The 459,233-nt window shown below is 62.8% G+C and carries 426 protein-coding genes, 4 tRNA genes and 2 pseudogenes (1 of these 432 only partly in view); 200 read left to right on the top strand and 232 right to left on the bottom strand.

Going from position 1 to position 459,233, the window contains the following annotated elements; translation table 11 throughout:
* A protein-coding gene (locus ABIB36_RS05390) for an anthranilate synthase family protein (protein ID WP_354560400.1) crosses the window boundary here: on the bottom strand, positions 1-971 show its 5' portion. 880 nt of this gene lie to the left of the window's left edge; the window shows 971 of its 1,851 coding nt (coding positions 1-971); its start codon is at positions 969-971; its stop codon lies off the left edge, out of view.
* A gap of 192 nt (positions 972-1,163) precedes the next feature.
* The gene (lat, locus tag ABIB36_RS05385) at positions 1,164-2,507 is read right to left on the bottom strand and encodes an L-lysine 6-transaminase (RefSeq protein ID WP_354560402.1); all 1,344 of its coding nucleotides are present in this window, start codon (positions 2,505-2,507) and stop codon (positions 1,164-1,166) included.
* 117 nt (positions 2,508-2,624) lie between these two features.
* Here lat and amaB point away from each other — a divergent pair, with 117 nt between their 5' ends.
* Positions 2,625-4,172 carry an L-piperidine-6-carboxylate dehydrogenase gene (gene amaB, locus ABIB36_RS05380; protein ID WP_354560404.1) on the top strand — a complete coding sequence of 516 codons (1,548 nt, stop codon included), beginning with the start codon at positions 2,625-2,627 and terminating at the stop codon, positions 4,170-4,172.
* A gap of 121 nt (positions 4,173-4,293) precedes the next feature.
* Here the strand turns inward: amaB and map are convergent, their stop codons facing one another.
* Positions 4,294-5,064 (bottom strand): type I methionyl aminopeptidase, encoded by a 771-nt coding sequence (gene map, locus ABIB36_RS05375; protein WP_354560618.1) that lies wholly within the window; start codon positions 5,062-5,064, stop codon positions 4,294-4,296.
* A gap of 99 nt (positions 5,065-5,163) precedes the next feature.
* Between map and ABIB36_RS05370 the strand changes: the two genes are divergently transcribed.
* A complete protein-coding gene (locus ABIB36_RS05370; protein WP_084348213.1) occupies positions 5,164-5,430 on the top strand; it encodes a helix-turn-helix domain-containing protein in 267 nt (88 codons plus the stop codon).
* 53 nt (positions 5,431-5,483) lie between these two features.
* Here ABIB36_RS05370 and ABIB36_RS05365 read toward each other — a convergent pair whose 3' ends face one another.
* The gene (locus tag ABIB36_RS05365; protein ID WP_354560406.1) at positions 5,484-7,181 is read right to left on the bottom strand and encodes a cutinase family protein; all 1,698 of its coding nucleotides are present in this window, start codon (positions 7,179-7,181) and stop codon (positions 5,484-5,486) included.
* 214 nt (positions 7,182-7,395) lie between these two features.
* On the opposite strand from ABIB36_RS05365, the gene ABIB36_RS05360 reads away from it, so the two are divergent.
* The 5 genes from ABIB36_RS05360 to ABIB36_RS05340 all read left to right on the top strand — a co-directional run bounded on the left by ABIB36_RS05360 (position 7,396) and on the right by ABIB36_RS05340 (position 12,422).
* Positions 7,396-7,533, top strand: a complete 138-nt coding sequence (locus ABIB36_RS05360) for a hypothetical protein (RefSeq protein WP_218775728.1) — start codon at positions 7,396-7,398, stop codon at positions 7,531-7,533.
* A gap of 29 nt (positions 7,534-7,562) precedes the next feature.
* Complete coding sequence (locus tag ABIB36_RS05355; protein WP_354560620.1) at positions 7,563-9,764, top strand: heavy metal translocating P-type ATPase; 2,202 nt, start codon at positions 7,563-7,565, stop codon at positions 9,762-9,764.
* Positions 9,765-9,919: 155 nt separating this feature from the next.
* Positions 9,920-10,153 carry an RNA-binding S4 domain-containing protein gene (locus ABIB36_RS05350; RefSeq protein ID WP_084348329.1) on the top strand — a complete coding sequence of 78 codons (234 nt, stop codon included), beginning with the start codon at positions 9,920-9,922 and terminating at the stop codon, positions 10,151-10,153.
* Between the two features lie 41 nt (positions 10,154-10,194).
* Positions 10,195-10,914 (top strand): class I SAM-dependent methyltransferase, encoded by a 720-nt coding sequence (locus ABIB36_RS05345; RefSeq protein ID WP_084348327.1) that lies wholly within the window; start codon positions 10,195-10,197, stop codon positions 10,912-10,914.
* Complete coding sequence (locus ABIB36_RS05340; RefSeq protein ID WP_354560408.1) at positions 10,911-12,422, top strand: FAD-dependent oxidoreductase; 1,512 nt, start codon at positions 10,911-10,913, stop codon at positions 12,420-12,422. The genes ABIB36_RS05345 and ABIB36_RS05340 overlap by 4 nt, the downstream gene beginning before the upstream one ends.
* Positions 12,423-12,472: 50 nt before the next feature.
* Here ABIB36_RS05340 and ABIB36_RS05335 read toward each other — a convergent pair whose 3' ends face one another.
* Positions 12,473-13,489, bottom strand: coding sequence for a Rieske (2Fe-2S) protein (locus ABIB36_RS05335; RefSeq protein ID WP_084348210.1), 1,017 nt, complete (start codon positions 13,487-13,489; stop codon positions 12,473-12,475).
* Positions 13,490-13,611: 122 nt separating this feature from the next.
* Here ABIB36_RS05335 and ABIB36_RS05330 point away from each other — a divergent pair, with 122 nt between their 5' ends.
* The 4 genes from ABIB36_RS05330 to ABIB36_RS05315 all read left to right on the top strand — a co-directional run bounded on the left by ABIB36_RS05330 (position 13,612) and on the right by ABIB36_RS05315 (position 15,849).
* On the top strand, positions 13,612-14,217 hold the full coding sequence (locus ABIB36_RS05330) for a DJ-1/PfpI family protein (RefSeq protein ID WP_354560411.1): 606 nt from the start codon (positions 13,612-13,614) through the stop codon (positions 14,215-14,217).
* On the top strand, positions 14,214-14,675 hold the full coding sequence (locus tag ABIB36_RS05325; RefSeq protein WP_354560413.1) for a MarR family winged helix-turn-helix transcriptional regulator: 462 nt from the start codon (positions 14,214-14,216) through the stop codon (positions 14,673-14,675). The genes ABIB36_RS05330 and ABIB36_RS05325 overlap by 4 nt, the downstream gene beginning before the upstream one ends.
* Before the next feature lie 58 nt (positions 14,676-14,733).
* Positions 14,734-15,129 (top strand): DUF6153 family protein, encoded by a 396-nt coding sequence (locus tag ABIB36_RS05320; RefSeq protein ID WP_354560415.1) that lies wholly within the window; start codon positions 14,734-14,736, stop codon positions 15,127-15,129.
* Positions 15,130-15,216: 87 nt separating this feature from the next.
* Complete coding sequence (locus tag ABIB36_RS05315) at positions 15,217-15,849, top strand: DUF305 domain-containing protein (protein WP_354560418.1); 633 nt, start codon at positions 15,217-15,219, stop codon at positions 15,847-15,849.
* Between the two features lie 71 nt (positions 15,850-15,920).
* On the opposite strand, the gene ABIB36_RS05310 is transcribed toward ABIB36_RS05315, so the two are convergent.
* The 3 genes from ABIB36_RS05310 to ABIB36_RS05300 all read right to left on the bottom strand — a co-directional run bounded on the left by ABIB36_RS05310 (position 15,921) and on the right by ABIB36_RS05300 (position 19,165).
* Positions 15,921-18,041, bottom strand: coding sequence for a heavy metal translocating P-type ATPase (locus ABIB36_RS05310; RefSeq protein WP_502944904.1), 2,121 nt, complete (start codon positions 18,039-18,041; stop codon positions 15,921-15,923).
* 141 nt (positions 18,042-18,182) lie between these two features.
* Positions 18,183-18,494, bottom strand: coding sequence for an AzlD domain-containing protein (locus tag ABIB36_RS05305; protein WP_354560419.1), 312 nt, complete (start codon positions 18,492-18,494; stop codon positions 18,183-18,185).
* A complete protein-coding gene (locus ABIB36_RS05300) occupies positions 18,491-19,165 on the bottom strand; it encodes an AzlC family ABC transporter permease (RefSeq protein ID WP_354560421.1) in 675 nt (224 codons plus the stop codon). Before ABIB36_RS05300 ends, ABIB36_RS05305 begins: the two co-directional genes overlap by 4 nt.
* 68 nt (positions 19,166-19,233) lie before the next feature.
* Between ABIB36_RS05300 and ABIB36_RS05295 the strand changes: the two genes are divergently transcribed.
* Positions 19,234-19,791 (top strand): XRE family transcriptional regulator, encoded by a 558-nt coding sequence (locus tag ABIB36_RS05295; protein ID WP_084348206.1) that lies wholly within the window; start codon positions 19,234-19,236, stop codon positions 19,789-19,791.
* On the opposite strand, the gene ABIB36_RS05290 is transcribed toward ABIB36_RS05295, so the two are convergent.
* From ABIB36_RS05290 to ABIB36_RS05280, 3 genes are all read right to left on the bottom strand, one after another.
* Positions 19,788-20,369 (bottom strand): TetR/AcrR family transcriptional regulator, encoded by a 582-nt coding sequence (locus ABIB36_RS05290; protein ID WP_354560624.1) that lies wholly within the window; start codon positions 20,367-20,369, stop codon positions 19,788-19,790. The genes ABIB36_RS05295 and ABIB36_RS05290 overlap by 4 nt on opposite strands.
* 168 nt (positions 20,370-20,537) lie before the next feature.
* Positions 20,538-22,139 carry an FMN-binding glutamate synthase family protein gene (locus ABIB36_RS05285; protein WP_354560625.1) on the bottom strand — a complete coding sequence of 534 codons (1,602 nt, stop codon included), beginning with the start codon at positions 22,137-22,139 and terminating at the stop codon, positions 20,538-20,540.
* A gap of 213 nt (positions 22,140-22,352) precedes the next feature.
* The gene (locus tag ABIB36_RS05280; protein ID WP_354560423.1) at positions 22,353-22,550 is read right to left on the bottom strand and encodes a hypothetical protein; all 198 of its coding nucleotides are present in this window, start codon (positions 22,548-22,550) and stop codon (positions 22,353-22,355) included.
* Positions 22,551-22,683: 133 nt separating this feature from the next.
* On the opposite strand from ABIB36_RS05280, the gene ABIB36_RS05275 reads away from it, so the two are divergent.
* Together ABIB36_RS05275 and ABIB36_RS05270 are read left to right on the top strand one after the other, a co-directional pair.
* On the top strand, positions 22,684-23,598 hold the full coding sequence (locus ABIB36_RS05275) for an aminotransferase class IV (protein ID WP_354560425.1): 915 nt from the start codon (positions 22,684-22,686) through the stop codon (positions 23,596-23,598).
* 115 nt (positions 23,599-23,713) lie between these two features.
* A complete protein-coding gene (locus tag ABIB36_RS05270; RefSeq protein WP_084348201.1) occupies positions 23,714-24,376 on the top strand; it encodes a GAP family protein in 663 nt (220 codons plus the stop codon).
* An 8-nt stretch (positions 24,377-24,384) separates the two neighbouring features.
* Here the strand turns inward: ABIB36_RS05270 and ABIB36_RS05265 are convergent, their stop codons facing one another.
* The gene (locus ABIB36_RS05265; protein WP_143542197.1) at positions 24,385-24,945 is read right to left on the bottom strand and encodes a TetR/AcrR family transcriptional regulator; all 561 of its coding nucleotides are present in this window, start codon (positions 24,943-24,945) and stop codon (positions 24,385-24,387) included.
* 173 nt (positions 24,946-25,118) lie between these two features.
* Here ABIB36_RS05265 and ABIB36_RS05260 point away from each other — a divergent pair, with 173 nt between their 5' ends.
* Entirely contained in the window at positions 25,119-25,796 is a 678-nt protein-coding gene (locus ABIB36_RS05260) for a YoaK family protein (RefSeq protein WP_354560428.1), read from the top strand.
* A 120-nt stretch (positions 25,797-25,916) separates the two neighbouring features.
* On the opposite strand, the gene rraA is transcribed toward ABIB36_RS05260, so the two are convergent.
* The 3 genes from rraA to ABIB36_RS05245 are packed head-to-tail and all read right to left on the bottom strand — an operon-like array spanning position 25,917 to position 27,236.
* Complete coding sequence (rraA, locus tag ABIB36_RS05255) at positions 25,917-26,393, bottom strand: ribonuclease E activity regulator RraA (RefSeq protein ID WP_354560430.1); 477 nt, start codon at positions 26,391-26,393, stop codon at positions 25,917-25,919.
* Positions 26,394-26,403: 10 nt separating this feature from the next.
* Complete coding sequence (locus ABIB36_RS05250) at positions 26,404-26,775, bottom strand: DUF5313 family protein (protein WP_084348199.1); 372 nt, start codon at positions 26,773-26,775, stop codon at positions 26,404-26,406.
* Between the two features lie 11 nt (positions 26,776-26,786).
* Positions 26,787-27,236, bottom strand: a complete 450-nt coding sequence (locus ABIB36_RS05245) for a hypothetical protein (protein ID WP_084348317.1) — start codon at positions 27,234-27,236, stop codon at positions 26,787-26,789.
* 88 nt (positions 27,237-27,324) lie between these two features.
* Between ABIB36_RS05245 and ABIB36_RS05240 the strand changes: the two genes are divergently transcribed.
* Genes ABIB36_RS05240 through ABIB36_RS05230 form a run of 3 tightly spaced genes read left to right on the top strand, consistent with a single transcriptional unit; the run spans position 27,325 to position 29,693 of the window.
* Positions 27,325-28,101, top strand: a complete 777-nt coding sequence (locus ABIB36_RS05240; RefSeq protein WP_354560432.1) for a DUF8017 domain-containing protein — start codon at positions 27,325-27,327, stop codon at positions 28,099-28,101.
* Between the two features lie 15 nt (positions 28,102-28,116).
* Complete coding sequence (locus ABIB36_RS05235; RefSeq protein ID WP_354560434.1) at positions 28,117-29,331, top strand: hypothetical protein; 1,215 nt, start codon at positions 28,117-28,119, stop codon at positions 29,329-29,331.
* On the top strand, positions 29,328-29,693 hold the full coding sequence (locus ABIB36_RS05230; RefSeq protein ID WP_084348314.1) for a hypothetical protein: 366 nt from the start codon (positions 29,328-29,330) through the stop codon (positions 29,691-29,693). Before ABIB36_RS05235 ends, ABIB36_RS05230 begins: the two co-directional genes overlap by 4 nt.
* Before the next feature lie 16 nt (positions 29,694-29,709).
* On the opposite strand, the gene ABIB36_RS05225 is transcribed toward ABIB36_RS05230, so the two are convergent.
* Together ABIB36_RS05225 and ABIB36_RS05220 are read right to left on the bottom strand one after the other, a co-directional pair.
* On the bottom strand, positions 29,710-30,459 hold the full coding sequence (locus ABIB36_RS05225) for a MerR family transcriptional regulator (protein WP_084348312.1): 750 nt from the start codon (positions 30,457-30,459) through the stop codon (positions 29,710-29,712).
* A gap of 57 nt (positions 30,460-30,516) precedes the next feature.
* Positions 30,517-31,722 carry a lipase family protein gene (locus ABIB36_RS05220; protein WP_354560436.1) on the bottom strand — a complete coding sequence of 402 codons (1,206 nt, stop codon included), beginning with the start codon at positions 31,720-31,722 and terminating at the stop codon, positions 30,517-30,519.
* A 245-nt stretch (positions 31,723-31,967) separates the two neighbouring features.
* Between ABIB36_RS05220 and ABIB36_RS05215 the strand changes: the two genes are divergently transcribed.
* Complete coding sequence (locus ABIB36_RS05215) at positions 31,968-33,521, top strand: succinic semialdehyde dehydrogenase (protein WP_084348196.1); 1,554 nt, start codon at positions 31,968-31,970, stop codon at positions 33,519-33,521.
* 56 nt (positions 33,522-33,577) lie between these two features.
* On the opposite strand, the gene ABIB36_RS05210 is transcribed toward ABIB36_RS05215, so the two are convergent.
* Both ABIB36_RS05210 and ABIB36_RS05205 read right to left on the bottom strand, forming a co-directional pair.
* Entirely contained in the window at positions 33,578-35,494 is a 1,917-nt protein-coding gene (locus ABIB36_RS05210) for an MDR family MFS transporter (RefSeq protein ID WP_179142383.1), read from the bottom strand.
* Between the two features lie 58 nt (positions 35,495-35,552).
* Positions 35,553-36,035: a MarR family winged helix-turn-helix transcriptional regulator gene (locus tag ABIB36_RS05205; RefSeq protein ID WP_084348194.1), complete on the bottom strand. Its 483-nt coding sequence runs from the start codon at positions 36,033-36,035 to the stop codon at positions 35,553-35,555.
* A 259-nt stretch (positions 36,036-36,294) separates the two neighbouring features.
* Between ABIB36_RS05205 and ABIB36_RS05200 the strand changes: the two genes are divergently transcribed.
* Both ABIB36_RS05200 and ABIB36_RS05195 read left to right on the top strand, forming a co-directional pair.
* Complete coding sequence (locus ABIB36_RS05200) at positions 36,295-37,407, top strand: GGDEF domain-containing protein (RefSeq protein ID WP_084348193.1); 1,113 nt, start codon at positions 36,295-36,297, stop codon at positions 37,405-37,407.
* A gap of 28 nt (positions 37,408-37,435) precedes the next feature.
* The gene (locus ABIB36_RS05195; protein WP_354560440.1) at positions 37,436-38,032 is read left to right on the top strand and encodes a hypothetical protein; all 597 of its coding nucleotides are present in this window, start codon (positions 37,436-37,438) and stop codon (positions 38,030-38,032) included.
* Here the strand turns inward: ABIB36_RS05195 and ABIB36_RS05190 are convergent, their stop codons facing one another.
* The 6 genes from ABIB36_RS05190 to ABIB36_RS05165 all read right to left on the bottom strand — a co-directional run bounded on the left by ABIB36_RS05190 (position 38,033) and on the right by ABIB36_RS05165 (position 42,562).
* Positions 38,033-38,905 carry a universal stress protein gene (locus tag ABIB36_RS05190; protein WP_084348191.1) on the bottom strand — a complete coding sequence of 291 codons (873 nt, stop codon included), beginning with the start codon at positions 38,903-38,905 and terminating at the stop codon, positions 38,033-38,035.
* A 278-nt stretch (positions 38,906-39,183) separates the two neighbouring features.
* Positions 39,184-40,110 carry a CopD family protein gene (locus ABIB36_RS05185; RefSeq protein WP_354560442.1) on the bottom strand — a complete coding sequence of 309 codons (927 nt, stop codon included), beginning with the start codon at positions 40,108-40,110 and terminating at the stop codon, positions 39,184-39,186.
* Between the two features lie 5 nt (positions 40,111-40,115).
* Complete coding sequence (locus ABIB36_RS05180; RefSeq protein WP_084348190.1) at positions 40,116-40,652, bottom strand: copper resistance CopC family protein; 537 nt, start codon at positions 40,650-40,652, stop codon at positions 40,116-40,118.
* Positions 40,649-41,323, bottom strand: coding sequence for a YcnI family copper-binding membrane protein (locus tag ABIB36_RS05175; protein ID WP_354560445.1), 675 nt, complete (start codon positions 41,321-41,323; stop codon positions 40,649-40,651). Before ABIB36_RS05175 ends, ABIB36_RS05180 begins: the two co-directional genes overlap by 4 nt.
* 48 nt (positions 41,324-41,371) lie before the next feature.
* Complete coding sequence (locus ABIB36_RS05170; protein WP_084348188.1) at positions 41,372-41,890, bottom strand: hypothetical protein; 519 nt, start codon at positions 41,888-41,890, stop codon at positions 41,372-41,374.
* A gap of 21 nt (positions 41,891-41,911) precedes the next feature.
* On the bottom strand, positions 41,912-42,562 hold the full coding sequence (locus ABIB36_RS05165) for a DUF6474 family protein (RefSeq protein ID WP_084348187.1): 651 nt from the start codon (positions 42,560-42,562) through the stop codon (positions 41,912-41,914).
* Positions 42,563-42,730: 168 nt separating this feature from the next.
* Between ABIB36_RS05165 and ABIB36_RS05160 the strand changes: the two genes are divergently transcribed.
* On the top strand, positions 42,731-44,338 hold the full coding sequence (locus tag ABIB36_RS05160) for a TM0106 family RecB-like putative nuclease (RefSeq protein WP_354560448.1): 1,608 nt from the start codon (positions 42,731-42,733) through the stop codon (positions 44,336-44,338).
* A gap of 187 nt (positions 44,339-44,525) precedes the next feature.
* Here ABIB36_RS05160 and ABIB36_RS05155 read toward each other — a convergent pair whose 3' ends face one another.
* The 6 genes from ABIB36_RS05155 to ABIB36_RS05130 form a co-directional block, all read right to left on the bottom strand.
* A complete protein-coding gene (locus tag ABIB36_RS05155) occupies positions 44,526-45,293 on the bottom strand; it encodes an SDR family NAD(P)-dependent oxidoreductase (protein ID WP_084348186.1) in 768 nt (255 codons plus the stop codon).
* Positions 45,294-45,391: 98 nt separating this feature from the next.
* The gene (locus tag ABIB36_RS05150) at positions 45,392-46,390 is read right to left on the bottom strand and encodes a DUF8320 family protein (protein ID WP_502950148.1); all 999 of its coding nucleotides are present in this window, start codon (positions 46,388-46,390) and stop codon (positions 45,392-45,394) included.
* A 59-nt stretch (positions 46,391-46,449) separates the two neighbouring features.
* Positions 46,450-47,610: a sensor histidine kinase gene (locus tag ABIB36_RS05145; RefSeq protein WP_256895801.1), complete on the bottom strand. Its 1,161-nt coding sequence runs from the start codon at positions 47,608-47,610 to the stop codon at positions 46,450-46,452.
* Between the two features lie 121 nt (positions 47,611-47,731).
* Complete coding sequence (locus ABIB36_RS05140; RefSeq protein ID WP_354560452.1) at positions 47,732-48,442, bottom strand: TMEM165/GDT1 family protein; 711 nt, start codon at positions 48,440-48,442, stop codon at positions 47,732-47,734.
* Positions 48,443-48,666: 224 nt separating this feature from the next.
* Positions 48,667-49,194 (bottom strand): peptidase, encoded by a 528-nt coding sequence (locus ABIB36_RS05135; RefSeq protein ID WP_084348183.1) that lies wholly within the window; start codon positions 49,192-49,194, stop codon positions 48,667-48,669.
* A gap of 219 nt (positions 49,195-49,413) precedes the next feature.
* On the bottom strand, positions 49,414-50,037 hold the full coding sequence (locus tag ABIB36_RS05130) for a superoxide dismutase (protein WP_084348182.1): 624 nt from the start codon (positions 50,035-50,037) through the stop codon (positions 49,414-49,416).
* A 330-nt stretch (positions 50,038-50,367) separates the two neighbouring features.
* Between ABIB36_RS05130 and ABIB36_RS05125 the strand changes: the two genes are divergently transcribed.
* The gene (locus ABIB36_RS05125; RefSeq protein WP_256895878.1) at positions 50,368-51,429 is read left to right on the top strand and encodes an acyltransferase family protein; all 1,062 of its coding nucleotides are present in this window, start codon (positions 50,368-50,370) and stop codon (positions 51,427-51,429) included.
* On the opposite strand, the gene ABIB36_RS05120 is transcribed toward ABIB36_RS05125, so the two are convergent.
* On the bottom strand, positions 51,413-52,354 hold the full coding sequence (locus ABIB36_RS05120) for an LLM class F420-dependent oxidoreductase (RefSeq protein WP_354560455.1): 942 nt from the start codon (positions 52,352-52,354) through the stop codon (positions 51,413-51,415). The two genes, ABIB36_RS05125 and ABIB36_RS05120, sit on opposite strands and share 17 nt — an antisense overlap.
* Positions 52,355-52,541: 187 nt before the next feature.
* Here ABIB36_RS05120 and ABIB36_RS05115 point away from each other — a divergent pair, with 187 nt between their 5' ends.
* From ABIB36_RS05115 to ABIB36_RS05100, 4 genes are all read left to right on the top strand, one after another.
* Positions 52,542-52,886, top strand: a complete 345-nt coding sequence (locus ABIB36_RS05115) for a rhodanese-like domain-containing protein (protein ID WP_354560457.1) — start codon at positions 52,542-52,544, stop codon at positions 52,884-52,886.
* Positions 52,887-53,065: 179 nt separating this feature from the next.
* Positions 53,066-53,902, top strand: a complete 837-nt coding sequence (locus ABIB36_RS05110) for a DUF4328 domain-containing protein (RefSeq protein WP_354560459.1) — start codon at positions 53,066-53,068, stop codon at positions 53,900-53,902.
* Positions 53,899-54,666 carry a glycerophosphodiester phosphodiesterase family protein gene (locus tag ABIB36_RS05105; RefSeq protein WP_084348178.1) on the top strand — a complete coding sequence of 256 codons (768 nt, stop codon included), beginning with the start codon at positions 53,899-53,901 and terminating at the stop codon, positions 54,664-54,666. The genes ABIB36_RS05110 and ABIB36_RS05105 overlap by 4 nt, the downstream gene beginning before the upstream one ends.
* Before the next feature lie 152 nt (positions 54,667-54,818).
* Complete coding sequence (locus ABIB36_RS05100; protein WP_354560462.1) at positions 54,819-55,730, top strand: DUF5926 family protein; 912 nt, start codon at positions 54,819-54,821, stop codon at positions 55,728-55,730.
* 88 nt (positions 55,731-55,818) lie between these two features.
* On the opposite strand, the gene ABIB36_RS05095 is transcribed toward ABIB36_RS05100, so the two are convergent.
* From ABIB36_RS05095 to ABIB36_RS05080, 4 genes are all read right to left on the bottom strand, one after another.
* Positions 55,819-56,373: a ferritin gene (locus tag ABIB36_RS05095; RefSeq protein ID WP_084348176.1), complete on the bottom strand. Its 555-nt coding sequence runs from the start codon at positions 56,371-56,373 to the stop codon at positions 55,819-55,821.
* Between the two features lie 163 nt (positions 56,374-56,536).
* Positions 56,537-57,727, bottom strand: coding sequence for an LCP family protein (locus ABIB36_RS05090; RefSeq protein ID WP_354560628.1), 1,191 nt, complete (start codon positions 57,725-57,727; stop codon positions 56,537-56,539).
* A gap of 148 nt (positions 57,728-57,875) precedes the next feature.
* On the bottom strand, positions 57,876-58,682 hold the full coding sequence (locus ABIB36_RS05085) for a CPBP family intramembrane glutamic endopeptidase (RefSeq protein WP_502944905.1): 807 nt from the start codon (positions 58,680-58,682) through the stop codon (positions 57,876-57,878).
* 31 nt (positions 58,683-58,713) lie between these two features.
* A complete protein-coding gene (locus ABIB36_RS05080) occupies positions 58,714-59,481 on the bottom strand; it encodes a DUF2470 domain-containing protein (protein WP_084348173.1) in 768 nt (255 codons plus the stop codon).
* A 106-nt stretch (positions 59,482-59,587) separates the two neighbouring features.
* Between ABIB36_RS05080 and ABIB36_RS05075 the strand changes: the two genes are divergently transcribed.
* The 3 genes from ABIB36_RS05075 to ABIB36_RS05065 are packed head-to-tail and all read left to right on the top strand — an operon-like array spanning position 59,588 to position 61,927.
* Entirely contained in the window at positions 59,588-60,304 is a 717-nt protein-coding gene (locus tag ABIB36_RS05075; RefSeq protein ID WP_354560465.1) for a hypothetical protein, read from the top strand.
* Positions 60,305-60,335: 31 nt separating this feature from the next.
* Entirely contained in the window at positions 60,336-61,265 is a 930-nt protein-coding gene (gene pheA / locus ABIB36_RS05070) for a prephenate dehydratase (protein ID WP_354560467.1), read from the top strand.
* Complete coding sequence (locus ABIB36_RS05065; protein ID WP_354560469.1) at positions 61,262-61,927, top strand: histidine phosphatase family protein; 666 nt, start codon at positions 61,262-61,264, stop codon at positions 61,925-61,927. The genes pheA and ABIB36_RS05065 overlap by 4 nt, the downstream gene beginning before the upstream one ends.
* A gap of 9 nt (positions 61,928-61,936) precedes the next feature.
* On the opposite strand, the gene ABIB36_RS05060 is transcribed toward ABIB36_RS05065, so the two are convergent.
* From ABIB36_RS05060 to ABIB36_RS05045, 4 genes are all read right to left on the bottom strand, one after another.
* Positions 61,937-62,764 (bottom strand): ESX secretion-associated protein EspG, encoded by an 828-nt coding sequence (locus ABIB36_RS05060; RefSeq protein WP_256895797.1) that lies wholly within the window; start codon positions 62,762-62,764, stop codon positions 61,937-61,939.
* Positions 62,749-64,014 carry a PPE domain-containing protein gene (locus tag ABIB36_RS05055; protein WP_354560472.1) on the bottom strand — a complete coding sequence of 422 codons (1,266 nt, stop codon included), beginning with the start codon at positions 64,012-64,014 and terminating at the stop codon, positions 62,749-62,751. The genes ABIB36_RS05060 and ABIB36_RS05055 overlap by 16 nt, the downstream gene beginning before the upstream one ends.
* Before the next feature lie 72 nt (positions 64,015-64,086).
* On the bottom strand, positions 64,087-64,389 hold the full coding sequence (locus tag ABIB36_RS05050) for a PE family protein (protein ID WP_084348169.1): 303 nt from the start codon (positions 64,387-64,389) through the stop codon (positions 64,087-64,089).
* 92 nt (positions 64,390-64,481) lie between these two features.
* Positions 64,482-65,048: a histidine phosphatase family protein gene (locus ABIB36_RS05045; protein WP_084348168.1), complete on the bottom strand. Its 567-nt coding sequence runs from the start codon at positions 65,046-65,048 to the stop codon at positions 64,482-64,484.
* A gap of 225 nt (positions 65,049-65,273) precedes the next feature.
* Here ABIB36_RS05045 and ABIB36_RS05040 point away from each other — a divergent pair, with 225 nt between their 5' ends.
* Both ABIB36_RS05040 and ABIB36_RS05035 read left to right on the top strand, forming a co-directional pair.
* The gene (locus ABIB36_RS05040) at positions 65,274-65,468 is read left to right on the top strand and encodes a CbtB domain-containing protein (RefSeq protein WP_084348167.1); all 195 of its coding nucleotides are present in this window, start codon (positions 65,274-65,276) and stop codon (positions 65,466-65,468) included.
* Between the two features lie 17 nt (positions 65,469-65,485).
* Positions 65,486-66,253 carry a CbtA family protein gene (locus tag ABIB36_RS05035; protein WP_502944906.1) on the top strand — a complete coding sequence of 256 codons (768 nt, stop codon included), beginning with the start codon at positions 65,486-65,488 and terminating at the stop codon, positions 66,251-66,253.
* Positions 66,254-66,384: 131 nt separating this feature from the next.
* Here ABIB36_RS05035 and ABIB36_RS05030 read toward each other — a convergent pair whose 3' ends face one another.
* Positions 66,385-66,717 (bottom strand): metallopeptidase family protein, encoded by a 333-nt coding sequence (locus ABIB36_RS05030; RefSeq protein ID WP_084348165.1) that lies wholly within the window; start codon positions 66,715-66,717, stop codon positions 66,385-66,387.
* A 13-nt stretch (positions 66,718-66,730) separates the two neighbouring features.
* The gene (locus tag ABIB36_RS05025) at positions 66,731-67,822 is read right to left on the bottom strand and encodes a septum formation family protein (protein WP_143542195.1); all 1,092 of its coding nucleotides are present in this window, start codon (positions 67,820-67,822) and stop codon (positions 66,731-66,733) included.
* A gap of 33 nt (positions 67,823-67,855) precedes the next feature.
* On the opposite strand from ABIB36_RS05025, the gene ABIB36_RS05020 reads away from it, so the two are divergent.
* The gene (locus tag ABIB36_RS05020) at positions 67,856-68,251 is read left to right on the top strand and encodes an ankyrin repeat domain-containing protein (RefSeq protein WP_084348163.1); all 396 of its coding nucleotides are present in this window, start codon (positions 67,856-67,858) and stop codon (positions 68,249-68,251) included.
* A 10-nt stretch (positions 68,252-68,261) separates the two neighbouring features.
* Positions 68,262-69,515, top strand: coding sequence for a serine--tRNA ligase (gene serS / locus ABIB36_RS05015; protein WP_084348162.1), 1,254 nt, complete (start codon positions 68,262-68,264; stop codon positions 69,513-69,515).
* 7 nt (positions 69,516-69,522) lie between these two features.
* Here the strand turns inward: serS and ABIB36_RS05010 are convergent, their stop codons facing one another.
* The 3 genes from ABIB36_RS05010 to ABIB36_RS05000 all read right to left on the bottom strand — a co-directional run bounded on the left by ABIB36_RS05010 (position 69,523) and on the right by ABIB36_RS05000 (position 72,271).
* A complete protein-coding gene (locus ABIB36_RS05010) occupies positions 69,523-70,773 on the bottom strand; it encodes an NAD(P)/FAD-dependent oxidoreductase (RefSeq protein WP_084348161.1) in 1,251 nt (416 codons plus the stop codon).
* 78 nt (positions 70,774-70,851) lie between these two features.
* Positions 70,852-71,280, bottom strand: a complete 429-nt coding sequence (locus ABIB36_RS05005) for a hypothetical protein (protein ID WP_084348160.1) — start codon at positions 71,278-71,280, stop codon at positions 70,852-70,854.
* A 145-nt stretch (positions 71,281-71,425) separates the two neighbouring features.
* Complete coding sequence (locus ABIB36_RS05000; RefSeq protein WP_354560477.1) at positions 71,426-72,271, bottom strand: hypothetical protein; 846 nt, start codon at positions 72,269-72,271, stop codon at positions 71,426-71,428.
* Positions 72,272-72,334: 63 nt separating this feature from the next.
* Between ABIB36_RS05000 and ABIB36_RS04995 the strand changes: the two genes are divergently transcribed.
* Positions 72,335-73,087, top strand: a complete 753-nt coding sequence (locus tag ABIB36_RS04995; protein ID WP_354560479.1) for a lysophospholipid acyltransferase family protein — start codon at positions 72,335-72,337, stop codon at positions 73,085-73,087.
* Positions 73,088-73,156: 69 nt separating this feature from the next.
* On the opposite strand, the gene ABIB36_RS04990 is transcribed toward ABIB36_RS04995, so the two are convergent.
* Positions 73,157-73,663, bottom strand: coding sequence for a nuclear transport factor 2 family protein (locus ABIB36_RS04990; protein WP_084348157.1), 507 nt, complete (start codon positions 73,661-73,663; stop codon positions 73,157-73,159).
* A gap of 109 nt (positions 73,664-73,772) precedes the next feature.
* Complete coding sequence (locus tag ABIB36_RS04985) at positions 73,773-74,516, bottom strand: CPBP family intramembrane glutamic endopeptidase (protein WP_084348156.1); 744 nt, start codon at positions 74,514-74,516, stop codon at positions 73,773-73,775.
* Positions 74,517-74,660: 144 nt separating this feature from the next.
* On the opposite strand from ABIB36_RS04985, the gene ABIB36_RS04980 reads away from it, so the two are divergent.
* Entirely contained in the window at positions 74,661-75,497 is an 837-nt protein-coding gene (locus ABIB36_RS04980) for a Cof-type HAD-IIB family hydrolase (RefSeq protein WP_084348155.1), read from the top strand.
* Positions 75,498-75,641: 144 nt separating this feature from the next.
* Positions 75,642-76,226 (top strand): hypothetical protein, encoded by a 585-nt coding sequence (locus ABIB36_RS04975; protein ID WP_354560482.1) that lies wholly within the window; start codon positions 75,642-75,644, stop codon positions 76,224-76,226.
* Between the two features lie 79 nt (positions 76,227-76,305).
* Here the strand turns inward: ABIB36_RS04975 and ABIB36_RS04970 are convergent, their stop codons facing one another.
* Positions 76,306-76,836 (bottom strand): GNAT family N-acetyltransferase, encoded by a 531-nt coding sequence (locus ABIB36_RS04970; RefSeq protein ID WP_354560484.1) that lies wholly within the window; start codon positions 76,834-76,836, stop codon positions 76,306-76,308.
* A gap of 143 nt (positions 76,837-76,979) precedes the next feature.
* Positions 76,980-77,300 carry a Mu transposase C-terminal domain-containing protein gene (locus ABIB36_RS21920; protein WP_502950147.1) on the bottom strand — a complete coding sequence of 107 codons (321 nt, stop codon included), beginning with the start codon at positions 77,298-77,300 and terminating at the stop codon, positions 76,980-76,982.
* Positions 77,301-77,697: 397 nt separating this feature from the next.
* Here ABIB36_RS21920 and ABIB36_RS04960 point away from each other — a divergent pair, with 397 nt between their 5' ends.
* Positions 77,698-79,032, top strand: a complete 1,335-nt coding sequence (locus ABIB36_RS04960) for a hypothetical protein (RefSeq protein WP_179142368.1) — start codon at positions 77,698-77,700, stop codon at positions 79,030-79,032.
* Between the two features lie 80 nt (positions 79,033-79,112).
* Here the strand turns inward: ABIB36_RS04960 and ABIB36_RS04955 are convergent, their stop codons facing one another.
* Both ABIB36_RS04955 and ABIB36_RS04950 read right to left on the bottom strand, forming a co-directional pair.
* Positions 79,113-79,553 carry a hypothetical protein gene (locus tag ABIB36_RS04955; RefSeq protein WP_084348150.1) on the bottom strand — a complete coding sequence of 147 codons (441 nt, stop codon included), beginning with the start codon at positions 79,551-79,553 and terminating at the stop codon, positions 79,113-79,115.
* 237 nt (positions 79,554-79,790) lie between these two features.
* Entirely contained in the window at positions 79,791-81,857 is a 2,067-nt protein-coding gene (locus ABIB36_RS04950) for an N-acetylmuramoyl-L-alanine amidase (protein WP_354560487.1), read from the bottom strand.
* A gap of 189 nt (positions 81,858-82,046) precedes the next feature.
* On the opposite strand from ABIB36_RS04950, the gene cobM reads away from it, so the two are divergent.
* From cobM to ABIB36_RS04870, 16 genes are all read left to right on the top strand, one after another.
* Positions 82,047-82,826, top strand: coding sequence for a precorrin-4 C(11)-methyltransferase (gene cobM, locus ABIB36_RS04945; RefSeq protein ID WP_084348148.1), 780 nt, complete (start codon positions 82,047-82,049; stop codon positions 82,824-82,826).
* Entirely contained in the window at positions 82,823-83,587 is a 765-nt protein-coding gene (gene cobF, locus ABIB36_RS04940) for a precorrin-6A synthase (deacetylating) (RefSeq protein ID WP_354560490.1), read from the top strand. Before cobM ends, cobF begins: the two co-directional genes overlap by 4 nt.
* A 138-nt stretch (positions 83,588-83,725) precedes the next feature.
* A complete protein-coding gene (glf, locus tag ABIB36_RS04935) occupies positions 83,726-84,937 on the top strand; it encodes a UDP-galactopyranose mutase (RefSeq protein ID WP_354560492.1) in 1,212 nt (403 codons plus the stop codon).
* The gene (locus tag ABIB36_RS04930) at positions 84,934-86,841 is read left to right on the top strand and encodes a glycosyltransferase (protein WP_354560494.1); all 1,908 of its coding nucleotides are present in this window, start codon (positions 84,934-84,936) and stop codon (positions 86,839-86,841) included. Before glf ends, ABIB36_RS04930 begins: the two co-directional genes overlap by 4 nt.
* A complete protein-coding gene (locus ABIB36_RS04925; RefSeq protein ID WP_373270551.1) occupies positions 86,819-87,370 on the top strand; it encodes a phosphatase PAP2 family protein in 552 nt (183 codons plus the stop codon). Before ABIB36_RS04930 ends, ABIB36_RS04925 begins: the two co-directional genes overlap by 23 nt.
* Complete coding sequence (locus tag ABIB36_RS04920) at positions 87,367-88,272, top strand: decaprenyl-phosphate phosphoribosyltransferase (RefSeq protein WP_084348144.1); 906 nt, start codon at positions 87,367-87,369, stop codon at positions 88,270-88,272. The genes ABIB36_RS04925 and ABIB36_RS04920 overlap by 4 nt, the downstream gene beginning before the upstream one ends.
* Positions 88,250-90,106 (top strand): arabinofuranosyltransferase AftB family protein, encoded by a 1,857-nt coding sequence (locus ABIB36_RS04915; protein ID WP_354560497.1) that lies wholly within the window; start codon positions 88,250-88,252, stop codon positions 90,104-90,106. Before ABIB36_RS04920 ends, ABIB36_RS04915 begins: the two co-directional genes overlap by 23 nt.
* 195 nt (positions 90,107-90,301) lie before the next feature.
* Positions 90,302-91,294, top strand: coding sequence for an alpha/beta hydrolase (locus ABIB36_RS04910; protein WP_179142367.1), 993 nt, complete (start codon positions 90,302-90,304; stop codon positions 91,292-91,294).
* A gap of 292 nt (positions 91,295-91,586) precedes the next feature.
* Positions 91,587-92,588 (top strand): alpha/beta hydrolase, encoded by a 1,002-nt coding sequence (locus ABIB36_RS04905; protein WP_084348142.1) that lies wholly within the window; start codon positions 91,587-91,589, stop codon positions 92,586-92,588.
* A gap of 202 nt (positions 92,589-92,790) precedes the next feature.
* Positions 92,791-94,638 (top strand): alpha/beta hydrolase-fold protein, encoded by a 1,848-nt coding sequence (locus ABIB36_RS04900; protein ID WP_084348141.1) that lies wholly within the window; start codon positions 92,791-92,793, stop codon positions 94,636-94,638.
* Positions 94,639-94,753: 115 nt separating this feature from the next.
* A complete protein-coding gene (locus ABIB36_RS04895) occupies positions 94,754-95,299 on the top strand; it encodes a DUF732 domain-containing protein (protein ID WP_084348140.1) in 546 nt (181 codons plus the stop codon).
* Positions 95,300-95,307: 8 nt separating this feature from the next.
* Complete coding sequence (locus ABIB36_RS04890) at positions 95,308-96,276, top strand: cutinase family protein (protein WP_084348139.1); 969 nt, start codon at positions 95,308-95,310, stop codon at positions 96,274-96,276.
* A gap of 186 nt (positions 96,277-96,462) precedes the next feature.
* Complete coding sequence (locus ABIB36_RS04885; RefSeq protein ID WP_084348138.1) at positions 96,463-97,482, top strand: LLM class F420-dependent oxidoreductase; 1,020 nt, start codon at positions 96,463-96,465, stop codon at positions 97,480-97,482.
* 173 nt (positions 97,483-97,655) lie between these two features.
* Complete coding sequence (fadD32, locus tag ABIB36_RS04880; protein WP_084348137.1) at positions 97,656-99,554, top strand: long-chain-fatty-acid--AMP ligase FadD32; 1,899 nt, start codon at positions 97,656-97,658, stop codon at positions 99,552-99,554.
* A gap of 115 nt (positions 99,555-99,669) precedes the next feature.
* Positions 99,670-104,604: a polyketide synthase Pks13 gene (gene pks13, locus ABIB36_RS04875; protein ID WP_354560634.1), complete on the top strand. Its 4,935-nt coding sequence runs from the start codon at positions 99,670-99,672 to the stop codon at positions 104,602-104,604.
* Complete coding sequence (locus tag ABIB36_RS04870) at positions 104,601-106,145, top strand: acyl-CoA carboxylase subunit beta (RefSeq protein ID WP_084348135.1); 1,545 nt, start codon at positions 104,601-104,603, stop codon at positions 106,143-106,145. Before pks13 ends, ABIB36_RS04870 begins: the two co-directional genes overlap by 4 nt.
* A 180-nt stretch (positions 106,146-106,325) precedes the next feature.
* Here ABIB36_RS04870 and ABIB36_RS04865 read toward each other — a convergent pair whose 3' ends face one another.
* The 7 genes from ABIB36_RS04865 to dprE1 form a co-directional block, all read right to left on the bottom strand.
* On the bottom strand, positions 106,326-107,276 hold the full coding sequence (locus tag ABIB36_RS04865; RefSeq protein WP_354560503.1) for a hypothetical protein: 951 nt from the start codon (positions 107,274-107,276) through the stop codon (positions 106,326-106,328).
* Between the two features lie 376 nt (positions 107,277-107,652).
* Positions 107,653-110,964, bottom strand: coding sequence for an arabinosyltransferase domain-containing protein (locus ABIB36_RS04860; protein ID WP_354560505.1), 3,312 nt, complete (start codon positions 110,962-110,964; stop codon positions 107,653-107,655).
* A gap of 72 nt (positions 110,965-111,036) precedes the next feature.
* Positions 111,037-114,249: an arabinosyltransferase domain-containing protein gene (locus ABIB36_RS04855; protein ID WP_354560507.1), complete on the bottom strand. Its 3,213-nt coding sequence runs from the start codon at positions 114,247-114,249 to the stop codon at positions 111,037-111,039.
* Positions 114,250-114,297: 48 nt separating this feature from the next.
* A complete protein-coding gene (locus ABIB36_RS04850; protein ID WP_354560509.1) occupies positions 114,298-116,103 on the bottom strand; it encodes a glycosyl transferase in 1,806 nt (601 codons plus the stop codon).
* Positions 116,104-116,138: 35 nt separating this feature from the next.
* Complete coding sequence (locus tag ABIB36_RS04845; protein WP_354560511.1) at positions 116,139-118,148, bottom strand: galactan 5-O-arabinofuranosyltransferase; 2,010 nt, start codon at positions 118,146-118,148, stop codon at positions 116,139-116,141.
* Positions 118,149-118,913, bottom strand: coding sequence for a decaprenylphospho-beta-D-erythro-pentofuranosid-2-ulose 2-reductase (gene dprE2 / locus ABIB36_RS04840; protein WP_084348130.1), 765 nt, complete (start codon positions 118,911-118,913; stop codon positions 118,149-118,151).
* Positions 118,910-120,361 (bottom strand): decaprenylphosphoryl-beta-D-ribose oxidase, encoded by a 1,452-nt coding sequence (gene dprE1, locus ABIB36_RS04835; RefSeq protein ID WP_084348129.1) that lies wholly within the window; start codon positions 120,359-120,361, stop codon positions 118,910-118,912. Before dprE1 ends, dprE2 begins: the two co-directional genes overlap by 4 nt.
* Before the next feature lie 72 nt (positions 120,362-120,433).
* Here dprE1 and ABIB36_RS04830 point away from each other — a divergent pair, with 72 nt between their 5' ends.
* Entirely contained in the window at positions 120,434-120,928 is a 495-nt protein-coding gene (locus ABIB36_RS04830) for a GtrA family protein (protein ID WP_084348128.1), read from the top strand.
* A 10-nt stretch (positions 120,929-120,938) separates the two neighbouring features.
* Here the strand turns inward: ABIB36_RS04830 and ABIB36_RS04825 are convergent, their stop codons facing one another.
* Genes ABIB36_RS04825 through ABIB36_RS04805 form a run of 5 tightly spaced genes read right to left on the bottom strand, consistent with a single transcriptional unit; the run spans position 120,939 to position 124,788 of the window.
* Entirely contained in the window at positions 120,939-121,526 is a 588-nt protein-coding gene (locus ABIB36_RS04825; protein WP_354560514.1) for a dTDP-4-dehydrorhamnose 3,5-epimerase family protein, read from the bottom strand.
* An 11-nt stretch (positions 121,527-121,537) separates the two neighbouring features.
* Entirely contained in the window at positions 121,538-122,407 is an 870-nt protein-coding gene (gene rfbA / locus ABIB36_RS04820) for a glucose-1-phosphate thymidylyltransferase RfbA (RefSeq protein ID WP_354560516.1), read from the bottom strand.
* 44 nt (positions 122,408-122,451) lie between these two features.
* Positions 122,452-122,805 carry a hypothetical protein gene (locus tag ABIB36_RS04815; protein ID WP_084348360.1) on the bottom strand — a complete coding sequence of 118 codons (354 nt, stop codon included), beginning with the start codon at positions 122,803-122,805 and terminating at the stop codon, positions 122,452-122,454.
* Positions 122,802-124,013 (bottom strand): WXG100 family type VII secretion target, encoded by a 1,212-nt coding sequence (locus ABIB36_RS04810; protein ID WP_354560519.1) that lies wholly within the window; start codon positions 124,011-124,013, stop codon positions 122,802-122,804. Before ABIB36_RS04810 ends, ABIB36_RS04815 begins: the two co-directional genes overlap by 4 nt.
* Complete coding sequence (locus ABIB36_RS04805; RefSeq protein WP_354560521.1) at positions 124,003-124,788, bottom strand: DUF8017 domain-containing protein; 786 nt, start codon at positions 124,786-124,788, stop codon at positions 124,003-124,005. Before ABIB36_RS04805 ends, ABIB36_RS04810 begins: the two co-directional genes overlap by 11 nt.
* Positions 124,789-124,874: 86 nt before the next feature.
* On the opposite strand from ABIB36_RS04805, the gene rfbB reads away from it, so the two are divergent.
* Entirely contained in the window at positions 124,875-125,879 is a 1,005-nt protein-coding gene (gene rfbB, locus ABIB36_RS04800) for a dTDP-glucose 4,6-dehydratase (RefSeq protein WP_354560523.1), read from the top strand.
* Here rfbB and ABIB36_RS04795 read toward each other — a convergent pair.
* Genes ABIB36_RS04795 through ABIB36_RS04775 form a run of 5 tightly spaced genes read right to left on the bottom strand, consistent with a single transcriptional unit; the run spans position 125,876 to position 131,439 of the window.
* Positions 125,876-126,709, bottom strand: a complete 834-nt coding sequence (locus tag ABIB36_RS04795) for a glycosyltransferase family 2 protein (protein WP_354560525.1) — start codon at positions 126,707-126,709, stop codon at positions 125,876-125,878. The genes rfbB and ABIB36_RS04795 overlap by 4 nt on opposite strands.
* Positions 126,706-127,164 (bottom strand): GtrA family protein, encoded by a 459-nt coding sequence (locus ABIB36_RS04790; RefSeq protein WP_354560527.1) that lies wholly within the window; start codon positions 127,162-127,164, stop codon positions 126,706-126,708. Before ABIB36_RS04790 ends, ABIB36_RS04795 begins: the two co-directional genes overlap by 4 nt.
* Positions 127,161-128,093 (bottom strand): NAD-dependent epimerase/dehydratase family protein, encoded by a 933-nt coding sequence (locus ABIB36_RS04785; protein ID WP_354560528.1) that lies wholly within the window; start codon positions 128,091-128,093, stop codon positions 127,161-127,163. Before ABIB36_RS04785 ends, ABIB36_RS04790 begins: the two co-directional genes overlap by 4 nt.
* On the bottom strand, positions 128,090-129,130 hold the full coding sequence (locus ABIB36_RS04780) for a glycosyltransferase (protein WP_179142389.1): 1,041 nt from the start codon (positions 129,128-129,130) through the stop codon (positions 128,090-128,092). The genes ABIB36_RS04785 and ABIB36_RS04780 overlap by 4 nt, the downstream gene beginning before the upstream one ends.
* Before the next feature lie 14 nt (positions 129,131-129,144).
* Positions 129,145-131,439 (bottom strand): hypothetical protein, encoded by a 2,295-nt coding sequence (locus ABIB36_RS04775; protein WP_354560530.1) that lies wholly within the window; start codon positions 131,437-131,439, stop codon positions 129,145-129,147.
* A 151-nt stretch (positions 131,440-131,590) separates the two neighbouring features.
* Between ABIB36_RS04775 and ABIB36_RS04770 the strand changes: the two genes are divergently transcribed.
* Genes ABIB36_RS04770 through ABIB36_RS04760 form a run of 3 tightly spaced genes read left to right on the top strand, consistent with a single transcriptional unit; the run spans position 131,591 to position 134,362 of the window.
* Positions 131,591-133,474: a glycosyltransferase gene (locus tag ABIB36_RS04770; protein ID WP_354560532.1), complete on the top strand. Its 1,884-nt coding sequence runs from the start codon at positions 131,591-131,593 to the stop codon at positions 133,472-133,474.
* 23 nt (positions 133,475-133,497) lie between these two features.
* A complete protein-coding gene (locus ABIB36_RS04765) occupies positions 133,498-133,947 on the top strand; it encodes a helix-turn-helix transcriptional regulator (protein WP_084348367.1) in 450 nt (149 codons plus the stop codon).
* Between the two features lie 10 nt (positions 133,948-133,957).
* Entirely contained in the window at positions 133,958-134,362 is a 405-nt protein-coding gene (locus tag ABIB36_RS04760) for a VOC family protein (protein ID WP_354560535.1), read from the top strand.
* 6 nt (positions 134,363-134,368) lie between these two features.
* Here ABIB36_RS04760 and ABIB36_RS04755 read toward each other — a convergent pair whose 3' ends face one another.
* From ABIB36_RS04755 to ABIB36_RS04735, 5 genes are read right to left on the bottom strand one after another with little or no spacing between them, the layout of a single operon-like run.
* The gene (locus ABIB36_RS04755; protein ID WP_084348369.1) at positions 134,369-135,223 is read right to left on the bottom strand and encodes a TylF/MycF/NovP-related O-methyltransferase; all 855 of its coding nucleotides are present in this window, start codon (positions 135,221-135,223) and stop codon (positions 134,369-134,371) included.
* A gap of 52 nt (positions 135,224-135,275) precedes the next feature.
* The gene (gene glfT1 / locus ABIB36_RS04750; protein ID WP_084348370.1) at positions 135,276-136,175 is read right to left on the bottom strand and encodes a galactofuranosyltransferase GlfT1; all 900 of its coding nucleotides are present in this window, start codon (positions 136,173-136,175) and stop codon (positions 135,276-135,278) included.
* Positions 136,168-136,965: a galactan export ABC transporter ATP-binding subunit Wzt/RfbE gene (gene wzt, locus ABIB36_RS04745; RefSeq protein ID WP_084348371.1), complete on the bottom strand. Its 798-nt coding sequence runs from the start codon at positions 136,963-136,965 to the stop codon at positions 136,168-136,170. The genes glfT1 and wzt overlap by 8 nt, the downstream gene beginning before the upstream one ends.
* A gap of 12 nt (positions 136,966-136,977) precedes the next feature.
* Positions 136,978-137,865, bottom strand: coding sequence for a galactan export ABC transporter permease subunit Wzm/RfbD (gene wzm, locus ABIB36_RS04740; RefSeq protein ID WP_084348372.1), 888 nt, complete (start codon positions 137,863-137,865; stop codon positions 136,978-136,980).
* Between the two features lie 19 nt (positions 137,866-137,884).
* Entirely contained in the window at positions 137,885-138,484 is a 600-nt protein-coding gene (locus ABIB36_RS04735) for a bacterial proteasome activator family protein (protein ID WP_084348373.1), read from the bottom strand.
* A gap of 164 nt (positions 138,485-138,648) precedes the next feature.
* Between ABIB36_RS04735 and ABIB36_RS04730 the strand changes: the two genes are divergently transcribed.
* On the top strand, positions 138,649-139,851 hold the full coding sequence (locus ABIB36_RS04730; protein WP_084348374.1) for a cysteine desulfurase-like protein: 1,203 nt from the start codon (positions 138,649-138,651) through the stop codon (positions 139,849-139,851).
* Between the two features lie 45 nt (positions 139,852-139,896).
* Here the strand turns inward: ABIB36_RS04730 and ABIB36_RS04725 are convergent, their stop codons facing one another.
* A complete protein-coding gene (locus ABIB36_RS04725) occupies positions 139,897-140,886 on the bottom strand; it encodes an NAD(P)H-quinone oxidoreductase (RefSeq protein ID WP_354560540.1) in 990 nt (329 codons plus the stop codon).
* 151 nt (positions 140,887-141,037) lie between these two features.
* Between ABIB36_RS04725 and ABIB36_RS04720 the strand changes: the two genes are divergently transcribed.
* The 6 genes from ABIB36_RS04720 to ABIB36_RS04695 all read left to right on the top strand — a co-directional run bounded on the left by ABIB36_RS04720 (position 141,038) and on the right by ABIB36_RS04695 (position 144,480).
* Positions 141,038-141,538, top strand: a complete 501-nt coding sequence (locus tag ABIB36_RS04720; protein WP_373270556.1) for a MarR family winged helix-turn-helix transcriptional regulator — start codon at positions 141,038-141,040, stop codon at positions 141,536-141,538.
* A 48-nt stretch (positions 141,539-141,586) separates the two neighbouring features.
* Positions 141,587-141,676 (top strand) — tRNA-Ser (locus ABIB36_RS04715).
* A gap of 168 nt (positions 141,677-141,844) precedes the next feature.
* On the top strand, positions 141,845-142,279 hold the full coding sequence (locus ABIB36_RS04710) for a DUF732 domain-containing protein (RefSeq protein ID WP_256895889.1): 435 nt from the start codon (positions 141,845-141,847) through the stop codon (positions 142,277-142,279).
* Positions 142,280-142,378: 99 nt separating this feature from the next.
* Positions 142,379-142,780 carry a nuclear transport factor 2 family protein gene (locus tag ABIB36_RS04705; RefSeq protein WP_354560542.1) on the top strand — a complete coding sequence of 134 codons (402 nt, stop codon included), beginning with the start codon at positions 142,379-142,381 and terminating at the stop codon, positions 142,778-142,780.
* Positions 142,781-142,886: 106 nt separating this feature from the next.
* On the top strand, positions 142,887-143,294 hold the full coding sequence (locus ABIB36_RS04700) for a YciI family protein (protein ID WP_354560544.1): 408 nt from the start codon (positions 142,887-142,889) through the stop codon (positions 143,292-143,294).
* Between the two features lies 1 nt (position 143,295).
* Positions 143,296-144,480 carry an RNA polymerase sigma factor gene (locus ABIB36_RS04695; protein WP_354560546.1) on the top strand — a complete coding sequence of 395 codons (1,185 nt, stop codon included), beginning with the start codon at positions 143,296-143,298 and terminating at the stop codon, positions 144,478-144,480.
* On the opposite strand, the gene ABIB36_RS04690 is transcribed toward ABIB36_RS04695, so the two are convergent.
* Genes ABIB36_RS04690 through ABIB36_RS04670 form a run of 5 tightly spaced genes read right to left on the bottom strand, consistent with a single transcriptional unit; the run spans position 144,450 to position 149,660 of the window.
* Positions 144,450-145,241 carry an MHYT domain-containing protein gene (locus ABIB36_RS04690; RefSeq protein ID WP_084348377.1) on the bottom strand — a complete coding sequence of 264 codons (792 nt, stop codon included), beginning with the start codon at positions 145,239-145,241 and terminating at the stop codon, positions 144,450-144,452. The two genes, ABIB36_RS04695 and ABIB36_RS04690, sit on opposite strands and share 31 nt — an antisense overlap.
* Positions 145,242-145,272: 31 nt before the next feature.
* The gene (locus tag ABIB36_RS04685; RefSeq protein WP_088941995.1) at positions 145,273-145,860 is read right to left on the bottom strand and encodes a GTP-binding protein; all 588 of its coding nucleotides are present in this window, start codon (positions 145,858-145,860) and stop codon (positions 145,273-145,275) included.
* Positions 145,841-146,215, bottom strand: a complete 375-nt coding sequence (locus ABIB36_RS04680) for a DUF742 domain-containing protein (protein ID WP_084348379.1) — start codon at positions 146,213-146,215, stop codon at positions 145,841-145,843. The genes ABIB36_RS04685 and ABIB36_RS04680 overlap by 20 nt, the downstream gene beginning before the upstream one ends.
* A gap of 5 nt (positions 146,216-146,220) precedes the next feature.
* Positions 146,221-146,637 carry a roadblock/LC7 domain-containing protein gene (locus ABIB36_RS04675; RefSeq protein ID WP_084348380.1) on the bottom strand — a complete coding sequence of 139 codons (417 nt, stop codon included), beginning with the start codon at positions 146,635-146,637 and terminating at the stop codon, positions 146,221-146,223.
* Positions 146,634-149,660, bottom strand: a complete 3,027-nt coding sequence (locus tag ABIB36_RS04670) for a sensor histidine kinase (protein ID WP_354560549.1) — start codon at positions 149,658-149,660, stop codon at positions 146,634-146,636. Before ABIB36_RS04670 ends, ABIB36_RS04675 begins: the two co-directional genes overlap by 4 nt.
* A gap of 298 nt (positions 149,661-149,958) precedes the next feature.
* Here ABIB36_RS04670 and ABIB36_RS04665 point away from each other — a divergent pair, with 298 nt between their 5' ends.
* Positions 149,959-150,771, top strand: coding sequence for a formate/nitrite transporter family protein (locus ABIB36_RS04665; RefSeq protein WP_354560551.1), 813 nt, complete (start codon positions 149,959-149,961; stop codon positions 150,769-150,771).
* Positions 150,772-150,844: 73 nt separating this feature from the next.
* Here the strand turns inward: ABIB36_RS04665 and ABIB36_RS04660 are convergent, their stop codons facing one another.
* The gene (locus ABIB36_RS04660; RefSeq protein WP_084348383.1) at positions 150,845-151,186 is read right to left on the bottom strand and encodes an excalibur calcium-binding domain-containing protein; all 342 of its coding nucleotides are present in this window, start codon (positions 151,184-151,186) and stop codon (positions 150,845-150,847) included.
* A gap of 357 nt (positions 151,187-151,543) precedes the next feature.
* Here ABIB36_RS04660 and ABIB36_RS04655 point away from each other — a divergent pair, with 357 nt between their 5' ends.
* Complete coding sequence (locus ABIB36_RS04655; protein WP_084348384.1) at positions 151,544-152,578, top strand: alpha/beta hydrolase; 1,035 nt, start codon at positions 151,544-151,546, stop codon at positions 152,576-152,578.
* 16 nt (positions 152,579-152,594) lie between these two features.
* On the opposite strand, the gene ABIB36_RS04650 is transcribed toward ABIB36_RS04655, so the two are convergent.
* Positions 152,595-153,389, bottom strand: a complete 795-nt coding sequence (locus ABIB36_RS04650; RefSeq protein ID WP_354560554.1) for an alpha/beta fold hydrolase — start codon at positions 153,387-153,389, stop codon at positions 152,595-152,597.
* 164 nt (positions 153,390-153,553) lie between these two features.
* Between ABIB36_RS04650 and ABIB36_RS04645 the strand changes: the two genes are divergently transcribed.
* Positions 153,554-154,495 carry an AraC family transcriptional regulator gene (locus tag ABIB36_RS04645; protein ID WP_354560556.1) on the top strand — a complete coding sequence of 314 codons (942 nt, stop codon included), beginning with the start codon at positions 153,554-153,556 and terminating at the stop codon, positions 154,493-154,495.
* On the opposite strand, the gene hisC is transcribed toward ABIB36_RS04645, so the two are convergent.
* Positions 154,479-155,540, bottom strand: coding sequence for a histidinol-phosphate transaminase (gene hisC / locus ABIB36_RS04640; RefSeq protein ID WP_354560558.1), 1,062 nt, complete (start codon positions 155,538-155,540; stop codon positions 154,479-154,481). The two genes, ABIB36_RS04645 and hisC, sit on opposite strands and share 17 nt — an antisense overlap.
* Before the next feature lie 91 nt (positions 155,541-155,631).
* Between hisC and ABIB36_RS04635 the strand changes: the two genes are divergently transcribed.
* The 4 genes from ABIB36_RS04635 to ABIB36_RS04620 all read left to right on the top strand — a co-directional run bounded on the left by ABIB36_RS04635 (position 155,632) and on the right by ABIB36_RS04620 (position 156,964).
* The gene (locus tag ABIB36_RS04635; RefSeq protein ID WP_354560560.1) at positions 155,632-156,360 is read left to right on the top strand and encodes a dienelactone hydrolase family protein; all 729 of its coding nucleotides are present in this window, start codon (positions 155,632-155,634) and stop codon (positions 156,358-156,360) included.
* Between the two features lie 84 nt (positions 156,361-156,444).
* A tRNA-Ser gene (locus tag ABIB36_RS04630) sits at positions 156,445-156,534 on the top strand.
* Positions 156,535-156,604: 70 nt separating this feature from the next.
* Positions 156,605-156,677 (top strand) — tRNA-Arg (locus ABIB36_RS04625).
* A 131-nt stretch (positions 156,678-156,808) separates the two neighbouring features.
* Positions 156,809-156,964 carry a hypothetical protein gene (locus tag ABIB36_RS04620; RefSeq protein ID WP_354560562.1) on the top strand — a complete coding sequence of 52 codons (156 nt, stop codon included), beginning with the start codon at positions 156,809-156,811 and terminating at the stop codon, positions 156,962-156,964.
* A gap of 37 nt (positions 156,965-157,001) precedes the next feature.
* Here the strand turns inward: ABIB36_RS04620 and ABIB36_RS04615 are convergent, their stop codons facing one another.
* A complete protein-coding gene (locus tag ABIB36_RS04615; protein WP_354560564.1) occupies positions 157,002-157,601 on the bottom strand; it encodes a TetR/AcrR family transcriptional regulator in 600 nt (199 codons plus the stop codon).
* 139 nt (positions 157,602-157,740) lie between these two features.
* Between ABIB36_RS04615 and ABIB36_RS04610 the strand changes: the two genes are divergently transcribed.
* Positions 157,741-158,559 (top strand): SDR family oxidoreductase, encoded by an 819-nt coding sequence (locus ABIB36_RS04610; protein ID WP_354560566.1) that lies wholly within the window; start codon positions 157,741-157,743, stop codon positions 158,557-158,559.
* Positions 158,560-158,664: 105 nt separating this feature from the next.
* Complete coding sequence (locus ABIB36_RS04605) at positions 158,665-160,392, top strand: amidohydrolase (protein ID WP_354560568.1); 1,728 nt, start codon at positions 158,665-158,667, stop codon at positions 160,390-160,392.
* Positions 160,393-160,482: 90 nt separating this feature from the next.
* Here the strand turns inward: ABIB36_RS04605 and ABIB36_RS04600 are convergent.
* The 5 genes and pseudogenes from ABIB36_RS04600 to ABIB36_RS04580 all read right to left on the bottom strand — a co-directional run.
* Positions 160,483-160,611, bottom strand: a pseudogene (locus ABIB36_RS04600) (mammalian cell entry protein); the annotation flags it as partial.
* A 198-nt stretch (positions 160,612-160,809) separates the two neighbouring features.
* Entirely contained in the window at positions 160,810-161,646 is an 837-nt protein-coding gene (locus tag ABIB36_RS04595) for an SDR family NAD(P)-dependent oxidoreductase (RefSeq protein ID WP_354560570.1), read from the bottom strand.
* Complete coding sequence (locus tag ABIB36_RS04590; RefSeq protein WP_084348392.1) at positions 161,643-163,223, bottom strand: flavin-containing monooxygenase; 1,581 nt, start codon at positions 163,221-163,223, stop codon at positions 161,643-161,645. Before ABIB36_RS04590 ends, ABIB36_RS04595 begins: the two co-directional genes overlap by 4 nt.
* 18 nt (positions 163,224-163,241) lie before the next feature.
* Positions 163,242-164,357, bottom strand: coding sequence for a PDR/VanB family oxidoreductase (locus ABIB36_RS04585; protein WP_084348393.1), 1,116 nt, complete (start codon positions 164,355-164,357; stop codon positions 163,242-163,244).
* 11 nt (positions 164,358-164,368) lie between these two features.
* A complete protein-coding gene (locus ABIB36_RS04580) occupies positions 164,369-165,298 on the bottom strand; it encodes a metal-dependent hydrolase (RefSeq protein WP_084348394.1) in 930 nt (309 codons plus the stop codon).
* 104 nt (positions 165,299-165,402) lie between these two features.
* Between ABIB36_RS04580 and ABIB36_RS04575 the strand changes: the two genes are divergently transcribed.
* Complete coding sequence (locus tag ABIB36_RS04575; RefSeq protein WP_084348395.1) at positions 165,403-165,990, top strand: TetR/AcrR family transcriptional regulator; 588 nt, start codon at positions 165,403-165,405, stop codon at positions 165,988-165,990.
* Here the strand turns inward: ABIB36_RS04575 and ABIB36_RS04570 are convergent.
* The 8 genes from ABIB36_RS04570 to ABIB36_RS04535 all read right to left on the bottom strand — a co-directional run bounded on the left by ABIB36_RS04570 (position 165,985) and on the right by ABIB36_RS04535 (position 176,857).
* Complete coding sequence (locus ABIB36_RS04570) at positions 165,985-167,514, bottom strand: aldehyde dehydrogenase family protein (RefSeq protein WP_354560573.1); 1,530 nt, start codon at positions 167,512-167,514, stop codon at positions 165,985-165,987. The two genes, ABIB36_RS04575 and ABIB36_RS04570, sit on opposite strands and share 6 nt — an antisense overlap.
* Positions 167,511-169,058 carry an acyl-CoA synthetase gene (locus ABIB36_RS04565; protein WP_354560575.1) on the bottom strand — a complete coding sequence of 516 codons (1,548 nt, stop codon included), beginning with the start codon at positions 169,056-169,058 and terminating at the stop codon, positions 167,511-167,513. The genes ABIB36_RS04570 and ABIB36_RS04565 overlap by 4 nt, the downstream gene beginning before the upstream one ends.
* 138 nt (positions 169,059-169,196) lie before the next feature.
* Positions 169,197-169,823 (bottom strand): TetR/AcrR family transcriptional regulator, encoded by a 627-nt coding sequence (locus tag ABIB36_RS04560; protein WP_084348398.1) that lies wholly within the window; start codon positions 169,821-169,823, stop codon positions 169,197-169,199.
* A gap of 37 nt (positions 169,824-169,860) precedes the next feature.
* Positions 169,861-172,041, bottom strand: a complete 2,181-nt coding sequence (locus ABIB36_RS04555; protein ID WP_354560577.1) for a 3-hydroxyacyl-CoA dehydrogenase NAD-binding domain-containing protein — start codon at positions 172,039-172,041, stop codon at positions 169,861-169,863.
* Positions 172,042-172,107: 66 nt separating this feature from the next.
* Positions 172,108-173,256 carry an acyl-CoA dehydrogenase family protein gene (locus tag ABIB36_RS04550; RefSeq protein ID WP_084348400.1) on the bottom strand — a complete coding sequence of 383 codons (1,149 nt, stop codon included), beginning with the start codon at positions 173,254-173,256 and terminating at the stop codon, positions 172,108-172,110.
* 125 nt (positions 173,257-173,381) lie between these two features.
* Positions 173,382-174,125, bottom strand: coding sequence for a hypothetical protein (locus ABIB36_RS04545; RefSeq protein ID WP_354560579.1), 744 nt, complete (start codon positions 174,123-174,125; stop codon positions 173,382-173,384).
* A gap of 33 nt (positions 174,126-174,158) precedes the next feature.
* Entirely contained in the window at positions 174,159-176,624 is a 2,466-nt protein-coding gene (gene uvrA, locus ABIB36_RS04540; RefSeq protein WP_354560581.1) for an excinuclease ABC subunit UvrA, read from the bottom strand.
* 44 nt (positions 176,625-176,668) lie between these two features.
* Positions 176,669-176,857 carry a hypothetical protein gene (locus ABIB36_RS04535; RefSeq protein WP_143542212.1) on the bottom strand — a complete coding sequence of 63 codons (189 nt, stop codon included), beginning with the start codon at positions 176,855-176,857 and terminating at the stop codon, positions 176,669-176,671.
* Between the two features lie 260 nt (positions 176,858-177,117).
* On the opposite strand from ABIB36_RS04535, the gene ABIB36_RS04530 reads away from it, so the two are divergent.
* The 6 genes from ABIB36_RS04530 (at position 177,118) to ABIB36_RS04505 (ending at position 180,661) form a co-directional block, all read left to right on the top strand.
* Complete coding sequence (locus ABIB36_RS04530; protein WP_354560583.1) at positions 177,118-178,641, top strand: UDP-N-acetylmuramoyl-L-alanyl-D-glutamate--2,6-diaminopimelate ligase; 1,524 nt, start codon at positions 177,118-177,120, stop codon at positions 178,639-178,641.
* A gap of 204 nt (positions 178,642-178,845) precedes the next feature.
* Entirely contained in the window at positions 178,846-179,286 is a 441-nt protein-coding gene (locus tag ABIB36_RS04525) for an Hsp20/alpha crystallin family protein (protein WP_354560585.1), read from the top strand.
* A gap of 45 nt (positions 179,287-179,331) precedes the next feature.
* Complete coding sequence (locus tag ABIB36_RS04520) at positions 179,332-179,508, top strand: hypothetical protein (protein WP_354560587.1); 177 nt, start codon at positions 179,332-179,334, stop codon at positions 179,506-179,508.
* Positions 179,509-179,620: 112 nt separating this feature from the next.
* Positions 179,621-179,830, top strand: a complete 210-nt coding sequence (locus ABIB36_RS04515; protein WP_354560588.1) for a hypervirulence associated TUDOR domain-containing protein — start codon at positions 179,621-179,623, stop codon at positions 179,828-179,830.
* A gap of 47 nt (positions 179,831-179,877) precedes the next feature.
* Positions 179,878-180,252 carry a hypothetical protein gene (locus ABIB36_RS04510; protein ID WP_354560590.1) on the top strand — a complete coding sequence of 125 codons (375 nt, stop codon included), beginning with the start codon at positions 179,878-179,880 and terminating at the stop codon, positions 180,250-180,252.
* Positions 180,253-180,364: 112 nt separating this feature from the next.
* Positions 180,365-180,661, top strand: coding sequence for a lipopolysaccharide assembly protein LapA domain-containing protein (locus tag ABIB36_RS04505; protein ID WP_084348405.1), 297 nt, complete (start codon positions 180,365-180,367; stop codon positions 180,659-180,661).
* Between the two features lie 211 nt (positions 180,662-180,872).
* Here the strand turns inward: ABIB36_RS04505 and ABIB36_RS04500 are convergent, their stop codons facing one another.
* The 6 genes from ABIB36_RS04500 to ABIB36_RS04475 form a co-directional block, all read right to left on the bottom strand.
* Complete coding sequence (locus tag ABIB36_RS04500) at positions 180,873-181,859, bottom strand: oxygenase MpaB family protein (RefSeq protein ID WP_354560592.1); 987 nt, start codon at positions 181,857-181,859, stop codon at positions 180,873-180,875.
* Between the two features lie 32 nt (positions 181,860-181,891).
* Complete coding sequence (locus tag ABIB36_RS04495; RefSeq protein WP_084348407.1) at positions 181,892-182,536, bottom strand: TetR/AcrR family transcriptional regulator; 645 nt, start codon at positions 182,534-182,536, stop codon at positions 181,892-181,894.
* 115 nt (positions 182,537-182,651) lie between these two features.
* A complete protein-coding gene (locus ABIB36_RS04490; protein ID WP_354560594.1) occupies positions 182,652-184,439 on the bottom strand; it encodes an AMP-dependent synthetase/ligase in 1,788 nt (595 codons plus the stop codon).
* Positions 184,440-184,569: 130 nt separating this feature from the next.
* Positions 184,570-186,018: an FAD-dependent oxidoreductase gene (locus tag ABIB36_RS04485; protein WP_354571504.1), complete on the bottom strand. Its 1,449-nt coding sequence runs from the start codon at positions 186,016-186,018 to the stop codon at positions 184,570-184,572.
* A gap of 46 nt (positions 186,019-186,064) precedes the next feature.
* Positions 186,065-186,892, bottom strand: a complete 828-nt coding sequence (locus tag ABIB36_RS04480; RefSeq protein ID WP_084344887.1) for an SDR family oxidoreductase — start codon at positions 186,890-186,892, stop codon at positions 186,065-186,067.
* A 20-nt stretch (positions 186,893-186,912) separates the two neighbouring features.
* Entirely contained in the window at positions 186,913-188,466 is a 1,554-nt protein-coding gene (locus ABIB36_RS04475) for an aldehyde dehydrogenase family protein (protein ID WP_354559273.1), read from the bottom strand.
* A 132-nt stretch (positions 188,467-188,598) separates the two neighbouring features.
* Between ABIB36_RS04475 and ABIB36_RS04470 the strand changes: the two genes are divergently transcribed.
* From ABIB36_RS04470 to ABIB36_RS04455, 4 genes are all read left to right on the top strand, one after another.
* Positions 188,599-189,855, top strand: coding sequence for a PucR family transcriptional regulator (locus ABIB36_RS04470; protein ID WP_354559272.1), 1,257 nt, complete (start codon positions 188,599-188,601; stop codon positions 189,853-189,855).
* A 94-nt stretch (positions 189,856-189,949) separates the two neighbouring features.
* Entirely contained in the window at positions 189,950-191,308 is a 1,359-nt protein-coding gene (locus ABIB36_RS04465; RefSeq protein ID WP_354559271.1) for a cytochrome P450, read from the top strand.
* Between the two features lie 167 nt (positions 191,309-191,475).
* Positions 191,476-192,618 (top strand): acyl-CoA dehydrogenase family protein, encoded by a 1,143-nt coding sequence (locus ABIB36_RS04460; RefSeq protein WP_354559270.1) that lies wholly within the window; start codon positions 191,476-191,478, stop codon positions 192,616-192,618.
* A gap of 56 nt (positions 192,619-192,674) precedes the next feature.
* On the top strand, positions 192,675-193,634 hold the full coding sequence (locus ABIB36_RS04455; RefSeq protein WP_354559269.1) for an alpha/beta fold hydrolase: 960 nt from the start codon (positions 192,675-192,677) through the stop codon (positions 193,632-193,634).
* A gap of 8 nt (positions 193,635-193,642) precedes the next feature.
* Here ABIB36_RS04455 and ABIB36_RS04450 read toward each other — a convergent pair whose 3' ends face one another.
* From ABIB36_RS04450 to ABIB36_RS04435, 4 genes are all read right to left on the bottom strand, one after another.
* Complete coding sequence (locus tag ABIB36_RS04450; RefSeq protein WP_354559268.1) at positions 193,643-194,797, bottom strand: acyl-CoA dehydrogenase family protein; 1,155 nt, start codon at positions 194,795-194,797, stop codon at positions 193,643-193,645.
* Entirely contained in the window at positions 194,794-195,585 is a 792-nt protein-coding gene (locus ABIB36_RS04445; RefSeq protein WP_084344897.1) for an enoyl-CoA hydratase-related protein, read from the bottom strand. Before ABIB36_RS04445 ends, ABIB36_RS04450 begins: the two co-directional genes overlap by 4 nt.
* Complete coding sequence (locus ABIB36_RS04440) at positions 195,582-197,105, bottom strand: acetyl-CoA acetyltransferase (protein WP_354559267.1); 1,524 nt, start codon at positions 197,103-197,105, stop codon at positions 195,582-195,584. Before ABIB36_RS04440 ends, ABIB36_RS04445 begins: the two co-directional genes overlap by 4 nt.
* A gap of 65 nt (positions 197,106-197,170) precedes the next feature.
* Entirely contained in the window at positions 197,171-197,722 is a 552-nt protein-coding gene (locus ABIB36_RS04435; protein WP_354559266.1) for a TetR/AcrR family transcriptional regulator, read from the bottom strand.
* A 184-nt stretch (positions 197,723-197,906) separates the two neighbouring features.
* On the opposite strand from ABIB36_RS04435, the gene ABIB36_RS04430 reads away from it, so the two are divergent.
* On the top strand, positions 197,907-199,163 hold the full coding sequence (locus ABIB36_RS04430; protein ID WP_354559265.1) for a lipase family protein: 1,257 nt from the start codon (positions 197,907-197,909) through the stop codon (positions 199,161-199,163).
* Between the two features lie 31 nt (positions 199,164-199,194).
* Here the strand turns inward: ABIB36_RS04430 and ABIB36_RS04425 are convergent, their stop codons facing one another.
* On the bottom strand, positions 199,195-199,782 hold the full coding sequence (locus tag ABIB36_RS04425; RefSeq protein ID WP_354559264.1) for a DUF6611 family protein: 588 nt from the start codon (positions 199,780-199,782) through the stop codon (positions 199,195-199,197).
* Positions 199,783-199,979: 197 nt separating this feature from the next.
* Here ABIB36_RS04425 and ABIB36_RS04420 point away from each other — a divergent pair, with 197 nt between their 5' ends.
* From ABIB36_RS04420 to ABIB36_RS04405, 4 genes are all read left to right on the top strand, one after another.
* The gene (locus tag ABIB36_RS04420; protein ID WP_354559263.1) at positions 199,980-200,774 is read left to right on the top strand and encodes an SDR family NAD(P)-dependent oxidoreductase; all 795 of its coding nucleotides are present in this window, start codon (positions 199,980-199,982) and stop codon (positions 200,772-200,774) included.
* Between the two features lie 197 nt (positions 200,775-200,971).
* Positions 200,972-201,532, top strand: a complete 561-nt coding sequence (locus ABIB36_RS04415; protein ID WP_354559262.1) for a DUF488 domain-containing protein — start codon at positions 200,972-200,974, stop codon at positions 201,530-201,532.
* The gene (locus tag ABIB36_RS04410) at positions 201,529-201,810 is read left to right on the top strand and encodes an MGMT family protein (protein ID WP_354559261.1); all 282 of its coding nucleotides are present in this window, start codon (positions 201,529-201,531) and stop codon (positions 201,808-201,810) included. Before ABIB36_RS04415 ends, ABIB36_RS04410 begins: the two co-directional genes overlap by 4 nt.
* Positions 201,811-201,957: 147 nt before the next feature.
* Positions 201,958-203,262: an MFS transporter gene (locus ABIB36_RS04405; protein WP_354559309.1), complete on the top strand. Its 1,305-nt coding sequence runs from the start codon at positions 201,958-201,960 to the stop codon at positions 203,260-203,262.
* A 544-nt stretch (positions 203,263-203,806) separates the two neighbouring features.
* On the opposite strand, the gene ABIB36_RS04400 is transcribed toward ABIB36_RS04405, so the two are convergent.
* The 7 genes from ABIB36_RS04400 to ABIB36_RS04370 all read right to left on the bottom strand — a co-directional run bounded on the left by ABIB36_RS04400 (position 203,807) and on the right by ABIB36_RS04370 (position 209,670).
* Complete coding sequence (locus ABIB36_RS04400; protein ID WP_354559260.1) at positions 203,807-204,205, bottom strand: VOC family protein; 399 nt, start codon at positions 204,203-204,205, stop codon at positions 203,807-203,809.
* 40 nt (positions 204,206-204,245) lie between these two features.
* The gene (locus ABIB36_RS04395; protein WP_354559259.1) at positions 204,246-204,716 is read right to left on the bottom strand and encodes a universal stress protein; all 471 of its coding nucleotides are present in this window, start codon (positions 204,714-204,716) and stop codon (positions 204,246-204,248) included.
* Positions 204,673-206,451 carry a SulP family inorganic anion transporter gene (locus ABIB36_RS04390; protein ID WP_354559258.1) on the bottom strand — a complete coding sequence of 593 codons (1,779 nt, stop codon included), beginning with the start codon at positions 206,449-206,451 and terminating at the stop codon, positions 204,673-204,675. The genes ABIB36_RS04395 and ABIB36_RS04390 overlap by 44 nt, the downstream gene beginning before the upstream one ends.
* A 38-nt stretch (positions 206,452-206,489) precedes the next feature.
* Positions 206,490-207,488 carry a zinc-binding alcohol dehydrogenase family protein gene (locus tag ABIB36_RS04385; RefSeq protein WP_354559257.1) on the bottom strand — a complete coding sequence of 333 codons (999 nt, stop codon included), beginning with the start codon at positions 207,486-207,488 and terminating at the stop codon, positions 206,490-206,492.
* Between the two features lie 67 nt (positions 207,489-207,555).
* Positions 207,556-208,443, bottom strand: coding sequence for a universal stress protein (locus ABIB36_RS04380; protein WP_354559256.1), 888 nt, complete (start codon positions 208,441-208,443; stop codon positions 207,556-207,558).
* A gap of 176 nt (positions 208,444-208,619) precedes the next feature.
* The gene (locus ABIB36_RS04375; protein WP_354559255.1) at positions 208,620-209,063 is read right to left on the bottom strand and encodes a DUF1003 domain-containing protein; all 444 of its coding nucleotides are present in this window, start codon (positions 209,061-209,063) and stop codon (positions 208,620-208,622) included.
* Between the two features lie 85 nt (positions 209,064-209,148).
* On the bottom strand, positions 209,149-209,670 hold the full coding sequence (locus ABIB36_RS04370) for a flavodoxin domain-containing protein (protein WP_354559254.1): 522 nt from the start codon (positions 209,668-209,670) through the stop codon (positions 209,149-209,151).
* 314 nt (positions 209,671-209,984) lie between these two features.
* Here ABIB36_RS04370 and ABIB36_RS04365 point away from each other — a divergent pair, with 314 nt between their 5' ends.
* Together ABIB36_RS04365 and ABIB36_RS04360 are read left to right on the top strand one after the other, a co-directional pair.
* Positions 209,985-210,830, top strand: coding sequence for a universal stress protein (locus ABIB36_RS04365; protein WP_354559253.1), 846 nt, complete (start codon positions 209,985-209,987; stop codon positions 210,828-210,830).
* A gap of 25 nt (positions 210,831-210,855) precedes the next feature.
* Positions 210,856-211,755 (top strand): universal stress protein, encoded by a 900-nt coding sequence (locus ABIB36_RS04360; protein WP_269301714.1) that lies wholly within the window; start codon positions 210,856-210,858, stop codon positions 211,753-211,755.
* Here the strand turns inward: ABIB36_RS04360 and ABIB36_RS04355 are convergent, their stop codons facing one another.
* The gene (locus tag ABIB36_RS04355; RefSeq protein WP_354559252.1) at positions 211,756-213,069 is read right to left on the bottom strand and encodes a glycoside hydrolase family 1 protein; all 1,314 of its coding nucleotides are present in this window, start codon (positions 213,067-213,069) and stop codon (positions 211,756-211,758) included.
* A 304-nt stretch (positions 213,070-213,373) separates the two neighbouring features.
* Between ABIB36_RS04355 and ABIB36_RS04350 the strand changes: the two genes are divergently transcribed.
* Positions 213,374-214,999, top strand: a complete 1,626-nt coding sequence (locus ABIB36_RS04350; protein ID WP_354559251.1) for a GMC oxidoreductase — start codon at positions 213,374-213,376, stop codon at positions 214,997-214,999.
* 74 nt (positions 215,000-215,073) lie between these two features.
* On the opposite strand, the gene ABIB36_RS04345 is transcribed toward ABIB36_RS04350, so the two are convergent.
* The gene (locus ABIB36_RS04345; protein ID WP_354559250.1) at positions 215,074-216,003 is read right to left on the bottom strand and encodes a universal stress protein; all 930 of its coding nucleotides are present in this window, start codon (positions 216,001-216,003) and stop codon (positions 215,074-215,076) included.
* A 195-nt stretch (positions 216,004-216,198) separates the two neighbouring features.
* Here ABIB36_RS04345 and ABIB36_RS04340 point away from each other — a divergent pair, with 195 nt between their 5' ends.
* From ABIB36_RS04340 to ABIB36_RS04330, 3 genes are all read left to right on the top strand, one after another.
* Positions 216,199-216,870, top strand: coding sequence for a response regulator (locus tag ABIB36_RS04340; protein WP_269301710.1), 672 nt, complete (start codon positions 216,199-216,201; stop codon positions 216,868-216,870).
* The gene (locus ABIB36_RS04335) at positions 216,863-218,569 is read left to right on the top strand and encodes a sensor histidine kinase (protein WP_354559249.1); all 1,707 of its coding nucleotides are present in this window, start codon (positions 216,863-216,865) and stop codon (positions 218,567-218,569) included. The genes ABIB36_RS04340 and ABIB36_RS04335 overlap by 8 nt, the downstream gene beginning before the upstream one ends.
* Positions 218,570-218,647: 78 nt before the next feature.
* On the top strand, positions 218,648-219,487 hold the full coding sequence (locus ABIB36_RS04330; RefSeq protein ID WP_354559248.1) for a universal stress protein: 840 nt from the start codon (positions 218,648-218,650) through the stop codon (positions 219,485-219,487).
* Here ABIB36_RS04330 and ABIB36_RS04325 read toward each other — a convergent pair.
* The 3 genes from ABIB36_RS04325 to ABIB36_RS04315 form a co-directional block, all read right to left on the bottom strand.
* Positions 219,478-221,238 carry a SulP family inorganic anion transporter gene (locus ABIB36_RS04325; protein ID WP_354559247.1) on the bottom strand — a complete coding sequence of 587 codons (1,761 nt, stop codon included), beginning with the start codon at positions 221,236-221,238 and terminating at the stop codon, positions 219,478-219,480. The two genes, ABIB36_RS04330 and ABIB36_RS04325, sit on opposite strands and share 10 nt — an antisense overlap.
* A 118-nt stretch (positions 221,239-221,356) precedes the next feature.
* The gene (locus ABIB36_RS04320; protein WP_354559308.1) at positions 221,357-221,701 is read right to left on the bottom strand and encodes an ArsR/SmtB family transcription factor; all 345 of its coding nucleotides are present in this window, start codon (positions 221,699-221,701) and stop codon (positions 221,357-221,359) included.
* Between the two features lie 184 nt (positions 221,702-221,885).
* A complete protein-coding gene (locus ABIB36_RS04315; protein ID WP_084344972.1) occupies positions 221,886-222,758 on the bottom strand; it encodes a LysR family transcriptional regulator in 873 nt (290 codons plus the stop codon).
* 74 nt (positions 222,759-222,832) lie between these two features.
* On the opposite strand from ABIB36_RS04315, the gene ABIB36_RS04310 reads away from it, so the two are divergent.
* Positions 222,833-224,029 (top strand): MFS transporter, encoded by a 1,197-nt coding sequence (locus ABIB36_RS04310; protein WP_256895271.1) that lies wholly within the window; start codon positions 222,833-222,835, stop codon positions 224,027-224,029.
* Between the two features lie 69 nt (positions 224,030-224,098).
* Here ABIB36_RS04310 and ABIB36_RS04305 read toward each other — a convergent pair whose 3' ends face one another.
* Entirely contained in the window at positions 224,099-226,003 is a 1,905-nt protein-coding gene (locus tag ABIB36_RS04305) for a BCCT family transporter (protein WP_084345056.1), read from the bottom strand.
* Between the two features lie 345 nt (positions 226,004-226,348).
* Here ABIB36_RS04305 and nhaA point away from each other — a divergent pair, with 345 nt between their 5' ends.
* The 3 genes from nhaA (at position 226,349) to ABIB36_RS04290 (ending at position 230,099) form a co-directional block, all read left to right on the top strand.
* Complete coding sequence (gene nhaA, locus ABIB36_RS04300; protein WP_354559246.1) at positions 226,349-227,671, top strand: Na+/H+ antiporter NhaA; 1,323 nt, start codon at positions 226,349-226,351, stop codon at positions 227,669-227,671.
* A 302-nt stretch (positions 227,672-227,973) separates the two neighbouring features.
* A complete protein-coding gene (locus tag ABIB36_RS04295; RefSeq protein ID WP_218775684.1) occupies positions 227,974-228,261 on the top strand; it encodes a helix-turn-helix domain-containing protein in 288 nt (95 codons plus the stop codon).
* 521 nt (positions 228,262-228,782) lie between these two features.
* The gene (locus ABIB36_RS04290) at positions 228,783-230,099 is read left to right on the top strand and encodes an NAD(P)/FAD-dependent oxidoreductase (protein ID WP_354559245.1); all 1,317 of its coding nucleotides are present in this window, start codon (positions 228,783-228,785) and stop codon (positions 230,097-230,099) included.
* Here ABIB36_RS04290 and ABIB36_RS04285 read toward each other — a convergent pair.
* On the bottom strand, positions 230,096-230,581 hold the full coding sequence (locus ABIB36_RS04285; protein ID WP_354559244.1) for an SRPBCC domain-containing protein: 486 nt from the start codon (positions 230,579-230,581) through the stop codon (positions 230,096-230,098). The genes ABIB36_RS04290 and ABIB36_RS04285 overlap by 4 nt on opposite strands.
* Positions 230,582-230,671: 90 nt before the next feature.
* Here ABIB36_RS04285 and ABIB36_RS04280 point away from each other — a divergent pair, with 90 nt between their 5' ends.
* Together ABIB36_RS04280 and ABIB36_RS04275 are read left to right on the top strand one after the other, a co-directional pair.
* Complete coding sequence (locus tag ABIB36_RS04280) at positions 230,672-231,337, top strand: HEAT repeat domain-containing protein (protein ID WP_179142137.1); 666 nt, start codon at positions 230,672-230,674, stop codon at positions 231,335-231,337.
* Positions 231,338-231,352: 15 nt separating this feature from the next.
* On the top strand, positions 231,353-232,336 hold the full coding sequence (locus ABIB36_RS04275; RefSeq protein WP_084344977.1) for a MerR family transcriptional regulator: 984 nt from the start codon (positions 231,353-231,355) through the stop codon (positions 232,334-232,336).
* Positions 232,337-232,487: 151 nt separating this feature from the next.
* Here the strand turns inward: ABIB36_RS04275 and cynR are convergent.
* Positions 232,488-233,351 (bottom strand): annotated as a pseudogene (cynR, locus tag ABIB36_RS04270) (transcriptional regulator CynR); the annotation flags it as partial.
* 131 nt (positions 233,352-233,482) lie between these two features.
* On the opposite strand from cynR, the gene ABIB36_RS04265 reads away from it, so the two are divergent.
* The 9 genes from ABIB36_RS04265 (at position 233,483) to ABIB36_RS04225 (ending at position 244,610) form a co-directional block, all read left to right on the top strand.
* Positions 233,483-234,100 carry a carbonic anhydrase gene (locus ABIB36_RS04265; protein ID WP_354559243.1) on the top strand — a complete coding sequence of 206 codons (618 nt, stop codon included), beginning with the start codon at positions 233,483-233,485 and terminating at the stop codon, positions 234,098-234,100.
* A gap of 97 nt (positions 234,101-234,197) precedes the next feature.
* A complete protein-coding gene (cynS, locus tag ABIB36_RS04260; RefSeq protein ID WP_354559242.1) occupies positions 234,198-234,668 on the top strand; it encodes a cyanase in 471 nt (156 codons plus the stop codon).
* Between the two features lie 657 nt (positions 234,669-235,325).
* A complete protein-coding gene (gene kdpF, locus ABIB36_RS04255; protein WP_125458724.1) occupies positions 235,326-235,424 on the top strand; it encodes a K(+)-transporting ATPase subunit F in 99 nt (32 codons plus the stop codon).
* A 4-nt stretch (positions 235,425-235,428) separates the two neighbouring features.
* Positions 235,429-237,210: a potassium-transporting ATPase subunit KdpA gene (gene kdpA, locus ABIB36_RS04250; RefSeq protein ID WP_354559241.1), complete on the top strand. Its 1,782-nt coding sequence runs from the start codon at positions 235,429-235,431 to the stop codon at positions 237,208-237,210.
* Complete coding sequence (gene kdpB, locus ABIB36_RS04245; RefSeq protein ID WP_354559240.1) at positions 237,207-239,303, top strand: potassium-transporting ATPase subunit KdpB; 2,097 nt, start codon at positions 237,207-237,209, stop codon at positions 239,301-239,303. The genes kdpA and kdpB overlap by 4 nt, the downstream gene beginning before the upstream one ends.
* A gap of 1 nt (position 239,304) precedes the next feature.
* Entirely contained in the window at positions 239,305-239,943 is a 639-nt protein-coding gene (locus ABIB36_RS04240) for a potassium-transporting ATPase subunit C (RefSeq protein ID WP_354559239.1), read from the top strand.
* A gap of 34 nt (positions 239,944-239,977) precedes the next feature.
* Positions 239,978-242,536 (top strand): sensor histidine kinase, encoded by a 2,559-nt coding sequence (locus ABIB36_RS04235; protein WP_354559238.1) that lies wholly within the window; start codon positions 239,978-239,980, stop codon positions 242,534-242,536.
* A complete protein-coding gene (locus tag ABIB36_RS04230) occupies positions 242,517-243,227 on the top strand; it encodes a response regulator (protein WP_084344985.1) in 711 nt (236 codons plus the stop codon). The genes ABIB36_RS04235 and ABIB36_RS04230 overlap by 20 nt, the downstream gene beginning before the upstream one ends.
* Positions 243,228-243,308: 81 nt before the next feature.
* On the top strand, positions 243,309-244,610 hold the full coding sequence (locus ABIB36_RS04225) for a lipase family protein (protein ID WP_354559237.1): 1,302 nt from the start codon (positions 243,309-243,311) through the stop codon (positions 244,608-244,610).
* Positions 244,611-244,650: 40 nt separating this feature from the next.
* On the opposite strand, the gene ABIB36_RS04220 is transcribed toward ABIB36_RS04225, so the two are convergent.
* From ABIB36_RS04220 to ABIB36_RS21915, 3 genes are all read right to left on the bottom strand, one after another.
* A complete protein-coding gene (locus ABIB36_RS04220) occupies positions 244,651-246,012 on the bottom strand; it encodes an MBL fold metallo-hydrolase (RefSeq protein WP_354559236.1) in 1,362 nt (453 codons plus the stop codon).
* Between the two features lie 58 nt (positions 246,013-246,070).
* Entirely contained in the window at positions 246,071-246,844 is a 774-nt protein-coding gene (locus ABIB36_RS04215) for a sulfite exporter TauE/SafE family protein (protein ID WP_084344988.1), read from the bottom strand.
* A gap of 117 nt (positions 246,845-246,961) precedes the next feature.
* Entirely contained in the window at positions 246,962-247,132 is a 171-nt protein-coding gene (locus ABIB36_RS21915) for a DUF8730 family Cys-rich protein (RefSeq protein ID WP_502944866.1), read from the bottom strand.
* A gap of 117 nt (positions 247,133-247,249) precedes the next feature.
* On the opposite strand from ABIB36_RS21915, the gene ABIB36_RS04210 reads away from it, so the two are divergent.
* The 6 genes from ABIB36_RS04210 (at position 247,250) to ABIB36_RS04185 (ending at position 252,626) form a co-directional block, all read left to right on the top strand.
* Complete coding sequence (locus ABIB36_RS04210) at positions 247,250-247,711, top strand: NUDIX hydrolase (protein WP_084344989.1); 462 nt, start codon at positions 247,250-247,252, stop codon at positions 247,709-247,711.
* Between the two features lie 108 nt (positions 247,712-247,819).
* Positions 247,820-248,800, top strand: coding sequence for a hypothetical protein (locus ABIB36_RS04205; protein WP_354559235.1), 981 nt, complete (start codon positions 247,820-247,822; stop codon positions 248,798-248,800).
* Between the two features lie 72 nt (positions 248,801-248,872).
* Positions 248,873-249,586, top strand: coding sequence for a haloacid dehalogenase type II (locus ABIB36_RS04200; RefSeq protein ID WP_354559234.1), 714 nt, complete (start codon positions 248,873-248,875; stop codon positions 249,584-249,586).
* A 75-nt stretch (positions 249,587-249,661) separates the two neighbouring features.
* A complete protein-coding gene (locus tag ABIB36_RS04195) occupies positions 249,662-250,873 on the top strand; it encodes an acyl-CoA dehydrogenase family protein (protein WP_354559233.1) in 1,212 nt (403 codons plus the stop codon).
* Positions 250,870-251,889: a phosphotransferase family protein gene (locus ABIB36_RS04190; RefSeq protein ID WP_354559232.1), complete on the top strand. Its 1,020-nt coding sequence runs from the start codon at positions 250,870-250,872 to the stop codon at positions 251,887-251,889. Before ABIB36_RS04195 ends, ABIB36_RS04190 begins: the two co-directional genes overlap by 4 nt.
* Entirely contained in the window at positions 251,889-252,626 is a 738-nt protein-coding gene (locus ABIB36_RS04185; RefSeq protein WP_354559231.1) for an SDR family NAD(P)-dependent oxidoreductase, read from the top strand. The genes ABIB36_RS04190 and ABIB36_RS04185 overlap by 1 nt, the downstream gene beginning before the upstream one ends.
* Positions 252,627-252,753: 127 nt before the next feature.
* Here the strand turns inward: ABIB36_RS04185 and pdxR are convergent, their stop codons facing one another.
* Positions 252,754-254,166: a MocR-like pyridoxine biosynthesis transcription factor PdxR gene (pdxR, locus tag ABIB36_RS04180; protein WP_084344995.1), complete on the bottom strand. Its 1,413-nt coding sequence runs from the start codon at positions 254,164-254,166 to the stop codon at positions 252,754-252,756.
* 47 nt (positions 254,167-254,213) lie between these two features.
* Between pdxR and ABIB36_RS04175 the strand changes: the two genes are divergently transcribed.
* Positions 254,214-254,669: a carboxymuconolactone decarboxylase family protein gene (locus ABIB36_RS04175; RefSeq protein WP_354559230.1), complete on the top strand. Its 456-nt coding sequence runs from the start codon at positions 254,214-254,216 to the stop codon at positions 254,667-254,669.
* Between the two features lie 14 nt (positions 254,670-254,683).
* Here the strand turns inward: ABIB36_RS04175 and ABIB36_RS04170 are convergent, their stop codons facing one another.
* The 4 genes from ABIB36_RS04170 to ABIB36_RS04155 all read right to left on the bottom strand — a co-directional run bounded on the left by ABIB36_RS04170 (position 254,684) and on the right by ABIB36_RS04155 (position 259,823).
* Positions 254,684-256,138 carry a protein adenylyltransferase SelO gene (locus tag ABIB36_RS04170; RefSeq protein ID WP_354559229.1) on the bottom strand — a complete coding sequence of 485 codons (1,455 nt, stop codon included), beginning with the start codon at positions 256,136-256,138 and terminating at the stop codon, positions 254,684-254,686.
* A 21-nt stretch (positions 256,139-256,159) separates the two neighbouring features.
* The gene (locus tag ABIB36_RS04165; RefSeq protein WP_354559228.1) at positions 256,160-257,200 is read right to left on the bottom strand and encodes an ABC transporter ATP-binding protein; all 1,041 of its coding nucleotides are present in this window, start codon (positions 257,198-257,200) and stop codon (positions 256,160-256,162) included.
* Entirely contained in the window at positions 257,197-258,711 is a 1,515-nt protein-coding gene (locus ABIB36_RS04160) for an ABC transporter permease (RefSeq protein WP_179142138.1), read from the bottom strand. Before ABIB36_RS04160 ends, ABIB36_RS04165 begins: the two co-directional genes overlap by 4 nt.
* A gap of 71 nt (positions 258,712-258,782) precedes the next feature.
* Entirely contained in the window at positions 258,783-259,823 is a 1,041-nt protein-coding gene (locus ABIB36_RS04155) for an iron ABC transporter substrate-binding protein (RefSeq protein WP_084345000.1), read from the bottom strand.
* Positions 259,824-260,139: 316 nt separating this feature from the next.
* Here ABIB36_RS04155 and pdhA point away from each other — a divergent pair, with 316 nt between their 5' ends.
* Genes pdhA through ABIB36_RS04140 form a run of 3 tightly spaced genes read left to right on the top strand, consistent with a single transcriptional unit; the run spans position 260,140 to position 263,508 of the window.
* Positions 260,140-261,234 (top strand): pyruvate dehydrogenase (acetyl-transferring) E1 component subunit alpha, encoded by a 1,095-nt coding sequence (gene pdhA, locus ABIB36_RS04150; RefSeq protein ID WP_354559227.1) that lies wholly within the window; start codon positions 260,140-260,142, stop codon positions 261,232-261,234.
* Positions 261,231-262,265, top strand: coding sequence for an alpha-ketoacid dehydrogenase subunit beta (locus tag ABIB36_RS04145; RefSeq protein ID WP_354559226.1), 1,035 nt, complete (start codon positions 261,231-261,233; stop codon positions 262,263-262,265). Before pdhA ends, ABIB36_RS04145 begins: the two co-directional genes overlap by 4 nt.
* Before the next feature lies 1 nt (position 262,266).
* Positions 262,267-263,508 carry a dihydrolipoamide acetyltransferase family protein gene (locus ABIB36_RS04140; protein WP_354559307.1) on the top strand — a complete coding sequence of 414 codons (1,242 nt, stop codon included), beginning with the start codon at positions 262,267-262,269 and terminating at the stop codon, positions 263,506-263,508.
* Positions 263,509-263,530: 22 nt separating this feature from the next.
* Here ABIB36_RS04140 and ABIB36_RS04135 read toward each other — a convergent pair whose 3' ends face one another.
* Genes ABIB36_RS04135 through ABIB36_RS04125 form a run of 3 tightly spaced genes read right to left on the bottom strand, consistent with a single transcriptional unit; the run spans position 263,531 to position 265,091 of the window.
* A complete protein-coding gene (locus ABIB36_RS04135; protein ID WP_354559225.1) occupies positions 263,531-263,749 on the bottom strand; it encodes a hypothetical protein in 219 nt (72 codons plus the stop codon).
* Positions 263,750-263,780: 31 nt separating this feature from the next.
* Complete coding sequence (locus ABIB36_RS04130) at positions 263,781-264,227, bottom strand: glycosyltransferase family 2 protein (protein WP_306294081.1); 447 nt, start codon at positions 264,225-264,227, stop codon at positions 263,781-263,783.
* Positions 264,228-264,275: 48 nt separating this feature from the next.
* Positions 264,276-265,091, bottom strand: coding sequence for a pentapeptide repeat-containing protein (locus ABIB36_RS04125; RefSeq protein WP_084345004.1), 816 nt, complete (start codon positions 265,089-265,091; stop codon positions 264,276-264,278).
* A gap of 131 nt (positions 265,092-265,222) precedes the next feature.
* Between ABIB36_RS04125 and ABIB36_RS04120 the strand changes: the two genes are divergently transcribed.
* The 3 genes from ABIB36_RS04120 to ABIB36_RS04110 all read left to right on the top strand — a co-directional run bounded on the left by ABIB36_RS04120 (position 265,223) and on the right by ABIB36_RS04110 (position 269,177).
* On the top strand, positions 265,223-266,347 hold the full coding sequence (locus ABIB36_RS04120) for a TDT family transporter (RefSeq protein ID WP_354559224.1): 1,125 nt from the start codon (positions 265,223-265,225) through the stop codon (positions 266,345-266,347).
* An 81-nt stretch (positions 266,348-266,428) separates the two neighbouring features.
* Positions 266,429-267,226 carry a putative protein N(5)-glutamine methyltransferase gene (locus tag ABIB36_RS04115; RefSeq protein WP_354559223.1) on the top strand — a complete coding sequence of 266 codons (798 nt, stop codon included), beginning with the start codon at positions 266,429-266,431 and terminating at the stop codon, positions 267,224-267,226.
* 73 nt (positions 267,227-267,299) lie between these two features.
* Positions 267,300-269,177: an ABC transporter ATP-binding protein gene (locus tag ABIB36_RS04110; protein ID WP_354559222.1), complete on the top strand. Its 1,878-nt coding sequence runs from the start codon at positions 267,300-267,302 to the stop codon at positions 269,175-269,177.
* A gap of 80 nt (positions 269,178-269,257) precedes the next feature.
* Here the strand turns inward: ABIB36_RS04110 and ABIB36_RS04105 are convergent, their stop codons facing one another.
* Both ABIB36_RS04105 and ABIB36_RS04100 read right to left on the bottom strand, forming a co-directional pair.
* Complete coding sequence (locus tag ABIB36_RS04105; protein WP_354559221.1) at positions 269,258-270,472, bottom strand: lipase family protein; 1,215 nt, start codon at positions 270,470-270,472, stop codon at positions 269,258-269,260.
* A gap of 175 nt (positions 270,473-270,647) precedes the next feature.
* Positions 270,648-272,906 carry an ATP-dependent DNA ligase gene (locus ABIB36_RS04100; protein ID WP_084345009.1) on the bottom strand — a complete coding sequence of 753 codons (2,259 nt, stop codon included), beginning with the start codon at positions 272,904-272,906 and terminating at the stop codon, positions 270,648-270,650.
* A gap of 57 nt (positions 272,907-272,963) precedes the next feature.
* Between ABIB36_RS04100 and ABIB36_RS04095 the strand changes: the two genes are divergently transcribed.
* Positions 272,964-273,395, top strand: coding sequence for a type II toxin-antitoxin system Rv0910 family toxin (locus ABIB36_RS04095; RefSeq protein ID WP_084345010.1), 432 nt, complete (start codon positions 272,964-272,966; stop codon positions 273,393-273,395).
* Here ABIB36_RS04095 and ABIB36_RS04090 read toward each other — a convergent pair.
* The 5 genes from ABIB36_RS04090 to ABIB36_RS04070 all read right to left on the bottom strand — a co-directional run bounded on the left by ABIB36_RS04090 (position 273,392) and on the right by ABIB36_RS04070 (position 279,078).
* Positions 273,392-273,817 carry a hypothetical protein gene (locus ABIB36_RS04090; RefSeq protein WP_354559220.1) on the bottom strand — a complete coding sequence of 142 codons (426 nt, stop codon included), beginning with the start codon at positions 273,815-273,817 and terminating at the stop codon, positions 273,392-273,394. The two genes, ABIB36_RS04095 and ABIB36_RS04090, sit on opposite strands and share 4 nt — an antisense overlap.
* Positions 273,810-274,190, bottom strand: coding sequence for a hypothetical protein (locus ABIB36_RS04085; protein WP_084345012.1), 381 nt, complete (start codon positions 274,188-274,190; stop codon positions 273,810-273,812). Before ABIB36_RS04085 ends, ABIB36_RS04090 begins: the two co-directional genes overlap by 8 nt.
* 64 nt (positions 274,191-274,254) lie before the next feature.
* The gene (locus tag ABIB36_RS04080; RefSeq protein WP_084345013.1) at positions 274,255-275,289 is read right to left on the bottom strand and encodes an adenylate/guanylate cyclase domain-containing protein; all 1,035 of its coding nucleotides are present in this window, start codon (positions 275,287-275,289) and stop codon (positions 274,255-274,257) included.
* The gene (locus tag ABIB36_RS04075) at positions 275,282-276,709 is read right to left on the bottom strand and encodes an HAD-IB family hydrolase (protein WP_354559219.1); all 1,428 of its coding nucleotides are present in this window, start codon (positions 276,707-276,709) and stop codon (positions 275,282-275,284) included. Before ABIB36_RS04075 ends, ABIB36_RS04080 begins: the two co-directional genes overlap by 8 nt.
* Complete coding sequence (locus ABIB36_RS04070; RefSeq protein WP_354559218.1) at positions 276,709-279,078, bottom strand: glycerol-3-phosphate 1-O-acyltransferase; 2,370 nt, start codon at positions 279,076-279,078, stop codon at positions 276,709-276,711. The genes ABIB36_RS04075 and ABIB36_RS04070 overlap by 1 nt, the downstream gene beginning before the upstream one ends.
* A gap of 206 nt (positions 279,079-279,284) precedes the next feature.
* On the opposite strand from ABIB36_RS04070, the gene ABIB36_RS04065 reads away from it, so the two are divergent.
* A complete protein-coding gene (locus tag ABIB36_RS04065; RefSeq protein WP_084345016.1) occupies positions 279,285-280,010 on the top strand; it encodes a DUF6319 family protein in 726 nt (241 codons plus the stop codon).
* A 78-nt stretch (positions 280,011-280,088) separates the two neighbouring features.
* Positions 280,089-280,745 (top strand): chymotrypsin family serine protease, encoded by a 657-nt coding sequence (locus ABIB36_RS04060; protein WP_084345017.1) that lies wholly within the window; start codon positions 280,089-280,091, stop codon positions 280,743-280,745.
* 253 nt (positions 280,746-280,998) lie between these two features.
* Here the strand turns inward: ABIB36_RS04060 and ilvD are convergent, their stop codons facing one another.
* The 3 genes from ilvD to lppU all read right to left on the bottom strand — a co-directional run bounded on the left by ilvD (position 280,999) and on the right by lppU (position 284,873).
* Positions 280,999-282,720, bottom strand: coding sequence for a dihydroxy-acid dehydratase (gene ilvD / locus ABIB36_RS04055; protein ID WP_084345018.1), 1,722 nt, complete (start codon positions 282,718-282,720; stop codon positions 280,999-281,001).
* Between the two features lie 51 nt (positions 282,721-282,771).
* Positions 282,772-284,136, bottom strand: a complete 1,365-nt coding sequence (locus ABIB36_RS04050; protein ID WP_373270498.1) for an MFS transporter — start codon at positions 284,134-284,136, stop codon at positions 282,772-282,774.
* Positions 284,137-284,267: 131 nt separating this feature from the next.
* Positions 284,268-284,873, bottom strand: a complete 606-nt coding sequence (gene lppU / locus ABIB36_RS04045) for an LppU family putative lipoprotein (protein WP_084345020.1) — start codon at positions 284,871-284,873, stop codon at positions 284,268-284,270.
* A 132-nt stretch (positions 284,874-285,005) separates the two neighbouring features.
* Here lppU and ABIB36_RS04040 point away from each other — a divergent pair, with 132 nt between their 5' ends.
* From ABIB36_RS04040 to ABIB36_RS04030, 3 genes are all read left to right on the top strand, one after another.
* Complete coding sequence (locus ABIB36_RS04040; RefSeq protein ID WP_354559217.1) at positions 285,006-286,052, top strand: ATP-dependent DNA ligase; 1,047 nt, start codon at positions 285,006-285,008, stop codon at positions 286,050-286,052.
* Position 286,053: 1 nt separating this feature from the next.
* Positions 286,054-287,136: a DNA polymerase domain-containing protein gene (locus tag ABIB36_RS04035; protein ID WP_354559216.1), complete on the top strand. Its 1,083-nt coding sequence runs from the start codon at positions 286,054-286,056 to the stop codon at positions 287,134-287,136.
* A 176-nt stretch (positions 287,137-287,312) separates the two neighbouring features.
* Positions 287,313-288,008: a GAF and ANTAR domain-containing protein gene (locus ABIB36_RS04030; RefSeq protein ID WP_084345058.1), complete on the top strand. Its 696-nt coding sequence runs from the start codon at positions 287,313-287,315 to the stop codon at positions 288,006-288,008.
* Positions 288,009-288,011: 3 nt separating this feature from the next.
* Here the strand turns inward: ABIB36_RS04030 and ABIB36_RS04025 are convergent, their stop codons facing one another.
* From ABIB36_RS04025 to ABIB36_RS04005, 5 genes are read right to left on the bottom strand one after another with little or no spacing between them, the layout of a single operon-like run.
* A complete protein-coding gene (locus ABIB36_RS04025) occupies positions 288,012-289,271 on the bottom strand; it encodes an EAL domain-containing protein (protein WP_354559215.1) in 1,260 nt (419 codons plus the stop codon).
* The gene (locus ABIB36_RS04020) at positions 289,268-289,888 is read right to left on the bottom strand and encodes a class I SAM-dependent methyltransferase (protein WP_354559214.1); all 621 of its coding nucleotides are present in this window, start codon (positions 289,886-289,888) and stop codon (positions 289,268-289,270) included. Before ABIB36_RS04020 ends, ABIB36_RS04025 begins: the two co-directional genes overlap by 4 nt.
* Entirely contained in the window at positions 289,885-290,649 is a 765-nt protein-coding gene (locus tag ABIB36_RS04015) for a PIG-L deacetylase family protein (RefSeq protein ID WP_354559213.1), read from the bottom strand. Before ABIB36_RS04015 ends, ABIB36_RS04020 begins: the two co-directional genes overlap by 4 nt.
* Positions 290,646-291,599, bottom strand: coding sequence for an acyl-CoA dehydrogenase family protein (locus tag ABIB36_RS04010; RefSeq protein ID WP_084345026.1), 954 nt, complete (start codon positions 291,597-291,599; stop codon positions 290,646-290,648). The genes ABIB36_RS04015 and ABIB36_RS04010 overlap by 4 nt, the downstream gene beginning before the upstream one ends.
* A complete protein-coding gene (locus tag ABIB36_RS04005; RefSeq protein ID WP_084345027.1) occupies positions 291,596-292,327 on the bottom strand; it encodes a glycosyltransferase family 2 protein in 732 nt (243 codons plus the stop codon). Before ABIB36_RS04005 ends, ABIB36_RS04010 begins: the two co-directional genes overlap by 4 nt.
* A gap of 215 nt (positions 292,328-292,542) precedes the next feature.
* Between ABIB36_RS04005 and ABIB36_RS04000 the strand changes: the two genes are divergently transcribed.
* The 7 genes from ABIB36_RS04000 to ABIB36_RS03970 all read left to right on the top strand — a co-directional run bounded on the left by ABIB36_RS04000 (position 292,543) and on the right by ABIB36_RS03970 (position 299,071).
* Positions 292,543-293,079, top strand: a complete 537-nt coding sequence (locus ABIB36_RS04000; protein WP_354559212.1) for a DUF6764 family protein — start codon at positions 292,543-292,545, stop codon at positions 293,077-293,079.
* A 52-nt stretch (positions 293,080-293,131) separates the two neighbouring features.
* The gene (locus ABIB36_RS03995) at positions 293,132-293,722 is read left to right on the top strand and encodes an HdeD family acid-resistance protein (RefSeq protein ID WP_143541989.1); all 591 of its coding nucleotides are present in this window, start codon (positions 293,132-293,134) and stop codon (positions 293,720-293,722) included.
* A gap of 95 nt (positions 293,723-293,817) precedes the next feature.
* Positions 293,818-294,738 carry a L,D-transpeptidase gene (locus tag ABIB36_RS03990; RefSeq protein ID WP_502944865.1) on the top strand — a complete coding sequence of 307 codons (921 nt, stop codon included), beginning with the start codon at positions 293,818-293,820 and terminating at the stop codon, positions 294,736-294,738.
* A 97-nt stretch (positions 294,739-294,835) separates the two neighbouring features.
* Positions 294,836-295,744, top strand: a complete 909-nt coding sequence (locus ABIB36_RS03985; protein ID WP_502944872.1) for a carbohydrate ABC transporter permease — start codon at positions 294,836-294,838, stop codon at positions 295,742-295,744.
* On the top strand, positions 295,741-296,631 hold the full coding sequence (locus tag ABIB36_RS03980) for a carbohydrate ABC transporter permease (RefSeq protein WP_084345032.1): 891 nt from the start codon (positions 295,741-295,743) through the stop codon (positions 296,629-296,631). The genes ABIB36_RS03985 and ABIB36_RS03980 overlap by 4 nt, the downstream gene beginning before the upstream one ends.
* Before the next feature lie 29 nt (positions 296,632-296,660).
* Positions 296,661-297,980, top strand: a complete 1,320-nt coding sequence (locus tag ABIB36_RS03975) for an ABC transporter substrate-binding protein (protein WP_084345033.1) — start codon at positions 296,661-296,663, stop codon at positions 297,978-297,980.
* A complete protein-coding gene (locus ABIB36_RS03970; RefSeq protein ID WP_354559209.1) occupies positions 297,980-299,071 on the top strand; it encodes an ABC transporter ATP-binding protein in 1,092 nt (363 codons plus the stop codon). Before ABIB36_RS03975 ends, ABIB36_RS03970 begins: the two co-directional genes overlap by 1 nt.
* On the opposite strand, the gene ABIB36_RS03965 is transcribed toward ABIB36_RS03970, so the two are convergent.
* Together ABIB36_RS03965 and ABIB36_RS03960 are read right to left on the bottom strand one after the other, a co-directional pair.
* Complete coding sequence (locus ABIB36_RS03965; protein WP_354559208.1) at positions 299,052-300,362, bottom strand: cytochrome P450; 1,311 nt, start codon at positions 300,360-300,362, stop codon at positions 299,052-299,054. The two genes, ABIB36_RS03970 and ABIB36_RS03965, sit on opposite strands and share 20 nt — an antisense overlap.
* Before the next feature lie 31 nt (positions 300,363-300,393).
* A complete protein-coding gene (locus ABIB36_RS03960; RefSeq protein WP_084345059.1) occupies positions 300,394-302,352 on the bottom strand; it encodes a M13 family metallopeptidase in 1,959 nt (652 codons plus the stop codon).
* A gap of 235 nt (positions 302,353-302,587) precedes the next feature.
* Here ABIB36_RS03960 and ABIB36_RS03955 point away from each other — a divergent pair, with 235 nt between their 5' ends.
* Positions 302,588-303,685, top strand: coding sequence for a GGDEF domain-containing protein (locus ABIB36_RS03955; RefSeq protein WP_256895294.1), 1,098 nt, complete (start codon positions 302,588-302,590; stop codon positions 303,683-303,685).
* Here ABIB36_RS03955 and ABIB36_RS03950 read toward each other — a convergent pair.
* The 3 genes from ABIB36_RS03950 to ABIB36_RS03940 form a co-directional block, all read right to left on the bottom strand.
* Complete coding sequence (locus tag ABIB36_RS03950; protein WP_084345037.1) at positions 303,682-304,605, bottom strand: peptidase associated/transthyretin-like domain-containing protein; 924 nt, start codon at positions 304,603-304,605, stop codon at positions 303,682-303,684. The genes ABIB36_RS03955 and ABIB36_RS03950 overlap by 4 nt on opposite strands.
* A 66-nt stretch (positions 304,606-304,671) precedes the next feature.
* Positions 304,672-305,256 (bottom strand): DUF4190 domain-containing protein, encoded by a 585-nt coding sequence (locus tag ABIB36_RS03945; protein ID WP_143541990.1) that lies wholly within the window; start codon positions 305,254-305,256, stop codon positions 304,672-304,674.
* A gap of 112 nt (positions 305,257-305,368) precedes the next feature.
* Positions 305,369-306,151 carry a pirin family protein gene (locus ABIB36_RS03940; RefSeq protein WP_354559207.1) on the bottom strand — a complete coding sequence of 261 codons (783 nt, stop codon included), beginning with the start codon at positions 306,149-306,151 and terminating at the stop codon, positions 305,369-305,371.
* Positions 306,152-306,378: 227 nt separating this feature from the next.
* Between ABIB36_RS03940 and ABIB36_RS03935 the strand changes: the two genes are divergently transcribed.
* Complete coding sequence (locus tag ABIB36_RS03935) at positions 306,379-307,788, top strand: maltokinase N-terminal cap-like domain-containing protein (protein ID WP_354559206.1); 1,410 nt, start codon at positions 306,379-306,381, stop codon at positions 307,786-307,788.
* A 54-nt stretch (positions 307,789-307,842) separates the two neighbouring features.
* The gene (locus ABIB36_RS03930) at positions 307,843-308,121 is read left to right on the top strand and encodes a hypothetical protein (protein WP_354559205.1); all 279 of its coding nucleotides are present in this window, start codon (positions 307,843-307,845) and stop codon (positions 308,119-308,121) included.
* Between the two features lie 25 nt (positions 308,122-308,146).
* Here the strand turns inward: ABIB36_RS03930 and ABIB36_RS03925 are convergent, their stop codons facing one another.
* On the bottom strand, positions 308,147-308,974 hold the full coding sequence (locus tag ABIB36_RS03925) for a mycofactocin-coupled SDR family oxidoreductase (protein ID WP_354559204.1): 828 nt from the start codon (positions 308,972-308,974) through the stop codon (positions 308,147-308,149).
* A 101-nt stretch (positions 308,975-309,075) separates the two neighbouring features.
* On the opposite strand from ABIB36_RS03925, the gene ABIB36_RS03920 reads away from it, so the two are divergent.
* The 6 genes from ABIB36_RS03920 (at position 309,076) to ABIB36_RS03895 (ending at position 315,104) form a co-directional block, all read left to right on the top strand.
* Positions 309,076-309,243, top strand: coding sequence for a hypothetical protein (locus ABIB36_RS03920; protein WP_179142135.1), 168 nt, complete (start codon positions 309,076-309,078; stop codon positions 309,241-309,243).
* Positions 309,244-309,354: 111 nt separating this feature from the next.
* Entirely contained in the window at positions 309,355-309,801 is a 447-nt protein-coding gene (locus ABIB36_RS03915) for a GtrA family protein (protein ID WP_354559203.1), read from the top strand.
* A 91-nt stretch (positions 309,802-309,892) separates the two neighbouring features.
* Entirely contained in the window at positions 309,893-312,178 is a 2,286-nt protein-coding gene (locus ABIB36_RS03910) for a DUF2254 family protein (protein WP_354559202.1), read from the top strand.
* Positions 312,179-312,369: 191 nt separating this feature from the next.
* Entirely contained in the window at positions 312,370-313,263 is an 894-nt protein-coding gene (locus ABIB36_RS03905) for an alpha/beta fold hydrolase (protein WP_354559201.1), read from the top strand.
* 121 nt (positions 313,264-313,384) lie between these two features.
* Complete coding sequence (locus tag ABIB36_RS03900) at positions 313,385-314,341, top strand: acyl-ACP desaturase (RefSeq protein ID WP_084347263.1); 957 nt, start codon at positions 313,385-313,387, stop codon at positions 314,339-314,341.
* 61 nt (positions 314,342-314,402) lie between these two features.
* Positions 314,403-315,104 carry a M50 family metallopeptidase gene (locus ABIB36_RS03895; protein ID WP_354559200.1) on the top strand — a complete coding sequence of 234 codons (702 nt, stop codon included), beginning with the start codon at positions 314,403-314,405 and terminating at the stop codon, positions 315,102-315,104.
* Between the two features lie 16 nt (positions 315,105-315,120).
* Here ABIB36_RS03895 and ABIB36_RS03890 read toward each other — a convergent pair whose 3' ends face one another.
* Positions 315,121-315,432, bottom strand: a complete 312-nt coding sequence (locus ABIB36_RS03890; protein ID WP_084347261.1) for a hypothetical protein — start codon at positions 315,430-315,432, stop codon at positions 315,121-315,123.
* Positions 315,433-315,588: 156 nt separating this feature from the next.
* Between ABIB36_RS03890 and ABIB36_RS03885 the strand changes: the two genes are divergently transcribed.
* The gene (locus ABIB36_RS03885; RefSeq protein ID WP_084347260.1) at positions 315,589-316,326 is read left to right on the top strand and encodes a lysophospholipid acyltransferase family protein; all 738 of its coding nucleotides are present in this window, start codon (positions 315,589-315,591) and stop codon (positions 316,324-316,326) included.
* Positions 316,327-316,376: 50 nt separating this feature from the next.
* A complete protein-coding gene (gene fabG, locus ABIB36_RS03880; protein WP_084347265.1) occupies positions 316,377-317,135 on the top strand; it encodes a 3-oxoacyl-ACP reductase FabG in 759 nt (252 codons plus the stop codon).
* Between the two features lie 81 nt (positions 317,136-317,216).
* Here the strand turns inward: fabG and ABIB36_RS03875 are convergent, their stop codons facing one another.
* The 3 genes from ABIB36_RS03875 to ABIB36_RS03865 form a co-directional block, all read right to left on the bottom strand.
* Positions 317,217-318,062: a 3-hydroxybutyryl-CoA dehydrogenase gene (locus ABIB36_RS03875; protein ID WP_306294098.1), complete on the bottom strand. Its 846-nt coding sequence runs from the start codon at positions 318,060-318,062 to the stop codon at positions 317,217-317,219.
* Between the two features lie 5 nt (positions 318,063-318,067).
* Positions 318,068-319,234, bottom strand: a complete 1,167-nt coding sequence (locus ABIB36_RS03870; RefSeq protein WP_143542149.1) for an acyl-CoA dehydrogenase — start codon at positions 319,232-319,234, stop codon at positions 318,068-318,070.
* A gap of 181 nt (positions 319,235-319,415) precedes the next feature.
* Positions 319,416-320,066, bottom strand: a complete 651-nt coding sequence (locus ABIB36_RS03865; RefSeq protein WP_354559199.1) for a TetR family transcriptional regulator — start codon at positions 320,064-320,066, stop codon at positions 319,416-319,418.
* Positions 320,067-320,187: 121 nt separating this feature from the next.
* Here ABIB36_RS03865 and xylB point away from each other — a divergent pair, with 121 nt between their 5' ends.
* Positions 320,188-321,564, top strand: coding sequence for a xylulokinase (gene xylB, locus ABIB36_RS03860; protein WP_354559198.1), 1,377 nt, complete (start codon positions 320,188-320,190; stop codon positions 321,562-321,564).
* Between the two features lie 24 nt (positions 321,565-321,588).
* Here xylB and ABIB36_RS03855 read toward each other — a convergent pair whose 3' ends face one another.
* Positions 321,589-323,058 (bottom strand): mannitol dehydrogenase family protein, encoded by a 1,470-nt coding sequence (locus ABIB36_RS03855; protein ID WP_084347266.1) that lies wholly within the window; start codon positions 323,056-323,058, stop codon positions 321,589-321,591.
* Entirely contained in the window at positions 323,055-324,077 is a 1,023-nt protein-coding gene (locus ABIB36_RS03850) for an NAD(P)-dependent alcohol dehydrogenase (protein ID WP_354559306.1), read from the bottom strand. Before ABIB36_RS03850 ends, ABIB36_RS03855 begins: the two co-directional genes overlap by 4 nt.
* A 150-nt stretch (positions 324,078-324,227) precedes the next feature.
* Here ABIB36_RS03850 and ABIB36_RS03845 point away from each other — a divergent pair, with 150 nt between their 5' ends.
* The 7 genes from ABIB36_RS03845 to ABIB36_RS03815 all read left to right on the top strand — a co-directional run bounded on the left by ABIB36_RS03845 (position 324,228) and on the right by ABIB36_RS03815 (position 331,992).
* Complete coding sequence (locus ABIB36_RS03845) at positions 324,228-325,277, top strand: sugar-binding transcriptional regulator (protein ID WP_084347459.1); 1,050 nt, start codon at positions 324,228-324,230, stop codon at positions 325,275-325,277.
* Positions 325,278-325,315: 38 nt separating this feature from the next.
* Positions 325,316-326,626, top strand: coding sequence for an ABC transporter substrate-binding protein (locus ABIB36_RS03840; protein ID WP_502944871.1), 1,311 nt, complete (start codon positions 325,316-325,318; stop codon positions 326,624-326,626).
* Positions 326,623-327,573, top strand: a complete 951-nt coding sequence (locus ABIB36_RS03835) for a carbohydrate ABC transporter permease (RefSeq protein ID WP_084347268.1) — start codon at positions 326,623-326,625, stop codon at positions 327,571-327,573. Before ABIB36_RS03840 ends, ABIB36_RS03835 begins: the two co-directional genes overlap by 4 nt.
* Positions 327,573-328,463: a carbohydrate ABC transporter permease gene (locus tag ABIB36_RS03830; RefSeq protein ID WP_084347269.1), complete on the top strand. Its 891-nt coding sequence runs from the start codon at positions 327,573-327,575 to the stop codon at positions 328,461-328,463. The genes ABIB36_RS03835 and ABIB36_RS03830 overlap by 1 nt, the downstream gene beginning before the upstream one ends.
* 32 nt (positions 328,464-328,495) lie before the next feature.
* Positions 328,496-329,602, top strand: coding sequence for an ABC transporter ATP-binding protein (locus ABIB36_RS03825; RefSeq protein WP_354559197.1), 1,107 nt, complete (start codon positions 328,496-328,498; stop codon positions 329,600-329,602).
* A gap of 171 nt (positions 329,603-329,773) precedes the next feature.
* The gene (locus tag ABIB36_RS03820; protein ID WP_179142324.1) at positions 329,774-330,205 is read left to right on the top strand and encodes an STAS domain-containing protein; all 432 of its coding nucleotides are present in this window, start codon (positions 329,774-329,776) and stop codon (positions 330,203-330,205) included.
* Positions 330,206-330,303: 98 nt separating this feature from the next.
* On the top strand, positions 330,304-331,992 hold the full coding sequence (locus ABIB36_RS03815) for an AMP-binding protein (protein ID WP_354559196.1): 1,689 nt from the start codon (positions 330,304-330,306) through the stop codon (positions 331,990-331,992).
* A gap of 23 nt (positions 331,993-332,015) precedes the next feature.
* Here ABIB36_RS03815 and ABIB36_RS03810 read toward each other — a convergent pair whose 3' ends face one another.
* Positions 332,016-332,909, bottom strand: coding sequence for a TetR-type transcription factor C-terminal domain-containing protein (locus ABIB36_RS03810; protein ID WP_354559195.1), 894 nt, complete (start codon positions 332,907-332,909; stop codon positions 332,016-332,018).
* 187 nt (positions 332,910-333,096) lie between these two features.
* Between ABIB36_RS03810 and ABIB36_RS03805 the strand changes: the two genes are divergently transcribed.
* Positions 333,097-334,068 carry a cyclase family protein gene (locus tag ABIB36_RS03805; protein WP_084347274.1) on the top strand — a complete coding sequence of 324 codons (972 nt, stop codon included), beginning with the start codon at positions 333,097-333,099 and terminating at the stop codon, positions 334,066-334,068.
* Between the two features lie 11 nt (positions 334,069-334,079).
* Positions 334,080-335,735: a class I adenylate-forming enzyme family protein gene (locus ABIB36_RS03800; protein WP_354559194.1), complete on the top strand. Its 1,656-nt coding sequence runs from the start codon at positions 334,080-334,082 to the stop codon at positions 335,733-335,735.
* 10 nt (positions 335,736-335,745) lie between these two features.
* Here ABIB36_RS03800 and ABIB36_RS03795 read toward each other — a convergent pair whose 3' ends face one another.
* The 7 genes from ABIB36_RS03795 to abmR all read right to left on the bottom strand — a co-directional run bounded on the left by ABIB36_RS03795 (position 335,746) and on the right by abmR (position 342,391).
* Positions 335,746-336,495: an energy-coupling factor ABC transporter ATP-binding protein gene (locus ABIB36_RS03795; RefSeq protein WP_084347276.1), complete on the bottom strand. Its 750-nt coding sequence runs from the start codon at positions 336,493-336,495 to the stop codon at positions 335,746-335,748.
* A complete protein-coding gene (gene cbiQ / locus ABIB36_RS03790) occupies positions 336,480-337,247 on the bottom strand; it encodes a cobalt ECF transporter T component CbiQ (RefSeq protein ID WP_084347277.1) in 768 nt (255 codons plus the stop codon). The genes ABIB36_RS03795 and cbiQ overlap by 16 nt, the downstream gene beginning before the upstream one ends.
* A gap of 6 nt (positions 337,248-337,253) precedes the next feature.
* Complete coding sequence (locus tag ABIB36_RS03785) at positions 337,254-337,592, bottom strand: PDGLE domain-containing protein (protein WP_084347278.1); 339 nt, start codon at positions 337,590-337,592, stop codon at positions 337,254-337,256.
* Positions 337,589-338,257, bottom strand: a complete 669-nt coding sequence (locus tag ABIB36_RS03780; protein ID WP_179142334.1) for an energy-coupling factor ABC transporter permease — start codon at positions 338,255-338,257, stop codon at positions 337,589-337,591. The genes ABIB36_RS03785 and ABIB36_RS03780 overlap by 4 nt, the downstream gene beginning before the upstream one ends.
* A gap of 146 nt (positions 338,258-338,403) precedes the next feature.
* Positions 338,404-340,101, bottom strand: coding sequence for a SulP family inorganic anion transporter (locus tag ABIB36_RS03775; protein WP_084347279.1), 1,698 nt, complete (start codon positions 340,099-340,101; stop codon positions 338,404-338,406).
* 65 nt (positions 340,102-340,166) lie between these two features.
* On the bottom strand, positions 340,167-341,717 hold the full coding sequence (locus ABIB36_RS03770; protein ID WP_354559193.1) for an ABC-F family ATP-binding cassette domain-containing protein: 1,551 nt from the start codon (positions 341,715-341,717) through the stop codon (positions 340,167-340,169).
* Between the two features lie 131 nt (positions 341,718-341,848).
* Positions 341,849-342,391: an ATP-binding transcription factor AbmR gene (abmR, locus tag ABIB36_RS03765; RefSeq protein WP_084347280.1), complete on the bottom strand. Its 543-nt coding sequence runs from the start codon at positions 342,389-342,391 to the stop codon at positions 341,849-341,851.
* A gap of 86 nt (positions 342,392-342,477) precedes the next feature.
* On the opposite strand from abmR, the gene ABIB36_RS03760 reads away from it, so the two are divergent.
* The 3 genes from ABIB36_RS03760 (at position 342,478) to ABIB36_RS03750 (ending at position 346,770) form a co-directional block, all read left to right on the top strand.
* Positions 342,478-344,289: a penicillin-binding transpeptidase domain-containing protein gene (locus ABIB36_RS03760; protein ID WP_354559192.1), complete on the top strand. Its 1,812-nt coding sequence runs from the start codon at positions 342,478-342,480 to the stop codon at positions 344,287-344,289.
* Between the two features lie 96 nt (positions 344,290-344,385).
* Entirely contained in the window at positions 344,386-346,032 is a 1,647-nt protein-coding gene (locus ABIB36_RS03755; RefSeq protein ID WP_354559191.1) for an NTF2-like N-terminal transpeptidase domain-containing protein, read from the top strand.
* 6 nt (positions 346,033-346,038) lie between these two features.
* Positions 346,039-346,770 carry a sulfite exporter TauE/SafE family protein gene (locus ABIB36_RS03750; RefSeq protein ID WP_084347282.1) on the top strand — a complete coding sequence of 244 codons (732 nt, stop codon included), beginning with the start codon at positions 346,039-346,041 and terminating at the stop codon, positions 346,768-346,770.
* A 12-nt stretch (positions 346,771-346,782) separates the two neighbouring features.
* On the opposite strand, the gene ABIB36_RS03745 is transcribed toward ABIB36_RS03750, so the two are convergent.
* The 5 genes from ABIB36_RS03745 to ABIB36_RS03725 all read right to left on the bottom strand — a co-directional run bounded on the left by ABIB36_RS03745 (position 346,783) and on the right by ABIB36_RS03725 (position 352,081).
* Positions 346,783-348,231, bottom strand: a complete 1,449-nt coding sequence (locus tag ABIB36_RS03745; protein WP_084347283.1) for a peptide MFS transporter — start codon at positions 348,229-348,231, stop codon at positions 346,783-346,785.
* 45 nt (positions 348,232-348,276) lie between these two features.
* Entirely contained in the window at positions 348,277-348,639 is a 363-nt protein-coding gene (locus ABIB36_RS03740; protein ID WP_084347467.1) for a DUF3054 domain-containing protein, read from the bottom strand.
* A 119-nt stretch (positions 348,640-348,758) separates the two neighbouring features.
* A complete protein-coding gene (locus ABIB36_RS03735; protein ID WP_354559190.1) occupies positions 348,759-349,310 on the bottom strand; it encodes a YceI family protein in 552 nt (183 codons plus the stop codon).
* A gap of 128 nt (positions 349,311-349,438) precedes the next feature.
* Positions 349,439-350,596, bottom strand: coding sequence for a lysylphosphatidylglycerol synthase transmembrane domain-containing protein (locus ABIB36_RS03730; RefSeq protein ID WP_354559189.1), 1,158 nt, complete (start codon positions 350,594-350,596; stop codon positions 349,439-349,441).
* 30 nt (positions 350,597-350,626) lie between these two features.
* A complete protein-coding gene (locus tag ABIB36_RS03725) occupies positions 350,627-352,081 on the bottom strand; it encodes an adenylate/guanylate cyclase domain-containing protein (RefSeq protein WP_084347469.1) in 1,455 nt (484 codons plus the stop codon).
* An 88-nt stretch (positions 352,082-352,169) separates the two neighbouring features.
* Between ABIB36_RS03725 and ABIB36_RS03720 the strand changes: the two genes are divergently transcribed.
* Genes ABIB36_RS03720 through ABIB36_RS03705 form a run of 4 tightly spaced genes read left to right on the top strand, consistent with a single transcriptional unit; the run spans position 352,170 to position 355,409 of the window.
* Entirely contained in the window at positions 352,170-353,378 is a 1,209-nt protein-coding gene (locus ABIB36_RS03720) for an AI-2E family transporter (RefSeq protein ID WP_084347471.1), read from the top strand.
* Positions 353,371-354,501: a MacS family sensor histidine kinase gene (gene macS, locus ABIB36_RS03715; RefSeq protein WP_354559188.1), complete on the top strand. Its 1,131-nt coding sequence runs from the start codon at positions 353,371-353,373 to the stop codon at positions 354,499-354,501. The genes ABIB36_RS03720 and macS overlap by 8 nt, the downstream gene beginning before the upstream one ends.
* Positions 354,501-355,157: a LuxR C-terminal-related transcriptional regulator gene (locus ABIB36_RS03710; RefSeq protein ID WP_179142327.1), complete on the top strand. Its 657-nt coding sequence runs from the start codon at positions 354,501-354,503 to the stop codon at positions 355,155-355,157. Before macS ends, ABIB36_RS03710 begins: the two co-directional genes overlap by 1 nt.
* A gap of 36 nt (positions 355,158-355,193) precedes the next feature.
* The gene (locus ABIB36_RS03705) at positions 355,194-355,409 is read left to right on the top strand and encodes an autophagy-related protein 2 (protein ID WP_256895664.1); all 216 of its coding nucleotides are present in this window, start codon (positions 355,194-355,196) and stop codon (positions 355,407-355,409) included.
* Between the two features lies 1 nt (position 355,410).
* Here the strand turns inward: ABIB36_RS03705 and ABIB36_RS03700 are convergent, their stop codons facing one another.
* On the bottom strand, positions 355,411-355,800 hold the full coding sequence (locus ABIB36_RS03700; RefSeq protein ID WP_084347289.1) for an SRPBCC family protein: 390 nt from the start codon (positions 355,798-355,800) through the stop codon (positions 355,411-355,413).
* Between the two features lie 81 nt (positions 355,801-355,881).
* On the opposite strand from ABIB36_RS03700, the gene ABIB36_RS03695 reads away from it, so the two are divergent.
* Entirely contained in the window at positions 355,882-356,535 is a 654-nt protein-coding gene (locus ABIB36_RS03695) for a DUF1707 SHOCT-like domain-containing protein (RefSeq protein ID WP_084347473.1), read from the top strand.
* A 90-nt stretch (positions 356,536-356,625) separates the two neighbouring features.
* Positions 356,626-358,503 carry a DUF2339 domain-containing protein gene (locus ABIB36_RS03690; protein ID WP_354559187.1) on the top strand — a complete coding sequence of 626 codons (1,878 nt, stop codon included), beginning with the start codon at positions 356,626-356,628 and terminating at the stop codon, positions 358,501-358,503.
* A gap of 24 nt (positions 358,504-358,527) precedes the next feature.
* On the opposite strand, the gene ABIB36_RS03685 is transcribed toward ABIB36_RS03690, so the two are convergent.
* The 5 genes from ABIB36_RS03685 to trmB form a co-directional block, all read right to left on the bottom strand.
* Complete coding sequence (locus tag ABIB36_RS03685; protein ID WP_354559186.1) at positions 358,528-360,420, bottom strand: HNH endonuclease signature motif containing protein; 1,893 nt, start codon at positions 360,418-360,420, stop codon at positions 358,528-358,530.
* Positions 360,421-360,468: 48 nt separating this feature from the next.
* Entirely contained in the window at positions 360,469-362,664 is a 2,196-nt protein-coding gene (locus ABIB36_RS03680) for an MMPL family transporter (protein ID WP_354559185.1), read from the bottom strand.
* 229 nt (positions 362,665-362,893) lie between these two features.
* On the bottom strand, positions 362,894-366,139 hold the full coding sequence (locus ABIB36_RS03675) for an MMPL family transporter (RefSeq protein WP_084347292.1): 3,246 nt from the start codon (positions 366,137-366,139) through the stop codon (positions 362,894-362,896).
* The gene (locus tag ABIB36_RS03670; protein ID WP_084347293.1) at positions 366,140-366,844 is read right to left on the bottom strand and encodes an NYN domain-containing protein; all 705 of its coding nucleotides are present in this window, start codon (positions 366,842-366,844) and stop codon (positions 366,140-366,142) included.
* Positions 366,841-367,617 (bottom strand): tRNA (guanosine(46)-N7)-methyltransferase TrmB, encoded by a 777-nt coding sequence (trmB, locus tag ABIB36_RS03665; RefSeq protein ID WP_179142335.1) that lies wholly within the window; start codon positions 367,615-367,617, stop codon positions 366,841-366,843. The genes ABIB36_RS03670 and trmB overlap by 4 nt, the downstream gene beginning before the upstream one ends.
* Before the next feature lie 168 nt (positions 367,618-367,785).
* On the opposite strand from trmB, the gene ABIB36_RS03660 reads away from it, so the two are divergent.
* The 4 genes from ABIB36_RS03660 (at position 367,786) to ABIB36_RS03645 (ending at position 372,841) form a co-directional block, all read left to right on the top strand.
* On the top strand, positions 367,786-368,832 hold the full coding sequence (locus ABIB36_RS03660) for a hypothetical protein (protein WP_354559184.1): 1,047 nt from the start codon (positions 367,786-367,788) through the stop codon (positions 368,830-368,832).
* Complete coding sequence (locus tag ABIB36_RS03655) at positions 368,829-370,361, top strand: P-loop NTPase family protein (protein ID WP_354559183.1); 1,533 nt, start codon at positions 368,829-368,831, stop codon at positions 370,359-370,361. Before ABIB36_RS03660 ends, ABIB36_RS03655 begins: the two co-directional genes overlap by 4 nt.
* A gap of 43 nt (positions 370,362-370,404) precedes the next feature.
* Entirely contained in the window at positions 370,405-370,698 is a 294-nt protein-coding gene (locus ABIB36_RS03650) for a DUF6802 family protein (RefSeq protein WP_354559182.1), read from the top strand.
* Positions 370,699-371,008: 310 nt separating this feature from the next.
* Positions 371,009-372,841, top strand: a complete 1,833-nt coding sequence (locus ABIB36_RS03645) for a phosphoenolpyruvate carboxykinase (GTP) (protein WP_354559181.1) — start codon at positions 371,009-371,011, stop codon at positions 372,839-372,841.
* Between the two features lie 183 nt (positions 372,842-373,024).
* Here ABIB36_RS03645 and ABIB36_RS03640 read toward each other — a convergent pair whose 3' ends face one another.
* From ABIB36_RS03640 to ABIB36_RS03630, 3 genes are all read right to left on the bottom strand, one after another.
* Positions 373,025-374,482, bottom strand: coding sequence for an aldehyde dehydrogenase (locus ABIB36_RS03640; RefSeq protein WP_084347299.1), 1,458 nt, complete (start codon positions 374,480-374,482; stop codon positions 373,025-373,027).
* 71 nt (positions 374,483-374,553) lie between these two features.
* Positions 374,554-375,441 carry an ROK family protein gene (locus ABIB36_RS03635; protein ID WP_354559180.1) on the bottom strand — a complete coding sequence of 296 codons (888 nt, stop codon included), beginning with the start codon at positions 375,439-375,441 and terminating at the stop codon, positions 374,554-374,556.
* A gap of 16 nt (positions 375,442-375,457) precedes the next feature.
* Entirely contained in the window at positions 375,458-376,270 is an 813-nt protein-coding gene (locus ABIB36_RS03630; protein WP_084347301.1) for a class I SAM-dependent methyltransferase, read from the bottom strand.
* A 107-nt stretch (positions 376,271-376,377) separates the two neighbouring features.
* Between ABIB36_RS03630 and ABIB36_RS03625 the strand changes: the two genes are divergently transcribed.
* Positions 376,378-377,580, top strand: coding sequence for a glycosyltransferase family 4 protein (locus ABIB36_RS03625; RefSeq protein ID WP_084347302.1), 1,203 nt, complete (start codon positions 376,378-376,380; stop codon positions 377,578-377,580).
* Here ABIB36_RS03625 and ABIB36_RS03620 read toward each other — a convergent pair.
* The gene (locus ABIB36_RS03620) at positions 377,539-379,188 is read right to left on the bottom strand and encodes an MmpA family trehalose lipid delivery protein (protein WP_502944870.1); all 1,650 of its coding nucleotides are present in this window, start codon (positions 379,186-379,188) and stop codon (positions 377,539-377,541) included. The two genes, ABIB36_RS03625 and ABIB36_RS03620, sit on opposite strands and share 42 nt — an antisense overlap.
* A gap of 85 nt (positions 379,189-379,273) precedes the next feature.
* Between ABIB36_RS03620 and ABIB36_RS03615 the strand changes: the two genes are divergently transcribed.
* The gene (locus ABIB36_RS03615) at positions 379,274-380,455 is read left to right on the top strand and encodes a lipopolysaccharide biosynthesis protein (RefSeq protein WP_179142329.1); all 1,182 of its coding nucleotides are present in this window, start codon (positions 379,274-379,276) and stop codon (positions 380,453-380,455) included.
* An 86-nt stretch (positions 380,456-380,541) separates the two neighbouring features.
* Here the strand turns inward: ABIB36_RS03615 and pgfA are convergent, their stop codons facing one another.
* Positions 380,542-381,666, bottom strand: a complete 1,125-nt coding sequence (pgfA, locus tag ABIB36_RS03610) for a cell envelope lipid trafficking protein PgfA (RefSeq protein WP_084347304.1) — start codon at positions 381,664-381,666, stop codon at positions 380,542-380,544.
* Between the two features lie 206 nt (positions 381,667-381,872).
* Here pgfA and ABIB36_RS03605 point away from each other — a divergent pair, with 206 nt between their 5' ends.
* Entirely contained in the window at positions 381,873-383,003 is a 1,131-nt protein-coding gene (locus ABIB36_RS03605) for an acyltransferase family protein (protein WP_084347305.1), read from the top strand.
* On the opposite strand, the gene ABIB36_RS03600 is transcribed toward ABIB36_RS03605, so the two are convergent.
* The 3 genes from ABIB36_RS03600 to ABIB36_RS03590 all read right to left on the bottom strand — a co-directional run bounded on the left by ABIB36_RS03600 (position 382,984) and on the right by ABIB36_RS03590 (position 387,997).
* Positions 382,984-387,276 carry an alpha-(1->3)-arabinofuranosyltransferase domain-containing protein gene (locus ABIB36_RS03600; RefSeq protein ID WP_354559179.1) on the bottom strand — a complete coding sequence of 1,431 codons (4,293 nt, stop codon included), beginning with the start codon at positions 387,274-387,276 and terminating at the stop codon, positions 382,984-382,986. The genes ABIB36_RS03605 and ABIB36_RS03600 overlap by 20 nt on opposite strands.
* A complete protein-coding gene (locus tag ABIB36_RS03595) occupies positions 387,257-387,427 on the bottom strand; it encodes a DUF2613 domain-containing protein (protein WP_084347479.1) in 171 nt (56 codons plus the stop codon). The genes ABIB36_RS03600 and ABIB36_RS03595 overlap by 20 nt, the downstream gene beginning before the upstream one ends.
* A 102-nt stretch (positions 387,428-387,529) precedes the next feature.
* On the bottom strand, positions 387,530-387,997 hold the full coding sequence (locus tag ABIB36_RS03590) for a universal stress protein (RefSeq protein WP_354559304.1): 468 nt from the start codon (positions 387,995-387,997) through the stop codon (positions 387,530-387,532).
* A 94-nt stretch (positions 387,998-388,091) separates the two neighbouring features.
* Here ABIB36_RS03590 and ABIB36_RS03585 point away from each other — a divergent pair, with 94 nt between their 5' ends.
* Both ABIB36_RS03585 and ABIB36_RS03580 read left to right on the top strand, forming a co-directional pair.
* Positions 388,092-389,261, top strand: coding sequence for a glycoside hydrolase family 3 N-terminal domain-containing protein (locus tag ABIB36_RS03585; protein WP_354559303.1), 1,170 nt, complete (start codon positions 388,092-388,094; stop codon positions 389,259-389,261).
* A 100-nt stretch (positions 389,262-389,361) separates the two neighbouring features.
* Positions 389,362-389,967 (top strand): TetR/AcrR family transcriptional regulator, encoded by a 606-nt coding sequence (locus ABIB36_RS03580; protein ID WP_084347308.1) that lies wholly within the window; start codon positions 389,362-389,364, stop codon positions 389,965-389,967.
* 59 nt (positions 389,968-390,026) lie between these two features.
* Here ABIB36_RS03580 and ABIB36_RS03575 read toward each other — a convergent pair whose 3' ends face one another.
* Entirely contained in the window at positions 390,027-390,884 is an 858-nt protein-coding gene (locus ABIB36_RS03575) for a MaoC/PaaZ C-terminal domain-containing protein (RefSeq protein ID WP_354559178.1), read from the bottom strand.
* Complete coding sequence (locus tag ABIB36_RS03570) at positions 390,881-392,227, bottom strand: 3-oxoacyl-ACP reductase (protein ID WP_354559177.1); 1,347 nt, start codon at positions 392,225-392,227, stop codon at positions 390,881-390,883. The genes ABIB36_RS03575 and ABIB36_RS03570 overlap by 4 nt, the downstream gene beginning before the upstream one ends.
* A 165-nt stretch (positions 392,228-392,392) precedes the next feature.
* On the opposite strand from ABIB36_RS03570, the gene ABIB36_RS03565 reads away from it, so the two are divergent.
* Positions 392,393-393,691, top strand: a complete 1,299-nt coding sequence (locus tag ABIB36_RS03565; RefSeq protein ID WP_084347311.1) for an acetyl-CoA C-acetyltransferase — start codon at positions 392,393-392,395, stop codon at positions 393,689-393,691.
* A 95-nt stretch (positions 393,692-393,786) separates the two neighbouring features.
* On the opposite strand, the gene ABIB36_RS03560 is transcribed toward ABIB36_RS03565, so the two are convergent.
* Positions 393,787-393,996, bottom strand: coding sequence for a hypothetical protein (locus ABIB36_RS03560; protein ID WP_256895667.1), 210 nt, complete (start codon positions 393,994-393,996; stop codon positions 393,787-393,789).
* 32 nt (positions 393,997-394,028) lie between these two features.
* Here ABIB36_RS03560 and ABIB36_RS03555 point away from each other — a divergent pair, with 32 nt between their 5' ends.
* Both ABIB36_RS03555 and ABIB36_RS03550 read left to right on the top strand, forming a co-directional pair.
* Positions 394,029-394,442 (top strand): helix-turn-helix domain-containing protein, encoded by a 414-nt coding sequence (locus ABIB36_RS03555; protein ID WP_354559176.1) that lies wholly within the window; start codon positions 394,029-394,031, stop codon positions 394,440-394,442.
* A 236-nt stretch (positions 394,443-394,678) separates the two neighbouring features.
* Positions 394,679-396,895, top strand: a complete 2,217-nt coding sequence (locus ABIB36_RS03550) for a VanW family protein (protein ID WP_502944864.1) — start codon at positions 394,679-394,681, stop codon at positions 396,893-396,895.
* Positions 396,896-396,925: 30 nt separating this feature from the next.
* Here the strand turns inward: ABIB36_RS03550 and ABIB36_RS03545 are convergent, their stop codons facing one another.
* Positions 396,926-397,681 (bottom strand): SGNH/GDSL hydrolase family protein, encoded by a 756-nt coding sequence (locus tag ABIB36_RS03545; RefSeq protein WP_354559175.1) that lies wholly within the window; start codon positions 397,679-397,681, stop codon positions 396,926-396,928.
* Positions 397,682-397,884: 203 nt separating this feature from the next.
* Here ABIB36_RS03545 and ABIB36_RS03540 point away from each other — a divergent pair, with 203 nt between their 5' ends.
* Positions 397,885-398,382 carry a flavin reductase family protein gene (locus tag ABIB36_RS03540; protein ID WP_084347314.1) on the top strand — a complete coding sequence of 166 codons (498 nt, stop codon included), beginning with the start codon at positions 397,885-397,887 and terminating at the stop codon, positions 398,380-398,382.
* A gap of 66 nt (positions 398,383-398,448) precedes the next feature.
* On the opposite strand, the gene ABIB36_RS03535 is transcribed toward ABIB36_RS03540, so the two are convergent.
* The 8 genes from ABIB36_RS03535 to ABIB36_RS03500 form a co-directional block, all read right to left on the bottom strand.
* Positions 398,449-400,284, bottom strand: coding sequence for an acyl-CoA dehydrogenase (locus tag ABIB36_RS03535; RefSeq protein WP_084347315.1), 1,836 nt, complete (start codon positions 400,282-400,284; stop codon positions 398,449-398,451).
* 79 nt (positions 400,285-400,363) lie between these two features.
* The gene (locus tag ABIB36_RS03530) at positions 400,364-400,987 is read right to left on the bottom strand and encodes a class I SAM-dependent methyltransferase (RefSeq protein ID WP_084347485.1); all 624 of its coding nucleotides are present in this window, start codon (positions 400,985-400,987) and stop codon (positions 400,364-400,366) included.
* A gap of 26 nt (positions 400,988-401,013) precedes the next feature.
* Entirely contained in the window at positions 401,014-402,126 is a 1,113-nt protein-coding gene (locus ABIB36_RS03525) for a glycoside hydrolase family 183 protein (protein ID WP_354559174.1), read from the bottom strand.
* Positions 402,127-402,266: 140 nt separating this feature from the next.
* Complete coding sequence (locus tag ABIB36_RS03520) at positions 402,267-402,425, bottom strand: hypothetical protein (RefSeq protein ID WP_179142330.1); 159 nt, start codon at positions 402,423-402,425, stop codon at positions 402,267-402,269.
* 112 nt (positions 402,426-402,537) lie between these two features.
* Entirely contained in the window at positions 402,538-403,203 is a 666-nt protein-coding gene (locus ABIB36_RS03515; protein WP_354559173.1) for a TIGR04282 family arsenosugar biosynthesis glycosyltransferase, read from the bottom strand.
* On the bottom strand, positions 403,200-403,853 hold the full coding sequence (locus ABIB36_RS03510; protein ID WP_354559172.1) for a glycosyltransferase family 2 protein: 654 nt from the start codon (positions 403,851-403,853) through the stop codon (positions 403,200-403,202). Before ABIB36_RS03510 ends, ABIB36_RS03515 begins: the two co-directional genes overlap by 4 nt.
* Positions 403,846-404,901 (bottom strand): NAD-dependent epimerase/dehydratase family protein, encoded by a 1,056-nt coding sequence (locus ABIB36_RS03505; RefSeq protein ID WP_354559171.1) that lies wholly within the window; start codon positions 404,899-404,901, stop codon positions 403,846-403,848. Before ABIB36_RS03505 ends, ABIB36_RS03510 begins: the two co-directional genes overlap by 8 nt.
* Entirely contained in the window at positions 404,898-405,704 is an 807-nt protein-coding gene (locus ABIB36_RS03500) for an S-methyl-5'-thioadenosine phosphorylase (RefSeq protein WP_354559170.1), read from the bottom strand. Before ABIB36_RS03500 ends, ABIB36_RS03505 begins: the two co-directional genes overlap by 4 nt.
* Positions 405,705-405,774: 70 nt before the next feature.
* On the opposite strand from ABIB36_RS03500, the gene ABIB36_RS03495 reads away from it, so the two are divergent.
* Positions 405,775-407,112: a hypothetical protein gene (locus ABIB36_RS03495; RefSeq protein WP_354559169.1), complete on the top strand. Its 1,338-nt coding sequence runs from the start codon at positions 405,775-405,777 to the stop codon at positions 407,110-407,112.
* A 16-nt stretch (positions 407,113-407,128) separates the two neighbouring features.
* Here ABIB36_RS03495 and ABIB36_RS03490 read toward each other — a convergent pair whose 3' ends face one another.
* The 4 genes from ABIB36_RS03490 to ABIB36_RS03475 are packed head-to-tail and all read right to left on the bottom strand — an operon-like array spanning position 407,129 to position 410,243.
* The gene (locus ABIB36_RS03490) at positions 407,129-407,722 is read right to left on the bottom strand and encodes a methyltransferase domain-containing protein (protein WP_354559168.1); all 594 of its coding nucleotides are present in this window, start codon (positions 407,720-407,722) and stop codon (positions 407,129-407,131) included.
* A gap of 53 nt (positions 407,723-407,775) precedes the next feature.
* Positions 407,776-408,276, bottom strand: a complete 501-nt coding sequence (locus ABIB36_RS03485; protein WP_084347328.1) for a hypothetical protein — start codon at positions 408,274-408,276, stop codon at positions 407,776-407,778.
* Entirely contained in the window at positions 408,276-409,553 is a 1,278-nt protein-coding gene (locus ABIB36_RS03480; protein ID WP_354559167.1) for a molybdopterin-dependent oxidoreductase, read from the bottom strand. Before ABIB36_RS03480 ends, ABIB36_RS03485 begins: the two co-directional genes overlap by 1 nt.
* On the bottom strand, positions 409,554-410,243 hold the full coding sequence (locus ABIB36_RS03475) for a hypothetical protein (protein WP_354559166.1): 690 nt from the start codon (positions 410,241-410,243) through the stop codon (positions 409,554-409,556).
* A gap of 399 nt (positions 410,244-410,642) precedes the next feature.
* On the opposite strand from ABIB36_RS03475, the gene ABIB36_RS03470 reads away from it, so the two are divergent.
* Positions 410,643-411,464, top strand: coding sequence for a sulfurtransferase (locus ABIB36_RS03470; RefSeq protein WP_354559165.1), 822 nt, complete (start codon positions 410,643-410,645; stop codon positions 411,462-411,464).
* A gap of 9 nt (positions 411,465-411,473) precedes the next feature.
* Here the strand turns inward: ABIB36_RS03470 and ABIB36_RS03465 are convergent, their stop codons facing one another.
* Positions 411,474-413,057, bottom strand: a complete 1,584-nt coding sequence (locus tag ABIB36_RS03465) for a GMC family oxidoreductase (RefSeq protein WP_354559164.1) — start codon at positions 413,055-413,057, stop codon at positions 411,474-411,476.
* A 20-nt stretch (positions 413,058-413,077) separates the two neighbouring features.
* Entirely contained in the window at positions 413,078-414,790 is a 1,713-nt protein-coding gene (locus tag ABIB36_RS03460; RefSeq protein WP_354559301.1) for an aldehyde dehydrogenase family protein, read from the bottom strand.
* 190 nt (positions 414,791-414,980) lie between these two features.
* On the opposite strand from ABIB36_RS03460, the gene ABIB36_RS03455 reads away from it, so the two are divergent.
* Positions 414,981-416,180, top strand: coding sequence for a PucR family transcriptional regulator (locus tag ABIB36_RS03455; RefSeq protein WP_354559163.1), 1,200 nt, complete (start codon positions 414,981-414,983; stop codon positions 416,178-416,180).
* Here ABIB36_RS03455 and ABIB36_RS03450 read toward each other — a convergent pair.
* The 7 genes from ABIB36_RS03450 to ABIB36_RS03420 form a co-directional block, all read right to left on the bottom strand.
* Positions 416,143-417,120, bottom strand: coding sequence for an esterase/lipase family protein (locus ABIB36_RS03450; protein ID WP_354559162.1), 978 nt, complete (start codon positions 417,118-417,120; stop codon positions 416,143-416,145). The two genes, ABIB36_RS03455 and ABIB36_RS03450, sit on opposite strands and share 38 nt — an antisense overlap.
* A 109-nt stretch (positions 417,121-417,229) precedes the next feature.
* Positions 417,230-418,102, bottom strand: coding sequence for a glycoside hydrolase family 16 protein (locus ABIB36_RS03445; protein ID WP_354559161.1), 873 nt, complete (start codon positions 418,100-418,102; stop codon positions 417,230-417,232).
* 204 nt (positions 418,103-418,306) lie between these two features.
* Positions 418,307-418,377, bottom strand: a tRNA-Gly gene (locus tag ABIB36_RS03440).
* 50 nt (positions 418,378-418,427) lie between these two features.
* On the bottom strand, positions 418,428-420,191 hold the full coding sequence (locus ABIB36_RS03435) for a putative bifunctional diguanylate cyclase/phosphodiesterase (protein WP_354559160.1): 1,764 nt from the start codon (positions 420,189-420,191) through the stop codon (positions 418,428-418,430).
* 126 nt (positions 420,192-420,317) lie between these two features.
* Entirely contained in the window at positions 420,318-422,150 is a 1,833-nt protein-coding gene (locus ABIB36_RS03430) for a putative bifunctional diguanylate cyclase/phosphodiesterase (protein WP_354559159.1), read from the bottom strand.
* 72 nt (positions 422,151-422,222) lie between these two features.
* Positions 422,223-424,346, bottom strand: a complete 2,124-nt coding sequence (locus ABIB36_RS03425) for an Rv1355c family protein (RefSeq protein ID WP_354559158.1) — start codon at positions 424,344-424,346, stop codon at positions 422,223-422,225.
* The gene (locus ABIB36_RS03420) at positions 424,343-425,098 is read right to left on the bottom strand and encodes a hypothetical protein (RefSeq protein WP_354559157.1); all 756 of its coding nucleotides are present in this window, start codon (positions 425,096-425,098) and stop codon (positions 424,343-424,345) included. The genes ABIB36_RS03425 and ABIB36_RS03420 overlap by 4 nt, the downstream gene beginning before the upstream one ends.
* A gap of 162 nt (positions 425,099-425,260) precedes the next feature.
* Here ABIB36_RS03420 and dcd point away from each other — a divergent pair, with 162 nt between their 5' ends.
* From dcd to ABIB36_RS03390, 6 genes are all read left to right on the top strand, one after another.
* Positions 425,261-425,839: a dCTP deaminase gene (dcd, locus tag ABIB36_RS03415; protein WP_084347344.1), complete on the top strand. Its 579-nt coding sequence runs from the start codon at positions 425,261-425,263 to the stop codon at positions 425,837-425,839.
* A gap of 27 nt (positions 425,840-425,866) precedes the next feature.
* Positions 425,867-427,315, top strand: a complete 1,449-nt coding sequence (locus ABIB36_RS03410; RefSeq protein WP_354559156.1) for a CYTH and CHAD domain-containing protein — start codon at positions 425,867-425,869, stop codon at positions 427,313-427,315.
* Between the two features lie 98 nt (positions 427,316-427,413).
* Positions 427,414-428,334 carry a hypothetical protein gene (locus ABIB36_RS03405; RefSeq protein ID WP_354559155.1) on the top strand — a complete coding sequence of 307 codons (921 nt, stop codon included), beginning with the start codon at positions 427,414-427,416 and terminating at the stop codon, positions 428,332-428,334.
* 118 nt (positions 428,335-428,452) lie between these two features.
* The gene (locus ABIB36_RS03400) at positions 428,453-429,409 is read left to right on the top strand and encodes an Hsp70 family protein (RefSeq protein ID WP_354559154.1); all 957 of its coding nucleotides are present in this window, start codon (positions 428,453-428,455) and stop codon (positions 429,407-429,409) included.
* Between the two features lie 73 nt (positions 429,410-429,482).
* Complete coding sequence (locus ABIB36_RS03395) at positions 429,483-430,532, top strand: fused (3R)-hydroxyacyl-ACP dehydratase subunits HadA/HadB (protein ID WP_084347350.1); 1,050 nt, start codon at positions 429,483-429,485, stop codon at positions 430,530-430,532.
* A 117-nt stretch (positions 430,533-430,649) separates the two neighbouring features.
* On the top strand, positions 430,650-431,399 hold the full coding sequence (locus ABIB36_RS03390) for a TspO/MBR family protein (protein ID WP_354559153.1): 750 nt from the start codon (positions 430,650-430,652) through the stop codon (positions 431,397-431,399).
* A gap of 20 nt (positions 431,400-431,419) precedes the next feature.
* Here ABIB36_RS03390 and ABIB36_RS03385 read toward each other — a convergent pair whose 3' ends face one another.
* On the bottom strand, positions 431,420-432,148 hold the full coding sequence (locus ABIB36_RS03385; protein ID WP_354559152.1) for a GAF and ANTAR domain-containing protein: 729 nt from the start codon (positions 432,146-432,148) through the stop codon (positions 431,420-431,422).
* Positions 432,149-432,293: 145 nt separating this feature from the next.
* The gene (locus ABIB36_RS03380; RefSeq protein ID WP_354559151.1) at positions 432,294-433,265 is read right to left on the bottom strand and encodes an alpha/beta hydrolase family protein; all 972 of its coding nucleotides are present in this window, start codon (positions 433,263-433,265) and stop codon (positions 432,294-432,296) included.
* A gap of 520 nt (positions 433,266-433,785) precedes the next feature.
* On the opposite strand from ABIB36_RS03380, the gene ABIB36_RS03375 reads away from it, so the two are divergent.
* A complete protein-coding gene (locus ABIB36_RS03375; protein WP_354559150.1) occupies positions 433,786-434,646 on the top strand; it encodes a 3-hydroxyacyl-CoA dehydrogenase in 861 nt (286 codons plus the stop codon).
* A 181-nt stretch (positions 434,647-434,827) separates the two neighbouring features.
* Here the strand turns inward: ABIB36_RS03375 and ABIB36_RS03370 are convergent, their stop codons facing one another.
* The 11 genes from ABIB36_RS03370 to ABIB36_RS03320 all read right to left on the bottom strand — a co-directional run bounded on the left by ABIB36_RS03370 (position 434,828) and on the right by ABIB36_RS03320 (position 443,995).
* Entirely contained in the window at positions 434,828-435,208 is a 381-nt protein-coding gene (locus tag ABIB36_RS03370) for a histone-like nucleoid-structuring protein Lsr2 (RefSeq protein WP_084347358.1), read from the bottom strand.
* Positions 435,209-435,433: 225 nt separating this feature from the next.
* Positions 435,434-435,970 (bottom strand): hypothetical protein, encoded by a 537-nt coding sequence (locus tag ABIB36_RS03365; RefSeq protein ID WP_354559149.1) that lies wholly within the window; start codon positions 435,968-435,970, stop codon positions 435,434-435,436.
* Complete coding sequence (locus ABIB36_RS03360) at positions 435,967-436,236, bottom strand: metal-sensitive transcriptional regulator (protein WP_084347360.1); 270 nt, start codon at positions 436,234-436,236, stop codon at positions 435,967-435,969. The genes ABIB36_RS03365 and ABIB36_RS03360 overlap by 4 nt, the downstream gene beginning before the upstream one ends.
* A 124-nt stretch (positions 436,237-436,360) precedes the next feature.
* Positions 436,361-436,771, bottom strand: a complete 411-nt coding sequence (locus ABIB36_RS03355; protein WP_084347362.1) for a DUF302 domain-containing protein — start codon at positions 436,769-436,771, stop codon at positions 436,361-436,363.
* Positions 436,772-436,810: 39 nt separating this feature from the next.
* Positions 436,811-437,032: a YgaP-like transmembrane domain gene (locus tag ABIB36_RS03350; RefSeq protein WP_084347364.1), complete on the bottom strand. Its 222-nt coding sequence runs from the start codon at positions 437,030-437,032 to the stop codon at positions 436,811-436,813.
* Between the two features lie 29 nt (positions 437,033-437,061).
* Positions 437,062-439,221, bottom strand: coding sequence for an MMPL family transporter (locus tag ABIB36_RS03345; RefSeq protein ID WP_502944863.1), 2,160 nt, complete (start codon positions 439,219-439,221; stop codon positions 437,062-437,064).
* Positions 439,222-439,343: 122 nt separating this feature from the next.
* Entirely contained in the window at positions 439,344-440,360 is a 1,017-nt protein-coding gene (locus tag ABIB36_RS03340) for a zinc-binding dehydrogenase (protein ID WP_354559148.1), read from the bottom strand.
* Positions 440,357-441,178: a phosphonate ABC transporter, permease protein PhnE gene (phnE, locus tag ABIB36_RS03335; RefSeq protein ID WP_354559147.1), complete on the bottom strand. Its 822-nt coding sequence runs from the start codon at positions 441,176-441,178 to the stop codon at positions 440,357-440,359. The genes ABIB36_RS03340 and phnE overlap by 4 nt, the downstream gene beginning before the upstream one ends.
* Entirely contained in the window at positions 441,175-441,969 is a 795-nt protein-coding gene (locus ABIB36_RS03330; RefSeq protein ID WP_354559146.1) for a phosphonate ABC transporter ATP-binding protein, read from the bottom strand. Before ABIB36_RS03330 ends, phnE begins: the two co-directional genes overlap by 4 nt.
* Complete coding sequence (locus tag ABIB36_RS03325) at positions 441,966-442,874, bottom strand: phosphate/phosphite/phosphonate ABC transporter substrate-binding protein (protein WP_354559145.1); 909 nt, start codon at positions 442,872-442,874, stop codon at positions 441,966-441,968. The genes ABIB36_RS03330 and ABIB36_RS03325 overlap by 4 nt, the downstream gene beginning before the upstream one ends.
* Positions 442,875-442,897: 23 nt before the next feature.
* Positions 442,898-443,995: a TIGR03364 family FAD-dependent oxidoreductase gene (locus ABIB36_RS03320; RefSeq protein WP_354559144.1), complete on the bottom strand. Its 1,098-nt coding sequence runs from the start codon at positions 443,993-443,995 to the stop codon at positions 442,898-442,900.
* Between the two features lie 170 nt (positions 443,996-444,165).
* Here ABIB36_RS03320 and ABIB36_RS03315 point away from each other — a divergent pair, with 170 nt between their 5' ends.
* Positions 444,166-444,909 carry a GntR family transcriptional regulator gene (locus tag ABIB36_RS03315; RefSeq protein WP_218775720.1) on the top strand — a complete coding sequence of 248 codons (744 nt, stop codon included), beginning with the start codon at positions 444,166-444,168 and terminating at the stop codon, positions 444,907-444,909.
* Complete coding sequence (locus tag ABIB36_RS03310; protein WP_354559143.1) at positions 444,906-445,601, top strand: phosphonatase-like hydrolase; 696 nt, start codon at positions 444,906-444,908, stop codon at positions 445,599-445,601. Before ABIB36_RS03315 ends, ABIB36_RS03310 begins: the two co-directional genes overlap by 4 nt.
* On the opposite strand, the gene ABIB36_RS03305 is transcribed toward ABIB36_RS03310, so the two are convergent.
* Both ABIB36_RS03305 and ABIB36_RS03300 read right to left on the bottom strand, forming a co-directional pair.
* A complete protein-coding gene (locus ABIB36_RS03305) occupies positions 445,598-446,218 on the bottom strand; it encodes a TetR/AcrR family transcriptional regulator (RefSeq protein WP_256895688.1) in 621 nt (206 codons plus the stop codon). The genes ABIB36_RS03310 and ABIB36_RS03305 overlap by 4 nt on opposite strands.
* A 37-nt stretch (positions 446,219-446,255) precedes the next feature.
* Complete coding sequence (locus ABIB36_RS03300) at positions 446,256-447,920, bottom strand: class I adenylate-forming enzyme family protein (protein WP_084347376.1); 1,665 nt, start codon at positions 447,918-447,920, stop codon at positions 446,256-446,258.
* A 218-nt stretch (positions 447,921-448,138) separates the two neighbouring features.
* Here ABIB36_RS03300 and ABIB36_RS03295 point away from each other — a divergent pair, with 218 nt between their 5' ends.
* Both ABIB36_RS03295 and ABIB36_RS03290 read left to right on the top strand, forming a co-directional pair.
* Positions 448,139-449,455: an MFS transporter gene (locus ABIB36_RS03295; RefSeq protein ID WP_354559142.1), complete on the top strand. Its 1,317-nt coding sequence runs from the start codon at positions 448,139-448,141 to the stop codon at positions 449,453-449,455.
* 24 nt (positions 449,456-449,479) lie between these two features.
* Positions 449,480-450,463, top strand: coding sequence for an NADPH:quinone oxidoreductase family protein (locus ABIB36_RS03290; protein WP_354559141.1), 984 nt, complete (start codon positions 449,480-449,482; stop codon positions 450,461-450,463).
* A 117-nt stretch (positions 450,464-450,580) separates the two neighbouring features.
* Here the strand turns inward: ABIB36_RS03290 and ABIB36_RS03285 are convergent, their stop codons facing one another.
* Positions 450,581-451,282 carry a type 1 glutamine amidotransferase domain-containing protein gene (locus ABIB36_RS03285; RefSeq protein WP_354559140.1) on the bottom strand — a complete coding sequence of 234 codons (702 nt, stop codon included), beginning with the start codon at positions 451,280-451,282 and terminating at the stop codon, positions 450,581-450,583.
* A gap of 37 nt (positions 451,283-451,319) precedes the next feature.
* Positions 451,320-452,792, bottom strand: coding sequence for an MFS transporter (locus tag ABIB36_RS03280; protein ID WP_354559139.1), 1,473 nt, complete (start codon positions 452,790-452,792; stop codon positions 451,320-451,322).
* A 101-nt stretch (positions 452,793-452,893) separates the two neighbouring features.
* On the opposite strand from ABIB36_RS03280, the gene ABIB36_RS03275 reads away from it, so the two are divergent.
* Together ABIB36_RS03275 and ABIB36_RS03270 are read left to right on the top strand one after the other, a co-directional pair.
* The gene (locus ABIB36_RS03275; RefSeq protein WP_354559138.1) at positions 452,894-453,043 is read left to right on the top strand and encodes a hypothetical protein; all 150 of its coding nucleotides are present in this window, start codon (positions 452,894-452,896) and stop codon (positions 453,041-453,043) included.
* Between the two features lie 31 nt (positions 453,044-453,074).
* Positions 453,075-453,260, top strand: coding sequence for a hypothetical protein (locus ABIB36_RS03270; protein ID WP_354559137.1), 186 nt, complete (start codon positions 453,075-453,077; stop codon positions 453,258-453,260).
* A 118-nt stretch (positions 453,261-453,378) separates the two neighbouring features.
* Here the strand turns inward: ABIB36_RS03270 and ABIB36_RS03265 are convergent, their stop codons facing one another.
* Positions 453,379-455,055, bottom strand: coding sequence for an HNH endonuclease signature motif containing protein (locus tag ABIB36_RS03265; RefSeq protein WP_354559136.1), 1,677 nt, complete (start codon positions 455,053-455,055; stop codon positions 453,379-453,381).
* Between the two features lie 63 nt (positions 455,056-455,118).
* Here ABIB36_RS03265 and ABIB36_RS03260 point away from each other — a divergent pair, with 63 nt between their 5' ends.
* Positions 455,119-456,120, top strand: coding sequence for a hypothetical protein (locus ABIB36_RS03260; RefSeq protein WP_354559135.1), 1,002 nt, complete (start codon positions 455,119-455,121; stop codon positions 456,118-456,120).
* A gap of 9 nt (positions 456,121-456,129) precedes the next feature.
* Here ABIB36_RS03260 and ABIB36_RS03255 read toward each other — a convergent pair whose 3' ends face one another.
* Positions 456,130-457,119 (bottom strand): NAD(P)-dependent alcohol dehydrogenase, encoded by a 990-nt coding sequence (locus ABIB36_RS03255; RefSeq protein ID WP_354559134.1) that lies wholly within the window; start codon positions 457,117-457,119, stop codon positions 456,130-456,132.
* A 51-nt stretch (positions 457,120-457,170) separates the two neighbouring features.
* On the opposite strand from ABIB36_RS03255, the gene ABIB36_RS03250 reads away from it, so the two are divergent.
* Positions 457,171-457,836, top strand: coding sequence for a TetR/AcrR family transcriptional regulator C-terminal domain-containing protein (locus ABIB36_RS03250; RefSeq protein WP_354559133.1), 666 nt, complete (start codon positions 457,171-457,173; stop codon positions 457,834-457,836).
* A 163-nt stretch (positions 457,837-457,999) separates the two neighbouring features.
* Here ABIB36_RS03250 and ABIB36_RS03245 read toward each other — a convergent pair whose 3' ends face one another.
* Positions 458,000-458,749, bottom strand: coding sequence for a MerR family transcriptional regulator (locus ABIB36_RS03245; protein WP_354559132.1), 750 nt, complete (start codon positions 458,747-458,749; stop codon positions 458,000-458,002).
* A 52-nt stretch (positions 458,750-458,801) separates the two neighbouring features.
* Here ABIB36_RS03245 and ABIB36_RS03240 point away from each other — a divergent pair, with 52 nt between their 5' ends.
* Positions 458,802-459,086 (top strand): hypothetical protein, encoded by a 285-nt coding sequence (locus tag ABIB36_RS03240; protein ID WP_354559131.1) that lies wholly within the window; start codon positions 458,802-458,804, stop codon positions 459,084-459,086.
* Positions 459,087-459,233 lie beyond the last annotated feature (147 nt).

Raw genomic sequence — 459,233 nt, 5'->3', positions numbered from 1 at the left:
CCTTCGAACAGTGCCAACACGCCGGAATAGTAACCGCGCCCGGTGTTCTCGTAACGCTCGATGACACGTGCGGCATTCTCGATCGGTGAACCGGTGACAGTGGGTGCGAACATAGTCTCCCGCAGGATCTCGCGTGGATCCAGCTCACTGTCTCCCACCAGGACGTACTCGGTGTGCGTCAGATGGCCCATCTGTTTGAGGCGCGGACCGATGACGCGGCCACCGTTTTCGCAGATACGGCTCATCATCTTCAGTTCCTCGTCGACGACCATGAACAGCTCGTCGTTCTCTTTCGCATCACCGAGAAAGTCGAGAACACCTGCGCCCGAGGGACCTTCGACGGGGTGCCGATAGGTACCGCTGATCGGATTCATGATTGCTGTCGTGCCATCGAATCCGACGTGCCGCTCCGGGGTCGCACCCACGAGCGTGATCTGCGGTGTGTGAACGAAAAATGTCCAGTACGAACCCGATTCACCGACCAACAGTCTTCGGAAGATCTCGAGTCCACTGGCGATCGGATCGTCCAGCTGTGCCCGAAAGTCGCGGCGGATGACGAAGTTCGCGCCCGCGCCCCGACCGATCTCGTCGGTGAGCACCCGCTCGACGACCGCAGCGTACGCGTCGTCTTCGGGCTCGAATCGGCCGTCGAGAAGGTTCAGTTCGGAGCTCGGAAGTGCGCCGAGCACCTCGTCGATACTCAGCAGGGCGTGCTCGCGGACCTGCAGGCACTGCAGCGGCGATTCGTCGTCGTGGCATACGAAACCTCGTTCGGTGACCTGCCGAAATGGGACCAGCGCCAACACGTCGGGGCCGTCGGCATGCGGATTCAACGCAATGTCGGCGAGGGACGGCGCATCGGTGACATCGCCGATCAGAACGTCGACACCATGTTCGCGGCTCAGAATCGCGAACGGCGCGGAACCGGTGAGAGCCTTGTTCAAAACTTTCGAGGTCGGAGCTTCATGCACGTCGATCAGCCTTTCGGAATCGCAAAAGGCTGCCCGCCGAGGGGCCGAGACAACAAAAAAATGGCCACCTCGAAAGGCGGCCACGGTTGGAAGTACGCAAAGGTGTGGGCGCCTAAGAGCGCCACCACCATGATCCTGCAACGAGTAGAGGTGCGTACATGTCGAGTGACTGTACACACTCTCGCGCCCGAGCTAGCTCGCCATCTGCGTCAGTACTCGCTCGATCGCGTCGACGGCACGGTCCAAGTCTCCTTCGCTGATCGTCAAAGCAGGCCGGAAGCGGATCGCACTATCACCGCATCCGAGCGCGAGAACATGCTCCTCGGTGCGGAGGTCCCCGATCAAGCGGTCCCGGCTCCCGGCGTCGGGCATCGTGAAAGCGCACATCAACCCGCGACCGCGGACCTCGGTGACAATCTCGTGCCGCGTAGCCATGTCGTCGAGGCGGCTACGCAGATGAAGCCCCAGTGTGGCCGCGCCCTCGATGAGCCCCTCGGATTCGACGATCTCGAGAATCCGGCGAGAACGCACCATGTCGGTGAGGTTGCCACCCCACGTGGAATTGATGCGTGAGGAGACGGCGAATACGTGATCGTCGAGATCGTCGACGCGTCCACCCGCCATGACGCCGCAGACCTGAACCTTCTTGCCGAACGCGAGCACGTCGGGGACGACGTCGAGCTGCTGGAAAGCCCATGCGGTGCCGGTCATTCCGGCACCCGTCTGTACCTCGTCGAGAACGAACAACGCGTCGTACTCGTGGCAGAGATCGCGAAGCTGTGCCAGGAACTGCGGGCGGAAATGGTTGTCGCCGCCTTCACCCTGAATGGGTTCGATTATCGCACAGGCGATGTCGTGGGGATTCGCCTCGAAGGCGATCTTGGCCGCGGCAAGTGCGTCGGCTTCGAGTGCGTCCATGTCCACCCCACTGCGGATGTACGGCGACGGGATGCGGGGCCAATCGAATTTCGGAAACCGGGCGACCTTGTCGGGGTCGGTGTTGGTCAGCGACATCGTGTACCCCGTGCGGCCGTGGAACGCATGCTCGAAATGCAGTACCTGCGTACCCAGTGCGGGGTCGACGCCGTGCTTGCCGTTCCAACGGCTCTTCCAATCGAACGCGACCTTGAGTGCGTTCTCGACGGCGAGCGCGCCCCCTTCGACGAAGAACAAGTGCGGCAGACGCGGGTCTCCCAGGACTCGGGCGAAGGTATCGACGAACCGCGCCATGGCCACGGTGTAGACATCGGAGTTGCTCGGCTTGTTCATCGCGGCCTGCAGCACATCGGCGCGGAAGGCCTCGTCCGACACCAGACCGGGATGGTTCATCCCGAGCGCCGAAGAGGCGAAGAACGTGAACAGATCCAGGTACGACGTGCCGTCCCTGGCATCGACGAGCGTCGATCCCTGGCTCTTGTCGAGATCGAGAACCATCTCGAATCCGTCGGCGAGCATGTGGCGGCCGATGATGGCATGGACGTCGTGGGCGTCGACAGTCGATGTAGCCGCTGCCGCGCGCTGCAATACCTGCGTCATAGTGCCCAACATACGCGTAAAGATTCCGTTAGCAAGCCCTTTGAACAGTATATTTTCCTGTGTTCGGGCATTCGGCTAGATTGAAGTGACACTCTCCGTCTTCGAAAGGTGCGCACTATGCCCTCACCCGTCACCCACGATGCGTTGAGTGTCGAGACCCGCGCCATTCTCGGGCGGCTCGGCGTTCGCGTCGATCTCGATGCCTCGACTACAGCGACCACCTCGACCATGCCGATCGTCGCGCGCTCACCGATCACCGGTGGCAATCTGGCATCCCTCGGTTCGGCCACGGTCTCCGACGTCGACGCCGTCATCGCCGACGCCAAGACGGCCTATGCCCAGTGGTCGAGCGTGCCGGCGCCCGTCCGCGGCGGCCTCATTCGTGAACTCGGTCAACTCCTGCGTGAATACAAAGACGATCTCGGTGCGCTCGTGTCGATCGAGGCGGGCAAGATCGTGTCCGAGGGCCTCGGCGAGGTGCAGGAAATGATCGACATCTGCGACTTCGGCGTCGGATTGTCGCGTCAGCTCTACGGAAAGACGATTGCTACCGAACGGCCCGGCCACCGAATGATGGAGCAGTGGCACCCCCTCGGCGTCGTCGCCGTCATCACCGCGTTCAACTTTCCGGTAGCGGTGTGGTCGTGGAATGCCGTGCTGGCGTTGGTTGCCGGTGACACGGTGGTGTGGAAGCCCTCGGAGAAGACGCCGCTGACCGCCCTCGGCGTACAGGCATTGTTCGAGCGCGCCGCCGAAAAAGCAGGCGTGGATCCGAAGGTTGCGCAGCTCATAGTCGGCGATCGGGTCGCCGGTGAAGCCCTCGTCGACGACCCGCGGGTGGCGCTCGTGTCGGCGACGGGCTCGACGCGAATGGGACGGGCCGTCGCACCCCGGGTGGCCGAGCGGTTCGGGCGGGCACTGCTCGAGCTCGGCGGCAACAACGCGGCGATCGTGACACCGTCGGCAGATCTCGATCTGACCACCCGTGGCATCGTGTTTTCCGCGGCAGGCACTGCAGGACAACGGTGTACGTCGTTGCGACGCGTTATCGTGCACTCGTCCATCGCCGAGGCGCTCGTGGAAAAGATCGCGCGGGCGTACGCCACATTGTCGATCGGGTCGCCCCTGGACCCAGGCACTCTGGTTGGACCCCTGATCGACGCACCCGCCTTCGCCGGTTTTCAGAAGGCGCTCGACGCGGCAGCGTCCGACGGCGGCATCGTGCGTGCCGGCGGCAACCGCGTCGAGATCTTCGATGAGTACGCGTACTACGTCGAGCCGACCGTCATCTCGATGCCCACCCAGACGGACATCGTCAAGCACGAGACGTTCGCACCGATCCTCTACGTGCTCATCTACGACACGCTCGACGAAGCTGTTGCCCTGCACAATGACGTGCCACAAGGGCTTTCGTCGTCGATCTTCACTACGGACCTACGCGAGGCGGAGATGTTCCTGTCCGCGGCAGGCTCGGACTGCGGTATCGCCAACGTCAACATCGGGCCATCCGGTGCCGAAATCGGCGGAGCATTCGGAGGCGAGAAGGAAACCGGTGGCGGTCGCGAATCCGGATCGGATGCGTGGAAGGCCTACATGCGCCGGGCAACCAACACCGTGAATTACTCCAACGATCTGCCTTTGGCTCAGGGAGTGAAATTCACCTGAGCAGGCCGTCGGGCGGTCGAACCGCGCACCCTTTTTGGGAACCGCGCACACGCGCTCGGACGAGAACACCGCTGTGAGGTTTACACAAAGGGTGCGCGCTCCCCAAAGGTAGACGATTCCATCACCCCGCGCGGCTGGTCAGTACCAGTGGATCACCGTCGGTGATCGCGATTGTGTGTTCGCTGTGGGCGGTTCGTGAGCCGTCGGCGGATCGGATGGTCCAGCCGTCGGGGTCGTAGACGATCTTGTCGGTTCCGTGAGCGAACCACGGCTCGAGGGCGAGGGTCAGTCCGGGCCGAAGTACCAGGCCGCGGCCGGCGCGCCCCTGGTTGGGGATGTGTGGGTCCTCGTGCATGGTTCGGCCGAGCCCGTGCCCGCCGAACTCGGTGTTGACCGGATAGCCGTAGTCGGCGGCGACGGCCCCGATCGCTGCGGAGATATCGCCCAGGCGTCGACCGGAACGTGCGGCATCGATACCGGCGCCGAGGGCGTTCTCGGTGGCCTCGATCAGTCTCTGGTCTTCGGTTCGGGGGGTGCCGACGATCAGGCTGCGCGCCGAGTCTGCCACCCAGCCGTCGACCGAGACCGCGATGTCCATGGTCAGTAGATCCCCGTCGAGCAGCGTGTAGTCGTGTGGGAGGCCGTGGAGCACTGCGTCGTTGACGGACAGGCAGATGACATTGCGGAACGGGCCGCGGCCGAACGAGGGCGCGTAGTCCCAATAGCAGGACACCGCACCACGTTCGGTGATCATCTGTCGAGCGTGTTGTTCGAGATCGAGAAGATTGACTCCCACCAGGGCGCGCGCCTGCAGTTCGTCGAGTAGCTGGGCGATGAAGGCGCCGGTGGTGCGCATCGCCTCGATCTCCTGGTGTGTCTTGAGTTCCAGCACGCGTTTGCTCTCCATTTCGTCGCTGACCAAATCGGTATAGAAATACCACAGTAAACGACGGCTAGGTATTTTCATACCGGGGTGGCGTAACCTACTCGTATGGTGCGATCCCCTTTGACGCCGCAGCAGCTCGATGCCGGCAAACGTCTCGGCGCTTACCTCCGACAAGCGCGAGGCGACCGCAAGCCCGCCGAAGTGGCGCTTGCCGCGTCGATCTCACCCGAGACCTTGCGCAAGATCGAGACCGGCCGTCTGGCCACTCCAGCCTTTACGACGGTCGCTGCACTTGCAGCTGTCTTGGACGTCCCGCTCGAGCTCCTCGCCCGTATCTGTCTTCCCGAGGCAAACCTCCAGAACACTGGATAGACGACTCAGCGCCCACCCGAACAATCTCGGATAGGCGCTGAGAGGAGCAGAACTTACGGAGCCGGCGTCGTGGTGGGAGCCACCGTCGTCGGGACGGCAGTGGTAGTAGTGACCGTCCCCTCGACAGGCTGGGTTCCTTCCACTGCCTGCGTGCCGTCTACAGGCTGAGCCGGATCGACGGGCAATGCCGGGTCGACGGGCAGAGCCGGATCGACCGGTAGTGCTGGGTCGACGGGCGGAGCCACGACCGCGGGTGCAATCGGAGCCAGCTCAGCCGGTGCCGCGGGAGGTGCCGTGACGACCGAGGTCGTCGTCGGAGCAGCCGAGGTGGTGGCTGTCGCTGCGGCCGGATCTGCCAAGACTGCGAGGCGAGCGTTTTCCTGCACAGCGGCGGTCTTGATCGGCTTGCCTGCTTCGGCTTCCTTGGCCAGCTGCGTCAGCCACGCTGCGGCGTACTGAGCTGAGGTGAGCGGCTTGCCCTTGGCCGGGTCCGCGTCACGCCAGTAGTCGAAGTGGTGGCCCGAGCCCGGTCCGAGTGTCTGCCCGTACGGATCGTTCATCACTACCTGGACGGTGTTCGTGTTCGAGCCGATGAAGCCGATGATCTCCTTGGCGATCTTCGACGGCAGGTAGGCGAGATTGACGGCCTCCGAGGCGGGAAGCGGTTCGCCGGCTTCGTCGACCTTTGCGACCGGCTTGGTCACGACGCCCGGCTTGTAGCCCGGCTCGGACACCTTGAGAAGCACATCGAGGAACGTCTCGTCGCCGGCCAGCCAGTTGTCCTGGCCCGCGATGTCATTGAACGCTGCGACGGCGATGCGGCCGAGGACCATGGCCATGTCTGCGCCGGTGGCGGGGGTAAGCGTGCCGTCACGCTGGAGAGCGTCGACGTCGAGCTGTCGTCCCACATTGGCGGCGAGGTGCAGCAGCGAGGTGTTTTCCGGCATTGCGCAGGTCAGGTCGCCCTCGGAGCAGAATGACGCTACCTTGCCCTCGAGTGCACCGAAGCTGCCGGCGGTGCCTGGCAGTGCGCCGGCGCCCGCAGGACCGGAACCGTTCTGGTAGACCGTGTCGAATCCATCGGGGCCTGTTCCGGATGTCGATCCGGGGAATGCTCCTTCGCCCGCCTTGCGTCCGGCGTCGGCGAGAATGACGACGCCGACGACGTTGGCCGGATCGACGATGCCCCACTTGCCGTCCGGGCCTGCGGTCTGGTTACCGATCTCCATGGCTGCTCGACGCGTGACGTCGGCGCCTTCGCTGTAGCCGACGATCGCGAAGCGGGTATCAGGGCAGGATGCGGCGATGGCGCGCATGACCTTCTGTGAGTTCTCTACGCCGGTGTTGACGGCTTCGTCGTAGGACGCCATGTTGGCGGGGTACTCGACGTAGACGGCTGCGTACGAGCCTTCCGCGACCTTGTCGTTGGGCGCGCCGACCATCTGGTCGATCCAGTCGCTTTCGAAATCGCCTGCAAGAGCGGCGGGGAGCGGTGTTCCGTCGGGTGTCGTCAGCATCTTGGTGACACCGTTCTTCGGGCTGTCACCACGTCCGCCGACGGCGATGCTGACCATGTCGTAGCAGGTTGCCGTCGAGGCGAGTTCGACTTCTGCGTCAGATGAGGTGAACCCACCGAAATCGGTCAGTGCGACGCCACCGACGGCCAGTGCGCCCAGTGAGAGGAACGCCACTGCGCTCGTGGCGAGACGTCGGCGATGTGCGGGCCCGCGGGCCGAATGTCGTAAAGGCATCAAATATCCCCATCAGTTGGTCGACTCGACCCCGAACCGATGTGAACCTGCAGTCGCTCGCGCAGGTTCACCATGAACTTCGACCCGCGCCGGTCTGCGTGGCGGGCTACCTGGATTTCGCACGGGGTACCCGTCGCGTTACACCGGGATTCCAGACTCGCCGAATTCATACCCCCAGGGGGTATGGTAGAACTGAGAGATGAAGGAGATGGACGTGCTGGCAAAACTCTCGATGTTCGTGCTCGGAATTACAGTGGTGTTCTTCGCCGCCTACTTCCTCGGCTCGTTGGTGGGCCCAGTCGGAGAACAGGTTCCCGTCAGCCATGAGCATGCAGAGGTGAACGAGTCGTGACTACCAACACCGAACTGATCCTCGGCGGCATGACGTGCGCGTCGTGCGCCAACCGCATCGAGCGCAAACTGAACAAACTCGACGGCGTGACGGCCACGGTCAACTACGCCACCGAGAAGGCGAAAGTCGTCAGTGACGGCGTCTTGACGGCCGATCTGATCAAGGCTGTCGAGCAGGCGGGGTACACCGCGACCCTGCCTCGCACCGAAGATCCGGCTGACGGCGACGCTACTGCCGAGGCCGACACGACAGATCCGTTGAAGCAGCGCCTGCTGATCTCCCTCGTATTGTCCGTGCCCGTCATCGCCATGGCGATGGTGCCTGCGTTGCAGTTTGACAACTGGCAGTGGCTGTCACTGACTCTTGCGGCACCCGTCGTCGTCTGGGGCGCGTGGCCTTTCCATGTCGCGGCGGCGAAGAACTTGCGTCACGGCACGTCCACGATGGACACGCTCGTGTCGATGGGCACGCTCGCGGCGCTGGGCTGGTCGTTGTACGCGCTGTTCTTCGGAACCGCGGGTGTGACGGGAATGAAGCACCCGTTCGAGCTGACCATCGCCCGCATGGACGGCATGTCCAACATCTACCTCGAGGCCGCCGCCGGAGTGACCACGTTCATTCTTGCCGGCCGCTACTTCGAGGCGCGCGCCAAACGGCGGGCTGGGTCCGCGCTCCGGGCACTGCTGGACCTCGGTGCCAAGGACGTCACGGTCCTGAAGGACGGTGTCGAAAAGCAGGTGCCGGTCGCAGAACTGGCCGTCGGAGATCGGTTCGTCGTCAAGCCCGGGGAGAAGATCGCGACGGACGGCATCGTCGAGTCCGGTGCCTCCGCCGTCGACAAGTCGATGCTGACCGGTGAGTCCGTGCCCGTCGAAGTCTCCACCGGCGACGATGTGGTCGGCGCGACCGTCAACGTCGGTGGCAGGCTCGTGGTGAAAGCCACGCGGGTCGGTGCGGATACGCAGCTCGCGCAGATGGCGACCCTCGTCGAGGAAGCACAGACCGGTAAGGCTCAGGTGCAGCGCCTGGCCGACCGGATCTCTGGGATCTTCGTTCCCATCGTCATCGCCATCGCCGTTGCGACCCTGGGCTTCTGGCTCGGAACCGGCGGTTCGGTCGCCGCGGCATTCACCGCGTCCGTTGCTGTTCTGATCATCGCCTGTCCGTGTGCGCTCGGACTGGCGACTCCGACGGCATTGATGGTCGGCACCGGTCGAGCTGCCCAGCTCGGCATCTTGATCAAGGGCCCGGAGATGCTCGAGTCGACGCGTCGTATCGACACCGTCGTTCTCGACAAGACCGGCACCGTCACCACCGGTGAGATGACGCTGCTCGCGGTCCATGGCGCCGACGGCGAAGACCGCGATGAGATCTTGACGATGGCGGGTGCCATCGAGTCCGGCTCCGAACACCCCATCGCAGCGGCCATCACTGCAGCCGCCAGGCAAGAGACCTCACTGCCCGAGGTGATCGATTTCGCGAACATTGCAGGCCTGGGGGTCAGCGGAACTGTCGATGGCCGGACGGTGGTGTTGGGACGCGCCGCTTTGCTGGCCGAGAAGTCACTCCCGCTGCCTCCAGAGCTCGAAAGCGCGCTGCACGACGCGGAGGCCGACGGCCGAACCGCCGTCGCGCTCGGTTGGGACGGGCGAGCACGGGGAATTCTCGTCGTCGCCGATGCGCTCAAGCCGACGTCCAAGCAGGCCATCGCCGAATTGCGTGAACTCGGTCTGACTCCGGTCATGCTGACCGGTGACAACGAGGCCGCAGCGCGCAAGATCGCCGCCGAAGTCGGCATCACCGAGGTCTTCGCCGGCGTGCTCCCGCAGGGCAAGGTCGACGTCATCGCGCGGCTTCAGGCCGAGGGCAGGGTCGTCGCGATGGTCGGCGACGGCGTCAACGACGCGGCAGCATTGGCCACGGCAGATCTCGGATTGTCCATGGGGACCGGCACCGATGTCGCGATCGAGGCCAGCGACTTGACGCTCGTTCGCGGGGATCTTCGTGCCGTCGGCGACGCGATTCGGCTCTCCCGCAAGACGCTCGCGACCATCAAGGGCAACTTGTTCTGGGCGTTCGCGTACAACGTCGCGGCTATCCCACTTGCGGCGGCGGGCCTGCTCAACCCGATGCTGGCGGGCGCGGCGATGGCGTTCTCCTCGGTGTTCGTGGTGACCAATAGCCTGCGTTTGCGGCGCTTCCAGGCGGCGGGAGCGGAGCCTGCGGAGTGACCTTGTTCGGTCGGGAGCGGAGCCTGCGGAGTGACCTTGTTCGGTCGGGAGCGGAGCCTGCGGAGTGACCTTGATAGGGCGGGAGCGGAGCCTGCGGAGTGACCTTGTTCGGCCTGCGGAGTGACCATCTGCTCGGTGTAGTCCAAGATGGAGTCATGGCTGACTCCCAAGATGTTCCGATCCGTGACGAGTCCATCAGGCTCGGGCAGTTTCTCAAGTTGGCGAACCTCATCGAGTCGGGGGCGGAGGCGAAGACTTTCATCGCCGATGGGCAGGTCAGCGTCAATGATGAGGTGGATCTGCGACGTGGTCGCCAACTTCATCCGGGTGATGTCGTTTCGATCGACGGTGGTCCGTCGGCTCGCGTCGTGAGTGAGTCGACGCTGTGAAGGTTGGCGGGCGCGAATGGGGTGGCAAACGGGTGACGGGTATGGGCTTGCCGCGAGACGAGGTGCCTGGGGCTTTCGACGTCGGGGCACGGGCATACGATCGGTTGGTCGGTGCGAACCCCGGCTATCACGATCATCTGTCGAAATCGGCGGAGCGGCTGCGCCTTCCTGGCCTCGGTGATGGGCTTCGTTTGCTCGATATCGGCTGCGGGACGGGTGCGTCGACGGCGGCATTGCTGAAGGCGGCTCCGCATGCGCAGATCGTTGCTGCCGATGCGTCGGCGGAGATGCTCGAGGTGGCGCGCTCGAAGTCGTGGCCGTCGAACGTGACGTTCGTGCACAGCCGCGTGGAGGATCTCAATGTCAACGGGGTCGATGGCCCGTTCGACGGCATCCTTGCTGCGTATTTGATCAGGAACGTCGATGATCCGGATACGGAGTTGAAGTCGCTGATGTCGTTGCTCGAGCCCGGTGGGAGCATCGCTTTTCACGAGTACTCGGTCAAGGATTCCATTCGTGCACAGGTGCTGTGGACGTTCGTGTGTTGGGCGGTCATCATTCCGCTCGGTTACTTGGCGACGCGTAACACGACCTTGTATCAGCATCTCTGGCGCAGTGTGGTGACGTTCGACGGTGCTGGAGACTTCGCCAGGCGTATGCAGCGTGCAGGTTTCACTTCCTTGGCTACCGAGACTATGACGGGCTGGCAGAACGGTGTCGTACACACTTTTCTGGGCGCCCGTCCGATGGAGACATTGTGACCGATTCTCGACGCGTCGAACATCCTGCTCCAGCTGGGTTTCCGGATGCCGGTTCGCTGACCCGTGTGCCGCGCGTCGTCGTTGTCGGTGGCGGGATCGCCGGCCTCAGTGCGGCAACGGCATTGGCGGAGCGCGGTATCGAGGTGACCGTGCTAGAACGTGAGAACTACCTGGGCGGTCGCGTCGGGGGGTGGGATACCACGCTCGACGACGGCACTCCGGCGACGATGAGTCGCGGTTTCCATGCGTTCTTCCGGCAGTACTACAACCTTCGGAACCTGATGGAGCGCAGCGATCCGGGTCTGCGACGGCTACGGCCTGTCGAGGACTACCCGCTGATCGACGGCGATGGCCGAATCGACGGGTTCAAGGGTCTGCCGCAGACGCCTCCGCTGAATGCGTTCGCGTTCGTCGCTCGGAGTCCTACCTTCCGAATGCGAGAGTTGTTCTCGCTCAAGGGTGTAGCGGCTCTGCCGCTGATGAATGTCAGCGTTCCGGAGACGTTCGAGGAGCTCGACACGACCCCGGCGGCGGAGTTTCTGCGCAATATCAACTTCCCGGAGGCTGCCAGACACTTGGCGTTCGGGGTTTTCTCGCGGAGTTTCTTCGCCGACCCCGAGAACATGTCCGCGGCCGAGTTGGCCATGATGTTCCACATCTACTTCCTCGGTTCGTCGGAGGGGCTGATCTTCGACGTGCCTCGCGGCCCATATCCGCAGGCGCTGTGGAATCCGTTGGGAGAGTACTTACTAGGCTTGGGCGTCGATATCAGGGTGGGTACTGCGTGTGAGGGTATTGCCCGGGGCCGCGAACGCGCATACGACGTAGTCGGCGTGGGTGAGGTCGACGCCGTGGTGCTTGCGGCCGATATCGCCGGTTTGCAGAACGTGGTGGAGAGCTCGCCGGAGCTCGGCACATCGGAATGGCGCAAACGCATTGCGGCGTTGGAGAATACGCCGCCGTTCCTGGTGCATCGTGTGTGGCTCGACAAGCCGGTGAATGCCGATCGCCCGGCCTTCATCGGAACCGGCGGTATGCCGCCGATCGACAACATCAGTGTGCTCGAGCGGTTCGAGGACGAGGCGGCGGAGTGGGCCGCGCGCACCGGCGGATCGGTCGTCGAACTGCATGCGTACGCCGCCGTCGATTCCGAAGAGGAGACGCGCGCGCAGTTGTTGGCGCGGATGCACGAGATTTATCCTGAAACCGCTTCGGCCACAGTGGTATCCGAGCGCACCGAATGGCGCAATGATTGCCCGTTGTTCGGCCTCGGTCAGTTCGCCAACCGTCCCACCGTGCGCACCCCGGAACCGGGCGTCGTGCTCGCGGGGGACGGCATCAGGATCGATCTGCCGGTCGCACTGATGGAACGTGCCGCGACAACCGGGTTGCATGCGGCGAACACCCTGCTCTCGGGCTGGGGCATCGCCGGGCATCCGATCTATACGGTCCCGACGCGCGGACGCTTTCGAGTCTTCGACAAGCTGGCTCGGCTCACCAAGCGCTGACCGCGTCGATCCCCCCGCGCATCGGGGGGGGGATCGACAGGTTGGTTTTCTCACATGCCGCGTGAGCGCAATTCGTACCTTCGCTCGGCGTAGTCGAGGTCGTCTTTCCACAGCCGCTCAGCAGTCCAACCCATGGCGGGACGAAGCAGCGGGGCGACCTTGCGGGCCATCTTGAATCCCGGACGCTCGGAGCTGGCGACGGTGACCTCGATGACGGCTGTGCGTGGCTTGCCGTCCGGCCCGGGGCCCAGTGGCGTCGCATGCGTCTCGACGACGCTTCCGATGCCCTCGCCTTCGAGAATGCGCATCACGATGGTGCGCGGACCTGGGCAGACGAATTCGACACGGACCGGCACACCGATTCCGCGGCTGACGCGGAATGTCACGTCGACGAGGAACCGATCGTCTTTTTCGGGGACATCGACGTCGGTGGGTGCGTCGACCACCTTCAGTCGTGCGAACGAGTAGGGATGGAACCAGGCGCCGTGCCACGGATCGAGGCGGTTGGCGACGATATCGTCCGGTTCACAAATGCCGGTCACCGTCACGACGGCATCGACGGAGTTCGCGGCGGGCGGGCGGATCGGGACGATCGGTACTTCGGTCGGCTCCTCACCACCGAGTTCGTCCATCCGGACCCAGACGAGGATGCCGTCGTCGAATGCGGGTAGCGGCTTCCACCCGGGGCGTCCCTTGGGGCCGAGCGGCATGCCGTGCCACAGGCAGATGAGGGTGTCGCATTCGATCTTCGCCTTGTCGAGCGGTGCACCGAGGTGTGGGCAGACCCCGGGGGCGATGTGGATTCCTTGCTTCTCATCGCGCCAGGCAACCAGTTCGGTGCCGCCGATGTGCCGTCCGAACGGCTTGTCCTTCGGGATGTCGCGGCTTGCGGCGAAGACGAACCAGTTTCCCGACGGCCGCATTTTTGCGCGTTTGAGCGCGGACTCGATGACCTGCGGATTCGCACCCTTCCAGGTCGGCTCCTGTTTGGCCCACGCTTCTGCAGGCAATGGCTGAAGGGGCAAGCTTTTCGGCCACCGGCCGCGTAGTGCATCGAGGGCTGCCATGGGTACCCGCTTTCCGTGCTGGTTTTGTGTCTCGACTCTATTGTGCCCAATTCCGGCGACATCACACTTGGTGTGCCGCCTATGAGTAATATGACAGCACCCTGTCAATTACGGAGGTTTCTATGAAGACCATTGCTCTCTACGCACTCGACACCATGGCCGACTGGGAATACGGATACTTCGTGGCTGGAGTTGCCATGGCCAGACAATCCGATCCCGACCGCTACCGGCTGACCGTCGTCTCCGACGGCGGCGGCGAGGTCACCACCGCCGGTGGCATTCGCATTCTTCCCGACGGCGACGTCGCCGATCTCGACGTCGGATCGCTCGCGGCACTCGTCCTCCCCGGCGGCGACACCTGGGGTGAGGGCCATGCTGCGGTGCTCGAGCTTGCTCGGACGGCGATCGATCGCGCAATACCCGTCGGCGCCATCTGTGGGGCCACGCTCGGGCTCGCGCGCACCGGAGCACTGAACGCTCTCCTGCACACCAGCAATGCGCTCGAATTCATCTCCGGTGCAACCGAATACACCGGTAGTGAGCACTATCGTGCTGCGCGGGTAGTGTCCGATCACTCCCTGGTGACCGCACCGGGTACGGCTGCATTGCAGTTCACGAAAGCGATGTTCGAGGTACTCGAACTATTCCCGGAGCCGATCATCGAGGCCTGGTACGGGCTGTACTCCACCGGAGAGCGCAAGTTCTACGACCAGTTGGTCGCCGGATGACCCGTTCACCTGCCGGTGATGCGCTGACCGCTGCCGTACTGCCGGCTTTCGAACTGAACGGTGAGTTTCTCACGGCGGCGCGGCAGATAGCCGAGCCGGCAGGCCTGACGCCCGCGTGGTGGCAAGTACTCGGCGCCACACTGGACGAGCCCTTGGCAGTCGTCGAGATCGCTCGACGCGTCGGCCTCGGTCTTGCGCGGCAGAGTGTTCAGCGCACGGCGGACATCCTGGTGGACAAGGGGTGGGCGGAGTACCTGGAGAACCCCAAGCATCGAAGAGCCAAATTACTTCGGCCCACGCCCGCAGGTCGGACCACCCTGACGGCGCTACGCGACGATCAACATGCGTGGGCCGATGCCGTCGGGCAGGCGGTAGGGGAAGAGGAGATACTTCGGATCCGGGACGGGATGATGAAGATCATCGCGGCTTCGCGTCGCTATCGGGGTGAGATCGAGTAATCCGCCGGGCGAGACGACGCCTTTACCCCCCGGGGGTATGGCTGGTACCGTCGGTTGTATGTATTCAGTGATCCGCGGCAGTTTGCGAGGTACCGCCTCGGCTACCGGGTTGTTGATTGCATTCACTATCTTCGGGGTGCTGCTCATGCACTCGGTGACACCGATGTCCTCGATGGGCAGCGGCAATTCTGCGATGGCGTCCGAGTCTCGACTCGACGCTTCTGGGCCTGTCGCGTTCGCCGAGCACGATTGCCCGTCGACACATCAGATGATGCATCCGTGTGCGGGAACCACGACGTCGTGGCCTGCTCTGACGGTGCCGACCACCAGCATCGACTTCGATCTCTCACCACGAGCGGTGGACATCGTCGGCGGGCGCACTGCCTCCGCGCTGGAACGTGCGCCGCCGTGGGTTCTCTGGGAGTTGGACGAATCGGTGACCTTGCGAGTGTGACGGGGAGCCCGAAATGCACATGCATCTCGGCGGATCGCTTTTTCGTATCCGAACTCCGTAAAAGATCACTCTCGTAAGGAATTTCACATGCGTACTCCAGTACTTGCGGCACTCGCGGCTGCCTCGGCAGGCGTTATTTTCCTCGCCGGCTGCAGCGAAAATTCTTCCAACACTCCGATGAACGGGCAGATGATGGACGGGCACTCGATGAACTCGTCGCAGTCCACATCGGATGCGTCGGCGCAGTTCAACAATGCCGACGTGATGTTCGCGCAGATGATGTACCCGCACCACGCACAAGCCGTCGAGATGTCCGAGATGGCAACCGGGCGGACCGAGAATCCAGATGTCCTGGCATTGGCGTCGGCGATCGAAGCCGCGCAGCAGCCGGAGATGGACCAGATGACCGCGTGGCTCTCCGAGTGGGGCCAGCCTGCCCCTTCCACTGACCTGGGGGAGATGGGCGGTATGGGCGGCATGAATCACGGCTCCGGCAGCGGCATGATGACCGATCAGGAAATGGACTCGTTGATGGCGTCCTCGGGCGCCGAGTTCGACCGCCAATGGTTGACGATGATGATCGACCACCACACCGGTGCTATCGACATGGCGAATGTCGAGATCGAACAGGGTTCCAATCCTGAGGCTCTGGCGATGTCGCGCATGATCGTCACTTCGCAGCAAGAGGAGATCGACACGATGCGCAGTCTCCTCGGCTGACCTGTTCGACACCGAAGGCCGCACCCCTGCATGGGGTGCGGCCTTCGGTCGTTCTACTGTCTGCCTCGAGCTCAGCTCGTCGGCACCGGTCGATGCTCTTCGGCTACATCATTCGAATGCTCGCCGCCGGCGATGCTGTCAGGGGTGAGATCGAGTCGACGCAACAACTGCGCATTGGCCGCGACGATGACCGTCGACAACGACATCAAGATGGCCCCGACCGACATCGGCAGTACGAACCCGATCGGTGCCAGTACTCCTGCCGCAAGCGGCACAGAAATGAGGTTGTATCCCGCTGCCCACCAGAGGTTCTGCTTCATCTTCCGATACGAGGCACGCGAAAGCTCGATCACCGAAAGCACCGATCGGGGGTCGTCGCTGGCCAGGATCACTCCCGCCGACGCGATGGCGACGTCGGTGCCCGCGCCGATCGCGATCCCGACGTCGGCCTGCGCAAGCGCCGGAGCGTCGTTTACGCCGTCGCCGACCATCGCCACTGTGCGTCCCTCCCGTTGTAAGTCGGCGACGTGATGGGACTTGTCTTCCGGTTTCACTCCGGCGAAATAGCGGTCGATACCGAGTTCGGTGGCGACGGACTTCGCGACGGCATCGGCGTCACCGGTGATCATCACGACCTCGATGTTGCGGCTATGAAGTTCCTCGATCGCCGAGCGTGATTCCGGTCGGATCTCGTCGGCGAGCTTCAACGCCCCGATGACCTCGCTTTCGGCGAGGACGTGCAGGATGATCGCGCCGTCGTCACCCCAGCGGTCGGCGATGGGAAGTTCGCGGGCGTGCTCCTGTTCGAGCAGGCCCGGGCCACCGACGTGGATGCGAGTTCCGTCGATGTCGGCGGACACCCCGATCGCCGGGGACGACTGAAAGTCGGTAGCGGTCGGTACCGTCAGTCCGCGGTGAAGTGCGGCTTCGACGATGGCACGGGCGAGAGGATGCTCGGAATCGGTTTCGGTGGCCGCGGCCGATGCCAGGACTTCGTCGGCGGTGTGGCCCCCGGTTACCTCGATCGCGATGACGGTGGGCTCACCTTTGGTCAGCGTTCCTGTTTTGTCGAAAACCACGGTGTTCACTGTCCGCATGGTTTCCAGCGCCAGCCGGTCCTTGATCAGGACACCGCTGCGGGCGGCTCGTTCGGTGGCGATGGACACCACCAGGGGGATCGCCAACCCAAGGGCGTGTGGACAGGCGATGACCAGAACGGTGATCGTGCGGATGACGGCGTCGTCGGGCAGCCCGAACAGTGTCCACACTCCTGCCGTGATGGCCGCGGCTCCCAGCGCGAACCAAAACAACCAGCCCGACGCGGTATCGGCAATGCGTTGGGCCCGCGACGACGAGTTCTGCGCGTCGGCGACCAGACGTCCGATGCCGGCGAGAGCGGTGTCCTCGCCGATGGCGGTGACCTGGATGCGGACGCCGGAATCGGTGGCGACGGTCCCGGCGACGACGTGGTCACCGTCGCTGCGGCGGACAGTGCGCGATTCGCCGGTGACCATCGATTCGTCCATGCTCGCGGTCCCGGAGACGATGGTGCCATCGGCAGGCACCCGCCCACCTGGGCGGACGACGACGATGTCGCCGACCCGCAAGTCGTCCGGCGTCACCGAGACGACCTCGCCGTCCTCGACGCGTTCGGCGGTGTCGGGGAGAAGCGCTGCCAGTGAGTCCAATGCCGAGGTGGTCTGCGCAAGTGACCGCATCTCGATCCAATGCCCGAGCAGCATGATCACGATCAGCAGCGCCAGTTCCCACCAGAAGTCGAGCTGGTGGTCGAGTATGCCGATGCTCGAACCCATCGATGCGAGAAATGCGACTGTGATCGCCAGGGCGATGAGAAGCATCATTCCTGGTTTCCGCGAACGTATTTCGCTGACCGCGCCGGTCAGGAACGGTGATCCACCCCAGAAGTACATGACCGTACCCAGTACTGGTGAGATCCAGGCTATCCACGCTGCATCGGGTAGCGAATAGCCGACGATCATCGCGAACATGTTCGAGGCGAACACGACCGGAACGGCGAAGAAGACCATGATGACGAACAGACGACGGAACTGGCCGGCGTGATCGCCGTGTCCGGCATGTCCCGCGTGTCCTGCCATGTCGTGCCCGGTCATGTCATCGTGGCCGGAGTGTGCCGAATCCGGCTGAGGTGGATGTGCCGTGTCGGGGTTCATGTGGTTGCTCATCATGCATGTACTCCCACTGATCGAGTTCGTGGTTGATACCCCTAGGGGGTATGGGGCCAGTACGAACTGTACGCCTTGTCGCCGGTCTCGGGAAGGGGTCTTCGCTCACAAAAGCCTTGGTTACTCCGATCACGCAACGCCGACGAACCGCAGGGCGGCAGTCGTCGCCGAAGCAGCCACGACGATGGCAACGAACGGTGCTTTGCGCCAGGCCAGCACGGCGGCAACGACAACTCCTGCGGGAAGAGCGAACCCTGCGAATTCGTTCGCGACGACCAGGGCCTGGGTTGCGACGAGCGCGACGAAGAGAACGGCTACGGCCGTCGAGCTCAGCATCTCGATCCGCGGGGACAATGCGACGCGACTACGGAGCAGCGGGCCGACGATGCGGAGCAGCATGGTTCCGACGGTGAGCGCGAGCATCGGAGCGACGAGATTCACGTGTTCACCTTCGACAGGAGTGGGGCGATCGCAACTCCGGCGAGTGCAAGGAGGACCGGGATTCCCGGGGGGAGCACGGTGGCAGCGGCGACGGCGATGACTGCACCGATCACTGCGGCGTTCCGCGTCCTCGCCTCGCGCAGGGCAGGCATGACCAGAGCGATGAGCACCGCCGGAAAAGCGGCATCGAGGCCGAGGGCGGCGGTATCGGTGATCGCGCTACCGAGCGCCGCACCACCGAGCACGCCGATGTTCCAACTCACGAACAGTCCGATTCCGCAGAGCCAGAACGATCTTCGACGCGCAACCGGTTCTTTCTCGGCGACGGCGAAAGCAACGGATTCGTCGGTGATCAGGTGCATCCCGAGGAGCTTTCTGGGCCAGTTCGAGCCGGCCAAAGCGTCGCCGACCGAGAAGCCGAGGGGGACGAGTCTGGTGTTGACGAGCATCGCGCTGGCGACTGCGGCGACCGGATTGCCGCCTGCGGCAAGCACTCCCACGAGAATGAACTGGGAGGCACCGGCGAAGACGAACAACGACATCGCGACCGGAACCCAGAGTGGGAGTCCGGTCGCTACGGCGATTGCGCCGAAGGATGCACCGACGAGGCCGTCGGCAAGGCAGACGAGGGCGATGTCTCGCAACGCGGGTGTTCGCCATATCGAACGCATGTCCGTAATAGTGGACGATGTTAGAGTGTTCGTCAAACCGAACGATACAACCGATGGAGTGAACGAACATGGCCGAGTCGGGTGCACCCATCGCGGCGATCGCCGCAGCACTGCAACGTGAACGCAAACGGGCCGGCCTGTCCTCCGCGGAGGTCGCGCGCCGAGCCGGGATCGCCAAATCGACTCTCTCGCAACTCGAATCGGGCACCGGCAACCCGAGTGTGGAGACCCTGTGGGCGCTCAGCGTAACCCTCGACGTACCGTTCGCGCAGCTGGTCGAACCCGCCCGACCGCGAGTGCACCTGATCAGGGCCGGCGACGGACCGCGCATCGGATCCGAACACGCCGACTACGTAGCGACGCTGCTCGCCTCGTGCCCACCGCACGCGCGTCGGGACCTCTACATCATCAACGCCCAGGTCGGAGACGCGCGGCAGGCAGATCCCCACTCACCAGGCGTCGTCGAACACGTCGTCATGTCGGTGGGTCGCGCACTCGTCGGACCCACCGAAGACCCCGTCGAGCTACATCCCGGTGACTACATTTCCTACCCGGGGGATCAGCCGCACACCTTCGAAGCATTGGAGCCGAACACAGTGGCGGTCCTGGTTTCCGAGCACCTCTAGTGCCGTTCTCGAGGTAGGAGCGCGTCGAGGACGAGTTCGACTGTCGCGTTCAGCTGGGAGGCAGAGAGCCAGCGTTCCGTGCTGACGGTGTGCAGGGCCAACCCGTCGGCCAGGGCGATCGCAGCGTGCGCGGCAAGTCGGGAACGTTCGGGGTCGTGGTCCGCCCTCGTGTCGAAGGCGTTGCACAACGCCTGATGCAGTTCGGCGAGCACTGTGCGTTGGGTTTCGGCCAAGTCTGGGTTGTGGATCGCGTGGACGGCGAACTCCAGTTGGATGCGGGCTTCGTGCTTTCGTTGTCGATCCAACGGGAGTACCTCGCTGAGCACCGACGAGACGGTGCGACGCGCATCGTTGGTGAAGTCGGTCGCTTCCAGTCGTGCGCGAACCCGATGGACGACCTCGGAGAACGCTGAGGCCAGCATGACTTCCTTGCTCGGGAAGTGGTGCTGCACAGTGCCTATCGATACGCCGGCAGCAGTAGCGACCTCACGGACCGTGGCGTGAGGAAGGCCCTGTTCGCCGACGATTTTCAGAATCGCCTCGACGATGGCCGCATATGTCTGCCCACCACTTGACATCTTCACCACACCGAGGATCATACATGTGTATGAGTAGCCCGCGCGGGATTGTGGCCGGGACCGCAATCGCAGACCTGATCACCGTCCACGTCGAGCTCGAATCCTTGGCGAGGGACCCCGCCGTCGGCGACTTCAGCCCGCGCAGTTTTCAAGATGCACACGGGGTTCTCAGGCGGACTGATGCCAGGGGGCAGGGGTGAAGCTGTCGGGATCGGCGATCTTCCAGTCCGCTGCCCAAGAGGCCGGCGGGTCATGCAGCAGCACCGCTGGTGCGAGCCATTCATAGATCTCCGCGTACGACTGCTGGCTGATCGGACCAATTCGCTTGCGCAACATGTACGGTGTGAGACCGGAGGGCTCGCTGACGCCCATCGATGCCATGATCTTCATCGATTGCGCGACGGTGGCCTGCTGGTATCGGAACACGCGTGTGCTTTTGTCTTCGACGTCGAGTGCACGGGCGCGCTTGGGGTCCTGAGTGGCAACTCCCACTGGACATTTGTTGGTGTGACACCGTTGCGACTGAATGCAGCCGACAGCCATCATCATCGCGCGGGCAGAGTTGGTGTAATCGGCGCCTTGGACGAGCCGCTTGACGATGTCGGCTCCGGTGGCGACCTTGCCGCTTGCCCCGACCCGAATCTGCTGACGCAGGCCGCAACCCACCAATGCATTGTGCAGTGTCATCAACCCGTCGGTCAGCGGAAGACCGACGTGATCCTCGTACTCGAGCGGGGCCGCGGCAGTACCTCCCTCGGCGCCGTCGACAATGATGAAATCCGGGGCGATGCCCTCCTCGAGCATCGCTTTGCAGATTGCCAGAACATCTACTCGCGAACCCACGCAGAGCTTGAATCCGACAGGCTTACCGCCGGCGAGCTCACGCATGCGCCCGATGAACCGGATCAGACCGCGCGGGGTGGAGAACTCTTTGTGCGCAGCTGGACTGACGCATTTCTCCCCCTGTGGGACACCGCGATACTCGGCAATTTCGGTGCTGACCTTCGCCGCGGGCAGCACGCCACCGATCCCCGGCTTCGCACCTTGACTCAGCTTGAGCGACAAACACTTCACCCGATCGTCGGCTGCCTTTCGGGCGAACTCGTCGGGATCGAAGCGGCCCTCCTCGGTCCGGCAACCGAAGTAGCCCGAACCGATCTCCCAGACGACATCGGCGCCTCCGAGATGGTAGGGCGTGAGGCCACCTTCGCCGGTGTCGTGAGCGAATCCACCTCGTTCTGCACCGGCATTGAGTGCCTTCAGTGCATTCGCGGACAGTGCACCGAAGCTCATCGCCGAGACGTTCAACAACGCCATGTCGTAGGGGTGTGTGCAGTCCGGACCGCCGATGCGTACGCGCGGTGGAGTGTCCGGAACCTCGACGGGAGCGGTGGAGTGGACGAGGTGCTCGTATCCGGCAGCGTCGATATCGCGCTCGGTTCCGAAGGAGAGTTCGGCGGCAGTTCCCTTGGCGCGCTCGTAGATCAGTGACCTCTTGTCACGATCGAAAGGACGCCCGTCGAAGTTGCGTTCGATGAAGTATTGCTGAAGCTCTGGGCGGACCATCTCGAGCAGGTATCGCAGGTGGCCGAGGATCGGGTAGTTACGCAGCACCGAGTGGCGTTTCTGGATCAGATCGTAGACGCCGATCGCGGCAAGCACGGTGAAGAAGACCACCGCAACAATCCACCAGAGCGAATCGAACGCTGCCGCAACCACCGACGCGACGGTAAGCAGGATCGGTACGCCCACCAACAGAATTCGCATCATCACGCAGCGCTCTGCACTTGGGCCGCATCTACCTTCATGGCGGTCACCGGTTCGGCCCATCGTCGCCGGCGCGGCCTTATTCGAGAAACTCCGCTGCGTTGATTCTGACTACCGCTGCACGCGACGTTACTCCGCGCTCCTGGCGATGCGTCCCGATTGATTCACCGGCGGTGGTTCCGAGCCGGCGGATCCACGATGGCGCGGACATTCCGATCAGGATGCTTGACGCAGCTCGATCTGCGCGACGCACTGACATCCGCCGGTGATCTCGGAGCAGTTCAGCACCAGGTAGTGACGCACGTACTCGAGATCGACGCAGCCGGGCTCGGTGCACTCCGCGGTGCTCGACGAGTGGATCACCAGCGTGCCGTGGCAATGGTCGACAGCTGCTGTGCAGTCTCTGCAGGACATGGTCGGTGCTCCTTTCGTCGGTGTCCTCTATTGATATCACCGGCCTACGACACGGCCGGGAGAAGTGGGGTGTGTTTCGATGTCGCCCGTAAACGCGTGGACCGGTGAACTTGTCACGCACTAACATCAGCCCATGGCAACTCCACATTCCAAGGTGTATTTCGGCGACCGCATCATCGACGCGCAGGACGCGACCCTCGGAGTGGCCACCTCGGCGGTTCTGTACGGATTGAGCGTCTACACCGTCTTCCCGGTCCAGGTCGACGGCGAAACCCGGACAGCTTTTCGGCTGCGCGATCACTTCCAGCGGCTCCTCGAATCGTGCAAGATCATCGGTATCGATCGGTTCGCGGACGAATGGGATTTCGACCGTTTCCTGACCGTAACGCGTGAGCTGATCGCCGCGAACGCGCCGGACCGTGAAGTCTACGTACGCGCAACGGTCCACGTCGACGAGCAGATTCCGGGAACACGGGTGCGCGGCTTGCACACCACGGTGTCCATCTTCTTGTACGACGCGATCCCGATCGTCCCGCAGGACGGTATGCGTCTGAAAACGAGTGTGTGGCGTCGCATTCCGGACAATGCGATTCCCTCGCGCGCAAAAGTCAACGGCGCCTATGTCAATTCGGTTCTGGCCAAACAGGATGCGATCGACAGTGGCTTCGACGATTGCATCTTCCTCGACATCAACGGACACGTGTGTGAGCTCAGTGCCGCGAACATCTTCCTGGTCCGCGGTGGCACGCTGATCACCCCGGACGTGACTTCGGACATTCTCGACGGGATCAACCGTCGTACGATTCTGACTCTCGCTCGCGAGGAGGGACTTCCGGTGCAGGAGAGGGTCGTCGATCTTACCGAGCTCTACATCGCCGACGAAGTATTCGTCTGCGGTACCTCCGCTGGGGTTGCACCCGTCTTTCAGATCGACGGCCGTGCGGTGGGAGAGTCGACGGACATCGGGCCGCTCTCGGCGATGTTGCGCAAACGGCACCACGACGCGCTCGTCGGCGACGAGGTTCATGGCTGGGTCACTGTTCTCTGACGGTGACTCCTCAGTGTGGCGACCACGCCTCACCCGTAACAGATGATGCGGTGGGTCCCGTCCACCCATAGCGTCGAAGCGAACATTTACTGCTTCTACTTCTACGGAATCGACTATGGGAACAGTGCTCGGAGACCTACTGCCACTGGCGATCGGTGTTGCCGTCTCCCCAGTCCCCATCATCGCCGCGATCCTGATGCTGCTGGGTAAACGCGCGGGGAGCGCCAGCATCAGCTTCGCGGTCGGGTGGATCGCCGGAATCGTCCTGGCAACCACGATCTTCGTCCTCCTGGGCGGCGCGGCGACAGGATCCGAGGGCGAGCCGTCCACTACGTCGTCGTGGATCAAGCTGGTCATCGGTGTGCTGTTGCTCGGGGTCGGCATCCGTCAATGGCGCGCTCGTGGGGAGGAACACGCGACTCCGAAGTGGATGTCGGCCATCGACGACATGACTGCAGTCAAAGCACTCGGGGTCGGCTTCGCACTGGCCGCGATCAATCCGAAGAACTTGCTGATGTGTGCGGCCGCGGGCGTCACCATCGGAGGCGTCGGCATCAGTGCGGGTCAGACCGTCGTGGCTGTGGCAGTCTTCTCGATCCTGGCGGCCTCGACAGTCGCGGTTCCGGTGATCGCCTACCAGGTTGCGGGACAACGACTCGAGACACCGCTCGCCTCCCTCAAAGAGTGGCTGCAAACGAACAACTCGGCCGTCATGAGTGTGCTGATTCTGGTGATCTCGGCGGTACTGATCGGCAAGGGGCTGGGCGGGTTGTTCTGAACGCTCACCTACGGGCGCGTCCCCGAATCGAGGAGCACTGTGGCGGCTGCCTTCGCGGCAAGGGCAGATTCGGGCGACTCCGAGATGGCTGCGGTCGTCTGTGCACCTTCGGCGAGCAGTGCGATCTGTAGACCGAGGGTCTTCGGGCCTCCAGCTTCGACGACCAAGTCGGTGACGTACTCGACGAATTCACGCTTGTGACGGTGCGCCGCATCGGCGACAGCGGGCATGACGGTCCCCAGCTCGCCGAACGAGTTGATGAACGCGCAGCCTCGAAAGTTGTCCTCACGGAACCAGGCGTCGAGGAAATCGAAGATGGAAAGAACCTTGGCCCGCGCAGATTCGTGCGTGGCTGCCTCGGCAGCGATTCCCGTATTCCACATGCGGGTTCGGCCCTCGAGTACCTGAGCGACGATCTCGGCTTTCGACGGAAACAGTGCATACATGCGCTTGAGGGAGATACCGGCCGCGGCTCGCAGTTCGTCCATGCCGACGGCGTTGACACCTCGTGCGTAAAAGAGCTCGTCGGCTGCGTGCAGGACGGCGGTCCGTCCACTGTCCGGTTCCATCGTGACCAACTCCTTGCGCTGAGAACCAACGTTCTCTACAGTAGTCGACGATTGGAGAACGACCGTTCTCTCGTGTAGGCCGATCGGCGAGGCGAGCATCCGCGCGCGAACCCGGTTCACAAACGCAACGTAGCCTGACCGAGTCCGTGCGAAGCGAACAGTGAGGCCCGTAGATGACCGACTCCGAGGTGCCGAAGGCGACCGTGGTGACCTCTGAGTCGGTGCGCCTCGGTGTGCTGCTCGCCGCAGTCGGGGGATTTCTGGACGCCTACACGTTCGTCACCCGTGAGGGCGTGTTCGCCAATGCGCAGACGGCCAACGTCATCCTCTCCGGGATCGACATGGCGTCGGGGCAGTGGCGATCCGCGCTCGGGTACCTTCCGCCTCTGGTGGCGTTCGTGCTCGGGGTGTTCACCGCCGAGTTCATTTCCAGGCCGGTCGTCGCACGGATAGTTCGGCGCCCCGTCCGGGCCGTCCTCATCATCGAGATCCTGGTCATCACGATCATCGGCTTTCTACCCGATACTGTACCGAATGCTTTTGTCACAGTGGCGATTTCATTCGTCGCCGCGGTGCAGGTGACAACATTTCGGGTGCTTGTCGATTCTGCTTACAACACCACGATGACAACCGGAAATCTCCGCAGCCTGTCGCAGGCCTTGTTCCATCGAATTGCCAACGGCGACAAAGTAGCCGGGAAGAGAGCCACCAACTTCGGCTCGGTGATCCTGGGCTTCGTCGCCGGTGCAATTCTCGGTGCCGGGATGTCTGAAGTACTGGAAAACAGAGCAGTCTGGGTGGCCGCAGGAATGCTATTGGTGGCGTTGCTGCTGTTCGTGATCGACGAATGACGCATACCGAGGGTCGAGCATTCAGACTGAGCGATTTACTCCCCTTGTAGGGATCCGAACCCCCTGCAGGAGGTTCGAATCCCAACACGGGGAGTATATCCACGCTGAATCGGCGCGACGCTAGACGACGACCACGCCGTCGGAGTCGCTGTACACAATTTGACCCGGATTGAAGGTGATGCCGCCGATTTCCACGGGTACGTTCTTCTCCCCGGATCCGGTTTGAGTGCTTTTGCGCGGGTTGGTGCCCAGAGCTTTGACGCCGATGTCGAGGGTGCGGAGGATCGCCGAATCGCGGATCGCCCCGTTGACGATTATCCCTGCCCACCCGTTGGTGACACCTCGACCAGCGATGATGTCGCCGACGAGGGCGGTGTGAATGCCGGCGTCGCCGTCGACCACTAGTACACCGCCGTTACCGGGCTCACCGAGGGTTTGTTTGACGAGCAGATTGTCCTGGAAGCACTTGATGGTGGTGATGGGACCAGCGAACTCGGAATGCTTGCCGAACTGGATGAATTGCGTGTCGCAGCTACGGATTTCGGGCCCGATCTCGTCGGCCAGGTCTGCAGTTGCCTTGAATTCGACGGAAGTCATGGCCGATAGCCTAGTCCAGTCGGCCGTGACGCCTTTCGTAGTCCTCTCGGGTGTGATCGATTTTACGTTGAGTGTTTGCGTTGAGAAGCTCTGGATCCAGACCGTGCACCAACAACCGGTGGCGCCGGTAGACGTTCATCAACGCTATCGCGAAATAGACCAGCGGAATGAAGAGCAAAGCCATCATCGCAAGGCCGATCCACAACGGGCCGGGCAAGAGCAGAAACAGACACAGCAACGGAATGATCGGGAGCGAGAATCGGATCAGGTAGCGGGCCTGAGCGCCACTACCGACGAGATCCTCGCGAACCCAATCGTGCATCGGCGGCGGAAGCACTCGGCCCAGCTGGTAACCCAGGTACTGCCAGAGATTCGGCTTCACAATTCTCGACCTTACGCCAGCACTTGTTTGGCAACCGCGGCCCCGACGGCCAATGCAACCAGGTCCTCGACAACGGCCGCAGCCAGCGGCGGAATCCGCGTCGATGCCCACCCGCGATACGCGTGACCTGCATACGAACCGGCGATAGCCGACAACCCGCCGATGATCGCTGCTGGAATCGTGTCCTCGTCTCGACGTCGTGCGATCGCGAATGCCGCCCCACCACCGGCAACGATCCGCCCCCCGAGAGCGGGTGGGCTCAGTCTCGACGGCGTCGACGGCAACTTGTCCATCACGATCTCACCGGCAATCGCGAAGACGGACGCGCCGACGGCCAGGCGTCTGTACTCGGTCCCGCCGAACAAGGCCAGCAGACCGGCGCTGATTCCTACCGAGCTGCGGAAACCACTCGCCTTGCCGATGGCGGCGGACAGCATCGCCGAGCGAACCGTCAGTGTCATCACTGGAGTATCCACCCCGGAACGCCACTGCAACCAGGGAACGACCGTAGATCGTGTTAGTTTGTGACGTCTTCGGGGGGAGTTGTTCGTGAGCTTGAAAATGCGGCTTTTTCGTGTCGCGGTGTTGCTGGGGCTGTTCGTTCTGGCGGGTATCTTGTTGCCCAAGATGGGACCTGATACCCCTGGTAGGTACGAAGGTGTCGCTGCGCCGGTCACCAGTCTTGCTGTGCCACAATCGGATTCAGTGCCAACCAGTACGGTCGCAGGTCCGCCACCGGGGTTCCCGTCGATGGAATATGCGCCACCGGAGATCGAGGTTCCCGACGGTGATCCGATCCCGATCGACACCAAATACGGCCTCAGCTACACGGTGCCGGGAGATTGGCGGAACGTTTCCAGCGGCGTGGCGGGCTGGCAGGGAGGCTCCGAATCAGTGACCTATGGCGCAGTCACGATGTATGGGTACGACTATTGCCCGGAGCACCGCGACGGCGCAAGAAAAGCCTTGACCGGCATGACCGGTAGAAACGGGGTCGATATTCCGACCGCGGCATTCGAGACGAGTCGACAAGCAGAGATCATCTTCAGGGACGATCCGGATGACAGGGTAAAGATCGAGTACTCGGATCCGATCGAACTCGACATCGATGGCGCGCCGGCCATCAGATACTCGGTCCGCGCGTCGAATATTGCGCAGAAGTTCGACTGTGATCCAACCGAGGCGACGTTCGATATTGTTGCAACTCAGGGCTATTCGAATGCGACAGTGGCCATTTTCATGGTTCAAACAGATCAACGGATCGACGATCCTCTCGATGAAGGCACTGTCGATCAAATCATCTCTACCCTCCGACGCAAAAACTGAGACCGGAGTGACTTCATGGATGAAACATTCTTCGCAAAACCTAAAGAGGTCTCAGGCCTGGGCCGTTCGGTGTCCGAAATTGGGCTTCAGACGCTGACGTCGTACAAGTATTTCAACGAGCACGCGGGTCCAGTCGGTGCGTATCAGAGCGAGATTTTCGGGTCCCTTCTCGATCCGCTGGACGATATTCGGAACGCGTGGCGTAACAGACACGTTCATCTGGCGGTGAATTGCACCGAGTTGGGCGACAAGCTGAACATCGCGGCCTGGCTCTACGTGGATCAGGAGAAGAAGAACTACGAGGCGCTGAATGCGCACACGCAACTCCCCCCATTTCCCGATCCTGAGCGGGACCCAGGTGATTCGAAACGGCCTGCGGTCGGTACCGCGGAGCTTTTCGGCGATCCCGCGGACTACGGACACCCTGAAGGAATCGATTACCCGCCGCCCGAGAGCCTTCCGGACGATCTGGCCGCGGTAATCGCTGATGCTGCTGGATGGCTCGGTGACATCGATGACGCAATCGAAGCGATGATCGGGCAAAGTCCGCTTCGGCAGCTCGTCGAGCCCATCGGCGGCAACTGGAACGATTTGTTGCGATTGGGCTGGACCTATCGAATCGCGGGTGAAGCGATGGAAAAGGGTGGCGACGTACTCGCCGAAGGAACCGCACGTGTCGATGAGTTCTGGGACGGAATGGCGGCCGTTGCTTACAGTGAATACGCGATAAAGCAAGTGGCCGCGATGCAGTGGGAGGGGGCGTGTGGCCGTGTCATTCAAGCGGTCGCCGAACGTGCGGCGGAAGAAATCAGCAACTCGATCCGCGTACTGGTGACGAAGGTCCGCGAGATGATCGAGAAGGAATTCGACCGGACCAGCGGGGCAAGAGTGGTGGATTTCCTGTCGAAGAAGATTCCCTTTGCCGGTGCCGCGTATCAGTTGTGGAGAATCTGGGAGATTCTGCGGACCGGTTTCGACCTGGGCATGAAACTCGTCGACTCCATCCGTACGATCACTGACGCGTTCAAGGAGTTTCTATCGCTCGTGGCCAGTCCGACCGGGTACATGAACGAGCAGTTCGAACAGAAGCTGGCGCCCATCACGGAAAAAATCGAAGATGCAAAGCTATTGCTGGACATCAAGAACACTGCCGATGCGAGCCCGGTGTACGAAGTACCGAAGGATCCGTATTCGCTCGGTACAGGTGAGGAACCGTGGGCAGACGCATGACCGAACCCGATGATGCTGTTCTGCGACAGGCACTGCGGAAGATGTCCGACGCATTGGATCGAATGGCTCAGACGCGCGCCCAGGTCGAATCCACTCCGCTGCCGTCGTTCGACCAACCGCGAACGGTCACCGGTTCGATGATGTACGACATTGCATCCCTTCCTGGAGCCTCCGCGGAATTGAGGGCGTACGCGGCGCGCGTCGGGGCGGGCGAGTGTAGATGGGACGAGATCGAAACCCTGTCCCGCCCCGTACCTCCGGAAGTCGAAGAGTTGAAACGCGATCCGCTGTCGATCTGGTTCGCGCCTCCACCCACACTGCCAGCCGACGACGAAAAGCCGTATACGATTCCGTGGCAATGACTTCGGTGGTGTTCGCTTATTGTCCCTCGGCGTTGGCGACGATCACCTCACGCAGATACCGAGCCAACCCCGGTGCGATGTCGTCGTAATGCTTGGTGAATCTTTCGTCCGCCAAGTACATTTCGGCAAGATTGACCTGCATTTCGTAGCCGCAGTCGTAGTAGCGCGCGATGCTCGCGCGGTGCCGCTCTGCCAGCACATTGGCGTCGGCCGATCCCGGTGCGGTCCCGGCGGCGAGGGCCGCTGCAAGATCGAGTTCCATCGCGTCGGTCTCGTCCTTGATCAGTTTCCAATCGTCCTTGGTGAACTGCGCGGTTCGTGACTGGGACTGCTTCCACTGCTCCGTTTCTCCCCAGCGCTCCTCGGCTTCGGCGGCGTATTCGTCGCCGAGCCAGTCATCGCCGAAGACCTCGCGCTGTTCCTGCGGTGTCAATTGAATTCCCACTTTCTTCGCCTCCATCATTTTGTCCACGGCCGCAGCCATCTCGTGCAAGCGTTCGATCCGCTGGTCCAACAATGTGCGTTGACGGCGTAGATGTGCCATCGCGTCGACCGACGGATCGTCCAGAAGGGCGGAGATGTCGTCGAGCACGAACCCGAGTTCGCGGTAGGTCAACACCTGATGCAACCGCTCGACGTCGACCGCCGAGTAGCTGCGATAGCCCTTGGGAGTGCGCCCGGACGGCACCACGAGTCCGATCTCGTCGTAGTGATGCAGTGTTCGGACGCTGATCCCGACGAGGCGGGCGACCTCGCCCACCTTCATTGTTTCTGAATCGCTCACAAAGGACACTGTGCAGCCTCCCGTGACGTGAGGGTCAAGCTATCGAACTACGCGTTCGCATCCACCGGTCGGAACGCCGGCCAAACGTTGCGAGATCCACTCGAATGCGCCTGGCCGTCCGGCACCCTCGGCTGCCGAGTGATCGCCGGGGATCTCCTCGAGATGTACCGACGCGTCTGCTGCGCACCACTGGTCCTGGACGGCTTCCGCGCCCTCCTTGGGGATCAAATCGTCCTGCAGGCCCTGGTAGATGTACGTGGGCGCCTCGGGCGCGATCTGGCCCATGCGATTCTCCTCGATCACTGTGCGAGTGATCGGATGGTTGAACACGTCGGGGACGTTGGACAAGTTCTGCTGGTCGAACAGCAGCAAGCCGCTGTAGGACAGCACGTCGACGCACTGGTCTTTCTGTATCAGTGCCAATCGCTTGCCGTTGTCGTTGGCCAGCGTGCGCATCTCCGGGTACTCCCTGGACAAGCCGATCGTCGCTGCGGTGAACAGGCCGGACCCGATCCCGCCGTTGAGCGAACGCTGCAGAATCTTGTAGTCGGTCGGCGGTCCACCGAATGCGACGCCGACGATATCGAGCTCCGGCGCGTACTTCGGCGCCAACTGAGCTGCCCAGCCGGACGCTATTGCCCCACCCGAGTAGCCGGTGATGGCCACCGGAGCATCGGCGTCGACGCCCACACTGTGTGAGGCACGGAGGCCGTCGAGCACCGTGTGGCCGGCGACGAGACCGGCGGAGTAGGCCTGCCGCGGACCCTGATAGTCGGTGACCGCGACGGCGTAATTGCGCGCGAGCAGCTCTTGAATTCGATCGAGCTCCTTGTTCGTACCCCGCGGGAGCGTGTGGGAAGGCGCGTACGCATTGCCGAGTGAATCTGTCGCCTCGTTGTATGCGACGACCGGACGCGGGCCGTCGCCGGTCCACGGGCCGTCCGGGACGATGACCGTCGTCGTAGCTGCGATGGGATTGTTCTTCGAGTCGGTGGATCGGAACAGTACTTGCGTTGACGTCGTGCCTGGTTGCACTGCAACACTTCTGGTCCTCAGGGCTGTCCCGGGCTCGCTGGTTTCGTAACCGGCGGGCGGGGTGTACCAAGGATCTTCGAGCGGCGTCGGCAAGTATGCGGACGGATCGGCAGGGGGAGCGATGATGTCTCCGAGAGGATCGGCTGTTGCCATCGGTGTGAAAGCGAGCATCAGTGCTGCTGCGCCTGCCAGAACGAATGTCCTACGCATGAAGTCCCCACCCTGATCGTCTTCGAGCGCCCCGACGCCTAGGAAAGACCGATCCCCATGTTGCCATACATCGCGGAGCAACCCCCGACGGTGAGCATGGTGTTCCACTTGCATGCATTGTGAGCGGGATCCCATCCGAGCAGGCAACAACTGGTACACCGTGCCCACTGCCCTGGGTATTACAAGCCACCGACCAGGTACGTTAGGTGTAACTCCAAGAACTACTCACCAGTAGGGGTAACGATATGCCAGCTCCGTCCACTGCGACCTTCTCCAGGCTCGCTGAACTCATTGCAATTCCCAACGCCGCCGACCGCCCGACGAAGTCGATCACCGAGGTGTTCACGGGTAAGGAACTGGCGACCATCCCGGTCGGTACCGCCGCCGACGCCACCGATGCCATCGCGCGGGCTCGCATCGCACAGAAGGCGTGGGCGAAACGCCCGGTGTCCGAGCGTGCCGAAATCTTCCACAGGTACCGCGACCTGGTGTTGGCGCATCGTGACGAGCTGATGGACATGGCTCAGGCCGAGACCGGTAAGTCCCGCGCAGCCGCTCAAGAAGAAGTGCTGGACATCGCGATGACCTCGCGGCACTATGCCCGTGTGGCAGCCAAGCTCCTCGCGCCCAAGCGCGTCACCGGCATGCTCCCGGTGCTGACGAAGACCACCGTCCATTACCAGCCCAAGGGCATCGTCGGCGTGATCTCGCCGTGGAACTACCCGATGACTCTTGCGGTGTCCGATGCCATCGCGGCCCTGCTGGCAGGCAACGGCGTCGTACTCAAGCCTGATTCCCAGACGCCGTACTGCGCTCTTGCCGTCGTCGAACTGCTCTACAAGGCCGGCCTGCCGCGTGACCTGCTCGCCGTTGTTCCCGGGCCCGGCTCCGTCGTCGGTACCGCTCTCGTCGAGAACACCGAGTACCTCATGTTCACCGGATCCACTGCGACGGGCAAATTGCTTGCCGAGCAGGCGGGGCGTCGACTCATCGGTTTCTCAGCCGAACTCGGCGGCAAGAACGCCATGATCGTCGCCCAGGGCGCCAACCTTCGGACCGTATCCGACGCGGCAGTGCGCGCCTGCTTCTCCAACTCGGGCCAGCTGTGTATCGCGATCGAGCGGATCTACGTCGAGAAGTCGATCGCCGAGGAATTCACCGCCACATTCGGTGAGCGGGTCCGCAACATGTCACTCGGCGCCGACTACGAGTTCGGTATCGAAATGGGGAGCCTCGTCTCCGAGGACCAGATCAAGACCGTCTCGGCGCACGTCGACGATGCCAAAGCGAAGGGCGCCACAGTGATTGCCGGCGGTAAGGCACGGCCCGATGTCGGACCGCTGTTCTACGAGCCGACCGTACTCACCGGCGTCACCGAGGAGATGGAGTGCGCCGCGAACGAAACTTTCGGTCCGCTCGTGTCCATCTACCCCGTCGCGGACGTCGAGGAAGCCATCGCCAAGGCCAACGACACCGATTACGGTTTGAACGGCAGTGTGTGGGCCAAGACCAAAGCGCAGGGTGAGGCGATCGCCGTGCGTCTGCACTCGGGGACTGTCAACGTCGACGAGGGTTACGCTCCGTCTTGGGGATCGACCGCTGCCCCGATGGGTGGCATGGGAGTCTCCGGCATGGGACGTCGGCACGGACCGGACGGGCTGCTCAAGTACACCGAGTCTCAGACGGTCGCGACGACGCGACTGCTCAACCTCGGTGGGCCGCGCGGAATTTCACCGAAGCTCTGGGCGAAGATCATGCCTCCGTTCGTGAAGGCTCTGCAGTACCTTCCCGGCCGCTGATCAGGAACAAGAAAGGGCCCCACACCATTTGGTGTGGGGCCCTTCCTTTTGGTGAATTAGTTGACGCGGTGGCCGTTCAGGTCCGAACTCACGTAATTCTGGTGAGGGTCGGGGATGTGATTGTCTCCGAGTACCCGTGCGATCTGGTCCTCGCTGAGCCCGAGGCGCCGGAGCCGCTCGCACACTGCATCGAAATCGAGCATTTTGGCATCGAGTTCCTGTTGCAGGGTAACGACCTGAGCGCGGATAACCTCGGCTTCGTCGAGCGCTTCGAGAGTGCCTTTGGGCTCGGGGAGCAGCAGGTTGAGCAGACGGTCGCGGGCATCGACGCTCAGACCTGCGAACGGTACCGACCCCGCCGGCGCCTCGTGGCGGCCGGTGACGTCGTGCTCGTCGACCTCCGGTGCCACGTATTCGCGAGCCGTACCGAACGACGGGATCTCGGCGATCTGCTCACCGGGCTCAGGAGCCTGTGCGATGTCGATCGTCTGACGTAGCGGACGATTCGGGATCAGCAGCACTGCGATCAACGTGATGAGTGCAACGAATCCGGCGATGAGGAAGATGCGTCCTGTCGCGTCACCGTAGGCGGTACGGATGACCAACGCGACCGGCGGTGGCAGTACGTCGAGATCCAACGAAGATCCGCCGCTGCTACCCGAGGTGTCGATCCCCAGCTGGGTCAGACCGGAAGCGGACTTCTCGGCGACGCGGGTCGCCAGGAGCGATCCGAGAACGGAGACGCCGATTGCGCCACCGAAGGTTCGGAAGAACGCCACGGTCGACGAGGCAGCCCCGATATTCTGCACGCTGACCGTGTTCTGGACGGCGAGAACGAGGTTCTGCATCAGCATGCCGGTACCGAGGCCGACGATGGTGGTGAAGATACCGACCGTCCACAAACTGGTTTGATGGTCGATGGTGCCGAGGAGAAAGAACCCGATGACCAGCAGTACCGAACCGGAGATGATGAACGGCTTCCACTTCCCGAACTTGGTGATCAACTGCCCGGATCCGACGGAGGCGACAAGCATGCCGAACACCATCGGGATGGACAGCAATCCGGCATCGGTAGGGGAGTAGCCGCGTGCGGTCTGGAAGTACTGTCCGAGGAACGTGGTCGCCCCGAAGAGGCCGACGCCGACCGCGATGGACGCGATGATGGCCAGCCCGGTTGTGCGCTCGGTGACGATCTTGAGCGGGATGATCGGCGACGAGTGTCGTGCTTCGACGATGACGGTCAGAACGAGGAGTAACAGGCCGCCACCGACGAGGATTGCGGTCTCACGCGAGAACCATGCGTAGTAGTCGGCCTTGCCTGCGAACGAAACCCACACCAGCAGAACGGATACACCTGCGGTGAGAAGGAGTGCGCCGAGCCAGTCGATGGAGACGTTCTGTTTGCGGACGGTCTGGATGTGCAGGGTCCTCTGCACCAAGACGAGGGCAACGACGGCCAAAGGTACGCAGACGAAGAAGCACCAGCGCCAACCGAGGGGGCTGTCGACGATGATGCCGCCCAGGATCGGGCCGCCGGACATGGCCACTGCCATGACAGCGCCCGTGTAGCCGGAATACCGGCCACGGTCACGCGGGGAGACGATGGTTCCGATGATGGCGATGACGAGTGCCGTCAACCCGCCCATGCCGATGCCCTGAACTACGCGGGCAGCCAACAGGATCGGTACGTTGTGCGAGAAGCCGGCCATGATCGAGCCGAGGACGAAGATGATGATCGCCGATTGGACGAGCACCTTCTTGTTGAACAGGTCGGCGAGCTTGCCCCAAATTGGGGTCGACGCGGCGTTGGCCAGTAGTGCGGTAGTGATGACCCACGCGTACGCGGTCTGCGATCCTTCGAGGTCACCGATGATGGTGGGCAGTGCAGTGGCGACGATTGTCGTGCTCAGCAGTGCGGTGAACAGCGCGGCGAGAAGTCCGGTGAGGGCTTCGAGGATCTGCCGGTGGGTCATCGCGTCCGGATCGGCCACTGCCTTGGTTGGCGGAGCGTCGGTACCTGTGGTCATAGGGTCATCTCGCAATCAAGTTCGAGTGCGCTACGTCATGCTGAGCGAGCGCGTCTTCGGTAAATGTGTTGTTGAGTCGGCGGACCGATTGGAGTGCGTCGAGAGCTTGGTCCTCAGTCCAGTCGCACAGCAACTCTCGTAGCCGCTGGGCCCGGCGGTCCCAGATCGCCGTCAACTTCTGCCGACCTGCTGCCGAAACACACACGCGAGAAGCGCGTTTGTCGTCGGGGTCGGGCTTCCTGTCGACCAAGCCGAGTTCGACCAGGTCTGCGATCTGCCGGCTGAGGGCCGACTGGCTGACGCACACCCGGTTGGCGAGGTCGGTCTGTCGGCACTCACCCTCGGTCGCGAGAATTGTCAATACACCAGTCAATGCTTGTGGCAGTGGCGAGCTGTCGTCACCGGCGATCACGGCTCGTCGCAGAGAGCGAGCGAAGCGGAAAACCTCTTCGACAAGCGATTCTGCTGTGGTGGTTTCTACTGCCATGAGGGCTCCAACGGTCAATGTCATTTACTTGCTGTACGCAACCATATAGATACATAGCTGAGGTAAACAACTGGTTTACCAATTTTGTTCGTCACAGTGCCGCAGTCATGTCTGGTTGCGCACCCGGCCGAGTGCCCTTTATCGGACTGATCGTCCTTGTCTCTGTCACAATGGGGTACGTTGCTGCGGACGAGGGGGTCGGCCCACACATTTCGGGCTGTAGTAGCGGAACCCTCTCGTACGGAAGGCTCTCCCGAGTATGTCCTCGTTTGCAAGATGGTGGTCCGAACCCACCGACAACGCCTGGTCCGTGGAATACCGGCGCTCCAATCCGCTTCTGCGGCACGCTCGCGTCGCGTTGGGAACCTGGTGCTGGCTCTACACGGTGTTGTGCATCTTGGCGACTTTCACTCCGGCCGGAGTTCCCGACGGGTTCGGGCAGGGCCTGGCCTACTGTCTTGCAGCCATCGGGATCGTGCTCGGCGCATTGTGGGTCCGCGGACCGTGGCCTACCCAAAACTACTCACGTCTGTTCGTCGCCGTGATCGAAGCGGGAATTGCCGCAGCCCTGCTGATGCTCGCCGACCCGTTCGTTGCGTTACCGTGCGCTGCTGGACTCGCCGTGAACGGCGGTTACATCGCAGCGTTCCACGGACCCAAGATGATCGTCGCCCACCAGGCTGGGTCCGCAGTAGTAGTAGGTGTCCTGTTCGCGCGGGCACTGGCCGAGCCCGGTGGGGACGCCGTCGTCGCGTGCGCATATCTCGTTCTGTTGATCTTGTTGTTGTTCTCTGCGCCCACGTTCTCTTACGTCCTGTTGCTGGTGCTGCGCCGGGACGCTTCGAAAGCGCTCTTCGATCCTTTGACCGGACTCCGCAACAGGCGAGGGCTTGCCGCTGCGATCTCCGAGATCGGCGATCGGGTGGGGCTGGTGACGGTGATGGTCATCGATCTCGACGACTTCAAAGCCGTCAACGATCGACATGGTCATGCTCACGGTGACGCCGTGCTGCGCACCGTCGCGAATGCGATTTACGCGGCGTTCGGTCCTCCGGCCGTCACGGCCCGCACCGGCGGTGAGGAATTCGCGGTGGTCACTCACATCGACCCGGCCGACGCCATCGCGCAGGCCGACGAGTTGCAGGCACGCTTGGCCCCGGAATTGCATCCGGGAGTTACCGTGAGTATTGGAGTTGCGCACACCGACGCGTCTGATCTCGTCGCCGAGTTCGACACGGTCTACACCCGCGCGGACACCGCGATGTATGCAGCCAAACACGCAGGTGGCGACACCCTCTACTACCCCCACGACTGTGAGTACGCGTCGGATGCCGGGAGGCGGACGACCGAAGCGCGGAGCCCCGAGGAGTGATGGCGCGAACTCGAGGCATGATCAGTGCGTGGGCGGACTTCAAAACAACGATCTCGAGCAGTTTCTGAGGGAACGCCTCGCATCTGCGCACGCGGCCTTGGAGAACATCGACGAGGCACGCTTCATGGCCGACCCCACCGCCGCCATCGACCATGTGTGCGCCGAGTTCGCCCTCGAACCCCTGGGTGTGCCCCGTCGCGGTGAACTCTCCGAATCCCGACCGGGCGACGCCCTCGTCCAGACTGCCGACGGGGAATCCCACCACCGACCCCGGGTGGTCGTCGACATCGCTGTCACCGGCCCGCACTTTCTGTGGAACTATCGTCCCGCGGACTCACCGCCCTTTCATGCGAGTGTTCACGGCGTAATCTCGCACCATCTGTTCCGTGCTGGGCCGCTGTTCGTCCTGACGATCTCGGGCGATCGTCTTCGCGGTGACGACGTCGACGCCGCCATCACCGCGACCCTGACGCAACTGACGACAGTGGCCGATCGCATCAACACTGCAACCCGCCGCTGGCACATCGAATTACGCGCCAACCTCGACGCCTCTGCTAGACAACGACAGGCCGGCCGGGACTCCCGTCAAGAGTTTCTCGAACACCTTCGTAGCCAACACTTGTAGTCAGTGCCGGATGATCATGACCGGCACTTCGGCGGTATGCACGATCGCGCGGCTGGTCGAACCCAACAACATGCCCATGTATCCACCCCGCCCGCGGCTGCCGACCACGATCAGCGACGCTTGGTCGGCGTGCTCGAGCAGAGAGTTCACCGGACGGTCCTTCGACACCACCGAACGTACCTTCACATCCGGATACCGATCGGCGTAGCCGGCGAGCTGCTCGGACAGCACCGCGCGCTCTGCCTCTTCGATCGAGACCCAATCGTCCTCGAACCACGACGCCAACAGCACGTCCGAAAAGGCATGCACCGCAATCAAGTCCACCGAACGCAGTGACGCTTCCTCGAACGCTGCCGCCACTGCCGGGACACTGTTGTCGGTGCCATCGACTCCGACCACTACCGGGCCTGCACTAGCGTTCGACTGTGGCTTGCCGCCGTGGATGACCACGACCGGACACCCTGCATGCCCGATCAGCGCCGAACTCACCGAGCCGGCCAACCCCGCGGTCAGCTCCCCGAGCCCACGTGTACCCGTGACGATCATTGCGGCCTGCTTCGAGCACGCCAGCAACTCCGCCGCCGGCATTCCGGTGACGGCCTTCGTTTCGATCACCAGCGCGTCGTCACCGAGTTCTGCGCGTACCCGCGTGAGAGCCTCGTGCAACACGTTTGTCGTCAACTGGCGCTGGTCGTCGTAGAACCCCTGCGGCAACGGCACCAGGACACTGAGAACACCGGGCGAGACAGGCGTGACCGACACCAGAAGTAGCGGCAAGCCACGGCGCTTCGCGGCGTTCGCTGCCCACACCGCCGCGTCCAGCGAGGCAGGCGACCCGTCGACTCCAGCAACCACAGGCAACACAGTGCTCATAAGGTTTCGCTCCTTCATAGCTTCACTCGGTGCCGTGTCCCAGCCCCCGACTGGACCGGGAGTCACCGACACCGCTGTTCCTCGACCCCGATATATGGGCTTTCGGACACTTCGAGCCTAGCCCGTCAGTTGCACTCCAGGGTCGCGATCAAGCAGCTATGTGAGCAACGGAACCGGCGAGAATGCCGGTGCTGTAGAACTTTTGGCACTTTCCTAACTGTCGAACGTAGGCGGCGTCGCTCGGTCATCTCGGCGCGCATCCGATCCCGAGGCCCTGGTCATGCTGTCGTGGCGAGTGCCGCCGCGAGACCGAACGCAACCGTGATGACGCATACGTGCACTGCCGCGCGGACGATCGACTCGTCTGCCTTCGTTCGATGCGCTGTGGCAGAAACGAGCCAGGTCAACCGAATTCGGCGCGCGAGCACTACGAGAAGAATCAGGACGACGGTCTTCGCCAACACGATTCGCCCGTAACCGGTGTCCAACAGGGCGCCGAACCCGCCGATCCTGACCGCTGCATTCACCGTGCCACTCACCGCCAATACCCACACCGACCACCAGGCGAGCCGCGAGTAGACGGGAAGCGCCGTCGCCCACGCGCCCTTCGCCCGAAGAGTCGACGCCATTGCTGCCAGGACCCCGAGCCACACCGCAGCTGCAACCGTGTGCACCGCGGCGAACAATCCGCCGAACAACTGCTGCGACATATGACCGGTGATCGGCCGCGCAACGAGTGCGATCACGGTGAACACCACTACAGGTATCGGGGACACTTCACTCCCGCGCCGATAGGCGAGCAGCGCGTAACCGGACACGATCGCGGTGCACAACACCGTCACGACCCCAAGACGACCGACGGTGATGTCGGTGAGATAAGTACCGAACTGCGCCATCGGAAGCCTGGTGACGCCGCCGCCGAAGGACTCGGCAGCGGCATCGACCAACAGTGCGACTTCGGCGACGGTCCACACACCTCCGACGGCAGCGACCTGCCGCCATACCGTCGGCCTGCTGCGCACCGGGAACAGTTCGGTGCGCAGCAGCGCAAGGCCCAACGCAGTGGCTCCGAGGCAATCGGCGAGCACCCGAACCACCGCCGACGGATCCGGGCCCTCGGGATGGGCCAGCAACCAGGCCGCACCCACCCCGAGGATCCCCGACACTGCCGCCGCGAACATCCACCTCCGGTGGAACTCGCGCACTACCCTCAGCTGTCTTCCTTCGGCTTCCGCTCGTCTTTCGGCTTACGCAGGGTGTAAGCGAGAGCACCGCCGAACACCAGCCCACCGACAATCAAGAACGGCCACAACGGAACCCCGCCGGACTCCGAGGACGCGTCGGCACCCGCATCGGCGTCCGCGGCCGCACCAGGCGTGCCCGATCCCTGCTGAGTGAGGGTGAACGTACGCGTCCCACTGATTGGATGGCCATCGGCCGAGGTCACCCGGTAGGCCACTGTGTACTGCCCTACCGGACCGAGCTCGCCGACGTCGACGACGATGCTCTGTCCCTCGATCCGCGGATCGCCCTTGGACCACAAGTTGCCGTCGGGTCCCACCACATTGAGCGTCGCGAACTGGGACTGCGGCGCCTCGTTGAAGGTGACGGACACCTGAGCAGGTCCTGCTGCGATATCGGCACCTTCCTCCGGGCTCGACCCGGTGACGATCGAATGCGCCGACGCGATCGGAGCACCGAGAATCAGTGCCGACACTGCGAGTACGGCCACGACGAGCTTCCTCATGACCGTCGGCCCCGCACTGCTGCACCGATTCCGAGTGCTGCACCGAGCGCACCGAGAACGAGCGCGACACCTGCCAGCCAACGGGCCGTGTTGTCCGACCCCGACTCGGTGCTCGCTTCCGCGGTGTCCGAGCTGGTCTCTGCCGCGTTTGCCTGCCCGTGCCCGTCGCCGGAAGCATCTGCGGCCGCGAGAGTCACCGACGGCGCCGGGTACTCGGGCTCACTGCCGTCGGCAGCAGGCTCCTCGTTCCAGGCGACGACCTTGCCGTCGGTGTAGGTCTGCGTCGCCGGGAAACTCACCGTCTCCTTCTCCGGCAGTGGGCCCGCCGAGAGTAGGAACTGCTGGAACTGTCCCGGCCCGACCTCGGATCCCGGACTTGCCGTCCACGTCACGGCAGTAGCGAGACCTTCAGGGCTCTTGTCGACCGTCGACGTCCACCCCGGAATGGGCTGTGTGCGTGCCGATTTCAGGCCCGGCAGTTCCACCTTCACCGACGTCGTTGCAGCAGTGTCGGATTCGGTCGGTACACGGAACGTCAGAACGGTGTACCCGCCCTGCTCGGCGCCCGGCGCAACAACCGAGACGTGCGCCGAAGCCGCGCCTGTCCCGACTACCAGTGCCAACGAAGCGGCGCCTGCAATGATCGAGGCACGACGAATGAAGCTGTTCATGGAGGATTCCTTCTCGAAAGTGTGTGTGGGCCTATCTCTTCGACTCGCTTACCGCTGCGAATCGGGTGGCCCACGCCTCGAGATCGACGTCGTGAATCGGTGTTGCGGAGACAGCGTGAACCCGACCGCCCCGACGTGCCCGCCGGCTGACGCGTCGGGAAGGGGTAGCGGTGGGTCGAGAACTGCTCGCACGATCGAGGTGATCGGCCCGTACAACCGCTCGGCAGTGCAGACGAGAACTGCCGCAACAGTCGATGCCGCGAGGTGGAAGGCAAGCATCGACGCACTCGGGAGCACCGAGTGGCTGTGCGTCATCTCCTGCGGGCTTCCGGCCGCGAGCGCCAGGTGAGCGGCAAACTGCCCGATCATCAGCCCACCGAGAAGGCGGACCATTCCCGGCGCGGGCATCGTCGCGAGCGCACCCACTCCGACACCGACGACCAACAGGAACATCAATGCCGACCCGCTCGGATAACCGCCGCCCGCGCTGCCGTGGGCCGCGACGGCGAGTGTGACCGTCAGCGCACCGACAGCTCCGCCGCGAAGTGAGGCTGCCGGTGCGGTCATCAGGATCGGTGAGTTCGGGCGCTAGCGGACGCCGAGGCGGGCGAGCAGGTCCGCTTCGATGCCGTCGAGTTCGGCCGAGATCGCGTTGTGGGCAGCTTTGCGACGCGGTGCCGGCATCTGCTCGGACGTGCGCACAGCGGTGCCGAGATCGGTGAGCCGCTGGGAGATGGCGTCGGCGAACTTGGTCGTCTCGGCATCACCGGAGCCGGAGGTGACCTTCTCCAGCGACTTCTCGGCACCGGCGATACGGGCGCTGAGCTTGGCACCGTAACCGGTGTACTGGCCGAGCTCGGCTGGATCGATGCCGAGCTGCGAGGCTTTGCGTTCGTCGAGCTTGCCGCGTACCAGCGCTGCACCTCGATAGACGATGGGCGTCAGTACCGGAATCAGTACCCGCGCAATACCGATGTACTTGCGGACCTGAGCCGCCGAGAACTTGCCCTGCATCGCAGCTTTCTGCTGCGCCTTCAGGGCCGCAACCTGAGCCTTCTCGACGTTCTTCGAAGACTTGGCCTCCACCGCGCTCAGCTTGCCCTGTGCCTTCGCGATCGACTTCAGCTGCTTGCGTTCGTTCTTGGCGCCGAACTTCGCTTCCAACGTCGCTTTGTGCTTGAGCGCCTTGGCTTCGGCCTTACGAGTGGCACGACCCTTGCGCTTACGGAACAAACCCATCGACAAGGCCCCTTACGTCAACTTCGGCGGTTCGGCGCGGCGCGCGCACAATTGCTTGACACAGCCTATCGGTACGGATGGCTGCGAGAACATCTGCGCCCTGCACTTCGTGCAGCTTCGTCGTCGCTCGGTGTCATTGCTGTCGGTACGGGGACATAGGCTCGGGTCGTGACGAGCCAACGCGCAGTGGAACGAGGGGCATCGGTGCTCATCGATGCCGGGTCGCTGACGCGATGCAGACACCGGTTGTATCTGGACACGGCCTACTCGGCGTTGCTGCGGCAGGAACCGGAGAATCCAGGGGTTCGTCAACGCCGTGAAGCAGCCCGCGCGCAGCGTGAGGACATCAGATCCAGATTGTCGGAGACCTTGGACGGGTGGACCGAGATCGAGGCGCCCGATGCCCGCACCGCATCGGAACTGACGATGGCCGCGTGCCGCCGCCGCGTGCCATGGATCTGGAATGCCGTCCTACCGATCGAACGAACGACCGGACGACGCGGGCGTAGCGAGATTCTGATGCTCGATCCCGTCGACGGCGGATACATCCCGATCATCGTGGTCAATCACAAGGTCACCGACCCTGGTCGCGGGGCGCGCACGTCACGGTTGACCGAATGGGCACCCGCGGTGGACGAGACACGGAAGGTCCGTAGCCAACTCCGCGATCAACTGCGTCTGGCGCACCTCTACCGCATGCTCGACTTCGAGGGCATCGCCAGCCCGAACGCCCACGGTGGTGCAATCGGCTACCGCGCAGAATGCATCCTCGTCCATGACCTGACCACCGTGTTCGACGAATACGACGCCCGATTCCTCGACCGGCTCTCCGTAGCTCGGGGAGAGAGCTTCACCGTGCCTTCGCAAGTCAGCGAGTGCCGATCGTGCCCATGGTGGACGGACTGCCGTCCGCAACTGGTCGCCAATCGAGACGTCAGCCTGGTGGCGTCGGGCATGCGGGCAGATGCCCTGCGTGAGCAGGGTGTGTCCACAATCGACGAACTGGCCGACTTCTCCGGCCCCGAACCCGACAACTGGCCGTTCGGCAGTTTCACCGATGCCGTAGCAGCCGCGACGGCCTGGCGAGCCGGAGTGCCCCTGTTGCGTCGCACGGACGAGGTGACAGTCCACCGCGCCGACGTCGAGGTCGACGTCGATATGGAGAGCTACCAGGAACACGGTGCGTACATGTGGGGCACCTTGCTGACCGAGAAGGGCGGGCCGCCGGCTCAGTACCGCGGCTTCGTCACGTGGGATCCCCTTCCGACCGTGGACGAGGGTCGTTCCTTCGCCGAATTCTGGGCCTGGCTCATGGGTAAACGGGCCGACGCTGCTGCGCGCGGGAAGACGTTCGCGGCGTACTGCTATTCGCGGGCGGCCGAGGACAAGTGGCTACTGGATTCGGCTCGACGCTTCGGCGACATCAGCGGAGTACCGACCGAGGCGGAGATTCGCGAGTTCATCGACAGCGAGCAGTGGGTCGATATCTATCAGGCCGTCAGCGATCAGTTCATCTGCCCGAATGGCAAGGGACTGAAGAAGATTGCACCGGTAGCAGGCTTCGAATGGCGTGACGCCGAGGCCGGTGGCGAGGCATCGATGGGGTGGTACCGCGAGGCCGTCGGCTACGACGCCGAACCCGATACGACACAGCGCGAACGCCTGTTGGTCTACAACGAGGACGACGTCCGGGCTACGAAGGTGCTCCGCGAATGGATGAGCGATCGAGCGGAGATCGAGATTCCGACACTCGAATCGTTGCGTGCGGCGGTCTGACCGCGGGCTCGGACGCTTGAATGATTGCGCGCGGGGTCTGACCGCGGGCTCGGACGCTTGAATGGCGCCCTGTAGCTATCTGATCGTATGAGTGGACCATTCAAGCGATGGGGGACAATTCCGCCCACCGCTTGAATGGCGCCCTGTAGCTATCTAATCGTATGAGTGGACCATTGAAGCGATCGAATTAGCGCGGAGCCATCCGAATTGCGCCATCCATGCGGATGGTCTCGCCGTTGAGGTAATCGTGCTCGGCGATCATCTGCACCAACTGTGCGTATTCGGACGGCTGAGCGAGGCGGGACGGGAACGGAACGCTCGCCTCGAGGCCCTTGCGGTATTCCTCGGTGACGCCTGCGAGCATCGGAGTGTCGACGATGCCCGGTGCAATCGTGTTGACGCGAATACCGAACTGAGCCAGGTCGCGTGCGGCGGTGATCGTCATCGCGTGTACGCCACCCTTGGAAGCGGTGTACGCAATCTGTCCGATCTGGCCTTCGAATGCTGCCACCGACGCAGTGTTGACGATCACACCACGCTGACCTGAATCGTCGACTGTAGACAGCGACTGGATCCGATTGGCGGCCAGACGCATGACGTTGAACGTGCCGAGCAGGTTGATGGTGATGACCGTGCGGAAGAGTTCCAGGTCGTGCGGACCCTTCTTCGACAGAATGCGTCCTGCCCAGCCGACGCCGGCACAGTTCACCACGATACGGAGCGGTACGCCCGCTTCGGCGATCTTGTCCAGAGCCGCCTCGACCTCGGCCTCGCTCGTGACGTCGGCGGGGATCAACGTCACCCCGGCCGGCACGCTGTCGCCTGCGCGCTCGATGGACTGTGCCAGATCGAGGCCGAATACCGTGGCGCCCGCATCGGCGAGACGCTTGGCCGTCGCAGCCCCGAGCCCCGACGCGCCTCCTGTGACCAGCGCTGCTGTTCCCGAAATCTCCACTGACGAATCCCTTCGCTGTTGGCGGCCCGATGTGGCCCGTGCCTCGTGAGCACCATAACCGGCGGGGGTTCGTGCCGCGGAGATAGGAGGTACCCGAGTCAGCGAAGCGCATCCTCGTCAGGTGTCGTCGACGAACCATCAGGCGCATACTCGACTCGATACGTCTGCTCGGCGTCGACGAGGATGGTCGCCAAGACCTCACGGCCGGCAGGAAGCAATCGCACTGTCGCAGTGCCACTCTCGATTCGGTCGATATGCTCCACCGCCGACGTCATCATGGCAGTGCGAATTTCCGACGCGAGGAAAGCGTCGGACCGATCGTCGAGGAGTACCACCGTGACGCCACGGATACGCGCCGCTCGAACAGACTCCTGAAGCCGAGAGTCGAGGAGCCCGCGAGCGCGAAGAGAATCTCGCAGATCGGCCTCGAGCAAAATGCAGGCCAATTCTTCATCGGGCTCGAGGTCTGGACCAGCCGCCGTCCGCTCGAGCAGAGGCCGAGCAAGCTCGTCCAGACGTTCCAGCTGTGCGTCACGTTCCTCGAGGACCGCCGACGCAGCGGCCTCGGTCGCGATCCTCATCGTGGATTGGCGTCGTAGTTCGAAAATCGACCGTGCGAGCGGACGAATGGTGAACGCGAAGAACGTCGACATCAGCAGCGGTGCCGCGTTGATCAGGCTGAACGACAACCCGTACGCCGCGCCCTGACCACGGACCACGGCCCACAGCACCGAGGACCCGATGAGCGAGGCGAGACCGACCCAGGCTAACAATGTCCTGCCCCGAACACACATGAATGTATAAATTGCCACCGATGCGCCGAGCGGCCACGTCTGCAGGGGATTGGTCGTCGGGATGGGTATCACCGCGAAGACCAGCCATAACGCGACCGGTCCGGTAAGCATCAGTGGATACGAATAGCGTAGTGGGAGTGGATCTCCCGGTGCGGTAAGCAAGACCAGTGAACTGGTCACATTGATCAGAACAGCCAACGCCAGCGGAATGAAATTCGCCCCCGGTGGTGCCGTCGTCACGGCGCTGATCAGGCACGCTGTAGAGAATAGTACGACAATGAAATATGCAGTGCGCGTACGCATTCCGAGTAGGTCGCGAACGTCCTGACGTTCCGCACCGTGAGAAGGCCATCGAAGAAACTTCACGCAAGCTCTTCCCACTGGAGATGCACCGTCGTCCCAGCACCGGCCGCGCTGGAGACCACGGCCGAGCCGCCGTCGAGCTGCCGCATCCGACCGTGAATGCTCACCGCGACACCCAGCCGATGCGGTGGGATGGAATCGGGATCGAACCCGACGCCATCATCGGACACCGACACTGCGAGTCGACCGGGCTCAGCAGTCACCGTCACCATCCGAATAGCCCCCTCACCAGCATGCCTGACGCTGTTGCGGACTGCCTCGGCCAGCGCTGCCCCAGTGGCGCGAACCGCCTCGGCCGGATACGTCGTGCCCAAGTTGGCCGCCCCTACGACCTCGATCGACGCAGACTCGTCGGCGTCGGTAGCTGCCGCGCGCAGATGCGCGACCGCGTTCACCCTGTCGAACCGCCTGTCCACGGAGTAGCTACGCAGCGCATCCAACTGGTCGAGTGTCGACCTGGCCTGCCTCGCCACGGACTCGGTGCGACCCTGGCGTGCCACCGACAGCAGCGAAGACATCACTCCGTCGTGAATGAGCGCGTCGAACCGCTCCCGTTCGACGTCACGGGCCGCCGCAGCAGCGGCACTCGCAGCATTGGCCTGAGTCGCAACGATGGTCGCATCGAGAATCCGTGCCGTGCGCAAAGCCCCGAGCAAAGCGGCAACAAAAATGGTGCAGAACATGATGGCGAAAGCGATGTCGGCGAACAAGGTCGGTTCGACGAACGGTTGCCGCACACGTGCATTGGACCACTGAATGACCAACACCACGGTAACCAGATAGACAGCCACCACACCCGGGCGCCACACAAGTGAAGCAGCAAGAGCAGCAAGCCCAGGAAATGCAGACAGATAAAGCCCGGCCACATCGAACGACATCCCATCCCACGCCACTACCCACGTACAGACAGCGACCAGGTACAAAACCGCAGCCACACCCGCCGCGAACCGAGTCCAACGAATATCGGTCAAAAACGTCGCCAGACCCAATAGGACACCGGAACCGAACACCGTGACACCGGCGAACGGAGACCACCACCACGCCGTCAGATCCGCCGTCCGCACCGACTCGGAGAACAACAGGACAAAATAGATGACGTATCCCGTGCCGACGAACCGTCCGAACATGCGCAGCAACCGATCCAGCGACCGATGCTCCACTCCTGACCCCTTGGGTCGTTCCGCCGGCTCCACTCCTGACCCCTTGGGTCGTTCCGCCGGCTCCACTCCTGCTGAACCTGTGTTTTCCATACACCCTCCATTCGGGAGTGTATGGGGCGATTCACCTCTCGTGCACGCCAGTTACTTGATCTGGTGTCAGCGACGCCTTTGCCCGACGTCGACGCGTCAGAATCACACCGGTAATGACCGCTGCGGATATCGCGATGACGGTTACTGCACCGATCGATGCGGCAGCGGTACCGGGGAACAACCCGTCGAGCATCAGGGACACCCCGAAGACGAAGAACAGCACCGATGCGCCGATCCGAATGACGTTCTCGGGCAAGTGTTTGCCGAGTACGGCACCGAGGACGATTGCAAGCGCATCGGCGGCAACCATGCCCACGGTCGACCCGATCCAGACGCCGATCCAATTCTGGTCCGTGGCAAGTGTGACCGTCGCGAGCATGGTCTTGTCGCCCAATTCGGCAAGAAGGAATGCCGACGCAATGGCCATGAATGCGGAACGCGTGACGCGACCGGCTTTCTGGCCTTCGTCGTCGGACAACGAGTCGCCGCGCAACGTCCAGAGTCCGAAGATCACGAATGCGATGCCACCGATCACCGCGATGAGATTCGTCGGGATGGACAGGCCCAGGAAGTGGCCGACGGCTACGGAGAGGAGATGGACGACGGTAGTGGCGACGGTGATTCCACCGATGACGACGTACCAGCGGTAGCGCAGCGCGAATGTCATGGCCATGAGCTGGGACTTGTCACCGAGCTCGGCGATGAATATCACCACAAAACTGAGAAGCAGGGCGGATAGCACGTAGCAGGACTCCTCGGTCGGTTGCATGACCGAAGGTCTCGCCCACCGCCGGGTTGTCCGAGGCGGTTCACCGTGCCGGGCCACGCCACCGGAGCGTGAAGCCAGTATGTCGACACAGTAATTGGGGGCTACTCCCCTTCGCTGCGCCAAGGTTAGGAGAGTGAACGTCAAATGTCCATTGCTGCACTGAGTTTGGGCGCCCGAAGACTTCTGTGCGGGTGTAGTCAGGAGGCGAGAAGCATTGCCAAAACTGCAGTGTCGGGATCGCTGATCGGGTCGAGACCGATCCTGCTGACCAACGAGGTGACGGTCCCGTCGGACTCTGCTTCGACCCAGGCCGCGCGATGTTCGAGGCCGAGATGCGGGAGGCCGGGAAGAAGCACGCAACCCGACGCGGCTCCAGCACATTCGGGAAGCGTCGGAGTGGTTTCCGCCGGCGGATGCAGCATGAACAGCGCTGACGGCTGGTGCAGCGCAAACCTGCCGGGTGTGACGGCCATCTCGCCGATGACCGGTCCCTCGGCGACGACGAGACCTATGCTTCCCGGTTCGGGGTCGTCGGGAAGCTCTTCGCGGACGCCGAACACCGTGGACGTTCCGAGTAGGCCGGGCATGGACGCGACACGAACGGCAAGTACGAGAAACTGAGCCCATTCCTTCGTCGTGTTCGGCCACCGGCCCGAGACGACGAAACCGCGGAGCTCTCCGCCGGTATGGAAGGGGGATACACCGATGAGTACTCGATCGTCCATGACGTAGCTCCCTAAGGTCGTTCCAGGCGCCCGACTCGGCAGAGCAGGCTCAGGTACACCACGTTGGGTTGGGCAAGCATGGATCAGCAATGCACTGGCACACAAGACGGTGTGAGTGCTAACAATTTTTTGGTGAATACCGGAAACACGACTGGGCCACCCTTGCCGCTACCGCGGTAAGAATGGCCCAATCGTGCGGAAATTCTGTGCAGACGAGAACTACGGGAAAATGAGCCCCGGAGTCTTCGACGTAGCTGCCTCGAAGCGTGCCTGGACGTCGGCCCAGTTCACGACGTTCCAGAAGGCCTTGACGTAGTCGGCCTTGACGTTCTTGTACTGCAAGTAGAAGGCGTGCTCCCACATATCGACCTGCAGCAGCGGGATGATGCCCAGCGGGACGTTGGCCTGCTGGTCGTACAGCTGGAAGGTGAGCAGGTTCTTCCCGAGGGAGTCGTACCCCAGGACGGCCCAACCGGAGCCCTGCAGGCCGTTGGCTGCCGCGGTGAACTGTGCGCGGAACTTGTCGAACGAACCGAACTTGTCGTCCAGTGCTGCGGCCAGTTCGCCCTCGGGCTTGTCGCCACCGTTAGGGGACAGGTTCTTCCACCAGATGGAGTGGTTGACGTGGCCACCGAGGTGGAACGCGAGGTTCTTCTCGAACAAGAAGATGGAGCCGTGGTCTTCGGCTTCACGAGCCGCGGCCAACTTCTCCATCGCGGTGTTGGCGCCTGCGACGTATGCGGCGTGGTGCTTGGAGTGGTGCAATTCGTTGATCTCGCCCGAGATGTGGGGCTCGAGGGCGGAGTAATCGAAATCAAGGTCGGGCAGTGTGTACTCGGACACGTGTTTCCCTTCTCTAACGACGCCGCGCCTTCCGTGGTTCAGGCGCGCTCGTCCTACTTCGGATCATTCGTAGGCTTCAACCCAATCTCATTAGTACCCCTAGTGCAACCGTTGTAATCTTGGACCCCTTTTCGGAATAAATTCCGGTGCGTGTGCCAGTGCCTCCAGGTCACGGCGAGGTCACGGGTTTGCGCTACGATTCGTCCGGCAGATGAACGAGAACCTAAGATTGCCCGCGTGGTCTCCTTGCGTAGGTCGAGCAAGCATGCCGACACCCTCACTGCCGCCGAGCAGGTACGTGCACCGCGCGTCGAACTCACCGGCGCAAACCTGCTTCGGTTCCTTGCCGTTCTGGCGGTGCTGTACTCCCACATCTCGTTCTATCTGATCGACGACCGCGGCGAGGGCTGGTGGGTCATCGACGTCGTCACTCGCGTCGCAATCGACGAGGCCGGGCTCAACCAGCACCTGTCCTTCGTGGGCGTCGCAGTCTTCATGATGTTGACTGGTCTGCTGGTCACTCGGTCGGCCATGCGTCAAACCCGTCGGGACTTCATGGTCAGCAGGCTCGCGCGCCTGGTCCCGGCGTTGTGGTTGGCCGTCGCTGCGGCGATCGTTCTGGTCCGGCTCGGAATCAACGGAATGTTCAGCGGCCAGGACGGCATCACCAACAGTGAAGCCGCGCTCAGCTTCCTTCTCGGTGGATTCTTTCTGAAGCCCGAGGTCGCGGTGCTGGGCGTCACCTGGACGCTGACGGTCCAGTTGCTGTTCTACCTCTATTGCGTCCTGGCCAGGGATGTCCTGCGGGCGCGGCCGGTCGTCGTTCCGATTGCCGGAGCCGTGCTGTGCGCGGTGGTTCTGATCTACAACCTCTACATCCCGCAGCCATGGTCGGTACCGATGTTGTCCAAGATTGCGGCCACTCTGCCGACGCTGTTCCTCGGGCAGATCATCTATTTGGGGTGGGCGAAGATCATCGGGTGGAGATGGGTCGTCGTGGCCGTTTTCGCGCAGGTCGAGGTGGTGCGATTGGCGACCGATATTCACGCTTACTGGGCAGGGGACCAATACCTCTGGACCATAGTCGTGGTGGCAGGAACGGTCCTTCTCCTCGGGCGCTACGACGGCCGAATCGCACATTGGGAGCTCGTGCGGTGGACGAGCACGCGCAGTTACGCCATCTATCTGGTGCACACGCTGATCCTGTACCGCGTGTACGAGAACGTTGTCCCGCTGACCGGACCCACCGGCGCAGTCCTCGTGTTCTTGGGCGTGACGGCCGTCGTGTCGGAAGTGGTCTACCGGTGGGTCGAGGTTCCTGCGGCGCGATGGCTGAACATGCGCTTCCGCAGCGGCAGTAAAAGTGGAGCTGCGGTCAAAGCTGCGGAATGACCTCCGACGCCACCAGCTCCAGATGATCGATATCGCTCAGGTCGAGCATCTGGAGATACACCCGTTCGGCGCCGAGCTCGCTGTACCGACCGATCTTGTCGACAAGTTCGGCAGGGCTGCCCGCCAGGCCGTTCTCTCGCAGCTCCGGTACCTCGCGTCCGATGACCCCTGCACGTCGTGCGATCTCTTCTTCGGTCCGTCCGCAGCACAGGACGAGAGCGGTGGAATAGATCAGCGAACTCGGGTCCCGACCCGCGGTCGACGCTGCATCGCGTACCCGGCCGAACTGTGCGTCCGTGTCCGCGAGGGAGGCGAACGGAATGTTGAACTCGTCGGCATACTTCACCGCAAGAGCGGGGGTCCGCTTCTTGCCGCCGCCGCCGATGAGAATGGGCGGACGGGGGGACTGCACCGGCTTCGGTAGCGCAGGCGAATCGACTATCGGATAGTACTTTCCGTCGTGCGAGAACGTCTCTCCCGACGGCGTTTCCCACAACCCGGTGATGACGGCCAGGGACTCCTCGAGTCTGTCGAAACGCTCACCGAGTGAGGGAAACGGGATGCCGTATGCCTTGTGCTCCTCCTCGAACCACCCCGCACCCAAGCCGAAGTCGACGCGTCCGCCGCTCATGGCATCTACCTGGGCGACGCTGATCGCCAGGGGGCCCGGGTAGCGAAATGTCGCCGACGTCACGAGTGTTCCGAGCCTGATCGTCGACGTTTCTCGAGCTATGCCCGCCAACGTGATCCACGCATCCGTCGGTCCGGGAAGACCGTCTGAGTTCATCGCCATGTAGTGATCCGAGCGGAAGAAGGCGCCGAATCCTGCGCGCTCTGCAGCTTGCGCCACACGGAGAAGGTCGTCGTACGACGCACCTTGCTGTGGCTCGGTGAAGACGCGGAGTTCGACTGTCGGTGTGGCCATGCCCTAATGCTAGAAGGCTCGGGCGCATAGTGACGGATACGGACCGAGGGTCGGCACCTGTGGATAAAAACCAGCATCGAGTCTTTTTCTGTGGATGAGCCTGTGGAAACTGTGGATAACCCGCGCTGCGGGCCCGAAGAATCCACGGGGGTGGCAGCGTTCGCGGGACCCGTGACAAGATCGGGGAGTGTCAGCCTCGGATCTGTCCTCTGTGCCCGCCGCCGAACTTCCAGTGGAAACGACCGGTTCGGTGGTGCTACTCGATGTCCGCGAAGACGATGAATGGCAACACGGTCACGCACCGGGAGCGCTTCACATTCCCATGAACCAAGTCCCGTCACGGCTCGGCGAGATCGATCAGAATGCCGACCTGTACGTCATCTGCAAGGTAGGTGGACGCTCCATGCAGGTGGTCCAATACCTCGCGCAGATCGGCTACGAGGCGACCAACGTAGATGGCGGAATGGACGCGTGGCACGCCGCGGGTCGCCCAGTCGTACGCGACGACGGCGCCGAGGCGAGAATCCTCTAGTGTCCGCATTCCAGGTCTGCGCGCGATGTGCCACTCGATGGCCCGTTGGGACGCTACCTGCGGTGTGGTGTCCTCGGTGCCACGGAGTCCTGCTCTCCCCGGTGTCGACGCAGGCCCCCGCCCAGGGTGTTCGAAACTTTCGCTGGGTAGCGCGCCCGCCGAGAAGTAAATCCCCTCGCGTGCAGAATCCCGTCGCGTCTCCGGCTTCCGCCACCCCCCGGTACGAGCAGATTCCCCGGTGGGGGCTGATCGACAATCCGGTGCCGAAGAAGTCGGACGATCCCTCCCGGCGCGAGCGCTGGGCCGAATCGGCGCCCGGATTGCTGACGCTGACGATGGCCCTGTTGGCACTGGCATGCGTCGCCGAACTGTTTCGATACGGAATCCTGCTCTACAACCGAACACGGTTGGTGAACCCCAGAGTCCTCATGGCCTCGGACGCACTGGTGGTGTTCGCCGAAGTCGCCTCGATCATCATCGGAGTCTCGGCCGCCGTGGCCGCTGTGTCCTGGCTGGTGGTGCGTCGTGGAGAACACTTCGCCCGCGCAGGCAGCCGCGACCCCCGAAGAGCTACGACGATGTATCTGGGATCGCTCGTCCCCGTTCTGTCCCTGGCGATGCCGGGGGTCTACCTGACCGAATTGGTCGACATTCGAGGCGGCACCGAACGGACGAAACTTCTGACGCTCGTTCGAATCTGGTGGGCAGTCTGGGTCCTCGATTGGGTCCTCGTACTCACCGTGACGTTGTGGCGGTTTCGGGACTCCCTGCAAGCCGAGGCCGACGGAGTGCTGCTGTCCGCGGTGGGGGCAGTCGTCGCTGCGGCCGTGGCGTTCTCGACCCTCCTTCTCATCCGCGGGATCGACGGCCAAGGGCTCCGCGGGACCGACCGCGCAGCCCCTACCCGCTGGGTCATCTCCGTCGACCGCTCGGAACCTGCGGTGAGTTCCTCCGAATCCGCATCCGCATCCGAATCCGAAGCTGCGGCAAGTGATGAGAAAGTGACGGCCGGGTGAGTCCGAGCCGTCGAGACCCGTTCGTCGTCGCGCATCGCGGTGCGTCGGCGGAGAAGAAAGAGCACACGCTGGCCGCCTACGACCTCGCCCTGCGTGAAGGCGCCGACGGCCTCGAATGCGACGTCAGGCTCACTCGCGACGGTCACATCGTCTGCGTCCACGATCGCCGCGTCGACCGAACATCCACCGGGTCCGGCCGCGTCAGCGAACTACACCTCGAGGCACTCAAAGCGTTCGACTACGGCGACGACGCGGAGCCGGCAGAACTGCTCACTCTCAGCGACCTGATCGAACTGGTCCTCGACTGGACGAGCAAGCCGACCAAGCTGTTCATCGAGACGAAGCATCCAGTGCGATACGGCAGCCTCATCGAGAACAAGGTCCTCGCCGAGTTGCATCGCTACGGATTGGCACAACCGGCGTCCGCGGACTTCTCGCGGGCGGTCATCATGTCGTTCGCCCCTACCGCAGTCTGGCGAGTGCGCAGATTCGCGCCGTTGTTGCCCACGGTCCTGCTGGGTGAGTCCTCGTACTATCTCGGCGGCGGCGCAGCGACGACGGTCGGTGCCACGGCTATCGGGCCGTCGATCAGGAGCTTGCGCGAGCGCCCGTGGATCGTCGATCGAGCTGCAGCATCCGGCCGTGCGACATACTGCTGGACCGTCGAGGAGAAGGCTGACGTCGAACTGTGCCGCGATCTGGGTGTCAGCTGGATTGCGACGAACAATCCGGGCCGTACGAGGGCTTGGCTCGACGGCTGCTAGGAGCGGAGCCTGCGGAGTGACTCGATGGATCAGGAGCGGAGCCTGCGGAGTGACTCGATGGATCAGGAGCGGAGCCTGCGGAGTGACTCGATGGATCAGGAGCGGAGCCTGCGGAGTGACCTCGAGAGAGGTGCGGCGTGTAGGTTTCGGGCGTGGGTAAGAGCAAAAGAAACAGTGGCCCGAAACAGGGCAGTAATCGTGCAGCGCTGATAGCTGCACGCGAAGCCGAGCGCGCAAATATGGAGGCGGCGCCGGTTCGGCCGTTCCAGGGTGTGGCTGCGGAGTGCGATCTCGTCGCGATGCGTGAGTTCGTTCCGTCGGCGACGGCGGTGGCGCCGGTGGATGCGTCCGGTCGGACGATCACCATTGCGACCGTGCTTCCCGGTGCGGTTGCCGCGTTGGTCCGGGAATCGGATTCGGCGGTGAACGGCTTCGTCGGTTTGCAGGTACAGGCGCATTCGCCGAATATTGCGGCCGATTTGGCGAGCGCTCTGGAGTGGGCACGGCAGGCCGCACCGGGCGAGTCGTTGGATGCGTCGATTCCGGACGGCAACACCCCTGCATTGGCCGAGGTCCTCGACCCGTCGGCGCAGCTGGACATCACCGTGTACCAGGATTTCAACTGGTGGCTGCCGGAGGGGCTCGAGCCCGCGCCTGATGTGGCTGCGACGGTGGAGCGCGCCAACCAGGCGATCATGCCGTCTGCGCGTCTGGAAGGTGACGGTCTCGTCGCTGCGTGGTGGGTCGATGCGGGAGCCAAGGCGCATCTGCGGTGGGTTCGTCCGGAGAGCGAGGACGATCTGATGCTGGCGCTCGCTCGCCTGCATGCGGCAGGGGATCTCACGTTGGGTGAAGGCTCGCGGTACGCCGGTTCGTTCCGTGCGCACGGCCTGTTGGTCCCGGTGTTCGATCTCGATCCCGAAATGCATCCGACCGAGTGGTCTTCGCCGGCCGTGACATTCGGTGAGAAGTTGAACGAGGCGCTTACTGTGGACGGCCCTCTGACGTCCGAGCAGCTGCGCTCGCGCGACGGGCTTCGTGGCCGTCAGGTGACTCTGCGCTGACGTTGCGCTGAACCATTGCGCTGAAACCGAATGTGGAAGCTATGCCGCCGGCATAGCTTCCACATTCGGTAGAGCGCGTCGAAGGTTTCTACAGGGAGCCGCCTGCAGATCGCGGTGCGCTGGTGTCCGGTCCTGCGGGACTGCTCATCTCGCGGGCGACGAAGTCTTCCAGATCGAACAGGTTGTGGCCTGCGCGGTCAGCGATGTTGAGCAGCGTCGTCATGCTCGCAACCTCTTCGACCTGCTCCTTGAGGAACCACTGCATGAACTGCTCGCCCACGTAGTCGCCCTCTTCGCGGGCCGTGCTCGCGAGCTGGATGATCTGCTCGGTGACGGTCTCCTCCTGCGCGAGGGCCAATGCGATGGGCTCGCGTGCGTCGGTGAAGACGGACTTCGACGGATCGACGCCGGTGAGCTCGACGGTGATGTCGCGATCGAGGAAGTACTGGACGATCATCATCGCGTGGTTGCGCTCTTCTACGGCCTGTGCGTAAAAGTGCTTGGCCAACTGCGGGAGATCGGCATTGTCGAAATATACTGCCGTGGCAATGTATTGGTGCGAGGCGTTGAATTCGTTGCGGATCTGATCACGCAGAAGCGCGTGGAATTTCGAATGTGTGGTGTCTTTGATGTCAGCGCTCATGTCGTAGAGAATAGGCTGGTCAGAGGGCATTGTCATGCAAGCTCAGCCTTATTGAGGCCACGGTTGCCTACATTAGATTTACCTAACTCTTTACTCTCGACTGCATAATTGTCGAAATATTTCGAGGGTTTGTCGGCGGCGCGTACTACATCGATCCCGGTGGTCAGGGACCGCTGGTGAGCAGATCCTGTGGAATTTGGCGGTCCTGTGCCAGTGCATCGAAGAATTGGGATGCGCGATCGTTGTCCCACAGTAGGACGTTGCCGACGTCGGAGTCCTCGAAGCCGGCGACGGGCACTGTCGTCGTGACGAGGTCGCCACGTATGGCCCACGCCAGCGACGCCAGATTCCAGAAGTGGTCGCCCTCGTCCACGCTGAGCGAGGAGGCGGTGTCCTTCATCAACGGCCAGATGCGCAGCGGATTGAGATAGGTAGCCGGACTTGTCGCCTTTGCGAGCAGCGCCGACATGAACTGACGCTGATTGTTCATTCGATCGAGGTCGGCGAGAGCGGTTGCACGTGAACGCACGAAGCCGAGAGCGTCGGATCCGGCCAACTCCTGGCAGCCTGCAGGCAAGCTGATGCCGGCCAGTGGATCGTCGATGGCGGACTGGAGGCAGACGTCGACACCGCCGAGCGCGTCGACGATCCCGGCGAAACCGCCGAACCCGATTTCCGCGTAGTGGTCGATGCGTACCCCGGTAGCACCCTCGACGGTCTCTACCAGCAGCGGAGGACCCCCCAACGCGAACGATGCGTTGAGCTTGTCCTGCCCATTGCCCGGCACCGAGACGTAGGAGTCACGGGGCAGGCTGACCAGCGTGGTGGCGCCGCTGCCTTCGGGAATATGAATCAGAATGATCGTGTCGGTGCGACTCGGGCCTACTTCACCGCCCGTCGCCAACGCAGCTTCCTGCTCGGGCGTCATGCCGGCGCGGCTGTCGGACCCGACGAGTAGCCAATTGGTGCCCGGGGTATCGGCGACGCGGCCGTCGTAGCTGCTCAGTGCGTCCACGCGCGTCAGTGAGCTGTCGACGAAGTAGACGAGTCCGCCGAGAAGCAGTGCCAACACGAGAAAGACAAGGCCGAGCCGTCGACCCCAGTGTCGCTCCTTGCGCACACGCGGAGGTTTTGCCGGCTCCGGACGCCTGGGTGAGCGTTGCGGGGGAGGCGGGGTCCTGCGTCGTGGTGGTTCCCCGCCGTACCCCTGCTCGCGATAGGGCTGTGGGGTCTGGCGAGGGGCCCAGTCGGGTTCGCGCGGGTAATGCTGGGTCGAATTCGGTGGGCGTGACACCGAGCCGGGCTCGGGCGCCTGGGACCAGGCCTGCTGCTGTGGACGACCGTCGCGGCGGATGACTTGAGTTCCCTCGGGAGGCGGTGGGGGTGGGGTGCGCCGGTTCGGGGGTGGTGGCCGATAACCGGGAGGCGGCCGCTGGCCGGGAGGGGGACCTTGTCGAGGGTTCCCTCTGTTCCGCTGGTCGTCGTTCACGGATCGACTCTACCTACGGCAGCCACGAGAGATGGTCACGCAAGGCGGTGTAACCGACGAAAGCAACGATGTCGATGAGCGCATGTGCGATCAGTAGTGGCCATAGTCGGCTGGTCTTCTGCCAGTACCTTCCGAAGACGAGGCCCATGGCCAGGTTGCCGATGCCGCCGCCGAGACCCTGGTAGAGGTGATAGGACCCGCGTAGTAGCGCTGATGCGAGCAGTGATGAATTCTCGCTGAATCCGAGGCGTCGCAGCCGGGAGATCAGATACGCGACAACGATGATTTCTTCGGCGGCAGAGTTGGCGAAGGCGTACGCGACGAGAGCTGGGATTCGCCACCAGTGATCGTCGATCGTGCTCGGCACGACAGTGAGATTGAGGCCGAGGGCGTTGGCGACGAGGTAGAGCAGCAGTCCGGGGATACCGATCAGCGCGGCCAGACCCAGGCCGGGTACGGCGTCGCTTGTCCACCTCGGTTTCGCAAGGCCGATGAGACGAGGCCCCAGGCCCGCCCGCCACAGCAGATACATCCCGAGAGCGCCCCAGGCGCAGAGCCGGAGGATACGTAGAAGCTGGTAGAGCAGATCGATGATCCCGAGGCTCGAACTCGAGGTGTTCAACGCGACGGTTTGTTCCGACAGGCTGCCCGCGACCAGTGCGTCCTCGACGAGCGAGAGGATGCTGCTCAGTCCGCTGAGCCCGAACGTGACCAGCAGAACGATCGCAATCTCGATCTTGATTGCTCGTCGCTCGGTCGGGTCCGGTGGTGGGCCGGTGTCAGGCGTGGGTGGCGACAGCCAGCCTTTGAGGGCGATCACATAAGCGAGTGTGCCCTGTCGGCCGGTGCTGTCAGCCGCGAGCTCGCAGTCCGTTCAGAAACGGGCACCCGGCGAGTACGCGGAGAGCACGGCTCAACCCCATGCTGTCGTCGACGGGCCGAGGGAAAGGCAACCGTACGTCGTTGTCGCCGTGGTCGCCTTCGATGCGCAGGCTGATCCCGTATCGATCGATTCCCAGCGGCCGGATTCGACCCCTACGGAGCGATGGCGGCAGTCTTCTGGCCAGCTGATCGATGAGCTCGGGATGGTCGACGTCGAGGTGCTGCAGCCAGCTCGTCTCCATCTCCCAGAAGGGGTCGGGCTCGGCGGCGAGGAGGTCCTCGACGGCGACGGGTTCGGCGCCGGTGCCGTCGGCAACCACCGAAGACGACAGGATCAGTCGGAGAAGGATCGTTCCGTGGCCGATGTCGAGCAAGGCCGGGTGCGGATGTTCGGCAGCTACGGCGCCGGCCATCGGCCGCATGAGTGAGGCGGGCACGGGTCGAAGCTCTCCGCGCAGCCACACCAGCGATCGGACCGATTCGCGCAGCTCCAGCGGTGCATGGTCGGTCAGCTCGAGGACCGCGGGTACCCCGGTGCCGGAAAGTTGGCGCGCGAGGATAGCTACTTCCGAATCCTCCGGCACCGCAACTATCACTTCGCCGTTCGGTCGCAGGTGATGAAGCAGGGTGACGACAGGTTCGCTTCCCTCGATCGCCAGCCTTGCACCTTCCGCACGCGCGCAGGCGCTGCGGACTCGTTCAGCGGTAGACGGTCCGGTGGTGGTTGCGCCGATCATGAGTTCCTCCGATGCGGTGCCTAGTAGGTGAGGCAAACCTAAGTTAGTTGACGCTTGCCTTGATCGCAAGTGGTAGGCGCGAATTTCCCCGGTCTACCGTGTAACGGTGTCCATTCCACTCACCCTGGGTGCGCCCCACCGACCCGATCCGCAGGCCCTCGTCGCCGGGCTGCTGCAGCAGCGTTGCCGCACCGCCGCTGAAGCCTCCAGCTGTCCCGACGCCGTCACCACCGGCCCCCCGGTCATCGACGCCTCGGTCCTGGCTTCGGTGCGAACCGAGCAGAACTTCGGTCGGATCGTCGTCGAACTCGACATCGATCCGGACGATCTTCGGAAGGATCGACATGCGTCATACGAGGTGGTCAGGTACCACGTGAACGTGCGCGAGGACACGCTCGCGGAAGCCACGTCACTGCGGCTGCCTTCGCCACTGGTGATTTTTCCTGATCTGACCGAAGGCGACGTCATGGAGACGGTGACAGCGATCGTCGACGCGCATCGCACGCCTGGTTTCGGAGCATGGGAATCTCCGCGTCGGATCGCCGACGTCCTCGCGGTGGTCGCGCACGCCGAAGTCGGATTTTCCGCTCGCGCGCGATCGGGCGAAGAGGTACTCGCGATCCTCGCGGCCACCGTCGCTGCACTTCGGGGCGACGACATCCTGCGAGCTCTGGCCGCACCCGACGTCGGTGCGCTGATCGCGCTACGGCCGGAGGCGGCCGAAGCAGTGCGAACGGTGTTACTCGGCATCGAAGTGGACGACGCGGTCGGCGCGCACGCAGTCCTTCTCGCCGCCGGCCTTCTTGGTGTCGGATCGGTCTGACGCGTTTCAGCGGACCCAGTAACCTCGGATCGTGCCTGCAATCGCGTATTTCGGTCCATCGGGAACATTCACCGAGATGGCCCTCGGTCAATTCACTTCACTCGGCGTTCTCGACGAACTCGGGCTCACCGGAGACGTCGAGCGAGTCCCGCTGTCGAGCCCTCCGGCGACGTTGCAGGCAGTTCGCGACGGCGATGTGGTGGCAGCCGTCGTGCCGATCGAGAGCTCGGTCGAGGGTTCGGTTCCGCCGACTCTGGACGCCCTCGCCATCGGAACGAGATTGCAGATTCTCGCCGAGACCGAGATCGAGGTAGCCTTCTCGATCCTCGGTGCCCCCGGCATGACGCTGGCCGAGGTTCGAACGATCCGCGCGTATCCCATTGCTGCAAACCAGATTCGGCAATGGCTCGACGTGAACCTTCCCGGCGTGGAGGTGCAGTTCGCCTCGTCCAACGCCGGCGCCGCCGAGGACGTCGCTGCAGGGCTTGCAGATGCCGCAGTATCGACGACGCTTGCGGGTGAACGCCTCGGACTTCCGGCATTGGCCAACGGTGTCGCCGACGTCGCCAATGCGCGCACTCGGTTCGTCCTCGTCGGAGCTCCGCGGCCCGCGCTCGCCCCCACCGGAGCGGATCGCACCGCCGTGGTGTTGATGCCGGACAATCAGCCCGGTGCTCTGCTCGGTGCACTGTCCGAGTTCGGGATCCGCGACATCGATCTCACCAGAATCGAATCACGGCCCACCCGAACCGAATTCGGGACCTACCGGTTCTACGTAGATTGCGTCGGACACATCGACGATCCAGCCGTGTCCGAAGCTCTCGGAGCGCTGCATCGCAAGATGGAACTTCGATACCTCGGATCTTGGCCTGTCGCCACGGGAACAGGACGGACGCCCCCGTCGTTGGACAAGGAGATCGAGTGGTTGGCGGGATTGCGCGCCGGAAAAGGGGATAGATGACTGGCAGGCTGATCCTCGTCCGACATGGCCAGACGTTCGGCAACGTAGCCAAAAGGTTGGACACGCGGCCGCCCGGGGCCGCCCTCACTGATTTCGGCCATGAGCAGGCGCGGAAATACGGGCAGTCCATAGCAGGGAAACCGCCGTCGGTGCTCGTGTCCTCTATTGCTTTGCGCGCACGGCAAACCGCCGAACACATAGCGCTGGCGACGTCCTCGATGATGCTCGAGCGTGATGGCCTGCAGGAAGCCTCCGCAGGCGATTGGGAAGATCGCACCGACAAGGAAGCGCACGACGGATTCACCGCCGTTTACGGCGCATGGCACCGTGGTGATCTCGACGCACAGGTGCCGGGAGGCGAGACTGGTCGCAGCGTTCTCGACCGCTACGTGCCGGTCCTCGAGCAACTACGCGAGCAATACCTGTTCGAGGATGATCCACGCGATGTGGTGGTGGTCGGGCACGGTGCCGCCATCAGACTGGTCGGTGGCGTCTTGGGCGGCGTGGACGGAGCATTCGCCGCGGACAACCACCTCGACAACACCGGGACCGTCGAGCTCGCACCACTTGCCGGCGGCGGCTGGGCATGTGTCCGCTGGGGGACCTTCGTTCTGCCGTTTCAAGGTAAAGGCAGCCACACGCTCGACGATCCGATCAGCTGACCGCTCTGATCAGCCGCCCGCGCCCGCGATGAGCTCCTCGATCGCAGATCGCACGCGTCCATCCGAACCAGGCGACAACGATGTCCACTGTCGACCATCTGCCGCCATCGACGATGTTGCCACGATCCGGCCACGCCGAGTGTCGAAGAACGCGACCGGATTTTTCCCGACGGTCCGGACTCCGGAACCGACTGTGACCGAGGTGATCTCGGCGTGGGCCGAGCATGTGCTCATGGCTGCGGCGACGTCGGCAGCTGCCGAGTCCTCGATTCCGATGTGGGAGAGTCTCGCCGAGGTGGCGACGCGATCGGTCGGTGCGCCGTCGAGCGCCTCCGCCAGAAGGTCCGTCTCCGCGGCGATTCCGTGAAACTCGAACGGCCTTCTCACACCGAGTGCATCGAGCAGTTCCTGCGCCGGATCCCCCACCGAAGCGCGTAGGCGGAGCCACCCACCCGAAGCCACAGCGAGAACCGAACCGCTCTCGTTGGACGCCAAAGCGATCCGGGTCATCGACGAATCGCTGGTGAACGGTCTGCTGATCAATCGCGCAGCTATGAACCACCGCGGTCGATCCAGAACACGCAACCACATCTCGAGGTCGGGATGGACGCGCCCGTCGGGCAACAATCCGTCGTGATCGAGACCGTCGTACCCACGCCGAAGTGCTGCCGCTCGCTCGGCAGCCCCATCGAACCGCGGGAACACGTCCAGCACTACCGGTAGCTCGACGATTCCTAGGGCCTCGACGAGGTAGTCCATCCGATCGGCGTCGAGCTCGGCGGAAGGAACGGTGTGGCCGAGAGGTCGAGTCCCCAAGTCGATCAACGATCGTTCCATGTGGGTTCCGCGCCGATGACCGACGGTGCAACCGTGCGGCCGTCACCGAAGTGCTCGAATTGCTTCAGATAACCAGGCGTCCGATGCTCTTCGTCTTCGTCACCCTGAGCCCCGGCTGCCGACGCCGGCCCACCGGCACCACGGGCCGTGGCTGCAGCATCGTTCGCACCCGCCCCGAACACACCCGAGCCGTTGGCGCCTGCCAGAACGCGCTCACTGCCTGCCATCGAGGATGCACCCCCCGGTCCGTTGGGAGCCCCGAACGCGGCGCTTCCGAGACCGCCCGACACCCGGCCGAAGCCGACCCCGCCGGTGCCCGCTGACCCGGTGGAACCGGTGGACCCGAAGGCCATTGCTCGCGTTGCCGCCGAACCTGGTGTTCCAGCATCGGCTCTGCCTGTACCCGCGAGCGGTGATCCCGCCGAGCCCTGTGAAGAGTTCTGTGAGTTCATCAGCGTCGATACCGCGGATCCTCCGACATTGGTGGCCGCGGAAGCAACCGTGGTGACGCTGGAGCCGGCGATCGAACCCGCAGAGCCGGCCACCTGCCCCGCGGCAGCCACCAACGCAGGATTCTGAACCGCTGCCGTTGCTGCGGCGATGACCGCTTGCGCGGGTGAGGTGTGAGCGCTGAGCCCGAAGGCTTTCGTTTCCTCGTAGGAGGTGCCCCTGGCGATACTGCCGTCGGGCCCGGAGGTGCCACCGGACGTGTCGTTGACGATCTCGGGCGGCCGATCGAACGAGACCGTCATGGCCAGCGGCGTCGTCGCAGCTTCGTAGGCGTCCATGACGATCGCAGCCTGAACGTCGAGTGTGTGGTCTGCAACTTCGAGCGCTTCGGCGCTGCCGTTCAGTGCGCCACCAGAGCTGTACGCGGCAACTTTGGCGGATTTCACAGCAGCTATCGCGACCGGATTCGGCATCGCAGCGACCGCAGTCGTATAGGCCGCAGCCTCGGCGAGAGCGTGTCCGCTGATCTCGGTGGCACGCATTGCCACACCCTGCGTCCACGCCAAAAATCCGCCGAAGCGAGCCTGAGCCGCATTGGCCGCCTCACCTTCCCAGCCGGCCGCGAGAACAGCCATGACCCGACCCACTGTGATCGATGCGTCGGTATAGGCGGCCGCAACCGACCCCCACGCGCCCGCGGCACCGACCAGCGGGGCCGGACCGGTTCCGAGTAGCAACGCCCCTGAATTGACTGTCGCGGTGCGTGGTAGCCACACGACCCCCGTTACTCCCAGTGTCACAACATCTCCCCCGTCATTTACCCAGCCCCGTCAGTGCTTGTGGATAGTCAGTGCGTAAAGATGGTCAGGTCTTCAGATGGTCAGTGCCCGACCGTGTTCGAAGTCGACATCTCGGTACGCGGACGCCTGTACTCGGAGTGCAGCAGCGGCCTCGATCAGTTCGCTGATCGCGTCGGTGGCTGCGGGAGTGAACGAACCCGCAGCGCGAAGAAAGTAGCGATTGGCGAGCAGTGAGACTTCCTCGCTGCCGGCGGGTGTGATCTCGATGGGCATCGCCACGGCCGTCAGACTCGTCTGGAGCCGAGCTGCCAAGCCGTCCAACTCGGCAGCGGCCGCCTCGAGGGCAACCGGGTCGACGCGCACATTTACTGGCATAACCCCACTCCTTCGTCACGCAGCGAAAATTTCGCTCTCGTAGAACTTTGACGACGGCACTGCGTAATCGGTTCCACTCCGCGCAAAAAAGCTCAGGTGATTTTTTCTGCCGCGGAGCGAAGGGTCCATCGCCCACCTCGGAAGTTCAGATTCGTCACCGTCGCAGGAGGGATGTCCACCCGCCAGAACGAGGACGACGGCGCGTCGAGTGCTCTGACGACGACGGCGCGAACGACAGCAGGATGCGTGACCGCCAGCAGCCGACGCCGCTCGGTCGCCACCCTGCTCATCCACTGCCCGACGCGGTCGAACAGTGCGTCGATCGATTCACCACCCGGTGGGACGGTGGAGGTGTCGGTGAGCCACCCCAGCAGCTCGGACGCGTCGAGGTCATCCATCGTTCGGCCGGTCCACTCGCCGAAATCGAGGTCGGCGAGGTCGGCGACGATGGCTCCCTGCACGCCGAGGACCGCCGCAGTCTGTCGAGTTCGCCGCTCCGGGGCGATCATCGTCATCTCGGCGTCCGAGTCGAACGTGAGTTCCTCCAGCCGCTTCAGCCCGCCCGAATCGACCGGTTCGTCCGAATGAAACCTGGCGCGACGCATCGCCTCGGTCGTGCCATGGCTGACCAGGGAGAGCCGCGTCACTGTCGACGGCATCGAGCACTCCTCTCCACCCAGGGGCTCATCGCACCCTGGTTCCGATTGACACCGGGCCGAGATCGGTGCCAGAGTTCGCGGGTAAGCGCGATGTGTACAGGCAATTCCGGTGTGAATCCGGAGCGGTTGCGCCACTGTGATCGGACCTCAGCGGTTCCGAGAGCCAGAAAACTGACACATCGCTTCGGTTCGAAAGGGACGCATAATCCCAGGAGGCATTCCATCATGGCCATCGTTCACAATCCCAGCAACGCCACGGAGTCGGCTGCCCTCGCAGTCGTCGTCGCGGCGGTGGTGCTCCTCGCATTCGTCGTGCTCTACCTGGTCGGTTTCGACCAGGGCGCCATTTCACGTAGTGGAATGTACATGCACGAACTGATGCACGACGGACGCCACCTGCTGGGTCTCCCGTGTCACTGACCACGTCGTCCCCGCGTGTGACCACCTTGCAGGGGACCTATCTCCAGTTGCTCGTCCGCGGACTCCTCGCGGGCCTCATCGCTGGTCTGCTCGCGGGCACCATCGCGTTCGTCATCGGTGAGCCGCACGTGGATTCGGCCATCGCCATCGAAGAGGCTGCAGGCGCAGCCGAGCATGTCGAAGCCACCCCGGGCGCACATTCGCACGACGAAGAAGATGCGCTCGTCAGCCGTGACGGTCAGCGTGCAGGGCTGTTCCTCGCAACCGGTCTGGCCGGACTCGCGCTCGGTGCGATCTTCGCGACGGTGCTCCACTACGCGCGACGGTTCACCTCGCTGTCCGGGTCGACGCTCGCCATCGCTGCAGGCGCGCTCGGTTGGCTGGCAATCGAAGCTGTGCCGTTCTTCAAATATCCGGCCAATCCACCTGCCGTGGGCGACCCCGACACCATCAACCAGCGCACCTGGCTGTGGCTTGCCTCGGTCGTTCTCGGATTGTTGGCGGTAGCAATCGGACTCTATGTCGCCAAAACAGTGGCGTCGCACAGTTCGTTGGCCGTTCGGATCGCTGCTCCGCTGGCGGCGTTCCTCGTCGTCGTAGGCCTGGGATACGCACTGCTGCCCACGATCAACGAGGTCGGCGCGGACTTCCCGGCAACACTGCTGTGGGAGTTCCGACTGTCCTCACTGGCGACGCAGGCGACGCTGTGGATCGCGCTCGGCTTGGCATTCGCGTTCCTCACCGATCGGGCCGTCGGGAAGGCTCGGGAGTCGGCCGCGGCGTAGCTGTCGGGTGTCGGGCCCACCCCAGTTGGTTGGGGCCCACCCCAGTTGGTTCGGGCCCACCCCGCCCCCGCTTGAATGGTCCATTCATACGATCAGATGTCTTGAAATCGACCATTCAAGCGGTGGGCAAACTACCCGAAACCCAGCTCGTGCAAGCGCTCGTCGTCGATGCCGAAATGGTGCCCCACCTCGTGGGCGACGGTGATCGCGATCTCTCGTCGGGCGGTCTCGGCGTCGTCGACCATATCCAGAATCGGACGACGGTAGATGGTGATGACGTCCGGTAGGTGCCCGCTGTACTCGTAGCGGTCGGTGAGCGCGACCCCCTCGTACAGGCCGAGGATGTTCTCGGTGGGGTGCTCTTCCTCGACGAGAATGACGACGTTGTCCATGCGGTCGGTGATGTCCGGTGGAAGCGTGTCGAGGGCGTCGCCGACGGCGTTTTCGAAGTCGGCGCGGCTCATGTCGGTGGGAATGTCATCCCCCCGATGTGATCGGGGCCGCACCGGGCAGCGGCTTCGGAAGCGCCCGACCGTCCGGGGCCGAAGGCGGCGGTACCGGCGGTTGACCGTTGATGAGGATGTCGCCCTGTGCGGATCCGACGATCGTCGCGAATCCGCCCGTGTCGAGCTCACTGCCTATCGAACAGCTGACCTGACGGCTACCAGCCAGCCAACTGGTGACGTCGATGTTGTCCCAGAACAGCGTCAGCGTCTTGTCTCGCAGCGCGGTAGGGGAGCCGAGGTATGCGTTCACGGCGTCGGTGCAGACCGTCGTGAGGTAGGCGTCCTGGTCGGCCTCGTTGGGAATTCCGTTCGGAAACTGTTGGCTCAGGTCTGCGACGGAGACGACCTCGAAGGCGTGGGGCGCGCTGCAGTCGACCGGATCGGCGGGCACGTTCTGCAGGATGCCGATACAGGTGCCGGGCTCCCATACGTTCGACTGATCCAGGTCGAGCACCGAGCCGGTCATCTCCTGCGGAATTCCCGTGTTCGTGGACTTCTGGATTCCACACCGCAACGTCCGTTCGCCCGAGGCCCATCCTGCTTGGCTGGGGAACATCAGGCCGACACTGAACTTGCCGCTCGGATCGAACTTGGCACCCAAATAGTCGTCGACGGCACCGACGCAATGCTCGTCACGAAGCTGCCCGAACCGTTGCGCGCCCGGATACACCGAGTTCGGAGCGAATTCGAGCCCGGGATAGGCACTCAGATCGACGTCGGCTGCTACTTCGAATCGATGTGGATCGGCGCAGGAGACTTCGGCGAGGTCCTGTCGGTCGGTCTCGGGGTCTTCGGTCGGCGTCCACTGCAGGCACGTGCCTGGATCGGCCGAGCCGAACGTCTTGGCCGTGACGGGACCTGACGTCGCAGGCCCGCTGGCCGAGTGGGTGGCGATCTTCTCCGGTTGCGAGAAGCCACCGGACACCGAGAGCGTGATCGCAGCAGCCGCGACGGCCCCCACCGCGATAAAGGCGAGTCCCCGGCGCGCAACGTGCGCCGACACTGTGCGCGGGTTGCGTGTCGTTGTGGGTTTCCCCGGCCGGGCCGGATCGCTGGTGGACATCAACTCCATCATGCCCGAGTATCTTCGGTTCCTATGACAGACCCCGATGAGACCAGTGCTGACATCGCCGAGCTTGCGGGCCGACTGTTCACGATGGCCCGCGACGGTGATGCCGAGTCGTTGAAGACATATCTGGACGCCGGAGTGCCGGTCGACCTCAACAACGAGGCGGGGGACACCCTGGTCATGCTGGCGGCCTATCACGGTCACCCGCACACTGTGCGCATGCTGGTCGGCAAGGGTGCGGATGTGAATCGGCCGAACGAAAAGGGCCAGACGCCGCTCGCAGGCGCGGTCTTCAAGGGAGAGGACGAGGTGGTGCGAGAGCTGGTCGAGGGTGGAGCGGATCCGCACGGCGGCCATCCGTCGGCGATCGACGCGGCGCGCATGTTCGGACGCGAGGACTACCTGGGCTTGCTCGGCAAGTAAGGTTTTCCTCGTGATCGACCTGAAGTTTCTTCGTGAGAATCCCGATGTCGTCCGTGCCTCACAGCGCACCCGTGGAGAAGATCCCGCGCTCGTCGACGTGCTGCTCGACGCCGATGCGTCCCGACGAGCCGCAGTGCTTGCCGGCGATCAGCTCCGCGCCGAGCAGAAGGCCCTCGGCAAACGCGTCGGGAAGGCGTCGGCGGAGGAGCGTCCTGCGTTGCTGGCAGGGTCGTCCGAACTGGCGGCAAAGGTCAAGGCTGCGGAGGCGCGCCAGAACGAGGCAGATGCCGCGGTGGACAGCGCGCAACGCGCCTTGTCGAACGTCGTCGAAGAGGGAGCTCCCGCCGGCGGCGAAGACGACTTCGTGTTGATGGAAACCGTCGGTGAGATCCCGACGTTCGACTTCGAGCCGAAGGACCACCTCGAGCTCGGTGAGTCGCTGAAGCTGATCGACATGGAACGCGGCGCGAAGGTGTCGGGTTCGCGGTTCTACTTCATGACCGGTTACGGCGCGTTGCTGCAGCAGGGCATGTTGCAGTTGGCAGCGCAGAAGGCCGTCAAGAACGGGTTCACTATGATGATCCCGCCGGTGGTGGTGCGGCCGGAGATCATGGCGGGAACCGGATTCCTGGGCGCGCACGCCGATGAGATCTACCGACTCGAAGCCGACGATCTATATCTCGTCGGCACGTCGGAAGTTGCGCTGGCCGGGTACCACGCAGGCGAGATTCTCGACCTGTCCGACGGCCCGAAGCGCTACGCGGGCTGGTCGACGTGCTTTCGTCGCGAAGCGGGTTCGTACGGCAAGGACACTCGCGGGATCATCCGCGTCCACCAGTTCGACAAGATCGAGATGTTTTCCTACATCAAGCCCGAGGACGCAGCGGCCGAGCATCGCAAGTTCCTCGAGTTCGAACGCGAAATGCTTGCGGCAGTGGAACTTCCGTACCGAATCATCGATGTCGCCGGTGGCGATCTCGGGTCCTCGGCGGCGCGCAAGTTCGACTGCGAGGCTTGGGTGCCGACGCAGAATGCCTACCGCGAGCTGACCTCGACGTCGAACTGCACGACCTTCCAGGCCCGGCGCCTCAATGTTCGGTACCGCGATGACAACGGCAAGCCGCAGATTGCTGCGACTCTGAACGGAACGTTGGCCACGACGCGGTGGATCGTGGCGATCCTGGAGAATCACCAGCAGGCCGACGGGACCGTTCGGGTGCCGGAAGCTTTGGTGCCGTTCGTCGGAACGGATGTTCTGCGCTAGAACCGTGTCAGATGGTCGGCTTCACGTCGTCGGCCCAGGCGATTCGCTTCGGATTGCCGTGGCACTCGACGATCGCGGCGTGATCGCTGTCGAAGTAGTCCCATGCCCAGGACAGGAACGCGTCGACTTTGCTGTGCGCGCCGCTCAGTAGTGCGGCGTGGACGCCGAGCCACGCCGCGAACGCGAGCGGTCCCTCCACCTGATGTCGGTGCGCGCCGACCTCTGCGACGGCGGCCCCGCGGCCGATCATCGCCATGATGCCCTTGTCCTTGTACTGGAAGACCTTCCGATGTTTTCCCGCGATGGTCAGCATAATGTTGTGGGCGGCCCAGGTCCCTGCTTGCTGAGCGACCGAACCCAACTGGGGCAACGTCTTTCCGTCCACGTCGGTAATGTTCGCCACGTCGCCGACGGCGTAGACATTGTCGAACCTGGGGACCGTGAGATCGGCCAGTACGTCGAGTCGTCCGCCGGGCCCGGGCTTCGCGTCGCCGGTCGCGGCCAACGGTGCCGCCGATTCGCCGCCGGCCCAGATGACGGTCCGCGAGTCGATTCGGGTGGAGTCACTGAGCACGACGCCACCGGCATCGACTGCGGTTACGCCGACCCCGAGGCGAACTTTCGCGCCGTGTTCGACCAGCTTGTCGTGTGCGTAGACATGCGAGCGTTCGCTGAACGGCGCCAGCAATGACGGCCCGTGGTTGATGAGCCAGGCCTCCCCGCGACCGCCTGGGTGATTCATCTTGCGCAGAGCGGTGAACAGCTCGGCGAAGGCGCCCGCGGTCTCGACGCCGGTCGGTCCGCCTCCGACGATGACGACGTCGAGTGGATCGTGTTCACCGCGCAGCACCTCGCTGACGTGGTGACGAAGCTTCTCGGCGTCGGCGACGGAGTACAGCGGGAACGAAAATTCCTCTGCGCCGGGCGTTCCGAAGAAGTTGGCGCGCGCTCCAGCCGCGACGACGAGATAGTCGCCCGAGATCTTCTCGCCCGCGGCGGTGAGTGACAGCGAGGCGAAATCCAGGGTGCTGATCTCTGCCTGAACCACTCGGACATTCTCGAAGCTCTCGAAGATCGTTGCGAGCGGTCGTGCGACGTCGGCGGCAGGCAACTGCGCCGTCGCAACCTGATAGAGCAACGGTTGGAACTGGTGGTAATCGTTGCGGTCGACGATGGTGACGGAAACACCTTTGCGTGCCAATTCGTGTGCGCAGGCAATTCCGCCCAGGCCCGCACCAGCGACCACCACGTGTGTCATGGGTTAGAGAGTAGTTGGGTCGGGCGCTTGAATGGCCGCTTCAAGATATCTGATCGTATGAATGGACCATTGAAGCGGTCAGAAGAACTGTCCCACAACGAAACCGGCGACCAGAACGGCCGTCCCGCCGATTTCGCCAACGATCAGCGCCCACATGAAAGCGTGGGTCCCGCGGACCGGATGCTCGAATTGATTGTCGGTGTCCTTCAAAAATCCGTGCACCATGTAGCTTCCGATGGCGGCGACGAAGAAGAAGACGGCGACCAGACCGGCCGTGAGGTTCACCGCCGTCGGGAACGAGCTGAATTCGGTGAGTGCGGCGAGGACGAGTGTCGCGAACGAGTACATCAGCGCCGCACGGTGCGCGATGTCGACGTACGGGTGCGCCAGAGCCGTCGGCGATGTTGCCATCTGTCGGAATTTCCATACCCCCAGCGCCAACGCCCAGAGCAGAATCAGTCCCGAAAGCAGCAACAGAACCTTGGTGTCGATGCCCAGAGTTGTCACAGATTTCCTCCCCGTCGCGCAGATATGTGTGCACCCGACCGCATGAACGGCGCCCTGAAGCTAACTGATCGTATGAATGGACCATTCAAGCGGGCGGGCGGGGACACGGGCGGGCGGGGACACGGGCGAGCGGGCGCCGGCACCCTCACACGACGTCACCGATGCAGTAACCGTTGGACCCGATCGTCAGGGTGAAGATCCGGTTCTGTTCGACTCCGGACACGTCGGTGACGTCGGCGTAGACCGTGGTGTACTCGCCGTCGTTGGCGGCAACATAGACGCTGTCCGGTTTGTACGACGCCGATCCGGTCAGCCGGCCGGGATTGTTTGCCAATGGCGCCGTGGTCGCCGCGCCCGTGCGCTGCGGGTCCCAGATGGCCCGGGTGTCGCATACGAGCGGGTAGTCGCCTTCTAGGTCGGCGGGGTTCACCGGGGTGCCCGTGAAGCGGCCGAGATACCGCTCGACGGTGTATTCGGCTTCGGTGTCCGTGTAAGCGCCGGACGAGCCCCCCGGAAATACCGCCGGACACGCATACCCGGAGGCGATCTCGCTGCGTTTGACGCTGAGTGTGATGGCTGGGCTACTCCAGGTGACCGCGTATTGCCCGTCGACGCCGGGGACTGCGGCGGCGTCGAGGATCGATGCGACGTCGCTGTAGCGGGCTGGGACCTCTGACGGCGGGACAGTCCAGCACTTCGCCGTTACCGCAGGGACGCCGCCTGCATCGAGGTCGGTGAGGAATGCCCGTAAGGCTCTGGTGGCCTCGGGGTTCGTGGGAACTTCGCCGACGGCCGGGCCCACCGGTGAAGGTGTGGTGGAGGGCGGTGGTGTGGTCGAGGGTGGTGTGGTGGCGGGCGGCGTTGTCGTAGCCGTTGCCGAGCGTGTCTCGGTGGGAATGCCCTGTTGGCCGTCACCCCCACATGCGGTGAGCGTGAGAACTGCCCCGAACAGTCCCACACTTGCGAAAACGATGCCTCTACGCGAACTCATCTACAGCTGACCTTCCGACTGCGTCTTCTCCCCTGGGTCTTGCAGCGACTACGCTAGCCGACTGTGGAACCCGTCTATCGATCTGTCATCGGCATTGCTCGTGTGGTCTTCGCGCTGGAGGGCCTGAAATTCAAGGTTGTGGGTGAGGAGAACATCCCTGCCACCGGTGGCGCGGTCATCGCCGTCAACCACACCGGATATCTGGACTTCACCTACGCCGGGATACCGCCGCGCAGGGTGAAGCGGTACATCCGCTTCATGGCCAAGAAGGAAGTGTTCGACAACAAGATTTCGGGTCCGATCATGCGATCGCTGAAGCACATTCCGGTGGATCGTGGGGCCGGTGCGGATTCCTACCAGGCTGCCGTCGCGGATCTGCGCAAGGGCGAGCTGGTCGGGGTCTACCCGGAGGCCACCATCAGTCGCAGCTTCGAGATCAAGGAATTCAAGTCCGGGGCGGCGAGAATGGCTATCGAGGCCGGCGTGCCGATCATTCCGACGGTCATCTGGGGTGCGCAGCGCGTCTGGACCAAGGGCTTTCCGAAGCGATTGGGACGCACCAACACTCTAATCTCCATTGCGGTCGGCAAGCCGATCGAGCCGGTCGGTCCACCGAGTGAGCTCACCGAGAAGCTGCATTCGGTGATGCAGGAGATGCTGTTGGCTCTGCAGGAGGATTACGACCACGAGCCGGGCGCTTATTGGGTTCCCGCCCGTCTCGGCGGTGGTGCGCCCACGTTGGAGCAGGCAGACAAGCTCGATGCCGAGGATCTTGCAGCGAGAAATGCTGCGCGGGAAGCGAAGAAGTCCAAGTAGAGCCTGAGCACGCGACCTGCGGCGTGTGCGCTGACCCGCGCACACGCCGTCAGATGCTGTCTCTGGTTGCTAGCGGTCGTGGAATCCTGGGGTCGAGTCGACGCGCAGGCGGGTCAGATTCCGGTAGCTGATCAGCCACCGACCGTCCTCCAGTCGGTATTCCTCGTGGTAGTGGCCGTATCCATGAAGGTGCTCGGTCGTGCCGGTGGCCGTGTTGGTCCACCACAATTTGTCTTCCATCGCCCAGATTCCCGTGGCGGTGGTCGGCGACGTCATCGTGATCTCCGGGGTGTGGCCGTGGTGCACGCTGGTGACCGTCACCGCGCCGTCGAGTGTGCTCCGAATAGCCGCGGCCAACGCCTGCGAACCGGTCACCTGTTTGCCGGTTTCGGAGGCGTCGGTCTGCGGGGCAGCGTCGGGACTGGCCCAAGAATCGCTGACCACGTCATCGGTGTGGAAGCTCGCGTAGCGGTCCCATTCCTTGTTGTCCATGCACCGCAGGCGGGCGGCGAAGAGCTGCTTGATTTCCTCGATCGCCAGTAGTTTGTCGAGTGCTTCGCTCGCGTTGATCGTCATATCTGTCCACGTTGCCAGGCTCTGGGGTGTGGTCGAGTGGATTTTCCGCTGGATGGGATACATGCGACCGGAGGGGCTGCAGTTCGCTGATCTCAGGACATCGACGATTTCAGGACATCGAGGCGTGCCACACCAATGCGGCGGCGAGTGCACCGATGCCGTTGAGTGACCAGTGCAACGCGATCGGGGCGATCAGGCTGCCGCTGCGGCGTCGCAGCCAGGTGAAGACGAGGCCGGCTGCGGCTGTCGCGATGACCGCGGCCACGATGCCTGCGATCTGACCGAATACCCCGCCGCCGAGGAAATTGCTCAGCCCCGCATTGCCCGCGGTCAATCCGAGTGACGACGCGATATGCCATAGGCCGAAGAGCAGTGATCCGGCGGCGAAGACGCCACGGGCACCGTAGATGCGTCCCAGTGTGCCGTGCAGTACACCGCGGAAGGCCAGTTCCTCGGGGATGACCGTTTGCAACGGGATGACGATCATCGACGCGACGAGCGCGGCCGAGATGGTGGCATACCGATCGGCCATGAAGAAAGGCCTGGTCATCGGCAGTAGAGCTCCGATTGCAACGACGGTGACGACGAGTCCGACAGCGCCGAGCGCGTAGATCGAACCGGTTTTCCATTGCTTCGGTGACAGGCCCAGTTCGGCCCAGCCGAGGCCGCGGCGTCGGGTCAGTGCAACGAGGATGACGGCCGCGATGGGTACCGTCGCGATGCTGGCCCACACCGTGGTGAAGTGGGCGATCAGGTTGGTACCGACGAGCACCAGAACGACGACCGCAACATCGAGGTACGCGTGGAATCCGCGTCGGCGAGATGCCTTCGCGTCGGCCTGGGTCATGAGCATCCCACCGAGTGTACGGAAAACCTGCTCGGTGCCGAGGTGACTCCGAACAGTAGTGTGACCGAGTCCTCACCTCGGCCGACCGGGCGTGCTGCTGCGGACACCCTGGTGAGCGTGCCGGGCGCCCTCGACGGCTACTAGGGCACAATGGCGGCGATGCCTGATACCTCTCGGACCCAGCCCCGCCTCGTCGCCAGCGACGTCGACGGCACCCTTCTCGACGCCCACGAGCGGGTCAGCGAGCGCACTCGACGAGCGGTTCTAACCATGGTCGGGGAGGGGACCCCCTTCATCCTCTCGACCGGGCGACCGCCGCGTTGGATCTCACCCGTCGTCGAGCAACTCGGCTATGCACCGATGTGTGTCTGTGCCAACGGCGCGGTGATCTACGACAGTGGCACCGACCGGATTCTCGACACACAGACGCTGTCGGCCGAGACGTTGCAGTGGCTTGCCGACGTCGCATACTCGGTGTTGCCCGGTTGCGGGCTGGCGGCCGAGCGTACCGGTAAATCGGCACACGATGCCGCGACACCGCAGTTCGTCAGTTCACCCGGTTACGAGCACGCGTGGCTCAATCCCGACAACACGGAAACCTCCGACACCGAGGTGTTGGAAGTGCCGGCCGTGAAACTGCTCATCAGATTGTCCAGTGCGTCGAGCGGGGACATGGTTGCCGCTCTCGAACCGCTGATCGACGGCCGGGCAGATATCACGTTCTCCACCGACAACGGGCTGATCGAATTGTCGGCGCCCGGTGTCACCAAGGCATCCGGGGTCGCCCTGGTCGCCGAGCGACTGTCGGTGGCGGCGAAAGACATTGCTGCGTTCGGCGACATGCCCAACGACATCCCGATGCTGAAGATGGCAGGCCGAGGCGTAGCCATGGCAAACGCGCACCCCGCCGTCCTCGCTGCAGCCGACGAAGTGACGGTGAGCAACGTGGACGACGGGGTTGCGGTGGTCCTCGAACGCTGGTGGTGACTTCTCCGGACTAATTAGGCACAGCCATATTCGGTCGCAGGCTCGACGAAATCTTCGGCTCCTCTGCGATAGCCGCAAATGAGTGCAGATGGGCACGCAGGTTCACTTTTCAACACTGCTCCCGCGTTGTGAAACCATGGCCGAATGACAGTTCGACCGTGCACCGATGCTTCGCCGGCTCAGTGGCTACTCACCGCGGACCGCGACTGGTCGGACCTAGCTGTCCGCGGGCCCCTCGGATTTGAGGCGTACGCACGCCTGCGCTTCATCCCCGACCCGACCCACTCAAGCCAGCGCGCACAGGAATCTGACACGAGCCGGCACTGCCTGGCAGAGATCACACAACTCTCCATCGCAGTTTCGCACCTCGCCAACCACACCACCACACCCGACAACTGCTACTTCGCCATCTGGGAAGGATGGGGCGGACTCGAACTCGTCGGACCGGTGCAAGTCCCGTTCATCAATCGTGAAGCAGTCTTGTTCAACGGTGCCGCCGACGATCTCTCGACATGGGTCGACTCGCGCGATCACACCAGCCCCGACAACTTGCCGATTCCAGCATTCCTCTGGCCCGCCGACCAGGCTTGGTGTATCGCCAACGACGTCGACTCCCACTTCGCCACCATTGGCGCGAGCTCAAATGCAATCGGAGAACTTCTCGACAACACCATCATTGATGTCACCGAAGACGATCCCAGCCGTCCGCAACCCTGGTACATCGACTAGAGAACACACAGCCGCCGACGCCGAAACCCATCCGAGGGCGGGGCTGTCACTGCGCGTCGCGTTCGCATTCTGAAGCAAGTCACATCGAACGGTCCTGCCTCAACATGGCGTACCCCACTGTGTTCGTCCACTGATCCTCGCAGCGCCTGTCTGCAACGAAGTGAGCCTCCCGGCGCATGCCGAGCCGTTCGGCAAGCGCAGCGGAGGCGGTATTTCGGCCATCCATTTCGGCGATCACCCGATGCACCTCCGGCACGGCAAACACGACGTCGTCGAGCAGTGTCTGCACCGCCTCGGTGGCGTACCCGCGGCCGCGCGCATCAGCAGCAAACACCCACCCCAATTCCAACGTCTGCTCTTTGCCAGCAGCAAACCAGGCTGCGACGTTGCCGATTACAACCCTATTCGCCTCGACGACGAGATTCACACCGCCATCATCGAGACTCGTTCTTCTGCAACGTTGTTCGACCATGTTTCGAGCCTGCGTCTCATCCCACGGACCATGACACAAGTACTCGCAGACCTCCGGGTCGCTGTAGTACCGCAGTAAAGCACCCGCATCGGTCGAACGGTATGACCTGAGAGTCAACCGGTCGGTCTTCAGCTCCATGCAATCAACGATGCCACATCATGTCTATCTCCTGGACCAGTCATGTCAGTTTAGAAGACACCCACATCCCGTCGGAAGTTGATGACTTCACTCACTTCTCGCGATCGCCAGAGAGTCTCGTTCCATATATGAGACGTGGCAGTTCAAGATTGAAACCCTATGCAAGAAAACGGGATTGAAGCGATCGGCTCTGTACGACAACGCCACGCTCGCACGGGTCGAACACGCCAGCTACCGGAGAGATCTAACACAGAACGGTACGGCACCTCGACATATCCGCTGCCGCTGTCGGGGTCCAGGACCCACACCTTGCTCGGATCTCGTGGATCGCGTCGGATCACGAACTGGCCCAGCTTCTCTCGTCGAGTGATACGCGATTTCAGAGCGTTCGAGAAGTACTGGATGTGGTCGATGACGAACCCCGCCCGAGTCAGGCGGCGCCGTATGACGGGAAGGAAATCCACCAGGAATGCGGTCTCGTCCACCACTGTCGACGTCGACAGAGCATTGTCGGCGTCGTCGCTGCTGGTCCACTGCGCAGCTATGCTCCGGCGGATTCCGGTGTGCACGTCCGGGTGATAGGTCGCGATCGCCAGGGTCAGCCAGCGTTCCAATTCTCGTAACGTCAGTCCAGCCGTGCCCTTCGAGTCGTAGCTGCCCCGTTCCGTTGGGTTCGAGAACGTGGTGCCGTGGAGTTCGTGAACCTAGGTCATGACGGTGCCGAGGATGCGTTCGACGATCCCGCACCAATGCGGTCGAGCGAGTGGTCGGTAGCCGAGGTCGATGCCGTGCTGCTCGCAATCGAATACCCACCGGACTTCGAAGTGCTACGGGGGCTTCGCAGGTTCAGGTCTGGTAGGAATGAGCCATGGCATCCGACTCGCCGAAAGGCGCATGACCGGCTCGCGCGTATTCCGGCCCGGTCCTTTAGCCGGCCACGGCCCTGATCTCTGGCTTCTCGACGTCGGAAAGCCCGTCCTACTGCACCGCAACCGAGACGGATCCACCGCGACGCATGTCATCCCCGGTGGCTCCTATGGTTCCGACATCGTCGGCCACACCCCGCGGTGGTTGCATGCCGACGGTTTGGGCTGCTGGATCGTCGGCGCCGACGGCATCGTCCACTGCGACCACGCGGGCATCGTCACCACGGTCCAGTCCACCCGGATATCCGGATCAGCTCTGGTGAACGGCGTATTGGCGACGTCGGTAACCGGTGTCGACGAGCTCACCCTGCGCACGGTGGGCGGTGTGTTTGCGACTGTCGGACTTCCGGCCGAGGTGCGGACGATCTACCCGTCAGGCCACGGGTTCGTGATACTGATGCGCACCGGACGCTACGAGCCGGGAGTGCAACGCGGATCCTGGTGCGCACACGTCGGACTCGACGGAACCCTTGCGCTCGGCACGGCATGGGAGATTCGTCCCTGGCGAGGGTTGGACACCGTGGTCGACGTGGGAACACAGATCGCCGTCGGCAAGGGTGCCTCGTTCGGGCAGGTGCTCGACACGGAACTGACGCCGGCGTTTTCGCTGCCGCTGACGTCGGAGTTTCCGCCCTGGGCGACGGCCTCTGGTGTCTGGATGGTGATGCGATCGTCCAGACTGATTCATAGACTGGGTGATTCGGCGTTTGCGACGCAGTCCGACATGGCGCAGCCTCATTTCACCTACTTCTGCCTCGACCGCGGCCTGACGCGTCCCGAGCGGTGGGCTGGTGCTCCTGGGTTTCCGATCGGCCTGGCGGTAGTGCCGGAGCTCGGCGAATTGTGGATCTCGACGATGACCGGCACGTTCGTCGGTGCGACCGGGTCGGGCCCGGTGTCGATGGCAGAAGTCGAATTCGATTCACTCCCTGACCTTCCCGTCACCGCGCCGCTCGAACTGGGCGATCCGGACGAGTGGACCGAGCGTCAACGCATCCGATTGCTGGCGGAGAACAAAGCCGCGGGCCTGCTCGACATCGAGGTCGACGGCTGGTTCCCCACCACGACGTTGATTCTGACGTTCCGCATTCGAGGGATGAACGGCGTCTGTGCGCGGTCGGTGTCCGTCTTCGATCGTGACGGTCGGCCGCGGTTGTGGCAGGGCGCGCCGACGCTGATGGAGTGGATCAACCTCGACATCATGGAGGCGGGCGGTCTCGAGCGTCTACGCGAAAAGGAGTCCGGGCGGTTCGGGTATGTGTGGACGTGACTGCTGGTGGTGCGGCTGAGACGCACGTACCTCGGCCCAAGTGCACAAAGACGTTTTCGCGGGACAGTTTTGCCTCATGACTATGTACTGGCCAATCTACGAGTACGTGGAGGAGTGGAATCTTCCGCTGATGCTCGGGCCCCGTTGCCGATGGCCAGGGACAGCAGAGCGGTCGCGGTTCGAACGCAGCACGGCTCGCCCGCATTCGAGTGTCGGATGGTGCACGCCGCGTAGCGATCACCGGGGTACCGCTTGCGAGTGATGGGATTGACTGTGCCGGCCGTCGTAGTCGATTTCGTGCGCGGCGAGAGCCTGGTTTTGGTGGCATGGGTAAGCCACAGCACCAGGTCGCGTCCCTCGGCCGGGGTGGCTTTGTCCCATTCCACACCGATTGCGTGCAGCAAGCGCCACCAACGCAACAGGCCGTGCGCGTAACTTCGTACGCATTCGTCGCTGTTGTCCTGTGCGACAAAGTCGGTGAGGCTATCGCCGAATCGGCTCCACCGGGATCCCGCTCTCATCGAGCACAAGCCAGGGCATCAGGCCCTCCGCCCGATCGAAGCGGCCACATCGTGGCAACCTGATCGATCTGATATCCCGCTCCACATCGTTGAACACCTGCACATCACCTCTTCTGTTCGAGGTGATGTCTTACCGATCCGGAGGTTCATCCGAGGTGAGGAAGCTGCGCGTGTCGCCCCGTAGCCCGGTAAACAGATCACACCCCGCTGCGGCGTCGGCCGCAGCGGGGCCGAAACCTACGGCGCCGGTGCTACCTCGGGTGCGGCAGGTGCCGGTTCGATCGGAGCCGACACGGCACCTTCGTCCATCTTCTGCTGGTAGGTGTCGTTGTAGGTCTTGATGACAGTGGTGACGATTCCGGTTGCTTCGTTGAAGATCAGCGAACCGTTCTCGAAATCGGTGCGCAGACCCTCGGGGACGCGGTATTCATCCGTACTCGGAAGTCCGAGGTCACCGTTCTCCCCGCCCAGGGCGAGGAATTGCTCGAAAATCTTGCCGATCACCGCGACTGCTTGGCCGGCGATTGTCGTGAAAATCGAGCCGTTGGCGAATCCGGCGGATTGTCCACCCTTGACCTGGACGAGGCCGCTGACCGGGGTTCCGAGAATTCCGGTTTCGCCGCCCGAGGCCAACCACTTCTGTGCGATCGGATTCTGATCGGCAAGACGGAGCAGTTCGTCGACGAGCGCCGGAACTCCAGCGCCGAGCGTGCTGCTGACGTCCGTTCCCGCCGAGTTCGGGGTCTGTTCCTCTGGTGTTGCTGCGACCTGTTCCGCTGGATCTGTCTCTGCAGGAGCAGAACTCACCTCGGCACCGCCGAGCGATGCTTCGGCGATATCGCGAATCTCGTCCAGCTTTGCGTAGGCACCGTCACCGGGGCATGCGGTGTTCCCGACGTCACGGTGCGCGAAGATGACCGGCAGGTCGACGCTCTGGCCTTGGCCGACGAACGTGAACTCGGTGCCCTCCGACGTCATCGTCGTGTTGCCCTTGGGGTCGAGTCCGGCGAGTCCCAGACGCCAGCCGAGGAACGAGCCGACCGAATCGATGGTTGCCTGTGGTGGCGCCTCGGTGGAGTAGTCGCCCATCATTGCGATGCCCATCGTGTTTTCGTTGAACCCACCGGCATGCGCACCCTGCACCGGCTTGTCCAAACCGCCTGCGCGGCCTTCGAATATCTGGCCGTACTTGTCGACCAACACGTTGTAGCCGACGTCGCACCAGCCGAGTGTCTGGGCGTGGTAGGCGTAGATGGCCCGGACGATCTCGACCGACTCCGACTTCGAGTACTCGTTGCTGCCCGCGGTGTGATGCACTGTCGCGCCGCCGAGGAAGTCGTCGTAATCCGGGGTGGCGCAACGGATGGATTCGTCTGCGCCCCACTGTGATCGCGAGATCACCTTCGGGCCCGTACTTCCCGCAACGGGTGTCGCGAGATCACTGAGTGTGGCGTCCGCGGGGGACGTACCTGGCTGAATCAGGACGGCACTGATGCCGTCGATCGCCGATGCAAGCGGAGTGTCCTGCTGACGCAACGGCTTCGAGACGGACGCGGGCGTGTAACCGAGCGGCTGCTCGGGGGCGGGCGCCAGCTCTGGAGCGGGTGCTGGTGCCGGGGCGGGCGCCTGCGGTCGCGGAGTCATCAGCAGCTGAACCGCCTTGGTTGCTCCCACGAAAATCGGCTCGGTGCCCTGCTTCTCGGGTGCGGCGGCCGCGTCGTCGACGCCGGTGTCGACGGGTTCGGTTGCGAGCCAAGGGCCCCAGGATCCGTCGTCGAGCTGGCGACGAATCTGCGCCGACGCGTTGTCGAGACCTGTCGACGTCAGAGCCACCATGCTGAACGGGGTGTCCTGCTTCAGTTCCTTGACGACAGCGCCGAGTGGCGCGCCGGGATCGTCACCGGCAGGAGGGGTTACCGGAGCCGACACGTCGTTCGGTGCCAGCGGAGTCGGTGCCTGGGCCGACGGTGCCGACGAGTCGGGGACCGTCAGACCGGGGATCTCCGGTATCTGGAACGGCGGAAGCGCGATGTCGTCGGGAAGTGGCAGGTACTTCAGATCGGACAGGCGCAGGTCGGGCAGCGGAAGACCCGTCAGTTCCCCGAGTGGGATGACGATGTCCGGTGCTGCCGCCAGAGCCGTTTCGACGATCTTCGTGGGCACTGTCACAGGGGTGGTCTCGTTGGCCGATCGAACATCGGTGGACGCAGAGTCGCCGGAGATGCTGTACGCCGCAAAAGGGCTCGCGACGGCCAGTAGGGCGACAGCGCCGAGAACGATCGACGGCTTCGTTCGACGGTGCAAGGCGGTACTCCTGGTTGTAGGCGAACTGATTATGAGGTGGTGCGTTCCCACGCTGCGGTAATCGCTACAGCAACACGGGTCACATCCACCCCATCCGACACAAGGCTAAACCTTAGCTTGAGAGTTAGCCACCGCGCGGATTGCCAGTACGTGCGGCGCGTCGAATCTCACCGCCTACGCTTTTGCCTTGTGACAGTCCACTTCATCGGCGCCGGTCCCGGTGCACCCGACCTGCTGACGCTGCGCGCAGTCGAGCTGCTCAACGCCAGTCCAGTGTGTGTTTACGCTGGTACGTACATCGACGACGCGATTCTCGCGCACTGTCCACCGGGCGCTCGACTCGTCGACACAGCTCGGCTCGACCTGGACACGATCACGCAAGAACTCGTCGACGCTCATCGACGTGGTGACGACGTCGCACGGCTGTGCTCGGGAGATCCGTCGCTGTACTCCGCACTCGCGGAGCAGTCGGCCCGCCTGGACGCCGCGGGAGTGCCCTGGGATGTCACTCCCGGGGTTCCCGCGTACGCCGCGGCCGCTGCCACACTGCGCATCGAGCTGACAGTCCCCGAGGTCACACAGTCCGTGGTGCTGACACGGACGCAAGCGCGCTCGACGGTTATGCCGGACACCGAGGCGCTGTCGCGGTTCGCCGAAACGCGGTCGACGCTGGTGCTGCATTTGGCCATCACTCGGATTCGGGCGTTGGTCGAGGAGATCGTCGGTGAGTACGGCGCCGGTTGCCCGGCCGCTGTCGTCTTTCATGCGAGCAAGCCCGATCAGCTCGTCCTGAACGGAACTCTCGCCGACATCGCCGACCAGGTCGAGGCCGCAGGGCTCCGCCAGGCCGCGGTCATTCTCGTCGGACCTGCGGTGGGCCGCACGCCCGGCGCGGAATCGCATCTCTACGACGCTTGCCGAGATCGGGCAGGAGTGGAGCCTGCGGAACGACCAGGTGGGTCACGATGAAAATCCATCTCGTCGGAATCGGGGGCGGGCATCCGGACCAGATCACCGTCCAGGCTGTCGGGAAGCTTCGCGAGGTCGATGTGTTCCTCGTCGCGGACAAGGGAGCATCGGTGGGTGATCTAGGTGAGGCGCGCGCTGAGATTCTGCGACGTCATGTGCCGGGGGAGTACCGCGTCGTCGCGGTCCCCGACCCGGAGCGTGATCGGAAGCCCAGCGACTACGGGACCGCAGTACTGGACTGGCACGACGCCCGCGCTCGCGCCTACGAGGACGTGCTGCTCGGGCTGGACCCTTCGGCGACCGTGGGATTCCTCGTCTGGGGTGACCCTGCGCTCTACGACAGCACCATCAGAGTGATCGAGCGGGTCCGTGACTTCGGGACCCTCGATATCGACTATGACGTCACGCCAGGCATCAGCAGTGTGTCGATGCTCGCCGCCGCCCACCGTTTGGTGCTCAACCGAATCGGTGGTCCGATCACCATCACCACCGGCCGGGCCCTCGAGGCCGACGTAACGGCCGGAGCTGACAATATCGTGGTCATGCTCGACGGACACCTGGCCTGCCGAGCGCTGGTCGGGGAGGACCGCTGGGGCATTCACTGGGGCGCCAATCTGGGAACAGTGGATGAAAAGTTGGTGTCCGGCAGGTTGGACGACTGCATCGACGAGATCGACCGGGTGCGCGCAGAGCTCAAGAGCCAGCACGGATGGGTTATGGATACCTACCTCTTGCGGGCAGGAGCGGAGCCTGCGGAGTGACCTCGGCGGTCAGGAGCGGAGCCTGCGGAGTGACTCGGAGGGGTCAGGAGCGGAGCCTGCGGAGTGACTTTGGCGGTCAGGAGCGGAGGGTGTGCGGGTTGTCGGATACCCTGATTGCCCGTGACTGCCGTAAACCCTGTGCCTGTTGATTCCGACGCCTCCGTGACCGGCCGATACGACCTTATTGTCGTCGGATCCGGGTTCTTCGGACTGACTGTGGCGGAGCGCTCGGCGTCTCAGCTGGGCAAGCGTGTCCTTGTTCTGGACCGCCGCCACCACCTTGGAGGTAATGCGTACTCGGAGGCCGAGCCCGAGACGGGTATCGAGGTCCATAAGTACGGTGCTCACCTTTTTCACACCTCGAACAAGCGGGTGTGGGATTACGTGAATCAGTTCACGGATTTCACGAGTTACCAGCATCGCGTGTTCGCGTTGCACAAGGGCCAGTCGTACCAGTTCCCGATGGGCCTCGGTCTGATCTCGCAGTTCTTCGGTAAGTATTACTCTCCTGCCGAGGCGCGCGCGCTCATCGAGGAGCAGTCCAGTGAGTTCGATTCGAAGGTTGCGCAGAACTTCGAGGAGAAGGCGATCTCGCTGATCGGGCGCCCGCTGTACGAGGCGTTCATCCGCGATTACACCGCCAAGCAGTGGCAGACGGACCCGAAGAATCTGCCGGCGGGAAACATCACGCGGCTGCCGGTGCGTTACACGTTCGACAATCGCTACTTCAACGACACGTACGAGGGGTTGCCGGTCGACGGTTACACCGCGTGGTTGGAGAACATGACGGCCAGTGACTTGATCGAGGTCCGGCTGAACACCGATTGGTTCGACGTGCGCGAGAAGTTGATCGCCGAGAACCCGGATGCCCCGATTGTCTACACCGGCCCACTGGACCGCTACTTCGATTACTCCGAAGGCGAATTGGGCTGGCGTACAATCGATTTCGAGACAGAAGTGCTGGCGACCGGTGATTTCCAAGGCACGCCCGTGATGAACTACAACGACGCCGACGTCCCGTTCATTCGTATTCACGAGTTCCGCCACTTCCATCCCGAGCGGGCGTACCCGGGCGACAAGACCGTCATCATGCGAGAGTTCTCGCGATTCGCCGAGAGCGGCGACGAGCCGTACTACCCGATCAACACTCCTGAAGACCGCCAGAAACTGGAGGCGTACCGCGGCCGCGCGAAGAAGGAAGCCGCCGAGAACGGGGTTCTCTTCGGCGGACGGCTCGGCACCTATCAGTACCTCGACATGCACATGGCCATTGCCAGTGCGCTGAACTTGTACGACAACACGCTCGCACCACATTTCGAATCGGGCGCTGCCCTGGCAGGAGACAAATGACGGCCAAGCATCTGCTCGAGGACGGTGTCCTCGACTTCGTCCCCTACTTCGGTAAGTCGCTTCTGCAGCGGGTCCTGTTGCCTCGTCCGGGTGAGCCGCTCGACGTGCGCACTCTGTACCTCGAGGAGGCGACGACCAATGCCCGACGGGCACATTCGCTGTCACGCACCTCGTTGACGGTCGGCGCCGAATCCGAGGTGTCGTTCTGCACCTACTTCAATGCGTTCCCGGCGAGTTATTGGCGCCGCTACAGCATCCTGAAGTCCGTTGTACTGCGTGTGGAGGTCTCCGGTCATTGCCGGATCGATGTCTACCGCTCCAAGGCCGATAGCTCGCGCATCCACGTCGAGGGCCGTGAAGCCGTCGACGGTGATGCGGCACAAGAGTTCGTGATCGATCTCGGTCCGTTCGAGGATGGCGGTTGGATCTGGTTCGACATCACCTCCGACTCCGAGGTCGTACTGGAGAGTGCCGGGTGGTTCGCGCCGATCGAGGCACCGGGTGAGGCGACGGTGGCCGTCGGGATCCCGACGTTCAACCGACCCACCGATGCGGTGAAAGCGCTTGTGGCACTGGGTTCGGACCCGCTGGTGCTCGATGTGATCAAGGCCGTCATCATGCCCGATCAGGGTACGAGGAAGGCCAGGGACGAGCCCGGATTCGACGAGGCCGAAGCAGGACTGGGTGGCCGTCTTGCCATCCATGACCAGGCGAACCTCGGTGGTTCCGGCGGGTACAGCCGCATCATGTACGAGGCGCTGAACAACACCGACTGCCAACACATTCTGTTCATGGACGACGACATCGAGATCGAGCCGGACTCGATTCTTCGTGCGCTGGCAATGTCGCGATTCGCGAAGGTTCCCACGCTCGTCGGCGGCCAGATGCTCAACCTTCAAGCCCGTAGCCACCTGCATGTGATGGGCGAGGTCGTCAATCGCAGCAACTTCATGTGGACCGGTGCGCAGAACGTCGAGTACGACCACGACTTCAGCGAATACCCACTGCGCTCGAGCAAGCTGCTGCACCGACGCATCGACGTCGACTACAACGGCTGGTGGATGTGCATGATCCCGCGCGTCGTCGCCGAAGAGCTCGGTCAGCCGTTGCCGCTGTTCATCAAGTGGGACGACGCCGAATACGGTTTGCGCGCAAGGGAAGCCGGATACCCGACGGTCACTCTCCCCGGTGCGGCGATCTGGCACATGGCGTGGAGCGACAAGGACGACGCCATCGACTGGCAGGCGTACTTCCACCTACGTAACCGACTCGTCGTCGCTGCACTGCACATGCCCGGCAACGGTCGCGGCCTGGTGCTCGACACGATCAAGGCCACCGTCAAGCATCTGCTGTGCCTCGAGTACTCCACGGTTGCCATTCAGAACAAGGCGATCCGCGATTTCCTCGAAGGGCCCGAGCACATCCTCGAGATCCTCCCGACGTCGCTCGGTGAGGTGCACGCGCTGCGCAAGACTTTCCCCGACGCCGTCGTCGTCGGCTCGTCGACCGAACTGCCCCTCGCCTCGGGTGAGGAAGTAGGAGCCGTCGGACTGCCGACGAATCCGCTGTCGAAGATTTCGCGACTGGCCAAGGGGCTCGTGCACAACTTGAAGCCTGCGCACGACCGCCACCACGAGCGCCCACAGCTCAACGTGCCGACGCTCGATGCGCGGTGGTTCCTGCTCTCGCAGGTCGATGGCGTCACCGTCACCACTGCCGACGGCCGCGGCGTCGTCTACCGTCAGCGTGACCGCGAGAAGGCGGCCGCGCTGTTCAAGGAAGCAATGGCACTCCGAACCGAGCTCTCGCGCCGGTTCCCTGAACTCAAGGGTCGCTACCGCGATGCCGTCCCTCACCTCACCAGTAAGGAAACCTGGGAACGTGTCTTTCTTTACGAGGGTTAAGGGCGTGAACGGCTCGCCTGCCGAGGTTCGCATTCTGTCGAAGATTCAGTCGACGGTCGGCGCGCAACCAGGCGCCGTTGCAGTTGCCCGGGGCATGTCGCACTTCGGCGAGCATGCTCTGGGTTGGGTCGCCATCGCGGGCGTCGGCGCTCTGCTCGATGCTCCGCGAAGGCGGCAGTGGGCGGGCGTCGCCGTCGGCGCAGTGGGTTCGCATGCCGCGTCGATCGTGATCAAGAGAGTTGTGCGGCGTCCGCGCCCCAACGATCCGTCGGTGCTCATCAATGTCTCCACTCCCAGCAAATTGAGCTTTCCGTCTTCGCACGCGACCTCGACTACTGCAGCCGCGGTGTTGCTCGGCCGGTTGACCGGACTACCGTTGACTGCGGTCCTGGTGCCCGCTGTCTTAGTACCACCGATGCTGCTCTCGCGGCTCGTTCTCGGTGTCCATTACCCGACTGATGTACTTGCAGGATCTGCGCTCGGCGCGATATCGGCAGCCGCCATCCTGAAGTTCGAAGGAGACAAATGAGCGAGGAAGCCTCCGTCGTCGGAGCACCACCGAAGAATCTTGCCGAAGGCGTGATCAAGGCGCTTCGACCCCGGCAGTGGGTCAAGAACGTCTTGGTACTCGCCGCGCCGCTGGCTGCGGGATCTGTCACCGAAGGTGATGTGCTTCTTCCCGTCGCACTGGCCTTCGTCGTGTTCTGTTTCGCGGCATCGGGCATCTACCTGGTCAACGACGCCCTCGATGTCGAGGCCGACCGCGCGCACCCGACCAAGCGTTTCCGTCCCATCGCTGCAGGTGTGCTGCCGGTCAACCTCGCGTTCGCGATGGCCGTGGTGTCCCTGAGCCTTGCCGTCGGACTGTCTTTCTTCGCGAACTGGAAGCTTGCCCTGGTCATCGGGGTGTACATCGTCGTCCAGCTGGCGTACTGCTTCGGACTCAAGCATCAGGCCGTGCTGGACATCTGCATCGTGTCCTCGGGATTCCTGCTCCGGGCCATCGCGGGTGGTGTGGCCGCGTCCATTCAGCTCTCGCAGTGGTTCCTGCTGATCATGGCGTTCGGGTCGCTGTTCATGGCCGCCGGTAAGCGGTACGCGGAGTTGCAGTTCGCCGAGCGTACGGGCGCGAAGATCCGTAAGTCGCTGGAGAACTACACGACCACCTATCTGCGATTCGTGTGGACGCTTTCGGCTACCGCTGTCGTGCTCTGCTACGGCCTGTGGGCTTTCGAACAGGACGCCGCAACCACCACCAACTGGTTCGCAATCTCGATGATTCCGTTCACTATCGCTATCCTGCGTTACGCAGTGGATGTCGATGGAGGCGAGGCAGGCGAACCCGAGGAGATCGCGTTGGGCGATCGGGTGTTGCAGGTACTCGCGCTTGCGTGGATCGGAGTAGTGGTTGTCGCCGTCTACCTCGCGTGAGGTGCTGCCCGCCCCTACACGCACGTCGAGGACGATCTTCGGCATCGGTGTTGCCGTGTCCGCACTGTTGTTCCTTGTCGGTGCCTGGGAACGGCGGTGGATCGCCGACGACGGTCTGATCGTTCTCCGTACGGTCCGCAATCTTCTGGCCGGCAACGGCCCGGTCTTCAACGCCGGCGAGCGTGTGGAGACCAACACCAGCACCATCTGGACCTACCTGGTCTATGCGGTCAGCTGGCTCAGCGAGATACGTCTCGAGTACGTGGTCCTGACCATAGCGTTGGTCTTGTCGACCGCTGCGATCGTGCTGGCGATGTTCGGTACCTACGCGCTTCGGACGCGGTCGGCCGGCGTGGTGGCCTACCTTCCCGCTGGGGTGCTCGTCTACATCGCGGTTCCTCCTGCCCGAGACTTCGCCACTTCGGGTCTCGAGACATGTCTGGTCATTTTCTGGATTGCAGCGCTGTGGTTGCTGATGGTCCGCTGGAGCACCAGAACCATCAGTGGCCCCGCGTGGCTGTTCCTTGCCTTCTGGGCCGGCCTCGGTCCGCTGGTGCGCCCGGAACTCCTCATCCTGTCGGGGCTCGCGCTCATCATGCTGTTTCTTGCGCGTCAATCCTGGAAGAGTCGTCTCGCAGTCTTCGTCGTCGCAGGCATCGTGCCGGTCGGATATCAGATTTGGCGGATGGGTTACTACGGGTTGCCCTACCCGAACACTGCGGTGTCCAAGGATGCGGGCGGCGCAAAGTGGGCACAGGGATTCGATTATCTGTGGAATTTGCTCGGACCGTACATGCTCTGGTTGCCGCTGCTACTGATGCTCGTCGCAGGGGTGGTGACAGCTGCTATGTCAGGGCGCGCCGGCCTACGAATTCCGAGATCGCGCCGAGATGCGCAAGGCCTTTTACGCAGCCGGACCGCGGTCGTCGCATTCGTCCTGATCGGTGGACTTCTCTCGGCGGTTTATGCAGTTCGAGTCGGCGGCGATTTCATGCACGGTCGCACACTCCTGCCGGCATTGTTCACTCTGCTTCTCCCTATTTCGGTGTTGCCCGTGACAATTCCGAACAAAAGTTCCGATACACGGCAGGTCTTGACAGCGGCAGGCGGCGGCGTTCTGTGGCTGGTGACGATCGTGTGGGCATTCTTTGCCGCCAACACGACGGGAATGCCGGAGGGCTCCATCGTCGGTCGCAGTGGAATCGTCGACGAGCGTGCCTTCTACTCCCTCAACACCGGGCATGCGCACCCGATTCTCGCGTCGGACTACCTCGACTACCCGCGGATGCGACCGATGGTCGAAACCATCGCGAACACCCCGGACGGCGGACTCTTGTTGCCCTCGGCCCAGTTCACCTACTGGGATGTCGTGCCACCGCCGCTGCCGATACCCCCAGGTGGCGCTGGTCACACGGTCTACTTCTTGAACCTGGGCATGACGAGCATGAACGTCGGCCTCGATGTGCGGGTAATCGATCAAATGGGCCTTGCCTACCCGCTGGCTTCGCACACCGAGCGGCTGGAGAACGGCCGCATCGGGCACGACAAGAACCTGTACCCGGACTGGGTCGTAGCCGATCTGGGTCTCGTCGACAAACATCCCTTCCTGCCCTGGTACATGGACGAGGACTGGGTCGCCCAGGCGCGTGTAGCTCTCTCTTGTGAGGACACCCGTGAACTCATCGATTCGTATCGCGCCCCGCTGACGAAAGAGTTGTTCGTCAGGAACATCGAACGTTCGCTGTTCTATGCCGGCTACCGATTCGATCGAGTTCCGGAGTACGAAATACAGAGATGTGGTTTAGAGCCCCCTATCCTGCAGGGGGACAATTAAGCGGCCGTCGGTTGCTTCGATATCCATTCGAGGCCAAGATGGGATATCTCATTTTAGTAACGGGTATCGCGCTTCGGCCGATGTATGCGAAAGATGTGTGTGAATGCTGGTCCCGCAAGGACCAAATTTCATACCGCTGAAACGGGCGAATAGCCCACTGGTACGGATCACCACACCGCTGAGAGGTAAGACTGCATGCTGGGAAGAACCAAGAAGAGCGGCGCGGGACGGGTGCGTCGGGTGCTCACAGCGCTGATGCTCGCCGTGATCCTGCCCGCCGGTCTGGCCGTGGCCGGGACAGGGGCGACCGCCAACGCAGCGTTCGATTCGCGAGCGTTCGACTTCGTCACCGACTCCAGCATGGGCCCGATCAAGAGCCGCATCTGGCGCGCTGCTGACGGCAACACCAATCGTGTGGTCTACCTACTCGACGGCCTGCGCGCCACCAACGACATTTCCGGCTGGGAGCACGAGACCGACGTCGGAGCGTACTTGGCTTCGTGGAACATCAACGTCGTCCAGCCTGTCGGCGGACAGTCGAGCTTCTACAGCGACTGGTACGCACCGTCCAACTTCAACGGACAGCAGACCACGTACAAGTGGGAGACGTTCCTGACGCAGAATCTGCGCAACAACCTCTCCAGCCGCCTCGGCTTCAATCCGAATCGCAACGGCGTCGTCGGCATCTCGATGGGCGGCAGCGCTGCGCTGACGCTCGCCGCCTACCACCCCGACCAGTTCAGCTACGCGGGCTCGTTGTCCGGCTACCTGAACATCTCGGCGCCCGGAATGCGCGAGGCAATGCGTCTTGCACTCCTCGATTCGGGTCGCTTCAACATCGACGCAATGTGGGGACCGCCGTGGGATCCGGCGTGGTTGCGTAACGATCCGTTCGTGTTCGCACCGCGACTTCGCGACAACGGCACCCGCGTGTGGGTCTTCGCAGGAAGCGGTCTGCCGGGCGGACTCGATCAGCCGCGTTCTCCGATCGACTACTTCAACACAGGTAACGCCATGGGACTCGAAGCTATCGCGCTGGCCAACAGTCGTGCGTTCCAGATCCGTATGGCGAGCCTCGGTGCGAACAACGTGACGTACGCATTCCCGGCAGTGGGAACCCATCAGTGGGGCTACTGGCAGGAACAGGCTCACATCATGGCGCCTGATCTGAGTGCAAATATCGGGTAAGGTCCCCGGCGAAGTCCCCGTTTTCCGGCCCGTTGTGAAAGTTCACGACGTTTACGGGCTGGTCAGCGGGGCTTTCACAGGCTAGTCTCAGTTTCTGATATCAGCCCCAGGCGGATCTGCGGCCTAAACGCCACAGTTTTGCTCTGGGGCTGATGGGTGGAATACCCTCCAGTTTTGCTTCACCACCGAATACCCCTTTGCTTACGGCCCGGCAGGGCCGAAGATGCCCTGTTGGCACGCCGGGCGCCGCAACATCGCGGAGACCTGCAGTAGACGAGAGAGAGCACGATTCATGCGATTTGCTGGCCTCAGCAGTAAAGCTAGGTGGGGTAAGCGCCTCATCGGCGTCGGCGCGGCAGCCCTGGTCCTCCCACTCACCGTCGGTGTCGTGGGTGGCGCAACCGCTCTCGCAGCACCGAGCGCAGTGGTTCACAAGGCCCCGTCCGGTGGACGCGAAGACCTGTTCGTCCCATCCGAGATGGGTCCGATCAAGGTTCAGGTCCAGTGGGCAGCGCGTGGCGGCGATGCCGCTCTCTACCTGCTCGACGGACTCCGCGCCCGCGACGACCGCAATGCATGGTCCTTCGAGACCAATGCGCAGGATCAGTTCGCCGGCGACAACGTCACGCTCGTCATGCCCGTCGGTGGGCAGGCCAGCTTCTACAGTGACTGGTACGCCGCGTCCAACCTCAACGGCCAGGAAGTCACTTACAAGTGGGAGACCTTCCTGACCGAGGATCTTCCGGCCTACCTGGAGAACTACGGCGTTTCGCGTAACAACAACGCTGTCGTCGGAATCTCGATGGGTGGCTCGGCTGCACTGACGCTCGCCGCTTACCACCGCGACCAGTTCAAGTTCGCCGGTTCGTTCTCCGGATACCTGAACATCTCGGCGCCCGGAATGCGTGAAGCAATCCGCGTGGCGATGCTCTCGCAGTCGTGGTTCAACGTCGACTCCATGTGGGGACCGCCCTGGAGCCCGGCGTGGCTTCGCAACGACCCGTTCGTCTTCGCTCCGAAGCTGAAGGGCTTGTCGCTGTACGTTTCGGCTGCCAGTGGTCTGCCCGGCGAGTTCGACAAGCCGCGTGCTCCGATCGACTTCTACAACACGGCAAACGGCATGGCTCTCGAAGCCCTGGCGCTCGCCAACAGCCGCGCATTCCAGGTCCGCCTGGCGACGCTCGGTATCCCGGCGACGTTCGACTTCCCGGCTAGCGGTATCCACGCGTGGCCGTACTGGTCCTCCGAGCTGTTCAAGGCCCGTGGCCAGATCCTCGAGGCTCTGAACGCCTGATCTCGAAGACGAGATCGAGTTCGTAGATTCGCACAAATGCCGTCCTGCACCAGTTGCAGGGCGGCATTTCTGCGTGTGCGGGGGCGAGCTGCCGGGGGAACCGATCAACAATTGCACCACCAGTCACAGCGAGCCTCGTGTGCTTCGGCGTAGTTCGCGTGTAGAAAGACATCGTCAGCAAGAACGAAGGAGAGTCATCATCATGCGCAGTGGGCTTGCTCGGTTCGGAGTAGCAGCGGCACTGGCCGTCGCCCTGGCATCGCCGTTCGGCGCTGCCGGCATTGCGCAAGCGACTCCGGTACCCGCGTCTCTGCCTGCGCAGACGCAGGCAACCTCCGGAGCTACCGTCACCGATGTCGATTGGCTTTCGGACCGTCGCGTGGCGCTCTGGATCACATCTCCGTCGATGGGCACTCCGATTCAGGTCCAGCTCCTGCTCGCGCGCGACTGGAACATCAACCCGCAGGCCGTGTTCCCGTCGGTGTACATGCTCGATGGTCTCCGAGCAACGGACACCGAGAACGGATGGACGCTCGAGACGGACATCGAGTCCTACTTCGCCGACAAGAACGTCAACGTCGTACTGCCGGTCGGTGGACAGTCCAGCTTCTATTCCGACTGGATCGACCAGGACCAGGGGAAGAACTATCAGTGGGAGACGTTCCTGACCAAGGAACTCCCGCCGATCCTCGAGAACGAGTGGCGCACCAACCAAACTCGTGGTGTCGTCGGCCTGTCCATGGGTGGCACGGCCGCAATGTTCCTCGCGGCACGCAACAAGGGTTTCTTCACATTCGCAGCGTCGCTCTCAGGCATTCTGACGACGACGTCTCTCGGCATGCCACAGGCGATTCAGTACGCGATGACCGACGCGGGCGGGTACAGCTCCAAGGCGATGTGGGGCGCGCCCACCAATGATCTGTGGGCTCAGCACGACCCATACCTGTTGGCCGATCAGCTCGAAGGCGTGAGTCTCTACGTATCGAGCGGAAACGGCGCAGCCGGCCCGTACGATCCGCCGTCGGGCATCCCCGGCGTCAGCTCGAACTACGCCGGTATGGGTCTGGAAATCCTCTCGCGCCTGACCTCACAGACATTTGCGACCAAACTGAACAAGCTCGGAATCCCCGCCCAGGTCAATTACCGGCCGTCGGGAACACATACGTGGGAGTACTGGCAGTTCGAGCTGCATCAGCTCTGGCCGCAGCTCGCCGGCGCCCTCGACGTCGATGTCGACAAGCCCGCATGCAACGCAGCCGGAGCGATCGGCAACGCGTCGGGTGCGAATTCCTGGCTAGGCGACTGCCTGACCCCGGAGTACAACGTCGCGGGCGGTCGCGCACAGGACTTCAGGTTCGGACGCGTCTTCTTCTCGCCCGACACCGGCGCTCAGGTAGTCGCAGGTGCCATCGGCGGCAACTACCAGGGCTCCGGCGGTCCTTCGGGCCCACTGGGCTTCCCGAAGACCGGTGAGTTCGGAACTCCCGACGGACGCGGACGCGGAAACGCATTCCAGAACGGAATGGTCTACTTCACGCCGCAGACCGGCGCGCACGCCGTGCGTGGCGCGATCCTCGACGAGTGGGCACGCCAGGGCTACGAGGGTGGCCCGTTGGGATACCCGGTACTCGACGAGGTGGCGACGCCATCGAAGCCGGGCGCGGTCCAGGGCTTCGAGATCGGCGCGATGTACTTCAGTCCCGAACTCGGTACCCACTCGGTGCAGGGCATGATCCTCGGCAAGTACGGCCAACTCGGATGGGAGAACGGCCCACTGGGCTTCCCGAAGACCAGCGAGCTCGGTCCGATCAAGGATGGCGGCCGGTTCAACGAGTTCGAGGGTGGCAACGTCTACTGGAGTCCGCTGACCGGTGCGTGGGCAATTCGCAACGGTGAGATCTTCGACGCTTGGAAGAGCGTCGGCTACGAAGGTGGCCGCTTGGGATATATCACCAGCGATCAGTTCGATATCGACGGTGGCGGCGTGCAACAGAACTTCCAGTTCGGCATCATCACTGTGAAGGATGGCAAGGTGACAATCGCGCCGTGATCGCAGCTCGAGAGGTTCGGGGTACCGCTTCAGGTTTCTCTCAGTGGAACTCTGTACCCTCACGCGTTGAACGATGCCGCTCGTGAATCATGCGCTTGTGAGGACTGGATTGAACATGCGAACGTCTCTGGCCCGAACCCTGTCGATGGGCGTTCTCGCCGTAGCTGCAGGTGGAATGTTGGTCGCCTGCGGAAGCGACGACTCCACCGCCACCGGGGTACCGACCACTACCACCGCCACCACTACGGCCGAATCCTCGACGACCTCGGCGACGACCTCGGCGAGCGAGTCGACGACCTCGGCCGCCGTGACGAGTCCCGGTGAGGCAGCGACGGCACCGCCGGAGCAGCCGCAGCCTGTACCCGAGGATTTCCCGGGTGCAACCCAGGCACCGATGGACGATCGAGGCCAAGCGTTTCTCGAAGAGTTGAAAAAGAGTGGGGTCACCCCGGCGGGCAACGGTGAGATCGCCATCTCGACGGCCACCTACATTTGTTCGGCGCAGTCGCAGGGTGTCGCACCGGACGAGATCTCGACGTTCGTGACAGCCAACGTGGGGGTCGAGGCCAGCGCGTCGGGCACGCAGATCACGGCCGAACAGGCAGGCGAGACCGCACAGCTCTACATCACCGCCGCGCAGAACACGATTTGTAAGGCCTGACGGTCTCGATGGCGAACCCGACGAAGAAAAAGAGGCGTCTGCTACCGAAGCTCCTTGCGGTAGCAGTCGTTCTCGGCCTGATCATCGTGGCCGCGTGGTATCTGCTTGCCGGAAGGCTGCCGGACACTGTGCCTTCCCCGGTGCCAGAGCCCGGCCCGGGTGAACAGACGTCGCAACCGGCGGATTGTGCCGATGTCTCGGTCATCGCCATTCCCGGTACCTGGGAATCTTCGGCGACCGACGATCCGTACAACCCGTCGGCCAATCCGTTGTCTTTGATGCTGAACGTGACTCGGCCGCTGCAGGAGCAGTTCGAGCCGGGGCGGGCCAGCGTGTACACGGTCCCGTACGTTGCGCAGTTCTCCAACCCGATCGCGTTCCCGCCCGACGGCCAGCAGTCGTACAACAACTCTCGTACCGAGGGTGCTGCGGCAGCGAAGGCCGAACTGACCCGCGTCAGCGAGCACTGCCCGCTGACGAGTTACATCCTGGCCGGTTTCTCGCAGGGTGCTGTCATCGCAGGCGACATTGCAGCCGAGATCGGTGCAGGCAACGGCCCGGTCGCAGCGGACAAGGTTCTGGGCGTGACTTTGATAGCGGACGGGCGCCGTGACGGCACCTCCGGGCAGGACATCGGACCGCCGGTCGACGGGGTCGGCGCCGAGGTTGCGCTCGGTGGTCTCGACTTTCCCGGCGTCACGATGACAGGGGCCCGCGCCGGCGGATTCGGTTCACTCGATTCGGTGGTCAATCAGATATGTGCGCCGGGCGATCTCATCTGTACTGCTCCGTCGGAAGGCTTGTCGCTGCGTAACATTCCGCAGAGCATCGGAATTCTCGTGGGGGCTGCAGGTAACCCGGTGCATGCGTCATACAACACCTTCGTGGTCGATGACAGCGGCACGACGTCGACGCAGTGGACTGCGCGGTGGGCGGCCGGTCTGATCGAGCAGGCGCCGGCGATTCCGCACTCCTGAGCGGAGGGGACGGGGCCCAGCGGAGGTGTCACAAGGTCCACTCCGCCCTCTGGGGAATAGGCACAAAGCTGGTCCTCGTGTACCCCGGCAGGTGTATTCCCGGGTAGTGAGCAGATAGAGTGGCCGCTTGGAGTAGGCGCAATCGGCGCTGGAATCTACGCGTACCCGCATCGAGGAGACCTATACATGTGTTCCGCCCAGGCCCCGGATCTACCCGCTGACGGGCAGATCAGGGCGCTTCGTCCGTTCCGCTTCGCAGCAGGCGGTGAGGGCAACGCCGAGGAGGGTGGAGCGCGCAAGTTCATCAAGCTGGCGCAGCTGGCCGAGGAGCTCGGCTACGACAGCTTCATGATCCCGGATCACCTCGGCAATCAGGTCGGCCCGATTGCGGCACTCGGCGCGCTCGCGGTGGCTACGGAGAAGATCCGTCTGGGCACCGCAGTTCTCGCGAACGGGTTCCGGCATCCGGCGATTCTGGCCAAGGACGCCGCGACCATCGACGTTCTCTCGGGTGGTCGCCTCGAGCTCGGGTTGGGCGCGGGCTGGATGCGGGACGAGTACGACAAGGCCGGCATCACCTACGACCGGCCGGGCGTCCGTATCGAGAAGCTCGAGGAGAGCCTTCAGATTCTCGATACTTTGCTTCGCGGAAAAGAATGCAATTTCGAGGGCAAACACTTCAAGATCACCGGCCTGAAGGGCAGTCCACGGCCACGTCAGGGACCGAGACCGCCGATCTGTGTCGGCGGCGGTGGCCCTCGTATGTTGGCACTGGCCGCAAAGTATGCCGACATCATCTCGGTCGTGCCGAGTTCGACGAAGGACGGCAAGCTTCGTCTGTCCGGTATGACGTTGGAGAAGACGATCGAACGAGTCGAGCTCATCCGTGAGGCAGCCGGAGAGCGCTTCGAGGAGATCGAACTGAACTGGGCGATCACGACCATCGTGGTCACGGACGATCGTGAGCAGATGGCCGAGATGGCGTTGGCTGCTCTCGACAACGGCTATCCGCCGAACGTCGACGTGGATGTGAAACTGAGTATCGAGGATATTTTGACCTCGCCGTACCTCGCGTTCGGAACGTACGAGGAAATTGCCGATCAGATCCGTAACGTTCGTGCGAAAACAACGATGTCCTATGTCGGGGTTTTCCCCACACAGATGGAAGCGTTCGCGCCGGTCATCGAGTTGCTGAAGGGTGAATGACCGGACGTTCGGTACTCGAATGGCGGGGCCGGCAGGCCCGGCCTTCCCGAGAACTACCAGCTAGTAATATTTCACGCTGTACTGCGTTTGCGTGAGTCGAGAAGAAATGTCGGGGCGCGGGCCGTTGCCCGATCGTGCAGAAGCAGCGGATTCCGCGGAGGAGAAGCGAACACATGAGCCATACATTCGATGAATACATCGATGAGAACGGCCACATCGTCATCGGCGAGGGTAAGACTCTCGTCCGACATGTCGAGGTGAACGTCGCAAAGAATGCCGACACGCTGGCATATCGATTCATGGACTATTCGACCGAACGCGACGGTGAAGCTCACGAGCTCACCTGGGCGCAGTTCGGACGTCGTCTACGCGCCGTGGCCGCTCGTCTGCAGCAGGTCACCTCTCCCGGTGACCGTGTCGCAATTCTGGCGCCGCAGGGGCTCGACTACGTCATCGCATTCTTCGCAGCCATCTACGCGGGGACCATCGCGGTTCCGCTCTTCGACCCGGACGAGCCGGGTCACTCCGACCGGCTGCATGCCGTGCTCGGGGACTGTGAGCCGACGGCCATCCTCACGGCAACCCAGTCCGCAGCAGGGGTTCGAGCGTTCTTCCGAGGACTGCCCGCTGCGCAGCGTCCGCGCATCATCGCCGTCGACGCCATTCCCGACAGCGTCGGCGAGACCTGGGTGGAACCGAACGCCAAGCTCGACGACATCGCGTATCTGCAGTACACCTCGGGTTCGACCCGTACCCCGGCAGGCGTCGAGATCACCCACCGCGCGGTCGGTGTCAACGCCCTGCAAATGGTGGACAGCATGGGGATCACCGTGGATTCACGCGGTGTCACCTGGCTGCCGATGTTCCACGACATGGGTTTGCTGACGGTCATCCTGCCCGCACTCGGCGGCCGGTACATCACCATCATGAGCCCGCGTGCGTTCGTGCAGCGCCCATGGCGCTGGATCAAGGAACTTGCCGCGGTCTCCGACGGTGCAGGCACGTTTGCGGCCGCTCCCAACTTCGCTTTCGAGCATGCCGCGCAGCGTGGGTTGCCGAAGAACGGCGAGCCACTCGATCTCTCCAATGTCATCGGACTCATCAACGGCAGCGAGCCGGTCACCACCTCGTCGATGAAGAAGTTCAACGAAGCATTCGGTCCGTACGGCCTCCCGAAGACGGCAATCAAGCCGTCGTACGGCATGGCGGAGGCGACGCTGTTCGTCTCCACCACCAATAATCTCGACGCGGCCAAGGTCGTGTACGTCGACCGGGTCGAGCTCAACGCGGGCAACTTCGTCGTCGTCGATCAGGATGCGGTCGGTGCCATTCCACAGGTTTCCACCGGTGAGGTTGCCCGAAGCCAGTGGGCAGCCATCGTGAACTCCGATACCGCGACCGAGGTCGCCGACGATCACGTCGGTGAGATCTGGCTGCACGGAGAGAACATCGGTGTGGGCTATTGGGGCCGCGAGCAGGAGACCATCGAGACTTTCCACAACAAGCTCGTCAATCGCATCCCAGAGGGATCGCATGCCGAGGGCGCAGCCGACGGCGCCAAGTGGATGCGTACCGGCGACTACGGCGTCTACCACGGCGGCGAGCTCTACATCACCGGTCGCGTCAAGGACCTCGTGATCGTCGACGGAAGAAATCATTACCCACAGGACATCGAATTCTCCGCGCAGGAGGCCAGTAAGGCCTTGCGTCCAGGATTCGTGGCGGCATTCTCGGTCCCACTGAACCAGCTGCCCGACGTCGTGTTCGAGTTCAGCGGCTCGGCCCTGACCAAGGACCCCGGCGACAGTTCGGAGCAGCTCGTTATCGTTGCCGAGCGTGCACCCGGTTCCGGTAAGGCAGACCCGGCGCCGATCGCAGACGAGGTTCGTACCGCGATTTCCACCCGCCACGGCGTGACGGTTCGTGACGTACTTCTGGTGCCTGCCGGTTCCATTCCGCGCACCTCGAGCGGCAAGATTGCTCGACGCGCATGCAAAGCCGCTTACATCGAGGGCACCTTGCGCGGCGGCTACCAGCAGAACGCTTTCCCCGACGTGGAACAACCGGACTGAGTGTCTTCCGGACGTTCTACAGAGACCACCTTTTCCAATGGACAGGTAGCTTGGTGAGTTGATGGCAAACCATGAGATCGATGCCGAACGAGTGACAGACAGCTCTGGGGCGGATATGACCGTGTCGCAGCTGCGTGAGTGGCTGCGCAACTGGGTCGCCGACGCAACGGGGCAGCCGGTGGCTCAGATTTCCGACGATCGGCCGATGGAAGAGTTCGGTCTCGCCTCTCGCGATGCCGTCGCACTCAGCGGTGATATCGAGGAACTCATGGGTGTCACGTTGACCGCTACGGTCGCGTACCAGCATCCGACGATCGCGTCGCTGGCCACCCGCATCATCGAGGGTGAACCCGATGTTCCCGACGAGGCCGCCGACGACGCGTATTACCTGCAGGGCAACGGGCCCGGTTCCTCGCACGACATCGCCATCGTCGGCGTCTCGACGCGTTTCCCGGGTGCAGGGCACACGCCCGAAGAGATGTGGACGATGCTCAGTGAGGGCCGCGACGGCATCACCGACCTCCCCGAGGGGCGGTGGCAGGAGTTCACCTCCGATCCGGTCATCAAGGCAGCTGTCGACGCGACCGTCACCAAAGGCGGCTACCTCGATGACGTCAAGACGTTCGACGCGGAGTTCTTCGCGATGTCGCCCAACGAGGTCGTCAATGTCGATCCACAGCAGCGGCTGGCGCTGGAGCTCACCTGGGAAGCCCTCGAGCATGCCCGTATCCCGGCCAGTTCCGTCAAGGGCTCGCAGGTCGGCGTCTTCATCGGTAGCTCGTCCAACGACTACCAGTTGCTCGCCGTCAGCGATCCGGCAGTTCACCCGTACGCATTGACCGGTACCTCGACGGCCATCGTCGCGAACCGAGTGTCGTACTTCTACGACTTCCGCGGACCGTCCATCGCGGTGGACACCGCGTGCTCGTCCGCGCTCGTGGCTGTACACCAGGCCGTTCGCAGTTTGCGCGACGGCGAATCCGATCTTGCTGTCGCCGGTGGCGTCAACATGTTGCTGGCACCGCCGATCACCGTCGGCTTCGGCCAGACGGGCGTTCTGGCGCCGGACGGCAAGATCAAGGCCTTCTCCTCCGACGCCAACGGCATGATTCGATCCGAGGGTGGCGGTCTCGTCGTTCTCAAGCGGGTCGAGGACGCCGAGCGCGACGGTGACGACATTCTTGCGGTCATCGCCGGTTCGGCGATCAATTCGGACGGTCGCTCCAACGGGCTTCTCGCGCCGAGCCCCGACGCCCAGGCGGACGCTCTTCGCTTCGCCTATCGTGATGCCGGCATCAACCCGTCCGGTGTCGACTACATCGAGGCGCACGGCACCGGCACCATTCTCGGCGATCCCATCGAAGCGGATGCGCTCGGACGCGTCGTCGGCCGGGGTCGTAGCGAGGACAAGCCTGTGCTGCTCGGTTCGGCGAAGACGAACTTCGGACACCTCGAATCCGCTGCGGGTGCAGCAGGTTTGATCAAGGTTGTCCTAGCGCTACAGCACAACCGGTTGCCTGCGTCGTTGAACTACGCGGGCCCCAACCCCTACATCGACTTCGACAAGGCGCATCTGAAGGTCGTGTCCGAGGGAGCCGAGTGGCCGAGATACACCGGCAAGGCCGTCGCCGGTATCTCCGGTTTCGGCTTCGGCGGCACCAACGCGCACGTCGTGGTGACGGAATACGTCAAGGCCGTTCCCGAAGCTCTCGGCACGGAAGATGTACCGGTAGAAGCTGATACGCGCCTCCTGGTATCGGACGTCGAGACGACGGATCCCGTTGCCGAAGCCGAGCAGATTCTCGAGGAGTCCGTTCCGCAGACCGTCGTGCTGGCAGTCTCGGCCGCACTGCCCTCCAGGCGTAAGCGTGCAGCCTCGGAACTGGCCGACTGGCTCGAGACCGAAGCCGGCAGCACCACCCCGCTCGCCGATGTCGGACGGGCACTCGCCAAACGGAACCACGGTCGTTCTCGTGCAGTCGTTCTCGCGTCGACGCACGCAGAAGCCATCACCGGATTGCGTGCCATCGCGTCCGGGAAGCCAGGGCAGGGCGTGTTCTCCGCGGATTCGCCTGCGTCCAATGGGGCAGTCTGGGTGTTCTCCGGGTTCGGCTCACAGCATCGCAAGATGGCAAATGCGCTGTACCGCAACAACACCACGTTCGCCGCTGCGGTCGACGAGGTCGACGAACTGCTGCTCGACGAGGCCGGTTACTCCATCAAGGAGATCATTCTCGACGATTCACAGAACTACGAGTTCGAGAACTCGCAGGTCGCCATCTTCGTCATTCAGGTTGCTTTGGCGGCAACGCTGCGTGCCCATGGCGCCGAACCTTCTGCCGTCATCGGACATTCGATGGGTGAGGTCGCTGCGGCATACGTCGTGGGCGGGCTGAACCTCGAAGATGCGGTTCGCATCATCTACGCGCGCTCACGACTGCTCGCGGAAGGCCAGGAAGGTCTCGGTGCGGCCTCGCAGGGCGCAATGGCACTCGTGGAATACACGCCGGAAGAGGTCACTGCGCTCACCGACCAGTTCCCCGACGTCGAGCCATGCGTCTATGCGGCTCCGACACATACGACGGTCGGCGGACCACGCGGACAGGTCGAGGCACTCGTCGAGATGGCCGAGGCCGCTGGCAAGATGGCCCGCATACTCGATGTGAAGGGTGCAGGCCACACCGCTGCGGTCGACCCTCTCCTCGGTGAACTGGCCGCAGAGTTGGCAGGCATCGAGCCCGGAAAACTTCGTGCCGGTGTCTACTCCTCGGTCGACAAGCAGGCGCACTATCGCGCCGGCCACGAGCCGATCCACGGTGTGGAGTACTGGACCAAGGGCATGCGAAACCCCGTCTACTTCACGCAGGCAGTCAACGTCGCTGTCGGCGACGGTCACACCACGTTCGTCGAGTTGGCTCCCAATCCTGTCGCGCTGATGTCGATCGCGGCGACGGCATGGGCTGCCGGAGTTGCCGATTCGACGTTGATCCCGACGCTCAAGCGCAAGGAAGACGAGTCGGAGACGTTGCTCGCAGCGCTCGCACAACTGTACGTCCACGGTCACGCACTCGACGTGACGACGCTGTTCGACGATGGCGACTACGCGGCCATCCCGCGTACGTCCTACCTGCGTAAAGAGTTCTGGCTCGACTCGCGTGTCAACTCGAGCGGCAACTCCCATGTTCCCGGTTCCCGGGTTGCGCTGCCGGACGGTCGGCACGTATGGGAGGTGCAGGCCTCGGCTCTCGGAAGTTTCGACGAACTGGTGAAGGCAGCAGCCTCGCAAGTTCTTTCGAGCGTCGAACTCGGATACTCGGTGTCACACGCGGCAGTCCCCAAAGCAGGAACCGTCGTCACGACAGTGACCTCACACCTCGGTGGCGCGTCCGTTCAGGTGCACGCCCATCAGGGATCTGCGTTCACTCTGCTGCACGAGGCCGTCGTCACTTCCGGGGATCCGTTGCCGGAACCCGTTGTGACTGTGGCGCAGTCGTCTACCTCGCCGATGGAAGAGTTGCCGGAGGTCGTCGAGACGTTCGGTGATCGCTGGGACGCGAACGGTAGCCAGAAGCTCGAAGACCGGTTGGCGATCATCGTCGCCGAGTCGATGGGTTATGCCCCCGAGGACCTTCCACCGGAGGTGCCGCTGATCGAACTCGGGCTCGACTCGCTGAGTGCGGTGCGTATCAAGAACCGCGTCGAATACGAATTCGACATACCCACCGTGCAATTGCAGGCTGTGCGCGATGCCAACCTGCTCGAGGTCGAGAAGTACCTGCGTTACGCGCTGGAGAATCGTGAAGAGGTCGCGGCGCTCGCCGAGCAACAGGCCGCGGAGAAGGAGGCCGAGGCTCGTGACTCGGTCTCCCCGGCCGCGCCCGTCGAATCTGCTCCCGACACGATCCCTGCTGTAGCGCAGACCGATTCGATGTCGGACCTGGGCGGCAAAGAAGGGTTCGCCGAGGCTGCAGGCTCCGACGTTCCGCCCCGCGACAACGCCGAGCGGATGACGTTCGCGACGTGGGCAGTGGTGACGAAGGAGTCCGCCAAGGGCATCTTCAACACGTTGCCGATCCTCGACGACGAGGTGGCCGAAAAGCTGGCGGCCCGATTGACCGAGCGGGCCGGCGGCGAAGTCACCTTCGACGACGTCCTCGACTCGGAGACCATCGAGCAGCTGGCCGAGAAGGTGCGCCCACACCTCGAGGGCGGCGAAATCGACGGAGTGGTACGCAATTTGCGCGCCCGCCCCGAAGGTTCCACGGCCACACCGGTGTTCGCATTCCACTCGGCGGGCAGCTCCACGGTCGCCTACGAGCCGCTGCTCCGGAAGCTTCCCGCGGGTACCCCGATGTACGGACTCGAACGCGTCGAAGGCCCGATCTCCGTGCGTGCCGCAGAATATGTGCCGCTCATCCGTGCAATCCAGCCGGAAGGTCCCTACGTATTCGTCGGATGGTCGCTCGGCGGCATCCTTGCGTACGAAGTTGCCAGGCAAATGGAAGAACAGGGCATCGAGGTGGCCTACGTCGGTCTGCTCGACACGGTGATGCCAGGATCGGAAATTCCGGACACTCGCGCCGAGGTGCGCAAGCGCTGGGAGCGGTACGCGGCATTCGCCAAGAAGACCTACGACGTCGACTACCCGATCCCGTACGACAAGCTGGTAGAGGCCGACGACGAAGGCCAGATCCGCATCATCACCGATCTCGTCAAGCTCAGCGGTGCGAAGATCCCCGGTGGCATCATCGAGCATCAACGCACTTCCTGGCTGGACAACCGTGCCATCCAGACAGCAGAACTGAAGCCGTACAGCGGACCCGTGACGCTGTACATGGCCGACAAGTACCACGACGATGCCATTGCGTTGGAGCCCGCCTACGCCACCCGTGAAGCCCACGGTGGGTGGGGGCCGACGGTTGTGAAGAACCTCGAGATCGTCGAGATCGGAGGCGATCACCTTGCGATCGTCGACGAGCCGTACATTGGCAGAATTGCGGCACACATGACGAAGAAGCTCGAAGAAATCGAGTCAGGAGCTAAGCCTTGAGTGGTACCACCGCCGAAAAGTTGGCCGATCTGCGTGCCAACCTCGAACTCGCCAAGGAGCCGGCAGGTGAGATAGGTATCGCCAAGCGGGCAAAGAAGGGCATCCCGAGCGCTCGACAACGCGTGGACTCGCTACTGGACCCGGGCAGCTTCATCGAGATCGGTGCACTGGTCAAGGCTCCGAACGATCCCACCGCGCTGTACAGCGACGGCGTGGTCACCGGGCACGGCACCATCGACGGGCGACCGGTTGCCGTGTTCTCCCACGATCAGACCGTCTTCGGCGGCACCGTCGGCGAGATGTTCGGCCGCAAGGTTGCGGGCATCATGGACTTCGCGATCAAGGTCGGTTGCCCGGTCATCGGAATCAACGACTCCGGCGGCGCGCGCGTGCAGGATGCCGTCACCTCTCTCGCGTGGTACGCCGAGCTCGGCCGTCGGCACGAGCCGTTGTCCGGCATGTGCCCGCAGGTATCGATCATCCTCGGCAAGTGTGCAGGCGGCGCCGTCTACGCACCCATCAACACCGATGTCGTCGTCGCCACCGAAGAGGCGTACATGTTCGTCACCGGGCCGGACGTCATCAAGTCCGTCACCGGAGAGGATGTCAGCCTCGACGAACTCGGAAGTGCACGCAAGCAGGCCGAATACGGCAACGTCCACCACGTTGCCGTGGACGAAGAAGCAGCTTTCGCCTGGGTACGGAACTACCTGAGCTACATGCCGTCGAGCTGCCAGGAAGACCCGCCCGTAGTCAATCCGGGTATCGAGCCCGAGATCACCGAGTCGGACCTGTTACTGGACAAGGTCATGCCCGACGCCGACAACGCCGGCTACGACATGCACGACATCATCCTTCGCATGTTCGACGACGGCGAATTCCACGAGATGTCCACGGGCATCGCACCGAACGTCATCACCGGACTCACCCGCGTCGACGGCAAATCGGTCGGCGTCGTCGCCAATCAGCCGATGTTCCTGTCCGGAGCACTCGACGCCGACGGCTCGGACAAAGCAGCACGCTTCATCCGGATTTGCGACGCATACAACATCCCGCTCGTCTTCATCGTCGACACCCCAGGCTTCCTGCCCGGCGTCGACCAGGAGAAAGTCGGCGTCATCAAGCGCGGCGGACGATTCCTGTTCTCCTACATCGAAGCATCGGTTCCCAAGGTCACCGTCGTGGTTCGCAAAGCCTACGGTGGTGGCTACGCAGTCATGGGCTGCAAGCAATTGGGTGCGGACATCAACTTCGCCTGGCCCACCGGCCGTATCGCCGTCATGGGCGCAGAGGGTGCCGTCAACATCATCGGCCGCAAACAACTCGCCGCGGCAGGAGACAACGCCCCGGCAGTGCGAGCGCAGCTCATCAACTTCTACAACGAGCACGTCGCAACGCCATGGGTCGCAGCCGAACGCGGTTACATCGATGCCGTCATCGAACCGTCCCAGACGCGCCTCGAACTACGCAAAGCACTCAAGTTGCTCGAGAACAAAGAGGTGTTCAAGAATCCGCGGAAGCATCATCTGCTTCCTATCTAATTTTTTCGCTGGGTCGCTCCGCACTTTCGCTTGAATGGTCCATTCATACGATCAGTTAGCTTGGGTGCGCCATTCATGCTTGGGCGGTGTGCACGGGTGGGCGCGGGCGGGTGCGGTTGTGGTGTCCGCACTTTCGCTTGAATGGTCCATTCATACGATCAGTTAGCTTGGGTGCGCCATTCATACTTGGGCGATGTGCACAGGTGGCCGCGGGCGGGCAAGTGCACGGGCGTAGCCGGCGCGAAGGTCGTCCAGTACCCCTGACGGATCGTCTCTGATCTGCTTCGGCAGGTGCGCCACCACGATGATTCCGATTCTTTCCATGTCCGCTCGACGTCTCAGAGTCTTGGCATGGTCGGCTGGGCTCAGATGATGGGCGAACGAGTCTATCTGCCAACCGAACCCGACAGAATCTATCCAGCCGTCGGGTCGTCCGAGGATTCTGCCGTCGGCGTCGAGGATGTCGCGGTTGTGGACCATTTTCGGAAGGCCAGAGGTGACGTAGAGCCTCTGAGCCTGAACCTCGGCAACGGAATGCGCATCGTCGGCGAGCTCGCTCGCCGCTGCCCAACCGACAGCGCCGTGACGTCGGGGGCCCTCCCTGAGTTCGCGGACTATCTCGTCGAGATCGGCCGCACCGCGTTGTACAGCTTCCGCGAACAGGCGAGTGCAGGCGCCGGTATTTCGCAGTGCACGCGCGCTGTCGACGAGCGCACGCGGTAGCGGCGCCACGGCCAAGCGACCACGATGCAGTGGTTTCGGTAGTCGGTGAGTCCGCTCGACACGTACGAACGACGACGATGCTCGACGCATGGTCGCCGGAACGAGGATGTGGACGTCGCCGCCGACACGGTCGAAGCCGTGCTGCATGACGGCGGTTCCGCCGGTGAGCATGCTCTGTTCGCCGCCGTACAGCAAGGCGGCAGATTGTTGTTGTAGAAGCGTGGGACTGCCGTTGTGCAACAGGATGATTCCCGGCAGTATCCGACGCCATTTGCCGCCGTCGGAAGTTCGCAGAGTAATGGACCCGTCCGACACTCCGCATTGTCGAAGTGCCCGACGGGTGATGACGCCATTGAGTGATGCGCCGTCCAGGATGTATCGGTTCGTTGCCCAGCTACCGCGTTTCATGGAGGGAAGCTTGCAGGCTTCGCGACAGTCGAACGCCCTACGACCAGGGCAGGCCGGAAGCGTGTTGACGCGGGGCTCGACTGTGGACAACTCTGCGAAATTGCCGAGGCTAGGCGTCGGAATGTCAGTGCCATGCGCTATATGGGCCGGCGCGACACCGCCCTGATGTTCGGGCAACCGCCGTCGCGCATTGCTTGAATGGCGCCCCGAAGCTATCTGATCGTATGAGTGGACCATTGAAGCGGGTGGTGGGGCCCGACTCGAACCGGCCCAATAGCCGTCGCGCATTGCTTGAATGGTGCCCCGAAGTTATCTGATCGTATGAGTGGACCATTGAAGCGGGCGGGAGAAGCCCCACCCACCCCAACGGTGAAACCTACTTGTCGAACACCCGCAGATTCCCGGGAGTCCAGAGGCCCGACCTGGTGACCTCGGAGGTGTCGATGGTCGGTGGGACTGCCTGTGGGTAGTACTGGTCGTAGCGTTCGAGGGAGCCCCAGTCGCGGGCCCAGTCGCGGTCCAGGTAGGTGGGAACGGTGACGGGCTTGGCGAGGAGTTCGGCCCAGCCGAGGGGGCCGCCGTTGTCCCCGGACTGCCAGGTGTCGGTGGAGCTGACGGCCAGTGCGCGGTCGGGGAGGATGCGGTAGTTCGGTACTTCGGCGACGCCGTATCGGTGGTCGAAGGGGCGCTGGCATGGGAATTGGAGTCCGACGGCCCAGTCGAGGAGGACGGGTTGTTCGCTGCCGATGAGGCTGTTGAGCGTTTCGAGCTGCGGTACTCGCGGCGGGGTGAACGCGAACCATTGGTCGCCGGTGAGGTTGGGGTCGTTGGCCACGATGCGTACGGCGTCGGCGCCTTCGGGTAGGTCCGCGATGGGGATGCGGAGGTTGCGCCACGACGGTGCGGGTCCGATGTCGCGGGGCAGGTAGGTGCCTTGGACGTCGATCGTTCCGTCGGGTTGGCGCGCGCCGTACTCCACGAGGAGGGACTGCCCGTAGGTCAGTGCGCCGGTGTCGTCGAACGACAGGATGCGTCCGGCGGCGGAGATGACGATCAGTGGTGCGGTGTCGGACCTTTCGGGGAGTGCGTACCAGCTCGACGTCGCCGACGCGGGTTCCTGGATTCCGGGTTGGTAGGAGCCGAGGACCGGGGTGGTGGCGGGGTCGAGTCCGAAGGGGAGTGCGGCGGTGGATCCGTTGATGCCGCGGGCGCCGATGCCGCCTCCGGTTCCGGAGCTCTGGCCCTCTTCGAAGGCCGGTCCGACGCTCTGCTGGTCGGTATTGCCTTGTCCTGGTTTGACTTCCACGGCGTCGGCGCTGAGGTCGGTGGGAATGCCGTTGGCAGTGAAGTTGGAGGGGTCTTCGCCACCGAGGGGGCCGGTTTCGGGGTCGAAGCCGGCGGGGATCGGGTCGAGGACTCCGGCGTTGGGATCCGATTCGACGAGAACGTCGGTGGCCAAACCGCAACTTTTTCCGGTCAGTGATTCGATATTGGATCGCGCCAGTGAGTATGCGGGGTACTGCGATACGGCTCCCTTGACGAGGGAGAGTACTTCGAAGAGAACCATGAGTCCGGCGACGACGGTGAGCGGCGCTGCGGCGAATTTCTTGATGCGTCTGCCGCGTTCGCTGGTGGCTCGTGGTTGCGGTGGCGCGTATCCCTCCCTGAGGTACTGCCAGGCGGCGAGAGCCAAGGCGAGCGCGAACAGGACGAGGAACAGTGTTCCGGATTCGTTGCCGGCGAGGGACACGGTCTTGTCGAACCATGGGACGCCGTAGCTCGAGACGTACCAGTAACCGTTGATGCCCGAGAATGCCAGTGCGAGAACGAACATCAGCCCGGCGAGGAAGATCGTGCGATTTCTTCGCGATCGGAGTGCGCTTGCCGAGATTGCGACGGCTGTCAGCGCCGCGAGGCTACCGGCGATGCCCGCGTAGGAACCGAAGTGGTGTGTCCACTTGGTCGGGTTGAACATCATGAAGAAGATGGTTCCGAATACGACTCCGATGAGGCGCCATGCGGGTCCATTGGCGATGCCGGGGACGCGTCGACGTCGCAGCAGGATGAACAGTGTCGAGAACAGGCACAGCAGCATCACCAGGAACGCGAATCGGCGTGCGACGGAACCGTCTACGGTCTGAACGAACAGGTAGTAGTAGCGCAGGAAGTCCTGGTACCACGCCTCGCTCGGGCCGATGGCTGTGCGGACTCGGGTGGATTCGATGACGGTGGCGAAGGTCTGGTCGGCGAAGACGACGACGAGAACGAGGAATCCTGCTGCCGCCAGTGGCGCGACGAGTGCCAACGTACCGACTTGGCGATGACGTCGAACGACGATGCGAGCCATGGGCCGTGCGCCTGCCAACAGTGCAGCGACACACATCAATCCGGTAGGTGCGGCAGCGAGTGTGAATGCGCCGATCAAGAAGGCGGCGGCCGCGGGTAGCAGTCGTCCGGTTGCGATGGAGCGTTCGATCGAGCACCAGGTGAGCAGCGCACCGACGGCGACGATCGGCTCCGGGCGCAGTCCGTTGTTGTACGGCAACCAGAACGCGAGGAACACCAGACCACCGGTCCACAGTGCGACGTTCGATTTGCGTACCGCGCGACCCAGGCGCGGAACGACCTCGCGGCTGATGACCATCCAGCACAGGATTCCGGCGATCAATGCGGGTAGGCGGATCCAGGGGCTGGCCGTGGACACCTTGGCGAACAGTGCGAGGACGTCGTAGTACCAGCCGAACGGCGCCTCGGGGACGCCGAACCACCGGAAGTAGTTGGCCATGTAGCCGGACTTCTCGGCCGCACGGGCCATGGTCAGCAGGTAGCCGTCGTCGGAGGTATTTGCTCCGACGAAGTGCCAGCCGATCAAGACTCCGATGACCGTGACGTCGATGCCGGTGAACTTCCACCAGTTCGACGGGAAGAAGCGGCGGTGACCGCGGCCGTCGATGCCGTCGAGTCGCCCGAGCGCGCCCACGGCGAGGATGGTGCAGACGACCGCCAGGATCATCGCGAGCAGTTTGAGAATCGTCGGGCTGGAGGAGAACCGCGAGTCGACGTCGATCGTCGCCGACAGTCCTGCAGGGGCGGCGCCGGAGAGGTCGGTGAAGATTCCGACGACCTGGGGACGTAAGTCGCCGTCGAGACGTCCGGAGCGCGGATTGCCCTGCTTGTCGGACAGGCCGGTGAACTCGGCCGTCGTCGAGTCGATGTTCGAGGTGATCTCGATGGAGCCACATGCGGCGCCCTGGACGTCCGCACGAGGTGCTGTGGCGACGACGACGTTGCGGTCCAAGACGTCGACGGACGTCTCGCTGACACGCACGAAGAGGCTGTTGAGCGCTGCCCCCTCACCTTGCGGCGGTGCGGTAGCCAGCAGGAGGCCACCCGACGGCGGTAGCTGTGCGACGGCGCTGCACGGGATGCTCGCGGTGAAGGCGATGGGAGCCTGTGACACGAGCGGCGCGTCGATGTCCTGCAGAGAACCGGCCTCGGGCCAGTTGATCGTCGAGGTGGTCTGCACGACCGGAAGAAATGGGGTCAGGACCGCGAGAAATGCGCCGAGCAGCCCGGTGATGATGGCAACCAGGCGCGTGGTGCGCACCTGGGATCGAAGATCGACAGCAGAGCCCTTCCTCGGTGAGGCGGAGGGCACGGCGGAAGAATCTGTCACGGCGTCGGGCACGGTTGACGATGGTATGCGAGCGCTATCGGTTCACCACATTCGCATGGTGAAAGAACCGGGAAGATACCCGTTTCATTCGACCCTGATCGGACCCTCCGACTCCCATCCGCTGCGTGTCACGGTCTCGACAGTCAGCTCTGCGGGCGTGGCGGACGGATCGAGTGGGCTGAACCGTTCGAGTGAACCCCAGTCGCGGTCGAGGTCGTCGCGCAGATAGGTCGGGACGACTTCGGCGGAGAGTACGAGTTGTTGCCAGCCGAGCGGGCCTCCACCGAAAGCGTCCATGACGGGACTGTGCGCGGCCGCACCGCTGCGATCCGGCAGTATCCGGTACTCGGGGAGTTCTGCGACGCCGTCTTTGTGGTCGAACGGGCGTTGGCACGGGAATCCGAGTGCGACGGTCCAGTCGAGCATCACCGGTGTTTCGGACCCGATGACGTCGACGAGCGGGACTGTGCGCGGTATGCGCGGGGGTGTCACGGCGAGCCATTGGTCGGAGGAGATGTCGGAGTCGGTCGCGACGAGTCGGACCCGATCGGCATTCTCGGGAATCTCGGACAAGGGCACGCGGAGATTGCGCCATGACGGCTGCGGTCCGACGTCGATCGGAGTGACTCGACCGAGAACCTGATCGCCGGCGGCATACTCCACTTCGAGAGGCTGGCCGGATGCGACGATGCCGTCGGAGTCGACGGATCTGATTCGGCCGGCTGCGCTGATGGCAAGGAAATCGCCGTCGGGCACCGCGGGGAGTGAGAACCACTCGGTGGTGAGGGTTGCGGGCTCCGATGTGTCCGCGCCGTAGCTGCCGAGGATGGGAGTGCGCGAGGGGTCCAGACCGAAAGGCAGTGCGACGGAGCTTCCGTTGATGCCGGTGCCCTCGGTTGTGCCGCCTTCGGTGCCTGACGATCCGGAGGAGTTCGACGTCGGCTGATCGGTTGTCGTGTCGTCGCTGAACCCGCGTGTGCTCTCTTGCGATACGTCTTCTTCATCGGCGGTGAGGTCGGTCGGGACACCGTCGGGTGCGAAGCCCGAGGTGCCCTCACCTGCGAGGGAATCTGCGAGGGTGGAACCGATCGGCGTCAGCATCGCCTCATTGGGATCCTGTTCCACCAGTACGTCGTTGGCCAGGCTGCAGGAATTTCCGGCCAGTGCGTTCAGGTTCGAGCGCGCTACCGAGTAGGCCGGATACTGTGCGACTGCACCTTTGACGAACGACGCGAGTTCGAACAGCACGATGAAGGCGGACATGACCGTCAGCGCGGAGACTCCGAAGCGCGCGGACCTGGCAGTGGCACGGTAGGGCGCGCGTAAATGCTGCCATCCGGCGTACAACAGTGCGAGAACTGTCAGTCCGAGGAAAATGGTCGAGAAGCCTTTTCCGAGGATCATCGGAGGCTTGTCGAACCACGGGATGCCGTAACTCGAGACGTACCACCAGCCGTTGGAACCGGTGAACGCGAGGGCCGTCAGAAACAGCACGGCTGCGGTGAACAGAGTCCGGTTTCGTGGGTTGTCGCGTGTGGCCGATGCTACGGCGATCGCTGCAACGGCGGCGAGTGACGCGGCCAGACCGGCGTACACACCGAAGTGGTGGGTCCACTTGGTCGGGGTGAACATCATGAGAGCCAGCGCGCCGATCACGATGCCGACGATCCGACGCGAGGGCCCTAGTGCCACACCGGGAATGCGGCCGTTTCGACGCAGCATCACCACGATCGTGGTGATGACGCACAAGATCATCGCGAAGACAGCGAATCTTCGTGCGAGTGAACCGTCCGGTGTGATCTCCATGAGCGAGTCCCAGCGGGTGCGCTCTTCGAACCACGGAACGTTCGGGCCCACAGCGGCACGTGCCCGCGTTGCTTCGAGGACCGTCGAGAGGGTTTGGTCGGCGAAGATCGCGGCGACGATTACTACACCCGACGCGAGGATCGGTAGCAGCACCGGGAACCAGCCGACCTGACGAGCACGCGAGATGAGAACGCGGACGAGCGGTCTGCCTCCGGCCAGCAGGGCCGCGACGCAGATGAGTCCAGTGGGTCCGGCAGCGAGCGAGAACGCTGCGATGAGCACGGCGACGGCTGCGGGAAGCAACCTGCCCGTCGCGATGGCACGTTCGATCGAGCACCAGGTCAACAGGGCGCCGAGGGCAATGACGGGCTCGGGGCGAAGACCGTTGTCGTATGGGAGCCAGAACGCCAGAAAAACGAGACCAGCGGTCCAGATCGCGACCTTGTCGGAGCGCACTGCGCGACCGAGGCGCGGAATCACCTCGCGGCTGATGACTGCCCAACACAGCAGCCCGGCGATCAGCGCAGGCAGTCGCATCCACGGACTGGCCGTGGACACCTTGGCGAATGCAGCGAGCATGTCGTAGTACGGCATGCCGAACGGAGCCTCTGGGACACCGAACCAGCGATAGTAGTTGGCCATGTAGCCGGCGTGTTCGGACACTCGCGCCATCGTGAGCAGGTAGCCGTCGTCCGAGGTATTGGCGCCGATGAAATGCCAGACCAGCAGCACTCCGGCGACCACCCCGTCGACGACCGTGATGCGCAACCAATGCGAGGGGAAGAAACGGCGTCCGCGGCGCCCGTCCCGCAGGTCCAGTCGGTGCAGCGCGATCAGCGAGATGATCGTGAAGACGACTGCGGCGGCCATCGCGAGTTTTTTGAGAAGCGTTGGGGTGGAGGAGAATCGCGAGTCGATCTGGATATCGACACTCAAATCGGCAGGCGCAGTCCCCTGCAATTCAGTGAAGACGCCGACGGTCTGCGGGCGCACGTCGCCGTCGATCTCGCCTGTTGCATCGGTGCCCGGTGCCGACGCGGTGGACCCAGTGTTCGTCGAGCTGATGTCGACCGACGAGCAGGACGCCAGCTGGGCGTTGGTGAGAGTGAGCAGGACGCGCTCGCGCAGCACGGCCTGCATGCCGCCTTCGGTGCGGGTGACGACGAGTCCGACGCCTTGCGCGTCTGGGGCGCTGGGCGCGGTGGTGGAGAGAACGAGTGTGCCGGGCGGTGCGTTCTCGATCACGGCGCATGGAATCGACGCATCCAAAGACAGCGGTGTGTAGGAAATCAACGGTGCTTCGACGGAGGTCAGCGTCCCGTTCTGCGGCCAGCTGATCGACGCCGAATCCTGGGTGACCGGCAACAGCGGTGTCAGGACCGCCGCGAGCACGGCGATCACGCCGGCGACGACGGCAACGACTCCGGCGGAGATGCGTGGCGACGATTTCCGAGAAGTCGGGTTCGGTGCGGTGGCTGCGGCGGTGGACACGATTGCCCATGCTATTGCACCATCACACCGCCACTGGTTTCGTGCAGGTCAGGGTGTGAGCGCACGCACGTCCCAGACCCATACCCCACCGTGGAACTGGGCTTGGGTGCCCAGGAGAGTATCGACGGTCGCACGCAATGCCCTGTTGTTCTTTCCCGGCGGAAGCACGACTACGTCGGCGTTCCAGTAGTCCAGATCTTCGATGGCCTGTTTCTTCTGCTCGGCGGTGATGTCAGGGACCGTGCCGGAGTTCTGTACCGAACCCAGCAGAAGTGCGGTCCTTCGGTCGACGGCACCGTATTTCGCCTTCTTGTCCACGTGCTCGCTCGGTCCGACGAAGTAGCCCGCGGCCAGCGGGAAGCCCATCCCGGCGTCGATCTGCCACAGCAGCGGACGGGCGTCCTCGGGTCGAGGTAGCGGGACGGTGACGATCGAACCGCCGTCGAGGTAGTCCCGCCATTCGCCGTCGGCGAAGAATGCCGGCGTCGGGGTTCTCTCCACCGCCTGCAACGGCATCGGGAACAACGGGACGAGAGCGAGCGCCAACGCGATCGACCACAGGCCCGGTAGGGGGCGAAGTCCGCGTCCGAATGCCTTGTCGGTGGCCAATACCAGGATCAGCGCGAGTGCGGGCACCGCGCCGAGGACGAATCGAGTTTCCAACACGGATTCGACGAGCGGGGCCTCCGCGAACCACTTCCACGGAAGTTCGATTCCGGTGTCGTTCTTGCCGATGTACAGCGAGGTTCCGAGTGAAAGGACGCCCATGACGATCGTGGTCGCGGCAGCTGCTCGCACTCGGGCGTCGCGCCACATCCACACCGTCGCGCCGAGACACAGTACGAGCAACGGCCAACCGAGATAGGCGTTCTCCTCGGTGGCATTGATGCGCACGTCCTGGCCTGGCGTCACCTTTCCGCCGATGGACTGCGTCGGGAACTGGAAGAGGGCTTTGGCGTCGTTGCCCATGTTGCCGTGCTCGATGAACGAGTAACTTTGCGGACCGAAGAACTGCCACCACAGCGGAACAGCAACGAGTGCGACGGCGATGACGGCTGCGACCGGCAGGCTCTTGGCCGCGTTGGCGACCGCCGACACGATGCTTCGAGGGTTGCCGAGGTAGAAAACGGCGACGAAGATTCCGAACGAGATCGCGAAGATCAGCAATGGTTCTTCGCCGAGCAAGATCTGCAGCGCAACGACGAGTCCGAGGGCGATCGTCCGCTTTGCCGTCGGGCCGTCGTGCGCGATGCGGATGACCATCGAGGCAATCACCGGCAGCAGGAACAGGACGACGAAGTTCGGATGACCGTTGGCGTGCGAGACCATGGCAGGGGCGAAGCCGCAGAGTGCACCGCCCAAGGCGGATGCGCCGCGCGATGCGCCCAATCTGCGCGCAAACAACCAATACCAGGCATAGGCCGTACCGGCGAGACCGACGGTGAGCCCGATCGTCCAGGTCACCGTCGGGCCGAACAACAAAGTGATCGGCGCCAATGGGATCGACAAACCGAACATCGCGGTGTTCGCCATCATGTTGACGCCCGCGGGGTAATTCTGCAGATCACTCCACAGCGGGTTGTCGAGATGGGCGACCGAGTGCGCGGCGACGGAGAGGAACCACTCCCACATGGCCTGATCCTGGCCACTGTTGTAGAGGTATCCATTGCTGAGGTTGCGCCATTGCCCCTGCATGACGAACAGTGCGAGGACCGCGAACAACGAGGCAGAAGCCACGTCGGCGCGGTCCACGCGCGAGATCAGCACAGTGCGCACACGCGTCGAGATCGACCCGCGTTTCGACGCGGGGGCAGTCTGCGGCTGCTCGAGCACGGTCCGATCGGTGTTTGTCATCGCGCTGCACGTTACGTGAACGTTATGTGATTCTTCTAGGTGTTGCGGGTGACCAGGGCAAACGGACCGATGTCGGTGACGGTGAATCGTTGATCCTCGAACAACGATTCGTCGAAAGTGACGGTGTAGCGGCGCACGTTCGGATCGTTCGGGTACACGTCCTCGGCCAATCGCAGGGTGTAACCCTCTGCCCCGCGTCGGAACAGGAACGCATCCGGCGCGGCCCATGCACTTCCGTCCATGGCCGCGAGCAGTTCGTCCGGAGTCTCGAGCGTCGCCCAGTCGGCGATAGCTGCAGCGCGCTCGTCGAACTGGGCGAGCGGATTCGCATAGTGCGAGGTCAGGCCTTGGAACCCGAAGTACGAGTAGTAGCTCAGGAACGACGTGTCGGCGGTCAACACGATGGTCTCGTCCCGGGGCCTGCCGATCTGCTCGCGGATGGCGGCGTCGATGTCGCTGTAGTACGACACCGCGCTCGGCGGACGCTTGTCGGCGCGCACGCCGTCACCGTCGGTATCGGAGTAGGCGACGGTGATCTCGGTCTGCAGGATCTGCGGAATGCTCTGTGCGAATGCCATTGCCCCGACGGCCGCGATCACGACAGCGGCAATCTTGAACCGTGACGGTTCGTTGATCGCCTGGTAGATCGCTTTGGTTCCTTCGAGGAAGCCGAAAACGCCTGCTGCGCCCAGTAATACGATCAGTACGGCTTCGAGCCGGAACGACAGTAGCGTCGTGCCCGCGACAGTGGCAGCCATCGACAGAAGCGTCCACAGATAGACCGCGACGACGCCGATGCCCAACGCCTGGGCGCGACGCGAAGACGCGACCCGCACAGCGAGCCACACCGTCCCCGCGAAGCACAGCGCACCGACCAACGAGAACTCCAACATCGGAAACGGCAGTGTCGCACCGGCCTCCGGGAGGTAGTGCAAAGCGGTTCCCGACGTCGACGGAGTCCCGGTCAGAGCGTCCACCAAATACGGGAGCCACACGGTCAGCGCAACGAGACCGGAGATAGCCGCGATGGCGAAGAGCCGGACGGCAATAGGAATCGCCGCGCGCCAGCTCTTCTGGGCCCTGATACCCAAGATCGTCGATACGACGGCCATCAGCGTGACCGCGAACGCAGCCAGACCCAGATAGAGGGTGTAGAAAGTGGCGGCCAGGCCGAGGAACAGGCCCGTGCCCACGACCGCTCCCCATCCCCAGGAGCCCGTACCCCCCGACCGCTGGGGTTCGGTCGCACCCTCCGACCGCTGGGGCTCGGTCGCACCCTCCGACCGCTTCAATGGTCCATTCATACGATCAGATGGCTTGAGCGCGCCATTCAAGCGCCCGCTGACACCGGAAGCCACCGGTCTGTTCAGCGCACCCCAGGCCAACAGGAGTGCCGGCGCGATCAGCAGGGCGATGACCGCGCTGTATGCCTCGGGAGATGCATAGGCGACGACCAGTGCAGTTGTCACTGCGCTGACGGCCACGGCCCAGTCGACCCGCACGAGTGCTTTCCATAACGTGAATGCCAGCACCGCAGTGACGGCGAGGAATCCGATTGCGAACGGCTTGAACACTTCCCAGCCATCCATGCCGAGCAGGTTTCCGACGCGTCCGCCCAGCCAGAACCATCCCGCGGGGTAGAAGGGCGGGATGTCCGCGTACGTCATGTCGCGGAGTGCGGCCGAGTCGGTGAGCCGCGTCAGGTATTCGGTCCGGAACTCCTGGTCGACGGAGACGCCGAACAAGTACAGCTTGGTTGCGGCCAGCGGCATTCCGAGAGTGATCGTCACGAATCCGGACAGCCCGACCCATGTCAGCGACTTCGCCAACCATTCGAGTTTTCCTCGACGGTAGAGCACGATGGCCACTGCGAACGAGATGGCGCAGGCGAACTGGCCGAGAGTCGTCACGGCGCGAGTGACGTTGGACGAGTTGAATGCCGGCCACTCGACGAGTGAGAAGGCATACAACCCGACCGTCGCAACAATTGTTGCGACGAGAGCGGCCAGTACGCCTTCGAAGGCCGTGCCGAGCGCTCGTCTCATCTAGATGGGGAGCTTGCGGAAGATCGGCCGCGGGACGTGCCGCAGAACCATCATCACCAGACGCCACGGCGCCGGCGTCCAGATGATTTCCTTGCCCTTCTGCGAAGCGTTCACCGCGAGCTTGGCGATGACCTCCTTGTCGACGGTCATCGGCGCTTCCTTGACGTGCGCGCTGAACTTGGTGCGCACCATTCCCGGCCGAACGACCGTGACGCGAGGACCGAACTCGCGCAACGCTTCTCCGAGTCCGAGGTAGAAGCCGTCGAGTCCGGCCTTGGTGGAGCCGTAGACGAAGTTGGACCGGCGAACCCGCTCACCCGCCACCGAGGACATGACGATGATGCGGCCGTACGCCTGTGCTTTCATCTTCTCGCCCAGCAGTACACCGACCGAAACCGATGCCGTGTAGTTGATGTTCGCGGCGAGCACTGCCTTGCGCTGGTCCTGCCACAGTTCCTCGGCGTCGAAATCCACCGCGAATGCGACGATTGCGACGTCGACATCGCCCTTGGACCAGGCTTCGTCGATGACCTTCGGGTGTGACGCAGTGTCGAGCGCATCGAAATCGATGACGTCCACGGACTTTGCGCCCTTGGCGGTCAGCTGCGCTACGGCACTGTCACGAAGGGGGTCGTTCGGCAATGCGGCGAGAATGACGCGCGCCGGTGACTTCGACAGGTACTCCTCGGTGATCGCGAGGCCGATCTCGCTTGTTCCGCCGAGCACGAGAATGGTCTGCGGGTTACCCACAGCGTCGATCGTCACAACAATTCCAACCTTCTGGCCATATCGGAGGCGAAAACGCCTGTGGGGTCGACGGATCGGCGGACCTTGATCCACTCGTCGATCCGGGGGTACATCGCATGGAAGGTCTCGGCACTAGTGCGTGAGTCCTTCGCTGTGTAGAGGCGTCCGCCGAATTCGAGGACGCGCTTGTCGAGTTCTCGAACGAACTCGCCCAAGCCTGCCTTGATCGGGAAATCGACGCAGATGTTCCAGCCTGGTATCGGGAAGCTCAGTGGCGCTTTGTTTCCCGGGCCGAACAGCTTGAAGACGTTCAGGAAGGAGTAGTGCCCCGACTTCTGGATGTCGACGATGATCTTCTTGAATTCATCGACAGCCTCCGGCGGCACCACGAACTGGTACTGCAGGAACCCGTTCGAACCATAAGCACGATTCCACTCGCCGAACATGTCGAGTGGGTGGTAGAACGCCGTGAGGTTCTGAACCTTATTCCGGTAGTTGCCTGCCTTGAGGTACCAGGCCTGGCCGACCGCGCCGAGCGTGAACTTGTTGGCCAGCCCGTTGGGGAACACGTCGGGGAACGTCAGTAGCGGCTTCGCGTTGAATCGAAGCGGATCCTTCTGCAATTTCTCGGGCAGCTGGTCGAGCCTCGCCAAGGACCCGCGCGACACGGCGGCACGACCGAGCTTCGGCGGGGCGGCGATGGCGTCGAACCATGCGCTCGAGTAGTCGTAATTGTTCTCACTGCCATCGCTGTGCAGGGCGATGGTTTCGTCGAGGTTCCGGGTGACGTCACCGTCGGCGATGAAGTATGCCGTCTCCGTCGGCGTCATCTCGATGGTCGCACGCAGGATGATCCCGGTGAGGCCGTTGCCGCCGACAGTGGCCCAGAACAGCTTGGCGTTCTTGCCGGACGGGGTCAGGTGCCGGATCTCGCCGTCAGCGGTGAGGAGCTCCATCGAGCGCACATGGTTGCCGAAGCTACCGGCACTGTGATGGTTCTTACCGTGGATATCGGTGCCGATGGCGCCACCGATGGTGACCTGACGCGTCCCGGGCAACACCGGAACCCACAGGCCGAAGGGCAGTGCTGCGCGCATCAGCTGGTCGAGACTGACGCCGCCGTCCACGTCGACGATGCGAGTTCCAGCGTCGATGCTGTGGATGCCGTTGAGCGCCGTCATGTCGATGACGAGGCCGCCCGAGTTCTGCGCATTGTCGCCGTACGAGCGGCCCAGACCACGCGCAATGACGCCGCGGCGCAGGTGAGAGGGCTTGCTGTCGTTTTGCTCTGCGACTTGTTTAACTGCGCTCGCGATGAGCTCCAGGTCGGAAGTCGAGAGCACCTCACCGGTGGACGGCGACGTGCGGCCCCATCCGGAAAGTGTGCGGGTCTGCGTGGGTAGCGGCGCAGTGTTCCCGGCCTGTGGCTCCAGGGGGAAGAGTGCGTCGTCGGCTGTCGTGGACATCGGTCTAGAGGGTACTCGGTCATCTGGGTCGCTTCGCAGGCTGCGCTCTTGTCAATGAGACAGCTAGTGTCAATGATCGTGCCCGCACCCGACGACTGGTCAGCCGAAGACGAAGAACTCCAGCATCACGTTCCTCTTCCCGTCGAGCTGCCGCTGACCGAGAACATCGCCGACGAGGCCTTGGACCTGAAGACCCAGGTCATCCGCTTCTTGGCGACGGGGGTGCTGTCGGCGATCTTCGACTTCTCCATCACCATCGCTTTGCAGTACGGCCTCGACTTCCAACTGTCGATCGCCAAAGCCGTCGGATTCATCGTGGGTACGACGGTGGCTTACCTGATCAATCGGCGTTGGACGTTCCGCGCTGCACCTTCTCGCGCTCGATTCATTGCGGTGGTCGCGCTCTACGCCGCCACCTTCGGGGTGCAGAACGCCCTGTACACCGTCTTCGGGCATATTTGGCCGGAGACGATCTTGTACAGCGCCGCGGCGTTCGTCATCGCTCAGGGAACCGCGACGGTCATCAACTTCATCGTTCAGCGCACCGTGATCTTCAAGATCCGCTGATCGTCTGCGCTCAGTTCGTGTAGGTCGGCAGGTATGCGGCGTCGATGGCCTGCGCGAGTGAGGGTGCAGCTTTGTCTTTGTCGGAGAGTTGGTACTCGAGCGGGGAGCCGTTGCGAGCGAGGGTGGGCCAGTCGATCGCCAGATCGGTATCGAGCGGATTCATGTCGCGATCCAAAGCCGGGGTGTACTCGATCGAGCACAGGTACATCACCGTCGAACCGTCTTCGAGCGACAAGATCGCGTGCCCGAGGCCTTCCGGGAGATACACCGCACGACGGTCGACGTCGTCGATCAGCACGCTGTCCCACGTCCCGAATGTCGGCGACCCGACCCGCAGATCGACGATCACATCCAGAAACGCACCCTTGGTGCAGGTGACGTATTTCGCCTGGCCGGGAGGGGTGTCGGTGAAGTGGATACCGCGCAGCACCCCGGCGGCCGAGACCGAGCAGTTCGCCTGCGCCAACTCCAACGGCCGCCCGACGGCCTGTTCGAAGTCCGAAGATTTGAACCATTCGAAGAACACGCCGCGATCGTCACCGAACTGACGCGGGGTGAATTCGAAGGCACCGGGGATTTTCAATTCACGAAAGCTCATCTGCAGATCCTCTACTTGCCGCGATCGACGAGGTCGAGCAGGTATTGCCCGTACCCGGATTTGACGAGCTTGGTTGCCCGTTCCCGCAGCTGATCGTCGGTGATGAATCCGCGACGCCACGATACTTCTTCCGGTGAACCAATTTTCAGGCCCTGCCGTTGCTCGATGGTGCGCACATAATTGGAAGCATCGAGTAGCGAATCGAAGGTGCCGGTATCGAGCCATGCCGTCCCTCTGGGCAGGACTTCCACGGCGAGACGCCCGGCGTCGAGGTAGTGCCGGTTGACGTCGGTGATCTCGTATTCCCCCCGCGCCGACGGCTGAAGATCGCGGGCGATGGCGAGCACGTCGTTGTCGTAGAAGTACAGGCCGGGGACGGAGAAGTTCGACTTCGGGACCTTCGGCTTCTCTTCCAACGAGATCGCCTTGCCGGCGGAGTCGAATTCGATGACGCCGTAGGCGCTGGGATCTTTCACCTCGTACGCGAAGACTGCTGCGCCGTCGATGTCACCGAATCGGCCGAGTTGCGATCCCAGTCCGGGGCCGTAGAAGATGTTGTCGCCGAGCACCAAAGCGGCACTGTCGGAGCCGATGTGCTCCGCTCCGAGGACGAACGCTTGAGCGAGCCCGTTCGGCTCGTGCTGGACCTTGTAGGTCAGGTTGATGCCGAACTGGGAGCCGTCGCCGAGCAGACGTTGGAACTGCTGCGAATCCTGTTCGGTGGTGATGATCAGAATGTCGCGGATATTGGCCAAGATCAGCGTCGAGAGCGGGTAGTAGATCATCGGCTTGTCGTACACCGGCACCAACTGCTTGCTGATGCCCATCGTGATCGGATGAAGACGCGACCCGGTACCGCCCGCCAGAACAATTCCACGCATATTCGGAAGTCTCGCAGATCAAGAAGGTAATCGCGCGTCCGCGGTCACTGCCATTCGATGCGAAACGGCTGTTCCTCGGTCTGTAGTGGCCAATTTCCCGGCCAATCGACGCGAGGGTCTGCGCGAAGCTCGCGCACCTCGGCGGGTATGGGTTTTGCGTCGAGTTCTATGCGGTCCCAGGTGGTGTCTTTCACTGAAACTCGTCGAGCGAACTCACGCAGCTCCGGTGACGCATGTGTCGATTCGGCGAGGCGCGCAAGGAACTTTGCCGTGACGGTGTGACGCGCGGTCGACGAGCCGATGGTGACACTGTCTGCGTGCCGACGTGCCGCATCGAGCCGACTCAGCGAGTCGAGTATGCGATCTCGAGCAGCACTCATGGCTGTATCTTCGGTCATGCGTCCTGCCAGGGTGCTGTGCCTTCTCCGACGGAGAACCGCTCGTCGGGAGTGAAGATCACTGGGGTGATGTCGGCGGTCTTTCCGGTGTCGACTGCGGTTTGTCCTTTGTCGAGGAAGTCGGTCAGAGGGGTCAGATGCTGTTCGATGCTCCGGCCGATCTGACCGGTGGGATCGGTGATCGCTGCCAGGAACCGCCCGAAGTCGTCGACCACTTCCTCGATCTTGCGGACGAGGTCCATGGTCAGATCCATAGCTTGCCAGCATATTTCGATTATTCTTTCGATCTGCCAGGCAGTTCCGAAGATAGGGATCTTCTTGGCCATGACTTTGATCGCCCCTCGCCCTGAACCGACGTCTACTTCTGCTTCGAGTAGTTCGACGATCTTGGCGATCACTGTTCTGACGGCATCTCGTATCTTCTCGGCGATGGCCTCTGCAATAGCACTGACGGTGCGGCCACACGGACCCTCCCAGTGCATTGCAGCCACTTGACGCCCCGCGTAGTCCGAAAAAGACTGTGCTGCAAGCCCGTCCCAGTATTCGTCGACCCGCCGCACCCCCGCTTCCAGTGACGATGCCGCTGCCTCCATCGCGTTACCGGCTATCTCGAATGCCTGCCCGAGTCGACGGATTTCGTTCCAATTGCCGGTGACCGGAATGGTCGCGTCGTTCAGTGGGCTCCAACCCGACAGTTCGAAGATGGTGCGGTCGATTTCACCGAGCCATCCGGCGGCTTCGTCGATCGTTTCGCGGATATCGTCGACGGCTGGGTTCGGAGCTGGATATTCAATCCCGTCAGGTGACCCGTATTCGGCTGCGGAAAGGTACTCTCCGACGTTGCCTACAGCCGGAGTCTCGGATGTACCCGGTTGTGTGAGTGGAAACGGAAGCAGATCGGTGTGCGCATTGAGTGCGTCGTAGTTCTTCTGATCTTGATCGTCGTACAGCCACGCTGCCTTCTGCAGTTCGTTGCCGATATAGCGGCAATTGGCAGCGAGGTGGACATGGCGGCCGCGCGTGTACTCCTGGTAGTTCGTTATGAACGGTGCCAAACGTTGCAAAATCTGTCCGGGGATGGTGCCGCTGAGGCCTGCATGTTCGCCGATATAGCGATGGCTCGCCAAGGTGCCGTGACCGATACGGTCTGCCAGCCTTCCGAGGCCGGCAATTTCGGACGGATAAGTTCTGAGTTTCTCATGTTCCATTGCCAACTCCGTCCTTCGAGTCGGTCCGACGAATTGTGGAAATAACCTGGTCGGCCACCGAATGGTCGAGCGCGCCCTCGACGTCTTGATGGAGTTCAATCATGAACACTGCGACTGGGGCCGTGGCGTATGCGGTCATTGCCACGACGTCGAAGATCGCTTCGGTAGGGTCGCAGAGTTGTCGCTGGTGAATTCCAGTGACCGAAACCGTGTATCTCACTGCACGTTGCCCTGCGACTTCGACCTCGGTGGGCTCCGCGAACGCGACAACTGGTGGGGGCGCGGTGGTGTCACCAAAAATTATCTCTGCGCCGCGCGCAGCGTCGAGTGCTGCGGCATAAACATCCATACCGTTGCGACCCGTCATTCCGGATTCGGCCAATGTCGATCCGTCTGACTCCGGGCAGTATTTGTAGCCGAAGTCACCAATGGCCCCATAGGTCACAGACTCATCTCCAGTGGTCCAAGTCACATACCCACCCGAGAAATTTCGCCAGTCCGCAGGAATGTCGTAGGTCAATCCGAACTTGGTGTCGATGGGCTGAGGCTGCCCGTCGGGCACTTCGATCTTGGGAGGCGGCCGTTCCATCGACGGAAAACCCGGTGGAAGGGGAGGCGCGGTGGTCTTCGCAGCTGTCCCCGGCGGAGGCGTCGCGGCCATAATGCCCTCGTATCGCTCCGGTACCTCCGGTGCGATTTTCGGCAGTCCCCACAGCAACGCGTTGAAGGCGACCAGGCTTACTGCCAGTCCTAGAAGTTTTTTGCGTAGCCCCATGGCACTCCCCCCGAAGTCGCCGAAACGCTAACACGACGCAACGACAAGGTCGGCTCGAAAGCGGTCGGGCCGGTATGGTTGCCCTCATGAAACTGCTCGTTACCGGTGGCGCCGGGTTCATCGGTGCCAACTTTGTGCATCAGACCGTGGCCGAGCGACCCGATGCGCAGGTGACGGTGCTCGATGCCCTCACCTATGCGGGTAACCGCTCGTCACTGGACTCGGTGGCAGACAAGATCGACTTCGTCGAAGGTGACGTCGCTGATGCAGAACTGGTGAACCGGCTTGTCGCGGATACCGATCTTGTAGTTCATTTCGCTGCGGAGTCGCACAACGACAACAGCTTGAGCAACCCGTGGCCGTTCGTCCACACCAACGTCATCGGTACGACGACGCTGCTGCAGGCCGTCCGTGAGCACGACGTCCGCTACCACCACATCTCCACCGACGAGGTCTACGGCGACCTCGAGCTCGACGACCCGGCGCGTTTCACCGAGTCGACTGCGTACAACCCGTCGAGTCCGTATTCCTCGACGAAGGCGTCGAGTGACCTTCTGGTGCGGGCGTGGGTGCGGTCGTTCGGGGTTCGCGCCACGATCTCGAACTGCTCCAACAATTACGGCCCGTACCAGCATGTCGAGAAGTTCATTCCCCGACAGATCACCAACATCTTGTCCGGTGCCAGGCCGAAGCTGTACGGCGCCGGTCACAACGTGCGGGACTGGATTCACGTCGACGATCACAACCACGCGGTGTGGACGATCATCGAGAAAGGCCAGATGGGCGAGACGTATCTGATCGGCGCCGACGGCGAGAAGAACAACCGTGAGGTCCTCGAGACGATCCTCGAGGAAACCGGGCAGGCCGCCGACGCATTCGATTTCGTCACCGATCGACCGGGCCACGATCTGCGCTACGCGATCGACTGGACCAAGCTTGAAACCGAATTGGGTTGGACACCTGAGTACGTGGACTTCCGCAGCGGCCTGAAGGCGACGGTCGACTGGTATCGCGAGAACGAGCAGTGGTGGCGTCCGCAGAAGGATGCTACCGAGAGCGTCTACGCCGCAAAGGAATCAGTACTTCCTTAGCTCTTCGACATGCGGTGGCGCAGGAGTAGATACACTGCGCGCCTCATGAACGATGTTGCCAGGGCTTTCGTATTCCCGAGGCGGACATCGTTCTTGGACAACAGGTCCGGCACATCGGAGCTCAACGATCGGTGGAAGTCCGCCGCCTGGCGTGCCTGCTGTGTTGCCAGCTCCACACTCCACTGACCAGAACTGATCCGGAACGATGCGAGGGGTTGCGCTATCGCGAAGATGTCGCCTTGTAACGCCACACTGATGAATGTGGCTTGGTCGATCAGATAAGGATGACTGTTGTCCCACAGTCCGATCTCCTGCAACGCATCCCGCTTCATCAGTACGCAGCCGGGTTCGCCGAAAATGTTGGCGCCTGCGCGTACAGCGGTGCGCGCGGCCTTCCTGCCCGACACCAGCCCGCTGAGCCCACCCAACCCCCTGGCTGCGATCACGGTCTTACCGTTCGCATCGATGAGTGTTCGCTGAGACGCGACGAGTACAGCTGAAGGGTTTGCGTCGAAAGCGGCAACTTGCGCGTCGAGCGACGTCGGAAAGATCGTGTCGTCTCCGCATACCAGTTTCACCAATTCACCGGTGGCTTCGGCAGTGACGCGGTCCCAGTTTCGTTTCGCACCGCCACCCGCTTCGGTGGTGAGCACTCTGATCCGGGGATCGTCGTACTTCTCGATGATCGCCATCGTCTCGTCGCTGGACGAGTGATCGGCGATGACCAGTTCGAAATCGGTGAACGTCTGTCCAAGAATCGATTCGATCGTCTCACCAATGTACTCAGCGTTGTTGTATGCCGGGACTACGACGGATACGCGTGGGTTCATGAGGCTGTCTTTCTGCGAAACGAGAAGTCGCGGTAGCCGAAGAAACTGACGACTGCCATCAGTGCTGTGACGACCAATTGTGAAGGGATGGGCGGAAAGTGGAAAAACGATACCGCTACGGTCATCAACGAGATATTTGCGAGAAACGCACCGAAGTTGACGACGAAAAATCGCCACAGATCTCGAAGGAAGTGCCCGCGCACTCGGAACACCAGGTAGCGGTACATCGCGAATGCACAGAGCACATTGCACAGGTACCCCAGGACGATGGCGGCATGGTAGCCGTACCGCTCACCGATGATGAGTTGCCACACGATGAACCAGCCGGTGCCGAGGGCCGTATTGACGCCACCCACCAGAAGAAATGCGAGCGCCTGGTTCTTCACAATGCGCATGAGCGGGCCAGGTGATCCGGTCATTCCTGCTGGGGGAGAAGGTGTTTCAGGTTCGGTCATCTGCCAGCACCCAGTGCCTGGCGAGTCGCATGGAGCGTCGATGCGATTCCTGCGGGCAACGTCCGGTGGGTTCGCCGGTCTATCTCCGGCCACACGGTCGAGCGCAGCCTGAGATCGCGTCCTTGGAACGCGGCCAGCGGCGACGCAGCGAGCACCACATTCGGTCGTCGGCGAAATACAGTGCGACAGGCACCGAGGATCGAACCGATTGTGACGGCTTGCCCGGAGGCAAATATTTTCGTCGTCGGCGGTGTGGTTCGTCGAGCCGAAAGGGTCAGTGTGTCGGCCACCATCTCCGCCGCGTCGGAAACGTAAAGGTAATCGCGGAGTGTGTCCATGGGAACGTAGATCGACACCGGTGACGCCATCAGGTATCCACGACACAGGTGCGAGATGAGTCCCTGTGGCTTGCTGAGGTTTTGGCCGGGCCCGTAGAGGTTGGCGAACCGCCCGATCACGACATTGATCCCGCTGCGTATGCCGAAGTTCATGGCGATACTTTCAGAATCGAGTTTTGCTCGGCCGTAGTCGCCCAGCGGAACGACCTGTGTTTCCTCGTTGTGCGGCGCGCCGACGGCTCCGGCGTACACGCCGCCTGCGGAGGAGGCGAGAAAGAATGTACCGTCGGCGGATTGCTTGCCTGCAATCTGCCCGAGGACGTCCGCGATAAGGGCGTTTTCTTCAGCGAATTCTGCTGCGCTAGTGCCGTTTACGCCTGCCCCTGCGGCCCAGACGATGTTCCAGGTGGCGTCGCTGAAGGATCCGAAGAACTTCGCGCAGTCCTGCATCAGAGTCGCTTTGGCTGATGCATGATCGGACCACGGCACATTGCTGGTGTAAACGATGTTCCCGCGGCGCCGAAGTTCGCGGTTGACCGAGGAACCCAGTAGCCCACCGCTGCCGACAATCCACGTATACGTCGGGCTCACGCCGACGAGGTGGGTCGAGGTGGGTCGACTGTCGGGGTGGTCCGACCGAGCGGACCGTCGGCGGGGTCGGCAACGATCAGGTACGGAGGTTTACCCATCGCGGTCTTCACGTTGACGCCGACGTACTCGGCGACCACGCCCAAAGAGAACAGTGTGGCGCCGAAGCCGAACAAGAGGATGACCATCGTCGAGGCCCAACCGCGTACCTCGGAACCGAGATCGAACAGTAGATAGGAGGCGAGGACATACAGAACGAGCGCAAGACCGAGCCCGGCGAAGGCAACCCCGATGAGGCTGACCAGTCGCAGACCCTTCGTGCCGCTGGAAAGGACCATGCGCCAGAAATGCGACAGAAGAGTTCGCAGTCGGTACCCGGAGCGACGGCCGTGCTCCTCCCGAAGTTCTACGGGGCTGGTGGTGACCTCGCCGGCGATCCAACCGAGCGCGACGTCGAGATAGGCCTCGGAACCCGCATATGCAGCCACCGAGCGGCCGACCTCACCGAGGACGAGGCGGTAGCTCTGGTAGCTCACAGTGTTGTCCGCGGCCATCGCCTTTGCGATAAGCCATTTGGATCCGCGTGAGGCAGCATTGCGCCAGAATCCGTGCGGTGCAGCGTTTGTCGGCTTGGCATAGACGACAGACGCTCGAAGATCGAGAGCCGTGTCGAGCAGGCCGCCGATGTCTGCCGGATCGTGCTGGCCGTCCTCGTCCATGGTGACGATCCACTCACCACCGCTCGACGCCATTCCTGCGAGGGTGGCGGGATGCTGCCCGAAATTGCGGCTGAGCCACACGCCGCGGACAAAGGTGTGTTCTTCGGTGAGCGCGCGGATCACATCGGCCGAGTTGTCGGGTCCGTGATCGAAGACCAGCAACACTTCCTCGACGATCAGCGGGCGACCACCCGGGGAGTAGGTCACCGACGTAAGCGGCAGTATTTCGCCGATGAGCGTGCGCAGCGTCTGCTCACCTTGATAGACCGGCACCACGATAGAGATGCGGTGCGGATCGGGGGCAGTGTCTGGCAGGGGCATCACGGGGTGTGAGCCTATCTGCTCTCTGCGGAACTGATGCGGTCCGACGCCTCGGGTTCGGTGATGTTCTCGACCGACAACCCGTCGCCGGCTCGTCTCGGACGGCGTCGACGCAGGTCGAAGACCACGAGTACCGCCAGTAGAAGAACTCCACCCGCGATCCCGACCAGGCCTAGTCTCTGACCGGGGGGCCGGAACGAGATCGCGAGGTCAGCGTTGTCGGTCCCGGCAGGTAGGTCGACGTAGAGGAAGATGTCACCTAGACCTTTGGTCTGCAGTGGCTCACCGTTCAACGTCGCGCTGTACCCGGGCCAGGCCAACCGTGCGAAGACGACACTGCCGCCTGTCGGCGAGCTCACGTTCACTCTTTCGGAGTTCGTGCTGGACGACTGGGGCACTGCCGTGGCGTCGACTGTGGCCACCACACGCCCGATGTCTTCGGGAATGAGACCGTCGATACGTTCGAGTACGTAGATCTGACGCTCGGCTTCAGCCGTCGGAGGGGCGACCCACTTCCATCCGGCAGGGGCAGGTTGCGAATTCGCGAGTGGATATTGGTTCTTCTGGAGGACGACGCGATCCAGACGCATCAGGTCTGCGTAGGTCTTACCTGTGTAGATCTCCACTTCAAAGAGTCGCCGGAACGCGTCAGAGCAGGTGGATCCCTCGTGCTGGAGGCAGAGCAGATTGGCGAAGTCGAGGTAGCCGACCGGGGTGTAAGCGTTGACGTAGTCGAGCCCGAGAACCTTGGCAGAGTTTCCGTACACCTGCGAGTGCCACGGTAGGCGAGGGTCGTCGGCGCTGTCGGCGCTGGTCTCTGTCAACGTACGGCTGCCGAGTTGCAGCGTCTCGCCCTCCCACTGCGGAAATCCGGACCTGGCTTCGGACTGGGTCGTCGGAAGCCACCATTTCGCGAAGGGCGGGTCGTACGAGGCAACCTGATACATCGCGACGGGCGCGATGGTGAGAAGCAGCAACGCTGCCGTTGCGCGGGTGGAAAACCGGTGGGCGAGGAACAGTGCCACGGCACCGACGGCGACGATCAGTAGACCGGACACGACGTGGCGACCGAAAAGTTCGGGTCCTGAAGAACCGGCCCTGAGCACGAGGATCACGGTCAGCAGGGATGCGGCAAGTAGACGCGGGCGGAGTTTGTCCAAGGTTCCGTACCTGCTCACCAACGTCGCTACGAGGATCAACGCGACGAGAGCGACGAACGGAAGGACGCGCGCGGGCCAACGTATCGGCCCGATATCGCTCGGACCTGCGGTGAAGACGAGGGCGAACACAAGCAGAATCAAGGGGGCCGTGAGCTCGCGGAGAGCGGCGGGCACGCGCTTCCACGCTATGAACGCCAGCGCCGGGACGAGGAACCAGGCGATATACGTGGCAGGTGAGGCGGTCGTCTCGCCCGACCAGGATTCGATACTTGTCACCGAAGTCGGGATGCTCGCAGTCAGCGTCTCCGACCATGGAGCGGTCAAGAAGTTGTCATTGAAGGTGCCTTCTTCTCCGCTGCGCCACGTCACCGATGACGTCAGGACACCGGGCAGGAAGGTGATGGCCCCGCACGCTGCAGCAGCGATCCCGACCCCGGCCACTCTCAGAGCGGCCCTCCACTCACGCTGGAAGATCCATTCCCCGATTGCCACCGAGCCGACAACGACCCCGGCCATGACCGCGGCGTGTACGTATCCGACGCTGATGGCGAGATACAGGAATACGAACGGCATGATCGGGCCGGAACGCCCACGTGCGTAGGACACCGAGCTGGCCCACGCGTTCATGATCCACGCGGTTCCGATGAGCGCGGTGACCCACGAGGTGTTCTCGAAGAAGAGTGTGAATCCGACGAATGGCGCGCTGGCACCTGCGACCGCGGCCCACGACGGTCGAGAACCGTAGGCGAGGGCGACGCGGTACACACCCCACGCCAGCACGACGGAGAACCCGAGTTTGACACCCGTCGCAAGCAACGCCAGGTTGTCAATCGAGGGAGAGAGGTAATTGATAGCCATCTGGACCGGGTTCCAGAGCCCGCCCTGACCCTCGACGGGATAGTTGCCCGACATCCATTGGTCCAACACAAGCGAAGGGAACTGGCCCTCGCGCATGATCCGTCCAAGTTGTAACCAATTGGGCACGGCGCCGGATTCGGTGTCGTCGATATAGAAGAACCGCGGATCGACGCTGAGAACGAGTAGATACCCGAGTGCGACGACCGCAGCGGCGGCGGCTGCCCACAGAAGACGCTCTTTACGGCTGCCGAGCGCAGCGCTGTGGACGTGCTCGGCTCGGTTGGGGATCACTGTTCACTCCGTGAATCTGGTTGACGACAACCGACTGTATCGCGCTGCATCCTCACAGTAGAAACGGTGCGTACCGTGCGTCGAACCGTTGACGGCCGGGGCTGTGCGACCATGGGCAGTGATTCTTCGACAAGATGGGGTTCCTCTAGGTATGGACGGCACTGCTCTCAATCGTCTCGATGCACCATCGAACGGCCTCGGCGCCGCGGACAATGCAGGCCCGTGCGGACTAACCGCGCAGCGCCTGCTCTTCGACGGGCCGTCCCCACTGGTCAGCGCCGATATGTATGCGAACGTCGCGAAGGGAAATGCCGAGCGCTCGCGCTACGCAGCCGTACTCTCCAAGCGCACCATCGTCGACACCAACAGCTACTTCGGACGGTTTCCGGCCAGCTACTGGCAGCGTTGGACCGACGTCACCGAGGTCAGATTCGAAGCTGCGGTCACCGGGGCGGGGCGCATCGACATCGTCGCGACCGACTCGAAGGGCCGCAAACGGACGGTCTCGAGCACCACGATCGACACCGACGGCCAGTCGAGTCGTCTCAGCATGGCAGTGAAGGTTCAGCAGTTTCTCGACGGCGGGGCATTGTTCGTCAGGTTCACCACCAGCTCGGGTGAACTGATCGTCGAAGGTGCCGATTGGTCGGTCGACGCACCGGAGAAGCTGCGTCCCACCTCGGTTGTCATCTGTACCTTCAACCGCGCCGACGACTGCGCGAACACCTTGGCCGCGATGGCGGACGATCCGATCGCGCTGAACGGAGTCGACAACGTATATGTGGTCGACCAGGGCACGGATCAGGTGCAGACACGCGCGAAGTTCCAACGAGTTTCGGCCGAACTCGGCGACCAACTGGTCTACATAACCCAGCCCAACCTCGGCGGGGCCGGCGGATTCACCCGCGGCCTGTACGAGGTGCAAGGTAAGGGTGGGGATCCCGCGAACGTCATCTTCATGGACGATGACGTGCTGTGTGAGCCCGAGGCGCTCGTCCGGATGAATGCATTCGCGAACAAGACCGTCGAGCCCGCGATCATCGGCGCGCAGATGCTCTATCTGCTGCATCCCGATCGCGTGCACGTAGGCGCCGAGGTTGCCAATCTGCAGAAGATCGAAGCCGGTCTTCACGTCAAGGACGCGATCTCGGACAAGAGCGCGCTGAAGAAAAAGCAGGACATTCGCGTCGACGCCGGTTACAACGGTTGGTGGTCGTGCCTGATCCCGTCGGAGATCGTCTCGCAGATCGGCTACCCGCTACCTTTGTTCTTCCAGTGGGACGACATCGAGTACGGCTACCGCGCTCGCGCGAACGGCTTTGCCACTGTCACCCTTCCCGGCGCTGCCGTATGGCATGCGGACTTCGCGTGGAAAGACTGGGACGAGTGGCACAGGTACTTCAATCTCCGCAACGGCATGATCACCGCTGCATTGCACGGAGGCCTCGACGGTAGAAAGCTTGCGCGCCAACTGAGTACCGATCTGTTCCGCTACCTGGTTTCGATGCAGTACGGGATGGCGTTCACCTTGATCAAGGCCATCGAGGACTTCCTTGCCGGTCCGAGCAACCTGGTCGACGGCGGCATGGAGGCGGCCGGGGCGATTCGCCGTGAGCGGGCGGCGTATGGGGAGACCAAGCGGCACAACGCAAATGCGGTGCCCGACGTTCGTCCGGCAGGCATGTTCATCACCCCGGCAGGTCCTACCCCGAACAAGAAGCTGGAATGGGCTGTGCTGGCCAAGCGGGTCCTCAATCAGTGGCGCGGGCGAGTACACCCCGGACCGGTTGCGATCTCGGCGGACGACGCACATTGGTGGCATGTGTCGCTGTTCGCGCACGCAGTCGTGACAGATCGTTCGCAGGAAGGTGTGCGAGTTCGCAAGCGCGACAAGGACGCTGCCAAGACGCTGTTCATACGCGGAGTGCAGGCACTGCGTCGTCTGCGGACCGAAACCGCGGACGTGTCCGACGCTTACCGAATCGCGATGCCCGAACTGACGAGTCGCGAGAACTGGGCACGGCTCTACAGCTGAACCTCGGGCGTAGGATTTCACCCATGAGCGGGGCCGACCTCGAAGAACTGCGTCATCTTCGTCGTGCCCGCGATCTGATGGATCGCGAGTACGCGAGTCCTCTCGACGTCCCGACGCTGGCCCGCGCGGCGTACATGTCGACGGCTCATTTCAGTCGCCGGTTCCGCGATGCCTACGGTGAGACGCCCTATGCCCATTTGATGACGCGGCGCATCGAGCGCGCCAAGGCGCTTCTGCGTCGCGGAGACATGAGCGTGACCGAGGCGTGCTTCGCCGTCGGCTGTACCAGTCTCGGTTCTTTCAGTGCTCGCTTCACCGAGATCGTGGGTGAGACACCGAGCGCGTATCGCTCACGCGATCATCACGACAGTCGGGTGGTGCCCAGTTGCTCTGCCATGGTGCTGGGACGGCCGCGTCGGAGTCCGGCACAAACGAGCAGGATCGAAGAAGCACCGGTCGTCGCGCAGCCCTAGATTTGCAGACATGACAGTCTCACTGAGCCACGTACATGTCCTCGTCGACGATCCCGACGCCGCACTGCTCTTCTACCGCGACACCCTCGGGCTGGAGGTGAAGAACGAAGTTGCCAACGACGGGTTCCGTTGGATCACGTTGACCCCCGCCGAGCAGCCCGAAATAGAGATCGTCCTGTCGCAGCCTCATGCCGGTCGATCGGCGGAACTCGGCGACGAGTTGGCCGCCCTACTGGCGAAGGGCGAGCTTCCCGGGGTGCTGTTCCGCGCCGACGACCTCGATGCGACGTTCGACAAGGTGCGGGCAGCGGGTAATGCCGAAATCCTGCAGGAACCCGCGAGTCAGCCGTGGGGTGTCCGTGACGCCGCCTTCCGTGACCCGGCAGGAAACCTCGTCCGTATTTCTCAGGCCTGACCTCGCCTACAGCGACGGCGCTCGCCGGATCCGCACGACCACCTGCTCGTTGTCCGCGGTGTAACCGAGGTAGTCGAATTCGGTACCCGTGCGCGCGACGAACTCGGTCCACGCGCGGTACTCGTGATTACGCCAGCCCGGGAAGTTGAAGTACTCGTCGAAGGCGATGACGGTCCCGACGACGAGTCGGTCGGCGACCAGGTCGAGCACCGTGATCGTCGACGAGTACAGGTCCGCGTCGAGGTGTAGGAACGCCAGGTTGTCATCGTGGTGCTTCAAGAACTCTGGCAGCGATTCCTCGAACAAACCGGGCACGATTTCAGCACCCGGGACCTGGGGCAGGTTCTCCTGCTCGAACAGGCCCTTGGGGAATCCGCTGCGCCAGGTTTCGGGTAACCCGGAGAAGACATCGAACCCGGCGACGATCGTCACGTCCTTGTTCGACGCGGACTCCTCGGCGATGATTTCCAGGGTGGTGCCGCTGGCTACCCCGAATTCGAGCGCCATGCCGGGGACGGACACTTCACCGAGCGCGAAGCGGAGCGTTGCGTGCGGACGGAGGAAGGTCGGCGCTTTGGGCATGACCTCCTCGGCGAACTCGGCGCTCTGCGCCGCTGCCTCGACGTCGGACGCGTACGGGATGTCGCGTCGCATACGCATTTCCAGGCCACGGATGAATGCGTGGAGGTCGTCGATCTCTCGGCGTTGACGGTCGAGGATCTCGAGAAGCTTGGCTTGCTGAGTGCCTGTCTGCTCGGCCAATTGGGCCGTCTGTTTGTCGAGAACTTCGCCGATTGTCCGCTGAATTTTCTCGCGTGCCGAATGCCGAATTCGATCCGTCAGCTTCCGAGGTTCCGTCATGCGCACACGGTAGCCGAGGATGGCCCAGTGTCACATGCCCAGGTCCACCGACTTACCGCCGGAAATGCTCCCGCCGGCCGAGGCGCCGAAGCCGCAACCACTCGGCGAGACCCTTCGGGTTGTGAGTCGTCACAAGGAAGTACCAGCCGAATCGAATCCATTCCTGCGGCAGCAGCTTTCGCATTCCGGGTTGCGACATCAGGTATCCGCGATTTCGGTACGTGAAGTACCGCTTCGTCGCATCGTCCGGATACTGCGTGTGCATACGTCCGCCGAGGATCGGCTTGAATTCTGCGGCACCGTTGGGGTGCACATACGCCGTCGTCAAGCAGGTGCCGAACTTCAAGCCCGAGCGCTGCAACCGTCGATGCACCTCGACCTCGTCGCCGCGGACGAACAGTCGCAGGTCCGGTACGCCCACCGCATCGATAGTCGACGCCTTGAACAGTGCGCCGTTGAACAGCGAAGCGATGCCTTCGAGGAGGTCGTCTTCGGGGTTCAGCGGGTCGATCAATTCCGAACGAAGGCGTCGCCACGAGGTTCCGCGGCGCAGCGGAAACGCGAGCCGATCAGGATCGTCGATATCGCAGACGACGGGGGAGACCTCGTCGAGGCCGTGCTTCTGTGCACAGGCGTAGAGCGTCGCAAGGACGTCGGGCCCTTCGGGCCTGCCGTCGTCGTCGGCGAGGAAGACCCAATCGGCCCCGAGGGACAGCGCGTAGAGAATGCCGAGTGCGAAGCCGCCGGCTCCACCGAGATTGTGATGTGACCCAAGATAGGTGGTCGGGATGTCCGCGGACTCGACGAGTGTGCGAACGGCATCTTCGTGCGCATTGTCGACGACGACGAGATGATCGAGCGGTCGGCTCTGATGTGACACGACGTCCAGCGAGAGAGCGAGCAGCTCGCGACGCTTGTGTGTGACGATCACCCCGACAATTTTCTCAGGCACTGTCGCGCTCGAGTTCCTTCAGAATCGTCGCGACGTGATCGCCTGCATCGTCGCCCTCGTAGGCCCGCACGACCTCCTCGATTCCGCCTTCCTGACGGATTTCCCCGTGGTCGATCCACATCGCGCGGTCGCAGAGCTGGGCCAGGAATTCGTTGGAGTGGCTGGCGAACACCAGAATCCCGGAGCGCTTGACCAGTTCTTGGAGGCGGAGACGAGCCTTCTTCATGAACTCTGCATCGACGGCACCGATACCCTCGTCGAGCAGCAGAATCTCCGGGTCGATGCTGGTGACGACGCCCATTGCGACGCGCACGCGCATACCCGTCGAGTAGGTCCGTAGCGGCATGTCGAGGTAATCACCGAGCTCGGTGAAATCAGCGATCTCGTCCATTTTCGCGAGCATCTGCTTGCGTGTCTGACCGAGGAAGAGGCCGCGGATGATGATGTTCTCGTAGCCGGAGATCTCGGGGTCCATTCCGACGCCCAGATCGAACACCGGCGCGACGCGGCCACGGATCGAGGCGCTGCCCCGGGTGGGCTCGTAGATGCCCGACAGCAGCCGCAGAAGCGTCGACTTGCCTGCACCGTTGTGCCCGACGAGCCCGATGCGGTCGCCGTCTTTCAAGTTCATCGTGATGTTCTTGAGCGCTTCGACGACGACGACGTCGGAGGAGTTCCGATCGATGGCCCCACCGGCTTTGCCGAGGAATGCCTTCTTCAACGAACGCGTCTTGGCGTCGAAGATCGGGAAGTCGACGCAAGCGTCGTGCGTGCTGATGCTGACAGACAAAGTTTCAGACCCCTAAACCCAGTAGGGCACGCGGGCCCGGTACTTCTTGAGCGCGAAGATGGCGAGCAGCCAGCCGACAATCGTGAACGCGATCACGATGTACCAGTGGTACAGCTCCTGAGTTTCGCCGAGCATGGGTGCCCGGATGATGTCGAGATAGTGAAAGAGCGGGTTGAGCTCGACCAATTTGGCCCGCTTGGCAGCGTCGCCGCCCATCGATTCCAGGCCTGCCGTGGTCCACACGATCGGAGTCATGAAGAACAACAGCGTGACCATGCTGCCAAGAATCGGCGCGATGTCGCGGTAGCGGGTGGAGACGATGCCGAACAATATCGCAACCCACAGCGCGTTCAGCGAGATCAAGGCGAGAGCCGGAATAGCCGCCAGATCGGACCAATGGAAACCGTTCGGCGGGAAGAACACGGCAATGATGATCACGTAGATCAGCAGGTTGTGGCCCAGCAGCAGAAGTTGACGCCACACCAGGCGATAGATGTGCACACTCAACGCGCTGGGCAGCTGTTTGATCAGCCCCTCGTTCGCGACGAACACATCGGCACCTTCGAGGATCGACGCACTGATCAGACCCCAGATGATGAGGCCGACAGTGACGTGCGGCAGGAAGGTCTTCAGGTCGACGTCGAGAAGTACCGAATACAGCAAGCCCATCGCGACGGCTTGGACGCCGGTGGCGATCGTGATCCAGAAGGGGCCGATCACCGATCGGCGGTAGCGCTGCTTGATGTCCTGCCAACCGAGATGCAGCCACAGCTCTCGCTGGCTGAATCCCGTCGTCAGATCGCCGAAAGCGCGCTTGAACGTCTGTGAGTCCGAAACAGGAACGGGAACGGACACGCGCTCTCCTGCTTCGTTCTCGGAATTCTTCGGTGGGGCCGACACGACGGTCGACCCTACCCGTTTACAGGTACTGACCGGTACCGCCTCCGCCACCAGGGCCGCCCATGCCGGGGTTCAGCATTCCCCCGGCCGGTAGTGCGCCCTGACGCATCTGCTCGAGCTGGGCGCGTGCGGCCATCTGCTGAGCGAACAGTGCCGTCTGAATTCCATGAAAGAGACCTTCCAGCCATCCGACGAGCTGGGCCTGTGCGATCCGCAGTTCGGCGTCGGAGGGAATGGCGTCCTCCCCGAAGGGCAGCGCCAGACGTTCGAGCTCGTCGCGGAGTTCGGGCGCCAAGCCCTGCTCGAGCTCGCGAATCGACGACTGGTGGATGTCTTTGAGTCGGGTTCGGCTGGCGTCGTCGAGGGGCGCGAGGCGCACTTCCTCGAGCAACTGTTTGATCATCGTGCCGATGCGCATGACCTTGGCGGGCTGCTCGACCATGTCCGACAGAGGTTGCTCGGCGTCGGTTGGATCGACGTTTCTCGGCCCGCTTCCTGCTGCTCGTGCGGCTGCAGCGGTTGCCTCCGCGCGGCTCAGTGCGAGAGGCTCTCCGTTGGGGCCGATCACGACGACATGGTCACCGGCTTCGGGATTCGAGTTCGAGTCCGATTGCGTCATAACGCTATCCTTGCGCGTTGCCAGGGATTGCGCGACGAGCGGGTCCAACTATCCTGTTTGGGGGGCGGGATCGGGGGAAACAACCGTGCGAGTCGACAGGGCGGCGGATGCGAATAAGGGATGTGGAAAACACGCTCACGAAATCGACGCTTAGAGTGTCCGGCATGGGGTACGACGTCGCACGTGTCAGAGGGTCGATTCCCTCACTGGGCGACGGATGGATTCACCTCGATCCACAGAACGGGATGCAGATCCCCGATCGTGTGTCGACCGCGGTGTCGACGGCGTTTCGCGGAAGTGCGCCGAATCACAACTCCGGACACATGTCCTCGCGTCGGAGCGCCGGGCTCCTCGAAGCAGCCAGGCAAGCGATTGCCGACCTCGTCGGCGGTGACCCGGCAGGGGTAGTGCTCGGGCCCGATCGCGGAACGATGCTGGCGTGGCTCGCGGAGTCGCTGTCGCCCCGTCTGGGCCTCGGGACCGGTCTGGTTCTCTCTCGGCTCGACGAGGAAGCGAACGTTGCGCCCTGGTTGCGCATCGCCAATCGATACGGCGCACGTGTGAGCTGGGCCGAGGTCGAGATCGACACCTGTGAGCTGCCCAGCTGGCAGTTCGAGGAGCTGATCACCGCCAGTACCCGTCTCGTGGCTGTCACCGCTGCGTCACCGATCGTCGGCTCGGCTCCCAACGTCCGAGTCGCGGCCGATCGTGTCCACGCCGTCGGCGGCCTCATCGTCGTCGATGCTGCAGGTGCGGCGCCGTACGCCCACGTCGACATCGAAGAACTCGGAGCCGACGTCCTTGCCATCAACGCGTCCGCGTGGGGTGGGCCTCAAGTCGGTGCGCTCGTGTTTCGTGATCCCAGCTTGATCGACCGCATACCGTCGATGTCGCTCGACCCTTTTGCGAAGGGCGCCGAGAGGTTGGAGGTCAGTGGGCATCAGTACGCATTGCTCGCCGGTGTCGTTTCCTCCATCGACTATCTCGCCAACCTCGACGAGGAGGCCACCGGAACGCGACGCGAACGGCTTCAGCTGTCCATCGGTTCACTGCAGGACTACCACGACAAATTGTTCGACTATTTGATCCGACGACTGGCAACGCTCGATCATGTGATGGTTCTCGGCGACTCTCCCAGCCGCATTCCCACACTCAGCTTCACAGTCTCGGGGACTTCTGCCGAAAAGGTTGCCGAGCACCTCGCTCAGGCGCGGATCGGAACGGTCAGCGGTATCCACAGCGGAAGCCGATTGCTCGACGCGTTGGGTGTCAACGACGAGGGTGGCGCCGTGACCATCGGGCTCGCTCCGTATACGACGCGATACGAGATCGATCAGCTCGTCGAAGCGTTGTCCAAGCTGGCGTAGACGCCTGACGGCACGAGGTAGGTGCCGCCGGGCTCTACTGCACGGTTACTGTACTCGCAGGATCACCTTGCCGATGGTGTCTTCGGCGTCGAGCATTCGATGTCCCTGTGCCGCATCGATAATTGGAATTTCGGCGTGGATGATGGGACTGATCTGTCCTTCGCTGATCATCGGCCACAGGCGAGCGGTCATGTCCGAGACGATGTTTGCTTTACTCGAAGGTCCGGTTTCGGGTCTGCCGCGTAACCCGGCGGCGTGGATGGTTCCGCGTTTGCCGAGCAGTGCGCCGAAGTTCAACTCACCCTTGACGCCGCCCTGCATGCCGATCGTGATGAGGGTGCCATCCATTGCGAGCGCATTCACGTTGGGCTGCAAGTACTTTGCGCCCATGTTGTCTAGTATCAGATCGGCGCCGTGGCCGTCGGTTTCGGACCGCAGCACCTCGACGAAATCCTGGTTCTTGTAGTCGATGGTGATGTCGGCACCGAGCGTCCTGCAGAAGTCGAGTTTGTATGTCGAGCCGGCTGTGACTGCGACGGTGACACCGAATGCCTTTGCCACCTGAATGGCGTGCGTGCCGATGCCGCTGCCGCCGCCGTGGATCAACAGGACCTGTCCGGATCGCATGCCGCCGTACATGACCAGATTCGACCAGACGGTCGATGCCACCTCGGGAAGTGCCGCTGCCGCATGCAGGTCGAGTTCACCGGGAATGGGGAACAACTGGGTCGACGGCACGAGAACCTGCTCGGCGTAACCGCCTCCCGCGAGTAGTGCGCACACTCGGTCGCCGACGTTCCAGTCGTGTACGCCCTCGCCGAGCTCGGAAATCACGCCCGAGCATTCGAGCCCCATAATTTCGCTCGCACCGGGAGGCGGAGGGTAGTGGCCTTGCCGCTGCATGAGATCGGCGCGGTTGATCGCGGTGGCAGCGACGTCGACGACGACCTGGCCACGGCCCGGGCGCGGATCGGGGACCTCGGTCCACGCCATGACGTCGGGGGACCCGAACTCGGTCAGAGTGATTGCGTGCATGGCTTCCAGCGTAGGCGCGGCGTTGTAGTCCCATTCAACGTCCCAGCGGAGTGCAAATCCCGGCAAGTTTTCGGCAAGTATTGTCGGGACAAATCGGACATCAGTGGCAGGGATCTACTAACCGGTAGCAGTCCTTGCCTAATATGGTCGGGTGACGGCCGAAAGATCCTTTGGTCCAGGGGGGGACCCGCAGTGGCTCGATGCTGCGGAAATGAGAGCGTGGCGCGCCTATGTAGACGGCGGCCAACGATTGATGGGGGTACTCAACAAGGATTTACAGGACGCACATGGACTGACGATGGCGGAGTACCGGATATTGGTGATGCTGTCCGAATCACCGGACGGATCGGTACGTATGAGCGATCTCGCCGACGGCGTCCTGTCCTCGCGTAGCCGGCTGACCCACCAGATTCGCCGCATGGAAGGCGACGGGATGGTCTTGCGCAACACCTGCGCCGACGACGGCAGAGGTGTGCTCGCCGTCATCACCGAAGAAGGCGCCCGAAGGCTCGCCGAAGCGGCTCCGACGCATGTGTCGAGCGTCCGGAAGCATTTGGTCGATCTGCTGACAAGGCGGCAGCTGACGGTGCTCGGCGACATCTTCGAGGAGGTAGACGCAGCGATGGGGGAGTCGGAGGTCCAGGCGCGCTGACCGACCGCGATTCGCCCCGCGGCGCACGGGGCGTTTAGTATCTTCTACGGAAGCGTGGCAGAGCGGCCCAATGCACTCGCCTTGAAAGCGAGAGACGTGTAAAAGCGTCCGGGGGTTCAAATCCCTCCGCTTCCGCCACCAAGGCCCTGATCTCACCAGTCGGTGTAGGTCAGGGCCTTTTCGGTTTCCGTGCGAGAACGACCAGTACCGTCACTGTTTCATCCGCGACGGATGATGTGGCGGGCGGCGGTCAGCGGGATGCTCGTCTTCATGAAACGCACCGCGGCGATGAAGCGCACTGTGGCCATGTCTGCACTCTGTGGACTCGTATTGTTCGCGGCGGCGTGCAGCGACAACGACACCGAGAATGCGAACTCCACCGACGCATCGGCGAGTAGCACTCGCGAAATTGCGTCCAGTGTCGCGAGCGAGGTGCAGGGTAGCGCCTCGGCCGCGGCCAGCAGTGTCAAGGCCACCGCGTCGGCTGCGGTGGGGAACGTCCAGGACACTGCGTACCTTCAGGCGCTCGAGAGTCAAGACATCAGCTTCGGGAGCACCGAAGATCAGGTCGCGGCCGCTCGCACGGCCTGCGACGAGCTGTCCGGCGACACCAGCCTCGACGCCACCAGAGTCAAGATTGCGGAGACGACCGGACTCGACGACGCCCAGTCCCGCACGTTGATCAACATCGCCGTTCCGATCTACTGCACGACGAACGTCGGAAAGCTGACCGTCAACTGAGGTCGTCTCCAGTGAAAGATCGTTCGCTCGCGTGGAATCACATCTAAAATCCACGTCGAACTGGATATCCGAGCGAAGAACGAAACAGGAGCATGGGCCATGCGGAAGTTCACCGATGCCGTCGAGTCCGGCGATCACAGCGCAGTGGAGACGCTCCTGGCCGAAAATGTGCGATTCACTAGCCCGGTTGCGTCCAAACCTTATGACGGCAAGGCGATTACGTCGGCCATCCTGCGTGGCGTCCTCCGAGTCTTCGCGAATTTCCACTACACGAAGACGATCGAGAGCGTCGACGGACGCGACCATGCGCTCGTTTTCGAAGCGACGGTCGACGGCAAGAAGATCAACGGATGCGATTTCCTCCACCTCGACGAGAACGGCTTGATCGACGACTTCGTGGTGATGGTCCGCCCGCTGTCCGCGGCGATGGCCTTGTCCGAGGCGATGGGTGCTCAGTTTCCGCAGATCACCGCGGAGGCCGCGCAGTATCGAGCGGTGTAGGGAAAAGTTTCCGATAGACGCGCACAACGTTGTCGAAACCGGACCGGCCGCTCCGTCCCAGGGTTGGATGCAGCGGTAGGGCTGCACGGAACGCAAGGAGACCCTGATGGCGAAGTATCTGTTTCTCAAGCACTACCGCGGCGCTCCCGAGGCCGTCAACGACGTTCCCATGGATCAGTGGACCCCGCAGGAGGTCGACGACCATATGCAGTACATGAACGATTTCGCGGCCAAGCTCGAGGGTGCGGGAGAGTTCGTGACCAGCCAGGCGCTTCGGCCCGAGGGCTCGTGGGTGCGGTACGACGGCGAGGGCAAGCCGCCCGTCACCGACGGGCCGTTCGCCGAGACCAAGGATCTGATCGCCGGTTTCATGATCATCGACGTCGACACGTACGAGCGTGCGCTGGAGCTGGCAGGCGAGTTGTCGGCGGCGCCGGGGGCGGGTGGCAAGCCGATCCACGAGTGGCTCGAGGTGCGACCACTGATGGGCACGCCCACGACCATCAGCGATTGACATGAACGAGGCTGTGCTGCGAGAACTGACTCCCGCAGTGATCGGCGTCCTCGTCCATCGCGGAGTCGACTTCGCGACGGCCGAGGATGCCGTGCAGGAAGCATTGATTCGAGCAGCGTCGACGTGGCCGGACCGTCCACCCGACGACCCGAAGGGATGGCTGGTCAAGGTCGCCTGGCGCAAGTTTCTCGACGCGCACCGATCGGAGACAGCACGACGGGACAGAGAACTGCGCGTCGATGCCCAGCCGATGCCAGGACCGGTCGAAAGCGTCGACGATGCGTTGCAGCTGTTCTTCCTGTGCGCTCATCCGTCGCTTACTCCTTCGTCCGCAGTGGCTTTGACGCTTCGTGCGATCGGGGGATTGACCACCCGGCAGATCGCTCAGGCCTATCTCGTTCCCGAGGCGACGATGGCTCAGCGAATCAGCCGGGCGAAACGCACTGTTCGCGACGTGCGGTTCGAAGATGCCGGTGACCTCGCAACCGTGCTGCGCGTGCTGTATCTGATCTTCAACGAGGGCTACACCGGTGACGTCGACCTGGCAGCCGAGGCGATTCGGCTCACCCGGCAGCTGGCCGGAACGACGACGGACGAGGAGACTGCCGGGCTGTTGGCGTTGATGCTGCTACACCACGCCCGGAGGCCGGCGCGGACCCGATCCGACGGCACCCTGGTTGCCTTGCCCGAACAGGATCGTTCTCGATGGGACACCGCGCTCATCGCCGAAGGCGTCGTGATTCTGCAGAGAGCCCTACGTCGCGATCGGCTCGGTGAATTCCAGGCGCAGGCCGCGATCGCTGCCCTGCACGCCGATGCACCGCGCGCAGAGGAGACAGACTGGGTTCAGATCGTCGGTTGGTACGACGAACTGCTTTCGCTCAACGACAGTCCGGTCGTGCAGCTCAATCGTGCCGTCGCGATCGGGGAGGCCGACGGCGCGGCAGCCGGCCTCGCGGCTCTGGCGGCCGTCGACTCGACAATGCCGCGGTACGCGGCCGCGTCGGCGTACCTGCACGAAAAAGCGGGTGATCTACCTATCGCGGCGGATCCCTACGCCGAAGCTGCCCGAACCGCTCCCACTCTCGCCGAGCGACACCACCTCACACTGCAGGCGGCGCGGTTGCGGAAACTCCAACCGAACCAACCGTTTATTTACCGGTCAGCGAACTTTCGTGCTTCGTGAGCGAGGTCGTCTGAAGTGGCGTCCATGCGGGCGATCTCGCGGTCGCGAACTGTCATGATGGCGACGATCGGCACTGCCAGCGTGAGAAGCCCGAGGACGAAGACTGGAAAGATGAACGGGAACAACGCGAGTCCGACGGGTGCGGGTGCGGACGTGTCGCGGACAATTTCCACCGCGGCCATTCCGGTGTAATGCATACCGACTATGGCGATCCCCAGGATCGGACCGGCGATGAGTCGCAGCGTGGTGGACCCCATCGCCATCATGAACCATAATGCGGCTGTGGCGCCAACGACAGCGATCACGAGTGAGAGTGCGACGAAGAGCGTGTTGTAGTTGATCTGGCCCTGAAACTGCACGGCCTGCATGCCCGTGTAATGCATGACGGTGATCCCCATGCCGACGAGGGAGCCGGAGGCTATGAGCCGCGACCAACTGAACTCGGTTCCGAGCATGTACAACGCGGCGAAGACCGCGATTACGGCAATCAGAGCCGAGATGATCGTCCACGTCAGACTGTAGCGAAGGGGACTGCCGGGTAACGCAAACCCGAGCATCGCGACGAAGTGCATCAACCAGATACCGACACCACCGATGGACAATGCGCCCATGAAAAACCAGCGCATTCGCGCCGCGGGGTGCCTTGCCGCCATGCCGTGTCGGGCACACGCCAAACCGATGACCGATCCCGAGACTCCAATCGCGAACGCCAACCCGAGCAGCCAGAGCCCCATGGAGAAATGGTTCATTTCGTCCGACATGCCAGTCCTTAGGTTTGTTTTTGTCCGGGTGTCAGCAGGGCGCTGTCGCCGCGATACGTTCGAGCGCGTACTCGGTGATCGTGATCAAGGCCTGCTTCGACGATTCTCGGTTACGCGCGTCGACGTCGATCATCGGTACGTGGTCGGACAACGCGAGAGCTTGACGAAGGTCATTTGTTGCATGTACGGGAGCATCGTCGAAACGGTTGACTGCCACGATGAACGGCAAACCACGGGCTTCGAAGAAGTCGACAGCGGCAAAGCTGTCTTCGAGACGGCGCGTGTCGACAAGGATGACCGCGCCGATCGCGCCCGTGATGAGGTCGTCCCACATGAACCAGAATCGCCGCTGACCGGGTGTGCCGAACAGGTAGAGAACCAGGTCGTCGGCGAGCGAGATGCGGCCGAAATCCATTGCGACTGTTGTCGTCTCTTTGTTCGGTGTCGAGCTGAGGTGATCGATGCCGTCACTGGCGTCGGTCACCATCGCTTCGGTGCGCAAGGGGACGATCTCGGAGACCGTCCCGACAAGGGTGGTCTTTCCGACGCCGAATCCTCCGGCGATCACGATCTTTGTCGACGTGACGCGAGAAGGCGCGTCAGAGTTGCCGAAGTCCACGGAGGGTCCTTTCGATCAATTCGCGGCGCTCGACCGCAGTCGCGTCGCTTCGCAGAGTGGCTTGCACTTTCAATGCCCCGCTGACAACGAGATCCGCCACCAGAACCCGAGCCACCCCGATCGGTACACCGAGGTATGCGCCGATTTCCGCGATCGAGATGCGCTGCCCGCAGAGCGCGACAATCGACGCGCGAATGTCTTCGGGCGCCAGGCCGCTTGCGATGACATCCTCTACCGTTGCGACGATCGCTTCGAGCGGAAGGTCGATGGACGGCTTCGTCCTACCTTCGGTGATGGCGTACGAGCGAACGAGACTCGGTTCGGGATCAGCGTGCTCGGAGTAGTTTTGGGGCATCGACGTCAGGTATCCCGACCTGATCTAGGAGCGATGTCCATGGTCGTTCCGACTCGATCGACCAGAGTGACCATTTCGAAACCGATCTGACCGATGTCGCATCCCGCTACGGCTAGCGCAGCAAGATAGGCACCAGTGCCGACGCCCATGAGGAGTAGGTAGCCGTTTTCCATCTCGACCACCGATTGCAGAACTGCGCCGCCGTCGAACAGCCGAGACGCGCCGGCAGAGAGACTGGCGAGTCCGGATGTGACGGCGGCCAACTGGTCCGCACGATCCAGAGGAAGGTGTGAGCTCGCCGCGCTCAACAATCCATCGGCAGAGACGATGATGGCGTGGCTTACTCCCGGAACGTCGCGTGCAAAACCCGACACCAACCAGTCGAGTGCGCGAGGAGTTTCTGGGGCTCCGACAGAATTCACTGTTCTCCTTCGTCTTTCTGCACATGTGTTATCGAGTGCAACGCTGTGTTGTTCTCGCTGTTAACGTGTCGGCGGCCCCGGCTGAGGCCGGATTGGTAGTCACTCCACCCGCGTCTGATCGTTTCCGGGTCGACGCGTTGACGGTGGGATCCGGAACGGGCAGAGCTATTGGTGGGCCTGACAGTTCCGGGAACCAACCGCGCACCGCGGTCCCGGATCGGGAGTCCCGAATCGGCCATCTTGCTGGAGGGCATGTCCGTCGACGCGTGAGCGGCAACCCATCCCTCGTCAGCCTCGGTTGTCCAGATGCTGCCGTTTGTGGCACCGGACTCGTCGTCCGTGGGGTCGATAAGCCACTCGGACACCATTCCGGCAAAGATCGGCGATGCAATCGGTGGAACGTCAGAGCCGGCCTCGGGAGCGTTCGCGCTGAAGACGCCCACGGACGGTGGGGTCGGGTCTCGGGGTGGAGTCCAGTCGCGAGGTGGTGTGGTTTCGCGCGGTGGGGTCGGGTCTCGGGGTGGAGTCCAGTCGCGAGGTGGTGTGGTTTCGCGCGGTGGAGTCAGGTCTCGAGGTGCCGTCCAGTCACGAGGTGGTGGCGTTTCGCGCGGTGGAGTTGGGATGCGACGTGGTGTCGAGTCGCGCGGCCGGGACGAGAAGAACGCCGCTGTGACGTTCGGGTTCGGAGCGCCGAACGGGGCTCTGGGCACAGGTCCAGCGGCGGGGAACTCGCCTGTATCCGGTTGGTCGACAACCATTTCCGCCTTGGGCGGCGGTGGAGCTATCGGTTGGGTCGTGAAGGCATTGGCGGTACCGGGTACCCCACTGCTCCCTGGGGTGCGGCGTGGAAGTCCGCTCGCCATGGGAAGGGCGCTGGAGTTGGTCTGCGAAGCAAATGCAGAGGACGTACCTGAAACAGCTGGCGGCACAGTGGAAGCAACAGGGTGTGAAGATTGACGATTGGGTAGCCAGTTCCCTGATGCCACCGAAACATCGGGATTATGGGCGCCTGCTACCGGGAATGAGACGGCGCCTTGACTTGATGTAGGGGTACCCGCCGCGACGGAGTGAACCGACAATGTTGCGCGAGCCTGAGAGGCAAGTGCAGCCGTCGACGTTCTGATCGCCGTGTCGCGTGACGCCTCGAGAAGTGCGATCGGCAGATGAACCATCGCAGTGATGCCACTGCGATCGGATGTGCCTGCGGACGGGCGTAGACGTACTGAAATACCGTAGCGAAGGCTGATACGGCTGACCACGAACAGCCCCATGTGGCGCGCGGTATCGGGGCTCATCTCGCCTCCGGAAGAGAGGCGTTTGTTGGCGTCGAGTAAGTCGTCCGGTGACATTCCGATACCCAGATCGGAGATTTCTACGAGCACGGAACCGTCGTTGGTGCGTGCGGCGTCGATCGTCACTGTAGTTTCGGGCGGTGAGTAGCGCAGGGCGTTGTCCAGTAGTTCGGTGACGAGGTGCACTACGTCTGCACTGGCCTTGCCACTGACGACAGCAGACAGAATTTGTCCGAGTTCGACACGCAGATAGTCCTCGACACCGGAAGCTGAGGCGCGTAGAGCGTCGGCAAGTGCGATCGGTGCGGTTCGTGCGCGACGTCCTTCGTTGCCGGAGAGGATGAGGAGATTATCGCTGTTGCGTCGCATTCGGGCGGCGATGTGATCGAGGCGGAAGAGATTCTCGAGGCGATTCGGGTCGTCTTCGTCTTTTTCGAGTTGCTCGATGAGCACGAGCTGTTGTTCGACGAGGGACTTGTTTCGACGGGAAAGCGTTTCGAACATGTCGTTGACCTGGCGGCGGAGAGTAGCTTGCTCGCCGGCCAATGTGATTGCCTGCCCGTGCATGTCGTCGACTGCGCGTGCGAGTTGCCCGATCTCCTCGTGTGTCTCTACAGGTACGCGAGGTATCTCGAGGTCGACTATTCGCTCGCCGGCGCGGATTCTTTCGATCGCCTCGGGAAGTCCATGACGTGCTGCTGTGAGCGCGGCAAAACGCAGGCGCTGGATAGGTTCGACCAGCGAGCGACTGATGACGAGCGCGAGGGCGAGGGCTGCGAGGACGGTGCCGACGACCAGCGCGGCGTCTCGAAGCGCTGCGGATTGGGCGGCGCCGGTTTCGGAGTTCGCGGTGGGGACGAACCGCGCGATTGCGGCATCGGCGATGGCGTCGTACTGATCGCTACTGGCTTGGAGTCCGAGGCCGATCTCCCTGCTCGAAGGGGATCCTGGGGGTGTTGCCGCGATTGCGCCCAGGCGACTCTGAGTGGATGCGCGTAGAGAGTTCAGCGCGGCCAAGGGGTCCTGCGAGGGGTCCGCCTCGACTGGCGGAAGTACTCCACCGGGCGTAGCCAGTGGCATGAGACCACCGAGACTGCCAAGTTCTGCACCAGCAGTGGAAATAAGGATGATGCGCGATTGTGGATCGACTTCGCCGTTGCCGAACAGAATGTGCTGATTGGCCAATGTTCGACGGGCGCCCCACAAAGGCGCCAACTCGGCACCACGCTCACGCAGAAGGGGTAGCTCGGATTTGGACAGAAGATCTGAGAACGGGATCCAGAGCTCGGTCGACACCTGACTGTAGCGAGCGACCAGCTGGATGGGCCGTTCAGAGCTGGTCGGAACCTCGTCGATGAGTGCCCGGCTGTTCTGCAGAGACTTGTCGACCAGGCCACTGAGCTTTGGGTCGGTCCGGAACACGTTCGCGGCAACATTGAAATCCTGCAGCGCGATTGTCGCTTGTGCGGTCGCTGTGGCGGTGTCGGCTCCGGAAGCAGCCGCAACTGTCACTGCCTTGAGAGCTTGCTCCAGCCGAAGTGCCGCAGGAACGGCGAAGGCACGTTCGGCGGACGTATTGAGGTCCGCGGCATCGGTCAGTTCGCTCTGGATCCGGAGGCCACCGAAAAGAACGGCGACGAGCATCGGAACCGCGAAAACTGCGATAACCTTCCAGCCGAGGCGCCATTCGCCGATCGACCACCACGAGGTTGTCTGTGCATCGTCTTTCATGCGGTCCAATGCCTCTTCGTGTCTGCCATTGAAATCTGTTATCCCCCGTTGGGCATTGATCGACTCGACCCGACTAAGTGCAGTCGAACGAAATCGATTTGAACCGTAACAGAATGATGTCGATTTATCAGGTTTACAGTCTCTAATGTCCGGGTTTAAGCAACTCCGGCCCTGTTTACCTAGCATTTTCGGTGTCGAATGCTGGAGACTTGGCCGTTTCGACGAACCGAATCCGGCCGCATGTAGCACTGCGCCGACGAGCAGGTATCGAATGGTGACTAGCGGGTACTACCTGCGGATGAGCGAAGAAGCGCGACGTAACGACGGTGACAACGACGGTCCGCTCGAAGAGGAACTCGAGGAGAGTTTCGATGCCGTCGTCTCCGAAGGCGGTGAGCGTCTGCATCGAACCGTGCGCGCGGTGCTGATCACAGGATTCTTCGGCGGTCTCGAAGTTGCTCTGGGTGTCATGGCCTATCTGGCGGTGCTGTACGAGACCGATAACCATCTACTGGCGGGGCTTGCGTTCGGAATCGGCCTGGTGGCGATCTTCCTGGCCCACGGCGAATTGTTCACCGAGGACTTCCTCATGCCGATCGCGGCGTTGGTCTCCCGCAACGGCACTCCCGCGCAGTTGGCGAAGCTGTGGATCGGGACGTTGCTGGCGAACCTGGCAGGCGGGTGGTGTGTGATGTGGCTGGTCGCGCACGCCTTCCCGCAATGGCAGGCAGTACTGTCGGAATCCGCGCACCACTTCGTCGACTCCCCCCTGAACCTGCAGTCGATCTGCCTGGCGATCCTGGGCGGCAGCACGATGACCCTGCTGACCCGCATGCAGCAGGGAACCAATTCCGACGTCGCGAAGATCATCGCGGCGATGTCGGCTGCATTCCTGCTGGCCGGATTGCAGCTCTTCCACTCGATCCTGGACTCCCTGCTGATCTTCGGGGCCATTCACGCGGGTGCGGACATCGGTTACCGAGCGTGGATCGACTGGTTCGGGTACACGGTGGGTTTCAACATCATCGGTGGCGTCGTACTTGTCACCACCCTCCGCTTGGTACGAACCAAGGAATTGGTGAAGTCCGAGCGCGAGCGTCATCCCGATTAGCGGTCCAGCCGATCGATGAGCGGCACCGGTCGTATTTGCTCGCGCAAGCACGACCGGTGCCGTGGACGGACTTCTACTCGCAGCCGATGCCGTCGTTGTCGCGGTCCAGATGGGGGCCGTATCCATATTCGTCGCGATAGACGGGGGCCGCACCGGCGTCACGTGCCTCGGTGCAGTTCTTGTACTGGAACGTGCTGGGAGCTTGTGCAGGCGGTGCACTCTGGGGAGCCGGCGCTGGTGGAGGTGGTGGTGGGAGGAATGGTGCAAGCGGTGGCGGGCAGAACTGTGCCGAGCCGGTGCCGCACAAGAAGTCGGTGATCGGATCTGCTGCGGCAACGGCCGGTGTCGTCATCATTGCTGCGGCGAGTACGACGCCACCGAATCCAATTCGGGCGAAGAGGGTCTTGCTTGTCATTCATAGCTCCTGAAAGAGGGGGTTGGAAATGTCGATCTTTTAGCTACGGAGTTTGAACAGTCAACGAAGTCATTCGATCGAATGACGCCCTCGAGAACCCGTCTACCTGCGCGCGCCGAGGTTCCGATCGAAGGTATCGGTGTGTGCGATCTCTCGCTACGCCCGCTGAGACCCTGCTCATGCGGCTTGCTTGGATATGTCCCAAAGAATCGACAGAACTTTTGTACGACCTCTAACAGGGCTACTCTGGGCGGAACCGCGGGCCGCAGTAGGCGTACCTACTGGTGGGTTGCGTTGAATCAGAAGTTGTTCGTGTTGCGCCCGAACGGGTGTGGCGGGGGAGGATGGGTCAGTCGAATGCACCGTCGTGTTCTGGCAGCGCTGGGAACCAGCATTGCGCTGTCGATACTTGGGACCGGTGTGGTGTCTGCTCAACCGCTCCCCGGGACCGGAAGCTCCGATGCTGCCGTGACGCCGTTCGGTGAGTCCGGACCGTCGCTCTCGGCTCGGATCGACCATATCGACATGATCACGCCCCGTCGTGCTGCCGTGTTCGTGCAGTCGCCTTCGATGAACAAGATCGTTCAGGTTCAGGTGTTGTTGCCTGCAAGGGGCGGCCCGCGCCCCACTCTGTACATGCTCGACGGCGTCAGTGCCGGCAAAGAGTCCGACTACGCCGAGAGCACGTGGACGCAGAAGACCGACATCGTGGACTTCTTCGCCGACAAAGACGTCAACGTCGTGCTTCCCGTAGGTGGTTCGAGTAGCTACTACACCAACTGGAATGCGCCGGACCCAATCCTCGGTGTCAATATGTGGGAGACGTTCCTGACGTCGGAACTTCCCCCGCTGATCGATGCTCAGTTCGCCGGCAACGGCACCAATGCGATCGCGGGAGTCTCCATGGGCGCGCAGGGCGCGATGGATCTCATTACCCGTCACCCCGATCTCTATACGGGTGTGGCAGGCCTGAGCGGCTGCTACGACAACTCGCAGCCGAACCTGAAGGATGCCGTTCGCGCCACTGTCGCAACCAATGGTGGTAATGCGAGCAATATGTGGGGTGAGAACGCCGACCCGAAGTGGGCCGAGCATGACCCGTCTCGAAATGCAGAAGCCCTGCGCGGCAAGGACATCTATATTTCCGTCGGCACCGGTTTGCCCGGCCCGTACGAACTCGGACCGGGCGGCACCGGCATCGAGTCGGCCGCCATGGGTGGGCCGCTCGAAGCTGCCGCGCTCTACTGCACAACGTTGTTCGACACCAAACTTCGATCTATTCGCATCCCAGCCAAGTTCGTCTACCGGCCGTACGGAATCCACCAGTGGCCGTACTGGCAGGACGATCTGCGCGAGTCCTGGCCGACGCTCCGCGACGCGCTGAACATCTAGGACTCGCGCACCGGGGTCAGATCGCCGAGAAGTGCGCGAGCACGTGCTCGGCAACGGCTGCGGGTTGCTCGAGCGATACCGAGTGGCCCGCAGCTTCGACACTCCGGTAGCTGCCACCGGATGCCTCGGCAATGTTGACGTCCGAGATGGGCGGCGGGTACGCATGATCCTCCGTGCCGGAGATCGCGAGTACCGGCACCGTGCAGCCGTTCAATTCGTCGACGATTCGCGACCGGTGAATCACCTGGTAGGCAGAGTCGCCGATGCTGGGCTTCAGCTCCGCGATCCGGCCGCGCCACTCCTCGACGGCGGGTGTGCCTGCGGACAAGCTGGTGTCTCCGAACATGATGTACAAAACGATGTCGATATTCTCGCTTCCCCCAATGTCGGCCAGTCGCTCGACAAGGGGAGCAAACGCCTCCAGTTGATGCTCCTCCTCCGCCGAAGAGCCCATTGCGACGGCGGACAGCAGCAACTCGGGTCGCCTCGCCGCCAATCGAAGCGCGACGAATCCGCCGAGTGAGTTTCCCAGGAAATGCACGCGACCCAGTTGCAGTTCTTCGATGAACGCAGCAGCGTCTTCGGTCAGGATGTCCACGGTCACGTCGGCGCGCGAATGCGTCGAACTCTCGCCGTGATTGCGGTGGTCGTACGCGAAGACGCGGTGCCCTGCGGAGGCCAGTAGTTCGGCCAACGCGTCGAACATTCGATGATCGAAGAACAGTGAATGACTGAGGACGACGGGGGTGCCGTCCTGCGGTCCTGATACCTCGTAGGACAGCGTCGCGCCGTTGACCTGGATCGTGTTCATTCCGGACTCCTGACAGATTCTTGCCGCCGTTGTGACCCCTCCGCTGTGATGGAGGACACGTGTACTCTCTGCACGGTAGGGCGCATGTATGCGACGGGTCTGCCGGTGACGCGCACGGAATCGACGGCCGGGCGCACGGATTCAGGCGCGAAAGGTAGAAACTTATGACTGCCACAGCGGACTACGTCGTGTCGACGATCGACACCACACTGTTGCCTGCCACGGATCGGCCGGGGTTCTGGCGTGAGCACGTTCGCTTCAACCATGGTGGTCTCGATTTCGCATTCGACGAAACGATGGGTTTCAGTGGCAAGACCGTCGTGCAGCGGTCCGAAGAATTTCAACTGGTGGAGTTCAGTTCCGATGCCATCGTCTACTCGAGAAGCGCCGTAGCTGCTCGCTCCGACGACGATCGGAGCCTGCGCGTCGTGGTCCCTCGGGCGGGCACGTTTCGATGTGCGTACGGTGACGATCGCGCGATCGTGGGCCCGGGCGCCGCGGTCGCGATGTCGATGGCAGCTCCCTTCTCCATCGAGCACGGCCCGGGCGCGCGAGCATGGGTGGTGAGCGTCCCGGAATCGGCCTGGCCCCGTTCGGTCGTTCCCGTGAAGCCTCGGGTTCTCGACCTTGCCACCGGTATGGGCGCGGTAGCAGCTGCAATGACCGAGCAGCTATCCGCGCAGCGAGATACCCTCTCGGCGAGCAGCTTTCGTGAGGTATCCGATGCTCTCACCCGGATGCTGGTCGGGGTCGCATCCGATGTGTCGCGGTGGCCGGACGTCGCACAGGCCGCGTCGGCACTCGTGAAAACGCAGTCCGACGACCCGACTCTTACCCCGAAAACCCTTGCTCGACGCCTCGGCTGGTCGCTGCGGCATGTGCAGGCCGTGACGCAGTCGGTGGGCACCAGCCCTTCGGAGATGATTCGGACCAGCCGGCTCGTTCGAGCTCGTGCTCGGCTCGACGATCCAGCTCAGCGTCACCGATCGGTCGCCGAGATCGCCCATCAGTCGGGGTTCGGCTCGGTCAGTACCTTCAATGCGGTGTTCCGTGAGGAGTTCGGGATGAGCCCTCGGCAGGCGCGGACCATCAGTGAGCGGCGGTAGCTGCGTACTTCAGGAAGGCGTCGTTCTCGTGCGGGTCGCCTATTGTGATGCGAACCCCGTCGTTTCCGTAGGCGCGCAACAGTATTCCAGCTTCTGCTGCGGCTTCGGTGTAGGGACCGGAGAGGGTGCCGAGTGGTAGGAATACGAAGTTCGCCTCCGAGGGTGCGACGTCGTAACCCAGCTCGATCAGTGCAGTGCGCACCCGTTCACGTTCTGCGACAAGGGTATCGGTACGGGCGAGGAGCTCGTCCTTTGCTTCGAGCGATGCCAGCGCTGCCTGCTGAGCGACGGAGCTCACCGCGAAAGCGATGCGCACTTTGCTCATCGCGGCGATGACCGCCGGATCGCCGACGGCATATCCCACCCGTAGTCCGGCCAGCCCGTACGCCTTGGAGAAGGTGCGGAGAACCAGAACGTTGCGATGGTCGCGGGCCAGTTCGACACCGTCGGTGTACTCGCCCTCCGGGTTTTCGCGGGCGTACTCGAAATAGGCCTCGTCCAGCACCACGAGGACATGTGCGGGCACCGCGTCGAGGAACCGCTCGAGTGCAGATCTGGCCACGACCGTGCCGGAAGGATTGTTCGGGTTGCAGACGAATATCACGCGGGTGCGCTCGGTGATCGCGGCGAGCATGGCGTCGAGATCGTGCACGTGCTCCGCGTTCAGGGGGACCTCGACCGGCGTTGCACCGGCGACGCGCGCGATGATCGGGTACGCCTCGAAGGACCGCCACGCGTACAACACTTCGTCACCCGGGCCGCACATGACCTGGACGACTTCCTGGCACAGCGCCACCGATCCGTTGCCGACTGCGACATTGGCCGGGTCGACCTTCACGTGCGCGGCGACGGCGTCCACGAGGGCAGTGGCGCGGATGTCGGGGTAGCGGTTGACGGTGACGACCGACTCGGCGATCTTCTCGCGGACGCCCGAGAGCGGACCCTGTGTCGTCTCGTTGCTGGCCAGCTTGATCGCGCCCGGGAAGTTGCGTCCGGGTACGTAGGCGGGGATTGCGTCGAGGTCGGTGCGGATGCGGGCGGTCACGGCTCACATTATGCGCCAGGTGGGGCGGATCATTTCCTGTGCGTCCGCCGGTAATCCAGCGGAGCGTGGCCTGTCGCACTATTTTGGTGTCATGTCGGGAATCTTCACGGATGTGGCAGTGCTCCGAATCGACGCGGACGACGATGAGCAACCGCCTGGGGAGCACAAGGTGCCGCTGACGGCCATCTCCCCGGAAGGGCACGTCCGAGGCGGGATCGTAGTGCTGCACGAATCCCGCGAGCTACCGGAATCGCTACTGGACTTGCTGCGCGCGCTCGCACTCGAAGGATGGCTGGCCGTCGCCCCGGACCTGTTCCACCGAGGAACGGAGGGCGAAGAGGTCTTCGGCGAAAATCTGTTCTCCGACTTCGACGCGACTTTCGACTGGCTCACCTCGCGGGGTGTCTATCCGGACTGCGTCGGAGTCATCGGGTTCGACGACGCCGGAACTGCGGCGCTGATCGTCGCAACGAACCGACCGATCGGTGCAGCCGTCAGCGTCGCGGCGGCGGGCATCGTCGAACCATTGAACGCCGACGCTGTCGCATTGATCGACGCCGCGCCTGCGCTCCAGGCGCCCTGGTTGGGTCTGTACGGCGAGAACGACCCCAGGACCCCACCGGAGCACATCGAGGGCCTCCGTGACGCAGCCACACGGTCATCCGTAGCCACCAACGTCGTCAGCTACAGCGGACTCCGCCACCGCGCCGACGAACCGCAGCCTTCGCTCGGTAGCGCCGAAGATGAAGACCCGGCAACTGCCGCGCTGATCGAAGCTCAGGCCAGAATTTTCGATTGGTTCGACTCGTTCCTTCGCTGATCGGGATATGACCAGGCGTTTTGCGTTCTCCTCTCAACCGTGTGTAATCTCGTTCCTCGGCGGTCCGAGAGGGCCGGCAGCCTAGGAGGCGTGCCAGAGCGGCCGAATGGGAGTCACTGCTAATGACTTGACCCTTCACCGGGTCCGGAGGTTCAAATCCTCTCGCCTCCGCCAAGCTGATCCGCAAGGACCAGCCAGTTTGACGCAGGACCGTTGATTCGTAAGGATCAACACAATTGAACATGCGCCCGTAGCTCAACGGATAGAGCACCTGACTACGGATCAGGAGGTTAGGGGTTCGAATCCCTTCGGGCGCACAAGAAATAGCCTCGTACTTGCGGAAACGCACAGTGCGAGGCTATTTTTCTGTCTTTGATTCCGAGGACCCAGGGTGTCCGTTTCGATGGGCTCCGACCGAGCGGACGTAAGCGTCTGTCATGATCGGGGGATGCTTGGACTCATTGGATTGTTGCTCGTCGTGTGGCTGGTGTTCGTCATCCTCGGGTTCGTTGTCAAAGGCTTGCTCTGGTTGGCAATCCTCGGGATCGTGTTGTTCGCAGCGACCGCTGCGTGGGGTTGGGTGAAGCGAAACACTCGCACCTGACGCTGGGCTGATTCGCTCATCGAGAATGCGGACGAGCTCAGATTGCGCCCTCGGAGTGGCGAGGTGTCGATGTTGCGAGGGCAGCAACGACTTGAAGAAGATTCGCGGCACTGAAGCTTTCGGGCCTACGTACGACGTCTATCGCAGCTCCTTGGATGAGCGCGACGAGTGTGGACCGGAAAGCGTCGGGATCGAGATCGTGTTCCCGGGCGAATCGGTCGGTGACGGGGTGAATCGCGTCGGTATACAAACGGAGACCCGTGTCGATCTGGTCACGAAAATCGATGCTTCTTCGGAAGAAATAGAACTGGAAAAGTAGGTCGACTTCATCACGCTGAGTGTGGAGGCCTTCCAGTTCTGTGGTGATCATCTCGTGGAGGGCGACGTCTGCGGGAAGGTCCTCGCCGAACCCGTCTTCCGGCCCGTCCAAGGTTGTTTCGAGTAGTCGAGCAAGCAGAGCGTGAAGCAATCCGTTCTTGGTTTGGTAGTAGAAGTAGACGAGGCCGCTGGAGAGATCAGCTTCTGCAGCGACAGTCCGGGCCGTGACTGTTTCCAGTCCGCCATCGAGCGCCACCAATTTTGCGGCGGCGAGGATGTCACTGCGCCGCTCGGGTTCTGACTTCTTTGCTCCGACCACTCTCGAGAGCCTAGACCTGCGCAGGTGTATGGCCAGCAGGTATGAGGTTGCCCAGAGTCACATTGCGCTCATTGACCAGTTGGTCAATACTGGAGGTATTGGTGTTGCTTCATCGCCGTCTACCGCTAGGAGAAGAATTGTGTCCCATTCCCTGAGGAACCAAACCGTCTTGGTCACCGGCGGCGGCAGTGGTATCGGCCGACTTCTCGCCTTGGGCGCTGCTGAGCGCGGGGCCCGGGTCATCGTGTGGGATCTTTCCGACGAAGCCGGCAGGAATGTCAGCCAGGAGATCGTTGCCGCGGGTCACTCTGCCGCGGCCTACACCGTTGATGTGTCCGATCGCGATTCCGTCCAGGCCGCCGCGAAGGAAACGGGGCCTATCGACGTCCTGATCAACAACGCGGGGATCGTCACCGGCAAGAACCTCCTCGACGCCTCCGACGACGCCATCGAGCGAACGATCCGCGTGAACACGCTTTCCCTCTTCTGGGTCACCCGGGCCTTCCTCGGCAACATGATCGAGAACCGTCGCGGTACCGTCGTCACCGTTTCCAGCGCCGCTGGGCTTGTGGGGGTCGCCAAGCAAACCGACTACTCCGCGAGCAAGTTCGCCGCCTTCGGTTTCGCTGAATCACTGCGTGTGGAGCTCTCGAAAGCCAACGCAGGCGTCAACTCGTTGGTTGTGTGCCCGTACTTCGTCAGCACCGGCATGTTCAAGGGCGTGCAGACGAAATACCCACTCCTCCTACCGATCCTCACCCCCGAGTTCGTGGCGGAGAAGACCCTGACAGCGATCGAGAAGGGCCGACACGAGTTGATCATGCCCCGATTCGTGAACCTGTTGTCGCCTGCCCGGGTGCTCCCGGTTCGCTGGTTCGACAAAGTAATGAATCAGCTCGGCGTCAACAACACCATGGATCATTTCGTCGGCCGCGTCGAGGCGAAGAGTAAGAGCTGACGATCCCGCAAGGGACGAACCAGAGCTTCCGTAGGAGTGATAGATCCCAGCTGTCCGGTCTGCTCGGCTATATGGTGATCCTTCGCCCGATCTGAGGAGCAACTGATGTCTCACGTCATCGTCAAGGCATCGACAGTGATCACAGTCGACGCCGAGCGTCCGCGCGCGGAAGCCGTTGCGGTGGACACCGAGACCGGTGTGATTCTTGCGGTAGGCACCTTGGCTGACTGCCAAGGTGCCGCTCCCGATGCGACGGTGACCGACCTGGGGCCCAGTGTTCTGATGCCTGGTTTCATCGACTCGCACAATCACCCTGGACTCTCCGGGCTCGTCACACAGGCACCGGCCTATTGGATTGCTCCCTACGTCGGCTACCCGTCGTTTGCCGACGTCGATGCGCTCTTCCGCAAGGCCAACGCAGAGGAGCCTGCCGGTCAGCCACTGTTGTTCAACGGCCTCGATCGAATGCTTCAAGGAGCGCCGGAGCTCGACCGGGTGCAGCTCGACGCCTACTTTCCTGATCGAGCAGCGATCGTCTTCGACAACTCGGGCCACGAGGTGTACTTCAACTCGGGCGTGATCGCCGCGCTGGGCTGGCCGAACGGCACACCGCCGACCGATCCCGCCGGCGCGTCGTTCGGGCGCAACGAGGACGGCTCCTCGAACGGACTGGCTTACGAAAGTTCGGCAATCGCTCAGGTGCTGACGCCGATGCTGCCGAAGATCGTCAGTCATCCGCTGCACTCGTGCGCGCAGTGGTATGCGCTCATGGCTCGCCACGGAGTGACCGCGACGTCGGATCACTCGTACTCCGATGACAGCAAGCCGATCTTCGAGGCGTTGGCCTCGACGTCGGATTGCCCGATTCGGGTCTCGCTCTATCACGTGTCGACCGAGTCGACCTGTGGCGAGCCGTTCAGCTCGCCGATCCCAGACAACATGCTGCGCAAACAAGGCATCAAGCTGTGGGCAGACGGTGCCCCGTGGGTCGGAACGATTGCGATTTCCTTCCCCTACCTGGATACCCCGACCACTCGTAATGCGCAGATTGCTCCCGGCGCGACCTACGAGACGAAGATGAACTACTCGCGAGCCGAACTGGACGCGACTCTTTCTTCCTACGCCGACAAAGGATTTCAGTTCGCGTTCCATGTCAACGGCGACGTCGGACTCGATATCGTTCTCGATGCCTACGAGCGCGCGCTGGCGCTCAACAATCTGACTGCAACAGATCACCGGTGGCGGGTGGAACACCTCGGTGCCTGCAGGGGAGATCAGTTCGAGCGCGCTGCGAATCTTGGCGTCGTGTTGTCGATGGGGCCTTACCAGCTGATCTACTGGGGAGACTTGCTGGACGGCGAGATCTTCGACAGCTCGATCGGGGCGCAGTGGCAGCGGATCGGAGACGCGTTCCGTGCAGGTGCCGTCGTGGCATTCCACAATGACGGCATGGTGAGTCCGCCCGATGTGCTGCTGAACATTCAGACCGTGATCACGCGGAGAACTCCGTCCGGACAGCTACATGGCCCGGAGCAGATCATCAGTCTGGATGACGCCATCAAAGCCCAGACGATCAATGCGGCGCACGTCTTGCATCGAGATCACGAGATCGGTTCGATCGAGGTCGGAAAGCTCGCGGACTTCACCGTACTTTCGCGCGACCCCTATGAAGTTGAAGCCTCCCGGCTGACTGCCGATGTCTCGGTCGAGGGGACTTGGGTGGGTGGCAAGCCGATCGACCTCGACGCCTTTCTCGAACAGGTTCGAGCAACTGACCCGTCCGAGCACCACTCGGCAATCGCCGACGTCGGTGAACGCATTCACCGCTGCTGAAAGCTGGGGCACCGGTTACAACCGCAACACCAGTTCGATGACCTCGTCGGTGCACTTTATCGATGGTGACGTCTTAGAAGAGCCTGCCGATCACCTCGGCGATGCTCCGACGAGCGGTGCGAGCTGCGATGCGATCGGGTTGAGGTTGAGCTTGTCCGGATCCACCTTGGGCTTGCCGTCCCATGGTTGCGGTGTTTCAGGATCGGCGAAGACTATCCGGGCATGGACCCGGTACTGCCCGAATCCGAGGAGGTTATCGATCCGAACGTACTTTCCACCGACGAAGACGATGCCGGCGACGGTAACGACCACCAGTGCGATGAGCTGAATCCTGACCAGCCGAGATCTCACAGCCCACCTCCGAATCTCCTGACTACTGACGACTTCCACCGTTTGGTGGCTCGTATCGGGCAGCAGCTATCCCGGGGATTGCGCCTGTTCCACTTCGCGCAGCAGAGCAGTGAGTTTCCGGTCGCGTGCGAGCTTCCACTCGAGCACGGGATTGAGGATCCCGCGGAGCCAGAAGTACGGCAGCCACACCGCAGGGGCGACTATCCGAGCACGACGAGTTCGGGCCGCGTCGACCAACAGATCTGCAGCACGTTCAGCAGACAATCTTCGGTTCAGTGGCCAGGGGAGAAGCTGACCGATTCGCTTGCCCATCGGGTCGTTGTCGAGTGTGTCGCGAGCCAGGCCGGTGTCCACCACGCCGAAGTACGCGAGCCCGGCGGAGGCTCCGAACGCAGCCAGTTCGATGCGCAATCCGCGTCCGAGCTGTTCGACGGCCGCCTTGCTCACCATGTACGGAACCCCACCCATGCCAGGTGTGAACGCGGCGCACGAGGACACCAACAGCATGTGCCCACCGCTGGCGACGATCTCATCTGCTGCCGCTCGCACGATGTTCAGCACGCCGCCGAAATTGACGGCCATCACCGAGTCGAAGACATTGCGTTCGACTGTCCGAATTGTTGCCGGCGGCGGAGTGATGCCCGCATTGGCCACCACGATGTCGAGTGCGCCGAAGGCCGTCACCGTTCGACGGACGCACTCCACCATCGCCTCGGAGTCGGTCACGTCGGCCGAGAGGAAGAGAACTCGTTCGGATGAACGCGCCTGTGAAGGTATGTCTCGATCGACAACTGCGACACACGCACTTGCTGCCAGCAATTTCTCGACTGTTGCAGCGCCGATGCCCCGCGCCCCGCCGGTCACCAGCGCAACTTTGCCGGGAAGAGAGATGTGGCGACTCATGAGCGGTCCTTGGCCAGTGCCGGGTCGTCGCCAGTCTTCGGTTCTTTCGGATCGGAAGCGCTGCCGACGCGGTACTCGTAGTGGCAGAGGTCGATCGTGGACATGCGGCGGGTGAAGTTACGCACCGAGCCCGGCCAGTAGGTGACATTGCGCCCGGATGGGCTCAGGTAGTAGCTACTGCATCCGCCCGAGTTCCATACCGAACCCTCGAGCGTGGCATCGGTGTAGTCGGCGAACTCGGTCTGAGCCTTCCGACTGACCTCCAGCGCCGCAATGGTTTTGACGTCCATGACCCGCAGTGCCTCCAGGATGTAGTTCACCTGCGCTTCGATCGTGACTACCTGTGAGGTGTAGACGACCGAGTTGGGGCCGAGGAGCATGAAGAAGTTCGGGAACCCGTGCACGGTCGTACCTCGGTACGAAGACATCTCTCCCGACGGCCACGCATCTGCCAACGACTGTCCCTCGCGGCCGCGGATGCGACGGAACCCCGAATGACCGGCGACGGTGAAACCAGTTCCCAGGACGATGGTGTCCACCTCGTGAGTTCGCCCGTCGGTGGTCACGATGCCCGCCGACACAACTTCTGCGATGCCGGTTGTTTCGACGGTGACGTTGTCCCGGGACAGTGCGGGATAGAACTTGTTCGAGAACGTCGGTCGCTTGCAGCCGAACGCATAATCGGGAGTGAGCTTCGTGCGCAATACCGGATCCTTCACCTGGCGACGCAAATGTGCTCGTCCGAGCACGGTCAGGGGTGCGAGCAGCGATCGGTGGTGAATGAGGCCGGGCACCAACGCTTCCTGGAACAAGTCGAACGTGCGTCGCATCATGCGTTGCAGCGGGGGGAACTTTCGGAGCATCGATCGTCCGGATTCGGAGATCGACCGGTCGGGGTGTGGCAGTATCCACGTCGGAGTCCGCTGGAACACGGTCAGATGAGCGGCCTCGGGTGCGATCCGCGGGACGAACTGCACCGCGGACGCCCCGGTACCGATCACCGCAATTCGCCGACCGCGAGCGCAGTGTTCGTGATCCCATTCCGCGGAATGGAAGACCGAGCCCGAAAAATACTCCAGGCCGGCAATATTCGGCTTGGCGGGTTCGCTGAAGGGTCCGAGTGCGCCGACGAGTATGCGTGCCGACCAGGTTCCCGCCGATGTCGTCACCAGCCATCTGGCCTCGTCGTCGTTCCACGTTGCATCCAGCACCTCGTGGCCGAAGCGGATACGGTTTCGGATGCCGAACCGGTCGGTGCAGTCGTTCAGGTAGGCCTCGATCTCGGGCTGAAGAGGGTAGAGGCGGGTCCAGTCCGGGTTGGGCGCAAAAGAGAAGGAGTACAGCGCCGAGGGGATATCGCACTGGGCGCCGGGATAAGTATTGACGTGCCACGTTCCGCCGACCGCATCGTCGCGCTCGAAGATCAGAAAGTCACCACGACCTTCCTGCTGAAGGCGGATTGCTGCACCGAGGCCGCCGAATCCGGCCCCGATGATCGCGACGTCGACGACGGAGACTGCCAGGTTGTCGGAGGCGTCGTGCTCATTGGCAGATGTGTCCGAAACAGTTGTGGTCATGAGGGTTTCGACTCCTTCTTACAGATCGAGGACGACGACTTCGTTGTCGACGGCAGCTCGAGATACACACGGGGTGAGCGTGGTCTGCCGCTCGGTGGCGTCGAGTACACGGTCGCGATGATCTACGCGGCCCTCGACGAGGCCGACGACGCAGACCCCGCAGAACCCCTGACGACACGAGTACGGTTGATCGGGCCTCGTCCGGCGTAGCGCATCGAGTGCAGTCTCCTGTGCGCCAACGGCAATCGTTTCACCCGAACGGTTCAAATGGAGCGTGAAGGGCTTACCGTCGACTACTGCCGGCGGAGCGAAAAGTTCGGCATGAAACTCCTGAATTCTGTGGTTTCGTATCGACTCGTCGCGAAGCCTCCTCGAGAGCGCCGCCGGTCCGCACACGTACATCGCGGAGTCGGCTTCTGCGAGGTCCACGATCATGGCAGGGTTCGGCATACCGTCCACATCGTCGGCCGCGAGAATCAGACGCCCACCCGAAGCAAGAGCCAACCGACCGAGGTCCGCGACGAAAGGCAGGCTTGCGCGTGATCGACCGTGGTAATAGAGCGTCCAACGAGCGTTGTCCTCTACGGCCCGCTCGATCATCGAGCGAATAGGGGTGATGCCGATTCCCGCTGCGACGAAGAGATAGTTGTCCGCTCGCGCCATCGGAAAGGCATTGCGCGGCCCCCTGACTCGAATGATGTCGCCGCGCTCGAGGCCGTGGATCTCGTTGGACACTCGGCCGCCGGGGACCTTCCGAACGCTGATCCGGTAGTGCTCGCCCTCGGAGGGTTGGCCGGCGAGTGAGTACTGACGCAGTTCCCCGGACGGTGTGATGATGTCGATGTGCGCGCCTGGTAGCCACGAAGGAAGCGGAACGCCGTCGTTGCGCCGCAGTAAGAGCGAGCGGACGTCCTCTGTTTCGACGACGATATCGTCGATGGTTGTTGCGAACTCGTATCCGGTGCCTCTTCGAGGTCGCGCGGGAGAAAGAGCCGTGATGATCGATGAGTCCGTTACCAGCTTGGCGTAGATCCGGGACGCGGCTCCGATAGCCCGCAACCCGAGACCTGGATCGACAACGGTGATGTCGCCAAGGTGACCGCGGGTTTCGACAGATGTCGGTTCTGGATTCATGCTCTCGGTCCTCACGGTTGCGTCGCCAATGCCGCGGGTGACTTCGCCAAGTACTGCACAGCTTTGTCGATATCGCCCATGTTCGAGGGGTGGAATCCGGGTCGGATGTAGAGGGCGAGCTGCACGAAAAGAAATGACAGGCCTGGAATCAGTTGTTTGCGTGAGGCTCTCGCGAAGGCTAGTGGCCACGGCAGTTGAATTCGACGGCGGAGGCGCCCCTTGCTCGCGCGCGGCGTGGCGACCGAGTTCTGGTACAGGTATGCCGCTGTGCTGAACCACAACAGAGCCAACCCAGCGCTGGCCGCGACAGCAGTCCGGGCGCGTCGAAACCCGCCGCCGTCTACATACTGGAATGCGTCGAATGCCACGTTGCGGTGCTCGAGTTCTTCCGCACCGTGCCAGCGCAGCAGATCGAGCATAGTCGGGTCGACTCCGAGTCGGTCGAATTCGGTGTTGCCGAGCAACCACTCACCGACGACGGCGGTGAAATGCTCTGCAGCCGCGTAGATTCCCAGGCGTTCGTTCAGCCATGCCTTGCCAGCTCGGCCCGTCAGGCCGTGGTCTCCGAAGACCACTCCTACTGCGAATCGGATGCGTCGCAAGATGGGTTCGATGTCCACTCCGTGAGTGACGAGGTAGTCGCGGAAGCTTTCGTGCGAAGACGCGTGAGTGGCTTCCTGTCCGACGAAACCGACTACTTCCTCGTGCAGTCGAGGGTCGTCGATGAAGGGTAGGGCGCGTGCGAACACGTCGGCCATCGCGCGCTCGCCCTCGGGGAGCACCAGGTGCATCACGTTCCAGAAGTGCGTGGCGTACCACTCCCCGGGGATGTATTGGAGCGGGACGTTCGACCAATCGAATTTCACTGCGCGCGCGACGATCGCGTAGGACTCGTCGGTATGTGCCTTGGTTGTGGTGTCGACCGCGTTGTTTCGAGACATCCGAACTCCATTTCTGCGGGTGATGTTGTCTCCGATGTTACATTGCAACAGTAAGTGTCGCAATGATGCATGGTCGACAACCGGGTGGCCGCTAGGATCGAGCAATGCATCCCGACGGAGACGATGGGCCCATCCTCGATGCCGCGTTCGAGCTGTTCGGGCAGGTAGGTATCGCTCGGACGACGATCGGAGACGTCGCGAAGCGCGCCCGGATCAATCGGGTGACCGTCTACCGCCGAATCGGGTCCAAGGACGAGTTGGTGCAAGCGGTCATGGCACGCGAATCGTCACGACTTTTTGCGTCGCTGGCGAAGTCGGCTGCAGAGCAATCCTCGCGAGCCGACCGCGTCGCACATGGTTTCGCGACGACGATCGACTCGGTCCGTACCAATCCTGTATTGCTGAAAATGTTCGATTCCGAGAGCCCAGTGGTGTTGGAACAGCTGACGATCAATGCGTCGGCCCTGCTCGAGCCCGCGATCAGGGCAGCAACGCACATCGCGCGAGACGAATCCAGCACGGACGCGTTCGCAGTGCCCGATGCACCGGAAATTGTTGCACGCGTGGTTCATTCGATCTTGTTGACGCCTTCGGCAGGCGCTCCGCTCGAGACGTACGAGGACCTGCTCACCTTTGCCCACCGCAACATAGTCCCGCTACTGGTGGCTGGGCGAACCGAATCGGAGTCATAGGAACCGCGGCAGATCACGCGCGGTGCCGTAGCCAGAGCAGGCGATCGATCGACTGCGCACCCAGCGTTTGCGATGGAGGGTGACCAGCTCGAAACCAGGAATGTCGAACATCTTGCTCACGCGGCTGCGGGTTCGGCAGAATTCTGCGAATCCTTCGTCGCCGTGTACCCGGCCGAATCCGCTGGCACCGACGCCGCCCATCGGGACTGAGCCCATTCCGGCGAACGCGATCACCGAGTTCACGGTCACCTGACCGCACACCAACCGGGCCGCCGTCTCGTTCCCGCGGCGGCGCGAGAAGACCGACGCACCGAGCGCGTATCGATGGTCGTTGGCGCGGGCTATCGCTTCGTCGAGACCGTCGACTTCGCAGATTGTGACGGTGGGACCGAATGTCTCCTCACGGACGGCCGAGCAGTCCTCGGGGGTGTCGACCACTACGGTCGGCCCGATGAACCGCGGACCGATCGAATCGAGCCCGCCGATCAACGCTCTGCCTCCAGCTGCAGCGGCATCCTCGAGATGTCCTCGTACGATGTCGATTTGAGCGGGCATCGTCATCGGCCCGTAGGTAGCCGACGCGTCACCACCCGGTCGAATTCGGCGCGCATGCTCGACGAGTGCGGCGGTGAACTCAGCGGAGACGCTGCGCTCGACGTACACGCGCTCGACCCCGATACATGTCTGGCCACCGTTGGTGAATGCGCCCCAGGCGACCGCCTCAGCGGCCGACGCGATGTCGGCGTCCGCGGCGACGATCACGGGATCCTTACCGCCACATTCCATGACGAGCGGCGTGAGCGTCTCGGCGCACGTCATCATGATCTTCGAACCGGTGCTGGTCGAACCGGTGAACGCGATTTTGTCGACTCCGCCTCGGCACAGCGCGGCACCGGTGTCTCCGAACCCTGTGACCAGCGAGAGCACCCCGGTGGGCAACGTCGGATTTGCGTCGTTGAAGGCCTGAACATATCTCGCACCGACAGCCGGGGTGTATTCGCTCGGTTTGAACACGACACAGTTGCCTGCTGCCAGGGCTGAGGAGATGGCACTGTTCGGTGCATACAGCGGGTAATTCCATGGCCCGATGACGCCGACGACTCCGAGCGCCACCTTGTCGACCCGGGCAGAGTAGTTGGCCAACAGCAGGCCGGGATTGACCCGGCGGGTGCGCAGCAGCCGCGGTGCATGACCCTCGGCCCACGCGATGTGCTCGAGAGTGAGCACTATCTCGAGCAAAGCGTCTTCGGCGGGCTTCCCGTTTTCCCGATGGATCAGATCCACGAATTCGTTTCTTCGGCTCCATATTTCGTGACGCCAGGCCTTCAGGTGCCGAACCCGTGACTTCGGAGGGAGCGAAGACCATTCATGCTCGACGCGGCGTGCCTCTGCTACTGCTGCAGCTACGGCCTCGGCGGAGGCCACATCGAAGGTGCCGATGTAGCGGTCATCGATTGGCGAGATTGAATCGAAACTCGTCGACTCCGATGCCCGGACACTGGATCCCTGGACAGTCGAAGTCACCGGGAGACCTCTAGCCCGATCTTCGATTCGTGTGCAGTTCGGAGTTCACGCTTCATGATCTTGCCTGCGCCGCTCATCGGTAGCGCGGTGACGAACTCGATGGTGCGCGGTGTCTTGTAACCTGCGACGTAGGTTCGGGTGTGCTCGCGGAGCTCCTCCAGGGACGGTGAAACGCCTTCTGCAAGAACCACACACGCATGGACTCGTTCACCCCACTCCGGGTCCGGTACGCCGATCACCGCGCAAGCCAATACTGCGGGGTGCAGGCTGAGCGCACTTTCTACTTCGGCGCTGTAGACGTTCTCGCCGCCCGTGATGATCATGTCCTTGAGTCGATCCACTACGAACAGGAAACCTTCGTCGTCGAGGTATCCGACGTCGCCGGTGTGCATCCACCCGTCGCGAATGGCGGCCGCCGTCTCCGCAGGCTTGTTCCAATAGCCCAACATGACATGTCCACCACGGACGCAGATTTCGCCGACTGCCCCGGCGGCAACAGGGCGATCGTCGGGATCGAGAATTTGAATTTCGGAGTGTGGTGCTGCCCGGCCCGCCGAGCCGATACGTTCTCCCACATGATGTTCGGGCCACAGAAGAGATGCAACCGGGGCGAGCTCGGTCATGCCGTATGCCTGGGTGAGCCGGGCGGCAGGAAGCCGCGTCTGGGTGCGCTCCAACACGCCGGCCGAAATGGGAGAGCCGCCGTAGAGAACCCGGCTGAGCGAGGAGGTGTCGAACGTGCTGAGTGAAGGGTGGTCCACGAGTAGCTGGATCATCGTCGGCACCAACAAAACGTCTGTGATGGAATGCTTTTGGATAGCCTCGAGCACCGCGGTGGGTTCGAAGAACGGAACCATCACGTGAGTTCCGCCGAGCATGACCTGACCGACCCACGCCGCGAGATCGGCGAGGTGGAACATCGGTGCAGCGTGCAGCAGGATCGACGCATCGTCGAGCAATTGCCCGGTGGCGACAGTTCCGAGTCCCGAGGTGACGAGGTTGGCGTGCGAGAGCATGACGCCCTTGGGGAAGCCGGTGGTGCCGCCGGTGTAGAACAATCCGGCGAGTTCGTCTCCGCTGCGTCGTGCATCGGAAACGGGGTCGTTGGACTCGACGAGCTTCTCGTACGAGACCATGCCTTCGGGGGTGGGGCCGTCGCCGCAATGGACGATGGTCTCTAGGTTCACGCACGCTGCGCGCAGGGCAGGTGCCATGGCTGCGAAGGTGTCATCTACCAGGAGGACTTTGGTGTCCGAATCGTTGAGCGCGTAAGCGACCTCCACCGGGGACCATCGGATGTTGACCGGATTGAGCACGGCGTCGGCCCACGGCACCGCCAGCAGGTACTCGGAGTAGCGGTCGCTGTTGAACGCCAACATGGCCACCCGATCCCCGCTCTCGACGCCGATCGAGTGCAGACCTGCGGCGAATCGAGCTACGCGGTCGATCTGCTCGGCAAAGGTGCGTACTCGGTCGCCGACGACGGTGGCCGCTCGCTGCGGGGTCGTTGCTGCGGATCGGTGGAGGCCTTGAGTGAGATACATGGCGGAGTCCCTTGTGGCGAGAGGGGGCAAGTGCCCGGAGTGAATACGGTCACATTCCCACCTTATTGGCACGGTGTCAATAGGGAGGGTGTGGGGATGTCACGCGGTTACCTGGATCAACCGAAAAGAACTGTGCTGCTACTGCTCTCGATTGTCTTCGCCGGCGAGGGACTGCGCCGTGGCGAGAACGGTGACGAGGACGTCCGTCAACAATCTCTCGACCTGATCCCTGGTCAAAGTCCCGCGGACCAGCCATTCACGCCCGGCGGCCTTGACCATTCCACCGAACGCACGCACCGCCGACGTGGTGAGAATGCGATCACCGTGCCCGCCCTCGAAGGCTGTTGCGTCGAGCACGCGTTCGGCGGCGAGATCGTCCGCCTCGTCGAGGATCTGGGCGACCTGCTCGTCGACGCCCGAACCGCTCGCCATGGACACCCATGCCGTGCCGTGGGTCTCGATGACCTTCACCAGCCAGTGCACGCTGCCCCTGGCACGTTCCTCGAGCGATCCGGCCGGCAGGTTCACTGCCTCGATCGGCGGGACCGTGACGAGGAATCGCACGCTCTCCAGGTACAGATCGCGCTTGCCACCGATGTAGTGGTGGATGAGTCCGCGGGCAACCCCCGCGGACTCGGCGACGTCGGCCATCGACACTTCGGCATACGGCTTGTCACCGAACAAACGAACCGCGCTGGCCAGTATTTGTGTCCGTCTTTCGTCGGGTTCCAGTCGACTCCATTTGGGTGTGTTCACAGCCGCCATGGCTCTCATGATCGCATCGCACCGAGGGGGCGAGACGTCAGAGGTACCGCTCGGTGCGCGAGCGCAGTGAGGACGGCACGATGAAGCGATCACCGTAGCGTGCCCGAAGTTCTTCGGCCCGGTCGACGAATCCGGACAGGCCGCCGTCGAACTGGTTGACGAACTGGAGCACACCCCCGGTCCAAGCTGGGTAGCCGATTCCCATGATGGAGCCGATGTTGGCGTCCGCAACCGTACGCAGCACACCCTCGTCGAGGCACGCGATCGAGTCCAGCGATTGTGCGATCAGCATTCGATCCATCATGTCCTCGAACGGAATTCCATGATCGGCGCGGAGGTAGTGCTCGACGAGACCGGGCCACAACCCTGCCTTGGAACCGTCCTCTGCATAGTCGTAGAAACCGCGTCCCGACTTGCGTCCGGGGCGCTCGAACTCGTCGACCATACGGTCGACCAACGCATAGGACTTCGAGTCGATCCACTCACGGCCGTCGGCGCGGGCAGCCTCGGCCATCCCCTCGCGGATATGGCGTGAGAGCGTCAATGAGATCTCGTCCATCAGGGCCAGCGCTCCGGATGGGTAGCCGGCGTGGAGGGCGGCCTGCTCGACGGTCGACGGGTGCACGCCTTCGGCAACCATGGAGATCGCCTCGTCCATGAAGCGGCCGATCACCCGCGTCGTGAAGAACCCGTGACTGTCTCCGACGACTATGGGGGTTTTACCGATCAATCGGACGAAGTCGAATGCACGCGCCAACGCCGAGTCGCTGGTGTGCTCTCCCACCACGATCTCCACCAGTGGCATCTTGTCCACCGGTGAGAAGAAGTGCGTCCCGACGAAGTCACTTCGACGGGAGACTCCCTGGGCCAGTGCAGTAATGGGAAGCGTCGAAGTATTCGAGCACAGAAGGGCGTCGGCGGTGAGGTACTTGTCCACTGCTTCGAACGCACTTTGCTTGACGGCTGGATCCTCGAACACCGCTTCCACGACCAGGTCGCAGCCCTCGGTGTCTGCTGCGTCGGCACTCGCCGTGATGAGCGAGAGGACAGCGTCTGCGGCCTCCTGCGTAGTTCGGCCTTTGGCAACAGACTTACCGAGAATCGAACGGGCGTAATCTTTTCCGCGTTCTGCTGATTCGATCGACACATCGCGCAGCACGACGGGCACCTTGGCCGAGGCGACGACGTAGGCGATGGCGGCACCCATCATGCCGGCGCCGATCACCAGGACTTTCTCCGGAACCCGTTGTGGCTCGGCAGGGGGACGCGAGACACCCTTGTTGATCGAACCGAGATCGAAGAACATCGACTGGATCAAATTCCCTGACACCGGTCCGCATGCGAGGGACGTGCAGTGCCCGGTCTCGACGAGTGAGGCAGAGTCGAAGTCCAGGACCGATCCCTCTACCGCGGCGGCGATTACCGCAAGGGGCGCAGGCATCGGTGCGCCTTTGACCGGCGTGCGAACGCTGGCGGCTGCGGTGAGAGCGGGCAATCGATCCGCCAAACCGGGCGACGCAGCGGTACCGCCTGGGATCTCGAACCCATCCCTGTCCCAGGGCTGCGCAGCATCGGGATGAGCGGCGATCCAGCCACGGGCCGCTGCCATCATCGCCTCCTCGGTGTCGACTACCTCGTCGACCAGTCCGAACTCGAGGGCCTGCGCCGGCCGATACCGCTGGCCTTGCCCGACCACCCGGGTCAAAGCTTCGACGACGCCGAACATTCGGACTGTCCTGGTGACTCCACCGGCGCCGGGCAGGAGCCCGAGGGTTACTTCGGGAAGCCCGAAGCGAGAGCTCCTCTTGTCCAGAGCGATTCGATAATGGCATGCCAGCGCGATTTCGTAGCCGCCACCGAGCGCAGTGCCGCCGAGTGCAGCCACAACCGGCTTGCCGAGCCGCTCGAGACGCCGGAACTTGTCCTTGGTGAAATCGAGAGCGCCCGAGATCGTTGCATGATCATTCGGGCCGGCGTCGCGCAGCAACTCGAGATCGCCACCGGAGAAGAACGAGTCCTTTCCCGAGGTCACGATGACGCCGTCGAAATCGTCGCGGTGTGCTTCGAGCCAGTCGATCGTCGACGCGAGCGACTGACCGAATGCGTCGTTCATGGTGTTGGTGGCCTGCGTCGGATCGTCGATCGTCAGTACGAGCACTCGGTCGTCACCGACCTCGCCGGTGATCGTGGATGTTTGCACAGCAGTCGATGTGCTCATGGGCGTCCTTCGGGCATCGTGATGGTGGTTGTAGGCGACCAAGGGGACTCCGTCGCACAGGTCGAACTAGAGCGAACGGGAAATGAGGTCTTTCATAACTTCGTTGGCACCGGCGTAGATGCGGGCTATGCGGCCGTCGACGAACATTCGGGCGATGGGGTATTCCTCCATGTAGCCGTATCCTCCGAAGAGCTGCAGGCACCTGTCGACCACCTCGAACTGCCGGTCCGTGGTCCAGTACTTGACCATCGCGGCAGTGGTGACGTCGAGCTCGGAGACGAGGTGCTTGGCGACGGCGTCGTCGACGAACGTACGCACCACTCGTCCGATAGTGGCGCATTCCGCGAGTTCGAACTTCGTGTTCTGCAGATCGAACAAAGTTTTGCCGAAAGCGTTGCGAGACTTGGTATATTCGACCGTCTGCTGCACGGCGGTCTCGATCATCGCGGCTGCAGCTATCCCACAGATCAGACGCTCCTGGGGGAGCTGCTGCATCAACTGAGCGAAGCCGCGGCCCTCCGATTCACCCAGTATGTTCGCGGCCGGAACGCGCATGCCGTCGAACGACAGCTCGGCGGTATCCTGCCCCTTCTGGCCGATCTTGTGCAGTACTCGTCCACGAAAGAATCCCGGGGTGGCATCGGATACTTCGGCGACGAGCAGTGACAATCCGCGCGCGCCGGCGGACGGATCGGTCTTCACCGCCAAGATGAGCAGATCGCAGTGGGCTCCGTTGGAAATGAAGGTCTTTGCACCGGTCACCACGTAGTCGTCGCCGTCGCGAACTGCTCGGGTGGCGATTCCTTGGAGATCGGAGCCGGTTCCCGGTTCGGTCATCGCGATCGCGCCGATCCAGTCACCGGAGCACAGCTTCGGCAACCACCGTTGTCGATTCTCCTCGGATGCGTACGCAAGGATGTAGTGCGGGACGATGCCGCTGTGCACGCCCAACTGCATGGCCGAGTCGCCGGCGCGAACCTGTTCCTCGAACAGCACCGCCTCGTGACGGAAATCGCCACCGCCACCGCCGTATATCTCCGGGATCGACATGCCGAGCAAGCCGAGTTGTCCAGCAGCGCTGTATACCTCGCGGCTAGGGCGGCCTGCGGCCGCAAATTCTTCTCGGCGCGGTACGACCTCTTTCTCGAAGAATCCTCGAGCAAGCTGTCGCACGTCAGCGAGTTCGCTGCTGGTGCGGTCGGCGAGTGCAGTCATGGGCATTCCTTGGTCGGCAAACAAGCTTGTTGGCACTACGCCAATTACATTGCTCGTGTTGCCGAGTGATGTCAAGGTGGTGCAGTCGCCGACCGATGCGTTCCTTCTGCGGGGACCCGCTCGAGCTAGCGGTTTGCGCGGCCGAACAGGCTGTCGTCCATTCGAGCGTCGACGGCGATGATCTTCAGATCGAGATCGCACTCGTCTGTAGGGGTTTCCGGCACCGGGCCGACGTAGACGCAGATGCCGGTTTGGGCGTCGAGGCGCACGGTCACCGGAGGCCCAGGAATCCAACGATCGGTCTCGTAGTCGAAGTGCCCGTTCAGTAGGGGGCAGCATTCGCATCGGGCGTCGTACTCGTCCGTGGTGCGGGCGATCACCTGCCAAGCCGGTCGGCCGTGGTGGTCCACGATCTGCGCGTCGGACAGTTCCGTGACCGTCGTCGTGGACTCATGGTCGTGGGCCGATCGGGTGAGCTCGATCGGGTTGAGCATCGCGATCCACCGATAGTTCTGGTAGAACGGGTCATCCCAGTCCACCAGCCACGAATCTGTCACGGATGGCAGCGCCGATACCAGTCCGTCGACGTCGAACACCGGAGTCACGTCCGAGGCCCACTTCGTCTCGGTCTGCCGCGATATTCCGTCCGAGTACACTGCCGTCGTTCCCGTGAAAGGATCTGCTGCACAGCAGAGTTCGTCGATCGCGCCGTCGGCGGTCTCCACCCGCAGAGATCCGGGGCGTCGAATCCAGGCGTGCACGGCGGAAGTTTCACGGGGAGGGACGAACTCGAACTCGACTGTCGTCCAGCGCCACGGCGACGACTGAGCCAACCGGCGGAATTGCTCGACGGACGGGGATTCGATCATGTAGCCGATCATGTCAGGCCGCGTTTCTCCGGATCAGGAGTGCAGTCGTCGAGCCAAGTAAGGGCCCGTGATGCTGTCCGTAGACGCGGCCACCTCGGTCGGTGTCCCCGTTGCGACAACGGTGCCGCCCTTGTCCCCACCGCCGGGTCCGAGGTCGATGACCCAGTCGGCGGAGGCGATGGCGTCCAGGTCGTGTTCCACCATCACGACGGTATTGCCTGCGTCGACCAGGCGGTGGAGCTGGCGCATGAGTAGTGCGACGTCAGCTGGATGCAGCCCGGCGGTGGGTTCGTCCAGTAGGTACAGGGCGTTGCCGCGTCGGGTGCGCTGCAGTTCGTTGGCGATCTTGATTCGTTGTGCTTCGCCGCCGCTGAGCTCGGTGGCAGGCTGGCCGAGCCGCAGGTAACCGAGCCCGATATCGAGCAGCGTCTCGAGGCTGCGGGATGCGCCGGTGATGTCGGCGAAGAACCCAGCGGCTTCGTTCACCGACATTGCCAGCACGGCGGCGATGGTTTTCTCGCGCCAGGTGACTTCGAGAGTTTCGGGGGTGTAGCGGGCGCCGTGGCAGGTGGGGCAGGGGCCGTAGGTGCCGGGAAGGAAGAGGAGCTCCACTTCGACGAAACCGTCGCCCTGGCAGGTCGGGCAGCGTCCTTCGGGGACGTTGAAGGAGAACCGGCCGGGCGCCCAGCCGCGGGCCTTTGCCTCGTCGGTGTCGGCGAACAGTTTGCGGACGATGTCGAACATTCCGACGTAGGTGGCCAGTGTCGAGCGGGGTGTGCGGCCGATGGGGCGCTGATCCACCCGGACCAGCCGGTTGAACTCCTCGAACCCGTCGACGTCGGCCACGTCGATCTCGATCTGCGCGTTGTCGTCCTCATCTGCAGCGGTGTCGAGTCGATGACGTGCCACCTCGAACAAGACCTGGGTGACGAGCGTCGACTTCCCTGAGCCCGACACACCGGTCACCGCGGTCAGCACCGCGAGCGGGAACGCCGCGGATAGCTGGCGCAGGTTGTGGCGGGTGACGCCGGTCAGCGTGAGCCAGCCGCGGGTCGGTCGCGCCACACGATGCAGGGACTCCGCGCGTCCGAACAGGTGGCGCCCGGTAACCGACTCCTCGATCTGCTCGAGCCCGGCCACCGGGCCGCTGTACAACACCCGGCCACCGCCTTCGCCTGCAGCGGGTCCGATATCGACCACCCAGTCGGCCCGTCGAACCACGTCCATATCGTGCTCGACGACGAACAGTGAGTTTCCGGATTCCTTCAGCTGGTCCAAGACGTCGAGCAGCGGTTCGGCATCGGCCGGATGCAGGCCGGCGGACGGTTCGTCCAGGACGTACACCACACCGAAGAGGCCGGAGCGAAGCTGTGTGGCGATCCGCAGACGCTGTGCCTCACCGGGCGACAGCGTCGTCGAGCTACGTCCCAGCGACAGATATCCCAAACCCAATCCGAGCAGCACCTCGATCCTGGCGAGCAGGTCGGCGGTGATGCGTACCGCCACCTCGGTTGTTTCCCCGGACGATGCCGACGGCGTCGCCGCGACCATCTCGGACTGTTCGGCGATGGGCCGCAACACTGCGGCGACCTCGGTCAACGAGAGAGTGTTGAGCTCGGCAATGGAGTATCCGGCGACGGTCACAGCCAGCGCGTCGACGCGGAGTCCGCTGCCGTCGCATAGTGGGCATCGGACACTCTCGGTGAATTGCAGGGCACGGTCGCGCATCCGCTGGCTGGTGGAGTCCGACAGGACATGCATGACGTGACGTCGAGCGCTCCAGAACTTGCCTTCGTAACTGTGGTCGACGCGGTCGGCCTGAGGTTCGATGAACACTTTCGGCTGCTCGTCGGTGTAGAGGAGCCACTTTCGGTCCTTCGCGCGGAGCGTTCGCCACGGCGCATCGATGTCGATCCCCAGGCCGCTGACGATGCTTCGTAAGTTCGCACCCTGCCAGGCACCGGGCCAGGCCGCGATCGCTCCCTCACGGATGCTCAGCGACGGGTCGGGAACCAGTAACTCCGTTGTCACGTCGTGGAATACGCCGAGCCCGCCGCAACGAGGGCATGCTCCGGCGACGGTGTTGGGGGAGAACGATTCCGCCTCGAGGCGTAACGCCCCATCCGGGTAGGTACCGGCGCGGGAGTAGAGCATCCGCAGGAGGTTCGACAAGGTGGTGATGGTGCCGACACTGGAGCGTGAGCTGGGCGCTCCTCGGCGTTGCTGCAATGCCACGGCCGGGGGCAGTCCGGTGATGGAGGCGACATGCGGTGCGCCGACCTGCTGGAGGAGCCGACGAGCGTAGGGGGCCACCGACTCGAAGTAGCGTCGTTGAGCTTCGGCATACAAGGTGCTGAACGCCAACGAGGACTTGCCTGACCCCGACACGCCAGTGAACGCGACAAACGCGTTGCGGGGGATATCGACATCTACTGCTGCCAGGTTGTGCTCGGTGGCGCCGCGAACGCGCACGTACCCGTCCCACGATGCGTCCGTCATCGTCCCGACACTAGCGCGGGTGGCTGTATTCGTTCTCTATGCGGTCAACTTGCTCGACGAGGTTTCGCGTGGACGCTGTCCATCGGGTGGTCCGGCGGAGGAGGGCGAGTGTCGTCGATGGTCGGGTCCGGCGGGTAGCTGCGGGTGGGGGCGTGCCCGACGCCTTCGTGGGCCATTACGCCCTTCCACCAGTTGTCCATCGAATCTGTTCTCGGCCACACGATCGGTTCCATCAACGACCCTCCGCTGCATCAGTTAATCGAGAAGTGCCGCAGCGAATTCGAGTTACTGATTGACTGCGGTATCTGCACGGTCAATACGCCTGACGGCTTAAGCGATCTGTATCCAACGTACGCCCTTGGCGCGTAGTACACCACCGCATCAGGTCCTTCACGCTGCTACAGATTCGATCGCGCGGATTCGAGGAAGGCATTCGAAGTAAGCGACCCTCCTGCATTGTTTGCGCACGTCATCGCATGGGTAGAGAGTGACGATGACGTGCAGTGGTACCCCACGGCCCCTGCCCGAGCAGAAGTCGGCCACGCAGGCCTTCGGCCTCGCGGAATTGGCCGAGTGGCTCGAAGCTCCGGTTCCCGCCGGTGCGGCTGTCACCGTTACCGGCGTCTGCGCCGATTCACGTGCCGTGGAACCGGGAGATCTGTACTTCGCGCTACCGGGGGCCCGTGCGCACGGGCTCGATTTCGAAGCCCAAGCATGTGCCCGGGGTGCCGTAGCGGCGGTCTCCGATCGTGCCGGAGCGATCTTGCCTACGGTCGTCGTCGATGATCCTCGACGATGCGCCGGACCGGTCAGCTCACATATCCATTCGTATCCGTCGTGGGCAATGGACGTTTACGGAGTCACGGGCACCAACGGCAAAACGAGCACGACCTACCTACTTGGTGCTGCCCTGACCGCTGCAGGCGAGAGGGTGGGGACTCTCACCGGTATCTCGATCTCCGGTCCCGGTGGCGTTTTCCCGGCGACCCGGACCACCCCGGAGGCCGCTCCTCTGCAGAAAGCGCTGGCACGTTTTCGTGACGAAGGCGCAACTACCGCAGTGATGGAAGTGTCCTCGCACGCTGTTGCGCATCGGCGGATCGACGGCACCCGATTCGCTGCTGTGGGCTTTACCAATCTGTCTTCCGACCACCTCGATTTCCACGGCTCCATGGAGAAGTACTTTGCGGTGAAATCGGAACTGTTCACACCGCAGCGAGCGGCGGCGGCGGCGATCGGGATCGATGACGACTACGGCCGTCGACTCGCAGCCGCCATCGAAATACCCTGCTGGACTTGGTCCGCCACCGATGCTCGAGCCGAGATCTTCGGCGACGCCATCGAGTGCACGGTATCGGGGACTTCCTTCACCGCACGAACGCCGTACGGTAGCTTCGAGATTCGTCTTCCCCTGCTCGGTCCGCATCAGGTTCACAACGCGCTGGCAGCCATGTCGTTGCTCGCGGCGAACGGTAAAGATCTCGGGTCGGCAGTCCTCGGTTTCGAACGGGTGTCGTCGGTGCCGGGCCGGCTCGAACGCATCGATGCCGGGCAACCGTTCCTCGCTCTGGTCGACTACATGCACAACACAGCAGGTCAACGCCAGCTACTACCGTATTTGCGAACCCTGACCACCGGACGCGTGATCGTGGTCGTCGGCGCCACCGGTGACCGAGACCCAAGCAAACGGTTCCCACTCGGCGCAACTGCCGCTGAGCTGGTCGACCTGGTAATCGTCAGTGACGAAAGCCCCTACTCCGAAGACGCAGCAAGCATTCGTAACGAGGTCGCCGCCGGCGCCGTCGCAGCGCAGTCCGCCATGGTTGTCGTCGAACCCGACCGTCGACGCGCTTTCGATCTGGCCGTGGCCAACGCGCAACCCGGTGACGTGATCGTCGTGGCCGGGCGCGGATGCGATACCGAACAAGTATTCGGCGACACTGTCCTGCCGTTCGACGACCGCGAAGAACTGCTGGCTGCACTGCAATCCTGCTCAACGGGACTCATGCCGTCGTAGGCTCTCGGGGTTCGTTGCCTTCGATCGACTACTCGCGCCGAACTCTCGGCTGCGCTGTCGTACAGCACGTTTGAGTTGTCGGTGTTTCCAAAAAGTTATCGACACGGTCTGGCACTCGGCGGTCGAGAGTGCTAAATTGTTCCGTGCACAGTGAGGAAGCGCCCGCTAGAGGGGCGGGCGAGATGAGTTCAGGAGGTGGTTGCTGTGCTGCGCTTCGATCCTTTTCGTGACTTCGATTCTCTCGCCGCGAACATGCTCGGAGCATCGAGTGGCTCGGGCCGTGTTCCACGGTTCATGCCCATGGACCTGTACAAGGTCGACGATCGCTACATTCTGAGCGCCGATCTACCCGGTGTCGATCCTGGCTCGATCGATGTAGATGTGGACCGCGGAACGCTTACTCTCACCGCGCATCGCACTGTGCCGGAAACTGATGGTGTGCAATGGATTTCCTCCGAACGCTTTGCCGGCACGTTCCGTCGCCAGGTTTACCTGGGTGAGGGAATCGATGTCGAGAACATCTCTGCAACCTACGACAACGGCGTCCTGTCGGTGATGATTCCGCTCGCCGAACGCGCAAAGCCCCGCAAAATCGACATCGCCCGCGGTGAATCGCAACGTTCTATCGAAACGCATTCCACCTGAGGGGTATTCGGTACCGAGCCTGTTACGGAAACGAGGTGATCTGTGATGGAAACAGTACTGTGGCCGGACTCTCCGGATCGTGACGAGTGGTGGCTCTCGATCCTCGACTCGGGGGCACAGGAGTGCTCGACAGTCGATGTGATCGAACAGCATCGAGACGAACCACTCGACGACGACGAATATCCGCGCACGACGAGCCGAGATCCGATGGCCATCGCATGACGCGGCTGACCGCGTAACTTCGAGGTAGCCAGCAAAATCGATGGGGGCGCAACGGCATGGTCGCCGGACCATGCCGTTGCGCACGCTCACGCATTCGACAGGGGAAGAGTTCATGGCAACCAAGTTCTCGATGGGAGACCACGTTCGCTGGAACTCCGAAGCCGGGTACGTGCAAGGCACGATCACACGAGTCCACACCGAAGACGTCGACTACAAGGGGCATACCCGCCGCTGCAGCCCGGACGAGCCTCAGTACGAAATCAAGAGCGACAAGACCGACCATATTGCGATGCACAAGGGCAACGTGTTGACGAAGATCTGATCCACGAACTCGGCCTCGCCACCGAGCATGGAGATTAGGTTGGAGGTATGACCGATGATGTAGGAAAGCGATGGCATGACCCCGGGGGGTCTGGCGGTGTCCGCCGTGCCGCCCTGTTCACCGTCTCGGTCATCGTCAGTGCGCTGATGGTGATGGTCGGATGCATCATGTGGGCGGCCTGGGGGCCGCACTCGGGTCAGTGTCGCGACGCGGCGTTTGCAGTGTGCGCCGAGCCGGAGCGAACGATTCTTCTCGTTGTTCCGTCCGCTTTGTTGCTGCTTGGCGGATTGTTCGCGTTCGTTCAGACGTACCGGGTGTGGCGCAAAGGGGGAACTTGGCCGATTTGGCAGGGAGCCGGGTGGGCCTTGTTGGTCTCGATGGTCATCTACATGTCGATGTCGTTGAGCGTGCTGAGTCAATAACGCTCGACGCCGAATCGAAGCGGTCCACCGAAACGCATCGAAGTGAAAGGCGCCGGTTTCGCCTCTACATGCGCTGGGTAGCTACCTGTCGACACCTCGACAAGGAGCCAAGATGAACGACCGACCTCAGCAACACGAGACCACCACAACAACTTCAACGCAACCCGCCGCGCGTTCCTCGCACAGCGCATCGCGAATCCTCACCGGAGTTGCCGCTGTATTCTTGGTGATCGCGTTGGTGATATTCGTATTGCAAAACACAGAAAAGGCACACGTCGAATTTCTCGGGTTGAACCTCGATGTCGCTCAGGGTGTGTCACTACTTCTAGCCGCGATCGTCGGCTTTCTGATCGCGGTCCTCGGCAGTGGTGTGATGCGCCTGCGACGCCGGGTGCACAACCGCCACTGAACCAGCCGCGGCCAGCAAGCAAGCTCTGCCATCAACGCCCGGATAGTAGGACTGCTTTCTGCGCTGATTCGCCACACTGCGTACACATCTCGCTTCGGCTCACGATGCAACTCTCGAAAGTCAAATTTTCACCCAGCGGCGGACGTGCCAGTCGGGGGACTCCCGGTTCCATAGGTCGACCGGCTACGCGCGTGTCGCGATTCTCCTTCGGTCAGGTGGTCAGCGAGCCGGAGTCTGATACAAGGGTCATGTACTGCTCGCGGGGTAGAGGGCGGCCGGCACGTCGGAAAGCGTGCTGCACCGAAACGGTCTCGGGTGTGGTCGGCGCGATGTCGAGGATCGCGGGAGCGATCACCGGATACGCGCGGGGGGAGGACTTTTCGAGCATCTGGGCCAGCAGTTGCGGCCGGCGCGAGGCGATGCGCATCAGGGGGCGCAGCACTGCGGTGACCACTACGTCGAGGATCGGTCCCTGGCGCGACCCGATCGCTGCGCGTATCCAGCGCGGGAGGGTAGCGATCGTCGCCCGACGCAAAAGCCATTGGACCAGCGGGTTCAACAGACTTAGATGAGCCGGAAGCTGACTGAGATCAAGCTTGGCGCCGTCGAGGATGAGCTGTGCATGTTCGATCGCAGTCTCGCTGACCACCAGGCTCGGACGGACTCGCCGGTAGTACGCCCGCATCTCGGCACGGCTGCATGGGACGTCAGCGGGGTCGATTGTCTGGAACTGCGCGGCGATAGCGCACTCTGCCCAGTACTGACGCTCTTCTTCTTCGCTTAGCGGACCTGGGCCGAATTGCTCGTAGACGTGAAGTACCGACTGCCACTGGGTCAAGTGAATCCACAGTTGACCGGCTGGGTCGTTGGGATCATAGGTCTGCCCGGTAACTGGGTCGACACCTCTGATCCTTGAATGTATGCGCATCAGAGTGTCAGCTGCGCCGACTGCTGTACCGCTGTCGGCGAAGACGAGCGCCCCGGCGTATTCCAGAGTGCGGTCGTAACGATCGTCAGCGCGTTGACGCAACGAACCGGTACCAGCTACCGAAGCAACCACCAGTGGGTCGAACATCTCGGTGAGTGCGGTGCGCGTGAAACCCACCGTCATGGAGGTCGGATAGCGGTAGACCTTCCAGGTAATCGAGTCAGGGCCGAAGATGCCGAAGTCCTCCAGTGGGCTCACTATGCGTGTCATGCAACAAATAGTGTCGCATGTGTTGCATGGCGTCAAGCTTTGTCGATAGATCCGAACAGGAGCGGCACCAGGGTTCTGTGGGCGTAGCTCCTCGCCCCTGCCTCGGAACGGAAGTCGATCGCGTGCTCTACCGGAAGTAGTACAAACGAGGCGAACAACCGGGTCACGGTCTCCCCGAGCGCATCGGCGTCGAGGTGAGTGGCCTGCCCGTGTGCCTGCAAATTCCTTACACCAGCGGCGGCGAAAGTACTGCTCAGTCGCAGCAACGCAGCATCATCCGCCAGCCCCGCCGCAATCAGGTTCTGCGGCTCGAACTCAGCAGTACGTCGAATCACCGGGTGCGCTGCGGCGAGACGCAGAGCGGCCGCGAAACCTTCGATCAGTTGATCGGCAGGGTCTTCGACCGCGGTTACAGCTTCCAAGATTCCCTGGGCCATTCGCTCGCCCTCGCGCAGGGTCATGGCTTGCAACAACGTGTCACGATCACTGAACCGACGGTAGACGGTGGTTCGGTTGACCCCGGCGCGACGCGCGACACCATCGACGGTAAGCGCCCCGATTCCCTGGGCGGCGCAGACGTCTACCGCCGCATCGAGAATCTTGGTAGCGGTCGGATCGTCCGGCACATCGATCGATTCTCTGGCGAATACTCGCCCAAGCACCATTCCCAGATCCACTGGGTCAGACTATCGGCCCGGTACATAGGAAGCGCGGCCGGTGAGCCACGCAAGGATTGCGACCCGACAGAAGCCCACCGGCACGATTCGGATCCCAGTGGGCAGAGTCGACGGGTCAGGAATACAGGTCGCTGATTTCGGTGCGGTGAGCCGCGTGGATTATGTTGCGCTTGAGCTTGAGTGTCGGCGTCAGTTCGCCGCTCTCCTGGGTGAAGTCGCGTTCGAGGATCGTGTACTTCTTGATCTTTTCGGGGTTGGACACTTTCTTGTTCGCCTCCGCCACGGCCGTATCGATGTCAGCGATCAAATCGGCGTTGGTCACCAGGTCGGAGGTTGTCGTGGTGGGAGGGAGGCCGTTCCGCTCGACCCAAGCGGGCAAGGTCTCCGGGTCCAGTGTGATCAGTGCGCCGATGAACGGCTGACCGTCGCCGACCACGATGCACTGGCTGATCAGTGGGTGTGCGCGCATCGAATCTTCCAGGCCCGCCGGCGCGACGTTCTTGCCACCCGCGGTGACGATGATTTCCTTCTTACGACCGGTGATCGAGACGAATCCGTCATTGTCGATCGAACCGAGGTCACCGGTGTGGAACCAACCGTCGATGATCGATTCGGCAGTTGCCTTCTCGTTCTTCCAGTAGCCGGCAAATACGACCGGACCGCGAAGGAGAAGTTCGCCATCGTCGGCGATACGCGCGGTGTGACCGTCGACCGGTTTGCCTACCGTGCCGATGCGCTGCGCATTGGAATTGTTGATCGCGAAGGCGGCGCTCGATTCGGTGAGTCCGTATCCCTCATAGATCGGGATACCGGCCCCGCGGAAGTAATGCCCCAGGCGTGCGCCGAGCGCGGCGCCACCGGAGAATGCTTGCTTGCACTCCCCACCGAGAGCGGAGCGCAGCTTCGAATAGACGAGCTTGTCGAATATCGCGTGCTTGAGTCTGAGTGCTATTCCTGGGCCGCCCTTTTCGAGAGACTCGCTGTACTCGATAGCCGTTGCTGTGGCTCTGTCGAAGATCCCGGCCTTGCCGCTGTCCACGGCCTTTTGGCGCGCCGAGTTGTAGACCTTCTCGAATACGCGGGGCACCGAGAGGATGAAGGTGGGCTTGAAATCGGCGAACTGGTCGAGCAGCGTCGTCAAATCCGAGGTGTGGGCAACGGTTACTTTCGACTCGAACGCGCCGAATGAGATCGCTCGCGCGAACGCATGGGCGAGCGGCAGAAACATCAGAGTCTTCTTGCCCGGGATCATCGAATCCGGTAGTGCCAGACGGCAAACGGCTGCCTGCGCATAGAAGTTCGCATGCGTCAGCTGGACACCCTTGGGGCGTCCTGTTGTGCCGGAGGTATAGATCAGGGTCGCGGGTGAGGCTGCAGTGACCTGGTGACGACGAGTGTGCAGTTCTTCGTCGGTGATTGCGGAGCCGCGGTTGGCGAGCTCGTCGATCGCACCCGACTCGATGACCAGAACCTCGCGGAGGGTGTCGGCGCCGTCGGTGACTTCCTTGTGGATCTCCGCGTGCTTGGTCGTTTCGACCACGAGAAGTGTTGTCGCGGAATCCTCGAGGATCCACTGCGCCTGATCGGGCGAGGATGTCTCGTAAATCGAGACAGTGCATCCGCCGGCAGTCCAGATGGCATAGTCGAAAACGACCCACTCGTAGCGGGTCGAGGAGAGGATGGCGACGCGGTCGCCGAGCTCGAGCCCCGACGCAATCAGACCCTTTGCGACTGCGGACACTTGCTTCGCGAATTGAGCTGCGGTGACGTCGATCCATCCACCGTTCGACCGCCGCTTGAATGGCGTGAATGTGGGGTCTTCCTCAGCATGACGGAACACGGAGTCGGCCATCGACACGTCGGCCGGAATCGAGAACGACTGAGGAACTGAGAACTCACGCACTATTGACTCTCCAATGACGGCACTGTTGGCGGCTTCGGTAAAACAAGGGTGTCGCTGGGCTCGGGTGGATCGACGGTCCACGAAACGCAGTGCAACTCAATAATTTTGATAGTTCGGCGTCACGCTGCCGTTACTCTCGAGACGCTGCCACCATGTCCTCACGCTCGACGACCTTGACGCGTTCGCGGCCTTCTGTTTCGCCGAGGCTGCGTTCGTGGGCGTCGAGGCGGTACCAGCCGTCCCAGGTGGTGAAGGGGACTTTCTTGCTCTCGAGGAAGTCGGTGACGGCCTGCTCGGTGGGTTCAGGTGCGGCGGTGAAGTTCGGTGCGTCCTCGAGGAGGTTGGCGACGGTTTCGTTGGCGTCGCCTTTGGTGTGGCCGATGAGGCCGACGGGACCGCGTTTGATCCAGCCGGTGACGTAGGTCGCCGGTACCACGGTGTGCGAGGCGGCAGGAGTGGAGCCTGCGGAATGACCGTGGACAGGTTCGAGGACGCGGCCTGCTTCGTTGGGGATGGTGCCGGCTTGGTCGTCGAAGGGGAGTTGGGCGATGTTTTTGGAGAGGTATCCGACGGCGCGGTAGACCGCTTGGACGTCCCAGTCGTTGTATTTGCCGGTGCCTTTGACGTTGCCGGTGCCGTCGAGTGCGGTGCGTTCGGTGCGTAGGCCGATGACTTTGCCGTTGTCGCCGAGGATTTCGGTGGGGGATTCGAAGAAGTGCAGGAATAGTTTGTGGGGGCGGTTGCCGATGTCGCGGATGGCCCAGTCTTGGAGGGTGTTGGCGACCATGTCGACCTGTTTGGATCCGCGGCGTGCGGCTTCGGAGCCTTCGTCGTAGTCGATGTCTTCGGGGGCGACGATGACTTCGATGTTGGTGGAGTGGTCGAGTTCGCGGAGTTCGAGGGGGGTGAATTTGGCTTGTGCGGGTCCGCGGCGTCCGAAGACGTGGACTTCGATGGCTTTGTTGGTTTTGAGGCCGGCGTAGACGTTGGCGGGGATTTCGGTGGGGAGGAGTTCGTCGCCGGTTTTGGCGAGGACGCGGGCGACGTCGAGGGCGACGTTGCCGACGCCGAGTACGGCGACTTTTTCGGCCGTGAGGGGCCAGGTGCGGGGGACGTCGGGGTGGCCGTCGTACCAGGAGACGAAGTCGGCGGCGCCGTAGCTGCCGTCGAGGTCGATGCCGGGGATGTTGAGGTCGCGGTCGGCGTTGGCGCCGGTGGAGAAGATGACGGCGTCGTAGAAGCGGCGCATGTCGTCGAGGGTGATGTCGGTGCCGTAGTCGATGTTGCCGAGGAGGCGTACTTGTGGTTTGTCGAGGACTTTGTGTAGGGCGGTGATGATGCCTTTGATGCGGGGGTGGTCTGGTGCGACGCCGTAGCGGATGAGTCCGAAGGGGGCGGGCATGCGTTCGAACAGGTCGACGCTGACGCCGCGGCCGGCGATGTTGTAGTCGGACTTCATGAGTGCGTCGGCGGCGTAGATGCCTGCCGGTCCGGCGCCGACGATGGCGACGCGAAGTGGACGCAGGTCATGCTCTCCGGACGGTCCAGCTGTTGTTGCACTTACATTTTCACTGTTCATGGCAAGGCTCGGTACTTTCTGTCGGTGGCTGCGATCGTGCGGACTCTCAGCTGTGACGCGCCCGCTCCTCGTAGTCCCGCCGGGCAGCGCTGTCGACGTCTTCGAGGAAGACTCTGTCGGTGTGAAGGGCACGAGTGAGCGCTTCACCGACGCTTCGTGGGAGGAACTTCTGACTCGCGGCCAGAGCACCGACCAGCTTCGTCACCCTTACCTTCGGCTTGGGTTTTTCGATCAATGCCACGATGGCACGCGCGATGGTCTCGGGCTCGGCGTTCTTGAGCCCGGGGATTCCCTTGGTACCTGCCGTCAGCTCGGTGTTGACGAAAGAGGGGAGGACCATGGAAAACTCGATTCCGGTGCCGCGGTGTTCTACCCGCGCTGCGTCCGTGAATCCGACGACGGCATATTTGCTGGCGCAGTAGGTAGCCAGACCCGGTGTGTAAATCTCGCCTGCAAGTGAGGCAATGTTGATCACGTGGCCACGCCTGCGAGGCAACATTCGCTGAACAGCCAGCTTGGAACCGGTGATGACTCCGAGGATGTTGATGTCGAGGATGCGGCGGGTGACCGCATGGGGCTCGTCCGCGATCCGACCGGTGGGCATGATGCCGGCATTGTTGATGAGTACGTCGATAGGCCCGAGCGTGGTCTCCACGTGGTCGAGGAAGGCCTCGAACGACTCGGCGTCCGTCACATCGAGTGTGTGGTAGCTGAGAAGGTCTAGTTCGGTCGCCGACTCTTTCAGTTTGACTTCGTCGATATCTCCGATCGCCACCTTGGCACCCAGCTGAGTCAGGGCCGTTGCAGTAGCGAATCCGATTCCACGGGCACCGCCGGTGATCGCGATGACGCGACCGCGCAGAGAATTTGTCATGTTCCGTCCTTCTGTGGTCGTTACAGGGAGTTCGAGCGGCTTGTCACGGACAAGCGACGGCGCGGGTCACGCGCGACGAGGGCTCTCAGGACGCGGCCGACGAGTCGACCGCGGATCGGCGAGTACGGGTACCACAGCAACTCGCGCTTCAATTTGGGTCCGCGCGGAACTGTGATCGCTTGCTGCCGAGTGTATTTCCGAATTCCATACTCTCCACCGAATCGTGCTCCGAGACCGGATTGCTTCCAGCCTCCATGCGGTAGTCCCAGCGCGAACAGGTTGGAGAAGGCGTCGTTGATGTTCACCGCGCCGGCTTCGAGTCGGCGGGCGATCTCCTCGCCGCGGGCTCGGTCCCCGCACCACACGGTTGCGGACAGTCCGTACTCGGAATCGTTGGCCAAGCGCACCGCTTCATCGGCATCGGCAACCTTCACGACCGGGATTGTCGGCCCGAAGGTCTCCTCCCTGATGCAGTCCATCGATTGATCGACGTCGACGAGGACTGTCGGCTCGAAGAACGTGCCGGTGCTGCCGGCCTTGCCGCCGGTCAGAGCAGTGGCGCCGCCCTTCACAGCGTCGGCTACGTGCCGCGCGACAAGGTCGCGCTGGGCCGGGGTCGCCAGGGCACCGATGTCGATTGCATACCCGTCGTCGTCGGCTCCTTGACGCAGCGAACCCACGAGCTTCGCCAGTCGTTCGACGAAGTCGTCGTAGACCGGCGCTTCGACGTAGACGCGTTCGATCGACACACACACCTGTCCGGCGTTGAACAATCCACCCCAGGCGATTCCGGCTACTGCACGGTCCAGATCCGCATCCGCCAGCACGATGGCAGGATCCTTGCCACCGAGTTCGAGGCTGCAGGGCACCAGTCGCTCGGCAGCCCGTATCGCGATCGCTCGACCGGTTGCGGTGGAACCGGTGAATTGCACGAAGTCCACTGAATCGACGACCGATGCACCGGTGTCACCTCGGCCGGTGAGTACCGAAAAGACTGGGGGAGCGCCGATTTCCGACCACCCCCTCGCCAGTTCTACCGCTGCCAGCGGTGTGACCTCGGATGGCTTGAGCAGCACAGCTGCACCAGCGAGCAGAGCCGGAATGATGTCCATCGCAGGCATCGCGAGCGGGAAATTCCACGGCGTGATCACACCCACCACTTGATACGGGCGGAAGGTCTTGATCAGTCGTTTGCTCATCGACAGAGGGCCATGCGGCCGCACTCGCTCGTCGGCGAGAAACTTGCCGGCGTTGTCCGCGAAATAGTTGATCAGATCGCACGCAAGCGCAGGTTCGATGGCTGCTTCGGCGCGTGGCTTGCCGGTCTCGGACTGGAGCACGTCGATGATGCGATGCTCATTGTCGAGGAGCCAGTCCCGCAGCTTCCGGAGCCATGTGGCTCTTCCTTCCGGCCCTAGCGCCTCCCACTCGGTTTGGTGAGTGCGCAATCTTCTGGCCGTGTCGGTTACCGCCGCGGCACCCTCGTCCGGGACGGATGCGACGAACCGGCCGTCTGCGGGGCAGTGCACGTCGATGCTCGGGTGGTCGGTGTGCACTGTGGTCTCCGATGTCATGCGAGCCCCGCCTTCTGTGATGTACGACATTAACTATTACGATTGCACAGTTGTCACACCGATTCTTGGCCAATTTGGCTAAATGGACCGTTGTGATTTGTGTTGGAAGTCCAAAATGGAAGGGGTGTTGGCGTGTCCGCTGACGACATTGTCTTTGCTTGGCTCCGGGACTTCGCGGCGGAGGCCCTGATGCCGGAAACGCTGGACAGCCTCGTCGTGCGCTTCGCCGCCGCGATCGAGGCCGAGGTCCCCGAGGTGTCCGCGGACCGAGAGCTTCGAAGAGATTTGGGCGTCAGTACTCGTGAGCAGGGACGCGCCTTGCTGGTGTGGCTCACCGGTGATTCCTTGGAGGTAGCACCCCCGCCGGCGGCGCATGATCTTGCGCGCACAATCGCCCGCCGCGGTATGCATCTGAGGGTGCTGATGCAGATTTACCGCGTCGGGCAGAAGGCGCTGCTGAAATTCGCAGCGGAGACCGCGAATGAGCGCATCGCCGACCCGGTGCTGGAACCGAAGGTTCTGATTCGATTGCTGGAGAGGGCGAGTCATTGGCTCAACGTCTCACTCGAGGTGCTCGCCGACACCTACGGGCAAGAGAGGGAACGGGGATTGAGTGGCGCGTTCGCGCGGCGGGCGGAAACCGTTCAGGCGATCATGCGGGGTGAGATTGCGGACGTCGGGACGGCGTCGAATCGGTTGGACTACCCTTTGCTCCGGCATAACACTGCCCTTGTGCTGTGGTTCGAAGACTCGCAGCCCGAGCCTGCTGAAGACGGTATCGGGATCTTGGATTCCGCTGCCCGTTCGCTCGCCGCAACAATCGGGGCTCGGCAACTGCTGACAGTGCCATCCGGATCGCGGGGTCTCTGGGCATGGATGTCTGCGGATTGCGAACCAGATCTCACGGCGCTGGCTATCGGCGGCGACGTTCCGACCGGTATTCGGGTAGCAATCGGTAATCCAGTCGTCGGAATGCATGGATTTCGTCAGAGTCACACGGAAGCTATTGCCGCCCAGCATATCTCGGAGTCTCGACCGGACTGTTCCCGGCTGCTGCGCTATGCCGACATCGAGATTCTTCACTTGCTCGAAGGTAACGCTGACGCGGCCAGGGCGCTGGTGTCCCGTGAACTCCGCGGCCTCGACGGTAGCGATGCATCCTCGGCAATGCTCCGTCGTACGCTGCGCAGCTATTTGGCGGCGAATCGCAGTCCGGACGCGGCCGCGCGGGCGCTCGGCGTCCACAAGAACACCGTGCGCTACCGCATTCAACGCGCCGAGGAGTTGCTCGGACGTCCAATCGGACCGAACCGGCTGAAGTTGGAACTCGCGCTCGAGTACGCCGACGCCTACGGTCCGGTCGATACGAACGGACTCGTCGGAGCATAGGGGAGCAGATCTTGACAGATGTGACCTTCGTAACGCACAGTGTTCCTATCTGACAGGACGCGCTGTCAGATAGGAACGAAGTCGAGGTTTCGTGATGTCCAAAGTCCTGGCCGCCCCACCCGCTGGCTCGAACCTGCGCCCGATCTCAGGGCGATCCGGGATCCCCGGCGTCGGGCACTCGTTCGAATACATCCGCGACCCACTGGCACTGATGCAAAAACAATGGGACCAATACGGCGAGGTCTCGTGGTTCTCGATGGTCGGGAGGCGTTGGGTTGCGGTGCTGGGGCCGGACGCGTGCCAGGAAGTGCTGCAGAACAAGGATCGGGCATTTGCCAATGGCGACGGTTGGTCGGTGCTGATCGGCCCCTTCTTTCACGGTGGCCTGATGCTGCTCGATTCCAAGGAACATCTGCGGCATCGACGCATCATGCAGCAGGCTTTCACCCGATCGCGGCTCGAAAAAACTGTCGACGTGCTCAATCCGGCGCTGGACTCGGCGCTCGACGCGTGGGCTCCGGTAACCGGATTCCGCGCCTACACTGCCCTCAAAACCCTCACCCTCGATCTCGCCACCGAAATCTTCATGGGCGGCGCGGAAGACTCCACCGCCAGTGAAATCGCCTTGGTGAAAGAAGCTTTCGTCGATTGTGTGCAGGCGGCTACCTCGGTGGTCCGCTACCCGGTCCCGGGTACGAGGTGGAAGCGGGGGCTCGATGGTCGTCGGGTGCTCGAGGACTTCTTCCGGCACTACCTACCGGCTCGTCGAGCCCGCGAAACGGACGATCTGTTCTCCGTGCTCTGTCACATCGAGTCGGAGGACGGTCAACGCTTCAGCGATGACGAGGTCATCGATCACATGATCTTCCTTCTGATGGCCGCCCACGACACCTCCACGATCACCATTTCCACGATGATGCAGTACCTGGGTCAGCACCCACAGTGGCAGGAAAGATGCCGGACGGAGTCGCTCGCGTTGGGAACGTCGGCGCCCAGTTATGGCGATCTCGATGAACTGAGCAGCCTCGATCTGGTAATGAAGGAATGCCTCAGGCTTGTTTCCCCGGTGCCGGTGATGGCGCGCCGAGCAGTACTGGACACCGAAATTCAGGGGCATTTCGTCCCCGCTGGAAGCTACGCGGCGGTGGTCCCACACTTCACCCATCACATGTCGCAGTACTGGCCCGAACCCGAACGGTTCGATCCCGAGCGCTTCGCGGACGACAGACGTGAAGACAAGGTGCACCGTTACGCCTGGGAGCCGTTCGGCGGCGGTGTACACAAGTGCCTCGGCATGTCCTTCGCCGGTGCCGAGATCAAGACGATCATGCATCACTTGCTGCTCCGCTTCGATTGGCACGTCGACGCGGATTACGTTGCACCACTCGACTTCACCTCGTTGCCGTTCCCCTCGGACGGCCAACCGATCGATCTGCGTCGACGCGAGGTATGACAGTTCGCAGGCGATCGCGATGGCCGACTCTGACGGATGCGGTCATCGATCCGGATCGTCTGGGTCATCGACGGAGGCTCTGAAGAATTCTATCTTTGGTACGACAATTCAATGGGTGCACCGGAGTTCAGAAGAGGACACGGTGCATCGACGTAGTGGGAGATGGCATGGAACGTACTATTTTCGAACCCGAGCACGAGCTCTTTCGGGAATCCTTCAAGAAGTTCTTGGCGCAACACGTCGCGCCATTTCACGAGAAGTGGGAAGAGCAGAACATTGTCGACCGCGATGTCTGGGTGGAAGCCGGCAAGCAAGGATTCCTCGGGATGGACGTTCCAGAGGAATTCGGTGGCGGTGGAGTCAAAGACTTCCGATACAACGTAGTCATCACGGAAGAAGCCACCAAGGGTGGTTACAGCGGTATCGGATTCATGCTCCACAACGATGTCGTCGCGCCTTACCTGATCGACCTCTGCAACGAAGAGCAGAAGCAGAGGTGGCTCCCGGGATTTGCGTCGGGAGAACTGATCTCTGCGATCGCCATGACGGAGCCCGGAACCGGTAGTGACCTGCAGGGGATCAAGACCCGCGCAGTTCGCGACGGCGATGACTGGATTCTCAACGGCTCCAAGACTTTCATCACCAACGGTATCAACGCAGATATCGTGATCGTCGTGGCGTGCACTGATCCTGAAAAGGGAGCACAGGGGTTCAGCCTTTTCGTCGTGGAACGAGGAATGCCGGGCTTCGAACGTGGCCGCAACCTCGACAAGATCGGGTTGAAGGCACAGGACACCGCAGAACTGAGCTTCACCGACGTCCGAATTCCCGCGGCCAACATGCTGGGCGACGAAGGAATGGGTTTTCTCTATCTGATGAAAAACCTTCCGCAGGAACGGCTGTCCATCGCCGTCGTGGCGGCTGCGGTCATGGAATCCGTCTTGGAGAGCACAATTCAGTATTGCCGCGACCGTAAGGCGTTCGGTAAGTCGATCGGCAAGTTCCAGAACACACGATTCGTGTTGGCGGAGGAGGCCACGATGGCCACAGCCGTCCGCATTCTCGTGGACAAGTTCATCGAACAGCTCAATGCCGAGAAGCTGACCGTCCAAGAGGCAGCTATGGCCAAGTGGTGGACAACCGAAGCGCAGGTCAAGCTGATCGATCGCTGTCTGCAACTCCACGGTGGCTACGGTTACATGAAAGAATACCCAGTGGCCAAGGCATTCATGGATTCTCGTGTTCAGACCATCTACGGCGGCACTACCGAGATAATGAAAGAGATCATCGGTCGATCCTTGAACCTTTGATCGCAACTGAGAAGCGATGACGACCCGGCATGGATTTCAGAGAACTTGGAGTTGTCATGGATGCTGTTTCCGACTTCCGCGCGGGTTACACGGCCGAGGGACCGCTCCGAAATCCACAGGGCCCGTATGAAGTTTTCACGGTTGGCACCACTGACGGTGCGCAGATCCATGTCCGCGCATACGGGCCGAAGAACGCGCCTGCCGTGGTGTTCGTTCATGGATTCGCGTGCAGGCTCGAATACTGGAACCCGCAGATCAACAGCCTGAGTAGTCGCTACCGCGTCATTGCCTACGACCAGCGCGGGCTCGGGCGTAGCACGATGGGAAGTGCCGGGGTACGGCCGGACGTGCTCGGTGATGATCTCGCGGCCGTCCTCGATGCGACGATCTCGCCGGGTAGGCCGGCGGTGGTCACCGGTCACAGTTTCGGCGGCATCACCATCATGGCGTGGGCACAAAGTCATCCGGAGCAGGTGCGCAGCCACGCTTCAGCTGTCTTGCTTGCCAATACGGTCGCAGATCGATTCAGAGCAAACACGGCCATCATGCCGTTCGCTGGACGGTACGGCTTCGTTCGAGGCCCAGTACTGGGTGCGATCATGCGCAGCCGGGCCTGGTTGCCCGAACGTGCACCGATCACCCGCGCAGTGCGCAGTATCGCAATGTCACCGCAGGCCACCTTGAAACAAGCGGACTTCTTGCGCACCATGGTGACGGGAGTAGCGATCAAAACGCGGGTCCTGTGGGGTTCGGGATTGTTCGATCTCGATGTCCGCGGTGGTCTCGAGCATCTCACGGTCCCCTGCACTGTGCTTGTGGGTTCTATGGATCGCCTCACACCGCCTACGGTCGCCCGGCAGATCGCCGCGATCCTGCGCTCGCACGGCAGATTACCCAAATTCGTCGAAATGGTCGGGATCGGCCACTGCTCGAACATCCAGGCCTCTGCTGAATTCGACGCAGAAGTGATCGAATTGCTCGAGATGACCCGACCCCGCACCACTGCGAACGACTGATCAGTAACTCAGAGTCCGAGCATCTTGCAAATGATCTCGTTCATGATTTCGGTGGTTCCACCACCGATGCCCAGGACTCGGGCGTCGCGGTAGTGTCGTTCGACCTCTGACTCCCGCATACAACCGAGCCCTCCGAACAGTTGGACTGCTTCGTATACGGCGTGGTCGCAGACTTTGACCGCGTTGTTCTTGGCCATCGCTGTTTCGGCCAGCATGCCTCCGTTGTCGACCCACCGCACTGCTACCGACCGGCAGAACTCCTCGGCTGCAGTGATTTCGGTCGCCAACTCGGCGATACGATGTCGGACGACCTGGCGGGTGGACAATGGTCGTCCGAAGGTCTCGCGTGAGCGCACCCATTCCGTTGTCAGGTTCAGGCATCGACGGGCGGTTGCGACGGCCTGAAATGCCAACGACAGTCGCTCGCCTTGGAACTGCTGGGCGATTTGTCCGAAACCCGATCCCTCTTCGCCGATGAGGTTCTGGGCCGGGACGCGCACGTTGTCGTAGAACAGTTCTGCGGTGTCCGAACACAGCCACCCCATCTTCTCCAGCCGCCGAGACACGGTGAATCCCGTTGTGGTGGTCGGGACCACGATGAGGGAGATGCCGGCGTGTCCGCGATCTCCGGTCCGCACAGCGGTGGTGACGAAATCCGCACGCGTACCGGAGGTGATGTAGAGCTTGGCGCCGTTGATGACATAGGAGTCGCCATCGCGGGTGGCTGTGGTGGAGATGTTCGCGACGTCGGATCCGCCACCCGGTTCGGTGATTGCCAGCGCCCCGATCATCCGTCCTTCCAGAGCGGGCCTTGCGAACCGGTCGATGAGATCGTCGTTGCCCGAGGACACGATATGTGGGGTTGCGATCCCGTGACTGAACAGCGCCGATATCAGGCCCGAGGAGCCCCCGGACAGAATGATCTCCTCGAGGATTGCCAGCATATCGAGTGCATTACCGCCCGATCCGCCGACACTTTCGGGAGTCGATGCCCCGAGGAGACCCAAGGTGGCCGCAGTGTGATGCAGCTCGCGGGGAACCTCGCCATTGCGCTCCCAAGTGGCGAGGTCGGGAAGGACGTGCTTGGTGGTGAACTGTCGGGTGAGATCGCGCAATGCCCTGCGGTCATCGGTATCCCACGAATTCGTTAGTGCAGCAGTCATTTTCCACTCCAGATCGGGTCACGCTTCTCCAGGAAAGCCATGATGCCTTCCATCGTGTCCGCCGAAGCACTCAATTGTGCCAAGGCCTGTTCGGTGAGGGCCCAGCCCTCTGTCTCGCTGCGGACTGCCCCGTCGACGATTCCGCGGGCAACGGTCTTGCTGGCTTGGACCGCCAACGGTGCACCGCCGGCAATGGTCTCGGCGAGTGCAAGAGCGGTGGCCAGTACCTCGGCCTGCGGAACCACACGATTGACCAAGCCCCAACGCAGCGCATCCTCGGCGCTCAGTGCGTTCCCGGTGAGCAGCAGTTCCAGCGCGACCGCGCGTGGGATGGCGGTGACGAGTCGAAACACTCCACCTGCGCCGGCGATCAATCCGCGCTTGACCTCCGGTAGCCCGAAGGTCGACGTGTCCGCTGCCACAACGAGATCGCTTGCAAGCGCGAGCTCTGTACCACCGCCGAGTGCGCTGCCGTTGACTGCCGCGATGATCGGTTTCGTGATGTGGTGTTTGACGACTCCGGCGAAACCCCAGTGTGCGGTGTCGGGCGGTGTCACCCCATCCGGTCCGGAGGTGCCGAGGGCCTTGAGATCTGCGCCGGCGCAGAACGTTGCCTCTCCAGCCCCGGTCAGCACCACCACTCGGATCTCGTCGGTGGCTTGTGCCAGTTCCCACGCTTCACCGAGACCGCGGTGTACGTCGGCGTTGATGCTGTTGGCGGCTGCGGGTCGGTTGATGGTCACTAGCATTGTGTGCCCACGTGTTTCGGTGAGTACGACTTCGGTCATGGCTGTACCTCTTCTTTCAACGAGACCGCAACCCGGCCGTCGTGGTCGGTGATGGATATTCGCGCGCCGACGAGCGAGCGAGCGCCGCCTTGTGTGTAGCGAAGCAGTGTTGCGGCGTCGTTCGAGTCCGTGTGGCCTGCGACCCGTGATCCATCGTCGGTCACCGCGATGATCAAGGCAGACTTAGGGCTCTCATCTCGCTCGAAATCTATTGTTGCGGTCACGATATCGGCATCACCGATGTAGCCGTGCAGCATGGGCGGACCGGTTGCCGGTATCTCATGAATGTTCGGATCGCCGACGTACCCGTTGCGATGAGGAGTGCGTGCCAACAGCACGGTGTGCTGATGGGTGAGATAGCCACCGTTCGCATGGACCAGCGCAGGTGCGTCGACGTCGGAGCTGCGCAACAGTCGGGTGACCTCAGCGATGGCGTGGAGTGAGTAGCTGTTGAGCGGTCCACCGAAAAAGGAGTGACCGCCGAGGACGCTGGGCACGGTCGAGTGCGGGAGACCCAGAGCCTGGATCAGCAGCTTCGGCACGACGGGGAAGCAACTGTAGGCGTCGATGATTCGTAAATCGCCACCTGTCACCTCGGCTTGCTTCAAGGTGCGGTCCACGGCGGATGTCAGTGCTGCCGATCGGCCGAAGTCTTTGCGCGCAAGCACGTCCGCGGATTCGGTTGCGCCCGCGCCGCCCCACAGATAGACGATGCGATCCTCCGCGACACCGAGTTCGATGGCAGCGGCGAGTGAACATACGACGATTGCGGCAGCTTGATCGACGAACGGCATCGCATTCATCGTCAGTGGGTACGCGTCGCTGACCAACCGGTTCTTGGGTCCGCTGGTGGCGATGTCCTCCGATGTCCGCGCGGTAGGCATCCACGCGCACGGGTGTGCGGCAGCAAGTTCGGAGAACTGCGCATACATCCGCGCGGAGTATTCACGCGACTGCTGGGGGCTGTCACCGATGTCGTAGCTGAACCGGTTCTCGAACAGTGGGTACACGCGGGTCGGTGCGAGTATCCCGGCGCGTTGCATTTCGGGGCTGCCGAGGTCGTCCGAGGTGAAGGTGGGTGGCCCCCCGGGTGCCGCAAGCCAGCCCCGAGTGGTCGGATCGACGCCGAGCTTCATCAAAGCGTTCAGTGACGCTTGGGCTTCACCGCCCACCAGGACCGTTACCGACGAGGATCGATCGGCGATTTCGGAGCCGATGCGATCGAGTAGAGCTGTCGGCCAGTGCCCGCCGATCGAACTGGTCCAGGTTCGTGGGCTGTCTGCGCCGATGCGTCTCGCGAGCAAGCCAGGTAGGTCGTCGTAGGACCAGCTCGCGGTCTTCACCGCGTAGATCGTGTCCACGCGGGAGCCGATGGTCTCGATTCCGGTGTCGGCAAGGGCTGCGATCGTTGCTTCGGAGATGAGGTCCAGGGGATCTCGCGGCGTAGCGGGTGCTCCGGCCCGTCCCGAGCGAATATCGGCAACGCCGATGATCACCGGCACTGTCGTGGGGTCTGTCATGCACCCCACGCTAATACAGACAATAATTGTCCGCAATGCTGGGTAGGTCGAGCGGGGGACCGCGGCTAGGTCAGCGAGCGCAGTACGGTGTCGACGATCAGTGTCGAATGTCGCAGAGAATCCGGCATTCCCGCATCCGCGCGCGCCTGCGCGAACAGTGCGCGTGTAAGTACTGCGCCGGTCACGAGTTCGAGCAGTAGCGTCGTCGAAGTCTTGCTCGGCAACTCCCCTCGCATCACTGCGCGCTGAACGATCTGCCTGGTGGTGACGAAGCGGCTCTGGTTGAGCGTGTCGGTGAGATGCGACAGCAGGTCAGGGTTGACCATCGCGTCGAGAGTCACCCGTAGCGATACCAGTCCGGACAGTTCGGCGTAGCCATGGGTGAGTTGCTCGGAAAGTTCGATGAGGTCATCGCGAACAGTGCCGGTATCGATCGGCGTCGACAGCGGCGATCGGGCCTCGAGTGCCTGCACCAACAGGTCTTCCTTGCTGTCCCAGCGCCGATACAACGCCGCGCGACCAACCTTCGCCTTGCGCGCAACCGCGTCGAAAGTGAATCCGCGCCAACTGGTTTCCCAATACACTTCGAGCACCGCGTCGTAGACGCGAACTTCCATGTCTGCATCCCGAGGTCGACCGGGCCCGCGCTGACGCTCCTGAGACATTCGCCAATTGTCTCACCTGCGCGATCCCGCACTCTCGTGACGAGACAACTACGCGGAAAGTCGATCCGCCTATTGCGGACAATATATGTCTGAATTAGTGTCGGTCCGATTCCGTCCAGGTCCGAGGAGCAGGTGAATGTCGAAGAACAAGATGATCCGAACAGTGGCCGTGATGATGCTGTGGGGCGTCGCCACTGTGATGGTCACTCCCATTTCCGCCGCTGCACCGGCCGCCGACGGTGGGGCAGACTTCTACACGCCACCGACACCGCTACCGTCGGGCGCTCCTGGAGACGTCATCAGAACCGAACCGTCGGTCGACGCAATCATCCCAGGCACCGGAGCTGTCGTCGATGCTCGCGTGACCCGGGTGATGTATCGCAGCGAGAACGTCGCTGACGAGCCGGTCGCCGTCACCGGTACTCTGCTCGTGCCCAACCTGCCTTGGGCAGGACAAGGACCTCGACCGTTGGTTGCGTTTGCCCCAGGAACGCAAGGGCTGGGTGATCAATGCGCACCCTCGAAGTTGATGACGTACGGGCAGGAGTACGAAAACCTTCAGGTCGGCCCATTGCTGGCGGCCGGTTACAGCGTCGCCATGACCGACTATGTCGGACTCGGCACTCCTGGAACCCACACCTACCTCAATCGTGTCGATGGTGGGCGGGCACTGCTCAACATGGCACGTGCTGCGCGGTCGATGAATTCGGAGGACGTCACGCCCGCGTCACCGCTGGCGTTGTGGGGATACTCTCAGGGCGGACAAGCAGCCGGAGCCGCAGCCGAGCTCGCGTCGACGTACGCGCCCGAGCTCGAGTTCGCCGGGGCGTTCGCGGGATCACCAGCCCCTGATCTCACCGATCTCGCCGACTACGGGGACCGGTCTATCCTCTCCGGCGGAATCGGCTGGGTAGTCAGCGGTCTCATCGCTGCGTACCCCGAACACGACACCGCGCTGCTCTCGATCTTCAACGATGCCGGACGCGAGATCCTGGCGCGTTCACAGAACTACTGCGTGTTCGACGCGGTCCGAATGAGCCCCTTCGGCACGACGACCAACTACACCAGAGACGGTCGATCGATCTCGGAATACATGAATACCGAACCGCTGTCGTCGTTGGTGGCCGCGCAGCGGCTAGGGACGCTGAAGCCGACAATGCCCGTCTTCGTGGGGCAGAACTTGGGCGACGATATCGTCGCTGCGCGTGGCACCGAGAGGCTCGAACGAGAGTGGTGCGAGATGGGTGTCCATGTCCAGTCGGCCAACCTCGCTGTGCCGCAAATACTTCCGAAGACCGGACTCGGCCACGTCATCGGCTTCGTCACAGCTGTCCCGGCGCTGCAATGGTTGAAGGACCGGTTCGACGGTGCCGTTGCGCCGAGTAATTGCTGAGCGTCGATTCTCCATCGAACCACTGGAACGTTCAGTACTTGCCAGCCGGCAGTTGCCGGTAGACCTCGCTCCAGATCATTTCGTGCTCGGCTGCGGTGATGTGCTGTGTTGCCAACCGGTTGTCGGCGTCGGCGAGGAGTTTCGCGTGTCGGCCGATGTTCTCGCGGCGGGCCTGGGAGTCGACATCGGGTAGATCGTTCATCGTGATCGCTACCTCTACCCGAACGTGCGTTCGCGGGGTGCCCGCCATCACGAATGCGGAGTACCCGCTGAGCAGGTAGATGGTCGTCGACGCGGCGACTGCCGGAATCGGAGCGAGCTGACTGCTCAGCACCACCTCGCTGATGATCCACAACACTGCGCCCCACAATGGCCACCCTCGCCATAGGCGCAGACGTCTACGCTCGGCCAGGTTGGTGCCCGGAGGAAAAACGACGAGCCGGTGGCGAGTCATGCCGTGGCGGGCGTGCCAGGTGTCTACCGAGCCCCAGGCCCTTTCGCCGTCGAGAAGGTGGCGCCAGAGGCGACGTGCAGCACTGGGTGTGGCCGACGGTGTCGCATCGGGGTGGCGGTGGGGGTGTCCCGCTGCCGACCCTCGCGTGACAGGTTCTTCATCCATTGGGTCAGGTCTACGACACCGGCGGGGCCGTTGGGCGGAAAGATACGACACCTGTATGCCCATGTTGAAGATCTTGATGATCCCTTGACACGCAGTGCAGAGCTCTATCAGCCCCGGAAGGTAGCCGGGCCGTCATATGCTGCAGGGACAGTTGACGACAGTTGGCCTTCGTAAACTAGTCGAAAGCAGGCAGCGTTATGGGAAGACTTCAGGGCAAGGCAGCCATAATTACCGGCGGGGCAAGCGGGATCGGTATGGCGGCCGCGCAAATGTTCGCAGCCGAGGGCGCGGCCGTCACAATCGCCGATCTGGACCAGCAGCAGGCCAGCGATGCTGCTGCTCGAATACAGGAAGCCGGCGGGCGCGCGATCGGGATCGCCGTCGACGTGATGGACGAGGAGTCCCTCGCTGCCCTGGTAAATGCCTCGGTACAGGAGTTCGGTCGCCTGGACATCATGTGCAATCACGTGGGCGGCAGTAACCCGCGCAAGGATCTGGACGTGCTCCGGCTGGACTTGGAAGAGTTCGACCGCACTATGCAGTTGAACGTGCGCAGTGCGCTCCTCGGCTGCCGACTGGCTCTGCCGCACCTGATCGATGCCGGCGGCGGCTCGATCATCAACACCGCCTCCGTCGGGGGCTTGGCTGGGGATTACGTGCAAGTGGCCTATGGCACTGCGAAGGCTGCCGTCATTCGCATGACTCAGTACATCGCCACCCAGTACGGAGCACAAAAAGTGCGTTGCAATGCGGTCGCCCCCGGCGCGGTGATGACCCCAGCGTTGCAGAACAATCTTTCCGCTGAAGCCATCGACAAGATCCGGTCACACAACGCGTTGCCGTTCATCGGTGAACCCGAGGACATTGCCGCCGCCATGTTGTTCCTGGCCTCGGACGAGTCCCGTTACATCACCGGACAGACACTTGTCGTGGACGGTGGCATGACCAGCCACCACGCAATTGCCGAGGACCGCCGCATCCAACCTGATTGATCCCTCGGACTGCGGATGCTGTTCAGTCACAGCGGGACTCATGTAGTTTCAGATTGCGCAGTTGTCAGAGAACCACGAGAATCGGTGCGGTGATGGTGACAGCGACGCCGTCCGTGACTGGAATCTCGATGATGATCTGGTCCTGGCCATTTCACATGAAGTGAGTGGCCTGGAGTCGATCTAGTAATCTGGATTCGATGACGAAGGGCCAGGAAAGCACACGCGCCGTGCCTCGGGTATTCACTATCGGACACTCCACTCGCACTGCTGATGAAGTGCTCGAGATGCTCCGTGCGAACGAGGTGACCGAGCTGGTCGATGTGCGTTCGTTTCCAGGGTCGCGAAAGTATCCGCAGTGGAACCAGGACGCGATCAAGGATGCGCTGCCGGCCGATATTGGGTACCGGTGGATCCGGGATATCGGCGGTCGCAGGTACACACCGGTTGATGTGTCGAGCCCGAACGGAGGGTGGCGGGTCAAGGCATTCCGCGACTACGCGGATTGTATGGAGACCGAGAAATTCCGTTCCGGGCTCGCTGAGCTGCTACGGGTCGCACACGAGTCGGTCCCGGCGATCATGTGCAGCGAGGCCGTGCCATGGCGTTGTCACCGACGGCTGATAACGGACGCGCTCATCGTGGCAGGGGTAGAGGTCTTCGACATCATGTCGATTTCATCCACACGCCGCGCGACAATGACAGAGTTCGCGCACGTACAAGGCGAAACGATCACATATCCCGAGTCAGCAAAGGCATGACCATCGACGTGGTGTCGGAAGTTCGGGCCATGGTGGTGGGGATTCCGGCTGGCCACGTCGCCGCCTACGGCGAGATCGGTCGCGCATTGGGGATTGGTCCCCGGCAGGTGGGCCGGGCCGTCGGACTCCTCGACGACGGTGTGCCGTGGTGGCGGGTGGTTCACGCCGACGGTGCGCCTGCGACGTGCCATGGCGGAGCAGCGCGCGCACTGCTCGAAGCGGAAGGTGTTCCGTTCCGCGGCAACCGCGTCGACATGGCCAAGGTCGGAGCGAAGTAGGCGGGTCTTCTACCCCTTTTCGGGGGTGGGTACTTATGATGCGGGTCACATAACCTTTTCCTTCAGATTCACATCACACTTCCTGACGATGCCTCTGGAGAATGAATGCCCTCAATTACGCCTGATGATGCGGTCGACCGCAGGCCGATGACCAGCTCTGCCGCACCCACCACAAGTGTTCGGAAGGTGGCGATCGCCAGCGGCATAGGAACCACAATCGAGTTCTATGACTTCTTCATCTATGGAACTGCTGCCGCACTCGTATTTCCGACAGTGTTCTTTCCGGCATTGGGTGCCACTGCCGGGACCGTCGCATCCTTCGCCACCTTCGCGGTCGCTTTCATTGCGAGGCCTGTTGGAGCTGTGGTCTTCGGCCATTTCGGCGACCGCATCGGTCGAAAGAAGACGCTGATCTCGACGCTGCTTCTGATGGGTATATCTACCTTTGTCATCGGGTTGTTACCCAGCGCTGACACCATCGGAATAGCGGCTCCGATAATTCTCGTACTGTTGCGATTCGGGCAGGGATTCGCTGTCGGTGGAGAATGGGCCGGCGCAACGCTTCTCACCGCCGAATACGCACCACCGAAGAAGCGCGGCTTCTACGCCATGTTCCCGCAGCTGGGCCCGTCAGCGGCATTTATTCTTTCGAGCGCGACCTTCCTCATAACGGGTGCCGTGTTCGGTGATACCAACGCAGTCTTCCTCGACTTCGGTTGGCGTATACCGTTCCTTCTCAGTGCAGTTCTCGTGCTGATCGGGTTGTACATGCGCCTGGCGATCGAAGAAACACCGGTTTTCCGTGCGAACCAAGCAGCAGAAGTTCGGACTCCTGATCGTGCTACCACCCTTCCGATCCTCGAAGCCTGGCACGTACAGAAGAAAGAAATTCTGCTTGCCGCCGGAGCGCTGGCTTCACTGTTTTCGCTCTTCTACATGGGCACTGCATATCTGACCAGCTACGGCACAAAGATTCTCGGCTTCGACCGTCCCTTCGTGTTGTGGACAGGTCTCGTAGGCGCCGTGGTCTTCGGCATTGCGATCGCACTATCTGCAACGTACTCCGACCGAGTCGGACGCCGCAGAGTGATCATGACTTCTTGTGCAGCGGCAATTCCCTGGTCGCTCGTTCTATTTCCCTTGCTCGACACGGGAAACCCGGTTGCGTACATAGTGGCGATGTGCGTGACGCTGACGATCTTCGGTATCGCTTATGGACCAACCGGTGCCCTTCTACCGGAACTGTTCCAGACTCGATTCCGCTACACAGGCGCCGGACTGGGATACAACCTCGCCGGTGTGCTCGGCGGCGCAATCCCGCCGTTGCTCGCCGCGCCTCTCGCGGCACAATTCGGAAGTATTGCAATCGGTGTCATGCTGGCGCTCTTGTCGGTACTCAGCCTCGCCTGCACCAAAGCGCTCTCCGAGACCAAGGAAGTAAGCATGACTTGACCTGTGATGGGGCCAGGCAACGGTGACCGTTGACGCATCGGCTCGTGGCCGTCCAGTCTTCGGTATGAAACAAACTCGAGCAGCCCCTGAACTGCGAAAATGCGCAGTTCAGGGGCTGCTTTTCGTTGATCGGCACATTTTTCTGCGCCGATAATTGTCCCTGGACGGTGGCGACTTCTGGCCCTGCACGCATGGTTGTCGAGGCAGCGAGGATAGATAGCGTGCATCGCTCGACCGTCGAGAACGGCATTGCTTCGTCCCAGAACACGAGGGCATCGGCCTCATCGAGGCCGTGGAATCGTGACGCTCTCTGCGGTCAGCGTAATCAATCAGGCAGTGGGAGTGCTTATCGAGAGCGGTCGAACACCCTGTTAGGGACGCGCGGAATTGCATCGTCTTGCGCTGTAATCGGGCTCACCGGCTATCGAGATTGCCCGACGGGCCCTACGTGATGCCCTCGGCTGGCATCCGCCCCGATATTAGCGGATCGACCCGGATGATTGAAAATCAATGCAGCACTGGAGGATCGAAAAGACAGCCGCTGTCATTTGAACCGATCGGCGATGATGTGGCGCGGAAGTTGAAGCGGACTCGGATAGGCAACGAGAATTCGGTTTCCATCCGGGTCCCGTCCGTCGAGAAATTTCACTCCGCCGGCGCTGTGAATGTACGTGGACGGATAGTGCTGTCGCATTCGTTCACCGACCTGTTCGAGCTCTTCCTCGGTCGCGGTGGACCACATGACCTCTTTCACTCCGAGAGTGCCGATGGGCCGTTGCACCGATGATCGATTCGCGTACAGATAGATCTGAAATCCGTCCGGTGCCAACAACAGTGCCGCATCCGACTCCCGTAACGCGACGGTGCATTCGAAGACCTCGCAGTAGAACTTGGTCGAGATTTCGAGCTCGAGTACTCCCATCAGCATCGACGAGACGGCCACCGAAGGAACGTTGGGTGGCACGGACCCGGCGTTGCCCGCGCTAGCGATGATCCCTCGAATGAACGACGAGCACCGGGCATCGAGCATGTTCGGCGCACTGTGCACTGACCGATCCCAACAGCAGGCCGACGAACCCGCCACGACCGCGGCTTCCTACGACGAGCATGTCGGCCACTCGACTGGCGTCGAGGAGTACCTGGGCTGGAACACCTTGTACCGCCAACTGTCCGATGTCCGCCGGTGCATCGTCACCGAATGCGGCAACGATCGACTCGGCCATGATCTGCTTGGCATCCTCATCGGGGTGAATGTCCTCGGAGAACCCGGCACCCATGTACGTCGGATACTGCCACGCAGCCATGACGTCTATGCCGATGCCCAACGCGTCCGATAGCCGTCGCGCTTGCTGCAGTGCCAGGATCGAGGAGGGTGAGCCGTCGACGCCCACGACTATGCGGCCGGTGGATTCAGAAGGGTCCGTCTGGGGCCCGCTGGTCGGTGTTGTACTCATCCTTCGATCCTGCGCGCTGGGCCTCGATTTCGTCAGGGTCTTTAGGCCCGATATCGGCTCCGATTGCCTCACCGACGGAGCTGAACAGGTGTTCCTGGCCAATTTGCGCGAGTAGTCCGCTGCGCGCCAGACCCCTGCGCGCCGTCTTGCTGGTCCTCGCCATTGCGAAGGTGACTCCTCGCGAGCGAAGTTGATCGATCAACTGCCGCAAGGAGTGCGCTCCCGTGTAGTCGATATCGGTCATCCCCATCGTGTCGAGTACGACGAGGTGCAGGGGATTGTCCGCGGCGTCGATCGTGGCCGTTATCTCGGTTCGAAATTGGGTTGCGTTGGCGTACCACAGAGGCGTCGCGAACTGTACGACGAGGACACCGGGAACTATCCTCGCTTGTTCGGCGTAGCTCAGGGGTACCCAACTGGTAGTCGATGGGATGTGTCCCAGTACGTGCAGGTGGGGACGGGCGCTGAGGCGGGTGCGGTCCAGAATTGCCAACGCGACCGCCACCCCGATGCCGTACTCGACACCAACGATGGCAACTGTCAGAAGAGTGACCACGGCGAGAGCGAACTCGAAACGGTCGTAGCGGGCGATGTCGATCAGCTCGCGCACATGCACGATACGGGTGGCGATGAAGATCAGAATCGCAGCCAGCGTTGCGACCGGCAGGTTCTCGAGGAGTGCCAGAGCGGGGATCAGCAACACGAGCGCGGCAGCAGCAGCGATGCCCGCCACCTGGGTCCGTCCCGAAGCCGACACCACTGCTGCGGTTCGTGGCGGGCTCGCGTTCACCGGAAACGCGCCCACCAGGCCTGCGGCGACATTGCCCGCTCCGATGCCGAGGAAGTCACGATTGACATCCACCCCGTAACCGCCGTCGGCGGCGAATGCGCGCGTCGTCGCCGCACTCTGGCTGACGATCACCAGTGCGACGACGCCGGCGATCGGCGCGAGCGTGCCCAGTGCCGACCACGACACTCCGTGCAGTCCGAGGTGGGGAGTGCCGTGTGCCAGCGACCCCAGCACTGCCACCCCGTGGGAAGTCAGATTCAGCGCACCGACGAGGATCGTCGATCCGACCAGTGCGATCAACGCCCCGGGCAGTCGCCGATCCAGCCGATCGGTGAGAAACACGACAGCGAAAACCCCGACCCCGATGCTCAACGTCCAGCCGTTGATCTCGGCCGAATTGCTGACGATCAAGCCGATGCGGTTCAACGTCCCACCGCCGGCGGCCGGCAGGCCGAGCAGATCGGGCAGTTGATGCACAACGATGATGACCGCGACCCCGCCGAGGAATCCAGCGATGATCGGTGTCGAGAGGAACTCGGCGATCCATCCCAGCCGCAGTAGGCCGACGAGGGCCACGATCACGCCCACCATCACCGCGAGGATCCCTACCAACGCAACGTAGTCCCCGGGGACGGTCGATACCGCGGTGGCGACGCCGACGGCGAACAAGGGAGCGATCGTCGAATCGGCCCCGATCGACATCTGCCGGTTCGATCCGAGCAACGCGAACAGAAGTGTGCCTGCAACGAACGCGTAGAAGCCCGTGATCGGCGGCATACCCGCCAGCCGTGCTGTGGCCAATTGCTCGGGCACCGCGATCGACACCAGGGTGAGTCCTGCGGCAAGATCGCCCGCCAACCACGCCGACCGGTAGCCCTGCAGCGAAGAGAACAGCATCGATCGTGCGCTGCGCAGTCGCACTCCGAGGGCCGACTTCGGATGCATCGGAACCTCCTTGCATCGTAAGAAGTCAACAGGTGGATCTACATGATGACCGCGGCGCCGGCGAACCGTCCGTGGCGGAGATCTCGCAGTGCGAACAGCGCGTGATCGAAAGGGTAGACCGTAGTTTCGATCCTCAGATGCGTTCGCTGGCAGCGTTCGAGGAATTGTCGAGCATCGGCCCGCGTATTGGCTTCGACGCTCAGCAGGCGCTTCTCGTGAAACAGATGCCGGTTGTAGTTCAGTGGCGGAATGTCGGTCATGTGAATGCCTGCCAGCACGACCGTTCCCCCGGAGTCGACAGCTTCCAGTGCCGTCGGCACAGCCTCACCGATAGGCGCGAAAATGATGGCGGCGTCGAGCTTCTCCGGTGGTGAATCGAAAGTATCCTGCGCCGAGGCCAACCCCATCTTCAGTGCGAGTCGACGGGCACCGGAGTCTCGAGTCATGACGTGCACGGTAGCGCCGTCGGCCTGTGCCAGCTGAGCAACGATGTGTGCGCTGGCGCCGAAACCGTAAAGGCCGAGTTTCCCCGACGGCGGGAGTTCGGCTCGGCGCAGGGCGCTGTATCCGATAATCCCTGCGCACAGCAACGGTGCCAGTTCTTCGGTGCTGTACCCGGTCGGTAGCGCCAAGGCATAGTCGGCCGGCACCACCGAGTACTCTGCGAACCCGCCGTTATGATCCCATCCGGTGTACAACGATGCCTTGCACAGGTTTTCGCGACCACCCACACAGAATCGGCAGTTGCCGCAGGTGTGACGCAGCCATGGAATTCCGACGATGTCACCCACGCTGAAGTCGGTCTCGGTGTTGTCTCCGACTTCAGTTATCGCGCCGACGATTTCGTGGCCGGGCACTACGTGCGGCCGATGAACTGGAAGATCGCCTTCGACGACGTGGAGGTCGGTTCGGCACACGCCGCAAGCTTGGACAGCGATCAGCAACTCCCCGGACGTCGGTCGAGGCATGTGCTCGTCGACCAACTGCAGGGGACTGCCGGCGACGCTGCCTTGTTCGGCTACCCGCCAGGCTTTCATATGCGTTGCGTGTCCACCGTCCCATCGTGTACGCCCTGCACAGGCTGCCAGTAGAGCCGAAAGTCACTCAGCGCACCACCAGAATCGGGCAGTGCGAACTGTGTACGAGCGATTGTCCGACCGAGCCGCGGATCGAACCCACCAAGGGGCTGAGCCCTCGGCTCCCGACGACGACGAGGCGCGCTGTTTCGGACGCCCTGCGTAGCTCGTGGTCTGCCGATGCCTCGAGACAATGCAGGTGAACCTCGACCGAGGGATGATGCTCGGAGGTCGCCGTCACACGAGTCTCCAGCCACGCGACAGATCCCACTTCTGGTGCGTCCACCGCAGGCGTGTGTTGACGCGTGGGCGACACCACGTGGAGGGCCATGATCGGGGCCCTTAGTGTATCGGCGAACCAGAATGCGCCGACTATTGCGCTGTGCGAAGAATCGGAGTTGTCGACACCGACGACGACCGGCTGAGAGGTCACAGCGGGGGCGACGGCGTGCGGCCGCCACACGAGAACGGGGCAGCTGGCGTCGGCAACGATGCGAGTTGCGTGGCGGCCGAAGACGACATCTCGAACAGGACTGGACGCGTTGCCTCCAATTACGACCAAATCCGCGGTGTGCGACATCGCGCCCAGGAACGAAGCAATGGGATCATCGGTCAGGACTGTATCGACTGCGATGTCGGGATCGACACGGTTGACTTCGTTGCGGGACAATCGGAGCAGGCGTCTGCCGAGGAGTCGTGGTTTGGATGCACGCAACTCTCGCGTCACTCTGTTCGCCGATTCCCGCTGCGGCAGTGCGTGAACGATCCGGATTCTTGCTTTGGCGATCTGAGCCACCCGGGCAGCCCAGATCAGCGCGCCGCGAGAAGCGTCGGTGCCGTCGACGCCGACGACGATGTCGGTCAGCTCGCTGTTCGTCCACACTGTGATCGGCAGAGGCTCTTGCGATACGTTCATCGGGTTCTCACGAGACCGGGAAACTTGGCCGAGAGCGCGCTTTCGGGCATAGCCATGGTGTCTCCAAGTTTCTCGTCAGCGGCTTCGACCGTCTTGTTCGAACGTATTACTCGAGGCCTCGGTGCGATGCCACCCAACGTCCCCAGTCGAAGTGACGTTGGTCCCGGATGTCGCCGCTACAGTGGTGATCTATCGGTTCCCGGCTTCTGTGGGGAGACTTCGGTCCGACGTCGAGTATTTCCCTGTACCGGGCGTGGGCGACATATGTGTTCGTGCATCTCCGACGCCAATTGCGCAACAGTTCCGGTCAGTGCCGTGTTGGCCTCGATCAATTCCTGCAGCTTCGCAGTGTTCGACAAGGTGTGCACGGCGACTTCACTACTGATCGAGTCGGCGCGCTTGGCTGAGATCAGCAAAATCGCACCTTGAAGCCCGGCAATCATCGACAGAAACAGGTTCAGCAGAATGAAGGGATATGGATCGAAGCCGTCGCTGCCGTTGTATACGGCCCATATGGCCATCGTTGCAAGGAAAACGAAGACGAAAGGCCACGAGCCCATCCCGTTGCGAACGTAGTCGGCGGTTCGCTCGCCAGTGGTCAACTCGGTGCCCGTGCGCACACCCGGATGCCTTCGCCATAGGTTCATCCCACAACCGCCTCGAATTCCAATAAGTACCGGACTGCCCGTCGAAGCAGCCGTGCTGTCACGGGTGTGTCGGAACGGTCGGCTCGGAATCGGCCAGTGTCGCGCCGATCGAGTGCGCCCACCCATCGATCTCTTCGCGTGATCGGTCGTCTCCCTCATCGGCTCGAATGAGCCGCACTACGAGTCTTTCGAACCACGAAAGCGTCGACATATCGAACTTTCCTCCGAAGACGCGGTGCTCGACCGACCACGATGCCTTGTCCATGGCCGATGGTGCCGAGGGCTTACCGGCGGCGCCGATGGGTCCGCTGGAGAACAACCACACCGGGCGCGTTTCGAGTTCGGGTTGTTGGCGGGCGACGAGGGATCGAGCACCTCGCAACCAACGACCCATGTACACGGCGCTGCCGATGATCGCCGCATCGTATTCGGCGATGCTATCGACGTCAGCTGCGTCGCGAACCTCCACTGTCGCCGAAACACCGTAGTTGTGCAGGACATCGGTCAGCGAGGACGAAAGCCACTGCCCGATCTCGCGTGTCGAACCGTGACGGCTCGATGTTGCAATCAGGACGCGCATGACGGTGTTCCTACTCTTCGACGACCTACTCTTCGACGACTTGGACTTCGACGCGATTGCGACTCGAGTCATTTGTCTTCAGGCATCACTGTGAACGCATGTCGGTACGGCGAATAGAGACTTCGGTCCTCGTATGGTGGGTAGTTCGTCGAGAGCAGTCTTCTATCGCTCACCTGATACCTGGCGTAGTAGGGACCTTGTCCTCTGACCACGAGCGAGTCGAACGGTCCATACTCTTCCATAAGACTGGACTCGACGTATGGAGAGCTTTGAACACCGAAGAACTACCGTCTGATGGCAGCATCGTCGTATGTGTGGATGGGTCGGACGACGATCGTAGCGCCGTCGAATGGGCTGTGAGACTTGCCCAGCACGTGCACTCTTCGATCCGGCTCGTTCATGCACTTCCCGACGTCGGCAAGTGGTTCGACCCCGCGGTGCTCATCGCCGGTGATCGGCTCGAATCGGAACTGCGTCGGGTAGGAAAGAAATTCCTCGACGATGCTGTTCTGATCGTCCGCGACCTCGACGCGGAGATCGAGGTCGAGTGTTCCATAACCGGTGGTGCTGCGACCGACCTGATCGAGACCGTTTCGGCGAACTCCCGATTGCTGATTCTCGGCGGCAGTCGAACAGGTCCGCTCCGTGACCTGATATTCGGACATTCCATCATCGAACTGGTCAACGCGGCAGTGTGTCCCGTGTTGGTGTGGCGGAAAGGTCGTGACGAGAGCGCGGACCCGACGCGACCGATAGTGGTGGGTATCGACGGGTCGCAGCCGTCCCGACGGGCGTTGCGAGCAGCTTTCGATCTGGCACGCACCTTCGGTACCGACCTCGTCGCAGTGCACGTGGGGGCCGTCGAGGATGCAGACGAGCTCGATTACGGGACTTCGGTGGATCGGCAGCAACAACGAGACGTCGAACGGAAGTGGTTGCACGACATCGTAGATCCGTACAAGAGCGAGTATCCGACTGTGGCGGTGGAGGTTCGAGCGGTCGGCGCTTCGGTGGCACGTGAACTCGGCACGATGTCTGCGACGGCTCAGGTCATCGCGGTCGGCAGTCGCGGACGCGGGCGCTTGTCGTCGGCAATCCTCGGTTCCGTGAGTCAGAGTCTGATTCACCGAGCGCAGTGTCCGGTACTCGTAGTTCCGTAGTTCGATCGTTGATAGAGGAGAATATATGGATAAGAATGGCCCCATCATTGTCGGTGTCGATGGTTCGACTGCTTCGTTCGATGCAGTCCGCTGGGCAACGCGCGCAGCGGAACTGCGTGGCGCGCCGTTGACCCTGGTCTCGGTCTACCAGATCACCGACGTCTATACGACTTTCGCCGCGATGCCACCTCAGCTCGGTTCACCGCTGAGGCTGGAAGTGAACAAAAGCCTGGAAGCAGCGTCGGCGATCGCCAAGGCTGCCGCCAAGGACGCGGACTCATTGTCGATTGTCACCGAAGCGATTGTGGGCGCAGCAATTCCGACCCTGGTCGAGCGATCGGCTTCTGCGCGAATGATCGTGGTGGGTACACGCGGAAACGGTGAGTATTTCGCCGAACTGCTCGGTTCGGTCAGCGCTGCGGTATCCGAGCGCGCGGAATGCCCGGTAGCGATCATCAGCGGAATTCCGCAGACCGGAGAGCGCGAGGGGCCCGTTGTCCTCGGTGTCGATGGATCGAGCGCCAGTAGTCGGGCTGTGGGCGTTGCCTTCGAAGAGGCATCACTGCGTGGCAGCGAACTGGTCGCTGTGCACACCTGGGCCCACGACGCTGAACTGTGGAAGAACCACTCCGAGAGCGACAAAGAGGCACTGGCGTCGGCTCAGAATGCAGCGGCATCGGTTGTCTTGACGGAAAGTCTCGCGGGATGGCAGGAGCAGTACCCGGACGTGCACGTAAATCGAGTGGTCGAGCACGGCGGTGCGGTAAGCAAAATTCGCGAACTCTCCACAAGTGCGCGCACCGTCGTCGTCGGATCGAGAGGAAGGGGTGGCTTCAGTGGTCTGCTGTTGGGGTCGACCAGTCGTTCACTCTCTCATCTCCTCGAATGCCCGTTGATCATTGCGCGGGGACCGAAGAACGAATGATCACGGCGGGTCGATACAGCTTTGCGGCACGGTCACCAGGGAGCAGAAGCCCGGTGGCCGCGCCGGGGCGTAGTTCGCGGGTACGCCGTTGTCGGCGATGATCCGACGGTAGGTTTCCGCCGCGTCGGTGGGCCGCCGTGTCAGTGACGGGTCGCTCTTCACGTCCACCGTGTAAAGACCGAAACGTGGACGGTAGGTGCCCCATTCGTAATTGTCGGTAATGGACCAGTAGTTGTAGCCGATCACCTCGGCGCCTTCGCTGCGGGCACGCTCGAGCCAGTAGATGTGGTCACTCAGATGATCGGAACGGGTGTATCCGTCCGGCCGGGCCTGACCGTTGTCGGAAGGCATACCGTTTTCGACGATGTAGATCGGCAGCCCGGGGAACTTGTCCTTGTAGTAGATCAGTGCGTGGTAGAGGCCGTCCGGCTGCGGAACGACGTTGTAGAACTCGTCGAAGATGGCGTAGGCGGCGGTGAGGTTGTCGAGAGAAAGCCCGTAGTAGTAGTCGAACCCGAGATAGTCCATTTTGTCGCGCACGCGGTCGACGAATGTGGCATCGAAGAGTCCGGCGACAGTGGGGATGAAAGACAGGTTGCTGCTGACCGGCGCTCCCGGGTCCCTGGCATGGATCATGTCGAACGCCGCTCGATGAACCTGGACGAGGCGGTCCATCATCTGTGGAGCTTGTGCGAGAGTGATGCCGCCGAAGGTGAGCTCTTTGATGATGTAGGCGGTCGGTTCGTTGATCGTGATCCACAGTGCATCGTGTGCGGAATACCGGTCGATCACCCGTGCTGCGTTGTTCAACCAGTCCTCTACTGTTTTCTGGTTGGTCCAACCGCCCTGGTCTGCGACCCAACCTGGGTACACCCAGTGATCGAGGGTGATCATCGGACGCATTCCGTGCGCGCGGATCTGGGCGACGACGTCGTCGTAGTACTGAAACTCTTTCTCATCCCAGACGCCGGGAGCCGGCTGCACGCGCGCCCATTCGATACTGAAACGAAAAACCGAGACACCGAGTTTCGCTGCATTGTCGATATCTTCGGCATAGCGGTGTCGGAAATCGACGGCACTGCCGACCGCGTCTTCGGTTCGGTCCGAAGCGGAGTATCGAGACCAATTGCTGTCCGGAGAGGAGCCCTCGGACTGAAAACCGGCGGTGGACACGCCCCACAGAAAGCTGTCCCCGACCGAGAGTGGGGCGGCGGCGGCGGACGGTGACAGTGACGCGGGCAAACAGAATGCGAACGTCAGCACCCACGCTGCGGTCAATGCCGCTGCGGGGCGAAGCCGTATCGAAACGCGCATGGGCGCAGAGTAATACGCAGTCAGCAGCTTGGGGACGCTTTGGCCAGTATTCGAACTCGCTCGGTCGACGGGCCAATACCGCAGCACTCGGATTACATCCGGTGATCGGATTCAGCTCAGCTCGACAGCTGCTGGTCGGCAAAACTCCGGGTTTGCTTGCCATTCTGAGGAAACTTTACGTCCCCGTGACATTACTGGCCGGTACCGCACGTGTGGTCTGCTCTCGGACTGTATATCTCTGCGAGGGGGTTACCTGAAAGGTAGGAATCACTTGAACATTCGCGCCGCATCCAAAGATCGCTCTATGGGGGCCACTTCGGGGTTCTCGCGCAGAAACTTTCTTGCCGCAACGGGGCTGGCTATGAGCGCCGCGGCTCTCTCGTCTTCGTGGACAACCGCCGCGGCGGCACCGCACAGGGCCTTGGGTGACGGTGATCGAATTGCCGCGCTCGTCATCGGGAGTGGTTACGGTGGTGCCGTAGCCGCACTCCGATTGACGCAAGCCGGGATCGACACACACATAGTCGAGATGGGTAGGGCTTGGACTACGCCAGGATCGGACGGGAAGATATTCTGTCCGATGCTGTCGCCGGATGGCCGGTCGACCTGGCTGCGAACTCGTACAGTGCAACCGGTTTCGCACTTTTCCGGTGGTTCGGTGGACAAGAACATCAGCAAATATGTCGGCGTTCTCGATACCGAAGACTTCGGTGGAATCAAGGTCTACCAAGGCCGCGGAGTCGGTGGCGGGTCACTAGTCAACGGCGGAATGGCTGTGACGCCCAAGCGCAACTACTTCGAGGAAATCCTGCCGAACGTCGACTCCAATGCGATGTACTCGACCTACTTCCCCAAGGCAAACGCTGCGTTGGGGGTGAACAATGTCGATCCGGCGTGGTTCGAATCGACCGAGTACTACAAATTTGCGAGAACAGGCCGGAAGACCGCACAGCGATCCGGATATACAACAACATTCGTGCCCAACGTTTACGACTTCGAATACATGAAACAGGAAGCCGCCGGGCAGGTGAGCAAATCGGCATTGGCGTCGGAAGTCATCTACGGAAACAACGCAGGCAAGAAGTCCCTCGACAAGACTTACCTCGCCCAGGCATCAGCGACCGGCAAACTCACCATCACCACACTGCACGTCGTGACGGAGGTGAAACCGGCAACCACCGGTGGCGGATATCAAGTGGTGATGAATCAGATCGACGAGCAGGGCAATATCATCGGCACCAAAACCGTGACAGCAGACAAGGTCTTCTTCGCAGCCGGCAGTGTCGGAACGAGCAAACTGCTGGTAGCGATGAAAGCGCAAGGGCAACTGGCGAACTTAGCTGGCGCGGTCGGTCAAGAATGGGGCCACAACGGCAACGTGATGGTGGGCCGTGCCAACCATGCATGGGACGGGACAGGGGCCAAACAATCGTCGATACCGGTTCTCGGTATCGACAACTGGGCGGATCCCGCCGCGCCGGTGTTCGCCGAAATCGCGCCATTCCCAGCAGGCACCGAACTGTGGGTGAGTCTGTACCTGGCGATTGCAAAGAACCCCGAACGTGCACAGTTTCGGTACAACTCGTCAACCGGCAAGGTCGGACTCGATTGGCAACGCTCCCAAAATCAGCCGTCGATCGATATGACGAAGAAGTTGTTCGACAAGATCAACCGAAAGGAAGGCACCATCTACCGGACCGACCTCTTCGGACCCGTGCAGACGTGGGGTGATCAGCTGACTTACCACCCGCTCGGCGGTTGTGTTCTGGGTAAGGCAACGGACAACTACGGCAGGCTCCCCGAGTATCCGGGGCTCTATGTCATGGACGGGTCCCTGGTCCCCGGCAATGTCGGTGTCAATCCATTCGTCACCATTACTGCACTGGCGGAACGGAATATCGAGAATATTATCGCCAACGACATGACCTAGCCGGTGGACGCGACGAACGCATCGGGGTGCCCGGTGCGTTCGTTCGCAAGAGGCTGCACGCGTCGTCGTTTTCTTCATCGGTGCGAGTGATCGGAGGCAACGTACGAGTCCACTGGTGCGGAGAACCGGCCCGCCGACGGCACGATCACCACGGGACAGCTGGCGCGTCCCAGTACAGATCGACTGGCCGAACCGAGCATCATCCCGCTGAATCCGCCGCGTCCATGGCTTCCTACCACCAACAGTTGCGCACCTTGTGCGTGGTCGAGGAGAGCATGCACCGGGCGGTCCTTGACCACTGCGCGTCGAACGGTCACCGACGGGTGGCGCTGCGAGTACTCGTCCAGAATCCGCGTCAGCACATCTTCGGTGGAGGGTTTGTTCATGGGCCATTCGAGTCCTCGGACCGGAATGCCTATCGACAGGTCGGCATCGGACCACGCATGGACTGCGGTGAGCGGTGCCTTCCGCTCGGCGGCCTCTTCGAATGCCAGGGCGACGGCGGCCTCACTCGCCTTCGTTCCGTCCACACCGACGACGATGGTGTTCGCAGCCTGCAGCCGATGGTCGGCAGGCCAGGCGCGGACTACGGTGACGGGGCAGTGCGCGTGGGTGCTGAGCGCGAAGCTGATCGAGCCGAGCGAGCGACGATCGGTGCCGCCGAGCCCGTTGCTGCCGATGACGACCATTCTGGAGGTCGTCGAGTACTCGAGTAGCGTGCTCACGGCAGGTCGATCGGACAGGTGGGTTTCGATGCCGATCGGTCGGGCCGCTCGCCCGGCCACCGTGAGCGCCTCGTCCAGAATCCGTTTCGTATCGCGCCTGAATTGCTCCGTCGCGGGTTCGGGGAGCGTACGGAAGCCTGTCAGTGCCCTGGGCACGGGGACCGAGGAGACGATGACGAGTCCGGAATTGTGCAGCTCGGCATCGAGTGCTGCCCACCGAACTGCGTCCAGTGACGCGGATGACCCGTCGACGCCGACGACTGTCGGGAGTGAAACCATCGCGAGATCTCCTTAGTGGTGGTGCGGTATCTCTATGAGACCCGACCTTTCCGCGCGGCACGGCAGGACAACTGCACCCATTCGAGGGACTTTGGTCGCCGATTTCGGGGACAGATGACGGATTTCGGCAACACTGTGGGTAGGTAGGGTTGGCCATGAGGCGCCCATTGGGGACGCATGTAAGGGAGCGTTGGCGTGGTCACAGTGTTTCTGGTCGATGATCACGAGATTGTGCGACGCGGGTTGATCGACCTCATCGATTCCGATCCCGATCTCGAAGTCGTCGGTGAGGCCGGCAGTTGCGCCCAGGCTCTTGCTCGCATCCCGGCATTGAAGCCGGACGTCGCGGTCCTCGATGTGCGACTTCCCGACGGCAACGGCATCGAGTTGTGTCGCGAACTTCTCGATCGATTGCCGGACCTGAAAACCATGATGCTGACCTCGTTCACCGAGGATCAGGCGATGCTCGACGCCATCCTCGCCGGCGCGAGCGGATACGTCGTCAAGGACATCACCGGAATGGAGTTGACCCGAGCGATCAAGGAAGTTGGCTCGGGGAAATCGTTGCTCGACAATCGAGCGGCGGCCGTGCTGATGGACAAGCTGCGAGCGGGTACGGCAGCGCCGGGACCGATCGACCACCTCACCGGCCAGGAGCGCACTTTGCTCGATCTCCTCGGTGAAGGTCTGACCAACAGGCAGATTGCCGCCCGAATGTTTCTGGCGGAGAAGACCGTGAAGAATTACGTTTCGAGACTGCTGGCGAAGTTGGGGATGGAGCGACGCACCCAAGCAGCCGTGTATGCCTCGAAACTCGCTGATACGCATGCAGAGTCGAGGGGAAACCCGGGAGCCCGCGATGGATGATCGCCACGGTGACAGCGGATCGTGGTTGCCGCAACTGCGTCTCGGTGAGCTTCTCCTCGAAGTTCAGAACCGCATCGGTCGCATCGCCGACGCCAGAGCCCAAGCCGACGGACTGCTCGACGCCATGCTGGTCATCACGTCCGATCTCGACTTGGAGGTGACCCTGCGGACCATAGTGAAGTCGGCCGTCGACCTCGTCGACGCTCGATATGGTGCTCTCGGTGTGCGTGGTGACGGTCACGAGCTGAGTGCCTTCATCAATTTCGGAATGGACGAGGACACGCGCGCGCGGATCGGCCCGCTTCCCACCGGCCGTGGGGTATTGGGACTGTTGATCGATCAGCCGGAAGTGCTGCGACTACGGGACTTGACGTCACATTCGGATTCGGTGGGATTCCCGCCGCATCATCCACCGATGAAAACCTTTCTCGGAGTGCCGATTCGGATCCGTAACGAGATCTACGGGAACCTGTATCTGACCGAGAAGAAGGACGGCAAGTCTTTCACCGACGACGACGAGGTCGTTATCCAGGCGTTGGCGTCGGCGGCAGGTATCGCTATCGAGAATTCGCGCTTGTACGAGGAATCGCGCACCCGTCAAGCGTGGATGGAAGCTACCCGGGACATCGGCACCGAATTGCTCGCCGGCGCCGAAATCGGCGAGGTACTGCAGATGGTGTCGCGCAAGGCATTGCATCTTCTCACCGCCGACCTCGCTTTCATCGCGGTCCCCGAGGACGTCGATGGTGACTCCGAACTCTCGACCCAGCTCGTCGTCTCGGTCAGTGAGGGACAGTGTGCCGAAGGTCTATTGGGCTCCACCATTCCCATCGAGGGGTCGAGCTCGGGTGCCGCGTTCCGGCGTCGAGCAGCCTTCCGGAAGGAAAAGTTCGACGACGAGTCCATCGCACTGGAGAAGGGATTCGGTCCTGCCCTGATCTCTCCATTGCGTGTCACCGGCGGCGTCAGCGGCGTACTCGTGGTCTTGCGAAAGCAAGATGGTCTGTCGTTCAGCGATGCAGAACTCGAACTGGTGGCAAGTTTTGCAGATCAGGCTGCGCTGGCGATGCAGATGGCGGACAACGCTCGTCGGGTCCACGAACTCGATGTTCTGTCCGATCGGGATCGTATCGCGCGGGATCTGCACGACCACGTGATCCAGCGAATATTCGCCGTCGGTTTGTCGCTGCAGAGCACACTGCAACGAACCGAGTCCGAGGACGTTCGCCAACGCTTGACGAGAACCATCGATGATCTGCAAGACACCGTGCAGGACATACGATCTACTATTTTCGATCTGCAGAGTTCGTCCCATTCCGTCACACGCCTGCGCCAACGCATCGACGACGCGGTCCTCGAACTCACCGAGCACGTACCCATCCGTGCGGTCGTTCGAATGTCCGGGCCGTTGTCGGTTATCGAGAACTCGCTCGCCGACCATGCTGTGGCCGTCATCAGGGAGGCGGTCAGCAACGTGGTTCAGCATGCGCATGCCGACACGGTCAGCGTCACCCTCTCGGTCGGCGACGATCTCCGAATCGAGGTGTCGGACAATGGGATCGGTCTGCCCGCTGATGCTACGACGAGTGGGCTGGCGAACTTGAGTGCGCGCGCAACCGAATCCGGGGGTGCGATGACCGCGACTGCACCATTGGCCGGAACCGGCACGAACGTGGTCTGGTCCGCGGCGTTGTCGTGATACTCGTAGCGTTCTCGGACGAAGCGCTGCGCATCTGCGATCGGCTCGACGCGCCGATGGTGAACCGAGAGGAATCTGGTGAACAGTTCGTATCCGGTGGGACCGATCGTTGTCGGAGTCGACGGATCCAAGGCGGCACTCGATGCCGTCCGGTTCGCCGTGCAGGAGGCGCAGGGACGTCGCGCTCCGCTTCGGTTGGTGCACGTGATCAGCCCTCACTCTCAACCCGAGTCCGTTTACGGTGCAACCGATGTGGACGGTAGCTATGGTCTGGGAGTACTCGCCGAGGCGGTGAAGGCTGTAGCCGAGATCGACAGTAGCGTGGTGGTGAAAACGGCTGTGCTGCATGGTCAGCCGGAAGCGGCGATCCTCGGGGAGGCGAAGTCGGCGTGTCTGCTCGTGCTGGGCGTGAGTCAAGGGCACGCTTTGGGTACGCGAGTCATGCGGTCGACGGTTTTCTCCTTGGTCGAGTCGGTGGCGTGTCCGGTCGCGATCGTGCGAGAGTCCAGTACCGGCTCCGATGGTGCGGTGATTATCGCGCTGGGGGAGGGAAAAACCCGCGAATCCGATGTCGTTGTGGCCGAGGCATTTCGCGAGGCAGCGAGTAGAGACACCGATATCCTGGCCCTCCATGCGCGTTCGATCTCCGAGGGCGTCGCGCATATTGTCGGGGGAGTCGACGGTGAGACATCCGAATCGCCGATGGACATCAGACTGGAGTCGTTCTCGGACGACTATCCCACGACGGTCTTCTCGTCCGTCTACGCCGAGTCAGGCGCGGGATCGGAACTGCTCACCGCGTCCGGTACCGCGCGGTTGTTGGTCCTCGGTCACCAGCGCGGACGTATGTGCGGGAGCACGTTGACCAGAGCCATTCGCCAGGCGAAATGTCCGGTGCTCGTAGTGCCTCACCCTTGACGACGAACCACGGGATTCTCGATCTGTGTATCGTCCCCTTCGGTGTGGCCGGCTTTCGTGAGCACCAGTGTGCGGGCGTGCTCGATTGCGTGAGGAGTGTCTTCGAAGAAGTGCCTACGTTCGCTGTCCGAGGTGGTGAAGACCCCCAGCGCTTGGAGCGGTCGTGAGTGTTCCGGTTTCAAACCCGAGATCAACACGGTGATGTGACGGCGTTCGAGCTTGTCGATGGCGTCTTTGAGCACGATGGCACCGGTGGCGTCGATAGCGGTGACGCGGGACATCCGCAAGATGACCACGTGGACGTCGGAGACTTCGGCGAGCTCGAGCAGGAACCGGTGTGCTGCAGCGAAAAACAATGCACCGTCGATGCGGTAGGCGACGATGTGCTGACGCAGTAGTTCGTGTTCTTCGCTTTGGTGTCCCTCGTCGTCGAGGGGGACTTGTTCGATCTTGGCCGACTTGGCGATTGTGCGCAGTGCCAGGATTGCGGCGAATGCGACACCGACTGCCACTGCGGTAACCAGGTCTAGTGCAACCGTCACCAGAAACGTTGCCCCCATGACTGCGGTGTCAGCGCGGGTAGCGCGGGCGATCGCAATGATCGAAGCCGTCTCGACCATGCGTACCGTCGTGGCGAGAAGGACTCCGGCGAGTGCAGCCAGGGGTATTTCGGCGACCAGCGTCGACGCGAGGTAGACGATTGCGGCGAGAATGACCGCGTGGGTCAACGCGGCGAGTCGGCTGCGAGCACCGGACCGAACGTTGACTGCGGTGCGGGCGATCGCGCCGGTGGCCGGCACCCCTCCGAACAGCGGTGCGATGATGTTCGCCAGGCCCTGTCCGAACAACTCCCTGTCGGGATTGTGTCGGGTGCCCACTCCCATCGAGTCTGCCGCAGTTGCCGACAGTAGCGATTCGAGCGCGGCCAACGCAGCGACGGCCAGTGCAGGCGCCAACAAGGAGGTGAGGTCTTCGAGGTGCAGGAAATTCAGCGTCGGAGCTGCGATTCCAGATGGAATCTCACCGATGCGTGCCATATCGAGATGAAGCAGTTTTGCGGCAAGAGTCACGATGGCGACCGCGACGAGTGAGATGGGAATCTTGGGCAAGGAGCGTCCGCCGACGAGTATCGCGAAGGCCACTACCAGTGCCGTGACCGGCGTGAGAATCGACGGGTGTTCCACGAACTTGACCACGGCGTCGGCGGCGCTACGCCACACCTTGTCGCCCTGCGCGTCGGCGATGCCGAGAGCTGCGGGGACCTGTTGGAGTGCGATCACCACAGCGATTCCGGCGGTGAATCCTTCGATGACGGGAGCGGGCATGAATCGCACAGCCCGTCCGACTCCGGCGAATGCGAGGATCAACAGCACGATTCCGGCGATCAGGCCGACCGCAAGTACTCCGGATCCACCGAACTCGTGGACGATCGGGACCAGGACGACGGTCATGGCGCCGGTTGGACCCGATACCTGAAAGCGTGAACCGCCGAATACCGCGGCAACCGCACCTGCGATGACTGCTGTGGTCAGGCCCGCAGCGGCTCCGAGCCCGGTCGAGATTCCGAATCCCAAAGCCAGCGGAAGCGCCACCAGGGCCACGATCAGGCCGGCCAGCAGGTCCGCGCCGGGTGCACGCAGCGAAGTGCTCCATTCGCTCCAGCGGGGCAGTAGTTCTCGGATCGACTGTCCGGCTCTATGGAGGGTGGTTGGGGGAGCGGGAGCGTGCTTCGGTGTGGGCGACTCGGTCATAGGGTCCTCGGTACCGCGAGAGGGAGATGAACTCTTACTTCATTACTTGCTAAGATTAGCAAGTAATGAAGGCGGTGGGCCCGTGAAGTTCGACACTGCCCTCGACGTCGTGCGAGTTCTACTGCTCGGCCACCTTGGCTGTCGCGGCGATCGATTCCGCGGCAGCTGCGTCGTCGACCAGCATCTCGGCCTGCCCGGCGACCATGCCCGTCAAGATGGTCCGCGCAGTGGTCAGCAAGTCGGCGATGCGCGGTGACGTCAGGGCGTAGGAGACGGACAGTCCATCTCGACGCGCGGCAACCAAGCCTGCTCTCCGCAGAATGGAGAGTTGCTGAGATAGATTCGCCGGCTCGATACCGACCTCGGGGAGCATTTCGGAGACGGCATGCTCGCGCTCGCTCAGAAGCTCCAAGATGCGAATGCGTGCAGGGTGCCCGAGGGTTTTGAAGAAGTCGGCCTTCATTCGATACAAGGGCTCGCGTGAATGTGCCACTACGCCTCCAGTTTTTCGAGCAGGACTGTCGGGAGCCCACGGTCGTGATACTTGCGAATCTTAGCAACTAGCCTGGGTGGCGACGGGATTGCACCCCGTCGACCAGTCTGTCTTTTCATCTCGACCGACCGCTGACGATAGGCACGGCTGACTTTCAAGCGAGTTCACCGATGAACGAGCGCGCCGCCGAATTGGTGGGTTCCTCGGTGCGGCATGCCAATGTCAATTCTCTTGTGGGAGCAGGATGTACGTCGATGGCAACCGTGGACAGGCCGGCATGTCGCCGCGCAAGAGGCTCTGGAATTATCGCGACACCGAGGCTGTGACGCACCAACCCCAACAATCGATCCATGTCGCTGATACGGAATGTGATGTCACGGTCGACGTCTGCATTGTCGAACAGCGCGTCGACGACGGTCTGTAAGCCGCGGCCGGCCTCGAAGTCGATGAACGGGTAGTCGGCGAGCTCGGCGAGCGAAACTGACTTTCGTTGTGCCAGAGGATGTCCGTCGGCTACGACGAGAGTCAACGACTCGGTGTAGGTCGCCAGCGCGAAAATCCCGACCTCCAGGGGTTGTGCATCCAGTGCGACGAACGCCAGATCCAGCTTTCCCCCGACGAGTGCATCGAGCAACTCGGCGGTGGTTCCTTCGCGCAGGGTCACTGCTACACCCGGGTGGGCGGAGTGAAATCGGCCCAGAGTAGCGGGCAAGTCGATGGCAGTGAACGTTTGGACGGTTCCGATTGCGACAGTGCCGGTTTCACCGTCGGAGATCTGACGCAGGGCATCGCGTGCATCGGCGACGTCACCGGTGATTCTGCGTGCATACCGAAGCAGTACCGACCCGGAGGCGGTGAGAAGCACTCTGCGCGTCGTGCGTTCGAAGAGCGCGGTGCCGATCTCCTTCTCGAGTGCCCGGATCGACGAACTGAGCGCGGATTGCGAAATATGTAGCTGGGACGCCGCCCGGGTGAAATGGCCTTCGGCTGCTACGGCGGTGAAATGTTCGAGCTGTCGCAACTCCATTGAGCGATTCTATCAATGAATGAGTACGGAATAACATGTTGGACAGAACGTCGGGAGTTGTCGACCATGGGCACATGCACTCTGAACTGCCCTCGACGACTCGGATGAACGGGCGGCTCGTCGGGATCATGGCAGTGATCTCCGGATTGGTGGTTGCCAATAGCTACTATGCCCAGCCGCTGGTGGGGGCTATCGCCGACAGCCTTGATGCTTCGATGATGCGAGTGGGCCTGGTGGTGACCGCCAGTCAAGTGGGGTACGCCATCGGGCTGGCATTTCTCGTACCGCTCGGCGACATGATCCAGCGCAGGAAGCTGATGACCTGGATGCTCGCGGTGACCTGCGCGTCCCTCGTGGTGATGGCTGTAGCACCGTCGTGGCAGGTGTTGGCATGTGCCGCGATGGTCGCGGGGGTCGGATCTGTGGTCGGTCAGGTTCTGGTGCCGTTCGCTGCCTCGCTGGCGGCCGAAGAAGAACGAGGCCGAGTCATCGGCAACGTGATGACAGGTCTGCTGCTGGGCATTCTGCTCTCACGCGTAGTAGCCGGATTGATTGCGTACGTCGCGGGTTGGAGAGCGGTCTTCGTCGTCGCAGCGATCTTGATGGTCGTCGCCGCATTGCTGGTTCGCACGCTGCCCGTCGTGCCGCCGAGCGCGACTTCGTCGTATCGAGCGCTGCTGGCTTCTGTCTTCGAGCTCATCCGCGAAGAACCGGTGCTCCGGTGGCGTATCGGATACGGAACGCTCACCTACGCGTCGTTCGGGGTGTTCTGGACGTCCATCGGATTTCTACTGTCGGGGCCGGGATACGGATGGTCGGATGCTCGAATCGGACTGTTCACCCTCGTCGGAGTTGCCGGTGCACTGGCCGCGCGGCTCGCCGGAACGTTGGCCGACCGCGGCTATGCGCAACGCCAGACGGGTTGGTTCGTGGCTCTCACGGCGCTCAGCTTCGTGCTTGTGGCACTCGGAGAACACAACGTGTTCCTGCTGGCGGCCGGCGTAGCGTTGCTCGATCTCGGCATTCAGGGTACGCACATCAGCAACCAGAGCCTGTTCTATCCCCTGCGGCCCGACGCCCGCAGCAGACTCAACACCGCCTACATGACGACCTACTTCACGGCGGGTTCCATCGGGAGCGCGCTGTCGGTGCTGGCCTACACCCAGGCCGGCTGGACAGGAGTCTGCGTGCTCGGTGCCGGCTTTCCCACGATCGGGTTCGGACTGTGGCTCGCCGAGCAGCGCAAGCATCGAAACGGAAGCCCTCGGTGACCCACATATGCATCGTGCCCGGATCAGACTCGATCCGGGCACGACCGCCGACATGACGGCAAGTTGCTTCTACTCTGGCAGGTCTGACGACTGGGCTTTCTGCACTTGCCCCTCCGCCTTCTGTGCGTGGCCCTCTGCGGAGTCGACGAACTCCTGAGAATCGAACACTTCTCCACCGAGCGGATCGCGTCGCGCCTCGCCGGGGGAGTACTCGACTGCGCCGGTGTTCGGGTCGATTCCGATCTGGTCGGACGTGAGCTGATGGACAGCGACGACCACGTGCTCGGAGTTGGGTGTCGCGACGTTTTCCCGAGACGGCGCGAGACCGGCGAAGGTCGAGGAGATTCCCGCACCACGCTTGCGACGTCCTGGTCCGGCGGAATTGTTGTTCGCTGCCACCAACGCACCGTTGGAGGCCTCGCCTGTTGCGGTGATTCGGACGTAGCTGGGGGTGGTGGCGACGTCGTAGTGGAAGGCCTTCAGCATCGAGATGCACGCAAGAACCAGGACTATCGAGAACGGAACCGCCGTCGCGATCGACGCTGTTTGCAACGCCGTCAGTGATCCGGATCCACCGACCAGGAGCAGGACTGCCGCCGCGATGCCCTCGAGAACTGCCCAGTACACGCGGGTGATCTTCGGGGTATCGAGATCGCCACCGGTCGAGAGGATGTCGATCACCAAGGACCCCGAGTCCGAGGAGGTGACGAAGAAGAACACCACCACCAGGATTGCGAGAACACTCGTGACCGTGGCGAGGGGGAATCCGTCGAGCAGATTGAACAGGGTGGTGTTGGTATCGACCTCACCGGCGGCGGTCAGCATGTCCTGGTCGTTGCGCTGACGCAGGATGCCGGCATCGCCGAAGATGGTGAACCACAGCGAGCCGATGATGGTGGGTGCCAACAGAACGCCGAACACGAACTGGCGGATCGTGCGGCCACGCGAAATGCGTGCGATGAACATGCCCACGAACGGGGCCCAGCTCATCCACCAGCCCCAGTAGAAGATTGTCCACGCACCCGCCCAGCCGTCATCGGCGAACGGGGACGTGCGCAGCATCAACTCCGGTAGGGCTTGGACATAGCCACCGAGGTTCTGCACCCAGGATTGCATCAAGAACAAGGTCGGCCCGAGGATCAGTACGAATACTGCCAAGCTGGCGGCGAGCACCATGTTGATGTTGGAGAGCCATTTCAGGCCCTTCGATACACCGGAGACCACGGAAAATGTTGCCAGTCCGGTGACGCCCACGATGAGAATGACCGTGAGCCAGTTACTGGACTCGATCCAGCCGAGATACTCGAGGCCGGCCGATATCTGCTGGACCCCGAAGCCGAGCGAGGTCGCGACGCCGAACAAGGTGCCGACGATAGCGATGACATCGATGACGTGACCGATGGAGCCCTCGATGCGCTTTCGGCCGAGCAACGGCTCGAGCAGCCATCGAACCGAGAGAGGGCGCCCCTTGCGGTAGGTCATGTAGGCCAGCCCGAGCCCGACGACCACGTAGATCGCCCAGGCATGCAGGCCCCAGTGGTAGAGCGTCAGTTCCATCGCCTGGTTCGCCGCACCGTCGGTCGACCCCTCGATCCGCCCCGCTTCCGGTGGGTTCACGTAATGCGAGAGTGGCTCGGCGACGCCATAGAACACCAGGCCGATGCCCATCCCTGCGCTGAAGAGCATGGCGAACCACGAGAAAACGCCGAACTCAGGCTTTTCGTCGTCGCGGCCGAGGCGGATGTTGCCGATGCGACTGATGCCGCAATACAGGGCGAACAGCACGAATCCAGTGGCACTGAGGATGTACCACCAGCCGACACCGTTGGTGATTGCAGTGTTCAGTGATTCGAATGCATCGGAGGCGGTGCTTGCGAAAACCACCGAGAAGGTGATCATCGCCAAAATTATCAATGACGCCGGAATGAACACCGGTTTGCGTAGGCCACGCCACGCTGTGATCACAGAATTCATATCGAGGAAGATCCCTTGCATTGCTTGGTGAATATGTAGAGAAAGTGATATCGATTCGAACTTACGGTAATGCGACCGGCGAAGCCTGACCAAATCGACCGGTTTCGAGTGCAGCCGTGCCAACGAGCAGGGGACGAGTGCCGATGGACCAACCGATGGTGAGTGGCGGGCGCGATTACTCGGTTGTCGTTCAGACGTAGTAACCGATAAACTGGTTTCCGGTGCGCCGGGAAGTCTGGTCGGCATGGTCCGATCATGCTCAAATGCTTGCCGATCAAGCCGAACGTCCCGTCAGTAGAGCGTCGTTACGGTGGCTGCGGATGCTCAACGAAAGGCTCGCCACATATGTCGTCCAGCTCGCAGCGGTTGCCGCTGTTCTCCCGCGGATCCTGGTCCGAGGCGGATCGCGTCGCCGCGATTCTGCGCAAGGAAACCGTCGGCGGCATCCTGCTGCTCATTGCTGCTGTTGCGGCGTTGACGTGGGCGAATTCGCCGTGGGCCGACGGTTACGAGTCGTTGATGAACGTCAAGGTCGGGCCGTCGGCGATACATCTGGATCTGACGCTGTCGACGTGGGCGGCCGATGGTCTGCTGGCGATCTTCTTTTTCGTCGTCGGTCTGGAACTCAAACGCGAATTCGTTGCCGGCGACCTGCGCGATCCTCGGCGTGCGGCACTGCCCATCGCGGCCGCGTTGGGCGGCATGGTAGTTCCGATCATTATTTTCGTCGCTTTCAACCGCAACACTGGTGGCGGCGCACTGCAGGGTTGGGCTATCCCCACTGCTACCGATATCGCGTTTGCGGTCGCGATCCTTGCCGTAATCGGTACACATCTGCCCACTGCACTACGGACATTTCTGCTCACGCTCGCTGTGGTCGACGATCTTCTCGCGATCACCGTGATTGCGATTTTCTATACCGACGACGTCAATTTCGTTGCTCTCGGTTTGGCACTGATTCCGCTTGCTTTGTTCACTTTCGCTGTTCAAAAGCGTGTCCGGGCGTGGTGGATTCTGATACCGCTCGCATTCGTCACCTGGACACTGGTGCACGAATCGGGTATCCACGCGACCGTCGCAGGCGTCCTGCTCGGGTTCGCAGTCCCGGTGGCGCGCAGTCGCGCGCTCGGTGGCCCTGATGCCGGGCCCGGTCTGGCTGAATACTTCGAGCACCGAATCCGCCCGCTGTCCGCGGGCGTGGCCATCCCGGTCTTCGCGTTCTGTGCCGCGGGGGTCACCGTCGGAGGCTTCAGTGGTTTGACCAGCGCACTCAGCGATCCGATTGCACTGGGCATCATCTTCGGATTGGTAATAGGCAAAACTGTCGGCATCTTCGGGACGACGTTCCTGCTGTCGAAATTTACTCGCGCTTCACTCGATAAGTCTGTCCAGTGGATCGATATCCTCGGGATCTCGATCCTTGCAGGCATCGGGTTCACGGTCTCTTTGCTGATCGGCGACCTCGCATTCGGTCCGGGTACCGAGCGCGATGATCACGTCAAGATCGGCGTCCTAGCAGGATCGATTCTCGCCGCACTGCTGGCTTCTGCCTTGTTGCGCATGCGCAACAAGGTGTACAAGCGCATCTACGAAGAAGAGACCTGCGACGACGACAACGACGGAATTCCCGACGTCTATCAGTCGGACACGATCAGTCGCGACAACTAGTCGGGTCTGACTCGCGCAGCTCTTACCGGTCCAGGTAAATCTCCTGTGGCTACGGTAGACATCTTTGCAGCGTGAGCGGTATTATTCGTCTGAATCGACCCTTGGGGCGTGTGATGCTTGTGTCGTTTCAGGTGAATGGACCAGGCTTGGCGCCATGATGGTGTTGCTCGTGTGTGGCGGTCTCCATGTGCCGGCCCCAGTAACGAGCTCATCCGGAAGGTGTTGTGAACCAAAGCAATAGCGATGTGAACGATACGTCGGCAGGCGACAAGTTCGACGATCAGCATTACCCGGCGTACAACATCGGCACCGCCGCACAGATGTTGAATGCGACTCCCGGATTTCTACGCAGCCTCGACGAGGCGAACTTGTTGATTCCGCATAGGTCCGAGGGCGGTCACCGTCGATACTCTCGCTTCCAACTCAGGATTGCGTCGAGGGTCCGTGATCTGCTCGATCAGGGCACTGCGCTCGATGCCGCGTGCCGCATCGTCGTCCTCGAGGATCAGCTTGCGGCCGCTCGCCGTACCAATGCCGATCTTCAGGAAGTCATCGACGGTTCGGACGGATCATCCAGCACCGGGGTATGAGCCACTTTCACCGCTGAGTACGCAAATCCGAAGTGTGCGCGAGCCTTCGTGGTGCTTGATAGACGAAGGGCCCCGGTGCAAGATCGCACCGGGGCCCTGGTGGGGAATTACTACCATCTATTTCCACTTGCCTGATGACATTTGCGGTGTTCGCCCGAAGAACATGACAACGTGGGCGAACTGACGATGCAACTCCTCCCTTCTTCCAATTACCAACTAGCCCTGCTTGTACTGCACCTGCATCGGCGGTGATGTAAAAAAACTCGAACCGCCGGTCTTCTCGCGGGTAGTTCGTCCTCTCCCGCGCCTTTCGATCTCTTCTTTCGTGTACGAGAACTACTGTAAACCACAGAAACCACAATGTCTACCCCAGCGACCATAGATTTTTCCGAGTGTCCGGCCCACCCCCAAGGCCCCGGTCTATCTTCGATAACTGGACCGCCTAAAACTTCGCGAGGAGAACCAGTCATGTGTATGACGCCGTCTGCGCCCAACCCTGCTCGCCGCGGTGGTCGCGCCTCATGACCGCGCAGATTCGGCCTCGGGTGTTGATAGTCGGCGGCGGATTCGGCGGACTGTACGCCGCGCGCGCACTACGTCGGAGTGATGTGGACGTCACCGTGCTGGAGCGCGGAACGAGTCATGTCTTTCAACCCCTGCTCTACCAATGTGCGACGGGATTGGTGTCCGAAGGATCCATCTCCAGTCCACTCCGGCACCTACTGCGCAGGCAGAAAAACGCTCACGTCGCACTCGGCGAGGCGACCGCAGTCGATCCCGAGATCCGGGTGGTGACCGCGAGCAGATTCGACGGTACGACCTACGAGTTCCCCTACGACTACCTTGTGGTGGCCGCAGGTATGCGGCAGTCCTACCACGGGCACGACGAGTACATTCAGCACGCGCCGGGCATGAAAACGCTCGACGACGCTTTGACCGTCCGTCGCAAGTTGATTGCGGCATTCGAAATGGCGGAAGCATTGTCCACCGCAGAGGAACGGCGGCCTTGGCTGACGTTCGCCGTCGCGGGCGGGGGGCCGACGGGCGTGGAGTTGGCCGGACAGATCCGCGAACTGGCAACCAGGGCGTTGGCGGACGAGTTCAGGTCAATCGACCCAGGTGAGGCGCGGGTGTTGCTACTCCACGGCGACGATCGAGTCCTGCCCTCGTTCGACAGGAAGTTGTCCGCTGCGGCGCAGAAAACCCTCGATACCGTCGGTGTCGAAACGCACTTGGGTGTGCACGTCACCGACGTCACCGGCACCGACGTCGAAACCACGTCGAAGGCAGAGCCGAAGACGGTCACTCGTTACGACACTCGAACCGTCCTGTGGACCGCGGGCGTCGAGGCAGTTCCGTTTGCTCGGCAACTTGCGGAGGCGCTCGGTGTCGAACAGGATCGATCGGGGCGAATTGCTGTCGAGTCGGATCTGTCGGTGCCGGGCCACCGCAACATCTGGGTCGTCGGCGACTTGATGTCCTATCAGGATCTGGCGGGTGTCGCCGAGGTCGCCATGCAGGGTGGGCGTCACGTCGGTTCGGTCATCGCCACCGATCGGACCGACCCGATCGCCTCACGACAGGCGTTCCGATACCGAGACTTCGGCACCGCGGCTTACATCTCCCGCGGGCACGCGCTCGTCCAGGCCGGACCGCTGCGGATGTCCGGGTTCCTCGGATGGGTGTCCTGGGGAGTCATCCACATCGCGTTTCTCTCGGGAGCCCGCAATCGCGTCGGCACGCTGATCAACTGGGCTGCAACTCTGGCGACCGGTTCTCGCCGCGAGCGAGCGATCACCTTCGGAGACCCGGAAACTGCGCGTAGGCCCTACCGCTAGCGGGGTGAGAGTGAGGAGTAGTACTCAGCCTGGGCAGGGTAGTAGTCGTCGAAAGTCGGCAGTGGCTCGTCGTTTCGAGAGTTGACGAGCATGTCGAGGTAGTACTCCCAACCGGGGCCTATTTCACCGATACCTTCGGTGTCGCTCAGATGCTGAATCAGCGTTACGAGTGTGGTGCCCTCGGACTGGGTCAGGACAACTTCCAGCTTCCAGCTTCCGGCATCGCCGATCGTCGAAACCGCCAGTCGGGACGGCACCTCGCAGGCGTCGATGCGCATCTCGGACCAGGGTGAGCCTTCCTCGAAAGCCATCTGAACACGAATCATCTTCTCCGGCAATCGTTCCCACGGACCGAACCACAGCGCCGTGCGGTCGGATTCGGTGAGCGACCCCCATACGTCCTCCCGGGAGGCTGCAATCGCTCGGGTCAACTCGAGATCGATACCGTCGACCGTCCGGCGGAGGAGCCCGGTGGGTTTCATCGGCCAATTATGCACCGTTGTCCGTCATCGAGTGACTTCATCGCTTGACCCTGACACTGTGACAAGGAGTGGAGTAGTCGAGTGAAGGAGGTGGTTGTCGTGAACACGACCAACCCGGGCGAGCCGCATACTCGCCTGCTCGACGCTCTTGCCGCTACTAATTCTTCGACGCGCCTTCGGGCGGCCCTCTCCGCCGGAACGCTGGGTAATCCGGGCCTGGCTCAGGCTTTGCTGGCGCGGTGTGCCGTCGAACCAGACTTCTTCGTTCGAGACATGCTGACGTGGGCATTGTGCCGACTTCCGCCGGAGATCACGGTACCGAGGTTGCTCGAGGAGCTGTTTTCGACCACGCCACAGGCTCGGAGTCAAGCACTGCACACTCTTTCCAAGATCGGTGATCGGACGGCATGGCCGGCAGTATCGGCACTGCTGCACGACGCGCACGACGAGGTTGCGCTCAGCGCCTGGCGTGCCGCCGTGGTCCTCGTCCCGTCGGGCGCCGAGGGTGAGCTCGCGGCCAATTTGGTCAAGGCGCTCGGACGGGGTGACCATGACATGCAGTGCAGCATGAGCCGCGCGTTGGCAACGCTGGGGCCGGACGCATCGCCGGCTCTTGATGCCGCTGGAGCGAGCCGTGATCCACGCGTCCGGGCTCATGCGGCGGCGACGGAAAGACTGCTGGATGACCCCGAGAGTGGTTTCACCCTCTCAGTCGAGGCGGCAAAGCGCGTCGCGGTGACCGGTACAGAGATGTAGGAGAGAGGCGGAAAATTGTTGATCGGTGAGGTGTCCCGGCGCTCGGGGGTCAGCACCCGCATGTTGCGTCACTACGACGCAGTGGGGTTGGTGAAGCCGACGGGCCGCACGTCCAGTGGCTATCGCGAGTATTCGACCGACGATATTCGTCGATTGTTCCAGGTCGAATCCCTCAGGACTCTGGGGATGTCGTTGAACGATGCCAAGCGAGCGCTCGACGAACCGGACTTCGCGCCGGCAGATCTGGTGGCGGAGTTGATTCGTCATACGAAAGCGCGGATTGCCGCGGAGGAGGAGTTGCTCGAAAACCTCGAGCGCGTCGGGGGAGCCTCGCAGTGGGAGGACGTGATGGGCATCGTGTCGTTGCTCCGCGCGCTCGAATCGGAATCGGGTGCCCGCCGTCAGCAAGCGGTGCTGGCCCAGAACGAGGGAGCCCCGCTGTCCGTCGAAGCGCTCGTCGAAGCGGCGCTCTCGGAGGATGACCTGAATGTCGCTGGAGCGCTTCGATGGTCGCTGGCGAGAGGAGGCGGTGAGGGGTTGACGGCGCTGGCCGTCGGACTGGTATCGGAGTCCGTCGCGGTTCGGCGTCGTGCAGCCGCCGCAATCGCGGAGATACCCACCGCCGAAGCAACGTCGCTGTTGACGACTGCTCTCACCGACTGTGACGTGGCGGTACGAGATCGGGCCGCCCTGGAACTCGGCGCGAGGCGAGTCGTCGAGGCAGTGCCTGCTCTACTTCGAATCGTGGTCGAAGGGCGGTCCGATGTCGAGGCCGCCGAGGTGCTGGGACTGTTGGCCGACGACCCGACCGTTTCGAGAGACATCATCCGAGCGATGCAGGACAAGCTCGACGCTACGGTCGACGCCGCGACCCGTTTGCGAATTACGCAGGCGCTCGCCGAGATTCCGGGCGCCCGGGCCCGTGACCTACTTGCCGAGTTGACCCGGGACGGTGACCGGACTGTTGCCGGGACCGCGTCGGCGATCCTGAGTCTGTGAGACCGGCGCCGATGTCGCGCTTACCGACACGCGCAGCCGAGTGGGGGCGAAGCGTATGCGGGAGAACAGAATTAGAATCTGCCCGGTGATCGAAATGCGGTGCGTCCTCCCCAGTGGGGTTCCCCGGTGGCGGGTTCGCGTCGGCCCAGTGGTGTGCGAGATCGGTGAATGCGCAGGCTGCGGCGCTCTGGTAGGCGCTTTCGCGGCGCAGCAGGGTGACGGTGCGCGAGGGAAGCGGCGGGTCGAGGCAGATGACACGAAGGTCGCGATGATCGACGGTGACGGCGGCCGGCAGCACGGTAGCGAGCAAAGTTCGTTCGACTATCTCGGTCAGTGCGGTGATCGAGTTGGCCTCCACCGATATCACTGGCCGCACAGCGTGTTCGGTGAGATAGGTGTCGATGTGGCCACGGGTGGCGAAGTCGCCGCGCAACAATGCCATTGGGCATTCGGCGAGGTCACTCACCGGGAGCGACTCAGCGCGGCTTGCCAGCGGATGGCCCGCGCCGACAACAAGGCTGAGGTCCTCGGCGAACAGTGACGTAGCTTCTATGCCGGGTAGATGTGGTCCGCTGAAAGCGATTCCGAGGTCGAGATCGCCAGCCAGCAACTCCGCTTCGATGCGGTCCTGCGTCATCTCCCGCACGTCCAGCACGATCGCGGGATGGTGGGTGTGGAATCGAGCGACGAGGGGCCCGATGAGGTACGTGGTGAACGTCGGCGTCATCGCCAGACGCAGGCTGCCGCGGGTCAGGTCCTGCACGTCGAGGACCGCCCGTTCGGCTGCGGCGAGGTCCTGCAGGGCACGGCGAGCGTAGTGGACGTATGCCTCGCCGGCGTCGGTGAGCCGCACCGTGCGGCCCGTGCGGTCGAGCAACTGGACACGCATGGTGCGCTCGAGCTGTTTGATCTGCTGCGACAGGGTCGGCTGTGAGACGTGAAGGTCTTCGGCGGCGCGAGTGAAGTTGCCGTGCTCGGCGACCGCGAGTAGATACCGGACGTGACGAAGTTCCAAGGCCATAGGACAACTATAGATGTCATCAATGATAATGATACCTACTACGTCTTGGACACTATAGGTGCTGTTCATGCACGCTGAATCTCGTCAGCCCGACAGGGTCGAAGTCCAGAAGGGAGTGAACCCCCATGCACAACCTCACCGAAGGCGTCGGGCGTTTTCAGCACGATGTGTTCCCCGCCAAGGCGACGCTGTTCGCGCACTTGGCCACCACCCACGAGCCCACTGCGCTGTTCATCAGCTGCTCCGACGCCCGCGTCGTGCCCGAACTGATCACCCAGCGCGAGCCGGGCGAGCTGTTCGTCATCCGCACCGCCGGAAACCTTGTCCCCGCCTACACACCCGGCTCCGACGGGGTGGCCGCGAGCATCGAGTACGCCGTCGCGGTCCTGGGCGTAGCCGACATCATCATCTGTGGGCATTCCGGTTGCGGCGCGATGACCGCCCTGGCCGACGGGCACGACCTCACCGGACTGCCCGAGATCGCCGACTGGTTGCGTCACGCCGACGCAGCCCGGGCTCGAACGGTCTCCGCCGGGACCGATCTGGACAGGGTCACCACCCTGGTCCGCAACAATGTCCTCGCCCAGCTCGCCCAGCTCGCCAACCTGGCCACCCACCCCTCGGTGGCACGGTCTCTTGCCGAGGACACCCTCACTCTGCAGGGTTGGGTCTACGACATCGGCACCGGAATGGTCGAAGAGACCGACCCCACCACCGGCCGCTTCGCCGCTACCGCAGCCTGACCTCCCGCAGTCCGGATCCCGCGCACCTGCGCGGGATCCACAACGCCGCTGCCTCGCACCGCTTCATGGAGCAGCCCGTACAAAAGGAATACCCCTGATGATTCACGCACACTTCGATCCGACCGTCCGCCAGAACCTGGCCGTCGCCGCCGTCGACGCCAAGATTCGCAAGGACCTGAGCTGGCAGGAGATCGCCGACGTCACCGGACTTTCGGTCGCCTTCGTCACCGCTGCCGTGCTCGGTCAGCACCCGCTGCCCACCGACGCCGCCGACGCAGTCGCCGAACTCCTCGGCCTCGGCGCCGACGACGCGATGGCACTGCAGGCCATCCCGTCCCGCGGGTCCATTCCTGGCGGCATTCCCACCGACCCCACCATCTACCGGTTCTACGAAATGCTCCAGGTCTACGGCACCACCCTCAAGGCCCTGATCCACGAGCAGTTCGGCGACGGCATCATCAGCGCAATCAACTTCAAGCTGGACGTGGAGAAGGTCGCCGATCCCGACGGCGGTGAGCGGGCAGTCATCACCCTCGACGGAAAGTACCTGCCCACCAAGCCTTTCTGATCCCACCGGACAGCGGGGGCGCACCGGAATGCCTGACCCGACACTCCGGCCCGCCCCGCTCCCTGCCCCCGGCCGACCCGTCGATCCCGTCCCCGAAGGACATCTCATGGACGACGTCTCGAAATCCGTTGAGGTGTCTCGACCGCACCGCCGCCGGCATCCTGGTAGAACCGACGTACGACGAAAGACCCATCCCTGAGCTCACGCCCAAGCTCGACGCTTGTGCAGAGACAGGGTTTACCACTGTCGGCGCAGTGAGCGCTCGTGTCCAAGTGCCCGCGCCTGCGTTACACCGATCGCGAGAATGGCGATCACATTGTCGGACAGGGGCAACGCTGCCGGGCCGGCGCGGGCTGCCCGAGAGCTATGACACAGATTCGCGTGCACTCGTCACTTTCGCGTCATGACTGTCGGCCGAGGCATAAAGGAACCGTAAGGATCTTCGGCGGGGTGGTTTTGTCGGCGTAGACATATCCATGAACGTCGGGCGATGTGTCCGTCGACCAGCGCTTATATGCGTTGACCCCACTATGTCGAAGAGGCATGAACATCCATGGCTGATCTGGGCTATCTCGCCGTCACCGCCGTGGGATTCGGTGTATGTGCACTGATCCTGCGGTTGTTGGCGAACACTGCAACCTCGAAGGTGAAGACGAAGTGACCACCGACGGAATCATCAGCATCGTCCTGGTGGTCATCGCTGCTCTGACGGCGATCTACCTATTCGTCGCACTACTCGATCCAGAGAGGTTCTGATCATATGAATGCCGCTCTGGCTGCCGGACTTCAGATTGCCTTCGTCGTGGCTGTTCTGGCTATTGCCTATGTTCCACTCGGCGACTACATGGCGAAGGTTTTCGCCACCGAACACGATACCGACGAGGAAGGTGCCGGCTCCGGCCACGCATCAGGAGGTGGCACTGCGACACTCCAGCGGACCCGCGGTGGCACTACCACCGCCTGGGCCGACCTGCGGGTGGAATCGTGGATCTACCGGATCTGCCGAATCGATCCCCGCTCACAGCAGACCTGGGTGGGTTACTCGCTGTCGCTGCTCGGCTTCTCTGCTGCGAGCGTCGTCTTTCTCTATGTGCTGCAACGGATTCAGGGGGTGCTGCCGCTGAACGGCGGTTTGTCGGGAGTGAGCCCGTCGGTCGCCTTCAACACCGCTGTCTCGTTCACCACGAACACCAACTGGCAGTCCTATACCCCCGAAACGACGCTGTCGAACCTGACCCAGCCGATGGGCTTGGCTGTGCAGAACTTCGTTTCTGCCGCGGTCGGCATTTCCGTGGCCATCGCCGTCATTCGCGGATTCGTACGGGTCCGTACCGGTGGGGAGATCGGCAACTTCTGGGTCGATCTCGTTCGCGCTTCGCTTCGCATCCTGCTGCCACTGTCGTTCATCATCGCTCTGATCCTGTTGACGCAAGGCGCTATTCAGTCCTTCAGCTCGGGATTCGCCTCGACCGGTCTCGACGGTGTGACAGTGAGCAATGCGTTGGCACCGGTTGCTTCTCAGGAAGCGATCAAGGAACTCGGAACCAACGGTGGCGGCATCATGGCGGCCAACGCTGCGCACCCGTTCGAGAACCCGACTCCCTTCTCCAATGTTGTCGAAATCCTTGCGATCCTTCTCATTCCGGTCGCTTTGACACGCACGTTCGGAACGATGGTCGGCGATCGCAAGCAGGGTCTGACGCTGCTCGCAGTCATGGCTGCACTGTTCGCAACAATGCTCACCGTCGTTGCTCTCGCTGAATCCGGTGCTCGCGGCGTTGCCGCTCAGGCCGCCGGATCGATGATGGAGGGCAAGGAAGTTCGCTTCGGAATCCCCGGATCGACCCTGTTCGCGGTAGCGACTACCGGAACTTCCACGGGTGCAGTCAACTCCGCGCACGACAGTATGTCTCCGCTCGGTGGTGGCGCTGCCATCCTGAACATGTTGTTCGGTGAGATCGCGCCCGGTGGCGTGGGTACCGGCCTGTACGGCCTGCTCGTGTTGGCGATCATCGCGGTGTTCGTCGGTGGACTTCTCGTCGGCCGCACTCCCGAGTTCCTCGGCAAGAAGATCGGTCAGCGTCAGATCACACTCGCTGCCTTGTCCGTTCTGGTCATGCCGGCCCTGGTACTGGTGGGAACCTCCATCTCGGTCATTCTCTCGTCCACGACTGGCTACCAGGGCAATTCGGGCGACCCCGGAACCCCGAGCTCGATACACGGGTTCAGCGAAGTGCTCTACGCCTACACATCTGCCTCCAACAACAACGGCAGCGCATTCGGTGGCCTGACGGTGACCAGTGACTGGTTCCAGACTTCACTCGGCATTGCCATGTTGCTCGGGCGATTCCTGCCGATCATCTTCGTTCTGGCGCTCGCCGGATCACTGGCTACATCGAAGCGAACCGCACCGAATACCGGCACGCTGCCGACCAACGGCCCGCTCTTCGGTGGACTGTTGCTCGGAACTGCCGTACTCGTCGCGGCACTTACCTTCTTCCCGGCCCTCGCTCTGGGCCCGATCGCAGAGGCATTGCAATGACCGTCACATCATCTCGATTGATAGACAACGAAGCCGACGTCGTCGACTCGCCGACACCGGTGAAGGCCGGTTACTTCAGCCCACGGCAGATGTGGACCTCGCTCCCCGCAGCCTTCGGCAAGCTCGACCCACGACACCTTGCCCGCAACCCGGTCATGTTCGTGGTACTCATCGGGTCGGTCATCACTACCGTTCTCGCAGTGAGCAACCCGTCGGTGTTCTCCTGGCTCGTCACAGCCTGGCTCTGGTTCACTCTGCTGTTCGCGAACCTGGCCGAATCCGTCGCGGAGGGAAGAGGTAAAGCACAGGCCGCGAGCCTGCGCGCCGTCAAACGCGACACCATCGCGCGCCGACGGACGTCTTCGGGAGCTATCGAAGAAGTACCGGGCACCGAATTGCGGATCGGCGATGAGGTAGTCGTCTCCGCCGGCGAGATAATCCCCGGCGACGGTGACGTCATCGAAGGCATTGCCACCGTCGACGAATCGGCGATCACCGGCGAATCCGCGCCGGTTGTACGCGAATCGGGCGGCGACCGCTGCGCAGTGACCGGCGGAACCGGGGTGCTGTCCGACGAGATCGTCGTAAAAATCACCTCTGCTCAGGGCGAGTCGTTCGTCGACCGCATGATCGCACTGGTCGAGGGCGCATCGCGCCAGAAGACGCCGAACGAGATCGCGCTGAACATCCTGCTCGCCTCGCTCACGATCATCTTTCTGCTTGCGGTAGTCGCAATCGGTCCGATGGGCGCCTACGGCGGCGAAGCACAGGATCCGATCAAGCTGATCGCCCTGCTGGTGTGCCTCATACCCACGACCATCGGCGCATTGCTGTCCGCTATCGGCATCGCCGGTATGGACCGCCTCGTGCAGCGCAACGTGCTGGCGATGTCCGGGCGCGCTGTCGAAGCCGCAGGCGATATCGACACACTGCTGATGGACAAGACCGGAACGATCACCTACGGCAACCGTCGCGCCACCGGGTTGCACCCAGCTCCCGGCGTCACAGCCGGAGAACTTGCAGCTGCTGCTCGGCTGTCGTCACTGGCCGACGGCACACCTGAAGGACGCAGCATCGTCGATCTCTGCACCCGCGACTACTCGTTGCCTGCGCAGGCAACCGACAGTGAGAAGGGTGGCGAGTTCGTAGCGTTCACTGCACAGACTCGGATGAGTGGTATCGATCTCGACGGCGTCCAGGTCCGGAAAGGTGCAACCGACTCGGTACTCGAGTGGGTTCGCGCCAACGGCGGACCGCTGATCAACCCTGAGGTCGACGAGACGACACATACCATCGCTCAGATGGGTGCTACTCCGCTCGTCGTCGCATCCGGCCCGATCGGTGGACCGGTACGTGCTCTGGGCGTCATCGAGCTCTCCGACGTCGTGAAGCCGCATATTGCCGAGCGGTTTGCACAGCTGCGTGCGATGGGCATCAGGACAGTCATGGTCACCGGTGACAATCCGTTGACAGCCAAGGCAATTGCCGACGAAGCAGGTGTGGACGACTTCCTCGCCGAAGCGACACCCGAGGACAAACTCGCCCTCATCCGCAAGGAGCAAGAAGGCGGACGGCTCGTCGCCATGACCGGTGACGGCACCAATGACGCACCCGCACTTGCCCAGGCGGACGTCGGCGTAGCGATGAACACCGGTACGTCGGCGGCCAAAGAGGCCGGCAACATGGTCGATCTCGATTCCGACCCGACCAAGTTGATCGAGGTCGTCGAGATCGGCAAGCAGTTGCTGATCACCCGCGGCGCCTTGACGACGTTCTCCCTGGCCAATGATCTGGCGAAGTACTTCGCCATTCTGCCGGCCATGTTCAGCGTCGTGTATCCGCAACTGGGTGCACTCAACATCATGGGTCTTGCGACTCCGGAGTCCGCGATCCTGTCGGCGGTCATCTTCAATGCACTGGTGATCATCGGGCTGATACCTCTGGCACTCAAGGGTGTTCGCTACGTTCCATCGAGTGCGTCGACGTTGCTCAGGCGCAACCTCCTGCTCTACGGAGTGGGTGGTGTCATTACGCCGTTCGTCGGTATTTGGCTCATCGACCTCGTTGTTCGATTCATCCCAGGGATAGGCTGACATGCGGTTCGTACAGAGGTTTTTCGGTCAGATCGCGGCAGGATTGTCGGTTCTGTTGGTATTGACGGTCATCTTGGGTATCGGTTACCCAGCGGCAGTCTGGGCAGTGAGCCGTATCGGCTCGAACTCTGCCGAGGGGTCGCCGTTGACCGACGCCAACGGCTGCGTCGTAGGTAGCAGCCTCGTCGGTGTCGACTCACAGGTCGACCCCGGGCAACCGGATCCCTTCTTCCATGCCCGCGTCACCGGGTCGGTATCCGAGAAGGATGCTTTCGCAACAGGTGACCCGGCAGCGGGATTGCCGACCAACCAGGGACCCAGCAGTGAGGCTCTGGCGGCATTCGTGGAGGAACGTCGCGAGGTGATCGCCGAACGCGAGAACGTCGACCCCGCTGCTGTTCCGGTCGACGCGTTGACCGGTTCAGGATCGGGCATCGACCCCCACATCAGTCCGGCGTACGCGCAGATTCAGATCGAACGAGTCGCGACGGTCAACGGAATGAGTCAGGACACTGTCGCCTCGTTGGTGGCCGAACACACCGACGGACGTCAGTTCGGGTTCCTCGGCAGTGAGACAGTGAACGTGGCCGAGCTCAACGTTGCGCTCGGTTTGACCGCGCCGGGCTGCGGCACACGCTAAGCACCGAGCGGACAAATGCGGTAGGACGAGGAGTATGAGCAACAAGGCAGGCAGGCGCGGTTCTGTTGGACCCGACCGCGGTGATCTGCGGATCTACCTCGGTGCAGCACCGGGCGTCGGGAAGACCTTCGCGATGCTCGGTGAAGCGCACCGCAGGCAGGAACGTGGCTGCGATGTGGTCGCGGGCGTGGTGGAAACCCACGGCCGCGCCCGCACTGCCCAGCTGCTCGAGGGGATCGAGCAGATTCCTCTCCGCTCGGTCCAGTATCGGGGATCGACGGCCCACGAACTCGACGTGGCCGCGATAATCGAACGAAACCCGAGCCTGGTACTCGTCGACGAGCTCGCCCACACGAACACGCCGGGGAGCACACACGAGAAGCGTTGGCAGGACGTCGAGGAGCTTCTCGACGCCGGCATCGACGTCGTGTCGACGCTGAACGTGCAGCACCTGGAAAGCCTCAACGATGTGGTCGAGCAGATCACCGGGGTTCCGCAGCGCGAAACCGTCCCGGACTCGGTGGTCCGCGGTGCGGAGCAGATAGAACTGGTCGACGTCGCGCCGGAAGCGTTGCGGCGTCGGCTGTCCCACGGAAATATTTATGCTGCAGAGAAGGTCGATGCAGCGTTGAGCAATTACTTCCGTCAAGGAAATTTGACCGCGCTGCGTGAGCTGTCCCTGTTGTGGATAGCCGATCAGGTCGACGCGGCGTTGACGAAATACCGGAGCTCACACGACATCACAGACACGTGGGAGACGCGGGAACGTGTCGTCGTCTCGGTCACCGGCGGGCCGGAATCGGAAACCCTGCTTCGTAGGGCCAGCCGTATCGCCTCGAAGTCGAGTGCGGAACTGATGGTGCTGCACGTCATCCGTGGTGACGGTATGGCAGGCGTTTCCGCGCCACAGATGGGCAAGGTGCGCAAGCTCGCGGCCAGCCTCGGCGCCAGCATGCACAGCGTCGTCGGCGACGATGTGCCCTCCACGCTGCTCGAGTTCGCGCGCGGCGCGAACGCCACCCAGTTGGTCATCGGAACCTCGCGGCGGTCCCGCTGGGCTCGCATCATGGATGCGGGCATCGGCGCGACGGTTATTCAGCACTCGGGAAAGATCGACGTGCACATGGTCACTCACGCCGAAATCAGCCGTGGTTGGCGGATCGCGCGACTGGTACCGACGCAGCGTCGCATCGTGTCCTGGGCCGCTGCGGTCATCGTCCCTTTCCTCTCCGCACTGGCGATGCTGCTCGTGGATCCGTACCTCGACCTCGGCGGCGAGAGCGCTCTGTTCTTCATGGTCGTACTCGGAGTGGCGCTCCTCGGTGGTGTTGCGCCGGCTGCGTTGTCGGCACTGATTGCCGGCTTGCTGCTCAACTACTTCTTCGCGGACCCGCGACACAGCTTCACCATCGCCGAACCCGACAACTTCGTCACCACGATAGTGCTGCTCATCATGGCAGTCGCCGTGGCATTTCTCGTCGACTCCGCAGCCCGTCGAACAGTCCAGGCGCGCAGAGCATCTCAGGAGGCAGAGTTGCTGACGCTGTTCGCCGGGACAGTACTGCGCGGCGGCGACATCAGGACGCTGCTCGAGCGGGTCCGTGAAACGTACTCACAACGAGCGGTTTCGATCATCAGAGCAGAGGGCAGCGTCGTCGAATCCGTCGGAGAGGATCCGCCGGCCGAACCCGACGACGCCGACACGGCAATCGAGACCGCCGACGGTACCTTCACTCTTCTTCTGTCCGGATCGAAGACCGGTGCACATGATCGCCGTGTACTCAGCGCCGTCGCCAATCAAGCGATGGGGTTGATCAGGCAATCCGAACTGGCACTCGAAGCGAGTAAAGCCGCCGGTCTGGCCGAAGCGGATCGCCTTCGGCGCGCTCTGCTTTCGGCCGTCAGCCATGACCTCCGGACGCCCCTTGCCGCAGTCAAAGCGTCTGTGTCCAGCCTGCGCAGCACCGACGTCGAATTCTCACCGGAAGACACCGCCGAACTGCTCACTACCATCGAAGAATCGACCGACCAGCTGACCGGACTGGTCGGGAATCTACTCGATTCGTCGAGACTGGCTGCTGGGGTGATCACACCGAGCTCGACGGTGGTCTATGTCGAGGACTCGGTGTCCGCTGCCCTCGCCAGTTCGGCCGCCGCCGGCAGCCGCGAGCGTGTGATCGTGGACGTCGACGACGTGGCGGTTGCTGCAGATGCGGGGTTGCTCGAGCGGGTATTGGCCAATCTGATCGACAATGCACTGCGTCACGCCCCCGGAACGCCGGTGCGGGTGGGCGCAACATATGCGGGGAGTCGAGCATTGATCACTGTGTCCGACAGCGGACCTGGAATCGCGAGAGGTACCGAGGAAGCAGTGTTCGAAGCGTTCCAGCGGCTGGGGGACAGCGATAACACCACAGGCGTCGGTCTGGGCCTGTCGGTTGTTCGTGGATTCGTCGAGGCAATGAAAGGCGCGGTCACCATCTCCGAGACCGCCGGTGGGGGAGTGACGATGACCGTAGAGTTGGCATCGGCGGCATCGCTGACCAATAATGCTGTGGCCCATGATATTACCGATGCAGCGACCCGTGGATGAGGTCGTCGGCAGGACGCGAGTTCTAGTCGTCGACGACGAACCGCAGATCGTGCGGGCGCTGCGCATCAATCTCTCGGCGCGGGGGTACGACGTCGTGACCGCTGACACCGGAACGGGAGCTCTGCGCGCGATTGCCTCCGAGCGCCCGGACGTGGTGGTGCTCGACCTCGGGCTACCGGGACTCGGCGGGCTCGAAGTCCTCGCCGGGTTGAGAGGGTGGAGCGATGTCCCGGTGATCGTGTTGTCCGCACGAACCGACAGCAGCGACAAGATCGAGGCGCTCGATGCAGGGGCGGACGACTACGTCACCAAACCGTTCGGGATGGACGAGTTCCTGGCCCGGTTACGGGTTGCGGTGCGTAGGAGGGTTGCCGCCAGTGGACGAGTGGACCCGATCGTCACCACCTCGACGTTCACCGTGAACCTGGCCTCGAAAACCGTCACCCGGGAAGGGCAGCGAGTACACCTCACCCGGACCGAGTGGGGTGTACTCGAAATGCTCGCCCGCAACAACGGAAAACTCGTCGGGCAGAAAGAGCTACTCAGAACGGTATGGGGCCCTGGCCACGATCATGGATCCAACTATCTTCGGATCTACATGTCCCAATTGCGGCGCAAACTGGAAGTCGATCCTGCGCAGCCACGCCATCTGATCACCGAAACGGGAATGGGGTACCGGCTCGTCGAGTGATGTCCATGGCCGGCGGCCGAGGCCGGTTATCCTTTCCCCGGGTTACTGTGACTGAAAGACTCGGATAAAAAGGGGTGGGCGATGAGCGTCGACAGGGACAGTGGCGCAACGCCGTTCTCGGCGGAAGAATCGCCACGGCCTCGACGGGCACTTCGGCCCTCTGACGACGCGTTCTATGCCCCGCCGGCGGGTTTCGAGACGACGGAACCGGGGACGATCCTTCGGATACGCGAAGTGGACTTGGCCCTCTATGGCCGTATTACGCAGCAGGTCGACGCCTGGCAATTGCTCTATCGCACCAACGACCTCGACGATGCGCCACAAGCGAGCGTGACCACGGTACTGCGGCCGCGTGGAACGGGCGTCGGAGATGTGCCGCTGCTGTCCTATCAGTGCGCGATCGATGCGGTGTCGGATTCGTGTTTTCCCTCGTACGCGCTGCAGAAGGGTGCGAAAGCGTGGGGCGCGGTCCCGCAGTTCGAATTCGTATTGATCCTCCATGCGCTCCGCCGAGGATGGGCGGTCTCGATTCCGGATCATGAAGGCCCGCATGGGCATTGGGGATCACCCCGTGAGCCGGGGTTCTGCACGCTCGATGCGGTGCGTGCGGCCCTGAGCTTCTCGCCACTTGGACTGAGAAGTGACGGTCCGGTTGGGTTGTGGGGTTACTCCGGTGGCGGCCTGGCGTCGTCGTGGGCGGCGGAGATGGCTCCCGAGTATGCACCGGAAATCAATCTTCTCGGAGCAGCACTCGGATCACCGGTCGGCGATCCCGCCTCGGCTTTCATTCGGCTCAATGCGACAGTGCATGCCGGCCTGCCGACGCTGGTGGTCGCGGGCCTGCGCCGCACCTACCCCGACCTCGACCGCTTCATAACGCAACACGTCAGTTCGGCCGGTCTCGAGCTGCTCGACTCGGTGAACGATCTCACCACCGTCTCGGCTGTGAGGAGACTCGCGCGGCACGACCTGGACGAGTACATCGATATACCCCTCGCCGACCTGCTGGCCAGCCCCGAAGTCCTCGACATCTTTCAAGCCATCCAGCCAGGGCAGATAGCACCGACCGTGCCGATGCTCGTGGTCCAGGCGGTGCACGATCAGATCATCGCGGTCGACGACGTCGACAGTCAGGTCGATCGCTATCTGAACCACGGTGCGCACGTCACCTACCTTCGCGATCGGTTCAGCGAGCACTTGTCGTTGCATCCGCTTTCGGCTCCGCTGACGCTCGACTGGTTGGAGGATCGATTCGCGGGACGGCCGGTGCCGCCGTCGGGAGTCAACACCGTCTGGTCGACGGCGTTCTCGCTCCGCGCAGCGTTCGGTCTCCTTGCGCTGCTGTGGTCGGCGGTGTTGGTTCTGTTCGGTCGCCGACTATGAGCCATTAGCTCGTTGCCGAGCCGAGGACTCGGCGGTTCAGTCAGATTTTTTGCAGGCCGAGCTCGACTGCGCTGTCGTAATCGTCGTCGATGAGGACGACGCTGCGGTCTGCTCGGTCGAGCAGCGAGGCTGCGATCGAGGCACGGTAACCGGATGCACAGTGCACCCAAATCTCGCCGGCCGGGATCTCCGCGAGGCGACGCGGCAGTTCGTGGAGAGGGATGTTGACGGCACCGGGGATGTGGCCGTCTGCGTACTCGGAGTGTTGACGCGTGTCGAGTACGAGTACCTCACGCTCACCGGCAGCGCCACCGAGTCCGGCGAAGTCGGACACCTCGTACGACCGCAATTCTCCATCACCGACGAGCGAATGAATCTCTCCGACAGCAGAACCGGAGGGGCGATCGATACCGATGCGCGCAAGCTCTCGGGTGGCCTCTGCAATCTGATCGGATGATTCGCCGATCAGCGTCAGCGGCGCACCCCATTGGTAGAGCCAGCCGAGGTAGGTGACGAAGCTCGAGGACAGCTCGAAGCCGAGAGATCCATCGAGGTGTCCGGCGGCGAATGCGGTGCGTGCACGTAGGTCGACGACCCATTGTCCGGCGTCGATGCGGCGACGAAGTTCCTCGGGATCGACGGGCTCGGGCATGGACAGGTCGATCGGTTCCGGCCCCTGGGCATTGATGACGCCCATGTGCGCGTAGTAAGCGGGATACGCGGACAAACCGGCGATCAATTCCTCGACATAGCTCTGTTCGTCCTGAGTCAAAGCAGGATTGGACTGTTGCTGTTGGGCAATTGTGGAGGAATCGCCGGTAGTGGGGGTGGCAGAACAGAAGCTACCGAAACCGTGGGTGGGGTAGACCTCGACATCGGCGGGGAGTTCGGCAGCGATACGACGAACCGAGTGGAACTGCGCGTGGGTGAGTTCCTCGGTGTGCTCGGAGCCGAGTAGGTCGGTGCGGCCGGTGGATCCGTAGAGCATCGAGCCACCGGTGAAGATCGCGATCGGCTCACCGTCATGGCGCAGAACGTAGCTGACGTGGTGATGAGTGTGGCCTGGGGTGTGCATGACCTGCAGTGTCATCGCGCCCGCCTCGATGATGCCGCCGTCGAGCACGGCTCGGCGTTCGTATTCGACGGGATCGCCGTCCGGGACGAGGTACTGGGCACCGGTAGCGCGGGCGAGTTCGAGTCCACCGGTCACGTAGTCGTTGTGTATGTGGGTTTCGAGCACGTGCGTGATCCTGGCGCTCTTGTCCGCAGCCAATGCCTGGACGCGGTCGATGTCACGTTGGGGATCGATGACGACCGCAACGCCGTCGTAGCTGATGAAGTAGCTGCGGTCGCCGAGGCTCGTGGTTTCGATGATGGCGATGTCCGGTGCGGTCGCGTTCATGTGAGTGCTCCTTGGGGTCGTTGTCGGCATGCGGAGAGGGCCGCGAGGCCATCGACCGTCATGAGAGGAAGAGGGTGTCGACGAGCACGTAGCCTGCGACGGCGAACACCAGGTAGGCGAACCATTGCCGGAGCTTGTCGGCATCGACGCGGTTGCTGAAGCGTCCTGCTGCAAGGGAGCCGACAATCGCGGCGGCGGCGAATGTGACGGTGAGGGGCCAGTTCCCACCGAGGCCTCCTGATTGGGCGAGAAGACCTGCGGCGGAGTTGGCCACGATGACTACCAGCGAGGTCCCGACGGCAACACTCATTTCGATTCCCAACAGCAGCACCAAGGCCGGAATGATGAGGAATCCTCCGCCGACGCCGAACAGTCCGGTGAGAACGCCGACACCGAAACCTGTCGGTATGGACCGCGGTGCGCATCGCCGCCAGTCGATCCCGGAATTGTCGGTCCTGCAAGCAGTTCCGAGGTCATCGTTGGTGCGCAGCATGCGTGTTCCAGCGATGATCATGACGATCGCGAAGCCGATCATCACGGCGGTATCGGGCAGATGCCTCCCCACGGCTGTACCTACCAGGGTGCCGACTATGCCGGTGGCCGCGAAGATTGCAGCCAGTCGCCATTCGATGAGCCGTGCCCGCACCTTGGGGATCGCACCGGTTGCCGAGGCGATGCCGATCACCAACAGCGAGGTCGGTATCGCCTCCGACAGCGGTAGTCCGAGGGCGTAGACGAGGACCGGAACGGCCAGGATCGACCCACCGCCTCCGAGGAGACCGAGCAGGATGCCGACGGCGACGCCGAGAATCAGAGCCAGGACCAGTGTCATCAGCGCTGCATTGCTGCCTGGTCGCCGAATGTGTCGATGGCTGCGTGCAGAGTGATGCTCATGGTGGGAATCCTTCCGGGCGTCGAACTGCGGCAATGGAGTCCGACGCTGGTAGAGCTAACGGCGGAACAGTGAGCGGAAGATTTTGTTTCCTGTCGGTGCCGCCGGCTCGGGCGCGCAGGTGCACTGGCGAGATGCTGGAACATTTCTCATAACGTCGTCGACGTGGCGACCGCAGCCGGCCCAGGTGGTCTTGCCACACTTCGGGCATTTGACGGGGTTGCACATATCCAGTCCTGTCTGTCGGGTTGCTTCCAGGTTGTCATATACCAAGGGGGGTATGCAAGTACCCCAGGGGGTATGAATGCGACTTTACGAAGCAGTTGCATCTGCCATGCTGCTCGAGTGCCGAAGAAGAGTGCGGGCCTACTTCCGTTTCGACGACGGGGCGACGTCCTCGAGGTGTTGATCGCGCACCCCGGGGGCCCGTTCTGGAGTCGCAAGGACCTCGGTGCCTGGTCGGTCGTCAAAGGTGAGTACACCGACGAGGATCCCCGCGACGCCGCCCGACGCGAGTTCACCGAAGAGACCGGCTACGAGCCACCGGAAGAGCTGTCGATCGAGTTACCCGTCATCACTCAGCGCGGCGGCAAGATCGTGACTGTCTTCGCCGTCGAAGCTGACTTCGATCCCGCAAGTGCCGTCAGCAACACCTTCGAAATGGAGTGGCCGCCCAAGTCCGGCACGAAGACTACATTTCCGGAGATCGATCGGGTCGAGTGGTTTTCGGTCGCCGAGGCCCGTTCGAAGCTCAATGCGGCACAAGTGGTCCTACTCGACCATCTCCAGGAAAACGTGGTCGATTGATACTTGCGCCGCAGCCAGGAATGGCGTCGGGCAAGTTGGTCACGAGCATCGTTTGTGTCTACGCTGCGCACGCACCAAGAGGTGCTCTGTGAAAAAGGGGGAGCGACGATGCACAGTCCTGGTTCACCCACATGTTCTCGATACGCCGCCGCTGCCGCAGTGATGTCACTGTTGCTGACGGCCGGCTGTACCGCCGGGGCCACCGAACCCGCTCCGGCGACGTCGGACGTCTCCGCTGATAGCCCCGACACACCCGCGGCAGTGGTTCCTGAACCAGCAGTGGTGCCTGAACCAGTGGAACTTCCTGGTGGTGGTAGACAGCTTTTCCCGGGCCGTCGACTGGTCGCGCTCTACGGACATCCCGGTGCCCCCGGGCTCGGTGCCCTCGGTGAGCAGGGTCCGGATGCAGCAATCGACCGGGTTCGGCATTTGGCAGCCCAATACCAAGAATTCAGCGAAGTACCGGTCGTGCCGACATTCGAGCTCATCGCCACAGTCGCTCACCAAGCGCCCGGACCGGATGGGGACTACTCCGGTGAGGCCAGTGTGGAGATGTTGCGGCCATGGGTCGAGAAAGCACAGCAGGCGGGCGTTTACGTGCTGTTGGATCTGCAGCCCGGCCGGGCCCGTTTCGTCGATCAAGCACGCATCTATGCAGAGTTGCTCGCGTTTCCCAATGTGGGACTCGCGCTCGATCCGGAATGGAAACTCGAGCCCGGCCAGTACCCACTCGAACGGGTGGGTAGCGTCGATGCAGTCGAAATCGAAGAGGTGAAAGCCCTGCTCGACGGCATAGTGACTGCAGGTGATCTACCGCAGAAGCTGTTGCTACTGCACCAATTTCAACTTCAGATGGTGCGCGGACTCGAGCGCGTCGAGCTCTCCCAGCCTGGCGTTCAAATTTTGGTGCACATGGACGGCCAAGGTGGCCCGGCAGCGAAAGAGGAAACCTGGGCCGCGGTCCGAGACTCCCTCCCCGTGGGAACACCATTGGGGTGGAAGAACTTCTACGACGAGGACGCGCCGATGTTCACGCCCGCCGAGACGATGCTGCGACAGCCGCAACCGTTGATGGTCTCGTACCAGTGACGAGGTAGAGACTGGAATGGATATGCCCTGGCAGTGGGTTCCGGTGGGCATACGCCAACGACAGGAGTCTCTATGAGTTCATCGACCTTCGTCGGCAATCCTCGTCGACCGCGGGTGATCGTTTTCGACGTCAACGAAACTCTGTCCGATATGTCGACGATGCCGGAGCGGTTCGTCGATGTAGGAGCGACCTCGCCCTTGGCGGGGTCGTGGTTCGGTGGCCTCTTGCGCGACGGGTTCGCTTTGAGCGCTGCAGGGAATGCGGGGAAGTTCGCGGACGTGGGGTCGGGGTTGCTGAAAGCGATGCTTCATGGTGTGCAGCTCAACCGACCGCTCGACGCAGCAGTCGAACACATCATGGACGGATTCCTCAGGCTCGACGTCCACCCGGACGTCGCGGACGGGGTCACCGCCTTGGCAGAGATCGGGATTCGGATGATCACCCTCAGTAACGGGTCGGTCGGCGTCGCCGAGAAACTTCTCGATTCGGCCGGACTGCTGAGCAGATTCGAGATGCTGCTCTCCGTCGATGCAGTCGGAGAATGGAAGCCTGCTGCCCACGCCTACGAGTACGCACTCGCGCAATGCGACGTCGACGATCCACGCGAGGCCATGCTCGTGGCCGTCCATCCCTGGGACATCGATGGGGCAAGCCGAGCCGGGTTGGCCACGGCGTGGCTGAACCGCGACGGCGGCGGGTACCCCGACTACTTTCACGCCCCGGATCTGGAAGCGACCTCCCTCGTGCGGCTGGCCCAGCGCTTCGGAAGCGATGTCGCATCTTGACGGACCCGGCCGAAGCATGGGAGCGTGCTCCTTACCGAGCGATCGCTCGGTAAGGAGATTTCGAGGAGCATATCTGTGGCTGTCGATCTGACCTACTCACCCCACGTCCAGGCGCTGATCGGCAAAACGCGGACGTTCATACGGGAAGAAGTCCTCCCGGTCGAAGACGAATTCCTCGGAAATTTCACCGACGCAGGTGGTGATGAGCTGCGGATTTCGCTGCAACAGGCGGCGAAGAAAGCAGGCGTGTTCGCGCCCCACGCACCCATCGAGTACGGCGGCGCAGGCCTGAACATGAGCGACCGCGCACCCCTGTTCGAAGAGGGCGGATACTCGCTCTTCGGACCTGCCGCGCTCAACATCGGGGCGCCCGACGAGGGAAACGTGCACATGCTGGCGCACATTGCCTCCGGGCCACAGAAAGAACAGTTCCTGGCGCCGCTGGCAGCGGGCGATGTCCGGTCGGCATTCGCGATGACCGAACCCGCACCGGGTGCCGGCTCGGATCCCTCGGCGTTGAGGTCCACCGGAATCAAGGTCGACGGCGGCTGGCGCATCGACGGGCACAAATGGTTCATCACCGGCGCCGACGGCGCAGGATTCTTCATCATCATGGCCCGCACCGCAGGCAAGCCCGGTGACCGCGCAGGAGCGACGATGTTCCTCGCGCCCGCCGACACCGAAGGTATCAAGGTCGGCCGCCACATCGGCACACTCGACCAAGCGACGATCGGTGGGCACTGCGAGGTCTTCTTCGACAATGTCTTCGTCCCCGACGAGAACGTGCTCGGTGCCGTCGACGAAGGATTCAATTACGCGCAGGTGCGTCTCGGACCCGCCCGCATGACACACGTCATGCGCTGGCTCGGTGCAGCCAGACGCGGACACGAGATCGCTGTCGCACAGGTCGCGCAGCGTGAAGGGTTCGGCTCGGTCCTCGGCGATTTGGGCATGATCCAGAAGATGGTTGCCGACAACGAAATCGACATCGCCGCGACGCGAGCGCTACTGGTCCAGGCCTGCTTTGCGCTCGATCAGGGCTCGACTGCCGGCAACGAGACATCGATCGCGAAGACCTTCGCCGCCGAAGCCGTCTTCCGGATCGTCGACCGCAGTATCCAGATGTGCGGCGGCCTCGGGGTTTCCGACGACCTTCCCCTCGCGCGGCTCTCGCGTGAAATCCGCCCTTTCCGGGTATACGACGGCCCGTCCGAGGTCCATCGCTGGGCCATCGCGAAGCGGGTTGTCGGCGCCGCGAAAAGAGCAGCACGAGAGGCGAACGCATGAGCGAACTGCCAGGCATGGATACGCCAGCGCTGAGAAAGTTCCTGTCCGAGAGCGTCGAAGTCTCCGGTGAGCTCAGGGTCGAGCTGATCAGCGGCGGCCGCTCCAACCTGACCTTCAAAGCCTACGACGACACCTCGGCATGGGTGGTTCGACGACCGCCCACCAGCGGGTTGACGCCGTCGGCGCATGACATGGCCCGCGAGTGGGCTGTCACCAACGCGCTGCAGAGTACCGAGGTTCCAGTTGCGAAAACCGTTGCCTTCGACGCCGAGGGCGTAGTCCTCGGTGCGCCCATGACCATCGTCGACTTCGAACCAGGCCGGGTCATTCGAACACGCGCCGATCTCGACGATCTGTCCGATGCCGACATTGCCGCCAACACAGCGGAATTGGTCCGAGTGATCGCACTGCTTCATTCGGTCGACTTCGAGGCCGTAGGGCTCGGGTCGTTCGGAAAGCCGGACGGTTTCGTCGGCAGGCAGGTCAGGACATGGGCACGGCAGTGGGAGTCGGTCAAGACGCGCGATCTCGCTGATGTCGATCGGCTGCGAGACAAGCTGCAGGCCGCAATTCCGTCCAGGTCGGCGTCGAGCATCGTGCACGGCGACTACCGGGTGGACAACGTCATCCTCACCGAAGGTGACACCAGTTCCATTGCTGCCGTCGTGGACTGGGAGATGTCCACGCTGGGCGATCCGCTTACCGACGTCGCATTGATGTGTGTCTATCGGCAGCCGATTTTCGACGACGTCCTCGGTGTCAGCGCGGCATGGACCAGTGATCGCTACCCGACCGCGGACGAACTGGCTCAACAGTATTCGCAAGCGAGCGGAGTCGAGCTGACCGACTGGAACTTCTACATCGCGCTGGCGAACTTCAAGCTCGGGGTCATCGGCGAGGGCATCACTCATCGCGCACTGGCGGGCTCCGACACCGGTTCGGGGGCGGCAGCCGCAGCGGAAGCGACACACGAGTTCATGGCAGCAGGCTTACGAGCGATCGAAGGGAAGAACTGATGGTCGGAAAATCTGCTCTCATCACCGGCGGATCGCGCGGGATCGGCCTCGGAATCGCTACCCGCTTAGCGGAATTGGGGTACTCGCTCACCATCACTGCGCGAACGAAGGAGACACTCGACGCTGTCGAACCGGCGTTGCGCGCGGCAGGTGCACCACGCGTCGTGACAGTCGCCGCCGACCTTGCCGACCGTGAGTCCGCCGACAAGATCGTCGCGGCACACCGTGAACACTTCGATTCCATGGATGCCCTGATCCTCAATGCCGGTGTGGGAACCGCAGGTTCGATTGCCGACTACCCGATGCGTCGATTCGACAAGACGCTCGACGTCAATCTGCGAGCACCGTTCACGTTGTTGCAGAGTTCGATACCGCTGCTGCGTGCCGCGGCCGAGAAGAACCCGGACAAGGGCGCAAAAGTCATTGCACTCGCGTCCCTTGCCGGCGTCTATTCCGAAGCCGGACTCGGCATCTACGGTGCCACGAAGGCAGCGGTGCTCTCCCTGATCGACACACTCAACTCGGAGGAAAGTGGTAACGGCGTCAGCGGTACCTCGATCGCACCCGGGTACGTGGACACGGACATGAGCGACTGGACCAAGGACAAGATTCCGGCAGACACGATGATCCAGGTCGCCGACATCGTCGAACTGGCCACGAGCATTCTGAACCTCTCCTCCCGCGCCGTGGTTCCGCGCATCGTCGTCACGCGGGCCGGAGCAGGTCTCGGCGCCTGACGGCCTCGCGCAACCCTAATTCCGCTCGCGCCCAATTCCTTTGCTTCAATGGTCCTTTCATACGAAACAATCGTATGAAAGGACCATTGAAGCGATCAGGGGCGCGCGGAATCCGCCCCGAACCCACTCAGCGGACTCGGCCAACGCTGACCAAGACGTTCACCAACGCGTCGACTGCAGCAGGAAACGTGTGCTCCGTCGGAGCGGAGTAGCCGACGAGAAGGCCGTCCACCTTCTTGCCGGCTGCGTCAGGGTGTCGGAACCGCGAGAGTCCGTCGACGGCGACTCCGACATCGCCGGCCGCGCGGAGCACCGCCGATTCTGTGCCCGGTGGGAGTGTCACCACTACTTGCAAACCCGCGGAGATCCCCATCGTTGCAACATACGGAACTCGTTCTCCGAGAGCATCGATCAAGTGAGCACGGCGGCGCCGATAGCGCGTTCGCATCGCGCGGACATGGCGGTCGTACCCGCCGGTTGCGATCAGATCGGCGAGAGTGAGTTGGTCGATCACGCCCACGGTCGATTCGCGAACACCCTTGGCTTCGAGGACCGGATCCAGTAGTCGTTCCGGAACGACCATCCAACCCAACCGAAGCGCGGGAGAGAGGCTCTTCGACACCGAGCCCACGTACATCACTCGGTCCGGGTCGAGGCTTTGCATTGCACCTACCGGAGTTCGGTCGAACCGGAACTCGCCGTCGTAGTCGTCCTCCACCACTAGCCCTCCGGTCGTGCGTGCCCAGTCGATGGCAGCGGTGCGCCGTCGTGGATGTAGTGATGATCCGGTGGGGAATTGGTGGCTCGGAGTCAATACCGCCACCTGCGCGTCCGTGCTCGTGAGTTCGTCGGTGATGCAACCGTTTCGGTCGATCGGAAGCGCAATCGTCGGGCCGGTCTTCTCGTAGATCGCTCGGTGAAACGGGAGTCCGTACGATTCGACTGCGAACGGTGGCGCCGCAACCACGTCGGAAAGGATCTCAGCGGCGTGAGAAAAGCCGGCGCACACCACAATTTTGCGTGGATCGGTGACCAACCCGCGCGTGCGCGACAGATAGTCGGCCAGTGCCCGACGCAACTCGATCCTGCCGTGCGGATCACCCGGCCCGAATGCGTGCGTCGGTGCTGCTGTTACTGCGCGTCGAGCAGAGGCAAGCCATCGCGACCTGGGGAAGGTCGTGGGATCCGGCCTGCCGGAACGGAATTCGAACTGTGGCCGAATCTCGGCTCGGATGACTGCTCTGGCCTTTTCTTGCGGTGCTCCAGGGCGATGTGCGACGCGGGTGCCGGAGCCTTGCCGTGCCTCCAGCCACCCCTCGGAGACGAGTTCGGCGTAGGTCTCGGCCACGGTGTTTCGCGCAATTGCGAGGTCCTCGGCCAGTGCTCGGTAGGACGGAAGCTTGAATCCGGATTCGAGACGACCCGAGGTCACTGCCTCGCGCAATGCTTCGGACAGTGCTGCCTTACGAGAGCCGTCGGGAGCGAGATTCAGATGCAGATCGACGGCAGATGGATGTCGATTGACCAGATTTTCGACCACGGGATTGAACCATACCTGCGGTCACCTGGCCTCGTAGTGTTCCTGGCATGACAACACGAATCGACTTCGCATCTTCCGATCCTGCAGTCCGCAAGGCATTGGTCGCACTCGATGCCGCCACCAGAGCGGGAATCGATCCATCCCTGGCGGAGCTGATCAGGATCCGAGCATCGCAGCTGAACGGGTGCGCGTACTGCCTGCACATGCACACATCCGACGCACGCAAAGCTGGGGAGAGCGAAGAGAGGCTGGCGCTGGTGGCGGTGTGGCGGGATGCGAGAAATTTCTTCGATGAGAAGGAGCAGGCCGTCCTGGCACTCACCGAATCGGTCACGTTGATCTCGCAAGGTGGTGTCCCCGACGACGTGTACGACCGCGTCGCCGAGCATTTCGACGACCACGGCATTGCCCAGTTGATCGCGCAAATTTTCACCATCAACGCGTGGAATCGCATCGGCATCACAACGCACCTGATCCCTGGCGTCGACAACCGAACTGCCTAGTCTTCGAGCACGGATCAGGTCCCGCAGAACGTCCGGAAGCTTTCCGCGAACAGTTGCGGTGCAGGTTGCGCATAGTCCGAGAAGCCTTCGCGGAGGTCGAACGGATGGGTCACGACGTCCAGTAGCTTCTCGAACGGCTCGAGGTCGCCGCCTGTTGCAGCGCGTAGGGCGGCGTCGACGAGATGGTTCCGTGGGATGTAGAGCGGATTGATGCGGTCCATCGCGTCGGCTGTGTGCGCTTCGTCGGTCAGGGCCGACCGCCAAGGGTCGAGCCACGGCCGGCTGTGTTCGCGCGGGATCAGAGCGTCGAGGGGCTCGGGGTTGCCGCGCAGTTCGTCGGCGAGAGCGCGAAAGGTGCCGGTCCAGTCGGCGCCATGGGTTTCCATGAGCTGGAGCAGATCGTCGACCGCTACTCCGTCGAGTTGTTCCTCGGTCAGGCCGAGCTTGGCCGCCATACCCGTCGCGAAGTGGCGTTCGTACCGATCGAAGAAGGTATCGAGAATGTCGGTCACAACCGGGATCGCTTGTTCGGGAGTAGGCCCGATGAGCGCGAGCAGCGTTTCGCCGAATCTCGCCAAGTTCCACTGCAGCACGGTGGGTTGGTTCTCGAAGGCGTAGCGGCGACCGTGGTCGATCGAACTGAACACCGCAGACCGATCGTAGGCATCGAGGAACGCGCAGGGGCCGTAGTCGATGGTCTGGCCGGAGATCGTGGTGTTGTCGGTGTTCATCACACCGTGGACGAATCCGGTGAGCATCCATCGCGCGACCAGTGACGCTTGTGCTTCGACGACGGCCTCGAAGAACGCCGAGTAGTCCCCGGCAAGATCCGGATAGTGACGGGCAATGGTGTAATCGGCGAGTAGTTGTACCTGGCCTTCCTGTCGTACCGCGAACTCGAAAGTTCCGACGCGAATGTGGCTGGCGGCGACTCGGGCGAGCACCGCGCCGGGCTCGGGGCCCTCGCGCATCACCTCGCGGCCGGTGGCGGTGACCGATAGCGCTCGCGTGGTGGGGACGCCGAGGGAATTCATCGCCTCGCTGATCATGTATTCGCGCAGCATCGGTCCCATCGCGGCCAGGCCGTCGCCGCCGCGCGAGAAAGGTGTACGACCAGATCCTTTGAGGTGCAGATCGACCTGGCCCTGGGCGCTGCTGAGTTCACCGAGCAGCAGTGCGCGCCCGTCGCCGAGCAAGGGTACGTATCCACCGAATTGGTGCCCGGCGTAGGCCATCGCCACTGGGCTCGAACCTTCGGGAGCTGCTGATCCGGACAGGATGGCCACCCCGTCCTCACCGCGCAGCGCATCGACGTCGAGGTTCAACGACGCCGCCAACTCTTCGTTGAGTACGAGCAGTCTCGGCTCGGGCGCGGACGCTCCTTCCCACGGGACCGCAAGGCCTTCCAACTGATCGGCAAAGGTACTGGCGAGGCCTGGAATTGCGTGGAGCTTCGGGTGTACGGCCATAACCGAGGGTAACTGGGCGCCTCAGGCGGGGTAGGTCACGGCCTGGCCGACGACACGGACGCGCACGTGGTCCCCAGGGATGAGGGTGGTGGCACCGAAGCGCCGGACCGTCACCGGTCCGGTGTCCGTTCCAGTTGCGGTATCCAGGCGGATGCCGAGCAACATCTCCGATCCGAGGTATTCGACGTCGATCACTCTTCCGGATACGCCTGTACCGTCCGGCGTGAGTTCTATCTGCTCCGGACGCACCATGACGCGCACGTCGCCATGAGCGCTGTTCGATGCGACCGCGATGTCGCCGAGGGCGCAGCGGGCCGTGCCTGCGGTGACGAACGCTGCCAATACGACGGCGTCGCCGATGAATCGAGCGGTGGGGACGTCGATGGGCGTGGAATAGATTTCGCTGGGGGTTCCGATCTGCGCGAGGTGGCCTGCACTCATCACTGCCACGCGGTCTGCGAACGAAAGCGCCTCGGGCTGATCGTGAGTGACGAGAATCGTGGTGATTCCGGCCTTCTCCAGAACGCCGGCGACGATCCGACGCGTATGCGCCCGCAACCCGGCGTCGAGCGCTGAGAACGGTTCGTCGAGCAACATCAGTTCGGGTTCGCGGGCCAAGGCCCGAGCTAGCGCAACGCGTTGCTGCTGCCCGCCCGAGAGTTGGTCGGGTCGACGGGTAGCGAAAGATGCGTCCAGCGAGACCATTTCGAGCAGTTCGGTGATTCTGGCTGTGGTCCGGCCCCGCCGGGGCAACCCGAATCCGACGTTGGCACCGACAGTGGTGTGCGGGAACAATGCCCCGTCCTGGGCGACGTAGCCTATCGACCGCCGGTGTGCGGGCGTCCAACTTCCGCCGGCAACGACACGGCCGGCGAGTGCGATGGTTCCGGCGTCCGGTCGTTCGAATCCGGCGATCAGACGAAGCAACGTCGTTTTGCCACAACCGGATGGACCGACGATCGCGGTGGTGGATCCACTCTCGACGGTGAATCCGATCTGGTTCAAGACGGTCGTAGGTCCGAACCTTTTGTCGAGGCCGTGCACTTCGAGTGTGTAGGTCATAGTCCGGCTACCTTCTTCGACTGAGTGAAGAGTACGTAGGTCATGGGCAGCGACAGCACGATCATCATGAATGCGTACGGCGCCGCCCCGGCGTAGTCGATCTCGCTGCTCAGTGACCAGAACTGCGTGGCCAGGGTACGAGTACCGGTCGGTGCCAGCAGCAGAGTCGCGGTCAATTCGTTGACGATTCCCAAGAACACCAACGCCCCACCGGCCGCCGTGGCTGGGGCAGCGAGCGGCAACGTCACTCGGATGAAGGCCGACAGCGGTGAGATACCGAGCGACTGTGCGGACTCCTCCAGACCGATGGGCGCCTGCGCAAGTCCGGCTCTCAGGTTCACCAGCGCGCGGGGCAGAAAGAGCAGTGCGTACGCCGCGATAACGACGGTGACTGTTTGATAGAGCGGCTGCAGGTAGCGGATGGACACGGTGATGAATGCCAGTGCCACCACGATTCCTGGTAGCGAACTCGAGATGTACGTGCAGGCTTCGAGGATGCGACTGAGTCGCCCGCGGCGGCGGATCGAAATCCAGGCGATCGGGAAGGCGAGAACGCAGGTTACTACCGCGCCGGCAACACCGAAGCCGACAGTCTGGACCACCGCGGAGCCGAGGAAATCGAGCTCCCACACCGCGGCTCCGCCGATGACGAGCCAGCGCAGGACGCTGACGACCGGGACACCGACGGACAGGACGATCAGCGCAGCGAGGAACAACAGCGCGACCATCGAGTTCTTCCAACCGAGTTCGGCGTGGACGGCCCGACGCGCAGCACCAGCGCCGATTCGGGCGTACCGCGCGTTGCCCCGGACGACCGATTCGATCACCAGCAGCGTGAGACAGAGCAATACCAGGACACTGGCGAGCATCGTCGCTGCCGACCCGTTGAACGTCGACTGGTACTGATCGAAGATCGCGGTGGTGAACGTGTCGAACCGGATGAAGACGAACGCGCCGTACTCGGCGAGCAGGTGCAGGGAAACCAGCAGAGCCCCGCCGGCTATGGCCAGCCGCAACTGTGGCACCACGACCTGGAAGAACACGGCCCACGGACCGGCTCCGAGAGCGCGCGCCGACTCCTCTACCGCTGGATCCAGCCGACGTAGCGTCGCAGACACAGGTATGTAGACCAGCGGAAAATAAGACATCGTCGCGATGAGAACGCCGCCATGCAAGCCACCGAGGGAGGGGACGGTACTCACCCACGAATAACTGTTCACGAACGCCGGTACGGCAAGTGGCGCCGCCAGCAGCACTGCCCAGACCTTGGCTCCGAACACTCGGGTGCGTTCGACGAGCCAGGCAGCCATGACGCCGATGACGATGCAGATCGGCACTGTGATGACGACGAGCAAGACCGTGTTGGTGAGTAGCTCCCCAACCCTGGGTCGGAACAACAACGACGACGCAGTATCGAAGCCCGTGTCGATACTTTCTACGATCACGTACCCGAGCGGGATGATCGATGCGGCCGCCACGACGAGCGCGGCGACGGCCAAGGGCAGCGAGATACGACGTCGGGATCTCCCGCGACGCAACGTATTCGACTCCCTCGGCCGTCGCCGGCCGATCAGTTCGAGATTCAGAGCAGGCCGGCTTCGGTCATCAGTTCGGAAACCTGCGGGCTGTTGAGCTTCGCCGGGTCCACCTGCGGCGCTTGTAGATCAGCCAGCGGAACGAGCTCCGGGTTTGCCGCGACGTCGCTGCCCACCGTGTACTCGAACGACGTCCCGGTCTGTAAGACGTCCTGACCTTGGCGACCAGTGATGAACTTCAGGAACTGTTGTGCCGCATCCTGTTTCGAACTGGATCCCAGAACGCCCCCGCCGGAGACGCTGACAAATGCGCCCGGGTCCTCGTTCTTGAAGTAGTGGAGTGCGACGTTGTTGCTGTTCTCGCCGGTCTTGGCCTGATCCCCGAACCAGTAGTAGTGGTAGATGACCCCGCCCGGGATTTCACCGGCATTGACGGCCTTCATCACCGTGCTGTTGCCCTTGTAGGTGCGGACATTGTCCTTCATCCCCGCCAGCCATTGCCGAGTGGCGTCTTCACCTTTCAGCTCCAGCAGCGCGCTGACGATTGCTTGGAAATCGGCGCCCGATGGTGAGGCGGCCCAGCGGTCCTTCCATGCGGGATCCTGCAGATCGAGCAGAGACTTCGGCAGCTGATCCTGCTTCAACATGTCCTTGTTGTATGCGAAGACGGTGGAACGGGCTGCGATGCCGGTCCACTTGTTGCTCGACGGACGGTATTGGCTCGGCACCTGGTCGAGGGCGTCCTGGTTCACGTCGGCGAACAGCCCGGCGTTCTCCACCAGCGTCATAGCGGGGGAGTTCTCGGTGAGGAACACATCTGCGGGTGACCGATCGCCCTCGGCTACGAGTTGGTTGCCGAGTTCGGAATCGCTGCCGTTACGCAGTTCCACCTCGATGCCGGACTCCGCAGTGAAGGCGTCGGCCCACTCCTGCGTCAGCGACTCGTGCTGCGCGTTGTACACGGTGATCTTCTTGGCCGCGCCAGAGTCGGTCTCGTTGTCCGATCCGGAATTCGAGCACCCCGACATGGTCAACACAGCGGCAGCAGCAAGTGCAACCGCAGACGTCAGTCCGTTTCGTCTTTTCATCGAATGTCCTTTGTCGGCGCAGCGGGACCTTTCCAGCCGTCTACAAAAATGATGCCATACCCAGGATTGGCAAACCTAACGACCAGGGGTGATGGGCGCTGGATTCGCGATGTGGTGCGTGTCATCCGGGCGAGGTGACGCGGAGTAGCCCACGTCCCCTGGTCAGAGCCGGCTGATGGCACATCGAGCGCAAAGTCAGCACTCGTGCCCAGGCCGTAACCGTGCACCCTGCTCAATTGGGAAACCAACTATTGCGCTAGCTGATGATTGCGAGTTGTGTCGTAGGTAACAGTGCAGTTGAATTGGAGGCGAGGTCATGTTCGCGAACAGCAGTGCCGACACGCTCATCCAGATCGTCACACCGGAGGGCAAGCGGACACCCCAGTCGGAGTACAGCGACGCGATCGCGGACGTCACGATCGACACCGTGCGTGAGCTGTACGAGGATCTCGTCGTGGTTCGCCGCATCGACGCCGAGGCGACAGCGTTGCAGCGTCAGGGTGAGCTCGGACTGTGGGCGCCGCTACTCGGTCAGGAAGCCGCGCAGGTGGGTTCGGCTCGCGCTCTGCACTCCGAGGACTTCGTGTTCGCCAGCTACCGTGAACACGGCGTCGCATACTGCCGGGGCGTCGACCCGACGGAGATGCTCCGATTCTGGCGTGGTTCGACACAGTCGGGCTGGAATCCTTACGACTACAACATGACAACGCCGGCCATCATCGTCGGATCTCAGGGGCTGCATGCCGCTGGCTACGGGCTGGGGATGAAGTTCGACGGAGCGGAAGGCGCTGTCATCACCTACTTCGGCGACGGCGCCACCAGCCAGGGTGACATCTCCGAGGCGCTGGGATTCGCTGCCAGTTTCAGTGCACCGGTGGTGTTCTTCTGCCAGAACAATCAGTGGGCGATCTCGGCGCCGGTATCGGTTCAAACCCACATCACCATTGCCGAGCGAGGGCGCGGATTCGGGGTCCCGTCCCTGCGCGTGGACGGCAACGACGTCCTGGCAGTTCTGGCAGCTACCCGTATCGCGTTGGCCAGGGCACGCGAAGGAAGCGGCCCGACGCTGATCGAGGCTCTCACGTATCGCATGGGTCCGCACACCACATCCGACGACCCGACGCGGTATCGGTCCGCCGTAGTCGACGACGAGTGGAAGCGTAAGGATCCGATCGAACGGATCCGGTTGCTGCTCGAGCGCGCAGGTGGCCTGGACGAGGAATTTCAGTCCCGAGTACGGGACCGCGCGGACACGACGGCCGATCAGCTGCGAGCGGGATGTCTCGGCACGATCGAACCGTCGGCGATGTCGCTGTTCGACCACGTCTACGCCGAACCGCATTCCCTGATAAGCGAAGAGCGGGAACACTATTCCGCCTATCTCGCCGGATTCGAAGGAGCACGGTCATGACTGCAACACTCGCCGCGCCCAGGACGCTCCCGATCGCGCCGAAGACGCTTCCGCTCGGAAAGGCGTTGAACGCCGGCCTGCGCCGAGCCATGGACGAAGATCCGAAGGTGATCCTCCTCGGTGAGGATATCGGCAAACTAGGTGGGGTCTTCAGGATCACCGAGGGGCTGCAGAAGGACTTCGGGCCGAACCGGGTGATCGACACGCCGCTTGCCGAGTCCGGAATCATCGGAATGGCAGTAGGTTTGGCCATTCGCGGTTATCGCCCGGTCTGCGAGATCCAGTTCGATGGCTTCATCTATCCAGCGTTCGACCAGATTGTTTCGCAGGTGGCCAAGCTGCACTATCGAACCAGCGGCAACGTCAAGATGCCTATCACCATCCGCGTCCCCTACGGAGGTGGTATCGGCGCCGTCGAGCATCACTCGGAGTCCCCCGAGGGCTACTTCGCCCAGACCGCGGGCCTCCGCGTTGTCAGCTGCAGCAACGCGGCCGACGCCAATACGATGATTCGGCAGGCCATCGCGTCGGACGATCCGGTGTTGTTCTTCGAACCCAAACGGCGCTATTGGCAGAAGAGCGAGGTCGACGTCACGGCTTCACTCGACGATGCCTATCCGCTGCACAAGGCGCGCGTCGTGCGCGCAGGCACCGACGCGACGATCGTCACGTACGGACCTCTGGTGACCACCGCGCTTCAGGCAGCGGATATTGCTGCAGAGGAGGGACATTCGATCGAAATCATCGACTTGCGCTCTCTCTCGCCGCTCGACATGGACACGATCAGCGCCTCGGTACGTAAAACCGGCCGACTCGTCGTGACGCACGAGGCCGCTACCTTCCTCGGTATCGGTGCGGAAGTTGCTGCGCGCGTGCAGGAACAGTGTTTCTACAGCCTCGAATCTCCGGTACTGCGAGTCTGTGGATTCAGCACTCCGTACCCGCCGGCGAAGCTGGAGGAGCACTTCCTTCCCGATGCCGACCGGATTCTCGACGCCGTGGACCGCGCACTTGCTTTCGGGCAGACCTGACATGGTGACTGTCAAGAGCTTCCTGCTTCCAGACCTCGGGGAGGGCCTCACCGAAGCCGAACTGATCAACTGGTCGGTCAAGGTCGGTGACACCATCGAACTCAACCAGGTCATCGCCGAGGTGGAGACCGTCAAGGCGTGTGTCGAACTGCCTTCTCCCTACGCGGGCGTCGTCACCGCTCTTCGTGCGGAGCCGGGAACTACCGTCGAGGTCGGCACCGCGCTGATCGATATCTCGCAAGTAGCGGAGGTCGATCCTGCGCCGGAAGAACCGGCTCAACAAGAAGAGCATATTCCCGTCCTGGTCGGATACGGGGTTGCCGGGGTGGCGCCGAGCAAACGAGCGAACCGCAGACAGCCCGCGCCTCCGGTGGCCGATTCGGCTGCCGCCAAACCGTTGGCGTCACCGCCGGTCCGGCACGTCGCGCAGCAGGAAGGCGTCGATCTGGCCGAGGTGCCCGCCACCGGAGCGCATGGCGACGTCACTCGTGCAGATATCGCTGCCTATCTCGACCGGGCTCCAGAGGAGGTCGATGCTGGGAGGGATGAGACTCGCACTCCGATCGCAGGCGTCCGAAAGCACACGGCCGCAGCGATGGTCGCCAGTGCCTTCACGGCTCCACACGTCACCGAGTTCATCACCGTCGACGTCACACCGACCATCGAACTACTGGACTCACTGCGGACCACGGATCATTTCCGCGAGGTGCGCTTGACGCCGTTGGCGATGGTTGCCAAAGCCTTGTTGGTCGCGCTGCGGGGCAATCCGGGCTTGAACTCCGAGTGGGACCAGGACCGGCAGGAAGTTGTCACCAAGCACTACGTCAATCTGGGCATCGCCGCTGCCACGCCGCGGGGTCTGATGGTGCCCAACATCAAGAACGCGCATCTGCTCGGCCTGAAAGATCTTGCGTGTGCACTGGCCACGTTGACCGGGACGGCAAAAGAAGGCAAGACCGGGCCCGGCGATCTCGCCGAAGGAACGATCACGATCACCAATATCGGTGTCTTCGGGGTGGATTCGGGAACACCGATTCTGAATCCCGGCGAGGCAGCGATCTTGTGCTTCGGCGCAATTCGGCGTCAACCGTGGGAGTTCGAGGGGGAGATCGCGTTACGATCGGTGACCACCTTGAGCTTGTCGTTCGATCACCGTCTCGTCGACGGCGAACAAGGTTCGAGATTTCTTGCCGACATTGCATCGATGCTGTCCGACCCCAGGAACTTGATCGCGTTGAGTTGAGCACACGGACCAGCGCGCGACGTCAGCGGTTCATGTCGATCGGGAGTCCGCGTGCGCGGTTCTGGCCGAGAATATAGCGGAGCGAGTATCTACCGCGCTCCGTGTCGTACGGCTTGTGCTGCGCGAAGAGCAGCACGTGCCATGCCCAGTGAATTCGAAGTGCGCGCTCGATCTCGTGAATGTCTGGGTGCACGCTGACCGAGTCGCGCACCTGTAGCCACGTCGAGCGCCGGATTGCCATATTTGCGCCATGAATGTTCTGAATCTTGCGTTCACCACCGAATACGCCACGAGAAATCTGCTTTTCGACGAACCAACCTTTCAGTGAGCGGAAAGGGGAGTCGTACGAATTGTTGAGGCCTGTCACGGCGCCGATCTGCGCGGTGTCCACGGTCGAAGTAGTCGATGACGGTGCGAGCCCAACCTGGGCATACGCGGGAATCGGCATCGACACGGCCGAGAATGTCGTGTGATGCGGCGTCGAACCCGGCATTCCTGGCAAATGCGACACCACGCTTAAATTCATCGGGCAAGACGACCTTCGCTGAATCGCGCACAAAGGACTTGACGATCGAGACTGACGAATCGGTGGAATTGTTGTTCACGACAAGAATTTCAGCCACATCTTCGCCCTGCTCGAGTAGCGCTTCGAGGCAGGCGGTTATGTAGTTTTCCTCGTTGTACTCAGGGACTATGACAGACAATTGGTTGGCGTGCACGACCGCCGACGGTAGCGGAAATGCCCTATCTCAATGCGGTGTCGTCGCCTAGCCCCAGTGCGGCGGACGCTCCAGCGCGTCGGGAATCCTGGTTTCGGCATCGCCTTTGGCGGCGTTGATCTGAAACTGTGTGAGGAACAAGCTCTTTCGAAGATCCGCGCCGGAGAGGTCGGTGTCGCGTAAGTCTGCGCCGATCATGTCGGCGAATCGCAGATCGGACCCCCGCATGTCGGCGGCGATGAGGTAGGCGCCGCGGAAGTTGGCACCGGCCAAGTCGACACCCGTCAACCTCTTCCCGATGAGGTCCGCCCCTCGATAGTTCTTCTTCTTGCCCTTCGCCTGCGCCCGAACCAGATCGCTGGCTGTCAGCAATACCTCGTTCACTCGAGCTCGGTGTCGATCGACGTCGAGTTGTGCGAGCTCCTCGGCCGACCCGTCGGCCAGTGCTTCGGTGGCGTCGAGCGTGCTCTGCAGTCGAGCACGAACGGGCTCTGCCGCTGGAATGCCGACTGCCTCGGTCAAGTACCAGAGCAGTTCGTGCAGCGCACGCACGACTGGAAAGACCTCGAACATCCGACCTGCAAGAGCGGTGTCCTCGCGCCAACTTCGGCCGCCGAACGTGTGCTGTGAGACTTGTTGGCCGGCGCCGAAGCAGTCGTACACCGTGCACCCACGAAACCCCGAGCTGCGGAGCTTCGTGTGAATTCCGCAGCGAAAGTCCTCCTGCAGATTGCGGCAGGGCTCGCCTGCATCCTTGTTCACCGCGAAGTCGGAGGATCGGGCGAACGGCAGCGCGACACAGCAGAGGCCGAAGCAGCTCGAACAGTCGGCGAGCAGGTTGGGTCGTGGGGCGGGCGGAGTCACCCGTCAACTGTGGTCCGACCCAGATGCGCCGGTCAAATTACCTCGACCGACCTGGCGTAACAATCAGAAATTGTGGCCGCACAAGTGCAAGACCTCTACCGGTCGCGCCATCGAGCAGTCAACGTGGAGGCATGACCGCACCAGCCACCCTGACCTCATCGCGGACGCGGCTGTTCGAGAACCTCGACCGTCCGGGGCAGGTGCTCGAACACCTCGGCCCAAACTGGTTCGCATCGATCATGGGTACCGGGATCGTCGCCAATGCAGCCGCGACGCTTCCGCTGCAGGTCACCGGCCTTCACTCATTCGCGCTGATCGTGTGGGCGATCGCGTCGACGGCGTTGATCGCACTGGTCGTCGCTTTCGCAGCGCACTGGATCCTGCACGGCGGCAATGCCCGTCGATACGCACGACACCCCGTTGCGTCGCTGTTCTACGGGGCCCCACCGATGGCGTTTCTGACGGTCGGCGCCGGAACGCTCCTCGTCGGCAAAGACGTCTTGGGGCAGAGCGCGGCATTGTCGATCGACGTAGTCCTGTGGACTGCAGGCACGCTGATGGGGCTGGCGACCACCGTGTGGATTCCATGGCGGATGATCGCTACGCGCGCCCACGTTGCGCCACTGCCGGCCTGGCTGATGCCCGTCGTCCCACCCATGGTGTCTGCCTCGACAGGAGTATTCCTGTTGCAGCACATGGACGGTCGGCCACGATTGGTTCTTCTTGTCGCCTGCTACGCGATGTTCGCGTTGAGCCTGACCGTCGGCATGTTCACCATGGCGCTGATCGGGCGACACCTGCTTCGCGGCGGCACTCCGCCGCTTGCGGCCATGCCCACCGTGTGGATCTGTCTGGGGTTGATCGGCCAGTCCATCACCGCAGCGAACCTGCTCGGCGCCGTCTCGGCAAAGGTGTTTTCCGGTGACGATGCAGCGATCGCGTCGGGTCTGCATGTTTTCGGGATCGTGTACGGAATTGTGATGGCAGTATTCGGCGCGCTCGTGTTCGCGACGGCCACGGCATTGACCGTCAGGGCGGCGTCGCAGGGACTGACGTTCTCGCTGACCTGGTGGAGCTTCACCTTCCCCGTCGGCACCTGCGTTACGGGTGCAGCAGCTCTCGGAACAGCAACGAACAGTACCGGGCTACATCTGCTTGCTGTCGCATTGTTCGTGCTCCTCGTCATCGCATGGGCGGTCGTGGCGACCAACACGGTGCGCGGATCGGTGTCCGGCCGAATTTTTCTCCCTGCGTGAGAATGGGAGCTGCGTTAAAGTCGAATCGAAAGTCACACAGTCGTTAGGGCGCTGGACACGGTCGTCCCGGAAGGCTCCTCGATGATTCGACAGGACTCGCTCCATCCGTTGTTGCTCCTCGACGTCGTCCACATCCTCCGTTCCGCCGGATGCGTCTACGCCGAGGACGAAGCACAGTTGCTCACCGCCGCATTCGGCGGCGCCGAACTCGAAGACATGGTTTCCCGACGCGCGTCGGGGATCCCGCTGGAGCAGTTGCTCGGGTGGGCCGAGTTCTGTGGCATACGCGTCACCGTCGGCCCCGGCGTTTTCGTGCCTCGCCGACGCACCGAGTTGTTGGTGGAGCAGGCCGCATCATTATCGAGCGAGACCGTGGTCGACATCTGTTGCGGCTCGGGCGCCGTCGGAGCCGCCCTGATATCCGGGCTCCCGGGCATCGAATTGCATTGCACCGACGTGGATCCGGTTGCTCTGGAGTTCGCCCGAATCAATGTCGAGTCCCTCGGTGGACAGGTGCACCAGGGTGACTTGTATGCGGCACTACCGCTGAACCTGCGCGGCAACGTCGATGTCGTGGTGGCAAATGCGCCCTACGTTCCGACGGATGAGATCGGCTCGATGCCGTCGGAAGCGCGCGATCACGAACCGATGGTGGCCCTCGACGGCGGCGTAGACGGTCTCGAGGTGCAGCGGCGCGTGGCGGCGGACGCACCGCGCTGGCTTGTCTCCGGCGGTCATCTGCTGATCGAAACCAGCGCGGTGCAGGCGCCCGAGACCGAGAGCCTCGTTCGAGAGGCAGGCTTCGACACACGCGTGGTGCGCTCGGATGAGCTCGATGCAACGGTCGTGCTCGGAACGATTCCGACGCGCCGCCACTAGAACTGCTGCACGGCCTACCGTCGCCACGGTAACCGCTCGAACTCGAATTTCATCGAGGTTCTACGGTCAAGACATGAGCATGGAAGTCACGGCGCGGAACCAGATGTATCGGACGATGAATGCCTCCTCGCAACAGACGAAGTTCTCGGCTGAGACCGCACGCAGGATATTGACATTCGCGCAGCCACACCGCCGCAAGCTGATCGGATTCGTGCTGCTCAGTGTCGTGCTGGCGGCGTTGGCGGTCGCAACGCCCGTCCTCGCCGGTCGAGTCGTCAACGCAATCGTCGACGGCGACGCGTTCGAGGTTGTCCTGCGCCTGGCATTGCTGATCGGGCTCATCGCCATCGTCGACGCCGCTATCGGCCTTTTCAGTCGGTGGCTGTCCTCGAACATCGGCGAGGGTCTCATCCTCGACCTGCGTACCGCAGTGTTCGACCATGTACAGCGGATGCCGATTGCGTTCTTCACCCGCACCAGGACGGGCGCCCTCGTCAGTCGACTCAACAACGACGTCATCGGCGCCCAGCGGGCGTTCAGCGACACTCTGTCCGGAGTGGTGAGCAACCTGGTCACCCTGGTGCTGACTCTGGTCGTGATGATCGGGATCTCCTGGCAGATCACTCTGATGGCCCTGATTCTGTTGCCGGTCTTCGTGATGCCCGCACGGCGGATGGGCCGGCGGCTGGCGCGTTTGCAACGTGAGGCGGCCGATCACAACTCGGCGATGAGCACACAGATGACCGAGCGGTTCTCCGCCCCGGGAGCGACGCTGGTGAAGTTGTTCGGCCAACCCGACATCGAATCCACCGAGTTCGCGGTACGTGCTTCCCGTGTCCGCGACATCGGCGTCCGCAGCGCGATGGTGCAGACGGTCTTCATCACGGCGTTGACGCTCGTCTCGGCACTTGCGCTCGCCGTGGTCTATGGGCTCGGCGGTTTCTACGCTCTCCGTGGTCAGCTCGACCCCGGCTCTGTGGTGGCGCTGTCCTTGCTACTCACTCGGCTGTATTCGCCGTTGACGCAGCTGGCCAGCGCCCGCGTCGAGATCATGAGTGCGCTCGTCAGCTTCGAGCGAGTCTTCGAAGTTCTCGACCTGGTTCCGTTGATCCAGGACAAGCCCGACGCGACACACGTTCCCGACGGGCCGGTATCGGTGGAACTCGACGACGTCCGATTCGCCTACCCGTCGGCAGACAAGGTGTCCCTGGCCTCGCTCGAAGAAGTGTCCACGCTCGATTCACGAGGCGGCGAGGAAGTTCTGCACGGTGTGTCGTTCCGCGCGGAGCCCGGCCAGATGGTGGCACTCGTCGGCACCTCGGGTGCAGGTAAATCGACGATCGCCCAGTTGATCGCACGGCTCTACGACGTCGACAGTGGCGCAGTACGCCTCGCCGGTGTAGACGTGCGCGACCTGACCGCCGAGTCGATTCGCGGTGCAGTCGGGATGGTGACCCAGGACGGGCATCTGTTCCACGAGACCATCCGAGCGAACATCGTGTTGCCGCGACCGGACGCGACGGACGAGGAAGTGTGGGATGCGCTGAACCGGGCCAGGTTGAGCGATCTCGTCGCTTCGCTGCCCGACGGGCTGGACACTGTCGTCGGCGAGCGTGGGTACCGGTTGTCCGGCGGAGAGAGGCAGCGACTGACGATCGCACGTCTACTCGTCGCGCGCCCGCGTGTGGTGATTCTCGACGAGGCCACTGCGTCGTTGGACTCGACGTCGGAGGTCGCCGTCCAGGCTGCGCTGAGCGAAGCGTTGGCAGGGAAGACGTCCGTGGTGATCGCCCACCGACTGTCGACCATCCGTGCCGCCGACGTCATTCTGGTCGTCGAAGCAGGCCGGATCGTCCAGCGCGGTACCCACGACGAACTCCTCGCAGCGGGGGGACGCTACGAGGAGCTGCATCGGACCCAGTTTTCGGTGGAAGCGCAGCCTGCGGAGTGACCCGGGTGGGTGGAAGCGCAGCCTGCGGAGTGACCCGGGTGGGTGGAAGCGCAGCCTGCGGAGTGACCCGGGGGTAGGGCTCAGCAGGTGCTGGGTGCAGGGACCCCGTCGAAGCGGGCATTGATCCAGTCCAGTGCTTGCGGCAATCCGAGGACCGCTGCGGTGAGGTGGTCGTTGCTTTCCACCTGGACCTCTTGGACCTGGACGCCGGCTGCGCAGTAGCGCCCGAGTGTGTTGGTGATCGACGAGACTGGAATCAGGGCGTCGGTCGGGCTGTGCCACTCGAAGTACGGCGCTTTCGGCACTCCGGGATACATTTCGACGCTGTTCTCGTTGACGGCGGCGACCATTTCTGGGCTGTTGATCAGGTCGGTGGTGTCGGCGACCTGGGTCGCGCTCTTGCCTGCGCCCACGCGAAGGATGTCGTTGGTGCATCCGTTCTGCATTTCACGGGCCATTTGCTGTCCGAGCGGGTTGAGCTGCGCGGTGATCGGAATGCGGTTGGGGTATTCGCGTTCGAGACCGAGGGCTGCTGCGAAAGCGAGGCCGAAGACAGGATGGGGATTGAATCCGAGGTCGCGAGCCATCCGTTCGAGGTTCATCGGAGCTCCGCCTGCGGCGCTTCCGACGATGTTCAGTTCCGGTGCGTAGGCAGCCTGCAGGGCCGCAGCCCACGCCGTAGCCATTCCGCCGCCCGAGTATCCCGCGAGGGCCACCGGGCTCTGCGCTACCTGGAGTGGATCGAAGTGCTGGGCGGCCCGAATGCTGTCGAGGACGATTTGTCCGCCCAACTTCGCGGCGCCGTACGCACTGTTCGGTCCGAGGTGATCAGCGATGTTGACGGTCCAACCGCGCTGCAGCGCCGCGTTGAGTGCCGGGGCTTCGCGAATGACGAGGTTGGGGTCGTTGGACCACAGCGCCTGTGATGGAGCGCATTCCAAACCGAGTGCATTGATGATGTGTTGGTAGGAAAGCAAGGGGCCATTGGGCGCTTTGTTCCTAGGAGCGATGACGGTGGTGACCGCCGCGATCGGTGCACCGGTCGAATTCGTCGAGCGGAATCGCAGCTGCCAGACATCTACGTCCAAAAATCCTGCCGGCGGAGCCATCGGTCGACTCGAGATGATGTCGCCCGGGTTCTTCGCCTCCAGATCCGGCGTCGGACCGTAGAACGCGTCCGAGATCGGCGTCGGTTGTAGCGGACCGGCGGCAGCCGGCACCGCTGCCAACAGGGCGGAACACGCGACCAGGGCCGCGGTCATTCCGGCAGCCCCCATCAATGCAATAGCGCGCATAGCGTCGTACCCTTTCGAAAATTATCCGACCCGAACTGAGACTGGCTCATTTCGCAACCACACGAGGGGTATATGTAAAAAGATATCCCACCCGTTACTCGCCGCTCCCCAGGGTGCAGCAGGGAAAGTGCGCCGAAAAACTATTGGAGCCCCGTAAGAGGTGTGCTGTGCGAGGCTATCGGTTGTTCTCGATGACGACCTCCGAAGGTCGTTTGTCTTCACGTATTCCACGCCAGCTCGGATGACGGAGATGCATGGAATCGGTCCATTCGTAGAACCGCACCTCGGCGACGAGAGTCGGTGTGGTCCAGACGGCGTCTTTCCGGTCTGCGGTGGGAAGTTGCTCGGAGAATGGTGATACGTCGGTCTCGAGCGGAGCCAACCGCTCACTCAGCTGCTCCAGTGCGCGGTCGCTGAAACCGGTTCCGACGCGACCCAGATATTGAAGCCCGTCAGGCCCGGGAGCACCGACCAACAGCGACCCAGGGCCGCCTGCCCGACGGCCGCGGCCGCGTCGCCACCCTCCGATGACCACCTCCTGGGTCCGCCAATTCTTGGTTTTGATCCAGGTCTTGGCTCGCTTGCCGGGCTGATAGATCGAGTCGGTTCGTTTGGCGACGACCCCCTCCCAGCCGCGTCGGACGCTCTCGGCGAGTGCGTCTTCTGCCGTGCCGATCAGTTGCTCCGGCACGAGCACCGACTCGAGTCCGGTCGTCAGCAATTCGAGTAGGCGTCGCCTATCGGAGTACTTCTTCTTCAGCAGCGACGTGCCGTCGAGATTCAGCAGATCGAAGGCGATAAAGCGCACTTCTCGGCCCGAACTGTTCTGAAGCAATTCGAAGCTGGTAATGCCGTCGTCATCGAATACCACGGCTTCACCGTCGAGAACGACATCGTGGTCTGCCAGTTCGTCGGCCATCGTAGAAAGTGAGGGAAAGCGCGCGGTGAGGTCGTTACCGGTGCGCGATACAAGCTTCATTTCTCCGTGGGCACACCGTGCGATCACACGGAATCCGTCCCACTTTCCCTCGAACGCCCACTCTCCGTCCGCAAGGTCGGTGATGTCACCCGCCGTGGCGAGCATCGGCGCGATGTCAGCCTTGATCGGAGCCGCGTCCTTCATCAGATGCATGAGCCATTGATCGCCCTTGGTGCGGATCAGCGCATAGCGCCCCTTCGCCTTGTCGCCGTGCAGGACAACGATCACCTCGTTCTCGCGCCACTTCTCCAGTTCGTAGGTTCCGCTGTCCCAAATGGAGACCTCCCCACCCCCGTACTCACCCTTGGGGATGCTGCCCTCGAACGATGCGTATTCGAGCGGGTGGTCCTCGGTGCGCACGGCGAGGCGGTTCTTTTCCGGGTCCTCGGGAATGTTCTTCGGCACCGCCCACGAGACCAGGACGCCGTCGTGTTCGAGCCGGAAGTCGTAGTGCAGCCGTCGAGCATGATGTTCTTGGATGACGAACGTATCGCCGTTCCCGGTCTCCTCGGTGTTCTCCGGTATCGGTTCCGGGGTCTTGGCGGCACTGCGCTTGTTCCGATAAGTGGTCAGCTTGTCCGGTTCGAGGTACTCGATCGGTGGATCCAGCTCGGCGAGCAGGTCACCGTCGCGGCGGTAACGGTCGAGGACTTCCTCGAAACGTAACTGCCTCAGTCCTGGCGACTCGAGTTCTTCCCACGACCGTGGGGCGGCGACGGTAGGTTCGGCCCGTCCTCGGAGCGAGTACGGCGCAACGGTCGTCTTCTTCCCGTTGTTCTGCGACCAATCCACGAACACCCGGCCGGCGCGCTTGGCCTTCGCCATCGTCGCTGTCACTCGATCGGGCGATCGATCCTCCAACAGCGTCGCGACGCGCTTGGCCACCGTCGAGGCACCGGAGGACGAAAGCGGCTTCCCCAACGGCACATAGAGATGAATCCCCTTGCTCCCGCTGGTGACGGGAAACGCCCGGAATCCGATCTCGGCGATCATGTCCCGAATCTCGCATGCGACCTCGGCGCAGCGGTCCAGATCGACGTCGTCACCCGGATCGAGATCGAACACCATCCTCGTGGCGGGGCCGGGTGAGTTCCCGTCGAATCGCCACTGCGGAACATGCGCCTCGATCGCGCCCTGCTGTCCGAGCCACGCGAGATCGGCAGCGCTGGAGAACAGCGGGTACGTCACGACGCGATCGGAGTGCCTGATCTCGCGCCTGTCGAGCCAGTCCGGAGCGGAGGACGCAAGATTCTTCTCGAAGAACGAGGGCTGCTCGACGCCGTTCGGCCAGCGCTTCCTGGTGACCGCTCGGCCGATGATGTGCGGGAGCATTGCCGGGGCAATGCTCGTGTAGTACTCGATGACCTCGCTTTTGGTAGTGCCAGTACTCGGAAACAGCACCTTGTCGAGATTGGTCACCGAGACCTTCCGACCTGCGATGTCGAGCGTCGCCATGTGCTCAGGCTAACGGTCGCCAGCGGGGCCGCGAGAGAGTTGTGCAAAGCTCGAAGCATGGCAACGATCAGCGTCTCGGTAGAGATGCCCGAGGATCCGCAGGGCGCATGGGACAAAGCGTCGGCGCTCGACAGGTTCGACGAGTGGATGACAATCCACGGTGGCTGGTGCTCCCCGCCCCCCAAAGTGCTCAGCAAAGGCACCGAAGTGGAGTCCCTCGTCAAGGTCAAAGGCTTCAAGAACACGATCCAATGGACGTTCACCGAGTTCGACGAACCCAAGCTGATCGAGATGTCGGGAACAGGCAAAGGCGGCATCAAGATCTCGCTGACCATCCACGTCCGCAAGCATCGGAGCGGATCGAAACTGACGCTCGACGCCTATTTCGGTGGGGGAGTGCTTTTCGGTCCGGTCGGCAGTGTCGTCGCGCGGGCTCTGGGCTCGGACGTCACCAAGTCGGTGGCGAACCTCGCCGCTCTACCCGCCTAGACCCCGGCGGTGCGGGTGCGACGCAGCCACCACAGCCCAGCAATCGGCAGAATCACCGGGATGAACACGTATCCCTGCCCGAAGTGCGACCACACGGTCGCGTCGGGGAAATCATCGGGCTGAAGGTAGCTGAGAGCGCCCACAGCCAGCACTCCGACCAGCTCGATGATGCAGGAGACCATCACCACCCGTCGCGAGGCCTCGGTTGCTCGCGCGAGCCCGACGGTCGCGATGATGTAGACCACCGCTGCCACCGCCGACAAGATGTACGCGAACGGAGCTTCGTCGAAGCGCGTCGTCAGCTGGACCAGAGATCTCGATGTCGCCGCGACCGCGAAGACTGCGTAGACCGCGATGAGGAAACGGCCGAAACCGGTACGGGTTGCTTTCTTCAGGCTGTCGTCTTGGGAAGTATCAGGCATATCCGGCCCATATCTGGCTCAGGCGCAGCACCATGGCCGCGAGGGTGAGGACGGCGACCAGCAGAACCGCTGTGCCGCCGCGAGAGCGGTCGCCTAGCGACCACCACGTACCGATCGGAAGCAGTAGCAGCAAGCCGATCAGGTACGCGCCGAAGGTGAGCCGATGAATCTCGCGATCACTGGTGAACATCGCGACAAATCCGATGATGGCCTGCGCGAGAACCACCACCTCTGTCGCTGAGATGGTCCAGAAGAGGGCACGGTCGGCTCGGTTCTTCAACAGCACCGGGCTGTTCGAGAAAAGTTTGACGAGTACCCATACGCCGACGACCAGTGACATCGCATACAACAGGCCGCTGACGGCGCCGATCATCTTTGTTCCTCTTACTTGCAGGCGAGTGGTGCGGACAGACCCCAGGGTATCGGTCCGGGCACGGCTACCGTTCCTTCGGCTGAACGTCCGCGCTTCTACGCAGTGCATGCGGCTTGAGCTTGTGGAAACCACGCACCCGCAGGGATCTGATGGCTTTGAGGCGGAACTCCGAGTCGCCGTCGAGCATCCCGGTCATCGCGGTGTCCACCAGAATGGTTCCCGGATGTGCCGAACTGGTAAGTCTGGCAGCTATGTTGACGACCGAGCCGTACAGGTCGCCGTACCTGGCGAGCACCGATCCCCATGCCAAACCGATGCGGAGTTCGGGCATGTCCTCGTGTGCCTCGAACGCATGCTGGAGATCGAGAGCGATATGTGCCGCATCTTCGGCGGTCTGCGCACTGAACATGACCTCGTCGCCGACATTCTTGATGACGGACCCGCGGCCACGGGCAATGATGTCCGTCGCGATCGACTCGAACTCCTCGAGCAGCGTCGTCAGTTCCTCGATGCCGAGGCGTCGGGTCAGGCTGGTGTAGCCGACCATGTCCGCGAATCCGACGGCGAGGGTGCGGCTGGTGGTTTCCTCGGTCGGGCCGGTGATGGACCGGCCCGCGGTGGCCGCCAGGTGTCGGCGCCAGGTGTAGGACTGCAAGGCTTCGAGGGTGGGAACTGTTTGCGCTGCAATGGATCTCGCATCACGTCGAATCACCTCGAGATCGGCCGGATCTTCGCTGTCGGAATGAGAGGTGATTCGGTCGAGAATGTGGGAATTCACCACGGCCACCTGCCATTCGGCGAGCCGGGACATCGACTGCCCGAGAGTGCGCGCGATGGCGACCTCCATCTCTGGCTTGATCACTTTCTGTTCGGTGAGGCTCGTGATCAGGTGCAACGCATCGAGATCGGCATCGGTGTACACGACCGCGGAGGGGTCGGTGTGGACCGGAAAACCCATCGCGATCCACAGCTGCACCACCCGTTCGAGCGGAAGACCGGACTTTTCGGCGATATCGGCCCGCGTGTACTTCCGTTCGCCACCGAGAAGAGTGTTCTCGATCTCGGTCTGCACAACCGAACTGATCTGATTTTCAGTCATATCCCAGCGTTCTGTCGAAATACGATCGGACGTCGTCGATGTAGGAGTCGAGCTTGTCCGGTTCCCAGTTTGTGGTCGGAATCGGTTCGCCGACGGTCACCTTGACGGTACCGGAATGCGCCGTGAAGTCCTTCTTCCACATCACGTCGCCGGCATTGTGGATGACGATGGGAACGATGGGGACCTTGGCCTGCATCGCCAGATGAAAGCCACCCTTCTTGAAGCGTCCCAATCTTGAGGTGGGCATGCGAGTGCCTTCGGGTGCGATCGCGACCGAGATACCCGAATGCAACTTCTCGATGGCAGGGAGCAGCGCTTCACGCGCCTTGGCCGGATCGCCTCGATCGATGTACGCGACGTCGAAAATCATTCCGAGCAGGGCGAACCTGGGATCGCGCTCGAGTTCGCGCTTTGCGACGGCGGTGATGTCCCGGCGCAGAATCGAGGTGACGATGAGTGAATCAGCCGTGCTTTGATGATTGAACATGAACACGGCAGGCCGTGCAGACCAGGCGTTCTCGGTACCGGTGACGTCGAGCTTGATGCCGGCGAGCGTCAGCGCGATGTCCGGTGCGACGGTGGAGGTGATGTTGGCGCCCGTCCGCCGACTGCGAGTGAGAATGCCGAGCCCGATACCGATACCGGCGCTGGCGATCACCGCCCCCAATGCAGCGGTGCTGCGAACTGCCGAAGTGAGATCGGTTCCACGTCTGGGGCTTTCGAGGTGCAGTATCGGCCACCCCACTTTCCTGGCGTAACGGTCGAGCTCGGAGTCAGGATTCAAAGCGACCGGATGTCCGGCCTCGAGCAACATCGGGACGTCCTCACCGCCGTTGGAGTAGACGAAGCACTCGGACAGATCGAGGTTCTCGCGGTCGGCATAGTCGGTGACAGCCTTGGCTTTCCTCGGACCCCACAGCGAATCGCCGACCAGTTCACCGGTCAGAACCCCGTCGGTCACGACGGGTGTCGTACACAGCAACTCGTCGAACATCATGTCTTCTTTTACCGGGATCGCCTGGTACGGAGTTGCCGATGTGGCGATGATCAACCGATGGCCGGCATGGCGGTGCGCTTCGACGAGAATGCGAGCCTGCGGGTAGATCATCGGAGCAATCTCGTTGCGGAACAACGTGTATGCCTGCTCCATCAGATCCTCTTCGCGGCGACCCTCCAGGCCCTTGACGGCCTTGCCCATCAAATTGTCGACGGGAGAGTTACGCATGCGCATCTCGACGACCGCACTCGAGATTTCCCACAGTTCGCGCACCGTCACATCGAGTGTCTTCAGTCGCTCCAGGAACACGGCTTTGGCAGAGAAGCCGTTGATCAAGGTGCCGTCGAGATCGAAGAATGCTGCAGTGTCCGGTCCTGCAGGCGCCTCGGCGATAGCTGTCAACTGATCGGCCAGCTGAGCCATCAGCCCTCGTCTCCAGGCTCGTCGCTGTCAGGTTTGTCGCTGTTCGGGGCGTCGCTTTTGGGTGTGTCGCGGCAAGGCGAGCCGTCCGGTGAGTTGATCGGGTCGACCTCGTTCAGCTGTCGACGCGCCATGTCGCGAATCAATCTGGACTTACGCGCCCATTCGTTGATCTCCCGGGCGAAGTCGCGTCGGCACTGTGCCACATTTTCCCCGGCGGGTTCGATGAGGTTCCGGTTCTCGGCCAATTGCAGAGCGGTGTCGAACAATTCGCCGGAAATGGACTCGCTGTGGTCGAGCTGCTGTCGCAGGCGACGGGTCTGAGCGGCACCCAAGCATTGGGCGATGAAGACTGTCTTGTCGAACTCCGCATCCACCGGCAGCAGCATCAACTGATCGGCAACGACCTGATATGCCTCCATGATCGGCTGCAGAACGCGGTGCGCGAGGTGCAAGTCCTGTGATTGGAGTTGTTGCACTGCGTAATCGGGGTCGGACAAGTTGGCCCGCCAGTTCGGATCGATGAGTTCGACCTCGGTCTCGAGGCGCTCACCGAACTCCTTCTTGTCACCGAAGAAGAATTCGAACTTCAGCAGGTCTCGCAGTGCGAGTGCGGACGCCCACATCGATTCCGGCGTCGACGCCGTCGTCTGCCCCTGATCCGGCAAGATAACGAGCTCGCCGATAGCACGCATGACGAAGTAGTGAATTGCGTTGTTGCGGAAGAACGCTGCAACCAGATGCTTGTCCTGGGCAAGGTAGAACACCGGCTCGGGGCCGTCGTCGAATCTTCTGACGACACCCGCCGCGACCTGCGCGACGACAGCCGCGCGCACCACGTCGACCTCACTTATATCGACGCCACCGGCCGTGGGCAACCCGCGCCGATGAATGTACGACGCGAGGGGGGCGATGATGGCCCACATCTCGTGGACGTTCAATGCCCGGTCTTCGATACCGAGCAATGCCATCGTCACCAGCGCCGCCGGGGTGACCGGTGTCGAATTGTTGATGGCGTGTGCGACATTGATCGCGATCCGCTGGACTGCGACGCGCTTGTCCTCGCTGGCATCGACGATGGATCGGACAGAGATCGGCTCACCGAATGTCAGGTACACGTTTCCGCGCAGTTTGCCCTGCGCGCGAATGTATCCGAGCGCCATCCGGATTCCTTCGGCCTGCTTCTTCGCGCCATGTGATTCCGCGGCCATGGCACCGACCTCGTGCAAGCGGTCGTAGGTAATCGAGGTCGGAACCAGATAGACATCCTCGGCGTCGCTGTTCTCGAGAGCGTCGACGAGGTAGGTGAGCAACCCGAACCGCGGCGGCCGTAGTTTGCCCGTCCGGCTGCGTCCACCCTCGATGTACCACTCCAGGTTGAATCGCTTGCTCAGCAGAAAACTCATGTACTGACGCAGCGTCCACTTGTAGATTTCGTCGGAGAACTTGCGTTGAATGAGTACCACGCCACTGCGTTTGGCGATCGGGCCCAGCGGCCAGAATCCGACGTTGATTCCGCCCATCACATGATTGAGTGGGAGTCCTTCGGCGAGCAGCGCGGGCCGAAGGACCAGAGGATCGAGATAGGAACGATGGTTCGGAAGGAAGACCAGCGGATAGTTCTTGTTGAGCTCGCGGACTTTCTGCAACTTCGTTCGATCGACATCCACGCGATATGCCCGCGAGAAGTACGCGCCGAGCGTTCCCCACATCTCCACTGCACGCCGCGTCTCGGTGGCAACCATTTCGTCCAGAATTCCGTGGACACGCCGTTCGACGTCGGTGAGGTTCTCGCCGACCCTTTCGGCGAGTTCTTTCATCCCATCGTGGAACTTCTTCTGCTCGGTCATGTCCTCGACGACGAAGCGCGGGATCTTGTACTCGGAACCGATCACATCGCGTTCGGCGCGATCCAGCGTAAGGCTGGCCTGCCTGCGAATGAAGGAGGAGAGCGAGGTTCCGCCTACCCGATCGAATCTCGCCTGCAACTCGCTGAGCGTGGCAGGCTCGCCGACCAGGACGGCCGAATGATCGGGGTCGTCAGCTGTGACCCATCGCTGCCACGCCTTGGTGGGCATGGAGTTTCCGCGCGGTGCGAACATGCGGTAGAGGATTCCTCTACGTTTCTTCTCCGTCAGCGTCACTCTCAGCGGCACGAGAAGCGGGTCTTCGGTGATGCCGCGGACCGTGTCCGCGACTTGGTGCGATGCTTCTCCCGACAGAACGACCGACGGTGTACGTTGGGCGCCTTCCCGAGTCGTCGCATCGATCCACTGATTCAACGCTTGCACCTCGAGTGTCGAGGCAGCGTCCAAGAGGTAGACCTGCTGGACGTCGTGTGACTTCTGTATCCGCGATTCGACCTGGTCCACCGAAATACTCCTGTTCCGCACCTCGTTACAGGTACGAAGGTCAGGCTACGCGGAAGCGCTGGTCGATCAGGGGGTTTCGACCCCTACTCCGACTTCACTCGAACCCGAGCAGTGCGCAAGAATTGCCGACGACTTCCCGGCTCAGTGCAGTACTGCCCGAGTTTGTGGGACAGTATTCGCAAACACTTTCGAGAGAGGCTGCTTGGATGCCACCGCGTAGACGATTGTCCGTGACCGACGCACTCACGCCCGAAAACCTGGAGAGTCTCGCCGCCGCAGTCGCCGGGGGGCGGCGCGCCACCGTTTATCTGATCGAGGCAACGCCGAGCCTCGGACTCCCCGAAGGCACCTCCGCCAAGGTCGTGTCCGTCGACGGCAACACCGTCACCATCTCGCCCAAGGGCGTCAACGACGAGCTTCCGTTCGAGGCCGAGGAACTGCGGATGACGCGCAACCCGGCGTCAGGGGTCACCAAGGCCGCACCCCCGGCCGCCAAGCCGACCCCGGCGAAGGTCGAGATCGCCGAGTGGACCGAACCGGTGGCGCCACCCAAACCGGTCAAGGCTGCTGCTGTGAAGCCGGCGTCGACGCCAGTGCCGCCGCGTCCCGTCGCGGCTCCGAAGCCGCCGGCGGCGCGCAAGGGCAAGAAGGGCCCCGACAGCGTCAGCGTCACCATCCATGCCGGCCCGGACAACGACTGGTCGGTGACGGTCACGCATGGCGCGCGTCGCCCGGGCAAGGCGCAACCTGTTTCGCCGGAGTCGGTCTCGCGTGCCGTACGCGAACTGGGAGACGCCTCGGTACGCGAGGCCGTCGAGGCCGTTATTTCGCATGCCCGCGAGGAAGCAGCACAGCGCGTGGCGGAACTGAGCCGGCAGCTCGAGGTGGCACGATCCACGCTCGCCGCGCTGGAGCAGAAGGATACGGAGTGAGAACAAATTTCCCCACGCACTCGTCCATCGGTGCTTCTTATTGCTAGTGTCTGCGGACACCGCTGGAGAGGGAATACATTGTTGAAGAAGTTCATGCTGGTCGTCGTCGCGGCTGCCGCCGTTGCAGCCAGCGTCGGGGTAGGGACCGCATCTGCTGCAGCTCCGGCGGTTCTGGGAGGGGGCTCCGGAATCATCGTGGGTAACAGTGCCGAGTGCACGCTCACCACGATCGGTAACGACGCAGCAGGTCGCCTGGTCGGTATTACCGCTGGTCACTGCGGTGGTGCGGGCGCAACAATCGCGGCCGAGGCCAACACAGACGCCGGCGTCGTAGGACGCATCGCATTCTCCAACCCGGAATACGACTACGCCGTCATCGAGTTCGATCGTGCGAAGGTCATCCCGGTCAACCACATCGGTAACGTCACCATCACCCGTGTCGGCCCACCGACGTCGTTCCCCAACATCGTGTGCAAAGAAGGCCGTACCACCGGCAATACATGCGGTATCGCGTACGGAGACGTTCTGCAGTCCCAGGAGACCTGGTCGCAGCTGTGCGTCGTCGAAGGTGATTCGGGAAGCCCGGTCGTCGTGGGTACAACGCTGGTCGGCATGGTCAACGCCTACCTCGGTGTCGCCTGCTTCGGACCTGAGGTCGGCACCAACATCGATGCGATTCTTCGTCACATCAACGCAGGAAACGCAGTAGGAACCGGGTTCAGCCCCATTCCCTGACGCACCCTTTCAGCCCGAGTGGGCCATCGCGACAGTCTCGACTGTTGCGATGGCCCACTCGTTGTTTGTCGGCTTCCCCCGCTGACCCGCCGGCCCGATCGCTTTCCCATCGCCACCCGATCGCTTCAATGGCACATTCATACGATTGGTTAGCTTGAGGTGGCCATTCAAGCGATCGTGCGGCCGAAACCGACCGCCGCGATCGGGTGGGTCGCCGCAACCGACCGACGAACCCGCCGGCCGGCGCGAGAAACTAGATCAGCACGGCACCCTGGGATGCCGATCCGACGAGTTTGGCGTACTTCGCCAGCACACCGCGTGTGTACCGCGGAGGTAGCGGCGCCCAACCCTCCTTGCGCTTTTCGAGTTCTTCTTCGTCGACGAGCAGGTCCAGTGTGCCTTTTCCGACGTCGAGGCGGATCTGGTCGCCGTCGCGTACGAGGGCCACTGGGCCACCGTCGACGGCTTCGGGTGCGACGTGGCCGACGCAGAGGCCTGTGGTGCCTCCGGAGAAGCGGCCGTCGGTGAGCAGCAGGACGTCTTTGCCGAGGCCTGCGCCCTTGATGGCGCCGGTGATGGCGAGCATTTCGCGCATGCCTGGGCCGCCCTTGGGTCCTTCGTAGCGGATGACGACGACGTCACCTGCGGTGATGGTGCCGTCTTCGAGTGCGTCCATTGCGGCGCGTTCACGTTCGAAAACCCTTGCAGTGCCGGTGAATACGTCGGAATCGAATCCGGCAGATTTAACGACGGCGCCCCCGGGAGCGAGGGAGCCCTTGAGGATGGTGATGCCGCCGGTCGGGTGGATGGGCTTGTCGAGTGCGCGCAGCACCTTGCCGTCGGGGTCCGGGGGCGCGATGTGAGCGAGGTTCTCGGCCACGGTCTTTCCGGTGACGGTGAGGCAGTCACCGTGCATGAGCCCGGCGTCGAGCAGCGCTTTCATGACCACTGGGACGCCACCGATGGCGTCGACGTCGGTCATGACGTGCTTGCCGAACGGCTTGACGTCGGCGAGGTGTGGAACTTTGGCGCCGACTCGGACGAAGTCGTCGAGGGTGAGTTCGACTTCTGCTTCGTGGGCGATGGCCAGTAGGTGCAGCACGGCGTTGGTCGATCCGCCGAAGGCCATGACGACGGCGATCGCGTTCTCGAATGCTTCCTTGGTCATGATGTCGCGTGAGGTGATTCCACGGCGGAGGAGTTCGACGACGGCTTCACCACTTGCGTGGGCGAATCCGTCGCGTCGACGGTCCGGCGCGGGCGGGGATGCGCTGCCCGGCAGGGACATGCCCATGGCTTCTGCGGCACTGGCCATGGTGTTGGCGGTGTACATGCCGCCGCAGGCACCTTCGCCGGGGCAGATTGCGCGTTCGATGGTGTCGACGTCGGCGCGCGACATCAGTCCGCGTGAGCAGGCACCGACGGCTTCGAACGCGTCGATGATGGTGACCTGGTGCTCGCTGCCGTCGGACAGCGTTGCGAAGCCGGGCAGCGTGGAACCGGCGTAGAGGAAGACGCTGGCAAGGTCCAGTCTTGCGGCAGCCATCAGCATGCCGGGCAGTGATTTGTCGCAACCGGCGAGAAGTACCGATCCATCGAGTCGCTCCGCGCTGACGACGGTCTCGACGCTGTCGGCGATCACCTCGCGAGATACCAGCGAGAAGTGCATGCCTTCATGCCCCATGGAGATGCCGTCGGACACCGAGATGGTGCCGAATTCGAGCGGATAGCCGCCGGCGGCGTGGACGCCGACCTTCACGGCTTTGGCGAGGCGCTCGAGCGAGAGGTTGCACGGGGTGATCTCGTTCCACGACGATGCGACGCCGATCTGAGATTTACCCCAGTCCTTGTCACCCATCCCGACGGCTCGAAGCATTCCGCGCGCAGCGGTCTTCTCCAAACCGTCCGTGACGTCGCGGCTACGGGGCTTGACGTCCGGTGACTGTTTGTCGGAAAAATCCTGCGGGGTCGACATGACACTCCTGACCTGTTTGCGTGGATAGGGGGCTGTTATCCAAGGGCAAGCCTAAACCTGCCGTCGGGGAGTCACCGCCGGGGACGACACGTCGCAATGCGGGAGGCAGTCGACGGATTCGGGATCGGCGCGACGCTCGCCCCTGATCATCGTCGCCGCGACGATCGCGCCGAGGACGAGCAGGCCCGCGCAGATGATCATGGCCGTATGAAATCCTGCGGAGAATACGGCGGGGTTGTCGTAGTCCACGCCCGAGATGCCGGCGAGCCCGGGCAGTGCGGCGACGGCCAGCAGTTGGCTGGTTCGCGCGAGGGCGTTGTTGACGCCGGAGGCGGTACCGGCCCGATCGGAGGAGACGGCGCCGAGTACAGCGCCGGTCAGTGGTGCGACGAGCAACGACAGTCCGAGACCGAACACCAGGACGGCGGGGAAGACTTGGAGGAGATAGGTCGAGCCCGGTTCGATGCGCAGCATCAGCAGCAGGCCGACCGCTGCGACGAGCGGCCCGATCGTCATCGGCATCCGCGGACCGATGCGCTGGGCCATGCGGCCGGTGCGAGAAGAGAGGGTCAACATGAGAATGGTGATCGGCAGTGTGGCGACACCGGCTGCGATCGGAGAGTAGTTCAACGCCAGTTGCAATTGCAGGATCAGCAGGAAGAACACTCCACCCAGCGCCGCGTAGACAGCCAACGTGACGAGGTTGGCCGCAAGGAAGAGTCTGGAAGCGAACAGTGACGGCGGAACCAGTGGGTTCTTGGTTCGCAGCTCGATGACGACGAAGACTGCGAGTGCCACGACGCCGAGGCCGACGAAGATCCACAACGCTTCGATGAACCCGAAGGTGAGTAGCCCGAGTGCGAGCGCGACGACTGCGGCGCCAGGGAGGTCGAGCCGACCGTGAGCATTCGGGTCGCTGCTCTCCGGCACGTGCTTACGCGCGACCCATACGACGACGATGGCCAGCGGAATGTTGAGCATGAACACCGAACGCCACCCGGCAATTTCGACGAGCCATCCACCGAGCAGCGGGCCGACGGCCGATGCGACGCCGCCGAGCCCGGACCACAGACCGATTGCGGCACCGCGATCATCGGGGTGAATCGAGGCCGAGATGAGAGCAAGACTGCCCGGAGTCAGTAGCGCGGCACCCACGCCCTGGATCAGCCGGGCAGCGACCAGCACCTCGATGTTCGGGGCCAGTCCGCACAGAATCGACGCGAGCGCGAACCAGACGGTGCCCCAAATGAACACCTTGCGACGGCCGAGCCGATCGCCCAGTGCACCACCCAACAGAATGAGCGACGCGAGAGTCAGCGTGTATCCACTGATCGTCCACTGCAGCCCTGAGACACCGGAATCGAGATCCCGAGCGATGTCCGGCAGGGCGACGTTGACTACGGTGCCGTCGAGCATCGCCAGTGAGGAACCGAGCACGGTGGCGGCGACGATCCAACGTCCCCGCGAGGACGCCAGTGGAACCGACGCTTCAGCACTCACGTGCGAAGTCTGGCACTGATCGCTGCTCGCGACCCTCGAAATTCGAGCTACAGATCCTCGACGCAGACGATGAAGTTGCGCTCGTCGTAGGCGTAGCCGCTGGTGGCGGGATCCGAGCAGTCGTTCACCTCGGTGGTGCCGGGCAAGATTTCGACGACTCGGACCGTTTCTGCGCCCGGCGTCGCACAGTCGGCTCGCACCGGGTCGTCACCGGAGACCTCCATGCATCCACCGACCACCCAGTCGACGTCGAGGCACAGTGCTCCCTGCTCGACGCCTCGCAAGGTTTCGTAGTAGTACTGGTCGGCGTCGCTGATGCACTCGTCACCGGAAGGGGCTTTCGCGATCACCTTGTAGTTGGAGGCGGGGCTGCCGCACGTCGCGTTGTCGATGTCGGCATCGTCGAATGTGCCACCGAGTTCGACGCACTCACCGATCTCTACGTCGATGTCGATGTCGATGTCTTCCTGAGCGGGAGGGGGCCTCGTCGTCGTTGCTGTCGTGGGATTCGGACCGGCGTCGGCGGCCGGAATCGCGCGAGGAGTGATGTCGGAGCTACAGCTCGCAACGATCAACGCTGCGCACGCCAAGGCGGCCGACACCGCGAAGAAACGGCGGGCGGCGCCACGAAGTGGACGGCATGAGGTGGTCATCTTCTGAAATCCTGAATTCTTTCGAGTGAACATCGAACGCGGTCCGATAAAAGTATCCGACGACCCGGTGAAGTGACACTCTGCCGATCTTTTTCCACGTGGTTGTCGGTGGTATGAGGCAAGATCGACCAGGTGGACCTACCTCTCGCATGGCCTCTCCAGCCGATGCTCGCCAAGGCGGCAAAGGCCGTACCCAAGCAGTCTGCCGAGGGGGACGCCGAATGGTCGTACGAGCCGAAGTGGGACGGCTTCCGGTCCATCGTCTTCCGTGACGGGGACGAGGTCGTACTCGGCTCCCGCGGCGGCAAGAATCTCGCGAGGTATTTTCCGGAGTTGGTCGACGCAGTGCGCCGTGATCTTCCCGATCGGATCGTCGTCGACGGCGAGATCGTGGTGCCGCGTGAGATCGACGGTCGGAGGCGACTCGACTGGGATGCGCTGTCGGAGAGAATTCACCCGGCCGAGAGTCGAGTGAAGATGCTGGCGGAGAAGACGCCGTCGATGTTCGTGGGTTTCGACCTTTTGGCGCTCGGCTCGACGGATATGACGGGTGAGCCGTTTCGTAGCCGTCGCGCACAGCTTCTCGAGGCCGTCGTGGGTGGCACGCAATGCCAGGTCACCAGTGCCACCGACGATGCGGCCACTGCCGAGGATTGGTTCGAACGATTCGAGGGTGCCGGCCTCGACGGCGTGGTCGCCAAGAAGCTCGACGGCCTGTATCTGCCGAACAAGCGAGAGATGATCAAGGTCAAGCACGCGCGTACGGCAGACTGCGCTCTCATCGGATATCGAATTCACAAGTCGGGCAAAGGAATTGGCTCTCTGTTGCTCGGTCTGTACGACGGCGACCAGCTTCGGATGATCGGCGGTGCGTCGGCATTCACCGACAAGCGGCGGGTGGAATTGCTCGACGAGCTTGCGCCGCTGCGAGTAGGGGAGGATGTCGTCTCCGACGCGCAAGCGAACAGATGGACGTCGAACAAGGATCGGAGCTGGGTGCCGCTGCGAGTAGAACGCGTCGTCGAAGTCGCCTACGACCAGATGGAGGGTGAGCGGCTTCGGCATGCGGCGAGGTTCCTTCGGTGGCGACCGGACCGGGACCCGATGTCGTGCACGTACGAGCAGTTGGAGGTCCCGGTGCGGTACGACGTGGCCGATGTCATCGCAGGGGGTAACTGAGATGGCCGCGAAGACGCCGCCGGCATTCGTGGATGCGGGTGGACGTGAAGTGCGTGTGTCGAGCCCTGACCGCGTCATCTACGAGGCAACCGACCGGACTCCGGCGATCACCAAGTTGGCTGTCTGCGAGTATTTCGCGGCGGTCGGTGAGCCGCTTCTGCGGGCTGTCGGCGCACGGCCGATTGCCATGGAACGGTGGCCCGACGGCTTCCGTGAAGGCATGAGGCTTGCGCTCGGGCCGCAGGACAAGGAGGGTGACGGCTTCTATCAGAAGCGGCTGCCCAAAGGCGCGCCCGAATGGATCGAGACAGTGAAGGTCACGTTCCCGAGCGGCCGTACGGCAGACGAATTGTGTCCGAGTGAATCTGCTGCGCTGGTGTGGGCCGCGCAGATGGGCACGCTGACCTTTCATCCATGGCCGGTGCGAACGCCGGACCTGGACCATCCCGACGAGCTTCGGCTCGACCTGGATCTGCAGCCTGGTACGACCTTCGCCGATGCACAGCGGGTGGCGGAGGTGACCCGCGAGCTGTTGGCCGAGCTCGGCCTTCGCGGGTACCCCAAGACGAGTGGTAGCCGGGGGATCCATATCTACGTCCCCATCCGACCGGAGTACACGTTCGAGCAGGTACGACATGCGGCTATCGGTCTCGGACGCGAGCTGGAACGGCGTGACGAGGGTGTGACGACCAAGTGGTGGAAAGAGGAACGCGGCAAACGAATCTTCCTCGACTACAACCAGAACAATCGAGACCGAACCATCGCGAGCGCGTGGAGTCCTCGGGCTCGGCCGGGAGCGCCGGTGAGTACGCCTTTGACGTGGTCGCAGCTGGCCGCCGTCACCGATCCTCGTGATTACAACATCACGACCGTCCTCGGGCACCTGGAGGACGGGGACCCGTGGGAAGAGATGGATTCCCAGGCGTACTCGCTCGAGCCTCTTCTGGAGCTGTGGGAAACCCTGCCGGGTGGTGAGCTCAACTTTCCACCCGACTACCCCAAGATGCCCGGTGAACCGCCACGTGTGCAGCCGTCGAAGAAAGTTGCCGAGCATTGGGACGATCAAGGCAACCGCGTCGAATAGGTGCGGGTTGAGGAACCGCTCGACTGCCGTCGCGGTTCGCTGAATCAGCTCATCGCTGGTAACACGCGGTGGGTCGGGCGCTAAACTTCTATTTTTGGCCGGTCGAAAGTCGATCGGTGTCCGCGGAGGTGATTCCCATCAGTGAGCAGGTTCTCGGTACAGAGTTGCCGACGCGGATGCCGTTCGATTTGGATCTGAGCCATCGACTGGCCGCGGTGGCGCGGGATTTGCGTCGTCAGCACAATGATCCGGACAAGACCCTCGCTGCGATCACCGAGTCCGCGGTCGTGAACGTGCCTGCTGCCGAATACGCCAGCATCACCACGGTGCTGCAGGGCAAGTTCGTCTACAGCGCTGCCTTGTCCGGTGACGTCGCGGCCGCGTGTGACTCCCTTCAGGAGCAGTTGGGCGAAGGCCCGTGCCTGGAGTCGGCCATCGAACAGCGCACTATCCGGATCGACGATATGGATGCCGATACCCGATGGCCGCGTTTCGCCGACGCGGCTTCCGCGCTCGGCGTCAAATCCATGATCTGCTTTCAGCTCTACGTGGAGGGGTACAACTTCGGCGCGCTCAACCTCCACTCGTCGCGGGTGCATGCGTTCGGGGTGGACGCGGAGTCGATCGGTTCTCTGTTCGCGGCGCACGCCGCAATAGCATTTTCCACTGCCCGTGAGGAACAGCAGATTCGTGCCGCCTTGACCAGCCGCGACATCATCGGGCAGGCCAAAGGCATGCTCATGGAGAGGTACAAGCTCAGCGCGCAAGAGGCGTTCGCGTTGCTGTCGAAACTGTCGCAGGAGACGAACACCAAGCTCGCCGATATCGCCAACCGTGTGGTTGCCGATGCCGAGACGAACGCCAAGGCTTAGTTGTCAGAGCCCGGTTCGTTCCACGGGTAGGCGTGAAAGCAGGCTCCGTGCACAGTCGACGGTCAATTGCGGGTCGTGACTGAGTACGTAGGAAAACTTGCGTTCCATGTCCGCGCCGGTGTCGCCGAGATCTTTCGCGGCAAGGATCGCCGAGAAATGTGGTGACAGAACCACCACGACCCACTCCTCGCACACCGGATCGCCTGGCTCCAGATCGGCTCCGCGTACCTTCGGTGCCGGTTCGGAGCCCATACCTTGGGCGAGCGCGCCGACCAGTGCTGCCTGAGTTGCCATCACCTCCCACCGCCGCGCGGTGAGTGAGGTGAAGTGTTCACGCTTTTCGAACGAGCCGAGGATCACCGCGGTCTGCAGGGATTGGCTCGCAATGGATTCGAGCCCTTTGCTCATCTCGACGAGCAAACGTTTGGTCGACGGCTTGCTGTCCCTACCCGCTGCGGCAAGTTCATACGGGGAGGCCCGTGGCATCGATCCGCGTTCCGGTGAAGTGCGAAAGCTCAACGGAGACAGCTTTTCCGACGGCTCTACCGGCGACCGATTCTGCTCGGTGAAATACCGGCCCTGCCCGACGCGTGCACCCAGTGCGAGTGCGATGTGCACTGCTTCCTCGTTGTCGATGCCCTCGGCCATGACGATGGCGCCGGTTCGTTCGGTGTACGCCGCGACGGCATTGACGACGCGGGCGGTGAACAGACTCGGTTTTCGGGTGATCAGGGAGCGGTCCAACTTGACTACATCGGGTTCGAGGAGGGGCAGCAGAGCCAGGGACTCCGGCCGGACGCCGACGTGATCGACGGCGATGGCCCAGCCGAGGCGTCGTACGTCTGCGACGGCGCGTAGGAGCTGTGCCGGCCGGCGGATGAGTGAGGTCTCGTCGAGTTGGAGAACGGCGGTACCCGAACCTGCCTGGGCACGATCGGGGAGGTGCGCAAGCGAGTCGGGATCGATGGCGATGAACAGTGGTACGGCTTTCAAGGAATCGGAGTCTGCGATCCGTCCGACGGCGCCTTCCCATCGAACCAGGTCCAGATCGACCGTCATGTTCATCGCCCGGGCGGCAGAGGCGAGTGCAGCCGGATCACCGAATGCGGAGCCTTCGGGGCCACCGACGATGGCTTCGTGCCCGATGACCTCGGAAGTCAACAGGTCGACGAGTGGCACGAAGTCGATGTGAAGGCTGCCCGGCCCGAGAATCGATTCGAGGCCCCCGCCATCGAAATTCCTGGTCGAGGTGTCTCCGTTCATACCAAGCCCTCACGTCGTGCGACCGACTGCGTCGCGTCGCCGCGTGAGTTGATGAAGACGTCCAACACGAAGTCCTCGTCCATGTATCCCCCTAGCCGTTCGAGCTCGGCGTTCTCACCGATCACCGCGTGAACGCGATCTCCCGTCAGAGGGTAGTCCGTCACGTGATGACGCCAGTGCACTGCAAGAAGAGTGCCACCGGGTTCGAGATGCGCAGTGGCAGCATCGACTGCTACCCGAAGGTCGGGCTCGTCGAGGTAGTACCCCACCTCGCTGAGCACGATCAAGTCGAACGGCTCCTCACCGGCCACAGCACTCCAGTCGTCGGTCAATGACCACTTCACGAAGTCCACTGTCGCATTGTCGACGGCGGCGCGGGCGGTATCCAGCGCGGAATCGACGATGTCGGTCGATATGAGCGTTTCGCACCGCGTGCTCAGCTTCTCGGTCAGAACCCCGACCGAGCAACCTGGTTCGAGGCCGCGACGGTAGTGCGGCCGAGGGAGGGAGGCGACAGTGATCGAGTACTTTCTCTCCTCGTACCAGTTGGCACGCAACCTGAACGGGTCCGCGCCCTCGGCGTACACGGCATCGAAGTAGTCGCCGTGCAGTGTCATCCGAAGATCACCTCGCGGGGTCGCAGCAGGCGTTCCAGTGCGAAGGGAGGTAGCACCGCCCGGTCGTCCGGATGCTCCGACAGTGGTGAAATTTGCGTCCGAAACTCTTGTACCGCAGCCTCTTTGGCCTCTCGCGCATTTGCGTCGAGATCGACCTCGAATGCCCGGCTCCACGGTACGTCCGGATGATCAGGGCAAGCCCAGTGCCACATCCAGATCGGGTACTCGAGAATGGCGATACCGGTGCGTGACGCGGCAGTGATGCAGGCGCGTGCGGTGGCCTCGTGGTCGGGATGGCCGTCTCCGCGCCATGGCGTCAGGCACCAGGTTCCTGGGCCGCCGTGCAACGAATCGGTCAATACATGCGCGAGTTCGTCCTCGTGCTCGGCAACAGCGCCGTCCTCGAACCCCAGACGCGTCGGAGCGTTGCGCACCCCCAGTCGTGCCACGGCTCGCTCCGACTCGCGGGGGCGCTCGGACACGAGGTCAGCGGGCGAGAGCGTCGGCGAACCGGGATGTGAGGCGCCACCATCGGTGACCGCAATTACACTTATTTCGATTCCGGCGGCGGCAGCCATGGACATCAGCCCGCCGACGCCGAGCACCTCGTCGTCGGGGTGCGGTGCGACGACGACCAACTTGCTGCACCGCGTGAGATCGAGTGGGGGGAAGGTGCGATCCCATGCTCGCCACTCCGACTCGGGAGTTCCCGAGTCGGAGTCTGTGTCGAACGAGTGGGTGATGTCTTCTCGGCCGCTCACCACGGATAGTCCTCCTTCGCAATGTCTTCACCCAATGCTGCCAGATCGCGCTCGGCGTGGCTCTGCCGCAGATACACGCTCAGATCCGCGACCCGCTGGGCGTGTACCGCGTCGGCGCACAGGGGGCCCGCCCCCAGTGCTCGGCCGACTCGATCGATGCATTCGCTGGCGGCGCTCTCGACGATGGCCCGTACTACCCGGGCCCGAATTCGTCCTTGCCCATCGGAATCCATTGGGTCGGAATCTATTTCGGCAGCAGCGGTCGTCAACGCACTCGAAGCGGCACCCAATGCGGCCGCAACCGCGCCCAGATGCGCGTTCTTGTGAGCATCACCACCGGTGCGAGCGGCCGCATGCAGGGTGTCGGCCACCGCGCATGCACTACCGAACCAGCACGATGCGACGCCGATGGCACCGTGCCAGAAACCCGGCCGTTCGATGTAGGCGCCGGCTTCGCCGACAGGTATCGCCGAGGCGCCGTCGAACCGCACGGATCCAGAGTCGCTTCCTGCCATTCCGACGGCATGCCATGTATGTGGGATCGGGGCGCACCAGTTCTGCGTCAGATCCACTGCGAACATCTGCGACCGGTCGCCGACCTTCGCTGTCACCAGGGCATCGGTACAGATGTGCGCACCCGAGCACCACGGCTTCACTCCGGTGAGCTTCCAACCACCCTGGTCCTGAACGGCCTGGAGTACCGGGGTGGGCGGCTCGGCTGCCCAGACTCCCCAGATCTGCCCGCGCCTGGGTTTCGGGCCGTCGAGTTCGGCAAGGATGGCGATGGCATCTGCGTGCCCCTCGGCGAGGCGTCCGAGCACGGTGTTCTCTCTGCTCAGCATCGCCAGGGCTTGCCACCGCGCATCGGTGTTGCCTGCGCCGGGCAGCGGCAGGTCGGCGGCCTCCTCGACAACCCACTTGCGCAGTCTCGGAGTGATGTCGATCGTCATTGCGTCAACGCCGCTTCGAGGGTGCGGAGGTGCCCGGCGAATCCATCGGGTGCCCGGCCGTCCCGGCGATTCGACGTCGACACCGGCGAGTCGCATGCGTACAGCACCGGGATCGAACTGCTCTCCACCCGACGAATCAGATCCACGTCCTCTCCGGTCGGCAACGACCCGAACCCGCCGACGGCCCGATAGACGTCCGCGCGGAGGGCAAGATTTGCCCCGTGCACGTGCCGGTGCCCGACGTGGTTGCGGTACCCGGATCGGTAGGCACGTTCGAGGCCGGAACTGGCGGAATCGAGTTCGACGCGCACCGTGCCCGCGACGGCCTGGGCACCACGCCGCGCATGCCGTAGGTGCGAGGCCAACCAGTCGGGACGGACCTCACTGTCGGCGTCGGTCGTCGCGTACCAGGTTTCGTGCAGATTCGTCCCGCTCAGCCCGGAAGAGCGTTCCTCGGCGGCTCGAAAGCCTGCCGCGCGAGAGGACCCGACATTGCGGAAGTCCACCGATATCACCGAGCTCTCATCGGTATGTGCTGCCCACTCCGCAGCGATCGTCGGGGAGCTGTCGGAGCACGCGTCGAGTACCACGATGGTGCGTACTTCCACATCTTCGACGTACGCGCGGGAGCGGGCGAGGGAAGTCAAGGCCTGCTGCAGTAGATCCTCCTCGTTGTGAACCGGCACAACGACGACGATCTGTCGAATACGAGCCGAACAGTTTTTCACGTGTGCATCCTTCGCGGTCGTCGATCGCGAGGCTGGGACATCGAAGCGTCCGGACCTGGGCTGTCCGGTGTATTCGGCGTCCGCGCATCCGACTCGACATAATCTGCCGCCGGTGGCTCGACGGAATGCTGATAGGTCCGATAGACCCGCCTGGGAGTGCCCGTTAGTGGCACAATCCAAACACGGGTCGGCGGCTCACGAGGAAAGGTGTGGCGGTGTTCTTTCAACGTGGAGTGGTGCGGAAGGTGGCGCTGGTGGCAGGCCCGGTGTTGATAGGGGTGCCGGTGGCGTTGCTGACTGCCGGAACGGCGCACGGCGCCGAGTTGTCCTGCGGTGGGCAGCCCCCGGTGGAAAATGTGCTCGTCGATGGGACGAGTGCGTGCGGCGTGCGGACCGACGCCACGAGCAACGCATTCGCTCATGCACTCGATGCAGTCGCGTTCGCGCGCGCCGAGGTCGGTGGCAGCGCGGTCGGTCTTGCCCAGGGCGGTGCCGTCGCCGCTGCCGAAACAGCGTCAGGCCAGGTCGGCGCACTCGCGTTCGGCCACAATGCGGTGTCGATCGTCTCGCCCGATCCCGGCGCAGTCGCGGTAGCTCTTTCGCTGGCCCCCGGCCAGACGTTCGTGGGGACTGCGTCGGAAGGCGTGCGGTGTGACGCAGGAGCAGGTCTCGCACTGAATCTCACCACCGGACAGAGTTGCCTGTCCGACGGCGCCACCACCTGGAGGTCTGGCGTCGTCTCACCTCGGTGAGTGCTTCTTACGATCACAAGTTTTTCTTCGACAACATATGAGGGGGATGGCAATGTCGACACAGTTCAGCACCAACGAAGAGGTATTTCTCCGGATCGGCAAGGACCTCTGGTGGGCCGTTCTGATACGCGGGATAGTGGCCATCGTCTTCGGAATCGTTGCTCTGGCCTGGCCGGATGTCACGGTGTGGGCTCTGGTAGTCATTTTCGGTGCCTACGCGATCGTCGACGGGGTCTCGGCCATCGTTCGGGCAGCTCGGGCGAGGAAGGTCGAATCGGGTTGGGTGTGGTGGATGCTCGGTGGATTCGTCTCGCTCGGTGCCGGAATTGTCGCGTTCGTATGGCCGAACATAACGGCACTCGCTGTCGTCTTCGTCATAGGAATCTGGGCGATTTTGGGGGGAATCCTGGAAATCGCAGGATCTCTGCGACTACGGCGACTCGACGGCGCAACGCATTGGGTAGGGCTCATGATCGCGGGTGTTCTCGAACTCCTCTTCGGTCTCATTCTGGTGTTCTTCCCTGGTAGCGGCATCCTCGGCATCGTTTGGCTGGTTGGTGTGTTTGCGTTGCTCTTCGGCATCGCATTCGTCGTTTCGGCATTTCAGTTGCGATCGATGGCAAAGAAAGCCGGAATGATCTGAAACGTTCGATTTCGATTCGCACAATGTCGGCCGGGTATGTGTTAATGGCTTTTGAACTGCACGCTCGGGGAAGACTAAGGATGGACCGAAAAGTTATGGCATTCGCATCTAGGGCATCGCGCCGATTGGCCGTCCGGCTGTCTCTGGCGACCGTGACGGCTGCAGTGGGTATGAGTGCGCTGATCGCGCCGGCTCAGGCCGCTCCTCTGTGGCCCGGCGGTCCCGAGGCGCCCACCCTCCCTTCGTTCCCGGGCTCGTCGGACCCGGCCGCGCCGGTGCTACCCCAGCCGCAGATCCCGCGCCTGGCACCTGCGAACTTTTCCGATCCGTCCATCAGTCCGTCCGGCGGTGAGGTAGTCGGTGTCGCGCAGCCGATTGCCATCCGCTTCAACGAGGCGATCGGCGATCGCGGTGCGGCCGAACGTGCAATTCACATCACGACCTCACCTGCAGTCGACGGCCACTTCTACTGGATCAACGACAGCCAGGTCCGGTGGCTGCCCAACGAGTTCTATCCGGCACACACTCAGGTCACCGTCGAAGCAGCAGGTTCGCGCACCGACTTCTCTACCGGAGACTCCGTCATCACCACCGCGGACGACGCGACCCACACCATGACGATCACGCGCAACGGTGAGGTCGTGAAGACGATGCCGACATCGATGGGCAAGGCTGGGCACGAGACGCCCAACGGCACCTACCTCGTCGGCGAGAAGTTCCGCGACATGTACATGGATTCGTCCACCTACGGCGTACCGGTCGATTCGCCCGAGGGGTACCGCACCTACGTCGAGTACGCGACGCGCATCTCCTACAGTGGCATCTTCGTCCATGCCGCTCCGTGGTCGGTCGACTCGCAGGGTTACGAGGATGTCAGCCACGGCTGCTTGAACGTCAGCACCGAGGATGGACGATGGTTCTTCGAGAACTCGCAGAAGGGTGATCCCGTCGTCGTCGTCAACAGTGGCGGTGGCACTTTGAGTGGCTCCGACGGCTTGGGTGACTGGAACCGCTAGTTCTTGGTTTCGATGTTCTTGTTAGTTCGAAAGTAGTTCACCTTTCATTCGTTGCGGGTGAGCAGAGTCCCCGTTTGTGAGTACAACGACCGAACGAGTGCTGCCCGCGGCAGGCCGGAGATCATTCTTCGGCCGGCCGTGGAGCGACTACGCACTGTTCCTGATCCTGTTGGGGCCCAATCTCGTTCTGCTGGTCGTGTTCACCTACCGACCTTTGCTCGAGAACTTCCAATTCTCTTTCTACGACTGGAACCTTTCTTCGCCGACGTCGAAGTTCATCGGCTTGGAGAACTATCGCGAATGGTTCTCCCGTGACGACACCTGGACCATCGTCGGTAACACCGTGGTGTTCACCATTGCGGCAGTGGTCGGCAGCCTGGTGCTCGGTCTGGCACTGGCGATGCTGCTCGATCGAGCGCTCCGTGGCCGCAACTTCGTTCGGTCCGCGATCTTCGCACCGTTCGTCATTTCCGGTGCTGCGATCGGAATTGCCTTCCAGTTCGTGTTCGACCCGAACTTCGGTCTGGTGCAGGACCTTCTGCACCGAGTGGGCCTGACTTCTCCGGACTTCTATCAGGACCCGCACTGGGCGTTGTTCATGGTGACGGTGACATATCTGTGGAAGAACCTCGGTTACGCCTTCGTCATCTACCTCGCTGCGCTGCAGGGCGTCCGCAAGGAACTCATGGAGGCGGCGGAGATCGACCGCGCCGGTAGGTGGACCACTTTCCGTAAAGTTCTTCTCCCACAACTGCGTCCGACGACCTTCTTTCTTTCGATCACAGTCCTGCTCAACTCGTTGCAGGTCTTCGACATCATCAACGTGATGACGCGCGGAGGGCCGCTCGGCAACGGCACGACGACGATGGTGTTCCAGGTCTACGAAGAGACTTTCCGCAACTTCCGCGCCGGATACGGCGCAACGGTGGCGACGATCATGTTTCTCGTCCTGTTGATCATCACCCTCCTGCAGGTTCGAATCATGGATCGAGACGATCAGCGATGACACTCACCGCGCCGCGCATCGCCACCGAGACGGTCTCGCCCGTCCGAGCCCCCGACGTGCAACGGAACCGGCACCTGTCCACTGTCTTCGGCTACATCGCAATGGTGTTGGTACTCATCATGATCGGGCTACCACTGTTCTGGATTCTCATCACCTCGTTCAAGGAGAGGGGCGAGATCTACGTCCAACCGGTGACGTGGTGGCCGGGTGTATTTCGTCCGCAGAACTACGCCGAGGCAGTGACCGAAGTGCCGTTCTTCACCTATCTGAAGAACTCTTTGATCATCACGGTCGCGACGTCGTCGATCAAATTCGTTCTCGGTGTGCTGAGCGCGTACGGACTGGTCTTCCTCAGATTCCCGGGCAAGAACTTCGTGTTCCTGGTCATCATCGCTGCGCTGATGGTGCCCAATCAGATCACGGTCATCTCGAACTATTCGCTGATCTCCGATCTGGGATGGCGCAACTCTTTTCAGGGAATCATTCTGCCGCTGGCAGGCGTGGCTTTCGGAACGTTCCTGATGCGTAATCACTTTCTGTCGCTTCCAGCCGAGATCATCGAGGCGGCACGAATGGACGGAGCGGGACCGATCAGGCTGCTGCTGCGTGTCGTTCTGCCACTGTCCGGACCGACCATGGTCGCTTTCGCCATCATCACGATCGTCACCGAGTGGAACGAATACCTGTGGCCGTTCCTGATGTCCGACGACTCCTCCGTCGCGCCGCTGCCGGTCGGATTGACACTGCTGCAGAACAGCGAGGGTTACACCAACTGGGGCGCGGTCATGGCTGCCACGATCCTCACCATCCTTCCCATTCTCATCGTCTTCCTAGCCCTCCAGCGCCACATGATCAAAGGCCTCACCTCCGGTGCGGTCAAAGGCTGATTCATCTTCATCGACAGGAGCACAACATCATGGCGAACCTCAATCGGCGCGGTTTTCTCACTCTCACTGGAACATTGGCCGCAGGTGTCGCGCTCGCAGCATGCAGCAGCCCGGGTACGAGCTCGTCGGGCGACGCAGCAACCGGTGACGCGAACACGATCAACTTCTGGTCCAACCATCCTGGAAAATCGCAGGACTTCGAGAAGGAACTCATCTCGCGCTTTCAAGCCGAGAACCCGGGCTTGACCGTCAACCTGATCGACGGTGGCAAGAACTACGAGGAGGTGTCGCAGAAGTTCAACGCGGCACTGTCCGGCAACGACGTGCCCGACGTCGTCGTACTGTCCGATGTCTGGTGGTTCAACTACGCGCTCACCGGCGCGATCGAACCGCTCGACAAGCATTTCTCTGCAGCAGGGGTCGACTCCGCCGACTACGTGGATTCGCTTCTCGCCGATTACAACTGGAACGGCAACCACTGGGCGCTGCCGTACGCGCGGTCGACCCCACTGTTCTACTACAACAAGGCCGTCTGGTCACAGGCAGGATTGCCCGATCGCGGACCCGCGACGTGGGCCGAATTCGACGAATGGGGCCCACGTATCCAAGCCGTCGTCGGCAACGGCAAGCTGGCCCACGGCTGGGGTAACGCGGTGGACTACCTCGGCTGGACGTACGAGGGGCCGATCTGGACGTTCGGTGGCAGCTACTCCGAGGGCTTCGATCTGAAGTTCGGCGACGAGAAGACCATTGCCGCAGGACAATTCCTCAAGGATTCGATTCACACCAAGAAGTACGCCGGGGTGTCCAACGATATCGCCAACGACTTCGGCGCAGGTATCATCGCCTCGACGATCGCCTCGACCGGTGACCTGTCCAGCATCGACCAGAACGCAACCTTCGAGTTCGGCACGGCCTTCCTGCCGTCGTCGGACGGGAAGCCGGGATGCCCGACGGGTGGAGCCGGACTCGCCATCCCGTCGAAGATCTCCGAGGAACGAAAGGTCAATGCGCTGAAGTTCATCGACTTCGTGACCAACGGCGCCAACACGGCGTACTTTTCACAGAACACCGGTTACATGCCGGTTCGCAAGTCGGCCCAACAGGATCCGAGTGAGATCGCGTTCCTCGAAGCCAATCCGAATGCGAGGACGGCCGTCGACCAGCTCGCGTTCACTCGCAGCCAGGACTACGCCCGCGTCTTCGTCCCCGGTGGTGACAAGATCATCGGTACCGGTCTCGAACAGATCGCGCTGCAGAATGCCGATGTAGCAACCACATTCGCGAGCGTTGCCGATCAGCTCCAGCAGATCATCGACCGCCAGATCACCCCGAATCTTCCCGCGTAATGGCAGCGGTCCAGTACTCCGGCGTCTCGCACCGATACCCTGGTGCGGAGTCGCTGGCAGTCGACAGCCTCGATCTCGATATCGCCGATGGTGAATTCATCGTGCTGGTCGGGCCGTCGGGATGCGGTAAGTCGACGTCGCTGCGGATGCTCGCCGGCCTCGAATCGGTGGAAAGCGGCCGAATCGACATCGGTGGGATCGACGTCACCGGGCTCGCACCACGGGCCAGGGACGTCGCCATGGTGTTTCAGAACTACGCGCTGTACCCCAACATGACCGTCGCCGACAATATGGGTTTTGCGCTGCGGAACGCGGGAATGAGCAAGGCAGACACCGCGGTGCGCGTCCATGAGGCTGCGAAGATGCTCGAACTCGAAGCGTTGCTCGACCGTAAGCCGGGCAAGTTGTCCGGTGGTCAACGTCAGCGAGTTGCCATGGGGCGGGCAATCGTTCGTCAACCCACGGTGTTCTGCATGGACGAACCACTGTCCAATCTCGACGCCAAGCTTCGCGTCAGCACCAGGGCGCAAATCGCGGGGCTGCAGAAGCGACTCGGTACGACGACGGTCTACGTCACTCACGACCAGGTCGAGGCCATGACGATGGGTGATCGAGTTGCGGTCCTGCTCGATGGGAAACTGCAGCAGATCGCTCCACCCAGGGAGCTGTACGACAATCCGGTGAACACCTTCGTGGCAGGGTTCATCGGTTCTCCTGGAATGAATCTCGTCGAGGCTGTCGTAGTCGAGGGTGCGGCGGTGATCGGGGATCTTCGCATTCCTCTTCCCCGTGGCGCTGTTCTCCGTGACACCGCGGGGCGAGTGGTGCTGGGAATTCGGCCGGAATCGTGGCGGCTCGTGGGCAAGCATGGAGGCGCGGTGGCGTCGACAGTCGAGCTGATCGAGGAACTCGGCGCCGAATCATACCTGTACGCAGCTCCCGAGCCCGGCGCGAACTGGAGCACCCAGTCCGGCCGGTTCGCTGTTCGGGTCGATCGGAAGCTGGACGTCCGTCTCGGCCAGACGGTGCGCCTCGTTCCGAACCTCGACGAGGTGTTTTTCTTCTGCGCTACTACCGGCTCGCGCCTGTAGACGCAGGTTGCCCGAGCTCTACGGGCAGCGAGGCCCAGCCGTGCAGGACTCGGGTTTCTCGCCGGACTCCCTCACCTGCCGATCGCAGGTGGGGGAATCTGTCGAAGAGCGTTTTCAGGCCGACTTCGGACTCGGCCTTCGCCAATGATGCACCGAGACAGTAGTGACGCCCACCGGAGAACGAAAGATGTTTGTTCGCGTTCGCGCGGGTGACGTCGAACCGATACGGGTCGTCGAAGACGTCCGGATCGCGATTGGCACCGGCCAACACGAGGACCACCAGCCCGCCCTTGGGTATTCCGATGCCCTCCACGACGACGTCGTGACGGGCGAGACGACCCGTGAGCTGGACCGGTGATTCCAGGCGCAACATTTCGTCGACGGCGTTGGGCCAGTGCGAGGGGTCGCGGGTCAGTACCTTGAGCTGGTCGGGGTGGTCGAGAAGTAGTCGGATTCCGCTGCCGAGCAGATTGACCGTCGTCTCGAATCCTGCTGCCAGTACCAGCCCGGCGGTCGAGCGGAGCTCTTCGTCGTTCAGCCCGACGCCGTCCTCGGTGGCCGCGATGAGCTGACTCATCAAGTCGTTGCCTGGGTTTTTGCGCAGCTCGGCGAGATGATCGCCCAGCCAGGCATCGAAACCTTCGAGCCCTTTCTCGACCTGGTTGAACTGTTTCCACGACAAGCCGATGTCCAGGCTCGGTGCAGCCATCTCACCGAACTCGAGGACCCGCGCCCGATCGCTGTCCGGCACGCCGAGAATACTGCTGATCACCGCGACAGGAAGCTGAGCGCAGTACTTGTCGACGATGTCTACTTCGACGCCGCCTGCCGTGAGGTCGTCGAGTAGTCGGTCCGCGGTCTCCTGCACCATCTCGCGCATCTTCGCCACCGCGCGCGGAGTGAAGACCGAGGAGACCAGCTTGCGGTAGCGCGTGTGCTCCGGAGGCTCGACGGAGAGAAGTGAAGGCGGCTTGAGCGGGTGCAGTGCACTCGAGCGCGTGTGCTTTTCGATGAAGCGCAGCGTCCTCGGGAGGTTGGCCCCGAGTTCGCTGACGCGGAAGTCGTCGGAGCGCAGGAGGTCGAACACGACGCGATGGCTGACCGAGATAGTCGAAATCCTGGTCTTCACCAACGGTCCCGACGCGCGAATGCGCTCGAACACCTCTCGCGGATTCTCCCGTGTAGCGGGATCTGCCACGAGCATGGCCTGCGGGTCGCCGGCTTGCGCTGCTTTCTTGGCGCCGTAGCGCACGACCCCATGTGCGGCGAGCCACCTGATTCGAGCTTTCATCTTTCTTGCTCCCCTCCTACGCGACCGCGTCCTACCAGATCTTGACGCGCTCTTCCGGGTCCAAGTACAACGCATCTCCAGGCTGTACATCGAAGGCTTGGTGAAAACTGTCGAGATTGCGCACGACGCCGTTGCAGCGAAATTCCGGTGGTGAGTGCGGGTCGACCGCGAGTCGGCGAAGAGCTTCTTCGTCGCGCGCCTTGGTCCGCCACACCTGCGACCAGCCGAAGAAGACCCGCTGTAGGCCGGTCAGGCCGTCGAGTTCGGGCGCTTTCTCCCCACCGAGCGCGATCTTGTACGCGGCTATGGCGATGGACAGCCCACCGAGATCGCCGATGTTCTCACCGATGGTGAATTCACCGTTGACGTGATGACCGGGTAGCGCCTTGGGCTCGAACTGGTTGTACTGCTCGATCAATGCGGCAGTGCGCTTGCCGAATTCGGTTCGGTCGTTGTCGGTCCACCAGTCGACCATGTTCCCGTCGCCGTCGTACTTGGCGCCCTGGTCGTCGAACCCGTGGCCGATTTCATGGCCGATGACGGCACCGATGCCGCCGTAGTTGGCCGCGTCGTCTGCCGCCGCATCGAAGAACGGTGGTTGCAGAATCGCTGCAGGAAAGACGATTTCGTTCATTCCGGGGTTGTAGTACGCGTTCACCGTCTGTGGGGTCATGAACCACTCGTCGCGGTCCACGGGCCCACCGAGTTTGTCGAGTTCGCGCTGATACTCCGCGACATGTCCGCGGCGGTAGTTTCCGACGAGGTCAGCTGCATCGATGGAAACGGCCGAGTAGTCCCGCCAGCGATCGGGGTAGCCGATTTTCGGGGTGAACTTCTCTAGCTTCTCCAGTGCTTTCGCCCGAGTCTGCGGGCTCATCCATTCGAGGTCGGAGATGTTGCGTCGGTACGCTTCCTGCAGATTCTTCACGAGAACCTGCATGCGTTCTTTGGCGTCGGCCGGAAAATGACGATCGACGTACAGCTTTCCGACGGATTCACCGAGCAGATCCTGCACGAGTGACACTCCACGCTTCCATCGCTCGCGGTTCTCCTCGGTGCCGCTGAGAGTCTTTCCGTAGAAAGCGAAGTTCTCCTCGACCAGAGCTGCGGACAGGAGATTCGCTCGACCGTGGATGATGCGCCAGGTCAACCATGCCTTCCAGTCTTCGATGTCTGCCGAGACCCACAGTGCGGCGAAGGTGGACACGAACGGCGGTTGGCGAACGACGATTTCAGCGAACTGCTCGGTGGTGCCACCGAGGCCGGAAATCCATGCGGTCCAATCGAATCCGGAGTCGTTTCGAACGAGGGTGTCGAAGTCGACGAGGTTGTAGCTCTTCTCGGCGTCACGACGCGCGACGACGTCCCAGTGTCCTGCGGCGAGCTTCTTCTCGAGATCGAAGACGCGCTGGGCGTCGTAGTCGACCCCGGCGAGAGCGAACATCTTCGAGATGTGCGCCACGTACGCGCTGCGAATCTCGGCGTAGTTGTCCTCGCGGTAGTACGACTCGTCCGGCAGGCCGATCCCCGACTGGGAGAAGTGCACGAGGTAGCGCGAGGAGTCCTTGGCGTCGGTGTCGACGTAGTGGCCGATGGCCCCGCCGATGCCGGTCCGTTGTAGACCGCCGAGCACGCCGGCCAGTGTCACGAGGTCGGTCGCGTCGGCGACGGCAGCGAGTTCGTCGGAGATCGGGGTGAGTCCGGCTACTTCGACGGCATCGGCATCGAGGAAGCTCGAGTAGAGGTCACCGATCTTTTGTGCGTCGGTGCCTACGGGGGAATTCGAGGCCGCGGACTCCTGAATGATCGCCCGCACGTCTTCTTCGGCCCTGTCGTAAAGAGTTCTGAATGCGCCGTCGACCGCACGGTCGGCCGGGATGGCGTAGTCGTCGAGCCACTTGCCGTTGACATGCACGAACAGGTCGTCCTGCGGGCGCGTGTCAGGGTCTGCGTAGCTGAGGTCGATTCCGGAATTAACAACAGCAGTCATGTGATCCATCTTTACACTCTTACGAGCGATCGGCTGATACTCGAGAACCTGCTCATGGTGTCCGATGCGTTCCGGCATCTGCGAGACCGAAGACGACGTGTGCGAAAGCCCGTCGAGACCAGCGGGAATGGGTACGATATCGAAAACTACCGCGAAGTCTGATCGCGGAACGTACTTGTATTCGTCAAGTGCCGGGGGATTATGAGGTGGGCAACGGCGTGGAAGGCACAGCACCGTGACATTTCTGCGCAGATGGTGGGCTCAGCCATGCAATTACATGCGGATGAAAAAGTATTTCGAGGCGCGAGGTGTCTTGAAGGCATACCGCATCGGAGTCGGTTTCAACTGCATCTTCTTCGGGCTCGCTGGGCTCACAAGTTTTCTGACGGCGTCTCCGCCGAGTTCGACGGTAGGCAGGATCGTCCTCGTCTCTGCTGCCATCTCGTCGTTCGCGGTCGGTGCGCTGTGGATGCGCGGCCCGTGGCCCAGCGAGCGGGCAAGCACGCTGTTCGTCATCTACGCCGATCTCGGCACTACCGTGGCCCTGCTGTCCTACGGGTCGATTCAGATGTCGTTCCCGGTATGTGTGCTTCTCGCCGCGACAGGGTTGTACGTACAGGTATTTCACAGCCCGAAGCTGCTCCTGGCGCACCTGCTCTGGTCTGCAGTAACGGTGGCAGGGATGTTCGTACTCATCCTGGCGTCACCGAATCTCGATCACGGCCTTGCATGGTCGCACCTGATCATGCTGCTGCCCGTCATGTTCACCACTCCCGTATTTCTCCAGTCGATACTGCTGAACCTGCGGGTCGACGCAGATGACGCAATGCTCGACCCGTTGACCGGCCTGCACAACAGACGAGGGCTCGACGAGGCGATACCGTTTTTTCTCCGAGGTCGGAGTGAGGTCTCGGTCTTGGTCATCGACGTCGACCGATTCAAATCGATCAACGATCGCTTCGGACACGAAGGTGGAGACCTGGCGCTCACCCTGATCGCGCGCAGACTCCGCATCGACGAAGTGCTCGTTGCGAGGACCGGCGGCGAGGAGTTCGCGGTGGTGACGACGGTGTCCGCCGAACAAGCAATCTCGGTCGCCGAATGGGTGCGCACTCGCTTGCACTCGAGGCAGGACATCTGCCCACTGACGGTCAGCGTCGGCGTCGCACACTCTGCTTCCGTCGACGGCGATGGAGTGTGCACCGTGACGGATCTGCTTCGGCAAGCGGACGGGGCAATGTACGAGGCCAAACGCCTCGGAGGCAACCAAGTCGTCGTCGCTGATCCGGTTGCTGCGTATCCACCGGTGCGCGCGAGCCGCACGGGTGACTAGACGCCCAGGTTGACGGCGCCGATGTATCCATCGCCGTTCTTTGCCGTGGTGACGACGCCACTGACGTCGTAGATCGAATCGCTCGAATTCTGCACATTGTTCTGCCAGCCGGCATGGTCGGAGTACGGCGTGCCCGCGTAGATCTCGGCTTTGGTGGCGTCGTCGAAAAACAACTGCGTAGTGAGGACGGTGGACTTGTCGACGTGCACCTTGACGTGGATGTGTGTCGTGCGACCTACGTACCATCCTGGGAAGATCGTGGTGAATTTGGCGATTCCATCGGCGTCGGTGGTCTGAGCGCCGCGTAGATAGGTGCTGTCGTCGGTGGTAGCGGACTCGGAGTCGCCGACGCTGTACGAACCATCCGACGTCGCACCCGAGGCGCCCATCCCGCCCGCCGGTGGAGGTCCGCCCATACCGCCGCCCTCAGGGGGTCGCCTCATATCGGCTTCCGGGGGTGCATCGCTGCCGCCGATGTCAGCCGCCGTCGAGCCGGATTCGAAGCCGGAGTAGACGCCGCCGGCATCGCAATGCCAGATTTCCACAACGGCGTTCGCGACGACGTTCGCAGTGCCGGCCGCCGAGCAATTGTCGAGATCCTGCACCCGGAGCGCCAGTTCGAAGGTTGTGCCTGGACGGTCCTCACGAATGTCGCTGCGGATGGAATCGACGTCGAACCAGTACGGCCCCTGGGTTTCCTCGGTGGTCATGGGGCATGACGGTGACTGGTTCAGCAACGCCAGAATGGGATCGGCGGTGTTGGTGGATTGTGCTCCGGCGCTCGTCGTGGCGCTCGCGGCCGTCGTATCGGGGTTGGCGGTACACGCGGCGACGAGTCCGGCGAGGCTCACTCCGCCGCCGAGTGCCAATGCGCGACGACGGCTGACGCGGGCGCGGCTGCGTTCGATGTCCTTGTTCATGGACACTATCCTGGGGTGCGGATCTCCAGGAACCCTGAGTCCTCGCTGGGAATCGGCTGGAAGTGATCAGTTGGGTTCGTTGGGGATGGTGACGTCGAACCTGTCCTCGATGTTCTGCTGCCACTTGTCTGCGCATCGCTGCTGCTCACGCTGGTTGTTGCCCGCATGGCTGATGCAGTCGGCGAAGTCTTTGCCTCCGCTGCGGTTGAACAGTCCGATACCGACGACGAGCAGCACGATCGAAAGCGCAACGGCGACCAGACCCAGAATTATCGAGACGAGGGAGATGGCCCCGTTGGTTGCGGTGCCCTTTCTGGATTTCGAACGACCGATGAATCCGATAACCACAGCCAGCAATCCGAAGATGATGCCACCTAGGATCGTCCAGCAGAGCACGATGCCGAGGATCGCGAGCACGACCGCCACGATGCCGGCGGTATTCTGCGGCGGCGGAGGCGAAGGCTGTGGGTAGCCGCCTTGTGGTGGATAGCCGCCCTGTGGTGGGTAATTGCCTGGTGGATAGCCGCCCTGTGGTGGGTAATTACCCTGTGGTGGGTAATTACTCGGTGGGTAGTTACCTGGTGGGGGATAGCCACCCGGGGGCGGATCCTGGGGTGGGGGTGGGTTCTCGGGTGGCGGTTGGTCTGACACGGCGGAGACCTCCGATGCGTACGAGCGTGAGTGCTGGAGAGTCTAAGCGCCTTGCCTGGCCAGGCATTCGACTATTCGGATGCCGTAATCAACCTGTCATCGACGGTGTTGCTCATCCACCCAGGCGTTTGTGCATCTCCCACACCAGTATCTCGGCAGGTGCGGTTGCCTCGATCCGTTGTCCACCAGAGGAACTCAGCCGTACGGCGTCTCCCTCGTACAATTCGCCGACGCCTTCCATCTGGACTGTCCCGGCGACGACGAAAACATGAAGAAACGGCGCGTCGGGGATCGTGATCGGCCGTCCGGGCTGTAACCGTGCTGCGTGCATGGCAGCCGACTTCTGGGATATGCCGATCGCGGACTGCCCGTGATGCGTCTTCATGCCGGATGCCACGGGAATCAGTCCGCCGCGCAGTAATTCGTCGTCGATCTCGAGTTGTTCGTATCCGGGTGTGATGCCAGGGGTGTCCGGCATAACCCACATCTGAACGAATCGAACGGGCTCGTGGTGCTGTTCGCCCGTAAGCCGCCAGGAGTCGTTCTTTTCCGAATGCATGATCCCTTTGCCTGCGCTCATTCGTTGTGCGAGGCCGGGATAGATGACTCCGGAGTGGCCGATCGAATCCTGATGTACGAGCGAACCTTGCACCACCCACGTCACGATTTCCATGTCGCGATGTGGGTGGGTTTCGAATCCTTCTCCAGCAGAGACGGTGTCGTCGTTGTTGACGAGCAGTAATCCGTGATGGGTATTGTCCGGGTCGTAGTGCTGCCCGAAGGAGAAGGAATGCTTCGAATTCAGCCACGCCACACGGGTTTTCGCGCGATCACCGGCGCGATGGACGTCGATGTGGGGAATGGGGGCGAAGCTTGCAGGATGTGGAGCGGACATGGGCCCACTCTACGAGTCGAACGATCGATAGTCGCCAGGCTCGGATAACTTTCGCGCGACGAAAGAAAAACGATCCAGTGCATCAGGTGTGTGAGATCAGGGGGATCGGGTAGCCGTATTCGAAAGATTCGACCGCTCTGCGCTCGGCTCAGCTCGCGCATATCGGCGGATCCATCGTTAGAGTGTGAAAGTAGACCGAGCGAATGCGGAGGCCAGTGAACTCATCTATGACCGATTCGACGCACATCAGCACGGAAGAGTTGGAAACTGCACTTCGGGCGTGGCTTCCGCAGCAACGCTGGTTCGCCGCGAAGGGTTCTCGGATCGTCTCCCTCGTCGTCATCTCGCGGGTTCCTCTGGGTTCGCGTCCAGGGGTGGAGGCAGAGCACGTCCTGGTCGACGTCGGACTGGATGCGCACGTGACCGAAGGGGGCCGCGTCCAGCGCTACCAGGTACCGCTCGGCTTTCGCCGCACTGTGGTCGAGAGCGCTGTACTGGAGTATCTGGCCCCCTGGCAGTTGCCGGTGCGCGAGGGTGAATTCGTGTACGACGGTTTGCGTGATCCGGAGATCATTGAGCTGTATTCCGACGCGTTGTCGGCGGCCCAGCCGATCGGCTCCCTGGAGTTCCGAAACGTGCCGGGTGACTCGGTCGAGACCGGGATGCTCGGTCGGGTGTTGGGCGCGGAACAGTCGAATACTTCGGTGGTGCTAGGTGAAGTGCTGCTGCTCAAGCTGTTTCGGCAGATCTCCCCGGGTATCAATCCGGACATCGAACTTCATCGCGCGTTGGCGGCCACGGGATGCCGATTCGTCGCTCCGCTGCGGGCCTGGATCGAGACCGAGGCGGATGGTGAACTCTCGATGCTCGGTATGGCGCAGGACTTCGTGGCCGACGCTGCAGAGGGCTGGACCACCGCTTTGGCAAGTGTCCGCGACCTGCTGGCGAGCGACCGACAGCCAGCTGAGCTGGATTCCGATTTCTCCGGCGAGGCATACGACCTGGGTGCTGCAGTCGCCCACGTGCATGCGGATCTGGCGAGGGAGTTGGGTACGGCCGAGCGCGCGGGCTCGTCGACGGCCGTCGAGGAGATCCTCGCGCGAGTCGAAGCTGCGGCGGAAGTGATTCCGGGGCTGGCCGATCATCTTCCAGCTGCTCGTGAGCTCATCGCGGGCGCCGAGGCAGCGGGCACGGTGACAGTGCAGCGTATCCACGGCGACCTGCATCTCGGCCAAGTCCTACGCACCTCGGCCGGTTGGTTGCTCATCGACTTCGAGGGTGAGCCGGCAAAGCCACTGGAGGAGCGTAGACAGCGAGACAGTGCGCTTCGCGATGTCGCCGGAATGTTGAGATCGTTCGACTATGCGGCTCATCATCTGTTGCTGGACGATCCCGACGTGACCGAGGCAACCTATGCGAGGGCCTCGGAGTGGGCGAGAAGAAACTCGGCATCGTTCTGCGACGGGTATGCGTCGGTCACCGGGTCCGACCCGCGAGAAGAATCAGCGTTGCTCAGCGCATACGAGCTGGACAAAGCCGTCTACGAGGCTGTGTACGAAGCCCGTAATCGGCCCGCCTGGCTGGAACTGCCGATGCGTGCGATCAGACGCTATGCCCCGGCTCGTGCTGGTTCTTGACCGCTTTCTTCTCGACCGCTATCGAATCGAGTCCGACAAATCAGCCTCGATCGCGTGGTCTGCGACTTTGCCAACCTCGACCTCGACCACTCGGTCCGTCGTCTCGATTCGCTTGTCGTGTGCGTCTTCGCCCGCCCCGCACACTATGCACCGAGCGTCCCTCGGGCGCTCCCGTTCGTAATGGTGGCTGTATCTCCCGAAGCTCTGCGCCATCGTGTCGACCCGATTCTGTCCATGTTCGCGTCGACCACACGGCGACTGTGGTCGACAGTGCCGGATCCGGACACTCGGGTCAAACGGGCGCGTGAGGTTCCCTCCACCACCTATCTGTAGTGGATTTCGAGGTCGCCGGCCCGCGTCAGCGAGTGAGCACTCCGAGATCCAAGGGCAACTGAATGCCGGTGACGTGCCGAGCCTCGTCGGAGGCGAGCCATGCAACGGCGGCCGCGATGTCCTCTGGCTCGCTGATCGGGTCGGGCAACGAACCCATGAAAATTGGTCCGAGTGAGGGGTACTTCTCGATCAGCGCCATCATGTCGCCGGGTTGCATTCCGGTCGCGACGCCGTGCGGATGAATCGTGTTGACACGGATATTGAACTGTCCGAGCTCGTTGGCCATCGTCCGACACAACCCGACGACGCCGTGCTTGCTCGCTGTGTAATGCGCCAGAAACGGCAGGCCCTTCAGCCCTGCCACCGAACTGGTCATGACGATCGATCCGCCTGTGCCCTGATCGAGCAAGATCGGAATCGCAGCCTTCGCCGTGAAGAAGGTGCCGGTGAGATTGACGTCGATCGTCTCTTTCCACTGCTGGGGGGTGATTTCCCACGACATCCCCGCTGCGCAGATTCCGGCATTGGCGATGACGACATCGAGCCTGCCGAGCTGGGCGACCCCGTCGTTCAAAGCGGCCGACAAGGCCGCGAAGTCTCGGGTGTCGGCCTGGGCGGCGACGATCCGGCGATCGAGCGCTTCGACCGCAGCGACCGTTTCCTGCAGGTTCTCCGCGGTGGACCCGTCGTAGAATGTCGACTCGAACTCACCACAGATGTCGACCGCAATAATGTCGGCGCCTTCCGAAGCGAGCCTTATCGCTTCGGCCCTTCCTTGGCCGCGGGCAGCGCCGGTGATGAAGGCAACCTTTCCCTCGAAGCGTCGTGGTTGATGTTCGGTCGATGTGATCATGGCTTCGGACAGTACAACTTCTGGTACTCGCTACGGGGTGGATTCGACCGACGCCGAGTGAGCCCAGTACGGTAAGGGTCAACACGGGAGGTAGGGCAGTTATGGAAAGTATCGGTGCGTTCATAGGAATCGTCGTTGTCGTTCTGACGATCGTTCTCGTGGTCTTCGGTTGTGTCATGTTGTTCGTGGCATCGATCAAGCCTGACCTGATGAACTTCGATCTCGAACGTCGCTCGCGCAACAAGAAGAAGAGCGGTACCGCGTCCTAGCCGGATAGTGCGGGTGACTTGGCTCATAGTTGGGCCTTGAATCTCGTGCACCCGCTGTTGGACCGGAAGGACTGTATTCGGTCCAGGACGCCGAAAACTGGAGACGATGACGTGAGCAGCACGCTGGACACGCAGCCGAGAACATGTGCCACAGAGATCAAGGCACGTTTCATGGGTGAGTCGGCACCGGCACAATTCGTCAGATTCGTCTTCGTGGGTGCGTCCAGCAACGTCGTCTACATCGGACTGTTCCTCGGATTGGCCTTTCTGGGTACCTTCGTCGCAAATATTGCCGGAATCGCGGCGAGCACAGTTCTTGCCAATGAACTCCATCGGCGGCATACCTTTCATGCGACGCAGCGTGTCGGATGGTTGCAGACTCAGTGGGAGGCGGGTGGGCTCGCCCTCGCCGGTCTGGCTCTCGGCACCGCAGCCCTCGCCGTCGTCCATATTGTTTTTCCCGGCTCGTCGTGGATCGTGCAGGTCGTCGCCGTCATCGCGGTGAGCGCCGCCACCGGGGCGCTCCGCTTCATCGCGCTTCGCGGATGGGTTTTCTGACCGCCTGGTGAGTCCGCCCAGCGTCGATAAAACATACACACGGCCCGTGCAGGGATAGGCTGACCTCGCTCGATCGAGCGAGGAGGTCGCGATGGGTACATGGTTCACCGAGACGGTCGTGGACAACGGACGCCTCCCCTTGTTCTTTCTACTCGTATCGTTCCTACTGGCATTTCTTTTCATTCGGTTCAGCGTTCGGATGATCAGGGCCGAGGTGTCCTGGTGGCCCGGCAACGTCACCCCAGGTGGCATGCACATTCACCATGTGATGTTCGGACTGGTCATGGTCCTTGTCTCCGGGTTCGCGCTGGTCGCCATCGCGAACTACGAGACCCCCGTTGCCAACTGCATTCTCGCGAGCGTTTTCGGTATCGGAAGTGCGTTGATGCTCGACGAGTTCGCACTGATACTGCATCTTCGCGACGTCTACTGGGCGGAGGAAGGTCGGTCCTCCATCGATGCGGTCTTCGTGGCCGTCGCGATCTCCGGCCTCTATCTTCTCGGCGTTCACCCCATCGGATTCACCGGAGACTTCGACGTCTATCAGCAGGATCGATCACTGATCACGCTTGCGCTGGTCCTCTTCGGGTTGGCACTTCAGCTTGGGCTCGCGGCAATCACCCTGCTCAAGGGCAAGCTGTGGACGGGATTGGTCGGCCTGTTCTTCACCCCGCTCCTCATTATCGGTGCCATCCGGCTCGGCCGACCGTTGTCGCCGTGGGATCGGTGGCGATACGCCGACAAGCCAGGTAAACGAGCGAAAGCCTTCACCCGCGAGAAGCGGTTCCGTGAACCGGTCATCCGGGCAAAAATCTTTGTTCAGGAGGCACTCTCGGGTCGCTTCGGTGTACCGATCGAGATGGCCACACCGACTGCCGCGGTTACTGTGTCGGATCAGCCAGTGCCGGTGGCCAAGGTTCCCAATCGACTCCTGACGGCAATACGGTGGAACCACACTCGGCGACGCTTGCGGAGGACACCGACTTGGCGGCTACCGATGATCCTGGTGTCGTTGTCGATCGTGTTGGCGGCGCTCCTCGTGGACCTGGACGGCGAACTCGGCGACACCGATTCTGCGGTCGGCATCGAATCGACATTCGATATCGGAGCCACTGCCACGTTGCTCGCCGTCATCGCCGGCGGCATGATCACGCTCACCGGCCTGGTGTTCACCGCCATCACCCTGGCCATGCAGTTCGGTGCCTCGCAGATTTCGGTACGTGTGGTGCCGATGCTGCAACAGGAAGCCATCATGAGATGGTCGATCGGGATGTTCCTGTCCACGTTCGTCGTCGCTGTCATCATCGCCTCGGATCTGGCGTTGTCCGGCGAGTCGACAGCACCCGTGCTGTCGACGTCCATTGCAATCCTGTTGGCATTCGTGAGTGCGTTTCTCTTCATCGCGCTGGTAGCGCGCGTGGGAATGGTGCTCAATTCCTCGCGGTTGCTGCGCTGGATCGCGGCACAGAGTCGCTCGTCCATCGTGCGAACCTATCCGGGATTCACGGAAGAGATGGAGCAAGGGCGGAGGGAAGTCGTCTCCGCTGCTCCGGTTCTGACGACACCGCCCCTCACTGCGTCGAGAGATCCGCACAAGGTCGAGCTGCTGGGTAGCTCGACCACGGTTCGACTCCGGCAACTCTCTCCCGACGGCCGAATTCTGTTGGCAGTCAATCTCGCCGGTATCGAGCGACTTGCCGCGGTATGGGGAGTCACTATCGAGGTGCTGCCCTATGTCGGCGAGTTCGTCGCGCAGGACGCTGCGCTGTTCGAGGTGAACGGGCCGCAGTTGCGGGTGCGCCCACACCAGTTGATGGCGTGCCTGGTGTTCGGCGATACCCATAGTCCGACGGTCAGTCCGGCTGCCGGGCTGCAGGCAATCGTCGACATCGCACTCAAAGCGCTCTCACCCGCGATCAACGACCCCGGCAGGGCTGTGCAGGCCATCGACCATCTCGAAGACCTACTCTTGACGTTGGCGCCGAGAGTTCGCCTGGAAGCTTCGGACTCGGTGTCGACACGGATACGTGGAACAACTCGGACCTGGGCTGATTACGTGGCTATCTCGACCGACGAGATCCGGCACTTCAGCACCAACTCCACTCAAGTGCAGCGTCGACTCCGCTCGTTGTTGGACACCCTGCTCGGTTACTGTCCAATCGAGCAACATGCCCCCTTGGTGGCACGTGTGCACGCCCTGGATGCTCAGATCGCGCGTGAGTGGACCGGTGAACTCGATATCGCGCTGGCATCCGTCGCCGATCCTCAGGGGCTCGGTTCCGAAAATGGTTCGGCAGGACGGACACATCCGCTGGTTCTGGGTGTGCCGACCGTCGAAACGGACAAATCCGCAGCGGGAGAAGAGCCCGGAAACTAGGTTATGCAAAACTTGCGTCCGTGATGACGGCGCTGTTTTCGTGCAAGACCGAGGGTCTCGTCCGACGGGATCGCGCCGAATCGGCAGTCCGAAAGTGTGTCCAGCAAAAGGAGAGTCCCTCGAATGAGTAGCCGCTTCCATCAACGCCCCCCGGAACCGTCGACGTTCCTACCGGAAGCCGGACTTGCGCGATGACGGATATCGATGCACCGCAGTGGTTCTCGGATGCAGTGGCGATCAAGCCGGTCGAGAGCGACATCGAGGTGCTCGGCGCCTCGATTCACGTCCGCTCGTGGGGTGAGGAAGATCTGCCCGGCGTCGTTCTCGTCCACGGTGGTGCTGCGCACTCGGGATGGTGGGATCACGTCGCACCGTTTCTTGCCCGCGGCCATCGCGTCGTTGCGCTCGATCTGTCCGGCCACGGAGACTCGGCATGGCGGGAAGATTACAAAGTCGAGTACTGGTCTGCCGAAGTTCTTGCGGTGGCGGAAGCGTCGAACTTCATCCACCCCCCGGTGTTGATCGGGCACAGTATGGGCGGTTGGGTCTGCATGGACGCCGCGAAGGGCGACGCCAGAATTGCGGGCGTAGCAGTGATCGACACCCCGCTCAGATCTCCCTCGCCCGAGCAGACCGCAGCGCGCGACAAACGAGCGTTCGGACCGCTGAAGGTCTACGCCGCTTTGGACGAAGCGTTGGTGCGGTTCCGCACCGTTCCGGACCAAGCAGACTCGTTGCCGTACGTGATGGACCACGTTGCCCGCGGGTCGGTGCGAGAGGTCGACGGCGGATGGTCGTGGAAGTTCGATCCGAGCATGTTCGGCAGCGCCCGCCCGTCACCGGAGCTGCTTCGATCGGTTCGTTGCCGGGCTGCGCTGTTCCGCGCAGAACGCGGCATGGTCACCCAGGACGTAGCGTCGGACATGTATGAAATGTTCGGCAGATCGGCTCCGGTGATCGAGATCCCGCTGGCCGGACATCACGTCATGCTGGATCAGCCGTTGCCGTTGGTGTCGGGCCTGCTCACCTTGCTTGCAGATTGGGACCACTCCAGGGCACAGGTGGCCGGCGCCCAGCACATGTGAGGGCGCCCAAGTGTGGTGAGCGGTGTTTGCAACATCTAACAGAGTCTCGTGTGGACGTCCTCGCCGGTAGGGAAACCGACCTACCCTTGCGTAGGTATTTTTCACTAGAGGAGGCATGTCCATGGCGAGGGATCTGACACAGCTGGAGCTGCTACACGAGCTGGTTCCTGTTGCGGAAGACAACGTGAACCGCCACATGTCGATGGCGAAGGAGTGGCACCCGCACGATTACGTGCCGTGGGACGAAGGCCGCAACTTCGCCGCACTCGGTGGGGTGGACTACGAACCGGAACAGAGCACACTCTCCGAAGTAGCGCGAGCAGCGATGATCACCAACCTGCTCACCGAAGACAATCTGCCCTCGTACCACCGCGAGATCGCCGAAAACTTTTCGCAGGACGGCGCCTGGGGCACCTGGGTGGGACGGTGGACCGCCGAGGAGAACCGGCACGGCATCGTCATGCGCGACTACCTGGTGGTCACCCGCGGTGTCGATCCGGTCGCGCTCGAACAGGCCCGGATGATTCACATGACCAACGGTTTCGCCTCACCGGCGGGCGCACAGACCGGACTGTTGCATTCGGTCTCGTACGTCACCTTCCAGGAACTCGCCACGCGCGTCTCGCATCGCAACACCGGCAAGGTGTGCGACGACCCGATCGCCGACCGGATGCTCCAGCGCATCGCCGCGGACGAGAACCTGCACATGATGTTCTACCGCAACGTCACCGCTGCCGCCCTCGACATCGCACCGGATCAGACGTTGGAAGCGATCTCGCATATCGTGATGAACTTCCAGATGCCCGGTGCCGGGATGCCGAACTTCCGCCGCAACGGTGTGTTGATGGCCAAGCACGGTATCTACGATCTGCGTCAGCACCTCGAGGACGTGGTGTGGCCGGTGCTGCGGAAGTGGCAGATCTTCGAACGTGAGGACTTCACCGGCGTCGGGGAATCCAAGCGTGAAGAGCTGGCCGTGTTCCTCGAAGACCTCGAGCGTCAGGCCACCAAGTTCGAGGAAATGCGTGATCGTTCCCTCGCACGCGAAGCCGCCAAAGCAGAGCGGAAGGCGTCCTAGGTCAACCCATCGAGGACTAGGGGCGGGACAGGGGGCGGCGGCGTAGCCGCCATAATGAACGGTGACCGAATTCTGGGACCGCGTCAGCGCGGTCAGTCCAACTCCGCCGGCGTGGATCGTGCAGATCGCAGCGCTCGTAGCCGTTCTCATCGTCCTTGTTCCGCTGACATGGCGCATTGCCCGCAACGTCGTGACGATCTTTCACGAATTCGCTCATCTACTCGTGGCCTTCGCGACGGGCCGCAGGTTGATGGGTGTGCGATTGCATTCCGATACCTCGGGTGTAGCCATTTCTTCAGGCAAACCGACCGGCCTCGGGGTGATCGCGATGACGTTCGCTGGTTATGTCGGTCCGTCGCTGATCGGGCTCGGTGCTGCCTGGGTTCTCGGTACACAGCATGCGATCGCCGTGCTGTGGATCGGAGTCATCGCAATTGCACTGATGCTCATCATGATTCGCAACGTGTTCGGGTTCATCTCGCTCGTAGTGTTCGGGGCACTGCTGTTCACGGTGTCGTGGTGGGGGACCGGTGAACAGCAAGTGGCCGCGGCGTACTTCATCACGCTGTTCCTGCTCGTCGCAGGCCCTCGGCCGGTACTCGAACTACAACGCTCACGTAGCAGAGGACGGGCACGAGACTCCGACGCCGATCAACTGGCCCGACTGACGTTTCTGCCCGGAATAGTCTGGGTCGGACTGTTTCTCGTCGTGACAGTCGGATGTCTCGTGCTCGGCGGCTGGTGGATCCTGCGCCCTGTCTAGGTCGCAGGTCTATCACTCAATCGTGGTGAGGTGAGCGATTTCCAGTTTCGCGGTCGACATCCAGGACGACATCAGGTGAGTCGGGGTGATACAGGATGGGACCAGTTTCTCCTTTGCGCAGAGCCCCCGCGCGCAGGGAAAGAAAGCCTCCTCCGAGCAGCACGATCGTCGCAGCTCCGGCTATCCACGCCCACCCGCTGAAACCACCGCCCAACGCGGTGAGAAGCAAACCTGCCGCAACGACACCGGACATCAGCATGATGACTCCGATTCGGTTCTCAGCAGTCTTGATCCAGCGAGCTCCGTGGTCCTTCTTGTCTTCTGCCATGACTTCCGTCCTTTCCGCAGTCCGTGACGGCTCCGAAAAGCGTCGGACTTGTGGTGGGGTTACCCGCTCGAGCGAGGTTCACACCCTTGTACACAACCGGAGTTTCGCGAAAAGGATTTTCAGAGCTTCCGCTGTTCAGCTAGGTAAGCTGAGTCAATGGATCGACCCGCAGTAATTCTCGCCAACGACGACGCTGTCTACGACTTCTACCTCGATCATCAGCAGAACCGGCAGGTGGCCAGGATCGCGTACGCCACGCTGGCCCGACGGTTCAAGCCGCGGGTCAGTTACCCCGCCGGTGCGCGTGAAGAGATTCGTAGGCTCGTCTACGACAACACACGGTTCATCATCGCCGTCAATCATCTCACCGAGAGCGACCCGTACACCCTTGCCGCCGCCGCGTGGGCCAGTCCGCTGCGACCCGGGATCGGGCGCACTCGTGTTCTCGCGAAGGACGAGCTCTTTCAAGAATCGAAGCAGCGCAAGCGAATCGACATGATGGGCGGCATCCCGGTGTTCCGTGGAAAGAACCACGGACTTCGCGCGGTCAGCGCAGCAGGCAGCCGCATGATGGACGTCAGCGCCGAACGAATGCGACGCGGCGACGACCTTGCCGTGTTCCCCGAAGGCACCTGCAACCTCGAAGACGCCACCAAGGTTCAACACGTCGGCAGCGGGATCGGCCACATCGCGGCACGTGCCCGCAAGCTCGGCGTCGAACCGGTCCTGATCTGCATCGGCCTCAGTTACGGACCCGGCTCGTCGAAGCTCAAATCTGCGAGCGTCTACATCGACGAGCCGATCACCGAACTGCCGACCAAGCCGATCGAGATCGCGCGCGTCGTCGCTGCCGGATTGCAGAAAGCCGTCGACGGAGCGGTCGCAGCGTACTGAGCAGCTGCTCGATAGAACAGTCCTGAGATTCTCGACCATAGGAGATGCACGTGAGCGATCAGATCAAGACAGCCGTCGTAACGGGAAGTGCCCGCGGAATCGGCGCCGCAGTAGCCAAGCGTCTGGCCAAGGACGGCTTCGGAGTCGCAGTTGTCGACCTCGACGAGGCTGCCTGTGCCGACACCGTCGGTGCCATCCAGGCCGCCGGTGGTCAGGCCGTCGCAATCGGTGCCAACGTGGCAGAGGAAGAGTCGGTGAAGACGGCCGTCGACCGGATTGCCAACGAATTCGGTGCGCCGACCGTGCTCATCAACAATGCCGGTATCACCCGGGACAATCTTCTGTTCAAGATGACAGTCGAAGATTGGGACTCCGTACTCGGGGTGCACCTACGCGGATCCTTCCTGATGACGCGCGCGATCCAGAAGCACATGATCGACGCCAAGTGGGGGCGCATCGTCAACCTGTCGAGCACCTCGGCGCTCGGCAACCGTGGCCAGGCGAACTACTCGGCGGCCAAGGCAGGCATGCAGGGCTTCACCAAGACGCTGGCCATCGAGCTCGGTAAATTCGGCGTCACCGCCAACGCCATCGCCCCCGGGTTCATCGAAACCGAAATGACCGCCGCGACAGCCGCACGCGTCGGCGTCCCATTCGAGGACTTCAAAGCCGCTGCAGCATCACAGATTCCGGTCAACCGCGTCGGAAATCCCGACGATATCGCGCACCTCGCATCCTTCTTCGTCAGTGAAGGTGCAGGCTTCATCTCCGGTCAGATCGTCTATGCCGCAGGTGGTCCGAAAGACTGAGATCGGTCGGGGATCTACCCCCGGACAAATGGAATGGGCCACCGCAGTGTGCTGCGGTGGCCCATTCTCGTCGAAACTGGTTCAGTAAGTGTAGAAACCCTTACCACTCTTGCGTCCGAGCATTCCGGCGTCCACCATGCGCTGCAACAGCGGCGGCGGCGCATAGTGCGGTTCACGGAACTCTGCATACAGCGACTCCGCGACGGCGAGTGTGACATCGAGACCGACGGTATCGGCCAGACGCAACGGACCCATGGGGTGCGCGCATCCGTTGACCATGCCTTCGTCGATGTCCTCGGCACTCGCGAAACCGGATTCGAGCATCCGAACAGCGGACACCAGAAACGGGATCAACAGCGCGTTGACGATGAACCCGGCGCGGTCACCGGAACGAATCGTCTTCTTGCCGAGCGTGTTCGAGGCGAAATCGGTAACGGTTGCAACCGTCTCCTCGCTGGTGACGAGGCTGACGACGATCTCTACCAGTGGCAGTACCGGCACCGGGTTGAAGAAGTGAACTCCGACGACCTTGTCCGGTCGCTGTGTCGCATTGGCCATCTTGATGACGGGTATCGACGAAGTATTGGTTGCTAAGATCCCGCTCGGCTTCACGATCGAATCCAATTTTCCGAACAAATCGAGCTTCAGCGACTCGATCTCCGGCGCTGCCTCGACCACGAGATCGCGATCGGCGAAGTCGTTGATGTCGAGCGTCAATGTGATTGCAGCGCGAGCTTTCTCCGCTGCATCGGCTTCGATTCGTCCGGACTTCACGGCGCGGGCGAACGACTTGTCGAGGCGGGCTTCCGCCGCTTCGGCCGCGGCCTGGCTCGTTTCCAGCACGACGACGGAGCTGCCTGCGCGAGCACACACTTCGGCGATGCCTGCGCCCATCGTGCCGCCGCCGATGACGCCTACCAATTCGATGTTGCTCATTTGAGCAGCGCCCGGGACATCACGACGCGCTGAATCTGGTTGGTGCCCTCGTAGATCTGCGTGATCTTGGCGTCACGCATCATCCGCTCGACCGGGAAGTCGGTGGTGTATCCGGCGCCGCCGAAGAGCTGCACAGCATCGGTGGTCACCTCCATGGCCACATCGGAGGCGAAGCACTTCGACGCCGCGGAGATGAAGCCGAGGTTCTTTTCGCCCCGCTCGGCGCGAGCCGCGGACGAATAGACCATCAGACGAGCGGCTTCGACCTTCATCGCCATGTCGGCGAGCATGAACTGCACAGCCTGGAAGCTGCTGATCGACTGACCGAACTGCTTGCGATCCTTGGTGTATGCGATGGCGGCGTCGAGTGCACCCTGCGCCAGACCGACAGCCTGCGCACCGATGGTGGGACGGGTGTGGTCGAGGGTTTCGAGCGCTGTCTTGAAGCCGGTACCTGGATCACCGATGATGCGATCGCCGGGGATCTTGCAGTTCTCGAAGTACAGCTCAGCCGTCGGCGAGCCCTTGATACCGAGCTTCTTTTCCTTCGGTCCGACGACGAATCCCTCGTCGTCCTTGTGGACGATGAACGAGGAGATACCGTTGGCGCCCTTGTCCGGGTCCGTGACGGCCATGACGGTGTACCAATCGGACCTGCCACCGTTGGTGATCCAACACTTGGAACCGTTGAGGATCCAGCCGTCACCGTCGGCCTTGGCGCGGGTCTTCATGCCGGCAGCATCGGAGCCGGCCTCACGCTCGGACAGTGCATACGACGCCATTGCCCCACCTGCGAGCGAGGGGAGGACCTGCTTCTTGAGCTCCTCGGAGCCCTTGAGAATCAGGCCCATGGTGCCGAGCTTGTTGACCGCGGGGATCAGCGAGGAAGAACCGCAGACGCGAGCAACTTCCTCGATGACGATGCAGGTAGCGATGGAGTCGGCACCCTGGCCGTCGTACGCCTCGGGCACGTGGATTGCATTGAAGCCGGAGTTGTTGAGCGCGGTCAGCGCCTCGTCCGGGAAGCGTGCGTCCTCGTCCACCGCTTTGGCGTAGGGAGCGATCTCCTTCTCCGAAAGGGCGCGAATTGCCGCGCGCAGTTCTTCGTGTTCCGCTGGGAGTTGAAACAGATCGAAATCAGGATTACCGGCCATGGGTGCCACTCTCCTAGGGCTTGACTTTACGGCACTCAGTGCCACGGATTTGTCTAGTCTACGCCACGTCTGGTAACCCATCAACCCCTCGGTGGCACTCGGTGCCAAACATGCCCGCCCCCTGACCGCTTCAATGGTCCATTCATACGATCAGATGTCTTGACCGGCACATTCAAGCGCAAGGGGGAGGTCACTTCATATGCTCCGCCAGCGCGTCGGCGACAGCGGCACGCGAGGTGCCCCGGGGAAAGACTGCGACGACGATCTGCTCCGCGCTCGTGTCGAATCCGGCTCTGACCTTGTGAAGTGCTTCCTGCAGGTCACTGCTGGTGGTCGGAATGCCGTCGCGGATCATTCGCCTCAAGATGTAGTTGTGCGTGGCGGTGATCGACGCCGAAAACTGGAGAATCTCCAGGTGCGAATGCTCGGGCAGCGCCGTGCGCAGGTAGTCGACGAACAGTCTGTCGTAGCGAAAGACCGTCACGATCTCGCGATCGCGTAGCGCAGGGTTCTCGTGGACCACCTGGTAGCGGAGTCGAGACTGCTCTTTCCACCCGGAAAACCGTTCGAATACCAGCTGGGCCGCATCGCACACGGCGGTCCAGGGGTCCGGGTGCGGCTGGCCGAGAAACGCTGCGGTCTGCTCGAGCAGAATTTCGTGGTCGGCGAAGATGACGTCGTCCTTGCCGCGGAACTGACGAAAGAACGTCCGACGCGAAATGCCCGATGCCTCGGCGATGTCGTCGACGGAGGTGGCCTCGTATCCCTGCACCGCGAACAGATCGAGTGCCGCCTTCGCCACGGAAAGGCGGAAGGCGTCGGAATCCTCGGAGTCGCGCATAGTCCAAGAACGTAGTCGAGATTCTTCCGCTGCTGCTACCGATCGCGTTGCACCCGGAGTGACGATCGGTGCCACGGTAGTGTCGTTCGTACGCTCTCGGTGTACCGGAAAGGCGGCCATCTTGGCTCTCGTCGCAGGAATAGACTCCTCCACTCAGTCGTGCAAAGTGTTTGTCCGCGATGCCGATTCGGGCGAGCTCGTCCGCAGCGGGCGAGCAAGTCACCCCGACGGCACCGAGATCGATCCGGCGCTGTGGAAATCTGCACTCGATACTGCCATCGCCGACGCCGGAGGTCTCGACGACGTGGATGCGGTCGCCGTCGGCGCGCAGCAACACGGCATGATCTGCCTCGACGACGCCGGGAGTGTCGTCCGCCCGGCGTTGTTGTGGAACGACACCCGCTCGGCATCTTCCGGCCAGGACCTGGTGAACGAACTCGGCGGCGGCAAGGAATGGGCCGACGCGGTCGGCGTCGTACCGCTGGCGGCGATCACCGTCGCCAAGCTGCGGTGGCTGGCAGACAACGAACCCGGCAATGCCGACCGCACCGCAGCAGTGTGTCTTCCGCACGATTGGTTGAGTTGGCATCTCGGTGGTGCGGCCGGATTCGATTCGCTGGCGACCGATCGCGGCGATGCGAGCGGCACCGGTTACTACTCCGCCGCCACCGACAGCTATCGCGAGGACTTACTGGAACAGGCCATGCGCGGACGAAAGCCTCGGCTTCCTCGTGTTGCGGGACCGTCGGAGCGAATCGGTGTCACGAAGTCGGGAGCGATGATCGCGCCGGGAACCGGTGACAATGCCGCTGCCGCACTGGGTCTCGGCGTCAGCGTCGGTGATGTCGTCGTCTCGGTCGGCACCTCGGGTGTCGTGTCGGCCGTCACCGACGTTGCCGCTGCGGACGCCTCGGGAATCATCGCCGGATTCGCGGACGCTACCGGCCGGCAATTGCCGCTCGTGTGCACCCTCAACGCGGCCCGTGTGCTCGACGCGACCGCGTCGTTGTTGGGCGTCGACCACGCCGAACTGTCCCGGTTGGCACGCTCGACCCGGAGCGAGGGGCTGGTGTTGATTCCATATTTCGAAGGTGAGCGGACACCGAATCGGCCGGAGGCCTCGGGCGCCATTCATGGTTTGCGACTGAACAATTCGACTCCAGGGCATCTTGCCCGCGCGGCAGTGGAGGGGCTGCTGTGCGGGCTGGCGGACGGGATCGACGCGCTGCGTGCAGCAGGAATCGAGATCCGCCGCGTTCTGCTGATCGGCGGCGGGGCCAAATCTGCGGCGTTGCGAGAGTTGGCCCCGGCGATCTTCGGTGTACCCGTCGTAGTCCCCGAGCCCGGCGAATACGTTGCCGACGGTGCGGCCCGCCAAGCAGCGTGGGCGTTGGCGGGCACGCGCGAGCCACCGCGCTGGGCGTCGGCACCCGTGCGTACCTACGAGGCCGATCCGGATCCAGTAGTCCGCGAGCGGTACGCCGAAATGCGAGGCTAGCGGCGATCTCTCAGTTGCGTCCTCTCACGTACGGAGTGCTTCCAAGGTCGCTCGGGCGCCGTGCTCGTGGAGCGAGGCGAGTGTCTTGGTGTACTCCGCTACGAATCGCTCGTTGTCGATGAGATCACCGAACACTGCTCGGTTGGAGATGAATGCGGTCGGATCGTCCTTCTGTTTGCGCGCGAGCGGTACGAGCGAATCCTTCAGCTGGTCGACGATCTCGATCGGCTGACCCTGTTCGTCGACGCCCTCGGCGTACCGAGCCCAGCTCGCGACCACTGCGGTAGCCAACGTGATCGGTCCGCCGTTGTCGAGGTTGGTGCGGATGACGGGCAACAGCCACTTGGGGATTCGGTCCGAGGATTCGGCGCACAGGCGTGCAACAGTGTCCCGAATTTCCGGGTTCGAGAAGCGCTCGATCAACGTCTTCTTGTACTCACCCAGATCGATACCGGGAACTGCCTGGAGTGTGGGGGTGGCCTCGTCGTCCATGTACGCCAACAGGAACTCGGCGAACAACGAGTCCTGTGCAACCTCGTGCACCAGTCGGTATCCGCTGAGGTAGCCGAAATAGCACAGCGCCTGATGGCTCGCGTTGAGTAGGCGGAGCTTCATCGACTCGTACGGAGTGACGTCGTCCACGACCTGAACTCCGACGTGTTCGAACGCCGGACGCCCGAGCGTGAACTTGTCTTCGAGTACCCACTGTGTGAACGGCTCACCTGCGACGGGCCACTGGTCGTCGAGTGCGTAACGGTCCGAAAGTTCCTGCACCACTTCGGGAGTGGTGACCGGGGTGATTCGATCGACCATCGAGTTGGGGAAGGCGCCCTCGGCGGTGATCCACTCCGCGAGAGCGGGGTCCTTCAGGCGAGCAAACGTGGTGAACGTCGATTCCGCGATGTGGCCGTTGCCCTCGATGTTGTCGCAGGACATTATAGTGAACGGCTTCAGTCCCCGATCTTTACGGCGCGCAAGGGCTGCCACGACGAGACCGAACGTGGTCGACGGCGTCGCACCCGGCTCGAGATCCGCCGCGATCGCTGGACTGGCGGTGTCGAACTCACCCGTCGTGGCCGAGAAATTGTATCCCCCTTCGGTGATGGTGAGCGAGACGATTCTGGTGCTTTCGGCCGCCATCTTCTCGATGACGGCATCTGCGTCTTCGGGTGCGAAGAGGTATTCGACTATCGAGCCGATCACCCGGGTGTCCCACGCTCCGTCGGAATGCTTGAGCGCAAGCGTGTAGAGGCAGTTCTGAGCCTCCATGACGTCCCGCATCTTTTGGTCCCCGGGCAGTACTCCGACGCCACAGATTCCCCACTCGGACGCTTCCCCCTGCTGGAGGAGCCGGTCCACATACATTGCTTGATGTGCACGGTGAAATCCGCCGACACCGAAGTGCACTATCCCGGCAGTGACTTCGGATCTGTCGTAAGTGGGTACCTCGACGTCCTCGATGAAGTCGGCGAGGGTGTGCGAATTGAGCTTCATGCGTCGGTCTCCTTGTGCGAGGACGGTATTACCACTGCCTTGATGCTTCCCGGCAGTGCGTCGGCGTTGAGCGCATCCTCGACGTGTGCGAGGTCGTAGCGCCCGGTGACCATGGCGTCGAGATCGACGCGGCCGGAGAGTACGAGTTCGCGAGCGATCGGCCAGGTGTTCGCGTAACGAAAGACCCCGGTGAGGACCAGTTCACGATTCTGAATCAACGAAATCGGCAACGCGTAATCCGACGCGCCCATCCCTACCAGGACGACCGTGCCTGCGGGACGGACGGCGTGGATGCCGTCGACGACTGCCCGGGGCGCGCCCGACGCATCGATGAACGCGTCGACGTCGAGAGCCCGGACGTCTTCGGTCATCGGGTCGATCACCTGCGTTGCGCCGAATCTCTCCGCATTCTCGCGGCGGTCGGGTGCGATGTCGCTGACGATGATCGTGGTGGCGCCGAACGCGCGAGCCACCTGGGCAGTGACGAGGCCTACTGGACCGGCGCCTGCGATCAGCACACTCGACCCGGCTGTGATGCCTGCCTTCTGCGCCGACGCAATCCCCACCGACAACGGCTCGAACAATGCCGCGGCCTCGTCGGAAATCTCGTCGGGAACCGAGTGCGCGAACGCCGATTGGATGAGAACGTACTCTGCCAGCGCGCCGTCGATGGGTGGCGTGGCGAAGAACTCCATCGACGGGCACAGGTTGTACCGGCCCGCCCGCGACTGTGCGCTCGTCGGGTCGGGGCGCTGCGGTTCGATCGAGACCCGTTGCCCGATGCGCGTATCGGCGACGGCGCATCCGACGGCGACGATTACCCCGGCAGCTTCGTGACCTAGCACCAAAGGCCCGTTGACGACGTGATCGCCGATGCGGCCTTCGCGGTAGTAGTGAGCATCGGAACCGCAGACGCCGACCGCGGTGACCTGCACGAGAACCTCGTCCGCCGCGGGGGAGGGCACTGGGCGGCTTTCCAGACGGATCTCCTGCGGACCGCTGAGGACGCTGACCTGCATGGACTGTGTCACAAAGATCTCCCTGCTTCCGCTTCTTCGATCACGCCGACTCCAATACTGGTAGGTGTTGTGTAGATCACACCTTAATGTTAGCTTAATGAGCAGAAGAACACATTGTGAGCATCTGCTCATTGAGTCTAGGGAGTGTTCGTGACCGCATCGGTCCCCGAGGTAACGGCAGTGCAGCGCTCGTCGAAGTCGAGCGACGACCTCCGCCTCGCCCTCCGTGCGGCATCGATGTACCACCTGGAAGGTGCGACTCAGGCCGAGATCGCGAAGAAACTCGGAATCTCGCGTCCCACCGCCGGCCGACTCGTTGCCAAGGCGCGAGCGCTGGGGTTGGTGACCATCGAGATCAATGTGCCCGACGAACTCCAGGGCACCGTGCACGCGGACATCGAAGCTGATTTGGAGCGAGAATTCGGCCTCACCGAAGTGCTTGTCGTTCCCGATGTCATCGACGGCACCGACACCGGGTACGGATCGTTGGGGCGGGCCGCCGCGGCGATGCTCTCGCGGCGACTGGAGGGTGCCGACGTCCTCGGGTTCACCTGGGGGCCGGAAACTGTCGCCGTCGCCCAGTCGCTCAAGACGCGTGGAGCGCGATGCGACCGCGTGGTTCAACTCGACGGTTCGATGAGTTCGGCCGACTATCAAACCGGCGTCGAATACACCCTGGGGCGGTGTGCGCAGTACCTGCAGGCGAGGCCGGTGCGCCTCAACGCGCCGCTGTACGCCGACCCGGCCACGGTGACTGCACTGCAGCAGGATTCGGTGATATCGCGCGCCCTCCAAGCCGGGACCGAGGCCGATGTGATGATGTACGGCCTCGGTCCCGTTTCCACGTCCACGACCCTGTTCGAGGGCAGCTTCATCGACCTGGACATTCTCGACGAACTGCGCCAGCTCGGCGCCGTCGGCGAGATTGGCGGCAGGTTCTTCGACCTCGACGGCACACCAACCGGTGGATCCTTGCCGGGGCGGACCGTATCGGTTGGACTCGACGCAATCCGTGACTGTGATCGGGCGATCCTGATCTCCGGTGGCAGCAAGAAGCATCAGGCGATTCTCGGAGCGCTTCGCGGAGGCTTCGCAACCGTGCTGGTGACCGATATCGAAAGTGCGCGTTGGCTGATGGCGCACACGAAGGCTGACAGTGGAGCCTGCAGGAACGACCCAGAGGGAAAGGTATCCAAGTGAGAGTTCTACCGAAAGTGGCCGTCGCGGCATCGTGCGCGATGACCTTGGTGCTGTCCGGTTGTGCCGGCGCGGGATCGTTCGGCGGTGATGGTGACGGTACGACGATCACCGTGGCCATCGTCTCGAACTCGCAGATGTCCGACGCTATTTCGCTGGCACCGGAGTTCGAGGCAGAGAACCCAGGGATCAACCTGAAGTTCGTGTCATTGTCGGAGAACGAGGCGCGCGCGAAGATCACTGCTTCCGTCGCGACCGGCGGCGGAGAGTTCGACGTCGTGATGATCAGTAATTTCGAGACCCCGCAGTGGGCCGCGAACGGTTGGCTCACCAATCTTTCGGAGTACGCGAACGAAACTCCCGGTTACGACGAGGCCGACTTCATTCCGACACTGAAGGACTCGCTCTCCTACGAGGGCAGCATGTACTCGGTGCCGTTCTACGGTGAGTCCTCGTTCCTGATGTACCGCAAGGACCTCATGCAGGAGGCGGGTATCACGATGCCCGAGGAGCCCACCTGGCAAGAAGTCGCCGATGCCGCCGCGAAGCTCGACAATGACGATGTCTCCGGAATCTGTCTTCGCGGAAAGCCGGGCTGGGGCGAAGTTCTCGCACCTTTGAATACGGTCATCAACGCATTCGGTGGACGTTGGTACGACGAGAACTGGAACGCACAGCTCGACAGTCCGCAGGTGGAAGAGGCCGTCCAGTTCTACGTCGACCTCGTTCGCACACACGGTCAAGCAGGCGCAGCGACCAGCGGATTCAGTGAGTGCGGTACTCAGCTCTCGCAGGGAAACACCGCTATGTGGTACGACGCCACCTCGGCAGTGTCGGTGCTCGAGGATCCCACGTCGAGCAACGTCGTCGGCAAGATCGCGTATGCGAAGGCACCGAGCGCGGTCAAGGGCGACAACGGCTGGCTGTACTCGTGGGCTCTCGGCATCCCGAAGACGTCGGAGAATCCGGACGAAGCGTGGAAGTTCGTGTCGTGGATGACCAGCAAGGAATACCTGAACAAGGTCGGTAACGAATTGGGTTGGGAGCGTGTGCCCCCGGGTAGCCGCTTGTCGACCTACGAGATTCCCGAGTACAAGGAAGCATCGGCTGCGTACGGCCAGGTGACCCTCGACTCCATCAACGGTGCGGATCCGAACAAGCCGACCGTGGATCCGGTTCCTTACACCGGAGTGCAGTTTCTGACCATCCCGGAATTTCAGGATCTCGGAACCCGCGTCAGTCAACAGATCAGCGCTGCAGTGGCAGGACAGATCAGCGTCCAGGACGCGCTCGCTCAGGCGCAGCAATACGCCGAAGTGGTCGGTAAGACGTATCAGGAGGGCCAGGGATGACCACAACCGAAGTGCACTCGCCACAAGCGGATTCGGAAAAGTTCGTACCGAGACCGAGGGTGATCTCGAAAGCGGAGGGTTGGCGCCGTCGCGGGCCGTTGCTTCCGGCCATGGTCTTCGCGATCATCGTCACCCAGGTGCCGTTCCTGTTCACGCTGTATTACTCGACGCAATCATGGAACCTCGTTCGGCCTGGGTCGCAGGAATTCAACGGGCTCAACAACTATGTCGACGTGTTCCGTGACAGTCAGTTCCGTCAGGTCGCTCTCAACACCGTGATCATGATCGTCGGAACCGTCCTCATCTCGGTCATTCTGGGGCTCTTCCTCGCGTTGCTGCTCGATCGGAAGTTCATCGGCCGCAGCTTGATTCGCACACTGCTGATCACACCGTTCCTGATCACCCCGGTTGCCGGTGCGCTGATCTGGAAGACCACGATGTTCGACCCGGTCTTCGGGTTGATCAACTTCGCTCTCAGCCCGTTCGGCGTCGGCCAGATCGACTGGGTCTCGCGCTTTCCGTTGGCCGCGGTGATGACGAACCTGGTGTGGCAGTGGACGCCCTTCATGATGCTGTTGATCCTCGCCGGGCTGCAGTCGATGCCGAAGGACATCGCCGAGGCTGCCCGCGTCGACGGCGCGGGGCCGTTCAAGCTCTTCCGTGAACTCACGCTCCCGCATCTACGACGCTTCATCGAACTCGGTGCCGTTCTCGGGGCGATCTACCTGGTCAACACCTTCGACGCCGTGTACATGATGACTTCCGGCGGACCTGGCGTCGCCAGCGCCAACCTGCCCTTCTACATCTACCAGCGTGCGTTCCTCGGGTTCGACATCGGCCAGGCCGCGGCTATGGGCGTGGTCACCGTGGTCGCCACCATCATCGTCAGCACTCTGGCGCTGAGACTGATCTTCAAGAGCTTCAGTGGAAACGAGGAGGCTGCGTGATGAGTACCGCAACCACGAACAACAAGCGCAAGAAAGCAGTGCCACAGACCTCGGACGGCGTGGCGATCAAGCGTAAGAGCAACTGGGGGCCGGGCACCATCTGGTCTGTCGTTGCGTGGGTCGCCGGGATCGTCTTCTTCTTCCCGGTGCTCTGGATGGTCCTCACCGGCTTCAAGCAAGAGGCCGACGCGTACTCCGACCCACCGAAACTGTTCTTCACCCCGACGCTCGATCAGTACCGCGGGGTACTCGACAGCGGTATCGGCACTGCGCTGCTCAATTCTGCTTTCGCGACGATCGTATCGACGCTTCTCGTTCTGCTGCTGGGGGTTCCGGCTGCGTTTGCGTTGTCGCTTCGGCCGGTGAAGAAGACGAAGGACGTGTTGTTCTTCTTCATCTCTACCAAGATGCTCCCGGTCGTCGCGGCCATCGTGCCGCTGTACGTCATCGTCGGTGATATCGGCATGTTGGACAACATCTGGACGCTGGTGATTCTCTACACCGCGATGAACCTCCCTATCGCGGTGTGGATGATGCGCTCGTTCTTCCTCGAGGTGCCGAGCGAACTGCTCGAGGCCGCGAGCATGGACGGTGCGTCGTTGTGGACCTCGGTCCGTGAGGTGATTCTGCCTCTCGTCTCTCCTGGAATCGCGGCGACGTCGCTGATCTGCGTGATCTTCTCGTGGAACGAGTTCTTCTTCGCAGTCAACCTCACCGCTGTTCAGGCACAGACCATTCCGGTCTATCTCGTCGGATTCATCACCGGCCAGGGTCTGTACTGGGCCCAGCTGTCCGCCGCTGCGACGTTCGCAGCACTCCCCGTCGTCCTTGCTGGGTGGTTTGCGCAGAACAAGCTCGTGCGCGGTCTGTCCTTCGGCGCCATCAAGTAACTCGGCCCTTTCACGAACCAGGAGAACAAGTCATGGCTGCAATCAAGTACAAAGAGGCATCCTGCGTCTACGAAGGTGCCGACTCGCTCGCTGTCGATTCACTCGATCTGGACATCGAGGACGGCGAATTCGTCGTCCTCGTCGGACCTTCCGGTTCTGGAAAGTCCACCGCCCTCCGGATGCTCGCCGGCCTCGAGGAGATCGACGGTGGCGCCATCGAAATCGGTGGGCAGAACATGGTCGGCGTCCCATCCAAGGATCGCGACATCGCGATGGTGTTCCAGAATTACGCCCTCTACCCCAACAAGACCGTCGGGGAGAACATGGGTTTCGCGCTCAAGATGCGCGGTGTTCCGCTCGAGGAACGTAAGAAGAAGGTGGCCGACGCGGCGAAGATTCTCGACCTGACGGATTTCCTCGATCGCAAGCCGGGCAAGCTCTCCGGTGGTCAGCGTCAGCGAGTTGCCATGGGCCGCGCCATCGTTCGTGAACCGCAGGTGTTCTGCATGGACGAGCCGTTGAGTAACCTCGACGCGAAACTGCGTGTGCAGACTCGTACACAGATCGCCGCGTTGCAGCGAAGACTCGGCACCACGACCGTCTACGTCACCCACGACCAGGTGGAGGCGATGACGATGGGCGATCGCGTTGCAGTGTTGCGCGGGGGCAAGCTGCAGCAGTTCGCCAGCCCAACCGATCTCTACGACCACCCTGTCAACGCTTTCGTGGCCGGCTTCATCGGCTCGCCTGCCATGAACTTGATGACGGTTCCCATCGGATCGGGTGGTGTACAGATCGGAAACTTTCTGCTGCCGCTCGAGCGCGAGGAGCTCACCAAGCTTGCGAGCCGCGGTCTCGACAACGTGACGATCGGCCTGCGGCCCGAGCAGCTCGGCATCGTGCATGGCACGGGGGAGGGCTTCGAGAGCAAGGTGGATCTGATCGAAGAGCTCGGCAGCGAGTCCTACGTGTACGCGCATCTGGATGATCCCAAGGTCAAGGGGCTCGACGGCGGACCGGTGTCTCTCGTCGCGCGCTCGGCGGTGCGTGCGCCGGCGAAGATTGGTGAGAGCATCGGTTTGAGCAGGCTCGACGGCGCTGTTCACCTGTTCCATCCGGAAACCGGCGAGCGGATCTAGGGGCTTTCTCGTACGTGCGCGGAAGCTCGGTGCCCTCCGAGCTTCCGACGCGCGCAGGGCCGACGTTATCGATCCGTGATTCAACGTCGGCTGTTCTGTTATCTTCCCTGTTGCTCGCCCGACATCGACGCCATGCAAGATTGGTTCCTCTACGACCCAGAGGTGGCCACTATGTCAGGTCTGTCGGATGCGCGCTCGATGCTCTCGCGCGGTGTGCCACGCCTGGTCATCTTGGATCCATCCCCACCTCTCGGCATACCCACCCTCGATATTTCCGAGAGCAGGCACGGAAAGTGTCTCCGCCTCGTCGTCAGCGGTGAAGTCGACCTCGGGACGGTCTCTGAGTTCCGGGCTGCACTCTTCAGTGCATCGAACTCGGCGATCGGTGCGCTCATCGTCGATATTCGCGGAGTCACATTTTTAGGGGTGTCGGGGCTGTCCTGCCTCGTCGACCTCGTGCGGGGCAACATGCTGACTGCGCTGGCGATCGTCGCCAACACCCATGCCACGCGTAGGTCCATCGAGATCATCGGCCAGGACCCCGACCTGGTGGTGTTCTCTCGACTCGGTGACGCGCTGCACTACGTGGACGTTCGAACCTGACCGGGGGCGGTACCCCTGTTCGGGGGTAGCGCATCGGTAGCTGTGAGCCATAGCGTGAGTCGAGCTAGCGAGAGACGTGCGCCACAGCAGGGAGAAACATGACGAACGTGACGGAACACGACGCCTTCAAGTCGGCAAGAGATCTACTTCTCGATGCCTACGGCGACTACGACGCGGCCGTATCGAACTTTCAGTGGCCCGATCTGGGTGAGCGGTTCAACTGGGCAATCGACTGGTTCGACGCTATCGCCCGGGGCAACGAGAAGACGGCGCTCTGGATCGTCGAAGAAGACGGGTCCGAAGCAAAGTACAGCTTCGAATCGATGTCGCACCGTTCGGACCAGGTGGCTCGGTGGCTCTCCGGGCTAGGTATCGGCCGCGGGGATTCCGTGATTCTCATGCTCGGAAACCAGGTCGAGCTGTGGGATTCGATGCTCGCGGTCATGAAGCTCGGCGCCGTATTGATGCCGACTACCACGGCGATCGGCTCGGCGGATCTCACCGACAGAGTCGAACGCGGCCAGGCGCGAGCCGTCATCGCGAACCCAACGGATACGTCCAAGTTCGAGGAAGTGCCGGGGGACTACCTGAAAATCGCGGTCGGAGATGCAGACGGGTGGAACGACTTACGCGCAGCCTACGACGTCGAGAGTCCGAAGCCGTTCGAGACCGTGACTGCCCCGTCCGACCGTTTGCTTCTGTATTTCACCTCGGGAACGACGAGTAAGCCCAAGCTCGTCGAGCACACGCAGGTGTCCTATCCGGTAGGGCATTTGAGCACGATGTACTTCCTCGGTCTGAAGCCGGGTGATATTCACCTGAACATCAGCTCGCCCGGCTGGGCCAAGCATGCGTGGAGTTGCTTCTTCGCGCCGTGGATCGCCGAAGCCACCATCTTCATCTACAACTACAAGCGCTTCGACGCGAGCGCTCTCCTCGACCAGATTCGTCGCGCCGAGGTGACGACCTTCTGTGCTCCACCGACCGTGTGGCGCATGCTCATTCAGGCCGACATCTCCGGTGGAGGTGGCGCGTTGCGCGAAGCGATCGGCGCAGGTGAACCGCTGAACCCCGAGGTGATCTCGAGGGTGCAGAACGAGTGGGGCCTCAACATTCGCGACGGTTTCGGTCAGACGGAAACGACGGCCTTGGTAGCGAACACGCCAGGAGCGAAACTGAAGTTCGGCGCCATGGGCCGTCCGTTGCCGGGTATCCCGGTCGTCATCATCGATCCGGTGACCGGCGAGGAAGCCGACGAAGGCGAAATCTGTCTCGATCTGGCCAAGGAGCCGTTCAACCTGATGACGGGATACCTCGGCAACCCGGCTCGCAACGAGGAAGTCATGTCCGGTGGCTACTACCACACAGGCGATGTGGCCTCCCGCGACGAAGACGGTTACATCACCTACGTCGGTCGCACCGATGACGTCTTCAAGGCCTCGGATTACAAGGTGTCACCGTTCGAGCTCGAAAGCGTGCTGATCGAGCACCCCGCCGTCGCCGAAGCTGCTGTCGTACCGGCACCCGACGAAACACGACTTGCGGTCCCGAAGGCGTACGTGGCCCTGGCAGCAGGCTGGGAACCGAACGAGGAGACTGCATTTCAGATCCTGAAGTACGCACGCGAGCATCTGGCCCCGTACCTGCGGATCCGAAGGATCGAGTTCTTCGAACTGCCGAAGACCATCTCTGGCAAGATTCGACGCGTCGAACTCCGGGCTCGCGAGGACTCCGGCGAGGTGCTCTCGGCCGAGTGGCGTGATGATCAGTTCACCGGGCTGAAGTAGAGCGTGCTGCGCCACTCGCGTTGCTACTTAACGTATTTCATGATGTCAAGGGCGAATCCGACATAGTCTTCTGCGACTTGTTCCGCACTGAGAGGGCCGTCGGGGCGCCACCAGTTGGGGAGTGCGGTACACATGGTCACGATCGCTCGGGAGGCTTCGTAGGGGCGGTCGTTGCGGAACAATCCCTCGTCGACAGCGCCCGTGACTTCTTCGTCGACCATCCGTTGCTGCGTTCTTCGTCGGTCTGCGACCCTTAGGCGATTGTCGGTGTCGAGGCTTCGCATCTCACTCGATCCGACGAAGCCGAGTTCGCGCCGGTGCGTGTGGAAGAGCACAAGATGCTCGATGAGCAGACAGAAGCGCTGAACCGGATCTTGCCCCTCGGTACGTGCGGCCTCGCTACGCTGATGCAATTCCGTCATGGCGTGGTCGAGAATGGTAACCAGCATGTGCTGTTTACTCGTGTAGTAGTGATAGATACCGGAAACCGAGAGCCCACATCTCGCGGCAATACTGCGAACGCTCGCGCCGTGATAGCCGATTTCCAGGATTTCCTCGAGGGCCGCCCGTAGAACCGGGTCGAAATCCAGCGGGGCGTAGGTACGCCAGTTGGGTAGATTCGGCGATGTCGTCCTTGGCTTCTCCGCAAGCGGCATCGCCGGTGCATGCTGCGTTTCCACGTCGACGACGATGTCGAGGATCTGCGGCACGGTGATATGCAGTGCTTCAGCGATTCGATTGAGGCGCACGACGCTGATTCCGGTCTTGCCGGTCTCGATCTGGCTCACAGTCGCTGGACTCACTCCGAGCGCACCGGATAGTGCCCGCAGGCTCAACTTCTGTGCCGTCCTCGCCGAACGCACCTGCGCTCCCAAGACGGCGTCTGCCTCATGGCTGGACTCACTGTCCTCTCTCACCTGTGATGCACCTCCCGTAGATTGTTTAGGAATTCTAAACTAGCGGACTCGAACGTTGAAAACAGGTCTAGTGAGAGGGGCTTGTACAGGCTATTGACAAAGCCTAACGTGAGTTAGATCATAATCTAAACACAAACCGAGCGATCGCTCGAATGATCTGGGTCGTTTGTGAACCTGAGGAGATCGAATGTCTGAAGCCGCCCCCGAGATGCACGAACTACTCGGTGACAACGCCCCTAGTAACTGGGGAAAATGGGGCTCCGATGACGAATTGGGCACCTTGAACTACCTCGACACGAGCGAGGTGTTGCGCGGCGTGCAGCACATCAAGTCAGGTGAGACGTTCACACTGCAGATTCAGATGGGACGCACGGAAAGCCCCGGCGATCCTCTCTGGCCGGCGCGAGAGGGCATACAGCGACAGAACGTGCTCGACGAAAGCTCCTGGGATGGAGATGGTGCGCCGGCATTTCCTGGTGGCTTGCACTACGCCGATGACACCGCTCTGATGTTCTTGCAAGGTTCCACGCAGTACGACGCTCTGGGGCACGTCTGGTACGACGGCAAGTTGTGGAACGGTTACGACGCGCGAACAACCGTCGGGAAGATGGAAAAGGCGTCGGTCCTCCCCATAGCGGAAAAGGGTGTCGTTGGCCGAGGTGTCCTCATCGACATGGCGCGGCACCGCGGCAAGGACTCTTTGGACAAGAAAGAAACGTTCGATCACAACGATCTGGAAGCTGCTGCACAGGCTCAAGGCGTAACCATCGAGCCCCATGACATCCTGCTCATTCGGACCGGCTGGATGAACTACTGGTATGAGCTGAACAACCCGAAAGAATTTTATGACGAGTTCTGCGAACCGGGATTGACGTACTCGCGCGAGCTGGTGGAATGGTTCCAGAACCGCGAGATTGCGAACCTCGTCACCGACACCATTGCCAACGAAGTAACAAACGACCCCGAGTCCGGTGTCGCGCTGCCGCTTCATTGCGCGCTGATGCGCAACCTGGGGGTCGTCTTTACCGAAATGGCCTGGCTCGATGATCTGGCCGATGCCTGTTCCGCCGATGGCAGGTGGAGCTTTCTCTACACGGCCGCCCCGCTCAAAGTAGTCAATGGGACCGGCGCCCCGGTCAATCCAATCGTAATTCGTTGAAAGATTCCAGCATGAGCGTGTATGACGACAAGATTTGGTTGAGTCGATACGGGCCAGGGCAGCCCGCCCAGATCGAGGTGGAGTTCGACAACGCGCTGGACATGTTCAAAGCGGCAGTCGAGCGAAATCCGGACGGCGACATCATCCGTTACTTCGACGGCCGGGTCACGCTACGCGAGCTCGATGAGCTGTCCGATGCCTTTGCGCTGGGAATTGCCGAAGCCGGATTCGTACCCGGTGAGAGACTGGCTATCTACGCCCAGAACATCCCGCAGTTCGTCATCGCCCAAATCGGCACGTGGAAGGCCGGCGGAATCGCTGTCTCGATCAATCCGATGAACCGGCAGCGAGAGTTGAAACAACTGCTGATCGACTGCGGTGCAACGGTACTCGTCGCGCTGGAGACTCTTTACCGCGATATCGCAGCGGAGGTCCTACCTGAAACCCAGGTGCGGACAGTGATCACGACTTCGGAGCTGGAGTACCAGAGCGGCGGTCACCCTGGATTCCTCGCCGAGGTGGAGCGAATCGAGAGTCCTGACACCGTCGATATGACCGAACTCATACAGAGATTTCATGGAAAAGTCTGTCCCACCGTGGTTTTGGCTCCTGGTGACGTGGCGTTTCTGACCTACACGTCGGGAACCACCGGCCCGCCCAAGGGAGCTATGACCACTCACCGCAACGTGGTGTTCAATGCTCAGACGTACCGAGACTGGATCGGTATCGGCTCCGATGACGTCATTCTCGGCATAGCACCTCTCTTTCACGTCACCGGTTTGATCGGACACATTGCGATCTCGCTGCTCGTCGGGGCACCGCTGGTGCTGATGTACAGACTCGACCCGGTAGAGACGATCAAGACGATCGAAGCCGAAAAACCCACGTTCACCGTGGGGTCGATCACGGTATTCATTGCTTTGATGAACGCTCCCAACGCGGAGAAAGATGCGCTCGCAAGTTTGACGAAGATCTACTCCGGCGGTGCTCCGATTCCACCGAGCACGATTGCCGCATTCCAGAAGTCCTTCGGACACTACATACACAACATCTATGGACTCACCGAGACCACATCGCCGTCGCACGCGGTCCCACTAGGGGCTGTTGCGCCCGCCGATCCCGCGACTGGGGCAACGTCTATCGGGGTACCGGTCTACAACACCGTGGTGCGCATCGTCGACGACCAAGGCAAGGATCTAGCGCCTGGCGAGATCGGCGAGCTCGTCATCGCAGGGCCGCAGGTAGTTGCCGGGTATTGGAACAAGCCCGAGGCGACGGAAGAAGCTCTGCCCGGTGGTGCTCTACATACCGGGGACGTCGGCTATATGGACGAACAAGGCTGGTTCTACATAGTCGATCGAAAGAAGGACCAGATCAATGCCGGTGGCTACAAAGTGTGGCCACGAGAGGTCGAGGACGTGCTCTACGAGCATCACGCGGTCCGCGAAGCTGCCGTGGTCGGTGTTCCCGATGAGTACCGCGGTGAAACCGTGAAGGCTTTCGTAAGCTTGCGCCCCGGACAGACCGCTACACCCGAGGAGCTCATCGCGTTCACAAAAGAACGGATCGCGGCCTACAAGTATCCGCGTTATGTAACCCTCGTCGAAGACATTCCCAAGACGGTCACCGGTAAGTTGCTACGCCGAGAGCTACGCGAACTGAACTGACATCGAAGTATCAACTTCGTTCGGGGGAAAGGCAGAACCCCCACGGTAGTTCGAGACGGTGCCGGGCGAGGAGCTCGGTGTCACCGAGAATGTCCGCGATCGGTCCGTCCGCGACGAGTGCGCCGTCGTCGAGAATGACGGCCCGCGTGCACAACTGAGCGGCATACGGCAGATCGTGCGTGACCAGCAGCATCGTGGTGTCGAGATCCATCAACGTCTCGGCGAGTTCGCGACGCGCGACCGGATCGAGATTGGCGGACGGCTCGTCGAGGACGAGGATGTCCGGTTCGCAGGCGAGGACCGTGGCGAGGGCAACGCGTCGACGCTGGCCACCCGAAAGGTGTGTGGAGTTGCGGTCGGCATGATCGGCCATGCCGACGACCTTCAGGGCTGCGGCGACGCGAGCGACGAGCGTGGGTCCGGTGACACCGAAGTTGGCGGGGCCGAATGCGACGTCCTGTGCGACTGTGGGCATGAACAGTTGGTCGTCGGGATCCTGGAAGACGATCCCGACGAGTCTTCTGATTTCACGTACTGTCTTGCTGCTCAGACGGATTCCACTGACGTCCACGGTTCCCTGGTCTGCGGTGAGGACGCCGTTGAGCTGAAGCATCAGCGTCGTCTTTCCTGCTCCGTTGGGACCGAGGATGGCGACGCGTTCGCCGTGTGCGATCTCGAGGTTCAGTGCGGTCAATGCGGCCGTGCCGTCGGGATAGGCGAAGGACACATCGTGAAGTTTCAGGCTCATCGGACCAGCCATGCTGCCAATGAAATTCCGAGGGCAACGACCGCCGGCATAGTGCCCAGGATCCAGTCACGCCGGACTGCGGCGACGGAGACCCCTGCGATCCCGTCCATTGCGGGTATTGCGCCGTCGAACCCGCGGGAGGCCATGGCCAGATGTACGCGCTCACCGCGTTCGTAGGACCGGAGAAACAATCCACCGACGCCACGGGCCGTAGCCGCGATCTGATGGAAGGCCCGCGGGTCATCGCCTCTGGCCGAGCGCGCGATCCGCATCCGATCTGCCTCGGCGGCAAGCAGTTCCACGTAGCGGAGCATCAGTACCACGATGGTCGCGATGAAGGACGGTACGCGAAGCCTCGTGAGACCGACGGGTAGTTCGCGAGGATCGGTGGTGGCGGCCAGTGTCAGGGAGACTGCAACGCCGAGAGTGCCTTTGACGATGATGCCCCATGCAGCCCATAGTCCTGATGTCGACAGTTCCATGCCGAGAACAGCAATTCTGTCCCCGCCCTCCGCGAACGGCAGCAACACCGCGAGTACGACGAAAGGTAACTCGATGAGCATCCGAGGGGCGATCCACGTCAACGGGATGGAAGCTGTGCGCCACAGGCAGAGAAGGCCGATCGCGTACAGAGCGTAGGGCCACAACATTTCTCGCGGAGTCGCGACTACTGCCAGGACGGTGGCGACGGCACAGACGATCTTGACCTCGACGGGCACCTCGTGCAGCGGTGAACGTATCTCGCGATACAGCGCGATGCCCATGCCTGTTCAGTCCGCTCGACTGTGCCGCGACCGTGCGATCAGCCAGAACAGTCCTCCGGCAGCCGCGAATGTGGCTATGACCCCGATGATGCCAGCGACACCGGTGAGCGAATCACGGCCGCCGATGGTGTAGTCCGCCAAGGGTGTACCGGTCATTCCATGGTCGGTCGCAGACTGAGCTATGCACGATCCGGTCAGCGCCTCACCGGCGTCGGTTTCGACCACCTGGCAGCCCTGCAGAGTCGTCGAGTCCAGACCGTCGGGGTGTGAACTGGCGAAGTAGGAGACGATTCCGGCGATCAGCAGAGCCGCCACCGCGAAGCCGACGTAGAACCTGCGCGTCATACCGCTACCTGCTTGCGAGTACGCAGGAGGTGCACCAGGTCTGGTCGCACACGCGCCACCGCGACAACCGTCAGTGCGGTGATGATTCCTTCACCGATGCCGATGAGAGTGTGGGTGCCGAGCATGTACGCCGCGACGGTCCCGACCGAGGTCGAGGAGGCGCCGCCGAGCGAGTATTCGACGATGAACCCGGCCGACGCGGCGACCGTGCCGCACAGGGCAGCCACGAATGCGATGGTGCCGAGCCCGGCCAGGTTCTCCCGCCGAAGGATGACGCGTCGCAGTCCGACGGCAACGCCGTATCCGACGGCAACACCGATCAGTGCCATGTTGGTGATATTTGCTCCCAAGGCGCTCAATCCGCCGTCGGCGAAGAGCAGCGCTTGAACGACGAGCACTATCGACACGCAGAGTGCGCCGGTGAACGGTCCGACCAGGATGGCAGCGAGCGCGCCTCCGAGCAGGTGTCCGCTGACGCCGGGGAGGATCGGGAAGTTGACCATCTGGACGGCGAAGATGAACGCGGCGACCAGCCCGGCCATGGGCACGGTGCGCTCGTCGAGTTCCGAACGTGCCTTCCACGCACACACTCCGACACCCACGAGGGCGATGAGTCCGAACAAGAGCGAGGTCGGGAGATCGATGATGCCGTCGCTCATGTGCATGGCGACGTTCTGGTTCATATCGGTGTTGCTCCCCTCGGGAGCCGGAACGGTCACCAGCGAACACTAACCCCAAATTTCATCATCTGCTCAATTGTTCAGATGACTTTTCGAAGCACCACCAGAGACGGCGTCTTCGTTCGGGCCGATCACGGTTTCTCCACGCGCCGCTGGAAGTCCTCCACGGCTGCTTCGACTGTGGGATAGAAACGCGAGGTGTCGAATCTGCCGCCCACCCCGAAACGGATGAGTCGATCCTTGATCGGGCCCTTCATCTCGGCAAATATCAACCGAATCCCGCGGCTCGCCAAATTCTGATCGAGGTCGACGAGTTCGTCGACGGCGGTGGTATCTAGTCCGGTGATGGGCTCGGCGGCGATGACTACCCACTCGACCGGGGACGGCGCATCCGCCACCACCGAACGTACGTACTGATCGAAGATCTCACCGTTCGCGAAGAAGAGCGGCGCGTCGAAGCGAACCATGGCCAGCCCTGGGATGCGCTGCCCGTCCGGATGCCGCTCGATGTCGTGGAAGCCGGGGCGGTCGGACGTGCGGACGAGCTCGGTGCGGTACGGCTGCCATGCCCGTACGACCACCGCGAGGAACGAAAGACCTATCGCGACGAGGATGCCCTGCAGCACGCCGACTAGGGCGACCCCGAGGAAGGTGGCTGCGGCGAGACCGAATTCGACACGGCTCATATGCCACATGCGGACCATGCCGCGCACGTCGATCAGCGCCCCGGCCGCGATGATCACCACCGCCCCGAGAGTCGCATCGGGCAGATACGCGGTGACGCCGGGTGCAACGAGGACGAAGAGCAGGACGGCCAGCGCTCCCACCACGCCCGCCAGTTGGGTGCGGGCACCGCTCTGTTCGGCCACCGGGGTCCGCGAGCCGCTGGCCGAGATGGGGAAACCGCCGAACAATCCACCGGCGATGTTGGCGACACCGATTGCCTTCATTTCGGTACTACCGTTCACGTCCTCACCATGCCTTGCCGCGAACGTGCGAGAGAGCACACCGGTGTCGGCGAACGCGATCAGCGCGATCGCTGCTGCTGGTCCGATCAGATGTCCTACATCTCGCCAGTCGACGCCGCCGAACGACGGCAGCGGAAGCCCGGCCGGTAATGCGCCGACCATCTCGATGTCTTCGGTGAGTCCGAGTATCGCCGACAGGACGATCGACCCGATCACGGCGACCAGAACCCCGGGGACGCGGTGGACCCATCGTTCGAAGATCGGGATGACGGCAAGCGAGGTGATTCCCACGGCGGCTGCCATGGGATCGATGTCGCCCGCCGCGACCGATTGCGCGGTCTCCTTGGCCTGGCCGAGGACGCCGGACGCATCGACGGAGAACCCGAGCAGCTTGGGTATCTGCCCGATGACGACGATGAGCGCGATCGCGTTGAGGTAGCCGAGCCTGATGGGTTTGGAGAGCAGTTCGGTCACGAACCCGAGCCGAAGGAATCCGCCGAGCACGAGGATCAGGCCGACGAGAACTCCTAGAATCCCGGCCAGCGCGAGCGCGCTCTTCGGGTCGTCGGTCACTGCCAGCGGGATTACCGCTGCCGCGATGAGGGGCGCAAGCGAAGAGTCGGGACCGAGAACGAGAATTTTCGACGGCCCCACGATGGCATAAGCGAGCAGGGGCACGATCGTGGCGTACAGCCCGGCGTAGGCGGGCAACCCGGCCGCCTGTGCGTACCCCATCCCGGCCGGGATCAGTAGGGCGGTGAGGACCAGACCGGCCGTGATGTCGCTGCGCAGCCATGCGCGCTGGTAGGTTCTGGCCGTCGCGATACCCGGCAGCCGGCCGAGACCAGCCGTCCAGGCCATGGTCCCTCCAGTCCGCGACATGGCACGAGTATCGACCCTGCAGTGGACCACCGTGGTGATGGGGTCTAGAGCTCGATCCATCGTGTCGGCGCAAGGCCACGTAGAAACGGCAGATCATGGCTGGCCACGACGAGTGCGCCCTCGTAGGTCGCCAGCGCCTCGGTGAGGTGCGCTCGGCCGGCGATATCGAGGTTGTTGGTCGGCTCGTCGAGCATGAGCAATTTCGGCGGCGGTTCGGCCAGCAGGATTCGTGCCAGCGCGGCACGTAGTCGCTCGCCGCCGGACAGGGTGGAGGTGACGGCATCCGAGTCGTGACCACGAAAGAGGAACCGGGCCAGTTGAGCGCGGATCTGTTCGTTCGACGCGTGTGGCGCGACGTCGGCGACGTTCTCGAACACTGTTCTCGATTCGTCGAAAACGTCGAGCCGTTGCGGCAGGCACTGCCACGGCACCGAGGGGCCTGCGGATTCGAGCTTTCGTAGCAGTGTCGTCTTGCCGCTGCCGTTGGGCCCGATCACCGCGATCCGATCGGGACCGACGATCTCGAGATCCTCGATGACGACTACCTGTTGCCCCGCATGAACGTTCGTCAATGGTAGATCGATTCTTATCTCGCGGTCATCACGCAGGCGGTCCTCGGTCGCGTCGAGCATGGCCTGTGCGTCGGAAACCTTGTCCTCGTGGGCTCCGCGCAGTTTTCCGGCGGAGACCTGCGCCGCGCGCTTGCGAGCACCCATGATGATCTTCGGTTCGCGTTTCTGCTCGAACATCTTCTTGCCGTAACGAACCCGCCTGTCGATCTTCGTCCTGGTCTCGATCAATTCGCGTTTCTGTTTGCGCACATCGTTCTTGGCATCGCTGAATGCCGCTGCCGCTGACTGCTGTTCGGCGTCGATCACCGACCGATAATGCGAGTAGTTGCCGCCGAACATCCGGATCGAGCGCACGCCGTTGCGCTCGGCGCGCACTTCGGCGGTGCTGTCCATGATGTCGAGAAGTTCGAGATCGTGGCTCGACACCACGAGGACCCCCGGAAACTCCAATACGGCAGAGTGCAACCGAGCACATGCGTCGATGTCGAGGTTGTTGGTCGGCTCGTCCAGCAGGAGCACCTCGGGTTCGGCGAGAAGTTCGGCAGTCAGTGCCAGCAGCATCGATTCCCCACCGGACAACGTACCGAGAGTGCGGTCGAGATCGGCTCGCGCGGAGACGATGCGGCCGAGTCCGAGCTTGTCGAGCATGGCCACGGCGCGGTCCTCGGCATCCCATCTGGACCCCACTGTCGAAAAGTCGGCTTCGGTTCCATCTCCGGACTCGATGCGCTGCAGTGCTTCTCGAAGTTCGCGAAGGCCGAGGATCTCGTCTACTCGCCGGCCTGGTATTGATGTCACGTCCTGCGGTAGGTAGCCGAGTTCTCCTTCGGTGCTGATCGACCCGCGCTGAGCCTGCAGCTCACCGGCGACGAGTCGGAGGAGGGTGGATTTTCCCGATCCGTTCGATCCGACGAGACCTGTTCTACCAGAGGGGAATACGACATCGAGGCCGTCGTAGACCTGCTCGCCGTCCGGCCAGGTGAACTCGAGATCGGAAATGCGTAGGGCGGATGAAGTAGGCATAGGTGCTCCAGAGGTGTGCGTGCGAGAGTGCAGGCGTAAGAAACCTCTAGAAGAGCAATGGCCTCTCCGAATCTGTTGGCGACAAAGGCGAAACCCAGATTAGACCGGGGTTGCCGGCCTCGCAACATTGTTTACGACGGGCCCTTCTTGCGTAGGTCGTCCACGGTGGTCATGGCCTCGCGTAGTTCCCCCAGCCACTCCTGAGTGTGTTCGCCGACGAGCTTGACAGCCCACGACAGAGCGTCCGCGCGAGAGCGGGCCACACCGGCGTCGACGAGCGTGTCGAGAACCTTGCGTTCGGGTTGGCGGAGCCTGGTCATCACCGGAACTGCGAGGTGGGTGAAGAGTACGGCCTCACCATCGACGGCGACGCCCCAAGCGATCTTGCGGCCGTACCGTGCCTCCGCCTCGTCGGCGATCTTCATCCGGTCCTGCCGCGTCGTCTCGCGGAACCGAGCGATACGGCCCTCGGTGGTCGCTGCCGAAGCGTCGTCGGGTGTGGGGAGTTCACCGATGACGACGATCTCCTCGCGGTCTACCTCGACGGTTGCCGCACCGGCGAACCACTCGTCGGGCAGTCGGCCGGCGAACCACTGCGCGGCATCTCCGGCGTCGGGTGCGTCGGCTTGTTGCCACCCGCCGGGGCGGCCGAACTTATGTCCTTGGTGTCTCATGTCGGACCCTTCGTTGGTTGTGTAAGCCTAATTACATGATTACACCGTAAAACTTATATTCGCCACGTTTGAGGCATGATCGTCCCGTGCTCACTTCGAAGAGAACGGTGTCCGCCCTCGTTGCCGTCACCGCGCTGGTACTTGCCGGTTGCTCGGACGACGGTCCGCCGGAACCGAACACCACAGCCCAGCAGTTCGTCGACGCGGTCAACGGTGGAAATGCCGAGGCAGCCGCCGCGCTGACTACGGACCCGGCCGCCGCGGCCGCAGCACTGACGGGCCTGTACGACGGCCTGAGCGCCGGGGGGACGGTGACGGCGACACCCGATTTCACCGTCGGGGACACCTCCGAGGAGGGCGGGACGGTCACTCTGGATGCCACGTGGCGTTTCTCGACGACGCAGGACGGTACCGAGGAGCCGGACGGTGAACCGAAGCAGTGGCAATATGCGACAACTGCAACGGCCACCGAGACCGATCAGGGTTGGCGGATCGACTGGGACCCCGCCGTCTTGGCCCCGACCCTCGCGGCCGAGCGCACCATCCGGTTCACGCCGACCGATGCGCTCGTGAGCGCCAAGGTGTTCGATCGTGCCGGACGCGAATTGATGTCGCAGCAGGTAGTGACGCTCGTGAACGTCGACGCCACCGCCGATCCTGCGGCCGTCGCAGCGCTCGTGACACCGATCGTTCCGACGATCACTGCGCAGTCGATCACAGCCGACGTCGCGGGTGCGCAGGGTAAGACGGTGACTCTCGTGTCGCTGCGAGCGTCCGACGTCGATCCCATTGCCGCCCAACTCGCCGCAATGCCCGGTGTGACGCTTGCGCCGCAGGCCCGGCTCCTCACCACCGATCGCGCGCTCGCGTCACCAGCGCTGAACGGGGTATCGGAGCTGTGGCAGCAACAACTCGACGCCAACAAGGGCTGGTCCGTTCAGTCGGTCAAGGCCGACGGATCCGTGGAACCGCTGGCGGGAATCGACGCGCAGCCAGCACCGGACATCGCGACCACGCTGGACTCCGCCCTTCAGATCAAAGCCGAGAACGCTCTTGCGTCGTTGCCGCAGCAGGCGGCGATCGTCGCGTTGCAGCCCTCGACCGGCAACGTCCTCGCTGTCGCGCAGAACGTTGCGGCGGACGCCGAAGGCCCGATCGCGCTTACGGGTCTGTATCCGCCCGGTTCGACATTCAAGACAGTGACGACGTCGGCGGCGCTGGAAGCCGGGACAGCGACCCCCGACACGATCCTGCCGTGCCCAGGGACCGAGAACATCGAGGGCCGCCAGATTCCGAACGACGACAACTTCGATCTCGGTGACGTCCCGCTGCACACGGCATTCGCCCGATCGTGCAATACGACGATGGGCCGCCTCGGCGTCGGACTCCCCGCCGACGGATTGCAGCAGACGGCACAGCAGTACGGCCTCGGTGTCGACTATGTGACGCCGGGGCTGACCTCGGTCACCGGCAACGTCCCTCTCGCAGCTACGCCGGCGCAACGCGTCGAATCCGCCATCGGTCAGGGGCAGGTGACGGCGTCACCGTTCGGGATGGCTTTGGTCGCGTCGTCGATCGCGAGTGGTGCGTTGAAGGCTCCGACGCTTCTCGACGGACAGCCCGGTGTAGCGAATGCGACGCCGAAACCCGTGGATCCGCAGGTAGCCGAACAGGTGAAGGCGATGATGCGCGAGACCGTCACCAATGGCACGGCCACGCAGTTGCAGGACATCCCCGGCCTACTGGGTAAAACCGGAACTGCCGAGTTCGGGCCGAACAACGAGATCGCGCACGGTTGGTTCGTCGGGATCGCGGGTGATCTTGCTTTTGCGGTCTTCGTAGCGGGTGGTCAAAGTTCGGGTCCCGCGCTCGAAGCAGCGGGTAAGCTCCTCCGATAGGGTCCAGCAGGCAAATACCTGGTGTGGCCCAATCGTGACCGGAGTGTATGTCTGTCGTGCTTGTTACCCTTGTGGCTACAGTGAATATTGTGACCCATGAGTTCTGGAAGGTCACTGATGCCTCGTCGTATTCGTGTCCGATATGTGGTGGCGCTCGGCGCAATTTTGGTATTGGCCGCATCACTTGCTACGTGGACCCTCGATCGCCCCACCGGCGGGGCCGAATCCACGGTGTCCGATTTCGTCGAGGCACTCAACGACCGCGACGTCGATGCAGCCGCCAACCTGACTTCGTACCCCAACGCGGCGGCGGCATCGATCTCGCAGATGTTCGACGGCCTGTCCGCGGGCGGAAAATCATCCTCGCAGTTCGAACTCTCGCAGTTCATCGACCTCGACCAGGACTCGGGGTTCTTCACCCTCGGTTCGGCGTGGAACTTCGGTGAGGGCAAGGACTGGAAGTACTCGACGCGCGGCAGCACGAAGAGATTGAGCGTCGGCTGGCGGATCACCTGGGAACCGGAGATCCTTGCACCGGGCCTGGCCAGTGCAGTGCACTACACCCGAACGGACGCGCCGCCACCGCTGGTGTTCGACGCTGCCAAGAACGTCCTGATGAGCGAACGCACCATCAACGCCGTCTCCCTCGACCCAGCGCAGATGCCCGACCCGGCAGCGTCCGCGTCGCGACTCGCCGACGTCATCGACGTCGTGGCGCCGTTGATCACTGCAGAATCGCTGACCTCCGAGCTGAATGCCGCACCTGGTTCACCAGTCCTCGCGGTCAACCTGCGCGACGACGACTTCGCGGTTCTCGAGGACGATCTGCGTGCCATTCCTGGAGTCGTGATCTCGCAGACACCCAAACTGATCGCGGGCGATCGACGCATCACCTCCCCGTTGCTCGACTCCATTCGCGACGCCTGGCAACTTGGCCGCGACGCGACGTCCGGTTGGGCAGTGGACGTCGTCGGTGCCGACGGAATTCCGGTGCGTCAGGTCGGCTTCCAGGGTCCTGCCGGTCCGGACCTGCATGCCACGCTCGATCCCCGGATTCAGCTGGCCGCCGAGGATGCCGTGGTCAGCGTCGGGACGTCCGCGTCGATCGTGGCTATCGTGCCGTCGACCGGTGCCATCGTCGCGGCTGCTCAGAACAGTTACGCCAACGAGCAGGGGGAGATTGCGTTCTCGGGGATGTATCCGACGGGATCGGCAACGGCATTGCTCGACGCCCTGCAGTCCGGTGATAACCCAGGCACGCCGTCTGAGCTCGGCCTCGGGGTCAACTACTCGATGCCCGGACTCGACGCCTTCGCCGGTCAGCGTTCCGGACCGGGTGGGTCGATCGATCGGATCCGGTCCGTCGGAAACGAGAGCTCCACGGAGTCGATGACGCCGTTCGGCCTGGCTCAGATGGGTGCGGCGATCTCCCGTGGAGCTGCGCCCCTACCGTCGATCGTCGTCGGTCAGACCGCCGTCGCCGACCAGCCGACCGATTCGATTCCGCCCGAAGCTCTTGCCAAGCTCCGAAAGATGTTGGTGGACTCTGCTCATGCCGAAGGGCTCGACGCGTACGCGGGATTGACAGGGTTCGCGGGTATCAGTGGCGACGACCGGTGGTTCATCGCCAACCGAGGCGACCTTGCGTTTGCGGTCTACATCGAAGACGCGGACGGAACGGACCAGGCCGTGAAGATGAGTACCCGTCTGATCCGAGGCATGGACTCCGGCATCGCCGAGTAACCCCCTGTGCTCCATTTCGGTCTGCTCGTGGTGGCCGGTTACTTCGCCGGCCTCGTCGGCTTCGTGACCGGAATGGCGTCGCTGGTGTCGTATCCAGCCTTACTGGCAGCAGGGTTGCCTCCGGTGAGCGCAAACGTCACCAACACGGTGGCGATGGTCGCCGTCGGTGTCGGCGCTACGACGAATGCTTCGGCCGAGCTCGCCAAAGACGGTAAGCAGCTGGTTCGGTATGCCGTCTATTCGGCAGCCGGTGGGCTGGTCGGCGCCGTCGTTCTGCTCGTTGCGCCCGCGGGATCCTTCGAGGTGGTGGTGCCGTTCCTCGTTGCGTTCGCGGCCCTCGCGCTGCTACTGCAACCGAGGATTCGAAAGCTGTCCGGAAATCGAGAGTTTCCGACGCTGTATCCGTTCGCACTGTTCTTGGTTGCTGTCTACGGCGGGTACTTCGGGGCAGGTGCCGGGGTGATCTTCTTGGCGCTCGCCCTGATCGCCACATCCGAAACGATATGGCGCGCCAGCATTCTGAAGAGTTTCTTTCTGGGCGTCGCGAACCTCGTTGCGGCCGTGATCTTTGCGTTCTCCGGTCAAGTCGACTGGCTCGCTGCGCTGGCGCTGGCGATAGGGGCCTTCTGCGGTGGTTACTGCGGCCCGCCCGTGGTCAAGCTCATTCCCCCGACGTTCCTGCGCATCGCTGTCGGAATTCTCGGGCTCGGGCTCGCAGCATGGTTGATGTGGAAATAGCTGCAGGCGTTCCTATTTCACACCGCTCATCATTTTCTTGATCCACGGCGTCAGAGCAACCAGCGCCACGGCGACCGCGATGGATGCAGCTCCCACGCTGTAGAAGAACGGGTTCGGATTGTCCTGGTCGTAGTAGCCGGCGAGAGTGCCTGCCATGGCCGAGCCGAGAGCGACAGAGAGGAAGAACAACGCGACCATCTGCGTGTGGAAGTTCTCCGGTGCGAGTTTGGTGGACAGTGACAGGCCGACCGGGGAGAGGAACAGCTCCGCGAAGGTGAACATCAGCAAGATGCCGATCAGGGCGAGCAGTGGCATGTTGTCGCCTGCGAGGGCAGGCACGAATGCGAGGAAAGCAACGCCCATGATGCCCACGCCTGCAGCGAACTTCAGGGGCGTCGAGGGCTGACGGTTACCGAGTTTGGTCCACATTGCGGCGAAAATGCCCGCAAAGATGATGATGAACACCGGGTTGATGGACTGCACCCACGACGGCGGGAACTCCCAGCCGAAGAGGTTACGGTCCAGTTCGGTGTCGGCGATGAGCGGCACTGTGGTGAATTGCTGCTGGAACAGCGACCAGAACGCCGCACTGGCGATGAACATCGGAATGAACGAGATGACCCGACGACGTTCGATCGAGGTGATCTTTTTGCTGGACAGGATGATCGCGAAGTATCCGATAGCCGCGACGACCGTGACTCCGACGACGACGTTGGACAGGTTCGATGCTCTGATCGCCCCGAACACCGAGAGCAGGGCGATGACGGCGACTGCTGCCGCAATGATCGCGACCCACTTGGTTCGCTCGGTCGAGGGGAGCGGATTGGGGGCGACAGCGCCGATGCCGTGCAAATGCTTCCGGCCGAGCGTGTACTGGATGAGGCCGAGCCCCATACCGACAGCCGCGAGCGCGAAGCCTGCATGGAATCCGATCTTGTCCCAGGCCAAGCCGGTAAGCAGCGGGCCGATGAACGCGCCGATGTTGATGCCCATGTAGAAGAGTGAGAAGCCGGCGTCCCGTCGAGGATCCTTCTCCTCGTACAGGTCTCCCACCAAAGATGTCGCGTTCGCTTTGAGGCCGCCGCTTCCGAACGCGACGAGGATCAATCCGACACCGACCCCCAGGAACCCGGGTAGCGCTGCTAGTGCGATGTGGCCGAACATGATGAGGATGGCGCTGTAGAACAGGGTGCGTTCGGAACCGAGAAGTCGATCGGCGATCCACGCGCCGAGAATCGTCGACAGGTACACGGTGCCGCCGTATGCGCCGACGATCGAGGTCGCCGAGCTCTCGGGGATACCGAGTCCGCCGTCGGACACCGAGTAGTAGAGGTAGTAGATGAGGATGCCTTGCATCCCGTAGAACGAGAAGCGCTCCCACATCTCGACACCGAACAGGTTCGCCAGTGCGAATGGCTGCCCGAAGAATCCGGTGTCCTGCTTGTCCGTCACATCGGCCATTACAGAACTGTCCCACGTGCGGCGGCCCCGATGGGGCCGATGGGGTCAGTTTTTCCGGGCGGATACAACTCTTGCGAGGGCGCGCCAGCCTAGAAGGAACAGCGCCAGCACGGTCGTGGCGACGACGACGAAGCTGAAGGCAGTGCCCTGCCCGCTGATCGCCCGAAGCACCATGCCGATGGCGACGGTGGACACCCACACGATGATGCCGGTCGGGAGAAGAAGGAACGCGTCGAACTTGTCACGGTAGAGCGCCCAGCTGGCGGCCCAGCCGACGACGGCGCCGATCAGGAACGGCCAGGCGGTCGTCGCCAATCCGGCAAGTGCACCCGTCTCGTCGTGGCTGCGTCGACCGATGGCGCAGAAGATCAGGACCAACACGAGATCTATGACTGCGGGAATGTACAGCGGCGCGAAACGGCCCGGTACGGCGGCGATGATCGGGTTGCGCTTGCTCACCGGTCCCACAATAGAGAACGGGCCCGCGGACTGTATGTCCGCGGGCCCGTTCTGGTGAAAGTGACGATCTAGGAAGCCAGACCTGCTTCGATTTCGAGGGTCAGGGTGATCTTGTCGCCGACGACTGCGCCGCCGCCTTCGAGAGGCATGTCGATGGTGAGACCGAAGTCGCGACGGTTGATGGTGGTGGTGGCTTCGAAGCCGGCGACCGGACCGTTGCCCATGCCGGCGTTGACGCCGTTGAATTCGAGTGCCAGGTCGATCGACTTGGTGACGCCGTGCAGGGTGAAGTCACCTGTCACGACGAAGTCGGAACCCTTGGGCTGTACCGACGTCGAGACGAAGGTGGCGGTCGGGTACTTCTCGACCTCGAAGAAGTCGGCAGTCTTGAGGTGGCCGTCGCGCTGCGCGTTGTCGGTGGTGATGGAGGTGACGTCGATTTCGGCGGCGACGGAAGGCGTGCCGTCGGCGGCGACGGTGATCGTGCCGGTGAAGGCCTGGAAACGGCCGCGGACCTTGCTCACGACGAGGTGGCGCACGGAGAATCCGACGGTGGAGTGCGAAGGGTCGATGTTCCAGGTGCCTGCGGACAATTCTGGCAATGCGGTCGCGGTGGTCATGTGAGCTCCTCTAATGGTGGGTTGAAGGTTCAAGTTGCCTAGTACACAAGCGGACCGGAGTCCGAATCTATTCCCGCATGCCGAATAGAGATGCCGATCACAATTTTCGAGTGGGAGGGAAGAACTCGTTATCCAGACTCGGGATCGACGTTGTCCGCCCGCGGCTTGTACAGGTCCCTTATTTCCCGCTGCTCGATGATTTCCCGCTGTTCGACGGCTTCCCGCTGTTCGACCGCGATGTCGTATTCGAGGTTCTCGTGGCGGTGGTTGCGAAACAGGACGAGGAACACGATCCAGCCGACGATCGCGACGAGGATGAAGCTGACACCGCGATAGACGAAGGCGGCTGCGACGGCCTGTGACGCGCTGATACTGGCCGCGCTGGTGAGAAAGGCGATCAGGGTGGCGTCGACGATGACGAGCCCACCCGGTGCGAGCGGCACGGATCCGACGGCCTTGCCTGCGGCGAACGCGATGAGCAGTCCGGAGAGTCGGGGGTCTGCGCCGACGGCGAAGCATGCGAAGCCGAGACAGGCGACGTCGGCGAGTCGGTGAACCGCGGACCACGACAGGGTGAGCACGCCGTCGCGTGTGCCGAGTCGAACCGATTGAACCTGCTCGATGATCTCGTCGATGCGCTCGGCGCCGGTATCGGCCGGCTGGTTGCGGAAGTCGTTGATCTTGCGCAACGTCCATCGGGCTGTGCTGCGTATCGCCTGCGGGTGGGCGGAGATGTACCGCACTCCCAGGACGATCAGGACGACGCCCGCAATGGGGAGTACCAGGGTGAACGTGTTGACCGCTCCGCCCACCAGCAGGGCGCCACCGACGCCGAGGACTGCGAGTCCCGCCGCCGCGATGACTCCGGAGATCGCGAGTTGCCATGAGGCGACTACCGGACTCGCGCCCCACCGTCGGGTCTCACGGTAAGTGAACGCGGTGGAGAAGACCTGTCCGGCGGGCAGCGTCAACGACATGGCAGTGCTGCCGTAGATGACCGAGACCGACTTGGACTGACGGACGCGAACTCCGCCGGCTTCGAGCAGTTGCTTCTGGACCCGGCCGAACGCGCTCAGTGAGAGTGCTTGCGCAAAGACACATGCAGCGAGCCATCCCCAATGGATCTCGGTGAGGGCCTTCCACGACTCGTGCAACCGCGGCCAGAGGTAGATTCCCTCGCCGATGAGCAGTGCGACCAGGGCAATCCCGACGACCCATTTGAACCAGCGGAGACGATTCCGCTTCCGTGGCCCGTCGGGGACGGACTCCGGTCTTGGTTCGGCCACCTTCACAGGGTAACCACACTGCGACGGCTGTCAGGGATGCTCGACCGGCCACGCGAGATGCGTGCGTCTACGCCGGCCGCGTAATTGAACCTGATCACCGAGTTCCCAATGCGCCTGTTCCTCGTCGCTGGCGAAGTAGAGCGCGGACGTCGACGCGAGAACGCGGCCCGGTCTCAGCTTGGCCAGTTCGGTCAATCGAGACGCTTCGTTGACGGGATCACCGATCACGGTGTATTCGAACCGCTCGGCTGCGCCGATGTTCCCAGCGACGGCCAGTCCCGCCGACACACCGATACCGATGTCGAGTCCGGTGATGTCGTTGAGGGCGAACCGCAGGTCACGAGCTGCGGCGAGCGCAGCGGTCGGCGCGTCGGGTCGGTCGAGGGGCGCGCCGAAAATGGCGAGTGCCGCATCACCCATGAACTTGTTGACGAATCCGTTGTGCTGATCGATGACGTCGACGACGACGCGGAAGAATTCGTTGAGGAGGACGACGACCTCACTGGGAGGACGCTCGGAAGCCGTGGCCGTCGACCCGACCATGTCCACGAAGAGCACCGCGACGAAGCGAGTCTCGCCTCCCAATTCGGTACCGAATTGCAATGCACGGCGCGCCACATCTTCGCCGACGTGTGCGCCGAACAGTTCACGCAGGACGCGCCGTTCCGCGGACTCCTCCATCATGCGGTTGAAGCCGACCTGAAGTCGGCCGATCTCGCTGCCGTCGAACACGTCGACCTCGACGTCGTTCTCACCGCGTTGGACCCGCTCGATCGCCCGACGCAGTTGCCGGATCGGGTCGGAAATCTGGCTGGCCGTCAGCATCGACAGGATGAATGCCTGCCCGATAGCGAGGACGCTGAGCAGGATGATCGCTATCGCGAGCGAATTGGGGGAGAACACCAGATCGGTGGTCAGCTGGGTCACGCAGAGCAAGATGATGCCGATGACGGGCATCAGGGTGCCCAGACCCCAGGTCATCGCCATCCGGGTGCCGATGCCGGGGGTCATGGTGCGGTCGAATCGACCCTCGCTCAGTGCCATCGCAGCGACGGGGCGCAGGATCCGTTCGCCGAGCATGTAGGTGAATCCGAAGGTGACGGTGGCAGCCATGACCACGGTGACGATGACGGCGACGGCGAGCGACGGCATTTCGGCGACCGTCAGGACGACGAACAGGACACCCCCGATGACCCACAGAACGGCATGCACGATTGCTTGACGCAACGGCGCGTGCAGCGCAGTCATCTGTTCCTTACGGGTGGGTGGGCCACCCCGCAGCTGCCAGCGAACCACCGTCCGCAACATGCGGGACGCGTAATAGAGGCTGACCCCGCCTCCGACCAGCAGATAGATGCCGAAGATCCAGACATTGCGTGATCGGTCCGCGATGATCGATTCCGACTCGGCAATGGGCAGCCCATAGCGAACGAAGCCGAATACGAGCACCGCGCCGAAGAGGTTGGACAGGCCCATCGAGACCATATAGAGCGGCCAGCGACTCTTCAGGGTGAGCGAGACCGCTCGGAAAGATGCCAGCACAGGTTAAATTTACCGGGTGGGTACTGGCGAGCTGCGGGCAGAAGCACCAAAGGAGCCTTCCGGTGCCCGATCGCCCGCGAATTCGGTTCATCCCTTGGTGCGTGTCGGAGCGGAATGGACGTGGCGTCTGCTCGTTCTGTTCGCCGGATTCCTCACTGTTTGCTACGTCGTCATCCGGCTCGAAACAGTGTTCATTCCCATCGGACTGGCGCTGCTGGCTTCGGCGATGCTGGTGCCGATCGTCGATTGGATGCAGAGACGCGGAGTTCCCAGGTCCGCAGCAGTCGTCGTAGTCATCATCGCCAGTATCGGTGTCGTCGTCGGAATCATGACGTTCGTCGTCGAGCAATTCATCGAGGGACTACCGCAACTCGGCGATCAATTCACCACGAGCATCAACGACATCCAGTCCTGGTTGTCCACGGGCCCACTCCACATCAGTGAGGACCAGATCCGACAGACGAGCGACGACGCCGTCAAGGCCGTCCAGGACAACCAGGAAGCGGTGACGTCCGGCGCATTGACCACCGCGACGTTCATCGGTGAGCTCTTCACCGGTGCGTTGCTGACACTGTTCACGCTGATCTTCTTCCTCTACGGCGGCGATCAGATCTGGAACTTCGTCACCCGGCTTGCCCCGACGTCGGCGCGGCGCCGTATTCGCCTCGCCGGAAGTCAGGGCTTCGGCTCCCTCATCGGGTACGTTCGCGCGACGGTCGCCGTCGCCGCTGCCGATGCTGTCGGTATCGGGGCCGGGCTGGCCATTCTCGGTGTGCCCTTGGCCTTGCCGCTGGCATCGTTGGTGTTCATCGGCGCCTTCATCCCTATTGTCGGTGCTTTCCTGACCGGATTCGTCGCAGTGTTCATCGCATTGGTGACCAAGGGTCTGATCACCGCGTTGATCACGCTCGGCATCGTCGTCGCAGTCATGCAACTGGAAGGGCACGTACTGCAACCCCTCCTACTGGGACGCGCGGTGCGGCTGCATCCTTTGGCCGTCGTCTTCGCCATCACCCTGGGAATCCTGCTGGCAGGCATCATCGGTGGCCTGCTGGCCGTTCCGGTCGTGGCAGTGCTCAACACGGCAATCCGATCACTGCTGGCAGAGGACCCGGACGAGGTCTACGAGGAACTCGAGGAACACGACCCGTCGGAGCCGCTGTTCCCGGCCACAGAGGACAGCCCACGCCCGCGTAGCCGACAACTCGACCCAGGAACTCTCGAAAAGCCCGATGACTGACGCATTGACTCCGCTCTGGCGCGCGTCGCAGGTGTTTCGATTCGTCACCCTGCTCTACGCAGTCAGCTACCAGGTCGCCTCGATGTCGTCCTACAGCAATCCGCGCCTGAGCTGGTTCTTCGTGGCGTTGATGGCAGTGTGGACCGGGGTCTCGGCAGCGCTTCTCTTGGAGAAGAGAATCCCGCGATGGAAGGTGGTGTTCGCCGACCAACTCGTCGTCATCGGGTTGATGGCGTCGACTCGGTTGGTCGCCGATCCTCAGTGGTACAGCACTCACCAAACTCTCCCGACGACATTGTGGGCCACCAATGCGGTCATCTCGGCGGCAATTCTGTTCGGGCCCAGGGGCGGAATCGCGTCGGCGATCGTGCTCGCGGCCGTGAGCGCACTGGTACGCGATCAGGTGAACTTCGATCTGTGGACGGATGCGACAGCGCCGGTTCTGGTGTCGGTCGGGCTTGCGCTCGGGTTGGCGAGTAACACCGCCAAACGCGCACACTCGGAATTGGCGCGTGCCATCAGGCTCGCGGCGATCACCGAAGAGCGCGAACGACTCGCACGCCAGGTGCATGACGGCGTCCTGCAAGTGTTGGCGCTGGTTCGTCGGCGCGGAAACGAAATTGGCGGTGCTGCAGGTGAACTCGCCGATCTTGCCGGTGAGCAAGAAGTTGCACTGCGGATGCTGATCTCCGAGCAGGGGAACCCGAGCCGCGTCGATACCGGCGATGCAGAGGTCGACCTGGGGAGTCTGCTCCGAGCGCAGGGCAGCACCACGGTGTCGATCTCGGCCCCGACGGATCCCGTACTCGTCCACGAACCCGTCGCCGAGGAGCTGGCTGCCGTTCTCGCGACAGCGTTGTCGAACGTGACCTTGCACGCGGGATCGGCTGCGCGCGCGTATGTTCTGCTCGAAGATGTGGCCGGCGACATCATCGTGAGCATCCGTGACGACGGCGTCGGGATAGCTGCCGGCCGCCTCGCTGAAGCTGAGGCGGAAGGCCGGATGGGCGTCTCCAAGTCGATACTGGGAAGAGTTGAAATGCTCGGCGGCACAGCAGTGCTCGACAGCGATATCGGGACGGGGACCGAGTGGGAGATTCGAGTACCGAGGGAGCGGAAGTGATGGAGAAGCAGATTTCGGTCATGGTCGTCGACGACCACCCCATGTGGCGCGACGGGGTGGCACGCGACCTCGATGCGGCCGGATTCGACGTCGTCGCCACCGCTGACGGAGTCGGGTCCGCGGGGCGTCGCGCTCAGGCCACGCAACCGGCCGTCGTGCTGATGGACATGCACCTGACCGACGGCAACGGTGCCGACGCGACGGTCCAGGTACTGCTCGGTTCACCGAACAGTCGGATTCTGGTGCTGTCTGCCTCCGCTGAACGCGGTGACGTGCTCGACGCAATCAAGTCCGGTGCCAGCGGATACCTGGTCAAGAGTGCATCGGCCGAGGAATTGTTCGACGCTGTCCGGGCCACCGCCGCCGGGCAAGCCGTGTTCACTCCCGGTCTGGCCGGGCTGGTCCTCGGGGAGTATCGCCGTATCGCCACTGCCCCCGCGGACGCGAACGACACCGAATTACTACGTCCGACGCTGACCGACCGCGAAACCGAAGTGCTACGACTGGTAGCAAAGGGATTGAGCGCCAAGCAGATTGCGACCAAACTGACGTTGAGCCATCGCACGGTGGAAAATCACGTGCAGGCCACACTCCGCAAGCTGCAGCTTGCCAATCGGGTGGAGCTGACGCGTTACGCGATCGAACAGGGTTTGTGAGCCGCCCGCTCGGGGCAACCCCACCCCATGAGTGAGATGGACAAGCCAGTGGATACGACGGTGGACCCGACCGAGAAGTCGGCCGGCCTCGATGCGGACGGTGCGCAGAGCGCGGCCGAGCGTGGGGAGGCCGTCCGCGAGTTCGACGACCACCTCGACGGGTCGGGGGACAAGCCGACGTTCCCGACCCCTGATGCCGCGGAGGTCACCGACACCGAGACGGACCCGAAGACCACGACGCGGACCGAGTAGCTCAGCTCTTGACCAACTGGTTGAGGGCGAGCTTGGCGATCGGAACATACGGAAGCACCAGCCCGGGAAAGCCGTCGACCGTCAACCACGTCCGTGAACCGGCCGGATGGGACTCGACGCCGTGGGTCAGCGTCAAGCCCAGCGCGCGGTTCTGCCACCAGGCCTGCCACGTCCAGGTATGAGCCGCCTCGTCGACGGCGAGCACGCGGAAGTCGATCCGAATCCAGAGTGGTCCCTCGACTCTGCCCGAGGTATCGGCAACCAGCCGTTCGCCGTCGTAGTCGACCCCGCTGATCTGTGGCGCCCACGTCGACCACATATCGGGGTTCATGTAGCGCTCCCACACAATCCCTGCGGGAGCCGAACCGGTCGCATCGATCGTGATCTCCATACTGTGGGCTGTACCCGCGAGCCGGCCCAGCGAACCTTGCAGTTCCAGGCAGTCGCTTTGCCTGGGCATTATCCTGGTTTCATGGAGGCCAGGAATCTGCGAGTATCGGATGCCGAAAAGGAACATGTCGGTGAGTTGCTCCAGCGTGCGGTGGGTCTGGGGATGTTGTCCCTCGGGGAGTTCACCGAACGTATGGACACCGCGCTTACCGCGAAGACGCGTGGTGAGCTGAACGCTGTCGTGGCGGATCTGCCCGGGATGCAGATAGCCGAGCAGTATCGGCCGTCGGTCCCCGCGGCCTCGGCGCCGTATCAGCAGAGCGCCCCCGCCTACGACCGGGCGCATACGGTGTCGTGGGATCGAAGTCAGGCTTCGGTCGTCCGCGGCACGATGTCGACGGTGTCGCGCAAAGGTCCTTGGAACGTGCCACCCCGGATGGCGATCGACAGCAAACTTTCGAATGTCACGCTGGACTTCACGCAGGCAATCATGTCGACGCAGGTCGTCGAGATCATGGTGAGCGACTATTGCAGCACTATCTCGCTGATCCTGCCCCCGGCGGCTACCGCTGACCTCAACGGCCTCGAAACAGTCGGGGGGAGTGCCAACAACAAGGTGCGCACCGGCCCGCCGATCGGGCCGCTGCACGTCATCGTGCGCGGGAAGGTCCGGTTCGGGACACTCACCGCCAAGCATCCACTGGGTACGTCACTGCGACGGATGTTCGGCAACTGAGCGTTTCCGTAACGCGGTTAGGCAAACCCCTAGGTAAGGAGGAGTAGAAATACTCAGCCGTTGCCGGGAACCGTCCGACATGATCTGTCCATGACGAATCCGCGTAGTGCCGGTGTCGATCCGCAGTTGGTAGCCAGATTGTCCGGTCAGTTCGCAGCACTGGGAGAGCACCTCCGGCAGGTTTCCGGCGAACTCGGGCAGCTGCATTCACAACTGGCAGCTCAGCAGGCACCGATGTTCCCTGCCCAGCCTCAGGTATTCGCCCAGCCGCGGCCCTTCACTCCGCCCCAGCCCCAGCAGTTTCCTCAGCCCCAGCAGTTTGCCCAGCCCCAGCAGTTTGCCCAGCCCCAGCAGTTTGCCCAGCCCCAGCAGTTCCCTCGACCACCCCAGCCTGCACCGCCCCGGCCTGCCGCGCCGAAAAAAGAGCCATGGTGGCAGCGGGACGGTGTGATCTCTCGGCTGCTCGCGATCGCCGGTGCCGGAGTGACATTGATCGGCATCGTGATGCTGCTGGTTCTGGCAGCACAGGCAGGATGGTTCGGGCCGGAGCTACGTGTCGGTGCGGGAGCGGCATTCTCGTTGGCGTTGGTGTACATCGGGTCCCGGATTTTCGGTCGATCCGGCGGCAGGGTCGGTGGCATCGCCGTTGCGGCGACCGGAATTGCCGGTCTGTATCTCGACGTCGTGGCCGTCACCGTGATCTACGAGTGGCTCGAGCCGGTTCTCGGTTTGGCCGCTGCTTTCGGTATTGCGTCGGCTGGTATCGCGCTGGCGGTGTCGTGGCGTTCGCAACCGATGGCGGTGTTGATCCTTACCGGCGTCGCCGTGTGTGCACCGGTGGTCAGCGGCGGAATCACGTTGTCGCTCATCGGTTTTTACGCTGCTACGTTCATTGCAACCTTCCCCGCCCAGCTCGGACGTGACTGGCCGCTTTTGAATGCCGCGCGCACACTGCCGATCGTTGCCGCTACGTTGCTGGGAATCTCGGCGGCCTCGCCCTCTGCAATCGACACCGGTGATGCCGTCACCCTGCTGATCGTTGCATCCGTCGTCGCGGCATTCGGGTTGGGAAGCTCGCTCGAACTCCTTCGCCGCAACGCAGCCGACTCGATGGCATCGGCGATGATGGCGCTCGGTGCACTGCCGATCCTCTTGGTGGGCACCCTGTTCGAGCGTTGGACACTCGCGCTGGTCGAACTCCTGGTCGCCGTTGCCTGCGCGGCAACTATCGCCTTGGCGCGCTGGTTGCCGGTGCATGCCAGGATTGTGTTTTCGCTCCTCGGCGCGGCGGCGCTGCTGCAGGCCGTCGTCGTTCCGACCGCAGTGGAACTGCGTCCGCTCACGCTGTTGGTGGTCGCTGCTGCGGCACTCGTTCTCGCGCATAAGCTCTCGTCCAAGATCGCGTACTTCCTCGGCGGTGCATTCGCCGCACTCGGGACCATCGGTTTCGTTGTCATCGCACCCGTCGACGGCCTTGTGGATGCGGACTACGCCACCGGGCATGTCGGCATCGTGGTTGCCGGGCTGCTGTTGGTAGCGGTTGCGGCGGGCCTGGTTCTGGTTGCTGTCCAACTCGGTATTGTCGAGGAGAACGTGCAGTCTTGCTGGGTGTTCGCAGGCATTGTCTCACTTTACGGTCTGACGTCCGCGACGGTCGCCCTCGGAGTGGGAGCAATCGGCGGCACAACAGGATTCATCGCGGGTCACTGTGCGGCCACTATCGGATGGATGGCGGTGGCCATGGCATTGCTGATCATGGGACTCCGGAGTGAGAAGTACGCGCACACTGCACTATTGGCGGGCTTGTCCCTGACCACTGCTGCGGTGGCCAAGCTGTTCTTGTTCGATCTGGTTGCTCTCGATGGGCTCTTCCGTGTCGGCGCCTTCATCGGCGTCGGACTTCTGTTGCTCTTCGCGGGCACCAGGTATGCAAAGGTATTCGCAGACCGCGAGTCCGAACAGGTATAGGTAGGTGCGGACGAACCCGCCGGCTCAGTAGGGTGCTGGTCGGCGGCGTTCGCGGGCATTTCCGGCAGCGCGGTGTTCCCGAAAGCGGCGGCGGAGGTCGCGGATTCTCCGCTGAGCGTCGTCGGTGCCGGCCCGGGCGAGTTCGGAACGCGAGGGCGGGTGCGTGTGGGGAGGCATGTGTTTCTCCCACCAGGTCGGACCGTCCGGGCAATCCTCCGGGGGCGCCGGATGCCTTTTGCGAACGCGAAGTGGCGGGGCATCCGGAACCGAGAAGTCGGGCAATGTGATTCGTCTGGAACCGGCATTGCCCGTCCACAGGATCGCGCCACCGGATAGCATCGCGCACGCCCACATGCGGGCAGTCTTCGCTTGATGATGACAAGTACATACCGGGTGCAGATTGGATCCGACCGTCCATCCACCTGCCCGAGGATTGTCCTGATCGAACGGGACGATGTGGTCGAGTTGGCACCGAGACGACGGCGTGTCACAGCCCGGAAATGTGCACGTGCGGTAAGCCATTCGGACCATCGAGGCCACAGCTTTCGAAGGCCGATACGTCAACGCTCCGGGTGGTGGACCGTCGAGTCCGCCGTGCCCGTCAGGGAACACTCCTGCAGCCTTCGATGGATCACGCTCGATCTCGCGCAGGACTGAATCGACGTAGCGGCGTAGGGCAGAGTCCTCCCCTGGGGTGTGCAGGTAGATCTGGTGTGGGCCTGGTCGAGGAACCTCCGCTGCCCCGCGAACTCTGCCGCGCCCGAGGATCCTCCGAAGTACCTGTTTGACCCGCGGTAAGGGCGACTCCGGCTCGTCATCGTGGGTGTCGCTCGATCCTGGATCGGATTGTTCGGCAACCGGATTGTCTACCGCGCCCGTGCGTTCAGTGGCGTTCTTCCTAGTGGGCCTGATGGCACTCGTCTCGTCCGTCGCGACAGTCTCAGGTTCGGTACCCGAGCCGGTGCTTCCACCTCGGTTCACCTCGAGCACCTCGACCAACTCGGTCAAGATTGCCTGCCACCGTGCGTCTTGGGCCAACATCCGCACCAGGTCCGGATCGAATGCCGTCCCGTCGGGCAAGGTCGCCGGTGTCGAGGACAATCCCAACAATGTTTCGACGTCGATGAGGATGTTGAGTAGATGACCGCGTCGCGGAGCGATCTCTTCCGCGACACCCGCTGCCGTACACCCCTCGCTGCGCTCGCACCGGCACGCCAAGGCGTGCTCGCCGTACAGCAAAGCCAACAATCCATCCACGCGGCGCTGCTGGCCTGTACGCGGATCCTTTGTGCATACGGTCGCGGCGATCTCGGAAATCAGGGCCTCCGCCTCGGCCCCTTGCAGATCCGACATCTGCGCGCGCAGTACAGACATCCCGGTACCGTCCTCGTGGACGCTGACTCCGGTCGAGGCTGCCTTCGCTTGCGTCTGTGCCGCAGTCGCTTCCGCTCTGTCGAATTGCATCCACAAACTCCACACCCGGTTTCGCAAGCGGCGTGGTGCCATACTTTCGGCTGCCGCGAGAGCTTGGAATTCGATCGCCTTCACGGTGCGTGCGCTGGCTTTGTCGAGCACCGATGCCAGCACCACTACTCGTGCCCAGTCGATGCCCCCGAATATCAACCGCAGCGCCGTCAAGGGCAGGTGGTTCAACGCTTCGGCGGTATCGAGGAGAGTGCGGCCTGTCGACAACGACACCGTCAGTTGCGTCGAGATCTCACAGAGCACTTCACGATGACACTCCGACGGATCTCCGCCGCACTCCTCGGCATCGGCGAGGCGGCGATCGAGGATCTCGCATACTGCCTCGACCAGGCGGCCGCGACGAACATTCTCCGCGGACGCGCATTCGGTGAGGATGTCGAGCATGCCGCCAACAGCCTGGTCAGCAGTCTCGATGAACCTCGATTCGAACATACTGTCGAGTGTAACTTCTCTTACCGACACAAACTCGAAACCCAGAGATCAACGTGCGCTTGCTGATTCGCGCCCAGCCGAAGTCGCGACGCTCTCATCCTCCAAGGCCGGCTCGCCGAGACCGGTTCGACGCTGGATTCGTTTCATCCATTCCGGTGCCCACCAACAGTTGTCGCCGAGAAGCTTCATTGTTGCCGGGACCAGGAACATGCGGATCACCGTCGCATCGATGATGAGCGCGGCAATCATGCCGAAGGCGATGTACTTCATCATCACCAGGTCTGAGAACGCGAACGAGCCCGTCACCACGATGAGTATCAGTGCTGCCGCGGTGATGATGCGTCCGGAATGCGAAGTGCCGATTCGGATTGCGTCGGTGGTGCTTGCGCCCTTGTCTCGTGCCTCGACCATCCTCGAGAGCAGGAAGACTTCGTAGTCGGTGGACAGTCCGAAGACGATTGCGCCGATGAGCAGCAGAATCATCGCCATGATCGGACCCGGGGTGAAGTTCAACAACTCCGAACCGTGTCCGTCGATGAAGATCCACGTCAGAATGCCCATCGTCGCACCCAATCCCAGCGCGGTCATGAGCACTGCCTTGATGGGCAGAATCAGCGACCCGAACGTCAGGAACATCAACAGCGTCACGATGAGGACTACCAGGATTGCGGTGAGCGGCAGTCGATCCACCAGTGCCGCAATCGAGTCCTGTTCTATTGCAGGCGTTCCCGTGATCTGCACGCTTGCGCCGTCCGGAACTTCGATGCCGCGCAGGTAATCGAGTGCAGGCTGGGAATCGTTGCGGTCCTCGAGGCCTGCCTTGAAGACGATGACACCGTCTTTGCTTGCACCGGTAGGTGTGAACTTCTCGACGAGTCCGGGAGCTTCGTTGGCTTGCTTGGTGATCTGCCCGAGGGATGCGCCCTGCGCGTTCGATATCACCAGCTTGAGTGGCTCGGTGCGTTGTCCAGGGAACAGTTCGTCGAACTGAGATTGCGCCACCCGCGTCGGGTTGTCGGGCGGAAGATACGTCTCGTTGATTCCGCCGAATTCGATCCTTCCCACCGGAAGGGTCAGCACCAGCAGCGCGAGCACGATCGTGACGGCAACCTTGACGGGACGCCGCATGACCCAGCGGGTCAGCTTGCCCCACATGCCGTTCTCGATTTCCTCGGACGACTTGGTTTTACGCATGAACTTGAAGCCCAGCGCGTCGACGCGTGGACCGAGAACTGCAAGCAGCGCAGGTAGGACGGTCACCGCGACGAGAGCGGCCAGCGCGACGGTAGCGATGGATCCGTATGCGACGGACCGAAGGAAGCCATGCGGGAACAGCAGCAGGCCACCGAGACTGGCAACGATCATCGTCGCAGAGAACGTCACGGTGCGCCCCGCCGTCATCACGGTGCGGCGGACTGCCTTTCGCGTCGAGTATCCGTCGCCGAGTTCCTCACGGAAGCGGGAGACGATGAAGAGTCCGTAGTCGATTGCAAGGCCGAGTCCGACCATCGACACCACCGGCGCCACGAATGTGTTGACTTCGGTGAAGTTGGTGAACAGCTTGACGATTCCGTTGGCGCTGACCACCGTCAAGGCGCCGACGACGAGGGGGAGCGCAGCCGCGACGATTCCACCGAAGATGAAGAACAAAAGGACTGCAACAGCAGGAATGGCGAGGATCTCCATTCGATGAATGTCATCGGCCATCGTCGATTGCAAGGCCCCGGCAACCGCTTGGAGTCCCGCAACCTGGACGTCGACGCCATCGATGTAGAACGCGTCCTTGACGGCTTGGAAGTTGTTCGTCAGGGCCGTCTCGTCTTCGCCCACTATCGCGATGCTGGTGACAGCGTGCTGTTTGTCCGTGGTTGCCAGTGCGGCTGCGCGGGCAGCACCGTCCACGGTGAAGTAGGTGCCGTTGATCTTGGCGATCTGGGCAGGGTGTTCTGCGACAAGCGAGTTCAGGTTGGCAGTGACCGCGGCAGTGAATTCCGGATCGTCCACCGTCTTTCCCTCGGGAGCGGTGTAGAGCACGATGACATCGCCCTCTGCGTCACGTCCGAACGTGTCGTCGGCGAACTGAGCAGCACGCACCGATTCCGAACCGGGGTCGTCGAAGCCGCCCTGGCTCAGTCGATTCTCGAATCCGACCCCGTACGCGGCCAAACCGAGAAGGCCGGCCACCATGACTCCGATGACCGTGAATCGCCAGCGGTGGACAAGATCCCCCCATCGGGCGAACACTCAGGTCACTCCTCGAAGTTCGGCAATGACAGCCATGCTTCCCCCATCTCGACGTAAGACACCACACATCGCCCCAGCGACTCGATCTGTGGTCGTGATCTTGCTTCCCAGGGGACAACGGTCGGAAAGAATGCAGCGTTCCCGAATTTCACACTGTGAGATTCCACAGCGGTGTCTTACCTTCCCGGCACCGAGAGCGATCCAGGATTGTGATTCGACTGCGGTAGGGCTACTTCCGACGCTCTCGTGCGAGGAGTTCGCTGACGCTCAAGGCCTGCTGCCCGCCGCGGTGGCGTCCGCTGTCGATATCGGCTTCCGCGGGATCAGGATTGACGGGATCGTTGATTCGACGTCGACCTTGCGACGGGGTGTCTGCGCCGACGGTCGAGTCCGTGCGCTCGGGGCCGGTAGGCGTCGGCGGATCATCAGGGGTCTCGTTGCGTCGGCCGGGCGCATTTCGAGTCGTGATGTCGTAGCGCGTACGCGGTTCGCTCGGACGGGCACCAGCGCCGCTACCAGCGGAACCGTTGGTGTGGGACCCATTGTCGGCGCCGTTGGTGTGCACGCCGTTGGTCGAGGTGCCGTTGGTGGGGGAGCCGTTGGTGTGAGCGCCGTTGGTGTGAGAGCCGTTGCGAGGAGAGCCGTTGGTCTCGCGACTTTCGCCGGAACCGCCGCCTTGAGTGTAGTCGCGGTTCCCACCGGTTCCGGTGCGCGAGCCGTCGGACTCACGGCCGGTCGAACCATTGCTGTAGGAGCCGTTACGGGCACCGTTGGACACCGACCGCTCGGCAGGCGTCGCTGTGGCCTCCTTCGACGCTTCGGGAGAGTCGGTAGGCGCACGTAGATCCGCCAGCCAGCTCTCGATCGAGCGGGAGTCCGGTGCGGCGGCCCGTACAGGCTCCGGGGTGCGGGGTGGCTGCTGCCTGACCACCGGCTGCTCAGGAACTGCAGGCTGTTCCGGGACCACCGGCTGGTGCCGAACCACCGGCTGCTCGGGAACTACAGGTTGCTGCCGAACTGGTGGCTGCTGCCGAACTACCGGCTTCTGGGGCTCCGGTTGCGCGACGGGGGGAGCGGCCCGAACAATCTCGGCTGCCTGGGTGTCTTCGGATGGTGCCGTGGCAGGCTTGCCCGTCGCCGAACGCCGTTCTGCTTCTTTTGCTGCATAGGTCGATCGAACGGGGCCAGCGCTCGCAGGCGCGATCATCGGGATCGGTTCGGTCAGAGGTTCTGCGGCTCGTGGCGCCGGCCTCATCGGCGGCTTCACTGTGGTGAGCGGGCGTCCGCCGACGAGTGCGAGCTCGGGGACGTCGTCCGGCATCAGCTCGTCCTCGAGGATCGTCTCGCCGAGTCCGAGCCGCTGCTGAATTCGCTTCATCCACTGTGGCGCCCACCAGCAGTCGTCGCCGAGCAGTTTCATGGTGGCAGGGACGAGGAACATGCGGATGAGCGTCGCGTCGATGATGAGTGCGGCGATCATGCCGTAGGCGATGTACTTCATCATCACCAGGTCGGAGAACGCGAATGCGCCTGTCACGACGATGAGGATCAGGGCGGCCGCGGTGATGATTCGGCCGGTGTGCGAGGTTCCGATGCGGATTGCCTCGCTGGTGCTGGCTCCCTTTTCGCGGGCTTCGACCATACGAGAGAGGAGGAAGACTTCATAGTCGGTGGATAGTCCGAAGACGATGGAAATGATCAACACCAACACTGGTGCCATGATCGGCCCTGGCGTGAAGTTCATGAAGCTCGCGCCGTTGCCGTCGATGAAGATCCACGTCAGAATGCCCATCGTCGCGCCCAACCCGAGCGTCGTCATGAGGACAGCCTTGATAGGCAACACCAGCGATCCGAAGGTCAAGAACATCAACAGCGTCACTACGAAGATGACCAGAAGTGCCATCAGCGGCAGGTTGTCGATGAGGGCGGCGATACTGTCCTGCTCGATTGCAGGAGTACCCGTCACCATCACCGTGGCCCCGGCGGGCACGTCGATACTTCGCAGATAGTCGATGGCAGGCTTGGAGTCGTTTCGGTCGACGAGGCCGGCCTTGAAGACGATGACGCCATCTTTGCTCGCGCCGTCGGGAGCGAACTTTTCGATCAGCCCGGGGGCCTCGTTGGCCTGCTTGGTGATCTGTCCGAGGGATGAGCCTTGCGCGTTGGAGATGATCAGCTTGAGCGGTTCGGTACGCAACCCGGGGAACAGTTCGTCGAACTCGCCCTGTGCTTCACGAGTGATGTTGTCGGGCGGCAGGTAGGTCTCGTTGATTCCACCGAACTTGATATTGCCGACGGGGAGCGTCAGCAGTACCAGGCCGAGCACGATGGGGATCGTCACCTTGAGCGGGTTCTGCATGACCCAGCGGGTCAGCTTGCCCCACATGCCGTTCTCGATTTCCTCGGACGACTTGGTCTTGCGCATGAACTTCAAACCCAGCGCGTCGACGCGTGGGCCGAGGATCGCGAGCATTGCAGGCAGAATCGTGATCGCTGTCAGTGCGGCGAGCGCGACGGTGGCGATCGAGCCGTAAGCAACGGATTTGAGGAAGCCCTGCGGAAAGAGCAGTAGGCCGCCCAGGGAGGCGACGATCATCGTCGCCGAGAAGACCACGGTGCGGCCTGCGGTCATGACGGTGCGTCGGACAGCTTGGGTGGTGGAATAGCCGTCGCCGAGCTCTTCTCGGAATCTGGACACGATGAAGAGCCCGTAGTCGATCGCCAAGCCCAACCCGACGAGAGAGACCACCGGTGCGACGAAGCTGTTGACCTCGGTGAAGTTGGTGAAGACCTTGACGATTCCGTTGGCTCCGACGACCGTGAGCCCACCGACGATCAAGGGCAACGCCGCGGCTACGACGCCACCGAAGATGAAGAAGAGTAGGACCGCCACGGCGGGAATGGCGAGCAGTTCCATCCGGTGGATATCGCCGGCCATGGTGGACTGCAAGGCGCCGGCGACTGCCTGCAGACCGGTGACCTGCACGTCGACGCCGTCGACGTAGAAGACGTCCTTGATTTTCTGAAAATTGTTGGTCAGCTCGGTGTCGTTGTCACCGACGATCGCGATACTGGCGATGGCGTGGGTTCTGTCCGGGGTGGCCAGCGCCGGGGCGCTGACGGCGTTGTCGACCTTGAAGTAGGTGCCGTTGATCTTGGAGATCTGGTCGGGATGCTCGCCGACGAGAGAGTTGAGGCTGTCGGTGACCTTCGCGTTGAAGTCCGGGTCATCGATGGTTTTACCTTCGGGCGCGGTGTAGAGAACGATCACGTCGCTGGACTGATCACGCCCGAAGGTCTCGTCGGCGAGGCGAGCGGCCTGGGCCGACTCCGAACCCGGGTCGTCCCAGCCGCTCTGGCTCAGATGGTCGTTAAGATCCAACCCGTACGCTGCGAAGCCCAGAAGCCCGGCCACCATGACTCCGATGACCGTGAACCGCAAGCGGTAGACGAGATCTCCCCATCTGGCGAACACTTAAGAAACTCCTTGACGCCCGACGAGAAGGGCGGACAGTGGTCGGAACGGCTGCAGCCATGCGCCTTCGTCCGGCAGCGAGTCGAGACTCACGCGAGGCAGAGACTCACGGAAGACCCCGGGAATGTCCTCGAGGTCGAGGAACTCCAGAGTCTCCGATGTGACCGCCCAGCTTGCGTGCTCACGGAATCCGAGCACCTGAACGGGCACACCTGTTGCGGCGATGCTCTCCAGTGGCTCACGAAAGGCCTGGCCATCCGCCGAAGCGACCATGACTCCGGCAAGCCCGCCACCGCGATTGCGAAACTCGATGTGGTCGAGCATGTCGTCGTCGACATCACTGTCTTCGTCCACCTTGGGCTTGGCGAACACCGCGAAACCCACGTTACGCAACGCTTCGACCCAGGGTCGAACGACGTCGGCGCTGCCTGGGGCGATATTGGTGAAGACCGTTGCCTCGGCTTCGAGGATCCCCGAACCGTTGGCCGAGAGTTCGGCGGTGCGCTGCAACAGCCATCGGCCCAGCGCATCGAACCGTGGGCGGTACGCCGCAGTCGGCCTGCCGCCGAGAATTGCACCGAGCCCCATGTCGAGGTTGGGGGCATCCCACACCAGAAGCACTCGCTTGTTGTGATGAGAATCACTTGTGTCGAGGGCGGGTATGGGAGCGAAAGCTGTATTCGGTACCTCTTCGCTGACGCTCATGGTGTGATCTTCCCCCATATCAACTCCGTCACCGAGCTACCCACAAGTTGGGCTTTGCCCTCGAACTTGGTGACGGGTCGCTCGTGTGTCATCGGAGACTCCCAATCGAGAACGGTCAGCAACGGTTCTGCGTTCCCGGCCTCGGCGATCCATTCTGCATACTCGGCGTGATCGGTCGCGACATGCAGAACTCCGCCCGGCTTCAACCGGTCGGCGATCATCGCGAAGGTGGGGGCCTGCAGCAGCCGTCGTTTGTGGTGGCGGACCTTGGGCCAGGGATCCGGAAAGAACACCCGGACGCCCGTCAACGATTCAGAGGTCAGCATGTTCTCCAACACGTCCATCGCATCGCCGCGAAGTAGACGAATGTTGTCGATCTCCTCGCGCTCGATCTGCTGCAGCGTCTGAGCGAGACCGGGGCGGTAGACCTCGACCGCCATCAAGTTCACGTGCGGTTCGGCCTGTGCCATCGCGGTCGTGGCGGTACCGGTTCCGGATCCGATCTCGAGGATCGTCGGCCCTTGACGGCCGAACCACCCATCGATGTCGATGAGGTCGTCGGCGACATCGCGACCGATCTTCGGCCATAGCGTGTCCCAGGTGGTCTGCTGCGCGGCGGTCAAAGCGCCGCGCCGGGAGCGAAAGCTCGTCACCCTCGGGTACAGCCTGGACCCTCGATTCTGGCCCTGGTTGTCCCCTGGTTCGAGGTTCGGCGTGGTGCTTTGTGCGTCGTTCACTGGACCATTGTCGCCCATCGGCAGAGTGTGTGGCAGATGGGTCTGGAGTTGAAGTTGAGACTTTCTGTGTAGATGCAGGCCAGCAGGTGTCTGCTGTGGAAAGTTTCTGGCGGGTCTGTGTCAGAATCGGTCGGCACGACGGGTTGGGGCCCTGTCGTGAGCACAAAACCCGGTTACGTGCAGCAATCTCGGTGGGGGGACGTCATGAGCGGAGTGAACCAGGGTCGAATGCGCTCACTTGCGTCGAGTGTGTCCGAGCGCGATCCGGCTTCGGGCCACGAGATCGAGCTCGCTCTCGACCGCTGCTTCGCCCGGATTCGCGTTCAAGTGGGAGGCCGGGTCGGGGTGGGCAAGTCCTCGGTGCGGGCCGTGCTGACGTCGTCGACAGTCCCCGCATTCACTGACGTCGAGATCACCGAGACCGCTGCGATGGACGTGCCGAGCGCACCCGACCCCGATCTCGACGGGGACGTAGTGGTCTATGTGCTTACCAGTGGCGCCCAGAAGGCGGACGTCGACGCTGTGGCATCGGCTTCGCACGTGGTGCCGGTACTGGCAAAGGCAGACACCGTCGACGATCTTGCGGGGGTGCTGGACCGGCTGACGTCCGCGGTCGGCATCGAAGTGCTTCCGTTGATGGGAACGATCGCCCGGACGGTGTCGGAGGGCGAGCCGAAGTCCTTCGACATGCTTCGCCGCGCGGCTCCGCACCTTTCCTCGGACATGATGCTGACACGGGAGAGATTTCTGCGCGCCGATATTTCCCCCTCGTCGGTGTCAGACGAAGTGCCGACTGCGGCCGAGCGTGACGTACTCGTCGAGCACATCGAAATCCTCGGTGTGCGCACCGTCGCAGAGGCCCTGCAGTCCGATCCCACGATGGATGACGTGCGGATTCGGCTCCTGCTGCTCGGCGTCAGTGGCGCGGCGCGGTTCACCGACACAGTCCGGCGGAGTGTCGAGCGGGTGCGCGTCGAAAGGCAGGCCCGCCTACTGCACCGGTTGACCGAACTTGCTGCCGAGCATCCGACGAGCGCCGAGGAACTCGAGACCTTCCTGACCTCCGACGAAGCAGTGCTGGCGATCATGCGGTCGGCGTTGGATGCGCTCGGTGAGACGGTGGAGCCCGGGGACAAGGTCGAAGCGGCCGCACTGTGGCTTGCACGCGCGCAGTCCACCGGAGATCCGAACTACAGCCGGGCAGCACGCGCGATCTCGCGGGGGTATCTACGAATGCGAGTCCACTCGTGATCGACGTACCCGCAGACATGGACAGCGTCGTTCGCCGGTGGTATCCGATAGGGACAGACGACATCGCGAACGCACGGCGCGCAGTTCCCCGTGGCGTCTATCTCTCCGGCGTCGGCGGATCGGGCGTCTCTGCCGTCGAAAGGGAATTGGCCGTCGCAGCCGACGGGGTACTCGAGTGGGCTCATGACGTCACCACGGCAGCGTTGGTGGTCTACGTACTCGACGCGTCCGCACCGCTCGGCCGCGACGCCCTGGCCGAGCTGGCGCCCGCGTTGGAATCGACGACCGTCGCTGTGGTGATCAACAAGATCGATGCCCACCGAGATTGGCGTGAGGTTCGGCGATCGGTGTCGGCAGTGATCAGCGAGCGCGTTCCTCGTGCCGTCGACGTGTCACTGTGGCCCACTTCCGCCAAGCTCGCCGAGTGCAGTCGCACGTCGGCAGATCGCGACGCGCGGGCCTCGCTCGCGGACGAGTCGGGAATCGATGCGCTCGGGGCCTTCGTCTGCTCAGCGATGGTGCAGTCGGACCGCGCGGTGCGCGAGCGGAAGTACAACGCAGCCGTACGTGCTGCCGCCGCGGGAGCGCGTCGCGAGATCGTGAACAAGGCGCGGGCGGTGACGAGTGCGTCGACGACAGCCGGACTGCGCGCAGAGCGGGCTCGGCTCGCCGACTCACGTGATCGCGGCCGGACCGACCGCGCCGCGACGTTGCGTAGCAGGCTTCAGTTGACCCGCGCGGAAACGATGCACGAGATCAACGAGGCGATACGTCAATTCACCTCTGATGCAAGAGAATCCGTCGATACGGCGAGCAGAGCGGAACTTTCGCAACTACCCGCGCATCTGACTCGGCTGCTCGAACGTGCCAGAGACGGGGTGGAATCCTCGTTGGTGGCAAGGCTGCGCTCGATCGATGCCGATCTCGGTTTGGGCGCGGAAGTGCCCGGTGAGGTCCAGGCTCGGACCGAGATCGAGGAACCGACCCAGCGTCGCCGAAGTATGGAAGACCGCATCATGATTTTCGTCGGCGCATCCGCCGGTGTCGGGTTGGGTCGCATTGCGGTGTCGCCGTTGTCGATGGTGCCCGCGCTGGCGATTGCCGTCATTCCCGTCTCGCTGATACTCGGCGCCCTCGCTGCGTGGTGGTTGGTGCGCGCCCGCTCGCTGGTTGCCGATCGGGTACATGTGCGTACGTGGGCGTACGAGAGGGCAGGATCGGCCAAGTCATTGTGGGAGCAGAGTGCGCTCGCCCGAATCCTTGCTGCCGAGACCGCGTTCGCGCAGGCGGAGGGTGAGACCTCACGTGCGATGGCGATCTCGGCCGAGACCGAACTCGGACGAGTCGAGGCCGCACTGAGAGGTGCCGCGCAACATCGGGCGGCGGTTCTCGCAGCGTGCGACAGGGACCTTGCATCGCTGGATCGTGGAATCGAGAAGTTCGACGTGTCCGATCCGGCGAATACTCACCGGAGATCTATCGAGCCGAGGGTGGAACCGACGCGTTCCGCGGCGCGTCTGAACAGGTAGGGGTGCGACAGTACTGTCCGTACGAGACATCGAGGTGGGGACCATGGACTTTACCGACGCGTTCTTCGTAGACGCGAGTACCGCGGCCGACCCCGACGAACCGTCGGAGGCGCCCTCGACACAGATGTTCGACGTCGACGGCGATGGGTTCGACGAAACTCGGGTGACTCACACCGATGCCGGCGTGACCATTGCACGTGACGCCGACGCCGATGGCGTGATCGAAACCTTCACAAGTTTCGGGCGTGACGGCGGTTACCAATCCTGGGAGATTTTTCGTACCGCCGACGGATCCTCGCGGTGGGAGCGCACCGATTCGGGCGAGATATTCGATTAGTTGTAGTTGATCGTTCTTCCATGTCAGTACCGATAACGTCGTCGGCGCGAATCGACTTTCCATCAGCTGAATCGTTCTTGTGACCAATCGGACAACACCCCGGTTCCGGAACGGCGTCACTCGGCGTTAACCTGAGACCAGGACACCCGGCGCCCGTGTTCTCGATTGACGTGACCGGTAGGATGCGGTATACGCAATTCGGCAATCGGGCAGCGCCCCACAGAAAGGGATGATCAGGTTTGCTTTGTACCGCTGCTCAGCCCGGCAGCGACGAAGTGTATCTGGTTCCGGCTCACCCCAGGAGAGTTAGATGACCTCAGCGACCATTCCCGGTTTGAACGGCACTGATGCCGCACTTCCCACCCAACACAAGGAACTTCTTGCGTGGGTGCGGGAAGTAGCAGAACTCACCGAGCCGGAGCGGGTGGTCTTTGCTGACGGATCCGACGAAGAGTGGGAGCGGCTCACCACACACTTGGTGGACGCAGGCACCTTCACGCGGCTCAACGACGAAAAGAAGCCGAACTCGTTCCTCGGCAATTCCGATCCGTCCGACGTTGCACGCGTCGAGTCGCGGACGTACATCTGTTCCAAGGAAGAGATCGACGCAGGCCCCACCAATAATTGGATGGACCCGTCGGAGATGCGTGAGCTGATGACCGGGCTCTACCGCGGCTGCATGCGCGGACGCACCATGTACGTCGTCCCGTTCTGCATGGGCCCGCTCGCCGCCGAGGACCCCAAGTTGGGTGTGGAGATCACCGACTCGGAGTACGTCGTCGTCTCGATGCGCGTCATGACTCGTATGGGCTCGGTAGTACTGGACAAGCTCGGCAACGACGGCTTCTTCGTCAAGGCACTGCATTCGCTCGGCTCTCCGCTCGCCGACGGCCAGGACGACGTCCCGTGGCCGTGCAACAGCACCAAATACATCACCCATTTCCCCGAGGACCGCGAGATCTGGAGCTTCGGTTCCGGTTACGGCGGCAACGCTCTGCTGGGCAAGAAGTGCTACTCGCTGCGCATTGCGTCGGCAATGGCTCACGACGAGGGCTGGCTCGCCGAGCACATGCTGATCCTCAAGCTGATTTCCCCGGAGGACAAGGCCTACTACATCGCCGCGGCATTCCCGTCCGCATGTGGCAAGACCAACCTCGCAATGATTCAGCCGACCATTCCGGGCTGGCGCGCCGAGACCATCGGTGACGACATCGCGTGGATGCGCTTCGGCAAGGACGGCCGTCTCTACGCCGTCAACCCCGAATTCGGTTTCTTCGGTGTCGCACCGGGAACCAACTGGGATTCCAACCCCAACGCGATGAAGACCATCGATCAGGGCAACTCGTTGTTCACCAACGTCGCACTGACCGACGACGGCGACGTGTGGTGGGAGGGCCTCGAAGGAGACCCGCAGCATCTGATCGACTGGAAGGGCAACGACTGGACGCCCGAGTCCGATCAGAACGCCGCACACCCCAACTCGCGCTACTGCGTGCCCATGGCTCAGTGCCCGTCGATGGCGGCCGAGTGGGACGACCCGGAGGGTGTGCCGATCTCGGCGATCCTGTTCGGTGGACGCCGCAAGACGACGGTTCCGCTGGTCACCGAGGCACGAGACTGGCAGCACGGCGTGTTCATGGGCGCCACCGTCGGATCCGAGCAGACAGCAGCAGCCGAGGGCACGGTCGGAACCATCCGCCGCGACCCGATGGCCATGCTGCCGTTCCTCGGCTACAACGTCGGTGACTACTTCCAGCACTGGATCGACCTCGGCAAGAACGCCGACGAGTCGAAGCTCCCGAAGGTGTTCTACGTCAACTGGTTCCGCCGCGGCGACGACAAGCGCTTCCTCTGGCCAGGATTCGGCGAGAACTCCCGCGTCCTGAAGTGGATCGTGGAGCGCATCGAGCACAAGGCCGAAGGCGTCGAGACGCCCATCGGTGTCGTCCCGACGGCAGCTGCACTCGACATCACGGGACTCGACACCACCGTCGAAGACGTCGCCGAGGCTCTCGCGGTGAACCTCGACGAGTGGAAGGCCGAGATCCCACTGATCGAAGAGTGGTTCGAGTTCGTCGGTGAGAAACTTCCCACTGGAATCAAGGACGAGTTCGAAGCACTGAAGCAGCGTCTGGGCGCATAGTCCGACACAACGAAGCGGGGCTCACCCTTTTGGGTGGGCCCCGCTTCGTTTGTGTGGGTGGGTTCAGCGGCGGCCTTCGGCGGCGAAATTTACTCCTGCTGTTGGAATTCGAACCCCCTGCAGGCGGTTCGAATTCCAACTAGGTGAGCGGATTATCAGACGCCGAACCCCCGCCGGCGGAAATCAAGCAGTTGGCGCTACGTACCCCGGCGGCATGAGGACCGACTTGAGTTCGCAGTACGCCTCGAGGCCTTCGGGGCCGCTTTCGCGTCCGATGCCGGAGTTCTTGTAGCCACCGAACGGGGCGCTCGGATCGAAGGCGTACCAGTTGATCGCCGATGTGCCCGTGCGGATCTGCGCGGAGACCTCGACGCCGTGTTCGATGTCGGTGGTCCAGACCGATCCGGCGAGGCCATAGGTGGAGTCGTTGGCGATCTTGATGGCTTCGTCTTCGGAGTCGTATGGAATGACCGCGAGGACCGGGCCGAAGATTTCTTCCTGGGCGATCGTCATCGAGTTGTCGACATCGGCGAAGATGGTCGGTTCGACGTACCAGCCTTTGTCCAACCCCTCCGGGCGTCCGCCGCCGAGGACGAGACGTGCACCTTCTTCTTTGCCCTTTGCGATGTATGCCTCGACGCGGTCGCGCTGCTTCTCCGAGATGAGGGGGCCGAGTTGTGTTGCGGGGTCCGTCGGATCGCCCATCTTCATCCAGCCGGCTCCCGCGACCATGGCGTCGACGATCTCGTCGTAGCGCGAGCGCGGGGCGAGGATGCGAGTCTGTGCGACGCAGGCCTGCCCGCTGTTCATGAGTCCGGAGAGCAGCAGCATCGGAATCGCCGACGCGATGTCCACGTCTTCGAGCAGGATTGCTGCGGACTTGCCGCCGAGTTCGAGTGAGCATCGTTTGAGTTGTTGCGCGGCTGTTGCGCCGATGCTGCGGCCGACGTCGGTGCTGCCGGTGAAGGTGACCTTGTCGACGAGTGGGTGCGCGGTGAGGTATTTACCTGTCTCGGCTCCACCGGGAAGGACCGAGAGCACGCCTTCCGGTAGTCCGGCCTCGGTCAGGAGGTCGGCGAGCAGGTTGGCGGACAACGGTGTTTCCGGGGCGGGTTTGAGCAGTACCGAGCAGCCTGCGAGCAATGCGGGCGCCAACTTGTTGATCGCGAGGAACAGTGGGACGTTCCATGCAATGACGGCGGCGACGACGCCGACGGGTTCGCGGGTGATGTTGGACTGGCCGAATGCGCCGTGCCGGGTTTCCTTCCAGGGGAAGGTCTCGGCGAGCGAGACGTAGTAGTTGAGCGCCGCCAATGCAGGTGTCTGTTGGATCATCCCGACCATGGTGTGCGGGGCGCCCATTTCGCCCGAGATCACCTCGGTGAGCTCGGCGCTCTTTTCCTCGATCAACTTGGCGAAGTTGGCGAGCACCTGCGCTCGTTCGGCGGGGGAGGATCGGGCCCACGGGCCGGAGTCGAAGGCGGTGCGCGCGGCCTGTGCCGCCGCGTCGATGTCGGCGGGCGCGGCTACGGGAGTCCTCCCGACGCGCTCCTCGGTAGCGGGTGAGAAGACGTCGAGCGTCTCCTCGGTTGACGGTGCGGTCCAATGCCCGCCGATGAACAGCTTGGCGAAGTCGGTCATGAACCGAGACTAGAACACGTTGCAGTAATTCGGAAGGATTCGACCGATGCGTATGTGCGAGAGCTGCTGGATCAGGTGGCCGAGGCCGCAAGCACCGCAGCCCCGGTCAACGTTCCTACCGCACCCAGTTTCGCCGGCACGATCGTGAGCCCGTCGAGGAACCTCAGCCGCGCATGCAGCGCGGCGGACTCTTGAATGGGATCCCACAGCGGTGGGCCTGCCTGTGCGAACCCTCCGCCGATGACCACGAGCTCTACATCGACCAGAGCAGCGGCCGACGCGATTGCCTGACCCAGCGCTACGCCCGCGCGCTGCAATGTCGTCACCGCTACGACGTTTCCGTTCGCGGCATCCTCGGCCAACTCGGCGCCGGTGGTGCCGGTCCAGTCTTGTTCTTGCGCCCATCCGACCGCGGATGGCCCGCTCGCGACGGTCTCCACGCATCCGAGGCCGCCGCACGAGCAGGAGGCCGTCGAGCCGGGGACGACGATGTGGCCGATGTGGCCGGCATTTCCGCTGCGGCCGTGCACTATCTCGCCGCCGAGCACCAGACCGCCGCCGACGCCGGTGGAGACGACGACGCTGATGAGGTTGTCCACGCCCTGCGCGGCGCCGAACCGATGTTCGCCGAGTGCCGCGCACCCACCGTCGCCGGCCAGACGCGTCGTGGCGTCGGGAAACTTCTCGGCGATTTCCCCGGTGAGGTCGAAACCGCCCTTCCATTCGCCGATGTTGATCGGTGCGACAGTCCCGGCGACCAGGTCGACCGGGCCTGCGCACGCAATACCGATGGCGGCGATGTCCGCTCCCGCTACGACCGCGTCGAGCAATTCGGAACATGCTTGCCACACATCGACTTTCGGGGTGGAAACGACGAGAGCCTCGCCGGGTCTACCGTCGGCGTCGACGATCGCCGCAGTGATCTTGGTGCCCCCGATGTCCAATGCCAACGCTGTCATATGTCCCAAACTACTGTCAGCGTGCGTCGGCGCGCAGGACCACGACGAGGTTGCTGGCAAGAAATTCGCGAAGTACCGGAACGCGGATCATCCACCACGCCCATTTCGGGTGGTAGCGCGGAAATGCGGCCAGCACAGTGCCCCGCGTAGTCTCGCGGGCCCACCGCAGTCCCTCCGATGCTCCGACGTCGAACAGGGATTCACCGAAGCGATTCTTGGGTTCACGGCCATGCTTGCGGAGGTATCTGCGGGCTGCGAACTCGCCGCCGAAGTAGTGCCAGGGACCGGTTTCGTGACCGCCGAACGGTCCCCGCCACAGCGTGTACGACAGGACCATCAGCCCTCCGGGTTTGGTGACACGTAACATTTCCTCGGCCATGACCCACGGTTGACGCACGTGTTCGGCGACGTTCGAGGAAAAGCACACGTCCACGCTGTCATCGCGAAACGGCAACGCCATTCCCGATCCGCGGACGCTGCCGTGCGCGTTCAGACCGGCGGCGTGCATCTCCGTCGCATCCGGTTCGACCGGGATGTACCGGGCTCCGCTGGCGCGGAAGACGTCCGCGAAATAACCGGGCCCGCCGCCGACGTCCATGACCACGCGATCTTCGAGACTGTCACCGGTCAGGCCCTGGTACAGATCACCGATGAGTTCGACGGAATCGCGGGCCAGGGCGCTGTAGAAGATGTCGGGAGCGCTCTGCTCGTGTCCGAAATCCCGAAGCAGGCTCACCGACCGGCGAAGGGTCGCGCGCTGGGCGAAGAAGCGGGTTACGGGTCGCTCGACACGGCGCGAGCTCGCGAATCGACCCTGTGGACGTGGCACGTTGCAAAAGAGTAGGGGAATGCACCCTGTCGCGACGCCGCGGGGCGGGTGAACCGTTAAGGTGTCGGGAGTTCATATTCGATTACGCCGTGATGGGGGAGCCAGCTGTGCGCGAGGTGCTCTTGCTCTGTTGGCGCGATACGGGCCATCCCCAGGGCGGCGGCAGCGAACGCTACCTCGAACAGGTCGGTGCCGGCCTGGCGCGACGCGGAGTGCGGGTGACGCTGCGGACGGCGTCGTATCCGGGTGCTCCAGCGCAGGAGATCGTCGACGGTATCCAGATCAGCCGCGGTGGTGGCCGATTGAGCGTGTATCCGAGGGCTCTTGCTGCGATCGCTGCCGGCCGGCTCGGGTTCGGGCCGTTGCGCGGGATCAACCCGGATGCTGTCCTCGATACGCAGAACGGCATTCCTTTCTTCTCGCGTCTCGTCGCGGGCGCGCCGGTGACGTTGCTGGTTCACCATTGTCATCGGGAGCAGTGGCCGGTGGCGGGCCCGTTGATGGCGAAGATCGGTTGGTGGCTCGAGAGCACGGTCTCACCGCGCGTTCATCGGCGTAATCAGTATTTGACGGTGTCGTTGCCGTCAGCGGATGAGCTCGTTGGGCTCGGAGTCGACCGCGATCGGGTCGCCGTGGTTCGAAACGGCGCGTCCCCGGCGGCGTCGGTCGGTGGGGCGCATACCAGAACCTCGCATCCGTCGCTGTCGGTGTTGTCGAGGCTGGTGCCGCACAAGCAGATCGAGGATGCGCTCGCTGCCGTGGCCACCCTGCGACGGCAGCTCCCGGACCTGCATCTCGACGTCGTCGGTGGCGGCTGGTGGGAAGAGAACCTGCGTGAGCGTGTGCGTGAGCTCGGCATCGAAGGCGCTGTCACGTTCCACGGACACGTCGACGAAGAACGTAAACACGAACTGCTCGGCCGCTCCTGGGTTCATGTGATGCCCTCGCGTAAGGAGGGATGGGGCCTTGCCGTCGTCGAAGCAGCTCAGCATGGCGTCCCGACCGTCGGCTACCGCAGTTCGAAGGGCCTGACCGATTCGATCATCGACGGCGTGACCGGGGTGCTGGTCGGTTCCGAAGGGCATGACCGTGACGTGCCCGCACTCACCGAAGCCATCGGGGAACTGCTGCTCGACGCCGATGTCCGCGCCGACCTGGGCGAGAAGGCCCGGGTCCGCGCGCTCGAGTTCTCGTGGGAGCAATGCGCGCAGGGTGTGGAGAGTGTGCTGGCAGCGTCGGTACTGGGCGCCCATGTCTCCGGGCTCGTGTCATCTTCGCAGCAGGCCCCAGCAGAGTCCGCCCACCAGTAACAGGGCCCACACCAGGTGCGCGGCCACGACGATCCAGTACGACACAGGACCGACGTCGGTGGTTCCGATTGCCCCCGGCACTTGGTACAACGCCAGTTCGTCGTCGGCGTAGACGCGTTCGAGTTGGTCCAGCGTGTCCGCCGACTCGCCGAGCAGTCCGGGCGTCGTGCGCTCGATAAGGACCCAGCCGACGCCCAATTGTGCCAGTTCGGCTGCGGATCCGCCGTCGAGCAACGTCTTTTCGACGGCGGAAGCGCGGCTGCCCTCGCCGCGTACCGACCCGCCGGCGACGATGAGTTCACCGGTCTGTAGGACGTCGAGCGGGAGCATTCGTGGTGCGGGATCGAGCACGGGCGCATCGCCGCTGTAAGGGAAGATGCGGAAGATTCCTGCAGGCAGCACCGCCACGTCCCCGTCGCGGCCCTGGAGTTCTTCGGCGACAGCGTTCCACGACGGCGGATAGTCGACGGGGGTGAGCTTGCCAGAGACTCCCCACACCAGGTCCGGTAGTGCCAGGAGCAGCGCTGCGATGGCCGCGACGGCAGGGACCCACGGCATTCGAATTCTTGCGCCGAGCCACATGACTCCGGCGGCGGCGGCGAGCACGTAGAACGGCATCGCCAGTGCGAGAAATTTCTGGCTGTCTCGCAGCAGGCCCGCACCTGGGATGTCCTGCGCCGCCCACTCGCCGACGCGTAGGCCGATTCCGGTAGCGCCGAGCGCGGGCATGACGACGGCGAGGACGGCCACGACGGCGAGGGCGGTGATGATCGGGTTTCTGCGTCGACGCCACAGTGGTCGCAACCCGACTGCGACGACGGCAAGCAGCAGAAGTGTGCCGAGGACGGCGAAGTGTGTCGTGCGGGTGGCGGGGACGGCGTCGGCGTTCCAGATGCCTCCCAGGCCCGCCAGGCTCGCAAGTGTGCCGAGGCCGGGTTCGGCCCGGGCAGCGAAGGCGCCGACGCCTGCAGGGTCGGTGCCGAGGGTTCCGCCGCCGGATACGGCGGTGGCCAGCAGCCAGGGCGAGGAAGCGGCCAGCGCAAGCAGTCCCGTCAGTAATACCCGCCGGGGGCGCCGCAGTCCGGAGGGCAGCGCAACGACGACGAGGGCGGTGACGGCCGCGAGGATCGCTCCCGTGGGCGTGAGCCCTGCAGCGGCGAGGCAGACTGCCAGCCCCGGCCCTGCCCGTCCTTGCCACCGTCCCGTCTCGCGCAGCGTCATCGCTGCGGTCACTGTCCACGGAAGCGCGGCGTAGCCGACGAGCAGACTCCAGTGCCCCTGCAGCAATCGCTCGCCCACGTAGGGATTCCAGATGGCCAGGGTCGCGGCGGTGAGCAACGCAGGCGTCGTCGCGGTCGGCAGTAACCGGCGAACCATCACCGCGGCACCCCAACCGGCGAACCACAGCGCCAGCGTAAGAATCGTCTTGACCACGAGTCCGCCGTCGAACACGATGGACAACGCGGCGATGGCGCCGTCTTGCGGGACTGCACGGGCGGCAGCGTCGGTGGTGCCGAGCGCGGAATCGGTGAAGTAGGACCGAGGGGTGCTGACCGCGTCGCGAAGGAGCAGATAGCCGTTCCCCCAGAGCGGGCCCAGGACGATCATCGCCAGAACGAAGCTCCACACGGCCGGTGCCGCGGTTCGACTGCGCTGCGTCCACGACACTCTCGGCACCCTATACCGTGTTCCCATGCCGAACCGCACTGCAAGTACGTCGGCGCTCGCCGGGATGACGCTGGTGACGGTTGGTTCGATGACCGCCAATGCTGCCTCGTACCTTCTGCATCTGCCGGCCAGCCGATTTCTCGGCGTCGAGGGGTACGGCGAGTTCGCGAGTCTGCTTGCCGCTCAACTCGTTCTCGCTGTCCCGGCGCTGGCATTGCAGTCCGTCGTCGCTCGCGAAGTAGCGCGCGGACGTGGTAGTGCCGAACTCAGAAAGCTCGGCTATCGGTGTGCCGGGGTGGTCGCGATCCTCGCGTTGGCGTTGGCCCCGGTGGTGGCCGTCGTCCTCGGTACCGGAGTGCTGGCAACAGTGTCGGCGCTCGTCGTGGCGCCGGTGCTCGTGCTGCTCGCGACGGAACAGGGTCTGCTTCAAGGGTCCGGTCAGTTCGGACGGCTCGGTGCTGTGCTTGCTGCTGCAGGGTTCGGCAAGGTGATCCCCGCCGTCGTTGTGCTCACAGCGGGCGGTGGGCCCGGAATCGTGTTGGCCGCCAGCGCCGTCGGGACGGCAGTGGTCGCTGTTGGGGCGAGGATCGCGAGTGCGACACGAGAGGGCGATGCGGTACGTCTCCCGCTGACCGTCGGCACGGTGCTGCGAGCGTCGCAGGTGCAGTTGGCGCTCATCGGCCTCTCTGCGCTCGATCTGGTGATTGCGGCCGCGCTCTTGAGTGCGGAGCAAGCTGGTTTGTATGCGCTCGGCGCAGTAGCTACCAAAGCTGCGTTCTGGCTGCCGCAGGCCGTGGGAGTGGTTCTCTATCCGCGGATGGCGAATCCAGCGGAATCTGCGAAGGCCGTTCGCTCGGCATTGGCCGTCGTGGCTGCGATAGGGGCCGTGTTGGTTCTCGGCTCTGCGCTGGCGGCACCGCTGCTGCCGTCGATCGTCGGTGAAGGTTATGCGCCTGTGCAGGGGTACCTTTGGATCTTTGCGCTGCAGGGTGCATGCCTGGCGCTGTTGCAGAGCGGACTGTTGTGGGCGATCGCCGGTGAGCGGACACAGCTCGCCGTCGTTGCGTGGATCGGCTTGGCCGTCGAAGTTCTGCTGCTGTTCTTCGTAGCCGCGACGCCGCTGCAGTTCGTCATCGTCGCGGCGTCGGTTGCTGCTGTCTGTGCCGCAGTTGTCAGCGGCTTCGCCCTGGGCACTTCACGTAATTAGCCGCTTCACGCAGCTGAGCTCTTGAAACAAAAGAGCGGAAGCGCAGCCGGGGAGGCCGTGCTTCCGCTCATCTGCGGTGAAAGCTTTTACTCTTTCGCGAGGTTGGTACGCGGGATGACCTCGGTCTGATCCGTTGTCCAGTCACGATTGTGGGGCTCGGTGGGAGCGGTGCCGCCACCGTCGGTGTGCTGCGGTCCGCCGGTGCGTGCAGGCTGACGAGGTCCACCGTTACGGAGTCCGAGAAGGATTCCGGCGATCAGTGCGATGACACCGAGGATGCCGAGAACGATCGGGACGGTGCGTCCGAACAACGACAACCTGTCCATGCCGTCCTTGGCTTGCTGGATCTGGAATTCGACGGTGTTCTCGTCGAACTCGATCGGTGCCTTCAGCACCTCGACCTCGGCGGTACCTGCAGTGCGCGAGTAGTACTGGTGAATATCCTCGCCGCCCTTGACGACGACACCGGTTTCGGGCTCGACCCACAGGGTTCGCGTGTTCTCGTACCAGCGAGTCATCGTGACCGGTGCGTCTCCACCTTCGACGCCCCAGGTGGCGGCAGGCAGGGTGACCTTGTTGGTGGGGAGGTTCACTACCGACGACAAGTCGACGGGCCCGACCTGCTGCTCGAACTTGTAGACCGTGGTGCCGTTGATCTCGGTCTCTTCGACAAAGTCGATGTCCTTCGATTCACGGGCATTGACGTCGAAGTACGGGTAGCTCTTCTGCTCGGTGTTGAACGGGAACTTGTACTGCAGACCGGTGTGCGGCACTTCCTCGGCAGGCTTGCCGGACTGCAACTGGATGGTCCCGACCGGGTTCTCGACGGGCATCGAGCTGACGCGGTCGAGCGTCACGCGGTCGACGCTGGCGGTGAGTAGGCCGCTCTCGCCCTGCTTGTCACCGCGCAGCAGTGTCTGTCCGGCCTGCACCGTGATCTCGTCTGCGCCCGAGGGATCTTCGACGGTGACGAAGCGCTGCGATACCAGTGGAACGTTCTCGTCGACGACGGCGCGACCCGCTGCCAGTGATGCAGAATTGAGTACGCTGCCTGTTCCGGTCGAGATCGTGGTGACCTCTAGATCTAGTGGCGTCTTTTCCAGCCGTGACACCGTGTACGTCGGAATCATTATGGCCGCTACCAACAGGAAAGCGCCCAAACCGATGAGTACAAGGGCAACGATCCGGCTCGGCCCTGAGCGCTCCGCCATGTGAGAATCTCCTTAGTCGTTTTCTCGGCGTGCCATTTTCCACCCCCGACAGATCGAGGTGCGTAAATCCCCCCGACCTGGAGTGTCCGATTGGACCGCCACGTCGGTGGTGAGAGTAACAGTGATGCGACATTGAGGGCGCGGGCACGCCCGATGACGGGCGACTTTCGCGCTCGCGTCAACTGGAATGATTCACTGGTCCGATCATGAGCACAACGACCGACACCCTCTCGCGAGCCGTCGTGCCGCTGCGCGGGTTCATCCCCTCGCTCGAGGGAATGCGCGCGTTTGCGGCCATCGGCATCATCGTCACGCACGTGGCGTTCCAGACCGGTGCTGCGAGTTCACCCGTCATGGGGCGTATCTGGGGCCGGTTCGACCTCACGGTCGCCATATTCTTCGCCCTGTCAGGATTCCTGCTGTGGCGTCCACATGCCGCGCAGGCACGTGGGATCGGTCGTGCACAGTCTGCGGGCCGGTATTTCCACTCTCGTGTCCTTCGTATCGTGCCCGCATACTGGGTAGTGGTGGTGCTCGTGCTGCTCTTTCTCCCCGGTGCAGGCGGTGACTACCGCGTCTGGTTGGCCAACTTGTCGCTGACTCAGGTATTCGTGCCCCTCACGTTGACCGAGGGCATGACGCAGATGTGGAGTCTGTCCGTGGAAGTGGCGTTCTATCTGCTGCTACCGCTTGCTGCCTTCGCGATGGTGAAACTCAGGGGTTCGGCGGCACGTCTTCGCATTCCGGTGCTCGCCGTGGTCTCGGCGATCAGTCTGAGTTGGGCTTTCCTGCCGGTCGTGTCAGCCCCGAACACCCATCACGACAACTGGCTCCCCGGTTACATCCCGTGGTTCGCCGCGGGCATGGTGCTCGCCGAGATTTCCGTCGGACCCATCACCTGGGTACACCGATTGTGCTCGCACCGGCGCATCGTCGGTGCCATTGCTTTGCTCGCCTTCGCATTGTCCGCGACGCCGCTCGCTGGACCCCAGGGGCTCGTACGGCCCGAGCCGTGGCAGTACGAAGTGAAGATCGTGCTGGGCGCGGTACTCGCCTTCGCGCTGTTGGCCCCACTCGTGCTCGCCGACGACCATCGGCATCACCGAGTTCTGGAGCATCCGGTGATGCTGGCGTTGGGCCGATGGTCCTACGGCATCTTCATCTGGCATCTGGCGGTGCTCGCCATGGTGTTCCCGGTCTTCGGTGTCGCACCGTTCCAGGGCCATTTCTGGCTCGTCCTCTGCGTGACGGTGGCATTGTCGATTCCCGTCGCTGCAGCGAGTTATGCGCTGGTGGAGGATCCGATGCGGAGGCGGTTCAGTCGTTCTCGGCCGTGACGGCCACGGCGAGCGCCAGTACCGCAACGAGGGCGGCGAACTGAACGAGGTAGGCGTGCCCGATATAGCCCTCCGGTGATCGCCACGGCCCGCGTGAGAGCAGTGCCATGGCTGTCAAGGTACCGATGCCCGCGGTGGACACCAGTACCCGAGCTGCGACGGTGGTGCCGTACCGCCGTTGGAGCACAACGGTGCCGATCCCGAGGACGACGGCCACGACGGCTCCGGTGATGCCGGCGATGACGATTGCGGCGGCGATGAGTGCGATGGCGCCGACGATCGACCGGTTCCAGGGCCGTGGCGGCACACTCGTGCGGGGTGCACTGGCGCGGAGGGCGAGCAATGCCAACGGGATCAGCAGGAGTAGTCCGCCGAAGATGCCGAGTCGGTACCACGTGTTGCTCGGATAGTCGAGTACGACGGTCCCGTCGACACCTGCCGGGATCACCCATCCTTGCTGCCAACCGTTCACGGTGATCGGTTTCAACGTCGTGCCGTCGGGAGATGTTGCGTGCCAACCGGAATTGTTGCTCTCCGGTACGACGAGAAGTTGATCGGTGTCGCGGCCCGATACCTCGATCTCGCGACGGTCCGACGTCCAGGCGGTCGTGTCGGCGCTGACGGGTGCAGAACTCGTCGCGCTCGTGGCGGGAACGGGCATGGTGCGCAATCGCATTCCGTCGACGAAGAATGCGGCACCCGGATCCACGACGACATCCTGCTCGCCCGCCGGGAGGGCAATCGGATTGAGGGCATCGGTCTCCACCGGGAATATCCCCTCGCACAGCGTCGCCTTCAGCGGTTCGCCCGATCGGAATGTGTCGACGGTTGCGGTCACCGATGCACGCACGGTCTGTCCGGCGATCGAGATGATCGGGCCACGGTCGCAACCGACAGTGACTATCCGGTTCGCGTCGAGTGCGCCGCCCAGAACCGCGCCGGCGGACAGTACTTTCACCTCGGCCAGACCGGGAGGCGCCGGCAGTACGAAGCCGAGAGAGTTCTTGTCCAGCACATCATCCCAGTCGACGATCGAGATGACGATCCTGTCGGTCACCCGCGGGCTCAGCTCGATCGTGGTGGAGCCGTCGATGTCACGGACCATCGGTCCATCACCCAAATTGACCGCGACCCTCGTCGGGTGCGCAGGTAGGTCCCCCAGGCTGGGGGACAGGGTGAGGCCGTCGACGAGTGTGGGTTCGGGAAGATTCACCGTCAGAGTGGGCTGCGTACCCGCTCGCTTCTCGATGCTCTTGGTCGGCGCGGTCCACGAGGTCCTGTCGTCACCGTCGGTGACGGCGAATGCCGAGCCGTGCAGGTCGCCGACGTCCGAGGTGGCGGTGGCCACTGGGCGACCGGGCTGCGAGAGAAGAGATTCGAGTTCGGGGCTCTGCCTCGTTCGTAGCGTCAGCTCGGGCAGTACCGCAGTGCCCATAGGTACGGACAGGGTGCGGGAGAAGCGTCCGAGCTCCTCGGGAGGGAGGGACAATCCGCTGCTGCAGCGGATTCGATCCGTGGTGTCGATGCACCCGGTACGGCCGGGGAACTCCTGGCTCAGTTCCCAGCCCCGCACGTCGGCGTCAGCAGTGACGGGTGGAAGTACCGCGCGGTGCACGATCGATACCTGCTGTGGCGCAGCGCGATTGGAGTAGTCATCGACGGAGAGTTCGCTGATCCCGAACTGGCTTCCGCTGGTACCGTCCACCGTCGACTTGGCCGTGATGCGCACCCACGGCGTCGAACCACCGGGAAGTGACACCGTCAGCGGCTCTCCTGGCTTGTCGATTCGAGCCGCGGTACTGCCGTTGGGGGTGGTGATCTCGAGCCACTTGACCGGATCCCCGATCGTCCCCGGACTGGTGCGCAGATGTAGCAGTCCCTGGTTGACCGGAGTGTCGAAGTCGAGTTGAAGCCATTGTCCCAGTGCGTTTTCGATGCCGTTGGATACCCAGCTCGTCGCCAGATCGCCGTCGACGACTGCCGCGACGCCGCTCCCTGGGGCCGTTCCGCCGATCTGCGTCGAATCCGAAGCCGAACTCGATGCGGTGATACGAGCGCCCTCCCATTCGCCGTCGACCGTAGCGGCGCCGTCCACCGGATAGTCGGGCACGGCATTGAGTGATCTTCGTGGTTCTTCGCGCGAACGCAGCGCGGAGCTGTGATAGTCGACCTGACCGTAGTCGGTCTCCCTGTTCATCGGCGTATCGGTGACGGTGACCTTGTCCACCGGTATCCCGGCCGCCGCGGCGTCGGAGGCCAGGACGATAGGTCCCGCGGGTACCGGGTCCGACACACCGTTTCGGCGCTGCTCGTTCAGGCGCGCCACCGACTCCGGTCCGCCCTGCACGAAAGGGACGCGATCCAAGTCGACCGTGTACGGGCCGGATGCCGGTATGGCGGTTGGGTTTTCGACCTCGTAAATCTCGACGGCAGGGTACGGCGGTCGCAGATCACCGTCGATGGTTATGCCGTCCACGGTGCCCGGGGCGATGTCCTCACCGAACCGGGCGACACGCGTCAGGCCCGGTGAGCCGTCGAGAGCGCTGTGGACCTGCACCGGTCGCGTGGAGCGGGAGTTCTCAGGATCGAGATCGTTACGCACCACCACGTAGCTGATCCCCTGGCCCAGAAGGGTATCGGCAAGCCCGGCGGATGGACGGCCGTCCGCGATGAGACGCTGCACGGAATCGAGTGCGCGGATAGCTCCGGGTGGAGTCAGCGGGACGGCGTCGCGCGCCGCCCATGGCGTCGTGGCGAGGGCTTGGAGTGGTTCGTCGCGAGTCAGGCCCCACGTCTGGAGGGCGAACGGTGCACCGGGGACGACGAGGGCGCGCTGAGCGTCCGAACCGTCGGGGGAGGAGCCTGACGCGTGGTCGGTGAGCCAGTCGGCCGTGTCGTGCCAGTAGTCGGGGATGGCTTCGTAGGCGCCGCGGGGCGCGAGTTTGCCGGTCCAGGCGAGTGAGGTGGAGAAGGTCAGGGCGACCAGAACCAGCCCGGCGACGGCGACCATCTTGTCGCGTTCGGGATGGGCTATTGCCTGGCGCCATCGGGCAGCAGGTACCGAGCCGGGGAGGGGCACCCTGGAGAGGAGATGCGCGAGCCCGAGCACCAACGGTATTCGGATGAGGGGCTCGAGCTTGTGCACGTTGCGCAGTGGGGCGCCCGCGGTGTCGAGGAACAGGCGCACGGTATCGGCGAAGGGGGAACTCAGATCGCCGACGTAGCCGGCTGTGAGCCCTACTATGCCGACCAGCAGTACCACCGTCAGGCGCCCGCGAGCGGGCATCGTGCGCATCGCGAGGCCAGCCACTCCGGCGGCAGCGATGACGCCGGTGGCGATGACGGCTGCCGGTTGGGTTACCAGGATGGCGCCCGCCACGCGCTCGGGGGAGACGAACGGAGTCCAACTGCTGGTACCGCGGAGGATCTCGGCGAGCGAGGCCCACTGCGTCGTGGTTCCGGAGGATTCGATGTAGTCGAGGAAAGGTGGGCTCACGCGCCCGAGAAGGAGTAGCGGAACGATCCACCACAGGGTGGCGAGGACGCCGAAGCCCACCCACCAGGCGGCGAACGCGGCCCACGCCCGGTTCGGCCGGTGGCACAGCAACCAGATCACCGCGACGAGGCAGGCGGCGGCCGTCGCGACGGCGTTGACGGCGCCCATCAATGCGACGGCGCACGCGGATTGTGCCGCAAGGGTTCGGGGCCCGCCCCACCGGCTGCTCGATTGTGTTGCGTCGGAGCCGCTTCCGCTGAAAGCGCGAACCACCGGAATCAATACCCACGGTGCCAACATCATCGGCATCGTCTCGGACGAGATGGATGCGAGAGTGGTGATGACGCGGGGTGACAGAGCGAATGCGAATGCGGCGATGAGCCGTGAGCTACGGGAGCCGATGCCCAGCGCTTCGGCCAACCGAATGATTCCCCAGAATCCGGCGATCAACAGCAGCGCCCACCAGATGCGCTGGGTTATCCACGGCGGAATCGCGAGAATGTCACCGAGCGCAAAAAACGCGCCATGTGGGAAGAAGTATCCGTAGGCCTGGTTTTGCACCTGACCGAGAGGCGCCTGGCTCGTCCACTGGTGTGAGGCGCGCGCAAGAAATCCCAGCGGATTCTGGGAGAGATCATACTTCGTATCCGCGACCGTGTAGCCGGGGATCTGCAGGAACGAAACGAGAAACGCTAGAGCGGAGACCCCGAGCAGCCACTTACGTCCGAGGCGCTCGGACGAGATCGTTCCAGCAGTGTCAGCGGCTGCCGTACTCAACCTGATTGAGCAACGACGAGTCGGCGTTGCCGGTGCGGTCGATCTCGGGACGAGTGTTGTCCGATGCTGCCGCAGTCACCCCGAACACGACGCCGGCGCCCAATACCGCGCCGACTACTGCAGCAACAATTCCCGGGACAGCAAACTTCATCTCGGTCTCCACTTTCGTCGGCAGGCATCAATGACGGCGACTTTCCCCCGTGCGCCGCTAAAGGTATCACCCGGTGGGCACGATGCTGTGACGCACTCGTCCTTACTTGCCGGGCGGAACTATCAGTACCGGCCGATGGCTGTGGCGCAGCACATGATCTGCCACCGAACTCTGGAGCAGCGAACGAAGGCCCGTGATGCCACGGGTTCCGGTGACGATGATGTCCACGTCGAGATCGTCGGCTTTCTCCACGATGGCGCTCCAAATGGCCGTCGTGCATTCGGCGCAGTGCCCCTCCACTTCGAGCCCGGTTTCACCGGCGAGTCGAACACCCTCTTCGTTGATGGCCTTCGCGTCGGTCAGTGCCACGTCCTCGGTTTCGTCGTCGGCTACCCATTCGGGTTGCATGACGCCGGAAAGTCCGGACATGCGTGCTGCTTGGCGAACCATCGGCTCCCACGCGGTGACGACGATGGCACGCTTCGTCGTCAGAAATCGGCCGGCGTACTCGATGGCTCGTTTGGCGTTGTCCGAGCCGTCGTAGGCGATGAGTATCAGATCTGCAGGCATCGGTCTCCTCCTGGTGAGCTTGTGGTCGAAGGCTATCGCGTCGAGGTCGCCGATCGCGGCGCTACGGCCACCTCGGCTACCGTTGAGAACCATGATGAAGTTCCGCTCGCCCGTGCCCATCGCTGTGTTGGTGCTGGGGATCGGTTTCACCGCCGGTTGCGGAACCGCAGCGGAACCGGAGCCCGTAGCTGCACCGGCCGTCACGTCGGCCGCGACGTCGTCGGAGGCCACGACGGAAGCTACGACGCCCCCGCCGCCGCTTGATCCTTGCGCGGCGTTCGTCGGCTCCTTGACCGAGCGGCAGCGTCTCGCGCAACTACTGACGGTCGGCGTCACCGGTACCGACGACGCGGTGAACATCGTGGCGACGGAACAGGTCGGCGGCATCTTCATCGGTAGCTGGACGGATTCGCAGACGCTGGCGAACCGCGAGGTGCCCCGGATCGCTGCGGCCGCTGCCGTGCCGCCGATGGTGACCATCGACGAAGAGGGCGGTCGAGTGTCACGGGTGGAGGATCTGCTGGGAAGCGATCCTTCCGCACGCGAGACCGCCCGGACGATGTCGGTGGACGAGACCTATGGCATGGCGCTCGAACGGGGGCGCGGCTTGAAGGACCTCGGGGTCACTGTCGACTACGCACCGGTGGTCGATGTCAGTAGTCAGCCGGATGACTCGGTGATCGGGGATCGGTCGTATTCTTCCGATCCGAACGAGGTGATCGCGTATGCGGGCGCCTACGCTCAGGGCCTCCGCGATGCTGGAATCATGCCTGTACTCAAGCACTTCCCCGGGCATGGGTCCGGCTCCGGCGATTCGCATACCGGTGAGGTGACGACACCTCCGCTCGATCAGCTTCGGCAGTCCGATCTCGTTCCGTACACCGCCCTCTCGCAGACCGGCGTCGGCATCATGGTCGGACATCTCGATGTACCGGGACTGACCGATCCTGGTGTGCCTGCAAGTATCAGCCCGGCAGCGATGGCACTGCTGCGCGACGGTGTCGGTTACGGCGCGAGCCCGTTCACCGGGCCGATTTTCACCGACGATCTTTCCGGCATGGCTGCGATCACCGACCGGCTCGGTATCGTGGCGGCCGTCGAAGCGGCACTGGTCGCGGGCGCAGACGTCGCGCTGTGGCTGACCACCGACGACGTGCCTCAGGTTCTGGACAATCTGGAGAACGCGGTTGCCACGGGACGATTGCCTGCACCGCAGGTCGACGCATCTGCAGCCACAGTCGCACGGTTCAAGGGCGCCTGCTAGCTTCACGACAGAAGCGACGCAGCCATTCTTACTGTGGAGTAAGATCAGTGGTTCTACCTTTGTTTGTTCGACCCTGCTTCGACCTTGGTTTGGAGGACACATGGCTGGCGGCACCAAGCGATTGCCCCGCGCCGTCCGTGAGCAACAGATGCTCGACGCGGCAGTGGATGTGTTCTCCGACAACGGTTTCCATGAAACTTCGATGGACGCGATTGCGAAGAGGGCGTCGATTTCGAAGCCCATGCTCTACCTCTACTACGGCTCCAAAGATGAGCTGTTCGCCGCGTGTATCCATCGCGAAGGCGTCAAATTCGTCGAGGCGATGACTCCGGCCGCAGATCCGACACTGACCCCTCGTGAGCAACTGCGTCGCGCCTTGCTCGGGTTTCTCGGTTTCGTCGGCGATCACCGGAAGTCTTGGATGGTGCTCTACCGGCAGGCGATCGGTCAGACTGCCTTTGCTTCGCAGGTACAGACCAGCCGAGATCGGCTGATCGAGTTGACGGCGGGTCTGCTGGAGATGAGTACGAAGGATCCGGACGAGGGCCAGAACTACACGCTGATGGCCGTGGCGTTGGTGGGCGCGGGTGAGGCAGTGGCCGATCGTGTCGCCGGCGGTGAGATCGAGGTCGACGCGGCTGCCGATCTGCTCGAGAATCTGGCGTGGCGAGGTCTGGCAGGTAAGAAGTCCGCAACCAACGCATAAGACTTGTGCTCGTGCACGAAACAGCCCCTACGCTTCGGCTCACGTAGGGGCTGTTTCGGTTACCGCAGCGTCGCGGTGAGGTGAGGGTACCCCTTCTTGGGGTTCAGTAGCGAGAGATCCCAACCGGTGCCGACGGATTCGGCATACAGGTTCACGGTCGCAGGCAGCACGATCGGCTTGCCGAACCGCACGCTGTAGGTGACCTTCTCGGGAATTCGGCCCTCGATGATCTGCAATGCTGCAGCTGCGCTCCACATTCCATGCGCGATGGTCTTCGGAAATCCGAATGCCTTTGCGCCGAGCGTGGATACGTGAATCGGATTGCGATCACCCGATGTCGACGCATACCTGCTGATCGTCTTCTGATCGACTCGAAGGGTGCGCGTCGGGGGTGGTGGTACCTCGTCGGCAGGCGGGGCTTCGCGGAGTTCGCCGGACAGGGAAGTCTTCTGCAGGCTCAGGAAGCTCGAGGTCTGCCTCCAGACGAGTTCGCGACCGACGCTTACTTCGCTGACCAGGTCGACCAGCAGACCCTTGCGGTGCTCGCGCAGGTTCTCCGCGTGCACTCGAACGTCCAGAGGCTCCGAGACGGAGATCGGCCGAAACGCCTCGATGACGTTCTCCGCATGCACCGAACCGATGGCCGCGAACGGAAAGCCTTTGGACACCATCAGTTTCATGACCGTCGGGAAGACGAGCGTGAACGGATACGTGATGGGCAGGATGTCACCGAAGCGTAATCCGGTGGCCCTGCAGTAACCGGCGAGATTGTCGGAATCGACGCGCAGGCCGCGGAGCTCGAACTCGGTGGACGGCACCGAAGACGACTTCGACCCGAGGAACGGCAACGCGCCACGTGCGGCCGCGGTGTAGATTTCCGAAATCTTGGGCTGCTCCGAGAGCTTGACGACGCTCATGCGCCGAGGAGACTCTGACCGCAGACGCGGACAATCTGTCCGGTGACGGCGTTCGACGCGGGAGAAGCGAAGTACGACACCAGTTCTGCGACGTCGACGGTCTGGCCGCCCTGCAGCAGCGAGCTCATGCGTCGCCCGGCCTCGCGGGTGGCGAAGGGGATGGCGGCGGTCATCGCGGTTTCGATGAATCCGGGTGCGACGGCGTTGATGGTGATCGACTTGGCGGCGAGCACGGGGGCCGACGCCTGTACGAGGCCGATGACGCCCGCCTTGGATGTGCCGTAGTTGGTCTGGCCGCGGTTGCCGGCGATGCCGGCGATGGAGGACACGTCGATAACGCGTCCGCCTTCCTTGAGTGCGCCGACCTTCACCAGGTGATCGGTGATGCGCTGTGGTGCAGCCAGATTCACGCCGATGACAGAGTTCCAGCGACTCTCGTCCATGTTGGCGAGCGTCTTGTCGCGGGTGATGCCGGCGTTGTGGACGATGATGTCGGCACCGCCGTGACGCTCGAGGAGGTGCTTGGCGAGCACCTCGGCGGCGTCGGGTGCAGTGACATCGAGTGCCAGCGAGGTGCCGCCGACCTTGTTGGCGGTCTCGGACAGCGCCTCACCGGCGGCGGGGATGTCTGCTGCGATGACGTGTGCGCCGTCGCGCGCCAGCACCTCGGCGATGGTGGCACCGATACCGCGTGCCGCGCCGGTGACTACTGCGACCTTTCCGGCCAGCGGCTTGTCCCAGGACGCGGGTGCGGTGGAATCGGCGTCGCCGACGACGATGACCTGGCCGTCGACGAAGGCCGACTTGGCGGACAGCAGGAAGCGCAGGGTGGATTCGAGTCCGGAAAGCCCGGTCGATGCGTCGGGGGAGATGTAGACCAGCTGAGCCGTCGCGCCGCGTTTGACCTCTTTGCCGACGCTGCGGGTGAAACCTTCGAGGGCGCGCTGGGCGATGTGCTCGTCGACGTTTGCCGTCTTCTCCGGTGTCGTACCGATGACGACGACGCGTGCGGAGGGCGCGAGGTTGCGGATGACGGGCTGGAAGAACTGGAAGAGCTGCTCGAGGTCGGCGACGTTGCCGATGCCGGTGGCGTCGAAGACCAGTGCGCCGTACTTGGCGTCGTTCGACTGTGCCTGCGGGTAGTCGGAGAGGAGTTGGCGCAGTGGCTCGACGAGTCGGCCGTTGCCGCCGATGAGGACGGGTCCGGCCAGGGGCGGTTCGCCTGCCTTGTACCGACGCAGCTTCTCGGGCTGCGGCAGGCCTGCCTGCTTGGCGATGAATGCTCCAGGCGCGGACGCCAAGAACGTTGAGTAGAGGTCTGGGGCTCCCTTGGTGGCTGCCACTTGTCCTACCTTTCACTTGGCGTCTTCGCAGTCCCGCGTGCACGCTCGATGCCGGGCGCACACACGGGCGCGAAGCGCACGACCGGGTGTCGACAACCAACTTACTCGCCAGTAAGATGAAACTCCACCAAGGCCTTTTTCTTACCGGATGCTGGGAGACCACAAGTGACAAGCAGGCAACTACGACCGGTCGCAATCGTCGGTGGCAACCGCATTCCGTTCGCTCGCTCGGACAAGAAGTATGCGCGCGCGTCCAACCAGGACATGCTCACCGCAACTATCGACGGCCTGGTCAGCAGGTTCAATCTGCAAGGAGAGCGTCTCGGCCTCGTCGCTGCGGGCGCGGTACTCAAGCACAGCCGGGATTTCAATCTCACCCGCGAAACCGTTCTTGGTAGCGCGCTCAGTCCGTATACCCCCGCCTACGACCTGCAGCAGGCATGCGGGACGGGTCTGCAGACCATCGTGGCCGTCGGTGATGCCATCGCGGCCGGGCGCATCGATTCCGGTATCGGCGGCGGCGTCGACACCACCTCCGATGCACCCATCGCAGTCGGCGACGACCTGCGCGAGTTCCTGCTCTCGCTCAACCGCGCGAAGTCGGCCACCGATCGACTCAAGCTGCTCGGCAACGTTCGACCCTCCATGCTGGGGATCGAGATCCCTCGCAACGGCGAACCGCGTACCGGCATGTCCATGGGTGACCATGCGGCGATCACGGCGAAGGAATTCGGTATCCGCCGCGAGGACCAGGACGAACTGGCTGCCGCGAGCCATCAGAACATGGCTGCCGCCTACGACCGTGGCTTCTTCGACGACCTGGTGACGCCGTTCCTGGGCCTGACGCGCGATGACAACCTGCGGCCGGGATCGACCGTGGAGAAGCTCTCGACGCTGAAGCCGGTCTTCGGGACCAAGCTGGGCGACGCGACCATGACGGCCGGCAACTCGACGCCTCTCACCGATGGCGCTTCGGCGGCATTGCTGTCGACGGACGAGTGGGCCGCCGAACGCAACTTGCCGGTTCTCGCGCACCTGGTGGATTCGGAAACTGCTGCCGTCGATTACATCCACGGCAACGGTTCGTACACGGACGGCCTGCTTATGGCCCCGACGTACGCAATTCCGCGCCTACTGGCCCGTAACGGGCTTACACTTCAAGACTTCGATTACTACGAGATTCACGAGGCGTTCGCATCCGTCGTGCTCGCGACGCTGCAGGCGTTCGAGAGCGAGGAGTATTGCAAGGAGCGTCTCGGCTTGGACGGTGCGCTCGGTTCCATCGACCGCAGCAAGCTCAACGTCAACGGTTCCTCGCTCGCGGCGGGGCACCCGTTCGCTGCTACCGGTGGTCGTATCGTCGCCTCGCTGGCCAAGATGCTCGCGGAGAAGGGTTCGGGCCGTGGCCTGATCTCCATCTGTGCGGCCGGTGGTCAAGGCGTCACCGCAATCATCGAGCGCTGAACAAGCACTCGATCAACTGGGGGAGCACGATCGGCAGATCCGTCACACGAGGGGTTGACGGATCTGCCGATCGTTATAGCAAGGCCTGACAAGTGCTACTCCGGAATTCCACTTTCCGGTGGTGTGGACTCTTCGCCCTCGTACTCGACGACGGGTGAGTCACCGATGTCCGTCTGCATGACCGGCGTCAGATAGTCGGGAACACCGTTCTTTATCTGGTAGATGCTGGCACCCGAGATTCCGAGATGACTGTCCTCGGAGTAGCGGAACGGTGCGAGTTGTGGTCCCTCGAAAGTACGAAACACTCGTCCAGGCGTATCGACGCGAAAGCGCGCGGATGCAGCAGCGCGACATCGCCAATGTGCTCGCAACACTGACTGCCGAGACCCTCGCCGATGGGGAGGGAGGGGTCGCGCTGGCTACCGATCGGCTCCCACGCGTGATCATGGCGGCCGACGACCAGTGCTCGGAGCTGCTCGTGCGTCACGCGCTCGGGTCGTTGTGGACACACCCGGAGCCGCAGCGTGACACGCTGCTCGGCACTCTCGCGCATGTTCTCGCCAGTGACGGGTCACCAACCAACGCCGCGAAGGTGCTCTTCTGTCATCGAAATACCGTGATCTACCGAAGTCGTCAGATCGAGGAGCTGACCGGTCGTGTTCTCTCCGATCCTCAGAACCGGCTGCTGTTGACGTTGGCCCTGGTGAAGACCGGGCATTGGGCGTGGGCAGTGGACCCCGGGCACAGGTGAGAACCCCGCGTTCATTCAAGTGAATGAACCGCAGGGGTTTTCGAAGCTCGGTTGTAACGCTTCACAAAGATTGCCGATACTCGTAGTGGCTCCGTACTGCTGCCCGACCCCCGACCCGGCAGCGGTGCGGAGCCTCCTACGTCTCGATCGAGGTGGCTCGACATCTCTGCGTCGATAGCGGATGCGTAAGCTCGGGCACGACAGTCGATCGAAATCGGTGGGGGTTGTGGGAGGGCTTGAACGTGAGCATCGGTGGAGACGGCACAGAACCGCACGAGCGTCAGGAGCCTCCAGTCGCTGAGGGTCCGGTCCCTGAAGGTCCAGTAGAGGACACGCAGCCCGAAGAGGTACTGCCGTACGACGCGGTCACCGAGGCCATGACCGTTGTACCTCCTGAGAGCGCCGTACCTCCCGAGCAGACTGCTACGAATCGGCCTTCGAAGGATGATGAAGAGCCTACGACGGAAGCGTATTCAGCGGTTCCTCCGAGGCCTGTGGGGCCAGTTGTCGCCCCGAGGCCGCCCGAACCGCCTATCACCTCTCCCGCCGCAAGTTCGGCAACGCCCGACCCAGCCGGCGCTGGAACGGGCGGCTCGGATCAAAAGCCTCCGTGGGTGAAGGCTGCAGTCTTGGCGGGCGCTGCGGTGGCGATCTTGGCTGTGTTCTACACCGCGGACTGGTTGTCTTCCAGTGGCGCAGTTCCGCGTGGAGTTACCGTTGCCGGAGTCGACGTCGGAAGCCTCTCGCACGACGACGCCGAGGCGAAGCTACGTTCGGAGCTCGGCGCACGCGTCGAACAGCCCGTTGCTCTCGACGCCGGAGATCTGGACCTCGAGTTCGTACCGGCCGCCGCAGGGCTCGGTGTGGATTGGAACGCGACGCTCGATCGCGCGGGGTCGCAGCCGATCAATCCGTTCACTCGGATCGCTTCGTTCTTCGGTCATCGCGAGATCGGTGTGGAGTCGACGGTCGATGCTGCCGCGCTCGATGCGACCGTGGAGTCGATTCGTGCGCAGACCGACCGCGCTCCGGTGGAAGGCGACATCGTCTTCGAGGGTGCGACTGCGGTAGGCGTGGTGCCCGCTCCTGGGCTGGCACTCGACGTTGCCGGCGCACGCGAGGCAATGCAGAAGCGTTGGGCTTTCGGGGATGTCGCAGTGCCCGTGGAGACCGCTGATGTGACGGTGCACCAGGACGAGGTCGATCGTGTGCTCACCCAGATCGCCGAGCCTGCGGTGTCCGCGCCGGTGGTGTTCACCGGCAAGAATGCTGCAGCCGCAGTGCTGGCCCCGGAGGTCGTCGGCCAGGTCGTGTCTTTCGAGCCGGGGGAGGATGGGTCACTTGCTGCGCGGTACGACAACGATGCAGCGATCCGTATTCTCGCGCCACAGTTGGCCGCTACCGAGACGGTCGCGAAGGACGCGTCGTTCGTTTTGGGCTCCGGCGCGCCGACCATCGTGCCCGGTGTCGTCGGCGACATGGTGCAGTGGCCGGTAACGCTCGAGCAGTTGCCGACCTTGTTGGCCTCCTCGGACGCCCGAACCACCGCGGCCGTGTACGCGCCCGCACCACCGGCACTGACGACCGAAGGCGCGCAGGCGCTCGGCATCAAGGAAGTTGTCGCGGAGTACACCACCGGCGGATTCGAGTACGCGTCCGGAGTCAATATCAGGCTCACCGCCGATATCGTCAACGGTGCGTTGGTGAAGCCGGGAGCTACGTTCTCGCTCAACGGGTACACCGGACCACGCGGAACGGCGCAGGGTTTCGTCGAGTCGGGGATCATCGACAACGGGAGACCGGACCGGGCAGTCGGCGGCGGCATCAGTCAGTTCGCAACGACGTTGTACAACGCGGCGTACTTCGGCGGAATGGAAGACGCCGGGCACACCGAGCACAGCTACTACATCAGTAGATATCCCGAGGCCCGCGAGGCGACGGTGTTCGAGGGTGCCATCGACCTGAAGTTCACCAACCCTGCCAAGACCGGCATCGTCATCGAGTCGTTCGGTACGGGTTCGGATGTGACGGTTCGGCTTTGGGGAACGACGACGGTGGAGGTCGGGTCCAGTACCGGGCCGCGGACCAACCCGACCTCTCCCAACACGGTCACGCTCCCTGCTGGTGAGCAGTGCGTTCCGTCCAGTGGTGGACCGGGATTCACGGCGAGCAATACCAGGGTGATCACCGATATTGCGTCGGGCAAGGAGATCTCGCGAGATACTCGCACGGTCAAGTACGACCCGATTCCGATCGTGAAATGCCAGTCACGCGAACCTGATCCGAAGCCTGCCGATGCTCCGGCACCGGCACCCGCACCGCCAGCAGCAGAGCCGGCCGCGCCTCCAGCGGCTGGACCTGCCGCCGAACCTGCCCCGGTCCCTCCTGCCGATCCTCCGGCAGCCGAGCCGGGGAATCAGCCGGCCGCTTCGCCGGAGGACAGTGACAGCTAGTCCCTCTCGTCGCTAGTGCTGTTGCAGCTGTTACCGAAGCGTCGTGTGTTTCGGCGCGACGTCGTCGCCGGAGGATGCGCCGCGGAGACGTCGTGACACCCACGGCGCTGCGAAGGACTTCACCCATTCGGCATTCTCACGCCGCTTGTCAGCAGGCGCTATGGGTGCGCGTGGCTCCAGTGGTTCGAGTTCGATCGAATGCGGGACACCGAGGTGATCGAGAACCTCGGATGCCATTCTGACGTGTCCGCGCGTGGACATGTGGAGACGATCCGTGTTCCACATCCGGGTGTCGTCGTAGCCGTCGAGACGCCAGAAGTCGACGAGTTCGACTCCTCGACGGTCGGCTACTTCCCGCAGAAGTTCGTTGTAGATCGCAGTGCGTCCACGCAGTGTGCGGAACAGCGGTGCCCAGCCCGCGTCGTATCCGGTGAAGGCGACGACTCGCGCGCCGGTGGCGACGAGGTCTGCCAGTGCCGAGTCGTATCTGGAGACGATGGCGTCGATGTCCACCTTGGGCCGCATCAGATCGTTGCCGCCGGCGTAGATGGTGATGAGATCGGGTGCGGCGTCGACGGCGATGCCGACTTGGTTTTCGATCACCTGGTCGACCAGTTTTCCGCGGACCGCGAGGTTGGCGTAGCGGAATTCCGGGTTCGTGGCGCCGAGCTGTTCGGCGACGCGGTCGGCCCAGCCCTTGACTCCGTTTGCGCTGGTGGGATCGGCGTCGCCGACGCCCTCGGTGAACGAGTCCCCGAGCGCTACGTAGCTGTCGATTCTCGACACAACATCAACCTCCGTGAGTACTGCTAACTAGTTACTCGACAGTACGACACCGTCGCGGCGAATTTCATTCCCGATGATTCGGTCGCAGGACTCTCGTCTACCGAAACTCGTATCGTGGACTACGAGGTGTGCTGGCAGGATGACCGAACGTAAGGTCAGATGTCACCACCTGATCACGCTGCTCAGACCAGAACGGATATCTCATGCCTCTCGCCACCACCGAACTCGACAACGGTGCTCTTCGCGCCGCTTTCGGTCAGTTCCCCAGCGGTGTCGTCGCGCTGTGCGCCGAAATCGACGGTGCTCCCGTCGGCATGGCCGCGAGCAGTTTCGTCGCAGTGTCGATGGACCCGCCGCTCGTGGCGTTCTGCGTGCAGAACACGTCGACGACGTGGCCGAAGTTCGCTGCCTCGAAGCGCATCGGCATCAGCGTGTTGGGCGAAGCGCACGACGGCGCTGCGCGGACATTGGCTGCCAAGACGGGTAACCGGTTCGAGGGTCTGGAAGTGACGACGACCGAGGACGGCGCCGTCTTCATCGGCGGAGCGAGTATGTGGCTCGACGCCACCGTCACCGAACAAGTACCCGCAGGCGATCATGCGATCGTGCTGATGCGGATCAACGAACTCGAAATCAGAGACGTTGCACCCATCGTGTTCCACAGCAGTAAGTTCCGCCGCCTCGCAGCCGAAGAAGGATAGGCCGAGCGCAAAAACAACGGCCGCACCCCCAGGAAGGGGATGCGGCCGTTTGTGTACGGGGTCGAATCAGAATGCAGCTTCGTCGAGCTCCATGACGTCGAGGTCCGTGTTGGCGAGGATGCCGCGGGTAGCGGTCAGCTGGGGCAGGATGTTCTTGGCGAAGAAGGACGCGACTGCGACCTTGCCCTCGTAGAACGACTTTTCCTTGCCCTCTGCACCGTTGTCGAGTGCCTTGATGGCAATTTCGGACTGACGCAGCAGCAGCCAGCCGATGAGCAGGTCGCCGAAGCCCATGAGGAAGCGGACGGATGCGAGGCCGACCTTGTATAGCTCGGTCGGCCGCTCCTGAGCTCCCATGAGCTGCTGGGTCATCGTGGTGACGATGGCCTGCACGTCTTCGAGTGCGGTGGCGAGAAGCGCGCGCTCGGCCTTGAGTCGACCGTTGCCTGCTTCGCTGTCGATGAACGACTTGATCTGGCCGGCGATGTGAGCCAGCGCGACGCCACGGTCACGGGCGATCTTGCGGAAGAAGAAGTCCTGCGCCTGGATGGCCGTCGTGCCCTCGTACAGCGAGTCGATCTTCGAGTCGCGGATGTACTGCTCGATCGGGTAGTCCTGCAGGAACCCGGATCCGCCGAGCGTCTGGAGGCTCTCCGCCAGCTGGCTGTAGGCGATTTCGGATCCGACGCCCTTGACGATCGGGAGCAGCAGATCGTTGACGCGGTAGGCGATGTCGTCGTCCGCGTCCGATACCTGCTTGGCGGTGACCGGGTCCTGGTGTGCCGCGGTGAAGAGGTACACCGCGCGCAGGCCCTCGGCGTATGCCTTCTGGGTGATCAGGCTGCGACGAACGTCTGGGTGGTGCGTGATGGTGACGCGGGGTGCTGCCTTGTCCGTCATCTGCGTCAGATCGGCGCCCTGGACACGCTCCTTGGCGTAGTCCAGCGCGTTGAGGTAGCCGGTGGACAGGGTGGCGATCGCCTTGGTGCCGACCATCATTCGAGCGTGCTCGATGACGTCGAACATCTGGGCGATGCCCTTGTGGACCTCGCCGACGAGCCAGCCCTTGGCCGGGATGTCGTGGCCACCGAAGGTGAGCTCGCAGGTGGTGGAGACCTTGAGGCCCATCTTGTGCTCGACGCCGGTGACGAAGACGCCGTTGCGCTCGCCGAGTTCACCGGTCTCGAAGTCGAAGTGCGTGTTCGGTACGTAGAACAGGCTCAAGCCCTTGGTGCCGGGTCCGGCACCTTCCGGGCGAGCGAGAACCAGGTGCATGGTGTTCTCGAAAAGATCGTCGGACACGGCCGAGGTGATGAACCGCTTGACGCCTTCGATGTGCCAGGAGCCGTCTTCCTGCTTGATGGCCTTGGTGCGGCCTGCGCCGACGTCGGATCCGGCATCGGGCTCGGTGAGCACCATCGTGGCGCCCCACTTGCGCTCGACGATGACCTTCGCCCATTCCTTCTGCTCATCGGTGCCGTTGTTGTAGAGCACGTTGGCGAATCCTGGTCCCGCGGAATACATGAACGCGGCAGGGTTGGCGCCGAGCAGCAACTCGTTGAGTGCCCAGCCGAGAGTGCGAGGCGCGGGGATGCCGCCGACCTCTTCGTCGAGGCCGACACGCCACCACTCGCCGTCGTACAGCGCCTTGAACGACTTCTTGAAAGCCTCTGGCAGCTTGACGGTGTGAGTGTCGGGGTCGAACACAGGCGGGTTTCGGTCGGATTCGGCGAAGGACTCGGCGACCGGTCCCTCTGCCAGGCGGACTACCTCGCGAAGCATGTCGCGGGCGGCCTCTCCGTCGAGGTCGCCGAAGTTGTCACCTGCGAGAGACTCGTCGAGCCCGAACAGCTCGAAGAGGTTGAACTCGAGGTCCCGCAGGTTGCTCTTGTAATGGCCCATGCTCGTACTCTCCATGCTCGGTGGTGCGGTCTCGTGAGTACCGCCCAAGTTAGCTACTCGTCGGTAACATAACTGGATATTACCCCCGTTCATTCCCGCTGCCAAGAGGGGATCTACTCGCGAGTAGTAAAGCGTCGATCGCGGTGCCGTGATCGGTGTCCCGCAGGCGCTTCTCGGCCCTGATCACCACGCCCAAGTTATCGACATCGGAGATCAAATCCTCAGGCGTATAAAGTATTTCGGGTTCCTGTGGCCCGCCGACGCCGTCGGTGATGTTGAGTGAGTGGTGACCGAGAATCATGAGGATTCCGTCAGGTTTCAGGGCGCCGATCGCGCTGCGAATCGCCCGTCGGCGTTGTTCCGGGGGTAGATGAAGGTAGAGAACGAGGACCAGGTCATAGCCGGGCTCGGCTGAGAGCTTGGTCACATCCGCGTGAACCCAAGTAAGTCGATCTCGTACCGACTTGGGCGATTTCGCGGCGATCCGCCGCCCCTTCTCGAGCCCGACGGCCGAGAAGTCGACGGCGGTGACCTCCCATCCACGGGTGGCCAGCCACAGGGCGTTCCTGCCCTCACCGGCCGCCAGGTCCAACGCCCGCCCACGCGGAAGCGCGGTGGCGTATTCGACCAGCGCCTGGTTAGGAGGCGATCCGTAGACCAGGTCGGCGGCCGCATATTTGTTGTCCCACGCTGTTGCATCCATTGCGACGACCATATGTCGCCGACGCGTCACAGCGTGGTGCGCAGGAGCAGGACGTTGTAGTTCTGGTGCACCGTGGCGAGGAAGTACAGGTCAGGACCCGAGGACCACGGGTGAATGTAGGGGGCGTACGCACTGCGAAGCTGATTGGTGTCGACGAGCACCTCGGGCGGGCTCCACGGGCCGACGGGCGACGGGGAGCGTCGCATGACGATCGAATCGGAAGCGTCCGTGGTCAGCATCAAGTATTGACCGAGGTACTGGTTGTACGCGACGGACAGCTCGCCGACGTCGCCGACTATGGGGGCCGCGAGGGCGGGGTCGCCCTTCTTCCACTCGGCGCCGGTCCAATATTCGTACGCGGCGAGGTTCAGGATGTCTTTTTCGAGTACGCGTGAGACGTAGCCGGAGTTGCCCCGCCCGGGAGGCGTGCCGTACTCGTAGACGAAGCCGCCGTCCTTCAGGAAGGCGTTCTGCTGGAAATTGCGGTTTCCGCCGTCGCTCGGACGTTGAGTCTCCGGGTGGACGGTCCAGTTCTCGCCGTTGTCACCGGATACTGCGATCGAGGAGTAGTTGGTTTCCCAATGTCCGGGCTGACCCCAGTCCCTGACCGACATCAAACTCATGAACTGATTCTGGCCGAGCGCGACACCGGCAGTAGGGATGCGGCTGATCTCGATGAAGGGGATCTTGGGGCTCGGTACCAGTTCTTTGGCCTGGCCGAGTGGGTCCTTGACGATGCTGTCGAAGCTCATGCCATCGGTCAGGTTGCCGTCGTGGCTCCGCACGAGCGCGCTGCTGCGCCAGGACCACAGGCTCCCCTGCAAAAGGTTTGGCAGCCCGAGGCCTGCCGTATCACCGAAGGCGGTCAGGATCTCGCCGTTACCGTTGTCCCACATGATGCCGAGGTCGGTGCCCAGCATGTTGACGTTCTGAGTCTCGTTCGGACTGGACATTCCGGTGGCCTGCGCGACGGCCACGGTGCGTCCGGTGAGCTGCGGGAGGCCGAAGACACCGTTCAGTCCTGGAATCGGATTGACGATGTTCGGATTGGCCGATGCAGGACCGGCAATCACAAGAGATGTGACCACAACAGCAACAGCGACCGACGTGAAACGTTTCACTAGCCCCCCGGCTTTCATTCGAGTTCTTCAAACAGACCGCGGGAAGCATAACTCGAGGTTTCACCGGTCGAGCGGGCTTTTTTGTTCTTTCGGCAAAGTAAATGGGTTGGTCAGCGTAGGGAAAGCAAGCACGAAGTCCGTTACTGCCGAGACGAGAATCAGTCGTGCGGAACGGACTCGTCGACGTCTGCGGTATCCCAGTCCAAAGTGGATCCGAGTTCCTCGGAATCGGCACGACGCGCAACGCGGCCCAGTACGACGGCGACCGCGAGGGCCACCACCAACCAGACGGCTATACCGATGAGGATTCCAAGCACATGGTCTTTCTAGCACCGATATCTGAGAATGCGCGGAGAAACTAAGCTTTTCGATTGTTGCAATGCGATCGAAAGTAGTCACGGATTGGTTACGGACCGGTAGCGGCTACCTCTACAAGTGCCGAACGACCTGCTCGACCGCCCTTCGGAACCGACTGCCGTCCAGGCACTGAGCTGCGACTATATCGAGGTCCGAGGCGTGGTCGACGTCACGCAGAATCGGCAGTGACCCGATGTTCGCGCCGAGTGCTTCGAGAGCCCTGCGAGTATCGGCGCCCGTCATGGGACTGGACATCGTCACTTCGAGTAGCCCGCGTGCGAGCGCGGGATCTGCGATGCCCAATCCCCACCAACCGCCGTCCTCGGCCATGCCGAGCACCGATCGCCCCGGCTCGGTGAGCTGCATCGCGGCCTCGTTCAGCAGGGTCACCGTCACTTGGGGAGTGTCCATCCCGATCTGAAAGACAGGATTGCCCGATGCGGCAGCATCCTCGTGCGCGTAACGCAGCCGCTCGCCGAAACCGTCGCCCCGCTGCGGAATCACGATGTACGACGCCAGTTCCGCGGTTATCTCTTCATGTCGGCTCGCCAGGGCGAGGTCCCCGGTCGTGGCGACGATGCGCTCGTCGAAGTCGGCGGCGGATACGGCGTCGAGGGTGTCGAGCAGGGCGGCGGCAGCGATGTCGGCGGCCATGTCGTCGCCGAGGGTTTTCGCGAGTCGGGTTTTCGCGAGTCCGGGTACGGGAGCTTTGGCGACGACGAGGGCGGTTACTTTCACGAGAGCACCTTCCAGAAGTCCCGCACCGCGACGACGGTTCCCTTGACCGAGCCGGACACCTTCGAGGTACCTGCTGTCCGTGGACTGTAGGAGACGTCGTGTTCGACGACCGTCCAGCCGGCTTTCGAGGCGAGGACGAGTAGTTGCAGCGGGTAGCCGGATCGGCGGTCGGTCACGCCGAGGTCGAGAAGTGCTTGGCGTCGTACTGCGCGGATTGCGCCGAGGTCGTGGACGGGCAGTTTGTACTTGGTTCGAAGCCGAAGGGCCAGGACGGCATTGCCGATTCGCGCGTGGATCGGTGAGTTTCCGCGGACGGTCTTGCGTCGACCCACGGCGAGATCCGCCTCTTCGAGGGCGGTGACCAGCAGGGGTAGCTCACGTGGATCCATCGAGCCGTCGCCGTCGAGAACGCACACGACTTCGGTTTCGGCGGCGAGAATTCCGGCATGTACCGCTGATCCGTAACCGGGCACGGACTCCTGCACGACGACGGCGCCGTGTGATCGAGCAACGTCGGCGGTGTCGTCCACGGAATTGTTGTCGACGACGATGACGCGGTAGCCGGCGGGCATGTCGGCGAGGACGCCGGGGAGCGAGCCTTCCTCGTTCATGCAGGGAATCACCACGGTGACATCGGTCGGCTCAAACACGCGGGGCACCGGTGCCTTCGGCGTCGCGAAGCGGTGCGGTTGCGAACTCGCGCAGACCGTCGAACGGCGAGATCGCGGCGTCGAATCCGATTGCGGTGCGGGCGGATTCGGGGCTGGCCACCACGTGCCGCACGTCCCCGGAGCGGTACTGTCCGGTCACTTCGGGCGCTGGGCCGCCGCAGGCCTGGGACAGTGCGGTTGCCACTTCGCCGATGGTGATCGGATGACCCGAGGACACATTGAGTGCGGTGAATCCGGGCAGATCGGCTGCGATGGACAGTACGTTCGCCGTGGCGACGTCGGAGACGTGCACGAAGTCGCGTGCTTGCAATCCGTCCTCGTACACCTGTGGTGGCCGTCCGGCTTCGAGTGAGGATCGGAACATCGCTGCGACGCCGGAGTACGGAGTGTTGCGTGGCATGTTCGGTCCGTAGACGTTGTGGTACCGAAGTGCGGTCACCGAGCCGCCGGTGGCGAGGGACCAGGCGAGTGCGTAGTTTTCCTGTGCAAGCTTGCTCGCGGCGTATGTGCTTCGTGGCTGCAATGCCGAATCCTCGGTCACCAGAGCCCAATCCAGGGTGTCGCCGGTATTCGGGTCGATGTTGTCGAAGCGGCCTTCGTCGAGATCTCCGCGCGTGCGCGGACCGGGCACCACCGTCTCGCCCGCAGCATTGGTGTATCGCCCCTCGCCGTAGACGACCATCGAGGACGCCAGCACCAAGCGTGTGCAGCCCGCTTCGGCCATTGCCGAGAGCAGTACGGCGGTGCCGAAATCGTTGTGGCTTGCATACGCGGGTGCGTCTGCGGCGTCGACGCCTGCGCCGACGACGGCAGCCTGGTGACACACCGCGTCGACGCCGGTCAGCACGTCCACGAGTGAGTCGTGGTCACGGACGTCGACCCTCTCGATACCCGGGATCGGTCGATCGCTTCCGTGCGCGGAGGGAAGAAATGCGTCGATCGCGACGACGTCGTAGCTGGGTCGGAGTGCGCCGAGGATATGTCCGCCGATGAATCCGGCTGCCCCGGTGAGCAATACGCGAGTCATGGCAGCTCGATCGGAAGGTCGACGCCCTCGTGCACGCGGCACGATTCGCATGGGCCCATCAGTGCGGCGCTGATAGCCGATCGAACCAAAGTTTTCAGTGGCTCGATGTTCTTCTGGAATTCGGCGAACACGTCGACTGCTCGAACTCCTTGCCCTGCCTCGATCCCCGCATCGAGGTCCGTGACGAGAGCGATGGGGGCGTAACACAATTCGAGTTCTCGGGCCAGTACCGCCTCGGGGTGTCCGGTCATGTTCACCAGTGTCCACCCCTGACGGGCATACCACTGGCTCTCGGCGCGGGTGGAGAATCTAGGGCCCTCGACGACCACCATCGTGCCGCCATCGACGGTGCCGGGCTGTAGCGCCGCGGCGCGTAGGTCGGCGCAGTACGGATCGGCGAATTCGAGGTGGATTCCGCCGTTGTCGAAGTAGGTCTGCGGGCGCCCGCTCGTGCGATCGACGAGTTGGTCGGGAATCACCACTGTTCCGGGCCCGTATTCGGGGAGCAGGCTCCCGACGGCACACGGGGCGAAGATGCGCTGCACTCCGAGCATGCGCATGGCCCACATGTTGGCGCGGTAGGGGAGAGTGTGCGGGGAGTACTCGTGACGAGCACCGTGCCGCGGAAGAAATGCGACGGTACGGCCGTCGACGTCGCCGATCGTGATGGGCCCGCTCGTCGAACCGTACGGCGTGTCGATCGTGACCGACTGCGCGTCTTCCCCGAAGAACGAGTAGAAACCGCTACCACCGATGACCGCGATGTCGGCTCGGTGCGAAGTTGTTGTCGGCGTTGATGTCATTGATTCATTTCCGTCCTCGGTATGCTGAGCCCATCGATGTTCGAGATTTCCACGTGGATCGCAACGTTAGGTGAACGCTATCCGGTACTGGAGAGAATCTATCGCGGCTGTCCTCGCCGTTGCGCTCGTCGCAGTGGCATTCGTGGTCCCGTATCTGGACAACGAGCTGATCACGCCGATCATCAACCGCACCCCGCAGCAGGTTCGTGATTTCGCCGATGCCGCACCGCTTTTCGGCTTCCGTGAGCTTCACCTCGGCTGGGGCACTCCGTTCGCGATTCTCATCGCGATCGCGGGCGTCCTGTGGGGGCCGGAGATTGCGCGCAGACTGTCGTGGCGGAAGCTGCTTCCGCTCACCTGGGGCGTGTCGCTGGCGTGGACGATGGCGCTGGCCATGGTCGACGGCTGGCGACGCGGATTCTCCACGCGCTTGTCCTCCACCGACGAGTATCTCCACGAAGTTCCCGACATCACCGATATACCGGCGACGCTGCAGGGTTTCTCCGAACGCATCCTCGACTACCAGGCCGACTCGTGGACGACGCATGTGTCCGGCCATCCGCCGGGCGCGCTGCTGACGTTCGTGTGGCTTGATCGACTCGGGCTCAGCGGCGGTGCGTGGGCGGCATGGTTGTGTGTACTCGTCGGCACCAGCGCCACTATGGCGCTCATCGTGACCGTCCGTGCTCTCGGCGACGAGACGATGGCGCGTCGTGCAGCCCCGTTCGTGGCGCTTGCGCCCGCAGCTGTCTGGATCGCAGTGTCTGCCGACGCGTTCTACGCCGGCGTGGTGGCCTGGGGAATCGCGTTGCTCGCTCTCTCGACGCAGAAGAACCGCTGGCCTGTATCGCTTGCTGCTGGTGTGCTTCTGGGCTTCGGCGTCTATCTCAATTACGGCCTCGGGTTGATGGCGCTCCCGGCGGTTGCGGTCCTTGTCGCCGGGCGCGCGCTGCGGCCGGCCGTGTGGTCGCTTCTCGGTGCGCTCGCGGGTGCGCTCGTCGTGGCGGCGATCTTCACTGCCTACGGCTTCTGGTGGTTCGACGGCTACGAGCTCGTGCAGGAGCGTTACTACCAGGGCATCGCGACCGACCGACCGTTCGAGTACTGGGGTTGGGCCAACTTCGCGGCGTTGTTCTGCGCGCTCGGGATTGCCGTTCCTGCTGCGTTTCCGCGCATCTTCACTCGGGTGCAGCCGATCAATCTTCTGGTCATCGCCGGGCTTGCGGCCGTGGTGATGGCAGATCTGAGTCAGCTGAGCAAAGCCGAAACCGAGCGCATCTGGTTGCCGTTCGCCATGTGGATGCTCCTGGCGCCCGCAGTGCTTCCGCAACGCACGCACCGGTTCTGGTTGGGATTGCAGGTTCTCGTGGCACTTGCAATCAACCATCTGCTCTTCACCAACTGGTGATGCGCTGCGCGGGCGGTTAAGCACGCTCCAACCGTGCGAAGAACCGTCCGTGGATCGGTGCGATATCGACTACGGCGAGGCCTGCGGCGTGTGCGATGGCATAGGTTGCGTTGGCGCTGACGCTCGCCCACGCGAACCACTCACCCACCATCGTGTCGGTCTCCCAGCGAACTGTCTGTGGTTGTACTTCGGCGGCGCCGGGCGCGTGGACCTCGGCGATGACGGCGCCGTCGGGTCGAATGAGCTCCGCGGCTCGGCGAAGCAAGCGGACAGGGTCGCCGCCGATGCCGATGTTTCCGTCGGCCAGCAAGACGCAGGCCCAGTCACCGGCATTGGGTAAGGGCTCGAACAGATCGCGAAGTACCGCCCGTCCACCGCGCCCGACCGTCAGATCGACGGCCTTCTTCGAGGTGTCGACGCCCAGTGCAGAGATGCCGCGTCGCGCCAGGCCCTCGGTGAGTCGACCGGGCCCACAGCCGAGGTCGAGGGTGGGGCCGTTGCAGTGGCCGATCATCCGGCCGTCGGCGATTCGGTCTTCGGTGCTCGATGCCGGACCGCCCATCCAGCGAGCAGTGGGCAGCGGCTCACGGGTTCCGTTCGAGTGCCCCATCCAACAGGGCAAACCACAGGAGGCTCTGCTGAACAGTTCGTCTGCCGTCACTCTCACGTCGCTCTCCTGTTCGAGGTCTGTGCGATACGGATCGCGTACGCCAGTGCGCTGACTCCGAACAGCACCGCTGTCAGTACCAGCCAGCGACCGAGATAAGGCTCCTGCGTCAATCCGGTTGCGGTAGTAAATGTTTCGGATCCTTGCTGAATGATTCCGGGAAAGAACAGGACGAAAGTCAGCGCCGTGCCCATGAGCGGGACACGGATGTAGTTGAGCGGGGATACGCGCCAGGTGAGTGCGGGTGCCCGTCCGCGCATCGCGTCGAGTCCGGCAGTGAGCGAGCGGTCGGCGAGCGAATACAGGGGAAAAAGAAGAAGGTCGTGCACGACGATGGCACCGGCGAACCACACTGCAATCGATTGCCACCAGACGTTCCGATTCCAGAACGTAGCTATGCCCGCCACGTAGACCACGTACCCCACCAGCGCCAACGCGAAGCACACTGCAAGTAGGTGCAGGGGGCGGGCGCCGTAGATGCGGGTGAACGCTGCCATCACGCGTTCCTGAATTCGATTGCCTTCACCCATTTGGTGTTGTGCACTCCTGGCATGGCCGGGACGATGATCCGCGCGGGGTACCCATGGTCGGGGGAGAGGTCGACGCCGTTGACCTGCAGTGCGAGCAGTGAATCGGCGTCGAGGACCTGGTTGGACTGCAGTGTGGCCTGACGGAAAGGCCCATTCTCCTCGATCGAGGTGACCTGCGCCGACCGAAGATCCTCGACGCCGGCTGCCGACGCGAGGTCACGTAACCGGACGCCGGTCCAGCGCTGAACCGTCGACCATCCTTCGACGCAGGCGATGGGTAGATCGGCGGTGTGCTGCTCCATCCGCAGGAGGGCTTCTCTGGTGAACGTCACCGCGCTCGCACCTCCGGTCAGTTCGAGGGTCCAGCTCGCGCCCGTGGCGTCCTCGGTGATCCGGGCTGCGGAGGCTGTGCGGTTGATCTGGAAATCGTTGGGTCCGTCTCCGTACGACCGGCCGCGGGGAAGAAGTATCGCGGCATTGCGGAGGAACCCGCCAGTGGTCTGCCCCACGGTGAGGGCTGCGACGAACAGTGCGCCACCGCCGACGAGGGCGAGCGCTCCGCGCCTGCTGATCGTGGGATCGGTGGGGTCCTCGGCGATGAGGTCGGATCCGTCGGGATCGACTTCCTGCTCGGTCTGCTTGTCCTTCAGGACCTGGATGAGCGAGCGGGAGCGAAGAGTGCGAAACATCAACGGAGTCTTGATGATCGCGTGCGAGACGAAACCGGCGATAAAGATCCATGCGCCCCAGTAGTGGGCGGTGTAGAAGCTGAAGCCGAAGATGTAGTCGTACTGGATGTTGAGAACTCCGGTAACGATCTCGAACAGGATCCCGCCGACGAGCGCGAGCAGGGAAAGCCGTTCCAGTGCTTGAGAGACCGAGCGGATCGGAGGCGTCACGAACAGCTTGGGTATGACCGACCACAGTTTGGCCAACACGATCGGAACCAGAATCAATCCGAGGCCGACGTGCAGACCTTGGGTGAAGCGGTACAACCACGATGGGTTGGTGGGCCAGTCGAAGTAGGGGAGCCGCAGCCAGCCGACATCTGTCGGAAGGGCTTGGCCGAATTGTGGGCCATACGCTATGTAGGAGGCAAGCCCGGTAAGGATGACGATGGGCAGGCCGGCGAGCAGTACGGCCCCGAAGATCGAGGTGAGCCAGGGGCCTCGGAGCGGACTACGAAACCGTCCGCGCGAGGCCGCCATGTGCGGGGACTTCGCGCGGACGGTTTCGTCGTTCATTTACGCGGTTGCGATGGTGATGGTTGCAACGCCCACGAGCAGGCCGGGGGTGACAGCGTCGGTCTTGAACGTGTCGTTCAGCAGGCCGGCGGCGGTCTCGGAGATCTTGACCTCGGTGCCGGTCAGGATCGCGGTGTCGTTCGGGCCGGTTGCCAACGGCTGCAGTGTGCGGCCGTCGAGGTCGAAGAGGACTGCATCTTCGGCAGCAACGGCACCGTTGACGGTGACGGTTCCGGTAAGAACCGAGGTGCCCGGATCGATGTCGAAGTCGGTGAGCTCGACGACGGTCTCACCGGCGGTCAGCGACAAGCCGCTTCCGTTGTGCATGATCTCACCCTGAACGTAGGGATCGACTGTGCCCGGCTCCCAGTACTTGACGTCTCCACCGGTGATCGGGAAGACGATGGATCCGTCTGCCAGAGTGGCGGTTCCGACAACTCCGGGGGTGAGGCCGAGTGTCGTCAGGGCGCCGGTGAAGCCTGCGTCGAGTGCGACAGCGGTGCTGACGCCCTTGCTGAGGTCATCGACCTCGGCAGCTGGTGCCGGCATCGACTCGGTGGTCTCGGCGGCAGCGGCCGAGGTGGTGCTGGAGGAGGTGCTCGATGAGTCGTCACTCGAGCATGCGGCGAGAGGTACGAGGGTCATTGCGCCGATTGCAGTGGCGGCCATAACTTTACGGATCGAGATCATGTGAGGATCTACCTTTCGTTGGCTCAAGTGTTGAGCGTTGTAGGTAATTCGCCGCAGGGTCCGTTCCGGATGGGTCCGATCTTAGTCCGGTACGTAGTTCCGGCATGCCGAACCGTTGAAATCTCGTATTCGGGCTTCCCGACCCGGACGAACAGCACGGCAAATTACCTTGGTAGGCAAATGTTCTCACGTAGAAACACGGAAATATGGGCAGAATGTCCGATCCGAACATTCGTAGTAGGCCCGAGTCGAGTTCGATACGTGACCGTTGCCGGACCGTTACCTAACACCCTCGTAACCGGTGGTCCGGTTTGCTTAGTGCCGTGAATTTTGCTCCACTTTCGCTTCGGCTGGGCGGGTTTCCGTCGATTCGGAGCAAAAGTGGAGCAAAATTCACGCATGCCACAGGAGACTCTTGATGCCACCGACCTGAAGTCTGAACTGCGTAGCCTCGTTCCGCCCGTAGTCCTCGATGTTCGCTGGGCCCTTGGAGATTCGGACGGTCGACGGCACTATCGCGACGCGCATATCCCGGGCGCGGTGTTCGTCGACCTGGAAAACGAACTCGCCGAACCCGCCTCCCCCGAGGGCAGACATCCCCTCCCCTCCATCGAGAGACTGCAGGCCGCCGCGCGACGCTGGGGCGTCACCACCGGTGTGCCCGTCGTCGTTTACGACAACACAGGCAACCTCGCTGCGGCGCGGGCGTGGTGGCTGCTGAAGTGGGCCGGCTTCGACGAGGTAACCCTGCTCGACGGCGGTCTGGCAGCCTGGATCGCCGCAGGTAACGACACCTCCGCGGGCGAGGAGGTCGCGTCGGCACCAGGGGATGTCCAGCTCGGTGCGGGACATTTGCCGACGCTCACGACCGAGGAAGCAGCCGCACTCGCAGAGTCTGGAACGCTGCTCGACGCGCGGGCCGCGGAACGGTACGCGGGCGAGTCCGAGCCGGTGGATCCGCGGGCCGGCCACATACCCGGTGCCATCAGTGCTCCGACCAGCGCCAACCTCGACGCGGACGGGCGATTCCTGTCGGCGGAAGCGCTCCGCGAACGGTTCGGCGGGGTGAAGCCGCAGGTCGGGGTGTACTGCGGTTCCGGCATCACGGCCGCCCATCAGGTGGCCGCGCTGGCCATCGCCGGAATAGATGCCGCCCTCTATCCGGGGTCGTGGTCACAATGGTCAGGCGATCCGGCTCGTCCGGTGGCGACGGGCATGTGACCAGTCACCTCAGCGCAGCACCAGGTCCGCGGCCCTTTCGCCGATCAGTACGCTCGGCGCGTGCGTGTGGCCGCGGATGATCGTCGGCATGATCGACGCGTCCGCGACCCGTAAGTTCTCGACGCCGCGGACCCGGAGATCCGGGGTGACGACGCTCGAGCTGTCGCTTCCCATCCGGCAGGTGCTCACCGGGTGGTAGAGGGTGTGTGCGTTTTGCTCGAGGGCTTCGGTCAGCAGGTCCTCGGTCGAGATGTCTGCTTTCACGCGTGGTCGGACTATGTCGCCGAGCAGCTTTTTGAGGGACGGTTGTGAGGCGATAGTCGTGCATGCCCGCAATCCCTCGATCATTGCGCGCCGATCGGTGCCGTCGGGATCGCTGAGGTAGCGAGGTTCGATGACGGCTTTGGCCAGTGGGTCGGCGGAACGAAGACCGATCTCACCGCGGCTCACCGGTTTGAGCAGCACTGCCCCGATGACGGCGGCGTGCGTGTCCGGCGCGATGAGTCCCTCGTCGAAGAACGGGGCGGGGGCGTAGATGAGCTCGACGTCGGGGAACGGTACTTCGTCTCGACTCTTGATGAATCCGTAGGCTTCGGCGACGTTCGAGGTGAGCATGCCGCGTCGGCGAGCCAGGTAGTTGACGAGCTGGGGGATTTTCTCGGCGTGGAACAGTGAATCGAATTCGGTCTTCCAGCCGATGAGCGCACACAGGTGATCGGTCAGGTTCTTACCGACCTCCGGTGCGTGGTGCTGCACCCTAATGCCGTGTGCGGCCAGTTGCGCTCTGTCGCCGATACCCGAGAGCATCAGCAATTGTGGCGTATTGATTGCGCCCCCGGCGAGAATCACTTCCTTGGCGGCGCGGACGGTGTGGGTGATCCCGTCCTTGGTGTATTCGACGCCGACGGCGGCGGACCCTTCGACGACGACTCGCGTGGCGTGAGCTTCGGTGAGGATGGTCAGGTTGGGCCGCTTGCGAATCGGTGCGAGGTACGCGTCGGCAGTGCTCCAGCGGGCACCGCTTTTCTGGTTGACCATGGTCTGCGAGAAGCCCTTGGGCTCGGCACGGTTGGCCGTCTCGACGGGATATCCGGCTTCCTGGACGGCGTCGAGGAAGGAGGTGGTCGATGCGCGCGGACTGCGTTGGTTCGACACGATCATCGGTCCGCCGGTACCCGCATCGAGTTCCTTTGTCGCTTCGATGCTTTCGATCTTGCGGAAGTACGGTACTACGTTCTCGAACGACCAGGAGGAGTCCGACAGGGAGGCCCACTCGTCGTAGTCGGCGGCGAACCCGCGGACCCACATCATCGCGTTCATCGACGAAGATCCACCGAGCATCTTGCCGCGGGGCCAGTAGATGCTGCGGTCCCGCAGTTCGCTCTGAGGTTCGGTGTCGTAGTTCCAATCCACGTCACTGCGGAACAGTTTGGAGAAGGCCGCGGGGATGTGGGCGAATTTGTTCTTGTCCTCCGGGCCCGCTTCGAGCACTACGACGGTGTTGCGCGGGTCGGCGCTGAGCCGATTGGCGAGTACTGCACCGGAGGATCCGGCGCCGACTACGACGTAGTCGGCGATGGCTGGTTGTGACATGAAAGAAGGTACCTTTGTCTCTAGCCGCGCAGAGCGGAGGCGAAGATGGCAGGAAGCTTTGCCCAGGAGGGCTTTCCGGCGAATTCTGTCAACAGCCTGCCGGTGGTTGCGGCCGTTCGGTTGTTGACGAACCATGGCGGCTTGGGGGAGATCGACCATTCGCCGTTGATCAGCGAGCGAGGAGACGGACGGAAAGGTCCGCGCACTACGGTGCGTTCGGCGCCGTCGATCAGGAGTGCGTTGTGGACGATGCCGATTCCGCTCTGGACGTCGTCGATCGTGTGTCCCGGGAACGCGCCCCACGACGCTGCGGCGGTGAGGAATCCGACTCCGGTCCAGGCGTTCACTGCGATCGTGCCGTAGTTCAGTTCGGCCAGCAGTGAGTCGAACTTCGAGCCCAGTCGATCGATCGTCTTGGGGTGGGCGATAATGTTGACCCCCAGGGTGCCGATGAACTTCTCGTTGACGGTCGCCACTGCCTTGGCGGCGAATTCATCTTCGCCGTAGGGGAGTTCGATGACGCCGAGAACCGGGGCGAAGTATTCGGTCTCCAGCAGTGACGCTTCTTTGCCTGGGTCGATGTCTTCGATAAGGACGCGTCCGCCGGAGAGCCGCGAGGCTTTCGGATAGTTCTCCAGGGCGCCGGCTACGCGGGTGTCGCTGCCTGGGTAGTACGCGCGACGGGAGGGTGCCGAGTCGAGTGCCTTGCGGAGTGCGGCGAGGAACTGGTCTCGCTGTTTCCAGTTGGAGGACAGTACGACCACCTGTGATGCGATGCAGTTGTAGCCACTGTTGTGTAGGCGTTGCGTGGCAACGTGTTCGGCCTGAAACTCGATGTCGGCTGTGCTCCACTCGCCGGGGAGAACGATGGTCGGTGAGACGCCGCCGAGTTCGCTCGTCATCGGCTTGGTCAGTATCGGGTCGTTGGCGGCTTTGTGTTCCGCGCCGGTCTGTCCGGGTCCGAAGACGATGGCGTCGTGGGTGATCGAGCTACCGGTCATGTGCACGTGATCGACCAGGTCGTGGTTGACCAGGTAGGTGCCCGCCTCGGCTCCACCGGTGAGCAAGCGGACGACGCCGGCGTCGATCAACGGCCGAAGGACTTTTCTCAGCACCGGCAGCAACGGGTCGGTGATCGGGTTGAGTTTGAGCGCGACGACGCGATTGTGGGCGAAGAGTTCGTACAGTGTGTCCAGCGGCGCGATGGACATGATGTTGCCGGCGCCGAGTACGACGCCGATGCCGTTGGTGTGCGCGGGATCGCGTTGGGCCAGGCCTGCGGTGCGTTTGGCGGTATCGGCGTCGATTCCCGGTTTCAGCCACACGTCGGCGCTGAATCCGTTGAGCAGCAGCGAGTCGAAGATGCTCAGCGGCAGTACCTGGACCGTGGTGCGTCCGCCGGGCGCGGAACCGAAGTGTGCCTGGGCGAGCGGGCTGGTGCCCGATTCGAGGGCGGTCAGAGTGTGCGCGAGGGTGGCTGCGCCGCTGACGAATGCATAGGGGCCGGAGATCCATTCCTCACCGACGAGTGACGACGACGGGTCGAGGCCCTTGATCGAGCACGCGGCGGTGACCCACTCGGCGCCGTGCGCGACGGTCAGGTCTCGCACTTGCTCGAGCAGCGCCCGACGTGCTGCCAATGTCAGGGTCGCCCACTTCTTCTCCCCTGCGCTCAACTCTTCGAGTGCGGCGTCGACCAGGCGGTGCGTCTCGTCTTCCGGGGTGAGCGCGATGTGCAGGTCGGGTTCGATTCGATCGGTCAAGGGGTGGCTCTTCTCTTTACTCGGGGTGCGCGTAGGTCCACTTCTGCTGTGATTGTCGTCTCATTCGACCGTGAGCGCTATAGGCCCGCGCTCTCCAAGTCGGTCGCTTGGTTGTGCAGTGGCACAACCAAGGGTCGAGGGGTGGCGCTACGCTTCGACCATGGCAACCAGTACTCCGACCACTGTGCTCGCGTCGACCGACCTCGCTGCGCCACTCCTCGACTCGACGGAGATGCTGGCCGAGACGTTGGTCCACCGCATACTCGACGCCGAGCACGGATATCTCGAGGCCTCGCTGTTGACCGAGGACGAGTTGCGCAGTGCCTGCCGGGAGAATCTGCGCGCGATGATCGGTTGCCTGGCCGGTCACGGTGTACCGGATCTGTCTTCGGCACACGCGACGGGTCGGTTGAAGGCCGAGCAGGGTGTGCCGCTTGCCGCGCTGCTGCACGCGTTTCGGCTGGGTGGTCGACTCATTTGGGAAGAGTTGATGAATCGGTCCGACGGAGAACCCTCGCGAGCCCTGCTCGAGATGGCGGCGCAGGTATGGGCGCTCGTCGACGTCTGTTCCGACGCTGCCGCGGAGGCATACCGCTCGACGGTGGACACACTGTCCGAACAGGATGCGGAATCGCGCCGGCGACTGGTGCGGGCACTGTTCGGTGATCATGTCTCGAACCCGGCCGCCGTGGCCGACGCGGTGCGGACCTTCCGAATTCCCGATCGTGGATCGTTCGTCGTCGTCTCCGCGGACTCACGTGATGTCGAACTGTCGACGCGGGGCATCGGTGCGGTGTGGGACTCCGAAGTCGACGGCACTCTCGGCCTGCTGTTCGCGACTTCGGATGCTCTCCTCGACGAGGTTCTGTGCAGTATCGACAACGGCGGCACCGATGCGGCGATCGGGGTCAGTGCCGGATTCTCGTCACCGGCGGGAATGCCGATGGCCGTCGAGCAGGCCAGGTTGGCGCGGACCTGTGCGCGCGTGGACGGCAGTGCGCTGACGCGCTTCGATGCGGTTCCGGTTCCATTGATGCTGGCTCGGCATCCGGACAGTGCGCAGGCGGCTACCCGGCAGATCCTCGGTCGCCTGCTCGACCTTCCCGACGAGGAGCGGGAGAGCCTGCTGACGACCCTGGATGCGTGGTTCGGCTCCAAAGGGTCGACCAGTGAGGCGGCGTCGCGGTTGCATTATCACCGCAACACCGTGCTGTATCGCTTGCGGCGGATCGGCGAGCTGACCGGTCGGGACTTTCTCGACCCGATCCAGTGCTCGGAGCTGTACGTAGGTCTGCGTGCCTATCAGTTGTCGGCCGCGAATCTCAGCGGTGTTCCGGGAGTTGTTGGTTGCTCGCGATGACGACGTCGAGAATTCCGGCACCGAGTGGGACCGGACCGCAGGGTGCGACGATCCCGGCGGTCCGGTCGAGGGCAGCGAGGACGAGCCCGATGGCGGTCGGATCGTAGGTGAAGGTGAAGTGTGCGACGTTGTCCTGCGGGCAGACGTCCTGGATCACGATGTTGGTGGCACCGGGGTCCCGAAGCAGCGCATTGGTATAGGGCTGGATCGTCTCGTCGACTCGGGTGGCGATGTTGGTGTACTCGACGCCGGGGACGGTGTCGCCGCCGGCATTGAGTCGGTTCAGGAAGTCCGAACCCTGCAGTAGTTCGACGAGTGCCGGGCCGAACTCACCGGCGACGAGTGTTGTTCCACCCGGAACTGCTTGCAGTACAGGGGAGGTGCCGTACGCAGTGCCGCCGTAGGTAGGTGAGGCTATGCCGATCCACTTGTCCACCACGGCGTCCCCGCCTAGGCGGTTGGTGTAGTAACGGGTGACCGCGGCGCCCTGGGAGTAGCCGACGAGGTTTACCGACGTGGCACCAGTTTTCGTCAGCACCGATTCGGTGAACTCTTTCAATTGTTCTGCACTCCCGGCGATGTCGCTGAACCCGTAGCTCGTCCCGTCCGGTGACGCACCGTAGTTCAACGCGTACGCGCAGTACCCCGCCGTTTTCAGTACCGGCCCGAGACCGGCCCAGTCGGAGTACACCGTGGCGTCGGTTCCGTGGACCAGGATGACCGGTTCTGAATGCTGCGGTGTCGGAACACATTCGGGATCGTTGACGCCTGGGGGGACAGCGCCGGGGTTCTCCGCGGAGTATCTGATCGCATCAGCATGGTTCGATTGCCCGGGTCCCGGTGTCGTCGGGATCACCGGCGCAGCCGATGCGACTCCCATTCCCACTACGGAGCAGGCAACGCACACAGCGCTGAAGTTCAGCGCGAGAGAGAATTTCATGCCACACCTCGACCTTGGGGTACTTCCCTTCTAGATGCTATGCCCAATTGTGTGCCATGTCCCAGCGAGCGGTGCTGTGCGGTGGGATGGTTCACAAACGTGACCTCGGTCAGGAAATTCGGCTCGCTTTGATCCAGTCGACACTCATCGTCTGCGGGAACGGCGTCGAGGCGGGGACCTTACCTACCCAGTTGTTGCCGGCCGCCACGTTGAGAAGCACGTAGTGCGGGAAGGCGCCGGAGAACGGAGTCCAGTTGCCGCCCTTCGCTTCGTACTGGGCCTTGGTCAGCGAATACTTGGCCACCCCGTCGATGAACCAGGTGATCCTGTCGGTCAGCCAGTCGACGCGGTAGGTGTGAAAAGCGTCGGACAGCGGAGCGGTGTCGCCGCCGGCCTTGACGTCCACCGAAGAATTGCTGCGCGATGGACCATGAAGATTGAAAGACGGGCCATTGGTTCCCGGGATTTCTACGATGTCGATTTCACCCTGACGCGGCCAATCGTATTCATGTCCCGGTTCCAATCCCAATAACCAGAATGCCGGAAGCAATCCAGCGGCTCGTGGCATCTTTATGGATGCTTCTATTCGAACTGGCGGGGTTACGGATTGTTTTCCGAAGCTGACGACGCGTGCGCTCGTGATGTTGTCGGGTGCGCGCACCCCGTCGGGTGGATTCTCGCGGCGAGCGGTGATCTGCAGGGCGCCGTTGCTCATCGACGCATTGGACGTCGAGTTGGTGTAGTACTGCTGCTCGCCGGAACTTGCACCCCACCTGCCGGTTTGGAATGTCCACTTGCTGGCGTCGACGGCTCCGGTTCCGTTGAACGCGTCCTCCCACAGCACGCCACCTTGTACCGGTGGTGCGGGCGGGGGAGTGGTTGTGGTCGGAACCGGTGCAGTCGGGGTGGGAGTCGGGGTGGGGGCAGGGGGTGCCCCGGGTGTCCACATCAATGCGGACAACAACAATGCAATCCAGTTCATGCTCTATTCCTGTCATGGCAATTGTCGGGGGAAACAACAAGCACGTCAGAAGGTTTAGCACGAAGGACACGATATCAACGAGGTGAATGGGAAAACAGAAGAAATGCGTGATTCAGGGGATATCGTCCGTAGATATTTCGGACGGAAATCATGTTTATCGAGCCGAAATCAGGTTTTATCCTGTTTGGGGTGTTGTCGCAAATGAGCCGGTGACGGGAATCGAACCCGCCTCTCAACCTTGGGAAGGTCGCATTCTACCAATGAACTACACCGGCTTGGCGGCCCTGAGGCCACGCGGACACACTGTATCAGCCGCCGTCGGTAGTCAGAACTGGATGGTCCCGGCACGAAGGAGTTCGAGCGTCTCGGCCGCGGGAACCGGTCGGGAAATGAGGTACCCCTGCGCCCGTGTGCATCCGAGCGCGAGGAGGACATCGACCGCCGCGGTGGTCTCGACGCCTTCTGCGATGACATCGAGTCCGAAGGCGTCGGCGAGCCCGACGACGGATTCGACGATGGCGAGGTCGTTGGCGTCACCTGCTCCGAGGTCGGTGACGAAGGAGCGGTCGATCTTGAGTGCATCGACGTCGAGCTCCTTCAGATGTGACAGTGCGCTGTAACCGGTGCCGAAGTCGTCGATGGCGATGCGAACGCCGAGTTGGTGCAGCCCGTGGAGCGTCTTTCGAGTGCGGTCCACGTCGTTGACGACGGCGACCTCGGTAATCTCGAGGCACAATTGTGGGCCTTCGACCCCGTAGCGCCGAAGGACTGCCTCGACGGTTCCGGCGAAGTCGGGTTCGACGAGCTGGGCCGGGGAGACATTGACGCGTATGGAGATGTCGAGGGATGGTAACGTCGACCGCCATTCGGACAAGGTGCGGCACGCTGTGTCCAGTACCCACCTCCCCAATGCCGGTGCGAGGTTTGTCGCTTCGGCGACGGGGATGAAAGCGCTCGGCGGCAGGAGTCCGCGCACCGGGTGTTGCCATCGGACGAGAGCTTCCACCGCGGTGATCTTTCCGCTGCCGAGGTCGACTTCGGGTTGGTAGTACAGCACGAGGGCGTCGCCTTCGATCGCGTCACGCAGGTGCACTTCGACGTCGCTTCGCAGCTCGCTCTGTGCTCGCACCGATTCGGTGAAGTGTTCGATGTTGTCGGTACTGCCGATCTTCGCGATGAGCGCAGCCTGGTCCGCGCACCGTAGGGCACGTTCGGCAGTGATACGACCGGGCTGGGCCATCATGATGCCGATCCGGGCGCGCCGACGCAGATCGGCGAGAGGCATGTCGATCCCGTCGATTGCCTTCAGTATCGTTTGGGCCGCCAGGTCGGCGGTGCATTCATCTGTCGGGCCTGCGAGTACGACGACGAATTCGTCGCCCCCCAACCGGGCGATCACATCCTCGGCTCCGAGTTCTTCACGCACGATATCGGCGACGTCGCGGATGTATTCGTCGCCGGTCAGATGGCCGAGGAAGTCGTTCAACGACTTCAGCTGGTCGAGGTCGAGAAACAGCACTGCCACCGGGCCGCACCCCGGCTCCTCCAGGCGCGCGCTCAGGTGGTCCAACAGTGCTCTGCGGTTCGACATCCCGGTGAGATCGTCGTGCGTGGCGGCGAAGCGGGAACGGTTCTCCGCGTCCACTCGCGCTAGCAGCTGCGTCATCAGCGCAGCAACCGATCGCAGCGAGCTCAATTCGCAGTCGGTCCAAGCGCGCCCGGCAGCCTTGGCGAAGCCGAGGACCCCCACGTCGATGCCTCCGGTGACCAGTGGGATCACCACGAGCGGAACCCTCTCGGGCGCAAGACCATCGAGTTGTTCGGCAATGTCTTCCGTCGAGGACACTACGGTGACGTCTTTCATCGTTGCGGCGAGAGCGAGGATCGGGTCGGGACCGTCCCGGTGCGCGACCGTCGACGGGTCCGGGTAGGTGATTCCGATTCTCGGCGGCCATTCTGCGACGAGAATGCTTGTCCAGGTATCGATATCGGTCAGGCGTAGAAACGCGAAGTCGAGTTCCAGTTCGCAGGCCAGGCTGTGGAGGATCGATGGGTATGTCTCGTGGGCCGATTCGGCATCCACGCGCATGAGGGTAGTCGCGACGTCGGTTACGACGACATCGAGATCTCGACGTCGATTCAGTGCCCTCTCCTGCCTCCGGCCCCCCCGGCTAACGAGACCTTAACCCACTGTGCGCAATCGAGCCTGAGGTGGTCAGTGGATGCCTCCCCGTGCCAACATCTCGAGCATCTCCGCTTCGGGTACCGGCCGTGAGAACAGATAGCCCTGCGCCCGATCACAACCCACGGCCATCAATGCCGATTTCGCGGCCTCGGTCTCGACACCCTCGGCGAGCAGTTCGAGCCCGAACGCTGCGGCAAGGGTGGCGATGGCTCCGACGATCGCCTGGTCGTTGGCGTTGGAATCGAGATTTTTTACGAACTCGCCGTCGATTTTGAGGGCATCCAGCGGCAGTACCTTCAGGTGTGCGAGGGAGCTGAATCCGGTACCGAAGTCGTCGATCGCGATACCGACACCCAGCTCGCGAAGCATGGTCAGAATCTTGGCAGTCTGGCCAGTATCTTGCACGACAGCGTTTTCGGTGATCTCCAGGCACAATGTGGTCGGTGGAACAGAACCGTAGTCGAGCGCTTGCGCGACGATGGTGACGAACTCGGGGGCGAGGAGCTGCGCAGGTGAGACGTTCACGCGCATCGCGATGTCGAGCCCGGGGATGCGAGATGCCCAGTCGGAGTAGGCGCGCATGGCGTCGACGAGCACCCAGCGGCCCAGTCCGGTTGCGAGTTCCGAGGACTCCGCGATATCGATGAAGTCGCTCGGGGGAAGGAGGCCTCTGGTGGGGTGCTGCCAACGTACGAGTGCCTCGACGGCGGTGATGTCGCCGGTTCTGAGATCGACCTCGGGTTGGAAGTGCAGCACGAGATCGCCATTGGAAATGGCAGCGTGGAGATGGAGTTCGACGTCGTTACGCAGCGCAGTATGTGCGCGGATGACCGAATCGAACATGACGACACTGTTTCCGCCCCGGTGCTTGGCTACCAGCGCAGCCTGATCGGCGTTGGCGATGATGTCGTCGACGCGTTCCACTCCGGGCATTGCGGTGGTGACGCCGATACTGACGGTGCGGGTGATGTCGTCACCGGCCATCGTTACTCGCGTAGTGGCCACTGCATCGAGGACTCGTAGCGCGACGTTGTACGGCGACGTCGATTTGCCGTCGAGCATCGAGGGTTGCATGACGACCACGAACTCATCCCCACCCCATCTGGCGATGGTGGCTTCCGGCGCGAGGACCGCTCGGAGTGTGTCGGCCAGCGCGCGGAGGTATTCGTCGCCCGCCGAGTGTCCGTAGAAATCGTTGAGTGCTTTGAGTCGATCCAGATCGAGGAACAGCACGGCGACAGGTCCGGCGCCGGAGGAAAGGCGACGGAGTAGGTCATCGGTGAACCCTCTCCGGTTCGCCAGTCCGGTCAGTGCGTCGCTTTCGGCGGCGAGACGCAGTGATTCCTCGGCCAGGATGCGGGCGTGAACCTGCGTGAACATCGACGCAATGGCGACGAGTGCGTTGGTTTCGCCTTCGGACCACGCTCGGTCGCCGCTTTTGATGAGGCCGACCCATCCGATCGACTTCTCTTGGACGAGAGGAACTACCGCCATGGAGGTGACGGGATATCCGGAGGCTGCTTCGATCCGTTGGCGATAGTCCTCGTCGCCGACCGTAGGGCGGAACACTTTGGGGTGCACCAGATGCTCGCATGCGGCGAAGACCGGGTCGGCTTCGGCGAAATAAACGACGCCGAGTGGATCGGGTGCTGGCGCATCGGGCCTCGGAGGCCATTCGGCGATCATCACCGTCGATCGATTCCGGTAGTCGGTGTGGCGAAGGTATCCGGCGTGGACATCGAAGAACTCGACGAGTGTGCGTAGCACCCGGGTGTATGCGGTCGATACCGTAGACGCATCGACACCGATGAGGTCCGAGGCGACGTCGGTGACGAGCGCGTCGAGACTTCGTATGTCGCGCATTCCCATTCCCTCCCTGACCTCGAGATCAAGCCTCGAAATTTACCCTGGACAGGCCAGAGTGGACTGTACCGCCTAGTGCGTCACCTGCGCCGATGTTCGTCTTCTACTTCGAACAGCGCGGCCGTCGGTGTGGGACAAGCGCAGTACCAACGCAATCGATTCACCGTCTTCGATGCCGACCACCCGGTGGAATCGCGTTCGCAGTCGCGACAGTGCGTCGGCGTGGCGCGGGGACAGGGTGTCGAACTCCGCATCGGTGTGCGCGTAGATGAAGACCGGTGACGCCGGATGTACTGCCAGTCCGTGTGTCTGCGCCGTGATCCACACGCTCTGGGTGCCGGAGCCGCCACGGACGAAGTCGGCGGGGGCGTGGCCGGACGTCACGGTGACCGCGAGTGCTGAACTGGATTCGATGCGGTCGTGGCTGTCTTCGCCCAGCGCGACGCCGCCGTCCCAATCGCCCAACAGCGCCATGACATCGGATCTTCGAGATACATCGAGCTTCACCAGGTCGGTTGCATCGAGAGCCAGTGCGTCGACGTCGATTCCGGTGTCCGGATCATCCTGGCCCGGCCACCGCAGTTCGGAGATCATCTCGGAGTGGAGTTCAGCGGTGAGATATCGGATTCGATCCGATTCGGCGATGATCCCGGCGATCTCGGTGATGGCTGCACGGTCGGTGATAAGCGCCAAGCGAATTCCTTCTGCGTCGGCAGCGGCCTCGAGAGCGCCGACGGTGGCCGCGTCGATGTCGGCGGGGATTCCCAGATGCCGGTTGGTGGTTCGGGTCAACATGCCGTCGTAGTGCGCGGCCAGCTCGTTTTCGGTTGCGCTCGCGGCCAATTCGAGGGCGACCTCGACGGTGTCTCCAGTCGGTAGAATCGTGCTCTCGCCCAGTACGCCGAAGTGCGCGGCCGCGACGCGTGCGTTGTACAGCGCTGCACCGATGGCGACATGGCTGCCCCGGTAGGCAACATCGAGCCCGCTCGTACGAGTCCGATCGAGTGTCAGCCGAACGGAATCCGACGTGGTGGTGATGGTCCAGGGCTGGACATTTCCGCCGGACGGGGCCCGGGTGGCCGAGTGCGCGATCGCCTCGCTGGGCGTGTGCAACGCGGACGAATGCAGGTCGGGAAGTTCCTCGGACGAGGTGGTGGCACGGAAATGCGCGGCCCCGGTGGGGGTGACGAGCGCGTCGAGATGGTCGTCGATGTGGATTCGCACCCGCCCGGATTCGAGTCGCTGACCCAAGCCGAACCGACGGACCGCCCCGGCGACGGTGGCTCCGCCGAGAGCAACCTCGCTCCCCAACTGCGGCCAGGTGGTCGTCGTGCGGTCGACCTCGATCATCGACGCCGCCATCCGCGCCGACAGGTCGCCGGCGCCGAGAATGGCGAGGACGTACGGCACCTTGTCGTGCGTGGAGAGGTTCTCGAGGGATTTCGAATCGATGTCACCGAGAAGACCGTGGAACAGAGGCCGATCGGGCTCGAGATCGAATCTTTCGACGTCGAGCAGTCCGCGGTCGCTCGTTTCCATGATGACGGGGACTCGATGCTCACGCGCCTTCTCCCGAACGAGAACCTTCACATCGAGTGAATCGCACTCCTCGACAAGCAGGTCCAGTCCGTCGAGGAAGCTGTCGGCCGACTCTGCCGTCACACCGCGATCGTCGATGCTCACCGGGAGATACGGGTCGAGCTCGGCGATGCGTCTGGCTGCGACGACCGGCTTGCCGAGGCCCAGGTCGAGCAGCGTGGCCGGGATTCGGTTGAGGTTGGATAGTTCGAGCTTGTCGAAATCTGCCAGCCGCAGTGCCCCGCAGACCCCGTCGAGCGCGAGGGAATACGCGATAGCGTGCCCGACGCTCAGACCCACGATGCCGATCGTCAGCGTCGCCAATCGTTCCTGTTCTTCGGCGGTGATCTTGTTGCGGTTGCGGTCCAGTCGAAGTCGGCGAAAACCAACCGGTCCCAGCGTGGCGACGACGGTTCGGCGCCACGGGTAGTAGATCCACCGCATCGGTTCTTCGACGAGTTCGGTTGTCGGCTTCGGCGTCAACCGTGCGAGCCCGGCGCGCTGTTCGGCGAGTCGATCGAGGATCTCGATGCTCGGATCCGACCGCAGCCGGTCCAAGAGTTCGCGATCCTCGTGTCGAGTCTCGTCGAGAATGACGGCTTGCCAGGATGTGGTCATGATGTTGGTGCCTCCGTTGAGATGTGATGGGTGGGGAGCAGTTGCGCGACTGCACGTGCGATGTGTCGATAGAGGTTCACGGTCGTGTGCCGCGGAATCATGTGTTGGTCCCACCAGAGAACTCGTGTCCGGTAGCGATCGTCCGGGTAGGGCACGGCATCGATGTGGGCCGCCATCACCGCGCCCGAGTCGAGGTAGGGGCCCATTGCATGTTCCGCACTCGTGGCCAAGGTGAAACGGCTCCCGAGCGCGACGGCGGCCAGAGTTGCACCGATCGCCCCGAGGTATCCCGAGGTGCCCTGGCGAGGAGCGTCCTGGGCCGTCCAGACGCTTTTCATCTCGACGACTCCGTGCGGTAGGCGTTCGGCGACCATCCTGCGGAGCGCGGCGCGGCCGGTCGAACAGTCGGCCCACTCTCGTTCGGCGTGCGTGTGAGTGGGCTGGGTGTACGGCCCTTGTACACGGAGTCCGCCGTGAAGACGACCGGAATCGTCGACGGCGGCAAGAAACATGGTGGTCGAGGTGCCGTCGACGATCTCCTCGTACTCGAGTGCCTTCTCGACGCCGAAGTGCGTGTAGCTCGCCAGTGCTCCCTCGGTAAATGCGCGCCACAGCTCTGGCCGTGCTCGCGGCGTCGTTGCCAGCACGGTGCAGTTCAGATGGGTGTCGAAATAGCTCGAGTCGGTAGTCAGGGGTGTGCAGTGTTGCTTCTGCATGCTGATCTCAGGATCGAGAACGAAAATCGATTCCATCCGCATCCTTGTGTCGAAGTCTTGTTTTGAACCCGTCCGAAGTTGATCTTGCTCATTATCGGGGGTAACTACCGTTGCTTAGCAAGATAAAGTTCGCAAAGCGGTGTGTTCGACCGACGGCCACCGCCGAACTCAGGCGGTGGGCGCGATAGCCTGCGGGGTGTGCTGCTCTCCGACCGCGATATCCGTACCGAAGTGTCCACCGGCAACTTGGGGATCGAGCCGTTCGACGACTCGATGGTTCAACCGTCGAGCGTCGATGTACGCCTTGACAAGCTCTTCCGCGTGTTCAACAACACTCGATACACCCATATCGACCCGTCGAAGCAACAGGACGAGCTGACCACTTTGGTCGAACCCGCCGAGGGTGAGCCGTTCGTATTGCATCCCGGAGAATTCGTGCTCGGCTCGACGCTCGAGCTGACGACCTTTCCCGACTATCTGGCGGGACGGCTCGAAGGCAAGAGCTCGCTCGGTCGCCTCGGGTTGCTGACGCACTCGACGGCCGGATTCATCGACCCGGGTTTCAGCGGCCACATCACCCTGGAGCTGTCCAACGTGGCGAACCTCCCGATCACGCTCTGGCCCGGCATGAAAATCGGCCAGCTGTGCTTGTTCCGGTTGTCCAGTCCGGCCGAGCACCCGTACGGCAGTGCGACGACCGGTTCCAAGTACCAGGGGCAACGAGGCCCGACACCGTCGAAGGCGTACCTGAACTTCGTCCAGTCACCGGTCCACTGATCCGGCCTGTCCGGCACACTGACGGACATGGCTTCGATACAGACCGAGCGCGAGGACAAATACGACGCGACCTCGGACTTCGTACTTCCCTCGCTCACCGAACTGATCCCGAAGGGCGGAGCGATCGAGGTATCGGAGGTGGAGCTGATCAGCAGCTACTTCGATACACCCGATCTCGACCTACTCCGGCGCGGCATCACGTTGCGGCGTCGGCGCGGAGACACCGACACGGGCTGGCACGTGAAAGTCCCCGCCGACAAGGCACGCACCGAGATCCGGCTACCGCTCGGTAGTGGTGAAGACGCGCACGTCCCGGAAGAGCTTGCGAACATGCTGGTGGGCGTCGCCCTGGGGAAACCGTTGGTCCCCGTTGCCACCCTGACGTCGAGGCGTCGACGGCATGTATTCACTGCCTCGGACGGAACCGTTCTCGCCGAACTCGCCGACGATTCGGTCGGCGTCCAAGCAGAGGGCGTCCCCGATCACCGATGGCGTGAGTTGGAAGTGGAGTTGGGTGCGTCGGGGTCGGAAGCGACGCTGAAGCGTTTCGGTAAGGCGCTGCTCACCGCTGGGGCTCAGCGCGGCGCGCACCCGTCGAAGCTGCATCGCGCGTTGGCGGTGAATCTGGAGAAGACACAGGTGTCGGAGCTCGCGGTCCTGGTCGACTACCTCGACGAGCAGGCGCAGGCCATCTTCGCCGGCGATGTGTACCTGCGCCGGGGACTCGATCCGATCCATTCCACGCGCGTTGCGATTCGACGCTACCGGAGCACACTGCGTGTGTTCGGTGCCTTGTTCGACGAGGGCGTGGCTTCAGCTCTGGATTCCGAGTTAGCTTGGTATGGAGGACTTCTCGGTGAGGTCAGGGACAGGCAAGTGCTACGTGCACGCTTGTCCGACGCGGTGCACGAGCTGCCGCCGGAGCTGGTCCTGGGCCCGGTTGCCGCGCGCATCGAGAACGGTCTGTTGGCCGAACAGGTTCGCCACCGAGGCATCGTCTCGGCGGAGTTGGACGGGGACCGTTACCGGGCCCTGCTGACGAGTCTCGCCAACCTCTCGCGCGCATTCCCGGCAGCGGTCGGGGCCGAGGACGTCGACGCCGACGAACTCGATCGACTTGCGCGCAAGGCCGGACGTAAGGTGCGCAGGCGCGTCGCTGCAGCAGTGGCCGGGGGTGACGACGTGGAACTGCACGGGGCTCGCAAGGCAGGAAAACGTGCCAGGTATGCCGCCGAGTTGATCTTCCCGATCGTCGGGAAGAAGGACGCGACGGCTCGGATCGAGCGATACAAGGCGGTCCAGGAAGTGCTCGGCGAGCATCAGGACGCGGTCGTCGCTGCGCAGAAGCTGCTCGACCTCGGACGGAAGGCGGGGGTGACTCCGGGGGAGAACGGCTTCACCTTCGGTGTGCTCTATGCCCAGGAGGTCGCGGCGGCGGAGGCTGCTCGGGCCGAAGTGTCGAAAATTGATGTGTGAACAGCTAACGAAAAACCGGAAGGCGACTGTATTCTTAGCCTCAAAACCTTTCGAGTAATAGAAATTTTCGGGGTAAACGGGAAGGGGGGAAGTCTGTCGTGCGTATAGCTCTCGGCGTGCATGTCAGTACCTTCGAGGTGACGGCTTCCCTGGTCGACGTGGATCTGCCCGATCTCGGGCCGGTAGCTACCCGCGTCGTGTCGGTGGAAGCGGTGCCCGACGGTATCGGCCAGGCTGTTGTCGCAGCACTGGGATCGACCAGAATTCAAGCCATGCAGAGCGGTCTCACGGTCACCGGTGCTGCCGTCGTCTGCGAGAACGCGATGCAGTGCCAGATAGTCATCGACGCGGTCGCTGCGTCCGAGGTGCAACCGCTGATCGTCGTCGACATCTTCGATTCCCACCTCGTCGACGGGCTACCACCCGAAGTCGCTGCAGCACTGCTGGTCGGCGTACTGGATCCGGTGAGTCCGGCCCGACGCACCGTGGCGTCGTCCGGTCCTCGTCGCGGGATCTGGCAGGTCGCTGCGGTCGGAGCCTTGATGTTGGCGGCGCTCGGGGGAGTCAGCGCGTTGGCGATGACGGTGGATCCTGCGGTGGACACCAGAACGGTCATCCCCGCAGACTCGGTCGATACGGCGGACACGCCGTACGCGACGTCGACTCCGACGACAGACGATACGGCTCGTCCGGCAGAGGTAGCGCAGACAGCCCCGGATCCCGTGGAAAACCCTGCTGTCAGGCCCGAATTCGTACCGCCCGTTGGTGTTTCACGACCCCCCGCCGCAGGGGCCGAACGCCCGCGACCGAATCTTCCGCCGGGTGCGACGATCGCGCCAACCCTCGCGCCCACGACCACGTCGGTGGTCACGCCGACATCGCCCGGAGGCGGCGTCGAACCGACGGACGTGGAACAGCCTCCGGCGGAAACGTCGGTCGTGCCCACCCCGGAGCCCACGACCACCACGATCACACCCATATCGACGACGCCGGAGGAGCCCGAAACGCCTCCGGAGTAATAGCGCGGGAGTCTGAAACATACTTCAGGAATCTTCGAAGGTATCGAAGCCTACCCATGGACTGATTTCACGGCTATGGTCTCTACATCTAGTCGGTCATAGTGAAGTCGAGGAAGCCATGAAAACGGTGCTTGGGGTGTCAGTGGGCTCTTCGGCCGCCCGGGCTACAGCTCTCGATACAGCGGACGATTCGGTGTGCTCTGTCAACGTTGCGCGGTTGTTCGAGCCGTCCCAGCACGTCGCCGCTGCTCTCGACCTGTTGGACTCCATGGCGAAGGTGCAGGATGTCGATGCCGCGGATACCGTTCTCGCTGTCCCGGACGATCCAGCGAGCAGGCCCCTGACCTCGGCGTATTCGATGCACAAGGCCGATCGGTTCATGGTCGTCTCCGAACTCGGCGCTCAGCTGAGGTTCCTGCGCGGCAGCGGACAGCTCGAGGGCTTGCGAACGGTCGCACTCTGCGACGTCGGTGCTTCCGGGACCACCGTGTCGATCGCTGATCCCGCCACCGGTGAGGTTTTCAGTTCGGAGCGCACAACTCGATTCGGTGGATCGGTGTGCGATGACGCGGTGCGGAACTATCTACTCGCCACCTACGGCGCCGACGAACTGGTATCCGCCTCGGCACTGGACAGTCTCGCCGTCGCCATTCGGTTCGCGCGTGAGCAGTTGTCGAGCTTGCGCGTGGCGGAGGTGACCGGACCATTCGTCGGCGGCCCGGTTCGACTGTGGCGCAGCTCTTTCGACGACATCGTCGACCGCTCGGTTCGATCGATCGAGGACTGGACTGCCAGTGCCATCGTCGACGCACCGAAGTCGGTCAACGCGCTGGTCATGGTCGGTGGTTGCGCGCATATCCCTTCGCTTCGCCGCGTCTTTCGGCGTGATCTGCGGCTGCCGGTGCTCGTGCCCGATATGCCGGAATCACTGACCGCGCACGGTGCGGCGTTGCTGGCCGCCGATGCATCGCGGGCTCGCTCTCGTCGCCCACTGACGGCAGTGACGCGCATTCCTCCGGTGACGCCGTTCGAACCGGACAGTTACGACGTCGTTCCCCGGCATCGCACTGCCTGACGCCGGCTGTGAACTGCCACAAGGTCGCGGACCTACATGTACTAGCGGCGCTCGGCCCGGTATGTTGCGAGAAATGACTGGAAAAACTTCTGAGAATTTCGATCCAGCGGAGCATGTCCGTGCAATGGTGGGCCTGCACTACCGGGCGAGCGACTTCTACGAGGTGGGGCGCGAAAAGGTACGTGAGTACGCTCGCGCAGTTCAGGATTTCAACCAGGTGCACTGGGACTCCGACGCAGCCAAAGCTCTCGGCTACAGCGGTTTGGCAGCGCCGCTGACCTTCATCTCCCTGGTCGGCACCCTTGCGCAGCGTCGGTTGCTCGAGAAGATCGCGGTCGGATTCGACCTGGGGCAGATGCTGCAAACCGATCAGGTCCTCGAATTCCACCAGCCGATCGTCGCCGGCGATCAGCTGTACTGCGACGTCTCCCTCGACTCCTACAAGGAGGTCATGGGCAAGGACATGATGGTCACCAAGAACATCGTGTCCAATCAGCGCAACGAACTCGTACAGACCACGTACACGACGCTACTGATCGGCCGCGACGGAGATGTCGACTCCGGCATCGTCGAGGCAGCGGAGAATCTGGTGATGCACGGCGCTACGCCGTCGACTGCGCGCGAGAACGCTACCACGCACGAGGAAGAGGAGCAGGTGGAGCATCCACCGCTCGTGCTGGTGGACCATCGCCCGGCGCCTTCGGTGAAGTTCGAGGACGTCACTGTCGGAGATGTGTTGCCGGAGAAGGTATTTAGACTCACTCGTGGCGATCTGGTGAACTATGCCGGTGTCGCGGGGGATGCCAACCCGATCCACTGGAGCGATGGGTTCGCCAAGCTTGTCGACCTGAAAAATGTTCTGGCACACGGGATGTTGACGATGGGTCTCGGCGGCGGTTACATCACTTCATGGTTGGGTGATCCGGGTGCGGTCAAGGACTACACGGTCCGCTTCACCGCACCCATTCCCGTCGATCCGCATCGCGCCGCAGAAATTTTGTTCACGGGCAAGATCAAATCGCTCGACGAGGACAGTCGTACGGCAGTGATTTCGCTGGGCGCGACGTTCGAGGGCAAACGCATCTTCGGGCACCGGGCGACGGCCACCGTTCAACTGGCGTGATCCGAACTTGCGCGGCCGGGTGTCACCTCCCCGGCCGCGCAAGAGTCGTCACCAGCAGAAATGTCGCTCAGTGCTACCTCCCCGTTTGTGAACGGTCGATCCGGGCATTCACCCGCTATGAAGGTCGGGGTAATAGTCAGCGCCATTGCGGCGGTCATCGGCTCGTTCATCGGCTCAGGTGCGTGGATCGGCACTCCCATCGCGGAGGCCGCAGGTGGAGCGCTCAGCGCCACGTCGACGCTCGTCGCGCCTGCTGGGACTGCATTTTCGATCTGGACGGTCATCTACCTAGGATTCTTCGCATACGCGGTGTGGCAGGCGCTGCCCGGGCGAAGTGAGCGCCACCTTCCCCTCCGACTGCCGATTGCGGTGTCCATGCTGCTGAACGCCGCATGGATCCTGACCATTCAGGTGGGATTGCTGTGGCTGAGCGTATTCGTCATCGCTGCGCTGCTCGCGGTCCTCGCCCGAGTATTCGTCCTACTTCGCCAGCAGCCCCCCGAGAACCGGTTGGACGCAGTCATCACGGACGGAACGATGGGCCTCTACCTCGGCTGGGTGTGCGTGGCGACCGTCGCGAACGTGACGGCATGGCTCGTCGACCTCGGCGTCACCGGCGGAGCAACCTTTTGGGCAGTGGCAGTCCTGGTCGTTGCAGCGTTGGTTGCCGTCGGGTTGGCTACGTACTCTTCGGGGGCTCTCGCACCGGCTATCGGGATCGTCTGGGGATTGATGTGGATTGCGCAGGGCAGGCTGGCGGGCGACATTATCAATGCCAGCGTCGGATGGACTGCAGCGATCGGAGCACTGGCGGTGGGAATCTACACCGCCGTGATCAGGAACCCTGCGTCGCGCCCCGCCTCATAGGCGCTGGTGTGCAGCAGTAGCTATGAAGCGTGGGCTTTCGACCGCCAGGCCGGGACGATCCCGGTCGCGGCTATCTCGGCCGCGACCTCCCGCAGCTTGCGGTTGGTGTGCGAGGAGGCCACGACCAGCATGTCGAACGCGGCGTCCCGGGTGAGCTTGTACCGGCTCATGACTATCCCGACGGCGATCCCGATTTCGCGGTTGGTGTCCACCGCCATCGACAGTTGATCGTTGCGGTCGTCGGCGCTGGCATTTTTCAATGCCACGGCGGCATGGTCGGCGTAGATGGAGCAGTCGTAGAGGATCTCGTCGGTGAAGAAGTCCTTACGGGCGCTGTAGAAGCCCATGACACCCAACTCGACGCCGCCGAGAATCAGGTAGAAGCTCGCGGTCGACCGGATGGACGTCTGCTCGGTCATCAGCTCTCGATACTGCACCCACCGCGGATCGTTCTCCGCACCGTTGTTGACGATGGTGCCCTTGGTGGCGAGGACGTCTTTGGTGGCGGACTGCCCCGTGAGATCGGCGATCTTGGCGGCCTCGGCAATCGTTCGTTGGTCGCTGGCCGCAATGATCCGTATCCGACCGTTGTCGCGGAGGGTGGTCACCGCAGCGCCGCCGCATCCCAAGGTCGTCACCGCGAGGTCGACGACTCGTTGTGCCGTCGGGCCTGCTCCGGGGTATTGCGCCAGGTCCCAGGACAGCGATGCGAATCGGTATCCGGCGTGCTCCGAATCGATGGTGTTCATGTCCAGCCGCCTCCCTGATACATCAGAACGTCCCTCGCTCTGCCGGATAAACCCCTCGCGAACTTCGCGCAACACATTCTGCCATTGAGTCCAACGGAACTCGACACGAACAGGACTATAGAGACAGTTCCCCCGCTGGTTGGCGCTATGGCTGACTACCGAATATCTGGCGGGTATGGAGTTCTTGGATCGAACCAGCTGCGCACTGCGGATCCCGCGACCGGCTTGCATGCCGTCGGCGCGCTGCACCGCCCCGCCGGGGTGGTCGTAGGAACAGATCGGTGCACGCAAACCCCTCGCTGTCGATCGCGGTGAGCAAGCGGTTGTCGACGCGCGATCGGAACCGACCTGTCCTAGAGGCCGTCGAGCCAATCGAACATGCGCTCGTCGGTGAGCTGGCGAGCCATCGTTGGCTGTGAAAATTGGCGCCGTCCACTGCGGTGAATCGGCTCGACTCCACCGGACCGCCCGTGCCGTCGGCGAGGATCTTCGACTGCCCGGGCCAGAACTGCTCGTCGTCCGGGTCGGTAACGAACAGTGGCGTCGTGATCCGAGCAGCTTCGGCGGCGTCGAGGGTATAGCGATGCACTTCGGTGATCGTGTCGAAATAGCTGGCCTGGGTGTAGGGGCGGGCACGAAAGTTCCACGTCCGCAACGTCTGTGGCGACAATTTCATGCCGAGGCCCATGTCCCGGTCGAAGGCCTCCTTCTTGCCCGTATGGAAGAGCTTCATCAAGGAGTTCGGGATGCTCGCAGTCCAGGATGCGCTGACATCGACCACACCAGAGTCGAGAATGGCTGCGGCGATGCGATGCTCGAAGGCCAAGGCCCGCGCTCCCCAGAAACCTCCCTGGCTGATCCCGTAGAGGACGATGCGGCGTGGGTCGACGTCGGGACGCTCCAGAAGATAGTTCACGACGGGTGTGACCACGGCTTCCCAGTCGGGCCGGAAGCCGAGCCCTCGTTCGAACAGCATCGACTGCTGCCCCGGCCCGTCGAACATCAGCGCGTTGTATCCGCGAGCCAAGGCGGTCGCCGCACCGTGGCTCCACAGTGAGCTGAGAGCACCATCACTGCCGTTGACCATGAGGAACGTCGGTTGCGGCGGCGTGCCCACGGCGTCGGCGGAGAAGAAATACCCGGGTAGCGTTGTCTCCTCGTACGGGATGTCGACGCGTTCGACCCGCGTTTGATCATCGAATTGTGCTGTGTAGCAATAGGGGACCGGTATTACCGACGACGGATCGGTTCACGGGCTTCTTTCCTTTGCGAGGCAGGCCATCAACTTGTCGAATGATTTTAGTCGACCCTTGCTTCACCTGCAGGGAAACCGGAATAGTGCAGACGGTTGGCCCAATCTGCGGACCTGTGTGTCACCGGTCATACGTCCGTATTGGAATGAACCGAATCCCGCCTGTGTTGGTAGTACGTTGATGGACAAAGAGTTTCGCCGACGATCGCATCCGCGCCGGATCTCTCGAACTTTCGACGCTCGGTCTCGAATCGGGAATCTGGCGTATGTTGAAAGGTGGCCGAACTCCGCAGGAGCTAGCGTGTGTGCCACACCCTCTCCGGCGGTGAATCTTTGACCTCGCTTAGGTGAACGATGACAAATGAACTGCAGAGGAGACCATCAGATGACTGACATCACCAACGTGACGGTATTGGGGACGGGCGTTCTAGGTTCGCAGATCGCGTATCAGACTGCATACCATGGATTTTCGGTGGTCGCATACGACATCGACGAGGCGGCGCTGGACAAGGCGAAGGTACAGTTCGACAAGCTGGTCAAGGTGTACACCAAGCAGGTCGAAGGTGCGGCCGACGGCAAGGCAGAGGCCGCGCTCGAGCGGATCACTCTGTCGTCGAACCTGAAGGAAGCTGTACAGGCCGCGGACCTGGTCATCGAGGCCGTTCCCGAGAATCTCGACATCAAGCGCGACACCTACACCAAGATCGGCGGTTTCGCCCCCGAGCACACGATCTTCGCGACGAACTCTTCGACGCTGCTTCCCAGCGACTTCATGGACTCCACCGGTCGTCCGGAGAAGTTCCTCGCGCTGCACTTTGCCAACCAGATCTGGGTCCGCAATACCGCCGAGGTAATGGGCACGTCGAAAACCGACCCGGCTGTGTACCGGACAGTCGTCGACTTCGCATCCGCAATCGGCATGGTCCCGATCGAGCTGAAGAAGGAACAGCCTGGTTACGTGCTCAATTCCCTCCTCGTACCGTTCCTCGACGCGGCCGGACTCCTCCTCGTCGACGGAGTCGCCGATCCGGAGATGATCGACAAGACGTGGCGCATCGCCACCGGCGCGCCGCTCGGCCCATGTCAGATCTACGACATCATCGGACTCACTACGCCGTACAACATCGCCTCTCAGGGCAACGAAGACCAGCGACGGTTGGCTGCTTTCCTGAAGGAGAACTACATCGACAAGGGGAAGCTGGGCATCTCCACCGGGGAAGGTCTGTACAAGTACCCGAAGAGCTGACCTGCTTTGCGCGGCCGTCCCCTGATCGCTTGAATGGCGCCCTCGAGTTATCTGATCGTATGAGTGGACCATTGAAGCGATGGGGGCGGGGGCAGCACACAATACCGAAAGATATTTTGGGTGTTCTCCTGCAGATTCGAGGCGCCTGGCTGGCCAGTAGGCAGGCCAGGCGCGTCGGAATCTAGCTGACGTTTGCTGTTTCGTATGCTTCGACGATGTCGGCGGGAATGCGTCCGCGGTCGTTGATCTCATAGCCGCTGTCCGACGCCCACTGGCGAATTGCGCGGGTTTGAGCGGGGTCGCGCTTGGTCGTAGGCGCCGATGAAGATGCGGCCTTCGGGGCGACGCCGGCCGACGCTACTTTGCGCTTGCGGCCGCCGACGCGGGTTGCGTGTCCGACGTACAGTTCGAGTCGCTTGCGGAATTCGTTGGCGTTCTTGGTTTTCAGGTCGATGACGTAGTCGACGCCGTCGAGGGAGAACTCGATCGATTCGCCTTCGCCTTCGTCGATTGCTGTGCCGTCGATGTCGTCGACCAATTCATAGATTACTTGCTTCGCCACGGTGCGAGATCCCTTCGAGGTGTGTATTCCTCCCGAGAGTAGCGAATAAATGCGCTTGGTGCGAAAACTGAGAATGGACCGATATGCCCGTTTTCGCGGGTGTAAAAGAGTGGGTGATGTTCAATCGCTAAGTATCGAGCTATTCCCCAGTGCATTCACTAGTTAGAATTACCAGAGTTGCCGATAAGTAGTTGTTGCGGCCCATAGAATTACGCCCACGCGGGCTCAGAATTGCTGCACGAACCGGTACCAATCACCATCGTATCTTTCGTATCCGATGTCTCCGTCGCGCCGCGGTTCGCCGAGGTAGGGCGCGCCGTCCGGTAGGTAGGCCAAGCCGATCGAGTCGATGAGGCCGCCCACGATGAAGAACAGGCATCCGCTGTCGGTGGGGCGGACCGAACGGACCGCGTATGCCCCGATTCGGCGGGTGTCCGTGGATTTCGTGCAGTCCTGGGCGACGGTTTCCAGTGCGCCCTGCGATACCGCGAATGCGCCTTTCGACGGTACGGATAACAAGACGAGTGCGGCTGTGACGATGACGATGGCCGGTGCAACTGCGGTCCATCGCAGCGAATGGTATTTGAACCACCCGATCAGTGCCAGTACGAGCCATAGTGCGCCCAGGAACAGCAAGACGGCAGAGGCCAGTGCGTAGACGGGGAAGAAGACGACTGGCGGCGTGAAGGTGGAGATGATCACTGCGCACACCACTGCTACCAGTGCCGCGAGGGTCCCCGTCAACCACTTCCAGACGGTCAAGCCAGTGCGAGGAATAGCTTCTCGAGTTCGGCCTCGGTCATCGGTTCGGTGTTGTCGGCGGTCTCGCCGGTGATGCATTCGCGTAGCCCGGTGGCGACGATTTTGAATCCGGCTTTGTCGAGGGCGCGGGAGACGGCGGCGAGCTGGGTGACGACGTCTTTGCAGTCGCGTCCGTTTTCGATCATGCCGATCACGCCGGCGAGTTGTCCGTGCGCGCGTCGCAGTCGGTTGAGTACCAATGCGATGCTGTCTTGGTCGCCGTTCATGTCGGACTCCTTATGATTGTGCTGGGTGTGCCCCCCAATGGTACCCCTGGGGGCATCTTCGGGAGTGGGGTGTCGAACGAGGGGCGGTCAGGATGAACCCAGCCGCCCCCGAACGCTGCTTGGATCAGGAGTTCTTGCCGCCGAGAGCGGAGATCGCTGCCTGCAGCTTGGTCGTCGCTTCCTGTGCGACGGAGGACAGTTCGGCTTCGCCGGTGACCTCGACCATGATGGCGGGGTTCATTGCCTCGACGAGGAACGATCCCGCGGTGGTGGTGTCGGCGCGGACGAGGACGTTGCAGGGGAGTAGCAGCCCGATCTGGGGCATGACGCCGACCGCGCGGTGCGCGAGGTTCGGGTTACAGGCGCCGAGGATCAGGTACTGCTCCATGTCCTCGCCGAGCTTGGCTTTCAGGGTGGCCTGCATGTCGATTTCGGTGAGGACGCCGAAGCCTTGCGCGGAGAGTGCTTCTTTGGTTTTGGCGACGGCAGTGTCGAAGTCGGTATCGGTCAATGTGGTCGATAGTGCAATGTTCATGAGTGGTTCCTTTCGGTTGTGAGTGGCACTGTTGAAGGCTTACCCGTTACGAAGACTGGGCACGCCGGCTTTGGAGAGAAGCAGGCTCGCCGGGCACCATCCGACTGCAGCGTAGAGGCCCAGGTTTGCCGCGGCGAAGGCGCTCAGGAACCGCCAGCGCGGGGAGCTGGTTTCGCCGAGGACCAGACCGGTGGTGACGACGGCGGCCGCGAGGGCGGGAACGGTGCGTTCGATGGGCCAGCCCGAGAACTTGTCGATCATGTTGCGTCTCCGATCTTCTGTAAAAAATGTCAGTGGGAAAAGCTGATGGACGGTAGGACCTTGCGGAGCCATGCTGGTGACCACCAGGCTGCGTGTCCGGTCAGGCGCAGCAGCACGGGGAGCAGGATGAGCCTGATCAGCACTGCGTCGAGTAGGACGGCGACGCCGAGGATGATGCCCATTTCTTTCGGTGGTAGCGGGTCGGAGAGCGCGAAGGTGAAGAACACCGCGACCATGACCGCTGCTGCCGCGAGGATGACGCGACCGGAGTGGGCGAGGCCGTCGACCTGGGCGATCTTTGCGTCACCGGACTTCTCGTAGTGCTCTTTCGCGGTGGCGAGGAGGAAGACGGTGTAGTCCATGGCGATGGCGAAGATCATCGCGAAGAAGAACACCGGTCCCCAGCCGTCGAGGAAGCCCTGTGGGGTGAAGCCGAGCAGTGACGCGCCGTGACCGTCCTGGAAGATCAGCTTCGCGACACCGAATGCGGCGGCGGTGGACAGCAAGCTGACGACGGTACCGAGCACCGCGATCAACGGAGCTTGCAAAGCGACGAGCAGGAGGATGAACCCGAGGACGAGGATGATGCCGATCACCAGCGGCAGGTAGTCGTTCAGGGCCTGCTGCAGGTCCAGGTTCTCCGCCGGTGCGCCGCCGACCAATGCGGACTCCGGAAGCTCGGCGCGGAGGTCGGTGAGGATGGTGCCCATCGCTTCATCCGAAGGGTCGACCGTCGGAAGTGCTTGTAGCAGTGAGTATCCCGATCCGTCCATGGCGGGTTGGGGTGGGGTGACCATGGCGATTCCGTCGACGCCTGCTGCCGCTGACGCGGTCTGTTGGGCATCGGCGTCGGTGACGACTATCTGCAGTGCGCCGGGTGCGCCGTCGCCGAACTGTGTCTGGACCAGTTCGTAGCCTTGGCGGACGGGTGCGTCCTCGGGGACGACGGCGATGGACGGCATCGCGACCTTGAGTCCCAGGACGGGCAACGCGAGTGTGATCAAGATGCCGACGGAGACGACTGCGAACGGCCAGGGGTGCTTGTGGAGCAGTTCGCCCCAGGCCGCGAACTTCGGCGAGCGGTGCGTTTGGCGTTTGGCGTAGGGCAGTGAAGCGGCGTTGACCTTGTGGCCGAGGGCGCCGAGTGTCGCCGGTAGCAATGTCAGGGTGGCGACGAGCACGAAGAACACTGCGAGCATGATTCCGACGGCCATCGTCCGCACCGCAGGGGCAGGGACGAGTAGGACGGCGGTGAGGCTGACCAGCACGGTCAGGCCGGAGAGCACCACTGCTTTACCGGCGGTGTCCATGGTTTCAGCGACCGCGGCCCGCGGATCGGACTTGCGTAGGGCGTCACGGAACCGGGCGACGATGAAGAGGGCGTAGTCGATTCCGAGGGCGAGCGCGAACATCATTGCGAAGTTCATCGCCCACACCGAGATCGGCGTGACCTGGTTCAGGAGCACGAGGCCACCTGCGGAGGCGACGAGTCCGGCGACGGTCAGCAGCAACGGGAGGCCTGCGGCGACGAGGGAGCCGAACGCGAGCACCATGATCGCCAAAGTGACTGGCCAGGAGATCAATTCGGCCTGGATCATGGCGTCGTGGTTGGCTTTGTTGAAGTCCGACCACAGTGCGGAAGATCCAGTGGGGTAGACCTCGATGCCGTCGCCGGATAGCGCGGTCAGGTCCTCTTTGACGTCGTCGACGGCTTTGACCATGTCGTCGGTGCTGGCATTGGCGCCGGCGATGACGATGCCGGTGTGCTGGTCGGGGCTGATTGTCATGCCTGGTTGTGGGGCGATGATCTCGCCGAACCGGGCGTCGCCGTCGAAGACTCCGGTCACCGCGGCGAGTGTCTGCTGCACCGCGGGGTCGTCGATGGTTGTGGTGTCGGAATGCACGACGACCTGCACTGCGGCCGAGGAGTTACCGCCGAAGTGTTCTTGCGCCAGCTCGCGGACCTGAACGGATTCGGAGCCGTTGGCCTGCCATCCCGCTCCGGCGAGGGAGGTGAAGACCGACGGCGCGGCGGACCCGAGGGCGACGAGAGCGATGAGCCAGACCCCGAACACCCATCGGCGACGGGTGACCATCGTGCTGCCCAGTCGGCCGAGTATGCCGGGCGGGCGGTGCTGTTGTTTTTCCGATTCACGACGTGAATCCGGAACGGTGTCCGACTCGGACATCAGCTACTCCTATACGGGTGGGGGGTATGCGACCAGCAGCGGTCAGCGGTGGTTCTGTCGCTCCACTGTCGCACATACCGAGGGGGGTATGCAAGTACCCCCGGGGGTACCCCACCTGTGGGCTAGCCGACGGCACCCCGCACAGCGGACCGTCCGGAGTCGAAGGCAGCGTCGATCTCCTCGAGTGGATGAGGTACTCCGACGGCCGCAGCCAGTAGCTGCGCCGCCGGTGTGCGCTGCAAGAACTCCACCGCTTCGACGAGGTCGGCCGGCGCGTAGTTGTGGCTTCCGGCGATGGTGACGAGGTTCCGCACCAGATGTTCAGGATCGAATTCGACCGCTGAACTGGGGAACACCGATCCCACCAATGCGATCCGCCCACCCAAGCCCACCACGTCGAGTGCAGCGGCGACGGAAGACGAGCTCCCGGACATTTCGAAGATCGCATCGGCTCCGCGGGCCGCGTCGGGTAGCTCTTCCGGCGCGCACACCGCGGTCGCACCGATTTCCGACGCCGATGCTCGACGGGCCGGGTCCGGATCGCAGGCCATCACCGATACGGCCTCGCGGTCGAGGGCGTAGGCCACAGCTGTCAGCCCGAGCATGCCGCAGCCGAGGACCACCACGGCGTCACCCGCGGTGAGCCCGATTCGGCGTGCCGCGCAGACGACGGTGGCGGTGGCGCAGCCTGCGGGGGCGAGGAGCGTCGCGGGCAGATCTTCCGGGACGACGACGGCGCGCGTCCCGGCGAGGAGGTGTATGTGAGTTGCGAAGCCGCCGTTGAGAGTCCACCGGTCGCTGATTGCGGTGTGCCCGTATTTGCGGAGGTCGACGCATTTCTGCGGTATCCCGCGCAGGCATCTCCGGCAGGTTCCGCAGGCTGTGCCGACGGTCCACACCACGCGATCTCCGACGGCGACGGTCGCGTCCGCGCCGATGTCGACTACGCGTCCGACACTTTCGTGCCCGAGGACGGTGGGAACCGGTGTGCTGCGATGCCCGGCGACGGTGTGCAGGTCGCTTCCGCACACCGTGGACAGTTCGATCTCGACGAGGACTTCACCGTCATCCAAGTCCGGGAACGGCACCTGCTGCAGGGAGAACGAGGTCCCCGACCACACGGCCGCGAGAGCGGTCATGCCCCGAGGCGCTTGCGCACTGCACCGCTGAGCAGGTCGACGGCGACGACGAGCACCAGAACCATCAGGATGTAGGTCATCATTTCGTCGAAACGGAACAGTGAGATCGACTGGTTGATGAGAAATCCGATACCGCCCGCGCCGACCAGTCCGAGAACGAGCGAGGACCGGACGTTGACGTCGAGCCGGTAGAGCAGCAGTCCGACGAACTGCGGAACGACCGTCGGCAGGACTACATGTACCGCCACCTGCGTGCTCGACGCGCCGGCGACGCGTAGTGCGTCGATGGGTCCCTGATCGATCTCTTCCATCGCCTCCGACCACAGCTTGGCCATCACTCCGGTGTTGTGCAGGATGATCGCCAGCACACCAGCGAACGGTCCGAGCCCGACGGCGGTGACGAAGATGAGCGCGAACACGATGTCGGGAACCGCGCGCAGGAACGACATGACGGCGCGAGCGGCCTGATATACGAACGGGTTTCGGTTCGTCGACCGTGATCCGAGTACGGCGAACAGGATCGAGAACGGGATGGAGAACGTCGTGCCGACGAGTCCGATCGCCAGCGTGACCAGGCATGCCTGAATGCCGGGTTGCACGACGGTCGTCCACGAAAAGTCCGGTGGGAAAGCAGAACCGAGGAACGACGCGATGCCCTGCCACCCGCTGATGAGAGCGGTGGCGGACACCTCGGTTTCCTCCACTGCCCAGATGTGCACGACGATCAAACCGAAGACGAGGGCGGCGCCCCCGATCAGACCCATTCGGCGACGCGGGTGCGGTGGGACCTCGAGGCGTCGAACATCGAGAGTGGTCATCGTTCAACTCTTTCGGAGGGGCTGTAGAGCGCGGCGACGGTGTCGTCGTCCAGCTCGTAGGCCCCGCAGGAGAAGGAGATCCGGCCCTGATCGAGCCCGACCATGCGATGGCAGTGCCGTCGCGCAAGATCGGGTTGATGCAGTACCGCGGCGACGGCGATGCCGTCGGAGGCCAAGGACTGCAGCAGCGTCATGACCTGCTCGGCGGAGGCTGGGTCGAGGGCCGAGACGGGCTCGTCGGCGAGGAGGACGGGCGCTCGTTGGCACAGTGCACGGGCGATGGCGACGCGTTGTTGTTGGCCGCCGGAGAGTCGGTCGGCGCGGTCGTGTGCTCGGTCGGCGAGGCCGACGCGGTCGAGGCATCCCATCGCCTCCTCCCGCAGCGCGCGCGGGAATGCGAGGGTGGACCACGACCGGCGGAGCGACAACCTGCCCAGCGCGCCCGCGCAGACGTTGTCGAGGACCGATCTGCGTCCGACGAGATGAATCTGCTGAAACACCATGGCTGCCTTACGGACACGGCCGTGATTCAGTGCGGATTCGCCGCCGATGTCGATACTGCCGCCGTCCACCGACGTCAGGCCTACGACGCATCGCAGCATCGTCGACTTGCCGGATCCGTTGGCGCCGAGGATGCCCACCAGTTCCCCGGCGTGCACGTCGAGGTCGACGCCGTGCAGGACGGTGCGGTCACCGAAGGAAGTTCGCAGCGCGCGGATCGACAACGCGGGGGCATTACGCTCGAAAGCAACTGCGTCCCTTACTGTTTTAGGCAACACGTCGGCGTTCATTCCGCGTCCTTGGAGGTGAGACCGAGGGCGTCGGCGAGGTCGAACAGTGGCTGATAGGTGCTCTTGTCAACAGGAAGGAGCTGGCCGGCCGGGTCGACGTCGAGCAGAGCGCCCGCCTCGGCGACGGCGTCGGGCGGCAGGTCCATCAGGGAGTCGGCGACGGCTTTCTGGAATTCGGGGCTGGTTCCGCCTGCGACGGTGATGGGGTCGTTGGGGATCGGGTCGGATGTCCACACCTGACGGAACTTCGAGGTGTCGAACTGGCCTTCCCCGGTGGACGTCGCCAGCTGTTGGGAGTTGATCTCGGCGGCGTCGACTTTGCCGTTGGCCAATGCCAGCAGCGCCTCGGGATGTCCTCCGGCGTAGGTGATGTTGACGTCGTCGTCCTTCATTCCGCTCTCGCGCAGCGCCATTCGGGGGAGACCGTCACCCGAGGTCGATCCGGGCTCGGAGAGGGCGAGGGTGCGTCCGCGGAGATCGTCGATCGAGTCGATGTCGGAGTCCTTGGGCACCCAGATCCCGGCGGTGTAGGTCGAGAGCTGACCGTCGGCCGTCCCGAAGGAGGCGAGCGCGCGGGCATCGGCTTCCTGGCTCGCGAAGACGTAACCGAGTGGGCCGAAGACGCCGAGCTCGAGCTGCCCGTTGCGCATGGCGAGGACCTCGGCGGAGTAGCTGTCCACTACGGTCACCTCTACGGGGCAGTTCAACTTCTCCGACAGAGCTTCGCCGACGACCTGGAACGCCGGAGTCAGCTTGGCGGGGTCCTCGAACGGCTCCACACCGAAGCGGATCTTCCCGCCGGGGCAGGTGGGTGTGCTCGCGGCGGAGTCGGAACTGTCGCCACAGGCGGTGAGGGTGAGTGTGAGCGCGGCGATCACGAGGGCCGCGTGGCGGGGCTTGAACATCGGTTCTCCTGGTGGGGTGGGGGTCAGAACGAGTCGAGGACGGTGGGTGCGAGGCCGAGCGCGGTGGTCATGCCGATTCCGGAGGTCACCGACACCACCCGGACGTTCGAGGAGGGGGAGGCAGTGAGGAAGTCGGTGCGGTCGCTGGTGGCGTAGACCCCACGCCACCGGCGCAGGACGGTCAGTGGTGCGCCGAACAGTGATTCGCCCTCGCGCAGAAGGAGTTCGGCGTTGCATTCGTCGTCGAACGGGGTGTGGGTGCGTGCGTAATGGTGAGTGTCACCGAGGACGATCGCGCCGTCGGTGCGTTGGGTGAGCATGAGATTCATGACGGCGTCGAGCAATTCGGGTGAATCTGCCTTCATCCGCGCGCGTACTGCGACGGCAGAAGGCATGGCCGCGAGCCCGTCGTAGCGCAGCATGGACAGTCCGGTGAGTACGGCCGCGTCGATGACGACGTCGCCTGGTGGGGCGACTTCGAGCATCTGCAGGCGGCAGCGTTCGACGTTCCATTCGGCGGCGATGTCGGGGAAGAGTCGGTCGACGTCGTGGCCGACGGCATGAATCATGTTCCGGCCGTGGATCTCCCCGCGCGAGGTGTGCACGGCATTCGTGTCGATACCGGTTACGTGTGTGTTCCAGAAGAATTCGACGCCTTCCGCTGCCAGCCACGCCGCGATCGCCGGCACCGCCTCGCGAGGGTCGACGCGGAGGTCGAGAGGGAGGTGCGCGGCGCCGACGCCGCCGAACGGGCCGGTAGCGGCGCCGAGCGTCACCTGTTCGGATCCGCGTTCGGCCGCGAACTCTTCCAGTACTGCCAGTTCGTCCGGTGCACGGGCGAGCACGAGGGTGCCGCATTCTCGTACCTCGAAGCCCGCCTTGCGTCCGAGCATCAGCCAGCGTTCGCGTGCGGACAGCGCCAGCGTCAGGGCGTGTCCGGATTGTGCTGTGGCGCAGATATGTCCGAAGTTTCGGATGGAGGCGCCGACAGCATGGTCGTCCTGTTCGACGACAGCCACGGACATTCCGCGCAGGACCGCGTCGACGGCATGGGCGAGGCCGACGATGCCGGCGCCGACGACGACGAGGTCGAATCGGTGGTGGGGGGTTCGGTCGATCATCACCTGGACAACAGTTCCCCCTCGGTGACCGGGCGTCAACGGTCCGGAGCGAGTTGTTCGAACAAGTTCACCATGCGTTCATGTCCGTTGTGCAGCATTGTTTCTGCCAGGTTCGAATGGTTAGACTGCGTAGCAACAAAGTTGTTCAATCATGTTGGAGGCCAGCCTCAGTGTCACTTCCGCTGCATTCCCGCGTCGCCGATGCGCTCCGTACACAGATCGCCGACGGCACCCTGCCCGTCGGTGCTCCCATGCCTTCGGAGGCAACGTTGTGCACCACATTCGAGGCCTCACGCGGGACGGTGCGGGCCGCACTGGCTGCGCTCCGTAACGAGGGGTTGATCGCCGGTGGCCGTGGACGTCCACCGGTGGTGTGCGACACCGCCGTCGGGCAATCGTTCGAGACGTTCATGTCGTTCACCGCGTGGGCGGAGGCGATCGGCCGTAAACCGGGTCAGCGCACCCTGGAGATAGCGCGCCGCGCAGCGACTCCGCTGGCCGCAGCCGCGCTCGGCCTGGAGGCAGGCACCGCTGTCGTCGACGTCCTCAGGCTCCGGACACTCGACGGCATGCCCGCGATGCTCGAGCGATCCAGCTTCATCGAATCCGTCGGACGCACCCTGTTCGACTTCGACCCCGACTCCGGTTCCATCTACGCATACCTGATCGGGCAAGGCATCGACCTGCACGAAGGAAGGCACACCATCGATGCCGTCGCCGCCACCGACGTCGACGCGGCGCACCTCGACATCGACCCAGGCGCACCACTGCTACGCGAAAGACGCAGAGCAGTAGACCTTTCCGGTACTCCACTCGAATACGCCGACGACCGGTACCGACCCGACCGCGTCGCGTTTACCATCGACAACACCCGATCCGCGCACGACCTGCGCATCGTCAAGGAGATTTCGTGACCACAACTCGCTCGTTCGACCTCGCCAGCCTCGACATGGCCGGCACCACTGTGGACGAGGGCGGCCTCGTGTACGAGGTGCTCTCCCAGACCGTCGCCGACGCAGCAGACACCCCACTACCCGCCGAACTGCTGGCCGCGTGGAAGGGGACCAGTAAACATGAAGCGATCGCCGGGCTACTCGACGGGCTGGGCGCGTCCACCGATCCGAAGTTCGTGGACGAAGTGTTCGAGGATTTTCGTGCGCGCCTCATCGTCGCCTACCGGCAGACCCCGCCGAAACCGGTGGCGGGTGTGCCCGAGGCCATGCGGGCTTTGCGTGCTCGGGGCGTGAAAGTGGCTCTGCAGACCGGGTATTCCGCGGACATCGCCGACGCCATCCTCGCCGGGATGGGCTGGACCGTCGGGGCGGGGAAGGAAGACGCCGTCGACGCGCTCGTCACCTCCGACCTCGTAGCCGCGAGCCGGCCCGCGCCGTACCTGATCTTCCACAGCATGGAGGCGACCGGAGTCACCGATGTTCGACGCGTCCTCGTGGCGGGGGACACGCCCAATGATGTTCTCGCCGGGCACAATGCGGGTGCTGGCATCGTCGTCGGCGTGCTCAGTGGTTCGTTTGGCGAGGACGAGCTCAGGAAGTCACCGCTCACGCACGTCTTGCCGAGCCTCGCCACTGTCGGTCGGCTGCTCTAGACCTCTGCGCGAACACCGACCGCACCCAACGCGATGGAGACATAGCGCTCAGCTATGTCATCGGGGGTCAAACTGCCGTTCGGTCGATACCAAGACGAGATGGCGACGCCCATGTTTATGATTGCTCGCGAGGCTTCGACCGGATACACCGTGGTGAAGACTCCATCGGTGACTCCGCGGTGGATGATGTCGCGAAACAGTTGCTGTTGTTGATCTCTGAGCGATATCACCAATCTATGGCCGACCGCGTCGAGGCTGCGGATCTCGGTCGAACTGATCAGAGCTTCAGCGGTGTTGCAGGCGTGGAACTGGACCCACGCGCGGACCACCGCCTCGAGTTGCTCCACCGGGGATTGCCCGGCGTTTATCAGCGCCGATTGGGTCCGAGAGATAACGGTTTTCAGTGCACTCTCCATGAGGTACTGGAGGATGTGTTGTTTCGATGGAAAGTGGTGATAGATCGATGCTGCAGTCATGTCCGCGTCCCGGGCAATATCTCGTATCGAAGTGCCATGATAGCCGCGGTTTTGGAAGTTCTTCGTGGCCGCCGCAATGATGGCGTCCCGGCTTGCGGTTGTGTCGGGACGAGTTGGGTAGCGTCGAGTGGGATGGCTCACTGCGTCCCTTTCGTCGGATTCGGTACTCGAGGCTGACCTAGGCATGACGCGGCTCTCTTCGCAGAATTTTTCCGCTTGAAGTTTTCGGAAGTTCTTCGAGGATTATCACAGAGCGAGGGTACTTGTATGCAGCCATTCGGCCGCGGCAGAACTCGATGATCTCCTCGGGTGAGGCTTTGGTTCCTGACAGGAGGGAGACAGAAGCTTGCACGGTCTCGCCGCGGTATTCGTCGGGAATTCCGCGCACCGACGCCTCCCTCACTGCGGGGTGCTGGTACAGGACGTCCTCGACATCCCTCGGGAAGATCTTGTAGCCCCCTGCGTTGATCATGTCCTTGAGCCTGTCGACGACGAAGAGCCACCCGTCATCGGTTGTCTTACCGATGTCGCCGGTATGTAGCCAACCGTCCCGGATCGCGTGGGCGGACTCCTCAGGAAGGTGCCAGTAACCCGGTACGACCATCGGACCGGCGACGACGATTTCACCGATCTCACCATGGCCCAGATCGTGGCCGTCTTCGAGGTCCACGATTCGCACTCGGGCGCCTGGAACTGGAACGCCGACTGACAATGCGCCGGTATCGGGGTCTGTCGGGGCGTCTACATCGGGTGGTCCAAGATGTGTGGGTGATGTCGTTTCTGTCATGCCGTATGCACCGCGAAGAACCCACCCGGTAGAAGCTCGAACACGGTCGAGGAGTGCCTGGCTGACGGATGCGCCCCCGGAGGGGGTCTTCGTCAAGGAAGAAGTGTCTGTGCTCGCGAGAGCGGGATGGGTGCTCAACGCAATGAACGCAGTACTCGCTGCGATCATGAATGTGCCTCGCCACCTTTCGATCGCGCGAAGCGTTTCCTCTGCGTCGAACCTGTGCAGAAGTACGAGGGGTACGCCACTGACGATGTGCGCACCGAATCCTGCGATCAGTCCGGTGATGTGGAATACGGGTGCGACGCCGACGATCACGTCGCGTTGCGGATGCAAATCCCACCACTGACTGAATACTGTCGAACTGTGCACCATGGCGCTGTGCAGGTTCATCGCACCTTTGGACGCGCCCGTCGTTCCGGAGGTGTACGTCAGCATCCCGATATCGTCACCACGAGTGTTCAACGGCGGTGGTCGCTGTCCGCGGTAGGTGTTCATCAGAGATGTCCAGTCGAGCGTCCCCGCGAAGCCCTGTCGTCGACCGATAATGGTGGACATCTTCGGTGAGAGAACGGCATCGGGGGTCATGTCGAGGGGGTGCGTGGTGATCACCGTGTGCAGTTGCAATTCATCTCGAACCTCCGCCACTACGTCGGCGTACAGGCTTTCCAGGCAGAGGAGGACCTTTGCCTCGGAATCGGCTAGGTGATGTGCCAACTCCTTGCTCAGTAGCATCGGGTTCACCGCGGTAGGGACCGCCCCGATCTTCCATACGGCCAGCATCGATACAAGCCATTGAGGATCGTTCTGTAGGTAGATCGCCGCACATTCGCCGCGACGGAGCCCGTTTTCGAGCAGAGCCGAAGCGAGGGCATTCGCGGCGTCTTCCAGGCCCGCGAACGTCAGCGTCACATTTAGATAATGGACGGCAGGATCGGTCGGTCGGGTGTGGACCTGGTGGTCCCACGCTGCCAGCATCGTCGGAAACTGGGTTGTCAATTCTGTTGTGACGCCCTTGGGGTAGTGGATCACCCAGGGGGGCTCGATGACGTCCATTCGATCACCTTTCTCTCTGCTTCGACTGCGTGCGCAGGACCGTCGACCTACCGAGATTGGCACTCGAACGTTCGTTTGTCAATGAAACTGGTAATTGGAACTAAGTCCAGTAAAAACCAGCAACATTGCACCTTTATCGGCTGAACGATTGACAAACGATCGTTCGGGACACATCATTCTGGATGATCTTGCTCACATGCCCACTCGAGGAGTTGTAAGTGTTCGAAGAACAAACCACGACCATCCAACCGGTGGTCCAGTCGGCAGAAAAAACGACGAAAGCACGCAGAGCAGCCATCGCAGGCGGTGTGGGCACGCTGATCGAGTACTACGACTTCAGCCTCTACGGCTACATGGCAGTGATCATCGGGCCGCTGTTCTTCCCGAGCGATCGACCCGTCACCTCGTTGCTGTCTGCTCTGGCGGTTTTCGGAACCGCCTACCTCGTCCGGCCCCTCGGAGGCCTGGTGTTCGGCCACATAGGAGACCGATACGGGCGTAAGAAAGCCCTTATGGCAACACTGATCTGCATGGGTGCGGGAAGCACGGCGATGGGGCTACTCCCCACGCCATCCCACATCGGGATCTGGGCCGCGGTCCTTCTCGTGGCGGTGCGTGTAGTGCAGGGGTTCTCTGCTGGTGGGGAGGTCGGCGGATCCGCGACGTTCATTGCCGAATCGGCGCCGGCGAACCGCAAAGCCACCTATGGCTCATTCACACCACTGGGTGCGACAGGTGGTTTCGCCCTGGCCGCCGCAGTGGCAGGCGTCGTTTCTGCCCTGACAAGCGATAGTCAGATGGAATCGTGGGGATGGAGGATCCCGTTCCTGCTGGCACTTCCGCTCACGCTGTTCTGCCTCTGGGCGCGCACGCGGGTGGAAGAAACATACGATTCTGCCGAAACCGACAAGTCGATCCATTCACCGGCCGGCGCGATCTTCCGACGTCAGCCGAGGGCGCTCGCCCAAGCGGTAGCCATCAGTGCAGCCGTCAACGGAACTGCGTACATCGGTCTGACGTACATGACCATCCATCTGGCCAAGCAGCTCGGATACGACGCCACCCCGGTGTACTGGGTAGCGACGATAGCCATCGGCATCTCGGCAGTATGCATGCCGCTGGGTGGAATGCTCGGCGACAAAATCGGATTGGTGCGACTGATGACCATCGGCTTCGTCGGGTACATCGTGCTGACCTACCCGATGATGAGCATCATGCAATCCAGTTTGCTCGTCGCCACCCTTGCATACGTGGTGATCATGCTGAACACCGTTGCAGCGCAAGTGGGTGCATACACCGTCCTCCCCCAACTCTTCGAGAAGGAATCCCGCTACACCGGAGTTGCTCTTGGCTGGAACTTCGGTGTCATCATCGCCGGTGGCACAGCGCCTTTCGTTGCAGTCTGGCTCGTCGAATACACCGGCGACGTGCAGTCCCCGGCGTACTTCGTCATCGCCCTTGCGATCGTCGGACTGATCGCCCTCTCGACTATTCGGCACAGTCACACCTCTCGTGCCGACCTGCAAGCAAATTGAACCAACGAAACCAGGAGAAGCATCGTGAAAGCATGGCGCATAAACAAACTCGGCGAACCCCGAGATGTTCTCGACATCGAGGAGGTGCCCGATCCAGCGCCAGGAGCAGGGCAGCTACTCGTGCAAGTGCTCGCTGCACCGGCCAATTTTCCCGACGTGTTGTTGTGCCGAGGCGAATATCAAGTCAAGCCGACGTTGCCCTTCACCCCTGGTGTCGAACTCTGCGGCAGGGTCGTCGCGGTCGGAGACGGCGTCACCAGGTTTGCAGTCGGTGACCGAGTGATCGGCACCCCGACCTTGCCCATAGGTAGCTTTGCCGAATTGTCCGTACTGGACGAAGAGAATGCGTTTGCCGCCCCTGTGTCATTGGACGATGCTGAAGCATCTGCGTTGACTATCGGCTACCAGACGAGTTGGTTCGCTCTGCATCGGCGCACCCAGCTGCAGCCCGGTGAGACGCTACTGGTGCACGCCGCGGCGGGTGGCGTGGGAAGTACCGCAGTACAGCTGGGAAAAGCGGCAGGTGCCAAAGTGATCGGTGTCGTCGGCGGTCGAGACAAGGCGGAATACTGTCGCCAACTCGGAGCGGATCTGGTGATCGATCGACGGCGTGAGGACTTCGTCCCACTCGTCAAAGAGTTCACCGACGGCCGCGGCGCCGACGTCGTCTACGACCCCGTCGGGGGCGACTCGTACATGAAGTCCACGAAATGCATTGCATTCGAAGGACGTATCCTCATCATCGGATTCGCCGGCGGCACTATCCAAACCCCCGGGCTCAATCATGCTCTGATCAAAAACTACTCGATCATCGGGCTGCATTGGGGGTTGTACAAGCAATACAACCCTCAAGCGATGCACGAGTGTCATGCCGAGCTGACAAGACTTGCAGATTCTGGTGCTATCAAGCCGATGATCAGTGAGCGGCTGCCCTTTGCTGACGTCGCAGACGGGATTGGACGCCTCGGCGAGGGAAAGACCGTCGGCCGCATCGTATTTCAGTTCTGATGTAGCCTCCGCGAGAACCGGAGACGAGATCTTCCGCGCTCACGAGGATGTTCATCACCCATGGTTGCGTGCAGGAACGGAGCGCCGTGTGGGCGCTCCGTTCCTTTGTCGTACTGGTTACTTCTTCAGCTGCGCGACGATCTTCTCGGCAACCTCGGTGCTCGACTGCGGGTTCTGGCCGGTGACGACGGTGCCGTCGACGACGGAGAACGGTCCCCACGCGGGCCCGACCTTCAGATCGGCGCCGGCGGCGCGGAGCCGGTCCTCGAGCAGCCACGGTGCCTTGTCGGCCAACCCGGCCTGGCGCTCTTCGTCATTGGTGAACCCGGACATCACGCGCCCGGCGAATGCCCATTCGCCGTCCGGCTTCGTCGCGGAGAGCAGAGCGGCGGGGCCGTGGCAGACCGAGCCGATGACCTTTCCGGCGTCGAGCATTGTGATGAGCAGCTTGCCGAGTACCGGGGAGACCGCGAGGTCTTCCATCGGGCCGTGCCCGCCCGGGATGTAGATGGCTGCATAGTCATCGGCCGAGACGTCTTCGAGCTTCAGTGGTGCTGCGAGCTGGTCGTCGATGGCGTCCAGTGCGGCGCGCTGGCGAGCGGATTCGTCTGCGCCACCGGTCGATTCGGGGGCGAGGCTGGTTTCGTCGACCGTCGGGCGGACGCCACCGGGGGTGGCAATGGTGAAGGGGATACCGGCGTCGCGGAAAACGGACAGCGGGCTCAGCAGTTCCTCAGCCCAGAATCCCGTCGGATGGAGGGTGCCGTCGTTGAGGGTCCAATGGTCCGAGCCGGTGACGACGATAAGTACTGAGGTCATAGTTCTACCTTCTTCTCTGGTTGGCTTGATGTTGTCTTCAACGTCCGGTGACCGTCGACCATTCCGCGGCGAGGGAAGTCGCCCGTTCCTGTTCGATCTCCAGGGCGGTCCGGGTGTCGACGCGTGAACCCGGGCGAGGCAGGCCTACGGCGACGATGACGGCGCTGAGGGTGAGCCCGACGGCGCCGATGACGAAGGCGATGACGTACGAGGACTCCTTCGGCAGCCCGATGGGGAGCAGCTGGCTGCTGAGGAGGGTGATGACCACCGCGCTGGCCAGCGAACTGCCGACCGACCGGGCGATGGAGTTGACGCTGTTGGCGACACCGGTCTGATCGGGGCGGACCTCGTCGACGATGAGCGCGGGCATCGCCGCGTAGCCGAGGCTGACAGCACTGTTGATGAACAGCACCCCGAGGATGAGCTGCCAGCTGGCGGTGTGGAGAACGGCGATGAACGCGAAGCCGACAGCGCCGACCAGGGAGGCGAGGATGAGGGTGAAGCGGCCTCCGAAGCGGTGCACGAGGCGTCCACCGATCGGTGCGACGACCACTCCCGCTAATGCGCCGGGCAGGAGGTAGACGCTGCTGGCGGCGAGGACGCTGGCTGAGAAGCCGTAACCGACCTCCGATGGGGCCTGCACGAACCCGGAGACACCCAGGAACGAGACGAACATCGCGACGCCGATGAGGAGGCCTGCGGCGTTCGTGATCATGAACGGGCGGTTGGCCAGCAGCGACGGAAGCACGAGCGGTTCGTCGACCCGGCGTTCGAGGACGATCCAGAGCGCGAAGACGATGACCGACGCGATGAGGCAGCCGATGGTGGCGGGCGAGGCCCAACCCCATTCGTGACCCTGCGAGAGCGGGAGCAGCAGCAGTACCAATCCGGCGCCGAGCACTCCGCCGCCGAGCCAGTCGATCTTGCCGCCGCCCACTGGGCCGTGCTTGGGGACAGTGACCGCTGCCAGCACCAAAGACACCAATGTGACGGCGAGGGAGAGCCAGAAGATGCGGTGGTAGTCGCCGCCGTCGCGGGTCAGTAGCCCGGTGAGCACCAACCCGATGCCGCCGCCGATGCCGAGAGTGCCGCTGACCACGGCCATCGCGCCGGTGAGCCGCTGCGCGGGTAGTTCGTCACGCAGCACCCCGATAGCGAGGGGGAAGAGGCCGAACGACGCGCCCTGCAGAATCCGCGCGAGGATCAGCAGCGGAAGCGAGGTGGTCAGCGCCGCCAGCAGCGAACCCGCCGCGACGACGAGGAGAATGCCCAGGAGTACTGGGCGTCGGCCGCGGACATCACCGAGCCGTCCGAGTATCGGGGTCAGGACCGCGGCGGCCAGCAGGTTCGCGGTCACCGTCCAACCGACCGCTGAGGAGGATGCGTTCAGAGCTTTGCCGATGTCTGCTAGTACCGGGATGACCACTGTTTGGAGCAGCGCGACGACCATCACGGTGACGGCGAGCGCCGGGATCAGCACTGGACTGGCTCGCTTTTCGGTTGTGCTCATAGGTCTCCTCATGTTTGTGCAGGCGGCGCGGTGTCGATGCACCCGGAAAACAGTAGTTCACAACTATGTTGTGCACAACTGACGGTGGTGTGAGCTGCACCATGCGCGGGGCGGTAGCGTCCGGTGACCGACTTCGGCAGATGGAGGGCGAGCGGATGCGTTTCGTGACGGCCGGCGAATTTACCGCGGAGCAGCCTTGGGGTGCGCAGCTGCTCGCGTCCATCGACAACGCCACTGTGCGCCTGCATTGAACTGACAGTGCGTACGTCTGGCACGTCAACGATGGCACCGAAGTGTTCGTCGTTGTCGACGGCATCGTGGACATGCACTACCGGGACTCCGGGGGGCGAGCACGTAGAAAGGCTCGTCCCCGGAACGATGTGCGTCGCCGAGGTCGGTGACGAGCACAAGGCGGTGCCGGTCGGGGAGGCACGGATCTTGGTCATCGAGCAGGCGGGGTCGATCTGACGGCTACTGCTCTTGTTTTTCGTGTTCGGACTCTGAATGGGTTGGGGCACAGCAGCTCCTGGCGTCGATGTGGTGTGGCTGGGCGACGGCGCCGGCCAGTGCTGACGTCAATGTTGTTCTACATGGCGGGTTTTCGTCTTCGGTGGTAGCTGGGTCTTGGTTTTCGGTGCGGGTCAACGGTGACTGGCGGGATGACGACGGGGTAGCCGTCGTCGCCGAATGCGATTTCCCATCCGTCGTTGTGGATGGCGCGGTGGCATTCGTTGCAGACGAGGGCGAGGTTGTTCACGTCGGTGGGGCCGCCGTTCCGCCAGAAGACGACGTGGTGGAGCAGGCACCAGTCGGCGGGGCGCCCGCACATGACGCAGCAGCGGTCCCGGAGGATGACGGCGGTGCGTTGGGAGGTTGTGCCGAGGCGGACCGTCCGGCCCATCGCTAGGGGAATCCCGTTGTGGTCGATGATGATCGGCGTCAGGTCGGCGTCGCAGCTCAAGAGTTCGGCGAGGTTTTTGCTGATGGGCCCGGTCCACCCGAGGCGGAAAGGCCAGTCGGGACTGTCGGGACTCGGCTCTGCTGCGCCGCCGGGACCTTCACCGTCCGGCTCTGCTGAGTCGTCGGGACCGGGGACATTGGCACCTGGGCGGTCCAGACCCAAGGCATCGGCTCCTAGGCCGTTGGTATCTGGGCTATCGGACCCGGGGCCATTGGCATCTGGACATTCGGCCCCGAGGCCGTTGAAAGCTGTGCCGTTGGCCCTGATTCCGTGTAAACCCGAGCTGTCGGGCACCAGACTGTTGGTACCTGCTCCGTCGGAAACGGCTCCAGCACTCCCACCCATTTTTGCCTGCGCTTCGGGGGTGAGGAGGTCCCGCAGGTTGACGGTGACGTTCACCTGCGGCCTCGACGCACCGTGCCCGGGGGCGTACCCGGTGAGGTGCGCGTCGAGTAGCTCGGAGAGCGCGTCGGCCTGCCGTTTCGATGGACTCCTGGTGTCGGGGGTGGCGTCGGGCTCGGGTTGCGGTTTCGACAGCGGTGACAGGACCGTCCGCAGCTTTTCGGCGAGGATCTTGTCGACGTCCCCTCTCAAGGAGGTGCGTCCGTCGGATTGGAGGTAGAGGTCGAACCTGTTGAGTGCGGGGTTCTCCGACGCTGGTAGCGGAGGCGGCCCCTCGGGCACACCGTCGGCGCCGTCTTCGACCTTCTTTACGGCCTGCTCTTCGTGTTTGTCCTCGGGTTCGACTGTGTCACCGAGCTTTTCCTGCTCTCGGCGTTCTTCTTCGCGTCGCTGGCGTTCGCGCTGGGCTTCGTCGTAGCGGGCGCGGGCGTCGTGAGCGACGGCGTGTGCGAGTTCGTGTGCCCGCTTCTGTACCTTCGCTGCGGTCGCGTCGAATGCGACGCCGAGTAGGTCGTCGACGATGTCGGCGATTCGGGTGCTGCCGAGCGTGGGATCGGCGGTGCGGATGTGGGTGTAGCCGTCGTAGATTTCTCTGACGTGCGCGATGTGGATGTCACCGTCGCTGAGGGCCTTCAATACTGCGGGCCAGTGGGTGAGCCAGTTGGCGGTGTCGAATTGTCGGGCGGCGTTTCCGTCGGCGACGCGGGTTCCGGAGGCGAGCCACCGCGTCGGCGTCGAGTATTTGAGGGTGACGTTGAGGCCGCGTCGGGAGAATTCGGCGAGGAGTGCGTATTTCTGTGCAGCGAAGTTGTTTTCGGCATGGGTGATGTCGCTGATGCCGGACACGATCTCCTGATCGGAGAGTGCGTCGGCGCTGCGAAAGTCCCCCAACTTGTGCATAAGAAAAAGATACAACGCCCCACCGACAAGAACTCGAAAGTTGCCGGGCGTAGCCTCGACGGCATGCGTCGCTCAGCTGTGTGGTTGCCGCTTGTGGCGGTGGTGTGTAGCTCGTGCAGTTTCGGATTGCAGATGGTCGGCATCGATACGGTGTCGTTCCGGCCGCCGACTGCATCAGTGGTGGAGTCCGCGGATTGCTTGTCCCGGGACATCTATACAGCCTTGACAGGTGTGGGGCCCTGGGATCCGGCCATTGCGTCCACGGCACCGGAAGTGGGTTATCCGCCTGCGGATTTCGAGCCGGTCGCGGTGGTGCGGTGCGAGCGTGGGGTCAGCAGTTCGGGTGAGATGTCGGTGGATTCGGTGCGTCTGCAGGGTGATGTGGGTGCTGTCGCGGACGCGTTCTCGGTTGGTTCGTCGCGGTATGCGGACAATATTTCGGCCAGCTGCGTCTTTGCGGTCGAGGTTCCGGCGGGGTTGTGGCTCGTTGATGATGTTGGCCAGGCCTTTCGCCCGGCGTGGCCGAGTGCTCCGTGTGGGTTTCGGGATGATCCGTTGGAACCCCTCGGGATGCTGGACGAGGTGTCGCGGTCCGTCCACCCGACGGGTGTCGCCGTCGATGCCCTGGGGTGTGGTGGCGCGTCGGGTAGCGAGTTCGAGAACACCACTACCGAGGACGTCGATGCGGCAGTGGAACGTGAGCGCGAGGGTGGCCGGGTTCGTCCGCCTGCACTGGTGATGCCGATCAGCGATGTCGGCGGCCTGCAGGTCTGCAGGTATCCGGCCGAGCCGGCGGGGCTGGATGGTAGTTATGTCGTACCGGGATCGACACTTGCGTTGAATCGGTCCGACAGTGCAGCACTGGCGATATCGCTCGCGGATGCGCCTGTTGCACAGCCATGTTCGCTGGATGCGACGCAGATGGCGTCGACTGTTCGGTTGCGGCCTGATGGCTCGGGTGGAACTCAGGTGTCGTTCGAGCTCGACGGGTGTCAACGTGCCGTCGGATTCGATGGGTACCGGGAGTTGCCCGACGCGACCCTTGCCGTTCTGTCTCGTCCCTGACCTGCGGAATCAGATGGTGATGGCGATCTTCCCGCAGACACGTCCTGATTGCAGTTCGTCCAGTGCTGCGGGCACGGAATCGAGCGGGTAGGTGCGGTGTATGTCGGGGACGATGTGGTGGCGTTCGATGATGTCGGCGAGGCGCTCCAACTCCTCGCGCCGGGTGCGCGCTGTCACCACTGCGTAGCGCTGTCGCTTCGGGATCATGCGCGCAGCGTTGAGGAATGGCTTTTCGAAGCCTCCGGTCCAGGGGCCGCCGGTTTCGTTTCCGACGAAGACTGCTGTTCCGTCGTCGGCGAGGATTCGGCGGAGCTGCGGTAGTGGTGTGCCGCCGGCGATGTCGAGGATGGCGTCGTACTTGTGTTGGGTGGTGGTGTAGTCCTCGCGCTGATAGTCGATGGTGTGCGTTGCGCCCCAACCTTTGACGATCTTGGCTTTCGCGCCGCTGCACACTGCAGTGATGTCGGCGCCCCTGGCGGCAGCGAACGCGACGGCGTAGTTGCCGACCCCGCCGGACGCTCCGATGATCAGTAGTCGCGTGCCTTGTTCGACGCGAGCGGCGTCGAGGGCTTGGAGTGCGGTGAGCCCGGATTCGGCGAGGACGGCGGCGTGCGCGTCGTCGAGTCCGGTGGGTGCGGGTGCGGGTGCGAGGGATTTTGCGTCGGCGATGGCGTATTCGGCCAGTGAGCCTTTCGCGATGCCGAATACTCGTTGTCCCACATGGAAATCGGTGACGCCTTTGCCCATGGAAACGATGTCTCCGGTGACGTCGAGGCCGGGGATGCGTCGGCGCGGGGTGCGGAGGCCGGTGAAGAGGCGCATCACTCGGGGGAGGCCGGTGAGGAGGTGGACGGTGCCGCGGGAAATGCCTGCGCCTCGCACTTGCACCAGTATCTGGCCGGGTCCGGGTGTGGGGATCGTGGTTTCGCCGACGACGAGTGTTTCGCTGGTTCCGTAGCGCGGCTGCAGTATCGCGCGCATCGTGTGTGCTTGATCCATCAGCCGGCCTCCGGAAAGTTGATAACGTACAAAGTACGTTACTCTGGAACGATGGTAAAGGCACGCGCTCCACGAAACTCGCTGACGCGGGAACGCGTCGTAGCCTGCGCGGTGACGCTGGCAGATCGTGACGGCGTACCGGCGCTGACGATGAGGGCGCTCGCCGACGAGCTCGGGGTTCGCCCCATGGCGATCTACAACCACGTCGCCAACAAGGAGGACATTCTCGACGCGCTCGTCGATCACGTTTTCGGCGAGGTCTATCTGCCCGTGGCGGGCGGGGTGTGGAGTGAAGAGTTGGCGCGCAGGTCACGGTCGCTTCGGTTGACGCTGGGTCGGCACCCGTGGGCGACTGCGTTGATGGAGACGCGGGTCAGCCCGGGCGAGGCGACGTTGACCAATCATGAAGCTGTGCTCGATGTGCTTCTGTCGAACGGCTTTTCGCTGTCCGCGGCTGCCCACACTTACGCGGTGGTCGATGCGTTCGTCTATGGGTTCGCGTTGCAGGAGGCCATGCTCGCGAGTATCGACCTTCCGGGTTCGGCACCGGAGATTCGGGATGCGATGGATCTGAGAAAGTTCCCGCGGATGGCGCAGTTCGCCGGCGAACACGTGATGCAGCCGGGGTATTCGTTCGCGAATTCCTTCGAAGTAGGTCTCGCGATGGTGATGGACGGTGCGGGCGCGCTTCGGGTGCCCAGCGACGAATATCGATAAACCGACATCGACCCAGTGCCGTTCTGCATGTTCGCGGGTCGGTTCGCTGCCGCCAGCAGAGCAGCCGAAACACGCACCCGAAGGTTGGATCGTGATGAACACGAGTGGTATTGAAGATTTTAGTAGGTTCAGCGCCTGCGCTGGTCGACCAGGCACTTGGAGATCAGTAATCGCGAGGCGCTCCCTGCTCTGTTAATCGTTGAGTGAGGAGCTCTTCGAGGCGCCTCCACGCGGGGCTGTCGATGCCTTGATGGCCGGTGAGGATCTCGAGGGTCGCTGGGGGCGCTTTGTCGAAATCGGGAAGGTCGGAGACGAGCGTCATGTGCTCAGCGAGTAGTGCTGCTGCGTTTACGATTTGGAGGAGTCGGGGGTCGTCGGGATTCCAGTCGATTGCGTCGTCGTATTCGCGGAGCACCGTGATGTACTCCGGATCGCTCAGTAACGCGGTGCGTGTGGGAAGGATGGCTCGGGTGATGTCGGGGGCGATGGCGTAGCCCAGGATCCAACCGTCGCGGATTGCGTTCACGTGACGGTCGGACAGGCAGATTGCGCGGAGCCGTTCCATGTAGTCGATGGCTTCGGCCGGGAGGCATAGCCGCTCGGGCTGATCGAGGTGCTGTAGCCGGATCCGACGTTGCTGGAGCTGGCGGATGCGGTCGCGTAGCTCAGTATCGATCTGATCTATGTGTTCGGTGGCTGCGTCGGCGGATAGGACCGCGGGGATGCGGGCCAGCGGGACGCCGGCCTGAGCGAGGGTGATGATGCGTGTCAGGTCGATAATTGCTTGCGCGTCGTAGCGTCGGTAGCCGGAGGCGTCCCGTTTCGGTTCAGGCAGCAACCCCTTGGCGTGGTAAACATGGATTGCTTTCGTCGACACGCCTGCGTAGGTGGCGAGTTTCCCGATGGTGATCATCGATCATTCTGTACTTGACCTTGCCCCAGGGGCAAGGCTGCACACTAAGTTCATGACTGATCACGATGCCGATGCCGATGCCGATGAGACGATCCTCCGTGCGCTTGCCGACGAAGGCAACGAGACCGCGCTGGATCGGCTCGCCGACCTCGCGGATGCCCGAAACGACGTGGATGCACTGAACGAACTGCTCGATGAGGGCAGCGAGCATGCCGGGCTCTTGCTGACCCGTCGCGCGGTCGAGAGCCGCGACTTGGTTGAGCTGCAACGACTGTCCGACGCCGACTGTCCGAACGCCGGCTCGGAGTTGGAACGACTCCTCGGTGACAGACCTTAGATATGACCGACCGCGTGCCCAGTCCCACCCCCGCAGCACATCGGACCGGTGCGGATGTACTCGCTCTCCGGGCTCATTGCCATAGCACCTCCGGCATTCCCGTTGATTTACGTACTCCTCCGGGGCAGTAGGCGTCGACGGTCGAAT

Origin of the sequence: Rhodococcus sp. UYP9 (assembly GCF_040547235.1) — a bacterium.
Lineage (GTDB): Bacteria > Actinomycetota > Actinomycetes > Mycobacteriales > Mycobacteriaceae > Rhodococcoides.
Note: the sequence above shows the minus strand (reverse complement) of the source record. Positions and strands in the feature narration are given on the sequence as shown.

Excerpts from the sequence above, each read along its gene's own strand:
- lat (WP_354560402.1), bottom strand. The coding sequence starts at position 2,507 with ATGACGCAGGTATTGCAGCGCGCGGCAGCGGCTACATCGACTGTCGAC.
- amaB (WP_354560404.1), top strand. The coding sequence starts at position 2,625 with ATGCCCTCACCCGTCACCCACGATGCGTTGAGTGTCGAGACCCGCGCC.
- ABIB36_RS05370 (WP_084348213.1), top strand. The coding sequence starts at position 5,164 with ATGGTGCGATCCCCTTTGACGCCGCAGCAGCTCGATGCCGGCAAACGT.
- ABIB36_RS05365 (WP_354560406.1), bottom strand. The coding sequence starts at position 7,181 with ATGCCTTTACGACATTCGGCCCGCGGGCCCGCACATCGCCGACGTCTC.
- ABIB36_RS05355 (WP_354560620.1), top strand. The coding sequence starts at position 7,563 with ATGACGTGCGCGTCGTGCGCCAACCGCATCGAGCGCAAACTGAACAAA.
- ABIB36_RS05350 (WP_084348329.1), top strand. The coding sequence starts at position 9,920 with ATGGCTGACTCCCAAGATGTTCCGATCCGTGACGAGTCCATCAGGCTC.
- ABIB36_RS05345 (WP_084348327.1), top strand. The coding sequence starts at position 10,195 with ATGGGCTTGCCGCGAGACGAGGTGCCTGGGGCTTTCGACGTCGGGGCA.
- ABIB36_RS05335 (WP_084348210.1), bottom strand. The coding sequence starts at position 13,489 with ATGGCAGCCCTCGATGCACTACGCGGCCGGTGGCCGAAAAGCTTGCCC.
- ABIB36_RS05330 (WP_354560411.1), top strand. The coding sequence starts at position 13,612 with ATGAAGACCATTGCTCTCTACGCACTCGACACCATGGCCGACTGGGAA.
- ABIB36_RS05325 (WP_354560413.1), top strand. The coding sequence starts at position 14,214 with ATGACCCGTTCACCTGCCGGTGATGCGCTGACCGCTGCCGTACTGCCG.
- ABIB36_RS05320 (WP_354560415.1), top strand. The coding sequence starts at position 14,734 with ATGTATTCAGTGATCCGCGGCAGTTTGCGAGGTACCGCCTCGGCTACC.
- ABIB36_RS05315 (WP_354560418.1), top strand. The coding sequence starts at position 15,217 with ATGCGTACTCCAGTACTTGCGGCACTCGCGGCTGCCTCGGCAGGCGTT.
- ABIB36_RS05310 (WP_502944904.1), bottom strand. The coding sequence starts at position 18,041 with ATGAACCCCGACACGGCACATCCACCTCAGCCGGATTCGGCACACTCC.
- ABIB36_RS05300 (WP_354560421.1), bottom strand. The coding sequence starts at position 19,165 with ATGCGTTCGATATGGCGAACACCCGCGTTGCGAGACATCGCCCTCGTC.
- ABIB36_RS05295 (WP_084348206.1), top strand. The coding sequence starts at position 19,234 with ATGGCCGAGTCGGGTGCACCCATCGCGGCGATCGCCGCAGCACTGCAA.
- ABIB36_RS05290 (WP_354560624.1), bottom strand. The coding sequence starts at position 20,369 with ATGTCAAGTGGTGGGCAGACATATGCGGCCATCGTCGAGGCGATTCTG.
- ABIB36_RS05285 (WP_354560625.1), bottom strand. The coding sequence starts at position 22,139 with ATGATGCGAATTCTGTTGGTGGGCGTACCGATCCTGCTTACCGTCGCG.
- ABIB36_RS05280 (WP_354560423.1), bottom strand. The coding sequence starts at position 22,550 with ATGTCCTGCAGAGACTGCACAGCAGCTGTCGACCATTGCCACGGCACG.
- ABIB36_RS05275 (WP_354560425.1), top strand. The coding sequence starts at position 22,684 with ATGGCAACTCCACATTCCAAGGTGTATTTCGGCGACCGCATCATCGAC.
- ABIB36_RS05270 (WP_084348201.1), top strand. The coding sequence starts at position 23,714 with ATGGGAACAGTGCTCGGAGACCTACTGCCACTGGCGATCGGTGTTGCC.
- ABIB36_RS05265 (WP_143542197.1), bottom strand. The coding sequence starts at position 24,945 with ATGGAACCGGACAGTGGACGGACCGCCGTCCTGCACGCAGCCGACGAG.
- ABIB36_RS05260 (WP_354560428.1), top strand. The coding sequence starts at position 25,119 with ATGACCGACTCCGAGGTGCCGAAGGCGACCGTGGTGACCTCTGAGTCG.
- rraA (WP_354560430.1), bottom strand. The coding sequence starts at position 26,393 with ATGACTTCCGTCGAATTCAAGGCAACTGCAGACCTGGCCGACGAGATC.
- ABIB36_RS05245 (WP_084348317.1), bottom strand. The coding sequence starts at position 27,236 with ATGACACTGACGGTTCGCTCGGCGATGCTGTCCGCCGCCATCGGCAAG.
- ABIB36_RS05235 (WP_354560434.1), top strand. The coding sequence starts at position 28,117 with ATGGATGAAACATTCTTCGCAAAACCTAAAGAGGTCTCAGGCCTGGGC.
- ABIB36_RS05230 (WP_084348314.1), top strand. The coding sequence starts at position 29,328 with ATGACCGAACCCGATGATGCTGTTCTGCGACAGGCACTGCGGAAGATG.
- ABIB36_RS05225 (WP_084348312.1), bottom strand. The coding sequence starts at position 30,459 with ATGAAGGTGGGCGAGGTCGCCCGCCTCGTCGGGATCAGCGTCCGAACA.
- ABIB36_RS05220 (WP_354560436.1), bottom strand. The coding sequence starts at position 31,722 with ATGCGTAGGACATTCGTTCTGGCAGGCGCAGCAGCACTGATGCTCGCT.
- ABIB36_RS05215 (WP_084348196.1), top strand. The coding sequence starts at position 31,968 with ATGCCAGCTCCGTCCACTGCGACCTTCTCCAGGCTCGCTGAACTCATT.
- ABIB36_RS05210 (WP_179142383.1), bottom strand. The coding sequence starts at position 35,494 with ATGACCCACCGGCAGATCCTCGAAGCCCTCACCGGACTTCTCGCCGCG.
- ABIB36_RS05205 (WP_084348194.1), bottom strand. The coding sequence starts at position 36,035 with ATGGCAGTAGAAACCACCACAGCAGAATCGCTTGTCGAAGAGGTTTTC.
- ABIB36_RS05200 (WP_084348193.1), top strand. The coding sequence starts at position 36,295 with ATGTCCTCGTTTGCAAGATGGTGGTCCGAACCCACCGACAACGCCTGG.
- ABIB36_RS05190 (WP_084348191.1), bottom strand. The coding sequence starts at position 38,905 with ATGAGCACTGTGTTGCCTGTGGTTGCTGGAGTCGACGGGTCGCCTGCC.
- ABIB36_RS05180 (WP_084348190.1), bottom strand. The coding sequence starts at position 40,652 with ATGAGGAAGCTCGTCGTGGCCGTACTCGCAGTGTCGGCACTGATTCTC.
- ABIB36_RS05175 (WP_354560445.1), bottom strand. The coding sequence starts at position 41,323 with ATGAACAGCTTCATTCGTCGTGCCTCGATCATTGCAGGCGCCGCTTCG.
- ABIB36_RS05170 (WP_084348188.1), bottom strand. The coding sequence starts at position 41,890 with ATGACCGCACCGGCAGCCTCACTTCGCGGCGGAGCTGTCGGTGCGCTG.
- ABIB36_RS05165 (WP_084348187.1), bottom strand. The coding sequence starts at position 42,562 with ATGGGTTTGTTCCGTAAGCGCAAGGGTCGTGCCACTCGTAAGGCCGAA.
- ABIB36_RS05150 (WP_502950148.1), bottom strand. The coding sequence starts at position 46,390 with ATGCGTACGCGCACTGCATATTTCATTGTCGTACTATTCTCTACAGCG.
- ABIB36_RS05135 (WP_084348183.1), bottom strand. The coding sequence starts at position 49,194 with ATGGACGATCGAGTACTCATCGGTGTATCCCCCTTCCATACCGGCGGA.
- ABIB36_RS05120 (WP_354560455.1), bottom strand. The coding sequence starts at position 52,354 with ATGGCCACACCGACAGTCGAACTCCGCGTCTTCACCGAGCCACAGCAA.
- ABIB36_RS05095 (WP_084348176.1), bottom strand. The coding sequence starts at position 56,373 with ATGAGCGCTGACATCAAAGACACCACACATTCGAAATTCCACGCGCTT.
- ABIB36_RS05080 (WP_084348173.1), bottom strand. The coding sequence starts at position 59,481 with ATGATCGGCGCAACCACCACCGGACCGTCTACCGCTGAACGAGTCCGC.
- ABIB36_RS05065 (WP_354560469.1), top strand. The coding sequence starts at position 61,262 with ATGACTGGCAGGCTGATCCTCGTCCGACATGGCCAGACGTTCGGCAAC.
- ABIB36_RS05060 (WP_256895797.1), bottom strand. The coding sequence starts at position 62,764 with ATGGAACGATCGTTGATCGACTTGGGGACTCGACCTCTCGGCCACACC.
- ABIB36_RS05050 (WP_084348169.1), bottom strand. The coding sequence starts at position 64,389 with ATGCCAGTAAATGTGCGCGTCGACCCGGTTGCCCTCGAGGCGGCCGCT.
- ABIB36_RS05045 (WP_084348168.1), bottom strand. The coding sequence starts at position 65,048 with ATGCCGTCGACAGTGACGCGGCTCTCCCTGGTCAGCCATGGCACGACC.
- ABIB36_RS05040 (WP_084348167.1), top strand. The coding sequence starts at position 65,274 with ATGGCCATCGTTCACAATCCCAGCAACGCCACGGAGTCGGCTGCCCTC.
- ABIB36_RS05030 (WP_084348165.1), bottom strand. The coding sequence starts at position 66,717 with ATGAGCCGCGCCGACTTCGAAAACGCCGTCGGCGACGCCCTCGACACG.
- ABIB36_RS05025 (WP_143542195.1), bottom strand. The coding sequence starts at position 67,822 with ATGTCCACCAGCGATCCGGCCCGGCCGGGGAAACCCACAACGACACGC.
- ABIB36_RS05020 (WP_084348163.1), top strand. The coding sequence starts at position 67,856 with ATGACAGACCCCGATGAGACCAGTGCTGACATCGCCGAGCTTGCGGGC.
- ABIB36_RS05010 (WP_084348161.1), bottom strand. The coding sequence starts at position 70,773 with ATGACACACGTGGTGGTCGCTGGTGCGGGCCTGGGCGGAATTGCCTGC.
- ABIB36_RS05000 (WP_354560477.1), bottom strand. The coding sequence starts at position 72,271 with ATGAGTTCGCGTAGAGGCATCGTTTTCGCAAGTGTGGGACTGTTCGGG.
- ABIB36_RS04990 (WP_084348157.1), bottom strand. The coding sequence starts at position 73,663 with ATGACGATCAACGCGAGCGAAGCACTCGACAAACTACTGGCGATCGAG.
- ABIB36_RS04985 (WP_084348156.1), bottom strand. The coding sequence starts at position 74,516 with ATGCTCATGACCCAGGCCGACGCGAAGGCATCTCGCCGACGCGGATTC.
- ABIB36_RS04980 (WP_084348155.1), top strand. The coding sequence starts at position 74,661 with ATGGCGGCGATGCCTGATACCTCTCGGACCCAGCCCCGCCTCGTCGCC.
- ABIB36_RS04975 (WP_354560482.1), top strand. The coding sequence starts at position 75,642 with ATGACAGTTCGACCGTGCACCGATGCTTCGCCGGCTCAGTGGCTACTC.
- ABIB36_RS04970 (WP_354560484.1), bottom strand. The coding sequence starts at position 76,836 with ATGGAGCTGAAGACCGACCGGTTGACTCTCAGGTCATACCGTTCGACC.
- ABIB36_RS04960 (WP_179142368.1), top strand. The coding sequence starts at position 77,698 with ATGAGCCATGGCATCCGACTCGCCGAAAGGCGCATGACCGGCTCGCGC.
- ABIB36_RS04955 (WP_084348150.1), bottom strand. The coding sequence starts at position 79,553 with ATGAGAGCGGGATCCCGGTGGAGCCGATTCGGCGATAGCCTCACCGAC.
- cobF (WP_354560490.1), top strand. The coding sequence starts at position 82,823 with ATGAAAATCCATCTCGTCGGAATCGGGGGCGGGCATCCGGACCAGATC.
- ABIB36_RS04930 (WP_354560494.1), top strand. The coding sequence starts at position 84,934 with ATGACGGCCAAGCATCTGCTCGAGGACGGTGTCCTCGACTTCGTCCCC.
- ABIB36_RS04920 (WP_084348144.1), top strand. The coding sequence starts at position 87,367 with ATGAGCGAGGAAGCCTCCGTCGTCGGAGCACCACCGAAGAATCTTGCC.
- ABIB36_RS04910 (WP_179142367.1), top strand. The coding sequence starts at position 90,302 with ATGCTGGGAAGAACCAAGAAGAGCGGCGCGGGACGGGTGCGTCGGGTG.
- ABIB36_RS04905 (WP_084348142.1), top strand. The coding sequence starts at position 91,587 with ATGCGATTTGCTGGCCTCAGCAGTAAAGCTAGGTGGGGTAAGCGCCTC.
- ABIB36_RS04900 (WP_084348141.1), top strand. The coding sequence starts at position 92,791 with ATGCGCAGTGGGCTTGCTCGGTTCGGAGTAGCAGCGGCACTGGCCGTC.
- ABIB36_RS04895 (WP_084348140.1), top strand. The coding sequence starts at position 94,754 with ATGCGAACGTCTCTGGCCCGAACCCTGTCGATGGGCGTTCTCGCCGTA.
- ABIB36_RS04890 (WP_084348139.1), top strand. The coding sequence starts at position 95,308 with ATGGCGAACCCGACGAAGAAAAAGAGGCGTCTGCTACCGAAGCTCCTT.
- ABIB36_RS04885 (WP_084348138.1), top strand. The coding sequence starts at position 96,463 with ATGTGTTCCGCCCAGGCCCCGGATCTACCCGCTGACGGGCAGATCAGG.
- fadD32 (WP_084348137.1), top strand. The coding sequence starts at position 97,656 with ATGAGCCATACATTCGATGAATACATCGATGAGAACGGCCACATCGTC.
- pks13 (WP_354560634.1), top strand. The coding sequence starts at position 99,670 with ATGACCGTGTCGCAGCTGCGTGAGTGGCTGCGCAACTGGGTCGCCGAC.
- ABIB36_RS04865 (WP_354560503.1), bottom strand. The coding sequence starts at position 107,276 with ATGAAACGCGGTAGCTGGGCAACGAACCGATACATCCTGGACGGCGCA.
- ABIB36_RS04850 (WP_354560509.1), bottom strand. The coding sequence starts at position 116,103 with ATGACAAACACCGATCGGACCGTGCTCGAGCAGCCGCAGACTGCCCCC.
- ABIB36_RS04845 (WP_354560511.1), bottom strand. The coding sequence starts at position 118,148 with ATGAGACGAGCGCTCGGCACGGCCTTCGAAGGCGTACTGGCCGCTCTC.
- dprE1 (WP_084348129.1), bottom strand. The coding sequence starts at position 120,361 with ATGTCCACGACAGCCGACGACGCACTCTTCCCCCTGGAGCCACAGGCC.
- ABIB36_RS04830 (WP_084348128.1), top strand. The coding sequence starts at position 120,434 with ATGATCGTGCCCGCACCCGACGACTGGTCAGCCGAAGACGAAGAACTC.
- ABIB36_RS04825 (WP_354560514.1), bottom strand. The coding sequence starts at position 121,526 with ATGAGCTTTCGTGAATTGAAAATCCCCGGTGCCTTCGAATTCACCCCG.
- rfbA (WP_354560516.1), bottom strand. The coding sequence starts at position 122,407 with ATGCGTGGAATTGTTCTGGCGGGCGGTACCGGGTCGCGTCTTCATCCG.
- ABIB36_RS04815 (WP_084348360.1), bottom strand. The coding sequence starts at position 122,805 with ATGACCGAAGATACAGCCATGAGTGCTGCTCGAGATCGCATACTCGAC.
- ABIB36_RS04810 (WP_354560519.1), bottom strand. The coding sequence starts at position 124,013 with ATGGAACATGAGAAACTCAGAACTTATCCGTCCGAAATTGCCGGCCTC.
- ABIB36_RS04805 (WP_354560521.1), bottom strand. The coding sequence starts at position 124,788 with ATGGGGCTACGCAAAAAACTTCTAGGACTGGCAGTAAGCCTGGTCGCC.
- rfbB (WP_354560523.1), top strand. The coding sequence starts at position 124,875 with ATGAAACTGCTCGTTACCGGTGGCGCCGGGTTCATCGGTGCCAACTTT.
- ABIB36_RS04795 (WP_354560525.1), bottom strand. The coding sequence starts at position 126,709 with ATGAACCCACGCGTATCCGTCGTAGTCCCGGCATACAACAACGCTGAG.
- ABIB36_RS04790 (WP_354560527.1), bottom strand. The coding sequence starts at position 127,164 with ATGACCGAACCTGAAACACCTTCTCCCCCAGCAGGAATGACCGGATCA.
- ABIB36_RS04780 (WP_179142389.1), bottom strand. The coding sequence starts at position 129,130 with ATGCCCCTGCCAGACACTGCCCCCGATCCGCACCGCATCTCTATCGTG.
- ABIB36_RS04770 (WP_354560532.1), top strand. The coding sequence starts at position 131,591 with ATGGACGGCACTGCTCTCAATCGTCTCGATGCACCATCGAACGGCCTC.
- ABIB36_RS04765 (WP_084348367.1), top strand. The coding sequence starts at position 133,498 with ATGAGCGGGGCCGACCTCGAAGAACTGCGTCATCTTCGTCGTGCCCGC.
- ABIB36_RS04760 (WP_354560535.1), top strand. The coding sequence starts at position 133,958 with ATGACAGTCTCACTGAGCCACGTACATGTCCTCGTCGACGATCCCGAC.
- ABIB36_RS04755 (WP_084348369.1), bottom strand. The coding sequence starts at position 135,223 with ATGACGGAACCTCGGAAGCTGACGGATCGAATTCGGCATTCGGCACGC.
- ABIB36_RS04735 (WP_084348373.1), bottom strand. The coding sequence starts at position 138,484 with ATGACGCAATCGGACTCGAACTCGAATCCCGAAGCCGGTGACCATGTC.
- ABIB36_RS04730 (WP_084348374.1), top strand. The coding sequence starts at position 138,649 with ATGGGGTACGACGTCGCACGTGTCAGAGGGTCGATTCCCTCACTGGGC.
- ABIB36_RS04725 (WP_354560540.1), bottom strand. The coding sequence starts at position 140,886 with ATGCACGCAATCACTCTGACCGAGTTCGGGTCCCCCGACGTCATGGCG.
- ABIB36_RS04710 (WP_256895889.1), top strand. The coding sequence starts at position 141,845 with ATGTCTGCACTCTGTGGACTCGTATTGTTCGCGGCGGCGTGCAGCGAC.
- ABIB36_RS04705 (WP_354560542.1), top strand. The coding sequence starts at position 142,379 with ATGCGGAAGTTCACCGATGCCGTCGAGTCCGGCGATCACAGCGCAGTG.
- ABIB36_RS04700 (WP_354560544.1), top strand. The coding sequence starts at position 142,887 with ATGGCGAAGTATCTGTTTCTCAAGCACTACCGCGGCGCTCCCGAGGCC.
- ABIB36_RS04695 (WP_354560546.1), top strand. The coding sequence starts at position 143,296 with ATGAACGAGGCTGTGCTGCGAGAACTGACTCCCGCAGTGATCGGCGTC.
- ABIB36_RS04690 (WP_084348377.1), bottom strand. The coding sequence starts at position 145,241 with ATGTCGGACGAAATGAACCATTTCTCCATGGGGCTCTGGCTGCTCGGG.
- ABIB36_RS04680 (WP_084348379.1), bottom strand. The coding sequence starts at position 146,215 with ATGCCCCAAAACTACTCCGAGCACGCTGATCCCGAACCGAGTCTCGTT.
- ABIB36_RS04670 (WP_354560549.1), bottom strand. The coding sequence starts at position 149,660 with ATGAAAGACGATGCACAGACAACCTCGTGGTGGTCGATCGGCGAATGG.
- ABIB36_RS04665 (WP_354560551.1), top strand. The coding sequence starts at position 149,959 with ATGAGCGAAGAAGCGCGACGTAACGACGGTGACAACGACGGTCCGCTC.
- ABIB36_RS04660 (WP_084348383.1), bottom strand. The coding sequence starts at position 151,186 with ATGACAAGCAAGACCCTCTTCGCCCGAATTGGATTCGGTGGCGTCGTA.
- ABIB36_RS04655 (WP_084348384.1), top strand. The coding sequence starts at position 151,544 with ATGCACCGTCGTGTTCTGGCAGCGCTGGGAACCAGCATTGCGCTGTCG.
- ABIB36_RS04650 (WP_354560554.1), bottom strand. The coding sequence starts at position 153,389 with ATGAACACGATCCAGGTCAACGGCGCGACGCTGTCCTACGAGGTATCA.
- ABIB36_RS04645 (WP_354560556.1), top strand. The coding sequence starts at position 153,554 with ATGACTGCCACAGCGGACTACGTCGTGTCGACGATCGACACCACACTG.
- ABIB36_RS04635 (WP_354560560.1), top strand. The coding sequence starts at position 155,632 with ATGTCGGGAATCTTCACGGATGTGGCAGTGCTCCGAATCGACGCGGAC.
- ABIB36_RS04620 (WP_354560562.1), top strand. The coding sequence starts at position 156,809 with ATGCTTGGACTCATTGGATTGTTGCTCGTCGTGTGGCTGGTGTTCGTC.
- ABIB36_RS04605 (WP_354560568.1), top strand. The coding sequence starts at position 158,665 with ATGTCTCACGTCATCGTCAAGGCATCGACAGTGATCACAGTCGACGCC.
- ABIB36_RS04595 (WP_354560570.1), bottom strand. The coding sequence starts at position 161,646 with ATGAGTCGCCACATCTCTCTTCCCGGCAAAGTTGCGCTGGTGACCGGC.
- ABIB36_RS04590 (WP_084348392.1), bottom strand. The coding sequence starts at position 163,223 with ATGACCACAACTGTTTCGGACACATCTGCCAATGAGCACGACGCCTCC.
- ABIB36_RS04585 (WP_084348393.1), bottom strand. The coding sequence starts at position 164,357 with ATGAATCCAGAACCGACATCTGTCGAAACCCGCGGTCACCTTGGCGAC.
- ABIB36_RS04580 (WP_084348394.1), bottom strand. The coding sequence starts at position 165,298 with ATGTCTCGAAACAACGCGGTCGACACCACAACCAAGGCACATACCGAC.
- ABIB36_RS04575 (WP_084348395.1), top strand. The coding sequence starts at position 165,403 with ATGCATCCCGACGGAGACGATGGGCCCATCCTCGATGCCGCGTTCGAG.
- ABIB36_RS04565 (WP_354560575.1), bottom strand. The coding sequence starts at position 169,058 with ATGTATCTCACTCAAGGCCTCCACCGATCCGCAGCAACGACCCCGCAG.
- ABIB36_RS04560 (WP_084348398.1), bottom strand. The coding sequence starts at position 169,823 with ATGGCGGCTGTGAACACACCCAAATGGAGTCGACTGGAACCCGACGAA.
- ABIB36_RS04555 (WP_354560577.1), bottom strand. The coding sequence starts at position 172,041 with ATGAGCACATCGACTGCTGTGCAAACATCCACGATCACCGGCGAGGTC.
- ABIB36_RS04550 (WP_084348400.1), bottom strand. The coding sequence starts at position 173,256 with ATGACTGCACTCGCCGACCGCACCAGCAGCGAACTCGCTGACGTGCGA.
- ABIB36_RS04545 (WP_354560579.1), bottom strand. The coding sequence starts at position 174,125 with ATGATCGAATCCCCGTCCGTCGAGCAATTCCGCCGGTTGGCTCAGTCG.
- uvrA (WP_354560581.1), bottom strand. The coding sequence starts at position 176,624 with ATGACGGACGCATCGTGGGACGGGTACGTGCGCGTTCGCGGCGCCACC.
- ABIB36_RS04535 (WP_143542212.1), bottom strand. The coding sequence starts at position 176,857 with ATGGAACCGATCGTGTGGCCGAGAACAGATTCGATGGACAACTGGTGG.
- ABIB36_RS04530 (WP_354560583.1), top strand. The coding sequence starts at position 177,118 with ATGACGTGCAGTGGTACCCCACGGCCCCTGCCCGAGCAGAAGTCGGCC.
- ABIB36_RS04520 (WP_354560587.1), top strand. The coding sequence starts at position 179,332 with ATGGAAACAGTACTGTGGCCGGACTCTCCGGATCGTGACGAGTGGTGG.
- ABIB36_RS04515 (WP_354560588.1), top strand. The coding sequence starts at position 179,621 with ATGGCAACCAAGTTCTCGATGGGAGACCACGTTCGCTGGAACTCCGAA.
- ABIB36_RS04510 (WP_354560590.1), top strand. The coding sequence starts at position 179,878 with ATGACCGATGATGTAGGAAAGCGATGGCATGACCCCGGGGGGTCTGGC.
- ABIB36_RS04505 (WP_084348405.1), top strand. The coding sequence starts at position 180,365 with ATGAACGACCGACCTCAGCAACACGAGACCACCACAACAACTTCAACG.
- ABIB36_RS04500 (WP_354560592.1), bottom strand. The coding sequence starts at position 181,859 with ATGACACGCATAGTGAGCCCACTGGAGGACTTCGGCATCTTCGGCCCT.
- ABIB36_RS04485 (WP_354571504.1), bottom strand. The coding sequence starts at position 186,018 with ATGAACAGTGAAAATGTAAGTGCAACAACAGCTGGACCGTCCGGAGAG.
- ABIB36_RS04480 (WP_084344887.1), bottom strand. The coding sequence starts at position 186,892 with ATGACAAATTCTCTGCGCGGTCGCGTCATCGCGATCACCGGCGGTGCC.
- ABIB36_RS04475 (WP_354559273.1), bottom strand. The coding sequence starts at position 188,466 with ATGACATCGGAGACCACAGTGCACACCGACCACCCGAGCATCGACGTG.
- ABIB36_RS04465 (WP_354559271.1), top strand. The coding sequence starts at position 189,950 with ATGTCCAAAGTCCTGGCCGCCCCACCCGCTGGCTCGAACCTGCGCCCG.
- ABIB36_RS04460 (WP_354559270.1), top strand. The coding sequence starts at position 191,476 with ATGGAACGTACTATTTTCGAACCCGAGCACGAGCTCTTTCGGGAATCC.
- ABIB36_RS04455 (WP_354559269.1), top strand. The coding sequence starts at position 192,675 with ATGGATGCTGTTTCCGACTTCCGCGCGGGTTACACGGCCGAGGGACCG.
- ABIB36_RS04450 (WP_354559268.1), bottom strand. The coding sequence starts at position 194,797 with ATGACTGCTGCACTAACGAATTCGTGGGATACCGATGACCGCAGGGCA.
- ABIB36_RS04445 (WP_084344897.1), bottom strand. The coding sequence starts at position 195,585 with ATGACCGAAGTCGTACTCACCGAAACACGTGGGCACACAATGCTAGTG.
- ABIB36_RS04440 (WP_354559267.1), bottom strand. The coding sequence starts at position 197,105 with ATGACAGACCCCACGACAGTGCCGGTGATCATCGGCGTTGCCGATATT.
- ABIB36_RS04435 (WP_354559266.1), bottom strand. The coding sequence starts at position 197,722 with ATGGAAGTTCGCGTCTACGACGCGGTGCTCGAAGTGTATTGGGAAACC.
- ABIB36_RS04430 (WP_354559265.1), top strand. The coding sequence starts at position 197,907 with ATGTCGAAGAACAAGATGATCCGAACAGTGGCCGTGATGATGCTGTGG.
- ABIB36_RS04425 (WP_354559264.1), bottom strand. The coding sequence starts at position 199,782 with ATGGATGAAGAACCTGTCACGCGAGGGTCGGCAGCGGGACACCCCCAC.
- ABIB36_RS04420 (WP_354559263.1), top strand. The coding sequence starts at position 199,980 with ATGGGAAGACTTCAGGGCAAGGCAGCCATAATTACCGGCGGGGCAAGC.
- ABIB36_RS04415 (WP_354559262.1), top strand. The coding sequence starts at position 200,972 with ATGACGAAGGGCCAGGAAAGCACACGCGCCGTGCCTCGGGTATTCACT.
- ABIB36_RS04410 (WP_354559261.1), top strand. The coding sequence starts at position 201,529 with ATGACCATCGACGTGGTGTCGGAAGTTCGGGCCATGGTGGTGGGGATT.
- ABIB36_RS04405 (WP_354559309.1), top strand. The coding sequence starts at position 201,958 with ATGACCAGCTCTGCCGCACCCACCACAAGTGTTCGGAAGGTGGCGATC.
- ABIB36_RS04395 (WP_354559259.1), bottom strand. The coding sequence starts at position 204,716 with ATGAGTACAACACCGACCAGCGGGCCCCAGACGGACCCTTCTGAATCC.
- ABIB36_RS04390 (WP_354559258.1), bottom strand. The coding sequence starts at position 206,451 with ATGCATCCGAAGTCGGCCCTCGGAGTGCGACTGCGCAGCGCACGATCG.
- ABIB36_RS04385 (WP_354559257.1), bottom strand. The coding sequence starts at position 207,488 with ATGAAAGCCTGGCGGGTAGCCGAACAAGGCAGCGTCGCCGGCAGTCCC.
- ABIB36_RS04380 (WP_354559256.1), bottom strand. The coding sequence starts at position 208,443 with ATGAACGTATCGCAAGAGCCTCTGCCGATCACAGTGTGGACGAACAGC.
- ABIB36_RS04370 (WP_354559254.1), bottom strand. The coding sequence starts at position 209,670 with ATGCGCGTCCTGATTGCAACATCGAGCCGTCACGGTTCGACACGCGAG.
- ABIB36_RS04360 (WP_269301714.1), top strand. The coding sequence starts at position 210,856 with ATGGATAAGAATGGCCCCATCATTGTCGGTGTCGATGGTTCGACTGCT.
- ABIB36_RS04355 (WP_354559252.1), bottom strand. The coding sequence starts at position 213,069 with ATGCGCGTTTCGATACGGCTTCGCCCCGCAGCGGCATTGACCGCAGCG.
- ABIB36_RS04350 (WP_354559251.1), top strand. The coding sequence starts at position 213,374 with ATGGGGGCCACTTCGGGGTTCTCGCGCAGAAACTTTCTTGCCGCAACG.
- ABIB36_RS04345 (WP_354559250.1), bottom strand. The coding sequence starts at position 216,003 with ATGGTTTCACTCCCGACAGTCGTCGGCGTCGACGGGTCATCCGCGTCA.
- ABIB36_RS04335 (WP_354559249.1), top strand. The coding sequence starts at position 216,863 with ATGGATGATCGCCACGGTGACAGCGGATCGTGGTTGCCGCAACTGCGT.
- ABIB36_RS04325 (WP_354559247.1), bottom strand. The coding sequence starts at position 221,238 with ATGACCGAGTCGCCCACACCGAAGCACGCTCCCGCTCCCCCAACCACC.
- ABIB36_RS04320 (WP_354559308.1), bottom strand. The coding sequence starts at position 221,701 with ATGAAGGCCGACTTCTTCAAAACCCTCGGGCACCCTGCACGCATTCGC.
- ABIB36_RS04315 (WP_084344972.1), bottom strand. The coding sequence starts at position 222,758 with ATGGAGTTGCGACAGCTCGAACATTTCACCGCCGTAGCAGCCGAAGGC.
- ABIB36_RS04310 (WP_256895271.1), top strand. The coding sequence starts at position 222,833 with ATGCACTCTGAACTGCCCTCGACGACTCGGATGAACGGGCGGCTCGTC.
- ABIB36_RS04305 (WP_084345056.1), bottom strand. The coding sequence starts at position 226,003 with ATGAATTCTGTGATCACAGCGTGGCGTGGCCTACGCAAACCGGTGTTC.
- nhaA (WP_354559246.1), top strand. The coding sequence starts at position 226,349 with ATGTCGTCCAGCTCGCAGCGGTTGCCGCTGTTCTCCCGCGGATCCTGG.
- ABIB36_RS04290 (WP_354559245.1), top strand. The coding sequence starts at position 228,783 with ATGACCGCGCAGATTCGGCCTCGGGTGTTGATAGTCGGCGGCGGATTC.
- ABIB36_RS04285 (WP_354559244.1), bottom strand. The coding sequence starts at position 230,581 with ATGAAACCCACCGGGCTCCTCCGCCGGACGGTCGACGGTATCGATCTC.
- ABIB36_RS04265 (WP_354559243.1), top strand. The coding sequence starts at position 233,483 with ATGCACAACCTCACCGAAGGCGTCGGGCGTTTTCAGCACGATGTGTTC.
- cynS (WP_354559242.1), top strand. The coding sequence starts at position 234,198 with ATGATTCACGCACACTTCGATCCGACCGTCCGCCAGAACCTGGCCGTC.
- kdpA (WP_354559241.1), top strand. The coding sequence starts at position 235,429 with ATGAATGCCGCTCTGGCTGCCGGACTTCAGATTGCCTTCGTCGTGGCT.
- kdpB (WP_354559240.1), top strand. The coding sequence starts at position 237,207 with ATGACCGTCACATCATCTCGATTGATAGACAACGAAGCCGACGTCGTC.
- ABIB36_RS04240 (WP_354559239.1), top strand. The coding sequence starts at position 239,305 with ATGCGGTTCGTACAGAGGTTTTTCGGTCAGATCGCGGCAGGATTGTCG.
- ABIB36_RS04235 (WP_354559238.1), top strand. The coding sequence starts at position 239,978 with ATGAGCAACAAGGCAGGCAGGCGCGGTTCTGTTGGACCCGACCGCGGT.
- ABIB36_RS04230 (WP_084344985.1), top strand. The coding sequence starts at position 242,517 with ATGCAGCGACCCGTGGATGAGGTCGTCGGCAGGACGCGAGTTCTAGTC.
- ABIB36_RS04225 (WP_354559237.1), top strand. The coding sequence starts at position 243,309 with ATGAGCGTCGACAGGGACAGTGGCGCAACGCCGTTCTCGGCGGAAGAA.
- ABIB36_RS04220 (WP_354559236.1), bottom strand. The coding sequence starts at position 246,012 with ATGAACGCGACCGCACCGGACATCGCCATCATCGAAACCACGAGCCTC.
- ABIB36_RS04215 (WP_084344988.1), bottom strand. The coding sequence starts at position 246,844 with ATGACACTGGTCCTGGCTCTGATTCTCGGCGTCGCCGTCGGCATCCTG.
- ABIB36_RS21915 (WP_502944866.1), bottom strand. The coding sequence starts at position 247,132 with ATGTGCAACCCCGTCAAATGCCCGAAGTGTGGCAAGACCACCTGGGCC.
- ABIB36_RS04205 (WP_354559235.1), top strand. The coding sequence starts at position 247,820 with ATGCACAGTCCTGGTTCACCCACATGTTCTCGATACGCCGCCGCTGCC.
- ABIB36_RS04200 (WP_354559234.1), top strand. The coding sequence starts at position 248,873 with ATGAGTTCATCGACCTTCGTCGGCAATCCTCGTCGACCGCGGGTGATC.
- ABIB36_RS04190 (WP_354559232.1), top strand. The coding sequence starts at position 250,870 with ATGAGCGAACTGCCAGGCATGGATACGCCAGCGCTGAGAAAGTTCCTG.
- ABIB36_RS04185 (WP_354559231.1), top strand. The coding sequence starts at position 251,889 with ATGGTCGGAAAATCTGCTCTCATCACCGGCGGATCGCGCGGGATCGGC.
- ABIB36_RS04175 (WP_354559230.1), top strand. The coding sequence starts at position 254,214 with ATGACAACACGAATCGACTTCGCATCTTCCGATCCTGCAGTCCGCAAG.
- ABIB36_RS04170 (WP_354559229.1), bottom strand. The coding sequence starts at position 256,138 with ATGGCCGTACACCCGAAGCTCCACGCAATTCCAGGCCTCGCCAGTACC.
- ABIB36_RS04165 (WP_354559228.1), bottom strand. The coding sequence starts at position 257,200 with ATGACCTACACACTCGAAGTGCACGGCCTCGACAAAAGGTTCGGACCT.
- ABIB36_RS04155 (WP_084345000.1), bottom strand. The coding sequence starts at position 259,823 with ATGAAAAGACGAAACGGACTGACGTCTGCGGTTGCACTTGCTGCTGCC.
- pdhA (WP_354559227.1), top strand. The coding sequence starts at position 260,140 with ATGTTCGCGAACAGCAGTGCCGACACGCTCATCCAGATCGTCACACCG.
- ABIB36_RS04145 (WP_354559226.1), top strand. The coding sequence starts at position 261,231 with ATGACTGCAACACTCGCCGCGCCCAGGACGCTCCCGATCGCGCCGAAG.
- ABIB36_RS04140 (WP_354559307.1), top strand. The coding sequence starts at position 262,267 with ATGGTGACTGTCAAGAGCTTCCTGCTTCCAGACCTCGGGGAGGGCCTC.
- ABIB36_RS04135 (WP_354559225.1), bottom strand. The coding sequence starts at position 263,749 with ATGGCAATCCGGCGCTCGACGTGGCTACAGGTGCGCGACTCGGTCAGC.
- ABIB36_RS04120 (WP_354559224.1), top strand. The coding sequence starts at position 265,223 with ATGACCGCACCAGCCACCCTGACCTCATCGCGGACGCGGCTGTTCGAG.
- ABIB36_RS04115 (WP_354559223.1), top strand. The coding sequence starts at position 266,429 with ATGATTCGACAGGACTCGCTCCATCCGTTGTTGCTCCTCGACGTCGTC.
- ABIB36_RS04110 (WP_354559222.1), top strand. The coding sequence starts at position 267,300 with ATGAGCATGGAAGTCACGGCGCGGAACCAGATGTATCGGACGATGAAT.
- ABIB36_RS04105 (WP_354559221.1), bottom strand. The coding sequence starts at position 270,472 with ATGCGCGCTATTGCATTGATGGGGGCTGCCGGAATGACCGCGGCCCTG.
- ABIB36_RS04100 (WP_084345009.1), bottom strand. The coding sequence starts at position 272,906 with ATGGCGACGCTCGACATCGCAGGTCGGAAGGTCTCGGTGACCAATCTC.
- ABIB36_RS04095 (WP_084345010.1), top strand. The coding sequence starts at position 272,964 with ATGGCAACGATCAGCGTCTCGGTAGAGATGCCCGAGGATCCGCAGGGC.
- ABIB36_RS04090 (WP_354559220.1), bottom strand. The coding sequence starts at position 273,817 with ATGCCTGATACTTCCCAAGACGACAGCCTGAAGAAAGCAACCCGTACC.
- ABIB36_RS04085 (WP_084345012.1), bottom strand. The coding sequence starts at position 274,190 with ATGATCGGCGCCGTCAGCGGCCTGTTGTATGCGATGTCACTGGTCGTC.
- ABIB36_RS04080 (WP_084345013.1), bottom strand. The coding sequence starts at position 275,289 with ATGACTGAAAATCAGATCAGTTCGGTTGTGCAGACCGAGATCGAGAAC.
- ABIB36_RS04075 (WP_354559219.1), bottom strand. The coding sequence starts at position 276,709 with ATGGCTCAGCTGGCCGATCAGTTGACAGCTATCGCCGAGGCGCCTGCA.
- ABIB36_RS04065 (WP_084345016.1), top strand. The coding sequence starts at position 279,285 with ATGCCACCGCGTAGACGATTGTCCGTGACCGACGCACTCACGCCCGAA.
- ilvD (WP_084345018.1), bottom strand. The coding sequence starts at position 282,720 with ATGTCGACCCCGCAGGATTTTTCCGACAAACAGTCACCGGACGTCAAG.
- ABIB36_RS04050 (WP_373270498.1), bottom strand. The coding sequence starts at position 284,136 with ATGCTCGACGGCACCGTAGTCAACGTCGCCCTGCCGGACATCGCTCGG.
- lppU (WP_084345020.1), bottom strand. The coding sequence starts at position 284,873 with ATGACCACCTCATGCCGTCCACTTCGTGGCGCCGCCCGCCGTTTCTTC.
- ABIB36_RS04035 (WP_354559216.1), top strand. The coding sequence starts at position 286,054 with ATGGCCGCGAAGACGCCGCCGGCATTCGTGGATGCGGGTGGACGTGAA.
- ABIB36_RS04030 (WP_084345058.1), top strand. The coding sequence starts at position 287,313 with ATGCCGTTCGATTTGGATCTGAGCCATCGACTGGCCGCGGTGGCGCGG.
- ABIB36_RS04025 (WP_354559215.1), bottom strand. The coding sequence starts at position 289,271 with ATGAACGGAGACACCTCGACCAGGAATTTCGATGGCGGGGGCCTCGAA.
- ABIB36_RS04020 (WP_354559214.1), bottom strand. The coding sequence starts at position 289,888 with ATGACACTGCACGGCGACTACTTCGATGCCGTGTACGCCGAGGGCGCG.
- ABIB36_RS04010 (WP_084345026.1), bottom strand. The coding sequence starts at position 291,599 with ATGACGATCGACATCACTCCGAGACTGCGCAAGTGGGTTGTCGAGGAG.
- ABIB36_RS03995 (WP_143541989.1), top strand. The coding sequence starts at position 293,132 with ATGTCGACACAGTTCAGCACCAACGAAGAGGTATTTCTCCGGATCGGC.
- ABIB36_RS03990 (WP_502944865.1), top strand. The coding sequence starts at position 293,818 with ATGGCATTCGCATCTAGGGCATCGCGCCGATTGGCCGTCCGGCTGTCT.
- ABIB36_RS03980 (WP_084345032.1), top strand. The coding sequence starts at position 295,741 with ATGACACTCACCGCGCCGCGCATCGCCACCGAGACGGTCTCGCCCGTC.
- ABIB36_RS03975 (WP_084345033.1), top strand. The coding sequence starts at position 296,661 with ATGGCGAACCTCAATCGGCGCGGTTTTCTCACTCTCACTGGAACATTG.
- ABIB36_RS03970 (WP_354559209.1), top strand. The coding sequence starts at position 297,980 with ATGGCAGCGGTCCAGTACTCCGGCGTCTCGCACCGATACCCTGGTGCG.
- ABIB36_RS03965 (WP_354559208.1), bottom strand. The coding sequence starts at position 300,362 with ATGAAAGCTCGAATCAGGTGGCTCGCCGCACATGGGGTCGTGCGCTAC.
- ABIB36_RS03960 (WP_084345059.1), bottom strand. The coding sequence starts at position 302,352 with ATGACTGCTGTTGTTAATTCCGGAATCGACCTCAGCTACGCAGACCCT.
- ABIB36_RS03950 (WP_084345037.1), bottom strand. The coding sequence starts at position 304,605 with ATGAACAAGGACATCGAACGCAGCCGCGCCCGCGTCAGCCGTCGTCGC.
- ABIB36_RS03940 (WP_354559207.1), bottom strand. The coding sequence starts at position 306,151 with ATGTCCGCTCCACATCCTGCAAGCTTCGCCCCCATTCCCCACATCGAC.
- ABIB36_RS03935 (WP_354559206.1), top strand. The coding sequence starts at position 306,379 with ATGACCGATTCGACGCACATCAGCACGGAAGAGTTGGAAACTGCACTT.
- ABIB36_RS03925 (WP_354559204.1), bottom strand. The coding sequence starts at position 308,974 with ATGATCACATCGACCGAACATCAACCACGACGCTTCGAGGGAAAGGTT.
- ABIB36_RS03920 (WP_179142135.1), top strand. The coding sequence starts at position 309,076 with ATGGAAAGTATCGGTGCGTTCATAGGAATCGTCGTTGTCGTTCTGACG.
- ABIB36_RS03910 (WP_354559202.1), top strand. The coding sequence starts at position 309,893 with ATGGGTACATGGTTCACCGAGACGGTCGTGGACAACGGACGCCTCCCC.
- ABIB36_RS03905 (WP_354559201.1), top strand. The coding sequence starts at position 312,370 with ATGACGGATATCGATGCACCGCAGTGGTTCTCGGATGCAGTGGCGATC.
- ABIB36_RS03900 (WP_084347263.1), top strand. The coding sequence starts at position 313,385 with ATGGCGAGGGATCTGACACAGCTGGAGCTGCTACACGAGCTGGTTCCT.
- ABIB36_RS03890 (WP_084347261.1), bottom strand. The coding sequence starts at position 315,432 with ATGGCAGAAGACAAGAAGGACCACGGAGCTCGCTGGATCAAGACTGCT.
- ABIB36_RS03885 (WP_084347260.1), top strand. The coding sequence starts at position 315,589 with ATGGATCGACCCGCAGTAATTCTCGCCAACGACGACGCTGTCTACGAC.
- ABIB36_RS03865 (WP_354559199.1), bottom strand. The coding sequence starts at position 320,066 with ATGCGCGACTCCGAGGATTCCGACGCCTTCCGCCTTTCCGTGGCGAAG.
- ABIB36_RS03855 (WP_084347266.1), bottom strand. The coding sequence starts at position 323,058 with ATGAAGCTCAATTCGCACACCCTCGCCGACTTCATCGAGGACGTCGAG.
- ABIB36_RS03850 (WP_354559306.1), bottom strand. The coding sequence starts at position 324,077 with ATGCAGGTCAGCGTCCTCAGCGGTCCGCAGGAGATCCGTCTGGAAAGC.
- ABIB36_RS03840 (WP_502944871.1), top strand. The coding sequence starts at position 325,316 with ATGACCTTGGTGCTGTCCGGTTGTGCCGGCGCGGGATCGTTCGGCGGT.
- ABIB36_RS03835 (WP_084347268.1), top strand. The coding sequence starts at position 326,623 with ATGACCACAACCGAAGTGCACTCGCCACAAGCGGATTCGGAAAAGTTC.
- ABIB36_RS03830 (WP_084347269.1), top strand. The coding sequence starts at position 327,573 with ATGAGTACCGCAACCACGAACAACAAGCGCAAGAAAGCAGTGCCACAG.
- ABIB36_RS03825 (WP_354559197.1), top strand. The coding sequence starts at position 328,496 with ATGGCTGCAATCAAGTACAAAGAGGCATCCTGCGTCTACGAAGGTGCC.
- ABIB36_RS03820 (WP_179142324.1), top strand. The coding sequence starts at position 329,774 with ATGTCAGGTCTGTCGGATGCGCGCTCGATGCTCTCGCGCGGTGTGCCA.
- ABIB36_RS03815 (WP_354559196.1), top strand. The coding sequence starts at position 330,304 with ATGACGAACGTGACGGAACACGACGCCTTCAAGTCGGCAAGAGATCTA.
- ABIB36_RS03805 (WP_084347274.1), top strand. The coding sequence starts at position 333,097 with ATGTCTGAAGCCGCCCCCGAGATGCACGAACTACTCGGTGACAACGCC.
- ABIB36_RS03800 (WP_354559194.1), top strand. The coding sequence starts at position 334,080 with ATGAGCGTGTATGACGACAAGATTTGGTTGAGTCGATACGGGCCAGGG.
- ABIB36_RS03795 (WP_084347276.1), bottom strand. The coding sequence starts at position 336,495 with ATGGCTGGTCCGATGAGCCTGAAACTTCACGATGTGTCCTTCGCCTAT.
- cbiQ (WP_084347277.1), bottom strand. The coding sequence starts at position 337,247 with ATGGGCATCGCGCTGTATCGCGAGATACGTTCACCGCTGCACGAGGTG.
- ABIB36_RS03785 (WP_084347278.1), bottom strand. The coding sequence starts at position 337,592 with ATGACGCGCAGGTTCTACGTCGGCTTCGCGGTGGCGGCTCTGCTGATC.
- ABIB36_RS03780 (WP_179142334.1), bottom strand. The coding sequence starts at position 338,257 with ATGCACATGAGCGACGGCATCATCGATCTCCCGACCTCGCTCTTGTTC.
- ABIB36_RS03775 (WP_084347279.1), bottom strand. The coding sequence starts at position 340,101 with ATGGCCTGGACGGCTGGTCTCGGCCGGCTGCCGGGTATCGCGACGGCC.
- ABIB36_RS03770 (WP_354559193.1), bottom strand. The coding sequence starts at position 341,717 with ATGCCTACTTCATCCGCCCTACGCATTTCCGATCTCGAGTTCACCTGG.
- abmR (WP_084347280.1), bottom strand. The coding sequence starts at position 342,391 with ATGAGACACCAAGGACATAAGTTCGGCCGCCCCGGCGGGTGGCAACAA.
- ABIB36_RS03755 (WP_354559191.1), top strand. The coding sequence starts at position 344,386 with ATGAGTTCTGGAAGGTCACTGATGCCTCGTCGTATTCGTGTCCGATAT.
- ABIB36_RS03745 (WP_084347283.1), bottom strand. The coding sequence starts at position 348,231 with ATGGCCGATGTGACGGACAAGCAGGACACCGGATTCTTCGGGCAGCCA.
- ABIB36_RS03735 (WP_354559190.1), bottom strand. The coding sequence starts at position 349,310 with ATGACCACCGCGACCGCATTGCCAGAATTGTCCGCAGGCACCTGGAAC.
- ABIB36_RS03725 (WP_084347469.1), bottom strand. The coding sequence starts at position 352,081 with ATGGTCTCGATGGGCCTGTCCAACCTCTTCGGCGCGGTGCTCGTATTC.
- macS (WP_354559188.1), top strand. The coding sequence starts at position 353,371 with ATGACTGACGCATTGACTCCGCTCTGGCGCGCGTCGCAGGTGTTTCGA.
- ABIB36_RS03710 (WP_179142327.1), top strand. The coding sequence starts at position 354,501 with ATGGAGAAGCAGATTTCGGTCATGGTCGTCGACGACCACCCCATGTGG.
- ABIB36_RS03705 (WP_256895664.1), top strand. The coding sequence starts at position 355,194 with ATGGACAAGCCAGTGGATACGACGGTGGACCCGACCGAGAAGTCGGCC.
- ABIB36_RS03700 (WP_084347289.1), bottom strand. The coding sequence starts at position 355,800 with ATGGAGATCACGATCGATGCGACCGGTTCGGCTCCCGCAGGGATTGTG.
- ABIB36_RS03695 (WP_084347473.1), top strand. The coding sequence starts at position 355,882 with ATGGAGGCCAGGAATCTGCGAGTATCGGATGCCGAAAAGGAACATGTC.
- ABIB36_RS03690 (WP_354559187.1), top strand. The coding sequence starts at position 356,626 with ATGACGAATCCGCGTAGTGCCGGTGTCGATCCGCAGTTGGTAGCCAGA.
- ABIB36_RS03685 (WP_354559186.1), bottom strand. The coding sequence starts at position 360,420 with ATGTTCGAATCGAGGTTCATCGAGACTGCTGACCAGGCTGTTGGCGGC.
- ABIB36_RS03670 (WP_084347293.1), bottom strand. The coding sequence starts at position 366,844 with ATGAGCGTCAGCGAAGAGGTACCGAATACAGCTTTCGCTCCCATACCC.
- ABIB36_RS03660 (WP_354559184.1), top strand. The coding sequence starts at position 367,786 with ATGAGCGGAGTGAACCAGGGTCGAATGCGCTCACTTGCGTCGAGTGTG.
- ABIB36_RS03650 (WP_354559182.1), top strand. The coding sequence starts at position 370,405 with ATGGACTTTACCGACGCGTTCTTCGTAGACGCGAGTACCGCGGCCGAC.
- ABIB36_RS03645 (WP_354559181.1), top strand. The coding sequence starts at position 371,009 with ATGACCTCAGCGACCATTCCCGGTTTGAACGGCACTGATGCCGCACTT.
- ABIB36_RS03640 (WP_084347299.1), bottom strand. The coding sequence starts at position 374,482 with ATGACCGACTTCGCCAAGCTGTTCATCGGCGGGCATTGGACCGCACCG.
- ABIB36_RS03635 (WP_354559180.1), bottom strand. The coding sequence starts at position 375,441 with ATGACAGCGTTGGCATTGGACATCGGGGGCACCAAGATCACTGCGGCG.
- ABIB36_RS03620 (WP_502944870.1), bottom strand. The coding sequence starts at position 379,188 with ATGATCGTCCTGGGCCCGCTCTGGGGGAACGGCTATCTGCTCCTTCGC.
- ABIB36_RS03615 (WP_179142329.1), top strand. The coding sequence starts at position 379,274 with ATGCCGAACCGCACTGCAAGTACGTCGGCGCTCGCCGGGATGACGCTG.
- pgfA (WP_084347304.1), bottom strand. The coding sequence starts at position 381,666 with ATGGCGGAGCGCTCAGGGCCGAGCCGGATCGTTGCCCTTGTACTCATC.
- ABIB36_RS03605 (WP_084347305.1), top strand. The coding sequence starts at position 381,873 with ATGAGCACAACGACCGACACCCTCTCGCGAGCCGTCGTGCCGCTGCGC.
- ABIB36_RS03595 (WP_084347479.1), bottom strand. The coding sequence starts at position 387,427 with ATGAAGTTTGCTGTCCCGGGAATTGTTGCTGCAGTAGTCGGCGCGGTA.
- ABIB36_RS03590 (WP_354559304.1), bottom strand. The coding sequence starts at position 387,997 with ATGCCTGCAGATCTGATACTCATCGCCTACGACGGCTCGGACAACGCC.
- ABIB36_RS03585 (WP_354559303.1), top strand. The coding sequence starts at position 388,092 with ATGAAGTTCCGCTCGCCCGTGCCCATCGCTGTGTTGGTGCTGGGGATC.
- ABIB36_RS03580 (WP_084347308.1), top strand. The coding sequence starts at position 389,362 with ATGGCTGGCGGCACCAAGCGATTGCCCCGCGCCGTCCGTGAGCAACAG.
- ABIB36_RS03575 (WP_354559178.1), bottom strand. The coding sequence starts at position 390,884 with ATGAGCGTCGTCAAGCTCTCGGAGCAGCCCAAGATTTCGGAAATCTAC.
- ABIB36_RS03555 (WP_354559176.1), top strand. The coding sequence starts at position 394,029 with ATGCAGCAGCGCGACATCGCCAATGTGCTCGCAACACTGACTGCCGAG.
- ABIB36_RS03540 (WP_084347314.1), top strand. The coding sequence starts at position 397,885 with ATGCCTCTCGCCACCACCGAACTCGACAACGGTGCTCTTCGCGCCGCT.
- ABIB36_RS03535 (WP_084347315.1), bottom strand. The coding sequence starts at position 400,284 with ATGGGCCATTACAAGAGCAACCTGCGGGACCTCGAGTTCAACCTCTTC.
- ABIB36_RS03530 (WP_084347485.1), bottom strand. The coding sequence starts at position 400,987 with ATGGATGCAACAGCGTGGGACAACAAATATGCGGCCGCCGACCTGGTC.
- ABIB36_RS03525 (WP_354559174.1), bottom strand. The coding sequence starts at position 402,126 with ATGAAAGCCGGGGGGCTAGTGAAACGTTTCACGTCGGTCGCTGTTGCT.
- ABIB36_RS03505 (WP_354559171.1), bottom strand. The coding sequence starts at position 404,901 with ATGACTCGCGTATTGCTCACCGGGGCAGCCGGATTCATCGGCGGACAT.
- ABIB36_RS03500 (WP_354559170.1), bottom strand. The coding sequence starts at position 405,704 with ATGACATCAACGCCGACAACAACTTCGCACCGAGCCGACATCGCGGTC.
- ABIB36_RS03490 (WP_354559168.1), bottom strand. The coding sequence starts at position 407,722 with ATGGGGCACTCGAACGGAACCCGTGAGCCGCTGCCCACTGCTCGCTGG.
- ABIB36_RS03485 (WP_084347328.1), bottom strand. The coding sequence starts at position 408,276 with ATGGCAGCGTTCACCCGCATCTACGGCGCCCGCCCCCTGCACCTACTT.
- ABIB36_RS03480 (WP_354559167.1), bottom strand. The coding sequence starts at position 409,553 with ATGAACGACGAAACCGTCCGCGCGAAGTCCCCGCACATGGCGGCCTCG.
- ABIB36_RS03475 (WP_354559166.1), bottom strand. The coding sequence starts at position 410,243 with ATGATCTCGATCCGTAAAGTTATGGCCGCCACTGCAATCGGCGCAATG.
- ABIB36_RS03470 (WP_354559165.1), top strand. The coding sequence starts at position 410,643 with ATGCCACAGGAGACTCTTGATGCCACCGACCTGAAGTCTGAACTGCGT.
- ABIB36_RS03465 (WP_354559164.1), bottom strand. The coding sequence starts at position 413,057 with ATGTCACAACCAGCCATCGCCGACTACGTCGTAGTCGGCGCCGGATCC.
- ABIB36_RS03455 (WP_354559163.1), top strand. The coding sequence starts at position 414,981 with ATGGCAACCAGTACTCCGACCACTGTGCTCGCGTCGACCGACCTCGCT.
- ABIB36_RS03450 (WP_354559162.1), bottom strand. The coding sequence starts at position 417,120 with ATGAAATTCTCTCTCGCGCTGAACTTCAGCGCTGTGTGCGTTGCCTGC.
- ABIB36_RS03445 (WP_354559161.1), bottom strand. The coding sequence starts at position 418,102 with ATGAACTGGATTGCATTGTTGTTGTCCGCATTGATGTGGACACCCGGG.
- ABIB36_RS03435 (WP_354559160.1), bottom strand. The coding sequence starts at position 420,191 with ATGCGCGTGGATGCCGAATCGGCCCACGAGACATACCCATCGATCCTC.
- ABIB36_RS03430 (WP_354559159.1), bottom strand. The coding sequence starts at position 422,150 with ATGCGCGACATACGAAGTCTCGACGCGCTCGTCACCGACGTCGCCTCG.
- ABIB36_RS03425 (WP_354559158.1), bottom strand. The coding sequence starts at position 424,346 with ATGACCACATCCTGGCAAGCCGTCATTCTCGACGAGACTCGACACGAG.
- ABIB36_RS03420 (WP_354559157.1), bottom strand. The coding sequence starts at position 425,098 with ATGGAATCGATTTTCGTTCTCGATCCTGAGATCAGCATGCAGAAGCAA.
- ABIB36_RS03410 (WP_354559156.1), top strand. The coding sequence starts at position 425,867 with ATGGCTTCGATACAGACCGAGCGCGAGGACAAATACGACGCGACCTCG.
- ABIB36_RS03400 (WP_354559154.1), top strand. The coding sequence starts at position 428,453 with ATGAAAACGGTGCTTGGGGTGTCAGTGGGCTCTTCGGCCGCCCGGGCT.
- ABIB36_RS03395 (WP_084347350.1), top strand. The coding sequence starts at position 429,483 with ATGACTGGAAAAACTTCTGAGAATTTCGATCCAGCGGAGCATGTCCGT.
- ABIB36_RS03390 (WP_354559153.1), top strand. The coding sequence starts at position 430,650 with ATGAAGGTCGGGGTAATAGTCAGCGCCATTGCGGCGGTCATCGGCTCG.
- ABIB36_RS03385 (WP_354559152.1), bottom strand. The coding sequence starts at position 432,148 with ATGAACACCATCGATTCGGAGCACGCCGGATACCGATTCGCATCGCTG.
- ABIB36_RS03375 (WP_354559150.1), top strand. The coding sequence starts at position 433,786 with ATGACTGACATCACCAACGTGACGGTATTGGGGACGGGCGTTCTAGGT.
- ABIB36_RS03360 (WP_084347360.1), bottom strand. The coding sequence starts at position 436,236 with ATGAACGGCGACCAAGACAGCATCGCATTGGTACTCAACCGACTGCGA.
- ABIB36_RS03355 (WP_084347362.1), bottom strand. The coding sequence starts at position 436,771 with ATGAACATTGCACTATCGACCACATTGACCGATACCGACTTCGACACT.
- ABIB36_RS03350 (WP_084347364.1), bottom strand. The coding sequence starts at position 437,032 with ATGATCGACAAGTTCTCGGGCTGGCCCATCGAACGCACCGTTCCCGCC.
- ABIB36_RS03345 (WP_502944863.1), bottom strand. The coding sequence starts at position 439,221 with ATGTCCGAGTCGGACACCGTTCCGGATTCACGTCGTGAATCGGAAAAA.
- ABIB36_RS03340 (WP_354559148.1), bottom strand. The coding sequence starts at position 440,360 with ATGACCGCTCTCGCGGCCGTGTGGTCGGGGACCTCGTTCTCCCTGCAG.
- phnE (WP_354559147.1), bottom strand. The coding sequence starts at position 441,178 with ATGACCACTCTCGATGTTCGACGCCTCGAGGTCCCACCGCACCCGCGT.
- ABIB36_RS03330 (WP_354559146.1), bottom strand. The coding sequence starts at position 441,969 with ATGAACGCCGACGTGTTGCCTAAAACAGTAAGGGACGCAGTTGCTTTC.
- ABIB36_RS03325 (WP_354559145.1), bottom strand. The coding sequence starts at position 442,874 with ATGTTCAAGCCCCGCCACGCGGCCCTCGTGATCGCCGCGCTCACACTC.
- ABIB36_RS03320 (WP_354559144.1), bottom strand. The coding sequence starts at position 443,995 with ATGATCGACCGAACCCCCCACCACCGATTCGACCTCGTCGTCGTCGGC.
- ABIB36_RS03300 (WP_084347376.1), bottom strand. The coding sequence starts at position 447,920 with ATGGACGTCATCGAGCCCCCCTGGGTGATCCACTACCCCAAGGGCGTC.
- ABIB36_RS03285 (WP_354559140.1), bottom strand. The coding sequence starts at position 451,282 with ATGACCTCAGTACTTATCGTCGTCACCGGCTCGGACCATTGGACCCTC.
- ABIB36_RS03280 (WP_354559139.1), bottom strand. The coding sequence starts at position 452,792 with ATGAGCACAACCGAAAAGCGAGCCAGTCCAGTGCTGATCCCGGCGCTC.
- ABIB36_RS03275 (WP_354559138.1), top strand. The coding sequence starts at position 452,894 with ATGCGCGGGGCGGTAGCGTCCGGTGACCGACTTCGGCAGATGGAGGGC.
- ABIB36_RS03270 (WP_354559137.1), top strand. The coding sequence starts at position 453,075 with ATGGCACCGAAGTGTTCGTCGTTGTCGACGGCATCGTGGACATGCACT.
- ABIB36_RS03265 (WP_354559136.1), bottom strand. The coding sequence starts at position 455,055 with ATGCACAAGTTGGGGGACTTTCGCAGCGCCGACGCACTCTCCGATCAG.
- ABIB36_RS03260 (WP_354559135.1), top strand. The coding sequence starts at position 455,119 with ATGCGTCGCTCAGCTGTGTGGTTGCCGCTTGTGGCGGTGGTGTGTAGC.
- ABIB36_RS03255 (WP_354559134.1), bottom strand. The coding sequence starts at position 457,119 with ATGGATCAAGCACACACGATGCGCGCGATACTGCAGCCGCGCTACGGA.
- ABIB36_RS03250 (WP_354559133.1), top strand. The coding sequence starts at position 457,171 with ATGGTAAAGGCACGCGCTCCACGAAACTCGCTGACGCGGGAACGCGTC.
- ABIB36_RS03245 (WP_354559132.1), bottom strand. The coding sequence starts at position 458,749 with ATGATCACCATCGGGAAACTCGCCACCTACGCAGGCGTGTCGACGAAA.
- ABIB36_RS03240 (WP_354559131.1), top strand. The coding sequence starts at position 458,802 with ATGACTGATCACGATGCCGATGCCGATGCCGATGAGACGATCCTCCGT.